The 461,373-nt window shown below is 43.2% G+C and carries 357 protein-coding genes, 7 pseudogenes, 2 riboswitches and 1 other annotated feature (2 of these 367 running past the window's edge); of the genes and pseudogenes, 277 read left to right on the forward strand and 87 right to left on the reverse strand.

Features of this window, described 5'->3' with window-relative positions:
- Positions 1 to 331 carry the 5' end (the start) of a SprT family zinc-dependent metalloprotease gene (locus NSU15_RS07250; RefSeq protein WP_339289762.1) on the reverse strand. Its footprint begins 398 nt before the window's first position, so the window shows 331 of its 729 coding nt (coding positions 1-331); the start codon lies at positions 329 to 331; its stop codon lies beyond the left edge, outside the window.
- 136 nt (positions 332 to 467) lie between these two features.
- Here NSU15_RS07250 and NSU15_RS07255 point away from each other — a divergent pair, with 136 nt between their 5' ends.
- On the forward strand, positions 468 to 1,211 hold the full coding sequence (locus tag NSU15_RS07255) for a hypothetical protein (RefSeq protein WP_339289763.1): 744 nt from the start codon (positions 468 to 470) through the stop codon (positions 1,209 to 1,211).
- Positions 1,212 to 1,371: 160 nt separating this feature from the next.
- On the opposite strand, the gene NSU15_RS07260 is transcribed toward NSU15_RS07255, so the two are convergent.
- Entirely contained in the window at positions 1,372 to 2,082 is a 711-nt protein-coding gene (locus tag NSU15_RS07260) for a SprT-like domain-containing protein (protein ID WP_339289764.1), read from the reverse strand.
- 280 nt (positions 2,083 to 2,362) lie between these two features.
- Between NSU15_RS07260 and NSU15_RS07265 the strand changes: the two genes are divergently transcribed.
- From NSU15_RS07265 to NSU15_RS07275, 3 genes are all read left to right on the forward strand, one after another.
- Positions 2,363 to 3,415: an N-acetyltransferase gene (locus tag NSU15_RS07265; protein WP_339289765.1), complete on the forward strand. Its 1,053-nt coding sequence runs from the start codon at positions 2,363 to 2,365 to the stop codon at positions 3,413 to 3,415.
- Positions 3,393 to 3,767, forward strand: coding sequence for an ASCH domain-containing protein (locus tag NSU15_RS07270; RefSeq protein WP_339289766.1), 375 nt, complete (start codon positions 3,393 to 3,395; stop codon positions 3,765 to 3,767). The genes NSU15_RS07265 and NSU15_RS07270 overlap by 23 nt, the downstream gene beginning before the upstream one ends.
- A 324-nt stretch (positions 3,768 to 4,091) precedes the next feature.
- Entirely contained in the window at positions 4,092 to 4,844 is a 753-nt protein-coding gene (locus tag NSU15_RS07275; RefSeq protein ID WP_339289767.1) for a DUF6710 family protein, read from the forward strand.
- Positions 4,845 to 5,280: 436 nt separating this feature from the next.
- On the opposite strand, the gene NSU15_RS07280 is transcribed toward NSU15_RS07275, so the two are convergent.
- The gene (locus NSU15_RS07280; RefSeq protein WP_339289768.1) at positions 5,281 to 5,583 is read right to left on the reverse strand and encodes a hypothetical protein; all 303 of its coding nucleotides are present in this window, start codon (positions 5,581 to 5,583) and stop codon (positions 5,281 to 5,283) included.
- Between the two features lie 959 nt (positions 5,584 to 6,542).
- On the opposite strand from NSU15_RS07280, the gene NSU15_RS07285 reads away from it, so the two are divergent.
- Positions 6,543 to 8,315: a hypothetical protein gene (locus tag NSU15_RS07285; protein ID WP_339289769.1), complete on the forward strand. Its 1,773-nt coding sequence runs from the start codon at positions 6,543 to 6,545 to the stop codon at positions 8,313 to 8,315.
- A gap of 503 nt (positions 8,316 to 8,818) precedes the next feature.
- Here the strand turns inward: NSU15_RS07285 and NSU15_RS07290 are convergent.
- Both NSU15_RS07290 and NSU15_RS07295 read right to left on the reverse strand, forming a co-directional pair.
- Positions 8,819 to 9,088, reverse strand: coding sequence for a hypothetical protein (locus NSU15_RS07290; RefSeq protein ID WP_339289770.1), 270 nt, complete (start codon positions 9,086 to 9,088; stop codon positions 8,819 to 8,821).
- 850 nt (positions 9,089 to 9,938) lie between these two features.
- Positions 9,939 to 10,274, reverse strand: coding sequence for a helix-turn-helix transcriptional regulator (locus NSU15_RS07295; protein WP_339289771.1), 336 nt, complete (start codon positions 10,272 to 10,274; stop codon positions 9,939 to 9,941).
- A 64-nt stretch (positions 10,275 to 10,338) separates the two neighbouring features.
- On the opposite strand from NSU15_RS07295, the gene NSU15_RS07300 reads away from it, so the two are divergent.
- The 13 genes from NSU15_RS07300 to NSU15_RS07360 all read left to right on the forward strand — a co-directional run bounded on the left by NSU15_RS07300 (position 10,339) and on the right by NSU15_RS07360 (position 24,165).
- Positions 10,339 to 10,710, forward strand: coding sequence for a hypothetical protein (locus tag NSU15_RS07300; RefSeq protein WP_339289772.1), 372 nt, complete (start codon positions 10,339 to 10,341; stop codon positions 10,708 to 10,710).
- Positions 10,711 to 10,726: 16 nt separating this feature from the next.
- Positions 10,727 to 11,212: an LAGLIDADG family homing endonuclease gene (locus NSU15_RS07305; RefSeq protein WP_339289773.1), complete on the forward strand. Its 486-nt coding sequence runs from the start codon at positions 10,727 to 10,729 to the stop codon at positions 11,210 to 11,212.
- A 1,335-nt stretch (positions 11,213 to 12,547) separates the two neighbouring features.
- Positions 12,548 to 14,698, forward strand: a complete 2,151-nt coding sequence (locus tag NSU15_RS07310) for a hypothetical protein (RefSeq protein WP_339289774.1) — start codon at positions 12,548 to 12,550, stop codon at positions 14,696 to 14,698.
- A 15-nt stretch (positions 14,699 to 14,713) separates the two neighbouring features.
- Positions 14,714 to 15,031 (forward strand): hypothetical protein, encoded by a 318-nt coding sequence (locus NSU15_RS07315; protein ID WP_339289775.1) that lies wholly within the window; start codon positions 14,714 to 14,716, stop codon positions 15,029 to 15,031.
- A 181-nt stretch (positions 15,032 to 15,212) separates the two neighbouring features.
- Entirely contained in the window at positions 15,213 to 15,485 is a 273-nt protein-coding gene (locus NSU15_RS07320; protein WP_339289776.1) for a hypothetical protein, read from the forward strand.
- A 101-nt stretch (positions 15,486 to 15,586) separates the two neighbouring features.
- Positions 15,587 to 15,778: a hypothetical protein gene (locus NSU15_RS07325; protein WP_339289777.1), complete on the forward strand. Its 192-nt coding sequence runs from the start codon at positions 15,587 to 15,589 to the stop codon at positions 15,776 to 15,778.
- Between the two features lie 529 nt (positions 15,779 to 16,307).
- Positions 16,308 to 17,558, forward strand: coding sequence for a hypothetical protein (locus tag NSU15_RS07330; protein WP_339289778.1), 1,251 nt, complete (start codon positions 16,308 to 16,310; stop codon positions 17,556 to 17,558).
- Positions 17,559 to 18,342: 784 nt separating this feature from the next.
- On the forward strand, positions 18,343 to 18,495 hold the full coding sequence (locus tag NSU15_RS07335) for a hypothetical protein (RefSeq protein WP_339289779.1): 153 nt from the start codon (positions 18,343 to 18,345) through the stop codon (positions 18,493 to 18,495).
- Positions 18,496 to 18,569: 74 nt separating this feature from the next.
- Positions 18,570 to 20,258 (forward strand): recombinase family protein, encoded by a 1,689-nt coding sequence (locus tag NSU15_RS07340; protein ID WP_339289780.1) that lies wholly within the window; start codon positions 18,570 to 18,572, stop codon positions 20,256 to 20,258.
- Complete coding sequence (gene sigK, locus NSU15_RS07345) at positions 20,146 to 20,694, forward strand: RNA polymerase sporulation sigma factor SigK (RefSeq protein ID WP_339291277.1); 549 nt, start codon at positions 20,146 to 20,148, stop codon at positions 20,692 to 20,694. The genes NSU15_RS07340 and sigK (NSU15_RS07345) overlap by 113 nt, the downstream gene beginning before the upstream one ends.
- 163 nt (positions 20,695 to 20,857) lie before the next feature.
- On the forward strand, positions 20,858 to 22,516 hold the full coding sequence (locus NSU15_RS07350; RefSeq protein WP_076119910.1) for a restriction endonuclease: 1,659 nt from the start codon (positions 20,858 to 20,860) through the stop codon (positions 22,514 to 22,516).
- Positions 22,517 to 22,552: 36 nt separating this feature from the next.
- The gene (locus tag NSU15_RS07355; RefSeq protein ID WP_076119909.1) at positions 22,553 to 23,299 is read left to right on the forward strand and encodes a hypothetical protein; all 747 of its coding nucleotides are present in this window, start codon (positions 22,553 to 22,555) and stop codon (positions 23,297 to 23,299) included.
- Positions 23,300 to 23,466: 167 nt separating this feature from the next.
- Positions 23,467 to 24,165: a hypothetical protein gene (locus NSU15_RS07360; RefSeq protein ID WP_339289781.1), complete on the forward strand. Its 699-nt coding sequence runs from the start codon at positions 23,467 to 23,469 to the stop codon at positions 24,163 to 24,165.
- A gap of 32 nt (positions 24,166 to 24,197) precedes the next feature.
- On the opposite strand, the gene NSU15_RS07365 is transcribed toward NSU15_RS07360, so the two are convergent.
- The 3 genes from NSU15_RS07365 to NSU15_RS07375 all read right to left on the reverse strand — a co-directional run bounded on the left by NSU15_RS07365 (position 24,198) and on the right by NSU15_RS07375 (position 26,492).
- Complete coding sequence (locus NSU15_RS07365) at positions 24,198 to 25,775, reverse strand: IS66 family transposase (protein WP_076147732.1); 1,578 nt, start codon at positions 25,773 to 25,775, stop codon at positions 24,198 to 24,200.
- A 64-nt stretch (positions 25,776 to 25,839) separates the two neighbouring features.
- Complete coding sequence (gene tnpB, locus NSU15_RS07370) at positions 25,840 to 26,187, reverse strand: IS66 family insertion sequence element accessory protein TnpB (protein WP_076147734.1); 348 nt, start codon at positions 26,185 to 26,187, stop codon at positions 25,840 to 25,842.
- On the reverse strand, positions 26,181 to 26,492 hold the full coding sequence (locus NSU15_RS07375; protein WP_076147737.1) for a hypothetical protein: 312 nt from the start codon (positions 26,490 to 26,492) through the stop codon (positions 26,181 to 26,183). The genes tnpB (NSU15_RS07370) and NSU15_RS07375 overlap by 7 nt, the downstream gene beginning before the upstream one ends.
- A 214-nt stretch (positions 26,493 to 26,706) precedes the next feature.
- Here NSU15_RS07375 and NSU15_RS07380 point away from each other — a divergent pair, with 214 nt between their 5' ends.
- The 35 genes from NSU15_RS07380 to NSU15_RS07550 all read left to right on the forward strand — a co-directional run bounded on the left by NSU15_RS07380 (position 26,707) and on the right by NSU15_RS07550 (position 74,991).
- Positions 26,707 to 27,705, forward strand: a complete 999-nt coding sequence (locus tag NSU15_RS07380) for a DUF4209 domain-containing protein (protein WP_339289782.1) — start codon at positions 26,707 to 26,709, stop codon at positions 27,703 to 27,705.
- Positions 27,706 to 27,810: 105 nt separating this feature from the next.
- Complete coding sequence (locus tag NSU15_RS07385) at positions 27,811 to 27,978, forward strand: hypothetical protein (protein WP_339289783.1); 168 nt, start codon at positions 27,811 to 27,813, stop codon at positions 27,976 to 27,978.
- Positions 27,979 to 28,044: 66 nt separating this feature from the next.
- Entirely contained in the window at positions 28,045 to 28,356 is a 312-nt protein-coding gene (locus NSU15_RS07390; RefSeq protein WP_076147737.1) for a hypothetical protein, read from the forward strand.
- Positions 28,350 to 28,697: an IS66 family insertion sequence element accessory protein TnpB gene (tnpB, locus tag NSU15_RS07395; RefSeq protein WP_076147734.1), complete on the forward strand. Its 348-nt coding sequence runs from the start codon at positions 28,350 to 28,352 to the stop codon at positions 28,695 to 28,697. Before NSU15_RS07390 ends, tnpB (NSU15_RS07395) begins: the two co-directional genes overlap by 7 nt.
- Positions 28,698 to 28,761: 64 nt before the next feature.
- Positions 28,762 to 30,339, forward strand: a complete 1,578-nt coding sequence (locus tag NSU15_RS07400; RefSeq protein ID WP_076147732.1) for an IS66 family transposase — start codon at positions 28,762 to 28,764, stop codon at positions 30,337 to 30,339.
- 48 nt (positions 30,340 to 30,387) lie between these two features.
- On the forward strand, positions 30,388 to 30,813 hold the full coding sequence (locus NSU15_RS07405; protein WP_339289784.1) for a restriction endonuclease: 426 nt from the start codon (positions 30,388 to 30,390) through the stop codon (positions 30,811 to 30,813).
- Between the two features lie 85 nt (positions 30,814 to 30,898).
- A complete protein-coding gene (locus NSU15_RS07410; RefSeq protein ID WP_076119906.1) occupies positions 30,899 to 31,378 on the forward strand; it encodes a hypothetical protein in 480 nt (159 codons plus the stop codon).
- 133 nt (positions 31,379 to 31,511) lie between these two features.
- Positions 31,512 to 31,781 (forward strand): HNH endonuclease, encoded by a 270-nt coding sequence (locus NSU15_RS07415; protein WP_249923569.1) that lies wholly within the window; start codon positions 31,512 to 31,514, stop codon positions 31,779 to 31,781.
- Entirely contained in the window at positions 31,759 to 32,289 is a 531-nt protein-coding gene (sigK, locus tag NSU15_RS07420) for an RNA polymerase sporulation sigma factor SigK (protein WP_076119904.1), read from the forward strand. The genes NSU15_RS07415 and sigK (NSU15_RS07420) overlap by 23 nt, the downstream gene beginning before the upstream one ends.
- A 531-nt stretch (positions 32,290 to 32,820) precedes the next feature.
- Positions 32,821 to 34,041 carry an IS256 family transposase gene (locus tag NSU15_RS07425; protein WP_076119303.1) on the forward strand — a complete coding sequence of 407 codons (1,221 nt, stop codon included), beginning with the start codon at positions 32,821 to 32,823 and terminating at the stop codon, positions 34,039 to 34,041.
- A gap of 288 nt (positions 34,042 to 34,329) precedes the next feature.
- On the forward strand, positions 34,330 to 36,030 hold the full coding sequence (locus NSU15_RS07430; protein ID WP_042125229.1) for a histidine kinase: 1,701 nt from the start codon (positions 34,330 to 34,332) through the stop codon (positions 36,028 to 36,030).
- Positions 36,031 to 36,032: 2 nt separating this feature from the next.
- Positions 36,033 to 37,439: a response regulator gene (locus tag NSU15_RS07435; protein ID WP_076099594.1), complete on the forward strand. Its 1,407-nt coding sequence runs from the start codon at positions 36,033 to 36,035 to the stop codon at positions 37,437 to 37,439.
- A 24-nt stretch (positions 37,440 to 37,463) separates the two neighbouring features.
- Positions 37,464 to 39,095, forward strand: coding sequence for an extracellular solute-binding protein (locus tag NSU15_RS07440; protein WP_076099593.1), 1,632 nt, complete (start codon positions 37,464 to 37,466; stop codon positions 39,093 to 39,095).
- Between the two features lie 218 nt (positions 39,096 to 39,313).
- Positions 39,314 to 41,098: a glycoside hydrolase family 66 protein gene (locus tag NSU15_RS07445; RefSeq protein WP_339289785.1), complete on the forward strand. Its 1,785-nt coding sequence runs from the start codon at positions 39,314 to 39,316 to the stop codon at positions 41,096 to 41,098.
- A 48-nt stretch (positions 41,099 to 41,146) separates the two neighbouring features.
- Positions 41,147 to 42,733 carry an ABC transporter substrate-binding protein gene (locus tag NSU15_RS07450; protein ID WP_339289786.1) on the forward strand — a complete coding sequence of 529 codons (1,587 nt, stop codon included), beginning with the start codon at positions 41,147 to 41,149 and terminating at the stop codon, positions 42,731 to 42,733.
- Positions 42,734 to 42,830: 97 nt separating this feature from the next.
- Entirely contained in the window at positions 42,831 to 45,830 is a 3,000-nt protein-coding gene (locus tag NSU15_RS07455; RefSeq protein ID WP_339289787.1) for an extracellular solute-binding protein, read from the forward strand.
- Positions 45,820 to 46,764: a sugar ABC transporter permease gene (locus tag NSU15_RS07460; RefSeq protein WP_339289788.1), complete on the forward strand. Its 945-nt coding sequence runs from the start codon at positions 45,820 to 45,822 to the stop codon at positions 46,762 to 46,764. Before NSU15_RS07455 ends, NSU15_RS07460 begins: the two co-directional genes overlap by 11 nt.
- 39 nt (positions 46,765 to 46,803) lie before the next feature.
- The gene (locus NSU15_RS07465; protein ID WP_076119313.1) at positions 46,804 to 47,664 is read left to right on the forward strand and encodes a carbohydrate ABC transporter permease; all 861 of its coding nucleotides are present in this window, start codon (positions 46,804 to 46,806) and stop codon (positions 47,662 to 47,664) included.
- A gap of 1 nt (position 47,665) precedes the next feature.
- Positions 47,666 to 49,702 carry a YIP1 family protein gene (locus tag NSU15_RS07470; RefSeq protein WP_339289789.1) on the forward strand — a complete coding sequence of 679 codons (2,037 nt, stop codon included), beginning with the start codon at positions 47,666 to 47,668 and terminating at the stop codon, positions 49,700 to 49,702.
- The gene (locus tag NSU15_RS07475) at positions 49,696 to 51,978 is read left to right on the forward strand and encodes a DUF5696 domain-containing protein (protein WP_076119315.1); all 2,283 of its coding nucleotides are present in this window, start codon (positions 49,696 to 49,698) and stop codon (positions 51,976 to 51,978) included. Before NSU15_RS07470 ends, NSU15_RS07475 begins: the two co-directional genes overlap by 7 nt.
- Complete coding sequence (locus NSU15_RS07480; protein ID WP_076099587.1) at positions 51,975 to 52,844, forward strand: sugar ABC transporter permease; 870 nt, start codon at positions 51,975 to 51,977, stop codon at positions 52,842 to 52,844. Before NSU15_RS07475 ends, NSU15_RS07480 begins: the two co-directional genes overlap by 4 nt.
- On the forward strand, positions 52,841 to 53,833 hold the full coding sequence (locus NSU15_RS07485) for a carbohydrate ABC transporter permease (protein ID WP_076099586.1): 993 nt from the start codon (positions 52,841 to 52,843) through the stop codon (positions 53,831 to 53,833). Before NSU15_RS07480 ends, NSU15_RS07485 begins: the two co-directional genes overlap by 4 nt.
- An 89-nt stretch (positions 53,834 to 53,922) precedes the next feature.
- Positions 53,923 to 55,671: a sensor histidine kinase gene (locus tag NSU15_RS07490; protein ID WP_042125250.1), complete on the forward strand. Its 1,749-nt coding sequence runs from the start codon at positions 53,923 to 53,925 to the stop codon at positions 55,669 to 55,671.
- A gap of 6 nt (positions 55,672 to 55,677) precedes the next feature.
- Positions 55,678 to 57,300 carry a helix-turn-helix domain-containing protein gene (locus tag NSU15_RS07495; protein ID WP_042125252.1) on the forward strand — a complete coding sequence of 541 codons (1,623 nt, stop codon included), beginning with the start codon at positions 55,678 to 55,680 and terminating at the stop codon, positions 57,298 to 57,300.
- Positions 57,301 to 57,375: 75 nt separating this feature from the next.
- The gene (locus NSU15_RS07500) at positions 57,376 to 58,338 is read left to right on the forward strand and encodes an ABC transporter permease subunit (RefSeq protein ID WP_081382504.1); all 963 of its coding nucleotides are present in this window, start codon (positions 57,376 to 57,378) and stop codon (positions 58,336 to 58,338) included.
- A gap of 12 nt (positions 58,339 to 58,350) precedes the next feature.
- Positions 58,351 to 59,229: a carbohydrate ABC transporter permease gene (locus NSU15_RS07505; protein WP_042125254.1), complete on the forward strand. Its 879-nt coding sequence runs from the start codon at positions 58,351 to 58,353 to the stop codon at positions 59,227 to 59,229.
- A gap of 80 nt (positions 59,230 to 59,309) precedes the next feature.
- On the forward strand, positions 59,310 to 60,884 hold the full coding sequence (locus NSU15_RS07510; RefSeq protein ID WP_042125256.1) for an ABC transporter substrate-binding protein: 1,575 nt from the start codon (positions 59,310 to 59,312) through the stop codon (positions 60,882 to 60,884).
- 134 nt (positions 60,885 to 61,018) lie between these two features.
- Positions 61,019 to 62,722, forward strand: coding sequence for a glycoside hydrolase family 66 protein (locus NSU15_RS07515; RefSeq protein ID WP_339289790.1), 1,704 nt, complete (start codon positions 61,019 to 61,021; stop codon positions 62,720 to 62,722).
- An 11-nt stretch (positions 62,723 to 62,733) separates the two neighbouring features.
- Positions 62,734 to 64,365: an alpha-glucosidase gene (locus NSU15_RS07520; RefSeq protein WP_076107171.1), complete on the forward strand. Its 1,632-nt coding sequence runs from the start codon at positions 62,734 to 62,736 to the stop codon at positions 64,363 to 64,365.
- A 124-nt stretch (positions 64,366 to 64,489) separates the two neighbouring features.
- Positions 64,490 to 65,539 carry a Gfo/Idh/MocA family oxidoreductase gene (locus NSU15_RS07525; RefSeq protein WP_256715160.1) on the forward strand — a complete coding sequence of 350 codons (1,050 nt, stop codon included), beginning with the start codon at positions 64,490 to 64,492 and terminating at the stop codon, positions 65,537 to 65,539.
- Between the two features lie 15 nt (positions 65,540 to 65,554).
- On the forward strand, positions 65,555 to 66,283 hold the full coding sequence (locus NSU15_RS07530; RefSeq protein WP_042125259.1) for a ThuA domain-containing protein: 729 nt from the start codon (positions 65,555 to 65,557) through the stop codon (positions 66,281 to 66,283).
- 46 nt (positions 66,284 to 66,329) lie between these two features.
- On the forward strand, positions 66,330 to 67,448 hold the full coding sequence (locus NSU15_RS07535; RefSeq protein WP_231574065.1) for a LacI family DNA-binding transcriptional regulator: 1,119 nt from the start codon (positions 66,330 to 66,332) through the stop codon (positions 67,446 to 67,448).
- Positions 67,449 to 67,669: 221 nt separating this feature from the next.
- Entirely contained in the window at positions 67,670 to 72,790 is a 5,121-nt protein-coding gene (locus NSU15_RS07540; RefSeq protein WP_052414508.1) for a glycoside hydrolase family 66 protein, read from the forward strand.
- 334 nt (positions 72,791 to 73,124) lie between these two features.
- On the forward strand, positions 73,125 to 73,682 hold the full coding sequence (gene sigK, locus NSU15_RS07545) for an RNA polymerase sporulation sigma factor SigK (protein WP_331281371.1): 558 nt from the start codon (positions 73,125 to 73,127) through the stop codon (positions 73,680 to 73,682).
- Between the two features lie 211 nt (positions 73,683 to 73,893).
- Complete coding sequence (locus tag NSU15_RS07550) at positions 73,894 to 74,991, forward strand: serine hydrolase domain-containing protein (protein ID WP_339289791.1); 1,098 nt, start codon at positions 73,894 to 73,896, stop codon at positions 74,989 to 74,991.
- A gap of 375 nt (positions 74,992 to 75,366) precedes the next feature.
- Here NSU15_RS07550 and NSU15_RS07555 read toward each other — a convergent pair whose 3' ends face one another.
- Positions 75,367 to 79,791, reverse strand: coding sequence for an endo-1,4-beta-xylanase (locus NSU15_RS07555; protein ID WP_339289792.1), 4,425 nt, complete (start codon positions 79,789 to 79,791; stop codon positions 75,367 to 75,369).
- A 230-nt stretch (positions 79,792 to 80,021) separates the two neighbouring features.
- Here NSU15_RS07555 and NSU15_RS07560 point away from each other — a divergent pair.
- Together NSU15_RS07560 and NSU15_RS07565 are read left to right on the forward strand one after the other, a co-directional pair.
- A pseudogene (locus tag NSU15_RS07560) lies at positions 80,022 to 80,229 on the forward strand (sigma factor); the annotation flags it as partial.
- 84 nt (positions 80,230 to 80,313) lie between these two features.
- Positions 80,314 to 80,946: a hypothetical protein gene (locus NSU15_RS07565; RefSeq protein WP_339289793.1), complete on the forward strand. Its 633-nt coding sequence runs from the start codon at positions 80,314 to 80,316 to the stop codon at positions 80,944 to 80,946.
- A 106-nt stretch (positions 80,947 to 81,052) separates the two neighbouring features.
- Here the strand turns inward: NSU15_RS07565 and NSU15_RS07570 are convergent, their stop codons facing one another.
- Entirely contained in the window at positions 81,053 to 84,205 is a 3,153-nt protein-coding gene (locus NSU15_RS07570; RefSeq protein ID WP_339289794.1) for an amidase family protein, read from the reverse strand.
- A gap of 507 nt (positions 84,206 to 84,712) precedes the next feature.
- Between NSU15_RS07570 and NSU15_RS07575 the strand changes: the two genes are divergently transcribed.
- The 3 genes and pseudogenes from NSU15_RS07575 (at position 84,713) to NSU15_RS07585 (ending at position 85,422) form a co-directional block, all read left to right on the forward strand.
- Positions 84,713 to 84,859: a hypothetical protein gene (locus NSU15_RS07575; RefSeq protein WP_339289795.1), complete on the forward strand. Its 147-nt coding sequence runs from the start codon at positions 84,713 to 84,715 to the stop codon at positions 84,857 to 84,859.
- 21 nt (positions 84,860 to 84,880) lie between these two features.
- Positions 84,881 to 84,964: pseudogene (locus NSU15_RS07580) on the forward strand (RNA polymerase subunit sigma-70); the annotation flags it as partial.
- A gap of 194 nt (positions 84,965 to 85,158) precedes the next feature.
- Complete coding sequence (locus NSU15_RS07585; RefSeq protein ID WP_156114744.1) at positions 85,159 to 85,422, forward strand: hypothetical protein; 264 nt, start codon at positions 85,159 to 85,161, stop codon at positions 85,420 to 85,422.
- 143 nt (positions 85,423 to 85,565) lie between these two features.
- Here the strand turns inward: NSU15_RS07585 and NSU15_RS07590 are convergent, their stop codons facing one another.
- The 5 genes from NSU15_RS07590 to NSU15_RS07610 all read right to left on the reverse strand — a co-directional run bounded on the left by NSU15_RS07590 (position 85,566) and on the right by NSU15_RS07610 (position 90,736).
- A complete protein-coding gene (locus NSU15_RS07590) occupies positions 85,566 to 85,847 on the reverse strand; it encodes a hypothetical protein (RefSeq protein WP_042125271.1) in 282 nt (93 codons plus the stop codon).
- Positions 85,848 to 86,112: 265 nt separating this feature from the next.
- A complete protein-coding gene (locus NSU15_RS07595) occupies positions 86,113 to 87,198 on the reverse strand; it encodes a Ger(x)C family spore germination C-terminal domain-containing protein (RefSeq protein WP_076119330.1) in 1,086 nt (361 codons plus the stop codon).
- 2 nt (positions 87,199 to 87,200) lie between these two features.
- Positions 87,201 to 88,337: a GerAB/ArcD/ProY family transporter gene (locus NSU15_RS07600; RefSeq protein WP_231574066.1), complete on the reverse strand. Its 1,137-nt coding sequence runs from the start codon at positions 88,335 to 88,337 to the stop codon at positions 87,201 to 87,203.
- Positions 88,313 to 89,746 (reverse strand): spore germination protein, encoded by a 1,434-nt coding sequence (locus NSU15_RS07605; protein WP_339289796.1) that lies wholly within the window; start codon positions 89,744 to 89,746, stop codon positions 88,313 to 88,315. The genes NSU15_RS07600 and NSU15_RS07605 overlap by 25 nt, the downstream gene beginning before the upstream one ends.
- A 588-nt stretch (positions 89,747 to 90,334) precedes the next feature.
- Positions 90,335 to 90,736, reverse strand: coding sequence for a MerR family transcriptional regulator (locus NSU15_RS07610; protein ID WP_339291279.1), 402 nt, complete (start codon positions 90,734 to 90,736; stop codon positions 90,335 to 90,337).
- 120 nt (positions 90,737 to 90,856) lie between these two features.
- Here NSU15_RS07610 and NSU15_RS07615 point away from each other — a divergent pair, with 120 nt between their 5' ends.
- Positions 90,857 to 91,906: an NAD(P)-dependent alcohol dehydrogenase gene (locus NSU15_RS07615; protein ID WP_339289797.1), complete on the forward strand. Its 1,050-nt coding sequence runs from the start codon at positions 90,857 to 90,859 to the stop codon at positions 91,904 to 91,906.
- A 157-nt stretch (positions 91,907 to 92,063) separates the two neighbouring features.
- Here the strand turns inward: NSU15_RS07615 and NSU15_RS07620 are convergent, their stop codons facing one another.
- Positions 92,064 to 93,101 carry a LacI family DNA-binding transcriptional regulator gene (locus NSU15_RS07620; protein ID WP_339289798.1) on the reverse strand — a complete coding sequence of 346 codons (1,038 nt, stop codon included), beginning with the start codon at positions 93,099 to 93,101 and terminating at the stop codon, positions 92,064 to 92,066.
- Between the two features lie 492 nt (positions 93,102 to 93,593).
- On the opposite strand from NSU15_RS07620, the gene NSU15_RS07625 reads away from it, so the two are divergent.
- From NSU15_RS07625 to NSU15_RS07665, 9 genes are all read left to right on the forward strand, one after another.
- Positions 93,594 to 94,487, forward strand: coding sequence for an ABC transporter permease subunit (locus tag NSU15_RS07625; protein ID WP_081389848.1), 894 nt, complete (start codon positions 93,594 to 93,596; stop codon positions 94,485 to 94,487).
- A 17-nt stretch (positions 94,488 to 94,504) separates the two neighbouring features.
- Entirely contained in the window at positions 94,505 to 95,386 is an 882-nt protein-coding gene (locus NSU15_RS07630; protein ID WP_042125286.1) for a carbohydrate ABC transporter permease, read from the forward strand.
- 61 nt (positions 95,387 to 95,447) lie between these two features.
- The gene (locus NSU15_RS07635; protein ID WP_042125289.1) at positions 95,448 to 97,058 is read left to right on the forward strand and encodes an ABC transporter substrate-binding protein; all 1,611 of its coding nucleotides are present in this window, start codon (positions 95,448 to 95,450) and stop codon (positions 97,056 to 97,058) included.
- 130 nt (positions 97,059 to 97,188) lie between these two features.
- Positions 97,189 to 98,670 carry a glycoside hydrolase family 32 protein gene (locus NSU15_RS07640; RefSeq protein WP_339289799.1) on the forward strand — a complete coding sequence of 494 codons (1,482 nt, stop codon included), beginning with the start codon at positions 97,189 to 97,191 and terminating at the stop codon, positions 98,668 to 98,670.
- Between the two features lie 21 nt (positions 98,671 to 98,691).
- Positions 98,692 to 99,585 carry an ROK family protein gene (locus tag NSU15_RS07645; RefSeq protein WP_042125294.1) on the forward strand — a complete coding sequence of 298 codons (894 nt, stop codon included), beginning with the start codon at positions 98,692 to 98,694 and terminating at the stop codon, positions 99,583 to 99,585.
- Positions 99,586 to 99,708: 123 nt separating this feature from the next.
- Positions 99,709 to 103,476, forward strand: a complete 3,768-nt coding sequence (locus tag NSU15_RS07650) for a GH32 C-terminal domain-containing protein (RefSeq protein ID WP_339289800.1) — start codon at positions 99,709 to 99,711, stop codon at positions 103,474 to 103,476.
- 249 nt (positions 103,477 to 103,725) lie between these two features.
- Entirely contained in the window at positions 103,726 to 104,730 is a 1,005-nt protein-coding gene (locus tag NSU15_RS07655) for an ROK family protein (protein ID WP_076119350.1), read from the forward strand.
- Positions 104,731 to 104,954: 224 nt separating this feature from the next.
- Entirely contained in the window at positions 104,955 to 105,344 is a 390-nt protein-coding gene (locus NSU15_RS07660; RefSeq protein WP_212567870.1) for a hypothetical protein, read from the forward strand.
- A gap of 474 nt (positions 105,345 to 105,818) precedes the next feature.
- Positions 105,819 to 107,003 carry an ATP-binding protein gene (locus tag NSU15_RS07665; RefSeq protein ID WP_076119352.1) on the forward strand — a complete coding sequence of 395 codons (1,185 nt, stop codon included), beginning with the start codon at positions 105,819 to 105,821 and terminating at the stop codon, positions 107,001 to 107,003.
- Positions 107,004 to 107,209: 206 nt separating this feature from the next.
- Here NSU15_RS07665 and NSU15_RS07670 read toward each other — a convergent pair whose 3' ends face one another.
- Entirely contained in the window at positions 107,210 to 109,141 is a 1,932-nt protein-coding gene (locus NSU15_RS07670; protein ID WP_339289801.1) for an ATP-dependent DNA helicase, read from the reverse strand.
- A 335-nt stretch (positions 109,142 to 109,476) separates the two neighbouring features.
- On the opposite strand from NSU15_RS07670, the gene NSU15_RS07675 reads away from it, so the two are divergent.
- The gene (locus NSU15_RS07675) at positions 109,477 to 109,923 is read left to right on the forward strand and encodes a V4R domain-containing protein (protein WP_139328526.1); all 447 of its coding nucleotides are present in this window, start codon (positions 109,477 to 109,479) and stop codon (positions 109,921 to 109,923) included.
- 113 nt (positions 109,924 to 110,036) lie between these two features.
- Here the strand turns inward: NSU15_RS07675 and NSU15_RS07680 are convergent, their stop codons facing one another.
- The 3 genes and pseudogenes from NSU15_RS07680 to NSU15_RS07690 form a co-directional block, all read right to left on the reverse strand.
- Complete coding sequence (locus tag NSU15_RS07680; protein WP_339289802.1) at positions 110,037 to 112,691, reverse strand: cation-translocating P-type ATPase; 2,655 nt, start codon at positions 112,689 to 112,691, stop codon at positions 110,037 to 110,039.
- Positions 112,692 to 113,104: 413 nt separating this feature from the next.
- Positions 113,105 to 113,335, reverse strand: coding sequence for a hypothetical protein (locus tag NSU15_RS07685; protein ID WP_339289803.1), 231 nt, complete (start codon positions 113,333 to 113,335; stop codon positions 113,105 to 113,107).
- A 36-nt stretch (positions 113,336 to 113,371) separates the two neighbouring features.
- Positions 113,372 to 113,878 (reverse strand): annotated as a pseudogene (locus tag NSU15_RS07690) (MFS transporter); the annotation flags it as partial.
- Between the two features lie 204 nt (positions 113,879 to 114,082).
- Here NSU15_RS07690 and NSU15_RS07695 point away from each other — a divergent pair.
- Positions 114,083 to 114,664, forward strand: coding sequence for a TetR/AcrR family transcriptional regulator C-terminal domain-containing protein (locus NSU15_RS07695; protein ID WP_339289804.1), 582 nt, complete (start codon positions 114,083 to 114,085; stop codon positions 114,662 to 114,664).
- A gap of 71 nt (positions 114,665 to 114,735) precedes the next feature.
- Here NSU15_RS07695 and NSU15_RS07700 read toward each other — a convergent pair whose 3' ends face one another.
- From NSU15_RS07700 to NSU15_RS07710, 3 genes are read right to left on the reverse strand one after another with little or no spacing between them, the layout of a single operon-like run.
- Entirely contained in the window at positions 114,736 to 115,995 is a 1,260-nt protein-coding gene (locus NSU15_RS07700) for an ABC transporter substrate-binding protein (RefSeq protein ID WP_339291280.1), read from the reverse strand.
- Between the two features lie 44 nt (positions 115,996 to 116,039).
- Positions 116,040 to 116,879 (reverse strand): carbohydrate ABC transporter permease, encoded by an 840-nt coding sequence (locus NSU15_RS07705; protein ID WP_042125319.1) that lies wholly within the window; start codon positions 116,877 to 116,879, stop codon positions 116,040 to 116,042.
- Complete coding sequence (locus tag NSU15_RS07710) at positions 116,879 to 117,760, reverse strand: sugar ABC transporter permease (protein WP_339289805.1); 882 nt, start codon at positions 117,758 to 117,760, stop codon at positions 116,879 to 116,881. Before NSU15_RS07710 ends, NSU15_RS07705 begins: the two co-directional genes overlap by 1 nt.
- A gap of 175 nt (positions 117,761 to 117,935) precedes the next feature.
- On the opposite strand from NSU15_RS07710, the gene NSU15_RS07715 reads away from it, so the two are divergent.
- Positions 117,936 to 118,406: a VOC family protein gene (locus NSU15_RS07715; protein ID WP_339289806.1), complete on the forward strand. Its 471-nt coding sequence runs from the start codon at positions 117,936 to 117,938 to the stop codon at positions 118,404 to 118,406.
- Positions 118,403 to 119,101 (forward strand): SDR family oxidoreductase, encoded by a 699-nt coding sequence (locus NSU15_RS07720; RefSeq protein ID WP_076119363.1) that lies wholly within the window; start codon positions 118,403 to 118,405, stop codon positions 119,099 to 119,101. Before NSU15_RS07715 ends, NSU15_RS07720 begins: the two co-directional genes overlap by 4 nt.
- 246 nt (positions 119,102 to 119,347) lie before the next feature.
- Here NSU15_RS07720 and NSU15_RS07725 read toward each other — a convergent pair whose 3' ends face one another.
- The 4 genes and pseudogenes from NSU15_RS07725 to NSU15_RS07740 form a co-directional block, all read right to left on the reverse strand.
- The gene (locus NSU15_RS07725) at positions 119,348 to 120,355 is read right to left on the reverse strand and encodes an iron ABC transporter permease (RefSeq protein WP_339289807.1); all 1,008 of its coding nucleotides are present in this window, start codon (positions 120,353 to 120,355) and stop codon (positions 119,348 to 119,350) included.
- Positions 120,352 to 121,359 (reverse strand): iron ABC transporter permease, encoded by a 1,008-nt coding sequence (locus NSU15_RS07730; RefSeq protein ID WP_076119367.1) that lies wholly within the window; start codon positions 121,357 to 121,359, stop codon positions 120,352 to 120,354. Before NSU15_RS07730 ends, NSU15_RS07725 begins: the two co-directional genes overlap by 4 nt.
- Positions 121,360 to 121,364: 5 nt before the next feature.
- Positions 121,365 to 122,311 (reverse strand): annotated as a pseudogene (locus NSU15_RS07735) (iron-hydroxamate ABC transporter substrate-binding protein).
- A gap of 174 nt (positions 122,312 to 122,485) precedes the next feature.
- On the reverse strand, positions 122,486 to 124,138 hold the full coding sequence (locus NSU15_RS07740) for a helix-turn-helix domain-containing protein (protein WP_339289808.1): 1,653 nt from the start codon (positions 124,136 to 124,138) through the stop codon (positions 122,486 to 122,488).
- A 189-nt stretch (positions 124,139 to 124,327) separates the two neighbouring features.
- Here NSU15_RS07740 and NSU15_RS07745 point away from each other — a divergent pair, with 189 nt between their 5' ends.
- Entirely contained in the window at positions 124,328 to 125,161 is an 834-nt protein-coding gene (locus NSU15_RS07745) for a metallophosphoesterase (protein ID WP_042125333.1), read from the forward strand.
- 164 nt (positions 125,162 to 125,325) lie between these two features.
- Positions 125,326 to 126,486, forward strand: a complete 1,161-nt coding sequence (locus NSU15_RS07750) for a serine hydrolase domain-containing protein (protein ID WP_339289809.1) — start codon at positions 125,326 to 125,328, stop codon at positions 126,484 to 126,486.
- A 35-nt stretch (positions 126,487 to 126,521) separates the two neighbouring features.
- Here the strand turns inward: NSU15_RS07750 and NSU15_RS07755 are convergent, their stop codons facing one another.
- Positions 126,522 to 127,796: an AraC family transcriptional regulator gene (locus NSU15_RS07755; RefSeq protein ID WP_339289810.1), complete on the reverse strand. Its 1,275-nt coding sequence runs from the start codon at positions 127,794 to 127,796 to the stop codon at positions 126,522 to 126,524.
- A gap of 111 nt (positions 127,797 to 127,907) precedes the next feature.
- Here NSU15_RS07755 and NSU15_RS07760 point away from each other — a divergent pair, with 111 nt between their 5' ends.
- From NSU15_RS07760 to NSU15_RS07775, 4 genes are all read left to right on the forward strand, one after another.
- Positions 127,908 to 130,172 carry a glycoside hydrolase family 3 C-terminal domain-containing protein gene (locus NSU15_RS07760; protein ID WP_339289811.1) on the forward strand — a complete coding sequence of 755 codons (2,265 nt, stop codon included), beginning with the start codon at positions 127,908 to 127,910 and terminating at the stop codon, positions 130,170 to 130,172.
- Between the two features lie 535 nt (positions 130,173 to 130,707).
- On the forward strand, positions 130,708 to 132,531 hold the full coding sequence (locus NSU15_RS07765) for a glycosyltransferase (RefSeq protein WP_339289812.1): 1,824 nt from the start codon (positions 130,708 to 130,710) through the stop codon (positions 132,529 to 132,531).
- A gap of 14 nt (positions 132,532 to 132,545) precedes the next feature.
- Positions 132,546 to 134,804, forward strand: coding sequence for an exosporium glycoprotein BclB-related protein (locus tag NSU15_RS07770; protein ID WP_339289813.1), 2,259 nt, complete (start codon positions 132,546 to 132,548; stop codon positions 134,802 to 134,804).
- Between the two features lie 98 nt (positions 134,805 to 134,902).
- Positions 134,903 to 136,687: a fibronectin type III domain-containing protein gene (locus NSU15_RS07775; RefSeq protein ID WP_339289814.1), complete on the forward strand. Its 1,785-nt coding sequence runs from the start codon at positions 134,903 to 134,905 to the stop codon at positions 136,685 to 136,687.
- Positions 136,688 to 136,849: 162 nt separating this feature from the next.
- Here the strand turns inward: NSU15_RS07775 and NSU15_RS07780 are convergent, their stop codons facing one another.
- Together NSU15_RS07780 and NSU15_RS07785 are read right to left on the reverse strand one after the other, a co-directional pair.
- Positions 136,850 to 139,405, reverse strand: coding sequence for an FAD-dependent oxidoreductase (locus NSU15_RS07780; protein WP_339289815.1), 2,556 nt, complete (start codon positions 139,403 to 139,405; stop codon positions 136,850 to 136,852).
- Positions 139,406 to 139,411: 6 nt separating this feature from the next.
- Entirely contained in the window at positions 139,412 to 139,696 is a 285-nt protein-coding gene (locus NSU15_RS07785; protein ID WP_042125344.1) for a metalloregulator ArsR/SmtB family transcription factor, read from the reverse strand.
- A gap of 101 nt (positions 139,697 to 139,797) precedes the next feature.
- On the opposite strand from NSU15_RS07785, the gene NSU15_RS07790 reads away from it, so the two are divergent.
- From NSU15_RS07790 to NSU15_RS07810, 5 genes are all read left to right on the forward strand, one after another.
- Positions 139,798 to 140,118 carry a rhodanese-like domain-containing protein gene (locus NSU15_RS07790; RefSeq protein WP_339289816.1) on the forward strand — a complete coding sequence of 107 codons (321 nt, stop codon included), beginning with the start codon at positions 139,798 to 139,800 and terminating at the stop codon, positions 140,116 to 140,118.
- A gap of 4 nt (positions 140,119 to 140,122) precedes the next feature.
- Entirely contained in the window at positions 140,123 to 140,551 is a 429-nt protein-coding gene (locus tag NSU15_RS07795; RefSeq protein WP_339289817.1) for a rhodanese-like domain-containing protein, read from the forward strand.
- A 23-nt stretch (positions 140,552 to 140,574) separates the two neighbouring features.
- Positions 140,575 to 140,901, forward strand: coding sequence for a rhodanese-like domain-containing protein (locus NSU15_RS07800; RefSeq protein ID WP_339289818.1), 327 nt, complete (start codon positions 140,575 to 140,577; stop codon positions 140,899 to 140,901).
- Between the two features lie 374 nt (positions 140,902 to 141,275).
- Positions 141,276 to 141,953: a hypothetical protein gene (locus tag NSU15_RS07805; RefSeq protein ID WP_339289819.1), complete on the forward strand. Its 678-nt coding sequence runs from the start codon at positions 141,276 to 141,278 to the stop codon at positions 141,951 to 141,953.
- A gap of 602 nt (positions 141,954 to 142,555) precedes the next feature.
- Positions 142,556 to 142,972: an HIT family protein gene (locus NSU15_RS07810; protein WP_339289820.1), complete on the forward strand. Its 417-nt coding sequence runs from the start codon at positions 142,556 to 142,558 to the stop codon at positions 142,970 to 142,972.
- A gap of 58 nt (positions 142,973 to 143,030) precedes the next feature.
- On the opposite strand, the gene NSU15_RS07815 is transcribed toward NSU15_RS07810, so the two are convergent.
- Together NSU15_RS07815 and NSU15_RS07820 are read right to left on the reverse strand one after the other, a co-directional pair.
- The gene (locus NSU15_RS07815) at positions 143,031 to 143,384 is read right to left on the reverse strand and encodes a hypothetical protein (RefSeq protein ID WP_339289821.1); all 354 of its coding nucleotides are present in this window, start codon (positions 143,382 to 143,384) and stop codon (positions 143,031 to 143,033) included.
- Positions 143,385 to 143,472: 88 nt separating this feature from the next.
- Positions 143,473 to 144,408 carry an MBL fold metallo-hydrolase gene (locus NSU15_RS07820; RefSeq protein ID WP_339289822.1) on the reverse strand — a complete coding sequence of 312 codons (936 nt, stop codon included), beginning with the start codon at positions 144,406 to 144,408 and terminating at the stop codon, positions 143,473 to 143,475.
- A 146-nt stretch (positions 144,409 to 144,554) separates the two neighbouring features.
- Positions 144,555 to 144,663: riboswitch (guanidine-I (ykkC/yxkD leader) on the forward strand.
- Between the two features lie 86 nt (positions 144,664 to 144,749).
- On the opposite strand from NSU15_RS07820, the gene NSU15_RS07825 reads away from it, so the two are divergent.
- The 3 genes from NSU15_RS07825 (at position 144,750) to NSU15_RS07835 (ending at position 146,443) form a co-directional block, all read left to right on the forward strand.
- Positions 144,750 to 145,094 carry a multidrug efflux SMR transporter gene (locus tag NSU15_RS07825; RefSeq protein ID WP_042125357.1) on the forward strand — a complete coding sequence of 115 codons (345 nt, stop codon included), beginning with the start codon at positions 144,750 to 144,752 and terminating at the stop codon, positions 145,092 to 145,094.
- Complete coding sequence (locus NSU15_RS07830; protein ID WP_339289823.1) at positions 145,095 to 145,409, forward strand: multidrug efflux SMR transporter; 315 nt, start codon at positions 145,095 to 145,097, stop codon at positions 145,407 to 145,409.
- Positions 145,410 to 145,543: 134 nt separating this feature from the next.
- Positions 145,544 to 146,443, forward strand: coding sequence for an aldo/keto reductase (locus tag NSU15_RS07835; RefSeq protein ID WP_339289824.1), 900 nt, complete (start codon positions 145,544 to 145,546; stop codon positions 146,441 to 146,443).
- 78 nt (positions 146,444 to 146,521) lie between these two features.
- Here the strand turns inward: NSU15_RS07835 and NSU15_RS07840 are convergent, their stop codons facing one another.
- A complete protein-coding gene (locus NSU15_RS07840; RefSeq protein ID WP_042125363.1) occupies positions 146,522 to 147,595 on the reverse strand; it encodes a M42 family metallopeptidase in 1,074 nt (357 codons plus the stop codon).
- Positions 147,596 to 148,112: 517 nt separating this feature from the next.
- Here NSU15_RS07840 and spoVAC point away from each other — a divergent pair.
- The 15 genes from spoVAC to NSU15_RS07915 all read left to right on the forward strand — a co-directional run bounded on the left by spoVAC (position 148,113) and on the right by NSU15_RS07915 (position 160,875).
- Complete coding sequence (spoVAC, locus tag NSU15_RS07845; protein ID WP_042125365.1) at positions 148,113 to 148,616, forward strand: stage V sporulation protein AC; 504 nt, start codon at positions 148,113 to 148,115, stop codon at positions 148,614 to 148,616.
- Entirely contained in the window at positions 148,613 to 149,644 is a 1,032-nt protein-coding gene (gene spoVAD / locus NSU15_RS07850; RefSeq protein WP_339289825.1) for a stage V sporulation protein AD, read from the forward strand. The genes spoVAC and spoVAD overlap by 4 nt, the downstream gene beginning before the upstream one ends.
- Positions 149,645 to 149,646: 2 nt before the next feature.
- Complete coding sequence (spoVAE, locus tag NSU15_RS07855; RefSeq protein WP_036675923.1) at positions 149,647 to 149,997, forward strand: stage V sporulation protein AE; 351 nt, start codon at positions 149,647 to 149,649, stop codon at positions 149,995 to 149,997.
- A 191-nt stretch (positions 149,998 to 150,188) separates the two neighbouring features.
- The gene (locus NSU15_RS07860; RefSeq protein ID WP_042125369.1) at positions 150,189 to 151,145 is read left to right on the forward strand and encodes a MoxR family ATPase; all 957 of its coding nucleotides are present in this window, start codon (positions 150,189 to 150,191) and stop codon (positions 151,143 to 151,145) included.
- A gap of 1 nt (position 151,146) precedes the next feature.
- Positions 151,147 to 152,391, forward strand: a complete 1,245-nt coding sequence (locus NSU15_RS07865; RefSeq protein WP_339289826.1) for a DUF58 domain-containing protein — start codon at positions 151,147 to 151,149, stop codon at positions 152,389 to 152,391.
- Between the two features lies 1 nt (position 152,392).
- Complete coding sequence (locus NSU15_RS07870; protein ID WP_339289827.1) at positions 152,393 to 154,633, forward strand: transglutaminase domain-containing protein; 2,241 nt, start codon at positions 152,393 to 152,395, stop codon at positions 154,631 to 154,633.
- Between the two features lie 88 nt (positions 154,634 to 154,721).
- Complete coding sequence (locus NSU15_RS07875) at positions 154,722 to 155,243, forward strand: YqeG family HAD IIIA-type phosphatase (RefSeq protein WP_076121875.1); 522 nt, start codon at positions 154,722 to 154,724, stop codon at positions 155,241 to 155,243.
- A gap of 2 nt (positions 155,244 to 155,245) precedes the next feature.
- The gene (yqeH, locus tag NSU15_RS07880; RefSeq protein WP_076121872.1) at positions 155,246 to 156,373 is read left to right on the forward strand and encodes a ribosome biogenesis GTPase YqeH; all 1,128 of its coding nucleotides are present in this window, start codon (positions 155,246 to 155,248) and stop codon (positions 156,371 to 156,373) included.
- A 16-nt stretch (positions 156,374 to 156,389) separates the two neighbouring features.
- Complete coding sequence (aroE, locus tag NSU15_RS07885) at positions 156,390 to 157,265, forward strand: shikimate dehydrogenase (protein ID WP_283936275.1); 876 nt, start codon at positions 156,390 to 156,392, stop codon at positions 157,263 to 157,265.
- A gap of 57 nt (positions 157,266 to 157,322) precedes the next feature.
- Positions 157,323 to 157,616, forward strand: a complete 294-nt coding sequence (gene yhbY / locus NSU15_RS07890) for a ribosome assembly RNA-binding protein YhbY (RefSeq protein WP_042125377.1) — start codon at positions 157,323 to 157,325, stop codon at positions 157,614 to 157,616.
- Positions 157,617 to 157,650: 34 nt separating this feature from the next.
- Positions 157,651 to 158,253 (forward strand): nicotinate-nucleotide adenylyltransferase, encoded by a 603-nt coding sequence (locus tag NSU15_RS07895; protein ID WP_042125379.1) that lies wholly within the window; start codon positions 157,651 to 157,653, stop codon positions 158,251 to 158,253.
- Positions 158,225 to 158,803, forward strand: a complete 579-nt coding sequence (gene yqeK, locus NSU15_RS07900; protein WP_042125381.1) for a bis(5'-nucleosyl)-tetraphosphatase (symmetrical) YqeK — start codon at positions 158,225 to 158,227, stop codon at positions 158,801 to 158,803. Before NSU15_RS07895 ends, yqeK begins: the two co-directional genes overlap by 29 nt.
- On the forward strand, positions 158,800 to 159,147 hold the full coding sequence (gene rsfS / locus NSU15_RS07905) for a ribosome silencing factor (protein WP_042125383.1): 348 nt from the start codon (positions 158,800 to 158,802) through the stop codon (positions 159,145 to 159,147). The genes yqeK and rsfS overlap by 4 nt, the downstream gene beginning before the upstream one ends.
- Entirely contained in the window at positions 159,144 to 160,064 is a 921-nt protein-coding gene (locus NSU15_RS07910; protein WP_076121874.1) for a S1-like domain-containing RNA-binding protein, read from the forward strand. Before rsfS ends, NSU15_RS07910 begins: the two co-directional genes overlap by 4 nt.
- 40 nt (positions 160,065 to 160,104) lie before the next feature.
- Positions 160,105 to 160,875 (forward strand): class I SAM-dependent methyltransferase, encoded by a 771-nt coding sequence (locus tag NSU15_RS07915; protein ID WP_042125386.1) that lies wholly within the window; start codon positions 160,105 to 160,107, stop codon positions 160,873 to 160,875.
- Positions 160,876 to 161,050: 175 nt separating this feature from the next.
- Here the strand turns inward: NSU15_RS07915 and NSU15_RS07920 are convergent, their stop codons facing one another.
- Positions 161,051 to 161,209 (reverse strand): hypothetical protein, encoded by a 159-nt coding sequence (locus NSU15_RS07920; RefSeq protein ID WP_036675694.1) that lies wholly within the window; start codon positions 161,207 to 161,209, stop codon positions 161,051 to 161,053.
- 192 nt (positions 161,210 to 161,401) lie between these two features.
- On the opposite strand from NSU15_RS07920, the gene NSU15_RS07925 reads away from it, so the two are divergent.
- Positions 161,402 to 162,546, forward strand: a protein-coding gene (locus NSU15_RS07925; RefSeq protein ID WP_339287325.1) for an IS3 family transposase whose coding sequence is annotated in 2 segments (ribosomal slippage) — positions 161,402 to 161,690 and positions 161,690 to 162,546 — 1,146 coding nt in all. Because the reading frame shifts where the segments join, the coding sequence is not laid out codon by codon here.
- A gap of 84 nt (positions 162,547 to 162,630) precedes the next feature.
- Here the strand turns inward: NSU15_RS07925 and NSU15_RS07930 are convergent.
- On the reverse strand, positions 162,631 to 163,587 hold the full coding sequence (locus tag NSU15_RS07930; RefSeq protein ID WP_042131966.1) for a winged helix-turn-helix transcriptional regulator: 957 nt from the start codon (positions 163,585 to 163,587) through the stop codon (positions 162,631 to 162,633).
- A 405-nt stretch (positions 163,588 to 163,992) separates the two neighbouring features.
- On the opposite strand from NSU15_RS07930, the gene NSU15_RS07935 reads away from it, so the two are divergent.
- Complete coding sequence (locus NSU15_RS07935) at positions 163,993 to 165,270, forward strand: glycoside hydrolase family 27 protein (protein WP_076121035.1); 1,278 nt, start codon at positions 163,993 to 163,995, stop codon at positions 165,268 to 165,270.
- 12 nt (positions 165,271 to 165,282) lie between these two features.
- The gene (locus tag NSU15_RS07940; RefSeq protein WP_042125391.1) at positions 165,283 to 166,248 is read left to right on the forward strand and encodes a family 43 glycosylhydrolase; all 966 of its coding nucleotides are present in this window, start codon (positions 165,283 to 165,285) and stop codon (positions 166,246 to 166,248) included.
- Positions 166,249 to 166,324: 76 nt separating this feature from the next.
- Here NSU15_RS07940 and NSU15_RS07945 read toward each other — a convergent pair whose 3' ends face one another.
- Entirely contained in the window at positions 166,325 to 166,852 is a 528-nt protein-coding gene (locus tag NSU15_RS07945; RefSeq protein ID WP_339289828.1) for a hypothetical protein, read from the reverse strand.
- A 234-nt stretch (positions 166,853 to 167,086) separates the two neighbouring features.
- Here NSU15_RS07945 and NSU15_RS07950 point away from each other — a divergent pair, with 234 nt between their 5' ends.
- Positions 167,087 to 169,762, forward strand: coding sequence for a YhgE/Pip domain-containing protein (locus tag NSU15_RS07950; protein ID WP_339289829.1), 2,676 nt, complete (start codon positions 167,087 to 167,089; stop codon positions 169,760 to 169,762).
- A 60-nt stretch (positions 169,763 to 169,822) separates the two neighbouring features.
- Here NSU15_RS07950 and NSU15_RS07955 read toward each other — a convergent pair whose 3' ends face one another.
- On the reverse strand, positions 169,823 to 170,797 hold the full coding sequence (locus tag NSU15_RS07955; RefSeq protein WP_339289830.1) for an aldo/keto reductase family protein: 975 nt from the start codon (positions 170,795 to 170,797) through the stop codon (positions 169,823 to 169,825).
- Positions 170,798 to 170,906: 109 nt separating this feature from the next.
- On the opposite strand from NSU15_RS07955, the gene NSU15_RS07960 reads away from it, so the two are divergent.
- Positions 170,907 to 171,575 (forward strand): SGNH/GDSL hydrolase family protein, encoded by a 669-nt coding sequence (locus tag NSU15_RS07960; protein WP_042125397.1) that lies wholly within the window; start codon positions 170,907 to 170,909, stop codon positions 171,573 to 171,575.
- A gap of 43 nt (positions 171,576 to 171,618) precedes the next feature.
- Here the strand turns inward: NSU15_RS07960 and NSU15_RS07965 are convergent, their stop codons facing one another.
- Positions 171,619 to 172,389: a DeoR/GlpR family DNA-binding transcription regulator gene (locus NSU15_RS07965; protein ID WP_042125399.1), complete on the reverse strand. Its 771-nt coding sequence runs from the start codon at positions 172,387 to 172,389 to the stop codon at positions 171,619 to 171,621.
- Between the two features lie 238 nt (positions 172,390 to 172,627).
- On the opposite strand from NSU15_RS07965, the gene NSU15_RS07970 reads away from it, so the two are divergent.
- Genes NSU15_RS07970 through NSU15_RS07985 form a run of 4 tightly spaced genes read left to right on the forward strand, consistent with a single transcriptional unit; the run spans position 172,628 to position 176,980 of the window.
- On the forward strand, positions 172,628 to 174,394 hold the full coding sequence (locus tag NSU15_RS07970) for an L-fucose isomerase (RefSeq protein WP_042125401.1): 1,767 nt from the start codon (positions 172,628 to 172,630) through the stop codon (positions 174,392 to 174,394).
- Positions 174,395 to 174,424: 30 nt separating this feature from the next.
- Positions 174,425 to 175,870 (forward strand): rhamnulokinase family protein, encoded by a 1,446-nt coding sequence (locus tag NSU15_RS07975; protein ID WP_339289831.1) that lies wholly within the window; start codon positions 174,425 to 174,427, stop codon positions 175,868 to 175,870.
- Positions 175,871 to 175,888: 18 nt separating this feature from the next.
- The gene (locus NSU15_RS07980) at positions 175,889 to 176,539 is read left to right on the forward strand and encodes a class II aldolase/adducin family protein (RefSeq protein ID WP_339289832.1); all 651 of its coding nucleotides are present in this window, start codon (positions 175,889 to 175,891) and stop codon (positions 176,537 to 176,539) included.
- Positions 176,540 to 176,551: 12 nt separating this feature from the next.
- Complete coding sequence (locus NSU15_RS07985) at positions 176,552 to 176,980, forward strand: RbsD/FucU domain-containing protein (RefSeq protein WP_339289833.1); 429 nt, start codon at positions 176,552 to 176,554, stop codon at positions 176,978 to 176,980.
- Positions 176,981 to 176,983: 3 nt separating this feature from the next.
- Here the strand turns inward: NSU15_RS07985 and NSU15_RS07990 are convergent, their stop codons facing one another.
- Positions 176,984 to 177,811 carry an AraC family transcriptional regulator gene (locus NSU15_RS07990; protein ID WP_339289834.1) on the reverse strand — a complete coding sequence of 276 codons (828 nt, stop codon included), beginning with the start codon at positions 177,809 to 177,811 and terminating at the stop codon, positions 176,984 to 176,986.
- Between the two features lie 146 nt (positions 177,812 to 177,957).
- Between NSU15_RS07990 and NSU15_RS07995 the strand changes: the two genes are divergently transcribed.
- Complete coding sequence (locus tag NSU15_RS07995; RefSeq protein ID WP_339289835.1) at positions 177,958 to 179,244, forward strand: Gfo/Idh/MocA family oxidoreductase; 1,287 nt, start codon at positions 177,958 to 177,960, stop codon at positions 179,242 to 179,244.
- A gap of 298 nt (positions 179,245 to 179,542) precedes the next feature.
- Here NSU15_RS07995 and NSU15_RS08000 read toward each other — a convergent pair whose 3' ends face one another.
- Complete coding sequence (locus tag NSU15_RS08000) at positions 179,543 to 180,805, reverse strand: TraB/GumN family protein (protein WP_339289836.1); 1,263 nt, start codon at positions 180,803 to 180,805, stop codon at positions 179,543 to 179,545.
- Positions 180,806 to 181,016: 211 nt separating this feature from the next.
- Between NSU15_RS08000 and NSU15_RS08005 the strand changes: the two genes are divergently transcribed.
- From NSU15_RS08005 to NSU15_RS08065, 13 genes are all read left to right on the forward strand, one after another.
- The gene (locus NSU15_RS08005) at positions 181,017 to 182,138 is read left to right on the forward strand and encodes a glycoside hydrolase family 88 protein (RefSeq protein ID WP_042125411.1); all 1,122 of its coding nucleotides are present in this window, start codon (positions 181,017 to 181,019) and stop codon (positions 182,136 to 182,138) included.
- Positions 182,128 to 184,281: an alginate lyase family protein gene (locus tag NSU15_RS08010; RefSeq protein WP_339289837.1), complete on the forward strand. Its 2,154-nt coding sequence runs from the start codon at positions 182,128 to 182,130 to the stop codon at positions 184,279 to 184,281. Before NSU15_RS08005 ends, NSU15_RS08010 begins: the two co-directional genes overlap by 11 nt.
- Before the next feature lie 67 nt (positions 184,282 to 184,348).
- Positions 184,349 to 186,070 (forward strand): histidine kinase, encoded by a 1,722-nt coding sequence (locus tag NSU15_RS08015; protein ID WP_339289838.1) that lies wholly within the window; start codon positions 184,349 to 184,351, stop codon positions 186,068 to 186,070.
- Positions 186,070 to 187,653 carry a response regulator gene (locus tag NSU15_RS08020; protein ID WP_042125417.1) on the forward strand — a complete coding sequence of 528 codons (1,584 nt, stop codon included), beginning with the start codon at positions 186,070 to 186,072 and terminating at the stop codon, positions 187,651 to 187,653. Before NSU15_RS08015 ends, NSU15_RS08020 begins: the two co-directional genes overlap by 1 nt.
- A gap of 271 nt (positions 187,654 to 187,924) precedes the next feature.
- The gene (locus NSU15_RS08025; RefSeq protein WP_042125419.1) at positions 187,925 to 188,854 is read left to right on the forward strand and encodes a sugar ABC transporter permease; all 930 of its coding nucleotides are present in this window, start codon (positions 187,925 to 187,927) and stop codon (positions 188,852 to 188,854) included.
- A gap of 15 nt (positions 188,855 to 188,869) precedes the next feature.
- Positions 188,870 to 189,706 (forward strand): carbohydrate ABC transporter permease, encoded by an 837-nt coding sequence (locus tag NSU15_RS08030; protein WP_042125421.1) that lies wholly within the window; start codon positions 188,870 to 188,872, stop codon positions 189,704 to 189,706.
- 142 nt (positions 189,707 to 189,848) lie between these two features.
- The gene (locus tag NSU15_RS08035) at positions 189,849 to 191,246 is read left to right on the forward strand and encodes an ABC transporter substrate-binding protein (RefSeq protein WP_339289839.1); all 1,398 of its coding nucleotides are present in this window, start codon (positions 189,849 to 189,851) and stop codon (positions 191,244 to 191,246) included.
- Positions 191,247 to 191,362: 116 nt separating this feature from the next.
- Positions 191,363 to 192,637, forward strand: a complete 1,275-nt coding sequence (locus NSU15_RS08040; protein ID WP_339289840.1) for an alpha-L-fucosidase — start codon at positions 191,363 to 191,365, stop codon at positions 192,635 to 192,637.
- A 29-nt stretch (positions 192,638 to 192,666) separates the two neighbouring features.
- Entirely contained in the window at positions 192,667 to 194,499 is a 1,833-nt protein-coding gene (locus NSU15_RS08045; protein WP_339289841.1) for a beta-galactosidase family protein, read from the forward strand.
- 41 nt (positions 194,500 to 194,540) lie between these two features.
- Positions 194,541 to 202,508 carry a polysaccharide lyase family 8 super-sandwich domain-containing protein gene (locus NSU15_RS08050; protein ID WP_339289842.1) on the forward strand — a complete coding sequence of 2,656 codons (7,968 nt, stop codon included), beginning with the start codon at positions 194,541 to 194,543 and terminating at the stop codon, positions 202,506 to 202,508.
- Positions 202,509 to 202,692: 184 nt separating this feature from the next.
- Entirely contained in the window at positions 202,693 to 203,400 is a 708-nt protein-coding gene (locus tag NSU15_RS08055) for a DUF421 domain-containing protein (protein WP_042125430.1), read from the forward strand.
- A 108-nt stretch (positions 203,401 to 203,508) separates the two neighbouring features.
- The gene (locus tag NSU15_RS08060) at positions 203,509 to 205,005 is read left to right on the forward strand and encodes an alpha-N-arabinofuranosidase (RefSeq protein WP_339289843.1); all 1,497 of its coding nucleotides are present in this window, start codon (positions 203,509 to 203,511) and stop codon (positions 205,003 to 205,005) included.
- A gap of 12 nt (positions 205,006 to 205,017) precedes the next feature.
- Positions 205,018 to 205,290, forward strand: a complete 273-nt coding sequence (locus tag NSU15_RS08065; RefSeq protein ID WP_339289844.1) for a DUF6171 family protein — start codon at positions 205,018 to 205,020, stop codon at positions 205,288 to 205,290.
- 153 nt (positions 205,291 to 205,443) lie between these two features.
- Here the strand turns inward: NSU15_RS08065 and NSU15_RS08070 are convergent, their stop codons facing one another.
- The 3 genes from NSU15_RS08070 to NSU15_RS08080 all read right to left on the reverse strand — a co-directional run bounded on the left by NSU15_RS08070 (position 205,444) and on the right by NSU15_RS08080 (position 212,676).
- Entirely contained in the window at positions 205,444 to 206,352 is a 909-nt protein-coding gene (locus NSU15_RS08070) for an ArsR family transcriptional regulator (protein WP_042125436.1), read from the reverse strand.
- Between the two features lie 244 nt (positions 206,353 to 206,596).
- Positions 206,597 to 211,315, reverse strand: a complete 4,719-nt coding sequence (locus NSU15_RS08075) for a LamG-like jellyroll fold domain-containing protein (RefSeq protein ID WP_339289845.1) — start codon at positions 211,313 to 211,315, stop codon at positions 206,597 to 206,599.
- 455 nt (positions 211,316 to 211,770) lie between these two features.
- A complete protein-coding gene (locus NSU15_RS08080; protein WP_042125437.1) occupies positions 211,771 to 212,676 on the reverse strand; it encodes an ArsR family transcriptional regulator in 906 nt (301 codons plus the stop codon).
- 276 nt (positions 212,677 to 212,952) lie between these two features.
- Here NSU15_RS08080 and NSU15_RS08085 point away from each other — a divergent pair, with 276 nt between their 5' ends.
- The 4 genes from NSU15_RS08085 to NSU15_RS08100 all read left to right on the forward strand — a co-directional run bounded on the left by NSU15_RS08085 (position 212,953) and on the right by NSU15_RS08100 (position 217,194).
- Positions 212,953 to 214,197 (forward strand): extracellular solute-binding protein, encoded by a 1,245-nt coding sequence (locus NSU15_RS08085; RefSeq protein ID WP_231574072.1) that lies wholly within the window; start codon positions 212,953 to 212,955, stop codon positions 214,195 to 214,197.
- An 80-nt stretch (positions 214,198 to 214,277) separates the two neighbouring features.
- Positions 214,278 to 215,156, forward strand: a complete 879-nt coding sequence (locus NSU15_RS08090; protein ID WP_042125440.1) for a sugar ABC transporter permease — start codon at positions 214,278 to 214,280, stop codon at positions 215,154 to 215,156.
- Between the two features lie 54 nt (positions 215,157 to 215,210).
- Positions 215,211 to 216,122 (forward strand): carbohydrate ABC transporter permease, encoded by a 912-nt coding sequence (locus tag NSU15_RS08095; RefSeq protein WP_042125442.1) that lies wholly within the window; start codon positions 215,211 to 215,213, stop codon positions 216,120 to 216,122.
- A 103-nt stretch (positions 216,123 to 216,225) separates the two neighbouring features.
- On the forward strand, positions 216,226 to 217,194 hold the full coding sequence (locus tag NSU15_RS08100) for a family 43 glycosylhydrolase (protein WP_042125444.1): 969 nt from the start codon (positions 216,226 to 216,228) through the stop codon (positions 217,192 to 217,194).
- 121 nt (positions 217,195 to 217,315) lie between these two features.
- Here NSU15_RS08100 and NSU15_RS08105 read toward each other — a convergent pair whose 3' ends face one another.
- Positions 217,316 to 218,128 (reverse strand): ABC transporter permease subunit, encoded by an 813-nt coding sequence (locus NSU15_RS08105; protein WP_042125446.1) that lies wholly within the window; start codon positions 218,126 to 218,128, stop codon positions 217,316 to 217,318.
- Positions 218,125 to 219,012 (reverse strand): ABC transporter ATP-binding protein, encoded by an 888-nt coding sequence (locus NSU15_RS08110; protein ID WP_339289846.1) that lies wholly within the window; start codon positions 219,010 to 219,012, stop codon positions 218,125 to 218,127. The genes NSU15_RS08105 and NSU15_RS08110 overlap by 4 nt, the downstream gene beginning before the upstream one ends.
- Positions 219,013 to 219,223: 211 nt before the next feature.
- Between NSU15_RS08110 and NSU15_RS08115 the strand changes: the two genes are divergently transcribed.
- Positions 219,224 to 219,778 (forward strand): TetR/AcrR family transcriptional regulator, encoded by a 555-nt coding sequence (locus NSU15_RS08115; protein ID WP_339289847.1) that lies wholly within the window; start codon positions 219,224 to 219,226, stop codon positions 219,776 to 219,778.
- A 32-nt stretch (positions 219,779 to 219,810) separates the two neighbouring features.
- Here NSU15_RS08115 and NSU15_RS08120 read toward each other — a convergent pair whose 3' ends face one another.
- Complete coding sequence (locus tag NSU15_RS08120; protein WP_339289848.1) at positions 219,811 to 221,307, reverse strand: amidase; 1,497 nt, start codon at positions 221,305 to 221,307, stop codon at positions 219,811 to 219,813.
- Positions 221,308 to 221,466: 159 nt separating this feature from the next.
- Between NSU15_RS08120 and NSU15_RS08125 the strand changes: the two genes are divergently transcribed.
- A complete protein-coding gene (locus NSU15_RS08125; protein ID WP_339289849.1) occupies positions 221,467 to 221,937 on the forward strand; it encodes a MarR family transcriptional regulator in 471 nt (156 codons plus the stop codon).
- 73 nt (positions 221,938 to 222,010) lie between these two features.
- Here the strand turns inward: NSU15_RS08125 and NSU15_RS08130 are convergent, their stop codons facing one another.
- Entirely contained in the window at positions 222,011 to 223,642 is a 1,632-nt protein-coding gene (locus NSU15_RS08130) for an MDR family MFS transporter (protein WP_339291281.1), read from the reverse strand.
- A gap of 218 nt (positions 223,643 to 223,860) precedes the next feature.
- Here NSU15_RS08130 and NSU15_RS08135 point away from each other — a divergent pair, with 218 nt between their 5' ends.
- From NSU15_RS08135 to NSU15_RS08160, 6 genes are all read left to right on the forward strand, one after another.
- A complete protein-coding gene (locus NSU15_RS08135; RefSeq protein ID WP_042125459.1) occupies positions 223,861 to 224,379 on the forward strand; it encodes a MarR family transcriptional regulator in 519 nt (172 codons plus the stop codon).
- A gap of 183 nt (positions 224,380 to 224,562) precedes the next feature.
- Positions 224,563 to 225,294 (forward strand): metallophosphoesterase family protein, encoded by a 732-nt coding sequence (locus NSU15_RS08140; RefSeq protein ID WP_339291283.1) that lies wholly within the window; start codon positions 224,563 to 224,565, stop codon positions 225,292 to 225,294.
- Positions 225,295 to 225,418: 124 nt separating this feature from the next.
- The gene (locus NSU15_RS08145; RefSeq protein WP_339289850.1) at positions 225,419 to 226,456 is read left to right on the forward strand and encodes a helix-turn-helix domain-containing protein; all 1,038 of its coding nucleotides are present in this window, start codon (positions 225,419 to 225,421) and stop codon (positions 226,454 to 226,456) included.
- A 3-nt stretch (positions 226,457 to 226,459) separates the two neighbouring features.
- The gene (locus tag NSU15_RS08150; RefSeq protein WP_339289851.1) at positions 226,460 to 227,722 is read left to right on the forward strand and encodes an FAD-dependent oxidoreductase; all 1,263 of its coding nucleotides are present in this window, start codon (positions 226,460 to 226,462) and stop codon (positions 227,720 to 227,722) included.
- A gap of 377 nt (positions 227,723 to 228,099) precedes the next feature.
- Entirely contained in the window at positions 228,100 to 229,017 is a 918-nt protein-coding gene (locus NSU15_RS08155; RefSeq protein WP_042125466.1) for a DUF5692 family protein, read from the forward strand.
- Positions 229,018 to 230,153: 1,136 nt separating this feature from the next.
- Positions 230,154 to 231,542, forward strand: coding sequence for an MATE family efflux transporter (locus NSU15_RS08160; RefSeq protein WP_339289852.1), 1,389 nt, complete (start codon positions 230,154 to 230,156; stop codon positions 231,540 to 231,542).
- Positions 231,543 to 231,708: 166 nt separating this feature from the next.
- On the opposite strand, the gene NSU15_RS08165 is transcribed toward NSU15_RS08160, so the two are convergent.
- Complete coding sequence (locus NSU15_RS08165; protein WP_339289853.1) at positions 231,709 to 232,581, reverse strand: CPBP family intramembrane glutamic endopeptidase; 873 nt, start codon at positions 232,579 to 232,581, stop codon at positions 231,709 to 231,711.
- Between the two features lie 665 nt (positions 232,582 to 233,246).
- On the opposite strand from NSU15_RS08165, the gene alaS reads away from it, so the two are divergent.
- From alaS to NSU15_RS08235, 14 genes are all read left to right on the forward strand, one after another.
- Complete coding sequence (gene alaS / locus NSU15_RS08170; RefSeq protein ID WP_339289854.1) at positions 233,247 to 235,880, forward strand: alanine--tRNA ligase; 2,634 nt, start codon at positions 233,247 to 233,249, stop codon at positions 235,878 to 235,880.
- 316 nt (positions 235,881 to 236,196) lie between these two features.
- Positions 236,197 to 236,472 carry an IreB family regulatory phosphoprotein gene (locus NSU15_RS08175; RefSeq protein WP_042125473.1) on the forward strand — a complete coding sequence of 92 codons (276 nt, stop codon included), beginning with the start codon at positions 236,197 to 236,199 and terminating at the stop codon, positions 236,470 to 236,472.
- Positions 236,469 to 236,888: a Holliday junction resolvase RuvX gene (ruvX, locus tag NSU15_RS08180; protein WP_042125475.1), complete on the forward strand. Its 420-nt coding sequence runs from the start codon at positions 236,469 to 236,471 to the stop codon at positions 236,886 to 236,888. Before NSU15_RS08175 ends, ruvX begins: the two co-directional genes overlap by 4 nt.
- A 13-nt stretch (positions 236,889 to 236,901) precedes the next feature.
- Positions 236,902 to 237,210: a DUF1292 domain-containing protein gene (locus NSU15_RS08185; protein WP_038569507.1), complete on the forward strand. Its 309-nt coding sequence runs from the start codon at positions 236,902 to 236,904 to the stop codon at positions 237,208 to 237,210.
- A complete protein-coding gene (locus tag NSU15_RS08190; protein WP_042125478.1) occupies positions 237,203 to 237,511 on the forward strand; it encodes a DUF1292 domain-containing protein in 309 nt (102 codons plus the stop codon). Before NSU15_RS08185 ends, NSU15_RS08190 begins: the two co-directional genes overlap by 8 nt.
- A gap of 382 nt (positions 237,512 to 237,893) precedes the next feature.
- Positions 237,894 to 238,943, forward strand: a complete 1,050-nt coding sequence (gene mltG, locus NSU15_RS08195) for an endolytic transglycosylase MltG (RefSeq protein ID WP_231574078.1) — start codon at positions 237,894 to 237,896, stop codon at positions 238,941 to 238,943.
- Between the two features lie 56 nt (positions 238,944 to 238,999).
- Positions 239,000 to 239,932, forward strand: a complete 933-nt coding sequence (locus tag NSU15_RS08200) for a peptidase U32 family protein (protein ID WP_042125480.1) — start codon at positions 239,000 to 239,002, stop codon at positions 239,930 to 239,932.
- A gap of 96 nt (positions 239,933 to 240,028) precedes the next feature.
- Complete coding sequence (locus NSU15_RS08205) at positions 240,029 to 241,360, forward strand: U32 family peptidase (protein ID WP_042125482.1); 1,332 nt, start codon at positions 240,029 to 240,031, stop codon at positions 241,358 to 241,360.
- A gap of 316 nt (positions 241,361 to 241,676) precedes the next feature.
- Positions 241,677 to 243,854, forward strand: coding sequence for a methyl-accepting chemotaxis protein (locus NSU15_RS08210; protein WP_156114748.1), 2,178 nt, complete (start codon positions 241,677 to 241,679; stop codon positions 243,852 to 243,854).
- Between the two features lie 165 nt (positions 243,855 to 244,019).
- Positions 244,020 to 245,888 carry a sensor histidine kinase gene (locus tag NSU15_RS08215; protein WP_339289855.1) on the forward strand — a complete coding sequence of 623 codons (1,869 nt, stop codon included), beginning with the start codon at positions 244,020 to 244,022 and terminating at the stop codon, positions 245,886 to 245,888.
- A 40-nt stretch (positions 245,889 to 245,928) separates the two neighbouring features.
- On the forward strand, positions 245,929 to 247,230 hold the full coding sequence (locus tag NSU15_RS08220) for an ABC transporter substrate-binding protein (RefSeq protein ID WP_339291284.1): 1,302 nt from the start codon (positions 245,929 to 245,931) through the stop codon (positions 247,228 to 247,230).
- A gap of 43 nt (positions 247,231 to 247,273) precedes the next feature.
- Complete coding sequence (locus NSU15_RS08225) at positions 247,274 to 248,338, forward strand: LacI family DNA-binding transcriptional regulator (RefSeq protein ID WP_339289856.1); 1,065 nt, start codon at positions 247,274 to 247,276, stop codon at positions 248,336 to 248,338.
- A gap of 51 nt (positions 248,339 to 248,389) precedes the next feature.
- Positions 248,390 to 248,956, forward strand: a complete 567-nt coding sequence (locus tag NSU15_RS08230; protein ID WP_042125490.1) for a GNAT family protein — start codon at positions 248,390 to 248,392, stop codon at positions 248,954 to 248,956.
- A gap of 18 nt (positions 248,957 to 248,974) precedes the next feature.
- Positions 248,975 to 249,334, forward strand: a complete 360-nt coding sequence (locus tag NSU15_RS08235; protein WP_076120854.1) for a DUF4440 domain-containing protein — start codon at positions 248,975 to 248,977, stop codon at positions 249,332 to 249,334.
- Positions 249,335 to 249,412: 78 nt separating this feature from the next.
- Here NSU15_RS08235 and NSU15_RS08240 read toward each other — a convergent pair whose 3' ends face one another.
- Genes NSU15_RS08240 through NSU15_RS08250 form a run of 3 tightly spaced genes read right to left on the reverse strand, consistent with a single transcriptional unit; the run spans position 249,413 to position 252,769 of the window.
- Positions 249,413 to 250,585: a glycosidase gene (locus NSU15_RS08240; RefSeq protein ID WP_076120853.1), complete on the reverse strand. Its 1,173-nt coding sequence runs from the start codon at positions 250,583 to 250,585 to the stop codon at positions 249,413 to 249,415.
- Positions 250,582 to 251,796: an AGE family epimerase/isomerase gene (locus tag NSU15_RS08245; RefSeq protein WP_076120852.1), complete on the reverse strand. Its 1,215-nt coding sequence runs from the start codon at positions 251,794 to 251,796 to the stop codon at positions 250,582 to 250,584. Before NSU15_RS08245 ends, NSU15_RS08240 begins: the two co-directional genes overlap by 4 nt.
- Before the next feature lie 22 nt (positions 251,797 to 251,818).
- Entirely contained in the window at positions 251,819 to 252,769 is a 951-nt protein-coding gene (locus tag NSU15_RS08250) for a 1,4-beta-xylanase (protein ID WP_076120851.1), read from the reverse strand.
- Between the two features lie 304 nt (positions 252,770 to 253,073).
- On the opposite strand from NSU15_RS08250, the gene NSU15_RS08255 reads away from it, so the two are divergent.
- The 8 genes from NSU15_RS08255 (at position 253,074) to NSU15_RS08290 (ending at position 264,738) form a co-directional block, all read left to right on the forward strand.
- Positions 253,074 to 253,853, forward strand: a complete 780-nt coding sequence (locus tag NSU15_RS08255) for a response regulator (RefSeq protein ID WP_076120850.1) — start codon at positions 253,074 to 253,076, stop codon at positions 253,851 to 253,853.
- 319 nt (positions 253,854 to 254,172) lie between these two features.
- Positions 254,173 to 255,543, forward strand: coding sequence for an extracellular solute-binding protein (locus tag NSU15_RS08260; protein WP_042125500.1), 1,371 nt, complete (start codon positions 254,173 to 254,175; stop codon positions 255,541 to 255,543).
- A gap of 129 nt (positions 255,544 to 255,672) precedes the next feature.
- Positions 255,673 to 256,554, forward strand: coding sequence for a sugar ABC transporter permease (locus NSU15_RS08265; RefSeq protein ID WP_042125503.1), 882 nt, complete (start codon positions 255,673 to 255,675; stop codon positions 256,552 to 256,554).
- Between the two features lie 3 nt (positions 256,555 to 256,557).
- Positions 256,558 to 257,391, forward strand: a complete 834-nt coding sequence (locus NSU15_RS08270; protein ID WP_339289857.1) for a carbohydrate ABC transporter permease — start codon at positions 256,558 to 256,560, stop codon at positions 257,389 to 257,391.
- A gap of 72 nt (positions 257,392 to 257,463) precedes the next feature.
- Positions 257,464 to 258,495, forward strand: coding sequence for a glycoside hydrolase family 130 protein (locus tag NSU15_RS08275; RefSeq protein WP_339289858.1), 1,032 nt, complete (start codon positions 257,464 to 257,466; stop codon positions 258,493 to 258,495).
- A gap of 695 nt (positions 258,496 to 259,190) precedes the next feature.
- Positions 259,191 to 260,153: an alpha/beta fold hydrolase gene (locus tag NSU15_RS08280; protein WP_339289859.1), complete on the forward strand. Its 963-nt coding sequence runs from the start codon at positions 259,191 to 259,193 to the stop codon at positions 260,151 to 260,153.
- A 48-nt stretch (positions 260,154 to 260,201) separates the two neighbouring features.
- Positions 260,202 to 262,274: a methyl-accepting chemotaxis protein gene (locus tag NSU15_RS08285; RefSeq protein WP_339289860.1), complete on the forward strand. Its 2,073-nt coding sequence runs from the start codon at positions 260,202 to 260,204 to the stop codon at positions 262,272 to 262,274.
- A gap of 655 nt (positions 262,275 to 262,929) precedes the next feature.
- Positions 262,930 to 264,738 (forward strand): penicillin-binding protein 2, encoded by a 1,809-nt coding sequence (locus NSU15_RS08290; protein WP_339289861.1) that lies wholly within the window; start codon positions 262,930 to 262,932, stop codon positions 264,736 to 264,738.
- Here the strand turns inward: NSU15_RS08290 and NSU15_RS08295 are convergent.
- Positions 264,699 to 265,889 carry an AI-2E family transporter gene (locus NSU15_RS08295; protein ID WP_042125511.1) on the reverse strand — a complete coding sequence of 397 codons (1,191 nt, stop codon included), beginning with the start codon at positions 265,887 to 265,889 and terminating at the stop codon, positions 264,699 to 264,701. The genes NSU15_RS08290 and NSU15_RS08295 overlap by 40 nt on opposite strands.
- A 208-nt stretch (positions 265,890 to 266,097) precedes the next feature.
- Between NSU15_RS08295 and NSU15_RS08300 the strand changes: the two genes are divergently transcribed.
- Entirely contained in the window at positions 266,098 to 267,498 is a 1,401-nt protein-coding gene (locus NSU15_RS08300) for a polysaccharide deacetylase family protein (protein ID WP_339289862.1), read from the forward strand.
- Positions 267,499 to 267,666: 168 nt separating this feature from the next.
- Here the strand turns inward: NSU15_RS08300 and ilvD are convergent, their stop codons facing one another.
- Positions 267,667 to 269,352 (reverse strand): dihydroxy-acid dehydratase, encoded by a 1,686-nt coding sequence (ilvD, locus tag NSU15_RS08305; RefSeq protein ID WP_042125516.1) that lies wholly within the window; start codon positions 269,350 to 269,352, stop codon positions 267,667 to 267,669.
- Positions 269,353 to 269,668: 316 nt separating this feature from the next.
- Complete coding sequence (locus NSU15_RS08310; protein ID WP_042125518.1) at positions 269,669 to 270,709, reverse strand: fucose 4-O-acetylase; 1,041 nt, start codon at positions 270,707 to 270,709, stop codon at positions 269,669 to 269,671.
- Positions 270,710 to 270,898: 189 nt separating this feature from the next.
- On the opposite strand from NSU15_RS08310, the gene NSU15_RS08315 reads away from it, so the two are divergent.
- Genes NSU15_RS08315 through NSU15_RS08325 form a run of 3 tightly spaced genes read left to right on the forward strand, consistent with a single transcriptional unit; the run spans position 270,899 to position 273,217 of the window.
- A complete protein-coding gene (locus tag NSU15_RS08315) occupies positions 270,899 to 271,639 on the forward strand; it encodes an alpha/beta hydrolase (RefSeq protein ID WP_339289863.1) in 741 nt (246 codons plus the stop codon).
- A gap of 38 nt (positions 271,640 to 271,677) precedes the next feature.
- A complete protein-coding gene (locus NSU15_RS08320) occupies positions 271,678 to 272,442 on the forward strand; it encodes an HAD-IA family hydrolase (RefSeq protein WP_339289864.1) in 765 nt (254 codons plus the stop codon).
- 34 nt (positions 272,443 to 272,476) lie between these two features.
- The gene (locus NSU15_RS08325; RefSeq protein WP_042125524.1) at positions 272,477 to 273,217 is read left to right on the forward strand and encodes an NAD-dependent protein deacylase; all 741 of its coding nucleotides are present in this window, start codon (positions 272,477 to 272,479) and stop codon (positions 273,215 to 273,217) included.
- A 93-nt stretch (positions 273,218 to 273,310) separates the two neighbouring features.
- Here the strand turns inward: NSU15_RS08325 and NSU15_RS08330 are convergent, their stop codons facing one another.
- Positions 273,311 to 274,177: an AraC family transcriptional regulator gene (locus NSU15_RS08330; protein ID WP_042125526.1), complete on the reverse strand. Its 867-nt coding sequence runs from the start codon at positions 274,175 to 274,177 to the stop codon at positions 273,311 to 273,313.
- 218 nt (positions 274,178 to 274,395) lie between these two features.
- Between NSU15_RS08330 and NSU15_RS08335 the strand changes: the two genes are divergently transcribed.
- From NSU15_RS08335 to pulA, 13 genes are all read left to right on the forward strand, one after another.
- Positions 274,396 to 275,571 carry a galactokinase gene (locus NSU15_RS08335; protein WP_042125528.1) on the forward strand — a complete coding sequence of 392 codons (1,176 nt, stop codon included), beginning with the start codon at positions 274,396 to 274,398 and terminating at the stop codon, positions 275,569 to 275,571.
- A gap of 4 nt (positions 275,572 to 275,575) precedes the next feature.
- Positions 275,576 to 276,562 carry a UDP-glucose 4-epimerase GalE gene (galE, locus tag NSU15_RS08340; protein ID WP_042125530.1) on the forward strand — a complete coding sequence of 329 codons (987 nt, stop codon included), beginning with the start codon at positions 275,576 to 275,578 and terminating at the stop codon, positions 276,560 to 276,562.
- Positions 276,563 to 276,611: 49 nt separating this feature from the next.
- A complete protein-coding gene (locus NSU15_RS08345; protein WP_339289865.1) occupies positions 276,612 to 278,192 on the forward strand; it encodes a UDP-glucose--hexose-1-phosphate uridylyltransferase in 1,581 nt (526 codons plus the stop codon).
- Between the two features lie 150 nt (positions 278,193 to 278,342).
- The gene (locus tag NSU15_RS08350; protein WP_076120837.1) at positions 278,343 to 279,506 is read left to right on the forward strand and encodes an iron-containing alcohol dehydrogenase; all 1,164 of its coding nucleotides are present in this window, start codon (positions 278,343 to 278,345) and stop codon (positions 279,504 to 279,506) included.
- Between the two features lie 377 nt (positions 279,507 to 279,883).
- Positions 279,884 to 280,420 (forward strand): protease, encoded by a 537-nt coding sequence (locus tag NSU15_RS08355; RefSeq protein ID WP_076120836.1) that lies wholly within the window; start codon positions 279,884 to 279,886, stop codon positions 280,418 to 280,420.
- Positions 280,421 to 280,428: 8 nt separating this feature from the next.
- Positions 280,429 to 281,994, forward strand: a complete 1,566-nt coding sequence (locus NSU15_RS08360; RefSeq protein ID WP_042131973.1) for a flotillin family protein — start codon at positions 280,429 to 280,431, stop codon at positions 281,992 to 281,994.
- Between the two features lie 111 nt (positions 281,995 to 282,105).
- The gene (locus NSU15_RS08365) at positions 282,106 to 282,813 is read left to right on the forward strand and encodes an ABC transporter ATP-binding protein (protein ID WP_339289866.1); all 708 of its coding nucleotides are present in this window, start codon (positions 282,106 to 282,108) and stop codon (positions 282,811 to 282,813) included.
- Entirely contained in the window at positions 282,806 to 284,419 is a 1,614-nt protein-coding gene (locus NSU15_RS08370) for a hypothetical protein (protein WP_339289867.1), read from the forward strand. The genes NSU15_RS08365 and NSU15_RS08370 overlap by 8 nt, the downstream gene beginning before the upstream one ends.
- 130 nt (positions 284,420 to 284,549) lie before the next feature.
- Positions 284,550 to 285,425: a PRD domain-containing protein gene (locus tag NSU15_RS08375; RefSeq protein WP_042125542.1), complete on the forward strand. Its 876-nt coding sequence runs from the start codon at positions 284,550 to 284,552 to the stop codon at positions 285,423 to 285,425.
- A gap of 339 nt (positions 285,426 to 285,764) precedes the next feature.
- On the forward strand, positions 285,765 to 287,828 hold the full coding sequence (gene ptsG, locus NSU15_RS08380; RefSeq protein WP_042125544.1) for a glucose-specific PTS transporter subunit IIBC: 2,064 nt from the start codon (positions 285,765 to 285,767) through the stop codon (positions 287,826 to 287,828).
- A gap of 98 nt (positions 287,829 to 287,926) precedes the next feature.
- Positions 287,927 to 288,202, forward strand: coding sequence for an HPr family phosphocarrier protein (locus NSU15_RS08385; RefSeq protein ID WP_042131974.1), 276 nt, complete (start codon positions 287,927 to 287,929; stop codon positions 288,200 to 288,202).
- The gene (gene ptsP, locus NSU15_RS08390; protein ID WP_042125545.1) at positions 288,195 to 289,907 is read left to right on the forward strand and encodes a phosphoenolpyruvate--protein phosphotransferase; all 1,713 of its coding nucleotides are present in this window, start codon (positions 288,195 to 288,197) and stop codon (positions 289,905 to 289,907) included. Before NSU15_RS08385 ends, ptsP begins: the two co-directional genes overlap by 8 nt.
- A gap of 453 nt (positions 289,908 to 290,360) precedes the next feature.
- The gene (pulA, locus tag NSU15_RS08395) at positions 290,361 to 292,700 is read left to right on the forward strand and encodes a type I pullulanase (RefSeq protein WP_339289868.1); all 2,340 of its coding nucleotides are present in this window, start codon (positions 290,361 to 290,363) and stop codon (positions 292,698 to 292,700) included.
- A gap of 58 nt (positions 292,701 to 292,758) precedes the next feature.
- Here pulA and NSU15_RS08400 read toward each other — a convergent pair whose 3' ends face one another.
- From NSU15_RS08400 to NSU15_RS08420, 5 genes are all read right to left on the reverse strand, one after another.
- Positions 292,759 to 294,369 carry a diguanylate cyclase gene (locus NSU15_RS08400; RefSeq protein WP_339289869.1) on the reverse strand — a complete coding sequence of 537 codons (1,611 nt, stop codon included), beginning with the start codon at positions 294,367 to 294,369 and terminating at the stop codon, positions 292,759 to 292,761.
- A gap of 439 nt (positions 294,370 to 294,808) precedes the next feature.
- A complete protein-coding gene (locus NSU15_RS08405; RefSeq protein WP_339289870.1) occupies positions 294,809 to 295,981 on the reverse strand; it encodes an ABC transporter permease in 1,173 nt (390 codons plus the stop codon).
- The gene (locus tag NSU15_RS08410; RefSeq protein ID WP_339289871.1) at positions 295,978 to 296,676 is read right to left on the reverse strand and encodes an ABC transporter ATP-binding protein; all 699 of its coding nucleotides are present in this window, start codon (positions 296,674 to 296,676) and stop codon (positions 295,978 to 295,980) included. Before NSU15_RS08410 ends, NSU15_RS08405 begins: the two co-directional genes overlap by 4 nt.
- A complete protein-coding gene (locus tag NSU15_RS08415) occupies positions 296,673 to 298,112 on the reverse strand; it encodes an efflux RND transporter periplasmic adaptor subunit (RefSeq protein WP_339289872.1) in 1,440 nt (479 codons plus the stop codon). Before NSU15_RS08415 ends, NSU15_RS08410 begins: the two co-directional genes overlap by 4 nt.
- Before the next feature lie 54 nt (positions 298,113 to 298,166).
- Positions 298,167 to 300,740, reverse strand: a complete 2,574-nt coding sequence (locus tag NSU15_RS08420; protein ID WP_076120827.1) for a hypothetical protein — start codon at positions 300,738 to 300,740, stop codon at positions 298,167 to 298,169.
- A gap of 268 nt (positions 300,741 to 301,008) precedes the next feature.
- Positions 301,009 to 301,295, forward strand: a binding site (T-box leader).
- A 158-nt stretch (positions 301,296 to 301,453) separates the two neighbouring features.
- On the opposite strand from NSU15_RS08420, the gene pheS reads away from it, so the two are divergent.
- The 3 genes from pheS (at position 301,454) to zapA (ending at position 307,536) form a co-directional block, all read left to right on the forward strand.
- Entirely contained in the window at positions 301,454 to 302,488 is a 1,035-nt protein-coding gene (pheS, locus tag NSU15_RS08425) for a phenylalanine--tRNA ligase subunit alpha (RefSeq protein WP_042125570.1), read from the forward strand.
- 378 nt (positions 302,489 to 302,866) lie between these two features.
- A complete protein-coding gene (gene pheT, locus NSU15_RS08430) occupies positions 302,867 to 305,311 on the forward strand; it encodes a phenylalanine--tRNA ligase subunit beta (RefSeq protein ID WP_076120825.1) in 2,445 nt (814 codons plus the stop codon).
- 206 nt (positions 305,312 to 305,517) lie between these two features.
- Positions 305,518 to 307,536 carry a cell division protein ZapA gene (gene zapA, locus NSU15_RS08435; protein WP_339291287.1) on the forward strand — a complete coding sequence of 673 codons (2,019 nt, stop codon included), beginning with the start codon at positions 305,518 to 305,520 and terminating at the stop codon, positions 307,534 to 307,536.
- A gap of 237 nt (positions 307,537 to 307,773) precedes the next feature.
- Here the strand turns inward: zapA and NSU15_RS08440 are convergent, their stop codons facing one another.
- Positions 307,774 to 308,157 carry a cupredoxin domain-containing protein gene (locus NSU15_RS08440; protein WP_331281360.1) on the reverse strand — a complete coding sequence of 128 codons (384 nt, stop codon included), beginning with the start codon at positions 308,155 to 308,157 and terminating at the stop codon, positions 307,774 to 307,776.
- A gap of 404 nt (positions 308,158 to 308,561) precedes the next feature.
- Here NSU15_RS08440 and NSU15_RS08445 point away from each other — a divergent pair, with 404 nt between their 5' ends.
- Positions 308,562 to 309,497 (forward strand): GGDEF domain-containing protein, encoded by a 936-nt coding sequence (locus tag NSU15_RS08445; RefSeq protein ID WP_339291289.1) that lies wholly within the window; start codon positions 308,562 to 308,564, stop codon positions 309,495 to 309,497.
- A gap of 69 nt (positions 309,498 to 309,566) precedes the next feature.
- Here the strand turns inward: NSU15_RS08445 and NSU15_RS08450 are convergent, their stop codons facing one another.
- Entirely contained in the window at positions 309,567 to 309,914 is a 348-nt protein-coding gene (locus tag NSU15_RS08450) for a phage holin family protein (RefSeq protein ID WP_042125577.1), read from the reverse strand.
- A gap of 150 nt (positions 309,915 to 310,064) precedes the next feature.
- Between NSU15_RS08450 and NSU15_RS08455 the strand changes: the two genes are divergently transcribed.
- From NSU15_RS08455 to NSU15_RS08465, 3 genes are all read left to right on the forward strand, one after another.
- Complete coding sequence (locus tag NSU15_RS08455; protein ID WP_339289873.1) at positions 310,065 to 312,431, forward strand: endonuclease MutS2; 2,367 nt, start codon at positions 310,065 to 310,067, stop codon at positions 312,429 to 312,431.
- Between the two features lie 31 nt (positions 312,432 to 312,462).
- Positions 312,463 to 312,882 carry a DUF350 domain-containing protein gene (locus tag NSU15_RS08460; protein ID WP_042125581.1) on the forward strand — a complete coding sequence of 140 codons (420 nt, stop codon included), beginning with the start codon at positions 312,463 to 312,465 and terminating at the stop codon, positions 312,880 to 312,882.
- Positions 312,883 to 313,097: 215 nt separating this feature from the next.
- The gene (locus NSU15_RS08465; protein ID WP_042125583.1) at positions 313,098 to 313,640 is read left to right on the forward strand and encodes a hypothetical protein; all 543 of its coding nucleotides are present in this window, start codon (positions 313,098 to 313,100) and stop codon (positions 313,638 to 313,640) included.
- A 55-nt stretch (positions 313,641 to 313,695) separates the two neighbouring features.
- Here the strand turns inward: NSU15_RS08465 and NSU15_RS08470 are convergent, their stop codons facing one another.
- Complete coding sequence (locus NSU15_RS08470; protein WP_042131980.1) at positions 313,696 to 314,952, reverse strand: FAD-dependent oxidoreductase; 1,257 nt, start codon at positions 314,950 to 314,952, stop codon at positions 313,696 to 313,698.
- Between the two features lie 177 nt (positions 314,953 to 315,129).
- On the opposite strand from NSU15_RS08470, the gene NSU15_RS08475 reads away from it, so the two are divergent.
- The 31 genes and pseudogenes from NSU15_RS08475 to NSU15_RS08625 all read left to right on the forward strand — a co-directional run bounded on the left by NSU15_RS08475 (position 315,130) and on the right by NSU15_RS08625 (position 347,113).
- Positions 315,130 to 315,363, forward strand: a complete 234-nt coding sequence (locus NSU15_RS08475; protein WP_042125585.1) for a hypothetical protein — start codon at positions 315,130 to 315,132, stop codon at positions 315,361 to 315,363.
- Positions 315,364 to 315,394: 31 nt separating this feature from the next.
- A complete protein-coding gene (locus NSU15_RS08480) occupies positions 315,395 to 315,784 on the forward strand; it encodes a spore coat protein (RefSeq protein ID WP_339289874.1) in 390 nt (129 codons plus the stop codon).
- 260 nt (positions 315,785 to 316,044) lie between these two features.
- Complete coding sequence (locus NSU15_RS08485) at positions 316,045 to 316,545, forward strand: Lrp/AsnC family transcriptional regulator (RefSeq protein WP_042125589.1); 501 nt, start codon at positions 316,045 to 316,047, stop codon at positions 316,543 to 316,545.
- A gap of 13 nt (positions 316,546 to 316,558) precedes the next feature.
- On the forward strand, positions 316,559 to 317,779 hold the full coding sequence (locus tag NSU15_RS08490) for an aminotransferase class I/II-fold pyridoxal phosphate-dependent enzyme (RefSeq protein ID WP_339289875.1): 1,221 nt from the start codon (positions 316,559 to 316,561) through the stop codon (positions 317,777 to 317,779).
- 316 nt (positions 317,780 to 318,095) lie between these two features.
- A complete protein-coding gene (locus tag NSU15_RS08495; RefSeq protein WP_052404481.1) occupies positions 318,096 to 318,284 on the forward strand; it encodes an aspartyl-phosphate phosphatase Spo0E family protein in 189 nt (62 codons plus the stop codon).
- 183 nt (positions 318,285 to 318,467) lie between these two features.
- A pseudogene (locus tag NSU15_RS08500) lies at positions 318,468 to 320,141 on the forward strand (amidohydrolase).
- A gap of 97 nt (positions 320,142 to 320,238) precedes the next feature.
- Entirely contained in the window at positions 320,239 to 320,805 is a 567-nt protein-coding gene (locus tag NSU15_RS08505; RefSeq protein WP_042125597.1) for a cob(I)yrinic acid a,c-diamide adenosyltransferase, read from the forward strand.
- A 1-nt stretch (position 320,806) separates the two neighbouring features.
- Positions 320,807 to 321,796: an RluA family pseudouridine synthase gene (locus tag NSU15_RS08510; RefSeq protein WP_339289876.1), complete on the forward strand. Its 990-nt coding sequence runs from the start codon at positions 320,807 to 320,809 to the stop codon at positions 321,794 to 321,796.
- 90 nt (positions 321,797 to 321,886) lie between these two features.
- Positions 321,887 to 322,261, forward strand: a complete 375-nt coding sequence (locus NSU15_RS08515) for an arsenate reductase family protein (protein ID WP_042125601.1) — start codon at positions 321,887 to 321,889, stop codon at positions 322,259 to 322,261.
- A 256-nt stretch (positions 322,262 to 322,517) separates the two neighbouring features.
- Positions 322,518 to 323,444 carry a 5'-3' exonuclease H3TH domain-containing protein gene (locus NSU15_RS08520; protein ID WP_042125603.1) on the forward strand — a complete coding sequence of 309 codons (927 nt, stop codon included), beginning with the start codon at positions 322,518 to 322,520 and terminating at the stop codon, positions 323,442 to 323,444.
- Positions 323,445 to 323,745: 301 nt separating this feature from the next.
- Complete coding sequence (locus NSU15_RS08525; protein WP_339289878.1) at positions 323,746 to 325,104, forward strand: hypothetical protein; 1,359 nt, start codon at positions 323,746 to 323,748, stop codon at positions 325,102 to 325,104.
- The gene (locus NSU15_RS08530; RefSeq protein WP_339289880.1) at positions 325,105 to 325,986 is read left to right on the forward strand and encodes a hypothetical protein; all 882 of its coding nucleotides are present in this window, start codon (positions 325,105 to 325,107) and stop codon (positions 325,984 to 325,986) included.
- On the forward strand, positions 325,965 to 326,792 hold the full coding sequence (locus NSU15_RS08535; protein WP_339289882.1) for a hypothetical protein: 828 nt from the start codon (positions 325,965 to 325,967) through the stop codon (positions 326,790 to 326,792). Before NSU15_RS08530 ends, NSU15_RS08535 begins: the two co-directional genes overlap by 22 nt.
- A 40-nt stretch (positions 326,793 to 326,832) precedes the next feature.
- The gene (locus NSU15_RS08540) at positions 326,833 to 328,278 is read left to right on the forward strand and encodes an ATPase, T2SS/T4P/T4SS family (protein ID WP_339289884.1); all 1,446 of its coding nucleotides are present in this window, start codon (positions 326,833 to 326,835) and stop codon (positions 328,276 to 328,278) included.
- Positions 328,256 to 329,239: a hypothetical protein gene (locus NSU15_RS08545; protein WP_042125613.1), complete on the forward strand. Its 984-nt coding sequence runs from the start codon at positions 328,256 to 328,258 to the stop codon at positions 329,237 to 329,239. The genes NSU15_RS08540 and NSU15_RS08545 overlap by 23 nt, the downstream gene beginning before the upstream one ends.
- Positions 329,236 to 330,117: a hypothetical protein gene (locus NSU15_RS08550; protein WP_339289887.1), complete on the forward strand. Its 882-nt coding sequence runs from the start codon at positions 329,236 to 329,238 to the stop codon at positions 330,115 to 330,117. The genes NSU15_RS08545 and NSU15_RS08550 overlap by 4 nt, the downstream gene beginning before the upstream one ends.
- Before the next feature lie 29 nt (positions 330,118 to 330,146).
- Positions 330,147 to 330,362: a hypothetical protein gene (locus NSU15_RS08555; protein WP_076119201.1), complete on the forward strand. Its 216-nt coding sequence runs from the start codon at positions 330,147 to 330,149 to the stop codon at positions 330,360 to 330,362.
- A 1-nt stretch (position 330,363) separates the two neighbouring features.
- Positions 330,364 to 330,837, forward strand: coding sequence for a hypothetical protein (locus NSU15_RS08560; protein WP_042125619.1), 474 nt, complete (start codon positions 330,364 to 330,366; stop codon positions 330,835 to 330,837).
- Positions 330,838 to 330,858: 21 nt separating this feature from the next.
- Positions 330,859 to 331,356, forward strand: coding sequence for a hypothetical protein (locus NSU15_RS08565; protein WP_339289890.1), 498 nt, complete (start codon positions 330,859 to 330,861; stop codon positions 331,354 to 331,356).
- Positions 331,356 to 331,604, forward strand: coding sequence for an EsaB/YukD family protein (locus tag NSU15_RS08570; RefSeq protein WP_339289892.1), 249 nt, complete (start codon positions 331,356 to 331,358; stop codon positions 331,602 to 331,604). Before NSU15_RS08565 ends, NSU15_RS08570 begins: the two co-directional genes overlap by 1 nt.
- A 14-nt stretch (positions 331,605 to 331,618) precedes the next feature.
- A complete protein-coding gene (locus NSU15_RS08575; RefSeq protein WP_339289894.1) occupies positions 331,619 to 332,458 on the forward strand; it encodes a DUF5050 domain-containing protein in 840 nt (279 codons plus the stop codon).
- The gene (gene essC / locus NSU15_RS08580; RefSeq protein ID WP_052414523.1) at positions 332,451 to 336,335 is read left to right on the forward strand and encodes a type VII secretion protein EssC; all 3,885 of its coding nucleotides are present in this window, start codon (positions 332,451 to 332,453) and stop codon (positions 336,333 to 336,335) included. The genes NSU15_RS08575 and essC overlap by 8 nt, the downstream gene beginning before the upstream one ends.
- A 16-nt stretch (positions 336,336 to 336,351) precedes the next feature.
- Positions 336,352 to 336,699, forward strand: coding sequence for a WXG100 family type VII secretion target (locus NSU15_RS08585; RefSeq protein WP_197069760.1), 348 nt, complete (start codon positions 336,352 to 336,354; stop codon positions 336,697 to 336,699).
- Between the two features lie 45 nt (positions 336,700 to 336,744).
- Positions 336,745 to 337,044, forward strand: a complete 300-nt coding sequence (locus tag NSU15_RS08590) for a WXG100 family type VII secretion target (RefSeq protein WP_042125627.1) — start codon at positions 336,745 to 336,747, stop codon at positions 337,042 to 337,044.
- Between the two features lie 98 nt (positions 337,045 to 337,142).
- Positions 337,143 to 338,282, forward strand: a complete 1,140-nt coding sequence (locus tag NSU15_RS08595; RefSeq protein ID WP_339289898.1) for an Mbeg1-like protein — start codon at positions 337,143 to 337,145, stop codon at positions 338,280 to 338,282.
- 88 nt (positions 338,283 to 338,370) lie between these two features.
- Positions 338,371 to 339,156, forward strand: coding sequence for a hypothetical protein (locus NSU15_RS08600; RefSeq protein ID WP_156114752.1), 786 nt, complete (start codon positions 338,371 to 338,373; stop codon positions 339,154 to 339,156).
- On the forward strand, positions 339,156 to 341,078 hold the full coding sequence (locus tag NSU15_RS08605) for an Mbeg1-like protein (RefSeq protein ID WP_339289902.1): 1,923 nt from the start codon (positions 339,156 to 339,158) through the stop codon (positions 341,076 to 341,078). The genes NSU15_RS08600 and NSU15_RS08605 overlap by 1 nt, the downstream gene beginning before the upstream one ends.
- A gap of 33 nt (positions 341,079 to 341,111) precedes the next feature.
- The gene (locus NSU15_RS08610; protein WP_339289904.1) at positions 341,112 to 341,969 is read left to right on the forward strand and encodes a copper amine oxidase N-terminal domain-containing protein; all 858 of its coding nucleotides are present in this window, start codon (positions 341,112 to 341,114) and stop codon (positions 341,967 to 341,969) included.
- 43 nt (positions 341,970 to 342,012) lie between these two features.
- Complete coding sequence (locus NSU15_RS08615; protein ID WP_339289906.1) at positions 342,013 to 344,739, forward strand: hypothetical protein; 2,727 nt, start codon at positions 342,013 to 342,015, stop codon at positions 344,737 to 344,739.
- A 264-nt stretch (positions 344,740 to 345,003) separates the two neighbouring features.
- Positions 345,004 to 345,885 carry an ROK family protein gene (locus NSU15_RS08620; RefSeq protein WP_339289908.1) on the forward strand — a complete coding sequence of 294 codons (882 nt, stop codon included), beginning with the start codon at positions 345,004 to 345,006 and terminating at the stop codon, positions 345,883 to 345,885.
- Between the two features lie 211 nt (positions 345,886 to 346,096).
- Positions 346,097 to 347,113, forward strand: coding sequence for an HRDC domain-containing protein (locus tag NSU15_RS08625; RefSeq protein ID WP_339291291.1), 1,017 nt, complete (start codon positions 346,097 to 346,099; stop codon positions 347,111 to 347,113).
- Positions 347,114 to 347,195: 82 nt separating this feature from the next.
- Here NSU15_RS08625 and corA read toward each other — a convergent pair whose 3' ends face one another.
- On the reverse strand, positions 347,196 to 348,131 hold the full coding sequence (gene corA, locus NSU15_RS08630) for a magnesium/cobalt transporter CorA (protein WP_042125638.1): 936 nt from the start codon (positions 348,129 to 348,131) through the stop codon (positions 347,196 to 347,198).
- Between the two features lie 398 nt (positions 348,132 to 348,529).
- A riboswitch (SAM riboswitch) is annotated at positions 348,530 to 348,660 on the forward strand.
- 114 nt (positions 348,661 to 348,774) lie between these two features.
- On the opposite strand from corA, the gene metA reads away from it, so the two are divergent.
- The 17 genes from metA to glnA all read left to right on the forward strand — a co-directional run bounded on the left by metA (position 348,775) and on the right by glnA (position 368,673).
- A complete protein-coding gene (metA, locus tag NSU15_RS08635) occupies positions 348,775 to 349,695 on the forward strand; it encodes a homoserine O-succinyltransferase (RefSeq protein WP_339289910.1) in 921 nt (306 codons plus the stop codon).
- Between the two features lie 36 nt (positions 349,696 to 349,731).
- Positions 349,732 to 350,904, forward strand: coding sequence for an aminotransferase class I/II-fold pyridoxal phosphate-dependent enzyme (locus NSU15_RS08640; protein ID WP_339289912.1), 1,173 nt, complete (start codon positions 349,732 to 349,734; stop codon positions 350,902 to 350,904).
- 268 nt (positions 350,905 to 351,172) lie between these two features.
- Positions 351,173 to 352,309 (forward strand): cyclic dehypoxanthinyl futalosine synthase, encoded by a 1,137-nt coding sequence (mqnC, locus tag NSU15_RS08645; RefSeq protein ID WP_042125644.1) that lies wholly within the window; start codon positions 351,173 to 351,175, stop codon positions 352,307 to 352,309.
- A 213-nt stretch (positions 352,310 to 352,522) separates the two neighbouring features.
- Positions 352,523 to 353,365 (forward strand): SPFH domain-containing protein, encoded by an 843-nt coding sequence (locus NSU15_RS08650; protein WP_339289914.1) that lies wholly within the window; start codon positions 352,523 to 352,525, stop codon positions 353,363 to 353,365.
- Positions 353,366 to 353,376: 11 nt separating this feature from the next.
- Positions 353,377 to 353,547 (forward strand): toxin-antitoxin system HicB family antitoxin, encoded by a 171-nt coding sequence (locus NSU15_RS08655; RefSeq protein WP_042125648.1) that lies wholly within the window; start codon positions 353,377 to 353,379, stop codon positions 353,545 to 353,547.
- A 495-nt stretch (positions 353,548 to 354,042) separates the two neighbouring features.
- The gene (gene thrS / locus NSU15_RS08660; protein WP_042125650.1) at positions 354,043 to 355,980 is read left to right on the forward strand and encodes a threonine--tRNA ligase; all 1,938 of its coding nucleotides are present in this window, start codon (positions 354,043 to 354,045) and stop codon (positions 355,978 to 355,980) included.
- Positions 355,981 to 356,116: 136 nt separating this feature from the next.
- Positions 356,117 to 356,992, forward strand: a complete 876-nt coding sequence (locus NSU15_RS08665) for a 3D domain-containing protein (RefSeq protein ID WP_339289917.1) — start codon at positions 356,117 to 356,119, stop codon at positions 356,990 to 356,992.
- 174 nt (positions 356,993 to 357,166) lie between these two features.
- Positions 357,167 to 357,310 carry a hypothetical protein gene (locus NSU15_RS08670; protein WP_156114753.1) on the forward strand — a complete coding sequence of 48 codons (144 nt, stop codon included), beginning with the start codon at positions 357,167 to 357,169 and terminating at the stop codon, positions 357,308 to 357,310.
- 240 nt (positions 357,311 to 357,550) lie between these two features.
- Positions 357,551 to 358,627, forward strand: coding sequence for a cell wall-active antibiotics response protein LiaF (gene liaF / locus NSU15_RS08675; RefSeq protein WP_339289919.1), 1,077 nt, complete (start codon positions 357,551 to 357,553; stop codon positions 358,625 to 358,627).
- On the forward strand, positions 358,628 to 359,704 hold the full coding sequence (locus NSU15_RS08680) for a sensor histidine kinase (RefSeq protein WP_042125653.1): 1,077 nt from the start codon (positions 358,628 to 358,630) through the stop codon (positions 359,702 to 359,704).
- A 3-nt stretch (positions 359,705 to 359,707) separates the two neighbouring features.
- Positions 359,708 to 360,361 carry a response regulator transcription factor gene (locus NSU15_RS08685; protein ID WP_042186223.1) on the forward strand — a complete coding sequence of 218 codons (654 nt, stop codon included), beginning with the start codon at positions 359,708 to 359,710 and terminating at the stop codon, positions 360,359 to 360,361.
- 370 nt (positions 360,362 to 360,731) lie between these two features.
- Positions 360,732 to 362,399 carry a trypsin-like peptidase domain-containing protein gene (locus tag NSU15_RS08690; RefSeq protein WP_076119229.1) on the forward strand — a complete coding sequence of 556 codons (1,668 nt, stop codon included), beginning with the start codon at positions 360,732 to 360,734 and terminating at the stop codon, positions 362,397 to 362,399.
- Positions 362,400 to 362,506: 107 nt separating this feature from the next.
- Positions 362,507 to 363,196: a response regulator transcription factor gene (locus NSU15_RS08695; protein WP_042125657.1), complete on the forward strand. Its 690-nt coding sequence runs from the start codon at positions 362,507 to 362,509 to the stop codon at positions 363,194 to 363,196.
- Between the two features lies 1 nt (position 363,197).
- Positions 363,198 to 364,643 carry a HAMP domain-containing sensor histidine kinase gene (locus NSU15_RS08700; protein WP_339289921.1) on the forward strand — a complete coding sequence of 482 codons (1,446 nt, stop codon included), beginning with the start codon at positions 363,198 to 363,200 and terminating at the stop codon, positions 364,641 to 364,643.
- Positions 364,644 to 364,703: 60 nt separating this feature from the next.
- Positions 364,704 to 365,660 (forward strand): 4-hydroxy-3-methylbut-2-enyl diphosphate reductase, encoded by a 957-nt coding sequence (locus tag NSU15_RS08705; RefSeq protein ID WP_042125660.1) that lies wholly within the window; start codon positions 364,704 to 364,706, stop codon positions 365,658 to 365,660.
- Between the two features lie 259 nt (positions 365,661 to 365,919).
- Entirely contained in the window at positions 365,920 to 366,966 is a 1,047-nt protein-coding gene (gene aroF, locus NSU15_RS08710; protein ID WP_076119233.1) for a 3-deoxy-7-phosphoheptulonate synthase, read from the forward strand.
- A gap of 282 nt (positions 366,967 to 367,248) precedes the next feature.
- Positions 367,249 to 368,673, forward strand: coding sequence for a type I glutamate--ammonia ligase (gene glnA / locus NSU15_RS08715; protein ID WP_042125664.1), 1,425 nt, complete (start codon positions 367,249 to 367,251; stop codon positions 368,671 to 368,673).
- Between the two features lie 222 nt (positions 368,674 to 368,895).
- Here the strand turns inward: glnA and NSU15_RS08720 are convergent, their stop codons facing one another.
- Positions 368,896 to 369,930 (reverse strand): LacI family DNA-binding transcriptional regulator, encoded by a 1,035-nt coding sequence (locus NSU15_RS08720; protein ID WP_042125666.1) that lies wholly within the window; start codon positions 369,928 to 369,930, stop codon positions 368,896 to 368,898.
- Between the two features lie 376 nt (positions 369,931 to 370,306).
- On the opposite strand from NSU15_RS08720, the gene NSU15_RS08725 reads away from it, so the two are divergent.
- From NSU15_RS08725 to NSU15_RS08760, 8 genes are all read left to right on the forward strand, one after another.
- Positions 370,307 to 371,674 carry an extracellular solute-binding protein gene (locus tag NSU15_RS08725; protein ID WP_076119235.1) on the forward strand — a complete coding sequence of 456 codons (1,368 nt, stop codon included), beginning with the start codon at positions 370,307 to 370,309 and terminating at the stop codon, positions 371,672 to 371,674.
- 121 nt (positions 371,675 to 371,795) lie between these two features.
- Positions 371,796 to 372,689 carry a sugar ABC transporter permease gene (locus tag NSU15_RS08730; protein WP_042125669.1) on the forward strand — a complete coding sequence of 298 codons (894 nt, stop codon included), beginning with the start codon at positions 371,796 to 371,798 and terminating at the stop codon, positions 372,687 to 372,689.
- Positions 372,689 to 373,525 (forward strand): carbohydrate ABC transporter permease, encoded by an 837-nt coding sequence (locus tag NSU15_RS08735; RefSeq protein WP_042125671.1) that lies wholly within the window; start codon positions 372,689 to 372,691, stop codon positions 373,523 to 373,525. The genes NSU15_RS08730 and NSU15_RS08735 overlap by 1 nt, the downstream gene beginning before the upstream one ends.
- A 29-nt stretch (positions 373,526 to 373,554) precedes the next feature.
- Positions 373,555 to 376,293 carry a cellobiose phosphorylase gene (locus NSU15_RS08740; RefSeq protein ID WP_339289924.1) on the forward strand — a complete coding sequence of 913 codons (2,739 nt, stop codon included), beginning with the start codon at positions 373,555 to 373,557 and terminating at the stop codon, positions 376,291 to 376,293.
- Between the two features lie 146 nt (positions 376,294 to 376,439).
- Complete coding sequence (locus NSU15_RS08745) at positions 376,440 to 377,327, forward strand: hypothetical protein (RefSeq protein WP_339289925.1); 888 nt, start codon at positions 376,440 to 376,442, stop codon at positions 377,325 to 377,327.
- 110 nt (positions 377,328 to 377,437) lie between these two features.
- Complete coding sequence (serC, locus tag NSU15_RS08750; protein ID WP_339289927.1) at positions 377,438 to 378,526, forward strand: 3-phosphoserine/phosphohydroxythreonine transaminase; 1,089 nt, start codon at positions 377,438 to 377,440, stop codon at positions 378,524 to 378,526.
- 123 nt (positions 378,527 to 378,649) lie between these two features.
- Positions 378,650 to 379,114, forward strand: a complete 465-nt coding sequence (gene trmL, locus NSU15_RS08755; RefSeq protein WP_042125678.1) for a tRNA (uridine(34)/cytosine(34)/5-carboxymethylaminomethyluridine(34)-2'-O)-methyltransferase TrmL — start codon at positions 378,650 to 378,652, stop codon at positions 379,112 to 379,114.
- Positions 379,115 to 379,239: 125 nt separating this feature from the next.
- Positions 379,240 to 379,494, forward strand: a complete 255-nt coding sequence (locus tag NSU15_RS08760) for an AbrB/MazE/SpoVT family DNA-binding domain-containing protein (RefSeq protein WP_039871533.1) — start codon at positions 379,240 to 379,242, stop codon at positions 379,492 to 379,494.
- A 459-nt stretch (positions 379,495 to 379,953) separates the two neighbouring features.
- Here NSU15_RS08760 and NSU15_RS08765 read toward each other — a convergent pair whose 3' ends face one another.
- Complete coding sequence (locus NSU15_RS08765) at positions 379,954 to 381,018, reverse strand: phosphodiester glycosidase family protein (RefSeq protein ID WP_156114754.1); 1,065 nt, start codon at positions 381,016 to 381,018, stop codon at positions 379,954 to 379,956.
- Positions 381,015 to 381,422 carry a hypothetical protein gene (locus NSU15_RS08770; protein ID WP_042125682.1) on the reverse strand — a complete coding sequence of 136 codons (408 nt, stop codon included), beginning with the start codon at positions 381,420 to 381,422 and terminating at the stop codon, positions 381,015 to 381,017. Before NSU15_RS08770 ends, NSU15_RS08765 begins: the two co-directional genes overlap by 4 nt.
- A 282-nt stretch (positions 381,423 to 381,704) precedes the next feature.
- Here NSU15_RS08770 and NSU15_RS08775 point away from each other — a divergent pair, with 282 nt between their 5' ends.
- Together NSU15_RS08775 and NSU15_RS08780 are read left to right on the forward strand one after the other, a co-directional pair.
- On the forward strand, positions 381,705 to 382,361 hold the full coding sequence (locus NSU15_RS08775) for a response regulator transcription factor (protein WP_042125683.1): 657 nt from the start codon (positions 381,705 to 381,707) through the stop codon (positions 382,359 to 382,361).
- A gap of 139 nt (positions 382,362 to 382,500) precedes the next feature.
- Positions 382,501 to 383,718: a PLP-dependent aminotransferase family protein gene (locus NSU15_RS08780; protein ID WP_042125685.1), complete on the forward strand. Its 1,218-nt coding sequence runs from the start codon at positions 382,501 to 382,503 to the stop codon at positions 383,716 to 383,718.
- A gap of 1,176 nt (positions 383,719 to 384,894) precedes the next feature.
- Here NSU15_RS08780 and NSU15_RS08785 read toward each other — a convergent pair.
- Positions 384,895 to 385,833, reverse strand: a complete 939-nt coding sequence (locus tag NSU15_RS08785; protein ID WP_339289930.1) for a DUF2161 family putative PD-(D/E)XK-type phosphodiesterase — start codon at positions 385,831 to 385,833, stop codon at positions 384,895 to 384,897.
- Between the two features lie 193 nt (positions 385,834 to 386,026).
- Here NSU15_RS08785 and NSU15_RS08790 point away from each other — a divergent pair, with 193 nt between their 5' ends.
- Positions 386,027 to 387,922 (forward strand): PrkA family serine protein kinase, encoded by a 1,896-nt coding sequence (locus NSU15_RS08790; RefSeq protein WP_042125690.1) that lies wholly within the window; start codon positions 386,027 to 386,029, stop codon positions 387,920 to 387,922.
- A gap of 304 nt (positions 387,923 to 388,226) precedes the next feature.
- Here the strand turns inward: NSU15_RS08790 and NSU15_RS08795 are convergent, their stop codons facing one another.
- Entirely contained in the window at positions 388,227 to 389,087 is an 861-nt protein-coding gene (locus NSU15_RS08795; RefSeq protein ID WP_042125692.1) for an AraC family transcriptional regulator, read from the reverse strand.
- Between the two features lie 268 nt (positions 389,088 to 389,355).
- Between NSU15_RS08795 and NSU15_RS08800 the strand changes: the two genes are divergently transcribed.
- Positions 389,356 to 396,747, forward strand: coding sequence for an endo-alpha-N-acetylgalactosaminidase family protein (locus NSU15_RS08800; protein ID WP_339289933.1), 7,392 nt, complete (start codon positions 389,356 to 389,358; stop codon positions 396,745 to 396,747).
- 367 nt (positions 396,748 to 397,114) lie between these two features.
- Entirely contained in the window at positions 397,115 to 398,434 is a 1,320-nt protein-coding gene (locus NSU15_RS08805) for an S-layer homology domain-containing protein (RefSeq protein WP_339289935.1), read from the forward strand.
- On the opposite strand, the gene NSU15_RS08810 is transcribed toward NSU15_RS08805, so the two are convergent.
- Both NSU15_RS08810 and NSU15_RS08815 read right to left on the reverse strand, forming a co-directional pair.
- On the reverse strand, positions 398,372 to 399,193 hold the full coding sequence (locus tag NSU15_RS08810) for an SDR family oxidoreductase (protein ID WP_339289937.1): 822 nt from the start codon (positions 399,191 to 399,193) through the stop codon (positions 398,372 to 398,374). The genes NSU15_RS08805 and NSU15_RS08810 overlap by 63 nt on opposite strands.
- Complete coding sequence (locus tag NSU15_RS08815; protein ID WP_339289938.1) at positions 399,194 to 399,622, reverse strand: MarR family transcriptional regulator; 429 nt, start codon at positions 399,620 to 399,622, stop codon at positions 399,194 to 399,196.
- 208 nt (positions 399,623 to 399,830) lie between these two features.
- Here NSU15_RS08815 and NSU15_RS08820 point away from each other — a divergent pair, with 208 nt between their 5' ends.
- Both NSU15_RS08820 and NSU15_RS08825 read left to right on the forward strand, forming a co-directional pair.
- On the forward strand, positions 399,831 to 400,757 hold the full coding sequence (locus tag NSU15_RS08820; protein ID WP_339289940.1) for an AraC family transcriptional regulator: 927 nt from the start codon (positions 399,831 to 399,833) through the stop codon (positions 400,755 to 400,757).
- A gap of 471 nt (positions 400,758 to 401,228) precedes the next feature.
- Complete coding sequence (locus NSU15_RS08825; RefSeq protein WP_339289942.1) at positions 401,229 to 404,207, forward strand: S-layer homology domain-containing protein; 2,979 nt, start codon at positions 401,229 to 401,231, stop codon at positions 404,205 to 404,207.
- A gap of 70 nt (positions 404,208 to 404,277) precedes the next feature.
- Here NSU15_RS08825 and NSU15_RS08830 read toward each other — a convergent pair.
- A pseudogene (locus tag NSU15_RS08830) lies at positions 404,278 to 404,868 on the reverse strand (SpoVR family protein); the annotation flags it as partial.
- A gap of 106 nt (positions 404,869 to 404,974) precedes the next feature.
- Here NSU15_RS08830 and NSU15_RS08835 point away from each other — a divergent pair.
- On the forward strand, positions 404,975 to 407,698 hold the full coding sequence (locus NSU15_RS08835) for a TrlF family AAA-like ATPase (RefSeq protein WP_339291292.1): 2,724 nt from the start codon (positions 404,975 to 404,977) through the stop codon (positions 407,696 to 407,698).
- Between the two features lie 19 nt (positions 407,699 to 407,717).
- Here NSU15_RS08835 and NSU15_RS08840 read toward each other — a convergent pair whose 3' ends face one another.
- The 4 genes from NSU15_RS08840 to NSU15_RS08855 form a co-directional block, all read right to left on the reverse strand.
- Positions 407,718 to 407,915, reverse strand: a complete 198-nt coding sequence (locus NSU15_RS08840; RefSeq protein ID WP_339289943.1) for a hypothetical protein — start codon at positions 407,913 to 407,915, stop codon at positions 407,718 to 407,720.
- Between the two features lie 384 nt (positions 407,916 to 408,299).
- The gene (locus NSU15_RS08845; RefSeq protein ID WP_339289945.1) at positions 408,300 to 409,877 is read right to left on the reverse strand and encodes a recombinase family protein; all 1,578 of its coding nucleotides are present in this window, start codon (positions 409,875 to 409,877) and stop codon (positions 408,300 to 408,302) included.
- Positions 409,861 to 411,300, reverse strand: a complete 1,440-nt coding sequence (locus NSU15_RS08850) for a recombinase family protein (RefSeq protein WP_339289947.1) — start codon at positions 411,298 to 411,300, stop codon at positions 409,861 to 409,863. The genes NSU15_RS08845 and NSU15_RS08850 overlap by 17 nt, the downstream gene beginning before the upstream one ends.
- Positions 411,301 to 411,319: 19 nt before the next feature.
- Positions 411,320 to 411,478 carry a hypothetical protein gene (locus tag NSU15_RS08855; protein ID WP_339289949.1) on the reverse strand — a complete coding sequence of 53 codons (159 nt, stop codon included), beginning with the start codon at positions 411,476 to 411,478 and terminating at the stop codon, positions 411,320 to 411,322.
- Positions 411,479 to 411,502: 24 nt separating this feature from the next.
- On the opposite strand from NSU15_RS08855, the gene NSU15_RS08860 reads away from it, so the two are divergent.
- Positions 411,503 to 411,856, forward strand: a complete 354-nt coding sequence (locus NSU15_RS08860; RefSeq protein ID WP_339289951.1) for a helix-turn-helix transcriptional regulator — start codon at positions 411,503 to 411,505, stop codon at positions 411,854 to 411,856.
- Between the two features lie 124 nt (positions 411,857 to 411,980).
- Here the strand turns inward: NSU15_RS08860 and NSU15_RS08865 are convergent, their stop codons facing one another.
- Positions 411,981 to 412,217, reverse strand: coding sequence for a hypothetical protein (locus NSU15_RS08865; protein WP_339289953.1), 237 nt, complete (start codon positions 412,215 to 412,217; stop codon positions 411,981 to 411,983).
- A gap of 101 nt (positions 412,218 to 412,318) precedes the next feature.
- On the opposite strand from NSU15_RS08865, the gene NSU15_RS08870 reads away from it, so the two are divergent.
- Both NSU15_RS08870 and NSU15_RS08875 read left to right on the forward strand, forming a co-directional pair.
- Positions 412,319 to 412,567: a recombinase family protein gene (locus NSU15_RS08870; RefSeq protein ID WP_339289955.1), complete on the forward strand. Its 249-nt coding sequence runs from the start codon at positions 412,319 to 412,321 to the stop codon at positions 412,565 to 412,567.
- 46 nt (positions 412,568 to 412,613) lie between these two features.
- A complete protein-coding gene (locus NSU15_RS08875) occupies positions 412,614 to 414,092 on the forward strand; it encodes a recombinase family protein (RefSeq protein ID WP_339289957.1) in 1,479 nt (492 codons plus the stop codon).
- Between the two features lie 49 nt (positions 414,093 to 414,141).
- Here the strand turns inward: NSU15_RS08875 and NSU15_RS08880 are convergent, their stop codons facing one another.
- A complete protein-coding gene (locus tag NSU15_RS08880; protein ID WP_339289959.1) occupies positions 414,142 to 415,017 on the reverse strand; it encodes a hypothetical protein in 876 nt (291 codons plus the stop codon).
- A gap of 204 nt (positions 415,018 to 415,221) precedes the next feature.
- Between NSU15_RS08880 and NSU15_RS08885 the strand changes: the two genes are divergently transcribed.
- The 16 genes from NSU15_RS08885 (at position 415,222) to NSU15_RS08960 (ending at position 432,485) form a co-directional block, all read left to right on the forward strand.
- Positions 415,222 to 416,880, forward strand: a complete 1,659-nt coding sequence (locus NSU15_RS08885) for a DUF262 domain-containing HNH endonuclease family protein (RefSeq protein WP_339289961.1) — start codon at positions 415,222 to 415,224, stop codon at positions 416,878 to 416,880.
- 29 nt (positions 416,881 to 416,909) lie between these two features.
- A complete protein-coding gene (locus NSU15_RS08890; RefSeq protein WP_339289963.1) occupies positions 416,910 to 417,242 on the forward strand; it encodes a hypothetical protein in 333 nt (110 codons plus the stop codon).
- Positions 417,243 to 417,465: 223 nt separating this feature from the next.
- Positions 417,466 to 418,980: a TIGR02677 family protein gene (locus tag NSU15_RS08895; protein WP_339289965.1), complete on the forward strand. Its 1,515-nt coding sequence runs from the start codon at positions 417,466 to 417,468 to the stop codon at positions 418,978 to 418,980.
- 3 nt (positions 418,981 to 418,983) lie between these two features.
- The gene (locus tag NSU15_RS08900) at positions 418,984 to 420,153 is read left to right on the forward strand and encodes a TIGR02678 family protein (protein ID WP_339289967.1); all 1,170 of its coding nucleotides are present in this window, start codon (positions 418,984 to 418,986) and stop codon (positions 420,151 to 420,153) included.
- A 14-nt stretch (positions 420,154 to 420,167) separates the two neighbouring features.
- The gene (locus tag NSU15_RS08905; protein WP_339289969.1) at positions 420,168 to 424,373 is read left to right on the forward strand and encodes a TIGR02680 family protein; all 4,206 of its coding nucleotides are present in this window, start codon (positions 420,168 to 420,170) and stop codon (positions 424,371 to 424,373) included.
- Positions 424,374 to 424,396: 23 nt separating this feature from the next.
- Positions 424,397 to 425,704: a DUF2399 domain-containing protein gene (locus tag NSU15_RS08910; RefSeq protein ID WP_339289971.1), complete on the forward strand. Its 1,308-nt coding sequence runs from the start codon at positions 424,397 to 424,399 to the stop codon at positions 425,702 to 425,704.
- A gap of 167 nt (positions 425,705 to 425,871) precedes the next feature.
- A complete protein-coding gene (locus tag NSU15_RS08915) occupies positions 425,872 to 426,600 on the forward strand; it encodes a hypothetical protein (protein ID WP_076119289.1) in 729 nt (242 codons plus the stop codon).
- A gap of 51 nt (positions 426,601 to 426,651) precedes the next feature.
- Positions 426,652 to 427,536 (forward strand): GIY-YIG nuclease family protein, encoded by an 885-nt coding sequence (locus NSU15_RS08920; RefSeq protein WP_076119291.1) that lies wholly within the window; start codon positions 426,652 to 426,654, stop codon positions 427,534 to 427,536.
- 270 nt (positions 427,537 to 427,806) lie between these two features.
- Positions 427,807 to 428,391: a restriction endonuclease gene (locus NSU15_RS08925; protein ID WP_076119293.1), complete on the forward strand. Its 585-nt coding sequence runs from the start codon at positions 427,807 to 427,809 to the stop codon at positions 428,389 to 428,391.
- 101 nt (positions 428,392 to 428,492) lie between these two features.
- Positions 428,493 to 428,729: a hypothetical protein gene (locus tag NSU15_RS08930; protein WP_249923525.1), complete on the forward strand. Its 237-nt coding sequence runs from the start codon at positions 428,493 to 428,495 to the stop codon at positions 428,727 to 428,729.
- Positions 428,730 to 429,011, forward strand: coding sequence for a type II toxin-antitoxin system RelE/ParE family toxin (locus NSU15_RS08935; protein WP_076119295.1), 282 nt, complete (start codon positions 428,730 to 428,732; stop codon positions 429,009 to 429,011).
- A 134-nt stretch (positions 429,012 to 429,145) separates the two neighbouring features.
- Positions 429,146 to 429,505 carry a hypothetical protein gene (locus NSU15_RS08940; RefSeq protein ID WP_076119297.1) on the forward strand — a complete coding sequence of 120 codons (360 nt, stop codon included), beginning with the start codon at positions 429,146 to 429,148 and terminating at the stop codon, positions 429,503 to 429,505.
- 177 nt (positions 429,506 to 429,682) lie between these two features.
- Positions 429,683 to 430,528, forward strand: coding sequence for a hypothetical protein (locus tag NSU15_RS08945; protein WP_076119299.1), 846 nt, complete (start codon positions 429,683 to 429,685; stop codon positions 430,526 to 430,528).
- Positions 430,525 to 431,889 carry a hypothetical protein gene (locus tag NSU15_RS08950; protein ID WP_076119301.1) on the forward strand — a complete coding sequence of 455 codons (1,365 nt, stop codon included), beginning with the start codon at positions 430,525 to 430,527 and terminating at the stop codon, positions 431,887 to 431,889. Before NSU15_RS08945 ends, NSU15_RS08950 begins: the two co-directional genes overlap by 4 nt.
- Positions 431,890 to 432,028: 139 nt before the next feature.
- A complete protein-coding gene (locus NSU15_RS08955) occupies positions 432,029 to 432,199 on the forward strand; it encodes a restriction endonuclease (RefSeq protein ID WP_283936273.1) in 171 nt (56 codons plus the stop codon).
- 97 nt (positions 432,200 to 432,296) lie between these two features.
- The gene (locus NSU15_RS08960; RefSeq protein WP_076121821.1) at positions 432,297 to 432,485 is read left to right on the forward strand and encodes a hypothetical protein; all 189 of its coding nucleotides are present in this window, start codon (positions 432,297 to 432,299) and stop codon (positions 432,483 to 432,485) included.
- 77 nt (positions 432,486 to 432,562) lie between these two features.
- On the opposite strand, the gene NSU15_RS08965 is transcribed toward NSU15_RS08960, so the two are convergent.
- Together NSU15_RS08965 and NSU15_RS08970 are read right to left on the reverse strand one after the other, a co-directional pair.
- Positions 432,563 to 432,826 carry a helix-turn-helix transcriptional regulator gene (locus tag NSU15_RS08965; protein WP_042125749.1) on the reverse strand — a complete coding sequence of 88 codons (264 nt, stop codon included), beginning with the start codon at positions 432,824 to 432,826 and terminating at the stop codon, positions 432,563 to 432,565.
- A 292-nt stretch (positions 432,827 to 433,118) separates the two neighbouring features.
- Positions 433,119 to 433,940: pseudogene (locus tag NSU15_RS08970) on the reverse strand (SpoVR family protein); the annotation flags it as partial.
- 654 nt (positions 433,941 to 434,594) lie between these two features.
- On the opposite strand from NSU15_RS08970, the gene NSU15_RS08975 reads away from it, so the two are divergent.
- The 7 genes from NSU15_RS08975 to NSU15_RS09005 all read left to right on the forward strand — a co-directional run bounded on the left by NSU15_RS08975 (position 434,595) and on the right by NSU15_RS09005 (position 444,685).
- Positions 434,595 to 436,841 (forward strand): helix-turn-helix domain-containing protein, encoded by a 2,247-nt coding sequence (locus tag NSU15_RS08975; RefSeq protein ID WP_339289977.1) that lies wholly within the window; start codon positions 434,595 to 434,597, stop codon positions 436,839 to 436,841.
- A gap of 44 nt (positions 436,842 to 436,885) precedes the next feature.
- Positions 436,886 to 438,505, forward strand: a complete 1,620-nt coding sequence (locus NSU15_RS08980) for an extracellular solute-binding protein (RefSeq protein WP_076121818.1) — start codon at positions 436,886 to 436,888, stop codon at positions 438,503 to 438,505.
- 223 nt (positions 438,506 to 438,728) lie between these two features.
- Complete coding sequence (locus tag NSU15_RS08985; protein ID WP_339289979.1) at positions 438,729 to 440,378, forward strand: extracellular solute-binding protein; 1,650 nt, start codon at positions 438,729 to 438,731, stop codon at positions 440,376 to 440,378.
- 127 nt (positions 440,379 to 440,505) lie between these two features.
- Positions 440,506 to 441,396, forward strand: a complete 891-nt coding sequence (locus NSU15_RS08990; RefSeq protein WP_231573407.1) for an ABC transporter permease subunit — start codon at positions 440,506 to 440,508, stop codon at positions 441,394 to 441,396.
- 28 nt (positions 441,397 to 441,424) lie between these two features.
- Positions 441,425 to 442,327: a carbohydrate ABC transporter permease gene (locus NSU15_RS08995; RefSeq protein ID WP_339289981.1), complete on the forward strand. Its 903-nt coding sequence runs from the start codon at positions 441,425 to 441,427 to the stop codon at positions 442,325 to 442,327.
- A gap of 250 nt (positions 442,328 to 442,577) precedes the next feature.
- Positions 442,578 to 443,177: a TetR/AcrR family transcriptional regulator gene (locus tag NSU15_RS09000; RefSeq protein ID WP_339289983.1), complete on the forward strand. Its 600-nt coding sequence runs from the start codon at positions 442,578 to 442,580 to the stop codon at positions 443,175 to 443,177.
- Positions 443,178 to 443,194: 17 nt separating this feature from the next.
- Complete coding sequence (locus NSU15_RS09005; RefSeq protein WP_339289985.1) at positions 443,195 to 444,685, forward strand: DHA2 family efflux MFS transporter permease subunit; 1,491 nt, start codon at positions 443,195 to 443,197, stop codon at positions 444,683 to 444,685.
- A 75-nt stretch (positions 444,686 to 444,760) separates the two neighbouring features.
- Here the strand turns inward: NSU15_RS09005 and NSU15_RS09010 are convergent, their stop codons facing one another.
- The 6 genes from NSU15_RS09010 to NSU15_RS09035 form a co-directional block, all read right to left on the reverse strand.
- Positions 444,761 to 446,254 carry an ABC transporter substrate-binding protein gene (locus tag NSU15_RS09010; RefSeq protein WP_339289987.1) on the reverse strand — a complete coding sequence of 498 codons (1,494 nt, stop codon included), beginning with the start codon at positions 446,252 to 446,254 and terminating at the stop codon, positions 444,761 to 444,763.
- Positions 446,255 to 446,294: 40 nt separating this feature from the next.
- Complete coding sequence (locus tag NSU15_RS09015) at positions 446,295 to 447,056, reverse strand: response regulator (protein WP_076121812.1); 762 nt, start codon at positions 447,054 to 447,056, stop codon at positions 446,295 to 446,297.
- A 2-nt stretch (positions 447,057 to 447,058) separates the two neighbouring features.
- Complete coding sequence (locus NSU15_RS09020) at positions 447,059 to 448,798, reverse strand: histidine kinase (protein ID WP_339289989.1); 1,740 nt, start codon at positions 448,796 to 448,798, stop codon at positions 447,059 to 447,061.
- 187 nt (positions 448,799 to 448,985) lie between these two features.
- Entirely contained in the window at positions 448,986 to 450,491 is a 1,506-nt protein-coding gene (locus tag NSU15_RS09025; RefSeq protein ID WP_042125767.1) for an ABC transporter substrate-binding protein, read from the reverse strand.
- Between the two features lie 91 nt (positions 450,492 to 450,582).
- Positions 450,583 to 451,512 (reverse strand): carbohydrate ABC transporter permease, encoded by a 930-nt coding sequence (locus NSU15_RS09030; RefSeq protein ID WP_042125769.1) that lies wholly within the window; start codon positions 451,510 to 451,512, stop codon positions 450,583 to 450,585.
- A gap of 11 nt (positions 451,513 to 451,523) precedes the next feature.
- Complete coding sequence (locus NSU15_RS09035; protein ID WP_339289992.1) at positions 451,524 to 452,474, reverse strand: ABC transporter permease subunit; 951 nt, start codon at positions 452,472 to 452,474, stop codon at positions 451,524 to 451,526.
- Positions 452,475 to 452,971: 497 nt separating this feature from the next.
- Between NSU15_RS09035 and NSU15_RS09040 the strand changes: the two genes are divergently transcribed.
- The 3 genes from NSU15_RS09040 to NSU15_RS09050 are packed head-to-tail and all read left to right on the forward strand — an operon-like array spanning position 452,972 to position 456,493.
- Positions 452,972 to 453,919, forward strand: coding sequence for an ABC transporter permease subunit (locus tag NSU15_RS09040; protein WP_339291294.1), 948 nt, complete (start codon positions 452,972 to 452,974; stop codon positions 453,917 to 453,919).
- Between the two features lie 16 nt (positions 453,920 to 453,935).
- Positions 453,936 to 454,844: a carbohydrate ABC transporter permease gene (locus NSU15_RS09045; RefSeq protein WP_339289994.1), complete on the forward strand. Its 909-nt coding sequence runs from the start codon at positions 453,936 to 453,938 to the stop codon at positions 454,842 to 454,844.
- Between the two features lie 35 nt (positions 454,845 to 454,879).
- Positions 454,880 to 456,493 carry an extracellular solute-binding protein gene (locus NSU15_RS09050; RefSeq protein WP_339289996.1) on the forward strand — a complete coding sequence of 538 codons (1,614 nt, stop codon included), beginning with the start codon at positions 454,880 to 454,882 and terminating at the stop codon, positions 456,491 to 456,493.
- 93 nt (positions 456,494 to 456,586) lie between these two features.
- On the opposite strand, the gene NSU15_RS09055 is transcribed toward NSU15_RS09050, so the two are convergent.
- Positions 456,587 to 458,848, reverse strand: a complete 2,262-nt coding sequence (locus tag NSU15_RS09055; protein WP_339289998.1) for a helix-turn-helix domain-containing protein — start codon at positions 458,846 to 458,848, stop codon at positions 456,587 to 456,589.
- Between the two features lie 213 nt (positions 458,849 to 459,061).
- Here NSU15_RS09055 and NSU15_RS09060 point away from each other — a divergent pair, with 213 nt between their 5' ends.
- Positions 459,062 to 460,450 (forward strand): alpha-L-fucosidase, encoded by a 1,389-nt coding sequence (locus NSU15_RS09060; RefSeq protein WP_339290000.1) that lies wholly within the window; start codon positions 459,062 to 459,064, stop codon positions 460,448 to 460,450.
- A gap of 27 nt (positions 460,451 to 460,477) precedes the next feature.
- A protein-coding gene (locus NSU15_RS09065) for an alpha-L-fucosidase (protein ID WP_339290002.1) crosses the window boundary here: on the forward strand, positions 460,478 to 461,373 show its 5' portion. 391 nt of this gene lie beyond the right edge of the window; the window shows 896 of its 1,287 coding nt (coding positions 1-896); its start codon is at positions 460,478 to 460,480; its stop codon lies beyond the right edge, outside the window.

Raw genomic sequence — 461,373 nt, forward strand, 5'->3', positions numbered from 1 at the left:
TCCCGTTTTTAAATTGAAGAGTAGCTGAGCGTATTGGCTGCTTTGTAACTTTCAGTCGATATGCTCTCCCCAGGTAACGAATTTTTTCACCGCTTAGAAATTCATGATGCGAAACCTGTTCTTCAATCTCACGGAATCCAAACTGCTTTTTTAAGATCCAAGGCGCTTTAATATAAATGATTTGATCAATTTGAGCTTGCTCTAAGAAGTCAGGAGCAATAACTCGGACTCCCTCATACATATCTACAGAGATGGAGACTTCTTTTTTGTCTGGCTTACGTATTAGAGTATATTCAATGGTAGTAGTACCGTAAGTCATTTGATGATGCATTTCTAACGCTCCTTTAGATTTGTCGAACTTTTATGATTTGTATAAAAGTATAGACCAAACTTTTGTCCGATGGCAAGCAGTTGCGCACGATGCCGTTATTCTATAACCAAGAGAAATGAGAGAAGGAGTGAATAGTTTGAAGATAAAGAACAAAAGTGGGATCAGTATTTCCACTTTTGAAGAGTGGGAACTAAAAGCTCTACCTATAAAAAAAGATTTACACTGGCAGAAAGGAAGAAGCGCTTATGAACTTGCCCGTTCTTGGCTGGAAAGCGGACAACCTCAAATGCCAATTGCTTTAACTGAACTACTGCATAGTCATATGGAACTACGAGGATTTGAAGCAGAGTGGGCTGTTCCTGAATTTGAAACAAAGCTGGATCACTTTAGAGGAAACGGCAGAAACCATGATCTGATTATTGTAGGCACAGTTAACGCCAAACGGACATTAATTGCCATTGAAGCAAAAGCTGATGAATCCTTTGGTGATCTGGTGGAAGTTTATAGAACTAGGAGGATTAAGAATAACCCTAGATCCAAAGCTCCTGAGCGAATTTACCAACTCACACAGGCAATTCTGGGGGACAAAGATGCAGGGGGGTTACGCTATCAACTGATCCATGCTGTGGCTGGGACGGTTATCGAGGCACGGAAGCAGAATGTTTTACAAGCAGTATTTGTGATCTGTGAGTTTGTGCCATCGATTGGAAAGACAAAGAAGGCCATACAGAATGAAGTTGATTTTCAAGCTTTTATGACGCAATTAACAAACCATGAATTACCCAAAGCACAAGTGGCTGGACCAATAATGTTGCCTGGTGGTGGACTGGTTCCAGCTGATATGCCGCTATATATCGGAAAGATAGAGATTAATATTTAAGCAGTTTGTGCGTAGGTAACATTATTTTAATTCAAGGAAATGAATAATCTAGTTTACCTGCATGCAAAAATCACTTAGAGAACGCTTAGTAAGGCTGGGGACAAAAATGAATGATGTATCTTTTATTAGAGGAGCTTCGATCCGAAGGTCCATAAGAAAATTACTTTGTACCTTTCTCCACTAGATAGTTAGAGAGATACTCCTGTAGCGAAGTTAGTTCGCCTGCCCTCTTTAATTGTCTTAGCATTGAATCAACTCTAGCCTCGAAAGTATATGTAGACTTACAGCATTCACTTTTTGTTGTTAATGATCCCAAGGTAATAGGAAGTTTGGATTCACTCATTAAGAATAGATGAAAAAGATCAATTAATATGTTTACTTCACGTATTGATTTACCACATTTCTTACAACGTAGTATAAAGTACTGCTTGCTAGGTTGCGGAATGGGTTGGATTATTAGATTTATATCCATTTGAGTAAGACAGGCAGATGGAGAAGGATTACATCCTAATTCTTTAGCAATATCTTCCCATCGTGAATCATGTTTGCAATTATCGTTGTACAGCAGTGTAGCGATTATGTGAGATAATTCGTGTTTTATAACATCGACTATTTGAGATTTAGTATAACTTTTGCCATCAAGTAATTTTTTATTGAATGCAAGTCTATATATATGATACTGCGAGCCTTTTTTACCAATTTCACAGAGGCCAATCATGTCCATGTTATAAAATTCAATGGGTGGAAGTTTGGGTATATCAGATTCATTAGAAATTTTATAAACCAGTGCAATAAACTCTTCTTCGCTATATTTGCGATAATTCACTTTATTAAACGTTCTTTTGTTAAAACTTATAGAAACGTAGTGCATAAATTTCCTCCTACAGTCGTATATTGTTTTCAATAATTTACCATATAATTTTAAGATGAGAAAGGAGAAACATACTTGATAATAGAGTAAACGTGCTATACATAGTATATGTTTACTAAAGAACGTTTCTTTCTGTAGCTGTTGATGTATAATGAAATGGGAACACATGTTTCCGTCTAATAGGGAGTGTTCTTTTGGAAAGATATATTAGTAATATTAAGATTAAGGAAAATATGGTAGGCTCGACGTAGGTGGATAACTATGACGAGGTGATAAGCTCATGGAAGGCTTAATTCAACATATTCAATTTAATGAAATAAATTTAAAAGATACATTTTTTGATTCATTAAAGGATGATTATAGTGGATTCGAAGAATGGTTTAGTCGTAAATCAAAAGAAAAAGCATATGTTCTCTATAATGAAGGAAAAACTCTGGAAGCATTTTTGTATTTGAAAGTTGAGAATGGTCCCATTTTAGACGTATTACCTAATATTCAATATGGTAAGGTGTTAAAGATTGGTACACTAAAGATAAATCCGCATGGTACAAGATTAGGAGAACGTTTTCTTAAAAAGGCCATAGATTTAGCTATTGATACTAAAGTAGAATGTATCTACGTCACGGTATTTAAGAGACACGAACCACTGGTTGCCTTATTTAAAAAATATGGATTTGTTGATTACGGAAAAAAAGAAAACCATACGGGTGAAGAGCTTGTATTATTGAAATCGTTAAAGGCTATCCATAATGATCAACTGCTTGATTATCCACGTGTCAGTCAAAAAGGGAAGAAGAAATATTTACTGTCAATCTTTCCAGAGTTTCACACACGATTGTTTCCTGATTCTATTTTAAGAAATGAAAGTTTTAATGTAATTGAAGACGTTTCTCATACGAATAGTATTCATAAAGCATATATTAGTTTTGCACCCATTTCGAACTTGAATTCAGGAGATCTGATAGTAATATACCGAACGTCAGATAAAAAGGGTCCAGCGAAGTATCGTTCGGTTGCGACATCCATTTGTGTTGTGGAAGAAATGAAATCAAAAAGTGACTTTATTAGTAGCATTGATTTCATTGATTATTGTAAGAAGCACAGTATTTTTACTACTGAAGAATTAAAAGGATTTTATGAAGAACATAAAAGAATAAATGTAATAAAAATGACCTATAACATTGCATTACGCAAAAGGCTTACGCGAGAACGATTAATAGATGAAGTGGGGATAGATCCAAACGAACGTTGGACGTTTATTAACTTAACAGAAACACAATTTGAGTCAATAATTATGGCAGGTGATATACATGAGAGTCTTATTGTCGATTAAGCCTGAATTTGTAGAAAAAATATTCAATGGAGAAAAAAAATATGAATATCGTAAATTAGTATTTAAAAATAAAGATATAGATACAATCGTTGTTTACTCTACAATGCCTGAAGGGAAAATTGTTGGGGAATTTAAGATTGAAGGGATATTACAGGATAAACCTGATCAAATTTGGTCAAAAACCAAAAAACATTCTGGAATTTCTCGGATTTTTTTTGATAAGTATTTTGAGAATCATAATAATGGATATGCTATAAAAATTGGGAAAGTAACACAATATGAAATACCTATTGATCCAAGGTTTGATAATAAATTGTTTAAAGCTCCTCAATCGTTCTGTTATATTGAATGAAAGAGATATTTTTATCTGTTAGTTGAAACCACTACTTATTTATTGAAAATAAAGACCTTATGGGTAAGGACAACAACGATGCCTTATTACAAGGAATCATAACTCAATAAGATAATTATCGTTTTGAAAAATTCTATTCTATATCAATAAACCAACTAAGTTATCGTCTAATATTCAGCTTCACATTAGGAATAATCACATTAAATCAGTCGTTTCATATAACCAAATTTTTTGTTTGGACTTTTATATTCTGATACTGGTGCTATATCAAGTTCCTCTGAGTAAAATTAGTATAATCTACTTAATTTATTTAGGAGGTGTGTAATGTTATTCGACTTACTAAACAAAATGAGAATAGCTCAATTACCAGAAAGCAGGAAACTTAATATTCAACAGAAAAAGTTTCAAAATATATTAGAATTCGCTCAAGCAGTTTTAGAACATAGTAGGAGTAAAAATATATATAAACAATATTCTTCCAAAGGTAATGAGCATCCAATTCTGGATGTTGTACGGTTAGTCGGAAAGACTACCCAAACAAAATATCTAACTTCCTTAATTTATTGTAATGATGAATCTGAATTGCCAGGCATTTCTTCTGGGCAGCTATTTTTTGACCAATCAATCCCTATAACTAATGACGGTAAAAGAGCATATCAGTTGATGAAGGAGGAAAAAAGTACAAAGGAAATACAATTACATAAAGATTTAATCTTGCCTTGGCCATGGAAAAGAGAGAGGTTGATTAATGCAATAAGTTATATAGGGGATAAAAGAGTACGCGGTGGATGGAAACAAGACTTTGATAATCATTATACCGACTTATGGTTGCCTATTGGAGTAACCTGGGTAAATGGAGGAAACCATTCAATCGCATCTGGAATAATACAAGGGGGTGGTACGATAAAACCAGAAAACACATTTAATATAAGTGAACTTTATAAACATATATTTACTGACGGTAAATATTATTTCAGAAAAATAGATAATACAGTAATAGCTCCAGTTGAGGATGTCGAATTTGCTGCTATCTTTGAAATAGGTCGTCTTATGATCATGAAGGGTATCTCTTTTTAACGAAAACTTTAACACACAAGAAAAAAGCTGCGACCTGACTTGGGTCGTAGCTTTTTTGCTGATTTCCATTATTATTAAACCAATTATCATTAGCTAATAATAGGTATGCCTTAACTAATTTCCATTTAACCCAAACTCAGGAACGTCCTACTCTGCTTCAAATCCTCCTAGTTCCATATGGCTATGCAGTAGTTCAGATAAAGCAATTTTGTTTGTATAGATTTTCGAACGCATAAACTTGTACGGGAACCATTGATTTAGGCAAAGTATGCAAAATTGAAAATTGGAATGATTTATAACGGCTTGGGTCGGTTTGTAACAAATTAATTAGTCTGGAATTCCCTCCATGAGGAATGTCTACGTAATTCCGCCAACGCCCTAATAGTCCGTGCTACCCACTAGCGGAGCCCACATACTGATTCCCTGTTTGTAGTATTTACGACGAGGTAAATGCCTGCAACAGATGAGAGCATCGTGTGCCAATGCGGTTAGCGTCGGGATTTTTAACGATTGTGCTTAATTCCTCATAAGTTAAAGTCGTTTCCATAAAACCTGGGAACTCTTTGATATACCCAAAAGGTAATATTTCTACTACTTGCTTTGATCGATCTTCATGTAGCCATTGATGCCAGCTTCTAATTGATGATCCCCAATCGATAACAAGACAAACAATCATATCAAGGAGTAAATCAATTTTACTGAACTCATAATGAAAGAGTGGTTCGTTTAAACTATCCATATAGGGATAACTAGGAGGAATAAAGGTTGTATTTGGGTCAAAATGTGAGACTTTTTTTATAAGCTCCTATAAATACTGGTTTTCTACCTTCCTCCCCTAAAAAGGATATAATATAATCGCATTCTCCAAATACATCCTCGCTTTGGAGGATTTGAAAAAAATCAAGTATGCCATTTTTATAAAGAAATTTAGTATCGTAATTTGGGTCCTGATGTCGTACTAACTTTATTTTTTTGTATCAAAACCTCGCATTTTCATGAGTTCCGTAATAACATCCCTTTTCGTCTATTTAGAGTGTAAACATATTTTCCATAAATATTCATTACCGATGTAGTGTACTCATTAAGTACATTTTAGTTAATGTTGATTTTTTTCGGAAAGAGGAAAGCGAAGATATTAGATGGAAAGTCTGTTTTATAATAGAAAGAATAATATTAATGGGATATAATGGGATGGAATGATTTCATGTAGGTCTAAATATCTATACAGGAGGGTTTAAATATGTCTAATTACGTGAAAGTAGATGTGGTTTGTCCATGTGGTAGATTATTGAGAACAGTAACGAGCAATTCAGAAAGCGGAAGTACTACTACTAGTAGCACTAAATGTTCATCATGTAAAAAAAATGTTTCAATTCAGGTTAGAGGTTCAAATGCATACACGAGTTACAAATAGCTTAATGTGAATTATTAAATAAAGTGGCCACCTTGTGGTCCACTTTGTTTTCATTTAGTATTCACTTTTTAATAGATACTTAAGGTCAATGTTCTCCGCTATAAATATTATCCTAATACCACCGTTTTTAATTAAAAAGTGATTATAATTGCAGTCTCATCTTAACTTCAAGTGCGTGAGATTGAATATCGATATGAGGAAAATAAAGAGCATTTAATCTAATATCACAACGGTAAAAGTATTAGAATGTAAAATTAAAGTGGATAAACAGATGGAGGATATTGATGATAGAAGATGTAGTTATAAATGAGAATGCTTATTTTTATAGGAAAATAAAAACATTATCAAAAACCTATATATCACGCATTTTTACTAATGTATCTAAAAAGAAGGTTGGCCCATATTTATATAATTCGGTGAAAGACACCATGACGTTAACTAATGGTCATTCCATTGTTTTCTCGTTGTGCATTTTCAAATATGAGGCAAAACCTAGTTTTCTTAATAATGAGAGGATTAAAGAGATTAAGTTAAGCTTTTTATTAATCGTTGAATTTGATAATTATATTATAATAAGTAAAAAGAGTATTTCTGGACTCGATGATCTTTTAAAGGGTTACACTCAAGAAATCGATTATAGTATTCTTTCAAATTTGTTTGTTGAGGATTCAACTCAGTTCGAAAAACTTTCAATGAATAATATGGATGTTTCGGATAACGTCATCAGAAGTAAAAATCTTATGGCAAGAGATTTAAAAGAATCCATATCCCCATTTAATTCGAGTGGGTATATATTAAGAAATATCAGATTGGTAAATAAAGACGAAAAAATTTCTTTAGCATTAAACACTTCTAAAATAGGAAAGTTAGGTAACAAATCGAATTTGGATATATACTTTACTTGGGTAACCGAAGTAATTAATAAAGTTAATACATCTGCACCCAAGGAAACTTTTTTAAATAATTTTTCTTCTCCCTCGTCATTTGAGGATGATATTGAGCAGATTACACCGATAAGTATATTGTTTATTTTAGAGGAATTGTTCAGGTGGTATGAGAATGGAGAAATTCAAGCAGCTACATATAAAGGTAGGGAGATTAACCTTTTAAGATTTTTGAAAAGATATGAAAAAGTTTTGCCAATTCAAGAAGAACAAGTCCTCGGATATAAGAGATACAACATAAAAAATAAATATGATAATAGTTTAAAATTAAAGATCAATAAAAGTGCTATAACCCTCACTTCAACAATGTTAAAACATGTATTATTCGTAGATAGTAATGATGAGCAATTTGATTTACTTACATACTTCAACAAGACACAAAACTATAAAATCACATTTAATGATGTTGGATATATTTATTGGTCGAAAAAACTATTCAAAGACCATAGAATGTTAGGCAACTTGGATTATTTTTTTAAAGCGTTTATAACCAATTCACGATTAAAGAGTTGCACTTCCGAAAAGGGTGGAACAAATTTAGCAACTAGTTCATTTACAAATAACTCAATCTTTAATTTTATAGAAACGCATATGTCTTCAGGAGCAACATATCTCTTCTGCGATGATCTAGGTAATGAGTGGGCAGATTATATAGAGATAAGGTCACATGAATCAGTATCATTTTATCATGCAAAACACGGGAAAGTTGGATTGAGTGCCTCTAATTTTCATGATGTAGTTTCTCAAGCACAGAAAAATCTAGGGAATATCTATACTTCATCGGTTGCACTTAACAAAAAAAAGACTAAATGGAAAAGTATGTATAATAATAGTGAATATCCATCATCGAATATCAAACGTATTAGAAAGGGCAACCAGGTAGAACGTGGATTAGAAATGTTTATTAAAACAATATTAGCGCCTAATACTAAGAAACAAGTATATTTAGTAGTGAACTTTATCTCATTATCAGATCTAAAAAGTCAGTTGCTTGCATTAAGAAATGGAAACACTTCGAGACTTGAAACGACTCAGATATTCTGGCTTATCCAGTCATATATATTATCATGTAAAGAACTTAATGTAGATGGATATATAGTATGTGCTCCATGAAAAGGTCTGGCTTAGCGAGCGTGCTGAATGAGCTGAAGAATCACGGGCATTCTCATTGTCTGTGTGGACAACCTGTCTGGGTTTTTCAAGCGATTGAGTTCTGCTATCCACGGATGAAATCCAAAAGTGCATTATTCACCTAATCTGCAGCTTCACAAGGTACGTGTCGTAACGAGGACATTAATAAGGGGAATAGCATCTTTCCACAGGTGACGCTTTGCTCAAAATACTCTATTTGGCCTCCGTCGACGTTACTCGGAAATGGACGGGGCATATCCAAAACTAGGGTGGTTATTACAAGTTTTGGTTTTTTCTGGTCGGATTAGTCAATGCTTGGTTTGATTTCGTGAATTCCCCTTTGGGGAATCTGTGCTTAAAAGAGTTTACAAAAAATTATTGACAGACCCGCGTGAATTAAGAAAATATGATACACTAACCTCCCGTTAGTGTTTTGTGTTCTTTTAACGGGAATACTAACAATGATCAAACCTCTTAAGAAAACTTTAACGTTCAAATATAGCTTCAATTTCCGAAATATACGATCCTAAGGATCTATCAGCGTGATAATCATCAGAATCAAAATCATAATCTTTGAAATATTGGTCGATTGCATTATCTATATCAGCTATATTAAGATCATATGTTTCTGGTAGTGTTATGATACTATTGATACCTTCATCCAGTGAAGATAATTTTTCTATTATCTCTTTTTCAAGATCGTCACTTATTTTGTTCTCCAAAGATGATATTATAGAATCTTTATCAAAATCCACTTCATTATCTCCTTCGAAGTAGATGACCCTAGTATTTTCTTCTATTAACGTGCCGATGTTTTAATTATCACAGTAATCCGAAGTGTTTATATTTTCTATATAATCTTTAATTGTTGAACTCAACTTCTCTTTGCATAAAAGCTTAAATAGAAAAGAATCAATATTATTATTTTCATAATAAACACTTAAAATGTTAATAGTGTATATTAATTCATCGAGGTCCAAATTACCCATTAAGTTTTCTATATTATCTTCTACATTGATAAAATCATAAATAGAGTAAAAGGAAAATAATTCATTCTCAAGTAACTTTATTAATATCTCAAAATGTGGCTTAAGCATAGCGGAATTTATTCCGTATCCTAATTATTTTTATGAAAAATATGGATAAACTAAACATTTGAATAGTCAAAATCAAAAACTTGAAGAAATTTTTGAATTACTAAAGAACACACTTGGTATCCAAGAAGAGCTTAACTTGGAATGAAAAGTTGTTTGTTCTCAGAGAGAATAGAAGGTCAAAAAGCTGCTATCCAGTTGATAGCAGCTTTTTGATGTATCTAATTTCCAATGAAAAGAATATAAATCATTTTGGCGAATTTAGTTATCGTTTGCCAACATAAGGGATGACGGCTTGGGAAAATTTGATACCCAAGGCGATTTTTGTACGATCACTCGCGCAGAATTGGCGTTAGTGATCTATCGGTTATCGACACTCGAATTAATATTCAGACACTGTTAAGAAATCTATGTGTCACAATTTTAGCGGTTACTTCTTTTTTAATGCGATATTTACCGTTATGAAAAATAATTTCATTAAAATGAATTAAATCCATATTAGATATACATACTATTTAATGTGAGAGCTGGAAAATAAATTGATGCCCTGTTCCAAATTACTTGCAAAATATTCAAATGCTTCTGGTGATTCTTTATGTAAGTTTAACAATAAGGAATTAATCCTCTTTAATCGTTGTTCTGTTGTTGAGTAAGTATCGACGTCCATAGCTGAGAACCCCAAATCGTTTAGTACTGTATCAAGAACCTTTAACTGTATAGTATCAGTTTTACCTGTTTCCAAGTTGCTCAAGTACCCAGCAGACACGCCAAGTTTTTGAGCATAATCATTAAGGCCAATTTTAGTTTGACTACGCATTGTTCGAATCTGTTGTCCTAAGGTATTCATGTCAGCCCCCCCCTTGAGTTAAATTATACAATACTAAAATATGGTTGGAAAGGAACTCGAAAAAGTGAAAGTTACAATTGATGAAATCATGGAAAAGGTTATTTGGGGAGAGAACGTACTTGAAGTAAAGAAGAACCTATATAAATACAAGAAGAAAGGTGAGTTGTTTTTTGAAGAAAGATTATCATGTATTAACCAATACAAAAAGTTTGAAATCTATTATTACGATTGTCCAAGTCCAGTTACGACTGTAAATGCATTTCCCATACCGCTACAAGAATATAAATGTTATAAAACCAACGAAGAAAACATCCGATTTTTGAGATCTTACTATGAGCTATATTATCAGAAAAAAGCTGAGGATGCTCTGTTATTTAGCAAATACAAGTTATACGTAGGTACAGATTACGTTTGGTACTACAAAAGAAAAATATAAAAAATGGAGGATATTAATGCATTCAAATCGAGAGATTTTAGAAAGACTCCCTAAAAACGATGAATACATGAGCGGCCTCGTAACGGGGTTTTCTATGGGTGAAGGTTGTTTTGCTTTATGCAAAAGAAAAGGTAAAGATAAAATATATTTAAGTGCAGAATTTCGAATTAGCTTGAAAAAAGAAGATAAATTTATTCTCTATAAAATAAGGAACTTCCTTAAATGTGGAAGGATATATTTTTCAAACAAAGCCGTAACTTTTGCAGTCACCAAATTAATTGATTTAGTAGAAGTGATAATCCCCTATTTTGATAACTACCCTATGATCAATGTGAAAAAGAATGATTTCGAAAAATTTAAAATTATCTGTTATAAAATGTGGAAAGGAGAAGGTAAAACCAAAGAGGGATTGGAAAGAATTCTATCAGTTCGTGAGCTATTGAATAATGGTGGATACAATAGGAGCTTGATAATGGAGGAAGAGTATTTTGGTTTATTATAATTAGCGAGGAAGGATGAAATTGCATTGACTAAAAGAATTGACTTTGAAAATCGATTTGGTATAGTACCTGTGATAAATAACTCGTTTATTAGGAGTATTCCTGATGATGCCCTTTTGACACCTGCTGATATATCGAATATCACGGGCTTATCAACAAGACAGATTAGAAGATATTGCGAAAAAGGGCAATTGAGGTCTTATTGTTTCGGGAGAAAGTATGTAATATACGGTGTTGATTTTAAGAGCTATATGAAAGAATCTTTAGTTTGTCATCGAACATTTAAGGAGTTGCTTAACTAATATTGGATGCGAATTATGAAAAAATACTAATTTCCTTTTTTATACAATACAATGTTTCATATTATTTGCAAAAACCGATTATTATATTCTCATGTTTCCATTGTGGAAGAGAATGTAGAATTGACATTAAAACAACCAAATGGGAATGCATACACTGTAACGAAAGCGGCATGTTACAACAGCTAATTTCATTTGTAAAAGTAGATAACAGTTGGTTGTTGCTAAATAAGAAAGTATATAATCCGCGTGATGAGAAGAATAAGATTATTAAAGAACTGTCCCATTTGAAAAGTAATAATGAAAAGGAAATCACTAAAGTCATAAGAAAAGTTTCTGAGTTGTTTGATTACTTAATAAGTGAATTACAGATGCTAGAGAACATGAAAAGAAACAGCAAGAGGTAAAAGGTAATCCTGAAACTTGGATTACCTTTTACTTTTTTTTGAAATATAAACAGATGCAAAAAAACATATAATGGTAATTTTTAAGCGTTGTTTTCTAAATCGATAAAGCTCATGCTATTAGCATAGTGAATTAACGTTGGAGAGCCGCGATGATAATTTTTCAAGAGCCACCATGTAAATAAAATAAAAACCATAATATTAGAAGGGAGAGCCAGCAGAACTGAAATAATCCTAAAAAGGCAGCGAAGCATTCGTCTTGTTAATTGACCTGCAAGCACATTTTCACATGACTAACAACCGCGTTGCCTGCCACACGGCGAGTGACGGGTAAAGTTTGAGTTGCTCCCTGTGTGTTACACCTTTGGGCAACGGAAGAGTGATAACTAAGATAATCTAGGATTTTAGTGAGTGGTACCAACAGAATTCTTATTTCCTCTTAAGCATTAACTGAATTCGCTTGATCGCATCGAAATATTCAGCCTTCACAAGAAGTCACTTACTTTTACTATGGGTTACGGACATGACGGACATAAGGTTCACATTTTAGGAGGTGTTAGCGACATGGTGCCCTCAAGAAATAGTTCATTATGTCCGTTAAGTCCGTTTCTTCAAAGGAGGAGATTAGATAGAAATGCTCACAAAACTTGAATTAGAGAAACAATTAAATACAGAATTACTTAGTGTCACGGAGGCTGCTAAATTATTAGGAGTTGTTAATTCAGAGCTACTCCAAATTATTGCAGATAAAAAAATAGAACGCGGTACTGCGTATTTTGAAATTGGCAAAGAAGTACAACCATATGCAAGAAGAGGGATGGGATTTCCTTTATTATTCAGCAAAACAAAGTTAGAAGAAATAAATTTGAATTTCGACTCATTAACTGCCATTAGAGAAGAGTTGAATCGATCTGAGAAAAACATTATGACGCTTATAAGTTATATTGATCAAGAAACGATATTCGAAATCAGACTTTCTACTAGAAAATGGAATAAAGCTTGGTTCAGACATAACATTAATCTTTTGGAAGAAAGACGATATAACGTTTCTTTTAATCGCAATGATGAGGAGAAGGTATCAACAGATTATTATTTTGGACTTCTTGATGCTAACCTTCAAGATGATATCAATAAATTTAAGAGTTACCGTTTAAAAAACCAAGGGATTTCTTTCGATGGTGTTGATTATGTTAAAACAAAAATCAATAAAGAGACAACAGCCGACTTTCAGATTTCACGCTTAGTACGAAATTTATATAAAATGAAATGTTACCGAGCGCAAATTAACCCCAATACTGAAGAATATATAGAGCAGCTAGCAATAGCTCAAAATAACGGAGATCTTATGCCATCGAGTGTCATTGCTCATTTTAGGAAATTAAAGCACAATGAAGAAGAAATAATCAAGTCCATGACGTTTGATGTTAGAACAATTGACGAACACGATAAAGAAAATTTGTTTGTTGGTTATTCTGAGACAACGCAACTGAGCGTCGTTCACAATCTACGGCCATTTCTATACTATAAATTAATGCTTGAAGAAGATGCTTACGAAAGAGCATTAGAAGATTCTCTTATAGATGATGATACTTCTTTTAACAGTCATAAAGAATGGACAAGAATTAAATTAATGAAAAAGCGATTTGAACGTTTCATTAAGAAAAATATAAATCAAAGACCTGTTGCTAAGCAACCAAGAAGGAAAGTGTATGCGACCAGAAGTCAACTTGTAGATCTCTTTGTAAAGGTCAATAATTTATCTCCTACTCCCTTAGTTAACGTACAAAGAGCCTGCCAAATGTTGATGGGATTTATGACGGGTATACGTCCCGTTGAGTTGCTTGATTTAGAAATAAATAAACATTTAGATATAGAGGATAATCCAAATCATGATGATTATGGTTATTTGAAAAAATACAAAATAAAAATTACAGGTGATGAAGCAGAATTGATCAGAACTTCGTTGACTGATGATAATGGTTGGAGCCGAATTTGGATTACAAACGAAATTGCGAAAGGAGGATATAGCCCCTCACCAGCTTACGGATCATTAATTGTCCCCAGACTAGTTGATTATATGAATTTATATCTGAAAATGATTTATGAAAAGGCTCCAGAAACAAAAGGAAAGGGATATTTTTTTAGATCAAGTAATTACATTTCCAATCCTAAAGCAAGATACTCCAGTTCTAAGGCATTAACATCATGGATTTTTAAAGTTAGAAATCAGTTCGGAGGGATCTTAAATCACGAAGAAATTAACAACTTTTCGTATTACGAAACTCGACATACTGTTAATAATACGATTGTTAATCGTACAGTATATCACGATCCTATGGTTCAAGAGTGGAAACGTAGAGCCGCAGAGATCCATTGTCGTCACTCAATGGAAAATGAAGATCCACATGCTAAAAGCAAAGTTAACGAAAAAAGTTATCAAGAGATAATTCCTTTAAAATATTATTACTTAGTTTTAGAAGCATCTTTGGATTTCCCCTTTGATAAAGATGAGTTACTAGAATGGGAGAAAGTACATTATCCAAATGGTATTAAACAAAAAACTCCTAAAAGCCCTTTAGAACCTATGGACCTCAGTAATTCAGGATTTGAAAGTTTGGAAGATATATCTTCAAAGGTTGCTGAATTAGAAGATAAATTAAGCATATTACGTATTCCACATCAAGCAAAAAAAAATCTTGGATTAGAGAAGGTAGAACGGCTTGTTATTCTAGCAGAAACAAAAAAAATGTTGGAAGCCCTAAAGGGATCTCTAACAAAATTTTAATCGGAGATAAGAAATATGAATTATGAACAATTTTTATTGCATTGCAATCGTTATGGTCTTAATCCAAGCCACTACCTCATTCCTCTTGAGTTGTTTAATGAAATTGATAACCAGGCTCATTACACAACTCAAGATATTGCGTATTTCTTAAGCAAGAGTGAACGGCAGATTCGAAGATGGTTCACTTCTGGTCATATAGTTGCATTTAAAAAGCGACCCTGGACATGTAAGGGCATTGAATTGAAAAACTCATTATTTCAAGAATATCAAAAAGAAATCCTTAAACGAATGGATCGCTCGCTTTGGTGTAAGGAAGAATACCTTCGCATATAATTCTGACAGGATGAATAAAGTGATGATATGACAGCTATGGGCCAGTTATATATATTTCATGATCTAAAGCAGAAAAGCACCCGTGGGGTGCTTTTTATTCCATATGGAGGAATTTCACTGAGCAGGAAAGAATAATCTTTATAATAGTAACACTTTAGTATGTTAGCTTAGGAGAGTGAATATGAAAAGGAATAAAGGAAAAGGGATTTCACTATTTGGTGTATTAGTAGTAATACTTCTGGGAGTTTACTTTGGTACCAATGGTATGAAGTCACCTGAAACAGAAGTTAATTCTACTCTCGTAAAAAGTAGTAGAGATGGAATCCCGTTGTTTACTCCAGACATGTTGCAAAATGAAATGGATTTCAATTACATAGAAACCACTTGGTATCCTCTGATTAACTATTATTTAATATCGGATGAGGACAGAACAATAAAAATATCTTTAACATAGCTAAACAGGAAGTTGCTAAAGAAACAGCTCAGTCCATTTCAGGTGCTGTTGCGAGTCTTACCTATAACGGAGGGCGGACTAACTATCTTGTATATAAAGTGGTGGACAACAGAAATCAAGTCCTGAAACAAAATGCTGAGAAAATGACAGCAAAGCTGAAAGAAATATACAAGCAGGCTGACGGCATAATTCTTAAAATCAAACCGCGAGACAACAGTTGGAGTCAGATTGACGTCACGGTTTCAGATTCCTGGTACTATTTTCAAGATCCTCAGAAAGAGCGGTTTGTTTAAACGTATGGAACTTTGATTTCGCGGGTGATATTGGATTACATATATATTATTACAGGTGAAGACAGAGTTATGTTTACTTCGTAGATGAATTTGGTACGAGATTGACATCACCTAAGCTTATGGGAGGTTGGAAGATAGAAAAATAACAATTGGAATACGTTCAAGATATATTAATGTATTATGATAGGTAAAAGTACCTTTGTAGGTACTTTTTTTGTTTATATAGTAGGGAAAATGTCACAAAAAGCAGAAATTAGATATAGTACAGTTAACATATATTCTACGTAAGGTGGTTGGAGAAATGTCGGATTTTAATTTTGAACAAAGGGGGGCTTTGAAAATCAAACGAGAAGATAATTGCAAGGTTGATGGCTGGGATTAATTTCTGAGAGCTATTTTTTGGGGAAATGCAATCCATTATGCTATAAAGCTATTATTGTAAAGTAAAGATGAGACAGAAGATTCCTTTTTACTAAAACTTTTATTGGGATGCTTAAAGATATTAATTACTTATAAGGAGTGGAAATATTTGAAACCGAGAAAACACCGTGCGAACGAGGAGAACTTGCGTCTTATTAATCGAATACTTGACGCGAAAGATCCCGAGGATCTAAAACTCATCAAATTTTATAATACTGCTATTGTCCCTATAGATGAACTATTTCATGAAAGCGACCCTCAGGCTGAAGAGAAAAATTGGTTTATACCTATATGTAATAAAGAAGAAATAAATAGAATCTTTAATCCTCAAGATGCTTCTGATTATTTATTGAAGTTTCGAGCAGAAGCGTTATTTGATAGCTATCGACTACAAAGGGTTGTATTAGCAAGAAAAAAGAATAGTAGTGGTAAATGGCTATTCTCTGAACATTTTTCTACGGAAGAAGTAGACAGCTACACTGAACATTTATCTCAGGAAGACAAAGAAAGAATAAAGGATATACCTAAGGGATTTATTTTTACTTTTGAAGCAAACGGGGTTTGTGTTAAAACAGAGTATGGAAATGTAATTGTTGTATCAGAAGTGTTAAAACATTTTTTTTATTATATGAACTTATGGTTTTTTAGCTTTGGCGATAAAAATGTACCCTCAGATGTTTCGTTTTCAGCACTAATAATTGCGATTAGAACTATGCTAGAAACAGAAGCAGCTGATTTTGAACTTGACCCACGTGGAGAAGTGCCGCGAAATATTCACAAAAATTGCAAAAGGCATGCAAATAAACAAATTGAATTTATTTTTGGACATGAAATTGCGCATCACCTTTTGAATCATTTAGATGAAGGAGAAACAATTCAACGACCTTTACATGTGAAAAGAAATCTACATAATGAGGAAAATATAGATCAACAAACTCAGAATCAAACCATATATTCATATAGACAAAATCAAGAATTTGAGGCAGATCTTGAAGCTGTTAATAGACCGAACTTTCAAAGCGATTTTGAATTTGATTTCTTAGTACAATCTGGGGTTCTTTTTTTTCTGTATTTAGATATTTTCGAAACAGTTTCTCATTACATGTATCCACCTGGAAATAGGGTTAAAACTCATCCTGATCCAATAGATAGATTATGGAACTTATATAATAAAACCAGTGAAAAAATAAAGCTGTTTTCTCGTGAGGACCTAATGTCAGCTATTAAAACATGTGAGATGGCTAAAGAATATATTATCAATGAACATTTACCTTATAATATTGAACTGTATGAGAACTATGGTTCAGTATATCTGGGGTCATGGAGAGGTAAAGAACTTATAGATCGTGTGGATTATTAATTTCTGATTTTCAAAGAATTCAATTCTTCATAATCAATTCAATCAGTAGTATTGGTTGGTATACCTCCGTTCCTTTTTATACTGGCGTGTTGAATATGGCTGAGGGCGTTGGTGTGGCTGGGAGGACAAGGCAGTTTACTTTTTAGAAGGCAAACCTCTAACCTATATTCAGTTACGAAAGATACTTTATCTGATTTATAAGAAGGTGCAAGTATCATATACTGTGACTCCTCACCAGTTACGTCATACAATGGCTCACCTAATGCAGCAACAGAGTGTTAGTATTGCTATAATCAAAAAACAGCTTCGGCATAAAAGGCTCGAAATCACATTAAGATACTTGGGTCTTGATCCAGGACTTGCTAAGAAAATCGAGGAGTATAGTTCAAATATTTAGAAGGGGCCATCTGCGGATGGCCTTTTCTTTTTTAAGGAACATATTCGAGATTAAAATTCATGAAATGGACACAAATTTAAAATATGTTTTCTACTATAAAACGAGAAAAGTTCACTCTAAGAAATATTTTTAGCAAGTATTAAAAATATGTATTTTTACTATTTATAGCATAATTGAGAATGTAAGAGAGAAAACATTTTCTGGCTATGAGAACCCCCTTCTTTAAATGCTACAAAGCCACATAAATGCCGATTAAGGCTCATTTCGGCAGATTTCCTCAATCGTGCTCACATTTGTTGTTTGGTACAGTTACATCACCTCATCAGCCATCCACGTGATGGTAATGGGACAAAACTCCTTTTGCATAGGCTCTATTGAGGTGATGGCATGAACGAATATCAACCCAAACTAAAATTGCGATATGAACAAAAAGAAGCACTTTACACCGATGAAGAAATTTCTATAGCCGAAAATGATTTGGATAAAGTAATACGGTATATCTTAGATAAACTGATATATGCCGAAGTTGGAAACAAGTAACTGCTTCTTTTGCTTTCTACTAATGTTATGCTTTGTACATAATAAAATATATTAATGTGGACAAAGGTGATCAGATGAGCGTCGCAATATATGTAAGAGTCTCAACCGCACTTCAAATAGATAATACAAGTCTTGATATACAAGTTGATTTGTGTAAGAAAAGAGCTTTGGAATTAGGTTTTTTTGAATCCAATATACGAATATACCGTGAAGAAGGTGCAACGGGAGAGGATATAGATGTTCGTCCAGTAATGACTACACTACGACAGGATGTAGCAGATGGTTTAATTAAATTGGTTATATGCACACACCCTGACCGCTTTAGTCGGGACATGACTGATAAATTAATTGTTATGAGAGAATTTGAAAAATATAGGGTTGATATTAAGTTTACAGATACTGAATTTAGCAACTCACCTGAAGGAATTCTGTTCTTTAATATACTATCTGCTATTGCCAATTACGAGTTATCGTTGATAAAAAAACGGACTGTACGCGGGCGAGAACGCGCTGTAAAGGAACAAAAAAAAATAATGCCTATGCGTGTTGCCCCTTTCGGCTATGACAAAGACGATGAGGGGCAATTGATTGTAAACCAGAGAGAAGCTCAATATGTACAAATGATATATGAATGGTATGTCTTTGAGAATTTAACGATGCGTGAAATTGGGAGCCGTTTGTATGACTCAGGTGTTATGCCAAAGCGAGGGGAATCGAAGAACTGGGGTGCATCAAGCATAGGGCGAATCTTAACTTCGGAAATTTATATCGGGAATTACTACTATAACCGAAGAAAGTCCAACAAAATAAAGGGTCAAGTAACGGAAAGTGGTAGACAAAAAAGGACGATTAACATTAGGGACCGAGAAGAATGGATACAGGTATCCATACCAGCCCTAGTCGATGAAGCTTTATACGAGCTTGCTCAAAAGCAGAAAATAAAAAATACAACCAACAAACACGTTGGGAATCAGAAATATCAGTACTTACTTAAATCTCTTTTGAAATGCGCCCACTGTGGACGAACGTGGGATGCAACAACATATTCGGGAAGAGAAAATAAAAATACAGGGAAGAGAGAGCAATATAGATGTTATCGTTGCCCAAACTTAAATCCGAAGAAGTATGGCCCTGAGATAAGCAGATGTCCAAGTCAGGTTATCCGTGCTGAATTACTAGAGGAGTTCATTTGGGGTGAGGTTACACGCTTGGTTACAGACCCTGAGTATTTTATTAAACATATTCAAGGTAAAGCTGAAAACGGAATGGATGATATTCAAGACAGGATCGATTTAATTAAAAAACAATTGGAAACAAAGGAGAAGGAAAAAGAAAAGCTTAAGATAATGTTCAAACGGGACGTAATCACAGAAGAAGAAATGGTAAAGGAAATGAAGCAAATAAATATAGAAACATCTGTTTTAAAGGATGAGCTCAACAAGTACCAAAATCATATCGCTGCACAACAAAAGGACCAGTTAGAGATAGAACACATACTTAAAATTATTGAAATAATCAATGATAAGATGGGTAATCCCGACGAGTTAGATTTTGATTTCAAACGGCATATTATTGAAATGTTGTTCGAGCAGATCTTAATCAAATGCGAAGATAACAACGAAATCACTATCACTTCGGTGGGCACCTTCGATAAACTTTTGGGTAAAAGTGACGTGCGACTTTGTACACAACGTCAAAAAATTCGACAACACCGGCGAAGACATGGAGGATCTAATCTCCATCGGCACCATTGGCTTGATTAAAGCTATCGAGAGCTACCGCCCGAACAAAGGCACAAAGCTGGCCACTTTTGCTGCCCGTTGTATCGAAAACGAAATTCTGATGCACCTAAGATCCTTGAAGAAGACTCGTAAAGATGTATCTCTGCACGACCCAATTGGGACTGACAAAGAAGGTAATGAAATTACACTCATTGATATCCTCGGTTCGGAAGCGGATGATGTTATTAAAGAGGTCGATCTTAAGATTGAGAAGAGCAAGATTTATCGTAATCTTGATATTTTGGATGATCGGGAAAAAGAGGTTGTGGTGGGGCGGTTCGGATTGGATACAGGTGGGGAAGAGCGGACGCAGCGGGAGATAGCGAAGGAGCTTGGGATTTCGCGGAGTTATGTGTCGAGGATAGAGAAAAGGGCGCTGATGAAGTTGTATCATGAGTTTTATAAGGCGAAGCGGTAAGAGTATCGAGTCTGTCTGTAGACAGACTCTTTTTGTTGTCGGAATTTAGACGTATAGTTTAAAAGAATTATGTAAAAAGTAGGGTTTCCATGTAAAACATTTGAAATATGATGTTATAATTTGGATAAATATATCCTATTTAACGTAATCTGGAGGGATAAAGGTGGCTCGTAGTTTTGGAAGTACAGTTAATAAAATTATTAGAGAGACAGCAAAAGCGCAGCGTGCAGCTGAAAGATCAAGGAATGCAGCAATTCGTGAGCAAGAAAGGCATTTAAGGCTGCAACGTCAATATGAACGTGAGAATGAGCGTGCCATTAAAGAGTCGATACGTGAACAAAAGGCATATGAAAAAGAACAAAAAGCGCTATACATAGAAGGACGTAAAGAAGAAACAAATGATTATAATGAAGAAATTCTTTATCGGTTGAACGAATTTAAGTCAATTATAAGTGAAACGCTTGGTGTGGATGACAAGATTTCATTCGAATCACTTTATAAGAAGGATGAATTTCCTGATTACGTAGAACCTTATGTTAAGCCAGTTCCAGCAAACCCTATACCACTGAGAGAAAGCTATTTTGCAAGAGTTGCCATGGAACCCTCTTTTGTAGAGAAGATCAGTGGCCTTGGGAAAAAAGCGCGCCTAAGAGCAATTGAAGCAGCGGAGAATACATACAACTATGCCCTTCGTGATTATGAATCTGCAGAAATGAGAAGAAACGAACTGATTAAGGAAAATGATACATTCCTCAGCTCTGCAAGAGCAGAATATGACGAGGCAAAGCGTTTGTTTTTAGATGAAATAACTTCTCATAATAGCTCTATTGATAATTTTAAAACCAACTATATCAATAAAGACAAAGAGGCTATTGAAGCATATAACACTCTGGTCCTGGAACGTTCCAATTACAGTGACATTTTTCCGCAAACCTTTGATTTATTCTATTTAGAAGAGAGCAAAGAATTATTAGTAGAGTATGAATTACCGGATGTAACGGCTGTACCACAGAATAAGGAATATAAGTATACACAGAGCCGGGATGAGATCAAAGGTGTTCCTTTTAAACCCAAAGAATTGAATGAGATATACTCTATTCTTGTTGCTTCAATAGCACTCCGTACACTTCATGAGCTTTTTGAAGCCGACCAAGGTAACCATTTGGATTCTGTCGTATTTAATGGAGTGGTATCCACAGTGGACTTAAGTACAGGGCTCGATATCCGGCCGTGCATATTAACCATTCAGACTCGGAAAGAAGAATTCATGAAGTTCGATCTTGCCAGAGTTGATATTCTTGCATGTGTAAAAGGTCTAAAAGCGCAGCTCTCCCCTTCAGTAACTGAACTCACCCCAGTGAAACCAATTGTCGATCTTGTCATGTACGATAAACGATTTATAAATGAAAGAAATATGATATCTACTCTTGATACACGAACCAACCTTTTGGAGATGGACCCTTTTGATTTTGAACATTTGGTATGTAACTTGTTTTCGAAAATTGGACTTGAATCCAAACTGACACGTTCTAGCCGAGATGGTGGAGTAGATGTCATTGCTTTTGACCCGCGTCCTGTATTTGGTGGGAAATATGTAATTCAGGCAAAAAGATACAAAAATACTGTAGAGGTAGCTGCAGTCCGAGACTTATACGGTACCATGATGAACGAGAATGCATCGAAGGGAATTTTGGTTACCACATCAACGTATGGACCTGATGCCAGAAGCTTTGCCAAGGACAAGCCCATTGAGTTAATTGATGGCCGGGTGCTTTTGCATATGTTAGAGGAGCAGGGGATTTATGCGAAGATTCAGTTGTGAACTTTGTGAAGATTCCGTAAAGAGAAAGGGATATTAATGGATACAATATTGAAAATTGTGCTCAGTGGTACTATTCCAATACTTATAAACTTGGTGATAAAAGCATTAATATCTTCGAGTTTTGATAATTTGTTTTATTTGAAGCATCAGAAAACACAACAAAGAATTATTTTATATGTGGTACTTGGAGTTCTTTTTTTAGCTTACGGTTCATTGCTAACAGCAATCTATGCTTCATTTGTAAAAATGAAATACACCATTGTCGTAGCCGCAATCATCATAGTGTTATTCTTATTGGGGATTATGATTTTAGGAATCCTATGCTGCATTAAATGGATGAAAGGAAAATGTTCAGTCAAAAAATTTACTTTATCAGAAACCAAGGCTAACCGATTAACCTTTACCGTCTTCATGTGTAACATGGTCGTATTTGCAGTATCATTTTACGACACATTGAACATAACTGGTTTGGAAGAAGCAGAACATGTAGTAAAAATTCTTATATGTATAGGACAGTTCTATTTATACGCATTCCTTATTTTGAAATCCTATTTTTACTTGATAGACTTTACCCGACATCAGTGGAATTATGTCATTTCACCAACTCCAGAAGATATTGATAAAAGGTATCTTTATGTTCTTTACTCGCTATCACCAACCCAAATGGTATTGTCGGAGAGCTATGAAAATGTAGAAAATCCATCGAGTGTTTATTTGTTTGATATAGCAAAGCAGACATATATTCACTTTGAGAGGGTGGCTACGTTGAAAGAGAGAGCGTAGTGAGTAGATAATCTAGGTCTCTTTAGATCAGCTTTGGATGACGGCTAGGCAGACTCTCGAAATCGGTAATTAAACTGAACACCTACATACTATTGAGTTTATGGCACTGTGATTATAAGAACACAAGAAAGTTACTTTATTTCAAGAAGTCTGAAAGGAGTATCAGTATGTTGAGTAAAGAAATCAAAACTGAGGATGTTAATAATGTTGATTGGGATGAATTTATTAAAAGTTCCGAAAAGAAAGAGTGTTACTACTATTACTCACTCTTTTATGAAGCTTCTGATAGGTCGCAGTTTAAAAAGGAAATTGTAATGAATGAAATTTTAAAACTATTAGGTATGGTGTGTTCTTTTCACTTAGATTTAGAAAACTACGAGGAGCCGTTTAAACCAGCTATTATTCTTATGGAATCAAGAAGCCCGAGTATTGAAGACCTTACGGATAATGATTATGAAGCAATTGAATTAATTGTCGATTTTATAAAAGATTCTGAGTTAAAGGCACGACTTGCAGATGTTTTATGGGTTGGAAAACGTAATCATCGTAAGGCTAGCACTGCGGTTTTTTCATACATCGAATCATTCTGGATCTTATTTGATCCTGAGCACTGGACCAGTTGTATATCGAAAATTGAAAGAGCATTGCAAATAGCAGCCATGCTGGGTAGAAAAAATAATCCATTTAATACTTGTGTTGAAACAATTGAAATAGCACTTAAAAAGTTAAATGGAGAAGATCCCTTATTTCTTGCCTCAAAATTTATGGAATTATTAATTGAGTATCATGTAGGTGATCCGGAACATTACTCAAAGCTTTCCGAAAAGATTGCTATTAAGGTAAGCGTCAAACAGCCCACACCTTGACACCAAGATGAGGGCTCGATTTTAGAATGAGGTTAGGATTTCAATACCCGACAGATCGGTGGCAAAGCGGCTGACCAAGGCAAGAACGGGTCCAGCGCTTCTGGATCTTTCAGATCAGGGAGTTGTGGAAGCTGTTCAAATAGAAACTTCAAGTACTGGAACGGATTCAGTCCGTTTTCTTTTGCCGTTTCCATCACGCTATAGATGACTGCACTAGCCTTGGCTCCGCGTGGGGTGTTGGCAAAAAGCCAGTTTTTGCGTCCAATCACAAACGGTTTAATCGCCCGTTCGCTGCGGTTATTGTCGATCTCCAGGCGTCCGTCCTTCAGGAAAGCGGACAACTTCTCCCATTGATTCAGGCAATAAGTGATCGCTTGGCCCAGGGCACTCTTGGGCAGGACGCGAGACTTTTGCTGACGCAGCCATACTGAAAAAGCATCCAGAATCGGGCGGCTGCGCTCCATTCGGACGTTCTCTCGTTCTTCCGGCGTCGCATCCTTCAGTTCTCGCTCCACCGCGAACAACTGATTGCAGAAGGTGAGTCCCTGCTGCGCAGCCGTTCCAATCCTGGCTTCGGAGGCGGGCAAGGCCTTCAGCGCTTCGTCAAACTTGCGGCGCGCATGGGCCCAGCACCCGACCAGAGTCACCCCGGCTACCTTATGGTAGCCAGGGTATCCATCCACGTGCAGGTATCCCCTGAATCCGGCCAGGAAATTTCGGGGATGCTCCCCGCCACGCGCCTTGCAGTATTCGTACAACACGATGGGCGGTCCACTGCGTCCGGTCCGATACAACCACAGGTACGACTGCGACTCGGCGGACTTTCCAGGCTCCCGCAGCACCTGCAGCGTCGTTTCGTCCGCATGCAAAATCTCCTGCCCTAGCAAATGTTCTTTCATTCGCTCAAACAGCGGCGTCAGCCATTGATCTGCCCCATACATCATCCAATTTGCCAGGGTCTGCCGCGAGAGCGTCAGCCCGAGCCGGGCAAACTGTTGCTCCTGGCGGTAGAGAGGCTGACTCTCCACATATTTCTGGTTCATGACATGCGCCAGAATGGACGGTGAAGCCAGACTGCCGGGATAGACCGATTTCGGCATAGGAGCTGTGACAATTGGAGTCTGAATCGCTTCGCGTTCACACCGGCGGCAGGCATACACCTGCCGAATGTGACGCAAGACTCTGACTTCTGCTGGAATCACGGTGATTTCGTTGCGGGTCTCCGTGCTCATAGGATGAAGGTCTCCGCCACAGCACGCACAAACCTGCTCCTCTTCAGGCAGTTCATAGTGAAGGGTATCGATAGGTAATTTCTCCAGTTTGGCCTCGCGAGTGTCCGTCCATTTCTTGCGGCTGTAGGTAAGGGTCTCGGTTTGCGGCTCTTCGGAAGCCGGGGTCGCTAACACCTCGGCTTCATTGAACAGGTTCATCTCGAGCTGATCCGGATGGGTCTTCTCGCTGGAGGTGCCGAAGCGCTTATGCTGGGCCAGACGGAACTGTTCCTCGTACCACTGAAGTTTAGCGGTCAATTCGGCATTTTGCTGTTCCAGCTTGGCCTTTTGTTGTTGGAGTTCTTCTATTGTAGATGAGGGGTTCGCTTGATTTTCCATACCCTAAAATTTCGACAACACGGATGATTTCCCTGCTACCAGGCCTGCAAAAATGAAAAATCCGTTAAACGACGGTCTGAGCCTTGACCTGTTTATGGGCCTGCCGCTGGTGAAGGGAAAGCCCATCCAAGAGCCAGCGAAGTTCGCGAAAGGAAAGGGCAACCGGCGAGTCGCCAGGGCCCGGCCACTGGAAGGTTCCTCGTTCCAGGCGGCGGTACAGCAGCCAGAAGCCATTATGTTCCCAGTAGAGCATTTTGAGTTTGTCGCGCTGACGGTTACAAAAGACAAACAGACAAGGCGCGAACGGATCGAGCTGAAATCGCTCCTGAACCAGGGCGGCCAAGCCGTCGATGGACTTGCGTAAATCTGTGCTGCCGCCGGCTAAATAGACCTTTTCCGGCAGCGTCAGCATAAGGCCTCCAGCGCTTGAACCACTTGACGAAGCAGTTCAGGAGAAAAACCTGTCTGTACGTCAAGAGAGGCCGGACCGATACGAAGCGTCAAGGAGGAAGACGAGGAACGCGGAGAAACGGTCACCGGAATAAAGGAAGGGGAGGAAGAGCAAGGCTGGCTGGAATCGATTTTGCGGAGCCAATATTTCAATTGATGTAAGGTCAAGCCCTGTGCTTCGCACCAGGCAGACATGGAAAGGCCACTGGTCCGATAGTCCCTGATGCGTTCTGTCCACTCATACTGGCGTTGTTCGGCATTGGTCATCTGGCAGATCTCCTTGATTTAAGATATGCCTATGATCTCATGGCTGGCGTTGGGTTTACAGGTGGGCTAGGTTTGACGCTTACCTATTAAGGCTGAGGAAAGTGTTGATTTACGTAGAGCAAGAAGTTATTGGGAGATCTGTTCTAGATGGCATCATTTAAGAAAAGATCCAGAAGGCCAACGAGCGAAGTTAAAAAGTTATGCTGAAACTTATGTGAAAGAAGCGGAATTAATACTTGCAGGCGAAAAACCGAGCTATATGCTTGCATCATCTCATATATCAAGTGCCATTGAAGCACTTAAGAGGATAGGGGGGAATAATAAACGAATTGAAGAACTACATAAACTTTTATTAATGTATCAAAAAAATTCAATAACTGAGCTGGGGGTAGTTACCTCTGGGGAAATAAACATTAGAAATTATATAGAGGGAGCAGAGAAGTTAATTGAGGGGAAAGAAAAAGGGGACGCAATATTCCAACTAGGTTTGATTGGAAACCCACCTCAAAAGTCGGCTTTAAGAGCTCAAGTCGAAAAATTCTCAAAGAAATTTCTTTTTCAACATCTTTTTTCTTCTGTAGCTATAAACGAAAGTGGGAAAATAATTGGCCGGCAACCTTCAATGCTTTCAGAAAATCAGGAAGAAGTTGAAGCAGCTATAAAAGTAGAAATGTATAAACACGCTCAGTACCATCATCTTCTTCACACTCAAGGATTAGTAGAACCTGCTCGCAGAAAAATAATTTTTGATCATAGTGTTCGCTTAAAAGACATCTTTTACTTAGTTAAAAATAATCCTTTTGTCCCGCAGGGAAGAGAATTAATATTTGCAGAAGGTTTATTAAAAGGATTCTATGGCGATTTTCTAACATCTGCTCATTTATTGATTCCTCAACTTGAAAATTCAATTCGACATATTCTTTACGAATCAGGAAAGATTGTTTCCTGTATTGATTCTGAGGGTATTCAAGATGAAAAAAATTTGAATTCACTTCTGTTTATCCAAGAATTTGAAGAGCTTATCTCTGAAGACATAGCATTTGATTTACAAGGACTTTTGGTTGAGCGATTTGGAAGTAATTTAAGGAATAGGATCGCTCATGGGTTAATGGGTTATGAAAGCTTCTTCTCAAGCGAATTGATATATTTATGGTGGCTGAATCTACATATATGCTGTGTTTATAAATTGCATTATCTAAGAGCTATAGAATAATAATTCAACTCTGCGACTTTTTGAAAGCAATATACTTCTTACGGTATCTTGTTTTTAAAACAATAGAAATTTTCAAAATTCTTTAAAAGGAAAGGATCAGAACATATGAGTTTTAATAATTCTTTTCCACCAGAAAGAATGTATCCTAATGCAGAACTTTCTCCAGAGGAATATGAGTTATTCGTATTAAACTACTTCAGAAAAACATATCCTTTTGCTGAAATTGCTCATAGAGAAGATATTGTAGGGTTCGATGGTAAGCGTCAAACCTAGCCCACCTGTAAACCCAACGCCAGCCATGAGATCATAGGCATATCTTAAATCAAGGAGATCTGCCAGATGACCAATGCCGAACAACGCCAGTATGAGTGGACAGAACGCATCAGGGACTATCGGACCAGTGGCCTTTCCATGTCTGCCTGGTGCGAAGCACAGGGCTTGACCTTACATCAATTGAAATATTGGCTCCGCAAAATCGATTCCAGCCAGCCTTGCTCTTCCTCCCCTTCCTTTATTCCGGTGACCGTTTCTCCGCGTTCCTCGTCTTCCTCCTTGACGCTTCGTATCGGTCCGGCCTCTCTTGACGTACAGACAGGTTTTTCTCCTGAACTGCTTCGTCAAGTGGTTCAAGCGCTGGAGGCCTTATGCTGACGCTGCCGGAAAAGGTCTATTTAGCCGGCGGCAGCACAGATTTACGCAAGTCCATCGACGGCTTGGCCGCCCTGGTTCAGGAGCGATTTCAGCTCGATCCGTTCGCGCCTTGTCTGTTTGTCTTTTGTAACCGTCAGCGCGACAAACTCAAAATGCTCTACTGGGAACATAATGGCTTCTGGCTGCTGTACCGCCGCCTGGAACGAGGAACCTTCCAGTGGCCGGGCCCTGGCGACTCGCCGGTTGCCCTTTCCTTTCGCGAACTTCGCTGGCTCTTGGATGGGCTTTCCCTTCACCAGCGGCAGGCCCATAAACAGGTCAAGGCTCAGACCGTCGTTTAACGGATTTTTCATTTTTGCAGGCCTGGTAGCAGGGAAATCATCCGTGTTGTCGAAATTTTAGGGTATGGAAAATCAAGCGAACCCCTCATCTACAATAGAAGAACTCCAACAACAAAAGGCCAAGCTGGAACAGCAAAATGCCGAATTGACCGCTAAACTTCAGTGGTACGAGGAACAGTTCCGTCTGGCCCAGCATAAGCGCTTCGGCACCTCCAGCGAGAAGACCCATCCGGATCAGCTCGAGATGAACCTGTTCAATGAAGCCGAGGTGTTAGCGACCCCGGCTTCCGAAGAGCCGCAAACCGAGACCCTTACCTACAGCCGCAAGAAATGGACGGACACTCGCGAGGCCAAACTGGAGAAATTACCTATCGATACCCTTCACTATGAACTGCCTGAAGAGGAGCAGGTTTGTGCGTGCTGTGGCGGAGACCTTCATCCTATGAGCACGGAGACCCGCAACGAAATCACCGTGATTCCAGCAGAAGTCAGAGTCTTGCGTCACATTCGGCAGGTGTATGCCTGCCGCCGGTGTGAACGCGAAGCGATTCAGACTCCAATTGTCACAGCTCCTATGCCGAAATCGGTCTATCCCGGCAGTCTGGCTTCACCGTCCATTCTGGCGCATGTCATGAACCAGAAATATGTGGAGAGTCAGCCTCTCTACCGCCAGGAGCAACAGTTTGCCCGGCTCGGGCTGACGCTCTCGCGGCAGACCCTGGCAAATTGGATGATGTATGGGGCAGATCAATGGCTGACGCCGCTGTTTGAGCGAATGAAAGAACATTTGCTAGGGCAGGAGATTTTGCATGCGGACGAAACGACGCTGCAGGTGCTGCGGGAGCCTGGAAAGTCCGCCGAGTCGCAGTCGTACCTGTGGTTGTATCGGACCGGACGCAGTGGACCGCCCATCGTGTTGTACGAATACTGCAAGGCGCGTGGCGGGGAGCATCCCCGAAATTTCCTGGCCGGATTCAGGGGATACCTGCACGTGGATGGATACCCTGGCTACCATAAGGTAGCCGGGGTGACTCTGGTCGGGTGCTGGGCCCATGCGCGCCGCAAGTTTGACGAAGCGCTGAAGGCCTTGCCCGCCTCCGAAGCCAGGATTGGAACGGCTGCGCAGCAGGGACTCACCTTCTGCAATCAGTTGTTCGCGGTGGAGCGAGAACTGAAGGATGCGACGCCGGAAGAACGAGAGAACGTCCGAATGGAGCGCAGCCGCCCGATTCTGGATGCTTTTTCAGTATGGCTGCGTCAGCAAAAGTCTCGCGTCCTGCCCAAGAGTGCCCTGGGCCAAGCGATCACTTATTGCCTGAATCAATGGGAGAAGTTGTCCGCTTTCCTGAAGGACGGACGCCTGGAGATCGACAATAACCGCAGCGAACGGGCGATTAAACCGTTTGTGATTGGACGCAAAAACTGGCTTTTTGCCAACACCCCACGCGGAGCCAAGGCTAGTGCAGTCATCTATAGCGTGATGGAAACGGCAAAAGAAAACGGACTGAATCCGTTCCAGTACTTGAAGTTTCTATTTGAACAGCTTCCACAACTCCCTGATCTGAAAGATCCAGAAGCGCTGGACCCGTTCTTGCCTTGGTCAGCCGCTTTGCCACCGATCTGTCGGGTATTGAAATCCTAACCTCATTCTAAAATCGAGCCCTCATCTTGGTGTCAAGGTGTGGGCTGTTTGACGCTTACGTTCGATGGAGTATATAATATAGATTTGACAATACGATTTGAAGAATTAGGTGTTCAATTCTTAGTACTCGTAGAATGTAAACATCACAAAAGCCCAGTAAAAAGAGATTATGTTCAAGTGCTAAAAGATAGGATTAGATCTAGTGGAGCCCATAAAGGAATATTAGTATCTTCAAGTTCTTTTCAACGTGGGGCAATAACGTATGCAAAGGCACATAATATTGCACTCATAAGGGTAATCAATGATGAATTTAGATATGAAATAAGAAGTAGAGATAATTATTATAATAAAGTTATTCCAGATAAATTATCGGGTGCCTTAAATATGATTTGGGTTGAGGCAATCAATGATACTAGTCTTACTAGTAAACTCATTGAAGATTTCAATGAAGTTTTAGGTATCTCAGAGAAATGATTAATACTAGCTGTCATTACATTTGACATTCTTGGCATTCACTGCTTGGTCTGGCCAGAGATAAAAGCAGTAGGGGGGGTTAACGGTGGAGGATTTTTCTGTTAACTCATATATAAAATTAATGAAAGAGGATAAGTATATACCCTCTCAATGGGATTTTTTATATCTACTTAGTATGTTGGACAACTATCAAGAAGTTAAGTGGTTAGCAACTGAGTTTAAAAAGATGGGAAAACAAGTTACAAGAAAGATGCTACATTTTATGATTTACTACACTTCTTCAGTCAATGAATGCTTAGAAATAGCAAATGAGTTAAGCAGAAATAAAGTAAAAAGCCTTCGAAAAATGAATGCTGAATCCGTTTTTTCAATACTTTATATTCAGCTAATTCATTTATCTGATACTCGACAGCAGGCAGAGCGGTTTTTTGAAGAAGCGCATTCTAGGGGGATTAATCTGGGTGAAGGTCATGTAGAGCATTTTGGAAACTTGGGGAAAGTTAGAAGTACATTAGAGAGTGTTAAGAAGCACTTGGGTTCAACAAAACCAGATTACAATTTATAGTCGCAGTTGCTACAAATAAACGAGAGTAGGTTATATGATCTAGCAAGGGTCTCAAGAAAAGAATCTATTTCCAATACTATAATTACAAAAATGTACTCCCGCAATCCCTTTGTATCACTACTGGCAAAAAAAAATGGCCAAAGGTATTTGTCAACTTTGTGCTTGTCCTGCACCTTTTGTTGACAAGAAAGGTGAACCATATCTAGAAACTCATCATATAAATTGGCTTTCCCGGGGAGGTCATGACACAATAGAAAATACAGTAGCTCTATGCCCGAATTGTCATAAGAAAATTCATGAATTGGACCTAGAGAGTGACGTGCAAATATTATCTATAAGAAATAATTATTTACTTGAACATCTTCCCCTTGGGGGCAGAAATGACATCGTATCATGTCCATAACCTCAAAAAATTCGATAATACCGGCGAAGACATGGAGGATCTAATCTCCATCGGCACCATCGGCTTGATTAAAGCCATCGAGAGCTACCGCCCGAACAAAGGCACAAAGCTGGCCACTTTTGCTGCCCGTTGTATTGAAAATGAAATTCTGATGCACCTAAGATCCTTGAAGAAGACTCGTAAAGATGTATCTCTGCACGATCCAATTGGGACAGACAAGGAAGGTAATGAAATTACACTCATCGATATCCTCGGCTCAGAAGCCGATGATGTCATTAAAGAAGTTGATCTGAAGATCGAGAAGAGCAAGATTTATCGGAATCTGGATATACTGGATGATCGGGAAAAAGAAGTTGTGGTGGGTAGGTTTGGGCTGGATACAGGTGGAGAAGAGCGGACGCAGCGGGAGATTGCTAAGGAGCTAGGGATCTCGCGGAGTTATGTGTCTCGGATAGAGAAAAGGGCGCTGATGAAGTTGTATCATGAGTTTTATAAGGCGAAGCGCTAGGATTTTAGATAATAACTAAAGATTCACTATAGATTTTATTAAAAGCGACTTGCCAACAAGGGAGTTGCTTTTTTGTTCTGTTATGTGGTTCTAGATGAATAAAAACAAGTGGTTTTGGAATAACAGACGGACTTCAATTGAAGGCTTAGATGAAGAATATCGGGAACTTGGAGAGTTTGGACTTGTGGCCAGCGAGGACTAAGAGAAAATATGTCGATAAAACAGGTAGAGCGAGCGGTGAAGTAGAAGAAAGAAGTGCTAAAAAGTGCTCGAAGATCTGGATGCAAGACATGAGACAGAATGGTATGAAAAGATTGAGAGATCAGAAATGAAGAACCTTGATGATAAGAGACTGATAAAGAAGGTCTACGAGCAATACAATAGGGTCAGTAAATATCTTATCTAGGTCCTTAATTTTCAAAAGTGTTGAATTGAAAGTTATAACTAAATATTAATTGGAGTCTGTAAAATATATTGTGTAAACTCTCAAACCCATTAAAATGGAAGTAAGAGAAAGGTTGGGGAGAACACATGGGACTTTGGACAAAACAGCAGTTACGGGAATTTATTAAGGAAAACAATTTGGTAAGCGCACAGGATGCGCAGAATGCTCTAAAAGAGCTGTTTGCGGAGACGATTCAGGAGATGCTGGAAGCCGAAATGGATACTCATTTGGGCTATGGAAAGCATGAGGTGAAAGCGAAGCTCACGCCAAACAGCCGTAACGGAAAGAGCCGTAAAACCGTAGTCAGTGAGTATGGTGAGCAGGAAATCGCTATTCCTCGGGATCGGTTGGGCGAGTTTGAGCCCTTGGTCGTCAAGAAGCATCAGTCGAATGTAACGGGCATCGAAGAACAAATTATTGCGCTGTATGCGAAAGGGATTAGCACCCGAGAAATTCAGGACCATTTAGGGCAGATGTATGGTATTGAGGTATCTCCAACGCTCATTTCCAATGTCACGAACAAGATTGTGCCTCTCATTAAAGAATGGCAGAACCGGCCTCTGCAAGGGGTCTATGCCGTCGTCTATTTGGATGCGATCCACTTCAAAGTCAAGCAAGATGGGGCCATTATCAATAAGGCTGCCTACATGGTCATTGGCATTGATCTGGACGGAAACAAAGACGTGCTGGGGATGTGGATTGGTGAGAATGAGTCCTCCAAGTTCTGGCTGAGTGTGCTGAATGAACTGAAGAATCGCGGGGTTCAGGACATTCTCATTATCTGCGTGGATAACCTGTCCGGATTCTCTCAAGCGATTGCCGCCTGCTATCCTCAAACGGAAATCCAGAAGTGTATTATTCACCAAATCCGCAGCTCCACACGGTACGTGTCGTACAAGGATATTAAGAAGGTAACAGCCGACTTAAAGCCTATTTACAAGGCAGCTACCGAGGAAGGTGCCTTGCTTGAACTCGACCGTTTCGAGGAAGTTTGGGGAGCGAAATATCCCCTCATTATCCGTTCCTGGCGGACCAATTGGGACGAACTCGCTACCTTTTTCAAGTACCCGCCTGAGATCCGCAAACTGATTTACACCACCAATATGATTGAGAGTTACCACCGTCAGCTTCGTAAAGTGACGAAGGGAAAAAGCATCTTTCCCACAGATGAGGCGCTACTAAAAATGCTCTATCTGGCCACCGTCGACGTCACTCGGAAATGGACAGGACGTGTCCAAAACTGGGGGCAAATGCTGCTCCAGCTGTCGGTCTTTTTCCCCGATCGGGTCGGTCAACACTTGCGTTAAATTCGCGACTTCCCCCTCGGGGGAATCTGTGCTTAAAAGAGTTTACACAAAATTATTGACAGACCCATTAATTGACTTAGTTCAACTCCTTATAGTTAGTATGTTACAATCTGGAAAGGTATCGTTTCCAGTCTGTCATAATACACTAAATCTATTGCAGAGATATAAGTTACTTTTACATACATAGTATATTTCTCAGTGATAGAGCTTTTATACCAATCTACTAAGGGAATTGAAAACACTGATATCTCTTGACTACGATTCTATAGAAAACAAGGTGTTCCTGAGATGACTTTGAAGAAAAGGATTTTTTTCATTTATTTAATAAGTTCGTTGATTCCGTTTGTTTTTATCAGCTTGATCTCATATTATACGATCAATTCGATTCTAACCAATAAACTTGAAACAGGTATCCAAAGTAATCTTAAGCAAGTGACCTTATCCTTGGATAACTCGCTCAGTAGCCTTAATCACATCTCGCAACAGTTTGCTTACGAAGGCACCATCCTGAAAGAACTGGATGAGCTAATGCGGACGGAGGAACCGTTTCGTCGGATGAAATTGCAGCATCAGTTCAAAAGTAAATTGAATTTGATCACCTTCACTAATCCGGAGATCGGCCTTGCTATGTACTATTTTGATAAAGATCAAACCTATCATTTCACCAATTTCCCAGTAAAGTATAGTTTTTCTCCCAACAAACTGCCTCTTTTTGCCCAATCTTATGGCATTACTTACTACGGGCCGCACGAAAGTTTTAACCGGCTTGATAATGAATACGTATTGTCTGTACTTAGAAAAGTGAATTTTCCCGGACGGGATGATGTGTATGTCTATATTGAATCAGGATTTCAATTATTGAAAAACATGCTTGATAATGAGGAGGCACAAAACAACTCTTCACGCTTGATTCTTCTGGATGCGGAGGGGAGGATCATATACAGTGAAGTTCCACGTCTGTTCAAGAGTGGAACATTTTTCCCTGAATCTGACAAAGGAAAAAATTCCGGCCACAGCAACGATTATTACTGGTTCCAACAAAAGAGTAAGCAAGGTTGGAGCGCAATTTCAGTTTTTGCGGAAGCGGATTTCAACCGGGAAAAGAACAGGTGGTTCCTTCAAATTTCTCTATTCTCTTTAGTGTTCCTTAGCGTGGCATTAATCATGGCCTGGGTCTTGTGGAAAATGGTCTACAGGCCGCTTAATTTGTTCCATAACGAAATCAAGATGATGACGCACGCCGAGCATCAAGTGACTCTTAAGTCAACGAAGATCCCGGAATTCGACAGTTTACTGCGACAATTTCAAAATATGAAGAAAAACATTTGGGAATTGTTCGGCGAAGTTAAGGAAAAAGAAAAGCAACGCGTTGATCTGGAAGTGGAAAAGCTGCTCTACCAAATCAACCCCCATTTTTTGATGAATACCTTAGATACCGCACACTGGCTGGCGGTTATGAACGGTCAGCATGAAATTGACCGCCTCATCCAGGCTTTGAATAAATTATTATATTATAATCTGGGGAAATTAGGCCGTCCTTCTACCATCGAGGAAGAGATTAATGCTATTAAGCAGTATTTGACGCTGCAGCAAATTCGATATGATTTTCAATTCGATGTCCGTATCCAGGTGGACGAAGTCTTGCTAAAAAAAGAGGTACCCCGGTTTATCCTTCAACCGCTCGTTGAGAATTCTCTGTACCATGGGCTTGACGATGAAGGATACATCCTGGTTATTGTCAGGCTGAACCAAGGTATAGAGATTGCCGTACATGACAATGGAGTGGGAATGTCCGATGAACATATTCAAAAACTGTTGACCAACAAGACATCAGAGCAACAGAAGTCAGGGATGGGAATCGGAATGAATTACGTTAAACGGACGATTGAATCCCGTTATGGTCAGCTGGCCAAGCTGGAGATTAAAAGCGAACCAGGCAAAGGAACTAGTATTTTCCTAACGCTACCGCTAGAAGAGGAGAGAGTATAAACATGATTAAGGTACTTGTTGTGGATGATGACAAATTGGTCCGTAAAGGACTAATTTCAATGATGCCATGGCAGGAATTTGATATGAAGGTTGTTGGTGAGGCGAGCAATGGGGAAAAGGCCCTCCAGTTTTTAGAGTCTCATTCTGTTGATTTAGTATTGACTGACTTAGGCATGCCAGTCATGTCGGGCATTGAGTTAATGCGGGTTTTACGCAAACGTTATTCAGAACTTCACGTTGTCGTTCTTACGGTGCATCAGGATTTTGAATATGTGCAAGAGGCGCTTCGGCTTGGGGCTATAGATTATATTTCCAAGGTCGATCTAGATTTAGAGAAGGAGCAGCTTGAAGACATGCTCGGAAGAATTGCCGACAGAATACAAGGGCAAGCACGTCAAGGAATAGTCCACCAAGATGGGGCATTGGAGCAAGGATATTCCGTCGTGGTTCTTGATCACAAGGATTTAAAAGACTGGGCCGAGGAATTGAAATATATCCCTGATATCAAGGTGGTTGAAGTGGATCGAAACAACTGGTTAGTGCTTGCTTTAAATGGAAATGAGCGCGATCTATTTGATGAACTATCAAAACGTATCCGTTTGTTGCAGAACGTTGTGCTAATTCAATTGTCGGATCTGCAACAATTCACATTGACTCAAGTTCAGCGATGGGTTAGAAGCTTTACGGAAAGAGAGTTATTCTATGAATATAATCCCGACAACACGATTCTGTCGGTGTGCATTAATAAGAATTATGACGATCTGTATGAACAGAATTGGGGAGTAGGAGATCAACTGGAAGAGCCGAAGGAACTGTTGTTGTCTGGGGAGTGGCTTTACGATGATGTATTGTTCCAGCGGCTTTTAATACAATTAAAGATGCTTCGTATACCGCAAACGCGACTGATCGGTTTATTATATTCTTTTGTTAACGAATGGAACAGAGCTTTTGCCGGAACGGTGTTTGGAAAGATCAAGCTTGATGAGACACTTCATTCCTGGTTTCAGATTGAGCGTTGGCTGGAGGATACCCGCACAATGATTCGGTACACAGCGCTTCAAACTAATTACTCTCCGGAGATTGTCAACTGTGTGCTGAAAGCGGAGAAAAAGGTGCGGATGAGATTGGATCAACCGTTGACCTCTGCCGAGGTGGCGAAAGAAATGAATATGAGCCGGAGTTATTTTAGTCAGTGCTTTAAAGATATCATTGGACGTACTTTCAAGGATTACGTTCGTGAATTACGGATGGAAAAGGCGAAGCAGTATCTGGTGCATACGAACAATACGATTCAATGGATTGCCGAGCATACTGGATATACGGATGAAAAATATTTCAGCCGCACCTTTCGCGATTTAACCGGACTACTTCCGAGTGAATATCGGGTTCGTAAACGTATTCCCCAATAAATCGTTGTGTTTAAGGAGGACCGCATGCTGAAAAGAAGTTTAATGATTCTGTTACTCATATCGCTAATATTATCTGTATCCGCTTGCAGTCAGAACAAAACCGATATCATCAAGGAAAAGGGGGAGGATCCAGCGTTCGAGAAATACGAAGTACCGACTACGCTGAATATCGTAATGGGAGTTGATCCCAACTACAAGTCATATACAGGGGAAACCCCCGCTAATAATCCGTGGATTAAGACAATTAAAGCCAAGTTGAATGTGAATATCCATATCGACTGGTTTGCTACACATGAGAATATGGATCAAAGAATTGACTTGGCGATTTCCAGCAATGTGCTTCCTGATGCAATGGTGGTTTCTCCCTATCAATTTAATCAAATGGTTGAGGCGGATGAACTGGAGGATCTGACAAAAGCTTATGAGGAGTACGCCTCACCGGTCATGAAACGCATTATTGAAGGCACTAACGCGGGACTAAAGGAAGACGTTATGATAAACGGAAAAATGCTTGCTTTACCTTCAGCTAATCCTGAAGATTTTAGCATGATGTGGATAAGGAAAGATTGGCTGGACAGATTGGGATTGGCACCTCCATCCACAATGAAAGAATTGGAGAGTGTAGCGAAGGCGTTTGTTGAACAAGATCCTGATGGCAATGGGCAAAAGGATACAATCGGCATTGCCGCTGGAACTTCCCTTTATGACGAATACAATGCAGGGCCAGGAAGTTTTAACCTGAATCCAATATTCTCTGCCTATGATTCATACCCGGGTTTTTGGCTGAAAGGTAAGAACGGAATGCCAGTTTACGGATCGATTCAGCCGGAAACCCGAACTGCGCTGGCCGCACTTCGTGAGCTGTATGCCAAGGGGCTGATTGATCGTGAAATGGGAATCCGTGAGACGGAGGCGGAGGTCGTGATCGAGGGTAAGGCAGGTATATTCTTCGCTCCTTCCTTCGGGGGAGATTGGCCAATCCCGGAAGCGCTGAAGAATAATCCGCGGGCGAACTGGCAGGCTTACGCCTTGCCACTTGATACCGCAGGCAAATTTAATGTGAAGATATTCCGGCCGACGCAATCTTATATTGTTGTGCGCAAGGGCTATGAACATCCTGAGGCTATTATCAAAATTGCGAACTTGACATTGAGAGACAGGGAGAAATATGGGGATGTTTTTCAACCTTTACAGAATATGCTCGTACCACGGGATGAAATTGCCTTTTCGGTAAGAGCTATTCAAGACGTGATGGCCGGAAGGCAGGAGGCGGGCAATTTTCAGGGGAAGGAAGAGTATCCGATGCTGGCAAGTGATCTGGAAACTATTTATAATGTCAAACGGCCTCCTTACGATAACACCGATATTCAATATTGGAATCTACGGGACGGTAATTTCAGACGTGCCTATTCCTTGCTGGTCGGAGGAAAGAACCTGTATGATCCGAATTTGAATAAGGTTTACAGCATCTACAATGAAGGCAGGAATTCTTTCGCGAGACAATGGAAGTATCTTGCGGATGAGGAGATGGATGTGTTTACACAAATCATTATGGGGGTGGTTCCGCTGGAAACGTTCGATCAGTGGGTCCAAAATTGGAAGCTCCAGGGAGGCGAGCAGATTACCGATGGGATTGCAAAGGCAATATCCCCTTAAGAGGATCTGAAGGTAGACATACGTCGCTCATCAGGAGGGGGAATGTCGTCTGGCACTAATCATTTATCCACCTTATCTCGGGACGGATTCCTATCTTAGGAATCCGTCCTTTCCTTGTATCCTTAATATATAGGAATCGAATTGAAATGAAAGCGATTGCAAAGCTGTTTTGCGGCTGCAGCAGTATTCCTTTATTAATATGAGAGGTGTTTAAATGGATGAAATTGCATCTGACGAAAGTGAAACACTCCCGAATTTTGCTGGCCTGCTTCATGACGCTCGCAGTATCTGGATGCAGGCCGATCAGTGAAATTTCCGCTGTGCAAGTGGTAAGTCAAGGAGGGGTGAAGGCTTTAACAACAGATAAGGCCAACTATAAACCCGGTGAATCTGTGAGCTTCTCCCTCCAGTTGAGTTCGCCGGCGCCTAAGGCGGAGCTGATCATCCAGTACCGGCATTTAGGTGAGAAGATTGGCAGTCAAAAGGTGAAAACGGATGAAGGTCAGGCCTCCTGGAGCTGGACTCCACCCAAGGAAGACTATAAAGGATACATGGTGGAAGTTTTTGTGTCCCGAGATTACAAGATTACAGATCAGATGAATATTGCGGTTGACGTTTCCTCGGATTGGAGCAAATTTCCGCGTTATGGTTACTTGTCTGATTTCCCGAGTATGGGTCAGGGACAAGTGGAGAAAGCCATTGAACGCTTGAACAGATTCCATATTAATGGAATCCAATTCTACGATTGGCAATACAAGCATCATGACCCGATCAAAACCTTTGACGGCAAACCTGCGAAAGAATGGGAGGATATCGCGAGCAGGAAGATTTCCTTCAATACAGTGAAAAGCTATATCAATCTGGCCCACAGCCGAAATATGAGGGCCATGAATTATAATCTCATTTTTGGCGCTTATGAGGATGCGGCCAAAGATGGGGTCAGTAAGGAATGGGGGTTGTTTAAAGACCGCGACCTAACTGATCAGGATAAGCATCCACTTCCGGGCTGGATCAGTGATATTATGCTGTATGACCCGAGCAATCCTGAATGGCAGAGCTATCTGATTGCGAAAGAAAAGGGAGTGCTTGAGCACTTGCCGTTCGACGGATGGCATGTTGATCAATTGGGAGACCGGGGAACGCTCTATAATTCGGAGGGGCAGATCGTCAAGCTTCCGCAAGCTTACGTTTCATTTCTAAAAGCAGCTAAAAAAGAGCTGGACGTCGATTATGTCATGAATGCGGTTGATCAGTACGGACAAGGATTACTGGCGGCATTGGCACCTGTTGATTTTCTCTATACAGAGGTCTGGTCCTATCCTGAATATGGGGATCTGAAAGAGGTTATTGACAGCAATAACCGCGCCGGCAGAAATAAATTAAATACGGTCCTAGCTGCTTATATGAACTATGAGCATTCCAAATCCGGACAGGGAATGTTCAATACACCAGGCGTGCTGCTGACGGATGCAGTGATATTTGCATCGGGCGGGTCTCATCTGGAGCTTGGGGAAAATATGCTGTCAAATGAATATTTCCCCAACAAAAATTTGTCTGTGCCGCCTGAGCTTGAAGCACAGCTGATTCGTTACTACGACTTCCTCACAGCTTACCAAAACATTTTACGGGACGGCCTGAAGAATTTGGAGCTTAAGGTCTCCGGGTCGGCAGACGTTGAAATCAAACCGCAACCTGAACAAGGGAGAATTTGGTCGTTCACAAAGCACAAGGCTGATACTGATATTATTCATTTCATCAATTTCATCGGTGCGACAACGATGGAGTGGAAGGACAATCAGGCGGAGCAAGCTGAACCGCCCGAGCTTGAAAAGGTGGACGTTGTCTTCCCTGCGAAACGGAAGGTAAGCAAAGTTATGTTTGCTTCCCCTGATTATTATCAGGGCTCCCCAATCATACTGAAATTTGAGCAGAAGGATGGAAACGTATTCCTGCAACTGCCGAAACTAAAATACTGGGATCTAATCACCGTCGAATACGAATGATGGAGCTTAAGCTTCAACGAAATCAATATGCAAATTATGGAGGGTCTTATGAAAAAGAGAATAACTGTTGTTTCTTCAATCATGTTAGTTTTCTCACTTCTGCTATCCGCTTGCTCCGGTAATGCTAACACGAACTCGGCAAATGTAAACAACTCGGAAGTCTATGGTGGAAATAATCAGAATACAGAAGGCCAGGAAGCCGAAACGAACTGGACAGACGAGGATGGAAACGGCGTAGCTGACTGGCAGGAAAAGCAAATTGAACTGGATTATGCCATGCGCTTCTACGGTGAAAATGATGATACGAACCCGATGTTCTTGAACATCCGCAAATTCATGGATAAGTATCCGAACATCACGGTTGCCCGTGATTCCCAGTTCGCCATTGAGCAGTCAGATACGGATGAACTCGAAATTCTGACGGCGAGAGCGATGGAGGGAACGCTGCCCGATATTTTCTATTCGCCGCTGGCCGCCGAATCCTATGACCGTGAGCTTACGCTTGATTTAACATCCTATCTTGACAAAGACCCGGAGTCCAAATGGATTTCTGAAAATGCGAAAAGTTTTATGACCACGTATGACGGGAAGGGGATTTATGGGATTCCGTTCCAGTCTGTGTCCGAATTCCCTGCAGTAAACCTGAATCTGCTGAAGGAAAATAATATCGCTATACCGCCTTACAACTGGACCTATGCAGATTATGAACACCTGCGTTCGGAGGTCGCCAAACTTACTCCGAATAATCCGGTGTTCCCGGGAGGCATCGGTTTTATCGACCATGGCCCACACTATTTTGACGGTATTCCAAACGGCTGGAAAGGGTTTAACTCCGAAACCAAGAGATTTGATTTCGCGAACAGCAAGAAATACGGTATGTGGCTAGACCAGTTCGCAAAGGAAGATAAGCAAGGCTTATGGTTCTGGGATTTGCCGGAAGATGTCCGGAAGAAGAAGGTTGGCGAATCTACCAACCCTTGGGCAGACGGTTTGGAAGCGGTCGGAAACTTCTGGCTGTATTCACTGAGTACGGATGTGAATGAAATGATCAAAACCCGGAAAATGGATATCGATATTTACCCGATGCCGACTGCACCTGAGGGGGGCATCACGGATCTGCATGGATATTATGACACATTAAGCTTGTCCAGCGCACTGGATGAAGATCCGGTCAAAGCTGAAGCAGCCTATCAATTGCTTAAATGGCTGACCTACGGTGAAGAGGGGTTGAAATCCCGCTGGGCATTGATCGACGAGTATATGGGTCTTCCCGAAGATGCGCCAATACGGGCGGAGGATCAGCTGATGGACTTCATTCAGGGCTGGCCGGTTACGACCAATCCTGAAGTCTTGAAGAACCACCCCCTGGTTAAGGGCTTCCCGGAAGATAGTGAATTGGCCATCTTTAACTTCCAGGCATTCCAGAATGTCGACTTCCAGCAAATGCTGTCCAATCCGGTGCCTTACCCGAGACAGCTTCCGGGCGTCGTTAAAGCTTATGATACCTTGAACCCGTGGGAAATCAGAAATCAGATCAGAGACAAAGGCAAAAAGTACAGTGATGTCGCAGCGGAATGGGATTCAATGATGAACAAAACGCTTGATGATTACCTGGGCGAGTATAACGCTAAATAAAACAAACACTGCAATACCCATAACTACCGGTTAGGCGGAATCCGATCGGTAGTTATGGTCACTTTAGTAAAACTTGACGATGTAAGGTTGTGATCAAGTGCAAACCAAGGGAAAAATCGGGTATGTAATAGCCGGTTTTGGATTCATTGCAGTGGCTGCCGGAGTACTTGCCGTCAGCTTAACGGATAACGATGCCCGAACCGTGTTGTCGCAAGCCGAATCTCAACGGAGCATAGCGGCTGTCGAGGCCTATATGACCAACAAAAGCGGTGACAGTAACTACTACAATGTTCTCAAACAGTGGACCAAAGACCAGGTTGCTGCTCCGATACTGCCTGAGAGCATTCCAATGAAGCTTGTCAAGGGCGGGCAAATCTATAGTTCTTCGCGAAGTGAAGGCTATGGCGGCGATGTCCTTTACGCTGCACCAAAGGATGTTCTGAATTATGAAGTAGAGGTCCAGGACGAGGGTCTGTATGAAATTTGGCTCGACGACTATATTTTAGAGCAGTCTACTTTAAACCCTGAGCTCCAGGTAGAGATCAACGGCAAGAAGCAGTATAACGAAATGAATGAGCTGAAGCTCGCAATAGATTGGAAAACACAGAATACGGAGCACAAGGTTGACCGTTACGGGGACGAACTGACTCCCAAGTCGGTGATCTCTGCGTCCTGGCGGAATGAAGGACTTTCTGATCCTAACTTCTTTTATACGGAGCCCATGAAATTCCATTTGAACAAAGGCAAAAATCTCATTTCGTTCACGCTGAAGGAGGGATATGTGCTGATCGGGAAGGCGTGGTTGAACAATACGGCCAGTCCCGAGCTTTCTTATAAAGAATATGCGGCGGCACATGGAGCAGAGAAGCCGGTTTCAGAACCTGTTGTGACGATTGAAGCCGAAGATATCGCCGTGAAAAGCAGACAAAGCATTCGGGCCAAATATGTCCGTAATTCGAGCATTACTCCCTATTCATACAAACACCGGCTGTTGAATGTGCTGGATGGTTATTCGTTCGGAGAAAGCGGTGACAAGGTCTCTTATCCGCTTGAGGTTAAGGAAAGCGGCTTCTATCATCTGACCTTCAAGTATTCCCAAGATACCAATAACGGGATGCCGACACACCGGCGTATTGAAATTGACGGAGAAGTTCCCTTCAGTGAACTGAAGTCTTATTCATTTGACTATTCCAGCGGCTGGACGAATGCAACTCTTCAGGATGAACAAGGTGTTCCTTATGAAATATATCTGGAAAAAGGGAAACATACCCTGTCGCTGTCCATTGATAATACTCGGATAAGAGATATTTATCATGAACTGCTCAAAACGGCTGAGATGATTGATTCCACAAGCCAAAGCGTTAACCGCTTGACAGGAGGGCTTGTCGATAAACAGAGGAAATGGAATATACAAAAATATATTCCTGAAATCTCAACCTATCTGGAAGGAATTTCTGCAAAGCTTGAGGAGCAGAAGCTCACCCTGATCGAAGAGACAGGTAATAGGGATTTACCTGCGCTGTCACAGCTTGAAGTAGCCAAGCAATTGGTGGAGGAATTTATTGGGGATTCGAATGAGTTGCCCCATTACATGGGCAAATTTATGGGCGACCAATCCTCCGCTTACGGACGGATTAAATCGGTCCTGCCTATGCTGGTGTATAATCCGATGCATCTGGACAAGATCTATGTTGGCAACAGCGAGGAATTGCCCAAGGCAGATTCCGGCTTGCTTACAAGCTCTGTCGAGAATGTTAAAGCTTTCTTCTATTCCTTTGGCAATCCCCGGTATGCAAAGGCCGGAGAGATAGATGATGACACGGTTGAGATTTGGGTCAATCAGTCCAGATTGTATGTAGAAATTATGCAGCGGATGATCGATGAGGAGTTTACGCCTGCTACTGGAATCAAGATCAATCTGTCCATATTGCCGGACGAAAACAAGATCGTGCTCTCCAATGCGGCTAACAGCACCCCTGATGCAGCGATGGGTGTCAGCTTTGGCAAACCCTTTGAATTGGCCATTCGGGGAATTATTGAGGATTTAAGGGGTTACGACGGTTTTTACAAATTGGCTGAAGAGTTCCATCCTGGAGCGTTTATTCCTTTTATTTACGATGAAGGTGTTTATGCATTTCCGGAAACTCAGGATGTCAAGCTGTTATTCTACCGGAAGGATATCCTAAAATTTCTGGGTGAAGAGCCTCCGCAGACCTGGGAGGATGTAGCGGGCCTTGTCCCAATGCTGCAGAAATATGATATGAACTTCTATACTCCGCTGGGATCAAATAATTCCTTTAAGGGATTCGATACCACGACGCCATTTCTATACCAGTTTGGCGGGCAATTGTACGATGAAACCGGAAGTAAGACCGCCATCAACAAAGAAGGCGCCTACAAGGGTTTTGAATTCATGACAGACCTATTCACGGTCTATAACGTACCGATTACAACCTCAGAATTCTTCCAAAACTTCAGAAACGGGAAGGCACCAGTAGGAATTGGCGATGCTAATACCTACATTCAATTGAAGTATGCTGCACCGGATCTTGCAGGACAATGGGGAGTTCTTCCGATTCCGGGTGTCAGAAATGATGCGGGTGTAATTGAACGCTGGGATCCTACGTACGGCTCCTCCAGTATCATTTTTAAGAACAGTGACAAGAAAAAGTCGGCTTGGGAGTTTATCAAGTGGTGGGAAAGCGCAAATGTGCAAAGTGAGTTCTCTTATAATATCAAATCGACCCTGGGAGAGAAGTTCCTCTATATGACTGCGAATTTGAAGGGCTTTGCCGACAGTGCATGGCCTTCCGATTCGAAGGACGCGATCATGGAGCAGTGGGAATGGATTCAAGCGACCGGGAAGGTCCCGGGCGATTACGTGGTGGAACGTGAGATCAGCAATGCATGGAATGCGGTCGTCTTTAGTAAGCAAAATCCGCGAACGGCTCTGGATAATGCGGTCAAAACCATCAACCGGGAGCTTGAAAGGAAGCTGAAGGAATTTGGGTACATTGCTGACGGGAAATTGGTCAAACCCTATAAGGTTCCGACCATTGATAATGTAGAGAATTGGGTGAGAGAAAATGGAAAGTAGCGCCCCGATTAACCGGAGATTGAAGCCTGGCCTGAGAGGAAAAACCGAAAGCCGCTTTAAACGCGTAGCAGATTCTCCTTATCTGTTCATCATGCCTTATGCCATATTGTTTTTGTTGTTGATTGTACTTCCGGTAGTCATTGCCGCGGCGATGTCATTTACGTACTTTAATACAGTTGAATTCCCTAGATTTGTCGGCTTCCGGAATTACATCGACTTGTTTACAGGTGATACGGTGTTTCTCCAGAATGCGGTGCCGAATACGCTGCTGTACGGCATTATCGTAGGGCCCTTCGGATACATGCTGGCTTTTATGCTGGCATGGATGCTGTCCCAGGTGACTCACAGAATGAGAACCCTGTATACCGTTATTATCTATTCTCCTTCCATAACAGGCCCTGTCATGATGGCGGTTGTATGGAAAGTGCTGTTCAGCGGAGATCAGGCCGGCTATCTAAACTACTGGCTGCTGAAGCTGAACATCGTCCGGGAGCCGGTGCAATGGTTGCAGTCTCCGGAGCTGCTGATGCCGATCATGATATTTATCGCGCTTTGGGGAAGCATGGGTGTAGGCTTTCTGGCGATGCTGGCTGGTCTGCTCAATATTGACAGGACAATGTACGAGGCTGCTTATATTGATGGCATCCGCAACCGTTGGCAGGAGATATTCTACATTACGATTCCGTCCATGAAGCCGCAAATGCTGTTCGGTGCAGTGATGGCTATTATCGGCACATTTAATGCAGCGGGGATGGCCGCTACACTTAGCGGAGGGACACCGCCCCCCCAATACGTTGGATGGCTGATCGTTGACCATGCCAACGATTTCGGTTTTGTCCGTTATGAGATGGGCTATGCCTCTGCGGTTACTGTAGCTTTGTTATGCATTGTTATTTTATTCAACAAGGTCAGCTACAAGCTGTTCGGAGAATAAATAAATAGTGTTTATCCTTTCGTTAGTGTGGTGAGAAGAATGGTCAAGTTCAATCCCGATAAACTGCATAAAGACCAGCTGGGCTTTCATATATTTTTGCTTGTGTTGTCCATATTTATGGTCCTTCCGATTGTGTTTATCATTAATAATTCATTCAAACCGTTTACGGAGTTGTTTGCGTATCCGCCTAGGTTTTTCGTAAGCCAGCCGACTTTTGAGAATTTCCGTCTACTGCTTCATTTTTCCGCGGAATCAGGACTTCCGTTATCCAGATACGTATTTAACAGTGTCCTCACGACAACGATTGTTATTCTGTCGACGTTAGCGGTTAGTTCCATGGCGGCCTTCGGACTGTCGAAGCTGCATTTCAAAGGCAAGGAGACCTTTAACAAGATTAACACGCTGGCTCTGATGTTTGTGCCGGTCGCTGTAGCGATTCCGCGTTTTCTCATTATTGAGAAAATGGGTGTGTTCAATACCTACTTCGCGCACATTATCCCGATGCTGGCGATGCCAATCGGTATTTTCTTGCTCAAGCAATTTATGGATCAGGTTCCGGATGATCTGATTGAAGCCTCCAAAATGGATGGAGGAGGAAACTGGCGAGTATATTGGAGCGTGATGCTGCCGATGGTGAAGCCGGCCCTCGTGACTGTCGCGATATTGACCTTCCAGGCCAGCTGGGGCAATGCTGAGAGCTCTGCCAATTTCATGAACGATGAATCCCTGCGCACACTGCCCTTCTACTTGAACACCTTGGTGGCGCAATCGGGGAACATCGTTGCTGGGGCGGGATTGTCGGCCGTAGCCGGACTAGTCATGTTCCTGCCGAATCTGATACTGTTTATAATTTTACAAAATAAGGTCATGGATTCCATGGCTCATACGGGGATTAAGTGATATGGGAAAGTGGACAATGCAAAGAACGCTGAAATTGGTGACGGTTGCGCTGATCATGGTGTTTCTCAGTACGTCACAGGCTTATGCGGCCTCGGATGCTCCCTACTTCACTTACACCAGTGACAGTGAAGGTTATACGATCCGGACGCAGGACGCCTATACGCCAGTCACGCAGATTGGAGAAATCAACGGGCAAAGACTGGATACGCCCGAGCATGTGTTTGTGGATGAGCAAGACTACGTATATATTACGGACAGCGCATTGAACAAGGTATTTGTTTTGGACGGGAAATTACGCTTCTACAAGGAACTCACAAGTGATAAGTTCTCCGCGGTCCAAAGCACATTTGTAACGAAGGATTCCATCTATGTGGTGGATGCCGGGGCAGGACAGATTTATATCTTTGACAAATCCTCTTTCGCATTCAAAAAGGAAATCAGCAAGCCGGATTCGCCGATTTTTACTGAAGGCTACGATTTTAGCCCGACCCATATCGCGGTTGATTTAAGAGGCAATATTTACGTAAGAAGCGCTGGCTCGGTCAACGGTCTGATCATGTTGAACAGGGATGGAGAATTTATCACTTTCTTTGGAGGGAATCCGTTAAAGGTTCCTTTTCTTGATCAATTGCGGTCCAGTCTTCTGACCAAGACTCAAAAAGACAAACTGGAGAAGGTTCTTCCTGACGTTCCCAGCAATTTAGCGATTGACAAGAAGGGCTTTATTTACACTGTTACATCTTCTGTGGAATCTAACCCGATCAAGAAGTTCAATGTCTCGGGAACGAATTATTATCCAGATGGTATCATCGGGACCTATTCCATGGAAAGTGTATGGGTTGGAGGTCATAACACTGTCTATTCCGTGAGCTCGGATGGCTGGATCTTTGAATATGATGCCAATGGCAATCTGCTCTTTATGTTCGGAGGGAAGGATTTCAACTCCAGCCGCCTCGGGCTTCTGAATCGGCCTGTAAGCATTGCCTCCAATTCGACGGATGAAGTGATCGTAGTCGATCAAGGGATGAAATTGCTCCAAATCTACCGTTCGTCCGAATTCTCAAGTGCGGTACATAAAGCAATGGACGCCTATCAGAACGGGGAGTACGCCAAGAGCCAGAAGCTTTGGGAATATACGTTGAAATACAATTCAACTTTTGACAAGGCGCGAATTGGTCTGGGTGAGGCTTACCTTCGGGATGGAGAGGCTGGTGAGGCCTATGAAGAATTCAAGGATGCCCAGTACAAGGCAGGCGTATCGGAAGCATTCTGGGAAATCCGCCAGTCCTGGCTGCAGAACCATCTGGATGTTATTTTCGCACTGTTACTTAGTTTATTGATTATTGGATATGCCCATAAATTTACGAACCGGAAATATCAATATTGGACCAAGATTAAGGATCGGCTGAAGGTTATCTACAAGGTCAAAGTCATTAGCGATCTGATGTTCATCTTCACCTTTCTGAGGCATCCGCTGGATGGATTCTACCAAATTAAATATCAGAACAGAGTATCCAGAAAATCGGCCACTCTGATCTACATGCTGATATTCGCCGTATTCATTCTGCATCATGATCACACCAGCGGTCTGTTTGTTGAAAAACAAGGGTACTTTCTTCATCAGTTATGGATCATTTTCGGGCTTGCGGTGTTATGGATGGTTTCCAATTATCTCATTTGCTCCATCAGCGATGGGGAAGGTAGATTCAGGGATGTCTATAATGCCACGGCATATGCGCTGAGTCCAATTCTGGTTGTTTTGCCTCCGCTTGTTTTGTTCAGCAACGGCTTGACGCTGGAACAATCGGTCTTCTATCACTTGCCGATTCAGGCCATGATGCTATGGATTGCCTTTCTGATGTTTTTTATGATCAAGGACATTCACAGCTATGAGGTTGGAGAGACGGTTAACGTCGTGTTCAAGAGTACGTTTACGATGCTTATCATCGGATTGTTCCTGTTTGTATTGTACTCGCTGGGCAGTCAATTACTTGATTTCGGGTATGACGTGATTACGGAGGCGAGCAAAAAATGGTAAAGAGATGGTTGAAATACGGAATAGTTCTTCTGATTGCAGCGGCACTCGGTATAAATTATTTAATTGGCGACAGCCAGAAGGTCGAATACGGCATAGCCGCTGCCCAGAATGATTATAAAGATATTATTGTGAACAATGCACAGCAGACTTGCTTCAATAGCGGCGCTGCCGCCGGCAGTGCCGCTCCAATTCCGGCTGCCTTCAGGATGGTGGCCGGCAACGAGAAGCTGGAGCTTTATCTGGAGGAAGAAACGGCAGCCATAGCGGTTAAGGACAAGTGCAACGGCAGCACGTGGTTCTCTTATGATGTCAGTGTGAATACGAAAGGTAACAAGTACAGCAATGAGGTTGCAGCCTATATTAAATCCGGGATTTCCATTGTCACGTATAACAAATTCACCTCCGGCCGAAGAACTATATTGGGAGATAATGCGAAGCTGACTTACCAGTACAGGGACGAGGGCTTTACAGCAACGATAGATTTCACCAAGGCTAAGATCAAGTTTGACCTTGTTGTTGCACTGCAAGAGGGAGATTTAATTATTCATGTCCCGCGCAGAAGTATCGAGGAATATAACCCCAAGCTTGGCAAGCCGGGAAACAACGACATCCGGCTAAGCGAGATTATTCCATATCCGTTTTTTGGCAGTGCTACTCATAAAGAGAACGGTTATATCGTCTTGCCTGATGGGGCCGGGGCTATTGTGAAGCTGAGAGAAATTCCGAAGTATGCGACTGGCTATTCGGCACCTGTCTATGGTCCGGATCCGGGATATGAAGATACTCCGGAGTTCACACCCAGGCGTACCGTTGTGAAGCCGCTTGAACGGATAACGCTGCCGATTTATGGAATTATTCATGAGGAAGGCCGCTCCGGCTTGCTTGTGATTGCCGAGGGCGGTGAGGGGTATGCGAATTATAATTATGTATCCCGTGATTTGCAGACGAATTTCTATCAGTCCTATTTTACTTATACCTATCGTACACAGTATGCGCAGGTGCAGAGTCGGACAAATCAGGAACAATCTGTTCTCAGCTTTCAGGAGGAGCCGAATCGGTTTGAGCTGGTGCAGCGCTATGTTTTTCTGGAGGGCGACCAATCGAACTATGTCGGGGTAGCCAAGGGCTTCCGCAGCTTCCTGATCCAGCAAGACGGGCTGCTGAAACAAGATAAGGGGAGGACACACGACCAGGTTCCGATGAAAATTGATTTCGTCAATAATGAATTGGCGATGGGAACACTGGGCGTGGAGAACGTGCCGGCAACAACCTATATACAGGCGCAGGAGCTCGTAAGGAAATTGAAGGAGAAGGGTTACTCAGAGCTGAGTGTTTCATTCAAGATGTTCGTCAAGGATGAGTGGGCTTATCGTTTCACCATGATGAATCAGCTTGGCGGAAGCAAGGCGTTTAAAGAAGCCGTGGATTATTTCTCCGTGAATGATATCAAGTTCAGCCATTATGTGGACTACGCGAGATCCTGGTACGAGAAGACGAAATATACGGCGAGCAAGTTAAACCGCAAGGATATGAGCGTGCTGAATGAAAACAAGGCACAGTATAATTATCTGAATAATCCTAAGTACTATTCCTTCCTCGCTGAACGGGATCTGGAGGCATTCAAGAAATATAAGATCGGCGAACTGGCCCTGGACGGATTCGGGAATAGTCCATTTACTCACTATGATCATGGAACAGTCGGTTATGCGAATGAGGGAATGGCGTACACTGAGAAGACTCTGAAGTATTTGAATGATAATGGAATTAAAACAGGCCTGTATATGCCTGATGCTTATCTGTTCAAATATGCCAGTGATTATTACGACACGTCGATCGTATCCTCCAATCTGATTTTCATTGATGCTACAGTTCCATTGGTGCCGTTAGTCCTGAGCGGTTATATGGATATGTATTCGCCTTACATGAACTTCTCATCCAATGATGCGGAGGCCATTCTTAAGCTGATTGAATTCGGGGTATTCCCTTCGTTTGTACTGACAGGTGAATCGACGTATGAGATCAAACGGACAGGTTCAAGTGATGTCTATGTCTCGCAGCTGAAGACTCTGGAGGACCGTATTGACAATTATTATTCGGTTGTTAGTGAAGCTCTAAATAATGTAATGGGTAGTGAAATGATCAACCATACGATCATTGACGACGGTGTTGTCCTTGTAGAGTACGACAACGGCAGCAAAATAGTGATTAATTACAAGGATACAGAGTATCGCTATCAAGACGTTAGAATTAAATCAAAAGGGTTCGTGATTCTATGAAATTGAGCATAAAAACCAAGCAAGGTTTAATGGGCGTTCTCTTTATAAGTCCCTGGATTCTCGGTTTTCTAGCCTTTGTCGCTTATCCGCTGTACAGAACGATCTATATGAGCTTCTACAAGGTATCCTTCGGATCGAAGTCCGGGTGGAGATACAATTGGGTGGGTATAGAGAACTACAAACGAATCCTGTTAGAGGAGCCAGACTTTGTCGTTGAAGCACAAAATTATTTTATCGGCACATTAGTGTATGTCCCGGTTATTATTGCTCTGTCCATTATTGTGTCGATGCTGCTTAACCAGAAAATAAGGGGAAAGGCAATCTACCGGTTGATGTTCTTCCTGCCAATTATTATTTTGAATGGGAAACTGATTGAGAATATGAGCACATATGGAGGCATGTCCATCACTGCCAATCACTTCATCCTTGAGACGCTGGGGACGATTATTCCATCTAAGGGAGCTTTGCTGCTGATTGTGAATCTGTTTGAGCTGATTCTGCAGTTGATGTGGTATAGTGCAGTGCCAATCCTGATTTTCCTCGCGGCGCTGCAAAAAATCAGCAAGGATATGTACGAAGCGGCATCCATCGACGGGGCATCGCCGTGGACTTCTTTCTGGAAGATTACCTTGCCCACCATTTATCCACTGGTAAGCATATGCGTAATTTATCTGGTGGTTTTCCTGGCAAATTTTGATTTGAATCCGATCAATACCATCATTATGGAGTCCAAATTCGACGGGTCCAGACGTGAAGGCTATGCTTCCGCGCTATCCCTGCTGTATTCCTTAATCCAAATCGCACTCATACTTATCCTGTATTTTGCGACCCGCAGCAGAAATTCCAAAGAGGGGGTGGCCAAATGACTCAACAACCGGTCCAAATCAAGCCGTATAAGCAATTGAAGCAGCAAATCGGAAGACGCACGCCTCCGCTCAAGAAGTTTCTGTTCGGTATGCAGATCAGCGACGGATTCGTATATAAGGCGGCAACCTATACGATTCTGACTATCTTCGGATTTATATTCCTGTATCCGCTGCTTTATATGTTATCGGCCAGCTTCATGTCAAACGTGGACTTGGTCGACAGCACGGTGAAATGGCTGCCGAGCAGTCTGTATACGTTCAACTATGAAATGACCTGGAAGGCATTGCAGCTGCCCGGCTCATTCCTGACAACGACTATGGTGGCGGGTGCTTCGACAATAAGTGTAATCATTTCTTCCGCTCTAGTGGGCTACGGACTAGCGCGTTTCCAGTTCAAAGGGAAAAATATCGTGTTGCTGCTGCTGTTGTTCACCTATATCGTCCCGAAGACTTTGTTTTTTATTCCGCGGTTTCAGATTTTTATGGAGCTCGGTCTGAAGGGGAATCTGGGTGCGCTTATTATACCGGCATTGACCGGACAGGGAGAGCAGGCGGCTTTGTTTATTTTGATCTTCTTCCAGTTCTTCAAAATGATTCCGAAGGCGTTGGAAGAGGCGGCATTTATCGATGGGGCAGGTGCATTTAGAACGTTCTGGAGAATCGCTATCCCTATGGCGGGGCCGGCCTTTATTATCGTAGGCGTCTATGCCTTCTCGCTCTATTGGAATGAGACCTTTCTGACTTCATTCTATCTGGACGGCAAAATTCGGACGGTTCCGATGCTGCTCGGAGATCTACAGAACACTTACGGCGCTGCGGTCAAAGCCAGTCAAAGCGGAGACTTCAACCAAAATCCGAATTTGAACTTTACGGAGGCGAAGGCCTTTGCGGGAACGTTATTATCCATTATTCCGCTCGTTACCTTATATCTGATTGTTCAAAGATGGTTTGTGGAGAGCATTGACAAGACAGGGATTACCGGGGAGTGACAACAGAAGGAAGAAGGAACAAATCTGTCGGGGTCACAATAGTGGCCCTTTCTTTTTGTTGTGGAACAAACAAACGGAAAGGACGAATTATGAAAAATAAGAAAAATTCGCTCGGTGTAAGGCTTATTCAACTGTTTGCTGCTATAACGATTCCGCTTCTTTCCGTTCTTTTTGCAGGGGGATACTATGCCAAGGAAAATGTATTGGCTCAGGTATCCAGATCCTATCAGAATTTGGTCAACTCCAATCTGAAAATGATGGAGAGAAGTCTCGAGGATATAACTATTAATCTGGTAGATATTGTTGATCATGACGAGAATTTCCTTCAATTCAACCGTCCAGGGCTGAAAGATTCCGATTATTATTTTGCCCGTATGGGAATTATGCAAAGAAATCAAGCCTATCAGGCCTATTATCATAGCGTGGATATGTTCTATCTGTACTCCGGCGTCAATGATATGTTGACATTATCCAATGTATTAGGGAACACGGAGGAATATATGGATGAAATCAGAGCCTGGATCACGGGCAAGGTTCACAATGAAGATAAAATGGAACCACTCCGGTACAAATGGACAATAGTTAATATAGCTGGGGATTACTATATAAACCGGACAGTCGGTAATAACCTGAGCAATCCCAGTTATATCGGCGCGCTCATCCGAATCGATTCTATGCGTTCACCGCTGGGCAATCTGAACCTGCAATCAGGCGGTGATGTGCTTATTGTGGATAATGAAGGAAATATCTTAACCAGTTCTTCGAAATCGATGGGCTACGACTTCAAGCTGCCACACGATAAGATGAATCAGAATTCTTCATTTTCTTATATGCATGATGGCCGGAAATGGTTAGTTGTGTCTAGCCAGTCATCCACCCTGGGGATCAATCTATCTGTGGTAATCCCCGATTCCGAGCTACTCCAGGGCTTGAATACATTCCAAATGATTATTAATGTACTGCCCTTCTTTATTTTGATCATTTTACTGGTTTACTTATATTATTTTCGCCGTATAGTCATTCGTCCGATTCTGAATTTGTTGGGCGGCATTCACCGCATCAGAAAAGGGTCTATGGAAGCCCAGCTTCCTTCTTCTAACTTGTTAGAGTTTCAAGCGCTGAATCAGGCCTTTAATACCATGGTTGTAGAAATACAAAATCTGAAAATTGACGTGTATGAGGAACGGCTAAATGCTCAAAAAGCGGAAATGAAGCATTTGCAAATGCAAATTAATCCTCACTTTTTTCTAAATACGCTCAATATCATTTTCCAACTCGCCGATCTGAAACGCTTTGAATTAGTAAAAAAGACAGTACGGCATCTGGTGCAGTATTTCCGATTCATGCTTCAGGTAAAGGATAACAGCATTACTTTGGAACAGGAGCTTGATCATCTCCGCAATTATCTTGAAATTCAAAAGATGCGATACCAGCAGTCTTTTGATTTTCAAATCACAATAGATGAAGACATTATCCTCGCTTCTATACCGTCCTTGATTGTACAGCCCTTTGTAGAAAATGCCATGCTTCATGGCATAAGTTTGAAAGCAGAAACATTCTATCTGGAAATTTGTGCAGTCAAGTCAGAAGAGAACACCGATACAATGATTATTGAAATCTCGGATAACGGAAGAGGTAGTACTCAACAAAAACTACAAGAGCTGAATTCACCTGATTATAGGCCAGAAACTGATGACGGCCACATTGGTATCTGGAATGTGAAACAAAGATTGGCTATGCGCTATCAGGGCAAAGCCAACATTCACTTCAGTGAAAATGAGCCGTCCGGATTCCGTGTGCGGCTTAGCCTGCCCATTGAATATATGGAAGGAGAATGATGAGAGATGCGTTTATTGATTGTAGATGATGAACAGTTCGCTGTGGAGGGGCTTCTCTACTGCTGCGAATGGAAAGCGTATGGGATTGAAGAGGTCTTGACGGCGAATAGAGCCGACAAGGCCAGGGAGATTATGAATGAACACAGAATAGAATTGCTGATTTGCGATATTGAAATGCCGGATGAAGATGGGCTTTCACTGGTTGGCTGGGTGAGGGAATATTCTCCCTGGACGGAATCGATATTTCTGACCTGTCATTCCGAATTTTCCTACGCCAAGAAAGCCGTTAACCTCGGGAGTTTTGATTATTTGCTGAAGCCTGTTGACACAGATGAGCTGTTGTCTGTCGTATCAGGTATGATAGCAGCCAACCGTGAGAAGGAAGAGTATGCGTCCTACAATCAAATGTATCATAAGTATCTAAATTTATGGCAAAAAGAAAAGCCGAAGCGTGTGGAACGTTTCTGGCAGGATTTGTTGTCCCGCAGTATCCTGTCTTTTGGGGATTTTGTTGACCGGGAGCTGGCGGAGGCTGGCGTGGGGTTAAATTCTGACGATCTGGTGCTTCCTATTCTGATCAGTATTGAGGAGTGGTCTAAACCGCTCAGTCCGCGGGATCAGGAAATCATGGAATATGCCGTGAAGAAAGCGGCGGAGGAATTTTTTACAGAAGAGCATCAAGGGGAGGCCGTCACAGACAAAAACGGGGTTTTGTTCATTCTGCTGTATGCCAAAGGCGCGATGGGAGAACAGGCGACTAGGAAGCTCAGAATTCAGCAGCTCACGGACATAGGTAAACGTTTTATCAAAGCTTGCCGGGAGCTGTTCTACAGCATCGTAACCTGCTATGTCGGCTCATTCAAACCCCTTCAAGAGCTGCCGGGAATGTGCGAAAGCTTAAAAATCATGGAGCGTGACAATATTTCTCGCACACAATCGGTGCTTTTATACATGCCACAGGACCAGATGTTATTATCACCTAATTCGGATGATATCCTGCTCAATGATTTGATCTCTTATATGCTGAATGGCAAGCGTGAGTCCGCTGTGCAGTTTATTCATAATCTGACAGAGAAACTGGAAGCCAATCCTTGCTTTCAGGGAAGAAATCTAGACGCCTTGCATCAGGATACCTTGCAGATTATATATCACTTCTTGCAGGTAAGAGGAATCAATGCGGGAAGCATAGTCCTGTTTACAGACTGGACAACCGCCCGCATACGGGGACTGCTTCAGTACAGGCATTGGGCAGAAGGGATTGTATCGGCGGTCATGGAGGCGGAATTCGAGCGGCAGGAAAAGGGCGGTGTAATTGAGCGGTCCATTCGCTACATCCAGCAGAATATAGAGGAAGAGATCTCCAGGGTCAGCGTCGCTGATTATGTGGGATTGAACCCGGCGTATCTCTCCAGACTGTTCAAAAAAGAGACCGGCCAGAACCTCATTGATTTCCTGATCTCAGTGAAGATGAACCGCACCCGCGAGCTTTTGGATACCACGGATATGTCGGTAAGCGCGATAGCGCAGCAGGTAGGATACAGTAATTTTTCACATTTCACCAAAATGTTCCGCAAGCAGTTCGACGTCAATCCTCAGGAATATCGCAAAGTCACAAAACGATTAGACTGAGGTTATAAAAACGGCAGAGCAGTTGTTGGCATCTCCTTATAATAAAGCCATAACCCAATAAGAAGGTGTGGAACTATGGCTTCGGAAAAAGCAACACTGACACAATCTGGCATCTCGCAGCGCAACTCAAAATGGAAAACCATATGGAAGTACAGAGCCTTGATCGTTCTGGCACTGCCAGGTGTGCTGTTGATGCTGATCAATAACTATCTGCCCATGTTCGGTATTTTCTTGGCTTTCAAGGACTTGAATTATACGGCAGGGATATGGGGAAGCAAATGGATCGGACTGGACAACTTTAAGTTTCTGTTTGCTTCAAACGATGCTTGGCTGATCATTAGGAATACATTGCTGTACAACATTAGCTTTTTGCTTATCAATACGATATTGGCAGTGATGCTGGCCCTTCTCCTCAACGAGGTCAAGAATAAATTTGCCTCCAAATTCTTTCAGAGCACAGTGATCCTGCCTAACTTTATTTCCATGGTCATTGTCGGCTACATCGTTTATGGATTTTTAAATCCGGAACTGGGGTTCATCAATAAATTTATTCTGGAGCCCTTCGGGATAGATCCTAGAAACTGGTATGCGGAAGCGCAGCATTGGCCTTATATTTTGACCATTGTCAACACCTGGAAGGGTGTGGGCTACTCGGCCGTAGTTTACCTCGCAGCCATTGTCGGGATAGACTCTGAATATTATGAAGCAGCCGTCATTGATGGAGCCAGCCGCTGGAAGCAAATGACGAAAATTACGATTCCGCTGATTGCTCCGATCATTATCATCATGACATTGCTGGCGATTGGCCGGATTTTCAACGCCGATTTCGGTCTGTTCTATCAGGCAACTATGGCATCCGGGATGATCAAAGAGACAACTGATGTTATCGATACCTATGTATACAGGGCGTTAATGGTTACCGGCGATACGGGACTCGCCTCCTCGGCAGGGCTGCTGCAGTCTGTTGTTGGTTTTACACTTGTCATTACCGTCAACCTGATTGTCCGTAAATTCAGCAAAGAAAATGCTTTGTTCTAAAAGGAGAAAACCATGGAAAAAAAACGAACTAATCCCTTTATCATTATTTTCCTGTCTTTGTTCAGCCTTGCCTGCTTGATCCCGTTTTGGCTTGTGTTCATGATCTCGGTTGCTGATGAAGACTGGGTAACTGTTAATGGATACAGCTTCTGGCCCGGCAAATTCAGTCTTGTCGCTTATCAGTATTTGTTTGAAGATGCCGAAAAAATATTGCGGGCTTATGGCGTTTCTGCCTCGGTAACGTTGATTGGTGTTGTCATCAGTTTGTTTGTGACTTCGGCAATGGCCTATGCGCTGTCGCGGAAAGAGTTTCCGCTCAGGGGGGCGCTGAGCTTCTACATCCTGATTACGATGTTGTTCTCGGGAGGCTTGCTGCCCTGGTATCTTATCTACACCCGGTTCTTGCATGTTCAGGATACGTTGATGGCCCTTATTATTCCGGGTTTGATCGGCGGCTTTAACGTTATCATCATGCGGACATTCTTCACGAACAGTATACCGCCTTCACTGATTGATTCTTCCCAGATAGATGGTGCAGGTGAATTCCGGACATACTTCAGCATTATTCTGCCGCTGTCCTTGCCTGTAATGGCTACAATTGGACTATTCACCACCGTATCCTACTGGAACGACTGGTTTACAAGCCTGGTCTTCATCCAGAATGAGAAACTGTTCTCTCTGCAATATCTATTGACCAAAACCTTAATGAACGCTTCGTTCCTGCAGACGATTGCGAATAAGGCTTATAGTTCCACCGCACAGGTCACAACACCGCTGGAATCCATTCGGATGGCGATGGCGATGATTGCAATCGGACCGTTGGTGCTGGTATTCCCTTTCCTGCAGAAGTATTTCGTAAAAGGTCTTACCGTAGGCGCTGTGAAAGGCTGATCCCAGCATAATGCTGGATTAGTATATGCAAGTAAAGGATTTAAAGAAAAACAGAAGTATTCCAGGGAGGTCTACTATTTATGAAGTGGTTGAAAAAGAGTTCTGTTGTACTGACATCGTTGGTGCTGACTTCAGTTGTGGCAACCGGCTGTGGCGGAAATAATGCTGCTAATTCTCCGGCGGGCACAGCTCAGCCGGAGGGGACGGCCAGCTCCGAATTGAAGCCTTACGAAGTCGTAATGGTATTCCCCGATGCGCCTCAGAATGACAATCAGCTGGTACAGGATGCAATGAATGATTATCTGAAAAAAACATATCCGGAAATGAACATGACGGTCAAACTGAATCCCATCGACTGGGGCGCATGGAGCGATAAAACAAACCTGATGATGGCCTCCGGAGATAAAATGGATCTGCTGTTTACAGCGGATTGGCTCGGATTCCAGCAACAGGTGACAAAGGGCGGCTTGCTGCCGCTTGATGATTTGCTCGCCAAATACGGCCCGGATATCGAAGCTGTTGAGAAGGATTATCATGATCCGGCTAAACGCGGCGGCAAGCTGTACGGTATCCATACCCACCAAGAGCTGGGCGGCACACAAGGAGTTTATTTGAACAAAGAGTTGGTGGACAAATACAACTTTGATCTCAGTGTTTTGAAGTCCGGAAAGGTCGAAGATCTGGAACCGATGCTGCAGACAATCAAGGAGAACGAACCGGGGATTACGCCTTTGGTAGCGCCAAGCTTTCCGCTTGAAGCTTACTATTCATCTACGAATCTAGATTCCATTGCAAGCATTGCGGTTATTAACACCGTGGGAACAGCAAAAGATGACTATACTGTAATCAACTCGTTCACTACTCCACGTTATATGGAGCTTGCCAAGCTGACCAACAAATGGTACAAGGCGGGGTATATTAACAAGGACGCACTGACACCAGGTCTGGATGCCTGGAAAAAAATTCAAGCAGGTAAAGGATTTGCATTTGTTACTGACATGGATATTATCGCTGATATGGAGATTGGCAAAGCTGCCGTTTCACCGAATGGTTCGATTAAAGCGGGCCGCGAGATGCTGCAGATTCCGCTCAATATTGACCGTCTGCAGACCGGAAAAATGACGGCAACCATGTATGCGATTTCAAAAAGCTCTGAAGATCCGGAACGCGCCATGATGCTGCTTAATCTTTTCTATAAGGACAAGGAGCTTCTGACCCTTTTCAACTTCGGTATTGAAGGAACACATTATGTGCTTAAAGACGGACAAATTGCGCTGCCGGAAGGCAAAACTACAGAAAATGTCGGCTACTACCATGATATTATGTGGCAAGTGGGCAATCAAATGCTTAACTATACACGTGTAGGCGAAGACCCGAATAAATACCAGAACTATGAGAAATTCAACGAACAGATTACCGCAAACCCTTCGCGGATTTTTGGATTTATCTTTGATCCGGAGCCGGTCAAAAATGAACTAATCTCGATCGACAACGCAAATAAAACCTTTGTTGACGGGTTGAAGTCCGGCCAACTCGATCCGGAAGAAGCTCTTCCTAAGATGCTGGAAAAACAAAAAGCAGCGGGATCAGACAAAGTAATTGCGGAAGCGCAAAAGCAGTTGGATGCTTGGCTGGCTGAAAACGGCAAGAAATAAGCAGAGTGTGATCAATAATTTCATTTGTTAAACGGATCTGACGGACAAAAGGGGCATAATGCGTTAGTTATGCCCCTTTTGATTGTAATGGATCATACAGCGAAGAGGAGTGGAGTATTCATATGGAATATTCGATGCTGACTTATATAGATATGTATCCCGATCAAGCCCAGTACAAATCCGGCCAAGCAGGCAGTATTATAGTCGAGCTGGAGACCCAAGAGGATAGGGTTCTGGAACTGGTTGTTGAGTTCTACAAATTAGAAAAGCAGGTTGCTGAAGAAACATTTGAGATCAGCCTGGAAAAAGGATTGAGACAAATTGCGCGCATTCCCCTGTTCACTGAAGATACCGAGTGGGCTGGTTACGGGGTCAAGGCTACAGTTTTTTACGATAAATTTGCAGTGTCAACAGCTTATACTTCGTACGATATTGCCGATCATTGGAGTCGGGCGCCTCGGTATGGATTCTTAAGCGATTTTCGCAAGGAAGAATCCGAAGAATTACGTGACGTCAAAAGTATGAACAAATTCCATTTGAATGTTATACAGTTCTATGATTGGATGTACCGACATGATGATCTTGTACCGCATCAAGATGAATTTCTCGATCCGATGGGTCGAATGATGTCCTATAAAGTTGTTCGTGAAAAATTGGCAGCCTTGCACGATAAAGGGATGGCGGCCTTGGCCTATGGGGCTGTATACGCGAGCCTTAAGGACTTTTTACAAGCACGGCCGGAATGGGGGCTTTATAATCGCCAAGGTGAGCCGTTTCAATTAATAGACTTATTTTATATTATGGACATTACACCAGGGTCCCCTTGGACTGATCATATTGTTGAACAATTCCGTCAAGCAGTAAAGGTAGGATTTGATGGAATTCATATGGATCAATACGGTTTTCCAAAGAAAGGGATACGTAGGGTCGAAGGAAGGGAAGAATTGGTTGATCTGGCGGAATGTTATCCGGCGCTTATTGATCGAACCAGCGCGGCAGTGAAGGAAATAAAAGCAGAGGCTGGGGTCATATTCAATAATGTGGGTAATTACCCCATTAGCAAAACGGCATCTTCAGATCAGGAAGCACTTTATATTGAAGTATGGCCGCCAATAGTCCGATTGCGTGAGCTTAAAGGACTTATCGATAATGCAAGATCATTGGATAAAGACAAGCCGATTATCCTCTCCGCTTATCTTCCCTCTTTTTACCCGAAAGCTGGACATGACAAGGAATGGGCTGAGAACGGGGCGCTACTAACGATGGCATCTATATTTGCTAGTGGTGGATATCATCTCTTATTAGGTGAGGATAATGGAATGCTGACGATGCCTTACTATCCCGATTATGCAGTGATGCGGCCTGAATTTGTCGTTGAGGTGAGACGCTACTATGATTTCATAGTGCGGTTTGGTACTTTGATACACAATACGCAATTGGAAGATGTGTCCTACACCTATACAGCAGGGGTTAATACCGAAATCACCTTCGAAGGCAGAGTGCCATTTGCACCGAATGGAGATATTGGCTCCGTATGGACCATCATTAAACGGATGCAAGGTTATCACATCTTACAGCTAATTAACCTTGTTGGCCTTGAGGATGATTATTGGGAGCATGGCAAGAAAAAGCGTCCTGAAACTCAAGATGGAGTTGTCTGCACATTGCTGATTGAACAGCCGATTGAGTGCATCTTCACAGCCAGCCCTGATGATCATAACCAAGAAGTATGTTTTTTGGATTATGAAATTGTACCTCATGGACAAGGGCTAGCTGCCAGATTTACTCTACCGTCTCTGGAGGTTTGGTCCATGGTTGTAGTGAAATTAAGCGAATAGGAGTGCGTGATATGAATAATACAAGATGGTGGCAGACAGCTGTTATATATCAGATTTATCCTAGAAGTTTTCAAGACACGAACGGGGATGGAATCGGCGATCTCAGGGGAATTATCAACAGACTTGACTATCTCAAGCAACTCGGCATAACTGCAATATGGCTTAGTCCTGTATACAAATCACCCAATGACGATAACGGCTATGATATCAGCGACTACCAGGATATTATGACCGAATTCGGAACCATGGAGGATATGGATGATTTAATCGAAAGAGCCAAGCTACATAACATTCGAATTATTATGGATTTGGTTGTTAATCACACCTCCGATGAGCATCCCTGGTTCGTTGAAGCAAGTAAGGGAAAGGACAATCCCTATAGAGATTATTATATCTGGCGGGATCCTGTAGATGGCGGCGTTCCCAATTCCCTGCGTTCGACATTTAGCGGATCAGCTTGGGAATTCGACGAAGCGAGCGGTCAATATTATTTGCACTTGTTCAGCCGCAGACAGCCTGATTTGAACTGGGAGAACAGTAAAGTCCGGCAAGAGGTATGGGACATGATGAATTTCTGGCTGGATAAAGGCGTTGGCGGATTCCGCATGGATGTGATTGATCTGGTCGGGAAAATACCGGATCAGGAAATTACAGGAAATGGTCCGAAGCTTCATGAATATCTACAAGAAATGAACCGGGAGACATTCGGAAAGCATGATGTTCTGACTGTAGGAGAGACTTGGGGAGCGACTCCAGAAGTGGCGAAGCTATACTCCAATCCGGACCGTAAAGAGCTGTCGATGGTATTCCAATTTGAACATATTGGTCTGGATCAGCAGGATTGGGGAGAAAAGTGGGATCTAAAGCCCTTGGCTGTAAGCGAATTAAAACGGGTACTGGCGAAATGGCAAACTGAATTGGGAAACGAGGGCTGGAACAGTCTGTTCTGGAACAATCATGATTTGCCGAGAATTGTGTCCCGTTGGGGAGACGACAAGCAATATCGAGTAGAGAGCGCAAAGATGTTCGCGATTCTTCTACATTTGATGAAGGGTACACCCTACATTTATCAAGGTGAAGAGCTCGGGATGACCAATTATCCGATTCAGGATATCAGCGAAGCGCAAGATATTGAGACCATTAATATGTACCATGAACGGATTGCCCAAGGGTACAGCAAAGAAGATATTATTAATTCCATTAATGTGAAGGGAAGAGATAATGGCCGAACCCCGATTCAGTGGGATTGTAGTCCTAACGGAGGATTTACAACAGGAGAGCCATGGTTACATGTGAATCCAAATTATACGGAAATTAATATGGAAGCAAATCTGAAGAATCCAGATTCAGTTTTTCACTGCTACCGTAAATTGATTGAACTAAGGAAGAATAACCCAATCGTTGTATGGGGTGACTTTGAACTAGTGGCGGGCGTGCCGGATCAAGTATTTATGTATCTCCGGAGGTATGAAGAACAGACCTGGTTAATAGCAGCCAATTTTAGTGGAGAAATAACGAAGCTGGAATTACCAGAGCTGGGGCCGGTCAAAGAAATGATTATTTGCAATTATTCTAGAGATAACGTGGAATTTAAGCAACTACAATTACAGCCTTATGAGGCATTTGCTGTCAAACTCGCGTAGGTTAACTTGCCCGGTTTAGGTTTTTGGTATTGCTGCCTTCATAATTAAATTCTTCTATATATAGAAGAATTTCGTTAATAGCATGAAACAGAGGTGGAAGATTTTTTTGAGAAAGGATAGGGTGGTGAAATTGGCAAAGCTGAAAATTGGTGTAATTGGTTTAGGTGGAATAGCAGACATGCATATTTCCGGTCTGTTGGCGAATGAAGAGGCGATCCTATGGGCGATTTGTGATTGCAATGAAGAGGTACTAGCGAGAAGGGGAGAACAATTTAATATCCCGGAAGCACGAAGATATTTGAATTACAAAGAAATGTTATCGGACCCAGAACTTGAAGCAGTGACGATCGCTACGCCGAATTATAACCATTTTGAAATAGCCTGTGAGGCAATCAAGCATCGTAAGCCGTTTGCCCTAGAGAAGCCGGTGACTCTCGATGTACAGGAAGCTGCCGCGTTGCGTGATCTGCTGGCTGAGGCTCATCTACCGCATATGATTTGTTTCAGTTATCGGTACAAATCGGCAGTAAGATATGCGAAATGGTTAATCAATCAGGGCAAAATAGGAGAGATCAAGCATGTCTACGGTCAGTATTTACAAGGCTGGGGGCTTAACGAGCGGCTTCCGCTAGTCTGGAGATTCAGAAAGAAGCTGTCCGGTTCAGGCGCGCTTGGAGATTTAGGTTCGCATTTGCTCGACCTTCAACGTTTTCTTGTGGGCAATGTAGAACGGGTGATGGCAGATGCCGATACGATTATCAAGGATCGCACCCTACTTGAAGGCGATGGCATGGGCGAGGTGGATGTTGATGATTTCTGTCATGTGCTGGCTCGGCTTGAAGGGGGAGCCTCGTCCACGATGGCCATTTCGAGATTCGCATTCGGGCGGGGAAACTTTCAGCAAGTGGAAATTTTCGGCGATCGGGGAGCGATTCTTTATAACCTGGAAGAAGAGGATGTACTATATGTTAAGTCTTCTGAGGATGGCGGCGAGGTCTTCATAAAAGTAGATATTCCTGAAGAATTTCATGTGGATCAAATGACATCTTTTATTAATCTGGTTAATGGACAGGGCGACGGATGCGACGCCAATATGGAAGACGGATATATAAACCAACATGCCATTGATTCAATTATTGTCTCATTAACTGAACAACGGTGGATTTCAATATAACGGGGAGGGCATATCATGTCTAAAATCAAAATTACAGTATGGAACGAGTACCGCCATGAAAGACACAACGAAGAAGTTAAAGCTATATATCCAGATGGTATTCATATGGCACTTGCCAACTATTTGAACACACAAGAAGATATGGAAGCAAAAACAGCGGTTCTGGATGATCCCGAACACGGATTAACTGATGAGGTGCTAGAACAAACAGATGTATTGTTATGGTGGGGGCATTTAGCCCATGATGAGGTTAGTGACGAAATTGTGGAAAAGGTACGTCAAAAGGTGCTAAATGGCATGGGATTAATCGTTCTCCACTCTGGACATAACTCCAAAATATTCCAATCTTTAATGGGTACCAATACTGGTGCTCTGAAATGGCGTGATGAAGGTGAGAAGGAGCGAATCTGGGTCATTGAGCCGGGACACCCGATTGCCAAGGGCCTTGGAGAGTATATTGAAATTAACAAGGAAGAAATGTATGGTGAACGTTTTGAGATTCCGGCGCCGGATGAGCTTATTTTTATTTCCTGGTTCGAAGGCGGAGAGGTGTTCCGTAGCGGATGCTGCTACAAGCGAGGACAAGGCAATATCTTTTACTTCAGACCAGGGCATGAGACCTTCCCGGTATACCACCAGCCTGAGGTACTTCAAGTCATTAGTAACAGCATTCGTTGGGCGGCAAAAGATGAACTTCCTAAAGTTTCTTACGGACGTGTAGCCCCGTTGGAACTTATTCCTTAAAGCGTGAACAATGGTCACCATATCATGATTATTTTGTGTCAAGACTTTGCTCTCCCTTGATAAGGAGGGCGAGTCGTTTGTTATTGAGATTAAGGGCTCAGACTATGCAAACGTTTATTTTATAGTTAAATGCATTCGCAAGAAGGAGGAAAGTGTCATTACTCCAACAATTAAAGAAGTGGCTAAGGCAGCCAATGTTTCAGTATGTACAGTATCAAGGGTTATTCATAATCTAGAAGGTTACTCTCATAATACTAAGCTCAATGTACTTCAGGCTGTGGAAGAACTGGGTTATTATCCTAACGGAGTAGCTAGAGGACTCATTAATAAACAAACAAGAACTTTAGGAGTGCTTTTCCCCAGCGTAGCAAGTGATTTTTTTTGTGGTATTCTTCATGGGATTGAAAAGGCTGCCTATGATAAGGATTATATGGTCATTGTTTGCAATACTGGTGAGGATGGCAAAAGAACAAAAAACTGTCTGGAGATGCTCCAGGAAAAACAAGTGGACGGAGTAATATTTACAAGCGAAGTTTTGAAGGATGAATATTATCTTCAATTACGACAGAAGAAAACTCCCTTAGTGCTCGTCAATGCATATTCTTCAAAGTACACCATCCCTTTTGTAAAAGTAGATGATAAACTTGCTGCCTATCAAGCTACTTCCTATTTAATCAATAAAGGGCACTATAATATTGCTATGATTGCTGGAACGCCATCTGATATGATAGCGGGAATTCCTCGTGTGGAAGGTTACCGGCAAGCGCTCGAGGAACAAGGATTTATATTTAACGAGGCCAGAATAGCTTACGGAGATTTTCATATGGAAAGTGGCCGTGTGGCTATGGAAAAACTATTGAGTGAAGCCCCGCCGTTTACTGCAGTATTTGCAGCTAGTGATGAAATGGCAATTGGAGCCATGGGAAAGGCCTTTGAGAAAGGGTTGAAAATACCAGAGGATCTTTCTATGATTGGCTACGATGATTTGATGTTATCAAAAATTATATCTCCTCCTTTAACGACAGTACATCAATCGTTGGATCAAATGGGGCGATTGGCGGTGGAAAAGTTATTATCTCTGATAGAAAAACCTCTGGAATTACCAAACAGCACTCTCATGAATCATTATATTGTTGAGCGGGAAACAGTGCGTACAATAATTTGATTTTTATATTATTTATTGGGTAAACGTTTACATTCATTTCAGAGACATTCAGACGATGTGACATAAAGTTGTTTTCTAAATATAAATCTCGTCAAAATATAGTTTTTTATACTACGGTTGATCTAATTGCTGACGGAAAGACTCTTGCTTCATAAACAATATAGAAGTAGGACTGGGCAATGTGTCCTATTCTAAATAAATCACAAGATGGAGGAAATATAATGGTGAACAAGAAGAAGCCTTACATTGCATTACTCACACTTATCCTTTCGGCGCAGTTAGCACTCCCTCTGTCTGCGGGACCGCTGGGACCATCAACGGTGCATGCAGACAATGAGAGTGGGAGCACATTAAGCAATCAGTCAATTTTGAAAGCGATTACATACCTTGGGGTCAGTAAAGCTCGTTATTCCCCAGGTGAAGAGGCCGAACTTATCCTCAAATTGAAGGATGACGAACAGTGGCAGGGAAAGCTGAACGTTGAGATCTACAACCTGAATACGCTGATCGCCAAAGGGAGTAAACCGATTACCGTCTTGAAAGGACAAGGTGACTTGTCGGTTAAATGGAAGACCCCTGATGATGATTTTACCGGTTATCTGGTAAAAGCGTGGGTAAGCGGAGCAGCTGATCATGATTATGTTACGGCGGCTATAGATGTTTCAAGTGACTGGAAGAGATACCCGAGATACGGGTACACAAGTGAATTCAGCAGTGAGACTGCAGCGCAGAGTGATGCCAAACTAAAACAGTTGTCACAAGATTATTATCTTAATGGTTATCAATTTTATGACTGGATGTGGAGACACGATGTGTCCGTTTACTCCAAAACTGATGCAGATGGTAAACCGCTAAAGGACAGTGAAGGAAATTTTGTCGATGAGGAGATCAACGCTGATACTCATTATCTGGATCTGTTAAACCGGGAATTGTATCCGCTTACGATTAAACAGCAGGTAGAGGCTGCCCAGAAATACGGCTCAGCGGCAATGGCTTATGAGATGAACTATGCGGCTCGGGAAAATTATGAAGACTATGGCGTTAGTCCGGAGTGGGGGCTTTATGGCAGTGAAAATATTGATAAAACCAATCCGCAGCAGAGCCAAAACGGTTATCACTTCGATTTCAACGGTAAAGAAACAGCCCTCTATCTTCAGGATCCTGGGAATGTAGAGTGGCAGAATTATATTACCAAACAGTTTGACCGTGCTGTAAATGTCTTTGGATTTGACGGCATCCATCTGGACCAATGGGGAGCCAATGATAATAGTCATCTCTATGATTACAATGGAAATAAACGCTATTATTCCCTGGATTATGACAAGCTGATAAACTCGGTTAAAAAATCACTGGTAGAAAATAATCCGGCAAAAAGTGATGTCACATTCAACATGGTGGGAGGGAATTTAGATTACAGTGCTGTGCCAGATCCGGATACAAAGACGGACTTTGATTACAGCGAAATATGGCATGACCGTAATCAGTACAGTGATCTTCAGAAGGTAGTGGAGGATACACGGGCGAAAAACGGCGGCAAGGCAATGGTAATTGCGGGTTATATGAATATGAAAGAGGCTACAGGTGTGAAAACACGTGGAACGGAAGCCGAGGATGTTCCTGCTGCTGTAAATTATCAATCCCGGATCTCCAAAGTTCAGGACAGCTGGGTGGGGAATTTCGGTCGCAAGGATACGGATGCGGTTACATTTACGGTTAATGCGCCTGCCACCGGTATGTATAAGCTTCTTCTCCATTATGGACAGGGTAACGGCTCAGGTTACCCTGAAGGAAAGCTTACTGTTAACAATGAAATTGCGGCTGCTGCAATTCCATTCAGTGCTAACACCGGTTGGGGGAATCCTTCGGCGACAGCCGAAGTGACGGCAACGCTGAAGGAAGGTAACAATACGGTTAAGCTTACACTGAATACGAACAGTTTGTGGCTTAATCTGCATAGTCTCGAGGTGCAAGGACAAGACATTAAGCAATCTTACGATGCAGTGGATGCAAAACTCGATACCGTAAAGGTGGACCAGTACAGCCATGTTTACTATTTTGATACCAAAAATGATTATGTGACATTCCATGTACAGGTTCCTACTGAGGGTAACTACCCGCTCGGATTTAGTTACGCTTCCGATTGGCAGGAAGTCAGCCGTACACTCATGGTCAACAATGTATCCCAAGGCGAAGTTTCTTTCCTTGGACAGGGAGACTGGACAAAGTTTGCCCGCAAGGAGAATATGGCAAGCGTCTATCTGAATGCAGGCGACAACACGATTACACTGAAGGCTCCCAAAGATGACTTGGGTATTAAGTTACGCTATATGGCCCTTAATGGACAGCGATATGAAGCAGCTGAAGCTGAACTGCCGCAGACCAACAGCGTTACTTTCACGGAGAGCAAAACTGACAATTTCGGCCAAAGCGGCCAGACGGTAACATACTCGGTGTATGCCGAACAGCAGCTGAACACGTTGACGGTTATGTACCATGGAGGCAACAGTCCGGTTATGTCGGTGCTTGTTGATGGAGAGCCTGCTCCGGATGCCCAGAATATAACTTTTGCTAAGACGCCGGGAGAATGGGATGGTCCTATGCAAGCAAAAGAGTTGTTCGTAAACATTCCGCCCGGGAAGCACAAGATTACACTGAAGATGGAATCCTCCGGACAGTATATTAATGTTGGCGGGATTGTCGCCGGTGATTATGAATACAGTACAGGCGACGCAGAAATGAAGAATGGTGTAGTTGCGGTTGTCGGTTATGTCTCGGAGTTCAACAATGAGAATGACCGGATAGTATTCAATGTAAATGCGGTTGAAGCTGGACTGTATACACTCGGTTGGGTCTATCAGAATAATGGAGCAGCAACAGTCAGCCGCAGCGTGTATTCAGGCGATCCTGCAGGAACTTTGGCATCTTTTGCACCAACGTCAGGCAGCCAATGGGGGGAAACAGTCCAAACCGGAATTTCCCTGGTTCAAGGGTGGAATCAGATTGTGATTCAAATGACGGAAGGGACAGACAGTGGTATCAAAGTGGACAAACTGAAAGTAACCGGTGATGGGCCGGAAGCAATAACCAGAATGTACGAAGCGGAATCCACTCAGGAGAAAAATGATTCGGCCTTCTCCCTTTATAAGGATACGGTACTCAACTTCAGCGAGGTAGGGCAGCAGGTTACTTATCCGGTATCCATTCCTCAATCGGGAGAACAAAGCCTGATCTTTACGTACTCCAATGCCGGAGAGTATACAAACCGTTCCCTTTATATTGATGGCGTACGGGCGAAGGACAGCAATGGCAATGATCTTGATGTTGCATTTAACGGCACAGGCAGTCTGGACGATTATTCCGAAGAGGCCTATGTGATTGTACCGTATATGGAAGAAGGCAACCACAAGATCACGCTGAAAATGGAAGAGGATGACACTCCAGGCATGATCCAGCTCCGAGGTGTGACTACAGGCTATTTCAACGAGCCGTCCGTTCGGTTAATGGACGCTGCGCTCTCAGTTATGGGGGCAACTCATATTGAACTCGGGACGGCCGATCATATCGCTGAAGGGCCCAATATGCTTGCCAACGAGTATTATCCGAACCGCAGTAAAAAGATGAATCAGAGCACCAAGACAATAATGAAGGATTATTACAAATTCTTTGCCGCATATGAAAATCTCTTGTATGACAGCCAGGCAGTCAATGATAGAGAGATTGCTGTCAAAGATGCCGCCGGACAGCAGGTCGAGCTGAGCCGAGACGGTTCAGAAAATACGCTATGGTACACCGTTCGATCTGACAATAAGAACGAGCGTTATCAATCCTATGATGTAGTCCATCTGGTGAACCTGCTGAACAATGACTCTAACTGGAGAAACTCAGCCAATGAGCCGGATGTGCAGCACAATTTGCAAGTGACTTATCCGGTTCGACTGTCTGCTCAAGATGCTTCTGGACTCAAGGTTTTTGCGGCAACCCCTGATCAAAACGGGGGAACGATGCAGGAATTGGATTACACTTGGGATGGAGATCAGATTGTGTTGAATGTTCCAAGCGTCGAATACTGGACGATGCTTGTGGTGGATTATCAACCGCGGCAGTCAGAGGTTCAGAAGCTGTTCCCAGATACAGGGAACGAACCTTCACCATCTCCAGAACCTTCACCAACGCCAACAAATCCGGCAAAGCCAGGAACTTCTGCAGATGTAGCGCCGGTAGCGACTGCGGTGCAGATGGGTGAAACACGGATGATCACCGAGCAGGAGCTGAAATCCGCTCAAGGAGAAACTGTTAATATTGTGTTGAATGAGCAGGTCAAATCCATACTACTACCGCTAAATGCTGGAGAATTAATTGGCTCACGCAATTTGGTCATCCAAACAGATGGACTCTCAATGATTTGGAAGGCAGACAAGCTGAAGGAGATTGCCGCGGCAGATTCTAGCGGTAAGGGGGCTTATGTTGAGCTGAGAATAGGCAATGCGGGGGCTCCGTCTAACGGTGTTTTGAGCCCTTCTCAAGAGTATACTCTGAAAAGCAAGGTGTACACACTCGTGTTAGGAATCAAAGATAAAAACGGAAAAAGCTTAGCGACGCCGGGATTAAGTCTGCAAGCAACTGTGAAACTAGAGGTAACGAATGCTAAGCTTAAGGGGAAGTTGTTGGGGCTCTACATCAAAGAACAAGGAGATGGGCTATACCGTTACGCAGGGGGAGTATTTGATTCTTCTGCCGGCACCCTGCAGGCCCAACTGAACAATCAAGGTGAGTTCGCTGTTTATGAGAGGTTGAAGACATTCTCCGATGTGCCTAGTACCCATTGGGCTTACGAAGCAATATCTTCACTGGTGGCCAAACACGTCGTTACTGGCAGGACAGCGAATCATTATTCTCCATCCGTAAGCATTACACGGGCGGAAGTTACAGTTATGCTGGTGCGTGCGCTGGGTCTTCAGACTAGCGGAGACAAGGCTGTATTTGCAGACGTGCCTGACTCCTCGTGGTACGCGGCGGAGTTATCAGCCGCTTACAGCAACGGACTAATTCATGGTCGGACAGCGGAGAAATTCTCACCTGATGCACCTGTCACACGCCAGGAATTGGCGGTCTTGCTTTTACGGGCGTATCAATATGCCGGAGGACAGGCTGCAGGCAATATTACTGCTGAGTATTCTGATGCTTCAGATATTGCTGAATGGGCTCGGCTGGCGGTACGTCTCGCAACTTCATCTGGATTGTTTGTAGGAAATACAGACGGTCAGTTTTCTCCTCTGAACCCAAGCACCCGTGCAGAGATTGCACAAGCAATTGATCGGATACTGAATCTGATAAACCGATAGATTCTATTAATTTAAAGAAGCGGCAGAAATTGTTACCGCTTCTTTTTTACTAGCTGTTCTGTTTAAAGATTCATTTACTTGTGGTCGCTTTTTACTAGCCCTCAGGTCATACGGACAAGGTATGGAGTATCATAGTGCTGCTGACAATTCAGGTCTAGGAGGCCGCTTTGAAGAAAAGATGCTTGAATTGCAGGCACCTTTTCAGAAGATTAGGAATCGTTTACTCGCCGCGACGATAGATTTGGATTTATTTTTCGGAAAGCGAAGAATGTTGCCTAAAACTACTGGTAGGAGCTTCGGAGGGAAATTAGGGTGGTGAATACTGTTTTGTACGATCGAACACTCGAGTTACCTAATAAACTTGACATCATATCATGTCCATAACCTCAAAAAATTCGACAACACCGGAGAAGACATGGAGGATTTAATCTCCATCGGCACCATTGGCCTGATTAAAGCCATCGAGAGCTACCGCCCGAACAAAGGCACAAAGCTGGCCACTTTTGCTGCCCGTTGTATTGAAAACGAAATTCTGATGCACCTAAGATCCTTGAAGAAGACTCGTAAAGATGTATCTCTGCACGATCCAATTGGGACAGACAAGGAAGGTAATGAAATTACGCTTATCGATATCCTAGGCTCCGAGGCGGATGATGTCATTAAAGAAGTGGATTTGAAGATCGAGAAAAGCAAGATATATCGTAACCTTGATATTCTGGATGATCGGGAAAAAGAGGTTGTTGTGGGGAGGTTTGGACTGGATACAGGCGGGGAAGAGAGGACGCAGCGGGAGATTGCGAAGGAGCTAGGGATCTCGCGGAGTTATGTGTCGAGGATAGAGAAAAGGGCGCTGATGAAGCTGTATCATGAGTTTTATAAGGCGAAGCGGTAAGGGAATAGGAACTGTATCTCCAGCGTGTAGTCCAGAAATATCTACTAAATCGTCCTGCAAGCTTATGCTTGCGAGGCGATTTTTTTTACATAATTGGAACGTGAATTCTAGCATAACGTACGGTATATTTTAAGGTGAAAGTTGATGGGAACTCGATAGCGGATTGCTTATTAAAAGCAGAAATCAATGTATTTATAGGGGGGATATTCTTTTGTCAAATTATTTTAAATTCGTTGCTATCTTCGGTTTAGTTTTTGTACTAGTTTCCTGTTCAGACAATAGTGTCAACAGCGTCAACAGTATTAATGATACGATGCCGCAAGCGAATGAAATAGTCCACAAGAATGCCTTTGAAGAAAAGCTTGATCAGTATATGTCCAAGAACTATTCGGGATCTGTGCTTCTCGTCAAAGATAACAAGGTTATAATCTCCAAGGGATACAATATGGCGGACTATAATAATAACCTACCTAATGGACGAGATACTATCCATCAAATCGGTTCGCTTACTAAAGCATTTACCGCTGCAGCTATCTTACAGCTTCAAGAGGCCGGTAAGCTGAGTGTCGACGACCCCGTAAATACATATATTAAGGATTACCCTAATGATAGAGTCACACTTTACCACTTGTTGACCCACACATCCGGGATCCCCAATTATACCAATTCCCCGGATTTTCTAAAATCAATAAACATTAAAATTAGCGTTGACGATCTAATTGCTAAATTCAAAGACAAGTCACTAGAGTTTGAACCGGGCAGCCGATATTCTTACAGTAACTCCGGGTATGTGCTGCTAGGTGCCGTGATTGAGCAAGTTAGCGGACAGTCGTATGGCGACTATCTGAATGAGCATGTTTTTACACCTCTCGATATGAAAAGATCAGGTTATTTAACAAAAGACAACAACCATACAGATATTGCTGTTGGGTATTCACTTATTACTCCCGACATCTCTGAGATAGCCCGGCCTATCGATATGACCGTCCCTTATTCAGCTGGCGGTATATATTCCACTGTACAAGATCTTTATAAATGGCTTCTAGGGCTCGAGAACGGGACAATCATCAGTGATGCATCATGGGAAGCGATGCGCAAACCGAATCTGGATGAATACGCATTGGGATGGGGGATACCCGATCCAATGGGGATGGTGTACGCACATAATGGGGCAATCAATGGTTTCTCTTCTGAGATTTGGAGAGATATGTCTCAGGGGACAGCGGTCATTCTGCTCAGCAATGCAGAGGGAATCAACCTTGGGGAAATGAGAGATGTGCTGTTACGCATGCTTGATTCGGAGGAATAGGCCTTACAGTTTGATGATATAACGAGGAATAAGCAATTATTTTTGACATCGTATCATGTCCATAACCTCAAGAAATTCGATAACACCGGAGGTTATATACAAATATTTACATTAGTGCTTATTTTCAGCAACTTGCCAATATGCAAGTTGCTTGTTTGGGTAAGGCAAGTAGATTGATATACAAGAAATATATGATTTCCAGATCCAACAAACTGTCGAAGCCTACTTTGAAAGCTAAGATGTGAAACCAGAGTGCTATATGGGATGCAATAATTGTTCTTCAGTACTTTTGTAGAAAAACCCCGAATAGGGTCCACTTTTTTTAAGTGTCAACTATTCGGGGTTCAGTTCACTTATGAGGGATAAAAATTAATTCTACATCTTCCAGATTCGATAAAGAATCATTGCTGCTTCAGCGCGAGTCAATGAATCGGCTGGCGCAATTTTATCGTTCTTGCCATTGATGATTCCTCTTCCTACAAGGAAAGCTGCACTGTCCTTGGCGTAAGTGGAAATGCTTGCTGCATCGGAATAAGAAGTCAGATTTCCGCTTCCGACAGATGGCTTACCAGCTGCTTTCAGGGCTCTTGCTGTAAGAACCATCATATCTTCACGGGTAATGCTGCTGCCCGGTTTGAATGTATTGTCCTCAAATCCTGATGCAATTCCGAGCTCCCGTGCAATAGCTACAGCTTGCGCATAGTAAGCTGTAGGCTGTACATCACTGAAGGTAGCCGCATTCGTGCCGGAACCTTTCAATTCAAGCGCTCTAACTAGCAGGGTGATAAAGTCTGCTCTCGTGATAGAAGCCGCAGGCGCGAAGGTATCCTCAGAGATTCCCATGATTACGCCACGTGCAGCCATGGCTTCAACCGCTTGTTTCGCCCACTGTATATTTTGCATGTCGGTAAAGGAATGAGTTACGTAGGCTACAGCATAGGTGCTGAAATGAGTTGTCTTGAATACAACCGAACCGCTCTTCGCATCATAGCGTCCGCTTGGCACAGCTGTTGCCTGTCCTTGGCTGTCAATGTATAGGATCACGATTTGATCTGCATTGACAAGCTCCTGTGCCGTAGCTGTATATGGAATGGATACTGTTACAGTGGCTGCTGGGTTATTCCAAGCAATAACAGTGTCGCCAGCTTTTACACTAAGATCGATAATCGGACGGCTACCCACTTTTCCGCGAACTCCTGTATTCAAGCTATCCCCCGAGACTTTCTTAATCTGAATGGATACTTGATCCGCTTGCCCTGTCATATTAGACAGCATGTTCGACGGAATAAGAAGTTCAGCATTGTCTGTCTTAAGGATAAACTCAACATTGCTGTTGCTTTGCAGGCTTGAAACAGGCAATTGTACAACATAGGATTGCACATTTGCTTGCTTCGGTATCTCGATGGTAACCTGTTTCTTGCCATTCGCACCTGGAGAAGCCTGATCTATCGCTTTATTTAGGCTGGCACTTGAAACTGTTGCGGTGGCTGTTCCGTTCTCGACTTTTACAGCAGGCAGAATGGACACCACACCGTTGTTATTGTGGACCGTATCGGTGGATGGAGTACCGGATCCATTGCTGTTTCCCCCATTGCCATTGTCTTGAGAAGGTTTGCCAGTCAGCGTTAATTCTCCGAATACAGAAGGATCTTGGTATCCTTGACCGGATGGATCGTTCCATGCGTTCGCACTGATTCTGTTGCCGTCCTTAGCATCATTGATCTGCGCATCGAAGCCAATTTTGGCGTTGTTCGCAGGTTTAACCTTTTTGAAAGGAATCTTCATTTCAACCGTGTAGTTGGTACCGGAAACAGAGACTTTTGATTCGAAGCCTGCAGCAATTTCCTCAGGATTAAAAGAAGCCGCGTTCTCGAAATTCACTCTGTATTGCCCATCATCGTCTTGGAAAGCAGAAGTCTTGCCATTGTTCTCATCGACGAACACTTCCACGGAATCCTGCTCCCAAGCATTCGGGTTGGATTTGTCCAGCTTATCGTCTTTGACTTGGACCAACACATATAGATTGTTGTCATCCCAGAGTGTTTTTGCTGTTCCTGTAGCACCTGACCAGGCCATTTGCTTGGTCTCCAGTTTCATTTCAGGAGCGTTGCTCCATACGCTGTCTACGGATCCGTCGATTGCAGGTGTTCCATAATAAGCGCTGGATTTCTTGTATTCAAGCTCTTCAGGCGGATTTTCCGCTATGAACTTTTCAGGGTCAGTGACCGCGTAGAATGCCTCTTTTGCTTGGAAATTCCTGTCGAACAAGGTTGGATTCTGCTCGGCTCTCCAGCTGGTGCTGTCATTTAATCCCCAGAAGGTGACACGCGGAATATGCTTGCTGTTCTTCTTGTAGAGATCCATTAGTTGGGCATACAGATAGGCCTGCTGTTTCGCTTCTTTGGTAGTGATTGTAGAGTTGGTGCCTGCCATGATGTCCAATTCAGTAACAACAACTTCTACGCCCAAAGAAATGAAACGCTCGAGGGACGATTTGACATTTTCCAATCTGGTGCCCAAATTGTAGTGGGCCTGCATGCCAATTCCGTCAATGAGTTGTTCGCCGGGATGAGCTGCAGCGTACTTCTCATTGAGTTCTTTCACCATGCTGTAGATGGCTGTAGATTTATTTTGGTTGTCATCGTTGTAATCGTTATAGTAAAGCTTGATATCCCAGCCGTTTTCGTCAATGACTTCCTTTGCCGCAAGGAAGGATTCCTCGATGAAGTCGGGGCCAATGGCCTGTAACCAGCCGGAATTGCGGAGAGCATTTTTCCAGTCTGTCGGGTTAGCCGGGTTGTCGTTCATGGCTTCGTTGACAACGTCCCAGGAAATGACTTTGTTACCGAAGTGCTTCACTACGGTCTGGATATGTGTTCTCAGATTATTCAGAGCTTCTTCGCGGCTTAACGGTTTACCATCAGCAGCGGTATGCAGCCATGAAGGTGACTGTGCATGCCAGACGAGTACGTGACCGGCAATGTCCAGATTGGCATCCTGTACCCTTTTAACCAGAGCATCTTCTGCGGTGAAATCAAAGTTTCTGTTGGCATCATATGCATAATCCGGCTTCATATCATTCTCAAACGTGACGATATTGTGGTGCTTCGTCAGAAGCTTGAGCCTGGTCTCGTCAAAGGTAGCCGGGTTAACAATGTTACCGATCAAGAATTCGTCCTTATAAATGTCCTTGAGGTTAGGGAGATTTTCTTGAATTGGAGGTGCCGCAGCTACCGGGCCCAAATATCTCAGAACAAAGTCATCTAAGTAGAAGGTACGATTGCCACCGTCTGCGTTTGCTGTCTCAATATAAGCATTGAGTACCGTTGGGGTAGTGGTGAGCGTATATTTGCCTTTGAGCTCTACCCATTCTGAATCGGTAACGGTTGCATTTTGTGAAACGTTTGCAAAACCGCTGTCCGCATACTGAACACTAATACGAAGTGTTGTAGGCGACTCACCAGGTGCCATTTTCACCCAAGCTGACAGCTCATACTCGTGATTCTTTGCCATTTTTCCGGTAGCCTTGACTAAGGCTGCATCATATTGTGCAGTAGTAGTAACACTCAAGCTTTGTTTTCCGTTAGGCGTATGGTTAGCTTCTTGGGAAAGCTTCACCGTTTCTTTGCCATTCCGTGGCCCAAAGCCATCCAAGCCATTCTCAAAGTCTGCAGAGATGCCTGTCTTATCTACAACCTCCGGTGGGGTTTGGCCAGGGGTCACATCGGTGATGATGACTTCATCAATGAAAATGTCCGAGGTCAAAGTATTGCCGGATGGTTCAACAAAGATAATGACTTCCTTGGTTTGAGATGGAATTTCAAAGCCTTTCGTTTCAAATAACGTCCAATCTGAAGCGCTTACTTTTTTGTTGCCGATGATCCAAGGATATTTGTTACTTGCTACCTCGGAATCAATCTTGGATCCCAGATGGAAATCGCCTTCACCTGATCCAAGTCTAACCTTAAGAGAAATGTCGTACTTACGATCGGATTTCATAATGTCAGTAAGTACGAGAGCAGGAATTGCTTTTTCATCTGCCCGTTCGAAGAATTTTAACGATTTGGTGCCATGGGAGGCTAGTTCGTCCACGACCGCTGTTTTACCATTGGATCCCCAACCCAGCTTACTCCAGCCTCCGGTATTTCCGTCTTCAAAACTCTGGTTAAGGACTACAGTAGGCTGAACAGGTGCTTGTGCCTGGGTGACGGTGATTTCTCCGATATAGAAGGGAACCTCCTGACCAGCATCATCAGACTTGATCCGCAGCACTGTATTCTCAACACTGGTAACGGAAAGAGCGGTGGCTAGTGTAACGCCTTGTCCCGCTTTGAAATCAGAGGAATAGATTTGAGTGTATCCCTCTTTATTATTAACGTCCGTTGATCCCTTATTGCTTACAATTTCCAAGACGGCTTTGCCGGCTACCGGCGGGTTAGCATTATCGTCAACATATACGGAGGCTGTTACAGTATACTCTTGGCCAACTACCAAGCCCATATCCGCGAAGGCGATATCTACGCCGTCCCAGCTTTTGGAGCGGGTGTTTACAGATAAAGCTGCTCCATCGGTATTTCCATCAAACGTCTTGCCATTGACAATTGCCAGTGTTGGATTACCAGATTGGGTTAATTTGGTGTCTTTTACCGATTGTACATCCTTAAAAGTTTCTTGATATACAGTTTTCGAATTAGCAACTGCCAGATCTGCTGCGTTGACTACCGGAGCCATCAAGCCGACTGGAAGAAGTAAGACCGCTGCGAGTAACCCGGAAACAACCTGCCTAAACGATTTCTTCATTAATGCATCCCCTTCAGCGATTTTTTGGAATAACGTGAAGCGCTTACATAAATATTTGGAACTCACCTCCTAATAGCCCAGATTATAGCATTGGACTTTAAGGACTTAATACTCTCAAATTAAAGAAGAATCCTTGTTTTTTTTAGTTATTTACAAAAGAAAGAAAAATACATATCTATCTCGCCAAGACGCCGCGTTTATGATATTGAAGTCGCACCCATGTCCGCAACCTTAAGAAATTCGATAATACTGGGGAGGGAAGACATGGAGGATCTAATCTCCATCGGAACAATTGGCCTGATCAAAGCCATTGAGAGTTATCGTCCAAACAAAGGCACAAAGCTGACCACTTTTGCCGCCCGTTGTATCGAAAATGAAATCCTGATGCACCTAAAATCACTGAAAAAGACCCGGAAGGACGTATCGCTTCACGATCCGTTTGGACAGACAATTGTTTATTGTGAATAAGGATGCTAACAATCTGGTTACTGAAGCTTAAATGACTATTCAGTTACTCGGAGCTTGACGTATCCCAATCCGGCAGATTCCCGGGACTTCTCTGATCGCCATATTTACAGCAAGTCGGGCCGTCTGTATGTTGTACTAGGTGACTGGTCTCCGACGTTGTTGGTTTTTGATGAAGTAACTTTCTTGCCAAGTAGCGGCAATAAGGAGATTAATGGGATCGGGGAGATGGTATTCACCAGTGATAACAGTAAATTCTTTTACTGGAGTCAATATGGCTGGGATGCCGGATTTGCCGGTTCAGATGTCTACGCCTACTCCATTCATGTGGAAGGCAGTTTTGTCAAAGAGGACCAGTCCATTTTGGGATACCCGAATATGGATAGAGACCCGCTGGATACGCCGATTTTGTTAGTGGAAAGTCAGGGAATGATTATAGCGAAGAATAAAGCTTTTAATATGGGTAATCTGCAGGAAGTGATAGGGACGTTCCCGGAACTGATTTATGCAGTGGATGTAGTGAATCATACGGCATTGGGAAAAAAAGGTATCTATGATCTTAAATCATTCCAGAAGGTCCAAACTATTAATTTAGCCGGTGCGATCAACATATTCTATGATGATAAGGGAAACCTTTATTATTTCATTAATAACTTTTTGTTTATCAATGAACCTCATCATTTTTATTAAGTTTTTAGAATAAGGGCAAAAGACCGTCTTTGTCACAAAAGGCGGTCTTTTGTCTTTTCTAGATAGATCACTCAAGACAACTCGTAAAGCTTTAATTGAATTTCTTTTAATTAATAGTTCCTAGTAATCTGGAAACAATTGCTGCAAACTCTGCTCTAGTAATATCTTTCTCAGGCTTAAATGTACTGTCTGCGTATCCTGTAATAATATTATTGGATGCGAGTGCATCAATGGAATCATAATACCATGCATTTCTTGTAACATCTTTGAATGATGTGTTTCCAGTACCTGTTAGCTTAAAAGCTCGAGTGATTAGTGCCGCTAATTCACCACGACTAATCTTCTCATCTGGACGGAATCTTCCGTCACTATATCCGTTCATCAAGCCTGATCCAGCAGCTGCACCAATAAACTTATTCGCCCAATGAGTTGGAGATACATCTATAAAGTTACTTTCTTGTCCTTCAAGTCCCATGTAAGTTGCAATTACTTTAATTGCTTCGGCACGAGTCAAACCTGAATTTGGACGGAATGTTCCATCGGAATAACCCGTCAATAATCCCTTAGCAATAAGCGCGTCGATGCTTGCTTTTGCCCAATGATTCATTGTATCTACAAAACTAACAACTTTCGGCTTATCTGCTGGTGTTATTGTTTCTGCAGGTGCAGTTGTTTCTATAGGCGTTGTTATTGCTGGAGGTGTACTTCCTCCAGTATTTGGATTGGTTGGTCCATTATCTGTGTTTGGATCAGGATTAGTAGAGTTTGAAACATATTGAAGTGCTGGAGCAAATGTTGTAAGTAGTCTAGCTTGACTTTGTTGTTCAAGAGCGTAGCTCATGCCTAAAATTTTTGCATCGTCCCATGCTCTACCAACTAATTGCACAGAGATAGAATATCCGCTGTCGTTCGTTCCTACAGGAACAACTACCGTAGGGAGACCCACATTAGAGGTTAATACGCCCGTGTTACGGTCAGAACTTAATTGAGAAGCTGATGCGTCATTGTTATATACGTCACTAATAAAACCTGCATAAACAACAGCATCAACGCCATTCGCGTCCATCCAGCTTTTAATAACTTCCTTATAGTCAGTTCTATACTTAATATAATCTTGTACAGCCTGTTCAGTCATACGAGTTGGGGCACTATATCCTCTTTGATTATAGATAAGCACCTTATCTGAAGCTAGTACACTTGCTCCATCAATATAAGGGAAGTCCTTATGAAGCTCAATATAACGTGCCCAACCTTCAGTAGATCCATTAATACCTGAAGGACGACTAGGGCCTGATGGTACAGCTGACATTTCAACCATTGTCGCACCCGCTGCTTGAAGCTCTGAGAACTTATCCATCACAGCCCGTCCAGTATCATCATCAGCATATGCAGATACAAAGGATGCAGGAATATATCCGATTTTCTTTCCTTTTAATGCATTAGCATCCAGAGATTCCTTCCAATCCACTGGACGCTTATGATCTGCATCGGCAGTGACTGTAAAAATATCCTGTGGGTCCGTACCCGTTGTAGCATTCAATATAATGGCTAGGTCAGTTACTGTTTTAGCAATGGGACCTGCATAATCTTGTCCCCAAGTGAGTGGCAGTACACCTGAAGTACTGGCCATACCGTCTGTACCCCGGAAGCTTTTTAAGCTAGCGCCTGTAGTTGGTGCATAGAGAGATACCCCTGTTTGCGATCCCATTGCTGCTGCTGCAAAATCAGCCGCAACAGATACTGCAGACCCGCCGCTTGAGCCAAAAGATGTTTTTGATGGATAGAGTGCATTCCATGTTTGCTGCCAGCCGCTCTCACTAAAGCTTCCGCTGTTAGCAAACTCAGAAGTATTTACTTTACCAATAATTACAGCTCCAGCTTCCCGCAGCTTTTTCACTTGGAATGCATCGGAATCAGGCTGCCAGCCTTCAAGAGCTTTACTGCCACCTGTAGTAGGCATATCCTTTGTGTCATAAATATCTTTTATCGCAATTGGAATACCCAATAAATCACCTTTTACACCTTGTGCACGGGCATCGTCAGCAGCTTTTGCTTGGTTAAGCGCAGTTTCAGATACATGCAGGAATGCATGGAATCCCAATTGTCCCTCATCGTATACCTTAATTCTATCTAAATAGGCTTGAGTAATTTGTACAGAAGTAGTTTTACCATTAATCATATCCTTCTGCATTTCTGCAATTGATTTATTCTTAACATCATACGGCGATGAAGTTATTAATTCTTTGGCCGCAGGAGCATTAGGAATATCCAGATGATCTCCAGTATCAAGTCCCTCTATAGCAGATATATCCCAGTTGCTAATTGAACGAATTTGTGCGTTTGTTAATCCTGATACATCCAGCAGACTATTAAGTCCATCTAGCATAGCAACCAGATTCTTCAACCCTTCTTCACCAGCTTCTCCAACTTGTACATAGTTTACTAGGGACTTCGATTCGCCCGGCCCAATATTTAGTGAATTAATGAACCCATAGAAATTCGCTTCATTACCATACTCAGCTAAGGGTACTGTGAATGGATCCTGTTGCTGATTCCCTAGACCTGTTAATCCATTATCAAACGGTTTTGGAGATCCCACTGCAACGCCTAGCGGCTTATTGTTTCTGGCACTGCTATCTACAACAATCCATGAATCATCTGTAGTTACCTTTAAATCGCCTGAGTAGGTTGCCTTAACTACTGAAGCATTTGTTGTTGTACCATATCCTAAAGAACCACCGAATGATACATCAACTTTTATAGCGGCATCATTTTTATTAGTGAATGTATCAAAGAATCTCGTTCGATTATGAATAGTATCCACATACACCTCACGTGTTACAGTTACATTTCCTAGATTTACAGATTGCGCCGAAGTAAACTTATTAACGCCATCGTATTTCAAGTCAAACCCACGCATCATTTGACCATTCATCAGTGGAGCTGAAGGCGAGGACACTTTAACAAAGATATTGCCGAAACCTTGTACTTGTGTAGCACCAACTGTACGTAAACTTCCTGTGTCTAAGCTAGGAGCAAAAACATCGTGAATCTCCCATACTGTGCCACTTTCTGAAGTAACTCGAGTTAAAGCGTCAGCTGTTTGGAACGGAATTACACTCGTAGCAATAACAGATAACACAATTGAAGTAGCTATAAATTGCTTTTTACTCCAATTTTTTTTTGCTGGTGAATATTCAGATCGGGTGGAACCAGAATGGTCTCTTTTAGTTTCACGTAGACGTTTGAACTTATTCATGTGCGTAATCTCCTTTTCCTTTATGTATGTTATTATTTAATGTTAGGTAATATAACACTACTAACTATATCAGTCAATAAATATTATTAATTTAATATATTTTGAGATTAAAAAAAGAAAAAAAGACTCTTTTTATTGTTTTTGTGTAATATTGATGTTAATTATTATATTAAATATATAACGTTAAATGATATGTTTTTGGAGGTGTTCATAGGACATAGAGCTTCATCATCCACTACATCATTAAAAAGCATGAATTTCACTAGATTTCTATGTGAATTTGACGAAATCAAATGATCAGTATTTATTTGGCAAGCCTACCGAACTCAAGAGCTGACAGATCTAGAGATGGATCCATCTACTCACAACCAACAAAACTTACGGAAGAACAGAGTCATTGGTTATCTGCGATGCAGGAGCAGCACGCCATCCTGCCCAAAATGAAATGCACTCCCGGTATAGAAAAAGAACAGCTAAAATTAACGGAGAATATAATTTTTTCATTTCATGAAAGTGGAAGATTTCTATGTAGGAACATGGCATAAAGTAGAATCACTGATGATTTCAGATGCAATAGTCCGCAAGATCAATAATAGGCATTTTGAAAAGAGTAAAGTATTTGCTGGGAAAGAAGCCATAAGAATAGCCAGGTAGTGTATCCGAAATAAGTGGGATGAAGAGCGTGCGCAGAGGGAGATTGCTAAGGAGTTGGGTATCTCACGGATAGAGAAGAGGGCGCTGATGAAGCTTTATCATTAGTTTTATAAGGCGAAGCGGTGAGATTTAGAGGATGATTTTGATATTAATAGAGATTCAGAATAGAGTGTTTTAAAAGCGACTTGCCAACAAGGGAGTTGCTTTTTTTGTTAAGTCAGTAAGTGGCACGATAGAGTGCTGGTAAAAAGGGACAAGACCGCAAGTACAGATTATTAGCTGTATAAGGGCACTGAGACGTGATGCAGATGGTTAATAAGTGTGGAACAACAGTAAATGAGTATAGCTATGATGAATGGGGGAACAACACTAGCCAGACGGAGGGGATAGAAGAGCCTGCTGGCTGCAATGCGCGAGGTAAAGAATGGAATCGGTCAAGCCGGCAGGGTGCTAATCGACTTGCGGGTACCAGAGCGCTAAACGGGCAAGGATACAAGCAAGTACACCAAGGCTGGTCATATCCCCGGTGCGATCCATTATTATTGGGAGGAGGGCTCTCCTAGCGGACCAAGAAATCATCGTTTATTGTGGTGCAGGTGTCACTGCTTGCCTCAATATATTGGCGCTAAAGGAAGCTGGTTTCAAGAACGTAAAGCAAGCTTTGGTTGGAATGGTGCGTAAACCGGCTCCTGCGAGTTAATTTTTACTACAGAATAATGATGTACCTCGACGGGGACTTTTGCCGAATTACAGCAAAAGCCCCTTCCGCCGTTTTGGCAGAAGGGGTCAGTTTAAAAAAATGCTGTCGCACCTGCGGGTTGAATTCCAGTTCAATGCTTCGCATGTCCTTCGCGATACTGAAATGAATTTGCTTGATGACGCTCTGGAAAAGAGCCTTTTGCGTCTCCGGGGAGAAGAGAGCAGCAGCGAGTGGGATTGGCCCAGCAACCGCTGCACCAGTTTCGACGGAATCGGGTCGGAAGTACATTCTATGAGCCTTTGCTCTAGATTGGTTTTACGCGCCTTGACAGAGTTTGAACTGCACACCCGACGTCCTCCGTAAGGCTTTAATGCGATGTATCGACCTTCTACCGTTGCATTTGTCCACCGACTTTGATGGTGATTTACGATGCCTATTGAATTCACTCCAAAGAACACCCTACAACCCATACCACCCATACCACCCATACCACCCATACAGTCTAAAGAATTACTTTCCCTAGCTTACACAAACTTCTTGACGCTACCTCACTTCAACCGCTCCAATTTAAAGGATGTACTTTGATCTCGTAGTCAACATTAATTTTCATATTTTCCCAATATTTCAACCATTGCTCTTCCGTTATTTGTTTAGAAAACGGCTTAAGCGAATGGGTTCCGACCTCTAAGGGATCTACTTTCCACCGTTGCATTCTTTTTAATAAATCTGACGTCTGTTCCTCAAGGTAGACCTCAACCTCATGAATTAAATGTTCCAATTGTTCCTGACTTTGAATATTCATTTCTCCCTGGTATTCTTCTATTCTTGCGTTCAATCTCACATGTAAAGACAAGGATGAATAATCCCGCGATAGTTTCACGCCAACATTGGATCGAATACGTCCTAAACTGATAGATAACTTTGGAATGGCCAAGACTTTTAGGAAATGATCGTTATCCAGAAGTTGGAAAATATTATCGTCCACGTCCTGAATGACCATTACTTCTTTATCGTTTTGGAAGATGGCTGTTCCTACGTAATTGAAATTGTTCTTATCCGAATGAAAAACCGGCAGGATGGGATCCTTAAAAGGGGAATATACTTTCTTCATAAATGTATGAATATTGACGATGCTCATTTCACCTTGATTATGCTCCTCGTAATGCTTTAACATCCGATAAAGAAAATAATCTTGGTTTTCTTGCTTCGTCAATTGATTTTTTATGTATTCATCAAAATCGCCTCTGATAATCAACAAATAGACACGCATTGAAATATCGGGATCAACCAGTATCGTATTGATCAGCTTTTCAATACCTCCTTTTTTTGCCAGCTCTTCATTAATTAATAACATTCGCAGCTGCCCCTGTTTCAATTCCCGATAATAAATTAAATTAAACTTCTGGTCTCCCTGCTTTAACAGGTTGACTTCCTTGGAGAGAAGACGTTTTTTTTCTTGGATGAGCGGTGGTACTAAAGTGCTGATTTTTAACTTTCCTTCCGTCCCCTTGTCAACCGACCAGAAAACTACCGGAGCAATCTCTTCGATCTTATTGTTCTCGACATATGGAGAAGAACAGCCGGCCATCCACATAAGGCTTACAATCGCCAATAAACCATAGTGCTTATATGGTACCATGCCTACATACGCTCCTTTCGTTTAACTGCAGTGAAAAGGATCGTAGGAATAAGTAAATAAATGCATGAGCTGATCCAGATTTGAATGTTCAGTAACATATTTTGACCCGGAACCGTTTGCCATAACCATTGATCCATTAAGATGATGCTTATCAAAATGACGAGCCAGCTCGACCAAAATCCAATCCGAGTCGTGCGTTCTTTCATTTTTCTCATAAAGATTCTTCCGGCTCCATAAAAACATAACAGAAGAATTGATATGTCAAACACATAATTAAACATATGGAAAGAGATAAGGATGTAATCGATTCGTTCTAAACCGCTCGTTTGAATGTAGCTTCCCATATATCCTATCGGAAAATCGATCTTGCGTAAGTAATACGAACCGTAAAATAATACCGAAGCAACGAACAATAATAAATATTCCATGATCGATAGCATGTTTCCAATGACCAGATATTTCGATATTTTTTTATTGGAGCTTAACCATGGAACCATAAAAACCAAATATACCGGACCGGAAAATGCCGACCAAATAAACAACAAACCTTGCCATGATTGTCCTGACCATTCGGTGGGTATGAGAGGATACAAATCGTGGTAATTTGCATCCGGTTGAAAGAAAAAAGGAATAAACATGACTGAGATCCAAGCCCCGCAAAGAAAGGCGATGACGACAAAACGCAATGTATTCTCCATTCCATGTGAAGCCACATATAAGCTGATCAAAAGAATGATTAAGATCAGCCATCTTTTATCCATAGATGGAAAAATAAAATTATGAAGCATTTCAACGTATCCCAGTGTGATGATTGAAATTTTTAATAATATTAGCAAAAATCCAAGTATTGCGAAAACTTGAACCGTCCTTTTCCCGAAAAGCTGTAAAAATCCTTGATAGCCTTTCGCTGCATAACTGGAAGTAAACCATTTGGACATCATCATCAAATTAAGGTGGGACAGTAGCCCCATTGCGACAATTCCCCAAACCATATACGGATGAACTAAATAAACCGGCATGATTAAAATAAAATAATGCATTTGCATGCGATTGACTAAGAGAAGGAAATAGATACCGCCAAGGGTGGAAGTTCGATTATATAAGGATAAACTCTTCACTTCTTCATCTCCTGTCGCCATTTCCGTAGTGGTTTTAGATAGTTCGGACGCGTTTTCATCCAAATTAAAGGTCCGCGGATAAAGAGGTCATTCCAATCCTTTCCATAAAATGGAGCGATCGGTGCTAAATAAGGTTGACCTAATGACGTTAACGCATGGAGATGTGCAAGAATCCCGATTAGCCCGATCACGATTCCCGGCAACCCAAGAAACGATGCAAGGATAAGAAGAAGAATTTGTAACAGCACCATGGATTTTGTCACTTGATAATTGGGAACTAAAAAGAAAGCAATAGCGGATATACCCATCAACACTATCAATACTTTACTTGCAAAGCCTGCTTCTACAGCAGCTTGTCCTATGACGATACCACCGATAACCCCTAACGTTTGACTGGTTTTGGTCGGCATTCGCAAACTTGCTTCTTTGATGATTTCCAGCGTTACGATCATGAAAAGTCCTTCCGTAAACGGAGTAAAGGGCAATTTGCTTCTCGATTCCAATAATACGAAAAGAATCGGCAGCGGAATCATTTGGTAATGAAATGTCGTTAACGCAACATAAAAAGGAATCATCGTCAAAGAAACAATAAAACTTCCGTACCGGATTAAACGTAAAAAACTGGCTACCGGCCAACGAAGGAAGTAGTCTTCCAGCGATTGGATTAGATGGAAAAAAGTAATGGGAGCAATTAAGGCGAACGGTGAATTGGAAACCAATAGCGTCAGCTTTCCCTCACCTAAGGCGTAGGCACAGGCATCCGGCCGATCCGTTTGTAGAAATTGCGGAAAGACCGTATGGTTATGATCTTCAATAAAAGCTGCAAGCTGAGAGGAGTCTAAAAATTGATCGAAATCCACACTTTCAATTTTCTTTCTTGCAAGGGAAACAAATTCTGGATTAGTTAATCCGTCTATGTACAGTAACACAACTTTTGTTTTACTCAGTGAACCGATAGTAAAGCTTTCCGTTTTTAATGTCGTTATAGGCAAACGTCTGCGCAACATTGTAATGTTTTTATCGATTTGTTCACTGAAGCTGTCTTTCGCTCCATATATAACCGTTTCCGTTTGAGAAGGTTCAACTGCCCGACCAAGAGGGTTTTCTAGTTGGACGCCTAACCACTGATCGTTGACTGAATCGTTTAGAAGAATAAATCCTTGCATTATTTTTTGCTCAGCATCTTCGAACGATAGAACTTCCGAAACTTTGGCATTGGTTATGCATGAAGAAAGCGAATTGCAAGCAGAACGATGAAGTGGTTGAATAATCGTCTCGTTTAAACGCTCTGGATCGATTAACGTTTTTATGTATAAAAGATGAACTGAGGCACTGGTACCTATTTTGTGCTCAATAATTTCGGCATCATCCATATGGTTTAATTTCTGTTTTAGTTCATCAAGCCATGTGGACATTTGATGAATTTTCATTTGGGGGTCGTATTGTTCCATTATAGTCTTCTTCTCCATCCTTAAAGTAATCAAAATATGTCGTATTATCTTGCTCAGCAATCGAAAAATTATACAACCGGCATGGAGAAATCGACAAAATTAAAATTAGTTACCTGGTAACATTTGTAGAAACGGAAGGTTACTTTGCTCAATTGCTAGTCTGGACTCTTCAAACTGGCATGAACGAAAAACGCGACATGTTCATGAAAGTTGCGAGTACGTTTAAAGAGGTTCAATAATCCAACCATTTCTGCAGACTGAAGAAGACCCTGACACCACAGACGTGGAGTTCAGGGTCATTTTTATGCATCACTTGATTTTTGCTGTTAGAGTGATAAGGGGAACTTTATCATAAGTAGGGAGAAAACTTTTGGGTTTTACCACTTTTCGTTCTGTCGTCTATGCCACTGTTATGTCTACAGGTAATAGATGAACCTTGTGTAGATTAATTCCCATTCTGTGTATTCTTTTTGTTTATAATCAAAATTGCACTTGCGAATGTACCAATTAATAAGAAGATACCAATCAATAATGTTACATTTTGCATACCGGAATTAGGATATATTGCTACTTTATTTCATTATACTTATGGACATCTTCCGTACCACTATCCAAGGCGGTCTTGTAGTAGAAGCATTTATGTTCTATGACTTCCATCGTTTTTTTTAATTCTTCCATCTGTGCTTCTACGGAAGCTTTCCGCTCCAGGAACATGTCATATCTTTGCTGTAAGGTGGAATCCCCCTCAGAGCACCACTCAATGAAATGTTTTATTTCTTTAATGGGCATCCCGGATGACTTCAGGCATTCAATTACTTTTAAAGCATCCATATCGGATTGTTTAAATATACGTTTACCGCCGGAGGTTCTATCTATAGAAGGGAAAAGACCTTCCTTGTCATAGTAACGCAGGGTATGTGGTGTCATGTTAAAGGACTCTGCCACTTCACTTATAGAGTATGTCTTCATCATCTATCTCCAATCTCAAATATATTTTGTGCTTGACTTAGAGTTAACTTTAAGTAATAACATATGTTTTGTAAAGCTGACGTTATAGATTTTAATATTATCTAGAAGAGAGGTTTCACTATGATAAAAGTTAATGCACGCGCAACATTCAGTCAGGAAGGTCCATTCAAGCTAACCACAATCGAACGCCGAGATCTGCAGCCGCACGATGTTCTTATTGAGATTAAATACGCTGGCATCTGTCACTCGGACATTCATACTGCCCGCGGGGAGTGGGGACCGGTCAACTATCCACTGGTTCCGGGACATGAGATCGCCGGAATTGTCAGCCAGATTGGTTCTGGAGTCACAAAGTACTCAGTGGGCGATCGGGTAGGGGTAGGTTGTATGGTTGACTCTTGTGGAGAGTGCAGTAATTGCCATAAAGGTGAGGAACAATATTGCCTGAGTGGAAATACGGGCACCTATGGAGCTATCGACCGGTATGGGCAATATACGCAAGGTGGCTATTCCACCCATATCGTCGTAACCGAAGATTTTGTGGTTCGAATCCCTGACAGTATTCCGCTTGACGCCGCTGCACCGCTTCTGTGTGCAGGGATCACCACCTATTCACCTCTGCGTCATTGGGGAGCCGCTCCCGGCAAAAAAGTAGCTGTAGTGGGTCTTGGCGGGCTTGGACATATGGCTGTGAAGATTGCTCATGCCATGGGAGCTGAGGTTACTGTTTTATCACAGTCACTAAAGAAGAAGGAAGATGGATTGCAGTTAGGGGCAGATCATTATTATGCCACTAGCGATCCGGAGACATTTAAACAGCTTTCCGGCTCGTTCGATCTAATCGTAAATACTGTAAGCGCGCAGATTAATATCGATGCCTATCTTTCGCTCTTGGCGCTGGATGGTACATTAGTCAATGTCGGTGCGCCTGCTGACCCCTTGGCAGTTAACGTATTCTCGCTGATCGGCCACCGCCGCTCGTTTGCCGGATCGATGATTGGAGGAATCCGTGAAACGCAGGAAATGCTTAATTTCTGCGCTGAACATAATATTGCATCTGAAATCGAAGTCATTTCTGCTGACCGGATTGATGAAGCCTGGGAGCGTGTGCTTGCTTCAGATGTCCGTTACCGGTTTGTCATCGACATTAGCACAATGGGGAACGAATAAGAGACGTCCTCTTTGTTGACATCACATCATGCATTGGCTTGATTAATGCCATAAAGAGCTATCGTCCCGATAAAGGGAGTAGACTGGTCTTATGAAGTCTAACCAAAATAAAGAACCCAAGCGATTGAATTTCAATCGCTTGGGTTCTTTGAATTCATCAACTGATATTAGGTGTAGATTCTCTTATGATGAGTTTGGTATAAATATGAGAAACCTGATAGGGTTGCTTCGGATCATTAATTCGGGAGAGCAGCATTTCGGCCGCTTTGACACCCATCTCATTACTATAAATATGAACTGTAGTGAGATGGGGTTCTACAATGCTTGATTCAGGACCGTTATCAAAACCACTAATGACGATGTCGTTAGGAATGGAAAGCTTATTTTTTAGTGACTTCATAAAGGAAACCGCAATATAATCGTTAGCACACACGAAAGCAGAAGGCAGCTCATCGATTTGACTTAGTCTAGTATCTGCCCACTCCGGACTTGAGAAAAATAGTCGATCGTCATCGAGAATGCATTGCGAGAGATCAAGCTGAATCCCGGATTCTATCAGAGCGCGATTAAAGCCCACCCATCTTTCATTAAAACTCCTACAGTGATTATAATCCCCGATGAACCCCAGTGATGTGTAACCGCCATCAATTAACTTTTTAGTAAGTTGATAGGTACTATGTTCGTTCTCCATTAGAAGGACATCTGCTTGGAATTCAGGATAACAGACATGTGCAGAGCAGTCGATGAAAATAGTTGGAATACCTAGACTTGTAATTAGCTTAGTATATTCCGAATTGAATAGCTCAATGCAAATAATTCCGTCTACATTGGAGACATCAAAATTATTTGGTAGAGACAGGGACTCCTGATCAACGTCTCTTATAATGTGCATAGATAAATTATATCCTTCTGCACTGATTCTTTTTTCCATGCCACTGATCAGTTTCGATCCAAAATGGGAAGTGTTCGGTAAGTTTTCTGTTAATAAAGCAATGTTTCCAGAGTTTCTTGATAGAGTACTCTCAGTGTCCATAAAAGCAAACTGTTTATATTTTAACTCTATCGCTTTCTTTATTACTTTGTTTCTGGTTTCATCGGGTATACCGTTCGTTCCATTTAAAGCTTTGGAAGCTGTATTTCTGGAGATTCCTAAAGCGTCTGCGATGTCTTGTATAGTTACTTTTTCCCTGGCCATCTATGTAATTCACCTCTATATTCTTGTTCTTGATATCCGCCACAAATCGTGTACTATTTTCCATTATTCCAACTCTCTTTAATGTATATTAGTTTGCCTAAAATAGCAACATGATTTTTACAAATGCACAATTTAGTTTACGTTTTATTTGATATAAAGTGTGCAAAAAGATAGTGATATTTTCATTATATTGAGAATTTGGTGAGATTAAAGGATGTAATCCTATTTAAATTGGCTGTATTTGTAATTATGTAAAATAATTAACGCCATTTATGAACAAAATAATTTGTCATATGCACATAAATATTTTTACAAAATGTATTGACGAACGATTAAGTGTTTGGTAAATTGTAAAAGCAGCAGGACATAATTGAGATTGAAAGCCCTTACTGCATCAAGATGTAAACATTGATAAGAACGGAGGTAAAGGCATTGCATAACCCAATAGAAGCCGAACACGGAATAACGGTGACGCGACATAAGAGTTCCTTAATGGATTATCTAAAGAAGCACTACTTTCTTTATATTTTGCTCGCACCAGCTGTTATTCTGACCCTAATTTTTAAATACGGTCCTATGTATGGTGCGATTATCGCCTTTAAAGATTTCAGCCCAATCAAAGGTATTATGGGGAGTGAATGGGTAGGTTTGTACAACTTCGAGAAATTCCTTTCTTCCCCCAATTTCGAAGTGATCTTTATGAATACGCTTAAATTAAGTTTCTTCGGATTAATTCTGAGTTTTCCAATTCCGATTCTTCTTGCCTTGATGTTGAATCAAATTCGCCGTGCAGGCGTCAAAAAGAACATTCAATTGTTCTTGTATGCACCTAACTTTATTTCTGTTGTCGTTGTGGTCGGGATGTTGTTTATCTTCTTGTCCCCAACGGGACCGATTAACCAGTTTTTTACCTGGCTTACCGGTGAACCAATTATGTTTATGTCTCGTCCTGAGTACTTCCGTTCGATCTACATTTTATCCGATATTTGGACCGGAGCCGGTTGGGCATCCATTATTTATGTAGCAGCGCTTGCTAATGTCGATCCTGAGTTACATAATGCAGCCAATCTCGACGGCGCTAATCTTCTACAAAGAATACGCCATATCGATCTGCCAACCATTCGTCCAATTATGGCTATCGTATTTATCCTTGCAGCTGGTGGGATTATGTCAATTGGCTTCGAGAAAGCCTACCTCATGCAAACGGCGATGAACTTGCCAACCTCAGAAATCATTCCGACTTACGTTTATAAAATTGGTTTGCAGTCGGGCGATTATGCCTATTCAGCCGCAGTAGGATTGTTTAACTCTATCATCAACATCGTCTTGCTCCTCACAGTTAACTTCACCGTGAAGAAACTGAATGAGGGTGACGGTCTTTACTAAGAAAGGAGCAACAAGCTATGCCTATTAAACATTCCGGATTAGATCGCTTTATCGTCGTGCTGAACGCGATCTTCCTGACACTGGCTGTACTTATCATCGTACTTCCTTTGATTTATGTAGTGATTGCTTCTTTTATGGATCCATCTGTGCTGCTCAGTAAAGGATTATCATTCAATCTTTCGGACTGGTCATTAGAAGGGTATAAGAAAATTCTTTCTAATCCGGCCATGATCCGAGGTTTTGGAAACTCTGTTTTATACTCTGTTTCATTTGCTATGATTACCGTTCTCGTCTCAATCTGTGCCGGTTACGCACTGTCCGATGACAGGCTCAAAGGAAAAGGGTTTTTCATGACCTTGTTTATTATCACCATGTTCTTTGGGGGTGGACTCATACCTACATATCTACTCGTTAAGAACCTTGGTCTGCTTGATACAGTATGGGCGGTGATCATTCCAGGGGCGGTCAATGTTTGGAACATCATTCTCTCTAGAACTTTCTTCAAAGGAGTTCCGAATGAAATGAAGGAAGCCGCTAATGTAGACGGAGCTTCGGAGATGCGGATTTTCTTCAGTGTCGTATTACCGCTCTCCAAACCGATTGTTTTTGTGCTCGCTCTTTATGCCTTTGTTGGCCAGTGGAATTCCTACTTTGACGCTATGATCTATTTAGATAATCCGAATCTTCATCCACTGCAGCTCGTGTTGCGTTCCATCTTGATCCAGAATCAGGTAGATCCGGGCATGATCAGCGACCAACTCGCCATGGCGGAAATGAAGCGATTGTCTGAAATCATCAAGTATGCTGCCATTGTTGTTTCCAGTTTGCCACTCATTGTTATGTATCCGTTCTTCCAGAAGTACTTTGAAAAAGGTGTTATGGTCGGTTCCCTTAAGTAGGAAACAGGCTGCACATAGATAAAGATTAATTCATTCATATCTAATTTGGAGGTCATACCCTATGAAAAGAATTAAGAAATCAAGAGTTTCGACGAAAGCAGCTTCTGTAACTGTACTTGCTTCACTTATGTTCCTTAGTGCATGCGGTGGAGGAGGAGGGGGAAGTGCAGCTAGTAAAGAACAGGACGCCAGCGGTAAAGTAACTTTGAACTTTATTACGCAAAGCTCTCCACTTGCCCCAACTGATCCAAATGAAAAACTGATTAATAAACGTCTTGAAGAAAAGACGAATGTTCATATTAATTGGAAGAATTTTACTAAAGACGTATTTGTTGAAAAAAGAAACTTGGCTGTGGCAAGTGGTGATCTTCCTGATGCTATTTTTAATGCGGACTACAGTGACTATGAGCTGCTCAAGCTTGCTAAAGATGGTGCCATCGTCCCGCTGAATGATCTCATCGAGAATAATATGCCAAACTTCAAAAAGGTGCTGGAAGAAGCAACGGAATATAAGTCTATGATTACGGCACCAGATGGTAATATTTATGCGTTTCCATGGATTGAAGAGCTGGGTAGCGGTAAAGAAAGAATCCAGGCGGTAGATAGTATGCCTTGGATCAATGTGGAATGGCTTAAGAAGCTTGGCCTTGATATGCCTAAAACAACAGAAGAATTAAAGGAAGTATTAATTGCATTCAAGACAAAAGACCCAAATGGCAACGGTAAGGCTGACGAAATTCCATTGTCCTTTATTAACAAGCCGGGAGCAGAAGATCTGGCATTCCTATTTGCTTCGTTTGGATTGGGTGAGAACCCTGACCATGCGGTTGTGAGCAATGATGGGAAAGTGATATTTACGGCGGCACAAGAAGATTACAAGGAAGCAGTTTCTTTTATTAACGAGCTGTATAAAGAAGGACTCATTGATATTGAAGCCTACACGCAAGACTGGAGTACTTACCTTGCAAAAGGAAAGGATCAGAAATACGGACTTTACTTCTCATGGGATAAGGCAAACATCACCGGAGATAATGACAGCTACGAAGTTATGCCTCCACTTGCTGGACCTGATGGAGAAGTTAACGTAACAAGAACGAACGCGCTTGGTTTGGGAAGAGGGAAGATGGTTGTCACAAGCGCCAATAAGAACTTGGAAACGACAGCGAAGTGGGTTGATCAACTCTTCGATCCGATTCAATCTGTACAGAACAACTGGGGGACGTATGGAGATGATAAGCAGCAGAATATTTTCGAATTTGATAAAGAAAAAGGAATGCTGAAACATTTGCCATTGGAGGGTGCAGCTCCTGTAGAACTACGTGAGAAAACAAGTGTGGGTGGTCCCTTAGCTATCCTTGATTCCTATTATGGAAAATACACAACCATGCCGGATGATGCCAAAAGCAGAATGGACATTATCAAGAATATCATGGCGCCAAATATGAAAGCAGAAAACGTAATGCCAAGTGTATTCCACTCTATTCAAGAGCTTGATCGCCTTACGACAATTGAAACGGATCTTTTTGCCTACGTGCTTAGAATGCGCACGGAATGGTACCAAAACGGTAAAGTCGAAGCGCAATGGGATGAATACCTGAAAGAATTGGATCGTCTGGGCTTGCAAGAATGGCTTCAAATTAAACAAGGCGGATATGATAGAGCAACCCAATAACAAATGATTAATATTGTGGGGTGAAGGCCGTGTTCCATGCAGTTACACTGCTATACACGACCTTCATCTATATAAAGAGAGATGATCTTAGAGCTAAGATCTTATTACGGGAGTAAAGGAGAAAACAATAATGTCTACGATTGCGAAACAAAATTACCGAGGTGTGTATCATTTTTCCCCAAAGGAAAAGTGGATGAACGATCCAAACGGAATGGTTTATTTTGAGGGTGAATATCATTTGTTCTTTCAGCACCATCCGGGTGGAATGACCATGGGAGCTATGCACTGGGGCCATGCGGTTAGCAAGGATCTTGTTACATGGGAGGAACTGCCTATCGCTCTCGCTCCAGATGAATTAGGTATGATTTTTTCCGGCAGTGCTGTAGTTGATTGGAATAATACGACTGGATTTTTTGAAGGTAAACCAGGTTTAGTAGCGATTTTTACGCATCATTTGGATATGCCTGAAGGCAAGCCAGCCATTCAGCGTCAAAGCTTGGCCTACAGTAAAGATAAAGGAAGAACCTGGACGAAATATGAAGGAAACCCGGTACTTGAACATGATACATTCATTGATTTCCGTGACCCCAAAGTATTTTGGAATCAAGATACGAATCAATGGGTGATGATTGTAGCTTGTGGTCAAACGGTGTGTTTATATCATTCTCCTGATCTAATTAACTGGACATATGCCAGCGAATTTGGTAACGGAATCGGTTCTCATGACGGGGTATGGGAATGCCCAGACTTGTTCCCACTTGCTATTGATGGCGATCATTCGAACACGAAATGGGTGATGCTTGTGAGCATCGGTGCGGATCCTGCTTTTGTGGAAGGGTCAAGAACTCAGTATTTCACAGGGGATTTTGATGGAGAAGTGTTCACGCCAGATGAAGATTCGATAAAAGTTCGCTGGATTGATTATGGAAGAGATAATTATGCAGGTGTAAGCTGGTCTGATATACCGGCTGAAGATGGAAGACGACTATTTATCGGCTGGATGAGCAACTGGATGTATGCTAACAAGACGCCGGCAGAAGAATTCCGCGGCGCGATGACGATTGCAAGGGAGCTTCAACTCGAATCAAGACAAGGGGAGATCTTTCTTGTGCAGAAGCCGGTACAAGAGTTGGAATCTGCTCGTGTACAAGTCCTTTCTGTGAAAGAGGCAACGGTGCAAGAAATCAATACTCTTCTTAAGGAGATTCACTTGGAATCTTATGAGATTATAGCTGAGTTCACTCGAGGTAAATCTGTAGGCTTCAAAGTAAGAGTAGGTGCGGATAGTCAAACAATAATCGGTATTAACGGTGAGACAGAGGAGCTTTATGTAGATCGGATGGCTTCAGGTCAGCATGATTTCCACGAACATTTCGTAGGACATCATTCAGCCAAGCTCGAAGCGCTTGATGAGTCAAATGATCTCCGTATTTATGTGGATCGCTCTTCAGTTGAGGCGTTCAGTAATGGTGGTCAGGCAGTGATTACGGATCTTATATTCCCTGGACTAGAATCTAAAGGTATAGCTGTGTTTGCAGATAATGAGAATGACTTGCTGATTTCCCTGGATATCTATGAGCTTACTCCCTCTGCTGAGCAAGACAAGAATTAGTCATCGAGAGGAGTCGTGTATATGCGTATAGGAGCGATTGAAGCTGGCGGGACGAAGTTTATATGTGGCATTGGGAATGAAAATGGGGAAATTGAAGATCAGATTAGTTTCCCAACAGAACATCCTGAGGTGACGTTGCCCAAAGTTATTCAATATTTTCAAGGTAAGCAAGTAGAAGCTATCGGAATTGGATCGTTCGGTCCGATCGATATACGCCCAGACAGCCCAACGTATGGTTACGTTACTACAACACCAAAGCCAGGGTGGGGAAATTACGATATGCTGGGCACTTTGAAAAGAAACTTTTCGGTTCCTTTTGGATGGGACACGGATGTCAATGCAGCGGCATTTGGTGAAGCCAAATGGGGCGCTGCCCAAGGGTTATCCAGCTGTTTGTACTATACAGTTGGCACGGGTGTTGGTGTGGGAGTGTATTCAGAAGGTAAACTCATTCATGGTCTTGTGCATCCTGAAGGGGGTCATGTTCTTACGAGACGCCATCCTGACGATGTATTCCCAGGGGGATGTCCCTATCATGGGGACTGCCTAGAAGGGATGGCGGCAGGTCCTGCTATTGAAGCAAGGTGGGGGAAGAAGGGCCATGAACTTCCTATGGATCATCTTGCATGGGAAATGGAAGCATTTTATATTGCACAGTCGATTACGGGTGCTATATTGCTTAACTCTCCTCAGAAAATCATTCTGGGTGGTGGTGTTATGCAGCAGTCACAATTGTTTCCACTGATCCGTCAGGCTGTGCTTCAGAACCTGAACGGCTATGTCAGCTCAAGTACTATTTTGGAACACATAGATGAGTATATCGTTCCACCAGGGTTAGGCCAACAGGCGGGATTATGCGGTGCTCTGGCTCTTGGACTCACAGCACTGGAAAGTCAGATTTCTGCTCAATTGTAAAAGAATATATAGAGGAGGTCAGTGCAGTAATGAATTGGCCTCCTTCTTGTTTTTCAATATTAATGATAGAAAATGAGGGCAAAGAAGATGAAAAATAAAGGAAAATTCGCAATATGCTTTCTTATGGCAATAGGACTTGTAATGACTTCAGCAGGCATTTATGTAGCAAATCCAGGGACTGGATGGGCTGCGCTCGCTGAACAGGAGGTAAGCAAACGAGCTAAGGAGGGACTTTCTATTTTTGAAAGCGTAACCAATGCAAAAACGAATTTGACAGGTTGGCAAATAAAAGGAAAAGGTAACTTGGTGGATACTCCTGAAGGAATCTTACTGACTTCCGATCCAAAAGAAAATGTAATGGCAATCTCCGAAACGGTGTCAGAGGATTTTATCTATGAAGCTGACGTCATGATCATGGATATGAAAGCTGACGCGACCTTATTGTTCCGTTCTAATGAAGATGGCTGGGGTTCCTACATGCTCCAAATCGTACCGAATGCAGGTATGATTCGTTTACAAGACGCAAGTGGTAGTGAAGGGAAATTAAAAGTGGAGCGAAAAGTTACAGTCAAGGCAGGCGAAATCTATCATCTCAAGGTGAAAGCAGAGGGTTCATCGCTGAAAATATATTGGGACAATGCATATAAACCTGTGATTGAGGTTCAGGATAACGCGTATCGTACAGGTAGGCTAGGACTCAATGTATGGGATGGTTCTGTTTTGTTCCAAAACATAATCGTAAGTGATCTGAAAGGAAATCTTGGTGCTGTGGTTACAAATCAAGGACAATGGCAGCCTAATATCAGCGGCAAAAAAGGAATGGTAGCAAACCAGAGTAAGTCACTGCAAATATATAACAAACAAGCTGCTGATTTTGTATATGAAGGTAATATATCTCTTCGTCCTGATTCTGTTGCAGCGCTCGCCTTTCGTTCATCGGCTGATGGATCAAAGGGATATGAAGCTGTCCTTACGAAGGAAGGAAATCAGGTCCGTGTAAGCTTGACGAAAGCTAACGGAACAACCATTGCAAGTTCACAGCATACCTATCCAAGTCAGACGGGAGCAAAACATCATGTAGAGATAAAGGCAAATGGAAACAGAATTCAGGTCTTCCTAGACGGATACACCCCGGCTGCAATCTATCTAACAGATAAAACCTACACCGATGGATATGCAGGAATCGTCGTTAAACAAGGAACGGCTTACTTCCAGGATACCTATGTGACGGATGCTAGCAGTTATTATAATGAAAAATATCGTCCTCAATATCACTATACGCCAATTCATGGTTCTGCAAGTGATCCGAATGGACTGGTCTACTTCGAAGGAGAATATCATCTATTCCATCAGGACGGAGGCACATGGGCACATTCTGTCAGTAAAGATATGCTGAACTGGAAGCGGCTTCCGATTGCGCTGCCGTGGAATGATCATGGACATGTCTGGTCTGGATCGGCTGTGGCAGATTTGACGAATGCATCAGGCTTGTTCGGGGATTCAGGAGGTAAGGGGCTAATTGCCTACTACACTTCCTATAATCCCGATGGCCCGAATGGGAATCAGCGTATCGGTCTTGCATACAGCAAGGACCAAGGTCGTACTTGGGAATATTCCAAGGCGCGTCCAATGGTTATCGAGAATCCAGGCGATAATGGAGGGGAGCCCGGAGGTTGGGATTTCCGTGATCCGAAAGTGATTCGTGATAACGACAATAACAGGTGGGTCATGGTTGTATCCGGTGGAGATCATATTCGTTTCTTTACTTCAACGAATCTACTTGATTGGACCCTGACAGATAGTTGGGGATACGGGGATTATGTTCGCGGCGGTGTATGGGAATGTCCAGATTTGCTTCAACTTTCGGTAGACGGAACATCACAGAAGAAATGGGTTCTGATGATTAGTACAGGAGCGAATTCAAAAACAGGCGGATCAGATGCTGAATATTTTGTGGGTCATTTAACAGCGGAAGGTAAATTCGTTAATGATAATCCGGCAGGGAAAGTATTGCGAACAGATTTTGGAAAAGAATTTTACGCATCAATGTCTTTTTCTAACATGCCAGATCATCGCAGCGTAATGATGGCATGGATGACAAATTGGGACTATCCGTTTGCTTTCCCAACTACCAATTGGAAGGGCGTACTGTCAGTCCCAAGAGAGGTTTCATTAGTAACGACTAAAGATGGGCTTCAGCTCGCTCAAAGGCCGATCAAGGAATTGGAATCGCTGCGTATTCAGCTGTATTCTACTGCTAATAAAGTGGTGAGTCCTTCCTCTCAGAACCTACTGAAAGGCGTTACATCTGGTGCATACGAGATTGAAGCTGAAGTAGAAATACCTGCAGGTAGTCAGGTTAATGAGTTCGGGTTTAACGTTCGAGAGAGTGCGAATCAGAAGACTGTTGTGGCATACAAACCGGGCGAGGGCACAATGATCGTAGATCGCTCTGCTTCTGGAGTAACTGATTTTTCTAGCCTTTTTAGCACAAAGCATGAAGCGCCTATGCAAGCAGAGAACAAGCGAATCAAGATGCGTATCCTTGTAGACGAGTCTTCAGTTGAGGTTTTTGGTAATAACGGTACAGTCGTAGTCTCTGACGTCATTTTTCCGGATCCAGCCAGCAGAGCTTTGAGCTTTTACACCAAAGGAGGCAATGTAAAAGTCGTATCTCTAGCAGTTAATCAGTTAGGCTCTGTATGGAATCAGGAGACGGGCTCAGCTACCAAGATAATGATGGATACAAGTGATCGTGAACTGAGCAAGGGGCAAAGCGACACACTCCTGGCGATGGTAGAGAATGGTCCAGGTAATGGGGAACAGCCGCTGAAATGGAATTCCAGTAACAAAGATGTGGTTGGACTAAATGTGGTAGATCCATCACAAGCAACAATTGTAGCCAAAAAAGAAGGCGAGTCTATCATTACCGTCTCTACTCCAAATGGAAAGACATCAGCCAGCGTATTAGTTAAGGTATTCGGTGGTGATTTTCATACGAACTTAAGTGGGTGGACTAAAGATATATCGGCGGCATCCTGGGTCGTTAGTGAAAATGGAATACGGGGAAATTACTCAAGTGATGCAAATTATATCGCAGGGAAACGGGCAGGAAACTTTATTTATGAAGCAGATATGATGCTTGGTAAATCAGGAGGAGCAGGCGCTATGTTGTTCCGTGCCAGCGAAGATGGACGTAGTGGATACTATCTAAATCTGGACCCGAATATGAAGTCCATACGTTTGTTCTATAAAATCGACGGTCGTTTTGAAGATCGCCAGGTTCTGGCGAAAGTTCCGACGTTCATTCAGCCGGGTCAAACCTATAAATTGAAAATTGAGGCGAATGGCCCGCATATTATAATTTATGTGGACGGGCAGAAAGTGATAGACCTGCAGGATGGTACATTTGCAGAAGGCCACTTTGGGTTAAATGTATTTGGCGGATATGCTTCATATCAAAACGTAATCGTGAGCGAAGAAGCGCCTGCTAACCTGAGCACATCCAGTCTTGTAAATGCAGAACTACAGAACTCCATCTATACAGCAAATCTTGCAATTGGTGAAGCTATTACCTTGAAGGATGCAAATGTTGCTACTGATCAGAATTGGGTATTTGTGCCGACAGGAGACGAGGAAGGCTCCTATTCCATTCGTACAACATCCGGTCAGGCACTTGATCTAGACACAGGACAAAATAAAATTCAGTTGTATCATTATCTCGGATATAACAATCAGCGTTGGATTCTTCACAAGAATGATGATGGTACAATAAGTATTATTTCTGCTCATCATAAGAAAGCGCTGGAAATTTCGACGGATGGAATGACGCTGCTTCTAAAAGAGCTTGATCCTACCCTTGATCGACAAAAATGGGTAGTTACGAATTAACATGAGGAAGATAGAAGTAATGGAAGAGCTGCTAAGATTGGCGGCTCTTCTTCTTTATAATTAAAGGTCCTTATTGTTAATCCGAGCCAGGTTCAATTCTTTGCATTCAGTTTGATGGACCCCAAGATTTAATATTTTACACTATCGTATTAAGATACGAAGATGAAAACTAGACGACATTAAGGTACAATCATACTTAAAAGGAATACCTGATGAATTGATCCATACGTTCATCGAGCAGGGGGGCTTATGAGAACAGCAAACGCCAACTTAATGAAGGAAATTAATCTTAACAACGTTCGTCAAGTGATGAAACGTATAAATACAGCCACCAAGCCCCAGCTGGCAGCACTGACCAAACTGAGCGTCGTAACAGTAAACTCATTAGTCAAGGAGCTGCACGAGTTAGGTGAGCTGTTCGAAGACTTGACTGTACCATCAAATGGCGGTAGGCCAGCACAAACTTATCGCTACAATTACAACTTCAGCCTCGGGCTGGTTATTTATCTGAAGGATAAAGAGGGACAGGTACTGATTTCAGCCACCGTTGTGAATTTGGAGAACGAGATTCTGGCGAAGGATGAACATATTATTCCAGTCTTCGAAAGACAATTTTTTTGTGATATTATTGAATACTCTATAGCCTTGTATCCTTCTATCAAGGTTATTGGCATAGGCATTCCGGGACAGGTTGTCAACGGCGAAATTAAAGTCAGCAGCCACTATGAGCTGACTGGCTCACGGATGATTCAAGAGATTGAGCAACAATTTGAGTTGCCTATCTTGGTTGAAAATGACGTTAATGCAGCTATCAGCGGATATTGCATGAACCAGGGAGGGGAAGAGAAACAGTACTTGCTTGGTCTTTACTTTCCAAACAGGTACCCACCTGGCATGGGTATCTACCTGAATGGAAAGATCCTTAAAGGTAATCAGGGCATGTCAGGGGAAATAAAATTCCTGCCTGACATGCCTGACTGGAGTCTCGAGATGGGCAAGGACACGTTCATCGATACTACCTGCCGGATTATCCAAACCCTGAATGCTGTTCTTGCTCCGGACAAAATTGTAATATATCAGGATAAGGTGGAATTAGAAATCTGGACATCTGCTTGGGAAGCTTATCAGCTTCGACATCCAATGCCCATTTATCCACAGATTGTTATGCAAGATACATTTCAAGAAGATTTCGAGGCCGGCCTGCGCTGGTTGACATTGAAGTCATTGGAGCCTGATTTGGTCGAGCTCCATTAAGAGGTTGTCCCATAAGTCATTAGATGAATGACTTATGGGACAAGCCTCTTTTTTTTAGGTGATCAATAAGAGTATTGATCCAATTGCTGATATGCACTGCACACTAATGATACAGCTCCAGATCAGTGAATGGGTTGCTTGACAAAGAAATGCTTATATCGCATACTTCATACATAGACTTTATAAAGTATATTTATTAAGTATATGAATGTATTTCTTTACGCGTGCAACGAATCATTTGCGGGATAGAAACGATTGTCGGGCTCTGGGGTGCTAGTTACCTGGTCAGTACAAGAGATGTCACGGCTGATACGGCTGCACTTTGGATTTCCTTGTACTACGGTGGCATCACAGTTGGCAGGTTAACCACTGGATTCATCGCATTAAAGGTTCATAACCGCTTTCTTATCCGTTACGGTCAGTTGGTAATCATTGTAGGTGGTGTAATACTTTTATTACCGCTGTATTCGTCCTTATCATTGTTCGGATTTTTAGCTGTACGCACAAGCATAGATCTATTCCCCTTTGTTGTGTTCGCCCTACTAACATTGATGTTTTTGAGTACAGAGACGATTAATAGATTGCTGATAAAACCCACGGAAGGGAGGGGATAAAGAGATGGTTTATATCATTTTATGCGCAATCATCTGGGTAGGAGTGTATTTGAATCTAGCCGCATCGAAGGAATCGATGGATGTGAAGCCTATTCGTTCCGTGAATGATCTGTTTGAATAATCAAGGAGCAACGTAAAAAGCATTTGATCCTAGATCAAATGCTTTTTTGATAGTACATAGACTATATCGTTTCAATTGCATAGTTATACTAGAATGAGGAAGGTTAGCCTTTTGAAGGTAAGTAGGGGCTAACAAGCTCCCCCTTGGTTATATAGATTTATCATACAAGTAATCCACACCCCAAACCATTCCGTTACAGGCGGAATAGCTTGGGGTGTGGATTTTTTATAGCGCTTATAATTAAAAATTGAATAAAACGATTGGTTTGGTGAAATATAGAAACTTACTGTTTTTTTAAAGCAGGAAAATATACATATATATTGAATACAAAACAACAAAGAAGGAGGATCAAAATGTCATATAGTGAAAATGAATTGCGTTCGTCATTAACCCTAGCTGTTCCAATTATTCTAAACAGGCATTTTCATTCTATGAATATGAAAAAAAATATTGAATCCGCCTGGTTTGTCGAGACGCATAATGAATTGTTAGATTCAACATTCAGTACGATATTAATGAGTATGGTAGAAGCATTGTTCTTGGATTCATTTGATTACGACCAATACCTAAACCTACTAGAAAAAGAGGGGTTTGAGCAAGGGATTTATACTGCAGAAATATTCGGTGATCATTTTGATATCTTACTGGAGATGAGCAAGGATTTAAACTTAATCGCTCAGAATGTTATGTTTAAGATCATTGAAGAGATGGAAGATGATTCTACGATTCGATTGATTTTATATAATCGTTTAATGGAATGCAACTGGACACGTTTTGCTGGCTTTGCAAAGGGGTATTTATCTAATAAAAATCAACAGATTGACAATTTGCATGAACAAAAAATTGCTGTTATGGGACAAATGGCAGCTGGTATGGCACATGAAATACGGAATCCGCTTGCTTCGATTAAAGGGTTTGCCCAGCTTGTAAATAACAGGCTATATGAACCGGAGATCAAGGCGGATGAATTGCGTGCTTATTTGGATATAACCATCAAAGAGATTGATGCTCTGAATGGATTAGTAACGGACTTCCTGGTGCTGGCTCGAAAAGGTGATAGTGCGCAGAATAACGGCGTAGTATTTAACATTATCGAGGTTATACATAGAGTTAATAACATCGTAAATCAACTCATACTTAGTGATGATATTATTCTTTCTGTGGAGTATTCTCTAGAGAAAGTACTAACGTATGGAAACGCCTCTCAACTAGAGCAGGTAATCCTGAATATTTTAAAAAATAGTATTGATTCATTCACAGCGTTTAGAGGCAGAATAGACATTACAGTTAGCACCGTTACTGAGACTAACGAAATTATACTTGTTTTTAAAGACAATGGAGAAGGAATTCAACAGGATAAATTAAATCGAATATTTGACCCTTTCTTTACAACCAAGCAAAAAGGGACAGGAATTGGATTGTCAATTTGTAAACAATTAATAGAAATGTATGGGGGGCAAATCAAGGTACATTCAGAAGTTCAGGTAGGTACTAGCGTGATGGTTATTTTGCCTTGGGTAAATGATTATCACATTTGAGGCTACGAATAATTTGAATGATTGAATGAAGGATGATAAATGGATCATCAGTTTCGGAGAGCTGATACAGCAAAAATAAACAAGCCTGGTACAGAAGCTCATCAGGCTTGTTTACTATTTTTCATGCTGAAAAAGATGCCCCAAGCGATACGCAGTATCGCTGCTTCGGAAGAATACGCGTGCCTTAGAGGGCGGCAAAGCCGTTTCTATTTTTTACTAAGTTGTATCCCTTTTTCTTTAACAAACTTCTCCAGAACTCTAAAATCCTCGATAACCTTTTTAAATGGCAAAGATCCCAGTACCTTTTCCCGGTAATCCTTTTTGGCGGCAGTGGACAGACGGGAGTCAAGTATGCTGAGTACTCCGAGGTCAGTTTCACTACGGATCAGACGCCCGGTTCCTTGTCTTAAGCGAAGCAGCATGTCCGGTACAAAAACATCTTTTAAGGGATTCTCTGCTAAAGATGCCTTATGTTCATAGACAGGATCGGAAGGAACCGGGAAGGGCAGTCGGAAAATAATTAACTGCGACAAATCGGAACCTTCGATATTCACGCCTTCCCAGAATACACCGGTACTTAGAAGGACGCCCTTACTTCCCCGGAATTCAGCGATCACCCCGTCCTGGGACGATCCTTCTCTTTGAACATGCACCGCCCATGCAAGCTTCTCGGAGTTTAATTTATTATGAATGTACTTCATATCCTCTTTAGCTGAAAAAAGGACCAATGTTCGCCCGTCCGTTAAATTACAGAGTCTTAGCATTTCCTTGTATGCCGCTTCAAGATAACTTTCCCGGTTCTGATGGTTATAGTATGGGATGTCCTTGGCAATATACATCATGGTGTGGTTGTCATAGTCAAAAGGTGAAGCCTGACGCTCCATATAATCTCCTTTGTAACCGAGGGATTGCGTCAGATATGCATATTGCTCCTCTAGTGTTTCGCCGGTCTGGCACATCGTTGCTGATGTTAAGATAACAGATGTCTTCCCGTTAAATAAGGTATATCTCAGAAACTTGCTTATACCTTTAGGACAGATACTAATGGTAGCTTCCCGCTGGGTATTACTTGCCCAGATCAGATAGTTATCCTCCACTCCGGCGAGGACGTCAAAGAGATCTATAAGTCCGTTTATGGCTTCGAAAATATTGTCGATCTCCCGCTCATGCTTGGAAGTTAAGACGGAAACGCTGAGATTAACCTCTTTTAGAACCTGTGCCGCTCGTCGTAAGGAAATTCCTGTTATCTCCGACACTTTTATGCGGTCATTGTCTTGCTTGGCTGTTTGCAGCAAATCCGCCTCAACTTGTTTGAAAATATGACCAACACATCTTTTTAAAAATTTGAATTGTGACATTAGATCCGTATCTGCGGATTGCTTGAAGAGAATTTGTAAGGCGTCATCCAGCATGCGGCAGGTTCCCCGGAATGTAAACTCAAGCGTTCTTGCATCTCTAACCTTTGCTTCCAGATTATGAGCTTCATCAATTACGATCAGAGCTGGCTGTTCAGTGATTAAACCCTTTGTTCCCTCTTTTTTCTTGATCAAATCACGGATGAGCAGGTCCTGGTTGACGATAATAAAATCCATGTCGCTGGCGTTAGCGTTAATCTTCGCTCTCATCTCATAGAACGAACATGTACTTTTATAATGGCAACGTTCAAATTTGCAATCATTCACACAAACGTTAGACCATACTGCATCCCTAACCCCGCCTTTAATATCTGCTCTCTCATCAATTTCGTAATTCAAAATACGCTGGGCAAGTGTAGATAGAGGGGAGCTTGAATCATCAGTCTTGAACAATTCTGCAGCTCTGTACCGACAAGCATATTGCCCCATGCCTTTTCCGACTACGGAGCGAACCGATGTAAAACCGAGCCGGCTTCCGATGAATCTCAGATCTTTATGTATCTGTTCTGAAAGTTGTATGGAGGATGTTGCAATAATGATCGGTTGCCTTGCGATTTGGTTTATGAGCAGGCTGGGAATGAGGTATGCAAAGGACTTGCCGATGCCGACTCCAGCTTCAATCATTGCGTTTCGGCCGTTAATATAAGTATCAGCGATATCCAGAGACATATCCTGTTGACCGATCCGCTCTTTAAGTCCAATCCTGGGAAATCTATCATACATCCGAAAGATGGCATTGACTAAAGAGGGCTCGATATCCTTTTTTAGCTCCTGCTTCTGTAATTTATAGAGATCACTTAACCAGCTAATAACGACCGCCTCTTTTCATTATCAATTTTCTTCCAGTCCCAGTTTTTTGGGTGAGGTTGTAATTATCGTAGATGAAGCGCTAACAGTCAAGTGTCGGAATATAAAATAATGATTTTTGATCTTAGTTCTTCCAATCATTAGGGATAGGAAGTGCGTAGGATCACAAAGCATTTATTGGATACGTTTATACTCAATATATCAATTAAATTTGAAATATAAATGACATAAGAATTTTGGAGGCTACGGGCATGGATCATTTTACTTTTACAGATATGAAAAAAATAAAGAGAGAAAATTTGGGGGATGCTGTACCCTTAGAGCTTTTCAGAACGATTAGACTTATTGGATTATATCAAGCGTTACCCATGAATGGTAAGGGTACAACGTTGACCATAGGAAGAAAAATTGGGGAAGAGTTTGGTGTCACCTCGGTTAATGAACTCTTTCGGTTATTCGAACAATTGAAGATAGGGATCCCTGTAATAACCCATGAAGATGACAAGGGGATGTCGATAGCAGTACATGATTGTTTCTGCGAAGGGTTACCTGTTATGGAAGGGAAAATGGTATGTGACCTGGAGGGGGCCATTATCGAAGGAGCACTTACCAAAATACGTGGGAAACGAGTTTCCGTCCGGGAAGTGAAGTGTAATGTTCATGGGGATGAATGTTGTGAATACATAGTCAAATATTAAAAAAATTCGTGATATTTATAATACGGCTGCTTTAGTCAGATCTGTAAACAACAGAAGAACAGCGATCCTCCATCCTTGGAGAATCGCTGTTCTGTCTTTTCGGTCAATTGTGATTAAGAAGCTGATTTAGGAGTAAACGCTCTACGAATAACCTTCGTCAATTCCATTAGGATGACGGCGCCGAGTGCCAGACCACTTGCAATCAGCCAATCGGACATTCCGAACGAAGCTGGAATCGAGAAGATTTCTCTAACCCCAGGTAGAACCGCAATGCCATAAAAGGCAAAGCAGACCAGAACAGCTCCGATGACGTATTTGTTGCTGAAAAAGCCAGCTTCAATAGCGGTTTGACTGTTCGAGCGGGCGGCAAAGGTCTGAAGCGTACGAGACAGAATCAGGGTTGTGAACGCCATAGCCACGCCCATATCAGGGGAATGCTGGAGTCCGATATACAAGGATACAATTACGGCTATACCAATCAGTAGACCACGGGTAATAATAGCCTGCATCATTCCTCCAGCAAATATACCTTCCTTGAGTTCTCTTGGATTTCTATTCATCACATTAGGTTCAGGTTTCTCCATACCAAGCGCAATGGCTGGGAGAGAATCATTCGCCAGGTTGATAAATAGAAGCTGAATCGCCGTGAAGGGATTAATCCAGTCGAAAATCAGGGCAAAGAGTATGGCGATAATCGCACCCAGGTTACCTGAAAATAAATAGGCGATCGCTTTTTTGATATTGTCGAATACCGTTCTGCCCACAGATACAGCATTAACAATCGATACAAAATTATCATCGGTCAAAATCATGGCAGCCGCATCTTTAGCAACGTCGGTTCCACTGCCCATAGCAACACCGATATCTGCTTGCTTCAAGGCAGGTGCGTCATTTACGCCATCACCGGTCATGGCTGTAATTTTGCCTTTTCGCTGCCACGCACGGACAATTCTGATCTTGTTCTCCGGGGAGACTCGGGCGTATACACCAATCTGCTCAAGCTTATTATCCAGTTCTTCGTCAGACATGGCATCGAGCTCTTGACCGGTTACGGCAATTTCTTTTTCGGTCATCAGGCCGATATCGCGTCCAATCGCTTGTGCGGTTGTCTTATGATCACCAGTAATCATGATGGTCCGAATTCCAGCCTTCTTAGATTCTTCGATCGCACCATAGACAGCTTCCCGAGGGGGATCAATCATAGCTGTTAAACCTACGAGTACCAGGTTTTGTTCATCCTCCAGCCCGACTTCAGTGACCGTATTGGGTACAGTTTTGTAAGCATAGGCAAGTACACGTAGTGCTCTGCTGGAGAATTCCTCATTGGCTTCAATGAAACGATCAAGAACTTCCGGAGTCATCGGCACTTCTTGTCCACTTAGTAGTACATGCGTACAAAGACTAAAGAGTACATCCGGTCCGCCTTTGGTGATCATTGCTTTTTGTCCGTTAAAAGTGTGTAAGGTCGTCATCAGCTTGCGATCCGAGTCAAAAGGAAGTTCGGCTTCGCGAGGGAAATTGTCGCGTATTTCCTTGTAATCTTTGTTCATGCTGTTACTGAAGGCAATAAGTGCCACCTCAGTTGGATCGCCCAGTTCTTTACCATCCTCATTAATGTTAGAGTCGTTACAGAGCACGGCAATGTGTAGGAGGCGCCGGGCTTCCTCAGACCATTCTTCGGGCTCTCGATTGAATTGATCACGGTCACCTTCCGGTAAAAAGTAATCTACAACCGTCATTTTATTCTGGGTCAGGGTGCCGGTTTTGTCCGTACAGATGACACTGGTTGATCCAAGTGCTTCGACGGCAGGCAGCTTACGAATAATCGCATGTTGCTTAGCCATTTTATTCGTACCTACGGATAAGACAATCGTTACGATCGAGGAGAGAGCTTCAGGGATAGCGGCGACTGCCACAGCGACTGCAAACATTAGGGCATTCAGAATGGCTTCCGTGGTATCCACTGTATCATTCGACAGCCAAACACGTCCGGCTTGGATGGCAAAGATCAAAACGGACAGCACGATAATCGCTACACCCAACTGCTTGCTAAAGGTTTCGAGCTTACGCTGTAGTGGCGTCTGCTTGGCTTCGGCGCTCTCAATGAGTTCAGCGATTTTGCCGATTTCGGTTGTCAGTGCAGTTCCTGTTACTACAAGCGTTCCACGGCCATATACAACCAAAGAACCGCTAAACGCCATATTACGACGGTCCCCGAGTGGAGATTCCTTCGCGATGGTATCCGTATGCTTCTCTACAGCTTCGGATTCTCCGGTCAGCATGCCTTCATTGATCTTCAAGCTTCCCGATTCTATGATACGGCCGTCGGCAGGTACAAAATCTCCAGCCTCCAGTAATACGATATCACCGCGAACAAGCTCTCTGGCAGGGACGGTTTTTAAGGCTCCATCCCGTAACACTTTAGCCTCGGGTGCCGACATCTGCTGCAGGGCATCAAGTGAACTCTCCGCTTTACGTGTTTGGATGACACTTATAACTGCATTGAGAATCAACACGAGGAAAATGATAAGCGACTCCATAACTTGGCCCATAACAATCTGGACAATGGCCGCAATAAGCAGTACGACCACCATAGGGTCCTTGAAATTTTCAAGAAAAAGCTTCCAGAGGGGATCTTTTTTCTTTCCTTTTAATTCATTGTAACCATCACGTTCCAGTCGTTTGCTGACTTCTGCCGACGTAAGCCCGTTAGTTGTACTCTGCACTTCCTGTAAACTGTCTGTTACATTCTTGCGGTAATACTCCACTAATGATAGCTCCTCTCCGCTGTGCTGTGTCTTTGTTTAGGTCTCATAAGCTTCGATTTACTGCATAAGTGCACATAACTGCGTGTTCTACACAAGTATGGTATATCAGTTCGTCAAATCAGTAGACTTCAGGACCTATCTTCAAACTTACGATTTAACTTGGCGCAAGTTTCAAAATATGGAGCTTAGTATGCGCATATCTAAAAAAAGATCATTCGTAATCGTCTATATTGTGAAATCTTTTTAATGAATAGTATTGGATTACCTATGAAGAAGTCTTATTACATGGGAAGACATAAGGAATTCCTGGATCCTGCGTGTGTTTTCCTATGATTATGGGGTAACGCCTTTAGTATCAGTATAGTAGTGGATAGAATCGGAAGGTAAAATAATGTGAGTATATATGTAAGCGTTCACAGAATGGAGGCGATTAATACCAAGAAAAGATGTTTCTGCAATGAGTGTACAAATGGGGACAACATTATCCGACATTGCGAATTGGATTGGTGGACCTGCACCTGATACGACAGCACTTTATTCGTGATTTGTTTAAGATAATTATTGGCCTCAGCTAATTCTGCGGAAGCTTCCGCCTTTGTCATAGTCTTCCATACACCTTCGGCATGGTTAACCGTATGAACCATCCGTATGATTCGCCTCGTTGGATACGGTCAGCGTTTCAGAGTAGGTCCAATGGCAGGTGCAAAAATAATAGCTAACCCTACCATTCCCATGGCAGCCCCTCTTTTTGCAGGAGGGAACAGGGTCAAGATGACATTCGTGAGCAGTGGCATGATAATCCCGGCCCCGGCAGCCTGAATCATACGCCCGGTCAGCAGAATAGGGAAGTTTGTCGCGATTGCCGAGACGATCGTTCCGGCCAGAAATATAAACATAGAAGCTTGAAAAAGTTCTCGCGTCGTAAACCGTTGCATCAAATAAGCGGTAATTGGGATTAGAACCCCGTTCACCAGCATATAGCCTGTTGTTAGCCACTGAGCGGTTGCAGCCGAAATATTGAAATCATGCATAAATTCGGGAACGGCTACGCTCATTACCGTATGATTCAGTGTCGCAAGAAAGGCGCCCAATATCATGATGAATAAGATGGGTCCCTTTTTTACGGAACTGCTTGTTACTTCTGTCTTTGTACTCACTCCACTCCATCCTTTCAAATCGTCGATCATGGACTAAATTTACAGTGTGTTGTATAGTTTACAATGCATGAATTAGATTATAAATGAAATTTTCAAGTAATCAAGCAACGATTTGCGAAAAAATGTAAAATAGTTTACATTCATTTTAAATTTGTAGTGTTTTCTCATAAAAAAACAACAATTTTTAAAAAAATGTAGTTTACGATAAGTTAGTTAAAGATTGGAGAGAGTAAGATGAATAACACAACGCAACGTACAGATCCCCGGGTACTTCGTACACGTCAATTGCTTAGAGATGCTGTGATTGAATTGCTGGAGGAAATGGATATTGAGAAAATATCAGTAAACCGTATTGCAGAGCGGGCTAAAATCAATCGTGTTACTTTTTATCTGCATTATCGCGATCTCCCGGATATGTTGGAAAAGATGGCGGATGAGATGGTGGAGGACATTCTACAAGTAGTGAACAACGATGACAACCATAACGAGTCGGTTGAGGAAGAGAATTTAAGGATATTAGAGAGTCTGCTAAAGCATATTGCGGAAAATGCAAAATTCTACAAAGTAATACTCACATCGAAACGAAGCCCGATTTTTACAGATCGCCTGTTTGACTTGATGGCGGAAATCATTTCTGCACATCAGGAGAAAAAGGAGGGCGCCGCTGATCATTCCAAGATGCCCATACAGAAGGACATTGCCGTTTGGTACGGTTCAGCCGCCCTAATTGGCACGGTTATTTCTTGGCTTCGAGATGACATGCCTTATACTCCGGTATATCTAGCCAGACAAATCAGTATGCTGCGCGCTAACTAGCCAAATGAATACGCTCAAAAGAAAAAGCCGCGCAACGTTGCGCGGCTTTTGATGTGTACAGAGCGGGTAAATCACTGCACACTGAGATTATCCCAGTTGACTTGGAATTCCTTCAGCATGCCTTCTTTGGTCAGCTTGCCACCGAGATAGCCTTGAATGCTGCTGGATAATTCCTGCGGCATCCCGTTCGGCAGGCGGGTCCAGTTCCAGGTCAGCGCTTGATCATTATCGGTATAGGCCAGCACCTCAGCACCTAGTGCTCCAAGATCTTCTTCGGTTCCCTTAATGTTGTCGAGCGCAGGGATGAACTGGAATTCCTTGGTGATATATTTTTTCCCCGTCTCGGAGGTGACGAGCCAATTCAGGAAGACCTTGGCCTCCTCTTTGACGGGGGAGTTCTTATTGATCACCCAATTGCTTGGCACGCCTACATACAGCTTGTCGTTATCTTCGGGTGTGTCATCAATGGGCATCGGCAGGATGCCCAGATTAAGATTGGAATCAATGCCGTCGATCTGTCCTTGTGTCCAGTTGCCCTGCTGCATCATTGCGGCTTCGCCGCTCGCTACCATAGTGACTTGGGTATTATAGTCGGTCGAGAGCGGGTTCTTGTTGCCATATTCAACAGTAAGGTCGAGTAGATCGATCCACTTGGAGAAAATAGGATCTCCGGCAAAGGTCTTGGAGCCGTCTGTAAGTCCGGCGATAAACGCTTCGGGATCTGGTTGCTGAGCGAAAGCTACGTTCACATTATGATTGCCGAGCACGAACCATTCCTGGTACCCATTGGCAAAAGGTGTGATCCCTGCCGACTTTAACTTCTCGGAGGCTTCACGTAGTGCGGTTAGGGTCAATGGCTTCTCTGTGATGCCGGCCTTCTTAAACAGATCCTTATTATAGATGAAGCCGTAGCCTTCCAGATTCATCGGCATGCCATAGAGCTTTCCATCTATGGTCATTTGTTCTGCTGCAAGCGGCTTTACATCCTTAGCCCAAGCTTCACCGCTCAGATCCTCAAGATATTCGAGCCACATATCTCTTTCATTGTTGCCGCCGATGGTGAAGATATCCGGTTCATCTCCGGAAGAGAATTTGGCGCGTAGGGAAGCACCGTAATCGGTACCGCCACCCACGCTCTGAATCTCCAGTTTAATATCGGGGTGTTCCTTCTCGAATTCAGTCTTAAGCGAAGCCAGCGCTTCGGATATTTCAACCTTGAACTGGTAGATATGCACGGTTTTGACTCCATTTGCATTGTCGCTGCTGCGTCCGCAGCCGGCTGTCAGGGTAGCCAGCAGCAGGGAGCATGCGAGGAGAATTCCACGTTGTATTCTCATATTCATTCATCCTCTCTGGCTGAAAGTAACGTGTATCGTTAGCCCTTTACGGAGCCTTGGGCAATGCCTTCAATAATATATTTTTGCATGACTAGGAAAAAGATGACCACGGGCGTAATCCCGAGCACGAGTCCCGGAAGTGCCAAATCCCACTGCTTCGTATATTGTCCAAAAAAGCTATAAGTGGCGATGGGAATGGTGCGAAGCCCCGGGTCCTGCAGAATAAGTGAAGGCATCAGGTAATCGTTCCAGATCCACAGGGTATTTAGAATGATGACGGTGATAATAATCGGCTGCATGAGCGGAAGTACAATTCGGAAAAAAGTGCCGTAAGGACTGCTGCCATCCACCCTTGAAGCCTCTTCAATATCAAGAGGTACCGATTTGACGAAGCCATGGAACAGAAACACAGTCATCGGGGCGCCAAATCCAAGATAGGCTAAGATCAAACCAGCGGTTGAATCCATAACCCCGATTCCGCTGACGACCTGCACCAGCGGAATCATGATCGACTGAAACGGGATAACCATAGCGGCTACTAATGCAATATAAAGCATGCGGTTGTACAAGCTGTTATTGCGGACCATTTTATAGGCACACATAGAGCAGAGGAACGCTAGCAGAATATTACTAACCACCGTGATGATAAAAGAGTTCAGGAAGGCACGAGGGAAATTGGTAGCTTTCCAAGCTTCGGCGTAGTTGCTCCACTGGAACGCGGTAGGCAGCGCAGCAGAATCTGAAAGAATCTCACTATAGCTTTTTACTGAGTTCGCTAGCAAAAAGTAAAATGGCACCAGGAATAGAAGACCTAGCAGGATCACAATCACTTCGACGAGAAGCAGAGGCACGTTGAATTTTTTGGCAGTAGTCTCCATTACAGCTCCACCTCTCTTTTCTTGGTTGCTCTAACCTGCAGCAGGGAGATCACAGCTACGATGACGAAGAAAATCATTGCTTTGGCCGAGCCCATACCGAACCTGCTGATCGTGTAGGCCTCATTATAAATATTCAACGCTACAGATTCGGTAGCTTTGAAGGGGCCGCCCTTGGTCAGCGACAGGTTAAGGTCGAATAGCTTAAACGACCAGGAGATCGACAGGAACAGGCAGACGGTTACAGCTGGCATAACGAGCGGGATGGTGACATGGCGTAAAGCCTGAAAACGTCCAGCGCCATCCACCTTCGAGGCTTCAATCAGGCTTTTGGGAACGTTGTTGATTGCGGAGATGTAGATGACCATCAGGTACCCTGCATTTTGCCAGACAAATACGATCACAATCGCCCAGAAGGCCGTCCCTCCGGTGCCCAGCCATGGAAGATTGAAGAAGGACCAACCGGTAGCTTGTCCGATAGAAGAGAATCCTCTAACAAAAATAAACTGCCAAATGAACCCGAGCAATAGTCCGCCGATGACATGAGGGACAAAAAATACCGTTCTTAGAACATTGCGCGTAAACAGATTGCGGGTCAGCACATAAGCGAGTGCAAAGCCGAGCAGATTGGTCAGTACTAAACCAAAGAAAGTGAACTTCGCTGTGAACCAGAAAGAATTAAGAAAGGAAGGATCTTTAGTGAAGATATGTAGATAATTCCGGAGCCCGGTCCACTCCACATGACGCGAGATTCCGTTCCAGCTGGTAAATGAATAATAGAGTCCCAGAAAGAAAGGAATCAGCACAATAATAAAGAAAAACAGGGAAGTTGGCCCGACAAAAACAAACTGTTGTATCAGGCGTGATCTTTTTCTATAGTCCATCGTTCCTCACCCCTTTTTGTTAATGTAAACTTTTCATTCTATAACCGGATTGGTGATTAACCGAAACAAGCAGGCTAGAAATCCGCTCTGCTTCAGAATGATTTCTTCTCAGGCTTGACAGCCCTTTCAAAGAATCAGTATGGTGGACTTGTCAGACAAATAGGAGGTTGAACAGATGTCAGGATTGCTTAGCAATTTTGTTACGCAGATTGGAATCTTGGTGAATGATGTTGAGAAGGTAAGTACGGCATATGCGGAGTTTTTTGGACTGAAGAAGCCGGAAATTATCGTTACTGATACAGAAGATATTGCGCAGACCCGTCATAAGGGCTTGGCGACGCAGGCACGGGCAAAGCTGGCTTTTTTTGATATGGGGTCCTTGCAGTTGGAACTGATTGAGCCGGATCATGAGCCGAGCACATGGCGTGATTACTTGAATGAGCATGGGGAAGGGCCTCATCATATTGCTTTTGTGGTTGAAGGGATGAAGGAGAAGATTATGCTGCTCGAAGGCAAAGGCTTCCCGCTCCAGCAAAAGGGTGAGTATACCGGAGGGCGTTATGCTTATATGGATACGTTCAAGGAGTTAAAGGTAATCGTAGAGCTGCTAGAGAACGACAAGGATAAAGGAGAGGACTCATTATGAATATTATAATTACCGGTGCCGGACGCGGATTGGGGTATGAACTGACGGCTGAGGCATTAAAGCGTGGTCATGGAGTGATCGCTGGGGTTCGCCGTCCTGATCAGGATCAAACAGCGTTATCCCAGCTTGCTGAAACCTACGGAGATAAGCTAACTGTCGCAGCGTTGGATGTGACGGATGAAGCGGGAATCGCAGCACTGGCTGCTAGTCTACAAAAACAAGGGCGGACGCTGGGTGCCATTATTAATAATGCGGCGGTGCTCAGTGCCCGGGATACATCGATTGAAACGTTGGATTTCCAAGATATGCTTACAACAATGGATATTAATCTGTATGGACCAATGCGAGTGGTTAAGCATTTCCTGCCGCTACTTACGGAATCTGAATGCTCGATCATCAATGTATCGTCGGAAGCAGGCAGCATCACTAATGCATATCCAAACGACTATCCATATGGCATTTCCAAAACAGCGCTCAATATGTTCTCACAGCAGCTGCATGTTTATGTAAAAGAACGCGGAATTCAAGTGCTTAGCGTGCATCCCGGCTGGATGCATACAGATATGGGCGGGGCAGAGGCACCGACAAATCCAAATCAAAGTGCCGAAGGGATCCTTAACCTGATCGAGAAGCGGACTACACCTGAAGGTCATTTCATGTTTGTGGATTATACGGGTAAGGATATGAAGATTTGAGTATATCAGTTGAAATTAAAATTTATTCTATTAAGGTAAGTGCGTGACTGCGGTGAATGTTTGGACTTTCGGCCGCTGTTGTCACCAGATTTCTTGATTAGATACCACTCTTCGCGGTGGAAATCCGGTGACAAAGGCGGTCGCTAGCGCTCCTACAGTTCCAAACTTCCCCTCCTTCACTTTTCCTTTTTAGAATGTTTTTAAGTTCAACTTATATAAATAGGAGTTGTAAGTAAAGAGAACTGCTTATTTCCTAAGCAATAAATAAGCGAAATAAGGTACGCCGATTAGCGACACCATGATCCCTGCCGGGATACCGTCAGGATCGACGAGATTACGGCCAACAGTGTCTGCGATCAGAAGCAACCAGCCGCCAAGCAATACAGCGACGGGAATAAACATCTGATTGCGCGGGCCCACTAGCGATTTTGCAATATGCGGAGCCATCAGCCCGATAAAGGCGATCCCGCCTGTGACGGATACTGCTGAGGCGGAAGCTGCGACAGCCGTGAGAATCAGGACGATACGTTCACGTTCCAGATTCAGGCCGACACCAATGGCGGATATTTCACTAAGACTGAGCAGGTTGAGTCGCTGTGATTTGTACAGGGTAAAGGGAACTAGCAGGATCAACCAAGGCAGTAAAGCCCAGATGAACGGCCAATCTGTACCCCATATATTCCCTGCAATCCATTTTGCAATAAAATCTACCTTGGCACGATCCGCGGACGAAATGATCACGATCATAACACCAGACAACGCTAGGGAGAACCCTACCCCAACTAGCACCAACCGAACAGGATCAAGCCCCTTAGTCCGACTATATGAAAATAGATAGATTAACGCTGCCGTAAGTAATGCCCCTATAAAAGCAACCAGCGGCAGCGCATAAATGAACGATCCAGCGCTAACCGGGAAAAAAAGAAAGAAAACAGCGACAGCCACACCCGCGCCAGAGTTGATACCAATAATACCGGGGTCGGCTAGATCGTTTCGTGTAACGCTTTGCAGAATGGAACCGGATAACGCCAAGGCCATGCCTGCCAGCAGTGTAATCAGAATCCTCGGCAATCTTACAGAGAATAATACAAAGTCCTCTTTAAAGGTTCCATGCCCGAACAGAACCGGAAGCAGTCTGTCAAAAGATAGGGAGGAGTATCCGATTCCCATGCTGACGATTGCTGTTAGCAGAATCAATCCGGTGCATACATATAGGATAATCCGTTGCTTTCGTACGGGTGCAGAGGAAATCATGAGAGTGTTTTACCTCCTTTCCGAACAACAAACAAGAAGAAAGGTAGCCCAAGCATAGCTACGACGGCGACCACTGGCGTCTCATAAGGTGCATGAATTGTCCGTCCAATTGTATCCGCGAGAAGCATGAAAGATGCACCCGTAAAGATCGAAATCGGCAAAATATACCGGTAATCGGTACCGACAATCTTACGGACAATATGCGGAATCATCAGCCCTACAAAAGCCATGTCGCCAATTAGAGCGACCGATGCTCCGGTTAGCAGAATAATAAGAGTAAATAGAATCCCTTTAACCATAGCGAGATTTTGTCCTAATCCGATGGCTACCTCGTCACTTAAGCTAAGAATGGTTAACTGGTTTGAAAATATTAATGCCACCACAATGCCGATGAGAATAACGGGTGCGATAGCCTGAAGCTGGCCCCAGGTTGTACCGATCAATCCACCCGCTGTCCACATGGATACATCCTTGGATATTTTGAAGGCAATGCTTATGCCACTTGAGATAGCATACAGGAAGGCAGATACCGCTGCACCGGCGAGTACGATTCGAATCGGAGAGAAGCCACCTTGGCGCACAGAACCGAGAACAAGCACTAGCACGGCTCCTAGGGCAGCGCCAAAGAAACAAGCAATCATGGTACCAAAATAATTCAGTCCCGGCAGAAATACAAACGTAAGAGCCAGCGCCATATTCGCGCCGGAGGTCAGACCGAGCAGGCCTGGGTCGGCTAACGGATTGCGTGTAACCCCCTGCATGATAGCACCGGATACGGCAAAGGCGGCACCGATTAGCATGGCGGCCAGTTCGCGAGGCAGCCGGATTTCACGCAGAATAAGGACATTGTCTGCTTTTGAATTTGAGGTGATGGCAAGCCATAGGTCATTGAAAGTGGTTTCTTTAGCCCCGAATAGCATAGCAATCACGAGGCATATCACCATTACCAGCACGCTACCAAGCAGCTTATATAAAAATGGAATGGAAGTTTGCTTCGTAGTCATGATCTTTATTTTCCAAGAAATTGTTGTTCAAAGAATTCCAACTGGTACTCTAGGCTGAGTGGATCGTTAAAGTAGAATGCTTTTGCATCAGCCTCGAAAACATGATTATTTTTGACGGCAGGAATACTCTTGTAGATTTCTGTATTCTGGAAGGAATTATCCTCATCCGCGTTCTTGCTGAAAATCACGTAATCGCCCAGATAATCCTTCAGTACTTCTGTCGAGACAGCAAAGAATCCATCCGTTTTGGTGCTTTCTTTTACTGTTTCTGGCATGCCAAGCTTGAAGTCCCCATAGAGGAGTTCAGTTCCGCGGCCAAAGTTATATCCGTAAACATATAATTGTTTATTGAAGGTCTCAATAACAGACACAGTTGCATTATCGCCGATCTTCGCTCTGATTTCTTCACCAGCTTTTTTAGTGCGGGCGCTAAAGTCATCGACCCAAGCTTGAGCTTCTTTTTCTTTGTTCACCAATTTGCCGACTTCCAGCTGTTGGGTTAAATAATCCACTTTATTATAAGTATAAGTAACGGTTGGTGCGATTTGCTTGAATTTATCGATATTCTTAATATCGGAGAGCCCGATGATCAGATCGGGTTGCAGTTCAATGATTTTCTCCAGACTTTCATCGCTAACCGCTTCTACGTCTTTCAGCTGTTCTTCAAAGCGTGGGTTGGTTTTGGACATTTCATCTACGCCTACAACAGGCACACCCAGTGCCATAACATTACCTGTTAAAAAACGGGTGAGTACAACGAACGCTGAGGATGTGTTGGAACCTCAACAGGCCCGTCTTCGGATTGATAAGTAAAAGTTGCACTTTCTGACTCTGCAGCAGGAGCAGAAGATGGGTTGTTTGTAGGACTAGCCTCATTTTTTGCCTGATTTCCCCCACAAGCACTGAGTGCAAGCCCCATAATAAGTACAAACGGAATAAATATCTTTCTCATTAAATAAGTCTCCCCTTTTTTGTATGACAGTGTTTCTTGGAACAATTCCAGAAGTGTAAATCAATCTTCAGCTATACCTCAGAGTGATTATGAGAATCATTCGCATTTGTAATCATTAGAGGGATCACTTATGTGCCTAGCCATGCCTTTTTGTTGGAAAAAAGGCTTGGACTATTATTTGCCTCCGAATAAAGCTACAGCACGTCCCAGTTGTAAACGAATCGAAGCCGGGTTATAAGGCACCCAATCATCCAGATCAAGTAAATGGACTTTCTTCTGCTGCACTGCGGGAAGCTGGTTCCAATAAGGGGATTGAAAGATTGCTTCAGTATGCGCAGTAGATCCTTTGGCATCGGGAAAAACAATGACTAAAATTCGGTCTCCTGCATAATCTGCAAGATCTGAAACCCCGATCGAAATCGAATGGAACTGATCTCCCAATCTTTTTATCTCGTTGTCAATCAAGGTCGGTGCTCTAAGTCCAAGGGATTGGTACATCACATAACCTACATTCCTTGCTCCGTAAACGAGTAGCTCCTCAGGCTTGATTACCAGAATGGTGATGATATCATTAGCGACTGTGCTGTGCTGTACTATTTCACGGGCTTCTAGCTCTTCTTGTTCAAAATCGTTCAGCCACTGCTCCGCCCGTTCACTCCGCTGAATGGCTCGGCCGATTAATCGCAGCTGATCTTTCCATCCGATTTCGTTCCAAGAGATCTCCATAATCGGTGCTACAGCACGCAGTTGCCCAGCCTTCAATCCGTATTCCTCCAGATGTTCTTTCGCCGCAATAATCAATTCGACGTTGGCCTCAAGTAATAGCGACCTGATCTGTTCAGCAGAGCTGTTTGTATTGATAAATTTCATCGACTGCGGTGGTTCCTGATCCGAAAGATTCAGATATTCACTGCTTTCAGAGATGGTAACCGCAGGTTCTAAGCCAAGTAACAGTAGATGACTGGCATAAGGGGTAAGCATTACGGCAACTCGCTGGAACGAGCTTCGGCTGTAACCGGATGGAGATGCGCCTGTCTGCAGCTTAAAGCGACGACTGAGATAAAATTCATCCTTGTAGCCTACCTTCAGCGCAATTTCCCTAAGTGTGCCTGAACCGTTAAGCAAAAGCTCCTTGGCACTATGAACCCGTAGCCGTGACAGATATTCGCTTTGGCTGAAGCCTGCCACCTGCTTGAACAGCGTTGAATAATGCGAGCTGCTTACACCCGCAATGGCGGCCAAGTACTCACGTGTTATTTTTTCGCTAAAGTGATTCTCCAGGTAAGAAATGCTCCGTTCCATCGAAGGTTGCTCATTGACTGTATATCTGGCTTCCTGCTGTTCTAATAATTGCAGAATAATTTGATGAAAGAGCATTTGATTCTGTATATGGCGTGTTTCTCGATCTGGCAGTCGGTGGAGATACAACTCCCTGATACTCGATACAATCGCAGGCTCATAGGGAAACAACAGCATATTTGAACCCGAAGCAATCTCGCTTTTTCGGATCATTGCACCGCCAGGTATGGCCTGTGTCTGCTCCTGAATCCAGATGGTGAGCTTATACACATGAAGCGGCTGCTGAAGATTTGTAATTAAAGCGGCATGAGTATTAGCGGGGAGTAGAATTACGCTTCCTTCTGTAAGCTCATAAGTTAGATTATTGACCTCAAGGCTCCCTTTACCAGCGGCAACGGCCAGCAGCACGGTTAGATTCTCATGGATCTGAGCTCTTGGTAGATTTGAGGTTCCATACATCGATTGAATGCTGCCAGCGCTATATAAAGGAAAATGAGATTCGGCCCATTCCGGGATAACGTTATTCAAAATAAGGCCTCCGTTAGTTGAATATATTTTCAAACTATAAATCTATGGATTGAACAGTATTATTGACTTCTGTGGAACCAATTATAACATCTTCCCTTTTTAAAAGATTTGTCTGTCCAAGAGAAAGCATATTGGATCGAATATACATACTACCAGGTATTCTTTATCCATTTTAAAGAGGTGATTAAGATGAAAAAGCAGTTAGCCTCAGCCAAGAAGCGCAAGCTTTTCTCCAGACCTAAACCCAAATCTAATCTGAATCCTAAAGCAACAGCCCAGACCATTAACTTCGCGGTTATTGGGGACAGCCATGTCGGATATGGGAATAGCGCTAGCATTTTTAAGAATCTTTTGCCAAAGGCAGTAAGCAGCGGGAATAAGAGATTTGTTATTTTTGGAGGAGATAACACGCAAGCGGGAGCGAATCATGGAAATAATGCAAATGCTTACTACAAGGATTTTAAAGATACGGTAACAAGCACGCTGGGGAGCATCCCTTATAAAGCATCTATAGGGAATTGGGAGGCTAGTACACAGTCCTTGTTCACGCAATATTTAGGTGCAGTGGAAGGGCAAATGAATTTTCCGGGGACACAGGGTATGGTGAAGTACGTGTGGCTTAATTGTGCTATGGGGCAGTTCACTCCGGGCAGTATTAATATATTGAAAAATTTAGATGATCAGCATTTTTATATTATTGATTTTCATTGGCCTTTAAAGGTGAGCGGGATCACGGTTGATCCAAGCCATGTATTAAGCGCGGCGGAAACTGCTAAGTTTTTTGGGGCTATTCCTGCGAAGGTGAGAGATAAGATACTTGCCATTTTTACGCATCATGGGCACAAGTTTTACCGGAAGCTTACCAATATTTATCCTGGCTATACGAAAACTAAATTCTTCGTGTGCGGATGTTCTGGTGATTATAAATGTACGCCAAATGGGAATCGAGGCTATTATAATGCCACATTGACCATCAATGGATCGGTATTAAACGTCGACGCATTTAAAGTAGCAGTCACTTAGTGAAGAAAAAGAACGTTGTTGGAGCTGATTTTCGGAAAAATCCGAGATCAGCTTTTTTTATTAATAATCGGCAAACAGGAAAATAGCAAGTAAGCAGGATTATTTAATATATTTGTATAATAGTTTATATATGTATTGAATAAAATTATTTAGGAGGGCTACCTATGAAAGGACTATCATTTAATGGGCTAGAACAGGCGGGGATGTCGGCTTACGGCGTGGAGCGAATACGTACAGCAGCTGCACAAATGGTTGAAGACAACATCACACCGGCACAAGTGATACTTGCTGCGAGAAAGGGGGGACTACTAGTCCATCAAGCGAACGGTAAATTCGGTCCAGAGCCAGGCGCAGCGGAATTAACTGTGGATGCTATATATCCACTATGCTCCATAACAAAGCTGTTTACGGCAACTGCTATTATGATGTTAATGGAACAAGGGAAAGTAGGTCTAAACAGACCTGTTTCTGATTACATCCCCGAATTTACAGGTGAAGGCAAAACTAAGGTATGCGTACATCACTTGTTAACACATACCTCTGGTCTGGAGGGTGAGGTCATTTGGCAAAATGGGCAAGCGAAACAGGAGCAAGGGGAGTACCCTCCGCACGAACCAAATCAAGACCCAGATCAACATAAGTACTTATATGGCGGTTATGATGCACCGCTTAGTAATGAGCCTGGTACAGTCATGTCTTACTGTGGATATGGTTATGAGCTGTTGGGTGAAATCATCCGGCGAGTGAGTGGACAAGCTTATGATGTATTCGTTAATGAAAATATCTTTAAACCGCTTGGCATGGAAAATACATATTATCGTGTGCCGATGGAAGTACGGGACCAAGTAGTTAGACGTGCACCAGAAGCAGCGTGCGCGGAATGGGTAGACAGTGAGTACAATCTGAATTCTGTCTCTGCGGGGGGCGGCGCTTATTCAACGGCGATGGATTTGGCTGTCTTTGGTCAGATGTATCTTAACGGTGGGATTTATAACGGAATACGATTCCTTAGTCCGGTAACAGTGAGAGAAATGACCCGTAATCAAATTCCAGGCGTATCCTCACAATATAGAGACGAGATTTTTCCTGAAGCCTATTGGGGTTACGGATGGGCGATTAACGGCACGAAGCGTGACGGTGGAGATTTGTTCTCTCCAGAAGCTTATTCACACTGGGGTGCGGCAGGTCCATTCCTCTGTGTGGATCCGGTTTATCAGACAGTTACAGTACATTTATCCGTAGAGCTAGATCACCAGAAGCCATTTAAAAATATGTATGTGGATTACTTCAATAATACTGTTCTGGCAGCCATCACTGATCTTTAATTATCTTTTTAGATTTTTAGTCGTGTCTCTTATGCCTATAGCGTACTTTCCCAGTTTTTTCTGAATTGTTTAGGGGTGGTTCCGGTATACTTCTTAAACACTTTGGTAAAATAGCTCTGGTCATTGAAATGTAGCCTCGAAGCGATATCCGATAAGCTAATGCCCGGTAATTCGATTAATCGTTTGGCTTCTACAATCCGCTCGAATTGAATAAAATCACTGACCGTGAATCCTGTTTCCTTCTTAAATAATTGGGAGAGATAGCTCCTGTTTAATCCTGCGACTTCAGCTAGCTTATCTAAAGAGAGTTCCTCATATAGGTGGTTGAAAATATAGTTTTGACAGAGGGCCACGGTGCGCGAGAATTTCGCCATTCGGCTCTCTTTGACATGGTCAGCGAAATCGCAAAGCGCATTAAGAATAGCATGATCTACGGCAGGAATATCCTTTAGTTCTTCGATATGCTGGATGTGAAAGTCACTTAGGGTATAAGAAATCTCCCAATACAGTCCTCCATCAATAGCGGCACGTGTAGCAAGCGTGATGCAGGAGATCGCCAGATTCTTTTTGTTGCGTAAATGGCTCTTCTTGGAGAGTACTCCGTAATTCTCTTCAGAGAAGGTTGCCTGGACACGAAGCAGCTCAGCCTTATTTCCATTTTTGATATGGTGAAATAATGCTTTTTCCAGCATGGGTTCGTGGTGCAGCCATGTATTCTCACGTCGGTAGGAAACGTCCAAGTCTAAACTGTCTGTGAGAGGCTGTTTATGTTCAAAAGTTCGAGTGTTCAATAAGAGTTCGCTAAGGGATAGCGTCTTTCCAGTGACGAGCGAGTATAGCAGCATAGCGGTATGGTTGAGTCTCATTCTATTAAGCACAGCTAAACTGCGGTAGTATTTCATCCATTGCTCGTGCAGTCTGAGTGGAACCTCATGGTCACGCATCAGATTTGTCATATTATTCTCTGAAAGTTGAGTATACAGTGTAGGACCGATCACAATACTTCCCCCGTTACTGCTGTCAGAGGGCAGATGGAGAAGGATGTAATTCTCTAGGAAACTAGTAGTGCGAATGATCGGTATGGAGGCATTGGAGTGATCTAGAATAGAATTGTTCTCTCTTTTAGTAGAATCTGCAATTTCCGAAAGGAATTCATTAATGTCATAAACCCATGGGGCACCCTCCGTTGAGGAAGGCAGCGCTAGCTCAATTCTCCGATTGGCGTCTAGCAGAAACACAGGAATATGCAGCGATTCATACAACACTTTACAGATATATTGCGCTCCTTCATGATCATCTAAATGATTCAATATTTTCAACCTCCTCGCCCAACCAGAATACCAAAAATACAATAATAATGCCATAAATCTAATATGAAGTCGATTAAAATGGGGATAGATACATTCAGAGGAGGTATTTTTATGAAAACCAACATTCAAGAACTCATATCAAAAATGACCCTTGAGGAGAAAGCAGGACTCTGCTCAGGGCTTGATTTCTGGCATACGAAGGGCATTGAACGACTCGGAATCCCCTCTTTAATGGTAACGGACGGACCCCATGGTTTACGCAAGCAAAAAGAGAGCGCCGATCATCTCGGACTCCATAATAGTGTACCTGCGACTTGTTTTCCCTCAGCAGCAGGGATGGCTTCTTCTTGGGATCGGGATTTAATCGGGCGTGTGGGTAAAGCACTCGGGAAAGAGTGTCAAGCAGAGAACGTTGCCGTTCTGCTTGGACCGGGCACAAATATTAAGCGCTCTCCATTGAACGGCCGTAACTTTGAATATTTCTCGGAAGACCCATACCTTTCTTCGGAGATGGGCGGGAATCATATCAAAGGTGTGCAAAGTGAAGGAGTAGGAACCTCACTCAAGCATTTTGCCGCTAATAATCAGGAGCACCGGAGAATGTCTGTTGATGCCGTTGTTGATGAGCGGTCGCTGCGGGAGATTTATCTGGCTAGCTTTGAAGGCGCAGTTAAGAATAGTCAGCCATGGAGCGTGATGTGCTCTTACAATCGAGTGAACGGTGAGTATGCTTCCGAGAGTGAATTTCTTCTGACTAAGATTCTTAGAGAAGAATGGGGCTACGAGGGATTCGTCGTTTCCGACTGGGGTGCGGTCAATGAACGGGTGAAGGCGCTGCAAGCAGGGCTGGAGCTGGAAATGCCTTCAACCGGAGGAATTGGTGATGCTAAGATTGTCGCAGCAGTACAAAGCGGCGAGCTGGCTGAAGAAACGTTAGATCTTGCAGTGGAGCGATTACTTGCCTTTGTTTTTAAGGCGGTGGAGAACCGTAAAGATAAGGCATCATTTAATGCGGAAGAACATCACCAACTGGCTCGTGAAGTGGCACGGGAGAGCATGGTGCTCCTTAGAAATGAGGATCATATTTTACCGATAGCTAAACAAGGAACGATTGCGGTCATAGGTGAGTTTGCTAGAAATCCACGATATCAGGGCGGAGGCAGCTCACATGTGAATCCGACGAAATTAGATGACGCTTTTGAAGAGATGAAGGCTCTCGCAGGTTCTGCCGAACTGCTGTATGCACAAGGTTATGAACTGAATCATGACGGAATTAATGAAGCCTTGCTGCAAGAGGCGCGGGATACAGCGGCAAAAGGGGATATAGCCGTATTGTTCCTTGGACTTCCGGATAACTATGAATCAGAGGGGTATGATCGCAGTCACTTGTCACTTCCAGAGAGCCATAAAGCACTGATCGATGCAGTGGCCGAGGTGCAAACCAATATCGTTGTCGTGCTCAGCAATGGTTCACCCATAGAAATGCCTTGGATCCATAAAACGAAGGGGATTCTTGAAGGTTATCTAGGTGGGCAGGCTTTTGGCGGTGCAGTTGCAGATCTATTGTTTGGCGAGGTTAGTCCAAGCGGTAAACTGGCAGAGACCTTCCCAATGAAGCTGAGTGACAATCCATCCTTTCTTAATTTTCCGGGTGAAGGGGATACAGTAGAGTATAAAGAAGGTTTGTTTGTAGGCTATCGTTATTATGATAAAAAAGAGCTTGAACCGCTGTTTCCTTTCGGCTTTGGCCTAAGCTACACAGAATTTCAATACAGTAATTTAACAATTTCCAAGAGCAGTATAAAAGATAACGAGTCCGTAAAAGTTACGGCTACCGTCAAAAATACAGGTACTCGTGCTGGAAAAGAAATCGTTCAGCTCTATGTTAGTGATGTGGAGAGCAACGTAATCCGCCCACTTAAGGAGCTTAAGGGCTTCCAGAAGCTAGCGCTTGAGCCTGAGGAAGAGCAAGAGGTTGCTTTTGAACTGGATAAACGTTCCTTTGCTTATTACAACGTCAACATTGAGGATTGGCATGTGGAAAGTGGCATTTTTGACATTGCTATCGGTTCCTCTTCAAGGGATATTCGTCTGACTGCTTCTATTGAAGTGGAATCGACAGTTCCGCTTGCGTTACGATATCATCGCAACAGTACCGTTGGTGATTTGCTAGACAATCCACGTACGGCAGATAAAGTGAAGAAATTCAGCAGTGTTTTTGGGTTAGGCGATGCGATGGGCGATAATCCAGATATGTTCATGGCGATGATGAAATATATGCCGCTGCGGGCATTGATTGGATTCGGCCAAGGGAAATACACGGAAGAAGATTTAGCCAAGGATTTGCAAGAATTTAATGCTTTGGCTGTGGAGTAGGAGATCAATTCAAAGAAGTTCGGAGAATCTTGCAGGCCATGGTTATCTAATGGTTAGTTTAGATCAAATATGAAGTGGAATTTGAGGGAGTGAACCTCAACGTTCTCCAAATAACGTTATTTTATGACAAAGGCTACCCTTAGAGGTAGCTTTTTTGTTTTCAGAGGATTGGATTAAAGATCCTAAATTCTCCTGTTAATCGCACATTTAATTATAAAAAATCCATTAAATAACATATTGTCATATGACAAAAGTGATGACAACGTACACTATTTAAATGCTCTTTTTTTATATATATTGTTGGAATGACATGTTCAAGATGCAGGTAGTGGTATGAAAAAAGATGAGATAATCGATAATTTTCTTGATGTACGGGTGAGTTTTAAATAGCAACTTTAGTTGTCTTGATTGAACCACGGGTAGAATAGTAGGTTTTGCGTGAATTGTCGAATGCTGGAGGAAATGTGGGGCTTTAGGGAATTAATCGTATTTGGAAGCGATCTACAACTAAATCATAATGGATGGTACAAAGCGAATGAATATTAGCATTATATTGTTGGCTCAGCACTTTAACGTAACCGTACAATGTCTGGATCGAATTAAGCAATATACGTCTATGTCCTATGAACTTATTGTTGTCTCGGATAATGAATCTGCCGAAGTATCGAATTTCCTTGCTTATGAATACGGTGTTCATGTCATTCATAGCAGGAGTAAAGGGGTTGCAGCTTCATTTAATCTGGGCGCGCGGTCCGCTTCGGGTGATCGTCTTGTATTTATCCGCGATCAGATCATGGTAAATGAGGGGTGGCTTGAGCAGTTGTCGGGCTGTCTGGACCATCATCCGAATGCTGCGATCGTGGGTCCGAGGATGAATGACGTTAGCGGTGGCCAAAGGATTCCGATTGTTTATCAGAACATGGAGCAACTCTATCAGTCGGCGTCAATGCTTGCCATTGGGAAATCGATGTCTTGGACCCGGGTTCCTAGGCTTGTCAGTTTGCTAATGATGATACCACGTCACTATTTTGAGCAGATGGGGTCCTTCGATGAGAGGTTTGAGGTTGAATCCTATGAGGACGATGATCTGTGTTATCGCGCATTATCTATGAATCTGGATATTTACATAGCGGAAGGATGTATAGTCTTCCGGAAGGAACCTCCTTCAGTCAATCCCAATGATCCCGATTGGTACAATAATAGATTAATCTTGAATCGTGCTATGGCCATAAGTAAATGGGGATTCGATTTAACTTCGTCATTGCATTGCAGTACGCGAAAGGTCACGGTCAGCTTATGCATGATCGTGAAGAATGAAGAGCAAACCTTAGGACGTTGTTTATCCAGCGTGCGGGAGCTAGTCGATGAGATCATTATTGTGGATACGGGTTCGAGTGATGGAACCAAAGAGCTCGCGGCTTCTTATGGAGCTCGGGTGTATGATTTCGAATGGGTGAACGATTTCTCCAAAGCAAGAAATTATGCCTTCAGTCTCGCCACTCAAGAGTATCTGCTGTGGTTGGATGCGGATGATTATCTGCAATCAGAGGATACAGAGGCTCTAGGGTCCATTGTATCCGGATTACCATGGGATATCGATGCCGTATCGATTCATTATTATCTCGACCGAGATAAGGACGGAAGCGTAACTTCGAGTTTAAGACGGAATCGTCTGGTTAGACGAAGTTGTGGTTTCCGTTGGATTGGAATCGTTCATGAGTACCTGGAGGTCGAAGGCAAAGTACTCTATGCCGAGTTAGGCATAACGCATGATAGAAAGCATACGCAGTCTTCGCGTAATCTGCTTATCTATGAGGGGATGATAGAAGCGCAGGCGAGCTTCACTCCGCGGGATTTATTTTATTATGCTAATGAGTTGTATGATCACGGCCAATGGCAGCGAGCGATAGACCAATATGATACCTTCATTACAATGCCGGATGGCTGGATGGAGGACAAGCTGCTAGCGAGTCGGCGTGCCGCCGATGCATTGGCGCAATTAAGCCGCTTTCAAGAAGCTAAGCTTAAAGTACTTCAAGCCTTTGCATTGTCACCTCCCCGAGCAGAAGCTTGTTGCCAATTAGGGTCTTATGAGCTAGTTGAACAACGGTTCGAGAATGCTGTTTTTTGGTACAAGCTAGCCACAGAAGTTCCTAAGCCGACTGAGCCTAACGCTAGAATAGACAATTCGGCATGGACGTGGCTGCCACATCTGCAATTATGCGTTTGTTATGATCGATTAGGTCAACACGAAGAAGCTAACTATCACAATGAATTAGCTAGGGGTTATGTACCGAAGCATCCGAGCGTCATAGCAAATCGCGATTATTTAAAGCAATACGTAACTTTATATACTTGAGGGGGATATTGTTAATGGCAAGACTAAAGAGAGCGAAGGCAAGTGGCAAGAAGAATGGGAATCAATTAGCCTACAAGAGCTCAATGGCATTTATTTTAATGAGTCAGTTAATTGCGCCATTGAGCCCTGCCTTTAGTGGTATTCTACCCCGGGCAAGCGCAGCGGCTTACAGCGATGTCAATACTTCTTCATGGGCGTACCAGTATATTACCAAAGCGTCCGCATTAGGGGTAATTGAAGGAGATGGTTCAGGCAACTTCAACCCGAACCGTCCAATCACGAATCAGGAAGCGGTAGTTATGGTGCTTAGGTTCATGGGATATGAGCAACCAAAAGAAAATGGAACGAGCCTGCCCTTCACTGTGGATTCATGGGCTACTGTATGGATACAGCAAGCCATTGATATCGGCCTAGTAATCCCAAGTGAGGAAGAGAGACCAAACACCGTCATCTGGGGAAAAGAGCAAGCGAGTCGCGAGTGGATAACACGTCTAGTTATTCGTGCGGCAGGCAAGGAATCTGAGGCGATAGAGTTTAAGGGTAGTAGCATCGGTTTTTCGGATGCGTCAGATGCATCGGACTGGGCAACAGGCTACATTAAAGCTGCAGTAAACCGTAATGTCATTTCGGGTTTCCCTAATAATACTTTTAAACCTAAGCAGACGGCTACTCGTGCTGAGTTTGCTGCTATTTTATCTAAGACGGAAATATTTGCGAGCACGGTATCCGATCGAATTATCCATGGTTCTGTCGTCTCGATGTCGAAGAATTCTATCGAATTGTTAAGCAGCAGCGGCCAGACGTCGAAGTTCGAAATCAATACGCATTCAGTTCTGTTCGGAGACAATGGCAAGGGTGTGTTGCCTACAGGGGCATTGGTGACGCTCATCCATAATGGAGGAGTGGCTTCCTTCGTTGAAGTATTAGGAATGGTGGCAGTAGGCCAGACAGGTTCAAAAGGTGATAAGGGAGACACGGGCGCAACTGGCGCAGCAGGTCAAAACGGGTCCTCTGGCTCCAGTGGACCGCAAGGCGCTACGGGAGCAACTGGAGCTGTAGGAGCAACCGGAGCGACCGGACCACAGGGAGTGCAAGGCATTCAAGGAGTAACCGGGGCGACTGGAGCTAACGGTGTAGCTGGGGCAGTCGGTGCGACTGGAGCAACCGGACCGCAGGGAGTCCAAGGCATTCAAGGAGTAACCGGAGCAACCGGGGCGACTGGAGCTAACGGTGTAACTGGAGCAGTTGGAGCGACTGGAGCAACCGGAGCAACCGGAGCGATCGGACCACAGGGAGTCCAAGGTATTCAAGGAGTAACCGGAGCAACCGGGGCGGCTGGAGCTAACGGTGTAACTGGAGCAGTTGGAGCGACTGGACCGACTGGAGCAATCGGAGCAACTGGACCACAGGGAGTCCAAGGTATTCAAGGAGCAACCGGAGCAACCGGAGCAACCGGAGCAACCGGGGCGACTGGAGCTAACGGTGTAACTGGAGCAGTCGGCGCGACTGGAGCAATCGGAGCAACTGGACCACAGGGAGTCCAAGGTATTCAAGGAGCAACCGGAGCACAGGGAGTGCAAGGCATTCAAGGAGTAACCGGAGCAACCGGGGCGGCTGGAGCTAACGGTGTAACTGGAGCAGTTGGAGCGACTGGACCGACTGGACCGACTGGAGCAATCGGAGCAACTGGACCACAGGGAGTCCAAGGCATTCAAGGAGCAACCGGGGCAACCGGGGCAGCTGGCGCATCAGGCGCATCAACAATAATTCCATTCTCTTCCGGAGCACCAATTACCGTAACGACAATCCCGGGGGGATTAACCGGCACAGGGGCAATGCTCGGATTTGGCAATTCGTACTCAGGAGCTAGCATAATAGGTAATACAATAGATTTGACTGGAAATTATGGTTCGAATCTTAACCTGGCGTTTGTCGTTCCGCGTAATGGTACGATTACTTCGATTTATGCTTTCTTCAGTACAACTACAGCAATGTCTTTAGTAGGCACAACCGTAAACATTCAAGCACAAATGTATAAAGCGGGTAGTAACAGCAATAGTTTTACTCCTATTAGTGGTGCAGCAGTATCCTTGGCGCCTAGTTTTACAGGAATAATATCTATCGGATCTATTAGTACCGGATCAGCAACAGGATTAAATGCTGCTGTTCAGGCTGGTGATCGCTTAATGCTAGTATTCACTTCTACAGCTGCCGGTCTAAGCTTGATAAATTCAGTAACAGGTTATGCCAGCGCCGGAATTGAAATTAAGTAATTCAATATTTAGGGTTGGAATCATCCATCTTGTTTGATTGGAAGTGATAAAATATGGCAAGGAAGCTAGTTTTGATAAAAAGATTGAGCTTAATGTTGGTGTTAGTTCTTATATTTCCATTCGTCATTCAATTTCCGTCTACGGGGTATGCAAAAGGACGTGCTTTTGAACAGGTAAAGCTGCTGGCTGCACCGGCGAATCTGGCAGTTAGCGCTACAACCTCCACAAGCATCGGCCTTACCTGGGATGCCGTAGTGGGAAGCTCTGACTCCGATGTGAGTTATAAGGTAAGCCTAGCGGAGCAGACCAATTCTAGCGTGACCGATGTGGTCTACACCTTTAATTCAGATGGGTTAACGGAGTATACGGTGAAGGGATTAGCTTCTGAGCGGAGCTATACATTCACGGTCCAAGCGGTAAATTTATCTGGACCTGTATCAAAAACAAGTCTCCCTTTAATCGCAAATACGCTTCCAGCAGAAGCACAATCTCCGACAACGAAAGAAGAGGAACTCCCACTAGCCGATCAAGAACCGCCGAGTAGCCCTAAGTTAAGTCTTATCGGTCGCACATCGGATAGTATTAGCATGGCATGGAGTTCATCCGATGATAATGTGGGAGTTGCGGAATATGTTCTATATCAGGACTCTAATCTGTTGGCAGAAGTAACGGTCAGCACAACAGTCTACTCGGCCGTCAACTTGAAGGCTGGACAAGAGTACACCTTTTTAGTACAAGCTATAGACGAAGCGGGGAATAAATCAGCATTCAGTAACGAGTTGAAGGTTAGTACACTTGATGATGTAAGTGTGGTTGGTCCGGTTATGAGCATGGGCAACGGGAATTCCTTCCATACATTGACTATCCAGCCGGATGGTACCGTATGGGCTTGGGGCAATAATAGGAAAGGTCAGCTCGGTGATAGTACGACCATTACTCGTAATAAGCCTGTGCGAATTGTTGGTTTGCCGGAGATAAGTGCCGCATCCGTTGGACAAGACCATTCCATCGCACTTGCGACGGACGGAACGGTTTGGACATGGGGAGGCAATAATGTGGGCCAGCTGGGTAATGGTGCGGTGGAGTCCCAGCTTATGCCGCAGCAAGTGCCTGGATTGGCGCATGTCGTAGCGGTTCAAGCGGGTGAGCAGCATTCGTTAGCGTTATTGTCCGATGGAACGGTGTGGGCGTGGGGACTTAATGCTTATGGGCAGCTTGGAAATGGTACCAACGAGGATAGCACATTACCGGTGCAGGTTGTAGGTTTGGAGCCAATAGCATCAATCTCGGCCGGAGCCTTTCATAATCTAGCGGTTAGCCGCGAGGGTCAGGTTTATGGATGGGGGTTCAATGCGTATGGTCAACTCGGCGATGACACAAAGATTGATCGCTCGACTCCCGTGCAGATTGCTGAATTAAACGGCGTTGCGTCCGTATCTGCCGGCTTCTACCACAGCATGGCAGTGAAAAAGGACGGAACCGTATGGAGCTGGGGAACGAACGCCAAGGGGATTTTGGGTGATGGGACAACCGAAGATCATTATACTCCCGTTCAAGCGGTGGATCTTGGCTCAGTGATCAGCGTATCCGCTGGCGCCTTGCACAGCATAGCGCTGAAGAGGGACGGAACTGTATGGCTATGGGGAGCGAACAACGAGGGTCAACTCGGTGGTGGAGCTGAGTCAGAGCGTTCTATCGCGTCAATGCTCAATATTGGCAGTCGTATCGTTACTATTAGTGCAGGTTATATGAGCGGCGGAGCGGTTAGCGAAGAGGGAGCCTTGCTGACTTGGGGTTACAATGGACTAGCCCAGCTTGGTGACGGCACTTATACTAATGTCATTGATCCGGTTACAATTTCACTTGTAGAAGAAACTAATTGAATTTGAAGAGTAGGGAATTCCATGCCTAAGTGGCAGGGAATTCCCTATTTTTGTATGTCGAAAGAGAAAACTCTCTGCTTTGTTATTTGAAAGCAAATGTCTTTGTGGCTAAAAAAAGAGACTCTTCTATATAAATAGAGGAGTCTCTTTAATGATAACAATTTAGATAAATAGATTATGATTAGATTGATCGGCTTGACCGAGGTAATACCCTACACCGCCGATTTTTACGCCGTCGATCAGTTCTTCACGGGTGATGCCCATAAGGTCCATAGACATTTGGCAGGCAACGATCTCGACACCTTGGTCGACAGCCATCTGAATCAACTCTTCCAAAGAAGAGACATTGTTGTTCTTCATTACAGAACGAATCATTTTGGAGCCCATGCCCATCATGTTCATATTGGAAAGGGTTAGCTTCCGGCTGCCGCGTGGCATCATCGCTCCGAACATTTTTCCGATGAAATTTTTGTTCACAGGTACTTTCTCATCCTTGCGGATAATGTTTAAGCCCCAGAAGGTAAAGAACATCGTTACTTTTTTGCCGCTGGAGGCTGCTCCATTAGCAATGATGAAGGAAGCAATCGCTTTATCCAAATCCCCGCTGAACACAACCATCGTACTTGCGTTACTAGTTTGGACGGGTTGTGTTCCTGCTAGTGCGGATTCTTCGCTCAAACCTTTGCACAGATAAGCTTCGATCATGCCCGTAGGCAGCTTCGTTAATTGCAAAAGCGTGTGCTTAGACATACGAGCCCATGCCTTGATATCTTCATAGAATCCCGGATCGGAAGCCGTTACCTTCAAGATTTGTCCGTCCATGAGCGGGTCCATGCTCATCTTGACTTGAATCAGCGGCCCGGGACAGCATAGTCCGCAAGCATCAAGCACGGAATCAGGTGTTAAATCTAATTCTTGTTTGGCTGGTGCGGATACGGGAATCCCATTTTCATTTCTCGTGGCCGTCGCCATTGCTGATCCAGACGCCGTAGCTGCCCCAGATCCCGCTGCTGCAATCTCTTTGCTGGCTGCTGAAATCGTAGTGGTTGGCGCTGAGATATCTTTTTTCGTAGGAGTAAATTTGCTCAGTTGGTACGTCTTATAGCCGCCCGTCAGATTCTTCACACGGAAACCTTTTTGCTGCAAAATCCGGGAAGCCGTATAGCCTCTAAGTCCAACTTGGCAATACACCCAAATTTCTTTACTAGGGTCAAGCTCACTTAGACGACCACGCAAATCATCTACAGGGATGTTAATCGAGCCTTCAATATGGCCGTTGGCATGTTCGATTTCCGAACGCACGTCAACTAAAATGGTGTTGTTCTTGTCGCGTCCTTCTAAATCCTTTGGAACGAATACCGTGGTCATGCCTTGCAAAATATTTTCAGCGGCAAAGCCAGACATGTTCACCGGATCTTTAGCGGAAGAATAAGGAGGGGCGTAAGAAAGCTCCAATTCCGATAAATCAGTGACCGTACCTCTGAACCGAATAACTGTGGCGATATCGTCGATACGTTTATCTACTCCACTGTAACCGACAGCTTGTGCTCCTAGCACCGTACCATTTGGATCAAAGATCAGCTTCATAGAAATCGGAGTTGCCCCAGGGTAATAAGTTGCATGAGAGCTTGGATGTACGTAAATCACGTGATAAGGTAAGCCCAAACGCTGTAGTGTTTTTTCGTTATTGCCGGTAGAAGCACCAGTGATTCCAAATACTTTGATAATGGAAGTTCCTTGGGAACCTTTATAAGTAGTGTTTAGACCGCTAACGTTGTCTGCTGCAATCCGACCTTGTTTATTGGCAGGGCCTGCTAATGGAATGGCGGTTTTAGTTCCGTTCACGAAATCCACCACTTCGATCGCGTCACCGACAGCGTAAACCTGATCCAAATTTGTCTCCATACGCTCGTTGACCAAGATATGCCCGCGTGGACCGAACTCTAAGCCACTATCCTTCAGGAAAGAGGTATCCGGCGAAACGCCGATAGCCAGCAGAACCATATCACTTTGCAGCACCGTGCCACTTGCCAATTGAACTTCTATTTGTTCACCAACATCTGCAAACCCTTGAACCATATCCGAAAAAATAAGATTAACGCCATGCTCATCAAGCTCTTTTGCCAAAATAGAAGACATTTCAGGATCGAACGGAGCTAAGATTTGCGGACCCGCCTCGATCAAGGATACTTCCAGTCCAGCTTCTCTAAGGTTCTCAGCCATCTCAACACCGATAAATCCACCACCAATCACAACGGCTGAACGAGTGCCTTCGGCTGCGACTTTGGTTTTGATTTTGTCAGTGTCGGGAATGTTGCGCAGCATGTGAATTTTGGAACTCTCGATACCAGGTAGATTCGGACGAATTGGCTTAGCACCGGGTGATAAAATAAGCGCATCATAGCTCTCTTCATAGGAGCCTTTTTCTTTACTTTCTACTCGCACTTTCTTGTTCACAGGGTCGATAGACACCACTTCGCTTTGAATCCGAACATCGATGTTAAACCGTTTATGCATCGCCTCCGGTGTCTGCACCAGCAGCTTGGAACGGTCCTGAATGGAACCTCCGATATAATAAGGTAGTCCGCAATTGGCAAAAGAAATGTACGGATCACGCTCAAACATTACAATATGAGCCTCTTCATCTAATCTCCGAAGCCTGGCGGCGGCTGATGCGCCTCCTGCAACTCCTCCGACAATCAGTACTTTTTTACTCATGATGATTTAGTCCTCCCCTAAAAATAGCTGAATTAGATGTTTGATCTTCTCGTCTTTAACAGAATAGTTAATTTCCAGTCCATTACGTTCGGTTTCGACAATGCCTAGGGATCTAAGCTTCTGTAAATGCTGTGATACCGTAGATTGTGGAAGGTCAAGACAGTCTTGCATGAAGCTAACGTTGCAGCTGCCTTTTTCAAGCAGTCCTTTAATGATGCATAAGCGAACGGGATGAGCGATAGCCTTTAAGGTTTCGGCGGTTTGGTTATAGGCTTTAAAATTTTTGTCCATGGTTATGAACTCCTCGCTTTACAATATCCTTATATCGTAATATTATGATATGGTGATATAAAAATCAAGTTATTTTTACAAAAGAGAAGGAGAGATGCTCGATGGCTTTTAAAATTTCAAAGGAAATTACTCCTCAGCAAGTGGCGGAACGTCTGAAGAATGGAGAAGCTCCTACGCTGCTGGATGTACGCGAACCCGCCGAATGGGTGGAGGGACATGTGATCGGTGCTAAGCATATTCCGCTTGGACAGCTGTTAATGCGTATAGATGAACTAGATCCTAATGCAGAGACAATTGTGATGTGCTTAAGTGGTGGTCGAAGTGGACTGGCGTGTGAGCTGCTGAGCGAAAAGGGATACAATGTTGTGAACATGACGGGTGGATTAGGTGCTTGGACGGATGATTTTCTGGTTCGGGGGTAATCGTATGAGCCTAATGTTTCGGATCGTACTGAGTATATTATTAGTCTTTAGTATTGTAAGGTTCTTGCGTTACGCTTGGCCTGTCCGTTCACTTTCTTATATAAAAGCTCGTGAGGTTCGAGTATTAGCAGTTCAATCCTTGGATATGAAAATGCTCGATGTTAGAGATGCTGTAGATTATGAGAAGGACAGCATCCGTGGTTCGATAAATATATCACTTGGGCGGCTGGCCTTTGTATGGCAGCATTGTCTGTCCCCAGACGACTCGGTCTTAATTCTTGCGGAAAGTTACTATAAAAGAAACAAAGCTGCGAGAATTCTTTATAAGCAGGGCTTTCGAAAGTTATATGCGGTAAATGGTGATTTTTTAGGAAGCAAAAAAACACTCTCCGACATTTCGGTGAAAGGTTGTTGTGAAGGAAAATGGATTTAAGTAAATGGATGTCCCGTCTGGGATTGGGTAAAAGAAGTGAAAGTGTAAGAACATTAAAGTCGACAGAGTTCCGGAGTGAAATGGGACAATCTAATAATAAGCTGCTGATCGATGTCCGCGAACCGGATGAATACAAGAGTGGATTTATTCCGGGGGCGAAAAACATCCCGCTGTCTCAGTTGGAAAAGCGGCTCGGTGAAATCCCTAAGGATCGGGATGTGTTGCTCTACTGCCGCAGCGGTATGCGAAGCAAAAGTGCAGCGCGGATTCTAAGTAAGCACGGGTATACTCGACTTGCACATTTGCAGGGCGGGGTAAGCAGTTGGGAAGGGAAGCTGGGGCGGCGGTAGGCTATAGTCGTGGTATGCTGAGCATAATGTAACTGAGCGTTCTGAACCAGCCGATCTATTGAGGTATTTAAAGTGAATGCTGTGGTGGGGGAATTAGAATAAGTCTGGTTGGATTAGCTGAGGTTGGATTAGCTGGTTGGACTAACTGATGTTGCAATAGCTGAGATTGGATTAACTGAGGCTGACCTTTTTTAACACCAGGTACTTAAACTAATTAGCTATTTCTGAAGAATATATTGTCTGATTTAGTTTTGAATGTTGAGTGTTATTGACAGTGTTAGAAAGCGAATACTATACTTTTGATTAATAGGACGAAGCACGTCCCGTACCCATATTGGGTGCGGGATTTTTTTTATGCCAAGGGAGGATGACGTATGGGGTTTGCGGAGGAGCATCGTAAGTGGGTGGAGAGTCATATTAGTCGAAGAGCGGGAGAACGGCGGGGGAGGTTGGAGCGGGGACACGGGCATGGTGAACGGATGTTTTTGGAGAAGGTATGGTGGCCTATGATGGGTCATCTTAATGACCTCCATCCTGAATATGAAGTGTTGGATTGGCGCAGCAGGCCCTACTTTGTTGATTTTGTGTGGAAACCTGGGCAGGTTAAGTTTGCATTCGAAGTAAAAGGCTACGGCCCGCATGTGCAAAATACAGACAGAACGCGCTATCGGCAGGAGCTAAATCGAGAGACTTATCTGCAAATCGCGGGTTATCGGGTGGTGGCGATTCCTTATGATGACCTGGAAGCAAGTCCTGAACTTACGATTACTTTGCTTCGGCCGTTGCTGATGCCGTACCTCGTTTTGAAGCTGGAAGAGAAGGAGGAGTTCAGCCGACTGGAGCGTGATATTTTGCGGATTGCTGTGCGTTCGAATGGTTGTATTCGGCCGGTTGATTTGGTGAAGGAGCTTGGGATAGATAAGCGTACGGCTATAAAAGGTTTGAGTCTTCTCTGTCATAAAGGAAAGTTTAGTCCTATAGTTTTGGAGAAGAGTGGTAGAGTTTGCCGATATGAGTATAAGCATTCCTTTAAGGATGATCAGCTATGGTAAGCTTTCATAAAGAGGTGTAAAAATCCCCTAGATATCGACTGAAAGGCGTGAAATGCGAGAAAGAGGTGTAAAAATCCCCTAGATATCGGCTGAAAGGTGTGAAATGGGCGAAAGAGGTACAAAAATCCCCTAGATTTCGGCTGAAAGGCGTGAAATGGGCGAAAGAGGTACAAAAATCCCCTAGATATAGGCTGAAAGGTGTGAAATGGGAGAAAGAGGTGTAAAAATCCCCTAGATTCACCCATTCGCTCTAACTCGGACCTTCACTAAGGGAGATGGGCGAGAAACGTCCCAAAAGAATCTCTAACTATGATCAGATGTTCACTTTGATTGTTAAAGTGTTACTTATCGGCTTAATGTTCTATGATTATGTTAATAGACCAGATTAGTCTTTAACATAGACAGCTACCCCTTGTATTCCCCATTATTGAGTTAGCATTCTGGGATGTTACACGAGAGCAATATTGCATCGAAAATGGAGAATACGCGAAGAGGATATCATTCGAATGCAAAGCAGAAGGAGCTTCCATACATCCGGTAAAAGAGGGCGCTTGAATCGCTTTTAATGATTTGACCTTAGATTATAGGATGGAGTGTGCAATATGGAATGTTTGGGATGTCGGATTGCTAATGGAATTGAGCCTAACGTAAAAGTAGTATATGAAAATGAATTTATTACTTGTGTATTAGATATCGCTCCGTTTAACGAAGGGCATATTCTGATCCTTCCTAAAAAGCATTACTGGGATCTCGAAGAAATCGATTCAGAAACTTCGTATGCGATAATGGATGGGTCGAAGAAGTTATCAGTCGTTCTGAAAACATTGTTCAAACCGGATGGCATAAGCATATGCCAAAATGGCGGGAAGTTTAATGATTTGACCCATTACCATATGCACCTCATCCCTAGATACGAAGGCGACGGATTCGCTTGGAGTGAACCACTACACCCACACGGTGCTGAGAAGTTATTAAGTCACACGCAAGCAAAGATTCTTAACTTATTAAAAAAGCAATAAACATAAAAAGGCATTCCTGAAGCAATATCAGGATGCCCTTTTCTTTAAACAGAGCGCACTAATCACATCCGCCACCGCCGCCAGAATCTCCTCCACCGAAATCTCCCCCGCTACTGTGCCCGCTATCCCCACTCCAGCTATGCCCGCTGTCATGTCCGGAATGATGATGGGAGTCGCCACCGTGATGGTGATGATGTTGGTGGTGATTAGAGTGATTAGAGTGATTAGAGTGATTTGGGTTATTTGGATCTAATAGATCTGGATGGCTGGCTGCCATAAAAGACATACTGGCCGCATCATCACGTCTATTCCTCTCAAATCTGTTGTTGTTCGAGCTGCTTGAACCATTGCGAACTACGGCCTGTATGATAATAAATACAACAACTCCAATAAACAGGATTCCAAACACCACTATTGATCGCCCTCCCAGTTGTTCATTATAAGCTGTACTTTTTAAAATTGTACCATAATATCGAATAAATGGATTTAAGGGAATGGAATCAGCGTTTAGCTGTTTTGATTAGAAACTCAAGATTTCGATAAAAAATACTGCCAAACTTCCAGTGAAGGTACGGCTCAGGAATTTCTATATCATTCACGTCCATCAGAGCATTCTCCACAACCATTTGTTTACTAATGCTAATTAGATCATTTATATATTGTCTGATTTGTTGGATATAAGGGCTAGAAGCAGGTCCATGTCCAGGGACTAATAGATCTACATTTAAACTCTCGATGAAAGTAAGTGCCTCCAACCATGATATAGGGTCACCATCTACTAGGAGTGGATGATTATGAACGGCGACAATATCTCCAACAAAAGCGATGGAATCCGAAGGTGAATATAGAATTGTATCACAATCAGTATGTGCTGCACCCACCGATAAGAGTTCAACGGTTCTCGCCGATCCGTGTAGGGTTATTTTTCGATCATAGGTCAGCTGAGGCAGCGTCACTTTAAGTGTTAGTATGGACTCTTTGATTTCTAGTAGATAGGAAAGCTCAGAGGACAGTTCTTTTTGTTTTAAAGTATGATGTTCGTGATCAATAGAAGCGTTTAGTTTAAGAATGTCTTCTTCTAGGTTAGGGAGAAGGTTCCTCATACGATTGAGCCATTCAGGTTGAGTCTTCATCATGAGCTCTCTTGTAGTACTAGAAGATACTATTAGTTCCTCCGAAAAGTGTTGGTTTCCTCTAACATGGTCTCCATGCCAATGACTGTTGATGATATATTTTATGGGTTGATTAAAAAAATATAAAGCAGCCTCTCTAAGATCTTTGCCTGCTTGTGGAGTATTGAACGTGTCGAAAATTAATGTGTGGTCGCCCATATCTATTAATCCTGCATTGCTCATGGCTCCGCCTTGCTCCTTAGCTTCAAGGACGTAAATTCCTTCGGCTAACGGTACACAGTTAAAATGTCTGGAGTGAAACATGATCAACCTCTTTTCTTAGGGAATCAAGCATCAATGCTTTTGCTATTTTACAATTTTATGGAATTGATCGCTGTGAGATTGTTCTTTTTATTTAGAAAAGGTTGATTTTATCACCCCGATTTGCTACCATACGATGTAACTTAATAGTTATTGTTTTCTAGGGTTCCGCAGCTGGTAAACAGCTGGTCTGGTCCGAGGGAAAACGCGCGAACAGCATCGTTCGTGTTTACACGGAGGGATAAAAGCCCGGGAGGTATCGCCATATATGGCGACGACCTTCCGGGCTTATTTGTTTGTTTCGTGGGCAATTATAGAGTAGGTGAATTAAAGGAGGGCTTGAAATGAAAAATAATTCAGAGTGGTTAAAGGTAGTTGGTGCAGCCGTTTTCGAGGTCATGTGGGTCATTGGCTTAAAACATGCCTCCACGATGTGGGAGTGGCTGATAACTGTGGTAGCTATAATAATAAGCTTCTATGTGATGATTTCAGCGAGTACCAAACTGCCGGTCGGCACAGTATATTCCGTGTTTGTTGGTCTAGGAACTGCAGGTACAGTAGTTGCGGACATGGTTTTATTCGGAGAACCGTTCAAGTTGATGAAGCTGGTTCTAGTGGTTATTTTGCTGGCAGGCGTTATAGGATTGAAAATGGTGACTAAAGAAGCCGAAGTAAAGGGGGAGTCTTAAATGGCATGGGTATTTCTGGTTGTTGCTGGTTTATTTGAAATGTTTGGAGTAGCTATGATTAATAGGTTGAATAAACACCGGAATCTCTTGTCGTTCGCGCTGCTCTTTCTAGGTTTCGGAGCAAGCTTTCTGTTTCTGTCCTTAGCCATGAAAAGTTTGCCGATGGGAACAGCGTATGCGGTATGGACAGGGATCGGTGCATCCGGCGGGGCAATTTTAGGGATGCTATTGTATGGAGAGGCTAAGGACTGGCGACGGATCATTTGTATCATTATGATTCTGGGGGCCGCTGTGGGACTTAAGCTGATAGCTTAGTTTGGTATTCATTCTTGACTTTTTCTCTTCAAAAGAGGGATTAGTTATAAATTGGACACGATTCAGATGTTTAGAAAGGTTCTTATAGGTCGTATAAAGTAAGTATACAATACTTCAATAAGGGGATTTTTAATATGACTAAGGATTCGAATGAACATTTGGCTGAAATCGCAAGAATGAATCAATCTAACCGCATGCTGCTTCCAGATGGAACTTCACTTCCCAGAATCGGGCAGGGAACTTGGAATATGGGCGATGACGCTTCCCGCAGGGAGGAAGAGATCGCTGCCCTGCGATTAGGCGTGGAACTAGGCATGAATTTAATAGATACGGCTGAGATGTATGGGGACGGGCGCTCGGAGCTTTTAGTGGGTGAGGCTATCAAAGGTATACGGGATCAAGTTTTCTTGGTGTCAAAAGTCTATCCACATAATGCCGGGAATGAGCGCCTTATCCGCAGCTGTGAAGAAAGCCTAAAACGCTTGAATACGGATCATCTGGATCTTTATCTGCTGCATTGGCGGGGAGATATTCCACTAGAAGAGACTGTCCTTGGTATGGAGAAATTAGTCTCTCAAGGAAAAATAGCAAGATGGGGTGTATCCAATTTCGATGTCGACGATATGAAAGAACTGCTTGGTATTGCTGGAGGAACTCATTGTGCTACCAATCAGATTCTATATCATTTAGGGTCCAGAGGAATTGAAACTGAATTGCTGCCATGGCAACGAAGCCACAAGATCCCGGTAATGGCTTACTCACCGCTTGCTCAAGCAGGTTCACTCCGAAAAGGAGTGATCGAGAGTGAAGTCGTTCAGGAAATCGCCAGTGCGCATAATGCAACTCCGCTTCAGATTATGCTAGCTTGGACAATGCGTGAAGAGGATATTATTTCTATTCCAAAAGCTTCTTCTCGTGAACATGTCATTGAGAATGCTGCCGCAGGCTTGATTACCCTAAGTAAGGATGAAATTTGGAAGCTGGATGAAGCTTTCCCAATACCGTCTTGGAAAGTGCCGCTGGATATGATTTAAATAAGCGCTATTCACATAAAAGAAGCCCTCATTCACTGCGAAAGTGTTTGAGGGCTTCTTCTTTCATTTCTTATGCGATTAGCTGTTTTCAATAATTGTCTGTAACGTAGTCCGGTCAAGACCTTCTACCAGCTTGATCAGAAGCTCTTTAGCAGCATCGTAGTCATCGCTGTGAATCACTGATGAAGCGGTGTGTATGTAGCGGGAGCATATTCCGATTACAGCAGAAGGAACGCCGATTCCACTAACATGAACTTGTCCCGCATCTGTTCCACCTTGAGAAACAAAGTACTGATATTTGATCCGGTGGGTATCCGCTGTATCTTGTACATATTCAATCAGACCGCGATGTGTAACCATTGTAGGATCAAAGATGCGCAGGAGAGCTCCTTTACCCAGGTGGCCAAATGCTTGGCTGTCTCCTGTCATATCTGCAGCAGCGCTCGCGTCCAGACCGAAGAAGATGTCCGGTGACAGGAGATTAGCCGCAGTACGCGCGCCCCGCAAGCCTACTTCCTCTTGTACAGTCGCACCAGCAAAAACGGTATTCGGCAGCTTTTTTCCGTGCAATGCTTTAACTAGTTCAATGGCGAGACCTACGCCGTAACGGTTGTCCCAAGCTTTCGCCAAGATTTTTTTGGGATTAGCAAGAGGGGTAAACGGACAAATAGGCAGAACTTGTTGGCCTGGTCTAACGCCAAAGCTTTCTGCTTCCTCACGGCTGTCTGCACCGATATCGATATACATTTTGCTAATCTCACCAGTCTTGCCGCGTTCTTCGTTGCTTAGCAAATGGATAGGCGTGCTGCCAACAACACCGGTCAGCGTTCCTTTAGGTGTAATGATATGTAGGCGCTGGGATGCAACAGCAGAGGCAAGCCAGCCGCCAAGGGGTTGAAAACGAATCATCCCGGTGTTAGTAATTCCAGTTACCATGAAACCTACTTCGTCAAAGTGCCCGGCGACCATAATCTTTGGTCCGTTCTCTTCGCCGCGCAGTACGCCGAACAAACTTCCGAGACGATCCTGTACGAACTCATCAGTATAAGGAGTCATAGCATCCTTGACGTAAGCGCGGAGTTCACGCTCAAATCCTGGGGCTGAGGGAAATTCGGTAAGTGTTTTAAACATGTCTAATGTTTCTTGATTCATATGAATTCACTCCAATTCTTATATTTCTACGAGAAACGGATGTTATCCATAATGGATGGCATCGTTATTTCTTCCTTCAACCTAGTATGAACATTCTGCGCTCACTTGTCCATGATTAGAGACATTGAACACCGGGCACGAGCTCCACGAATACTATGCATTAGAGGCTTTGGTGGCAGGAGCCTTAGAAAGGATGCGAAGACGAATGAGGGTAGCGGGTAGCGTACCCAAAAGAAGGGTGCAGGGAGGATTCTCTAGTAAAAGCCTACAAGTAAGCGGAATGCGCAGAAGATACTGGCGCCACAATCCAAGGGAAAGAGAAGCAGTACTTATTTTTGTGCTCTTCTTATTGCTGATTGTTGTGTTACTGTATTTTTCCTGAACTGGAGGGACATAACGAAGCGGAGGATGGCAAACAATAAGGAAAACTTCTAAGCGAAGAATAACTTGAGGGGCTTTAAAGTGAGTACAATGATGCTTGTCAGCCCCCTTCGCCTAACTTTCAGGAGGTGCCTCAATGCCGGCGAAAACTAAGAAATCTGGTGTCAAGCTGAAGCTTGACACCCTGACTCCACAAGATTACGAGAAATTGTCCAAGCCCTTTGTTCCTGCTAGGCCCGTATTTAAGAACTGCATACGAGCGTTTATTGCTGGCGGCATAATCTGTGTTATTGGACAAGGTATTCAGGAGGCTTTTATGGCCATATTCGATATGACCTCCAAGGAAGCCGCCAGTCCGACAGTAGCGGTGATGATACTGCTCTCTGTAATCCTGACCAGCTTTGGTGTGTACGACAAGATGGCTCAGTGGGCTGGTGCTGGAACTGCAGTTCCAGTTACGGGGTTCGCAAACAGTATGTGCTCTGCAGCTTTAGAACACCGCGCTGAGGGCCTTGTGCTTGGTGTAGGCGGCAATATGTTTAAGCTAGCGGGTTCAGTCATCGTATTTGGTGCTGTCGCTGCTTTCATCATTGGGATCGTGTATCTCATCTTGGGCACAGGTGGAGGTGCACATACATGAAACAGCTTGGTAGTCAAACTTGGGAGTTCACGAACCGTCCCGTTATTTTAGGTTCTTCCGCAGTAGTTGGGCCAGAGGAGGGAGAAGGTCCTTTAGCTTCAGATTTTGATTTTATATTTGATACGCTGGAAATGGACGAGAAGACATGGGAGAAGGCTGAGCGCGCTCTGTTTGAGAAGGCTTCCCTGCTGGCGTTGATTAATGCGAAGATCGATAAAGAACAGCTTGAGTTTTTTGTCGGCGGAGATTTGATGAATCAGATAATCAGCAGCTCTTTCGCGGCGAGAAAATTGGGTGTGCCTTATCTCGGAGTCTTTGGCGCTTGCTCCACCTCTATGGAGAGCCTTGCGATTGCCTCGATGATTGTTGATTCTGGAGGCAGTAAGTATGTGCTCGCGGGAACATCCAGCCATAACTGTACAGTGGAGAAGCAGTTTCGTTATCCAACGGAATATGGTTCGCAGAAACCCCCGACAGCACAATATACAGTTACAGGTTCGGGCTGTGCTGTAGTAGGTCAAAATGACGGCTCTGGTAACCATCCAGTCGTGGTTTCAGCCACACTTGGACGTATTATGGATCTTGGTTTGACAGATCCTTTTAATATGGGTACGGCTATGGCACCCGCGGCGGCGGATACAATTACTGCGCACTTTCGGGATACAGGCCTATCACCCGGGCACTATGATTTAATTGTTACCGGAGACCTGGCATCTGTGGGCTTACCTATAGCCAAAACCCTGTTAGCTAAAGAGGGAATTCCTATGGAGCAAACTACTTTTGATGATTGCGGTCTGCTCATTTACGACCTGGAGAAACAGAAATATGTGATCGCTGGAGGAAGTGGCTGCGGGTGCTCAGCGGTTGTGACCTATGGCCATATTCTTAAACGTTTAAAAAAGGGTCAACTTAAACGGGTGCTAATAGTCGCAACGGGTGCACTTTTATCCCCCTTGTCTTATCAGCAAGGAGAGAGTATTCCGTGTGTGGCTCATGCTGTTGCGATAGAAAGTGGAGGTGAAGCATAATGATGATCTACTTATGGGCTTTTCTGATTGGAGGAGCCATTTGCGTTATAGGGCAGCTGATGTTCGATGTATTGAAGCTGACACCTGCACATACCATGAGTACATTAGTAGTTGCCGGGGCGATTGCTGATGCTTTTGGAATATACGATCCGCTAGTGAAGTTCGCAGGTGCTGGTGCAACTATTCCAATTACAAGCTTTGGGAATTCCTTGGTCCACGGTGCATTAACAGAGCTGGAACGAGATGGCTGGATTGGCGTAGTGACGGGGATTTTTGATATTACAAGTGCGGGTATTTCATCAGCTATTGTGTTCTCCTTTTTGGCTGCTTTAGTAGTACGTCCTAAGGGTTAGCTAAGTATGATTCTATTTGAAACGGTTGTCGTCTGAAAAGACGGCAACCGTTTTTTGTTTAAAACTTGTAGGATGTTTCATCTTATGGTTTTTTTTGTATACTGACTTCGTGATCTTCAACAATGTACTTTGGGTCCCCTAATCATGTAAAATATAAATAATACTGCTTATTCTGGCTAGGAGGATCATATATGCCCGTACGTCAAGAATCGATGCACATCATGAATGCTGTACGCACTAATCTGGAATCCTGCATACTTGGAAAATCATTTGAAATACAATTACTGTTAACTGCACTGCTTGCTGGTGGTCATGTATTGATCGAGGATGTACCGGGAACAGGAAAAACTCAGCTAATACGAGCACTTTCAAGATCAATGTCCGGTGAATACCGCCGGATTCAATGTAATCCGGATATACTTCCAAGTGATATTACAGGTGTTTCTGTGTATCATCCTAGGGATGAGATGTTTCATTTCCGGCCAGGTCCGGTGATGACGAATATTCTGCTAGCCGATGAAATTAACCGTGCTACAACGAAGACACAATCCGCACTTCTCGAAGTGATGGAGGAACGAAACGTAACTGTGGATGGCGAGACGTATCCACTTCCGCATCCTTTTATGTTGTGCGCTACCCAGAATCCGATAGATTTTGAGGGAACTTACACGCTGCCTGAAGCTCAATTGGATCGATTTATGCTAAGAATTAGCCTTGGGTATCCTGATGCAGCGACTGAGAAAAATCTATTGTTGAGTCATCAGGAAGGCCAACCAGTGGACAGGCTTTCGCCGGTAACAAGCATGGAACAAATCGCAGGGATTCAGGAAGAAATTCGCGACATCTTCATGAGCGATCCTGTACTGAATTACTTATTAGATATTGTACGGCAGACAAGAGAGCATCCACTAGTAATGCTCGGTGCAAGTCCACGTGCGTCACTATCCTTTATGATGGCTTGTAAAGCTTATGCCTTTTTGCAGGGAAGAGACTATGTTCTGCCTGATGACGTGAAGATCCTTACTCCATTTGCCTTGGGTCATCGGATATTGCTGCGTCCAGAGTCGCGTCTTGATAATATTAGCGTAGAATCTTTGCTTCAAAAGCTTCTGCAGAGCATTCATGTGCCTGTTACGATGAGGCAATGATATGAGACGTTATTTGTCGTCGGTAGCAGCCATCATTCAGCCATCTAAGCTCGCAAGCATCCTTGTAATTTGGAGCATTACACTCTTATATGTACTTTTTCAGGGCGGGAAAACGGCATTTATGTTGTTTATCATGGTCTCTCTACTTATTGCATATTTGATTGCTGGAGGTTTAGGAGGCGTTCGGCGAGCTAAGGGCACTCGCAGTCTTTTTTCTGAGCAGGAAAAAGGGGATTTGCTCTCTGCAGGAGGGCATCTTCGTGTAAAACTTAAGGTTACAATCCCCGGTATTTTGCCCTTGCCTTACGTAGTTGTAAGAGAGGTGCTTAAACGGCATAATGGAGAATCGTGGGTGTTTGAAGAGAGTGTGGTCCCAAGCCTCAGAGGCATTGGAGAACTGAAGTTTCAGACACCAGCCTTAGAGCGTGGTACCTATACGTTCGCTAATACGGATATTATCAGCCAAGATATATTTGGGCTTGTTGAGCATAAAGGGACATTTTTATCTGAAGGACAGTTTCAGGTGTTGCCTCGCGCGATTTACGTTCCGCGCTGGCAGTTATATGAGAGGAAGTCCCGGCTATCAGGGCCGCAGACCTCCGTTGTTCAATCTCGGCGTGAAACCACACAAATTAATGGCGTCCGTGACTATGTATACGGTGATCGCTTGACGCGAATTCACTGGAATGCCACTGCTAAGACCGGTTCTTGGAAATCCAAAGAGTTTGAGCATGAGTCGATTCCCAAAACCATTCTAGTTCTTGACGGAAGCGCATCAGCTTATATGAATACGAATCAATTCGAATTAGCAGTTTCTGTGACGGCATCACTACTCGGATATGGAATTCGAGAGAGAATTGGAATTGGCCTATGTTGTTTGGATAAAACCACGAAGGTATTTGCACCCGTTGAAGGTGCTGCTGAACGACAGAAGATGATTCAGTATTTAATCGATCTTAACGCTGAAGGGCGGGGTCCGCTTATCTCCCGATTGGAAAAAGGATACCGTATGTTTCCTAAGGGTTCTTACTTCGTGTTGATCAGCCCGCAGCGTGGACAGCCTGTACTTGATGCACTGCGTTGGGCTGACAGCAGAGGGATGACAGCTTCTCACATTCATGTGCGAAATTCGGCAGAGATGAACAAAGGTAACGATTGGATTGATGTCCTTAGATCACGTGGAATAAACGGTTATGGTATTAGCTCACTTCAAGAGCTTCCTTCCGTGTTAGGAGGGGAGGGCTGATATGAGAACCTGGTGGAATCAGATGAAATTCTCCTGGCACCGTTCCATTGGCCTATTTTGGCTATTGATTATTGCACAGCAGTGGATTTCTTATACGGAACCCATCTGGTTAAATCAAACCACTGCTTCTGTATGGGCTGCTTTAATAACGATTACAGTCATTGAAATTCTTATCCCTGTTAAAGTTAAGTTTAGACTGTTGATGGAAGCAGTAGCTATTATCTATATCGTTTATCGAACCATTACTAATTATGGGATTTATGTTCCTGACCCATGGGCATTAACCCTTGCAGATAGGCTCCAGGATATTAGTGTTCATATGGTGCCGTATATCTGGTTTGCAATTGGTGCATCTGCTTTGCTGTTGCTTTCGTCTTGGTGGGTATCCTCGAAGAAGCGTATCTTATGGTTTATTGGAATGAACATTGTAGCGCTGGCGGCCCTTGATTCCTTTACGTCTATTGTATTGTGGCAAGAAGTGGCTTGGACGGTATTTGCGGGTATGGGATGGCTTGTCAGCCAGCACCTGAGAAGTTTTCAGCTACATTATCCGCGTGGATGGGTACATTTGATGGAATATCCCTCGAAAATAGTCATGAATATCGCAATCGTCTTCTCTTTGGTTATCCTAATCGGTGTGAATATGCCGGATGTAAGGCCTACTTTGACGGATCCATATACAGCATGGCAAGAATGGAATGGAAATGGAAAGTCTTCTGGTAAGAGCACAACTGGAACATCGAAATCCAATACGGGCTCAAGCTCCTCTATTAATAATACTTCGTCTGGCTACAGTCTGAATGATGATAATCTGGGTGGGGGCTTTAACTTCGATTATACTCCGGTGATGACAGTGGTTTCGGACTTGCGGATTTATATGCGTGGAGAGACACGCAGGATCTACTCCGGAAGCGGATGGACGGATAAGGATCGATTGAAGCGGGGACCTTTAGAAGAAGTGGAGACAGGTAAACTCTTGGAGCAAAATGCTGCCCCTAAGGTCACTACCCGAACATTGAAACAAACGGTTAGAGTGCTTAACAATAATGAATTTCCTGTGTTGTTCGGTGCGTATTCAGTTACATCGGTGGATTCGTTAAATGATGAGGAAGCTGGAAAAGGTCTTTTTTGGAGAGATCGTGATAGCGAGCTTTTATGGGATATTAATGGGAAGAACCGCGATTATCCTTCGAGCTTTGAGGTGACTTCTGAAGTTCCTGTCATTCCTGTTCAGGAATTGACAGCGAAGACCTATGAGGAGCTATACAAAGGTAATGATCTGGAGGAAAGCTTCCTTCAGCTACCTGACGATTTCCCTCAAAGGGTTAAGGAACTGGCCGAGGAAATTACAGCACAAGCAACAACACCGTATGAAAAAACAGCGCTTTTGCAACAATACTTACAACAAACCTTTCCATATACCAACAAGCCGGATATATCACGCGTTTCAAGTAAGGATTTTGTGGATGGATTTTTGTTTGAGCTGAAGGAAGGCTACTGTGATTATTATTCTACGGCACTGGTTACTATGGCACGGTCCCTTAACATTCCTGCAAGATGGGTTAAGGGGTATGCACCTGGGGAACAGCCAGAAATGCCTATGAATCCGGCGCAGCAGCAGGCGGGTGCAGCGAACAATAACTATACGATTACCAATGCAGATGCCCATTCTTGGGCAGAGGTCTATTTTGGTGAGTATGGTTGGATTCCGGTTGAAGCTACTCCGGGATTTAATGTGCCTCTTCTGACTCAGAATGAGCAAATACCTGAAACAGATCCGGAAGATCAAGAAGATGCAGCAGAACCTACACCAGCACCTGTAACTAATACACAAGGAGATCAAGGCTTACATGTAGGTTTATGGGTAGTTTTGGCGGCAGTGGTTGTACTGCTTTCCTGGACAATTATTAATACTTGGCATATGCGCTTTAAGCTTCGCTTCTTCATTCAACAGATGCGGATGGGTCGTCCATTAACACCTGATCAGAAAGTTGTGGCGGAAACTGAGCGCTGGGTAAGGTATTTGCATCGTAAGGGAATAATGAAAGAAGAACATGAAACACTGCGTGAAGCCGTAGTCCGCTGGAGTCAGGAACGCCCCGCTGTGGCCAATCATCTTTCATCACTGCTAACGATGTTTGAACAAGCGAAGTATAGCCCTGATGTTATTGAAGACAAAGACTGGCAGAGCGTGTATACTGAAGCTTTGCGGCTGCGGAGAACGATTAGATCCAAGAAATAGCGCGATTGCAGTAAATCATTGATATAGATTTATTTGCGTAGCGCATGGAGTATGTTATAGTTTTTTGTATGAAATCGAGGTGAACGTATTGTTTGAAATGTTAGTTCCCAAACTCCGGGTGAAGACGGTATTCGATATTTCTCTAGAAGAGCTGTATCGACAGGGATACCGTGGAATCATTACGGATCTGGATAACACACTGGTCGGTGCCAAAGCGCCTGTGGCTACTCCGGAGCTGTTGTTATGGTTTGAGAAGGTGAAGGAAGTGGGCTTTAAGCTCATCATCGTATCCAATAACAACATGGATCGGGTGTCACGCTTTGCTACACCGCTTAATATTGAATTTGTGCATCAGGCTCGTAAACCGAGTAATGCTCCTTTTCTCAAAGCGATGAAGCAGATGGAGTTGCCACCGGAGCAAACGATTGTGGTGGGAGACCAAATGCTTACAGATGTATACGGCGGCAATCGGCTTGGTCTGTATACCGTATTGGTGCTGCCAATCTCCGTTAAGGATGAAGGGTTCGGCACAAGATTTAATCGCCGGGTAGAGCGAGTTGCTCTGACACGGCTTCGTAAAAAAGGATTGTGGCACGAGGAGGATAAATAGTAATGAACGAACAAAGTGAAACACAGCGTCCTGAGAAGTGCAGCGGTTGTGGGATTAAGCTTCAGACGGAGCATAAGGATCAACCAGGATACCTTCCGGAAGTCGCACTAGATCGGGACCCTGTGATTTGCCAACGTTGTTTCCGGATTAAGAATTATAACGAGGCTTCATCTGTTTCTGTGAACCAGGATGAATTTCTTCGCTTGCTGAGTGGGGTAGGGGAGAAGAATGCACTTGTTATTCATATTGTTGACATTTTCGATTTTGAAGGCAGCTTGATTTCCGGCCTTCAGCGGTTTGTCGGTAATAACCCAGTTATTCTTGCAGTCAATAAATGTGATCTGCTACCTAAGGTTACGAATTGGAATAAACTGCGTAACTGGATGCAGCAACGCTGTAAAGAAGAAGGATTGCGGACAGCTGAAATCGTACTTTGTAGTGCGAAACGTAACCAAGGCTTCGACCGTTTGCTGGAAGCTGTAACAGAACTGCGTGGTCAACGTGATGTTTATGTAGTGGGTGCTACGAATGTAGGGAAATCCACGCTTATCAACCGTTTGATTTCGGACTATAGTGATTTGGAGCAGGAGTTAACCACCTCGCGTTACCCTGGCACAACACTCGATACGGTCAAAATCCCACTGGATGATGGCCACTATATTATAGATACGCCAGGGATTGTGTATCCATGGCGTTATAGTGAACTAGTTGAACGTCAGGATTTGGATGCAGTTATGCCTGCCAATCCGTTGAAGCCTGCTGTCTATCAGTTGAATGAAGGACAGACGCTATTCTTTGGCGGACTGGGACGTTTTGATTTCGTGCAAGGTCAGCATCAATCGTTCACTTGCTTTATTAGCGGTACTTTAAAAATCCATCGTACGAAGCTGGAACGTGCAGATTCTCTTTATGCGGACCATCGAGGTGAAATGTTGTCCCCTCCAGGAAGTGATCGGATGGACAAGCTGCCACCATGGCAACGGCATGAGTTCCGAATTAATAAAGGCAGTCGGAGCGATCTCTATATTTCAGGTTTGGGATGGATTAAGGTCAACGGGACAGAAGGCGCAGTCGTGGCTATCCACGTTCCGCGTGGCGTGAAGGTGCTTACCCGCCCTTCGATGATCTAACGGGGAGGCTATTACAGTGTCTTTGATAACTGCAACCGAGGACTACAATACCGGGAATATCCTGCTGGGTGTAATGGGAGATCCTATTATACAATCAAAATCTCCTATTATGCATGAAGCAGCACTGAAAGCACTGGGAATTCCGGGTGCTTACGTGCCGCTTCATATCCTTCCGGAGAATCTGGAGAATGCGGTGCAGGCAATTCGCACGCTTGGGTTCCGTGGGGTAAATGTGACGATTCCGCATAAGGTTGCGGTGATGGCTCATATGGATCTATTAGATGAAAGTGCGGTAGCCGTTGGTGCAGTCAATACGATTGTTAATAATAACGGGATACTCACTGGATATAATACGGATGGAATCGGTTATGTACGTTCGCTTAAAGCGGAAGCCATTTCTGATTTGTCAGATACGAAGATTATGGTGATTGGAGCCGGTGGAGCAGCAAGAGGAATTGTTGCTGCGCTGCTTCAGGAGAAGCCTTCTTCTATCCTTATCGCTAATCGGAGTGCTGATAAGGCACGGGACTTGGCTGCAGATTGCCAAGGCAAAGGGAATGTCATCGGGATTAGCATGGACGAAGTGGCGGAAATGCTGGATGGTGTTGATGTACTGATCAATACTACCTCCGTAGGAATGTATCCTCATATGGATGAGACACCGATAGACCCTGGACTGCTTCGTGCAGGCATGGTCGTAAGTGATCTGATTTATAATCCGTTGCATACTCGGCTATTGTTAGAAGGACTTGAACGGGGCTGTACGATTCATGGAGGCCTCGGGATGTTTGTCTATCAGGGAGCTTATGCATTGGAGTATTGGACAGGGCAACCAGCTCCTACGGAAATCATGCGACAGACTATACTCCATTGTCTGGGTGGAAAAGAGTAAGAAATGGATTCATCAATTTAGGGTAATAATATATGTTAATTAAGGAGTTATTCATTTATGTTAACTGGTAAACAAACACGGTATCTTCGTTCATTGGCTCATCATCTCGATCCTATTTTTCAAGTGGGTAAGGGTGGAGTAAACGATCACCTCGTACGTCACATTGAAGAAGCTATTGAGAAGCGTGAGCTAATGAAGATTAGTATACTGAGCAATAATATTGAGAATCCCAAGGAAATCGGCGCGCTACTTGCCGAACAATCGGGTTCTGAGCTTGTACAAGTGATCGGCAAGACCATTGTACTGTACAAGGAATCACGTGATAACAAAACCATTGAGCTGCCACGCTAATACCTGAAAGCATACTACCGAGGAGGTCGTCCTCTTGAAAGTTGGAATTATGGGAGGTACCTTTGATCCTCTTCATATCGGTCATATGATGGCAGCGGAAGCAGCTAGAGAAACTTATGGACTTCAAGAAGTATGGTTTATGCCTTCTCATATTCCGCCTCATAAACATGAGGCAGGAGTATCTGGAGCTGATCGGCTGGCAATGGTGCAGGAAGCGATAAAGAATCATGAAGCTTTTCGCACATTAGACTGGGAAGTTGTCAGAGGTGGCGTTTCCTACACGTACGAGACCATAAGACGGCTGCAAGAGGCGTATCCGCATTTCGATCTTTATTTCATCATTGGAGCGGATATGGTCCAGTATTTACCGAAATGGAACGAGATTGAAGAGCTTGTGCAGCGGCTTACATTTATCGGCGTAGGTCGTCCGGGAACACCTCTTGATCTAGAAGCATTGCCAACATATATCGCAGAAAAAGTGCTGTTAGCAGATATGCCTCTGGTTGATATTTCGTCAACGATGTTAAGAGAACGGGCTGCAGCGGGCAAATCCATTCGTTATATGGTACCTGAGGCAGTGTTCGATTTTGTTCAAAGGAGTGGATTGTATGGCATACAGTCGCGAAGCTCTAATTGAGGCGGTTTCAACACAAATGCCTGCTAAACGCTGGAAGCATACACTGGGCGTCATGGAGTCATCCATTCAACTAGCGGAGCAATATGGCGCTGATCCTGAGCGTGCGGAGACAGCGGCAATTCTGCATGATGTGGCCAAGTATTGGCCTGTGGAGAGAATGAAGGAGATTATCGAGCAGAATCATCTGAACTTGAATCTTCTGAATCATGACAAGCAGTTGTGGCATTCGGAAGTAGGTGCCTTTGTAGCAGAGCATGATTATGGGATCACAGATCCAGATATTCTGAATGCGATCCGTTTTCACACCTCAGGTCGTGAAGACATGAGTTTACTTGAGAAAATTGTCTGTCTCGCCGACTATATCGAGCCTGGCCGCGATTTTCCAGGGGTTGATAAGATACGTAAGCTGGCAAAAGTAAGTTTGGAAGAAGGACTAGTTGCGGGATTTGATTCTACGATTAGTTTGTTACTGGAAAAACGCCGAGTAATCTTTCCGTTAACGGTACTGGCACGTAATGATTTAGTTAGAATATTGGAGGATAAAATATGAGTGTACAACCAAGCAAGCTGTTAGAACTGGCCCTTAAGGCTGTGGAAGATAAAAAAGCAATGAACGTAGTGGCATTAGATCTGCGTACTGTTTCACCGATTAGTGATTACTTCATCGTGTGTCATGGTAATTCGGATATCCAAGTACAGTCCATTGCTACCGAAGTCCGCAAAGTGGTCCATGAAGCAGGCGGCGTAATCAAGGGGATTGAAGGAATGGATTCAGCACGCTGGGTGCTGATGGATCTTGGGGATGTTATCGTTCATATTTTCCACCGCGATGAACGTGAATATTACAATATCGAGCGTCTGTGGTCGGATGCGAAGGTAGTGGAGACTGTATGAGCCTGATTGCAGGAACTACAGTTACACTTAATGTAGTAAGAGAAGTTTCCCCATACGGATTTTTCCTGAATGCAGGAGATCAGGATGTTATGCTGCATTATACAGAGCTTACCGAGAAGGTTAAGACAGGCGATAAAGTTGAAGTCTTTATCTTCTTTGATACCGAGGATCGTCTTGCGGCAACGATGAAGAAACCGTTTCTAACGTTGGGTGAGATGGCTTTATTGGAAGTAGCTGATATTCATCCGCGTCTAGGTTGCTTCTTGGAAATGGGCCTTGGACGGCAGCTTCTGCTGCCCATTCGTGAGCTTCCAGAGCTTCCAGAGCTGCGCCCTCAGATCGGTGACTATGTGTATGCGATTATGGAACATGATAAACAGGGGCGTCTTCGTGCTAAATTAGCCGGAGAGCAGGAACTAGCTCCGCTAGCACTTCCTGCACCTGAATCCTGGATGGGACAGACTGTAACAGCCCGGGTGTACAAACCGCTGCAGATGGGGACTTTTGTTCTTGTAGATGCTGGGGTTTTAGGCTTTGGTATTATCGGAATGGTCCATTCCTCTGAACGGAGTCGTCTACTGCGTCTTGGAGAACAGTTCGAAGCACGTGTCTCCCATATTCGCGAAGATGGTCGTGTTAACCTTTCTATGGGTCTCCGTAAAGAGGTAGGCATGGATGTAGACTCTGCCAAGATTTTGGAGTTCTTACATGCCCGTCCGGGTGGAGCGATGCCTTATTCGGATGCAACACCACCCGACATTATCAAGCAGCGTTTCGGAATTAGCAAATCAGCGTTTAAGCGTGCGCTTGGAAAGCTGATGAAGGAAGGCCATATTACCCAAAAAGAGAATTGGACGTATCTTGCTCCTAAGGAAGAGGAAGGTTCAACCGAGGGAAATAAAGAAACCTCTGAATAACAGAATCATATTAAATGATGTAATAGAAAGCGGTGTACTAGTGTCTTCCTATGGGAAATTTGCTTATGTATACGATGAGCTCATGGCAGATATGCCGTATCCTGACTGGATCTCCTTTGCTGAAACCGCATGGAGCAAATACGGTAAGCCTGTAACCGTGGCTGAGCTTGGCTGCGGCACAGGGAGTATCACCATTCCTTTGGCAGGATCAGGGTATCATATGACCGGAATCGATCTATCTTCAGATATGCTCTCAGTGGCACAGCGCAAAATGGAGGAGCATCCCCATGGACGGCGCTTTTTGCGCGAAGGTAGTGTTCGATGGATTAGACAAAACATGAAGGAATGGGAGCTTCCAGAGCCTGTGGATTCTGTGATTTCTTTCTGTGACTGTCTGAATTATGTGCTGGAAGAAGACGATATCAGAGCTGTCTTTGCTAGTACCTTTGCAGGACTGAAGCAAGGCGGTACCTTTCTGTTCGATGTTCATCATCCAAACACACTAATCCGTTATGAAGAAGAGCAGCCCTTTGTTCTGGACGAACCGTCGGTGTCTTATATTTGGACTTGTGAAATGGATGTTCCACGCCGTGAGATAGAACATCATCTGTCCATTTTCGCGCGGGAAGAGGGACGGAGTGATGTATATCGCCGTTTCGAAGAAACACATATTCAGCGTGCCTATGATCCTCAGTGGATGAAGGATGAGCTGCTTAAGGCTGGATTTAGTGAAGTGAAGACTTACGCCGATTTCGAGTGGATAGAGGCGGATGATGATGCGGAACGTTTATTTTATATTGCTATAAAATGAATATTCAGAAATACTAAGAAGGGCTGTCCCAAAAGCTATGAAAATAGCTGATGGGAGGGCCCTTCTTTTTATGGGTTCGGTGTGGTTCGTCCGTATGCTCCATTGAATGTTCTCGCCAATATGTGAACATCAAAAAAACCGGGCAGTGTTTATGCCACCCGGCATCTTCCAATCCTTACCGATGCTCAAACAGATCAATGGCACCCAATACGACATGAGCCAGACCAAATCCAAGTACGCCTGTTGCTGCCATCTTATACTTGCTTCCAAGAAAAGCGGCGCTAGAAGCGGTTACGACGGTTCCAAGAACAGCGGGAATTAGACCTTCACGCATTCGAAACACTCCTTCTCGGTGGTTTGGGAGACAAGGTTATTATGGATCAAACTCAAAAAAATATACAAAGCTTAAAAAGACCTTAGACCAGTTATTAGGGACTGACCCCATAACGTGAGACAAATCAAAACACCTTCAAAAGAATGGAACCTTGTCGTAAGATAAGGAGATCATCTTGGAGGTGTTTTTGCATTGGCAACCAGAGTAAGTTATCCCGTGGAAATAAAGATGAAAGCTATAGAAATGAGATTAGCAGGCGTACCTGTGAAAGAGGTTATGGAGCAGCTCGGAATACGGAATAAGACACAGCTAAAGACATGGATGAGATGGAATCGAAATGGTGAACGGCATCGTTTGCAGCAGCCGGTGGGTAAACAGTACAGCTATGGAAAAGGTCCGGAGGACTCTTCGGAGCTCGAAAGAGTAAAGGCAGAGAACCGATTCTTAAAACAACAATTAGAACTGCTAAAAAAGTACGAGGAGTTGGAGAGGAGGTGGAACCAGAGGCCGTTATTGCCTGGATCGAATCCATTCGAAACGAAGTGACGGTGTCTGAGGCTTGTAGATGGCTCGGAATCGCAAGAACGACTTACTACCGCTGGAAAGCAGCTGTGGGGACAAAGCATACAGACAAAGTGGTGGAGAAAATCCGGGAGCTTTGCATCCGTCATAAATTCCGCTACGGGTACCGGAAAATCACGGCGCTCCTTCGGATAGAGCAGAGTATAAATCACAAGCGAGTCCAGCGGATCATGCAGTGTGAGGGGCTTCAGTGCCGCGTGAGGATGAAAAAACGAAAGGTGACTGGGCAATCTGTACACTCCTTTGAAAATCTGCTCAAGCGACAGTTTCATGCAGAAGCACCTCTGCAAAAACTCGTCACGGACATTACCTATTTGCCATTTGGCGGGAAGATGTTGTACTTCTCCAGCATTCTAGACTTGTACAATGGTGAGATTGTGGCTTACAGTATAGCAGATAAACAAGATACCTCTTTGGTGTTGGATACGTTAAATCAACTTCCAAAGCAGGAAAAGATGTTGCTGCATAGCGACCAGGGCAGCGTGTATACGTCCTTTGCGTACCAGGAAGCTGTAAAAGGAAAAGGCATTACCATGAGCATGTCCCGTAAAGGAACGCCCGCTGATAATGCCCCCATTGAATCGTTTCATTCCACCCTAAAGTCTGAAACGTTCTACCTCGAAGATCTCACATCTACAACGACTGCAATCGTTGTAGAGACCATTCGAGACTACATCATTTACTATAACTCATTTCGAATTCAAGCGAAACTAAATAACCAGTCACCGATGGATTTCCGGCGACTGGCTACTTAAACTTGTAAGGTGTTTTGATCCCTGTCTCACAAACGGGGGTCAGTCCCATTACTGGTTCTAAGGTCTTTTTGTTTAGCAGTAATTTTACTCTGATAAGGTAACGGCAGTACGAGAAGCGCCAATTTCTACTTCATGTACATCATATAGGACACGCGCGAGTAAGTCCTGGCTGTAGTTGCCGAAGTGTTTACCGTAAATGGTGAGCCCGCGTTTGTTTACAGGCTTGTCCGTTACAGCTATCCGGAAAGTAAGCTCGCTCTTATAATCCAACTGAATGTCATCCAGAGTTACGTCAGAAATTCGGCAGCCGTCAATGAAGCTACCTTCATTATTAATACGGATCAGCTTGAGCATACCGTATTGATTTAAATGTGGCGGCCACCAGTCTGGATTAAACGTTCCTCGGGTGTCTCCGAAATCTCCCGGACTAGTCCAGTATCCGATTTCTATTCCATTTAAGTAGAAATAAAGGTCGGAGGGATAGTTATCGTTAGATCCAGGGGCTTCAGAGCCGATCTCCATCGAGAATTGGATTTCGCGGAACGTTTGATTAGCTTTAAGATAGTTCGGAATTCTATATTCGAGAAAGCCCTCTGCCATCCAAATGATCTCGGATTCAATCCGCTGAGGATCTGCGAAATAACGGGGCTCGTCGAAGTCACCGATAATACTGTCTTTAGTAGCGAGTCCGCAGGTCGGAACGGCCTGATAGTTGCTGTAATGTCCTACTTGGATTTCTACTTCATAGAGATTATCAACATCCTTGCTGCGAAGATCAACAATAAGCTTATCTTTATTCAAATAGCAGACCTTCTGAATACCATGTTTGCCTACGGATGTGTTTATTTCGATGAGACCGCTTTCTTCTAACTTTTTAATATGCATCGTAATTGCGCCATTGCTAAGGTTCAGTTTTTTGGCTATTTCATTCAGGTTTAGTGCTTGATTGGTAGCTAAAAGTTCGAGGATGAGGATTCTGATTTCAGAGCTTAGCGCTTTGAAAATTTCAAGACCACTCATTAAATCTTTAATATAGATCATTTTATCAATACCTTCTTCCAAATGGATCATAAATGAATACTGTTTTATGAAATTATAAACTAATATAGCATATAAATAAAGCATCCTTCCTTATTTTGTAAAAAACAAAAAATACGGGTGTTTTATTTCCTGTTTTTGCATTTAATGCAGTTAAATTTAAATAATTGTAAACTAAATTCACGATTTAGGTTGATTTTTAACGGAAATTTCGTCACTTTTGTTATTAATTTTATAATAATATAAAAAGGTTTAATTAAATATATTTACAAGTCTTTTTGTCTATGCTATTTTTAAACTGAAATTGAATGCTTATTAATCCTTAAGAAGGCAAAATGGCCGATGCTGAATTTATGGTTTGTGATTAGAGATAAGAGTAGGAGCTAGGAGTGAGACTTAGAAAAGGACGTGGAAATCATTATGTTAGCTGCAACGCCACCGATGGGCTGGAATAGTTGGGATTGTTACGGAGCTAGTGTTAATGAAGAAGAGGTAAGAGGCAACGCCGAATATATGGCCACTCATTTGAAGGATTTTGGCTGGGAATATGTAGTTGTGGATATTCAGTGGTATGAGCCTGGAGCGAACTCCTCACAATATCGCAATTTTGTACCGCTGGTCATGGATGAGTATTCCAGACTTCAACCGGCAGAGAATCGTTTTCCTTCTGCAAAGGGTGGCAAAGGTTTTGCTCCACTGGCTGAATTTGTACATGGTCTAGGGTTGAAATTTGGCATACATATTATGCGCGGAATCCCACGTCAGGCTGTTCATTCGGCCAGTGCCATACTAGGATCTAAGCAAACTGCACGTGATATCGCTCATCCCAATTCTATTTGTCCGTGGAATACAGATATGTATGGAGTAGATGCTTCTAAAGAAGGCAGTCAGGCTTACTATGATTCTCTGTTCCAGCTGTATGCAAGTTGGGGTGTAGATTATGTGAAAGTGGATGATATTGCTGCTTCACGTATTTATGGGTATCACAAAGACGAAGTTGCTATGATCCGTAAGGCTATCGACCGCAGCGGTCGCGAGATGGTGCTTAGTCTTTCCCCTGGACCTGCTCCAGTAGAAGAGGCTGAACACTTAGCTGAACATGCTAACCTGTGGAGAATGACCGACGATTATTGGGATCATTGGCATTTGCTGCGTGGAATGTTCGAGCGGTGTGAGAAGTGGGCTCCCTACGTTCAGCCAGGCCATTGGCCGGATTGTGATATGCTGCCGCTAGGTCATCTTGGGATTCGTTCCGTTGATGGCGGGGGAGACCGGTTTACACGGTTTACTCCTGAGGAACAGGTTACCATGATGACGCTCTGGACGATTTTCCGTTCCCCTTTAATGTTTGGGGGAGAGCTTAGAGACAATGATGAGTGGACATTATCTTTGTTAACCAATAAGGAAGTACTTCATCTGCATCGTTTTGGTAAGGGTGGCAGACAGATGGATCTGAATGAGAAGTATGCGATCTGGACTTCTGAGGATGAACAAGGAAACCATTATGTAGCATTGTTTAATCTCAGTGATGAAGAATCAACGCTTCAGGTACCGTTCCAACAGCTTAATGTTTCAATTCCAAGAACGATCCGTGATCTGTGGCAAAGCCGCGACCTGGAGGTTATTAATGAAGGGATTACGCAGGTTCTTCCACCGCATGGATCAGTATTGCTAAAGCTTATCTAGAGGAGAGAGAGTATGGATACGAGTAGAGAGTACAACAACCCATTGGTGGAGCAACGTGCTGATCCATGGGTATATAAACATACGGATGGTTATTACTACTTCACCGCTTCTGTTCCAGAATATGACCGGATCGAAGTTAGAAGATCGACAACGATCGAAGGATTGACTACAGCAGAACCAGTTGTAGTATGGCGCAAGTATGAGACGGGTCCGCTTAGTGCTAACATTTGGGCGCCGGAAATTCATTACATTGACGGAAAGTGGTACATTTACTTTGCCGCAGCCCGCACGACGGAGACGACAGATGGTTTGTTCGATCACCGGATGTTTGCGCTCGAGAATGCATCTGCAAATCCTTTAGAAGGAACATGGGAAGAAAAAGGCCAAGTGAAGACCGCTTGGGAATCGTTCGCGCTGGACGCAACTACGTTTCAGCATAAAGGAAAACTGTACTATGTATGGGCTCAGAAGGACCTGAATATTGAGGGGAATTCTAATCTGTATATTTCTGAAATGAGCAATCCGTGGACACTAACAGGTCCTCAGACTATGATTGCGACTCCTGAGCATGACTGGGAAATTATTGGGTACAAAGTAAACGAAGGGGCAGCAGTATTGAAACGCAACGGACGTATCTTTATCAGTTTCTCGGCGAGTGCTACCGACTTTAACTACTGTATGGGATTATTGGTAGCGGATGAAGACAGCGAGCTTCTTGATGCAGCTTCATGGACTAAACTACCGAATCCTGTCTTCCAAACGAATGAAGAAAATGGACAATTCGGTCCAGGCCATAATAGCTTTACGGTTAATGAAAATGGGGAAGATGTGCTCATTTACCACTGCCGCAATTATAAAGAAATTACTGGCGATCCTCTATATGATCCAAACCGTCATACTCGTGCACAAGTTTTCCATTGGAATGAAGATGGCACACCGAATTTTGGAGTTCCTGTTAAGGATGCCGCAAATAAATAATTCGTTATTAAAAAGAGGGTTACCTATAAGCCACGTAAATGGCCGCTAGGTAAACCCTCTTTTTATGAGATGCTGTTTAAGGTATATATTGTTGTACGATGGAAGTGATTACGCCGTCCTGAATCGTAAGGTGATAAGGGAACTGGCTTAAATCTAAGATATCCGTGTTATTAAATTGATCGATAAATTGCTGTAAGGTAATGGCTTCGTTCCATTGAATGTCTAGGTCGTCAATATTGCCAGTGTGATCATAGATCTGCATGGTGACTGTTGCGTTATCCGCTATCGGATAGGTTGTCAGTGTATCAACATCATTAACAACATAGTAGCCGTCTGGAGCTCCGCCAATTTCTGCTGCACCTTCTGGGTCTCTTTCAGCAAAGACTCGGTCAGCATCAGCACCCTGATACCAGTTTATTTCATCGGCTGTAATGGAAAGCTTGCCATTTTCGGATTGAATATTATGGATATATACCGTCTGTTGCTGAGTCTTGCCACTATCTTGCGCATCCACTCGTGTTCCAACGGTACTAGCAGTAGTAATTAGGGAAAGAAACAATAGAACAACAACCGGTAACACATACGCTGACTTTTTCTTAAACATTAGAAATCTCCCCCTTGAGATATGTAAAAAGGTTGTATATATCTTATTACCCGCTACGTTTTTTCCTAAACGGGCTATCTACTTCTATTACGTTTGAGGAGCAGGTTTTGTTGCATTTTTTTAAAAATATTTCTGAAAATCAATTGCGGTCATGAATCCACTAAAATGATAGTAAATGTTTGTCTCCTCGGGCATATTAAAATGTCAAAACATACAGATGAGGGGGAGCAACGAATGGGTGGAATATGGCGGATTTATAGGAACGACTGGCGCAACGTATTTAAGGTTCCTGTGGCCGTGTTCCTGATCGCTGCTTTGGTAGTATTACCTTCTGTATATGATTGGTTTAATGTTGCAGCAGTATGGGATCCCTACAGTAACACCTCTGGCATTAAGATTGCTGTAACCAGTCTGGATGAAGGAACCACTGTGAAGGATAAGAGCTTCAATATCGGCAATGACGTGATGGACAGTCTTCGGAATAATAAAAACTTAGGCTGGACCTTCGTAGATGCAGAAGCTGCGCATAACGGCGTGAAACGTGGAGATTATTATGCCAGTATTGTTATCCCTGCTGATTTCTCAAAGCGAATGACGGGAATCCTTGAAGGCAGGATCGTGAAGCCAGAAATTGAATACACCGTCAATGAGAAGATAAATGCGATTGCTCCAAAAATCACGGATAAAGGCGCCTCTTCAATCACTACGCAAATCAGTGAGAATTTTACGGAAACGATTAGCGAAACGGTATTTACTGCTTTAAAGGAAATTGATGCAAAGTTCCAATCGGAACTGCCTATTATACGCAAGGTAGAAAAAGGTTTGTTTAAACTAGAGGCAAGTCTTCCTGAGATTGAAACGGCAGGCCAAAGTGTATTGAAAATTGAGGAGAATTGGCCACAAATTCATGCATCAGCAGAGCGTATCTCTAAACTGGAGAACAAACTGCCTGAGGTAGAGAAGGCGGGCCTAGCTTTAGAAAAAATAGCTGAACATTGGCCGCAAATTGCCGATGCTGCAGATCATTTAGACGCACTGCAGGATAAGCTGCCCAAAATTGAACAAGCCGCACAGCTAATCGTTCAACTCGATAATCATTTTGGCGAAGTTGAACAAATCATGGATAAGGCGGCTGAAGGTCTTGCTGGAGCCAACAAGATTGTTAATACTGCCCTAACTGCGTTACCTAAGGCCGACAAGATTGCAGCCGCTGGAAATGATTTTGTTCTGGAGCTTCAGCAATTTTTAGAGAAGAGTAATGCTGCATTTGAAGCAGTACCTGCCGCCCTCAAACAAAATATATACCTCCTGCAAAAAACAGAGAATACAGTAGTTCAACTTGTTGAACAGTTGCAGGGGAAGGATATAGACCCGCAAGCGGTGAGCGAGCAACTTGAGTTAGTATCCGCTCACTTAGCATCGGGAAGTAGCGTAATTGATCATACGCTTTCTTTGTTATCGGCACTGAATACATTCTCCCCAGGAACAGTGCCTAATGCGGAGATCAGCATTTTAAAGGATGTAAACAATGCCTTGAGCAGACAGACTACATTGGTAAATTCCTTGGCAACGGATCTTCAAAAGGATGGTCAGCCTGATCCGAGTAATGTTGAGCAATTGGGCCTTAAATCTGATGAAGGGAACGCAGCCGTTGCTAAGCTTATTTCCAGATATGAAACGGCAACTATTCCTGCTATAAAAAATACATTAGAGCAATTAACTACGGCTGCTGAGACTACAGCTACAGCACTGGAGCAGGTTCCAGATCGTCTATCTGCGCTGGGTACCCTACTTGAAGAAACCGTGTCGGCGATTGAATTCGGACAATCAAGCTTGGCTAGTCTACAGCAGGACTTACCAGCGATTCGTGAAGCGGTACATACAGCAGCCAGTGGTGTCGCAGATAAGACACAGAACTTTGGTGCTTTTATTCGCGATACACTTCCACTTATTCAGAGCAGCTTGCCTGCCGCAGGGGAAAAGATACAACAAGCCGCAAATTTCGTCCGTCAGGATCTGCCGACTGTAGAGGAACGCGTGCATCAGATTTCTGATCTGATTCGTACAGGCCTCCCCCGTGCGGATAAGGGGGTGGCGGTCGCAGCGGACTTGGTGCGAAATGATCTTCCAATCCTGGAAGATTCGATTCGTAAAGCAGCAGCTACCATTCGTCAGATCAAAGATGAAGTGGATCTGGGAGAAATTGCTGAGCTGCTCGGAGGGGATATTAAGAGCAAGAGTGATTTTTTGGCCAATCCGGTAGTGTTAAAAGAGAATAAGTTATATCCTATTCCGAACTATGGGTCGGCTATGACTCCTTTTTATGTTGTACTTTCTTTATGGGTGGGCGGTACACTTCTTATCTCACTTCTTCGTACGGGGGTGGATACGGAGGGGATTGTGTACAAACGATATCAATTGTATTTTGGACGACTGCTGACGTTTCTTACGGTTGGGATTCTTCAAGCGCTGGTGGCTGTACTTGGCAATATTTTTATTCTGAAATGTTATGTGGTGGATAAGGTGTGGTTTGTCCTTTTTGCAGTATTGATTAGTATCGTATTCGTGACGATTGTATTTACGCTGGTCTCCGTATTCGGCAATGTAGGGAAGGGGATAGCGATCGTATTTATGGTACTTCAATTCTCAAGCTCTGGCGGTACGTTTCCAATCAGTACAACAGGGCATTTCTTTCAGATGTTGAATCCGTTTATGCCTTTTACTTATGCGATTAGTCTAATGCGGGAAGCGGTAGGGGGGATTCTGCCGGAAGTGGCGATTCGCGATTGTCTTTATTTGATCCTATTCGGTGTACTAGCACTCTTACTGGCGCTAACATTAAAGAAGCCGCTGGAGCGTTATATCGATAAGGCGGCTGAGAAAGCCGAAGAATCCAAATTGATCTCCTAAGGAAAAAAAGAGGTTGTACCTAAGCCAATTACTATGGCTTTTGGTACAACCTCTTTTGGATCATCTTGCTGGAGCGAAGTCGGCTACTGGCTTTAGGATCTCTTCAATTCTCTCCAAAGTATCTAGGGATAAAACGGCATCAACAGCTTTGGCGTTCTCTTCCACCTGCACTGGCTTACTGGCTCCAATAATTGCAGAACTTACACCAGGTTGCCGCAGGGTCCAAGCTAACGCTAGTTGTGACAGCTTCAAATCAAGGCTGTTGGCTAGTTCATCCAGTTGTCCGACAACAGTCAGTACATCATCGCGGAAGTAGCTGCGAATGACTCCATTTACCGAATCATCCGCTGCGCGGGTTCCTTCTGGAGGCTGTTGACCAGGTTTGTATTTGCCGGTCAGAATTCCTTGAGCGAGTGGAGAAAAGACTACTTGACCAAGACCCTCGCGCTGAGATACCTCAAGCACCTCATTTTCAATGTACCGCTCAAACATGTTGTAGATGGGCTGATTAGAAATAAGTGGGCGCAGATTTAGTCTGCGTGAAATACCAGCGGCATCAGAAATCTGGGCCGCGCTCCATTCGCTTACTGCAGAATACAGAATTTTTCCTTGTGCAGTTAAGTCGTCAAGCGCGCGCAAGGTTTCCTCTACAGGCGTCTCTCTGTCGAAGCGATGACAAAAATAAACATCAATATAGTCGGTTCCTAAGCGGCGAAGGCTAGCTTCACACTGCTCCATAATGTGCTTGCGAGATAAACCGCGATTATTTACATCGTCTCCCATGGGGAAGAACACCTTGGTACTAAGCACATAAGATGATCTTTCATAAGCGCGAAGAGCAGCGCCCATTGCTTTTTCACCTTCACCTCGGTTATAGGCATTAGCTGTATCAAAGAAATTGATACCGCATTCAAAAGCTGTGCTGATGCAGGCGTCTGCAGCCTTTTGCTCTGCTGCTGTTCCATATGTAAGCCAGCTGCCTAAGCCGATTTCACTGATTTTTAGTCCTGAATTGCCAAGTCTTCTGTATTTCATATTTCTCTTCCCTCCTTGAGTTGTATATGTTAACTTTACTTGTATCTTATGGAACATTCAACTTGAATGTTTCATGTAAAAGAAGATTTCAAGGAGATGAATCATAGTAATGACTAGTCCAACTTCTAAAGCAAAAAAAGTGATTTTATTTCAGGGTGATTCTATCACTGACGGGAACCGTGGTCGTGATGAAGATCCCAATCATATTCTGGGACATAGCTATGCATATATCATTGGTGGCAAGTTAGGTAATGAACAGGCTGAGCAGAATCTAGTATTCTATAACCGTGGGATAAGTGGGGATCGAATCTCCGATTTGTATGCACGCTGGAATGAGGATGCGATTTACCTTCAGCCGAATATCATTAGTATTTTGATTGGTGTTAATGATCTTTGGAGAACAATGAAAGGGGAACCAAGCGGTGTAACGGACCGTTTTGAACGTGCGTACCGTCACGTGCTTGAAGAAACTGGGGAAGTACTTCCGCAAACGAAGCTAGTCTTGTGTGAGCCTTTTATTCTAAATACCGGAGCTCCGGCAGAACAATGGGAAGAATGGGAAGCTAAAATTACGCATTACCAGAGCGTTGTTAAGCAGCTTGCAGAAGAATTTAATGCGGTGTTTGTTCCTTTACAGGAAGCATTCGATGCAGCTGCTCGTAGAACAGATGCAGCCTACTGGCTGTGGGACGGCGTTCACCCGACAGCGGCCGGGCATGATCTGATTGCCGGGGAGTGGCTGAAGATCGTAGGGAAAAGCGGTCTTTTAAACGACTAGTGAAATAAAGGTTTCCCCTTATCTTAATTTATGCACCTACTGATTACTCAGCGGGTGCATAGATAAGAGAGATATGATAGTTATTCAGAAACTCGATCCATTCCTCAGAAGGCTTCTCGTCTGTAACGATATAATCCACTCTATCGAAACTAAATAATTTAATGAATGCAGTCCTGTCGAACTTAGAGTGATCTGCGAGCAGAATTACTTTATTCGCCTGCTGTTGCATAAGAATCTTCAATTCACTTTCTTCTTCATTCGAATCGCTGAGCCCACCAGTCATAGACAACGCTTTACAGCTGAATATAGCTACGTCCACATTATATTTTTGAATAGTCTGCGAGGCGGTATGTCCAACGAAGGAGCTAGTCTCGGGGCCTAGTATTCCACCGGTGGAAATTAGCTTTTGCCCGGAGTGTTGAAATTCAGATAATACAACCAGTGAGTTCGTAATAATCGTAAGATTGTTTTTCTCCTCTATAATTCTCCGTAAGGCCTCAAAAACGGTTGAACTCGTATCCGTCACCAAGCTGTCCCCATCATTAATTAATTGGAGAACATGATCAGCTATCGTACGTTTAGCCTCTATATTTACCTGATGTCTACTAACATAGGGAGGGTCCTCATTCGTGTGGGCATTGAGGATCGCCCCGCCATAATTCTTCTTGGCAAGTCCTTCCTTGTCCAGTTTATCCAGATCCCGCCGAATGGTCTCTTCCGAGACATTGAATTTTTGCGCCAGCTGAGCAACATGGACTTTCTTTTGTCTATACAGCTCATTAATGATTAAATCTCGCCGTTCAAATGCTTTCATCCGTTCACTCACCTCTATCATCATCTACTTTCTAGTTTACTACATTGTTGTATAAATCAAAGAAATAACCTCATATTCACATAATACCACAGTATAATAATATTAATACCACATAAAACCACATAATTTATCTATAAATATGTTGTTTTATGTTGACTAAAGCGTTTCCATATTTTATGATGAAGGAGAAATAGGTCCATTACCGATGATACTATGATGATCTTGAGGAGGAACAGCAGTGATAGAAAACTATCCGAAAATTGGCATCCGCCCGACCATTGATGGCAGAAGAAGAGGTGTCCGCGAATCGCTAGAAGCTCAAACCATGGGTATGGCACAGCGGGTAGCTAAGTTTATTGAAGAGAACTTATTTTATCCGGATGGCCGCCCCGTGGAATGCATCATTGCCGATTCTACGATTGGTGGTGTTAAAGAAGCTGCTGCTGCGGCTCAGAAATTTGCCGGGGCTAATGTTGGCGTATCGATTACCGTGACTCCTTGCTGGTGTTATGGTTCTGAAACGATGGATATGGACGCCTCGATCCCGCATGCGGTTTGGGGCTTTAACGGAACGGAACGCCCTGGTGCGGTCTATCTAGCTGCTGTTCTCTCTGCTTATGCACAAAAAGGAATTCCGGCGTTTGGTATCTATGGTGAGGATGTTCAGGAGTCTAGCAGTGAGGAGATTCCAGCGGATGTGCAGACTAAATTGCTGCAGTTCGCCAAAGCTGGGTTGGCTGTCGCTCAAATGAGAGGGAAATCCTATTTATCAATGGGTTCTGTTTCGATGGGGATTGCTGGATCGATTGTGAATGAACAGTTCTTCCAAGAGTATCTGGGAATGCGTAATGAATATATAGATATGTCAGAATATGTGCGACGTTTTGAAGAGGAAATTTATGATAAAGAGGAATATAAGCGAGCACTCGCGTGGACCAAAGAAAACTGCCAAGTTGGTGCCGATAATAATCCACAGCATCTGCAAATAAGTGATGATGAGAAAGAGAAGCAGTGGGAGACTTGTGTCAAAATGACATTGATCGCCCGAGATCTGATGATCGGAAATCCTGTTCTCGCTGAGCTGGGCTTTGAGGAAGAGGCTAACGGCCATAATGCGATTGTGGGTGGGTTCCAAGGGCAGCGCCAATGGACAGATCATTTTCCTAACGGGGATTTCATGGAGACAATTCTGAATTCCTCCTTTGACTGGAATGGCAAACGTTCACCTTATATCGTAGCGACAGAGAATGATAGCCTGAACGGAGTAACGATGCTATTCAATTATTTGCTTACGAATACTGCACAAATATTTGCGGATGTTCGAACCTTTTGGAGTCCAGATGCAGTTAAGCGTGTAACGGGTCACCAATTAGAAGGTGAGGCAGCACACGGAATACTGCATTTGATCAACTCTGGTTCGGCTGCTCTTGATGGGACGGGTGAGCAGACGATCGACGGTAAACCTGCGATTAAACCTTTTTGGGAAATTTCGGAGGATGAGGTGGAAGCTTGTTTGAGCCATACCCAATTCCGCCCGGCTTCTCAAGAATATTTCCGTGGGGGCGGCTTCTCTACAGATTATTTAACTAAAGGCGGGATGCCGGTGACCATGGCTCGTCTGAACTTGGTTAAAGGGCTTGGACCTGTTCTTCAGCTTGTAGAAGGTCACACAGTTGAGCTGCCTGAAGATGTTCACCATACCTTGGATCAAAGAACAGACCCGACATGGCCAACGACCTGGTTTGCGCCTAAGTTAACCAATAGTGGTTCTTTCCAATCGGTGTATGATGTCATGAATAATTGGGGAGCAAATCATGGGGCGATCAGCTATGGGCATATTGGAGCCGACTTGATTACACTGGCGTCTATTCTGCGTATTCCAGTCAGTATGCATAACGTTGAGGAATCACGTATTTTTAGACCTCGGGTGTGGTCGCTATTTGGTACCGAAGATCTGGAGGGAGCAGATTATAGAGCATGTCAGAACTTTGGACCCCTCTACTAAAATCTTCCCGTGAAGCAGGTGTGATGAACAATGGTTGATACGATTAAGCTTCTAGCCATAGATCTCGGCGCCAGTTCCGGAAGAGTTATGCTGGGGATATATGATGGTGATAGGCTGCAAATGGAAGAAATTCATCGGTTTGAGAATACGCCGGTACAGATCAACGGGCATTTATATTGGGATACTCTGAGGCTCTTCCACGAAATGAAGCAAGGCGTGCAAAAAGCCTTTAGGCAACACGGAGAATTGACGTCTTTAAGTGTGGATACATGGGGAGTTGATTACGGTTTTATTGACAAAAGAGGAATGATGCTCTATTCCCCACATCATTACAGGGATCGGAGGATGGAGGCTCACCGTCTCCAATTGGAAGCGCTACTCTCACCAGCAGAGCAATTCCGTATGACCGGTCTTCAGCCAAGCGTGATTAATACAGTCTATCAGCTGTTCTCTGATTTTCAGGATAATGATTCTCTTATGGAGAACGCGGATACGATTTTGATGATGCCGGATCTATTTCATTATCTGTTTTCTGGTATTAAAGCAGCAGAGAGCACCATCTGGAGCACAAGCGGCTTAGTGGATGCTGTTTCTGGAGAACCCTCCTCTGAATTATTGAGCAGGCTTGGAATTCCGAGTAGTCTGGTTCCACATCAAGTCCAAGCGGGAACGGTTATTGGATCTATCCTACCGGTTATTCAAGAGGAGCTTAGTGTAGGACCGATAAAAGTGATCGCCGGCGCTTCACATGACACGGCTTCAGCCGTGGCTTCGATTCCTTATACTCGTAAGGATGAAGCAGCATTTTTAAGCTGTGGTACGTGGTCCTTGGTGGGTATGGAGACTCCTGAGCCGGTCATTTCAGAGAAAAGCTATGAATATGGTTTCACAAATGAACGTTGCTTCGGTAATTCTAACCGTTTGCTAAAAAACACAACGGGACTATGGATTTTGCAGGAGCTCCAAAGAAATTGGGCGAAAGCAGGAGAGAATCTTAGTCAAAGTGAAATGGTTGAACTAGCCAAAACGATTAATAGGGCGCCAGCGATCATTGATCCGAATGACCCGCTCTTCAGTACACCTGGTGTGATGATACAACGGATTAAGGAATATTGTGAGCGGACAGGGCAACAACCCCCTAATACAAAAGCTGAAATTATACGCGTTATCCTTGAGAGCCTTGCACAATCATACTGTAGAACGATTGAAGAAATGGAAGAGATCACCGGCAAGACAATCACTATCATTCATATGGTTGGCGGTGGGATTCAAAATGAGCTATTATGCCAGCTCACCGCTGATGCTACGGGTAGAGAAGTCGTAGCGGGGCCTGTGGAGGCCAGTGGAATTGGCAATATCATTGTCCAACTGGCTGCGCTGGGAAAATTGGATGTTTCCGAGGGGAAAGAGTTCGTGGCACAATCCTTTACCTTTAAGACATACCAGCCTTCTGTGGGAAAGAACTCTAAAAAATAGGATACGAGGAGAGTACTTATGGATATTTTGGAACAAAAATTACGTTTGCAGATTTGTGATATCGGCAGAAATCTGTTTAATAAAGATTTCATCGCCGCCAATGATGGAAATATTTCAGCACGGTTATCAGAGAATGAAATTCTTACTACTCCCAGAGCGGTGAGCAAAGGATATTTAGAGCCTCATATGATTGTAAAAGTAAATCTGCAAGGTGAAGTGCTTGAAGCGGCAGAAGGGTACAGACCTTCAACAGAAACTAAAATGCATTTGAGAATTTATAATGAGCTACCTGAGATGAATGGTGTGGTTCATGCACATCCCCCGTATGCCACTGCTTTTGCCATTAAAGGTGAGGCACTCGATAAAATGATGATGCCGGAATCGGTTATCATGATCGGGGATATCCCATTAGCGGAATATGGTACCCCTTCGACAGAAGAAATTCCAGACTCACTGATGCCTTACCTTGGCAAAAAAACAGCAGTCCTGCTTGAAAATCACGGCGCACTTACTTGGGGAACAGATGTTATGGAAGCCTATTTGAACATGGAGAGACTCGAATATACGGCTAAAATTACATTCATTACCCGTATGATTGGCGGGGAGAGAGAACTGCCGCAGCATCGGATTGATGAGCTGGTTGCGTTGAGATCTTTTTATGGGAAGTAATGAGGTGCTTGGATGTTAAAAAAAATTCCTAAGCTGCTATCTCCGGAACTGGTGCGTGTAATGATGGAAATGGGTCATGGAGATGAGCTTGTCCTCGCGGATGCGAATTATCCAGGGCACTCCTTGCACTCAAAAGTATTAAGATATGATGGCATTGGGATACCTGCTTTACTGGACGCAATATTGGAGATGCTGCCACTTGATCATTATGTGGAACATCAGTTGGCGTTTATGGCTGTGGTTGAGGGAGATCCTACGGTGCCGGTGATCTGGTCGACATACGAATCGATTATCGTCAAACATGACGCTGAAGCGACGATTAAATATGAGGAGCGGTTTGATTTTTATAATCGTTCAAAGGAAAGCTACGCTATTGTTGTAACGGGTGAAGAAGCACTTTATGGAAATATTATTATCAAAAAAGGTGTAATCAAGGCTTGATAATCAGCGGTTCTGCTTGCGGTATTGCAGGGGTGAGCACTTGGCGATGTGCTTAAACACCCGCCCGAAGTGGGCGATGCTGTCAAAGCCTGTCTTCTCAGCAATGGTAGTGACTTTAGTGTTAGTGCTCTGCAAGAGTCGTTGGGCTTCCTTGATCCGAATGTAGTTTAGATATTCAACAATGGTAAATCCAGTGGTCTGCTTGAATAAACGGCAAAGATAGGTGCTGCTGATGAAAAAGGTTTCGGATAGCAGATCTAATGTAAGCTTTTCAGCATAATGTACCTGTAAATAATCGATCATTTCGTAGACTTTAAGCTGCTTCTCACTGCTCTCAGGAGCGATGGGCTCGCGGCTTATTTCTTGTGCTCTGTTCATTTCAATGAATAACTGGATAAGCAGTGTCTGAAGATAAGGGATCTGCTGTGATCGATGTTCCTCTTGTTCTTTTAGCATAGCGAAGAGGATATATTCGATGGCTCCTTGTTCATGGACTCCGGGTCGCAGAAGCAAGCTTTGGGTAGATAAAAAAGGAAAGCTCAGATCATAGTTGGCCAACGTTCTTTGCAGAAAGCTCTCCTCAAAGTTAATCAATATTCGCTCATGCCGTGCTGAACCCTTAGAAGTGGTGCGGTGGAGTTCATTCTTGTTAATAAATATCAGATCACCTTTGCGCAAGGTATAAATTAGATTGTTAATATAATAGCTGCGCTCACCTGCGAGTAAATAATAAATTTCATATGTATCGTGATAATGGTCGGAATCCATGCTGAAGGGTCCGGCTCTTTTGATTTGTTCAATGATAAATGGAGGCTCTAGCTCCTGTTCCATTTCAGATTTGCCCCTTTCAGATAATGAAGCTAATATATGCAAAGTTTCCGTCATATTTGCTAATAACCGCTTAGATTTCGATGTATTTTATGCTATAAACTATAGAAAGAAACGGCATCTAAATCAATAGCGATGGAGTGATTCTTGTGTCGAAGAAGAAATATGTATTCGTAGGTACCGGCGGCAGAGCGGAGTTCTTTTATGGTGAGATTACTACAAATTATCGTGAGACTTCGGAAATCGTAGGCTTTTGCGATGTGAATGGGGTAAGAATGGATTATGCGAACCGATTACTGGAAGGGAAGTATCAGTATCATGCGGTTCCTACTTATAAAGCTCATGAGTTCGATCGTATGATTGAAGAGACTAAGCCGGATGTGGTTATCGTTACGAGTATTGACCGCACACATCATCGTTACATTATCCGGGCGATGGAGCTTGGCTGTGATGTTATCTCAGAGAAACCGATGACGGTGGATGAAGAAAAATGCCGGGAGATTCTTGAGGCGATTGATCGAACAGGGAAAAAGCTGCGCGTTACATTCAATTACCGCTATGCCCCGCATAACACCAAAATCCGTGAATTGATCATGGATGGAGCCATTGGCGAAGTACTTTCTGTTAACTTTGAATGGCTGCTAAATACACTGCATGGAGCGGATTACTTCCGCAGATGGCATCGGGATAAGCATAATAGTGGAGGTCTATTGGTCCATAAATCAACACATCATTTCGATTTGATGAATTTCTGGTTGGGCTCACGTCCGGACACGGTCTATGCCATGGGGGATTTAAGGTTTTATGGCAGAGAAAACGCAGAGAAGCGCGGCGTGACCGAGTTTTATCAGCGTGCTCATGGTAGTGCAGCAGCCGAAAATGATCCCTTTGCCCTTCATCTTAAAGATAATGAACAGCTGAAGCAGATGTATTTGGATGCCGAGCATGAAGATGGGTACCTGCGTGATCAAAGCGTATTCGGTGATAATATCAGCATTGAGGATACGATGGCAGTCATGGTCAAATACAAAAACAAGACGATTATGAACTATTCACTTAATGCTTATTTGCCTTGGGAAGGCTTCACTGTAGTATTTAATGGAACAAAGGGACGGATGGAAGTGAAAGTAGTTGAACAGTCTTATGTAAATGCCGGAGGGAACAAAGAGGATGAAGGGGCCCTAAAGGACAAGCAGATCACTGTATTCCCACATTTTGCGCCTCCCTATGAAGTGGAGATTGAAGAAGGTGTTGGGGGACATGGCGGCGGAGATCCGGTCATGCTGCGGGATATTTTTGAACGACCTGTGGAGGATCGGTTTAATCGAGCAGCTTCCCATGTGGATGGGGCGTTGTCTATTATGACCGGGATTGCGGCTAATCGTTCGATAGCTACCGGACTTCCAGTGAAGGTGGATCAGTTAATCAAATGGTAGAAGGAAAAAGCTCAAAACCAAAATTAGTAATAGCCTGTTTGTGAACAAACCGCTGCGGAGTGGAGGGTTCTTACGATCGCTGTTAAAGCCCAATTTCTGGATAGTAGAAAGATTAGCAGTTGAAATTGGTCTTTAAAGGCGAACACTGGCGTTTCTCCAGAATCCCTCCACCCCTCCGCTCTGTCTTCACGTCAATTTACTACTATTTTAGATTGAGCTAAAAAAGTAAAGATAAAAGGCTGCCTCCAAAGTCATTGTGATGACTAAGAGACAGCCTTATTTATTTTGTTATTAGCAATTATTGTTTGACGACGTTAAAGCCGTCTTTTTGCAATTGAGTCACAATGCCATCATCACCTAGCATATGTAGTGCACCAACAACGACAAGGTAAGTCGCTTTTTTATCACTATTCAAATACTCTTTTACATGCTTCACCATGTTGGCATTCCGATCTGAAACGAGACCCTTATAGTATTCTGGCTCCTTAGCGACCGCTTGTGTCATAGCTACGAGTGATTGTTCATCCCCCTGCCTCCACATTTTGGATAATGAATCCAGCGAAGCTGTTGCTGCAGCATTGTCTGTTTGTTTGAGGCTATCGAGTGTATCGAGGAGAAGCTTTTCTTGTAATCCATCTGAGAATTGATCAAACATGTTCAGCTGCAATTGCATATTTTCCAATTCAATGACCGGTTTATTCAATTTGGCTGCTTTCTGTGTGAAATATAGGTCGATTCCCGTATCAGGTGTATAATCTGTTGTTTGCATTTGCAGGCTTGAAATGCCTTGAGTAACGACCCATGGCTTATAGGAATCGAATGCATCTCCAGCAAGACCATTCGCTTTCAGAAGCGCAACAACTTTGTTATAGGTATCAGCAGATACGTGATCCTTGAGCTTGGATCCATCTGTATAGGAGCCTTTCTCCGTAAGGAACTTTTGAATCTCTGTTTGATCAACCTTGGTTAAGTCAACTTCGACCCCAAGATATTGAGAAGCCTCAAAGGCAGCTTCAATTTCCGGGCGCAGCGGGTACATTTTGTCGTTAGCCACATGGATAGAACCAAGCAGATAAACGGTGTTACCGTTGTGCTCCACCTTCCATAAGAAACCGGTGCTGCCTGCAGCCTGATTATTGGCTACAAAGGTGATGGTGCGCTGCGCCGGACTCCATTCTACCTTATAGCCGATCGTTTCTCCTATAAAGCGGACAGGTACATAGGTGACATTATTGATGGTTTTAGGAGCCACCTCTAGTTTTTTCTTCTCCCCGTTCACCGTTGCTGTGGTGCTGCCGATAGTCAGTGAGAGGGCCAGTCCATTTTTGGTCCCCGTTACGGTTTGCGTCTTTTTATTCCAATTCAAATTTACATTAAGCTTCTCTAGAAGTGGACGCATAGGAACCAAGGTAGTTCCTTTTTCTACAACAGGGTTAGCATTGCCTAACTTCACTTGGGTTCCGTCAATCCATACGCCGACAGGTTTTTCAGCCGCATGGGCAGTGGTAAAGACAGACATAACCATGAAAATGGATAAAAATAATGCACCTAGCTTTTTCATTAGTAGGACACTCCGTTTCTAAGATAATGTAAGCTGTAATTCACTCACTTCATGATTTTAACGTATTTTTCCATAAATAGTTATATATTTTGTTACTTCGTTCAAAAGTCAAAATAATGCACATCAAAGCAAAAATCACCCCTATTAGATCCTGTTCACTCTCCTTATCATGAGACGTAAGAACGAAGAGTCTGAAGGGAGCAAGAAACTTATGTGGAGCAGTGCGATTGAAGATGCGATAGAGAAGGTACGTAAGAACATAGATCGGTTCGGGGGCAGTTTCCCTCATGTCAGCAAGAATGGAGCTTACCAGCTCAATAACAACGACGACTGGACTAACGGATTCTGGAGTGGCATGTTGTGGTTGTGCTATGAATATACGCAGGATGACAGCTTCCGTATTGCGGCATCTCATACCGTAGAGGATTTCCGGCGCCGTTTCGCGGCAAAGACGGTGCTTGATCATCACGATATCGGATTCTTGTATTCGTTATCCTCCAAAGCCCAGTGGATGATAGAAAAAGACGAATCCGCACGTCAGTTGACATTGCAAGCGGCAGACTTACTACTGAAGCGCTGGCGCACAGACGGTGGATATATTCAGGCTTGGGGACCTATCGGAGATGCCCAAGAAGGCGGGCGCATCATTATTGATTGCCTGTTGAATCTACCTCTTCTGTACTGGGCGGAACAACAGACCGGGGATTCCATATACCGGCAAGTGGCGATCATGCAGGCGGATAAAACGAAACGTTATCTGGTGCGGGGAGATGACAGCTCCTACCATACGTTTTTCTTCGATCAGAAGACCGGAGAGCCGATTGGGGGCGCTACGCACCAAGGCTATACTAACGGATCGACTTGGACGCGCGGTCAGGCCTGGGGCGTCTACGGTTTTGCATTATCTTACCGTTATACTAAGGATCCATTGTATTTGGAAACGTCCAAGCGGATGGCCCGTTATTTCCTGGAGCATTTGCCACAGGATCATGTCGCTTATTGGGACTTCAATGCACCAGTATCCGCGGATACTTATCGGGATAGTTCGGCATCTGCAATTGTTGCGGCCGGACTTCAGGAGCTGCTAGAGCTAATGGATGAGGAAGATCCCGAACGAGCTTATTTTCAGCAGGGATTAATACAGTCGATGACTTCACTTGTGCAGAACTATTCCACGATCGGTGAAGACGCGGAGGGGCTGCTGAAGCATGGTTCTTACCATGTGCGCGGCGATCTTTCTCCGGATGATTTCATGATCTGGGGGGATTATTTTTATCTCGAAGCGTTGCTGCGGCTGCAAAAAGGCAGCAGGGGGTACTGGTATGAACGCTGATAACCAACAAACCTCTCCGTATGCCGTCTTTACGCTACTCGACCTTGCGTTACCTGCTCTAGCTCCGGTGAAGGATGCGCTCGACCAAGCGCGGCAGGACGATGCGCTGACTGCGTTGCATCGGTACTTGACCAGCCGGAGTACGCCGGGCTGGAGAACAGATAACCGGAAGCAGCAGCTTATCGACTATATACAGCACTATTGCACAGATGATCTGGAACTTGTAATAAAGACGGCGGACGAAGTCGTCGAGCAGACATTTCTCTTCCGCTTTCCCTGGGACATGGAACGAAGCCGCATTCCGGTTACCTTTGAGGAAAAAATTGACTGGCGTTATGTTCCAGACAAAGATGTAGAATGGGCTTATATGCTGAATCGCCACCGCTACTGGGTGGCATTAGGACAAGCGTATGCGATAACTGGTAATGAAAAATATGCGAGGGCATTTTGCTGTCAGCTTGAAGATTGGCTGGACCGTAATCCTGTTCCAGACATGCCTACGAATGATACGCTGACTTGGCGTACCATTGAAGCGGGCCTTCGCTGTGCTAACTGGATCAAAGCGTTATCCTATATACAGGAAAGTCCGCTGCTCACACCGACGCTTCTGGCAAAAGTGATGATATCTCTGTATGAACATGGTGAATATTTAGCTTCATCGTTTACGGGCTGGAAGAATATCAGCAACTGGGGGGTTCTGGAGACTTGTGGCTTGTTCCAAACCGCGCTCTACTTCCCTGAGTTCACAAGGGCCAGAAACTGGCAACGTCTCGGTGAGGAGAGATTAGGGGAGACTGCTCGAATCCAGATCATGGCGGACGGTATCCACTGGGAGCAATCCCCCACTTATCACCATGAAGTTCTGGTATGTTTTCTCGACTGCATCCGCTTGGCCCGTATGAACGGACTGGAGCTTGAGGATGAATTTTTGCAAAAGGTACGTCAAATGGCCGTAGCTTCATTATATTGGGCCAAGCCGAATCATCGGCAGCCGATGCTCGGCGATAGCGATGATAGCGATGTCCGTTCGATTTTGACTTATGCGGGTTGGTTGTTCCAGGATTCTGTGCTCCGCTTTGGCGGATACTATCAAATGGATTATGATAATGCCTGGTTGTTCGGGTTGACTGGCGTTGAGGGCTACGCGCGGCTGTTGGCAGAAGAACCGTCTTACTTGTCACATTCTTTTGTACATTCCGGTCATTATGTGATGCGGACGGGTTGGGACGCTTTGTACTTATATTTCCACTGCGGACCACTTGGGGGTGGACATGGGCACGCGGATCTGCTACATTTCGATCTGTATGCTTATGGGCGGGATATGCTTACCGATCTTGGCAGATACAACTATAGTGATCATACACCACTCAGAAAAGCGCTAAAAGAAAGCGCTGCCCATAATACGACCACTGTTGACGGAATTGGATTTACCGAAATCACGGATACATGGTCCTTCTCCCAAATTGCGAAGCCGACAGGCACCCAATGGATTAGCAAGCCGGAATTTGATTATGTAGAAGGCAGCCATGACGGTTATCGTCATTTGAATGATCCGGTATACCCGCTTAGGAGGATTATATTCATCAAGCCTTATTACTGGCTTCTGGTCGACAGCTTCAGCTGCCGGCAGGAGCATACGTTTTCCCAGCATTTACATTTTGCGCCCGGAGCGGTTCAGATGGAAGACGAAACATTTATTTGCCGTACTAAAAATGAGCGGGAAGCCAATCTTTGCATCATTCCTGTTAATGTTGAAGGACTTCAGGGCAAGGTTGATTACGGGGTAATCTCCCGCGAATACAATCTGCTGGAACCCAATCAGCATGCTGTGTACTCTCGAACGGGGAAAGGGCAGGTTTCGATCATGCAAGTGCTGTATCCGCAGCCTCCCGGCGAGCAGTTTTGTCCTCTGGTTGAACAGGTGACGATTTACCGTCATACGGGTGAAGCAGTGGATGCTGCACAGGCCGAGGCCTGCCGCATCAGCTTCCCTGAAAAGAGTGAGGAGCATATTATCGTGATCAGCCATGAGGTTCCATCCAGTCACTTGGATTCCTATGTAGTAGAAGGTATACAAATATTTGGTGAAGTGGTCCTTATTGTTTTCGCAAACGGTCAAAAGAAAGTCACGGTAATCAGATAATGCATGTATACTGGATAACGGGCTGATAGAATACAAGAAAAGAGCATGAGAGAGGCGCGGAGAAAACATGTTCAAATTCACTTACTATAGACGTATCCAGGCATCATTTCTTTTGCTGATTTTTATCCCGCTGATTGCAGTATCGATCATCTCCTTTGTGCTAATTCGGGATACGATGGTAGAAAAGCTACAGCTCAGCAACGATAACTTCCTGAACGTTATGATTGACGAACTAAACAAGACCATTGATGATGTGACATTTGCATCGCATTTTATTGTAAACGATACCAATTTTCGCGCCAATCTGAAGGTCTTTGCAGATACCGAGCGGCTGAACACCTATCAGGATTACGTACATTTTACGCAAATTCAGGATGTATTTTCGCTCATCAACTCTAAGCCGCTAAATAATAACATTCGCATGTATTTGGTTAACCGGAAGCACTTTGTGATCTCCTCTGGGACTGAGAATTTATCCGTGATTAATGCCAACATGGACAAGCTGATGGGCCGTGTCAATATTCACGAACCGGAGACCTTGCAATGGCTAGGGATGGCTGACAGCGGTTCAGGCAAAAGCAGCAGCTACTATATTGCCAGAGTAATCTATGACAGCCGGGAGAAACGCCAGGTATCCGTGCTTCTCATCTCCATTCCCGAGGCCTATTTCAACAAGCTGCTTGGACCGGTTGAATTTGGAAAGGTTGCGTTGTTTGATTCCGGAGGCGGCCTGATTGCTGGGAACACAGAACTAGCTCCAGAAGGTAAGGAAGCGAGAGGAAGCGTACGAACGGCCAGAGCCATCGACAAATCTAATTGGCAGCTGGTCTATGAAGCTTCGGAAAAAGAATGGTCGGGCCAGATTTCGCGAACTTTTTATAGTGGTATTGGCTTGGTGCTTCTTTTGTTCATTGTCTTTTCGGCCACCTCTATGTTGATTGCCAAAAGATTGCATAGTCCGATCATGAAGCTGCAGCGCGTTGTTCGCCAGTTCGGGATGGGGAATCTTGATGTCAGGCTGGAGGTCAAGGGCAAGGATGAAATCGCTGAGCTGGGGCAGACGTTGAATACTATGCTGGACCAACTGCAAGGATTGATTCATGACATCGAGCTGGAGCAGGAACAGAAGCGAGTGATGGAGCTGGAAGCGCTGTTTATGCAGATTCGTCCCTACTTTTTGATCAACACGCTGAATTCAATCAAATGTAGCCTTATTTTGGCTAAAGATAAGCTCCACAGCGGAATCATTGATTCGCTAATGAGTCTGCTCCGGGCGTATCTAAAGGTCAATGAACCGGCTACCTTGCGAGAAGAATGTAAACTGCTCGGCCATTATATTGACATCATGAAGATCCGCAACGAAATCCCTCTTGAACTGGAGGTCGATCTGGAAGCGGATACAGAGAAGCTCATCGTCCCTAAGCTGATTCTGCAGCCACTCGTAGAGAATGCCATCGTTCACGGTCTAGTTGACCACCCGGCACCGCGTATTGTCGTTCGTTCACGAACGATCCCTGATGGGATTCTGATTGAAGTTGAAGATAATGGCTGCGGTGCGGGGGCAGAAGTTTTGGCGGGATTGAACCGCAGGTTAATGTACAAGGGCGATGAACAGGATGGAACTTATCAAAGGGTCGGTTTAATTAACGTGGTTCAAAGGCTGAGGCTGACCTATGGTCAGGATACCCGCTTGTCGCTGCATAATTTGCCGCAGGGTGGGGTGTCCGTTTCTCTGTATTTGCCGCAAGGCAATCATCAGGTTAATCTGTCGGAGAGAGAGGGATATTGATGTATAAAGTGATGCTCATAGATGATGATGTTCCTATGCTCAAGGTGCTTCAGCAGATGATTGACTGGGAAGCACATAGCTTGCAGATTGTCGGCAGCACCTATTCCAGTGCCAAGGCGTTATTAATGTTCGAGGAAGTACAGCCCGACATCGTGATCACGGATATTGGCTTGCCGCAAAAGAACGGGATTGAGCTGGCTGATTACTTTACCCGGATGAAGCCAGAGGTCAGAATTATTTTCCTGACCTGTCATGAGGATTTCCATTACGCTCAGCAAGCGGTAAAGCTGAAGGTGGATGACTATTTAATCAAGGACCAGCTAACGGATGAACAACTGGAGAAAAGCCTTGCCAAGTCCGTACGCTTGCTTAAATCGAAGATCGGGTTAATCAAACATGGGGAGACGGGTTACAACAGCCAGTTATTCCGGCAGAATCTGCTGCAAAGGGTGATTGGCGGCGCCCCGCCCGAAACCACGCTAGCATATGCGGCGCAAATCGGCATATCCTGGACGTACCCGTGGTTCATGCTGGGCACGGTCAGCATTCACTTTTCCAGTTTCGAGAAGCGGTACAAGCAGAGCGAGTATCCACTTATTTTATATGCCATCTACAATATAGCCCTAGAGCTGTCTGAAGCGTGTGAGGGGATTACGCCTTTTTTGGAACAGAAGAATATTGTAATTCTGTATAATTACCGTGTGAATCTGGCGCAGAATGCCAGTCTTTATTTTCATGATTATTTACAGCGATTGTGTTCCGAGTGCTCCCATCTCCTTAAGATTCAACCGGGCATCATCGCAGTCACTGAGAAAATAGAGCTGCAGGCGATTGGACAGATTCATCGGCAAATTGTCCAGGACAAGTGCGAGTTCTATGCGAGTGCGGAATACACAGTTCTGGATACTCTGCAAATCGCTACCCCTCGCTTCCAGCCTGCTCCTCAAGGATTTCTGGATAGTTATATCCCGCAGATGGAACGGGCCGTGATTAAAAATGATCTTGAAGCCATCCGTGGCACTCTTCAGGAAATCGCTAAGACTGCAAAAGTAATGGCTATCCATCCGGGCGATTTCGTCCGGGATTTATCCTTTATGCTCCGTGGTATCGAGCTGATGTTCACTAGCCTAACGTTCGATGAGGATCTGTTCGTCTATCTCGTGCAAACCCGCACACTGGAGGATACGATGGAACTGGTGGAAAGAAAGCTGGTGCAGATTACAGGCAGCAAGCAGCAGGTGGCAGGAGCTCCCCCGCAGGAGCCGAAGCTGCAGCTTATTCAGCAATTTATCGATCAGCATCTTGGCGATAATATCACTTCAATCGATATGGCACGTTATCTCTTTCTGGACCCGAGCTATTTCTCGCGTTATTTCAAGCGCATGACAGGTCTGACCTTTACGGACTATGTACATCAGCACAAGATGAAGGTTGCGACCAAAATGCTGAAAATATCCAGCCAGAACCTGGAATCGCTAGCCGTCGGTCTGGGATATTCGGACAGAACCTATTTTTCAAAAGTGTTTAAAAAATATGTGGGAACAACGCCGAGCGAGTATAAATCCAAACACTCGGTACGCTGAGAGCGTAATTTTTAACCTGCCGATTAGATCCCGCCCATCTAGGGCGGGTTTTTTTTGTTGAATTATAAGGATAATGTATAAGTTTCACGCTATACATTATCCTTATAATTCTTGCATAAATGCTTAGCGTCCTTAAAAGGACGCCGAAGGCACTTTAGCTTGCCTACGGACAAAGGTCAAAATCTTGCACATCTCGGGTCATAATCACTCCTTCATGCGGAAGGCGGATATATTACTATAATGACAAATCAAATTGTCGAGGTGATACAACGTGGAGGCTGCAAAACAACCTGTGCCAAAAATTCTGCAGGAGAAGCGGAAGTTCTGGACTCCGCAGCGGAAAGAGGCTTTGACCGGGTGGCTGTTTCTAGCTCCGGAAATTGTCGGAATGCTTTTTCTTAATGTATTTGCACTTGGATTCTCACTTTATTTAAGCTTCTCGAAATGGGATCTATTGTCGGGGGTTCAAGGGATCGAGTTTATCGGATTGGATAACTATATCAAAATGTTCCATGATCCGAGCATCATTCAAGCTTTGAAGAACAATGCCATTTATATGATTATGACCGTGCCGATACCGATTGCGATTGCTTTGGTGCTGGCGGCATTGATTCAAAACAGTGTATTTCTCAAAAATTATTTCAAAGTGGCCTTTTTTATCCCTTATATTTCTTCAATTATTGCGATTGCTGCTGTATGGAGCGCATTGTTCCATCCGTCCCTAGGACCGATCAATCAGTTCTTGATGGAGCTTGGAATTTCCAGTCCTCCGAAATGGCTGGTGGATCCAAAGACCTCGCTGTTATCGATTGCTATTATCAGTTCCTGGGCGAGTCTGGGCTATACCATTATTATCTATATGGCCGGTTTGACGAATATTTCAGATGAAATCTACGAAGCCGCCGAAATAGACGGAGCCAGCGCACTGAAAAAATTCTTTGCCATCACGGTTCCGATGTTGCGTCCAACCACGTTCTTCTTGCTTATCACTATGCTGATTGGCTCGTTTAAGGTGTTCGACATCATCGCCTTTTTGACCGAAGGTGGCCCGAATAATTCTTCTACCGTGCTTGTGTTCAGGATCTATGAGGAAGGGTTCAAATATTACAACATGGGTTACGCTTCTGCAATTTCCTGGCTGCTATTCGCCGTCATAGGCTTGATCACCGCAGCTACTTGGAAAATGAGAAATGAAGAATAAAGGGGGGAGATTAACATGCAATTGATTAGAAAAAATATGTCCAGAGTGATCACTACCGGTATCATGGGGGCTTTGTCCATTGTATTTCTTATTCCGCTAATCTGGATGATTTCCGCAGCCTTTAAATATGAGAAAGATGTAATGCGCTTCCCGATCCAATGGATTCCCGAGAAAATCAATGTAGCGTATAATTTCAAGATGGTTTGGATGGGACGAGTACCTTTTTCTCATTTTTATTTAAATTCCTTTAAAGTTGCGATTATAACAACCTTAATTACACTTATCATTTCATCTATGTCGGCGTACGCCTTGACCAAAATCAAGTTCAAAGGACGGAATATGGTGTTTCTGGCACTGCTGTCGTTCATGATTATTCCTGATCAGGCCACACTGATTCCGCGTTTTCTGCTGATTCGCTGGTTCGGCCTCTACGATACCCATGCGGCAATCATATTAATGAGTATGTTCTCCATCTACTTCACGTTCCTGCTGCGGCAATTTATGATAGGTGTCAGCGACGAATATATTGAAGCGGCACGAATTGACGGTGCAGGCCATTTGCGGATATTCTGGTCTATCATTATTCCGCTTTGTAAACCGGTGCTCGCTACGGTGGCAATCATCAAATTTATCTGGACCTGGAATGATTACCAGAATCCGTTGATCTTCTTACTAAATAAGAATTTGTACACTATCCCACTCGGTATGACACTGTTCCGGGACGATTATTCGAACAACTATGCGATTATGATGACGGCGGCTGTTTCGGCGATCATACCGCTCGTCATTGTGTTCATTGCCTTGCAGAAGCAAGTCATTAATGGAATCTCGCTTGGCGGAGTTAAGGGCTGACCTGCGGATGTGTGATAGATAGTAAAAGTCAAAAATGTGATCCTACAACAGCAAAATTGTGCACTTGGCCAGTAAAGCGGATGCCTATAATAAGAAATGAACAAGGCACTATACTTAAAATTCAGTGCGGGGGGAAGTAAAAATGAAAACAAAGAGCAAAAAGAGATTATCCGTTGTATTAGGCTCCATGCTGGCGGTTTCCTTAACGCTAAGCGCTTGTGGTAATTCCGGCAATACGGCGGAGAATGGCAGTGCTGACACAAGTGCAAATGCAGGAAATGTTAAGGCGGACAAGCAGGTCGCCATCAAGTATTACAACTGGGACAATGAAGCTCAATCGGTAGGCACCGATGCCATGCTGCAGGAATTTATGGATCAGAACCCGGACATCAAGGTAGAGCATATGACACTCGTTCCAGGGGATTCCGTAGAAATGTTGAAAAAACTCGACTTCCTGATTTCTTCCGGTGAAGCGATTGACGTTGTTCAGGTGCCTAGTCTTGGCGGCGTGCTTGAACGGGCAACCCGTGGAGCACTTGCCCCGCTGAATGAATTCTATGACAAGGATAACCTCGTTCCCGAGGATGAATATTATGTGAACGCTAAGGTCGATAGCAAATATTATGGGATGCAATACACGAAGAGCAGCAACTATGTGATGCTAAACAAGGACGCGCTGGATGAAGCTGGGTTGCCTGTTCCTACTTTTGGCTGGACATGGGATGACTACCGCGACTATGCTAAAAAACTGACCAAAGGTGAAGGCGTGGACAAACGTTACGGCACATACTTCCACACTTGGGAGCTGTACATGAACGCTCCGGCCCAAACGATGATGAAAGATCCGTTCGTGTATGATGACGGAACAACCATTTTCGCGGATCCAACCTACAAATATTTCTTCCAGCTGCGCAAAGATATGGAGTCTGCTGATAAATCCGCGAAATCCTATGCGGACGCTTTAGCTGCTAAGCTCAATTACCGCACGGAATTCTTCAATGAAGAAGCCGCTATGATCCTGGCTGGTAACTGGACGATTGCTGATCCGGGTAACACCGAGCAGTATCCGCATAAATTCAAGACAGCCTTTGCCCCAGTGCCGGTGCCTCCGGCAGGATCGGAACCGAAAGAATACGAAGGCAAATACTTCACAAGCGGCAACATGCTGGCGATGGGGGCAACTTCGAAGAACAAAGAAGCTTCCTTTAAACTGATGAGATTTATGTCAACGGCTGTTAGTGATAACAGACTGGAATTCTCCGGCTATAAAAAAGCTGACAATGAGGCTCTACTGACTAAATTGGTTGCTGGAAAAGAAGATATGTATGATATGGATTCACTCAAATATACACTCTTCGATAGCGAAATTCAGTTCCTCGACGGTGCACAGGTGATGACTACAGCAACTTCCGAGTTGACCAAAATTATCGATGACGGCTTCAGCAGATTTATGCTCGGCAATGAATCGATTGATAAAGTTCAGCAATGGATGGTTGATGAAGCAACGAAAATTATCAACGAAAAAGGCGTCATCAAATAAATAGGCAATAAGCGAGGTATCCCAAGTTGTGGACGGGGCTTTGGAAGGTCATCAACCGGCTTTCCAAAGCCCTTTTTTACAAGGGAGCCTACACAAACACACGGGAGAGTTCAGAAATGATGGAAAGCATATCTTCACAGAACAAGCCGGAAGAGCTGGCAGCGCTGCCTTCCAGAGAGCAGATGGCCTGGCAAGACCAGGAGCTGGGGATGTTCTGCCATTTTGGCATCAATACGTTTTGCGATCAGGAATGGGGAGAGGGCAGTGATTCACCTGCGGTTTTCAATCCGCTTCAACTAGATGCCCGCCAATGGGTTAGTACAGCTAAAGAAGCCGGTTTCCGTTATTTTATACTGACAGCTAAGCATCATGACGGATTCTGCCTGTGGCCGACTGCGACAAGCACCTATTCTGTGGCTTCCAGTCCGTGGAAAGAAGGACGCGGCGATGTCGTCAAAGAGTGCGCAGAAGCTTGCCGGGACCTTGGGGTCGGCTTTGGCATTTATTTGTCTCCATGGGACAGACATGAGCCGTGTTATGCGGATCCGCAAGCGTACGATGATTTCTATGCCCTGCAATTGCAGGAATTGCTTACGGGATATGGTCCGCTTACGGAGATTTGGTTTGACGGTGCAGGATCTGAGGGCCGCAATTATGATTGGCGGCGGATTATGGATCTGATTAAGCTCCATCAGCCAGGGGCTATGGTGTTTAATATGGGAGCGCCAACCATTCGCTGGGTTGGCAATGAGGATGGCCTTGCTCCTTATCCATGCTGGAACACTGCAAATTCCGCACGGGGGAGCATGTTCAGTGAAGCTTCGCTAAATTGGCTTCCCGGAACGCCAAGCTGGGTGCCTGCGGAATGTGATGTGCCCATCCGTAAAGACCGCTGGTTCTGGCATCCTGAGGAAGAGCATTTGCTGCTGTCCCTAGAACAGCTAATGGACATTTATTATCGTTCGGTCGGACATGGGGCGACTTTGCTGCTCAATGTAGCCCCTGATAACCGCGGGCTGTTTCCGGAGGCCGATGTGCAGCGTCTGCTGGAATTCGGTAAGGAGATCCAGCGTAGATTCGGCGAGGCTCTGGCGGTAACAGCTGGCACTGGAGATCTTATTGAGCTGGAGCTGCCAAGGGCTGCTGTGATTGACCACGCCGAGATTATGGAGGACATCGCTTACGGCGAGCGGGTGGGAGGATATGTGCTGGAAGCTTACAGTAACGGGGAGTGGTTGGAGCTGAAGCACGGCAGTGCGATTGGCCATAAGAAAATCGACGCTTTTCCTTCAGTATGTGCAGAGAAATTACGACTTCGGGTGACGGAAGCTTCCGCAAATCCCGAGATCAGACGGATTGCCGTTTACCACTGTGGAGAAACGTTAGAATAAATGAATGTTAAAAAAGGAGGTTGTCGATTATGAGCCTGCTCACCTGGAACAACGGACAATATTTGCTGGACGGACAGCCTTACCGGATTGTATCGGGAGCGATTCATTACTTTCGAGTTGTGCCTGAATACTGGAAAGACCGGCTGCTGAAATTGAAAGCCTGCGGATTTAATACCGTAGAGACCTACATCGCCTGGAATATGCATGAACCTAAGGAAGGGGAGTTCGTATTTGATGGCATGGCCGATGTTGTCTCTTTTATCGAACTGGCTGAAGAGGTTGGGCTTCATGTGATTGTCAGACCGAGTCCATTCATTTGTGCGGAATGGGAGTTCGGAGGCCTGCCGGGCTGGCTGCTGGCTTACGGGGAAATTCAGCTTCGCTGCTGTGACCCTCTTTATTTAAGTAAAGTGGATCGGTATTACGATGAGCTAATTCCTCGGCTGGTTCCGCTGCTCTCCACATATGGTGGGCCGATTCTGGCCGTCCAGGTAGAGAATGAATATGGAAGTTATGGAAATGACAGTAACTACTTGAGATATATGCGTAATGGATTGGTCAGCAGAGGGGTAGATGTGCTGCTCTTTACTTCCGACGGGCCAACGGATGAGATGTTGCTCGGCGGAACGTTGGAGGATGTGCATGCAACAGTCAATTTTGGTTCTAGTACAGAGGAGTCTTTCCGCAAATATAGGGAGTACCGCTCTGATGAACCTCTGATGGTGATGGAATATTGGAACGGCTGGTTCGATCACTGGATGGAGGACCATCATGTACGTGATGCCGAAGATGTAGCTGGCGTTCTGGATGATATCCTAACGCATGGCTCCTCACTAAATATGTACATGTTCCATGGCGGAACCAATTTTGGCTTCTATAATGGGGCGAATCATATCGTCGGCTACGAGCCGACGACTACAAGCTATGACTATGATGCTCCACTCACGGAATGGGGAGATACGACGGCAAAATTTGAAGCTGTCCGGTCGGTACTTGGCAAGCATGGATTTGCCCCGACTTGTTCACTCCCTGAGCCGATTCCGAAGATCTCCTATGGAAAAGTTGCCTTGACGGAAAGAGCGGAACTGTTCACAGCTTCCAATCTGGATAAGTTATCCGAACCGGTGAACAGTGTATTTGTTCAGCCGATGGAGAAGCTCGGACAATCCTATGGCTTTATAGTGTACAGTACTTTTGTAAAGGGACCGCGGTCCAGGCAGAAGCTTCACATCGAAGGCGTGCGGGATCGGGCGCAGGTCTTCCTAGATGGGCAGCTGCTTGGGGTAATTGAACGCTGGAATCCGCAGCCACTGGAAATTTCTATTCCTGCAGGGGGAGCGAAGCTGGATATTCTCGTCGAGAATATGGGTCGGATCAACTATGGACCGCTCATTCGTGATCCGAAAGGAATTCTGGACGGGGTTCGAATCGATAACCAACTGCAATATAACTGGACGATCCGTACACTTCCGTTAGAACCTGGAACGCTGGCTTCACTTGAGTACAAGGAGCAGACGGTGGAGAAGCAAGAAGCTGCGGCACTTTCGGGTTTGCCCGGATTCTACAGGGGCTGCTTTGATGTGGAGGAAATTGGCGATACTTTTCTACGGTTCGATGGATGGAATAAAGGGGTTGCCTGGATCAACGGCTTTAATCTGGGCCGCTACTGGAACGCAGGACCACAAAGGGCCCTATATATTCCCGGTCCATTGCTGCGCAAAGGGCGTAATGAACTTGTTCTTTTGGAGCTGCACGGCTGTGCGGAGACTTGCGAAATTGAACTTGTGAATCTTCCGGATCTGGGAAAAACTTCAGCTGTCGACGATGCCGTGCTGAATTTTGTACAGGAAGATATATTGTAGATATTTTTAGCTTTAACCTATTCTAAGATTGGGGTGAACAAATGCGAAAACCAAGTCTGTTTTTAGTATTAGTTCTCATTGTTGATCTTTTTTCTTCCTGTGCGGGAGTTTTTTATCACTCGGACAGCAGGGCATCTGCGGCTGCATCAAATCTTATGCTTAACGGAAGTTTTGAGAATTCAACGACAACCCTGGACTCCACCTGGACAGGGGTTACAGACTCTGCTCCGGTGGGCTGGAGCTTATGGGTACCTACTGGTAGCGGAAAAGGAACGAATAAAACTGCAAATATCAAGATAGACGTTGGCACTGCGCATGAAGGAACCCGGTCCATGCTATTCGATGCCTTTGCGACAAGCAGGATTTCCATCAATCAGGGGGGAACTTCGGTTATCCCCGGTAAATCCTACAGACTTAAAGTCTGGCTGAAGACGGACAATGTCACTGGGCAGGGAGCTTACTTTAGAACACAATATTACAATACTGCCAAAGTGGGAGATGGGCCTTCCTCTCCTAAAATAACAGGCACACAGGACTGGAGTTTGCAGCAAGTACTTCTAACTATGCCGGCTAACGCGACGAAGCTTGTCATCGAGCCTTTTTTGGAGACTGGAAAAGGTAAGCTATGGATAGATGATATCGTATTGGAGGAATATGCGGGTCTTACAGGAATTGCGCTAGACCGTACAGCCTTCTCTATGGTCAAAGGGGACACGGTTGCACTTCTACCGACTTTATCCCCTATAACGGCGGTGGATAAAACGGTAGTATGGACTTCGAGCAATCCAGAAGCTGCGACTGTGGATGCACTTGGTAATGTAACGGGAACGGGGATCGGATCTTCGACCATCAAGATTGCTACGCCGGATGGTAGCCTTGCAGCCGAATGTCTGGTTACTGTTGAAGCTCCCGACACGATACAGGCTTACAATAAATTGAGGCTGAGATGGTACGACCGATTAAGTGGTGGCCAATACGATGGGAGTGATCCTGATATAGCTGCCAGTATAAGCGCTCAGGCTGCTTCGGCTGCTGCACTTTGGGAGGGGATGAACAAATCCTCCAGCCGCACCTCCTTGTGGAGTGATACCACGAGCACTACAGATTCGCAGTTTATTACAAGCGCTTACAATCGCTTGAAGACTATGGCGTTGGCCTATTCTGTGGAGGGATCGGAGCTTTACGGCAACAGCGCTTTGGCGGATGATATTGTAAGCGCAATCAATTGGATGTACACCAACCGTTACAACCCGAGCAAAAGTGCTTATGGGAACTGGTGGGACTGGGAGATCGGCACGCCGCAGGTTGTGAATGATCTTATGGTGCTCATGTATGACCATCTGACGCCGCAGCAAATCAATCAGTATCTTGCGGCTATAGATGCCTTTTGTCCAGACCCCAAAGTAGGGTCGGTGCTTGGCGTTAAGGGCACGAAGATGACGGGAGCGAACCTGCTGGATAAAGCGCTTGTAGTCACGGTAAGAGGCGTGATTGGCAACAACAGTGCGAAGATCATTCAGGGCCGTGATTCCATAGGCTCTGAGTATGTGTACACAACCCATGGAGACGGTGTGTATAAGGATGGCTCCCTCGTTCAGCATAATAATATAGCCTATACGGGAGGATATGGTTCGGTCTGGCTCAAAGGTACGGCGGATATGTCTTATCTGCTGACCGATTCTCCATGGCCAATAACGGACCCGAATGTTCTGAACATTTACGAATGGGTGGCACAGACTTATGAGCCGGTGATCTACAACGGTCAATTTATGGACTCGGTCAATGGCAGAGGGATCTCTAGAAAAGGGAGCGGCAGCGCAAGGGGGTTAATTGTCACCCTGCTGCGGATGGCTGAAACTGCTCCAGAGAATATTGCTTTATCCATCAAGCAAGCGGCGAAAGAATGGATCTCAGCGAATATGGCATCCGGTAATTATTATGAAGGGTTGTCGCTTGCCGATATAACGATTGTGAAAAAGCTGATGAATGACGGGAAGGTCGATCCAAGAGGAGCTCTGATTAAGAATCAAGTCTTCGCCGGTATGGACAGGGTAGTTCATCTCCGCGAAGGTTACGGCTTTGGCCTGAGCTTGTTCTCGAATCGCATCTCGGCGTTTGAGAAAGGGAACAACGAGAACCTGAAGGGATGGTACACGGGGATTGGGATGACCTATTTATACGATCAGGATCTGAACCAATACCGCAATGACTTCTGGCCTACCGTCAATTCCTTCCGCTTGTCTGGCACGACAACGGATGGATCGGGGCAGGGGATGGTACCTGTAGAATGGAAAAGTTACATGAATCCGAAAACCTGGGTGGGTGGATCGTCATTGGAAGGCCTTTACGGTGCAGCAGGGATGGATTTCTCTCTGTCCCAAGTGACAGGCAGCGACTTGCAGGGCAAGAAATCCTGGTTCATGTTCGATGATGAGATTGTGGCGCTCGGTTCGGGAATCTCCAAAACAACTGCCGGCCCGCAGTCTGTCGAGACGATCGTTGATAACCGCATGCTGAACGAAGCAGGGAATAACAAACTTCTAATCAACGGAGCCGCAGAACCATCACTGGCCGGATGGTCAGAGACGGTGAAGAATGTTCAATGGGCCCATCTGGAGGGCAATGTGCCAGGTTCCGATGTTGGATACTATTTCCCGGACGCTCCAACTCTCCTGGCTCAGCGTGAAGCTAGAACCGGCAGCTGGAAAGAGATTAATGCCACACAATCCGATGTTCCCGTTACACGGAACTATCTAAGCCTGGCATTTGAGCATGGAGATACGCCTTCGAACGGCTCATATTCCTATGTCCTGTTGCCTAATCGTGATGTTGCCGGCACTGAAGACTATAGTGGCAACCCGGATATCGAAGTGCTAAGCAATACAGAGAATGTGCATGCAGTAAGAGAGAAAAAGCTGGGTATAACCGCCGCTAATTTCTGGAATCCAGGAACGGTAGATTCCATCAAGGCGCTCAATCCGGCTTCTGTAATGATTCGGCAGATCGATCAGGAGCTTGAGGTTTCGGTGTCTGATCCTACACAGTCGCAAAACCTATTGTCCCTGGAACTGGATATACCGGGGTTGACACTGCTCAGCAAAGACAGCAAGACGGAAGTGGTGCAAGCATCGGGAAATACAGTTATTACAGTGGATGTGAAGAATTCCATAGGGGCTACGCATGTATTGAAATTTAATATTGCTGAAGGAGAGACTCCAAAAGACGAATATGACGAGCTTCGTGGAAGATGGGTGGATTATTTGACCGGAGGGCAATCCTTCGATCCGAATAATCCGGACATCGCTAAGTCCATAACGACTTTATCTGATAAGATCAGCAATCAGGAGCAAACTGGATTCTGGGATACGATGAACAAGCAATTGAACCGTACTTATTTATGGAGTGATAAGCCGGGCAGCACAGCAGATGCTTTTGATACGGCAGCCTCTTATAATCGGTTGAAGGATATGGCTATTGCCTTTAGGACAACCGGCTCACCATTGTACGAGAATATGCAATTGAAATCAGATATCCTGGGCGGCTTAGACTTCCTATACGCAAATTGGTATAACGAAACAAAAGTGGAGAAAGGTAATTGGTTCGAATGGGAGATAGGCATTCCGCTTGCATTGGGAGATACGATGGCCTTGATGTTCGAGTATTTATCAGCCGATCAGATTACCAAGTATACCAAAGCCATCGATAAGTTCTGCCCGGACCCAACCAAACGGACGAATCAACCCTCTTTGATGGAAACCGGTGCGAATCGCCTGGATAAAGCACTGGCGGTGGTCCTGAGGGGCATTCACAATCGTGACAGTGCGAAGATTAAGCAAGGACGGGATGCGGTTAGCCAGGTATTGCCCTATGTGACCCGCGGAGACGGCTTTTATGAGGACGGCTCCTTTATCCAGCATAATAATATTGCTTATACCGGCAGTTATGGGGCTGTATTGCTAGGCGATATGATGAAAATGATGACCTTGCTGACAGGGTCCTCCTGGCCGTTGACTGATGCCAATATGAAGAATGTATACAACTGGGTAACGGATTCTTATGAACCTCTTGTCTACAGAAAATTAATGATGGATATGGTGTTCGGCAGATCGATAGCCAGGGGAAACCGGCAGCTCGTGCCTTGGTCGCATATTCTGCGGCTGGCTTCTTCCGCGCCACCGGAGCAAGCGGCCCGGTTTAAATCGATGGTGAAGTATTGGTTCGAAGCCGATACGGTAGTAGAAAGTTATTACGACGGTCTTAGAGTAGCAGATATTGTTCTGCTCCAGACGCTTATGAACGATCCAGAGGTACAGCCATCAGGAGACCTTACTGTGCATAAGCAGTTTGCGGCTATGGACCGGATTGTCCATCATCGGCCTGGATATGCCTTTGGGATCAGCATGTCTTCGGCCCGAATTGCCAACTATGAAGCTGGCACAGAGAACCTGAAGGGCTGGTATACAGGCGAAGGCATGACCTATTTGTATAATCAGGATCTGGATCAATATGCAGATGCATTCTGGCCGACCGTGAACGCTTATCGTCTGCCTGGGGTTACATCAGATGGGGCAAGTCGCGGTGCAGCCAAGACTACATCTAAAACCTGGGTGGGAGGATCATCCATAGACGGTCTTTATGGAGCGGCCGGCATGGATCTGGATCCGGATAACAGCACGTTGTCCGGTAAAAAGTCCTGGTTCATGTTCGATGATGAAATCGTAGCGCTTGGGGCAGGCATTACAAGCACGGATAACCGCAAGGTGGAGACCATCGTAGATAACCGTAAGCTCAAGGCGAGCGGAGAGAATGTACTTACGGTCAACGGAGAGGTCAAGCCATCCGCGCTGGGTTGGTCTGAGTCAATGAATCAGGTGCATTGGGCACATCTGGAGGGCAATGCTCCCGGCTCGGGAATCGGTTATTATTTCCCTGACGCCCCAACGATAGACGGTCTACGTGAGTCTCGGACTGGCGCATGGAAGGATATTAATCAAGGGGGATCAACGGAGCCGATTACGAGAAATTATGTCAGCCTGTCGATTGCTCAGGGAATGAATCCGGTGAATAAATCGTATTCGTACGTGCTGCTGCCGAATCAGGATGAAACGGCAACAGCACGCTACAGCAGTAGTCCCGACATCGAAATTATAGCCAACACGGATAGTGTTCAAGCTGTCAAGGAACAGAAGCTGGGACTTACGGCTATGAACTTCTGGGTTCCGGGAATGATCGAATCCGTACGTGCCAATCATCCAGCTTCCATTATCATCAAGGAGTCTGGAGATGAACTGACGATAGCCGTTTCGGACCCGACACAGTCCCAATCTGTGGTGAATGTAGATGTCGGCAGAACCGCGCTGGAAGAGCTGATGAAAGACCCGACCGTGACGGTACTGCAGACCTCACCGAGGGTTGAGCTCGCAATCCATACAAGCGGGTCCAAAGGGAAAAGCCATGTTGTCAAGTTCAGAATTGATCCGAATGCTGAGCCTTCTGAGCCCTCCGATTTGGAACCAGACGAAGCGGCAATAACGAAGCTGTATGTTTCTGAAGATGCGTATGTCAATGGAGGATCGAAAGCTGCAATCAATTATAGTTCGGTCAATTACTTGCAAATCAGAAATGGCAGTGGGGACACAGACAGAAAGGCTTATCTGAAATTTGATCTGAGTTCATTTGTCGGCGAAGTCGGTTCTGTGAAGCTGAATGTGTTCGGAAAGACAAATGACGGGGCAGGCACTTTATCCGATATCGGTGTATTTGGAGTCCAAGATGACTCTTGGACAGAGGCAACGATAAATTACAATAATGCTCCAAAAATCGGTACTCAAGCCGCGCTGCAGACTTTTTCCGGACCGGAGCAGTGGCGGCAGTTCGATATCACCTCATGGGTTGGCTCGGAGTTCCCTTCCGATCCGGTGATAAGCCTGGCTGTTAAGCAGGTAGGCTATAATCTCGCCACAGACATAAGAAGCCGCAAGAATGAGAATGGCAAATATGCTGCATATCTGGAGATTTTGCCGAAGGATACAACACCTCCGGTCACGAAAGCTACCATACTTGGAGAAACAGGAGAAGGGGGCTCATATAAGGGCAAAGTGAATATCATTTTCGATGCGACCGATCAATCCAATTGGGGAGCTGTCGGCTGGGGAGTCAAGCGGACGGAATACCGGCTCAACGGAGGTGCATGGAATACGGTTACTCAGAGCGTATATATCGAGAACTCCGGAACCTTCGGAATCGATTATCGTTCGGTGGATAAGGCAGGCAATGTAGAGCCGTTCCGGCAGCTTCAGGTGACGGTCATGGAGCCTACAGAAAGAGTCTCAACGGCAATCAGCGGCCCGGAAATCCTGAGTGTCGGGGAGACCGGAACGGCGGTTACTTCGATAGTGTACAGCGACGGCAGCCGTTATATAGTAACCGAAGGTATAATCTATGAGACTAGCGATCCTAACGTCGCAAGTATAGACAAAGATGGCCATATTGAAGCTAAAGGCCCGGGCGTTTCGGTTATTTCATCTGTATATGACAACATGACCTCTTCCTATTCATTAAAGGTGTATGAACAACTGCCGGAACTCGTCTCTATTTCGTTAAGCGGTCCGACATCCTTGGTCATAGGGCAGAACGGTAAGGTGGTCACAACGGCGGTATATAGTGATGATAGCCGTCTTACGGTAACCGAGGGTGTGATCTACGAGAGCGGTAACAGGAAGGTAGCCACAGTAACGGCAACGGGGCAGCTGCAAGCTCTCGATCCGGGTATGACTGTAATTACTGCAAGTTACGGAGGACAGCAGAGCAGTCTGACGCTTCAGATTCTACAAGCGGAAGACACTTCTTCAACTGTCCCGAGCTCGCAACCACAAGTGCCTTCCGTTCCGGAGGAAACGGCGGGGCGGCTGCAACTAAACGCCGCTTCGTTGAACGATCTCTCGGCAGCAATTGTCTATGAGGGTAAATTGAGAGTGCTAGTATTGCCGGGAACGGCAGCAGATATGCTTAAGCAGAAGCCGCTTCGGGTAGAGGCTTCTAACTTCAATGTGACCCTTCCGGCGGCGGTGCTTCAACAATTGCGGGACTTGATTCCTGCGGAGCAATTAGCCAGCAGTCAGATCTTTCTGGAGGCTTCCGAGGTGGAAGGGGAAGCAGCACAACGGATGCTGGCAAGCGCAGCGCAGCAATCCGGCGTAGAGCTGAACCTGGCAGGTGAATTCCTTGACTTTAAGCTCTATATTGCCACAGCAGACGGGAAAAAGAGTGTAATTCACCAATTTGTAGATCAACTTACTTTAGAGCTTAACACTCGCCCTGAGACGAACAGGAATTTACTCGGCAGCTATTATTTTTCGGACTCCGGAAATATGGAGTATGCGGGCGGTTCCTGGCTAAAGGGCAAGGTGGCTCTGAGTACTGAACACTTAGGCACATATGCCGTGCTGGAATACAACAAATCTTATGATGATGTTCCATCCGGACATTGGGTGCATGAGGCTGTTCAAGAATTGTCCGCTAAACATCTGATTCAAGGCGTTGGGCTTCGGAAATTCGATTCGAATCGGTCAGTGACCCGTGCGGAATTTACAGCCATGCTGACCCGTTTGCTGGGTCTTGAAGTAAAATCATCTACAGTATTTACGGATGTATCTGCGGATCAGTGGTATGCGGAGGAAGTGGCGCAGGCTGTAGAGGCGGGGATCGTCCATGGGGTGAGCGAGACCCGCTTCGCTCCAGAAGCCCTTATTTCCCGTCAAGAGATGGCGGTGATGGTGATGCGGGCCTACGAATATATCAGTGGGAAAAAGGTGGAATCAAAGCCTGTAATCCAATTCGGTGATTTGAGTGCGGCTGCCTCATGGGCCCGTGAATCAATCATTGCCGCCCAAGTCCTTGGACTTATCCAGGGCCGGAGTGACCGGAACTTCGATCCGGGAGGCTCAGCAACCCGAGCTGAAGGCGCAATGGTTCTGCATAATCTGCTTGAAATCAAGAATGAAAAGTAAGAGTTCGAAGCCAGGGCTTTGGGACGGTTCAGTAGAACCATTCCAGAGCCCTTTTCGCGGTTATAGAAATCTCCTAAAGCCTATCCGTAAGAATCTTTCTGTACATTGATTACTTCAATTGTAGTGAGGTTTCATTTCTACTGCGTCTGTAAATAATGGGAAAGGAGAGATAGGGGGTTGAGTGATGCAAGCGCATCTGGATATTGTGCTTCGTACAGTAGTAGCGATGATCATGCTGTTATTGATAGCTAAAATATTGGGTAAACAAACGATTTCTAATTTGACGTTTCATGATTTCGTAACAGGTATTATATTGGGATCGCTTGCGGCGAACTTGGCTTTTAATAAAGATCTACAATCATCATATATGATCGTGGCGCTTGTTGTTATCACAGCTACATCTTTTCTGCTATCAGTCATCGCTATAAAGAGTCGTAGAATGCGAAGCTGGATATCGGGTTCACCCACGGTACTTATCGAAAATGGGAAAATTCTTGAAAAAAATATGAAAAAGGTAAGGTATTCACTGGATTCCTTGGCACAGGCGCTGAGGGAAAAAGAAATTTTTAATTTAGAGGTAGTAGAGTACGCCGTATTAGAAGATAACGGAATGGTATCCGTCTTAAAGAAACAAGAGTATCAATATGTTACCCGAAAAGATTTGAAGCTTTCTTCGGTCTCTCAGAGCTTTCCCGTAGAGTTAATTATGGATGGCGTCCTCATTGAAGAAAATCTTGAGAATAATGGTCTGACCAAAGAATGGCTGGAGAATGAGTTAAGACGGAAGGGGAAACGGATCTCCGACGTATTTTACGGGGTAAGAGGTACGCAACAGCAGCTTGTATTTGATTATTATGAAGACAAGATAAACAAGCCTATTGATAAAGAATAGTGAATATTGATATTGGAGATTGACGGATCGCGGAAGACCGCTCTATAATGTTTGTATAATTATTAATTAGTTAATAAAAATATAAATGTTGAAGGGCGGTACTTATTTATGGCAGAGCGCGCAATACTTAACACAGACATTCGCAAAGGCACAATAAACAAAAATATTTATGGACATTTCTCTGAGCATCTAGGACGTTGTATTTATGAAGGTATTTGGGTTGGAGAAGATTCACCGATTCCTAACACTAATGGTATTCGTAATGATGTTGTGAAAGCGCTTAAAGAAATTCAGATTCCAGTGCTTCGCTGGCCGGGTGGATGTTTCGCGGATGAATATCATTGGAAAGATGGTATTGGTGATCGCGAAGCCCGTAAGCGGATGATCAATACGCATTGGGGCGGCACGGTTGAGAACAACCATTTTGGTACGCATGAATTCATGGAATTATGTGAGATGCTGGAATGTGAACCTTATATCAATGGTAATGTGGGAAGTGGTACGGTTCAAGAGATGTCCGAATGGGTGGAGTACTTAACCTTTGGCGGTGTTTCACCAATGTCTGAGCTTCGCCAGCAGAATGGACATCAAGAGCCTTGGAGTGTGACTTATTTTGGCGTTGGTAATGAGAACTGGGGCTGCGGCGGGAATATGCGTCCAGAATATTATGCAGATCTTTATCGCCAATATCAGACGTATGTACGTAATTACGGGGACAATCGTATTCACCGGATCGCTTGTGGTCCTAACGTGGATGATTATCACTGGATGGAAGTTTTAATGCGTGAAGCTACACGCTTTATGGACTCGATTACCCTTCATTATTATACGATTCCTGGTCCAGCATGGGAGAATAAAGGGGCAGCAACAGGCTTTGAAACTAGTGAATGGTTTAGCACCTTAGAAAAGGCACTTCGCATGGATGAGCTGATTACTAAGCATGGCGTTATTATGGATAAATATGACCCGGATAAACGAGTAGGCCTTATCGTTGACGAATGGGGAACTTGGTATGATGTTGAGCCGGGTACGAACCCAGGATTCCTATATCAGCAGAATTCGATTCGGGATGCCCTAGTAGCTGGTGTGACACTGAATATTTTCCATAAACACAGTGATCGGGTACGGATGGCAAATATTGCTCAGACCATTAACGTGCTTCAAGCGGTGATTTTAACCGAAGGAGAAAAAATGCTGCTAACGCCTACCTATCATGTATTCAATATGTTTAAAGTCCATCAGGATGCTGAGTTGTTGGATTTAGCAATCGATAGTGGAACTTACAGCTTTGAGGGCCGCGAGATTCCTGAAGTGTCTGCCTCAGCTTCTGTAACAGACGCTGGAATCATTCATGTCAGTCTTTGCAACTTGAATCACGCTGCCTCAGCTACTGTACCCCTAGAGCTACGAGGTCTTTCCGGGCAGAAGGTTGAAGTGACCGGCACTACGCTCGTTGGTGACAAGATAGATGCTCATAATACATTTAGTCAGCCAGATGCAGTCGTACCGGAAGCTTTTACAGCCTTTACACTTGAAGGTGATCTTCTTAATGTAGAGCTGGCTCCAATGTCAGTAACTGTGCTGGAGATTACGCCAAAGGCATAAGGTGGTGTTATCATGTCAACAACATCTACATGCAAGGGGTGTCGAGACGATTATAAGGTTACCGAAGCACAGATCGAGCGTATTTTGTCATCAAGCATGTTTAAGACAGAGCTTTGTGTTCCGGATGAAGTTTATGCTGAGCGAGTTGCTCTTTGCAGGACTTGTCCTAAGCTGCATGAGGGCGTGACTTGTGTTGCTTGTGGCTGCATTATTCCCGTTGTAGCTAAGCTTAAGGAACGCAGCTGTCCACTGCCCGGTGGCGGATTATGGGGATCCTTCATTTAACATGATATTAGGTAAAATAATAGCCGCATTCGACTCTCCAAGGAGAGATGAATGCGGCTTTATTCGTGAAATATAAGAAATTCACGCTATCGTTAATGTCTTATATTATTCAAGAAACGGTTATCCTCTTTAAGAGACGATAACCGTTTCTTCTTAGGCATCTGTATAGAACAGCTCAACGATTAAATCGTCATTATAGTTGCCAAAGCCTTTGCCAAAAAGGGTAATGCCGCCAATATGCTCGGCATCCTCATCGACAGAAAGCTTGAAGGTCCACTGCTTGTTACGGATGTTCACTTGATCCAGTGTAACGTCAGAGAGTTTCAGACCATCCATAAATGTACCTTTAGGTGTTACGCGCAGTTGTTTAAGTAGGCCGTATTGGTTCGTGAGTGCTGGCCACCAAGCCGGTGTGTATTTGCCGCGTCTGTCTCCGTAATCACCGGGACTTGTCCAGAATCCGAGCTTCACTCCGTTCAGTGTGAAAGTGATATCGGAGGGCCAATTATTATTAATGGAGGGCGCTTCGGAAGCAATCTCCATCGTAATAATTAGTTCCTCTGGCTGTTGACTGGAGAGGAGAAAGTTAGGAATTTTATATTCGATATATCCTTTGCCGAACCAAAGAATACCAGCATTCATACGCTCGAGATCCCAGAAATAACGGGGGTCATCAAAGCTGCCAATCACTTGCTCCGTAGTTGCTAGACCGCAGGTAGGCTCAATCAGGAAGTCGGAATAATGTCCAACAGGAATTTCCTTGCGGTAGCTTTTTCGCTCATTGATTTGTCTGCCCGGAAAGGTGATCTCGGTACTTTCAGCAGCTAGTGTACAGATCTTTTGCAGACCACTTCGTCCAGGCGCCATATGTGTCTGGATGAGTCCTGCAGCTTCCAGCTTGCGTACATGCATAGTCATAATGGCGCTGCTCAAATTTACCGCTGCGGCCAATTCCTTGACATTCATAGGATTCTCGGCAAGCAAACGCAACAGATGTAGACGCACTGAGCTGGCTAAAGCTTCGTAGACGGGAAGAGATTCTTCCGACAGGTCAAGTTTCATAGATGGCCTCCTATTTTAAATTTATGGTTACGCGCTGATGATTAAGAAATTAAGTAGTTTATTAATAACAAAGGTCAAATTATCGTTTTTTCAAGACGTATAGTTAATGATTATATTATTTAAATGCTTGTTTTACAATACGAAAGGGAGAAAATTTCTGAAGGCTCTTTCATAATTGATAGCGTGATTCGAGAAAAAAAGAACGGAGCCTGAGGCTCCGCTCTCTTTTCAGATGATGATTCTCTTAATTTACATTCGAGTTATACTCTGTTAGTATTTCGTCTGATTTGAGTGCTCTGCTGTAAATCTTCAGTTCATCAATCATTCCCTTATAGGGTACATCCCAATAATTCACGCCAAGAGCGAATACACCATTCTTGTTTCTAAATACATTAGGAAAATCCTCACCGGAAAATTTCTCAACTCCGTTGATATAAACCTTAACTGTACCGTTTTTGACTGTAAACGCTACATGTGTCCATTGTTTTTCTGGGATAGTCATACCTGTAAGAGCATCGTACCAAGCCTGACCTGACCACAACAGTGTTATACCATCACTGTTCTGTGGTACAAAACTGATCCAGCTATTTATCGAAGCAGCACCGAAGAAGGTTGTTGTTGCTTTTGTGAGCTGCTCAGGGTTGAGCCACATAGATACTGTGTAAGTATCACTGTCGATTAATCCATCAGGCAACCGGATACCCGAAACACCGTCAAATACCGCTGCTTGATTAGAGATACCGTTACCGTAAGTGATGTTACCTACAGTGGGAGCTTCGATTTTAATTCCCGTAACCTGCCCAGTACCAACCAATTGGAGGGAGTCATCAAGGTTTCCATCAAAAGCATAATAGGCTACTCTACCATCCGTAACTTTTACCTTATAATCAGCCGTAACGCCACTTCCATCAGTCGCGGTGGCCGTAATCACTGCTTCGCCACCGACCGTAAGCGCTGTTACCGTTCCGCTTACAGCATCAACTGAAACTACGTTGGAGTCACTAGAACTCCAGGTTAGTTTCTTATTTCCGGCATGGGTAGGCAGTACTTTTACTTGAGGTGTAAAGCTATTTCCTAATTCCAGTGCTTTTTCAGGCTCCGTTATGGTTATCGTACTTACTTTAACATTACTGTCGGGCTGACCGTGTACTAGCAAGTCTACAGCTTCTGCGGAAAGTGCACTTTCGTAGATCCGCAGGCTATCGATCAAACCTTTGTATGGGATATCCCAATAGTTTACACCTAGGGAGAATACTGCATCCTCGCTATCAAAAACATCCGTAAATCCTTTTCCTGTGTACTTCAATCCTCCGTTAACATACAGTTTCACAGCTCCAGCATCGTAAGTGAAAGCTATGTGGGACCATTGGTTAACTGGAATTTGCATGCCTGCTTCTGCATCATGGAAGGTTTGGCTACCAAACCACATCCGAGTTGTAGCTCCGCCGTTTCCATAAGGCAAGAGGCTGATCCAATTGGTATCTGTTGTAGCACCAAAGAAAGCAGTGGTGAATTGTGTCAATTCTTGTGGGTTAAGCCACATGCCTATTGTATAGGTGTTGCCTTTAATCAAACCGTTCGGTAGACGAACACCGGAGTTACCGTCGAATTTGGCTGCAAGGCCTTCTTCACCCGTCTCGTAGGTGATGTTACCACCCGTATTGTTAATCCGATTGCCGGTAATTGTACCCTTATCAGTACGATCTCCGTTCTCTGAAAGATCTCCTTCAAAATCATACGCTGCGACCAAACCGTCTTCCAGCATATTTCCGGTCAGTTCCATTACAACGATAGTAAAGGACTTCGTTGCAGTAGATTCACCCAGTGTAATCGTAGCAGTAAGCTCAACCGTTGCATTTCCGAGTCCTTTTTCTGGACGAGTAACTGAACCATCGTTTTCTACTACGTCTGTATTGGAAGATGACCATGTAATAACCGTTCCTCTTACGGCCTCAGTTGGGAGTGTAAGATCCTTGTATACTTTACTTGTGTTGCCCAAGCTTAAACTATCTTTAATATTGGATACAATTTGTTCAGTGCTGAGCAGTTCAATTTGGCTGCCCCAGACGGTAACGCCCTTGTTGGACATTGCTGTGAAAGTCATAACATTGCTTTGGCGGGAGGAATCCCATTGCTTCACAAATACACCTTTGTAGAGATTTTGTACGGCAGCTCCGTTTTCAGTTTCATTGAGGAGTAGGTCAGCGTAATACTCTCCTTTTAGCTCCCAAGTACCTGTTACAGATCCTGTAATGGTGCCATCACTGCGCAGTTCGATATCTGTTGTAGATTTGATTTTAGCGGAAGTGTCTTTCCCGTGATTCACGAACTGATAGGCTCCAACAACATCTTCCTGCTTAACAGCTGTGATAGTTTCACCTGTATAACGGTGAGCGGAAGTGACTGGCCAGCCGTCTTCATTCGTGAACATTTGATGCACACGAAGCTCATGTGTTTCACCGCGCTGCGGGAAACGAGTATGGAAGAAGTTAAAGATTTTACCGGTCTCTTCGTCGTAATTCACTGAATTATGACCTGATGCTACATAACCGTAGGTTTGGAAGTCAGGGTCGCTATTCAAATTTGTGAACATGAAGTTTCCGAGGACTTTGTTGCCGACCGCTGAATGGTCATTGCTCGTTGCGAGCACTGCACTTTGTCCGGCAGCATCCACATAAGGGCCGTCCGGATTCGTTGATCGGAACTGACGCATGTTGTAACCACCGTCGGATGCCAGTCCTCCATAAGTCACATACAAATAGTAATAACCGGTATTCTTATCATAAGCGATATAAGGTCCTTCACCTGATTTGGTCATCCCGCCGGAAATATGGGTTCCGAAATAGCGGTCAATTAAACGTCCATCAGCAGTTTTGCTATCTTTGCCTGGATATTTAGGCTCGCCGGTAGCTGGATCGATTTCCAGAATAAATATGCCGCCTGACCATGATCCATAAGTCATCCATAGCTTGCCATCTTTATCGTAGAACAAGGTAGGGTCAATTGCGTTTGTATATGTTTTATTCTTATAAGAGCCGCCTGCATCAAACCAATCGGGGTTGAAACCTTCTAGTGTTCCGTTATCAATAAGCTTCTGAATATTAGTGTTTGTCCATTTTTTATTGATCTTGCTGTTACTATCGTAATCCTCGTCCTTGGTGAAACCGGAATAGATTACGGTATTCCCATAGGTGTAAGGACCCTCGATATTTTGCGAAGTGGCAAAGCCAATCGCTGAGCGGATGTAAGTGGAAGAAGCACTGTAATACATCATATAAGCACCAGTTGTTCCGTCTGCATTCTTATAATCCTCATTATAGAAAACGTCCGGAGCCCATATGGAGAATCCGCCTTTACTGTCAGAATCGTTTTCTCCAGCCCATTTAAAGGATTCTGCCAGATTCGCGGAAAGATCACCAAAGAGTACGTTGCCTGGTGTTGTATAGCCGTTTGTGAAATGAGTCCAGTTCATCAAATCGTTTGATTTGGCTGCATCGATGTGAGACCCGAACACATAATACGTACCTTTGTCTACGACTACCGACGGATCATGTACTGAAACATTGGTGAGTGTTGGTGCCGTAGCTCCCGGTGCAGGTGTTGCTGTCGGAGACGGTGTAGCAACTGCGCCGCCGTCCGATCCGCCAGAACCTGATCCACCTGTACCTATGGTTGCCGTAGCTGTCGGAGTAGGCGTTTCAAATTTGATTAGGTGGCTGAATCTACTGTCAAAGCCAACTTTCCCAGTACCTTGGATAGTAATCATATCGTTTATGCCAAGGATGAGATTCTTGATTTCTGTACTTACCTCTACACGCAGCTTAGCTAATTGCTTCAGTGTAACTTCAGCAATACTGCCTGCAGCTAGATGTAATGTAGGCACTCCCAACGCTTGTACCTCGGCGGAATCAAAGTTCCCTCTTAACGTGACGATTGAATCGTTCGGGAGCGTATTCTCGATAATAACCCGGCCGAAGCCTGCGCCCGTTAAAGTACTATCTTCCTCAAGCGTTACACCGGAATGTACACGTACACTCGGTATGACACTCGATCCTTTAGTAACGATGCGGAGTTTGCCGTTACGCTTATCTACGACCATGTCGGCAACATTAGAATTGTTGAATACAATACTATTCTCTCCGCCGCCGGACACGTATACTTTTCCTTTTACAGTAATGTTATTTAGCGTAATGTCGCCTTCTGCAATACCTTCGGTAAGGTACAGGTTTCCGGAGATAGTGGAGTTGTTCAATTCAACACCCGGGCTACTGATAACCATATTCTGAGTGGTAATCCCTGTATAGCTCCCGCTCTTTGAAGTGATTTCCCCGGCTAACTTTTCAATCATACGAAGAGCTTCTGCTCTTGTTACAGCCTTTGCGCCTTTAAAACTGCCGTCACTATAACCATTCAAATAACCTTCACCAAATAAAGATAATACAGCTTCTTGGCTCCAAGAAGGTAAATCTTCAACATCTTTCGGAGCAGAGGTATTCGCGGAAGCATTAAGCTGGAATAGTCTGTGCAGCATTACTGCGGCTTCTTGACGACTTACTACCTGTTGTGGTCGGAAGGAACCGTCGTCATATCCTGATACATATCCTGCAGCTACTGCTTTCTGGATATCCTTGTAATGCGAGCCCGCTTCCAACACATCCGTGAAGCTGATTTCGGATTTTTCCTGCAAATTAAAGACCCGGTTAATTAATGTGACCCATTCCGCGCGGGTAATCTCCTGGTTCGGTTTGTATATTCCTTTGCCATAGCCTGAAATTAAACCCTTATCTACCCAGGATTGAAAATCCTTCTGTGCCCAGTGACCCATATAATCGACAGTCTGTTGTTGCGTGGATTGTACGGTGGCTTTTGAATTGCTTGCAGAAGCCGCTGAAATAAGTGGTGCAGGTACTAGCAGAGTGAGTGCAAGAAGTGAAGCGGTTAGTTTACGAGTTGTTTTCCTCAAATTCATGATCCTCCGATTCTAGTGATTAGAAATTGCGGTGGTGCAGAGAAAAAATGTAAAACGCTTACAATACAACTACTAAAAAAACGTTTCTCACAAATAGAAATGGATTTGTTTTACGTTTATACAAACCATAGTGTGGAAAACGTTTTATATTGATCTCATTTTAAGCATGATATTAGCATATAGTCAAATAGAAATTTACGTAAAGATAAATCTTTTTATATTTTTATTAACAAAAGGTTGTCGAATATAGAGAGTAGATGTAGTACTTGAGAGGAGCGTTGGAGTTTTACAAATAGTGAATAAGAGGGGAAGGCGAATAAGAAATTGATAGGTGATAGGCTTGGTGAATATTGCATTGTAGGTAGGGGGGAGCTAATGAAGAATAATACAAATTAGTTGTTCGCCCCCATGAAAGAACCAACCTTGTTACGTGTATGCACTAGGAGATTTTAAAGATAATACAATTTGAACATGATGTCTTGATCATGATTTCCGAATTTTTTTCCGAAAATGGTTGCGCCTCCGACATGCTTGGCATCTTCCTTCACTTCGATCCGGAAGGTCCATCGGTCACAAGTTGTATCTAAATCCTCGATTGAAACGGAAGACAATGGATCACCGTCAATGTAGGTTCCATTGTGATTGGTAATTCTGATCGTTTTTAGTAATCCATATTGGTTAATATTGTGCGGCCACCAATCTGGTGTGAACTTCCCTCTAGCATCCGCAAAATCCCCAGGGCTCGTCCAAGTTCCTAATTCCAAGCCATTCAAGGAAAAGGTGATGTCTGAAGGCCATACATCATTAGCAAACGGAAATTCGGAAGATAGCTCCAAGCTAATTTCAAATTGCTGCAAGGTTTCCTCTTTTTTTAGAAAGTTGGCAATATTGTATTGAACATAGCCTTGAGTAAACCATAGGATCTCAGCGTCAACTCTTTTGGAATCCATGAAATACTTAGGTTCGTCAACTCTGCCGATAAACTCTTTCTCTGTAGCAAGTCCGCATGTAGGTTTCAGATCATAATCCGTATAATGACCAATCGGCACGGATGTCTCGTAGGAGGCAAAGGAGTGGAAGATCTTCTTTGGGAAGTTAATCTCAATATGATCCACTCTTAGAATCGAGATTTTTTGCATCCCTGATTTACCAGGAACCTTTTCGGTTTTTATGAGTCCTGCGTCTTCTAGTTTTTTGATGTGTTTTGTTACGATAGGACTGCTTATTTTAAGTTCTTCTGCCAAATCTTTGATGTTCATCTTATTTTTGGAGAGCAACTGAATGATTTTTATGCGTACTTCACTTGCCAAGGCTTCGTAAACAACGAGAGAGGACTTGTCTATTTCCAATTGCATTTCATCCACTTCTTTCAAAGTTATTTCATATACTGTAAAGTTTATTAATCTATATATAAAGTAACACGAAAGATAACCGAAGTAAATAAAGTATCGCTTACATCTCGTAGTAATGAACTAAAAGGTTAATTAAGTTTAAAAAAAATCTCTTAAGTTTATTTAAAAGTTATTGACTACGCTTTCAAGACGAATGTATACTAAGCTTAAGTTAATCGTTTCCAAAGAAAGTTAACGCAAATGATTATCTTAACAATACAGCTGCAGGGGGAGAGAGTATTGAAAAAGAAATTCGGTATATTATTGGCAACAGTTCTAACGTTAACGACAGTGTTGGCAGGATGTGGTGGTAAAGATGATAGTAAGACGATTACATTCTGGACACCGCTGACTGGTGATGATGGTGCTTATATGGATCAAATTGTTAAAGACTACAATGCTACAAACCCAGAAATTAAAGTAAAACACGTGATCACGGCTGATATGTACACAAAAATTTCTACTGTTTTAGCTTCCAACAAAGGTGTTCCTGATTTGGCGATTATCCACGCTGACCGTGTTCCTGGGTTTGTTAAGCAAGGTGTCTTAGAAGCCATGCAAGATACCGTATTGCCAGCACAACCTGAACTAAAAGCTGAAAATTACTTACCTCAAGCTTGGAACACTGGTAACATCGACGGAACGCAATACACAGTACCTCTTGATATCCACAGTAATGTAATGTACTACAATAAAGATTTGCTCAAGAAATATAATGCGGAGTCATTCTTAGATGATAATGTTGTTACGATTGATGAGATGCTCTCCTTACAAGGTAAATTGGATGAAGGCGACTATGTAGTTAACGATGCTTTGCTGGGCTGGGTTATCTTAGCTCAAATCCAAGATTTGGGCGGAGACATCCAAGTTGATGGTAAGCCGGCTGTTAACACCCCTGTATTTAAACAAGCCTTTGAAAATGTTAAGAAAATCGCTGATGCGGGTCTGATGACTCCATTTGGTGAAGACGGTTACTTGATGTTCCAATCCCAAAACGTACTATTCTCTACAGACGGAACTTGGAGCTCTACAGCACATGCTGGGGTTGAAGGCTTGAACTTTGGTGTAACAAATGTTTATTCTCCAACACCTGATAAGTTCACGAATAGATCTTCTTCTCACTTGTTCGCTATGCTGAAGAACGACAAGAGAACGGACGAAAAAGAAGCAGGTATTGCTAACTTCTTGGAATATGTTCGTACAAACTCGATGGAATGGGCAAAAGCTGGACAAAACGTAGCAAGTAACGTAGTTAACCAAAGCCCAGAGTACCAAAATTATATGCAATCTTTCTTTACTTCTAATGAAAAAGAAATTGAATCCCTTTACATTTACACATATGAATACTACCCATACATTGCGGAAGCAGTAGATACTTATTGTGCAGATATTGTTCGCGGCAACGTTGATCTTGATGAAACCCTAGCAACTATGCAGAAATTTGTAGAAGATAAGATCGCAGAAAGCAGCAGTGCAGCCAAATAAAGTGAAATAGAATAGATTGTACGAAGTAATGTGCCATATCGTTGGTGCATTACTTTGTGCAAAAGGAGAAATGAAATCCTATGAAAAAGAAAATAAATTGGGCACCTGCCTTCTTTGTAGGTCCGCATGTCATTTTGTTTGCTGTCTTCATTTTATTGCCAACGATTTATGGGATTTATGCTTCATTTACAAAGTGGAATTTAATGAGTGATCCGGTTTGGGTAGGTTTTGATAACTATAAGGCCATTCTTTTTGATGGCAAATCAACGTTTCATACGCAATTTTTCAGAGGTCTGAAAAATACTTTGATCTTTGTGGGTCTCTCTGTTCCATTATTAATTGTGATCCCATTAATGGTGGCTGTTGCACTGGAACATAAAAAAGTTAAAATGAAGAGCTTAATTCAATCTATTCTCTATATTCCAGGCTTGATTTCGATTTCTGCGGCAGCACTGATCTGGCTCTTGATCTTTAATAAACAACTGGGGATCACAGGAAATCTGTTCGGATCACAAGTTGCGTGGCCTGCAAACCAGCCTTATGCGTGGATTATCATCATTGTAATCACATTATGGGGTGGTATTGGAGGCAACATGATTATTTATCGTGCTTCCTTAAGTGGCGTTGCGCAAGAATTATATGAATCAGCCGAGCTCGATGGTGCGGGTTCAATTAAAAGATTCACTAGTATCACCTTGCCATCTATTCGTTTTCCATTAATCTATACCTTTGTTATGACAACCGCCGGAGCCTTTAATGTATTCGGCCAACCGTTAATGATGACCGATGGCGGGCCTCGACAAAGTACACACGTACTCATGATGTATATTCGTCAATTAGCTTTCGGTAACGGTGAGTCCATCGCAGGGATGGCATCCGCTATGGCAGTGTTATTGGGATTAGTGATCTTGGTCATTTCAGCGCTTCAATATTATGTAATGAACCGAAATGCAACCTAGGGATCTCTGAGACTAAGTGATTAACAAGGAAATGGAAAAGGTAGGTGTACTAATATGTCAAATCAGGCGGTAAACGGACTGGAAAATCATCCAGTTATAAATAGAACAAGAAAAGAAAAAGGCTCCTCCAATATCAGTATTTCGAAATATGTATCCTACACATTTTTAATTATTCTCTGTGTAATTTGGATCATTCCTGTGATCTTCGGAATTTCTACGTCATTTAGATCACAAACGGAAGTGGTTTCCTCGGGTTTTAGACTATTTCCTGAAACATGGGTCTTTGAGAACTATGTCACGATTCTGAATAATACTTCTACAGCCCCGATTCTACGTTGGTTAGGAAATTCATTGTTTATCGCGACATCGCACACCATTCTGGTAGTTATTGTGATCTCGATTACCGGCTTTGGATATACCCGTATTAACTTTAAAGGAAGAGACACGTTGTTCTTCACTTTGCTAGGGATTTCCTTCTTCCCCGGTGTGGTTAACTTGATTCCTTCTTATAAAATTATCGATTCCTTTGGTTGGGTGAATACTTCCTGGGCAATGATCATTCCTGGTCTTGCGGGTATGGGGAATATCTTCTTGGTCAGACAGTTTATGAACGGTATCCCGAAAGAGCTGGATGAGTCTGCAAAAGTGGATGGTGCCAGTGATTTTAGAATTTTTGCACAAATTATATTGCCGTTGGTTAAGCCGATTCTGATTGTTTGCGGTTTGTTCTCCTTTACGGGATCTTGGAATGACTTCCTCTGGCCAGTTATCGTGTACACAGATGTAGATAAAATGCCGGTTACAGCTGGTTTGCTCTTACTTCAAGATATCTACGGAAACTATCGTATGATCGGGCAATTAATGGGCTCGGCGATCTTGGCGATTATTCCAACCTTGCTGTTATTTATATTTGCTCAAAAATACTTCGTTCAATCTATTAATTTGAATTCAGGTATTAAAGGGTAGATCGAATGAACAAAAACTTAAATACACCTTGCCTTCTTATGAGGAAGGGTGTGTTTTGGTGACCCGTAAAATAAAAATATAGAGAGATATAGGAGTTGTCATCATGAGAGAATTTAATGCAAAAAATCCGCTGATTGAGCAAAGAGCAGATCCTTGGATTTATAAACATACAGACGGATATTACTATTTCATAGCCTCTGTTCCAGAGTACGATAGAATCGAGCTTCGTCGTTCCGAATCCATTCAGGGATTAGCGGAGGCTGAGGGAAAGACGATTTGGGTTAAGCATGAAGCAGGTTTAATGAGTGCCAATATCTGGGCTCCAGAGATTCATTATATTGATGAAAAGTGGTACGTATATTACGCAGCAGCACATACGTCTGACACAAAAGACGGCTTGTTTGATCATCGCATGTTTGCCATAGAAAATTCATCCGCAAATCCTTTGGAGGGTGAATGGGTGGAGAAGGGTCAAATTAAAACGAAATGGGAATCCTTTGCCTTGGATGCAACCACTTTTGAGCACAAAGGCGTTAGATACTACGTTTGGGCACAAAAGGATCCTGATATCCCTGGTAATTCTAATATGTATATCTCTGAAATGGAGAATCCTTGGACATTAAAAGGAGAACAAGTGTGCATCACCACACCTGAATACGAATGGGAAAAAATCGGATTTTTGGTGAATGAGGGTGCGGCAGTTCTTAAGCGGAATGGACGTATTTTCATGACTTTCTCGGCAAGTGCAACAGATCATAACTACTGTATGGGGTTGTTAACTGCTGATGAGAACAGTGATTTAATGGATCCGAAATCTTGGGTCAAAACACCAGAACCTGTGTTTACGACTTCTGAAGAAAATGGTCAATATGGTCCGGGACATAATAGCTTTACAGTCTCAGAAGATGGCACACAGGATATCCTGGTGTTCCATGCCAGAAGCTATAAGGAAATTGTGGGAGACCCATTATATGATCCTAATCGTCACGCACGTGTGCAAGTGATCCAGTGGAATGAAGATGGAACGCCAAATTTTGGTGTCCCTAGACCGGATACGAAGTTAAATTTATAGTGTAAGCCAATACATTCGCATATTTTAACATAATGCTTCTTTAGTGTGAGGAGCTTATAATATTCTTCTATTAATAAAGGGACGCTTCAGTAGCAATATGCTATTGGAGCGTCCCCTTTTCTTATAATGGAAGATCGCGTCGTCTGAATTGCTCGATCCCTAAGGCAAAAGCGAGCACACCGATCAATAGTAACCAACTGGAAACCTGAATGACCTCCACGTTGCCTTGAACGATTTTGCCAGGCTGATAGAAGGAGAAAAGGGTCAGGTAACGTAACCCTTCCAGCTTATCACTTATTTTACCCAGCAAGTCTAGAGTGAAGAATCCGAAGGTGATGGCGCCGGAAATTCCAAGTGCTTTTTTCTCATCATTACAAATTGAGGAGACAAGAAATGCAAGGCCCCCCACGGCAAAAAATAATAAAAAAGCCACGCTGTTCAGCTGAGCAAATCGGCCGCTGTTAAATTCATATTCACTGCCGAGAAACCATGCTTTACCTAATAATCCGGCGAGTGTGGTTACACCCATAATCAGGAGCAAAGCTGTCGTGAGTACAAGCGCCTGTGTGGTCGCTACTTTTCTCCGTGTTGTTGGGGCTATAAGCAGATAAGCCATAGAACCGCGATCCACAAGCCGGGCCATGAGCTGCGTCGACATTTGTACACATACAATAGATAGAATCAGTACCAGAATAAGTCCGTAATATTCTCCAGAGATAAAAGCTTCAGCACTGGTAAATCCGCTGTTTAATCCAAAAGCTTTTCCCACACCTTCCGGCATAGCTTTTATGAGGTCATCAATAGCTTGTGTGCTTCCGGCGATCCCCGGATATAGCCAGATCATAAACAGAATATAGAAGGCAGAACCGAAGGCGTAATTCATAATTCCTTTCAGGTTCACTCTCATCATTTCTTTATAGAGCGGAAGATTCATTGCACGGCCCCCTCACGGTCATAATAGTCCATGAAAATGTCCTCTAGATTCTGCGTAAATACATCTATACTGCGGATATTGTATTTTCCGGTCTCCTGAATGAATCGATCGTAATTGCCCTGAACGGCAATGCGGACCATGTTCCCTTCACGAGCTTCCACTTGCAGGCCGGAGGCGGCAAATTGTTCTGCATCTTCGCGATTCGCGAACACAACCTCAAACAGCTTCCGCTGCATCGATTGCAGTTCATGGATATTTTTCACAGTGATGATACGTCCGTCTTTAATGATTGCAGCGCGGTCACAGGTACGCTCAATTTCTTGAAAGCTGTGGGAGGACATTAGAAAGGTGGTTCCGGCTGCTTTTTCCTCTAATACGAGATCTATAAATACCTTTTGCATAAGCGGGTCGAGTCCCGAGGTAGGTTCATCCAGAATAATAACTTCAGGATTGTGCATGAAAGCTGCGACAATACCGACTTTTTGCTTCATTCCCTTTGACATTTTGCGGATCGGAGTTGCGGCATCAAATTGCAGTCGTTCAATCAGGCAGTCACGTTTGGTAGTGTTCTTCATCCCTTGCATGCCAGACATGAACTTAAGGAAGGAAATACCCGTCATCCCGTCAAAAAAGTTGATTTCACCAGGTAGATAGCCGATATGCTTCTGGACCGTGCCCTGTGCTTTCCATACATCAAGTCCATGAATACTCGCATAACCTTGATCAGGCATCATGAATCCCATGATATGTCTTATGGTTGTAGATTTACCCGCGCCATTTGGCCCCAAAAACCCAAACACCTCGCCTTTATTTACGGTAAACGTAACATCTTCGATTCCCTTGCCATTCGAAAATCGCTTAGTTAAGCCTTCAACTACAAGCATGCTACCACCTCCACTGCAAAATAATGAACTATTATTAATTAGATATTTCATATGTTATATTATTCCTAGTGAATAGTGAAGTCAATGGAATTATGAAATAATTGATAATCAATATTTCATTAAATTTAAATAAGCGCACTATATAATGAAGTTAAGGGTGGATAGCATGAATGGATTTGAGAAAAGAGCCGCTCAAATAAAACTCAAAATTATGAAGACTACTATGGAGATGCTCAAGAGCTGTGAGCCCAAACGTCTCCGGATCGCAGACATTGCGAAAGAAGCAGGCGTCTCACAGGTGACGATTTATAATTATTTTGGCAGCAAGGAAGCACTGCTTGGTGAGACCTTTAAAGATTTTATAGAGAAGGCCATTCGTGAATTTGAAGATTACATTCATGGAGAGCATTCTCTAAAAGAGATTATTGAATACATTATGACGATGGAGAGAGAAACCTACAGTTCATTGTCTCCTACGACTGTGAAGGAGCTTATGATTGAGGACCAGGAAATGTTTCATTATATTGAAGAACGTTACACGAATGACGTTTTACCATTGATGGTCAAGATGGTGGAGGATGGCAAAGCACGAGGAGAAATTTCAAATAAAGTATCCACCAAAGGGATACTTTCATTTATAGGAATGTATATGCGAAGCTCGGGAGAAATGCTAGATGAAGCCAGCAAACAAGAAGATATAGACGGCTTCCTGGAGGAAGCCATCCATCTCTTCTTCTATGGCATTTGCGGGCGGGAGCAGGAGTAGCGTAAGGTTTGCAACCTGTTTACTCTAATTCATCATGGGAAAAGCGGATTCCCTGTCATCCCTACCCACAGCTCGGATTGTTCAAGATGGGCTGCAAGCTGAAGCAGTAAATCTTCCCGCCCTTTAGCAGCCATTACCTGTACCCCCATCGGCAGACCCGCTTGCGACATATGGACGGGAACGCTCATGGCGGGTTGGCCCGTCAAATTGGCAAGCTGGGTGAACGGTGTATAGGTTAGGCTTGGTTTAAACATAGCGTAAATCATTCGCTCTTGTTCCTCTTTCGGCAACTCATGTACATGCAGCAGTTTTTCGATTTCAGCAGAACTATGCGTTAACTCGCCAATCTTAGGAGCTGAATCCGCATTTGTTGGTGTGATATACAGATCGTAGCGGTTAAGCAGACCTGCCATTTGAGCGGCTGCAATATCCCATTCATCCAGACTATGCACAAATTCTGCCGCAGAGACTTTTCTTCCGGCTTCCCCAAGGACCCAAGTAACGATATCAACTTCACTGGAAGTAATGGAACGTCCCATCATTTTTTCCAGCGATACGAACATCGCTGCCACTTCCCCAGTATTCATCGTATAGTAATTCTCCATTAGCCTTACACCATTTACCGGACTCAGCTTTTCTTCAACTTCATACCCCTCAGCTTCGAGCCATTTTACAGTCTTGAGCACAGCAATTACTGCTTCATTCGTTACAGGAGTGCCCACTGGGGATGCTGTTGTGAACGCTATGCGCAGTTTTCGCTGTGTTGGTTTGAAAAGATCGTCCAGATAGACGCCCGGATATAGCGGTGTTTGAAAAGCAGCCTCTGGCTGCACGACCTGCAGCAGATCCAGCATAGCAGCGCTATCACGTACGGACCGTGTCAACGCGAAGTCGATAGAAGCACCTTGCCATTGACGGCCTACACCTGGTCCTACTGGAGTGCGTCCACGGGTTGGCTTCAGCCCGAACAAGCCTGTGAACGAGGCAGGGATACGGATCGAGCCGCCGCCATCACTAGCTCCAGCTACCGGAACAATACCAGAGGCTACCGCCGCTGCTGCACCGCCGCTAGAACCACCAGGGGAATATTCGAGATTCCACGGATTACGTGCCGGTCCGTGAAGGACGTTCTCGGTGATGTTTTTGAGGCCGAATTCCGGTGTATTCGTATGTCCAAGCGGAATAAAACCGCCGTTTCTGATTCGTGCTACGTAGTTCGAGTCGCGTCTAGCAATATTGTCTTTCATCAATAAGGCACCTGAAGTAAGAGGTTCTCCAGCGATGGCTTGAGAGATGTCCTTCAGCAGAAAAGGAACGCCAGCAAACGGGCGAGAGTCATCGTGTACAGGCATTTCGTCAGCTTCCTTAAGAGCAGCTTCTCTACGGGTGCGTACGACTGCATTAAGGACTGGATTGACTTCATCGAGTCGATCGAAGGCTGCTTCAACCAGCTCCCTAGGGGACACTTCACGTGCTTTGATAAGCGCTGCGAGTCCTAGGGCATCATATGTAGAATAAGAAAAGGACATAATAGGTACCTTCTTTCGAATAGGAATAAATAGCCTGTCTCTATTGTATTATACATCCCGTTAGTAATGATTTGAAAATGGATACCTGATATCTATCAATTCTTTTTTATACCCGATTAGGCTATACTAAATATTAAATGGATCTTATGGGGTGTACTGATGAACGAAGATAAATATCAGAATGTTGATGGACTAATGGAAGCTTTCCAGCAATTTGCCAGGATGAATTGGCGTAAAACTACGGTCTGGGGATTGAAGCCAAGTGAAGTTCGGATGTTGGTCTCTTTAAAGCTGGGGAATGAACGGGAAGGAAAGAGGGGCCAGACGGTTTCGGATATTAGCAAATTTCTAAAGGTTACTTCTCCTACGGTTACACAGATGGTCAATAGCCTGATTGCACAAGGATATGTAGTGCGTACTGCCGATACACAGGATCGCCGAATCAGTGAGATCACGCTTACGGAAAAAGGAGAGCATTTGGCCGAAATGGCCGTAACGAAATCCCGAAACACCTTTAAAGGTATGATTGATTATATGGGCAAAGAAAAGACAGATTCGTTAATGGGGCTGTTAAACGAGGTCTACGATTATTTTGAAGAATTGAATGATAATCAACCCGCTGAATCCTAATCCTTCACATAAAAAAGAGATGTCGCGCAGCCTAAGCTGTTAACGGACATCTCTAATGTATATTTATTTGTGATTAATGTGCAGCAGGTACAGACTTTTCAAGGTTTTTGCTTTCGCTTTTTCCCTCTGCAGTTACCTCAACTTTTTTCTCGCCACTTCGTAACGGAATCTCTTTAAGGAACAGGACAAGCAGTGCTGCAATTACTAACAGTGCAGTGCCGCTTAAGAATACAACCGTCAGGGAATCACTTAGTGCGTTCCGCAGCATCTCAATCAATTGATTAAAGAGCGGCTGGATTTGCTCTGGCAGTGTTGCGTGCAGTTCCTTCAGCTTAGGTTGATCCAGCAGCATTTGCGGGTTCATAAATGCGGATAGCTGTTTAGCGGATTCAGGATCAAGTTTGGTTAAATCCGGACCCTTGCCAGAGGACACTGCTGCCTCTAATTTTTTCGTTAATGTGGAGTTCATAATAGTACCCATGATAGCAATACCAATGGTTCCGCCTAAATTACGGAATAAAGTATTTGTAGCAGTAGCAACACCAAGCATGGAAGGAGCTACAGCATTTTGTACGGTTAAGGTAAACACAGGCATCGACAGCCCTAAACCAATACCGAAAATAATCATGCTGACTACGGCCATAGCGATATTGCTCATGAAGGCCATTATGATCATAGCCGCAACCATAAACGGCATTCCCATCAGAGCATAACGCTTGTATTTACCTGATTTGGAGATCCATCTTCCTACAAGTGTACTAAGTACAATCATTGCAAGTGACATCGGCATATTAATAAATCCGGAGTTGGTTGGGGAGACACCTTCTACACCTTGGACAAAGAACGGTAGATAGATCATTGCGCCCATCATACCAGCATTCATTAGGAAGCCTACAATCATAGAGATGGTTACAATGGAGTTTTTAAATAAGGATAATGGCAGCACTGGGCTTTTAGCTTTTCGTTCAATCAGAATCAAAATGATAACTCCCAGAATTGACGCTCCGAACAGGCCGAGAATTTCTGGAGAACCCCAGTCATATTTTGTCCCCGCCCATGAAAAGCCGAGCAAGAGTGCAACAATGGTAAGGGAAAGGAATATAGAGCCTAAGTAGTCAATGGATTCTGAGGTGGAGCGTGCAGTTTTAGGGAACATTCTCCAAATCATAAAGAAAGCCACGATACCGAAAGGCAGGAAGATCCAGAAGATCCATTTCCAAGCCATGTGATCCACCATGAAGCCGCCAAGGGTAGGACCAATTACGCTGGAGAATCCAAATATGGCCATCATAATTCCGGTCCACTTGGCTCTCTCTCTAGGAGCGAACAAATCACCTACAGCGGTTACGGTAGCCGACATTAGAATCCCGCCGCCAAGACCTTGAATCCCGCGATAAGTGATCATTTGGAAAATATTTGTCGACAATCCGGACATGAAAGCGCCTATAATAAATATAACGATCCCCGCTAAGAGGAATGGCTTTCTTCCATAGATATCGGATAACTTACCGACAAGTACGGTGGCGATTGTTGAGGTGAGCATATAGATGGTGATTACCCAAGTATAATGTTCAATGCCTCCCAACATCGCGATAATTCGGGGCATTGCAGTACCCACAATGGTCTGGTTGATTGCTGCGAAAAACATGGCCGCCATTAATGCAATCATAATTGTAACTTTTTTCTTTTGCGTAAGGTGCTCCAGAGCAGTTCCTCTCCTTTAACTTCTATATATTGTAGTTTGGGGAATTCATGTCTTAATAATTAGGTAGCCAAACTATCATTTATGTATAATACACAAATTCATCATTTAGCACAACTGTTTAATTATTTAATTTTAATCTAATGAGAATGTGATTTAGACTTGATTTTTTGGAAATAGGTAGGTAATCTAATTAGATTGAGTTAAATTGGAGGTGCCCTATGGATACTCAAAATAGTCAAGAGCAAAAGCTAATCATAGCCTTTGAGAACATTAAACGTTTGACCGCTCGTCCCTCTTTTAAGGAAAGTGTTTCGTATAGAGAATTTGTGATGATGTATGTCATTAACAATTTGATGAAACGAAAGAAACCTTCAGACGGTGAAGAGCAACGGGGAGTAATGATTTCCAGATTAAGCGACCTGCTCCAAATCAGCAGACCTACTGCGACGCAAATGGTAAACAGCTTGGAGGAAAAAGGGTACGTGGTGCGAACAACGTCCGATACTGATCGGCGAGTTGTATATATTGCTCTAACGAATGAAGGAGAACAGATTTATGATTCGCAGATGGCTACTTATTCCGGTATTCTAAGCGAAGTTATGGAAAAGGTAGGCAAGAAAGAGATCGACCAGTTGATTTTTCTGTGTGATCGTTTTCAAGAAGCGGTACATGAAGTCAGAAGCCGTCAGCTTTTTAATTCATCCGATGAAGATCCGCTCGTTTTGGATTCTGTATAGTGAACATAACCAAAAGATATTTCGGAGCCTTTAGCCGGAACGTCTTTTTTTAATTATAAGAAAGTATAAGTTTCACGATATACTTTATCCTTATAATTCTCGCATAAACGCTCACCGTCCTTTAAAGGACGCCGAAGGCGTTTTAGCTTGCAGCATCCAGAGTAAGGAGGAATTACAATCAGAATATTAGCGATTAGTGACATTCACGGAAGCTATTCCGAATTCAACGCATTGTTAAAAAAGGTAAACTATCGTCCATCCGAGGACAAGCTCATCCTGATGGGGGATTATGTGGATAGAGGTCTCAATAGTAAAGGGATTGTGGATCAGGTCATGGCTCTGAAGCGGGAGTGTGGCGCTATTGTTCTAAAAGGCAATCATGATAAAATGGCCTATGATGCGCTCACCGGCGAAGATGATAAACTGGATACGCATTGGCTTAGCAACGGCGGTTTGTATACATTGATGAGCTACTGTGAGGCAGATTCGAGCTTTTTTAAAGCGGATTTTGGCTGGGACGATTATATGTTACTGAAAGAAGAACTTAGACAGAAATACAAACATCATTTGGATTTTCTAAGTTCATTGCCTCTATATCACGAGACCGAAGAGCATATATTTGTGCATGCAGGCATTAACCCCTTAATAGAGGATTGGAAGCAGCAAGATCCGTATGATTTTATCTGGATCAGAGAACCATTTTATACGAATCCGGTAGTTAGCACTAATAAAACGGTTATTTTTGGACATACCTCGACGATGGATCTACATGATTCGGAAGAAATCTGGTTTAGCCCGCAGGGCGATAAGATCGGTGTGGACGGTGGATGCGCATATGGTCAACGTCTGAACTGTTTGGAGATTTCTGGAGGGGAATATATCACACATTTTGTTCGGAATGGGGAGAAGCCTTGAGCTGTCTCTCTTTTTTAATATAGATCTTCTTACATAAGTCATGAAATGAACTTAAAGAAATATAGAATAGCACTGTATTAAACCTCAACTATGTATAAAATAAAGAGAGTAGGGGGTGTAATAGATGAATGCGAACAACAAATATCATATCCTCATGCAAGGGACGATCAGCAACAATGTTAGCGAAACCTGTAAGGCGTTTGGCATATCTCGGACGATCTATTATCAGTGGTGTAAAGCTTACCAACAACAGGGCATGGATGGACTGGCTGAGAAGGAACGAAAACCGGTAATGCCTAATAAAGTGGATAAGCGAACAGAGAGACTGATCTTAAAATACGTTGCCAAATTTCCTGAAGATGGACCCAAGCGAATCTTTTATGAACTGCAGGATGAGGGTGTGAACATAGGGGAGTCAGGTATTTACAATGTGCTGCGTCGTAATGGACTTAGTACGAGGATAGAACGTGAGGCTTATGCCAAAGAAGTCAAAGCAAAGAAGAGGGAAGGTGCACAAGCAGTTAACACCAAAGGATGTAAAGAGAAACCGAAATCTCTCGACTATAAGATGAAAAATCCTGAAAATGCTCACCCCGGGTATATGTGCCAACAAAGTATTAGCTATATGGGCGTATTCCCAAGGGTAGGAAAGGTGTATCAATATGTGGTCTACGATGCCTATTCCAGATTAGGCTTAGTTAAGCTTTATAATAGGAAGTCTGCCATTCATTTTATCGATTTTATGGATCTGAAGGTCATCCCATTGATGAAGACCTTAGAATTCCAAATTGACAATTTGGTAACGAACAAAAGTCGTGAATTTACTACAAACTGGGATAGAGGGAAACATAAATACAGCGATTTTTTACATAAGAACAACATAAATCAAGTAGCCATAACTGCAGATCAGACAGAAGTATTTCAGCCATTACAGCAATTCGTAGCGGTGTTAACGAAAGAATTTTACCAGCAGGCTTGGTTGGATGCTTCGATAGATTCCTTTGAGATTTTAGAAAAGCGCTTACATGAATACTTGAGGATCTATAACTTCAGCAGGGTGATCACAGACGGACCTAATCAAGGTAAAATACCATCAGATGTCGCACTTGAGTATACAGGCCAGCGTGAGACCTTGCCATTATGGTTATTTACAAGGAGATAACGGATGATGACTAAGATGAAGCATGAAGACAGGATAGGGATCATCGGTGCAGGGATTTCCGGGATTACTGCTGCTTACCAATTAGCGAAAAAAGGATACACCCATATTACTCTCCTTGAGAAGTCAGACCGAGTAGGCGGAAAATGTCACTCCATTGAATACAAAGGGAAAACTTATGAAATGGGGACGCTAATCGGCTTGCCAACTTATAAACATACGATAGAACTTATGAAAGAGTTTGATCTTATGGATAAAGGGCCGCTATTGGAACGGGGATTTTTTGATAATAACGGGCGGAAGACTTCTCAGATTCCTATGGACCAAATTCAGGCATTTACTCAAGAATTCAAAAGGTTGCCCGATATTTTGAAGCGTTATAAGTCACTGCAAGAACCTGGTTTTCTGAACTTACCCTCAGATTTATGCCAGCCATTCTCAGAGTGGTGTGCAGAGAACGATCTAACTGTTATTGGGCAGGTGTATATGCATTATTTCAATACTTTTGGTTTTGGAAGTATTCAAGATGTGCCGGCGGCTTATGTGTTGAAATTCCTTACTTATGATAATTTATTATCCTTTATTGAAATCACTCACATGATAACCTGGCCTAAGGGAGTCACAGAACTCATTAGAAGAATGGCCGACCAAGTAGAAGATCTGCGTCTGACTTGTGAAGTGCTACATATGGAGCAAGAGGTGAACGGTCAAGTTCGGGTGGAAACAAGCCAGGATATCTTTTATTTCGATAAGGTGATTTATACATCTTCCTTAGAGCATCTGAGCGATAGGGTTCACTTATCTTCGGAAGACAGAGTATTATTTGAGCGCATTATCTATGAACGATTTCGGGTATATGCTTACAGAGTGAAGGGGCTACCGGAGCTATCTGGATATATCCCCCGCAATATGAACCCTGAACGTAAAGGACATATGATGGCATGGTATTACAGGTGGGCAGATATGGGAACAACAGATTTAGTTACGGTTTATGTAGCGGAGAATGATGAAATGACAGATCTAGAAATGCGGGAAAAGGTAGAAAATAAACTTCGCGAGCTTGGCGGCGAGAATATCCGTCTGTATATGATGAAGCGCTGGAAGCAGTTCCCCCATGTGGATTCTAATGCGATCCGGGAAGGGTTTTATGAACGGCTTGATCAGATGCAGGGAAGAGATGAAATCTATTATGCTGGAGAGATCATGAACTTTCCTACACTGGAGAACTGTATTGTATATTCGAAATACCTGGTTGAACGATTTTTTTGAATTGTGTTAGCAGTAGCCTTGTCCACAAAGAAATTTGTCGACAAGGTTTTTTTTACATTACAGAAAGAATCAATTTGGGGCACCACGCAAAGTATCTGGAGTAAGCATCAAAGCAAAACTCCGCTTTGCGGGGATATTTTACTTTCAAGTTAGGTTTACAGTGTGTAGTTCTACAGACATAGTTTCCAATTGAATTCCCTGCTTAGGATAGGTCCTCTGATAAATTCCAGTACTATTGATGTGTAAACTTAACTCGAAATGAGACTATGAAAACCTTGATAAATCAACGTTTTGAGTGGTTTGATCGTTCGAAGGAGGATGGGATATATTGGACTCAAGACATAGCTTATATACAAAATATGAAGGAGGAATTCATTATGTTTTTATTCGAATCGATTCCCTGGTACTCTGCTCTTATGTGGTTAGTAGTACTTGCAGGATTAATGATTTTCAACGAGATAGCTCGAAAGAGCAAGTGGTTCTCAATCATTCTATTTATAGCTGTACCTATTGTGCTTACCATAGCGGTTTGGCCGAATACGGCGGGTGAGGGTTCTAGTACTGGAACTTGGTTTCACTGGGTTAAGGTATATTCTGCTTTGGCAGGATGTTTAGGGTTCATGGCGATCCGCTATGTTAAAGGTTGGGACAAAAATAAATATATCTTAATGTTCCCGGCGATTATCCTTGCAGTTAACATCCTTGAAGCTGTTATCCGTGATTTCCAAGTGTACAGTTTGCAGGGTATGGTGGATGGCGTAATGATGGTAGGTGGTCCTTGGAACATAATGAACGGGATCGCAGGTATTCTGAACATTATTACGATTTCGGGTTGGATGGGTATTGTTATCAGTAAAGACAAGAGTAAGGATATGTTGTGGCCTGACCAGCTTTGGTTCTGGATTATCGCCTATGATATTTGGAACTTTGCTTATGTATATAACGCAGTTTCTGACCATGCCTTCTATGCAGGCGCAGCATTGTTGATCTCTTGTACCATTCCAGCTTTCTTCTTCAAAAAAGGAGCATGGCTGCAGCATCGCGCTCAAACCTTGGCGATTTGGATGATGTTTACGATGTCTTTCCCGGCGTTTGTTGGTGAGTCGAAGTTCGCTGTTCAATCCTCACATAGCGAAACCGCACTTTGGGTAGTGAGCGCATTATCCTTGGCTGCTAACATTGCAGTATTTGTCTATCACTTCTATAAAATTATTAAACATAAACGGAATCCGCTTAAAGTGGAAGTGTATACAGATTTAGCGGCTTATAAGGCGATTGCGGAGAGTGTGAAATAATAAAAGTCTAATAGCTTCTTTAAGAATCCGCGCCTAGCGCGGGTTTTTTTATGGAATAGAAATTATAAAATTGCGAGATTGCGGAGAAATGTAAAACGAATTTATGAGATGGGCCTATATTCAACTGGTGGCCATGGAGAGCACTGTTTTTAATTAAGCTCACGCCTCTTTGGGATGTATAACGGGCCGAGCGGACCTTATATCCTTCGAAATGCATGTTTTAGTCGAGCTTACGGACAAATGTATGCGGAAAACCAAATATAATGTGCTGATGGTAACGTAATCGAGCCGAATGTATGCGAAAAAGCGAATACAATGTGCCGAGGTAATGTAAACGAGCCCAATGTATGCGAAAAACCGAATACAATGTGCCGCCAGTAACGTAAACGAGCCGAATGTATGCGAAAAACCAAATACAATGTGCTGACGGTAACGTAAACGAGCCGAATGTATGCGAAAAACAGAATACAATGTGCTGATGGCAACGTAAACGAGCCAAATGTATGCGAAAAACAGAATACAATGCGCCAACGGTAACGTTAAAGGGCCAAATGTATGCGAAAAACCGAATACAATGTGCCGATGGTAACGTAAACGAGTCAAATGTATGCGAAAAACTGAATACATTGTGCTGATGGTAACGTAAGCGAGCCGAATGTATGCGAAAAACCGAATACATTGTGCTGATGGTAACGTAAACGAGCCAAATGTATGCGAAAAACCGAATACAATGTGCCGACGGTAATGTAAACGAGCCAAATGTATGCGAAAAACCAAATACAATGTGCCGACGGTAACGTAATCGAGCCAAATGTATGCGAAAAACCAAATACAATGTGCTGAAGATCGATCATAATCATCAAGCATAACGCAATCCGCTTAAAGACTTTTGCCAATACTTTTGATGAACGAATGATTCTATGGTCTGATGGTCTGAAGCTGCATAATTCTGATGAAGTTTATGTTCTCCAAATATGTGAAGGGCAGTTGTTGTTTTTTGACTCCTGATTAAAGACTTAAAAGTGTATCTATAGTAAACTGAATGTAAAGTGCCCACGGTATAATGGGTATAATTTGTTGAAGAGCTCTTCGGATGAAGAGTTTTTTCCATTTTACAGAAAAGAATGTGATATGTTATGCAGCAGCTTCGGGCTAGTCTTCAGAAGAAAAGATTACTAGAGAAATATCTTTCTGGGGAGGGGATGGATTATCGGCAAATTATAGCTTTATTTATTCCAATTCTGATAGACCAGGCCTTCATTATTGGACTGAATCTGGTAAATACCGCAATGATCAGCTCGTCCGGGATGGCGGCGGTCAGTGCAGTGAATATGGTGGATTCGCTGAATATTTTTCTGATCAATGTGTTCGTGGCGGTTGCAACCGGGGGAACAGTGGTAGTCGCGCAGTATAAAGGGAGCGGAAACGACCGGATGGTGTCCCAGGCTACGGCGGCTTCGGTCGCCTCGGTGTCGCTGATCGCTTTGGGAATTGGTCTGTTGCTAATGGGATTACATACTCCAATATTGAACCTGTTGTTCGGAACCGCCTCACCCGAAGTGCTGGACAATGCCCGCATCTACATGATCGGCAGCAGCATCTCGTATCTGGGTATCGCGGTGGTTCAGGCGGTTTGCGGAGCTCTGCGAGGAGTGGGCAAGACACGAGCTTCTTTGATGCTGTCGCTCATCATGAACCTGCTGTATGTTATCCTGAACGTGGTCTTCATTAACCTGTTGCACATGGGTGTGCTGGGGATGACGCTTGCGATTAATATCGCGCGGTATGCAGGTATGGTTTGTGCCCTGGTGTATCTGTTCAAGGTGGATACGGCCCTGCGGGTGCGTTTTCGTGACCTATTCCGAATCCCTCTGACCATGCTGAGGAGAATCATGTTCATCGGCGTGCCGTTCGCGGCGGAGCAGATGTTCTTCAACGGGGGTAAGCTGCTCACTCAGGTGTTTATTGTCAGCCTAGGCACTTATGCCATTGCGACCAATGCCATTGCCGGCTCGCTGGCTCTGGTGTTTCAAATTCCAGCCAGCGCGCTGTCGCTAACTATAGTAACGGTGGTCGGCCAATGTATCGGGCGGGGGAATGTCTCTGAAGCCAGAAAGTTCATCAAGTCCTTTCTCTGGATCGGGTCCGGCTCTTTGGCGTTGATCGCCTTGATTCTGATGCCGCTATTCCACCCGCTGGTATCGATCTTTTCCCCACCTCCCGAGATCATTGACGATCTGTTTGTGGTGCTGCTGGTGAATTCCATTGCCCAAGTTCCGTTGTGGGCCGTCAGCTTTATTTTGCCGTCTGCGCTGCGGGCAGCGGGAGATTCCCGCTTCACCTCAATTACCTCGATGCTGACGATGTGGCTGTTTCGGGTGATTTTTGGATACATCCTTGGGATCGTACTAGGCTACGGTGTCATGGGTGTCTGGGTGGCAATGAACTGCGAGTGGGCCGTTCGCGGGGGCATTTTTCTGTGGCGCTTCAAAGGCAAAAAGTGGTTTGCACACAAGCTGATTTAGAGTTGTTGATAAGGATACGCTACCTACGCCTGCTGGCGGAAACGTAGCTCTTTTATATTAAAAACGTAGAAATACAGCACAGGGCAGCGATTCTCATATTTACTTGAGAGTCGCTGCCCTACGTTTTGGTGATCGACTGCTTCCGAAGTATGGAGGGAGGGATTTGCTAGTGGAGACTCAAATCCATAGATTTCTGCGCTCGGAATTTCTTTCTTTTGAAACAAATTAAAAGACAAGTCAGTAACAATACACAGATTAAAGTTGCTGTATAAGTAAAACTACTATTCCAAAACATAATCTGAACATTCATTAAGGAATGGACGCCAATCACGAAAAATAGATTCTTGGTTAAAACATAGAGTAATGAGAATATGACCCCTAGGATTACTAGAATGATAAAATCATAAACAAAATCAATTCCGACTAATCCTGAATAGATCCGATTTGGGATATGTATAGCGGCAAAGATCGATTGTGAGATAAGCATTGCATAAATAATGCGTGAAGTATTGGTTTTGACTTTTTTGACTTTATTTAATAAAAGATAAATTTGAACTAGCAGAAAGCCCCGAAACAAAACTTCTTCCAGTAAAGCATTTCCGAAAATCTGACCCAGAAATCCACCGAAGACGACGTTCGAATTCGTAAAGATATCATTATTGAATGTTAAACTTGAGTGAGTCAGTAATGTCATACCTAAATCAACAATGTTTATAGCAAGCCAAAATAGTAAAGTACCGATAAGTCCTGCTAATAATTTATTTTTTCTTAACCCAATATCATTAGGTGATAATTTAGCTATTATACATAAGAAAATAACCACTTCTAACACAAGGCCGAACAGATTTGCAGCTAACGTTTCGTTGATCCATCCGTTTGTGCTTTTGGCAATAACGCTTAAAGTTCCATTTGCAAAAAGGACAAGGTTAACCGTTAGTGTGAAGAGAATATGAATAAAAATGAGACTGACGATATAGCGTATTGATGTAGGCTTAACTTTAACAATCGATAGCTCCTCAGTTACTTTATTGCGCAGCATGATTTGTAATCCTCCTTAGGTTTTACCCGAGCATTGCGTATTCTAGAGCATCATTTACAATACATAATTTTCCAAATGATATCTGAGATTTACTATATTCTTTAAGTGCCCGAGTTCACCATTACAAAAATCATATATTCTCACTATATCCTTAGCTACCCCCCGGATTGACAGATGCAGGGGCACTGGCTATACTTGAAATGTTAAAATGTAAATCGGATAAAACGTTGATGAAAATGAAGTACGCCGGAGGATGGCTTGATCAGAGAACAGGTTCCTTTACGAAAGCGTTTCGTAATGGCTGTGAGAACCTTGAAGACAGGCCGGTGGAAAGCTAATTTCGGAGTGTGGGATCACAAATCTCACCGGGGGCACCCGTTATCAGCCGCGACAAGGCGATCGTCTGCAATTTTCCCGTGAATCGGGTTAAGGCGATAACCAGGGTGGTACCGCGATATTAATCGTCCCTGAATTATTCAGGGGCGTTTTTTTGTTTTTATTTAAATATAAGAAAGTATAAGTTTCGCACCATACTTTATGTCTTATATTTCTCGCTTAAACGCTTATCGTCCTTATAAGGACGCCGAAGGCGTTTATGCTTGTTTAGAAAATTTGTGTAATCTGGCGCATACGCCGAATTAATGATGAGACGGGAGCTGTAAATAATGAAAGCAAGTGAAATTCGTTCCAAATGGCTTAAGTTTTTTGAAAGTAAAGGTCACAAGATTGAACCTAGTGCATCCCTCGTACCGCATAACGATCCATCGCTGCTGTGGATTAACGCAGGTATGGCACCGCTGAAAGCTTACTTTGATGGACGTGAGATTCCTGAGAATCCGCGCCTGACGAACTCACAGAAATGTATTCGTACCAATGATATCGAGAATGTAGGGAAGACACGTCGTCACCATACGTTCTTCGAAATGTTGGGTAACTTCTCTATCGGCGATTATTTCAAAGAAGAAGCTATTACATGGGCTTGGGAATTCTTAACTGGCAAGGAGTGGATCGGCTTCGATCCTGAACGCATCTCCGTAACTGTGTATGCTGAGGATGAAGAAGCATTCAAGCTATGGAATGAAAAAGTGGGCTTGCCAGCAGAACGCATCATTAAGCTGGGAGATGAAAACTTCTGGGATATCGGCGAAGGCCCTTGTGGTCCTTGTTCGGAAATCTTTTATGACCGCGGCGAAGCTTACGGCAGCGACATGAGCGATCCAGAAATGTATCCAGGCGGAGAAAACGAACGCTGGCTTGAAGTATGGAACCTAGTGTTCTCACAGTTCAACCATAACAAGGATGGCAGCTATACGCCGCTTCCGAACAAGAACATTGATACCGGTGCTGGATTAGAGCGTTTTGCTTCCATTTTGCAAGATGTAGATTCCAACTTCGATACCGATTTGTTCCAACCCATTATTCAAAAAACTGCTGAGCTTGCCGGTGTAACTTATAAAGATAATGTTGAGCAGGATATCGCGCTTAAAGTTATCGCTGACCATGTGCGTACGGTTACTTTTGCCGTAGGTGACGGAGTACTTCCTTCTAATGAAGGTCGTGGTTATATTATCCGTCGATTGCTACGCCGTGCCGTTCGTTACGGAAAAACCTTGGGTCTGGATCGTCCATTCCTGCATGAATTAACGGAAACTGTTGGCGAGATTATGGGTGTGTATTATCCATCCGTTGTCGAGAATCGTGAATATATCGCAAAGATTATCCGTACAGAAGAAGAACGTTTCCATGAGACATTGTCTGACGGATTGGCTATTTTGGGGGAGATCAGCACTAAAGCAAAAGCGGATGGCCTCAGCACCATTGCTGGAGCCGATGCATTCAAGCTTTATGACACTTACGGGTTCCCATTTGACTTGACTGAAGATTTCGCAGCAGAGCAAGGATTAACTGTAGACCGTGAAGGTTTCGATGCCGCTATGCAAGAACAGCGTGACCGTGCAAGAGCAGCACGTCATGACGGTGGCAGCATGAAGATTCAGGGTGGCGCATTGGCGGATCTGACGGTTAAAAGTGAATTTGTTGGATATAATGACTCGGTAACAGAGTCGAAGATTATGGCTATTGTTGTGGGTGACGAATTGGTGGACACTGCTGGCGAAGGCGTAGAGTGCCAAGTGATTCTTGAGGCAACACCGTTCTACGCTGAAAGTGGTGGACAGGTGAGTGACACGGGTGTGCTTACTGGCGGTTCGGTTACAGCTAAGGTAAAAGGATTGTTCAAAGCTCCACACGGTCAACATGTACATTTGGTAACTGTGGAAGCTGGAGAATTGAAAGTAGGCGAATCGGTTCGCGCTGAAGTAGATCGTGCACAGCGTGAAGATATCGTGAAGAACCATACAGCTACCCATCTACTGCATAAAGCGCTCAAAGAGGTTCTCGGCGGCCATGTTAACCAAGCAGGATCGTTAGTGGAAGGCGCACGTTTACGGTTTGACTTCTCCCATTTCGGAGCGATTACACCGGAAGAACTAAGCGACATCGAGCATCGCGTGAACGCACAAATCTGGCGTGGTCTTGATGTAGTCATTGAGAACAAGCCGATTGATGAAGCTAAGGCTATGGGTGCTATGGCACTATTTGGTGAAAAGTATGGTAATATCGTCCGTGTCGTTCAAGTCGGCGATTACAGCCTTGAGCTTTGTGGCGGATGCCATGTATCCAACACATCTCAAATTGGAATTTTCAAGCTGCTTAGCGAAAGTGGTATTGGTTCTGGAGTGCGCCGTATCGAAGCAGTGACTGGACGTTACGCTTATCAGTTCACTGAGAGTCAACTGGATCTGCTAAAGCAATCTGCAGGTCTACTGAAGTCTTCTTTGAATGATGTTCCAAAACGGATTGAAGCATTGCATAACCAAGTCCGTGAGCTTTCGCGTGAGAATGAATCCTTGCAATCTAAGCTGAGCGCAACATTTGCTGCTGAACTAACGAGCAGTGTGAAGACGGTTGGCACAGGTACGCAGCTTCTTGCTGTTGCCGTTCAAGCAGGAAATATGGATGCATTGCGTTCCACTGCAGATGAATTGAAATCCAAGCTTCCGGATGCTGTTCTTGTTCTGGGTGCTGCCATGGACGATAAGGTGAACTTTGTTGTAGCTGTACCACAGGATCTGGTGAAAAAGGGCTTCCACGCTGGTAAGATCGTTAAAGAAGTTGCAGCAGTATGCGGCGGCGGCGGCGGCGGACGTCCAGATATGGCACAAGCTGGCGGTAAAGACGCTTCCAAGCTTAGTGAGGCACTGGCTAAAGCTGAAGAATTAATAGCTTCCCTAGCATAAATTAAAATTACGAAACTATTTCTTAATTTAAACGTATTACGAAAAAACATAGCGGTACTGAGAGGTTGACATCAGTACCGCTACTCTTTATTAACAGGTGGTTAGATTTTCATGGAAAGTTGTGCTTGACAATAGCTTAAAAGCCAAAAATATCATTATTTTTGTAGAGGAAATACCAAAAAAAGCGTTATTCCACGCGTAGGATTTCCTCGTTGGGCTATGAATATGTTATGATAAAGGAAGCAAGTGAGCTGCACAGTAGCAACTTTGCGAAGCCGCCCTGATAGGGTGATTTTGCAGAAGGAAGGTGTCACAAATGGACTCCATGGACAAAACGGTCAAATTCAATGTGAAGGGCGACGAAAAGGAAGCTTCTCCCCAGGAAATATTGCTCGCTGTATACGATGCACTGGTGGAGAAAGAGTATCATCCGATCAATCAGATCGTAGGGTATCTACTTTCCGGAGACCCAGCTTACATTCCGCGTCATAACAATGCGAGAAGTTTGGTCCGGAGAAAAGAACGTGATGAGCTGATTGAAGAGCTGGTTAGATTCTACCTCGTCAATCACAAGGTGGATAATCCCAGATGAAGAAGAAGTTAGGACTGGATTACGGCGACCGTAGAATCGGTGTAGCCACAAGCGATGTTTTTGGATGGACGGCACAAGCTCTTGAAACGATTGAGCGCCGCGGTACTGGTAATGAGTTCGAACGTATTCGTGAACTTGTTACGGAGCACGAAATTGGAGAGATTGTAGTTGGTCTACCGAAGAATATGAACGGCTCAGTAGGACCCCGGGGCGAAATCTGCATAGAGTTCGCTGACAAGCTGCGGGAGCAATTTGCAATGCCCGTACACCTTTGGGATGAGCGTCTGACGACGGTATCCGCAGAGCGGGTGCTGATTGAAGGGGACGTCAGCCGGAAGAAACGCAAAGGGATTGTGGACAAAATGGCTGCAGCCCTGATTTTGCAAAATTTTTTGGATGCTAACAGTAAAAGGTGAGGGGTGCGAGGAAATGACAAACGAACAGATTGGCCAAGAGGAAGAACCGGAAATTATCTATATTCCCGATGAGGAAGGTAATGAAGAGGAATTCGAGGTCATTATGAAGTTTGAGGTTGATGGCTCGGACGCTAAGTACATGATGGTGGTTCCGCTTGATTCCGAGGACGAGGAAACCGATGAGGTTTATGCGTTCCGTTATGTGGAAGAAGGCGACGATCTTCAATTGTTCATGATCGATAATGACGAGGAGTGGGCGATTGTCGAAGAGACTTTCAACACACTGGTTGACGAGTTGGACGGAGGATCTGAGAATGACTGAACGATCCGCTGATCAAGCGGTATGGACTTCTCGACTTAAAGAAGCCTACGGAGAAACAGTAGAACTGGAAGATGAGCAGGGCAAGTCTTCCATTTACGATATTATTGCCGAATTTGAAGTCGGTGGTCGCGGCTATGCTGTGCTGCAAGGCGCTGGTAAAGACGTGGATTATGAAATCCTGCGTATCGTTGTCTCTCCTAACGGACTTCCGGAATTAGAGAACATCGTTGACGATGAAGAATGGGAAGATATCTCAGAACTATATGATGAGATGACTTTCCCAGTGGATGACGCAGAGTAAGTCTTAAACATGTACGTTACATTTATGACGAGTACGGAAGAGGGCGGAGAATTCCGCGCTCTTTTTGCTTGGTATATGTGATGTTCTTTTTGGAGAATTCAACTATTAATTCCTGAGATTTAGGTACGATCATCAATCCCTCTTACTTATAGGGAATTCTCCTCATAAGTAAGAGGGATTGGTTGGTGTTTTGATATTATAAGGAATTACTCCCTATAATTTTAAGGAATAACCGGGATCATGCCCTTAGCTCATGAAATATAGGGAGTAATTCCCTGTAACTCTTACAGTGACCTCCTTATGTAGAGCATTTCTTGAGATATGTATTGAATTTTAAGTAATACACTTTTATACTTTATAGTCGGAAAGTGAGGAACCTGACTTGAAATCCGCAATCCGTACTGTGCTTATCGTTATTCTTTTGCTGGTAGCAGCAGGAGGCGGAGGCGCTTGGTACATTTGGAACGGGATGCAGCCGGTAAAGCCTGCAGGACCTGCCGTAACATTTACGATAGAGAAGGGCATGGGCAGTGCGGAAATAGCCGACCTGCTCGAACAAAATGGCATTATTCGCAACAGTCTTTTTTTTAAGGGATATTTGAAATGGACCAAAGAAGGTTCTAGCTTCAAGGCTGGTACTTATGTTGCTAGTCCAGGCGATACCTATGACGAGCTCATCGAGAGGTTAAATGCTGGTGATGTTGTTAAGGAAGAGACCATAACCTTTACAATTCCCGAAGGATATACTGCTGAGCAGATTGCCAAGAAGCTTGCTGAAGCGTGGAATCAGGAGGCTGCTATTTTTCTCGAAATAATGGATACCGGTGCGGGCTTAAAGGGAGTTGATCTTCTAGGTATCCCACAGGATAAGAATCTTCGCCATCGTCTTGAAGGATACTTGTTCCCAGAAACGTATGAACTAGCTAAGGACAGTACACCGCAGGAAGTTGTAGAAGCGTTATTGGATCAGTTCCAGAAGAAACTGGATACGATCCCGAACTGGAAGCAGAAGCTTGAAGCACGTGGAATGACGCTGCATGAACTGTTGACGGTGGCCTCGTTAGTTGAGCGTGAAGTCGTGGTAGATAGTGAACGACCGCTAGTCGCTGGCGTGATTTATAACCGCTTAAAGAAGGAGCAAAAGCTGGAGATTGATGCTACGGTTCAATATTTGCTCGACAAACAGAAGGAAAGACTGTTATATAAAGATTTGGAAGTTGACAGTCCTTATAATACGTATAGAAATATTGGGCTTCCTCCGGGACCTATTAGTAATCCAGGGCTGGCTTCCATTCAGGCGGCACTTGAACCTGAGGCATCTGAATACTACTTCTATGTGACTAAGAAAGATGGTACACAAGGCCATTTGTTTGCTAAGACCTACAAGGAACATTTAGCCAATATCGAAAAAAGTAAGCAAGAATCGAAATAAAATATTAAAATGAAGAGTGGTGCGGTTGAAACAACTGTACAAGTAGGAGGTACAACATGACTAACAAACCGGAATTGTTGGCGACAGCAGCATCCTTAGAGGAAGCTGCTGCTTTGCTGGATGCCGGAGCCGACGCGTTGCTCATCGGGGATGACCGTTTCGGCATGCGTCTTGCCGGACATTTTTCTCTGGAGGATTCAGCTGCTGTCGTAGAAATGGCACATGCGCGTGGCTGCAAGGTATATGCTGGACTAGGTGGGCTCATGTCCAACCTTCTTCTCGAAGAGCTTCCTGCCTATGTGAAGGCTATAGGTGAACTTGGTGTTGATGGTGTTGAATTTGGTGATCCTGCTGTGTTGACTACAGTGAAAAAGGAAGCGCCGGGGATGAATCTGCATTGGAATGCAGAAATGACCTCTACCAATTACGCAACCGCGAATTATTGGGGGCGTAAAGGGGCTAGTCGCGTTGTTCTTGCCCGTGAGCTGAATATGGATGAAATGACGGAAATGGTTCCGCTTTTAGAGGTAGAAGCACAGGTTCAGGTTCACGGCATGACCAATATATATCATTCCAAGCGTAAGCTTGTAGAAAGCTATATGTCACATCAAGGACGTCCAATTGAAGGGGGCAGTCTTGGCAAGGAACGTGGTCTATTCTTGATTGAGGCAGAACGAGATGACCAAAAGTTCCCGATCTATGAAGACGTGAACGGTACACATATTATGAGTTCGGATGATATTTGTATTTTGGAGGATCTTCATATCCTTATGGCTGCAGGCGTACAGAGTTTTAAGATTGAAGGATTGTTGAAATCAACAGCTTATAATGTGGCGGTTGTTAAGACATATCGCAAAGCTATTGATCTCTATGCAGCTGATCCAGAAGGCTATTCTTTCCAAGAGGATTGGATGGAAGCAATCAGAACGTTGCAGGATCCAGAACGGGAGCTAAGCTTCGGATTTTTCTATAAAGAGCAAGTATATTAAGTTTAATTTAAGACAGTTTTTAGTTCCCCGCAAAGACTAGGTGCTTGTAATCAAGTGTAGACATCACTTTGTGGGGCTATGGAGGGGAGAACAGGAATGGGAACCATGACAAAGCCGCAATTCAAGGGCAAACGTTACCGTCTGGACAAACCGGAGCTCCTAGCTCCAGCCGGTAATTTGGAAAAATTAAAATTCGCAGTACATTATGGTGCGGATGCTGTTTATATCGGAGGGCAGAAATACGGTTTGCGTTCAGGGGCAGACAATTTCAGCTTTGAGGAAATGCGTGAAGGTGTTGAATTCGCGAAGAAGTATGGCGCTAAGGTATTTGTTGCAACGAACATTTATGCTCACAATGAAGATGTCGCAGGGATTGAAGAATATCTGCGTAACCTATATGAAGTCGGTATTGCTGCCATTATCGTAGCTGACCCAGTCATTGTAGATACAGCGCGCCGTTTAGTACCTGGATTAGAGGTGCATTTGAGTACTCAACAATCTACACTGAACTGGCAAGCTGTATCCTTCTGGAAAGAAGAAGGTCTACCACGCGTAGTACTCGGGCGTGAGACAAGCCTGGAAGAGATCGCCGAAATTAAGAAGCATGTCGACATTGAAATTGAGAGCTTTATCCATGGTGCGATGTGCTCCTCATACTCAGGTCGCTGCGTATTATCCAATCACTTTACAGACCGTGACTCCAATCGCGGAGGCTGCTGCCAGTCTTGCCGCTGGAAATATGATCTGTTCGAGGATGCGCGTCCTGAAGGCACTTGGGTGTCTGAAGAAGATCAAGCTGAAGTGCAATCTCCGGCACCTTTACTTCCGGGTGTAACTCAGATTCCACTGCATCAGCAAGGGGATAATCCCTTTTCCATGGGATCTAAGGATTTGTGCATGTTGGAAAGTATCCCTGAACTCATTGAAGTCGGTATCGACAGCTTCAAGATCGAAGGACGGATGAAGTCGATTCACTATGTAGCTACTGTCGTTAATGCTTATCGTAAAGCCATTGATGCTTACATGGCTGATCCGGAAGGGTACGAGTTGAAGCAAGAGTGGCTGGACGAGCTGAACAAAGCGGCGAATCGTCCGCTTAACACAGGGTTCTTCTATGATACTCCGGATCATGAAGATCATATCTATGAACCGGAAGAAAAAGCAGCTCCTTATGATTTTGCCGGACTTGTGCTAGAATACGATGCTGAGAGTGGAATGGCACTAATTCAGCAACGCAATCACTTCAAGCCTGGTCAGGAAGTTGAATTCTTCGGACCGAATGATACGTTCTTTAAGCAGACTGTAGCGGAAATATGGGATGAAGCAGGCAACCCGCTTGATGTAGCCCGTCATCCTCTGCAACGTGTTCGCATGAAGGTAGATCAACCAGTAGCATACTTTGATATGATGCGTAAGAGAAAATCTTAATAGGATACAGGGATGTTCTTTGTTAGAAGAGCATCCCTGTTTTTCTTTTGACAAAGCTAACAATAAGTTATATATATTAGTAACTAACAAATAAACCCAAGAAGGAGGGTAGAACGAACGAAGTTTTTTTGCCTCAAAATACATAGGTTAAAAGTTATAAAAAAAGTGTATTAAAGCTAAGAAAAAAGACCTAATATACCGATATATAATATAGTTAGCGCTTTCATATGTCCTCTAATATTAGCGGGTAGATGATCATGATGGGGATCCTGATCAAGATAGTATTAGTGAAAAGCATAAAGAGAGAAGGTTAGAGATGAAGAAGAATAATAAGAAATCCGTAAATGTACAGAGCAATGAAGCAAGCACAGGTAAGACATCAAAGCTAGATGCTAAGAATATGGTGTTGGGTTGGGGAAGCCAAATCAAGAGAGTGAATCCTATCAAATCCGTCGGAGTGAAGTTATTTCTAATCTTCCTATGCTCCACTGTAATCGTAGTGATGTCACTTGGACTAATATCATATTCAAAGGCAAAAACAACGATAAAGAATAACGTATCCGAAGCTTATCGTCAGACTATTATTCAGACTGCGGAGAAGCTGGATATTACCTTGAAACAGTATGAGAACCTGGCATTGCAGCTTTATTTTGATGCACAAACGCAAACGGATCTTAGGGCTTTGGTGAATGCCAAAACGTCTTATGAGAAGTTTGAAGCTACAAGCTCCATTAGTAAGAAATTATCCAGTCAGACTACAACAGATTCTAATATTATCAGTGTCTCTTTGATTCCAGAGTCACCTGATCAAGATATTGTTACAAGTGGTAGTGGTGGCATTAATCTTGATGGATTAAGAGAGCAAGAATGGTATAAGACGGTTCTAGCCAGCACTAAAGAATATAATCCATATTATTCAGACGGTGACAAAGGCGGTGCCAAAAATATTTGGTTCTCCACTTCCGTTCAAGGAAATGAAGAAAAGGATATCGCTATGGTGAGATCTCTTAAAAATCTGGGATCAAATGATAGTTACATAATCATGATTGTAATGAAAAATGCACTGTTGGAAGAAGCTTTCGCAAGCGTGAAGCTTGGAGACGGCTCCCGTATTCAATTGGTGACTCCTGATGGAACAGTGGTGGCTTCTACCGATCAGAAGGATGAAGGAAAGCCGTCGGAGTTTACTTTTATCAAAGAGAGCAAGAAGAATAACACTAGTCTAGATGTCAAAGATTCTAACGGCAAACCAATTCTGGCGGTGTTTAATCCGATGATGCGTGCGGATTGGAAGCTCACCGGTGTAGTTCCTACAGACGAGCTTGTGAAGGAAGCACGTCCGATTCTGTTGACAACTTTTATTGCGGCTGCGGGTGCGGCTCTGCTGGCGATATTCATCGGAATTTGGATGGTTCGTATGATTGCTCGCCCACTGGCACGTTTGAAGAATCTTATGGTTCAAGGTGCAGGTGGAGACTTAAGTGTACGCACAGAATATGTGTCTAAGGATGAAATTGGTCAACTGTCAGCATCCTTTAACTTGATGATGGAGCGGATTACTGAGCTTGTATCGCAAACGACAGAAACCGCTCGAGATGTGCTGGAGACCGCTGGGGAGCTTGGAGAAGCATCGCGCAAGACAGCTATCTCAGCGAAGGAGATCGCAGCCGCGACGGAAGAAATCGCCGGAGGAGCAGGCAGCCTGGCACTTGAAGCTGAACGTGGGAATGAGCTTACAGATGTGATAGCTACACAAATGCAGACTGTGATCAGTGCCAACTCTGAGATGGACGAGGCTGCTCGTGGGGTAGGGGAAGCCAGCGCGCAAGGTGCTAAACAATTAACGGATTTATTGGATCAGACTAGCCGTACTGGGGAAAAGACAAGTGCGCTTGTAGAGCGTGTTAATCATTTGAAAGAAACGGTATTCTCAGTAATTAAGGTACTGGACGTGATGAAGAGTATCACACAGCAGACGAATATTTTGTCATTAAATGCGACGATAGAAGCTGCACGTGCAGGTGAAGCTGGTAAGGGCTTTATGGTGGTAGCGGGTGAAGTGCGACAGCTTGCCGACCAATCGAAGCAGTCTATTGCCCTAGTAGCCGGAATCACCGACAAGATCATTATGGAAATGAACGAAACGGAAGCTGTATTATCTGAAGTGGCCCCTCTCTTCAAAGAGCAAATAAGCTCAGTGAAGAGTACGAGTGATATCTTTGTATCCGTAAAAGGACAGATGGATGAGTTTATTACTAGTCTGGAATCGGTGACAACAGCGATCAGCAGCTTAAATCATTCACAGGTTGTGTTGTCAGAAGCGATGGGTAACGTCAGTGCTGTAGCTGAGCAATCTTCAGCGACTTCCGAAGAAGTGGCTTCACTCAGTAACGAACAGCAAAGTGTTAGTGATCAACTCGTTTCACTATCAGGCAAGCTGGAAAGTGCTTCAGGACAGTTGAAGGACAAGCTGTCATTATTCACTATAAAGTAATAGGATCCCTTATTAATAATCATTATATGGTCTTCCTAACAAAACCGCTTCTTCGCTATGAGGAAGCGGTTTTGTTATTGTATAAAGAAGAACTTCCCCGTATAATAATTTTGTTAGGTAATTAATAATAACAAGTTAGTAAAAAGGTTTAAGGAGAAGGACCCTATGAAAGGTAAACGCATCTTTGGCTGGTGGTCCGCTATCGGGGACATGAGTATGGAACGCAAGCTGCTCCTCGTCTTTTTAATCATTATTACGCTTCCGCTAACCTTCATTAGTGTGTTTACTTATAAGAGTTATTCAGCTTCTATTCAGGGCAACACTATTGCTTATTCTGAGAAGCTAATCGATCAAATGATGGATGGAGTAGATGATTATATCGAAGATATGAAGCGAATTTCATCTATGCCAGCCTATGTGAACGATATTAAACAAAATTTAATTCGTTCAAACCGCTACTATGAGCAGAAAGAGATCATGGGTGGGAAAGGAGGCAGTGCCTCATTGTCGCCTAGAGATTTTGATCTGTTGCTATCCATTCAGCGGGGAATAGAAGGTAATATTTCATTTATTAACAATATTAAGCGAGGCGCGAACACGGTTTATATTTTTGATGCTCATGGGAATGGCTATTATTCTGCCAAGGATGGTGGAGTGCGGCTTGACCTTGATCAAAGCTATACGTACTGGAGTCAGCAGACGAAGGATTCCAGCGGAGAAGCACTCTTGTTTGGCACCCAATCGTTTACGAGTAATTTGCAGAGTACTCGATATGCTTTTACTGTTGTTCGCAAAATCGTGGATGGATTGCTAAATCCGATTGGGCTGATCGCGGTAGAAGCGAATATTAGCAATCTGGAGAATCGAGTTAAAGAGTTGGATAAAGTAACACATGGCCAATCTCTGATTGTTGATGGAAATGGGATGGTCGTGTACGACAGCAATAAAAAGCTTCTTGCCACAGATGTATCTGATTCAGAGCGATTCAAAAGGGTCGATGGGATATCCGGAAGTTTCTATGATACAGTCAACGGAAAAGAATTTCTAAATATCTATTCAAGCTCTAACAAGAGCAATTGGAAGGCCATTATCTCCATTCCTGTGGATGTGCTGATGCGGGATGTGAAGGTGACCCGTAATGCAACACTCGCTGCTACATTAAGTATCATTGTGTTGGCGCTAATCATCTCCATTATTCTTTCCTTTGCGCTCACTAAATCGCTATCCCAAATGATTCATCTGATGAAAAAGGTTCAGGGCGGCGATCTGGATGTGATGTTTAGGGTTAGACGGCGTGACGAGATTGGTCTGCTTGGACATCAGTTCAATCGAATGTTGGCTCGGATCAGACAGTTAATTCAAGATATCTACCGAATCGAAGAACAGAAGAAGGAAGCGGAACTTCACGCTCTGCAGAGTCAAATTAATCCTCATTTTATCTATAATACGCTGGAGTCGATCCGGATGACCGCTGAGCTTAATGATGATATTGAAGCTGCGGATATGATCTCTATTTTAGGTAAACTGCTACGGTATAGTACAAGTGATTTGAGCGGTAAAACGACAATGAAGCAAGAGCTTGGATATGTGCGCAATTATGTTGAGCTGTTGAATTGTCGCTACCCTAATCGTTTCGTGCTGGAGATCGACGTGCCGGATGCTTTAGATAATTACTCTATTATCAAGCTAGTTTTCCAGCCGATCATAGAGAATGCAGCCTATCATGGCTTAGATGATAACAAACCGCAAATGCATCTAAGCATTCGTTGCGAGATTACTGAGCAAATGCTGTTGTTTCATATTAAGGACGATGGCTGTGGAATGGATAAGCTCACTTTGGAGAGATTGAACGATGGGCTTCAGAAAGAAAGTCCTCCTAAGAAAAGCATCAATGGGGGGATTGGTATGAAAAATATACAGCAACGAGTGCGCCTTCATTATGGAGCGGCATATGGAATTGAGGTATACAGTGTGCTTGGACAAGGGACGGATGTTATTTTGTCGCTGCCGCTGCTGGAACCGGAAGTGATTTGATTACCTGACTGAAATCAGAGGGGGCTGTCCGTTGAAGGGGATGAGATTACACTGGGCTATGCGTACCGTACTGCTGCTTCTCTTTTTGATATCAATAAGTGGCTGTGAGAACAACACCAATCAGACGGAATCTAAAGTGCCTCCAGTTGGAAATGAGGTGAAGTCTGACTTATCCGGCACCATAGTCATGATGACCAATCGAATAGATTTGATTGAGAACGGAACCTTTCAAGGATATGCAGAACAATTCAAGCAAAAATACCCAGGCGCGAATGTCGAATTCGAGGGTCTGTCCAACTACGCAACGGATATTCTGGTACGGCTGTCCACTAAGGATGCGGGTGATGTACTGCTGCTTCCGGTAAATCTCCCTGCAAAGGAGCTGGATTATTTTTTCGAGCCGCTGGATGAGGAAACAACTGCTGGTGAACGGTTCCCTTCTTTTTCTACTTATAAGGGCAAACGATATGGGGTATCGACGGGAACTACCACGGTTGGGATCGTCTATAATAAGAGAGCTTTCGAAAAAGCAGGTATTACTTCTGTTCCGCGGACATTAGATGAATTCTATGAGGCTTGTGCTAAGTTGAAACAGGCAGGAGTTATCCCGCTATATATGAATTATGGGGCGGTTTGGCCACTGCGTGAATGGGGGAATACTCTAGTTAACTATATGGCAGGCGACCCTGAATATCTTAATAAAATGGTAAATGAAGATAGCCCGTGGCAGCTTGATAATGAATGGGGGAAATCGATTTCTATTGCCAGAACCCTAATATCTAAAGGTTATGTTGAAGATGAACTCTTCTCGAACAATTGGGAAATATCGAAGACTAAGCTCGCCAAGGGTCAAGCAGGGATGTATTTAGTTGGAAATTGGACCATTAGACAAGTCCTTGATGTTGGAGCTTCGCCAGAAGATATTGGATTCTTCCCATTTCCATATGATAATAGTGACTCTCATTATGCGCCGATCAATTCAGACTGGTTCATGGGGGTAAGTAAATATAGCAAGAATAAAGAGCTTGCAATGGCTTGGCTGAACTTTTTTGTGAAGGAGACTTCCTATAAAGATGATTGGGGATTTCTCCCTGCTGACGGCAGCTTAAACCCTTTTATGCCGCAGTATCAAGAGTTTTTATCTTACAAACCGAAGCTGCTTGATCCCACAGTTCAGAGTGATGCATTCATTGATATCGCAAATCGTGCCAAGCTATCCTTTTGGTCCGGTGATTATATTCAGGAGTTACTTGCTGCACCTGATTTACAGAAGGCCTTTGATGAACTGAATGCCAAATGGAAGGAAGCGCGAGCGGAAACACAGGTGGCTTCACAGCCTTAAATATTTAAGTACATAAATTTCAAGTAAATCTGGAGGGTTTAATATGGCTAAAAAGGTCACCATGCAAAAAATAGCCGATCATCTCGGTGTATCTAAATTTGTTGTCTCTAAGTCACTATCGGGTAAAGCTGGCGTTAATGAGACGACCAGAGAACGAGTTATTCAAGCGGCTTCGCAGTTAGGCTATTTTACGCAAAAGAACGCTTTTGTCCAAGGTATTAAACGAACGCCTCCGGTGGCGGGGAGTGATCGGAATAAGCAATCTGTGCTTGTATTAATGCCGAATATCCGCTCACAGACTCAGGATTCCTTGTATTGGGGAAAGATTGTGGACGGTATTGCTCTTGCTCTGGATCAAGAAGGACTAGGAATGGTGATCATCTCTGAGAACCGTGCAGATAATTTCGTTAATATCTTGAACCCAAGCGGGATTCTTGGTTTGGTAGGAGTGGGTGAAATCTCCACTTCTTTACTGCTTGAGGTACATCGTATTGGTCTGCCGATGGTGTTAATTGACCATGAAGATCCATTAATTCCAAGTGATACTGTATTCGCGAACAATGTGGATTCGATGGCTCGGCTGACTAATCATTTGATGGGGACAGGCCATACCCAAATGCATTTTATCGGGAATATTGGATTCTCACGCAGCTTCCGTGACCGGTGGATTGGCTTTCGGAGTGCGCTGGAGGAAAGTGGGATAAGACTGCCTTTGGAAGATGACTCGAATCTCTTTTTGGAAGGGGTGGAGGAAGATGTATTCCAAGAGGATTTTAAAAATTGGGTGATGAAGCGGAAAAAAGCGAAGACACTCCCAACCGCCTTGGTCTGCGCCAATGACAAAACAGCACTCTCGGTCAGTGATATCCTGAAGGCAGAAGGTCTTAATATTCCAGGGGATATCTCGGTTACGGGCTTTGATAATATTGAGGATGCCTCAAGGGGCATTCCGCCGCTAACTACTGTACATGTCCCTAAAGAAGCGATGGGTCGGGCGGCAGTGGAGAAGCTGCTAAGCCGGATTGGGCATCCCTCTGCGCCACTGGAGAAGATCCTGATCGCAGCAGACATAGTGCATCGTGATTCTGTGGATAAACCGCGCGACTAGAAATTAGTTTTACAAATATATAATGGTGAAGGTAGTTTAGGGGGAAATGCTATGACTGAAGCAAATACAATGCCAAAGATAGATGGCGAGCATATTATTCTGCGTGCTGTAGAAGCGACCGATCTGGAGGCTTATTATAACTTTTTACTTGATGAGGAGATGGGACGTCTAACGGGGTCACAAGGAGAAATCTCTCGCAAGCAAACTGCGGACTGGATTCGAAAAATTAGTGTTCCAGCTGAGGATCGTGTGGATCTTATGATTATCGTCAAGGAAACGGATGAGCTTATCGGAGAAGTGGTGCTGAATGAAATAGATCCGGATAACCGCAGCGCAAACATTCGAATTGGGATTCGTAGCCATGAACATAGAGGGAAAGGTTACGGTACTGAGGCTATGACTCAAATGCTGCAATATGGCTTTGAAAGCTTGAAGCTGCATCGCATCCATCTTGGTGTGTATCCATTTAATCCAAGAGCCATTCATGTCTATGAGAAGCTCGGTTTCAAACGCGATGGTGTGGAGCGGGATGCTCTTTATGTTGATGGAGAATTTCATAACTTGATTTTGATGTCTATGCTGGAGGATGAATACCGGGCTTTGTATGAGACAAAGTGAGATCGAAGGTGATCGAGAATGACGAGAGAGGCTAAGCTAGAGGTCTATTTACGCGAGTTAGAAGAAAAATTATTAAAGCCAGAAATTCGTTCTTCTCCTGAAGAAATATCAAAGCTGCTCGCCGACGATTTTTTTGAAATTGGTAGTTCGGGTGGAATGTGGTATAAAAGTGATGGTATTCCTGAAGAAGGACTAGGAATTGTTCGAATGACACTGAGTCGTTTTGAGCTACATCTGTTGTCTGAGGATATAGCGTTAGTAACCTATCGAATCTATAACGAAGACAAGAAGCAACATACACTGCGCAGTTCAATATGGAAGTGTAGGAATGGAGAATGGAAGATGTATTTCCATCAAGGTACACCTGCCCGTGTCTAGTAAGAAGAAAAAAAGCGTTCTCAGTAGAAACTTTAACTGAGTACGCTTTTTTTTCTGTATAAGTTTAAAAGCCAAACCCTACAGTGCTAAATTACGATCAATGAGAGCGATACGTTGCTGTACACAAGCATATGAGCGAAGCGGATCCTCAGGAGTGTTCAGCACGTAATCTAACATTTGGTCAACGGTAGTTGTAGCTACATGGATGCGAGTATCGGAGGAAGCGTAGTAAATGTAGATCTCACCGTTATCACGTGCAATCACACCATTACAGAACACGACGTTAGAGACATCCCCGACACGTTCTTCACCGTCTGGTGCGATGAAATGACCGCCTGGTGAATGCGTGACTTTGTTTGGCTCCTCCAAATCAGATAAAAAGGCATAGAGCACGTATCTAAGCCCAGCAGCGGTATTGCGTACACCATGAGCAATATGCAGCCAGCCTTTTGCAGTTTTGATAGGTGCAGGACCTTGACCATTCTTTACTTCCTTGATGGTATGGTAGTGGCGTTCATCCATGATAGTCTCGCTCGTAATCTCGGCATCCTCAATGGTATCCGAGAGTCCCCAGCCAATACCGCCACCGGAGCCTGCATCAATAAAACCATCCTGTGGGCGAGTGTAGAAGGCATATTTTCCATCTACGAATTCAGGGTGAAGCACCACATTACGCTGCTGAGCAGAACTCGTCTTAAGATCAGCCAGACGTTCCCAGGTCTTCAAATCCTTTGTGCGAACAATACCACATTGTGCTACTGCGCTGGAAAGATCGCCGTGTGGGGCGTTTGGATCTTTGCGTTCTGTACAAAAGAGACCGTAGATCCAGCCATCTTCATGGCTTACGAGGCGCATGTCGTAGACGTTGATATCCGGAACTTCTGTCTCAGGCAGCACGACTGGGTGATCCCAGAAGCGGAAGCCATCCACCCCATTGTCACTTTCAGCTACAGCAAAAAAAGATTTGCGATCATTACCTTCAACGCGGGCTACGAGATAGAACTTGCCGTTCAGTTCAATCGCACCAGGGTTGAATACACCGTTTACACCGATTCTTTCCGCGAAGAAAGGGTTGGTGTCTGGGTTGAAGTCGTAACGCCAGATTAGGGGAGCATGCTCAGCGGTAAGCAGTGGATGAGCATAGCGGTCATAAATACCGTTTCCATAAGGAAGCTTTTCATTTTTACGGGTTATCAGTGTTTCATAACGATCTGTTAATTGTTGTTTGCGTTCTTGAAATAATGACATTATACAGTCTCCTTTATTGTTGATTTCAGTCGTGCGATCATTTCGAAGCAGGCTCTGCTGTTATGATAAGGACATTTCCAGGCACTAACCTTTGGAGCATGAGCTAAAGGCTGGTAATTCTCATCTACACTCCAGTACCATTCGCCTAACTGGTGATCTACCATATATTTATCAATAAAAGTCCAGGAGGCTTGGGCAGCCTCGTTAAATTTGCTGTCACCGGTCAGCTGATAAGCATTATAGAATCCTACAACCGCCTCGGCTTGCGGCCACCAATCTTTCTCTTTGCTCAGTAATCCGTTCGGGTCTGCCTCATTCCATATTCCGCCGTCGTTATCTATGCCTTCCGCAAGAACGGCCTCTGCCATGGAGATGGCTACTGTATGTACACGATGCAGTAGTTCTTCATGTCCAAGCGTTTCTGCTGCTTCCACAAGTAACCAGCTACCTTCGATATCATGTCCGTAGGAGATAATATCTGATTTCACAGTCCATGCTTCATCTAAGAAAAGATGGAAATGCTTGCCTTCCTTATCAATGATATGATCCAGCATTGTTTCGATTAGCTCAGCCAGCTTGCTCTCTAGTTCCTTAGACTTCCATACTCGAAAAAGTCCGGTATAAGCCTCTAACACATGCAGATGCGTATTCATAGATTTTTTCTCATTCATATCCTTACTGCTAAGACTTAGGTTATCCGTGATTTGCCATTCCCGGGATAAAGCTTCAACATAACCTTTATATATAGAATCATAGCCGTATTTCTCTACAAGCTGGAACAATTGAATCGCTTCATCCAATACCTCAGATCGTTCGGTTGCATGGTAGAACTCAGCCAATGCGTAGATAGCAAAAGCTTGGCCGTAGATCTGTTTTTTCTCCTGAGCAGGTTTGCCTTCAGCATCGACCATCCAGTATAAACCGCCATACTCTTTATCGATGAAGTGATCCATCAGATAGGCATAGGCACGTTCTGCCATAGCTAGATATTCTGTCTTGCCGTAAATCCGGTAAGCGCTCGCAAAGGACCATAGAATACGGGCATTAAGCACAAGGCTTTTCTCCGCGTCAGGACTAGTGTTCAGCTGATTGTCAATCTCGCCAACAAATCCCCCATTAATTTTGTCCTTCGTTTGTTTCATCCAAAAACTGAGGATATTACCCTGCAGCTCATCTTCAAGCTGGGTAATCCATAATTCTGGTGAATTAATCATTGGTTATTAGTCACTCCTCACATTACTTATTGATTTTTGAGGTGAAATATTCGTTGATAATCCCTGCGGCTTGCTTGCCATACATACAATAATCATCATTCTGAGCAGCTTCATGAATGGGATAAAGATGAGTAGGCCAGTCCCAGAGCATAAAGCCCTGAACCCAATCTCTGCGCTCACAGCCTTGAAACATTGCCCGATAGAACTTGCTTTGTTCCTCTTGGCTCGGTTCACCCTTTAAGGTCCAGTCATTAGGAATAGCGGCGCTTCCGCTCCGGCTTGGGCAACCGGCTTCCATGAAAAAGAAAGGCCTATTCTGTGATCGCACTACATTCTCAATCCGGTCGAGCTGAGCTTCCCAATCGTTAGCTGGATAATACCCACTTGAAGAAATCACATCGAGCGCATCCCACCAGGTTACGTTGTCCTCCTGATACTTGTCGCAATTGTAAGTAAGAATTCCTGAGTAAACCTTCCGAACCTCAGCAATAAGTGTGCGCCATTCAGTTTCCCGCCTATCCGTTTGTACAAGCTCACAGCCGATACATAACATCTCACAGCCTGTTTCCTCAGCGATGGAGGCATAGTGCAGAATGAATTTGGTATATGAGCTGAACCACTCAGACCATTTAGGCTCGCAAGGAACATCCTTATCGAAAAAGTTAATGTGAGCACGCCAAGTTCCGTCAGCACAATTAACAATCGGCTTCAGGCATACCTTTAACTGTAATGATTTCGCTTTACTGATGGCCGATTTCACTTCTTCATCACTAACGGTTGGAGTTTCCCAATAGGGAATTTCCGTTGAATGAGCGGTAGCTTGAAGCGCACTAAGAGCAACAGCTGTCCAGTTCGCTCCAGTAACTGAAGACATGAGTTCCATCGAACGTTCCGCTTCTTCTGTTTTCCATGAACCACGAGTACCCGAGAAACCCCAGGTTACACCTGCAATGTATTCGTTGTTAAATCGCATTGAGAATCCCCACCTTACATTGAAAATAGAAAAGAGAAAAATTAGCAAATCTTAATTTTGTTATATAGTTATTATTAATTTGTTAGTTTATAATAACAACTTAATTTAGTTATATACTTTTTCGAAGATGATTTCAAGGACAATTTATAGTTGCGGCTGGGAAATTTGAATAACTTTCGTTATAGTAAATACAAGACTATAAATGAGCGCAATCCTACATTGACGTAATACATGTGGAGAATACTATTCGTGATGATAGCGCAATCATAATAACTGGCCGATACAACTGGAGGGAAGTACTCAAATGATAAATATTATGATTGCGGACGACGAGGAAGTCATTCGCAGAGGGCTTGAAAAAATCACATCCAGGATGGAATTAGACGTACATGTAATTGGATCCTACGGAAACGGGTTGGAAGCTTGGGAGCATATTGAAAAGTTATCCCGAGAGGATATGGATCTGCTTATTACAGATATAAAAATGCCTAGAATGGATGGTTTTAAGCTAATTGAACAGGTTAGAGGACAGATGGAGGATATGCCTATTGCCGTTCTTAGCGGGTTTAGTGAATTTGAATATGCCCGCCGAGCAATCCGTCATGGGGTGATGGATTATTTACTAAAACCGATTGATAAGACTCAGCTATATGAACTGCTCAAGAGAGTAGAGGGTGCGAAGAAAAAGAACGTCAAAGACCAGGAGGAGATGTTCTCTCAAGGGGCAGACGGTGGAGAGCATTACGTAGTTGAACAGACTAAGAGCATACTGGAGAGGGAGTATGATCAGAACTTCGAACTCGAGCGCTTGGCGGAGACCGTCGGTATGAATGCGAGCTACCTCAGCCGTTTGTTCAAAATAAAGACGGGCCTAACTATAACCGATTATCTAATTCGGATTCGTATTACTAAGGCGAAAGAATTGCTGATGGAGCATCCTGACCTGAAAAATTATGAAATTGCCGATAAAGTAGGTTATAGTGATCCTGTTTATTTTAATAAATTGTTCAAGAAAATGTGTGGTATGACACCAAAGGATTATAAAAGCGGCTGTAAAATATCGAAAATGGAACGAGAGTTTTAGACTTATATAGGAAGCTATTATTTAAGAGGGCGATAAGCTCTCTTTTTTTGTGGTTATTTTCGATAAATTATATAACAGAATATAAATAACAAAAACAAAAATAACAAATACAAGACCAGAAAAAGCAATTCAAACCATCGTTTTGCGTTAAAAATAGATTTATAATGAGTTTGTAAGCGATATCATCACTTGTTTTCATGAGTAATTCAATAATTGTGGAATTGATAAATACTCATTTCAACTATTTGTGATGATAAAAGTTATTATTTTGTTATCTACTAAAAATTAGATTTGAAACGAAGAGAGGGGTCGTAAAAGCATGAAAAAAGGCAAAACAATAGTGAGCTTAATGGCACTGACACTTGTTGCGGGATTGTTTAGCGGTTGTTCCTCAAACAACAACTCCAACAATGAGGGTGCAAAGAACACAGGGAATAAGGGGACATCCACAGAGGCTTCTTCAGCTCCAGCTGAGGATACGGCAGCCAAAGATATTAAAGGGGATATTACAGTAATTACTCAAAGAACGGATATTGTTGATACCGTATTCAAAGAGTATGCGGCTAAGTTCAATGAAAAATATCCTGATGTAAAAGTAAACTTTGAGGCGCTTGCAACTTACGAAGATCAAATTAAAATCCGGATGAGTACTAGTGACTACGGCGATGTTCTTTTGTTACCTACAAGTATAGCAATTAAAGATATTCCCGATTTCTTTGAACCACTGGGTAAACTCGAAGATATGAGCAAGCAGTATACAGGTGTGGAAGAGCGTGCAGTAGACGGCGTTGCCTACGGAATTCCAATGACAATCAACTTTAATGGTGTGATTTACAATAAACAGGTCTTCAAAGACGCTGGGATTACAGAGGTTCCAAGAACCCCTGAACAATTCTTGACGGCTCTTCAATCGATTAAAGATAAGACAAAAGCAGTGCCTTTGTACACAAACTACGCAGCGGGCTGGACATTAACGCAATGGGAAGCGGATCTGGCTACGGTTGCCGGCAATCGTGACTATGTCAATATCGGTCAAGTTGCTAGCGACGATAACTATGTTCCAGGTCAACCTCACTATGAGCTGTACAAAATTCTATATGATGCAGCACAAAAAGGTTTGATTGAAGAAGACCCAACGACTTCAGATTGGGAATCTTCCAAAGCAGATCTAGCAAACGGAAAAATCGGTACTATGGTTCTTGGATCTTGGGCGATTGGTCAAATTAAAGGCCTTGCTGCTAACCCAGATGACGTTGGCTTTATGCCATTCCCTACGAATGCAGAAAAAGTGCTTGTACCACTTGCAGGTGACTACAATCTGGGTGTTAGCATTCACAGTAAAAACAAAGAAGCGGCTAGAGCTTGGGTGGATTGGTTCATTAACGAATCTGGCTACCCTACCACCGAAGGTGGTGGTATGAGTCCGGCTATCGGTGCTGAGCTTCCCGAAATTTTGAAACAATATGAAGGCACTGAAGTAACATTTGACACACTTGCAGCTGCTAAAGCTGGTGAAGAAGGCTGGTCCGATGAAATCGACAAGCAAGCTGAAATTGGTGCTTGGCAGCCAGACTTCAAGAAACGCATTATTGAAGCAGCGATCGGTAACAGAAAAGAATCCTATGACGATATCATGAAGGATCTTAACGATAAGTGGAAAGCTGCCCGCGCAAAAGTCACAGCACAGTAAAAACTATAAGTATTCTAAATGCTATAGGCTGTAGTGAATGTCGGAGGGGATATGCTAATGAGCATTTCCCCCTTCACATTTAATTAAGTCTTTACTAAATGAGGAAGCTTTCTTCTGGAGGTGTATCGGGTGTTCAAGTTTTCAAATTTGAGTTATAGAAATCAACGGATCGCGATAATATTCTTGTTCTCCTTAGTACCGATCGTATTACTGCTCACCTTTGCTTATTATCCAGTTATAAATATGTTTCGGTATAGCTTCACAAGCTGGAATGGACTAAGCAAAAATATGGAGTATATCGGGTTTGAGAACTACAAGACCATTTTTACGAATCCCGAATATTTTTCTGTTTTTAAAGTCAGTTTGTATTATTTCTTTACCACCTTTATTCAGATGGGGCTTGCCTTATATTTCGCAACGATTCTAAGCTTTAGTGTTCGTATGAAAAATCTGTTCAAAGGGATTTTGTTCTTTCCAACCTTGCTAAACGGTGTGGCGATCGGATTTATCTTCCTTTTCTTTTTCAAACCGGAAGGAACTCTGGATACGATTCTAAGCTTGATCGGACTTAGCGGTTTACAGCAAAAATGGCTTCTCAATCCGAATTTGATAAACTTCTCGCTTGCCGGCGCATCACTTTGGAGATATATGGGGATGAACTTCCTGATCTTCCTAGGCGCTATTTCATCGATCGGTAAGGATGTTTATGAGGCCGCTGATATTGACGGTGCAAATAGGTGGCATCAATTTATTCATATTATTATGCCAAGTATCAAACGAATTCTGCAACTGAATCTAATCCTCGCTATTAGTGGTGCGATTGGTGTATTTGAAATTCCGTATGTCATGACAGGCGGCTCTAACGGAAGTAGCACATTTGTTATTCAGACGGTAGATGTGGCTTTCAAATACAGCAAAGTTGGATTAGCGTCAGCGATGGCCGTAGTATTGCTTGGAATTGTATTATTAGTTACTATTCTGCAGCGCGTTCTGATCAAGGAGGAGAAATAAACTATGCATTCAGCAAAATATACCACTGCTAGTATATTCAAATATCTCACCTTGATTTTGGGAGCACTTGCAGCGTTGATACCTATCGTTGTCGTATTTTTCGCTTCGTTAAAAACAGGAACAGAGTATTCTTCAACCGGGCCGCTAACTATGCCTGAAAATTGGTTGAACTTCTCCAACTACACAAAGGCTTTTGTAGACGGGAAAATGCTTCTAGGCTTTAAGAACACAGTCATTATCGTTGTGATTTCTATTGCGGGTGCAACGTTAACGGGTTCGATGATGGCTTACATTTTATCTCGTTTTCAATTTAAAGGCAGTAAGGTTCTCATCGGTATGTTCCTAGTTGCCACCCTGATTCCGGCTGTAACTACTCAAGTAGCTACGTTCCAAATCATCAACAGCTTGGGATTATTTAATACCCGGTGGGCACCAATCGTGATGTACTTGGGTACGGATATTATCGCTGTCTATATTTTTATGCAGTTCTTGGATTCGATTTCCGAATCACTGGATGAATCTGCGATGCTGGACGGAGCTTCTTATTGGACGATTTATTGGAGAATTATTTTGCCACTGCTGAAGCCGGCGATTGTAACAGTAATTATTGTGAAGGGCGTAAATATTTATAACGATTTTTACACGCCTTTCCTATATATGCCGAAAACAGATCTCCAAACGATCTCGACAGCACTCTTTAAGTTTAAAGGACCATACGGCTCTCAGTGGGAAGTAATATGTGCCGCGATTATGATCGCAATTATTCCGACATTGGTTGTGTTTACTGCGTTGCAAAAGTATATCTACAATGGATTTTCGCAAGGTTCAGTGAAGTAAGTTAGTAGATTTAATAACATTATTAGATAAAATAGCAACCCGATAGGTTGCATACATTTGGAGGGAATACTAATGAGTGAAGTGAAATTGGTAGGAGCTAGTGCAATTAACATCCCTAATATGCCTTGGCAGGATAAGCCTGCTGGCTACGAGAATCCGATATGGAGACATAATGATAACCCGGTTATCAAGAGAAATCCTGCAAAAGGTGTGGCGCGTATTTTTAATAGTGCGGTTGCTGCGTATGAAGGTAGCTTTATCGGAGTATTTCGTGTAGAAGATAACACAACTCGCCCACATCTGCGTATGGGACATAGTGTTGATGGTCTGGATTGGAAGATTGATGATGAGCCGATCCAATTTATAGATGAAGAAGGTAAACCTTATCAGCCGCGTTATGCTTACGATCCACGTCTGGTTAAGGTCGAAGATACATTTTATATTATCTGGTGTACTGATTTCTACGGTGCAGCAATCGGTGTAGCTAAAACACAAGATTTCAAAACATTTATCAGCTTGGAAAACCCATTCCTACCCTTCAACCGGAACGGCGTATTGTTTCCAAGAAAAATCAACAATAACTTCGTGATGTTGTCCCGTCCAAGTGACAGTGGTCATACACCATTCGGTGATGTATTCCTTAGTGAGAGTCCTGACTTTGTATTCTGGGGGAAACACCGCCATGTGATGAGTAAAGGTGGTCAAGGCTGGTGGCAAAGTGTCAAAATTGGCGGCGGGCCTGCACCGATTGAAACTACTGAAGGCTGGTTGATGTTCTACCATGGCGTTACTGGAACCTGCAACGGTCTTGTATATAGCATGGGCGCGGTTATTTTGGATATTAATGAGCCTTCGAAGGTGAAATATCGCTCAAAGAACTTCGTATTAACACCGGAAGAATGGTACGAGGAAAGAGGTTTTGTTAATAACGTTCTTTTCCCATGTGCTACTCTGCATGATGCAGAAACCGGTCATATCGCTATCTATTATGGCGCTGCTGATACTTATGTAGGCGTTGCTTATACAACGGTTGATGAAATCGTCAACTATGTGATCGACACCCATGAAGAGGTTGGAGACGATGCGGGTTTAGGCAAAATCTAATAGGGTGAGCAATCTTTTGGGGAACAACTTTTTGTTAGAGTGAAATTGGGTAGATGCTTGGCGCTTTGTAGCGTTCGAAAGAGGTTTACGGCGTGCAGTGTAATGTGTTTTATGTGCTGGGTTCTGCACGTTACACGCTCTATGTTCATTGATTTGGGCTTTTCATTGCATTCTATACAATAGAAACTCTCGATCTTGTCTGAAAAATAGAATCTATTGCACTCTCTGCAATGGTTTTCCGCAAAAATAAATTTTATGCTCGTTTTCGCTCTAGCTGATTGCACAGAGTGCAATAGAACACCGATTTACGCTCATATGGAGTGATTCTATTGCACAAAGTACAGCCAAAGAGCAACGAGTGAGTACTATGAGCTCATTCATGAGACGACAGTATGTCTAGGCTAAAGCTGCTAGTTGCACAAAGTACACTTAAACTAACCTGTTTGGTGATGTTTAGTGTAAATAGCTGCATATTGTACACTTATCTCAGGCGATTTGCCTCGTAATCCCTGCTGTGAGCAAATTTAGTTGTATAGATTGCAATTAAATGAACAACACATATATTTTGCTGTAAATAGTTGCAGAAAGTGCAATTATCGAGCTCTTGTTATTAGTAAAACGAACGGAAAATCCGATTCAGAGGGTTTTCCGTTTCCATTATTTTTAAGAGGGAAAACCTAAAGGAGGATCTTAATATGGGAAGCGACATGACATTGTCACAATTGAAAAATTATAACGGAAGCAGCCCAAAGCCGGATGATTTCAATTCATTTTGGGAGCGGGCTTTGCGTGATCTAGACGCCCAGTCACTAGAGTATGAACTAGAGCCTGCGGAGTTTGTCAGCGAGCTGGCAGAATGTTTTCATCTCTATTTTACCGGCGTTGGCGGAGCAAGAATCCATTGTAAATATGTAAGACCGAAGAAAAGAGGGTCAGAAAAAGGTTCCGGTGTAGTGATGTTCCACGGATATTCCTGTGACAGTGGCGATTGGATGGAGAAGGTGACTTATGCGGCCCATGGGATTAGCGTTCTTGCAATGGATTGCCGGGGACAGGGCGGACTTTCCGAGGATAATTTAACTGTAAAAGGCACAACCATTCGTGGACACATCATTCGCGGCATTGATGATCCTAATCCGGACAATCTTTACTATCGTAATGTGTTTCTGGATACAGCACAGACTGCTCGAATATTGATGTCTATGGAAGAAGTTGATCCGGCACGTGTAGGTGCTTTTGGTTTATCTCAAGGCGGAGCGCTTACAGTAGCTTGTGCAGCATTAGAGCCGCGCGTGAGCATGGCCGTTCCTGTGTATCCGTTTCTTTCGGATTATAGACGGGCTTGGGAGCTTGATATCACTACGTCAGCTTATGAGGAAATTAACTATTATTTCCGTTTTTTTGATCCCCATCATTTACGTGAGGAAGAGATTTTTAATAGACTGGGTTACATCGATATTCAGAATCTCGCAGAGCGAATTCAGGGTAACGTGTTGTGGGTTACAGGGTTATCCGATACGATTTGTCCCCCTTCTACACAGTTTGCCGCATACAACAAAGTACTAGCGCCCAAAGAACTTATGGTTTATTATGAGTACGGTCATGAGTATTTGCCATATCTTTCCGATCGGGTGTTACAAATGTTCATGACCTTGTAAACGATAAGCCAGTAGGCATAACAGACGACAACGGTGGTGAATGATTAGATGAAAGTACAAGTGAAAAAAGAAAAAAGACGATTCCAGCTGCATCCATCCAAATCCATTGGGGTGCGGCTTTTTCTCATCTTCTTTGTTTCGACGATGGTGCTCGTGCTCTCGCTTGGCTACACTTCCTATTCCGTAGCAGAGCATACGATCGAGACGAATGCGCTGTCAGCCAATCAACAGACAGTCGTTCAAACCGCCGAGAAGTTTGATGTGGAATTGTTACGTTATGAGGATGGTCTAGGAAGAATCTTGTATGACAATGAAATTCAAAATGCACTCAAACAAGGGAATAATCCCACTACAAGTAATGAGGAACGTAAGGTACTGTCTAATCAGATTAGTGCGGAGCTAAATGATTGGCTCACTGCTTCAAACGGTGTGGAAGCCGTATACCTTATTCCGATGAATGAAGGTTTTCCAATTTCTTCGGCGGGTACAAAAGATAACGCTTTTATTGAGAGTTTCAAAGAATCCTCATGGTTTAAGCAGTTAGTGGAGAAGCCGCAGAGTGTATGGATTCCACGTGAGTTACAGGGCCAGGAAGGAAATACGTCAGGTGTTTTCCATTTGGCTAAATCGATTGCCGGTGATTCTAAAAGCTCGGGATACATAGTCATTAGTGATATCAGAATTAGCGAATTAGAAAATCAGCTTCGTAAAGTAGATCTTGGAGCAGGCTCCTACATGCAATTGCTGACAAATAAGGATGAATTGATTGCCTCTTCTCAGCAAGTGGGGACGGACACATATTTGAATCTGGGAGGAACGCTTCTGGGGGGGCTGCAGAATACAGCAGGGTCATTGCCAACAAAGGATGAGAAGGGGAAATCCATATTAGCAGTCTATGGAACACTAGAAACCTCGGGATGGCGATTACTTGGTGTTGTACCCGCTGAGAACTTGACGAAAGACGCGCTGCGTATTCTCAAGACTACCTATCTTATCGTAGCTGTAGCGGCAGTTATCGCGATTCTGATTGGGTACTGGATGGTAAGAATGGTATCTCGTCCGTTGACCAGACTTAAGAATCTGATGTCTGAGGGAGCCGAAGGGAATCTAGGAGTGCGTACGAATATCACCTCACGTGATGAAATCGGTCAGTTATCCAGCTCTTTTAACATGATGATGGAACGGATAACAGAGCTGGTTATTCATACGAATGAAATAGCTCAGAAGGTACTGGAAACCGCCGATGAGCTTAGCGGTGTATCACGTAAGACAGCTGATGCAGCCATGGATATTGCCGCGGCCACGGAAGAAATTGCGGGTGGTGCTGGAAGTCTAGCCTTGGAAGCTGATCGTGGCAATGAGTTGACGGGGCAAATTTCGGTACAGATGGATTTAGTCAATTCAGCTACTCACGAGATGGATCATACTGCACACAGCATCGGCGAACTCAGTGAGGAAGGTTTCAACAGATTGAAAGAATTACTTAATGAGACGAATAGGACGGGCCTGAAGACGAATCAGCTTGTGATGAAGGTTAACGAGCTGACAGAAACGGCATCTTCCGTTATGAAGGTTCTTAATGTGATGCAAAATATTACTCAGCAGACGAATGTCTTGTCTCTGAATGCCACCATTGAAGCAGCAAGAGCAGGCGAGGCTGGACGCGGATTCATGGTGGTAGCTGATGAAATACGCCAGCTTGCTGATCAATCGAAAGAGTCTATTGCTGTTGTGGCAGAAATAACAGATACCGTAATGAGAGATATGAACGAGACAGTTGTGGTTCTATCAGAAGTTGCACCGCTTTTTAATCAGCAAATGACCTCCGTGCAGAGCACTAGCGATATCTTCGTATCTGTACAGGATCAGATGCAGCATTTTATCGCACGTCTGAATGCTGTAACTGTGTCGATGGACAGCCTGAGCCAATCGCAAAAGGTTCTATCCGATTCGATGAGCAACGTAAGCTCAATAGCTGAGGAATCATCAGCTGCATCTCAAGAGGTTGCCTCACTCAGTGGAGAGCAACAAAGTGTAAGTGATCATTTGGTAGAGCTTTCTTTGAAGCTGGAGGATGCATCCTTGCAGTTAAAGGAGAAATTATCGAAGTTCAGCGTGTAGAGTAGTCTTAACAGAATACTAAATTAAAGAACCGCTTATTCCTTTAGGAGAAGCGGTTCTTTGTTTTGAGCGGCATGAAGCCAGTATAAAATAATCCAGATGCATCTGAAGATAGTCTAGATAAGCCCGAGAAACGACCCTACGAACCTACTGATCTGAAGGCAAACATTACGTTACATTGCAGATAGTACAATAGAAAACGCCATTTCCGCTCATAAAATAACATCTACTGCACTCTGTGCAATCAAACTACTGGAAATATGCTATTAAAGGGCATTTTTCATTTATTGGTTGTACAAAATACAAACGAATTACAATTCAGCACGATTTTTAAAATTCTGCTGCACAAAATACAACGACTCTACCAGAAAATAAACATTACACATCAATTGCTTATGTGTAACGGACTCAGATGCAGCTATTTGTGCATTTTGCTGCTTATGGGGTGAGTTGCGGACTCGAGAGTCCGAACGCTTTACTGGTGAGGTGATAAATGAAACAGAAGGACAAACGCTTACCGTCCCTACAAGGACGACGTAGGCGTTTTTGTTTGGAAAAAAATTTTTGCTACTGATGTTGTGAAGGCAAATTTATGGCGATTCTAATGGATGTAGGTGGGACATAATAGTGTGGAGTCTGATCAGGAGGGAAGACATTGCGTAATAACAAACACCGGCGTGTATTCAGCGGTCTTCTTATTTTATCTGCGGCTGTAGCCGTGTTGATCCTTAGGCTGGCGTGGGTTCAACTAATTATGAAGGAACAGACGGTTCCTGGAACAAAATATACACTTGCGAAGATGGCGGAAATTCAAAGTGAACGGGAGACGGTACTGGACAGTGGTCGGGGACGTCTGTATGACCGCAAGAATGAACCCCTTGCCGGGGAAACTATTTGGACGGCGGCGTTTTTTCCACAGGAGGAGATGGCTAAGAAACCTGTGACGAAGGTTGTTTACGAAGAAGCGAAACCCATGCACCGAATGGCGGAGATTCTGGGTGTCAGCTATGAACAACTGCTGAATAAGCGTTCTTCGCTTAAAGAACCTTTACTTTGGCCATCTTCAGTGGGAAAAGAACCCCTCGCGTTGTCCCAGGCACAGGCAGAAGAAGTGAGTGCACTGGGGATTGACGGAGTAGGCGTGCTTCCTTTCGCACGCAGATATGATGGGAATTCTTCAGGTCGGCAATGGCTAGGCTATTTATCGGAAGCCACCATGCATGCTGGAGCTAAAGCCTCTCCTACGGGTCTTAGAGTTCCTATGACGGGAACGGACGGTTTAGAGAAGACATTAGAGCCTTTGCTTCAAGGGGTAGGACACACGGAAGCATATGTTCAAGTGGATGCGCGTGGGAATCGCCTTCCAGGCAGCCCCATCCAAGTTAAAGCACCGGGCAATCCTTATTTCCCTTTGTCTTTATATACAACGATTGATAAGAAGCTTCAGGAGGGGATTGAGGCGCTAGCGCTTAAATCCGGAATGAAGGAAGGAGCCATAGTGGTGTTAGACACCGGCACGGGAGATATTGAAGCCATGGTATCTTTACCCTTCTATAACCCAGAGAAGATATCTCCTCAAGGGGGGGAGTGGAATAACCGGGCGCTCCAGGCCGCCGTTCCTGGATCGATCTTCAAAATCGTTACAGCCGCCGCAGCGTTAGAAGCGGGTGTAACCTCCGCTGACGAGCTTTTTTATTGTTCAGGGCAATATGAGAAATATGGATTGTCTTGCCTGACAGGAAAGGGACACGGCCCCCTTACGCTGGCGCAAGGATTTGCCGTGTCCTGTAATACTGTATTTGCTGCTCTGGCAGAGCGATTGAGCGGTGTTCAGCTTCAATCAACAGCATTTGCGCTAGGACTTGGAAGAGATATTAGCTGGCAAGCCGAAAAGACGCTTGGGTTCCCACTTCTAAAACCACTAGCCGGCGAGCAAAAGGGGACCATCTTCACTACCTTACTTCCAGATGACAAGGGAGCCAGGGTACAGACTGCAATTGGACAGCGAGATGTGCAAGTCACACCTTTACAAGCAGCAAATCTAATCGTAACGCTACTGCATGGTGGGGAAGTAAGAGCGCCAAGAATCCTGCAGCGAGTCACATTTGCAAATGGACAGAAGCTGGAGGAGCTTCCGGGTCATCTGTCCCCATCCTCCGCAGGTAGGATCTCTAAGGCTACAGCCCGCCAGTTACTGTCCATGATGCGCAAAGTAGTGACGGAAGGCACCGGAACCCGTCTACAAAGCACACACTGGCCCGTTGCAGGTAAATCAGGGACGGCACAGACCCAAGTTAAGGGTATAGCACGCAACAATCAATGGTTTATCGGCTACGGTCCAGTGGATCACCCAAGATATGCTGTATCAGTTGCTGTAGAGAATGTCGCTCCGGACAGTCCGCATCTTGCCATTAAGCTGTTCGGTCAGATATTTGATTTGTTATCGGATTCGTCAGAAGCTTGAGTCTCCGGAGGAGCAGGAGTAGCCTTGCCCTTAGATGAAGGGCCGTTTGCGGCAAAGGGCGAAACGATAAACTCCTCTTGAGGCAAATAGATCCAGCTCTGAAGATATCCTTGTTGGATAAGCTCTTTGATTAGAATAAGCAGAATTGGCGACAGGATCAGACCGGCCATACCGAAAGCAGATGTGGACAGAATGACGAAGGACAGCATTAGAAAAGCTGACGAAACGCCAATCGAATTCCCGGTAATCTTAGGCTCAAGCAGTTGTCTTACAATCAGTACAATTGCGAGGAGTATGATTAGACCGATTGCTAAAGAGGTATTGCCAACAATGAACAGATAAATAATCCAAGGGACTAAAATCGTTGTTACACCTAGGAGCGGCAAGACATCAAATACAGCACAGATAAGCGCCATAGTGATTTCGTTACCGGTTCTTAGTATGAATAAGCCAACCAGTACGATAACAAAGGTAATGCTGATCAGAATAAGCTGAGCTTTTAAATAAGAGCCGATGGCTTTAAATACATTACCCTGCAAAAAGGCATAAGCGGTTTTAAATGTTTTTGGCATTTTGTCATGGGCGATTTTGCGCCAGTCTTTAATTTCCATACTAAGAAAAAATGCTAAAATAATGGCAATCCCAAAATTGGCCATGAAAGAGGAAAAGGATCCAAGAACACCGACCATGTATTTTAGAAAAGCAACAAGCCATCCAGTAAGGACATTCGTGGCATCTTTAAAGTATCCATTCACTTTGTCGGTAATATCAGGCGGCAGGCTATCGATTTTTTGCTGAAGGTAGGTTGTGAATTCCGCGAAATGTTGTTGTACCACATATGTATACTTAGGAAGATTATCTTGAAAGTGAAGCGCTTGGATCGTGACCAATAGCCCAGCACCAAATAACGTACCTAGAAGAACGATTAGAAACAGAAGCACTGAGATTGCCGAAGCGAATGGTTTGGCTAGCCCCCGTCGGTTCAAGAAACGGGCAAGTGGTTCAATAAGCAAAAATACAAAAAAAGATAGGAATACAGGTGCAGCTAACTGATACAATTTACTGAAGGCAAACATAACCAGATAGACCGTGAGGACAATTAATCCAATGTCGAAGAACGTGCGCCAATATTTTTTGTATAACGGCAGCATAGATATAAACAACTCCCTCTTTAAATTGTTGATAGGTCAGGTTGAATACATTGTACATGATTTTACTTAAAAAACGTCTATTTCTTTGATACATGTGTTAAAATAGGGGGTAACGTATTTTTTGTCTAATTTCACTTGGCCGTATCACAGGTTCTGCTTGCAGACGTAAGGCGAGCCAAAGTCAACTCTGGAAAAGCGAGGAATTCATATGCAGACTTTGCTGCTCTGGTTATTTTATATCTCATCTTTTTATGCTTTTATCCCGGGTATGATTAGCCGCATTTTTGGTTACCGTGTCTTTCGTAAAGGAACTGGGCTGAATGAGTTCGCGTTGACCTTTGACGATGGACCTGACCCTCGATTTACACCGTTACTCCTGGATTTATTGAAGAAGTATGATGCAAAAGCAACCTTTTTTGTAGTAGGATCTAACGCTGAACGTTATCCGGAGCTTATTAGGCGGATACATGCAGAGGGACATCTTATTGGAATTCATAATTATGTTCACAAGACGAACTGGCTCATGCGGCCCGCAACCGTTCGTCGGCAGATTCAGCGCACGAATGATATTATCTACAACATAATAGGCGAGCGTAGTACGTATTACCGTCCACCTTGGGGGATTGTCAATTTGTTCGATATTTCTAAGCGTCGCCAAGTTGAAATTGTTCTTTGGTCGGTAATGTTTGGCGATTGGCGTGAGAAGCTTGGTGCGCAGCGGCTCACCGAAAAAATGCTTGCCCGATTGAATCCCGGTGAAGTAATGCTGCTGCATGATAGCGGTACAACGCTGGGTGCCGATCCGGACGCACCCGAGAATATGCTTGTAGCCCTTGAACTGACGCTGCAGGAGGCCCAAAGAAGAGGACTGCGTAGCATTCGAGTGGATGACATGATCAAGATGGCGGAGAAATCACCGATTCGGCGTTTATCCTTTGGTAAACGAGTACTGGTAGGACTCTGGTTGGCTTGGGAGCAAGTATTTCAAGTATTGTTCCAGCTTAAGACGATTAACCCGGCGGATCCATTCATGCATTATCGAATGCGTAAATATCAGGGAGAGCCTGTTGAACTCGGTGATGGAACCCAGCTGAGAAAAGGCGATAAAATCATTGAGCTGCATATTGATAACAAGCAATTATTCGAAATAGGTATTCATTCTCGTTCTTCTGCTCAACTTGCGATTCGAATGATCCGCAGAATGGAGAAAGGGTTGCCAATGCTGGCGGAAGTCATTGCCAAGGATGTGGATCTTGCGCAAGCCAAAGCACTTTATGGGGTTAGTATGATAAACCGTGGGCCAGAGAAATTTGGCTTTAGTGTACATGATTTGCCGGATGGTTTATTCGCACGCTCCACCAAGTTTTACTTAAAGATCCTGTTAAGTGTGATTCATCCAGATGGTGGTGCTAGGCTCAAGGAGCGGAGTGAGGTCCTTGTACCGAAGCTAATCTTGATGCCTGTCTCAGAATTGCTCAAGAAGATGAATCAGCAACTGCCTCATGATGAAAGGTCAGTAAGAAAACGTAAACCACAGCAAGAGGAAGCCTTGTCGCTTAACGATTCACTTTCAGAAGTGGAATTACCAGGAGCAACAGTAACGAATTGATTCTTGATATTATTAGTCTTATATAATGAATGGCAATGTAGATGCCTCACAAACCAGAAATGGATTGTGGGGCATCTTTTCTTATGTCCAATAAAAAAGAGCAGTCCGACCATAGATTATCTAAGGTGAACTGCTCTTGTATGCTAGGAACAATTAGAACTAGGCGAATTAAATCTTCAGTACTGCACCGTTACTTGCGTTGGTAACCATTTTGGAATAGCGAGCCAGGTAACCAGTCTTAACTTTAGGCTCAAACTCTTTCCAGCCCGTACGGCGAACCGCCAATACTTCTTCGTCAACCAGCAGTTCAATCTTACGATTGTTGAGGTCGAGTTCAATGATGTCGCCATCCTCAACAAAAGCGATCGGGCCGCCTTCAGCAGCTTCTGGAGAAATATGACCGATACTGATTCCGCGGGAAGCCCCCGAGAAACGTCCGTCTGTAATCAGACCAACCTTAGCACCCAGACCCATGCCCACGATTTGTGAAGTAGGAGCTAGCATTTCCGGCATTCCCGGTCCACCCTTTGGACCTTCATAACGGATAACGACTACATGGCCTTCTTTAACCTTACCGTTAGCGATACCTTCGAGTGCGGATTCTTGGGAATCAAAGCAGATCGCAGGACCTTTGTGATATCCACCAACAGAAGCATCTACTGCACCTACTTTAATGATGGAACCTTCAGGAGCCAGGTTGCCGTATAGGACGGCGAGACCGCCTCTTTCGGAGTAAGGGTTATCGATCTTATGAATAACCGAAGTATCTTGGATCTCATGTCCGATTACGTTTTCGGCTAATGTTTTGCCGGTAACCGTCATGCAGTCTCCGTACAGAGCACCTGGTTTCTTCAGCAGTTCATTCAAGACGGCACTAACGCCGCCTGCGCGGTCCACATCTTCGATGAAAATATCGGATGCTGGAGCCAGCTTCGCCAAATAAGGAACACGGTTAGCCACTTCGTTAATACGTTCAAGCGGATAATCGATACCAGCTTCTTGAGCTAGCGCAAGGGTGTGCAGCACCGTATTGGTGGATCCGCCCATTGCCATATCCAGTGCAAAAGCGTTATCTAGGGATTCCTTAGTTACGATATCTCTTGGTTTAAGATCTAATTTAATCAATTCCATCAATTGAGTAGCAGATCTGCGTACAAATTCTCTACGCTCATCAGCTACAGCTAGGATGGTACCATTACCTGGCAATGCAAGTCCAAGTGCTTCTGCCAAGCAGTTCATGGAGTTGGCTGTGAACATTCCTGAACAAGATCCGCAGGTAGGACAACCGAATTGTTCTAATTCAAGCAGCTCAGCATCGTTGATTTTGCCGACTTGGTGAGCACCTACGCCCTCAAATACGGAGGTAAGGGAGAGTTTTTTACCTTTACTGTCTACGCCGGCTTTCATTGGTCCGCCGCTTACGAACATGGTTGGGATGTTGACACGCAGTGCGCCCATCATCATACCCGGTGTGATTTTATCGCAGTTAGGGATGCAGACCATGCCATCGAACCAATGCGCGGAAACTACAGTTTCCAAGGCGTCAGCGATGATCTCACGGCTTGGCAGTGAATAACGCATGCCGATATGTCCCATTGCGATACCGTCATCTACGCCGATCGTATTGAATTCGAAAGGAACGCCGCCAGCTTCACGAATCGCTTCCTTAACGATCTTACCGAACTCTTGCAGATGCACATGACCTGGAACAATATCAATATAGGAATTGCAGACCGCAATAAACGGCTTTCCGAAATCTTCTTCTTTTACTCCGGCTGCACGCAGGAGACTACGGTGTGGAGCACGGTCAAAGCCTTTTTTAATCATGTCTGAACGCATTTTCTTAGCTGCCATATTGACATTTCCCCCCTAAATAAATTGCAATGAAATATAGTGTCGCATTAACGCAATGAACTCCAAAGACCTGCGTATATACGGTTTATAGAATGAACGGGGACGAGCTTCCTAGAGAAGAAGGGCGAAGCCGATTCTATAAATAATGCCGCTGTTTTGGTATAAACGTTTCCCGCCTATAATGAACGGAGAAGTCATTGTTATTAGTGAGTCTATCACAAAGAGCACGTTTTTTCTACCGGACAATGTGAAGTTTCTGATGAGGAGACCAGCCTAAAATCGTATAAAAAAACCTATCCGCTAGGGGATAGGCCACTTATAATGAGCGCCTTAAGGCAACACGCTGCAGGGTGATCATCCAGCCAACGGGAGGCTCAACAATAGGATGCATCAGTCGTTTTACACTTGGTTGGGCTAAGAGAATGGTTAGTAAGATTGCGGAGAACACTAATAAGACGGCGCCTATAGAATGGTTGATATAGGAGTACAGGCCAGAAACGGCGGCAAAACGAATGATAAATCCGTGAAGTAGAAAAACATACAATGTACGGGAACCCCAGTCAGTCATCCGGCTGAGCAAGTAAGGAATCCACCCCATAAATGCTAGTGCAGCAGTGATTTGCAGACCGTAAACAGCTAACCGATAAACTCCTGCGTACCATTCATGAAGTCCAAGCTGCATGTAAGTCATACTTCCGTAAAGCCAGCCTATCGGGAACTCTGAGCCCCCAGATGCAAACAGAAGGAATAGAAGGATGGAGACTGCGGCAGCAGTGACTTTAATCTTTTTTTGAAAAAAGCGTAAAAAGGTCTGGAACGGAAAATGATAACCTAATACGAAAAATGGCAGGTATACGAAAGTACGGCTAATGCTGAACCATATGCCATCAAGCTGTAGGTATCCAATGGCAATTCCAGCAACGATAGCAAAAATGAATTGCATGGCAGGCGTCCATTTACGCATCCCGATCATTAGCAAACGCCAGAAGGCATGACTTGCCAGGAACCATAAGAGCAAATAGGGGGCGAAAAAAGAATGATGGATACCCTGTACGTGATATATGGCGGCGTCTAGCACAGAGTAGAGGCTTTGAAAAATAATGTACTGCAGTCCGATTTGCATGATTATGCGACGGCCTTGCGTCCCTGTAAGGTGTTTATTGGCAAAAAAGCCTGTAACGAGCACGAAGAGGGGCATATGGAAGCTGAAGATCCACAAATATAAGCTATGCAAGCTGCTCATTGAGCCTATCAGTGGTTCTATGGCGTTTCCAACGATTACAGTGACAATGAGAACAAAACGTAAATTTAGAAAAAAGGTCTTTCCAGGTGTGTCTAGCGAGTTATCCCCTACCATGACTTCCCCCCAAAGATGCTTGATGCTTTAATTTTAAAATACAAAATTTTCTTCGATTGAATTGTGAATTAACTCACTAGTGAAAGCGTTATCATGAGTACCAAATGTGGCGATGTGTTGAAGGTTGTTAGAATAGTGGGTTTCCACTATAATTTTCTTATACACAGTAACATCCGGGAGTGGAGCATATTGAAGAGAAGAATAAATAAGCGTCGTATTGGTTTAACTGTACTAATCATTCTTGTTATAGCCGGATTGCTGTTATGGAAATATTTAACTCCGTATGCACCAGCCGAACAAGCAGAAACTGCCCTGATTTCCAGTGGTGGAGTTACCGTCGAGCAGAATGACAACTGGATCTCGTTCGAACCTTCCATTACTAAAGGTGCCTCGATCATATTTTACCCTGGAACTCTGGTGAAACCAGAAGCTTATTCCCCGCTTGCGAAGGGCATTGCTGCTGCGGGACATCCTTTCTACATCGCCAAAATGCCGTTTAATTTAGCAGTAACAAAGGGCGATGCCGCAGAAGAGATTATTCGTGTACATCCGAAGCAATCTTTTGTTCTAGGTGGACATTCCCTTGGGGGCGTCATGGCGTCACGTTATGCAGTTGAGCATGCGGACCAGCTGGAAGGTGTATTTTTTCTAGCCTCTTATCCGGATGAAAAAGGTAGTCTACGAGAGACCACTTTGTCAGTATTGTCGCTGGTAGGGACTGAGGATCAAGTGATTGACAGAGACAGCTACAGTAAAGGGCGCTCTTATCTGCCGGATAATACGGTCTATAGTTCAATCGTCGGTGGTAATCACGCTCAGTTTGGAAGCTATGGACCTCAAAAGGGAGACGGGAATGCAACCATTTCTGAAGAAGAGCAGCAAAAAGAAACAGTGAGAGCTATGTTGGATTGGCTAGGGAATCTTAGGTAGTCTCCGGTTCGGTCTTTCCAACAAAGGGAGTGAGGATTATGCCATTATTACACATTAACGATGACTGCATTCCCTGTTCAGGAATATTGTTCGACAAAGATGGTACGCTATTGGATTTGTTAGCCACATGGGGGAATTGGGCCGAGCTTGTTCTTCGTGGAATAGAAAACCAGCTTACGGTTATGGGAACTGATTTTATTGTGGATCGAAGTAAAGTGCTTGGTACTCAGCATGATGCTGCAGGTAAGTTGATTGGTTATGATCCTGCAGGGCCGCTCACCATGGCTACAGAGGAAGAAAGTTATGGAGTGCTTGCCTGGCAGCTATATGCTGCGGGCGTGCCTTGGAATGAAGCGTTGACCCGTGTAAAGAGCATAGCGAAGGACGCAATGTATGAATTGCGCAGACGCCGCACGGCACAGCCGCTAGAAGGTCTTCATTCTTTTCTGGAACACTGCGCGGCTGCATCGCTGAAGCTAGGTGTGGTTACCTCAGATGGTGCAAAGACCACTCAGGAGCATCTGGATTGGCTTGGTATTGCGCATTATTTCGATTCGGTAGTTACAAGAGACAGAGTATTAAACGGAAAACCCGCACCTGAAATGGCTGAATTAGCCTGCCGGGAGCTGGGGCTGTCTCCTGAAGTGACGATTATTATTGGTGACAGTAATGCAGATATGCAATTGGGTAAAGGTGCAGGATTACGCCTCGCCGTTGGAATCTCCAACATGGGTGATGGAAATCACTTGATCGACGCAGATGTGATTATTTCTAGCTATAATGAGCTAAGGATCACCTACTGATCAGCATACTAATGGAAAGGATGTGCTACAACATATGGATCAATTGCAGACACTTGCTTCTTGGATTAAAGACTGTGACAATATCGTTTTTTTCGGAGGGGCAGGTACATCAACAGAGAGTGGAATCCCGGATTTCCGCTCGGCAGCGGGATTATACCAGACTCAGCACAATTCACCTTATCCGCCTGAAGTGATGCTGAGCCGAACTTTTTTTATGTCCTCACCGGACATTTTTTTTGATTTTTACCGTAGTAAAATGATTCATCCCGACGCTCGTCCGAATGGTGCTCATCAGCTGCTTGCAGAATTGGAACGTCAGGGCAAGCTTAAGGCTGTTATTACGCAAAATATTGATGGTTTGCACCAGCTGGCAGGCAGCCAAAAGGTACTTGAGCTGCATGGTTCCATTCATCGTAACCATTGCATGGACTGCTCACGTTATTACGGGTTGGAGCAGCTCCTAAGTTCCAATGAGATCGTCCCTCGCTGTCCTGAATGTGGTGGCATTATTAAGCCGGATGTTGTGTTATATGAAGAAGAATTAGATCACTCGGTGCTGGTGAATTCCGTTGAAGCGATAGCAGCTGCAGATATGCTTATGATTGGTGGCACCTCTCTTACGGTCCAGCCTGCGGCTAGTCTGGTTACTTATTTCAGGGGGAAACGTACGGTGCTGCTGAATGGCGACCCGACCCCCTATGATGATCGAGCTGATCTTCTGATTACAGATCGGATTGGGAAGGTACTCGGCAGTGTAAAGGATCTAATTGGTTAGAGAAGGAATAGTAATAGAGAAACAGCCCGGTTCCTTAAGCTAAGGAAGCCGGGCTGTTGTTGTAGAAGTGAATTTTTAAAAGTGAAAAGCCTCTTAAAGATCTGGCTTCTTTACATGTCTGGTCGTTGTGAGGCGGTAGGCAGTGGGTGACTGGGCGCAAAAGCGTTTAAATTGACGCGAGAAGTATAGGGCGTCAGTGAGTCCAACGGAAGCGGCAACCTGTTCGACAGACAGTTCTGGTCGCTCACGGAGCAGTTGTCTAGACTTCTCAATACGCAGCTTCAGCAAGTATGTTACCGGAGACAAACCGGTTTCTTGCTTGAACACACGGGAGAGATAGGCCCGGTTATAGCCAAGGGTATCACACATTTGTTCAATAGATACTGGATGAGCGTATTGGGAGGCCATGTAGTGGATCATTTGCTTCACAGTACGCTTAACCTGCGATTCAGCTCCGGGAAGACGGGAGAAAGAAGAGAGCAAATCTGCAGCTTCACCTACAATGAGATAAAGATATCCCAGAGAAGTTAGGTGGGCACTTTCTTTGTTTGCTTTGAAGGCTTGCATGATACTGGAAAGGGCACCTGGGATGACGCTGTCACCCGTTGTAGTCAACACAGGTTTTTGAGGTGTAAAGCCAGTCTGCAGCACAAGGTCGTCAGCCTCGCTCCCAGTAAAGGCTGCCCAGCGATAGCACCAGGGCTGTTCTTTATCCGAAACATAACTGACCAGCTGCCCTGGATGAATAAGGAAGCAGTCACCTTGTCCTAGTGTATATTGATGATGTTCAGTACGGAAAATACCTGAGCCTGACTCTATAAAGTGAAGTAAATAATAATCGTAAATCTTAGGGCCAGCTTGATGCATAGGAATCGTCTGACTTTGACCGGCAAACAATACATGGAGATTTTGTTTATCGTAATACACGGGATTGGATCCTACGGAATAAGTATGCTCCATATGGGACAGCCTTTCTTGTGTTATTGTCATTTTATGGCTTATAGTTTAGGGTGTATCATTTCTCTGTGTAATTATTATATTATGGGAAGTCACATTTATCCATACATTACACACATGATTGCATTATCAGAGGATCACTGATTACATTATAATGAATACATAAAGAACGCTTTACTAATTCCCACTGGCTGAAGCAGCGAAAGGATGGAGTGGCATTAATGAGCACACAGGAACTTAATAAGAAATTCATCGAAAAATACGGGGTAAGCGAGCAAGAGGCTCAAGTATTTTATGCACCAGGACGTGTCAATCTCATTGGAGAGCACTTGGATTACAACGGTGGATACGTGCTACCCGCAGCTTTGGAATTCGGTACAACTTTGATTGTTCGCCCACGCAGTGACAGCAAAGTGAATTTTGCATCTACTAATTTTCCTTATGAAGCATCTATTGATTATAGTGAAATTGGCAAGGCCAAAACGGGAGAATGGATCGACTATCCGGTTGGAGTAATGGTTGAATTGGAGAAGAAAAACACTCCAGTATCTAAAGGTTACGATCTGCTGTTCCATGGTGATATTCCGAATGGCGCAGGCTTGTCCTCATCGGCTTCTCTTGAAGTCGTGACTGCTTATGCTTTCCTGACGCTTGAAGGCGGCGACACGGATACCGTTGAGATTGCACTCTTGTCTCAGCGTGCTGAGAACCAGTACGTAGGTGTAAACTCCGGAATTATGGATCAGTTCGCAGTTGCTAATGGCAAACGAGATCATGCAATCCTGTTAATGTGCGATACGCTTGAATATAATCTGGTACCTTTCATCACAGGTGCTTACAAACTGGTTATCGGCAACACGAACAAACGCAGAGGACTTGTAGATTCCAAGTATAATGAGCGTCGTCAGCAGTGTGATGAGGCCTTGTCTATTTTGCAAAAAGAAGTGCCTTCACTAGCTTATCTGGCACAGCTCAACCGTGAACAATTCGAAGCACATCAAGATAAAATCACGGATGAAGTTGTTAGACGCCGCGCTCGCCATGTTGTGGAAGAGAATCAACGTGTACTAGATTCTGTTGAAGTATTAAAGAACAATGACCTGAAGCAGTTTGGTCAGTTCATGAATGACTCACATGCTTCCTTGCGCGACTTGTATGAAGTTAGCTGTGAAGAGCTAGATATTATGGTTGAAGAAGCACAGCGTATTCCGGGTACACTCGGTTCCCGTATGACTGGCGCAGGTTTCGGTGGTTGTACTGTATCCTTGGTACATGAAGATGATGTAGAACGTTTTATTCGTGAAGTAGGCGAGGCGTATACCACAAGATCTGGTTTGGTTGGTGAGTTCTACGTTTGCGGCATCGGTAATGGTGTCCAAGAATTGAAGGGAGTGTAATCAAATGGCGATTTTAGTAACAGGTGGAGCAGGTTATATCGGATCTCATACTGTAGCGGAGCTGTTGGATCGCGGCGAAGAAGTGGTAGTCATCGACAACTTGCTGACAGGGCATCGTGAGGCGCTATTGGGTGGCAAGCTGTACGAAGGCGATCTGCGTGATAAGGAGCTGCTGAGTAAGCTGTTTGCTGAGAACGAGATTGAGGCAGTCATTCATTTCGCGGCGAGCTCTTTGGTTGGTGAGAGCATGAAGGACCCCGTTAAGTATTATGACAACAACGTATACGGCACACAATGTCTTTTGGAAGCTATGCAAAAAGCTGGCGTGAACAAAATCGTATTCTCGTCCACAGCGGCAACCTATGGCGAACCGGAAAAAGTGCCGATTGAAGAAACTGACCGTACCGAGCCAGCTAACGTTTACGGCGAAACGAAGCTGACCATGGAACGCATGATGGCTTGGTTTGATAAAGTACTGGGTATCAAATATGTAGCGCTTCGTTACTTTAATGCTGCAGGTGCACATGCTAGTGGCAAAATCGGTGAAGACCACCGTCCGGAAAGTCATTTGGTTCCGCTGGTATTGCAAACCGCTTTGAAGCAACGGGAGAGCATCGCCGTGTTCGGAGACGACTACCCTACAGAAGACGGTACTTGCGTGCGCGATTACATTCATGTGAGTGATCTGGCTGATGCCCATGTTCGTGCAGTAACCTATCTTCGCAGCGGAAGCAACAGTAATATTTTCAACTTGGGGAATGGACTTGGCTTCTCGGTGAAACAGGTTATTGAAACAGCGAAGAAGGTTACAGGACTGGAAATCCCTGTAGTTATTCAAGAACGACGTGCTGGAGATCCGGCAGTGCTGGTAGCCTCCTCCGACAAAGCGCGCTCTATCCTTGGATGGAACCCTCAGCATGCTGACTTGGAAAATATCATTCAAAGCGCCTGGAACTGGCATTCTGCCAATCCGCAAGGATACGGAGAATAAGGGATTTAGCTCGAATTGAGCTTACGATCCTACTTAAGGAGAATTAAAAATGCACAACGAGAATAAGGTTACGCCTGCTGGCCAGAAAGCATTATATGCGATTGAGCAACTTGTTCTGTTCGCACTCCGCGAGCAGCTCATTGCACCATCCGATGAAGATTTTAGCCGTAATGTGCTGCTAGATCAGTTCGGATTTAGTGAGCCGTTCGTTGGCGAGGTCGATCAAAGTCCACTTACAGGTCCACAGGTTCCACTGGATGCACTGATTGATTATGGTTTTGAAATCGGGTTGATTCCAGAGAATAGCGACACTTACCGTGACTTGCTGGATGCTAAGATTATGGGGCTCTTAATGGCCCGTCCATCAGACGTAAATGCGGAGTTCAATCGTTTAGCTGCTGAAAAAGGCATCTCCGCGGCTACAGATCGCTTTTATAAATTAAGCATAGATTCCAACTATATCCGGATGGACCGGATTTCCAAGAACGTCTACTGGCTGCAAGATTCGCCTTATGGTGACATCGAGATGACAATCAATTTGTCCAAGCCTGAGAAAAGTCCGAAGGAAATTGCTATGGCCCGACTGCTCCCGCCGCCGGTCTATCCAAAATGTCTGCTGTGCCGTGAGAATGTTGGGTATGCTGGACGGGTTAACCATCCGCCGCGCCAGAACCTGCGTGTCATTCCGCTTCAGCTGAATAATGAGAAATGGCTCTTTCAATACTCGCCTTATGTTTACTACAACGAGCACTGTATTGTATTCCATCATGATCATGTACCAATGAAACTTACCAAGGATACCTTGAAGCGTCTGCTCAGCTTCGTGGAATCTTTCCCGCACTATTTTATTGGCTCGAATGCAGACTTGCCGATTGTTGGTGGATCGATTCTGACGCATGACCACTTTCAGGGTGGACGTCACACCTTCCCTATTCAGAAAGCACCTAAGGAAGATACGTTCACGCATGCTTCTTATCCGGGTGTCAGCATTAATATAGTAAAATGGCCTATGTCCGTATTACGTTTGAATGGTGGCGATCCAGAGGTATTGCTGGAATGTGGCAATGCACTTTATGAAGCTTGGAAGGCGTATAGTGATCCTGAAGCAGAAGTGTTGGCGTTCAGCGAAGTTGATGGTGAAGTGCAGCCTCATAATACCGTTACTCCTATCGTTCGTCGGGCAGAAGATGGCAGCTTCGAGATGGATCTCGTGCTGCGTAACAACCGGACTAACGAGCAATATCCTGAGGGAATTTTCCATCCCCATCGGGAGATGCACCACATCAAGAAAGAAAATATCGGCTTGATTGAGGTTATGGGACTCGCAATTCTGCCAGGTCGTCTGAAGGAAGAGCTCGATTCTATTGCGAGCATTCTTGCAGGAGATCAAGCACGATTAGAAGCGGTGAAGAACGATCCTAGTCATCCACTTGCGCAGCATGCTACTTGGGTTCAGGAGCTAGTAGAGCGTTTCGGAACGGCATTACAGCATGAAGAAGCCGTCAAGATTGTGCAGAACGAAGTCGGCATCAAGTTTACACATATTCTTGAACACGCGGGTGTCTATAAACGGACTCCGGAAGGGCAAGCTGCTTTCCGTCGTTTCGTGAAGAGCTTCGGCGCGATATAAAGTTTGAAAAGGGGATGTCCTTAAGCCTGTAGGCTTAAGGACATCCCTTTTTTGATGGTATTGAAGCTGCTCCATTTGAATGCGGCTATTCAGAGGTTTATAATACGAGTGAGCAAAACATTCTGAAATAACTAATGGAGGTTTACACATATGCGTAATTTTGATTTTTATAATCCTACCAAGTTGATTTTTGGACAGGGTACGCTGGAAGCGTTGAAGACTGAGGTTCCTAAGTACGGCAAGAATGTATTGTTGATGTACGGTGGCGGTAGTATTAAACGTAGCGGTCTGTACGATAAGGTAATGGCTGAGCTGAGTGCAATAGATGCTGTGGTAACTGAACTCTCAGGCGTAGAGCCGAATCCACGCCTTTCCACCGTACATAAAGGTGTAGAGCTGTGTCACGAGCATAAGATCGACCTCATCCTCGCTGTAGGCGGCGGTAGCGTGTTGGACTGCGCTAAAGCAGTTGCTGTTGGGGCGAAATATGATGGTGACATGTGGGACTTTGTTGAACGTAAGGCAGCTGCTCAAGACGCTCTCCCACTCGGTACAGTGCTGACGATGGCAGCTACAGGATCAGAAATGAATAGCGGCTCTGTAATCACCAACGAAGTGACCAAGGAAAAAATGGGCTGGGGCAGTATTCATGCATTTCCAGCATTTTCGATTCTTGACCCAGAGAACACCTTCACTCTGCCACGTGATCAGACGGTCTACGGCATGGTAGATATCATGTCTCATGTTCTGGAGCACTATTTCCATACTGATGGCAACACACCGGTACAAGACGGCTTCTGTGAGACTTTGCTACGTACGGTGATCGAAACCGCACCGAAGCTAATTGAAGATTTGAATAATTACGAACTGCGTGAGACGATCATGTACTGCGGTACTATGGCGCTTAATGGTATGGTTAGCATGGGGTTTGCTGGAGATTGGGCGACTCACAACATCGAGCACGCAGTTTCAGCCGTATATGACATTCCACATGGTGGAGGATTGGCCATTCTGTTCCCACAATGGATGAAGTATAACCTGGATACGAATCCTGCTCGTTTCCGCAAGCTTGCTGTAAATGTGTTTGGTGTTGATCCAGCTGGCAAGACGGATAAGGAAATTGGGCTGGAGGGTATTGAAGCTCTGCGTAGCTTCTGGGATTCCATTGGTGCGCCGAAGACACTCGCTGATTACGATATTGATGACAGCGAGATCGGCAGTATGGCTGACAAAGCTGTTCGTTTCGGACCGTTTGGTAACTTCCGTAAGCTTGATCGTGAAGATGTAGTAGAAATTTATAAAATGGCTCTGTAAGTAATTTCTTCAACGAAAGAGATTATCTGTCTTTATTCTAGAAGACGTAATTGAAAATCAAGGAAGCGATTCTCCTGTAATGGATGAATCGCTTCTTTGCGTTTAGGGGTCTAATGTGACTAGCTTCTCATACTATACTTTATCTGGACCTCGTCCGTTAAATATCATGTGAGTTTCCAGCAAAAAGGACTGCTTCCGCAGCCATTTAATCGTCTTTTGGAACGTCTTCCTATGTAATAAAAAAGTGCATATGTGAGCAAGCTTATCCTCAGAATGGAACTTTTTTGGGATAATATCCAAAGTTTGTGAAACCAAGGACCTACTTTGTACGTTTAATGTAATATGACAGTCCTGATTGAAGACAGGAGGAAGTAAGTATGGAAACGCTGTATTTAGGCTGCTTGGCGCTAGGCGTCATATTTGCCATAGTCAGCGTCCTGGTGGGCGATGTGATCGGAGATGCCTTACATGGGGTCTTTGATTTCGTATCTGTTGATTTTCTGAATCCCACCGTGCTGGCAGGAGGAATTACCGTGTTCGGCGGAGCGGGCCTTCTTCTTTCCCGGTACAGTGCTCTGGAAACTGGGGCGATCATTGCTTTGTCTTTGTTAACCGCCGCTTTTTTGGGAGTACTAATGTATCTAGGGGTTGTTAAGCCTATGGAAAAAAGTGAGATGTCCAATGGGTTCTCTATGAGTGATCTGCCTGGCAAGATCGGGGAAATCACAATTCCTGTTCCCGCCACGGGTTATGGTGAGATTATGGTAAAGTTTGGAGCCGGCAATAGCCTGCATACGGCAGCAAGCTTTGATCATGAGTTGCTTCCGGCAGGGATTAAAGTTGTTGTAGTGGAAGTTAGAGAAGGCGTTGCGTTGGTATCAGAATTCGAGAAGAGAAGAGGAGTGGATCTTTAATGTTCGGTATTCCTGAGTATTTGTTAATTCCTGCTGTTGTCGTCGCTGTTCTGTTTGTGCTAGGGATCGCATTCTGGGCACGTTACAAAACGGTAGGACCAGATGAAGGGATGATCGTAACCGGTTCGTTTTTAGGGAGCAATCATATTTCTGACGATGGGTCTGGACGTAAAATAAAGATTGTGCGCGGAGGCGGGGCGTTTATCCTCCCAGTCTTTCAAAAGGCTGAATTTATGTCACTTCTTTCTCATAAACTCGATGTGACGACCCCAGAAGTATACACCGAGCAAGGTGTACCGGTAATTGCTGACGGGGTTGCGATTATCAAGGTGGGCAGTTCCACTGAAGACGTGGCAACAGCCGCTGAGCAGTTCATGGGGAAACCGATTGAGGCGCTGAAGAGTGAAGCTCAAGAGGTACTTGAGGGGCATTTACGTGCAATACTCGGCTCCATGACTGTCGAGGAAGTATACCGTAACCGTGATCGTTTTGCGCAAGAGGTTCAAGGTGTGGCGGCACGCGATCTTAAGAAAATGGGTCTGCAAATTGTCTCCTTCACCATCAAAGATGTGCGAGACAAACATGGATACTTAGAAGCGTTAGGTAAGCCGCGGATTGCTGCGGTGAAGCGGGACGCAGAGATCGCTGAAGCAGAAGCTGTGCGTGATGCGAGAATTCAAAAGGCGAACGCTGAGGAGCAAGGGCAAAAAGCAGAGCTGCTGCGGGATACGAATATCGCTGAAGCCTCCAAGGATAACCAGCTTAAGGTGGCAGCGTTTAAGCGGGATCAGGATACTGCGAAGGCGGAAGCTGACCAGGCTTACCATATTCAAGAGGCACGTGCGAAGCAGACCGTTGTCGAAGAGCAGATGAAGGTTGAGCTGGTGCGTAAGGAACGTGAAATCGATCTGCAAGCGAAAGAAATTCAAGTTCGTGAGAAGCAGTACGACGCAGAAGTGAAGAAAAAAGCGGAAGCGGATCGTTACGCAGTAGAGCAAGCGGCAGAAGCTGATAAGGCGAAGAGAATGCGTGAAGCGGATGCGTTGCAATACAGTATTGAGACGCAGGCTAAAGCAACAGCGGAGCAAAAGCGCCTTGAAGGTCAAGCGATGGCGGATGCAGAGCTGGCAAAAGGTACTGCGGATGCCGAAGTTATCCGCTTGCGCGGTCTAGCGGAAGCAGAAGCAAAAGAGAAGCTGGCAGAAGCCTTCCAGAAATTCGGCGAAGCAGCCGTGCTCGATATTATCGTCAAAATGCTGCCAGATTTGGCTGGACAAATTGCGAAGCCGCTGGCATCCATTGATAAGCTTACTGTTGTAGATACCGGTAATGGTGAAGGTGCGGCACGTGTCAGTAACTATGTAACTCAGTTGATGTCTACGGCTCCTGAGATGCTGAAGAGCGTCTCTGGGATTGACGTAGAGGCCCTGATCAAAGGGCTGACGACAAGATCCTCAGGGGCAGCTGGAAGCAAGGCAGTTCCAGTCGCACCCGCGGCCTCTCTGCAACCTCCAGCAGCCTCGGAGGGAGCGAGCAAAGCTTCAACTTCTGTGGCGGAGCAACCTGAAGGCTAGTGTAAGCAATAATTATAGAATAATTTAACTTAAGGTAAGCTCGGTGATTGCTGCCGGGCTTACTCTATGTTTTTAGGTCTTTTAGTTATTGAATGGGAGAGGTGCGAGAACGTGCAGTTGATTTTAGATGATATTCAAAAGAGCTTTGATGGTAAACAGGTCATTAAAGGTGCTGATTTTACCTTTGAAAGAGGGAAGATATACGGGCTGCTCGGACGAAATGGAGCAGGCAAAACCACACTTTTCAATTGTCTGAGCGGTGAGGTTCAAATGGATAGCGGCGCTGCCTTTATCGGTGAGAAGGATAATGCCCGTCCGCTTCGTGACGAGGACATCGGATATGTATTTTCTCTCCCCATCTTACCTGAGTTTCTAACAGGTTATGAGTTCGTAAAGTTTTATATGGACATTAACCGTGAGAAGATCGATCCGAATAAAAGCATTGAAGATTATTTTTCCATTATTAAGTTTGAGGAAGAAGATCGCCACCGGCTGATTAAGGGCTATTCCCACGGAATGAAGAATAAAATTCAAATGCTCTGCTTTATCATTACTCGACCGCCTTTGATTTTACTAGATGAGCCTTTAACTTCTTTTGACGTTGTTGTCGCTCTTGAGATCAAGAAGTTGCTGCGCGAGATGAAGCAGGATCACATCATTATTTTTTCTACGCATATTTTGCAATTGGCCGCCGATTTATGTGACGAGTTGGTTATTCTAAATCATGGAACCCTTCAAGAAATTCCGCGTGAGACCCTACAAAGTCCAGAATTTGAGGAACAGATTATAGCTTTACTTCAGGATGGCAACAATGATTAGGACACTTCGCAGCATCCAGAGGATTCGAGGCTCGTCCGGAGCCAATCGGCTGATTTACTATTTTAGAAAGCTACCTGTTCTTGGTAAACTTTTAAAAGATGATATCTACTCCAATGTTGCCCTAAAAGAAGTCTTTGCTGGGATTGTAGCTGTACTGAAGGTACTGTGGGGATTTTTAAATAAGTTCGCTTATTTGGGAATTGTGATATATTTGCCAATCATTCTCACACACAAAGAAATGCCGCTCGCCGAACAGTATGCATTGTTCCTACATATTTTTATCATTCTAAGCTTTATAGTGGCTGGAGTTTCGAATGTATTTATATTAGAGCCCAAACGGGATAAATATATATGTGTGAAGCTAATGAGGATTCCGGCTAAACAGTATATGCATGCTACGCTATTACTTAAAGGCCTAACATTCTTTATTTATTTTGTGCCAGCTTTAACCGTTTTTGCGGGGATTTTTGGCGCACCGCTGTGGCATGGCATATGGCTTACAGTACTGTTAACGGCCTGGAGAATAGTCACCGAGGCTCTAAACCTTTGGTTTTTTGATAAAAAGGGAATTGTGTTAGTTAAAAAGATGAGTTGGGTATGGTCGGTTATTGGGCTAGGTGGTTTACTTGGCTATGTACCCCTTTATCTTGGAAATGCTTTTGTAAATGATACGGCAGGATTTAGTGTCCCATTGAGTCTTGTGATTGTTGTACTTGGAGGAATTGCAGCTGTGTATATTGGGAAATATCCTAACTATCGCAGTGCTGTAGATGTTGTCACCAAGATAGATGATCCACTGCTGGATATGAATCGGATGATGAGAGAGGCGAGGGTGGCGGAAGTCCAGACCAAGGAGAAGGACTTTTCGTCGGAAGAGCTTAAGGGTAAAGCTTTTCAAGGAAAAACAGGTTACGCCTATCTGAATGCTATTTTTTTCTCCAGGCATAAACGCTTGTTAATTCAACCCATCCAGAGACGTTTAACCATCATTGGTGTGCTCTTTTTAGTGGCTGTCCTAATGATGCTCATTTCGCCAGAGACTTCGTCTAAGTTTACGACCTATCTGCTAAGCGGACTTCCTTTTTTTGTATTTATAATGAACTATACCTCTATAGGTGAGCGTGTATGCAAAGCGATGTTTTACAATTGTGATCTAAGCTTATTAAGGTATGGTTTTTATCGTGAACAATCAGCAATTCTGGACAATTTCAAAATACGTCTTATTAAGTTGAGTGGACTTAATCTTATTCCTGCTTTCGCTATATGTTCTGCATGTACGCTGCTGTTTCTGCTCTCTGGTGCAGATTGGGGTTTGATGGATGCGGTGATCTTTTGGGTAACGATTCTTTGTCTTTCCTTGTTCTTCTCGGTGCACCACTTGTTCATGTATTATATTTTTCAACCGTACAGCACAGAGCTAAATATGAAGAATCCGTTCTTTGTTATCGTCAACAGCATTGTCATGGGACTAAGTGTGGCTTGTATCGGATTTCCAAAAGCATCGTCAATTTTTACACTAGTTGTTCTGACGGGAACGATAGCTTATATGGTTATTGCCGTGACATTGGTATACAAGTTCTCCAGCCGAACCTTTCGGGTAAAATAGAACGCAGAGTGTCCTTCTAATATCGGAATGTTGATGATATGATGGTAACAAGAGTTTTTTTAATCGTACCGTTTCATGTTGCGTTTGCTGCTTGGAAGTCAGGTGTTTAGAAATAAAAGAGGTGGCAAATATGAGTAGCATAACTGTAGCAAAGGTGTTAAATAACAACGTTATCATTGCGGACCATCCCCAATATTCCGAGGTTGTTGTGATTGGCAAAGGGATAGGGTTTAATCGAAAATTGCATGATCAGATTAATCTATCCTCTGTGGAGAAGATGTTTATTCTCCGTAGCCAGGAAGAGCAGGAACAATATAAACAGCTTCTTCCCCAAGTGGATGAGAAGTTGATTGAGATTGTACATGAAATTTTGTTATATATTATGAATTGCAGTAGTCAACCGCTTAATGAACATGTTCATATTGCACTCACCGATCATATCTCATTTGCTATACGGCGTTATGAACAAAATATCCCTATTCATAACCCATTTCTGTATGAGACTAAGGAAATTTATCCTGAAGAGTACAAGATGGCAGAGTATGCGATTGAGCGAATTAATGAAGGTATGGGTGTGGAATTACCCGTAGATGAGGTGGGCTTTGTGGCACTTCATATCGTTAGCGCGTTGAGTAATAGACAAATTTCTGAGGTTAGACAACATTCGCTTTTGATTGCGGATTTGATTGGAATCGTAGAGAATAACCTCGAATATCGAATTCCTCGTGATTCACTTGATTATTCGCGATTGGTGACTCATTTACGATTTGTTCTTGAAAGACTGCGCCGTGGAGAATCGGTAAGGGAGACTTCTACGCTGGATGGTCTAATGAAACGGGAATATCCCGAAATGTATACCTTGGCTTGGCAATTAACTAAGGTTATCGAGAACCGAGTGCGAATTCCTGTGTATCCAGCAGAGGTCAGCTATTTGACAGTTCACCTGCAACGTCTTGCTCAGAAGAAAGAGGATGAAATGGATATGGAGACGAAAGGTAAAGCTTGATAAGCATAAACGTCTTTGGCCTCCTCATAAGGCCGGAAAGCGTTTAAGCGAGAAAAATATGGATAATGTATAGTGTGAAATTTATACTTTCTAATATTAAAAAAAAGCTTGTCACTTCAAAAAAACGGTGCTACAATATCCGTGTCCTAATTAAAACAGAATACCAAGCGTGTAACTGATTCGATCAGGCATGAGTGATTTACAGTATTTTGGTTGCTAGTCCCCATCTTGGGGTAATCTAACCTTAGCGTTAGATAACAACCTTTATACTGTGTTGCTCATGCCTTTTTTGGCATCTGTTTTTACTGAAAATGTGAATAATGAAAGGAAGTGACCATGATGTTCAAAAAGCTTTTCGGCGTTTTACAAAGAGTCGGTAAAGCGCTAATGCTCCCGGTAGCCATACTGCCAGCAGCCGGTCTGCTCCTTGGAATAGGAAACATGCTGGTAAACCCCGATTTTCTACAATACGTTCCGGCTCTTGAGAACGATGTAGTTCAGGCAATAGCGAACGTATTGATGAACTCAGGGCAAATTGTATTTGATAATTTATCCTTACTATTTGCCGTGGGTGTTGCCATCGGTTTATCCGGTGGTGAGGGTGTTGCTGGTCTAGCCGCTATTATCGGTTTCCTCGTAATGAATGTTACGATGGGTACTGTAATTGGCGTCAATGATTATGTCCTGAGCCAAGGTGATTTTTCCTATGCTAGCGTCTTAGGAATTCCAACACTGCAAACGGGGGTATTTGGAGGTATACTCGTCGGTATATTGGCATCGTCCATGTACAAACGATTCTTCAAAATCGAACTTCCATCCTACCTGGGTTTCTTCGCAGGTAAACGTTTCGTTCCGATCATGACTGCGGTAACGTCTTTGCTTCTTGGTCTGGCATTGACCTTAGTTTGGCCGCCAATTCAACACGGTCTGAACTATGTATCCCAAAGTATGATTGATACGAATAAAACGCTCGCTGCGTTTATCTTCGGTACGATCGAACGCTCGCTCATTCCTTTTGGTCTGCATCACATCTTCTATTCTCCGTTCTGGTATGAATTTGGTACCTACGTTGATAAAGCAGGAGAATTGGTACGTGGTGACCAACGGATCTTCATGCAGCAGCTTCGTGATGGCGTAGAATTCACAGCAGGAACATTTACAACAGGTAAGTATCCATTCATGATGTTTGGTCTTCCAGCAGCTGCTCTGGCTATCTATCATGAAGCTAAACCTCATAACAAAAAACTTGTCGGTGGCTTGATGCTTTCCGCAGCATTAACTTCATTCCTGACAGGGATTACTGAGCCGCTTGAATTCTCGTTCTTGTTCGTGGCTCCACTGCTGTTCGCAGTACATGCTGTTTTTGCTGGTTTGTCCTTTATGACCATGCATATCCTTAATGTCAAGATTGGTATGACTTTCTCGGGCGGCTTTATCGATTACGTGCTATTTGGTATAATCCCGAACCGCACGGCTTGGTGGCTCGTAATTCCAGTAGGTCTTGCTCTTGCCGTAATTTACTACTTCGGATTCCGCTTTGTTATTCGGAAGTTCAACTTGATGACTCCGGGTCGTGAAGAGGATACGGGGGAAGTCGAAGATACAAACACAGAAGCAGTTTCTAAAACGGGTGATGATTTACCACGAAACATCTTGTCTGCGTTGGGTGGTAAAGAGAATATCGCTCATCTGGATGCTTGTATTACCCGCCTTCGTGTGGAGGTTAAAGATAAATCAGGCGTGGATAAGACTCGTCTGAAGAAGTTAGGTGCATCAGGTGTACTCGAGGTGGGTAATAACATTCAAGCGATCTTCGGTACACGTTCCGATACCATAAAATCGCAGATTCAAGATGTAATTAGCGGGAAGACACCTGCAGCAACACCAGCAGCGGCTAAGCCAGAGCCTGAGGAAGAACAGCAGGCAGGTGAAGCAGGTGAAGCGATTATCAAAGAAGATATCGTCTCTCCGGTAAATGGTGAACTGGTGGATATCACTGAGGTTCCAGATGCGGTATTCTCCCAAAAAATGACGGGTGATGGTTTTGCTTTCCTATCTGATGATGGAAAAATTGCTTCGCCAGTCTACGGTAAAGTGTTTAATGTGTTCCCGAGCAAGCATGCTATCGGCATTATGTCCGATGGAGGCAAGGAAGTGCTCGTTCATATAGGGGTTAATACAGTTAAGCTTAAAGGTCAAGGCTTTACAGTTCTAGTTGAAGAGGGCGACCTTGTAGCTGCTGGACAGCCGATCATGGAAGTGGATTTAGAATATGTAAAAGCACATGCGCCATCTGTAATGTCTCCTGTTATTTTCTCTAATTTGCCAGAGGGATCTTCCGTAACCTTGAAGAAGCCAGGCAAGGTGTCAATTGGTGATAAAGATATTATTACCATTCAGTAAAAGTGCAAGGGCTGACGCTTCCTTTAAATCTTAAAGGGAGCGAAGCTTTCACTATAAATTAAAATATTCTATTAAAAGAAAGCGAGTTGGATAATATTATGCAAACAACATTCAGAATTATTGATGAAGATGGAATTCACGCACGTCCGGCAACTGCCTTGGTAAATACAGCAACGAAATTCAAAGGTACAGAAGCTTATGCAGAAGCAAAAGGTAAAAAAGTTACATTGAAATCTATCCTTGGCGTATTGTCATTGGGTCTGGAAGCTGGAGACACTTTGTCTCTGATTACTGAAGGCAGCGAAGAAGCTGAAGCTCTGAGCGCACTTTCTGATGTAATGATCAAAGAAGGGCTAGGGGAAATCCATGAATAAAATTTCAGGAATCGCGGCTTCAGCAGGGATTGCAGTAGCCCGTGCTTTTATCCTGAAACATCCGGATTATACAATTACGAAGACTAGTGTCAGTGATCCTGAGGCAGAAGTCGCCAAGTTGAATGACGCACTTGCTAAATCGAGTGCTGAACTGCAAACCATTAAAGAGCGTACTTTAGCGGAATTAGGAGAGAAAAAAGCGGAGATCTTTGCATCCCATCTGCTGATTCTTGAGGATCCTGAGCTAATTAATCCTGTAATTGATAAAATTCGTCAGGAATCGGTTAACGCGGACTATGCACTAAACGAAGTAGCTACACAATTCATTGAAATGTTCGAGAACATGAAGAGTGCTTACTTACAGGAACGTGCTGCTGACATGCGTGATGTGACCAAACGCCTGCTGAACCACTTGCTGGGTATTCATTATGTTAGTCCTGCAGAAATCAGTGAAGAGGTAATTGTTATCGCTGAGGATTTGACGCCTTCTGACACAGCACAGCTAAATCGCAAGTATGTTAAAGGCTTCACAACAAACATTGGTGGACGTACGTCCCACTCAGCAATTATGGCACGTTCTTTAGAAATTCCAGCGGTGGTTGGAACTAAGAATGTCATGACTGAAGTGAATTCTGGGGATCTAGTGATTGTCGATGGTCTGAACGGAGACGTTCTAATTAATCCTAGTGAAGCAGAAGTGGCTGAATATGTTCGCAAGCAGGAAGCTTACGACTTGCAAATTGCAGAGTGGAAGAAACTTCGTGATAAACCAACGATATCTGCAGACGGTAAGCACGTGGAGCTGGCGGCTAATATCGGTACACCAAACGATGTCAATGGTGTACTTGAGAATGGTGGCGAAGGTGTAGGCTTGTATCGTACTGAGTTCCTATACATGGGCCGTGATAAGCTGCCTTCCGAGGAAATCCAATACAACGCCTACCGTACTGTGCTTGAGAATATGAAAGGCAAACCGGTAGTTGTACGTACACTGGATATCGGTGGTGATAAAGAGCTTCCGTATCTGGACCTTCCAAAGGAAATGAACCCTTTCTTAGGATTCCGTGCGATTCGTCTTTGTCTGGATCGTCAAGATATTTTCCGTACGCAGCTGCGTGCTTTACTAAGAGCGAGTGTTCATGGGGATCTTCGCATTATGTTCCCTATGATCGCAACACTTGGTGAATTCCGTGCAGCCCGCGATCTTCTACTTGAAGAGAAAGCAAAGCTTCGTGAAGAAGGCAAGGAAGTATCTGACAACATTCAGCTCGGCATAATGGTTGAGATTCCTTCTACTGCTGTATTGGCAGACCAGTTTGCGAAGGAAGTTGATTTCTTCAGTATTGGTACGAATGATCTTATTCAATATACAATGGCTGCTGACCGTATGAATGAACGGGTGTCTTACCTGTATCAGCCATACAATCCTGCCATCCTGCGTTTGGTCAAGAATGTTATTGATGCAGCGCATGCAGAAGGTAAGTGGACAGGAATGTGCGGTGAAATGGCTGGGGACGCAACAGCGATTCCACTTCTACTAGGTCTTGGCCTTGATGAATTCAGTATGAGTGCAACGTCAATTCTGCCAGCACGTAGTCAAATTTCTAAATTGTCGGCTGCCGACATGAAGGAACTGGCTGCAAAAGCACTGCAACTTGGCACTGCTGAAGAAGTAGCTGCACTTGTTCAAAGCATCACTAATTAATTATTTCCATATGCATTACTCCGTTTAAGCGTTTTATAGCGCTCCAACTACTATTACCGACTTCCAATGTTTTGGAGGTCGGTTTTTTTGTGTTTAATTGCTATTTTTTTGGTATCAGCACACAAGGATTCGTGGTTTGATTTTAGTTCATGCGCTTACATTGGCTTCTGTTCATACATGAGCGTTATACTCAATTAAGAATAACTAAATTCGCTAATTATTTGCTTTATTGCACAGATGTCTATGCCGATAGTAATAGTGATGAGTATAAAGTCGGTAAGGAACCCAAACCTGTAAATATGTCTTACATATAATAGTATGGATCCATAGAAAGTTCATACTCCTTATTCGACTTGCAGAGCTGTGCAAGTATTATTATGATCACAATTGGAAATATTTGGACTTATAAGCATCCCTCAAGTTAGGTAGGGAGCCATAGGATGGTGTTAACTCATGAGTAAAAATGTTATAAATACAGAATTAATGTTAGAAGTCTATGAAGGCAGAGACCTGGGTTTAACGTACTCGGTGGAGTACAGTCTATTTAAAGTCTGGGCACCTACTGCTTTTGCTGTGTCTCTTGTGTTATACGAAACGGATGGAAATCAACTTAACATTGAATTTGATCTGAGCTCTACAGATAGTGGGCGGATTATATATATGCAGCGCCAGAACGGCGGAGTCTGGCAGACTAAGTTATCAGGTGATCTAAAAGGGAAATATTATATGTACCGTGCTGTATATGCTGATGGGAATGTGACGGAAGCAGTAGATCCTTATGCAACAGCCGTATCGGCAAATGGTTTAAGAACAGCAATCGTTGATTTACGGGAGACCAATCCTGAGCATTGGGAGCAGGACGTTGCTCCTCCGCTGCAACATCCTGCTGATGCGGTTATTTACGAGCTGCATGTGCGTGACTTCTCCTCACATGAGAGCTCTGGGATGTACTATAAGGGTAAATTCAAAGCATTTACCGAATTTGGATTAAAGGATTTGGAAGGAAATGCAATAGGTATTGATCATCTGGTTGAATTGGGTATCACCCATGTACATCTGATGCCTGTGTTCGATTTCCAGACAGTGGATGAGTTAAGTGTAGTGAAGCGCGGTACGTCCATTGAACAGACTGACTACAATTGGGGTTATGATCCTCAGCATTATAACGTACCGGAAGGATCATATAGCACAGATCCTACCGATCCAGAGATACGAATTCGCGAATTCAAAGAAATGGTTCAGGCTTTGCATAGCCGTGGAATTTCGGTGATTATGGATGTAGTTTACAATCATACGTACGCTGTGGAGAAGGGGCCCTTCGAGCCGCTTGTGCCAGATTATTTCTATCGCCGTGATTACTTGGGACGTTTATCTAATGGCTCGGGAGTTGGTAACGAGCTAGCGACAGAGCGCCCGATGGTACGTAAATATATTAAGGATTCGTTGTTTTACTGGGCTTCTGAGTATCATATTGATGGCTTCAGATTTGATCTTATGGGTCTGATGGATAGTGTGACCATGCGTGAAATAACGGAAGAACTTCGACTTGAGGTGAATCCTAATTTGCTGTTATACGGAGAACCTTGGACAGGAGGAGATTCTCCGCTGTCAACAAAGACGCTCAAAGGTGTGCAGCGGGGGAAAGGATATGCCGTGTTCAACGATAATTTTCGTTCGGCAATCAAAGGAGATAGCGATGGATGGGGACGGGGCTTCATTACAGGAGAATACGGTAAAGAAGGGGCTATTGCGTCAGGAATTAAAGGAGCGATCCACGAATTTACGGACTCCCCTGTGGAATCTGTGAACTATGTAACCGCCCATGACAATTTGAATTTGTGGGATAAGGTGCTTACCGTTCAAGGGGGATTTCAGGATGCCGTTTCACGGGCTAATCCTTACTCTAATGTAGATCTTGATAATATTCTTAGCAACGAAACCGTACGCCGTTCCCTGCTTGCTAACGGAATCATCCTGACATCACAAGGTATTCCATTTCTGCACGCTGGTGATGAGCTGTTGCGTAGTAAATTTGGAGATCATAATAGTTACCGCAGCGGTGATACGATTAACGCGATCCGCTGGAATATGAAAAGTGTGTTTAAGCCTGTATTTCAATATTATAAAGGCTTGATCGAACTGCGGCGTACACATCCGGCATTCCGTCTACATGGCCGGCAGGAAATTGAGCGTTCGCTGGAATTTATGCGCTGTGATGGTGGTATAGTGTCGTACCTGCTTAGTAATCATGCAGGAGGCGACCTCTGGAACAATATAGCAGTCATTTTTAATGCCAATAACGATCGAATAAGGCTGTCTCTTCCTGAAGCTACTAACGGTTGGAATGTAGTAGTGGATCATACCCAAGCGGGGACAGAAGCATTCCGAAAGGTTGCAGGTAGCGAGGTAGAAATTGAGGGCTTGTCGATGATGGTGCTCTATGATGAATGTGGTGAGCCTGCACCGCGGTCCAAAATCATCGAAGTACACTATGAACGACCAGATGGGGATTATAAGGGTTGGAATCTTTGGGTTTGGGATACAGGAATACAGGATGGACAATGCGATTTTCGGTATATGGAGGACGGACGTGCAGTTGCACGAATTGAGGTATTGCCTGATACCAATTCTATCGGGTATATATTACGGCTAAATGACTGGGAAGAAAAAGATGGAGATGGCGACCGATTCATTGATTGTTCTGAGAATGGAGACCTTATCAAGGTCATGGTAATAGATCGTGAACAAGAGAATGATGGGATTTCAGATGATCATCTGCAGTTAACCAGTTAAAAGAAGAAAAGAGCTGCTTCGGGGTTAGTGTTACTCCGAAGCAGCTCTTTTGTTGTTCTTATGGTTTTCCGATGGTCTGGTTAGATAAACCTACATCCAAAAGCTCGTAGTAGAGATTAGCTTCATTTCCTCCACGGTCTTTGGAAAGGTACATCGCTAGATCGGCGGCGCGCAGAAGTTCATTTATACTGCTTCCGTGTTCAGGAAATAGAGCTACACCAATACTAGCAGAGGTATGAAAGCTTGATCCATTATCAATAGACCAAGATTTGTTGAACAGCTTCAGCAAACGTTGTAGCATTTCATCTAACATTTCTGGAGAGGTAAACCGGTGCAGTACCACCGCAAATTCATCACCGCCAATCCGGAATGCCTGACCCACACCTTTGACGGTCTGCAGAAGCTCTCGAGAGAGCAGTTGGAGAAATTCGTCTCCAGCCAGATGTCCTAAGGTGTCGTTTAGCTGCTTGAATCTGTCACAATCCAGCAGTGCGAGTGCAATATTCTTTCTCCGTTCTTCCGGTTGGTTGATGAGATTCTCCATGTACATTTTAAAATGAGCCCGGTTGGGAATCGCGGTTAAATGATCATAGAAGGCTAGCTTATGTAATCGTTCTTCGTATTGCTTCCGTTGTGTAATTTCACGGGATACTAACATGAATTGTGCTGGGAAAGTATTACTTCCTCGAACAGGTGACACCTTCGTTTCCAACCATACCCATTGCCCTTCAGATCCACGCATTCGTAGCTCTGAGATACGGGGGGTTCCCTGAACGACACTCTTTAGTTTAGCCCAGGCGATCTCCGGTTCACGAATGTAGTTGGATAGTGGATCACCCTTTTTAGGGACATAGCCGAGAATACTTGAGTGAGAAGGGGAGCTATACAGAATTAACCCGTTAGGATCGGTCAATATAATGAAATCAGACATCGTTTCGCCGATTAGCTGATAGAGTGTTTGTTCCTCCAGCATTTCATTCTTGAGCCAAATGATTTTGCGGCCCAGATAAATAATAACCAGAAGCAGTATGAAAAAGACGAGTGAATATAGCGCAAAGAGCGCGCTCTTTTTATCTTGGAACCCATTTGTTACTTGCAAGGCATAGGTGTTTATCAGGTCTTCTGATTGATCTAGATGACTTCTAACTTCATTTAACTGTATGTTCAGATTAACAGCATGATATGAAGCAGGATCCCATCCGATCTGCATCCGTTCAGCTATCAATTTACTCCCTGTACTCTTCCATAGGACTAGGGATGTTTCGAAGGAATGGAGCTCGTTCTCTAATTTGGTAAGTATATTGGCCTGCTTCAAATCACTGAAGGGTTTGTTAATTGATTTAATGTCTGAACTTGCTAGACTTACCCGTTCCTCTGCTTGCTGATTATTGTCCTTAAATTCCTGAATAAACTGATCACGTTCAGCTTCAGTGAGGTTCGAGCTCATTGCGGAGTGGAGAGCGATTGCGGCCTGATACAGATCACGATCAGCGCTCAGGATGAGCTCAGAGTTCTCAAATACATCGTCATATAAAGAATCTGACATTCTGTTAATGGTCTGATTTAGATAGAGTAAAGAAGCCACACTAATCCCAACCAACAGAATGGAGATCGCAGCGAAAATAAAGATTAGCTTGCGTGTTACTTTGATATTGAAAAATCCGGCCACGGTCATCTTCTCCCTGCATAAGATGATTTAAAAAAATCTTATTGCTTCTAACGTATAACCTGCGTAACTATTATCTGTGGCAGGTGTATTTTTATTTTTAGGCAAAGATGTTGAGAGTAATTAATTGAAAAAGAGGTGTTCTAACATAGTGGGAAATGAGGCATGGGAAAGATAAATTGTGTGTGGATCGCAGTTTGTCGTACAACAAGTATATAGGACGTCCTACTTATAGAGCAATCGCTTCCTCAAATAAATATCAATAATAAAAATTTAAATGATTAGGGGATGGGCCTATTGCCTTATCTATATTCAAATCCATAAATCCTATTACCCAACTGCCCCGTAAATGATACCCGGCTTAGCCCCAAAAATATGCGTTCTGTTAGTTAAAAAAGCTGTCCCAGTCATACTATAACTGGGACAGCTGACTTTGAAGTAACTATTCGTTACGTAGTGCATGAATGGGACGAAGTCGTGCGGCTTTGTTCGCAGGCATCATTCCGAAAATCACGCCGATAAGCAAGGAGAAAACAAAGGATATCATTACCATATCCCATGCAATGGATACAGTAAGTGAAGTGTATTTTCCTAGTAACCAACTGCCTGCGACTCCTATGCCAACACCGATCACCCCACCCAATCCGCTAAGAACAATGGATTCGATCATGAATTGAGCGAGAATATCGAATTTCTTGGCGCCGATTGCTTTGCGGATACCAATTTCTCTTGTTCTTTCATTAACGGATACGATCATAATATTCATAATACCGATCCCCCCGACAAACAGTGAGATACCGGCGATGCCCGCAAGTGCCATTGAAAGCGTAGCTGTCGTGGAATTTACAGTTTCCAGCATCTCTTGAGAATCAAATACGCTAAAAGCATTATCCGCGTAGTTAAATTTAGCATCCAGTGTACTCTCTAGCTTATCTTTTACGCTAGCTACAGTATCTGCTGAAGTCGTCGCAATTGTGATGGAACGTACGCCTTTGCTTTTTAACTGACGTTCTGCAGTAGCTATAGGGATCAGAATGATATCATCATTGGAACCGCTAAGACTAGAACCTTTCGCTTCTAAGAGACCCACGATTTTATAACTGATCCCGTTTAGCTGTACCTTTTGGCCCACAGGATCGTCTGTACCGAATAAATCCTCAGCCGTTCCTGTGCCTATTAGCGCCACCTTTTGCCGATACTCCGTATCAATATCAAGCAGGAAACGTCCGGACTGTACATGAAAATCCTTAACGTCCTCATAAGAAGGTGTAATGCCTTCAACAGTAACGCTAACATTCTCTGTATTATGCTTGGCAGTAACGTTGCCGCTTATCACAGGAGCTACATTTTCTATCCCCTCTATATCCCCTAGCGCCAAGGCTTCTTCATAGGTGAGGGAGGTGGTTGCTCCGCGGCCAGTGATGTTTACCGTCAATTGATTCGTTCCGAGTCCATTGAGCTGCTCCGTAATCTGAGAAGTAGTTCCCTGACCTACAGAAACGAGGATGATAACGGATGATACTCCAATAATAATACCCAGCATCGTTAAAAAAGCTCTTACTTTACTGCTGTAGATGCTCTTAAGAGCCATGCGCATACTTTGAAATATTTTCACCTCGCATTCCTCCGATCTTCCACGAGGTTGCCATCCTGAATACGAATGATACGCTTTGCTTGTTTTGCAATTTCAAGGTCATGTGTGATTAGGATGATCGTATGACCTTGTTCATTTAATTCTCCTATCATCTGCATGACCTCTTGTCCAGTCCGCGTATCAAGTGCCCCAGTAGGTTCATCTGCAAGTAGAATAGGGGGAGATCCTGCCATGGCCCGCGCAATTGCTACACGCTGTTGCTGCCCTCCTGAAAGTTCAGAAGGGCGGTGATGCATTCTATCCCCCAAACCTACTTTAATAAGAGCTTGCTGCGCTGTTTCTCTGCGTTCTCGATGTGAGAGCCCACGGTAAATTAACGGAAGCTCCACATTCTCGACAGCAGACAGTTTGGGGAGGAGATTGAAGTTTTGAAAGATAAAGCCGATCTTCTCATTTCGGATAACTGCCAGCTTGTTGTCTGATAACTTGCGAACCTCATGTCCGTCCAGAAGATAACTTCCTTCATCAGATACATCCAGGCACCCAAGCATGTTCATGAGTGTAGATTTACCAGAACCGGAAGGCCCTATAATCGCTACGAACTCTCCAAAATCAATCGAAAAGGAAAGACTTTTTAGGACTGTCATGGTTTCTCCTGCCATAGTGTAGCCATGGGTCATATTCTGAACTTGGATCAGCGGCGCTGAAGCACTCATCTACTGCCACCTCCGCCGCCACCTGGTGCTCTGCCCATACCGCCGGCACCACCTCCACTGAAGCCACCTCCGCCGCTAAAACCGCCACCGCCGAAATCAGCACCACCCATACCGCCCATGCCGCCTTGCATTTGCATCTCAGTACTGGTTGTACCCGTCTTAGTAGAGATGACTGTAGGGATAATCACCTTGTCTCCTTCATTAAGCCCACTGACAATTTCTATACTGCTCTCATCATGGATGCCCACTTCGACAGAGACCATTTGCTGGTTACTATTTCCGCGGTTTCTTGTGCCCGTTGTTCCGCTAAGCATAGCACCGCCACGAGCATCGGGTGCTCCACTAGGCATAACACCGCCGCGGGCATCAGGCGCTCCACTAGGCAAAACACCGCCGCGAGCATCAGGAGCCCCGCTAGGCATAGCGCCACCGTTAGCATCAGGAGCCCTGCTAGGCATTGGTGCTTGACCGTCGCCAGCTGATTTTGAGAATTCAGTTGAACCTGCTGCTAAAGGAAGAGCTACTGTGTACTTGCCATTTCTTTCTTGAACAGCCTCGATAGGTACAGTTAACACATCTTTTTTCTCGGCAGTTGTAACCGAAACTTCTGCTGACATGCCTACAAGGGCACCTTCAGAGTTAGTCAAGCCAACGGTAACATCAAAGAGGGAGACTCCGTTCGAGACGGTGCCTTCCTTGGCAATCTTAGTAACACTCCCCTTGAATTCAGTGTCGGGCAGGGCATCTAATGAAATGGTAGCAGGCATCCCTATTTTCACTGTAGGAATATCAAGCTCATCCACCTGCACAATGACGCTTAAATTAGCATAATCGGTGATATTTATGAGCTCAGAGCCATCCATCGCTTTTTCACCGCTGGCTATGTTCACTGTTGTAACAGTTCCGTCAATAGGAGCGGTTAAGGGATCTGGAGGGAGCATATCCTCTTGTACAGATGCGATTTTTTCTATTTGAGAGGCAATATCCGTTTTTGCTTTTTCAATCGAACGTTTGGCACTATTCAACTCGTCTTCGGAGGTACCCGCCACGGCAAGCTTCTTATACTGCTCCTGCTTGTCCTGAAGATCTGTCTCAAGCGAGGTAAGGGAGGTTTGTTCCTGCTTAAGATTGTCGCTCAGGTCATCGCCTTCGAAGGTAATTAGTGTTTGGCCTTTTTTCACAAGGTCACCTTCTTTGACGAGTACTTCAGCTACGGTTCCGGCGTTCTTCGTTTTCACTTTTCCCGTTTCGGTGGCCGTGACAGAGCCTGCTCCAGATACATTTACTACAATATCGCCCTTTGTAACCGTAGCTGTATTCACGGGCACTTCAGCAGCCTGACTGTTCTTATCAGGTAGAAATGTATAAACCAACAATCCGGCTGTTGCTACAGCTACTACTCCGATGGTCCAGAGCAACACTTTTTTCTTCTTCATTTCTTTCCTCCATAGCTCATCAAATTTCTTAACATAGGCCACCTCGCGCTTTTACTAATTGCTGGATGGAGTGTTAGAACCTGAATCAGTGTTTGAAGCGGAATTACTGCTTGAAGTGGTTGAAGCTGCCTGATAAGCGACCACATAGGTTTGTGTTCCCAGCAGATTGCGATGGCCTTGGAATTCGTCATATACATTCAATCGGATCGCGCCACCGTCTAGTGTTTTGTAAAGATTGCTTGTGAATGTTGTGGTGTACGACTTGAAATTACCTAATGGCAGATCTGTGCCAAGCATTAATGTCTTTTCCATCGTTTGCCCAAGGGGGTCGATCAATTCTAGTACAAGCTTGTGCTCATAGTTGCCCGATTCGTAAAGCGTACTGCTTGACAGGTTGTAGTTTAGGACTGTACTGAGCGTATCTTTACCAGCGGTGACGGTGGCGACTGCATTTGTAACGGATAGGGTATAAGGGAACAGTTCTACATCCAAAAGATTACTCTTCGACTCCACCGCAACATTATTTAGTCCCAGTGAAACCGTATTGATATACCCCGTTGATTTGCCGCCTGGAGCAGTGAGTTTTCCTTCGGATATCCCTTCACCGACATAAAGCACAAGCTGAGAAGGATCTACACCAAGTGGAAGCTTAGTCCAGACGGTGATCAGATTTTTTCCATTAGGGCTCGTGGAAGTTGTAGACTGGCTGACCTCGGCTTCATAATATTGATTGTCTGGCGTTTTGTAATACGCTACGAGTTGAGCCTGCTCCGATTTACGTGTTTCCTCACTGTTCATTTCCAATTCTGTGTACATGATACTGGAGCTTGTACCCTGATAGACCGTTGTCCGGCGCTCTAAGACTTCTGCTTTTTTGCTTTCAAGCTCGATATGGAAGGAACTTAATGCTGCAACCTCCTGAACACGGCTGTCCAACTGATTTGTGCTTAACGAAAGAAAATTAATTTTGCTTTCGCCGGAGGTTTCTTGCAGCGTTATTTTTAATTGATTGAACTGATACGTATACGGAACATTGGCCACGACATAAACATTTGTGGATTCATTTGGACCGAGTATGGTTTGCGTACTTTCTGTGATGACTTGGGAAGTACTGCTGACATCACTCTCGCCAGCTTTAATAACACTTGTAAAAGCAGGAAGCTGCACAGAGGTCGATTTCGTGTTGCGGATATTGATTTTCGCTACAAGCTGATCTTTGTCTGCCCAAGGCAGCCGCTGGATGTTCTCAAGCTTGACGGCAAATGAGCCGTGACTGTTCTCCACAGCGTATTCTGTATCCTGCCAATTGTTGGTTTGTAGCTTGTAAGGAATCTGATAATAGGCAGTAGGAAAAATAATCTTACCCTCGGCAGCGGGTTCAGTCATTTGTAGCTGCAGCGTGCCTTGAGCAATCGTTAGTGGAATATCTGCGCTGAACTCGATTATTTTTTCTTCCAGCGGCTTGAGTGTGAGGTTAGCAAAAGCCTTCGTGTCCACAGGGAAGCTGTATCCTTCAGCGGCTTTAACGGCGAACTCGTAAGCAGGCAAGGTTGTTGCTTTGTTGCCGCTATTCTTTACTCGGAACTGTAGCGTCCACTTCGCGGTGCCGTTGTCGGCATAGACATTAGCGCTTTTTAACTGCGTCTCGACAGTATTGCTATTGATAGTAAGCTTCTTGATGACATTGCCGGCTACTAGAAGATCCGGTGTGGTAGCGGCGGGAAGGTTATAGGTGACGATGGGCAACACTATTTTTAATGAGGTATCTTCAGCCGCAAATTGCAGAGTCATATTGTCTGTCTTCATATAAGATGGGATTTCCGTCATGTAGTAGATTGTCTTTTTTTCTTGTGGCTGCACTTTGTAGTTACTGCTCGCATCATCAAGTGTTAGTTCAAATACAGATCCACCAGCGGATGAGAGGTATCCCTTAAGTCCAGGATCACTGAGTATCTTAGTCCCCTGATTGGTTAAGCTCACTCCTACCTTGGCGTACACCTTACCGTTATATTTGTAAATTTGCAGACTTTCTGCTTTGGTTGTTACGGGCTGATTATTCAGGGTTATCTTTTTACTCTGGCCTCTAGTGACCGCTTGTGAAAAAGCTGCAGGAAGGGTGAAGGTTCCCAGTTTTTTTTGATAATCGCTGGAGCTGCTGAAATCCCAACCGAATAATGAGATCTTAGTTCCATTTAAAGATGTGGATTTACCGACGTTTACGTAATAGGTTACGGATTGACTGCTTTTGGAGGGGATGGCTTTGACGGTTGCGCTGCTGGTTACGGGGCTTCCTTGGATAACTGTTCCTCCGGCAGTAGTAACTTTAGAGAAATAATCTACAAGATTGATACTGCTACCGGTCCCGTTGTAATAGCTGAGTGTGTATGTAAGAATATTGCCGCCATCCTGAGTCAAAAAGCCAACATCGCTCAGCTTCACGCTAAAGTTACTCTTTAAAGCTATCGAGCCGAGTTTATCCAGAGTGGATACGGTGGTGGTAGTTGCTGTTTTGGTGGATGAAGTAGCCGTCGATGCCGCGTAAGCTCCGTACGCTCCGAACGTTGTAGCTTGACTCAGAACTGCCGTGCTAAGCATGATCACAGCTACTTTTGTTCTTCGTGCATGCATGTAATTCCCTCCCGGTATGAAATTCCTTGTACTATGAAGGTGTCAATGATTGAGTACAACCATGCCTTCTTAATAATGGAAATTATCAAGCTCCGCTGAATGTTAGCTGAAAAAAAGTCCCCAAAACGGCTCTGAACCTTAAAGCCAGCTTAACGCCAGATAAAAATTGCCCTAATTATGCTTGAACTTGTCAAAACGACAGATTTTGCATATAATAAATAGACATATCTCTTACATTAAAGGGATACCTGACAATTAGATTGAATTGTGAAATGCATTGATGGAGAAGAGTACACAGTGCCTGACTTACAGGGAGGAGACGCCGGTGATTGAGAGCGTTTCTAGGAAACAGAGCTGTCGAAGTTCACTCCGGAGCAGTTCCTTGAATTCCTTAAGATTGCCTTGTAAGGAAGCGTAGGGGAAACCGGTCACAGACCGTTATTTCTGTATAAAGTGAGATAGGTATCTGTCCAGCCAAAAGAGGGAATGAAGCTCTTAAGGGGAACAGATCAGCTTGTCTAACAAGGGTGGTACCACGGTCTTTTCGTCCCTTACCGGGAGGAAAGGCCTTTTTTTGTTGAATTATAAGAAAGTATAAGCTTCACGCTATACTTTTTCCTTATAATTCTCGCATAAACGCATACCGTCCTTAAAGGACGCCGAAGGCGTTTTAGCTTGAACTAGACAATGATTGAAGGGGGCTGTACACGGCCATGAAAGAGAAGTTGGAAGCATTGAAGGTAGAAGCACTGGCTAAGTTGCAGGAGGTTATGGATCCACAGGTTCTGAATGACCTAAGAGTGAAGTATCTCGGTAAAAAAGGTGAGCTTACAGAAGTTCTACGTGGTATGGGAGGACTTAGTGCTGAGGAGCGTCCGGTTATCGGGCAAGTAGCGAATCAGGTGCGTAGTGCGATTGAGGAGATTATTGGAGCGAAGCAAGAGGCATTTCAACAACAGGAGACACAACAGCGTCTGCAGGCTGAAAAAGTCGACGTAACCCTGCCTGGCCGCCGCATGCAGCAAGGGGGCATTCACCCGCTTAGCAGAGTGGTTCAGGAAATTGAGGATATTTTCATTGGTATGGGCTACCGTGTGGCTGAAGGTCCTGAAGTGGAGACCGATTATTATAACTTCGAAGCCTTAAATCTGCCTAAGAACCACCCGGCTCGTGATATGCAGGATTCCTTCTATTTGACGGATGATCTGCTCATGCGTACTCAAACGTCTCCTGTACAGATTCGTACAATGCAGGCTATGAATGGTGAAGTTCCGGTTAAAATCATCTGCCCGGGTAAAGTATTCCGCCGTGATGATGACGATGCAACGCACTCCTTCCAGTTCCATCAAATCGAAGGTTTGGTTATCGGAAGCAACATTCGGATGAGTGACCTGAAAGGTACATTGCAGCAATTCGTGCAGGAGATGTTCGGCCCGAATACAGGCATTCGTCTTCGTCCGAGCTTCTTCCCGTTCACCGAGCCTAGCGTTGAAGTGGACGTAAGCTGCTTCAAATGTGGCGGCGATGGTTGCAGACTGTGCAAGCAAAGCGGATGGTTAGAAATTCTTGGCGCGGGTATGGTGCATCCAAATGTTCTGGAAATGGGTGGCTATGATCCTGCTAAGTATAGCGGCTTCGCATTCGGTATGGGTGTTGAGCGGATTGCTATGCTTAAATACGGCATCGATGACATTCGTCATTTCTATAACAACGATATGAGTTTTGTAAAGCAGTTCAAGGGCGTTTAGATTTTTGGTGGGCGAGCTGGCTGACGGGTTATGAGGATGGATTTTGGAGCATTTGATTTCATGTTGTAAAAACCCTATTAAGCTAGGATCGGAAAGGAATTTTGGAACTGTAGGAGCGATAGCGACCGCCTGAAAGCTTTCCGTAGGAAAGCTAGCATCGTAAGCATAAGCTTTGTCCCCGGATTTCCACCGCGAAGAGCGGTTTAGATCAAGAAATCTGGGGACAACAGCGGCCGGAAGTCCAAAGATTCCTTGCAGGGACCGCTCTTAATAGTGTTTTGCAGTTGAAATTGAGAGCTCTTAATCAAGCCTCCGACTGGAAGCAGATCGAACGGCAAGTAGATAAATACATCTGAAACATAAAGGAAGTGAGCGGACATGAAAGTATCAACCGGATGGTTGGCTGATTATACATCGATTGAAGGAGTAACCGCCGAAAAGCTAGCGGAGAAGATTACCGCTGCCGGCATTGAAATTGACGGAGTAGAGCGCCGCAATAAAGGGATTTCGGGCATCGTAACCGGCTATGTGAAATCGAAGGAAAAACATCCTGATGCTGATAAGCTGAACATATGTATCGTGGATGCAGGTCAAGGTGAAGATCTGCAAATCGTCTGCGGCGCAAAAAATGTAGCTGCGGGACAAACCGTTCCTGTAGCTCTTGTAGGCGCTAAGCTGCCAGGACTCGATATCAAAAAAGCAAAGCTGCGCGGAGTATTATCGCAAGGGATGATCTGCTCAGCTAAAGAATTAGGACTGAATGATAAATTGCTTCCTAAAGAGCAACAAGAAGGAATTCTTGTGCTTCCAGAGGGAACAGAGATCGGTCAAGATATTTCAAAGTTGCTGGGTTTAGATGATGAGATTCTGGAATTCGATCTGACTCCGAACCGTTCAGATTGTCTAAGCATGATTGGTGCTGCTTATGAAGTAAGCGCGATTCTTGGACGCGAGATTAAATTGCCTAATCCAGCAGGTGAAATCATTGAGATCAGCGGAGCAGCTGCTAAATCTATTTCCGTTAAGATTGAGAATGAAGAACTTTGCAGTCACTACGCTGTTCGTTATATCTCGGGTGTTAAACCTGCAGCATCACCGCTGTGGATTCAGAATCGTCTGATGGCGGCAGGGATTCGTCCAATTAACAACATCGTAGACATCACTAACTATGTGATGCTCGAATACGGACAGCCGCTGCATGCTTTTGATGCAGATAAAATCGAAGGCGGAGAACTCGGCGTTCGTCTTGCTCATGAAGGTGAAGTCCTGACTACACTTGATGGCCAAGAACGGAAGCTTGAGCCACATATGCTCGTTATCGCTGATGGAGCTAAAGCAGTAGCTCTGGCTGGAGTAATGGGAGGACAGGATACAGAAGTTACTGCTGAAACGGTAAATCTCGTTCTGGAATCCGCTAAGTTTGATGGAGGAACTGTTCGTAAAACCTCGCGTCAACTGGGGCTTCGCTCGGAAGCATCCCTTCGTTTCGAGAAAGAAGTGGACCCAAATGCAGTTATTCCTGCATTGAACCGCGCAGCAGTACTTATTGCACGTTATGCTGGCGGATCTGTGCATGAAGGAATTGTTCAAGCAGGAACAGTCGCAACTGAAGAGAAGGTACTGACTTTGTCCTTGGAGAAGTTGAACCGTTATCTCGGAACAGATCTGTCCTTGCTAGAAGTGAAGACATTGTTTGGACGTCTTCATTTCAAGTGTGGTGATACTGCACAAGGGCTGATCGAAGTTCAGGTGCCGACTAGACGTGGCGATATCAACTATGATGTTGACCTTATCGAAGAAATTGCTCGTCTGTACGGGTACGACAATATTCCAACGACTCTGATTGAAGGAGTTACAACGCCAGGTGCATTAACGCATAAGCAATCACTCCGCCGTGAACTGCGTCGCCTGTTGTCGCATGGCGGTTATCAGGAAGTGATGGGCTACTCCTTCATCCAGCCGGCACAAAGCAAAATGTTCCCTGAGTTATCAGAAGGCTCACAAGCGGTTAAATTGGCTATGCCAATGAGTGAAGAACGCAGTGTACTGCGTACTAGCCTTCTGCCACAACTTTTGGATATTGCTAGCTACAATACCAACCGTCGTCAAAGCGATCTAGCGTTGTTTGAAATCGGCAATGTCTTCTTCACGGATGAAGAACAGTTGACTCGCCAGCCGCGTGAGTTGCCAGTGCTGGGTTTGTTGCTTAGCGGTAGCCTAACCGTGAAGCAATGGAACGTTTCAGCACAGCCTGTCGATTTCTTTGATTTGAAGGGTGCGCTAGAATCGGTGTTTGCTTATTTGGGTCTTACAGACAGAATCATCTACGAGGGAGACAGTCCAGAAGGATATCATCCTGGACGTTCCGCGTCTGTGTACCTGCTCGGAGACGAGGGTCGTGTGAAGATCGGAACGATGGGTCAGCTCCATCCGGAACTGCAAAGAGAGCTTGATCTAGTGGATACCTATGTCGCTGAGATTTTATTGCAGCCGCTGTATGATAACACGCACAGCCGTCTGCAATATAATGAGCTTCCACGTTTCCCGGGAATGGAACGGGATATTGCTGTGGTTGTTGATTCAACTGTACCAGCGGGCGATCTGCTAGCTTCCATCCGTGCAAACGGAGGGACTTTGCTACAATCCGTTCAGGTATTCGACGTGTACACTGGCGGCAAATTAGAGAGTGGGAAGAAGAGCATTGCGATCTCACTTCTGTATCGTCACGGTGAACATACATTGACAGATGAAGAGGTTGGAGAAGTACACGATAAGCTATTATCGTCCCTTCAACAAACTTTTGGTGCAGAATTAAGAAAATAGCAGGAATTGTGTAAAGCCGCAGCGAATCCATTTAGAAACTGAGATTCGCTGCGGCTTTTTCTGGGTAGAGTGAAATGCGGAGGATGTCAGCGAGAATCTATTGAATTACAAGGGATTTTGCCAAATGCTTAAGAAAAAAGCTACAATAGAAACAGTAAGACTAGCTTAGAATCCGCACACATACAAAGGAGGGCACAACTGTGGCTATGGACCGGACTCGTGTCGCCGTGGAGATATACGGAACTTCCTATAAACTCGTCGGAAGCAGCACTGAATATATGAAACAAGTGGCCCGTTATGTTGACGAACATATGCGCACGATTTCTAAATCACACACCAGACTGGATACGCCGCGTATTGCGGTGCTTGCAGCAGTACATATGGCGGAGCAGGCTATTCAGGTTCAGGATTTTAAAAATGAACTCAACATGATGACAGGTGAACGCAGTGAACTGCGATTGGAAGTATCTCGCCTGCTGGAGGTTCAGCGGGAGCGACAAGAAGAATATGAACGCCTTGAAGCGGCGGCTAAGGAAGAAGCAGAGCGACTGATTGCTGCGATTGAAGAAGAACGCAAGCGTCATCTGGAGATCCAGGAGAACGAGCGCAAGGTACATGCGGACCAGCTTCAGGAGGCAAACCAAGCGGCTGAAGCTGCGCGAGAGAAGCTGGAAGAGGAGCTGCTTGCGCGTGAGCAGGAGCTTCAAGCACTGCGGGCAAGCTATGAGGCAGAACAGGCTGCTATTCGTGAGAATCATCGAGAGGAGCTAGCGATTGCTGAAGCCATCCGTCTGCAGCAATTGGAAGAGCAGAAGACGGCGCATCTGCTAGAGCTGGAGAACATCCGTGAGACGCTGATTAAGGTGAAGACAGATACTTTGTCTGCCCTGGAGCTTGAGTTAACCGAGACCAGGTCAACATTAGAGAAACAGCTTGAGGAAACCAAATCGACATTAGGTAAGGAACTCGAGGATACAACAACGAAGCTAGGCAAGGAACTGGCTGAAGAGCGGGAAGCTTTACAACGGGAGCTTGCTAAGAATAAGGAGCTTCGACAATCGCAAGGCACTCAGGAACACAGACATAAGCAAAGCATTCAAGAGCTTGAGAAACAGCTGGCTGAGCTCCGTGGTGGAACAGGACAACTTCAGTCTAGACTCCGTGCGGCTGAAGCCAGTCTTAAGAGTGAACGAGATGCTCGTCAAACGCTGCTCGGACAATATGAAGCGGTGGTTAAACGCGAAGAGCAGCTCAGTGAGGAACTGCGTACGGCTACTGAGTTAGGTGTGCTGTTGAATGAAGAGCTGGAAGAATTGCGTCAGCGTTATCAGCAGTCACAGAATGAAGCAGCAGAGCTGCGGAAGTCATTACAGGAAACGAGTGATAATCTGCACCGTGTTCAGGAAGAACTCGCTGGATCTATGGCGGAGGCAGCGAATTGGCAAGAGCTTTCGGATAAACGAATGGATGATATTGGCGAACTGGAAATGAATCTGCTGGAGTCCGAGGAGAAATCACTGACACTTCAGAAGGAGATTGAGGTTCTTCGTGGTCAAGCGGATGGATTAGTACAACAATTAGATCATCAAGTTCAACTTCGTACAGATGCAGAAGAGGAAACTGCAGCACTCCGTGAACAAGGTGGACAGGTTCAGAAGGAACTGTCTGCGCTTCGTGAACGCTATGAGGAACTGATCTCTCAATATGACGAAGTGCTGCAAGATGGCGAACGTCTGCAGGAAAGATATCAGCTGCTGCAGGAAGAAGGAGAAGAGACAGCACGACGTTTAGAAGAGCTGTCTGAAGCTAGCCGTGAAGCCGCTGCTACTGTTGCTGAGCAGCAGGAAGTACTGAAGGAGGCCGAGGCGTACGGAGCTTCCTGGAAGCACAAGTACGAGGAGTTATTCGAGCGGCAGCAGCAGTGGAGTGATTTAGAAGCGAAGCTGCGCGAAGAGATAGATATTTGGCAGCAGGAGGCCGGTGAGGCTGAGGCGAAGCAGGAATCTATTGAACGTGAACGCAGTGAGGTGCTTCAGCAGCTTGGTGAAGTCGGCGAGAACTATGAGTTGGCTCAAGGACAACTGCGTCTGCTACAGGTCCAGTTTGAGATGCACCAGAATGAGCTACAGAAGATGACGGATGAGCATCGTAATCTTCAAGAGGAATATGCCAAGCTTCAAAATGAATATAATGAATGGATTCAACTGATCGAACAGGATAGTTGAATGTCGGATGCAAGAAAGAGGGCTGTACCTGAGGCGTAGAGAGATCTATTTCAGGTTAGCCCTCTTTGTCTAAAATATAAGTTAGTATAAGCCTCACACTATCCTTTCTTATATTTCTCGCTTAAATGGTTAGTATTCTTATAGAGACGCCGAAGGCGTTTATGCTAGTGGCCACAGCGTAAATAAATAGCCGACCGTAGGGAAATTCCCTAGCGATCGGCTATTTTATTGAGTCATCTATTCTACGATGATTTTTGCATTCATACCGCTATGTCCGGAACCGCACATAATCGAACAGGTCATTTCGAATGTGCCGGCTTCTTCCGGAACAATTACCTTTGAGGATTTTTTGCTATTAAGCTGGAGTTCAAATTCAGGGATAAGGATGCCATGATTGCCGCTATCGTTTTTAAAAATAATTTTGACGGGTACACCTTTTTTTAAATGATATTCTTCCTGATCAAAGCTGTAATTTGTAGCCGTAATTATGAGTTCTGTTTCTGCTTCGATTTCTGGCTTAGATTCATTACCGCTATTACTTGCTGTATTATTGTTACTGTTGCTGCAGGCAGTGAGAGCTATTACAAACACAATGGAAAGCAGAATTGCAACTCTCTTCATAATCCTTATCCCCTCCCAGGAAGTACAATCTCAGAAATAATGTGACAATTATGTAAACATCATAACTTAAAATTTCTGTCATCACTTTGATGAATTGTGAATAATCCGTGAACGAAGGGATCGCTCAAACTTTGTCGAAAATTGCAAAAAATTGATGTGAATCTAATTTAGATTTATTATAATGAAAAAAGAATATATTAACGATTAAGTAGGGGATACAGATTATTAATAATAACGATGTGCTAAAAACAGAGATTTGGCACCGTAGAATTTTAAAAGGCTTCTGGATAATAGTCATTCTAATGATGGTTTCAGAGATCCTTTTTATGATAAATGTTGACCTTCCCCACACACAAACGCAATCACATTTGTTTCTAGCTTGCAATTTATTAATTGTGATCTTTATGATTGCAGCTGAGCTGTGGCTGCGGTATAGCAGACTTTCTCCTAAGCTCGGAGTGGTCAGTTGTGGATTTCTAGTATCCTATCTTATGTATTTTGTATTAGAGCCTTATGTTGATGGTGCGCAGATGACGTTAATGATGCCTATTATGGTTGCTCTAATTTACTTTGATAGTAAGCTTCTGTACATTATGGGGATATTCAGCGTAGTGTTTTATGCAGGGAATTATTTTGGATTAGAACGGATATTTCTGAATAAACCGTTGCTTGAATTCTTAATGGTAGAGTGTGTATTTATTATTTTCGTAGGGATGGCTCATGCGGTAATAATCCGAGCTCGGGAAGCGCGTGATAATCTAGAGAGATTAACGAAGGAAGGCCAAGATCTCATGGTGGAGAGGGCTGTTTCTGATAAGCTGCTCAAGACAGATGCGCTCACTGGGCTGTACAACCATAAAACATTTCATGAATACCTGGATACATTATTAGAGCAGTGTGAGAGCAACAACCTCAAATTACAGCTGGCTCTTTTCGATATCGATAATTTCAAGCAGGTTAATGATACATATGGGCACTGGGTAGGGGATCTTGTACTTAAGGCGGTTGCGGAAAAGGTTGGCGGCATGATCGAACTTAATGATTTTGCAGCCAGATACGGCGGTGAAGAGTTTGTAGTGATTTTTACGGACAAAAGTTATTCTGAGGCCTATAAAGCTATAGAGGAACTACGGATCAACATTGCTCGAATAGAGCATTTGCACGCTGGCAATAAGCCGATCACCGTAAGCATTGGAATATGTGAATATCAGCTAGGGGACGGGAAGGAGATTCTGTTCCGCAAAACGGATAATGCGCTATATGCAGCGAAGAAACGTGGCAAGAATACAGTCGTTAATGCTTTTGACAATGATGGAGCTGAAATTGCGACTTATGGATAAAAAAGACACAGAACCCTTATTGCCGGAAAAGAACCGGGAATAGGGGTTCTGTGTTGTGGATAGCTTTCGTTACTTTGCCGCTTCGAACGGGGTGGATACCGGTAAAAACAAGTCGACAATACCGATGACCAGTGCTGCCAGGATTGCTCCTAGAATGGATACGCTAACTCCACTCACTACGAATTGGGCGACCCAGATGACTAATGCACTGACGATAAAACCGACGATACCGCGGCCGAAGGGTGTTGCTTTCTTGCCGAAGATTCCTTCGACAACCCAGCCGAGTAACGCGATCACCAGTGCAAGGATAAGAGCGCTCCAAAAGCCTCCAATAGTGAACTGTGGAACAATCCAACCGACAACCATCAGAACAAGCGCTGCTACAACAAAACGACCCACATGACTTAAGAAATTCAATGTACTAACCTCCTTTGGCCCAAGCTAAGGATATGTGCAGTTCTTATTGTGACCTTAATACTTGTTTTTATGCTTAATCCTATACCAAATAGCGAAATTGACTTGAATTCTGTATAATGGAAACATCTATGAAGGGAGCTGTGACTGTAATTGGACGACAAAATTTTGCATACGCTTGAATATCGCAAGATTTTAAATAAATTAATGCAATATACGCAAACCTCAATGGGGCGATTGACTGCGGAGCAGCTAAGACCCTCCGGTGATTTTGAAGGCGTGAAAAAGCTACTTCAAGCCACGGATGAAGCGGCTAATGTAGATCGCCTGAAGGGTATTCCTTCATTTGGCGGGATAAGCGATATTCGAGCTGCACTAAAACGTGCCTCTATAGGCGGAATGCTGGGAACAACTGAACTGCTGGCAGTGGGAACTACCATTGGCGGAGCAAGAAGAGTCAAACGCTTCCTGGCAGCTATGCATGAGGAGGAGAAGATTGAATTCCTATTTTCACTCAGCGATGTTTTGTCAGAGCAAAAACATGTAGAAGATGCCATTCGTTTATGCATAGACGAGAACGCAGATGTTCTTGACACAGCTAGCTCTGAATTGGCTACGATTCGACGTGAATTACGCGGCGGAGAGACTCGAATTCGTGAGAAGCTGGATTCCATGATTCGTTCTTCTTCCGTATCTAAAATGCTGCAGGATCAGCTGGTAACGATTCGTGGGGATCGGTTTGTTATTCCTGTAAAAGCGGAGTATCGTGCGCATTTCGGTGGTATCGTACATGATCAGTCTGGATCAGGTGCGACTTTATTTATCGAACCTGAGTCTATTGTGGCGATGAATAACAAACTGCGTGAAACACGGCTGCGTGAAGAGCGGGAGATTGAGATCATTTTGCATAGGTTGACAGCGCTAGTAGCTGATATAGCCGAAGAAATGACTTATGATATCGATATTTTAGGTGAGCTTGATTTCATCTTCTCTAAGGCACGTCTTGCACGAGATATGAAGGCTACGCAGCCTCGCATGAATGATCGCGGGTATTTGAAGCTGCGCAAAGGACGACATCCGCTGATTCCTGCGGAGCATGTGGTTCCTCTGGATGTAGAGCTCGGCAACCAATATAGCTCGATAATTGTAACTGGACCTAATACAGGTGGTAAAACCGTTACACTCAAGACCATTGGACTGTTGAGTCTTATGTCGATGTCTGGTTTGTTCATTCCAGCAGAGGAAGGCAGTCAAATGTGTGTCTTTGATGCCATTTATGCAGATATTGGCGATGAACAGAGCATTGAGCAAAGTCTGAGTACGTTCTCTAGCCATATGACGAATATTATATCCATTCTGCGCCGAATGACTCCGAAGAGTCTTATTCTGCTTGATGAAGTGGGTGCAGGAACGGATCCGGCAGAAGGCTCCGCGCTGGCAATTGCCATTCTGGAGCATATTCACCGGACTGAATGCCGTATGGTCGCTACTACGCATTATAGCGAACTGAAGGCATATGCTTATGAGCGTAAAGGGGTCATCAATGCCAGCATGGAATTTGATGTCCAAAGTCTTAGTCCTACCTATCGTTTGCTGATTGGTGTTCCTGGACGAAGCAACGCTTTTGCAATTGCAGAGCGATTAGGTCTGCCAAGCGCGATTCTGGAGCATGCACGTGGTGAAGTGAAGGAAGAAGACCTTCGTGTGGAGCATATGATTGCTTCTCTTGAAGAGAATCGACTTGGTGCAGAGCAGGAACATGAGAGAGCAGAGAGTATCCGCCGTGAAGTGGAAGAACTGCGCAGCAGACACCAGCAAGAGCTTGAAAAGCTGGAAAGCCAGCGGGACAAACGACTGGAGAAAGCGGAGAAAGATGCCAGTGCGATTTTGGAGAAAGCGCGTAAGGAAGCTGAAGTAATCATCAGCGATTTGCGCCGCTTAGCTATGGAAGAAGGCGCTTCAGTCAAAGAGCATAAGCTGATTGAAGCACGGAGACGTCTAGATGAAGCGGAACCTTCACCGCGTAAGAAAGCCGCAACTCGGAAGCCAGCTAAGACTCCGCGGACGATTGGGCCTGGTGATGAAGTGAAAGTAGATAGCTTAAATCAAAAAGGTTTTGTAGTGGAATTAAGCGGCACTAAAGAGGCTTTAGTACAGTTTGGGATCATGAAGATGAAGGTGAGCCTGGATGATCTTGAACTGCTCTCATCTAAGGCAGCCTCTGCACCGGTGCCTCTTCGGCAGGCAACAACCGTTAAACGTTCCCGTGACGAGAATATTCGTAGAGAACTGGATTTACGGGGGACGAACCTAGAGGAAGCAATCATGGAGACGGATCGTTTTATTGATGAAGCTTTCTTAGGCAATTTGGGCCAAATTTCAATTATTCATGGTAAGGGCACAGGTGTGCTCCGCACAGGGATTCAAGAATATTTGCGTAAGCATAGACATGTTAAGAGCTATAGGCTTGGAAATTATAATGAAGGCGGCGCAGGCGTAACCGTAGCTGAGCTGCAATAGCGGGATTGCCCGGCAGAAAGAAGGGAAGAGTGTGCAAGGAGATATTGATCTTTTGCTGGGTCATCCGCTAGGTGCCTTGCTTGGCTACTTTGCAGTGGCAATTCTAGGGCTCGTTGTATTTTTGTCTATTTTTGAAATGGTAACGAAATATAATTGCTGGGAAGAAATTCGCAAGGGAAACTTGGCGGTAGCCATGGCTACTGGCGGCAAAATCTTCGGAATTTGCAACGTGCTGCGCTTCAGTATTGAATCAGGTGTCTCGATTTATGAGACGATGAAGTGGTCGGTTGTTGGTTTTTTACTGCTGCTGCTTGCCTATTTTTTATTTGAATTTCTAACCCCGGTATTCTCTATTGATGAGGAGATCGCTGCGGATAACCGTGCTGTTGGGCTAATAGCAATGCTGATCTCGGTTTCATTGTCTTATGTGATCGGTGCAGCTATATTTTAAATAAAATAGGCAGTTTTGCACCTCCCTACAAAGGATTCCAGATGGATCTGGACAAGCTTTGAAATGAGCAGCTCCACTTTGTGGGGTATTAGGAGGATATCATGAAGATTCTTACCCGAGTTCTGTTTGTGTCAGCCATTGCTTTTATAGCAGCCGGTATTATTTATTTAATGATGAACTAAATTTAAACGTGAAGTAAGAAGGAGATTATAAAGATGGAAACAACTGTGTGCCCTTGGTGTCATACTGAAATCGTATGGGACGAGGAATTCGGACCAGAGGAAAATTGTCCTCACTGTAACAATGAACTTAACGGATATCGTACTGTTACAGTAGGGATAGACGGCATCGAAGATGAGGAAGAGGAAGTTGTAGAAGAACCTAAACAAGAGGTTATTAATGATGAGGATCTTTGGGGCGACGTCGACAAAGACAGTGTAGTGCCTATCTACAACACGCTCAATCAATTCGGTGACGATTATGATTTGAATAAGTATGAAGAGCGTGTATCGGGTATCTTAGCGATTCAGGAAGAAGCACCCGAATGTACACAATGCCATGAATTAACTATCCTTGCTGGAAAGCAGCTTGTTAACAACTTCGAGCCTTCTGCACCGGCTACACTGGGTGGACCTGTATTAACATCTCCATTCTCGCTTAATGTCTATGTGTGCCCATCATGTTTCCATGTACAGCATAGTCTGGCGCAGGAAGACCGTATTCAGCTCGTACGTAATCTGAGTACCGATAAAGCATAAGTATCATCATAAAAAGCTTAGTCCTCTTATTGACTATAAGGGGACTAAGCTTTTTTTAATTCCATTTCTGTGTATTAACGTTCGTATTCTGAGAAGGAGAAGGTTTAACTGATCGTGTCAACGAGAATAGATCTAGCTCCGGCCGGTGTTTACCCGCAATCGTATCTGTTAATAACTCCGCAGCAATCATGCTGTACACCGTCCCATTGCCTCCATAACCCTCGATGAAATAGCAATGAGGGAACTTGGGATGTGGGCCGATATAAGGGAGCCCATCACGCGTGGAGCCGAATACAGCTCCCCAGGAGTATTCAATCTCGATGCCTTTGATTTCAGGAAACAGAGCTTCCAGCTCTTCCAGTAACCGTTGACTCTGAGAGATTACTCTGACATCACGACGCTCGGGATCCGTCAATGGCTCATCTTTGCCTCCTGCAATAATACGTCCCTCCGGTGTTGTCCGAAAATACAAATACGGTCGGGCGGTTTCCCAAAGAAGGCTGCGCTCATGCCATTTCGGAAATTCCTTCAGAGGCTTTGTCATCACAGCATACGTATTGATCAGCTCAGCGCCCCGGTCTTTTTTAAACTCCTGCGTTTCATAGCCCATTGCAAAGATAACCTTTTTCGCAATGATGCGTCCATGCTCTGTGTGGCAAATTACGCCATCTTCAGTAAATTCATAGCGTTTAGCCTCGGTTTGCTCATAAACATGTACACCATTCATTGCTGCCTTGGCGATCAGGCTGTGAACCGTCCGGAAAGGATTCGCCTCTGCATCACCGCGTGAATAAAGCGCAGCGGGTTTTGAAAAAGAATACACAGAAGCTATTTTTTCCTCTTCCCAGAAATCAGAATCGAATCCGTGAGCAACGAGATTCTCATATTCTTCTCGCAGAGCGGGTACATCCTCATGTGTACTGGCATATAAAAGGCTGCTGCGAGGAATGATTTGGGGATCGATATCGAGTTTGGCCGGCAGATCCAGAATATTTCTAACCCCTGCTTGGCATAGCTGATAAAAGAGCAAGCCGTTCTTTTCTCCAAAGGTGTTCATACATGAGGTTAACGATTTGTCGTTAGATATTTGCAGCAGACCAGTATTGGCATGTGAACTTCCGCTGCCAACTCGTTTTTTTTCGATCAGAACAGCCTCCGCTCCGCTTAACGACAAGCGATAGGATGCCATTGCTCCGCCCATTCCAGCGCCTACAACCAGGCAATCACAGCGTATGGTATCCTCTAGCGCGGGATAAGTTGGAGGGTCTTGTAAAGTGTTTCTCCAAGGGGGGGTGCCGCTATTTAGTCTCATGAAATTGATCGCTCCTTCATTCGTTCCATAATTAAGTATGGGCGGCATATTACCGTCTCATTCGCAGCATGTTCTTATTTTTGTCATATCTCTCTAATGCTCTCGGGCAAATAAATGGTGTGTGTTGGCGGTATACTAAAGCCTGTTTGGATCAACTACAAGGAGGGACTACAACACATGCAATCAAATCAAATGCAGGCATTAAGCGGAAAAGAACTGGAATATATTGCCGACTCCATTTCCAACGAGGATTTGCTCCTCAAGCAATGCGCGGCCACAGCTGCGACAACACAGAATGAGCAGGTTCGTCGAATTTGTATGGAGCACATGCAAAACCATACACAACACATGACTACACTTACTCAGTTAATCCAGCAACATCAGCAATATGCGCCTACAAGCCCACAATAAATGCATTATTAAATCTTAAGGAGGTTATTTTATGAACGCACAAAATTCAGCAGCATTTATGCCAGATGAGGATTTGATGAACACCATTTTGTGTGACTTGAAGCGGACGGTCCGTGAATATGCGACCGCCGCTACAGAATCAGCATGTCCAGCGGTTCGTCGGGTGTTTAACGACATGACCATGAACACGCTTCGACTTCAGGGCGAGCTTTATACGCAGATGTCCCAACTGAATATGTATCCTGCACCTGCAAAAGCATTGCGCCAAGATGTAGACAAGCAGCTCCAAACTGCACAGCAATTGCAGCAAAAAGCCGGACAATTTGTTCAGCAAAAAACCGGACAAGCTGGATCCTTTGCTCACAATACGAACGCGCATCTTCATTCGAATGGGCAACATCAACCGTCTCATTTAATGTAACCAAGTTGGTTATCGGATGAAGCATCCTGCCGCATCGCTTTAAGAATAACGCCTGTTTATACCGGAGGGATCCAGTATAAACAGGCGTTTTTTGTATATAAATCCATTTAGCTGAGTAAACACAGTCTTCTATGCGGACATCATATGGGGTTATTTTGTTTGCAGAGATGCTCAATTCATGTCATATTAGTATTAAACTCTTTTCGCGGGGCGACGCATGAATAGCGCAACGTCATTTGCGAACTATCCGGAGGGAAGGCATGAAGGAAATGAACGAACTAAAGAGGAAAGTGCTGGAACTGCTTAAAGAGGACGCGAGAAGATCTACTGCACTCTTAGCTACGCTGCTTGGTGAGGAAGAAGAAGACGTGAAGACGGCGATTGGGCAATTAGAGAAAGACCATGTAATTGTTAAGTATGCCGCCGTTGTAAACTGGGATAAAGTGGATGATGAGAAGGTTACTGCGCTGATCGAGGTGCAGATTACACCCGAACGAGGCCGCGGATTCGAAGGTATTGCGGAGAGAATCTACCTGTATCCACAAGTGAAATCCGTTTACCTCATGTCAGGTGCTTACGATCTTCTAGTAGAAGTGGAAGGAAGAAACTTACGGGAAGTGGCCAACTTTGTTTCTGAGAAGCTGTCTCCAATCGATTCAGTACTCTCCACAAAAACGAACTTTACCCTTAAAAAATACAAACAGGATGGGATCATCTTCGAGGAGCATGAGGAAGACAACCGTCTGATGATCTCTCCATAAAGGAAGTAATCATATGATCACGAATAAAACACAGCTAACTGAAGAAGACAGCAAATCAATGAATTCTTATTTGGCCCCGCTAGTACAGCAGATTCAGCCTTCGGGTATTCGCAAGTTTTTTGATCTGGCAGCAGGCAGCAAGGATATCATATCACTTGGAGTCGGGGAGCCTGATTTTAAGACCCCTTGGCATGTCAGAGAAGCTTGTGTCTATTCGCTGGAAAGAGGGTTTACAGGTTATACATCCAATGCAGGTATGCCTGAACTGCGGGAGGGCATTGCGAATTATTTACACACCCGTTTTGCAGTGGAATATGATCCTGCGAATCAAATTATAGCAACGGTCGGCGGAAGTGAGGCCATTGATCTGGCTTTGCGCGCTTTGATCACGCCAGGTGATGAAATTCTTATACCAGAGCCTTGCTATATTTCCTATTCCCCGATAACGGCTATTGGCGGGGGAATTCCTGTAGGCATTGAAACGACTGGAGAGAATAACTTTAAGCTTACTGCGGAGAGTTTGGAAGCGAAGATTACTTCACGCTCTAAAGTTCTGATTCTGTGCTACCCGAGTAACCCAACGGGAAGTGTTATGACCCGAGAGGATTGGGAGCCGATCGCCAAGGTTGTTGAGAAGCATGATCTTATTGTAATTTCAGACGAGATTTATGCAGAATTGACTTATGGAATTAATCATGTCAGCTTTGCTTCATTGCCAGGTATGATGGACCGTACGATTCTGGTCAGCGGCTTCTCCAAGGCTTTTGCTATGACTGGATGGAGAATGGGTTATGCTTGTGGTCACCCTGATTTAATCTCCGCTATGCTTAAGATTCACCAGTATACTGTGATGTGTGCTCCTTCTATGGGTCAGGTGGCTGCACTTGAGGCGCTGACGAATGGGATGGAAGAAAAAGACCGAATGGTTGATTCGTATAACCAACGGCGGAGGCTGATTGTTAAAGGTCTGCGTGATGCCGGACTGGAGTGCCATGAACCACAGGGTGCATTTTATGCTTTTCCTAGCGTGCGCAAAACGGGACTGACTTCTGATCAATTTGCACAGCGTCTGTTGCTTGAATATAAGGTAGCAGCTGTACCTGGAAGTGTCTTTGGATTAGGTGGTGAAGGATACCTACGCTGCTCATATGCCACGTCAGTATCTCAACTGAATGAAGCGATAGAACGCATTGGTGCTTTTGTCACACAATTGGAACGAGAGAGAATGGAATAGAGAAAATTGGACTATAGCCTATCTCATAATCCTATGGTATTATTTTACTTTGAGAGTAATTAGCCCCTATAATAGAACTAACAAGGATGTATTTTACTCTGGAATTAAGCGTTGCTTTGAAGTTAATTTTTATACTTTGATGATATTTTGTGGCACGCGTTTAATAATACTTTTAGGCTTATGCTTCTAAAGCGAGTTTTGTACAAAGCTCTTACGAGAAGCAACGCTGTACAAACTTTTAGGAGGGATGATTGTGCTTAATGCCGATTATTACTTACCTTCCTATGGAGGGCAATGTTTTTCTGGAAGTGGGAAACTGTCCCCCAAGGGTGATGCATCTGCTCGCATACTCTCTCTGGAAGATGAAATTAGAATACTCCGTTCCAAGATGGAGCAACTTTTTTTGCAGGAAAAATCATTCACTTCAGATAATGTGATTGAAATTAGCAGTTTACTGGATCTCAAGATAAATGAATACATGAAGGGGCGTCCAGTTGGAAAATAACGTCGCAACATGCTGATGAAGAGGACCTTAGGGTCCTCTTTTTGTTGTTCCTTTTAAGCTCACACATCGCAATATTGCAGACGGAATTGGAGAGAATATGGTTTAAAGTAGATTCCTACGGCGGGTGAACGGGGTAATTCCCACTATAGTTCCTAGCTGAGAGGTATGAAGGAGGTTTTTGTTATGATTGATTTGGATTTGTTGATTGTGAATGCAAATGTGTTGACCTTAGATGGGGAAAATAAGAAGGCTGGATCTGTAGGTGTTACTAACGGAAGAATTACGGGGATTTGGTTAGAACAGAGGCCACCCTCAAGTGAAGTGAATATTACTGAAAGAACCCAGTGTATTGATCTACAGGGCGCGACCTTGCTTCCTGGATTTATAGATACTCATAATCACATGATCAGCGCTATTATGCTCAGACAATATCTGGATTGTAAAAGTCCGCCTAATCGTGATATTTCCGATATTCAGTTCCGTATCAAGCAAAAAGCTTTAAGTGTAGAGAAAGGAAACTGGATTGTGGGTTTTGGATATGACGATACTGCCTTATCAGAGATGAGACATCCTACCAAAAAAGAACTTGATGAAGCGGCGCCAGATCATCCAGTGATCATTTATCATATTTCCGGTCATTTGGGAGTTGCTAACTCTCTAGCTCTGGAACTGGCAGGTGTTGATGAGCAAGCCCTTGATCCCGAAGGTGGAAGCTTTGGTAGGGACGAGGAGGGTCATCTTAATGGAGTTCTCTACGAAGGGACGGCGCAAGCGGTTGGTGCTTATGCTCTAGAGCCTAGTGAGCAGGAGCTTCTTTCGTTAATAAGTGAAGAGTCGTTGTCTTATTTATCGCAGGGGATTACAACGAATACAGATGCGAAGATTGGAGTGACCAATGAGATAGATGATTTGGAATTGTGTTTCAAGGCCATTGAATAAGAGCGACTACCTATGCATATGAAATTGATGATCGCGAGTGATAGGCTTCGAGAAGGCAGCCAAATGGGTTCAATGACTGCGAATGAAGTGGATGCGTATATTCGCAAACGATCAGGTGGCCGTGCTTCATTAGATAGTGCTAAAATGTTCCAGGATGGTTCTATTCAAGGATTAACCGGAGCGCTTCGTGAGCCGTATTTCAATGATCCGGATGTGTCAGGTAATCTCATCCATGCTCAGGAAGAATTAGACGCTGAAGTGAAAGACTTGCATGATAGAGGCTTTCGTATTGCGATTCATGGGAATGGAGACCGCGCAATAGGTTCGATTTTGGATGCCTTTGAGCAGGCAATTCTAGAAAATCCGCGTCCCGATCATCGTCACCGGATTGAGCATGCCCAGACAGCAACTACTGAAGATCTGATCCGAATGCATGACTTAGGTGTCGCAGCCTCTTTTTTTATCAATCATGTGTATTACTGGGGTGACCGTCATGAAAAGATTTTTCTAGGACCGGAGCGGGGGCGAAGAGTCAATCCCTTGGCAGAAGCGGCAAAACATAACGTGTTATTTACGCTTCATTCAGATGATCCAGTAACCCCTATCTCCCCTTTGTTCTCAGTATGGGTAGCCGTAAATCGGTTAACTAGCGATGGCAAAATCCTCAGTCCGGAGCAGCGAATCGATGTAGTCACGGCTCTGCGGGCAATGACATCTTACGGGGCACAACTGATTTTTGAAGAAGATGAGGTAGGAACGATTGAGCTTGGCAAGCGAGCTGATTTTGCTATAGTAGCAGAAGATCCAACATCTGTTGATCCGTTTCACATTAAAGATATTTCTATTCTAGGTACGTTGATTGACGGCCGGATTGTCTATAATAATGGCCTTACGCTCTTTAAAAACAATTTGGTATAGATGTCGATTACTAACTATATTCTTCATTTGCCAATTTTATATAAGAAAGCTTAAACTAGCATTATGTGATTTGAAGAATGGATAGGAGGAACAAGCCTTGGTGATTTATACACGTACAGGTGACGCGGGTCAAACTTCAGTGATCGGCGGCCGGGTTGGTAAGGACGATGTCCGAGTTGAAGCCTACGGAACCATCGATGAACTGAATTGCTTTGTAGGGCAGGCGCGGAGCCTGATGGAGGACGATCAGTTTGACGATGTACGCGAGCAGCTGCTGGAAATCCAGCATGAACTATTCGATTGTGGAACCGATCTGGCTTTTATTAAGCTGGGTGAGGGTGGTCAATATATGGTAACAAGCGAGATGGCTAAACGGCTGGAGGGCTGGATTGATGATCTTCAAGCAGAGAATCCGCCACTAGAAAAATTCATCCTCCCTGGGGGCAGTCCTCTAGCTTCGGTTCTACATGTGTGCCGTACGGTTTGCCGCCGGGCGGAGCGTCGGGCAGTTACACTTGGACGAAATGCGGACATTAACCCGGAAGCGGTTATTTATTTGAACCGGTTATCGGATTATTTCTTTGCGCTGGCTAGAACGGCTAATACACGGGCAGGAATTACTGATGTAGAATATATTCGCAGTAAAAAGGTGTTCCGGGACTAATATGACAAGCTATTATTCACCTATTACTTACATCATACCGCCTGAAGAGGATGACTGGCTGTTGAAGACGATCCTGCATAAACGGATGGATGTCTCACGCAAATTGTTGTCGCGCCTTAAGCAAACAGAACAAGGGATTACATTAAACGGAGAGCGTGTTTATATCAGCGTACGTGTTAAAGCAGGCGATATTGTACAGATTCGCATGGAAACAGAGACTTCGGATGATATTTTACCGCAACCGATTCCCTTTGAAATTCTATTTGAAGATGAGCATCTGCTTGTTGTAAACAAAGCTGCAGGTATTATTGTACATCCCACGCATGGACATTACACCGATACACTGGCTAACGGAGTAGTTCATTATTGGGCGCAAAAAAATGAACGGTTCCGCTTTCGACCTGTCCATCGTCTGGACCAGGAAACCTCCGGTGTGTTAGTCATCGCCAAGAATCCATATAGTCATCAGCATATTTCCGAGCAGATGATTGCCGGCACTGTGGACAAACGTTATGCTGCTTTTGTTCATGGCGTCCCTACCAAGCCTTTCGGTGATATTGACGGACCTATTGATCGTGATCCTGAGGAGCCGCATCGGCGTATCGTGACACCGGATGGATATCCTTCTCTGACTCGTTACGAAGTTAAGGCGGTATATACACAAGGATCAAAAGTTGAACTGAAGCTGGAGAGTGGTCGTACGCATCAGATTCGGGTCCATATGACCTCGATCGGCTGTCCTTTGATTGGTGACAGCATGTATCGTCATGAGCTGTATAATCTACCGGATTTGACTTCAACTCAAAGCGAACAGTTGGAGTCCGTTGTAGCACTAGATGCATCTATCCCTCGTCAAGCTCTGCATGCGGTACGTCTAACGTTCAAGCACCCAGTGCTATTGCAGGAAATGATCTTTGAAGCTCCTTTGCCGCCTGATATGGCGGCCTTGGAGGAGATACTGGAGCAAGGACCGATAGTGAATTTGAGGTAAGATTAATACTCAGGCTATGAAGTAATGCAGGGGAAGTCCGAACATTCCCCGTAGTTAAGAATTATTAGCCGACAATTAAAGGAGAACAACATGAGCAAACTAAAAGTATATCAATATCCTAAATGCAGCACCTGCCGCAGCGCGGTGAAATGGCTACAAGCTCAAGGTCATGAGCTGGAGCTTCAGCACATCGCAGAACAGCCACCTACAGTTGAAGAATTACGTGAATTGCTGGCCAATAGCGGTCTTGAACTGAAAAAGTTTTTTAATACAAGCGGTGAAGTCTATAAAGCATTAGGTCTTAAGGACAAAATGGCACAGCTTAGTGAGCAGGAGAAGCTAGAGCTGCTTGCTAGCCATGGTATGCTGAATAAACGTCCGATTGTCACCGATGGAGTTAAAGTTACAGTAGGATTTAAAGAAGATCAATATGCTGAAGCTTGGACCAATACCTCCAAGGCATAATCCCGTAAAGGGATGTCCCCATTCTCGACCGTATGCTCCCTATGGAATAATTGTCTTTAATTAAACAACAAAAGACCATGATTCTCATTTTGAGAGCCATGGTCTTTTATGTTATTTTAAGAGATATGAATAAGCTCCCATATGTGTAACTTTATGATCCCTTATCAGATCAGGCTTTTTCTGATAGAATACTCTTTGTGCAATAGCTTGGACAAATGCGTAATATGAATAGAACGATTAAAGGAGAGGTTTATACATGAGAGCAGAGACAAAGGGCCGTGTAATGCTTGTAGATGGAATGGCTCTGCTGTTCCGGGCCTTTTATGCGACCTCTTATGGAGGATATATTCGCAAGACAAAAGCTGGATTACCGACGAATGCAGTGTATGGTTTTTTACAGTATTTTTTCGATGCGGTAAGTACATTTGAGCCTTCTCATGTCGTATGCTGCTGGGATATGGGCAAAGGAACGTTCCGCACCGAGAAATACGATGGGTACAAATCGAATCGGATTGAAGCGCCGTTAGAGCTGATTCCGCAGTTTGATCTCGTAAAAGATGTAGTAGCTGAGCTAGGCGTTCCGAATATTGGTCTTGCAGGCTATGAGGCGGATGATTGCATTGGTACACTGGCTTCTTGTTACAGTGAAAATTCTGAGGTATATATTTTGACGGGTGACCATGATATGCTTCAGCTCATTGATGAGAACGTTAAGGTCGTAATTATGAAAAAGGGCCGCTCTAACTATAAAGTGTATGATCTTGCAGAGCTGCTGGAGGAAAAGGGTCTTACTCCTAGACAGGTGATTGACCTTAAGGGCTTCATGGGAGATACCAGTGACAACTATCCTGGAGTAAAAGGGATTGGTGAGAAGACTGCACTGAAGCTGCTGACCGAATACGGCACAGTTGAAGGTGTAATTGAGAATCTGCATCTGCTTCCTAAGGGTGTGCGTACCAAAATTGAAGCAGATTTGGATATGCTGCATTTATCGAGAGAGCTAGCTGAAATCCGTTGCGATGTACCGGTGGTCTGCGAGTTGACGGAAGCCTTGTGGCAGCTTCAACGGGAAACAGCCGCGCGCAAATTTCAGGAGCTAGAGTTCGGCAGCTTGATGCATTTGATTGCTGAGGTGCAGGACGAGCGGGGAATTGTCCAGATTGAGTTAGGCGATTTGGGTTAAGGAAAGAAGAGTTCTCTTCTGATAAAAATGTGAATAAACATAATGGCAGGTCAAGGTTATCATCCTTGGCCTGCTTTTTTTATAGGTGATTATTTATCATATATTGTAATAAAATGTCTTTGTTTATCGAAAATACATTTTAATGTTTCTTAATGAACATATTTGTTTAATTTTTCCTTATGTTAAATAGAAGAATGGAGAAATTATAGATCAAATATAGTAAATAAATTGGTTATTTATGCACTGTTGTAAAAATATTACTATGATAGCATAAAAGAATAAAATTGCAGTAGGTGATGAGATGAAGGTTCTTTTGGTCACGCACAAATTTCAAAAAATAATAGTCAACTACTTTAAGCGGACCATAGATATCGTAAATGACACAGATTTAACACTAAGTGAGGTACTGCATTATTTGGAGGATACTAATCCAATTGTAGACAGCATATTGATAACAGATGAGGCTTTGTCAGTGAGAACTGAGCAAAACAAGAATGACTTAAACGATCTTGTAAATTGGCTGATAGCTAATCGAAGGTTAGATGTAAAGATTTTGGTTCTCACGAGGAACTTCAAACAAGAGGCGGAGCTAGAGAGTGCAATCAATAGATACTCGAATCTCCAAATTAAGATTTGCGAATACATACGAATACCACCCGCTGTTTTCCGTGAGGCTGTGGAGCATTTATCCGACAGTAAAAGCAGTGTAGAAACCGCTAGAAGCCTGGAGAATAAGGGGAATAAAAGTAGTACGGAGAAAAAAGGATCATTTCTGGATCGGTTTAAACCAAAACCCAAGTCCCTACCCGAATTTCAGGCTACGGATAATCTTACAAAAGAGCTGGATAAGGTCAGTCGAGGGATTAGCCGAATTGTTGCGATCACTGGCCACAGAGGTTGCGGAATAACGAGTACAACAATCAACGTGGCGAGTGAAGCTAGCAAACGGGGATTAAGTGTTTTGGTTCTAGATATGGATATCGAATATCGCAGCACCAACATGTACTTCAGCAGCTTTCACGAACGTTCTAAAAGGGATGAAGGGATTAACGCTTCATTAATTCGAACACTGGCTAGGCCGCAGGATTATATGACAACAGCTTTTCATGTGAAAGACAATCTTTGGATGGCAGGGCTTGGCTACAGCTTCACTGATCCGAGGCTGATAGAGCAATTTTATAATAGTTCGAAGCTAGTCGGTCTTGTATCCTTACTGAGAAATAAGTTCAATTTAATATTATTGGATATGCCACTTCATTTATTGGAAAAGTTTGGTGATGTAATGATTCATATTGATAGCTTTGGTATGTGCATCCCTAATAATCTCTACTCTGTTTTGAGTACGTTAAAGAACGTTGAAGGTACCCTTGATAAGGAGAAAGCGGCTTATTTGAACGCGAAATCAAAGGTAATCGTTACCAAATACAATGATAGATCACGGTTTCAAGGAGATATATTCACACCAGACAGAGTAAGCGAGATTATGGCATCGGGTTTACTAGAAAGTTTTACATATGAAATGAAAGTAGCAGGTTATGTCTCGTATAACAATGATTTTGATTCGCAAATCGAAAGTGACGTACCGCTTGTATACACGGGCACAGACCATGAAAGGACCTACGGAAACATACTTCTACGATTACTGGAGGGAGTAAGTTAAATGGATTTGAGCGGGATTAAGAGTAAGACTCCGAACAGACATATGTTCAAACGAGTCGCAGCATTGCTCTTTAGCATATTGATCATTGTAATCTCTTATATGGTTATGACAAAGGCTAGTAAGGATGCCAATGATGTCGTTGAAGTGTTGCGAGTGAAATCGAATGAGGGCATTCCTGCCTTCGTTATGATCTCAGACAATACGGTTGAGAAATACCAGATCATCAAAAAAGAATACACAGAAGATATGCTGTTATCTGAGGATTTGGATTCTGTAAAGGGAAAGCTTACCGCCTATTATATTCGAGGAAACAGCGTGCTTTATAAAGATCAATTAATCGATGAGAAACCTAAACAAAATGAATGGCTGTATCAGGTTAACGAAGAGAATGAGGTGTTGACACTCCCGTACAATTTCCTTGAGGTAGGGGGCGATATCCTAATGCCTGGTGACCGCGTTCGTATCCGGGTTTCTTATGAGGTTGACGAGAAAAGTGCAGTGGGTAGCAACCCTAATACTATTTATTCAGAGTCAACTAATACGATCAAAAAGACAGAAGTGTTGTTCGATAGCATTATTGTAAAGGATATGCTCAACTCTAGCAGTCATTCCATTTATGAGGTTTATAAAGAGGTTCAAAAGCTGAATTCACAGAAGAAACAGGATGTTATGAAAAGTAAAGATTTTTTGAAGAACATTCAACCTAAAGCTTTGCTTCTGGAAGGAACCAGCAAACAAATTAATAACTATGCCAAGTATAAAGGGTTAAACGGGAATTCATTTTTAATTACCATTCTGAGCAGAAAAGATAGTGATGTCATCATTGATCAATTACCCACGTTGGAGAATGAGGTGGAATCGTGGATAGGCGAAGAGGATTAGGGCTCGATAGTATTTTTCAGAAAATATCATCCAAAGATCTTGTCGGTGCAGAGCTTCAAGAGAACAACCTAATTTATAGTGTAGTTGGCTTTATTCCTGCTTGCGATGGTGTTGATAATGCGACGCTTATCAGTAACTTAGCTTTTCTTATTTCACAAAAGGGGTTGAATACCTGTGTAGTTGATTTGAAAGTATTCTATCCGAATTTATATCAATTTCTGGATGTGCCTACACAGAAGAAGGGGAATGGTCTAATCAAGGTTTTGAAAAGCGATAAGGTGGATTTCAGGGATGAATTACAGCAGACCAAATACGATAAACTGTTTCTTTTATCTCCGAGCCCGCAAGACTTAATGGAAGAATACTTTGATTTTGAGTTTGAGAATTTAGAGCGCGTCATTACTACACTTAAGCAAATGTTTGATATCGTACTGATCGATATTCCCAACAATCCACCGCTCGAATTCTGTCTCGGAGCCATGAAATATTGCCATATCGGCTTTTTTACAGCAACAGAGCGAATGGAAGCCACAATCAATATGGTAAAGCTGCTGGACTACGCCAAATCAGTGGGAGTCAGTACAGCGAAATTCACTAGTGTAGTCCTTATGAATTTTCAGAATATTGAATTTGATTATAAGGTGATGAAGGATATGGGCTTTAATATCGTGACCGTATTACCGCTAGTGAAGGATGCGGTGGTTCGTGCACATGAGGGAAGGCTGTACATAAAGGATAACCCCCTAATCAACAAATATTTCAAAAAAGAGATTCAAAAACTGGCGGATCAGTTGGCGGATCAGTAAAGGGGAGAGTAAATTGCTGACACGCGGGAAAATAAGTGATATGCAGCAAAAAGTACTACATCAGGTGGGTCCCAAGGAAAGTATGGAGGAATTGACCAATAAGTATACGACGATCAGCTTTGAAGAGGCTTTGGAATTGTGCCAAAAGTATATTACCAAAATAACCACACATGCTTACAGGCGCGAGAATGACCCTGCCCGTAAACGTGAAATGACGAAGGCATATATTAATGAATTTGTAGACGCTCAGAAACCATCTGTCGAAGGATATCATGATTTAACCCAGTTGAAGAACGCGCTTACGAATGAAATCACGCATTATGGTCCGATTACCAAAGCGATGGAGGATCCATCCATTGATGAGATTAGAGCGAATGGTCCAGATCAAATCTTTGTGGAAAGCGGCGGCAGAAGCATACAGTGGGATCAGCATTTCACAGATCGTGATCACATGGAAAGAATCATCTCCAAACTTATTGGCGTGTCAAAGGTACGCTTAATCCCTAAAATTCCTATGGTTAATGCCAGAACGATTGAAGGGTATCGGGTAAACGCAACGCATGCAGATATATCACCTTACGATCAGCCTGCTTTTGTAATTCGAAAGTTCAGTAAGAAAAGTATTGTTCCGAAAATGCTGATCGAGAATAAATCATTCTCTTCTAACATGTATAAATTTTTGTCTTTGATCCCAAAGTCAGACTTATCGTGGATCACGGTGGGCCCTACAGGAAGTGGGAAAACAACACTTAATGAAATTTTGGTTAAGGAGATCAATCCTCTTTCCAGAATTATAACGATCGAGAATCCTTCAGAGATGCGATTGATTCAACGAGAAGACGGTAGTGAACACGGCAGAGTATTGAATGACGTCCTGCAATATGAATCTGTACCTGATGATGATGATTCAAGCCCGGCGACCATGGAGAATTTGCTTATTAATGCTATGAGGCAGTCACCACACTGGATAGGGCCGGGGGAACTTCGGACACCCGGTGAATTCGCAACGGCACTCCGAGCAGCCCAAACAGGTCATTATTTTTTCTCTACACTCCATGCTGAAGGAGACAAGGAAGCGATTTATCGGTTTTTAACCGCGTATCTTATGGCATCTAGCGAACCTGCGGAACTTGCACTTCGAAATATATGCAGTGCGGTAAAATTCGTGATTTTCCAAGAGAAGCTAGCGGATGGCACCCGTAAGGTTACCTCCATATCGGAAGTTCTGGGGTCGGAAGATCTGAATCCGCTGATTAATCAAATTTACAGGTTCGATTGTGATGATGTTATTGAAGAGATGGTGGATGGCAAGAAGGTCGTCAAGATTGTTGGAAGACATTTGCGGGTAGGGAAAATATCCGCGAAGGTGCAGCAGCTTATGCTGAAGGCCGGAATAAAGAAGAGCAGATTTGAATTTTTTACGAAGGATCCTACGGAGGATGAAACAGAGGTGTACGAATTCGATGAATACAACTTTAATCATTAGTCTTCTTTTGGGAACGGCAGGATTTGTGCTTATTAATGCTATTTTTGAAGTGAGATTCTTCCAAGGCTCATTAAGATATATTCTCGATGTCATTGATACCCTCGCAGAGTATTTAGGCAAATACAATACGAAGCGATATGTGGACCGTATCAAGAAAGAGAGAATCGTCAGGCAGAAGGAGAATATTTATGCGAAATACAATCGCTTAGTAGAAGGGCTAATTCTTGATTTTAATATGCCTTTTACATTAGAAAGCTTTACCTCTATGCTCTGCATTTGTTTCGCTATTATAGCGCTGCTTGTCGTTCTTGTTATGGAGAGTATTACGCTTTCGGTTGTAATCACCATTTCGATCTTTGTAGGATTGCTTACTTTTTTTGTGATGCAGTCTAGAGCCATACAGGCGGAACGACTTGAGAATATTATGGATGCCGAGGATATCATTTGCCCGTTAGCCCGGGAAGGGGTCCTTGTAGCCATCAAAAAAGTAATGGAGAACGATGAATATATCAGCGCTAATCTTAGGCCGTATTTCCAGCAGTTTATAGATAATTGTGATAATAACGGTTACTCCTTTCGGCAAGCAATTACGCTATTGAACAGACAGCTTGGACCTAAATTTGATAATTTCACCAAAAAAGCAGTCGTCTTTGAATACAACGAAAGAAGAGGAATGGCAGATATTTTTCTCGATATCGTGGATGAAAACGCGGTGCTTCGTGAAATCAACACCAAAAAGGAACGAATCTTCAGAAAGATGAATCGCGACTTTATGTTTAAAACTGGAATTATTGTGCTGTTTTTCTTATATGCATTGACGGTGAAGGATTTCAGACAATTCATGCTAATGAGCAATGCCGGGAAATTGATTAATACGCTTTTAATTAGTGTGATCTGCTTGAGTTTTGCACGAAGTCAGGTGCTTCAAGGGAGCGTGGGTACCGGAGGTAGGCGCAAATGATATTTCTGATGAAGCTCATCGCTATGTTGTCCATTCTTTACTTGATTAAAGTCCTCTTGTATCCCTTTTTTAAACCTGTAAGCAGAAAACAGAAAAAACGTGCACGTCAATACATAAAACAGCGTAAAAATGCCATTTTCCAAGAAAAATTCAATCAATATAAACGAAGAATTGCTAGGGAATATGTCAAAGGCCTGCTGGGAAGTGCTGAAAGGCTAAGATTCAAAAAAATAATAGACAGATTAGATCTTCAAAAAACACCTGAGGAAATACGTACTGAGCAATATATGTTCACGCTGGGTGCGATCCTAGTTACTTTATTCTTTCTAAAGGTAAATATTCTGCTAGGCTGCGCTTCTGCCATCTTCATCATGCTGGGCTGGTTGTATCCGGTCGTGGAGCTTGAAAAGGTTATTGAGAAGAAGAATAAAAATATCTCATTGGATTTCCCGGCTTTTTACAGCATGGTTTATTACCAGTATGTAAAGTCGGTCAATATACATTTTGCCGATGTACTCAAGGATTATATCCCAAATGCGAATCCGGATATTGCGGAAGAGCTTGGCGTAATGCTGGACAACATCGATTATGGAGAAGAGTTCGCCTTTAAACAGTTGAAGAAACGTATCCCGATGCACTACATCATCAAATTCTGCGACATCATGGAAACCAGACTAAAGGGGTATGACAATGTGTCTCAGATGGCTTATCTCAAGAATGAATTGGATGGTTTCAGAATCAGGGCACTGGAAGAGGAACTTGAGAGCAGGGAGCGCAGCAGTGCAAGAATTCAGTTAGTACTTATTATTGTTCTGGCTATTTACATCGTTATCTATTATTTGTTTACCATTTTGAGTTCTATGAAGCTGTTTCAATAATTCGAAATTATTTCTAGGGAGAGATTAGGATGAAAGAGACTATGGAAAAATTCAAGGGGTTTTGGGCTGATGAAAAAGGTGAAGTGGGCATTAAGCAAATTGCGATGACAGTCGGTGTTATTATTCTGATTGGAGTTGTAGTTACTTCTTTGAGCAGTGGGAGTACTCTAGCTGATTGGGTTGGAGATGTTTGGGATGCTGTTTTTGGTAAAATAAAGGATGTTTTTGATCTCCCAGAGTCATGAGATGCAAAGTATAGCAAAAGCAATCCTAATCACTATTGTCACAACGGCAATGATTCTGGTGTTTATGAATCTGGCGTTCTTCTTCCCATGGTACTTGACGCTAGTTGTTGAAACCTATAATGTCTCACAGATCGTAGCTGGTGATAATTATTTGAAGAATTCTGATTATGAGGATGCACTGGATAGATTGCAGAAACGTCCGATTTTCCGCGACAAGGCAGATGATATTAAAATTACAGTTCTGAATGAGGACAAAGAGGATGCCCGTGGGGGAGATGATGCAACCGATTATTATGAGATGCCGGAAGCAGATAAACCTTACCGACAGAGAGGGAAGTCTCTTCAAGTAGAGATCAAAGCGGTATATCCTTTTTCAATCACCCTGTGGGGGAAACCAGTGGAGCGTGAGATGCCTGTCAGATTCTCCATGACGACCACGGGTCTGAAGCATTATAAAGATCTAGACTACTATTAGAATTGATAGGAATGACTGACGGTGAAGAATATTGCTATAGGAATAATGTTGGTTATTTTTCTTTCGGTTATTATTGAGCCTTTGGTAGAAATGGCCCTTGTGTTTAAAGAAAATGTAGTACTAAGCACAGCGATTAATAACGCATGTAGGGTGGCAAAGGATCGAAGTCTGGAGTATGAGTCGCTACGCGGATTAGATGCGGAAATAGATGAAGAGAAGTTCAAAGAATATTTCTCGGATGCCTTCGAGAGTGCCATGGACTTAACATTACTGACCAGTGACGGCGATACACTTGAATTTAAATCGAATGACAGCAAATACAACGATTTTCAGGTCACTTTAAATTTCTCCTCGGTTACCAATTACGAAACAGAACAACTGGTGACGAAAGTAGAAATCAAGGCCGAATCCACTTATAAATTTAAAACACAATATTTAAAGCTGGCCGAAGCAGCGGGGGAAGATGTCGATTATAAGCTGATCAGTGTAAGAACATACCTTCTCTCCGTTAAGAATTAATGAAAGGAACAATCGGAATGGACTATATCATGGTAACTTTGCAGACCGGTATTGCTCAAAGGATAGACCTGAAGGTTCCGGTGTTTGTGACTATAGAGGAACTATTGGTTATGCTCGCTTCTTCACTTCACGTAAAGATGAACGGTGATGTTAGACTTCAGGCAGAACCGCTCGGGAGAATTCTGAATAATAGCAAGACTTTGGATCAAGAAGGTGTAGCCCATGGCGCACTGCTCACACTCATCTGAGAAGGAGCGATGAAATGAATGGCAACCTGTTAAGCGGTGGATTAGTCATGAAAGCTGGAGAATCACTGCTTATTACGGATATCAAGAACTATACAGGCACTTACTTCGTTGATTTGGATCACCCTCATGCAGCGCCAACTCACTATGAAGGGCTGTTCTGGTTCATGAACGAAGCCGGCAACTTCCTTTATTACAGTGATCAGTTAAAGGGAAATGCACTCTGTAAGCTGGATATCGAACAACAGAAGGAAGAACTATTACTTGATAAACCCTGTTATCAGTTGCTACGTCACGAAGATTGCTTGTATTACATTCATGAGGAAGATCATCGATTGTACTGCTATACAACTAACAGCAAACGTAATACAAGGCTGATTGATGAGCATGTAGATAGCTTTCTTATGTATGAAGGTTTACTTTATTGTGCAACGCCACGGGGAATCATCCGAAGTACTGAGTCCGGAGGGCAGAGAGAATCGATAAGCGGCATGGTAACGACTGGGCTGATTATGGTTGGAGACATTCTCGCATGTGCGGACAAGAAGAATAGACATTGCTTGACGCTACTCGATCTTAAAACTAACGACACAACAGTTATGAATGGTATAGATGTCGCTAGTATCAGCACAGATGGCAGATATATTTATTGTACTAACCGGCTAAACGGCAACAGTATTTATCGAATAGACCCAGTGCATGGGGGAAGTATTCGGATATGTGGAATGAGCGCTGATTATTTGCATGTTTTGGAGAATGATCTTTATTTTTGCAACGGTCGTGAATGGCATCGACTCTCTCTATTTGGGGGAGAAGCCGAGACAATAACCTACACAGGAAGGTACAGCCATGAGTGATGAATTCAGCCGTCAGCCTCGTTTCTTGCCGGATATGCCTAGGGGAGAAATTGATGTTCCTAATCCACCCATGATTAACGAGAAGCCAGAAATCTCTTGGTTTGGAATATTACTCCCACCTATCGTGATGTTGATTATTACCGTATTAATTGCAATGACTTCACAGTCCATCTATTTACTAATCTCAGTTGCGACTACCGTGATGACTCTAATCGGCTCTCTTACAGGGGCGACAACGCAGATCAGAAAATATAAACGGAAAAAGAAAGAACGAGAAGAGAAATACCTTCAGTTTATTACCGATGTGCGCAGTGAATTATCAATCGCTCGCGAACAGCAGGTAAAAGCCATGAATGAAATGAGCCCGGAGCCAGCGGAATGTGTGCAGAGAATTTTGCGTAGAGATAACAAGCTGTGGGAAAAAACACCGTCTCATAATGATTTTTTGGCTCTGCGAATCGGGGTAGGCGGTGCACCGCTCGAGCTGCAGATCAAATACACCAAACAGGCGATTATTCTTGAAACGGACCCGCTCTTGATGGAGCCGCAAAGATTGGCTATGGAATTCGAGAAGGTCTCGAACGTTCCCATAACGGTTAATCTAGTGAGCTCTGAAATATGCGGGATTGCCGGGGAGAGTAATAAGACAGCCGACCTTATAAAGCTAATGCTTCTACAGCTAGTGACTCATCATGGTTATGACGATGTCAGGATTATTGTTCTTGCCGCAGAGGATGAGCTGGATAAATGGGATTGGCTAAAATTTGTACCCCACCTATGGGATGACGGTTTTAATATCAGATTTCTTTTATGTGGTAAAGCCATTGCCCATCAGACTTTGTCCGAGATTTATGGCGCTTTGAAGGAGAGAGAGATGAGGCCTTTGGGTGGTGGGGTTTTGCCGCATTATCTCTTTATTGTTGAAGATGCTTCCTTGCTCGAGAGTGAGCTAATCAGTAAATATTTATATAACGGCAGTGCACAGCTTGGGGTATCAACCCTTTTTATCGCCAAGAATTCCGCTTATTTGCCCATGAACTGTAAAACCGTTATTCATTTAAATGGAAAAAGCGGTGAAATGGCCAATCGATTAACCGGAGAGAAGATTGTGTTTACACCGGACCAGGCAGACATTAAAGACTTGGATCTGGTGGCGAGAAAGCTTGCGCCGCTGCGGATTAAGAATGCAAACGCTAACTTCTCGTTACCGTCCTCCATCACACTGATGGAAATGCTGAAGAACGAAAAGGTATCTGAAGTAAATGTGATGTTGAACTGGACACGTAACAAAACTTATATGGGTATGAGCGTACCTATAGGGATAAGGGCTGGTGGAGAAGCTTTACATCTGGATATGCATGAGGCTGGGTTCGGACCCCATGGTCTAGTAGCCGGGACCACAGGCTCTGGAAAAAGTGAATTACTGCAAAGTATCATCGTATCCCAAGCGATTCATTACCACCCCCATGATATTGCTTTTGTACTTATCGATTACAAAGGGGGAGGCATGGCAGATGTATTCAAGGGAATGCCTCATCTAGTCGGTACCATTACGAATCTGGATGGGAATCAAACGACGAGAGCTCTGCTATCTATCAAAAGTGAGCTCATGCGGAGGCAACGTGTCTTCTCGGAATATGGCGTGAACAATATTGATAAATACCAAAAATTATTTTATAGCAAAAATGTAAAAGGTGACATGCCAGCCATCCCTCATCTAATTATGATTGCGGATGAGTTCGCGGAGCTGAAGCAGGATCAACCGGATTTCATGAAAGAGCTTGTAAGTACGGCCCGGGTAGGTCGAAGCCTTGGCGTTCATTTGATCCTTGCTACACAGAAGCCTGCCGGCGTAGTGGATGATCAGATTTGGAGTAACTCGAAATTTAAAATATGTCTTAAAGTGCAGGATGAAGCTGATAGTAGGGATGTTATTAAGCGTCCTGATGCGGCCATGATTAAGGAACCGGGACGGGCCTATATACAAGTAGGGAATGATGAGATCTTTGAGTTGTTCCAGTCTGCTTATTCCGGTGCTGATTATGATCCGAAAGGCGAACTGCAGAAACAGGAGAACAAGCCGAAACGAATCTATAAGATAGCCCTGAATGGTAGAAGCGAGCAGATCTTTCCGCTGGAGGAAGAGAAAATAGCCAAAAATGAGTCGGCCTCCCAGTTGCATGCCATGGTTGAATACATTACGGAGACTGCCAAGCAATATGGGATTTCTCCAATAAAAGGGCCTTGGCTACCGCCGCTGCCTGAAGTAGTTTACCTTGATTCCTTGCTTACGAATAGCTTTGCGGAGGGTAGATGGCCGCAGCAGCAGAAGCTGCTCAGTGTGCCCGTGGGGATCATGGATGATCCAAGAGGACAGAGACAGGAAGCGCTGGAGATAGATTTTGCATCTGAAGGCAATCTGTTTGTCTATGGAACGCCGGGTACGGGCAAAACCGTGTTCCTCAAAACGTTATGTATTTCCATGGCCCTGATGTATCCGCCGGATGAGGTCAATATCTATATTATGGATTTTGGGGGGAGCTCGCTTAAAGCTACGGAGAAACTCCCTCATGTCGGCGGTGTAATGACACTGGAGCAAGAAGATAAGATTGATCAATTTATACGTTTTGTGTTCAGGGTTATGGAGGAACGAAGAACGTTGTTTGAAAATACGGGCAGTGAAGGATTCAGCGATTACCGTAGAAGTGGTCGGAAATTGCCATCATTTGTAGTCATGGTCGACAACTACTTCGCTTTATCGGAGACCTACGAAGATTTTGATGCACAAATGGTGCTGCTGGCTCGTGAAGGCTTTAAATACGGTATTTATATGGTCGCCACAGCAACCAACAGTGCATTGGTCAGATATAAATTTTCGGTCAACTTCAAGATGGCGATTAGCTTCCAGATGACCGAGAAGAGTGAATATGACGGTATTGTGGGACGAACGGAAGGGTTGGAGCCAGCAAAGGTTCCAGGCAGAGGGCTAGTACGAGGCAAACCGCCTTTGGAATTTCAGACATCGCTTCCTGATTATCAACATACCGCTACTGAGCTTATCTTGGAGAGAATGGAGGCCTTGCATCTAAGTGGTGCCACTCCAATTCCAGTGATGCCTTCTACAATTGACCTATGGCAGCTCAATAATGATACAGAGCAACTGGCTATAGGCTTGGCTAACAATGATTTACTACCCGTCTTTATAGATCTTCTTGCTACGCCGGTACTGATGGTAGCTGGAGAAGCGATGTCAGGCAAAAGCACTTTGCTAGTCTCGTGGATGAAGCTGCTGAGTGATAAACAGGATCTTGAGGTGTATGCGTTGGATTCCTCCGCTATGGGAATTTACGAGCTGATGCAGCAGCCATACGTAACGGATCTATCGAATGTGGATGATCTGGATGATTTCATTGAAGGGATAAAGGAACAACTGGAAACCAGACGCAGTGAGCTTCTCTCTTGCAGAATGTCCGGTGGTGACGTTGGCGCATTGATGAAGCAGTGGAAGCAGATGATCTTCGTCATTGATCGTCTAAGTGAATTTACAAGCGGAGACATGTACATGCTGCAAGAGCTGATTGAGCGAGTTGTGAAGCAAGAACGCGGTATGAAGGTGGCTGTTCTAGCGGCAGATAACACAAGTGATCTTACCTCTAATTGGGATTCTTTGGGCAAGACGATAAGGGAAGAACAGGCCGGGATCTTGCTAGGTAGAATTAAAGAACAAAATCTGTTCAATGTGTCCTTACCTTATGGAACCCAGGAGAAGGATGGGGAGCAAGGCGATGGCTATCTCATTGTGAAGAATAAATACACCGGATTAAGATGCGCTGTATGGAGTAAGGAGAATCAAGTTGCTGCAGGCATAGGAGTCTAGGATGGAGGTGCAGCCAGTGTCAGTTAGTCCATCAGAAATCAGGGGAAACGCTTCACAGATCCATAGTTTAACTAATGAAGTGAACAGTGCTTCAAAAAAGCTGCAAAGTGATTATACACAATCAGCCAGCTATTGGACCGGTACAGCTTCTAAGGCATTTCAAAGTGAATACAACGAGTTGGATCATGAGATTAAGACCTTGCTCAGAACGCTGGATAGGCTCGAAAGTGGAGTCCAAAGAGTGGCTTCAGAAGTGACCCGTGCCGAACAAGAGAGAGAAGAAAAGCGAAGGTTGGCAGAGAAAGCGGCGCAAGAGGCGCTGAAGCAAAAGCAATTGGAAAAACAAAGGCAAAGCCAAAAGTAGTGACAGGGTGTTGAGGTAGAACTGCTTTGAAAGGAGGTGAATAATGTGGCGGGAAACAATCTTACATTTAATCCAGATCAGGCACTTGGTGTAGCTAAGTCAATCAAGACTAAAGCAAGCAATGCAGATACACTTATCAAACAATTGCAAACTGAAATCCATGCCGTTAGCGGTTGGTGGCAAGGAGAATCACAGACTGCTTTTGTACAACAATTCGACGGACTTATGCCTAGTTTTAAAGAGCTGGTTCTCTGTGTAGAGAATATCAGCAAGAACCTAACACAAATTGCTAACATCAAGCAACAAGCTGAGCAAGAAATGGCAAGTAAACTGCGCGGAAAATAATGCGGGTTGTACATAACAAGGCAGATCTTTGAATCATCTGCCTTGTTAGTATGATTTTAAGGAATGATGAAGTGATTTTTATTTGGGGGGATCTGAAAATGAAGCTGACCGAACAACAATACATAACGCTGGCAACCGTTCTAGAAGCAGCAGATGGTCTCGAACTAACAGATAAATTGGCTTTTGCAGGTGCAACAGCCTATGCCTATAAAGATGAGTATAACGATAGATTAATTATCTTTACATATAAAGGCGCGGATTGGCTAGCTGATCTTCAGTCTCTGCTAAGCGGCCAAAGTAGCATGCCGGAGGAAGCTTCAAGATTTGTACTGAAGAACAAAGGAGAGGGCAATTGCCAGGTTACAGGTTATTCCATGGGCGGAGCTTTAGCCCTTTATGCAGCATCGGTTAATGAGGGGGTCGGTGGTGTAGTATTCGATGCTCCGGGAATCGCAAACCTTTTGACCACGGAGCAAAGTGGGAAGGTTCAAGTTAAGAATATTGTGGCCTATAACAGTCTTGTATCTGCATTAGGTAAACATAACGAAGAGATTGTATTTGCTAGATCGGGTATAGAGGGAACGGATTTCTTAATTCCTGATTCTCTTTGGCAGCGGTATACCTTTGATTCCCAGGGGAATGTGATTACAGGTGAAAAAGGGAATGCCTATGCTATGTTGTCCAGGATTAATACCTTAACGGAAGACCATACGCCTGTTTTTGATGCTGTTATGAGTGGATTTGGGGATACCGTCGGACTAACCGAACGTGCATCAGATCATTTGGGGTATGTGATCTTTACCTTAATAGATCAACTGGATGTTGGAAAAGTACGAGGTGCACTGACTGAAATTGCTCACAAATATGAGCGAATGGTGGATGAAAAGTTCAGTGTGTGGAGAACCGAAATGAATAATATTCCGGAATCCTTTCTCTTTGACGATATTCATGCGAAGTTCGAGCAATTATCTGAGGCAGCCATGCTTGAGGCAGCGGAAGTGGCGGAGGAGTTTAATGAAATTACACAGGCTGTCTTATCCATTCTTCTGATTTGCAGTCCGATAGGGGATCAACTGATGGATCATATTGAAGAGTGGCTCGATAAATTGACGGACGCCATCATGGAATGTATGGAGAAGCTATCTAACCAAATGACAGGACACCTCGATAAGGTGGTTGAAACTTACATGAATCAAATGTTCAAATTCCCGGAATTGAAGCTGGATTTTGAATTCTAGCGTGAACTGGATCGTCATCACAAAGGAGTGAAGCTGCATGAACAAGATTTGTACAAGGAAGGTGTTGACTCTGATGTTGTTAGTATCAATGTTTAGCTTTATGGGTTGTGGATCTGAGTCCAAAGATGAGAAAGCGGCAAAGAAAATTTTGAGCTCCTTACATGAAAAGTATGGAGAGGAATTTGTCCTTGACGGTATAGGCGGCGGCTGGGGAACGATGAACAACAATACGTTGAAGGCGATGGTTTATCCAAAAAAAGATGAAACGCTAAGATTTCCTGTTGAAATTACGAAGGATCTGAAAAAGGTCTATGACAAGTACTTAAACCAAGTAGTTGCCAGAAATGAGGAACCACACATTCAAGAAATGGCTGCTAGTATTTGGCCTGACAGTAAGGTTATCGTCGCCAACGAAACAGGTCTAGTTTATCCCGAACATAGCGATACCAAGATATCCTATGAGCAATTTCTGAAGTTATATCCAACGAATACGCAGGTTGTAACAGTATATTTAAATTGTGATAACTATATGGATAATAAAGGAAACGAGGATCGGGATAAAGAAATTGAAGCCCAGTTAGCATTTGTGAAAAGGTTAGAGGAAAACAAATATGTCAGTAGTCTAATTACTATAGCTTACCTCACTCCTGATGCTCATAGTCGCTTGGATGACATCAAAAAGACAGAATCAGATGTGGATCTTTATTATAGTGATGAAACGAAGGAAACAGGAATAGTTAACATTGTAACGATGGTTGGTTACAGTTTAGGGGCAGATGGGGAGATTGAAGAATCCCGAGAAGAAATAGAAGAGTATTATGAAATATGGAAAGAGAAAAGAATAGAAAGCTTTGAACAAAGAGGGGGATTGTAATGGCTGATCCTGATATTCTTTCAGAGATTGAGTTAAAGCAAATCTCCCAGATTGTTTATTTAGATATATTAGATAATAAAGACCTTGGGAAAATATATACACGTAAGAACGACAAAATCACTCTCGGCGAAGTTCTCAGTTTCTACTCTACACCCGAAGGTCAGCGGCAATTAAAAGAGCGCTTTCCCAACGATCTTAACGGAGTTAAAGAATACGACCAGTGGATTGTTCTCATAGAGCAGATGAATAAACCTCCATATAAGAATTGGGAGATTTCCAATATCGTCTCTCATAATAAAAAAGAGGAATCAGGCTTTGTTGCATTTACAGTGGATACCCTTAACGGAGAAAAGGTAGCTGCGTTCCGGGGTAGTGAACCTATGGAAAACCCACTTTACCGCAATGACTGGAAAAATAACGGGACAACGGCGTACTCCATTGAAGCTATGCAGCAAACGGAAGCGAGAGAGTATATGAAAAGCTTTAAGACTGACGGCAGTTATGATTTATATTTGACCGGGCATTCGCTAGGAGGCAACCTGGCTTTATATTCTTCCTTTATTCTGTCGGAGGATCTGCGTAAACACCTCATTTCGGCTTCAACCTTTAATGCTCCGGGATTTAATGGAGATGTACTAGACAAGTTCAAATCGAATATTGATGAAATGAATGAAAAAGGGCAAATCAAAGAGTTCAGGAATAAATATGACATCGTACCGGCCTTATTCCTAAATCCCTCGGCAGGTATTTATATAGATACTGAATCTGAACGGGATGACGTACTGGCTCATCACTCCTTATTCTCACTGAAGACCAATGGAAACAACACCTTTCTACTTTCGGATTCCCAGACACGGGGTTTAGTTCCTAACCTCGTGCATAATATTACGGTTGGTTTGGAGGTCATCCCTGATTTTCTGAAGGAGAGTTTGGTTGAAGGGGTGTTCAAAGTACTGGATGGGGAAGTGGATTTACGGCCATTAGCGATTGCAGGAATAACGGTAGTTGGAGTATTACTGGCGACTGTTGGGCCTGTTGCAGTTGTTACTGCGGCGATTACTACAGCGTTAGCTGTACTCGTTGGTACTATAAAAGCATTGATTGCGCTTTATATAATCGGTTTTGTCATTGACAGTGTCATTCCCTGGATTAAGCAAAAGGTGGAAGACATCAAGGAGAGAGTGGTTTCCTTTTATAATCAAAGTGTTGAATTTGTAACGAATATGGTTACAGAAGCTGTCCGAGTGACTAATCTAATCGGTGAAAGAATTGCGGAGTTTTCACAAAAGGTAAAACAAGCAGTCTCTGATGTTATGACAAAAATGAAAGATGGCTTCAACCGGTTTGTGGATAACACTATTCAATATGTAAAAGCCCAGAAGGAATATTGGATCGGTGTAAAAGACAAAGCGATGAAGAAAATGGGAGATATATTCCAAAGTGTAAAAGCTAAAATCAAGAAAACCAAGGATGAATTTATCGCTGGCGCTCGTACGATTAAAGATTCAGCAATCAGCAAAGTTAAATCGACCATTACAAAAACTATAACGAAAATTGCAGTTGCATCCGCCAGTGTCATACAAGGAGCCAAGATTTTGGCGAATATGGATAAACTGGAGAGTCTGCAGAAAAGCCTGGTGCGTAAGGAGGAGAGCATTGCTGAAATCGTCGAAAGGATATTGTCTATAGCTTCTGGAGTAAGTTCTAATGTGGGCAGAGCTTATAGTGAATCTTATGTGCAAGCCCAATTAAGAGAGTTGCAGCGTATAAGCAATGAAGTTAGGACACAAAAAAATCTTGTAACAACAGCAATTCATAGCAAAACCGCAGGCCTAAAATACACGATAACAAAATATCGGGACATCGAATCCAAGATTGTTGCGGCTGCCCGTGCAAGTACTAATACAATGCGTCTGAACTAAGCAATAGCCAACTAAATTGAGAGGAGCAGTTATATGAAAAAAATAATGAGTTCGCTGGTTGTATTATTTATGGTTGTCCTGTTCTCTTCGAGTTTTACGGGGTTAGCCGCAAGTCTTCCATTGAGGGTAGTAGTTAATGGAGAAAAGGTGATTTTTCCAGATGCCCAGCCTTTTATTGATGCGCAGCAAAGAGTTCAGCTTCCAGTTCGTTTTATAAGTGAAGCTCTTGGAGCTGAGGTGTTATGGGACAGTAAGGCTAAAAAAGCGACAATTTCGCTTGAAGGCAAAACCATGGGTGTCTATATCGGGAAAAAGAGCTATGAGCTTAATGGAACGACGAAGCAAATGGATACGGCTGCACTGTTTAAGCAATCAAGAACGTTTGTCCCGCTTCGTTTTGTATATGAAGGGCTCGGTGTAAACGTGAAATGGGATGATGCCGTGAAGACGGTTTATATTACTACTCCGGGGAATGAGCCTCCTACGAGTACTCCAGAAACAGGGAATTCAAGTGAACCAAAAGTAGCAACGGTTGAAGGTTTTAAAATTCCATACACTGAGTTAGGACCAAATAGGGAACCTGTCTATATTTCAAATTCTAAACTCACAGTGTTTGGTAGTTCTGAGCCAGCAGTGGGTAAATACCTTTTCCAAATCACAGTTCAATATGAAGTTAAAGATGCTGATCCTGTGCAAGCAGCTAATGAGGCAGAAGAAATTCTAAAACAAAAGATTGAAAGTAATGTGGTGGATTCTATTATGGAGTATGTAAGATCTAAAAGAGAAAGAGTGGATGTATTACCAATAAAGGAATTCTCAGATAAAAACTTTAAAGTTATAGTGCAATCTAAGGAGTGGGGGAGTGTACATCTTTCCATATGGAGGAAATAGGATTTATGAATAGATATGAAAATATTATGAGATAGGTGAATATATGAAAAAATCTATACGTATTTTTGCGATAATCGTATTATTATTTCAATCTATTAATACTTTTGTTTTCTCAGAGGAAGCGATAGACGATCCTTTGGAGAGCTTACCTAAAACACCAGAGGAAGTTATAAAATATATTAATAATGATATGGAAAATATATATGGCTGGCCTGATTATTACCCAGTTAAAGTAGGTAGCAGGGACCTAAGAAAAGATTTACTTCAAAAAAGTATTGATTCTAACCGTAATAATTATGAAATAGTTTACGGAGAGCCTCATTACTGGTTGGAACATAGTAAAATGCATGCCTTCTCTGGTTATTCAAAAGATGGCGAGGATGTCTCAGCGGAAGGCGCGCCCTGGTATGCAGGTTGGAGTGGAAAGCAGATACAAGATTTCAATATGGTTCATCGTCCATGGAAAAATGAAAAAGTTAAAGAGTTGTACAATATTACAGAGAATAATTTCGATGATTATAGCAATAAGAAAAGTGAATATCTAAAAGATTCTAATGGAACTTTTGAAAAATCCATTATCGATGGATTAAATAGAGATTACGCTGAAAAAACATACGCTGAATTCATCTATAACAATCAAAACAGTACACTTAAAGGCAGTCCTGTGTATACAAGGGATGCGACTCCGTCTAAGGGTGGTCAGTGGATAGATTATGTACATGTCCTGCAACCGCCTACATATCTGTCATGGGGATCGGGTCGTATCTACATTGAGGGTTCTAACGGAAATATCACTTACTTAGGCATTCCTATCGCTCCTTTTATTTTGCAGGTAAATGACTTATCCCCTCATTTCGAAACGATGCCAACCGGCGCATTAGAGGGACAAGAGGTAACTGTTGGGATTAGACTCAGATCCAGCTTCGCTACCCAGAAAACAACAGATTTTGCTTGGAAGATTACGAGTAACGGGAAGGAAATTCCCGTAAAATACCACGGCCATGCGTCAACGTTGGCTGGTGAAATTAAGCTTGCAGCTAATGCGGAGGACAATATTCTTTACGCGACATTTACTATGCCAGATGGGGATGTGAACATACGATTTAATCTGAACAGTCAAAAGTCACCTAAGGAAGTTTTGTACGAAAATAATGAGCTTTATGGATGGATTCAGAAGGTCACCGCGATGCCAACGACCAAAGGCTCTTTTGATCTGGATTACAATGTGTTATCAAAAAAAGTGAACTTCGGTTTAGCTGATGGCGCTGCTATAAAAGCTGTTTTACAGCCGCCCTATGCTAATTTCACTTGGAGTGGGAATGCTACAGGTGCTTTGGAAGTTACTAATAATACGGATGCGATCTATCGCTATTTTCGAGTGGAGAACAATCCCGCTGTGAATGATGCTGCCAGTACAATAGTGAGAAAACCTGACATCATTGCTAGCTTGCAGCGCCCTGATTTTGGTGATGATCCGGTTAATGGCAAATGGTATAGTAATCCAGCTCCGTACACACCTAATCAGAAGTCAGGAAATATAAGTTTCCAAGGTACTGTAAGCAGAAATTATACCCGTGATTATGAGGTTTGCAGCACCAGTAAGAACGCGGCAGGCCAAGACGTTGAATCTTGTAAAACATATACGACGAGCGGCAGCACCTCGGCTCCGTTTACACCCGGGCAAGACGTCAAAACCATTCGGACCTATATTTATAATGGGCTCGAACAAATCGCGCCGAAGTTATACAAGAATTCAATAGAAAATAACAAAGCAGATAGTTTGATCAGAAAGCTTCTCTGGACAAGTGAGCCTTACAACTATAATGTGATCCGCTGGATGGCTCATGAAGATGAGAATAAGATCTTGCAGGACTGGACGAAGGTTAAGGGTAAATTCGAACGGATCTTTACACAGCAGGCAAGCGGAGATGTCGGCTGGAAGGTAGAGAATAGCATGGCTCAAGCTTATAAGAAGGCCAGAGATACCGCCAAAAAAATGCTTAACAACAAATCTGCTTACGACACTGCCGTGTTTGCAACTGATAAACAGCTGCAAGGCTATGATTATCCAATTAAATCGGGGTATTATTTTAATCCAGTTGGAACCTATACCTTTACGCTGGAGACAGTGATGTTTAAGGACACGGATAAAGACACCGTGGATCATAAGGAGCTTGTTGAAGACCTTACGAATTCATTCCGCTATGAAACTGATCTTATGTATATTAATAAGGATAAGGTTGCGGTTAATCTGCGGAATGAGCCGCTCAGCAAAAACGGTAATAACTTTGCGAGAAAGCCAGCAGCATTATCAGTAGAGAATGACACGGGTGTGAATAATGAGAAATTGCTGACGGTTGAGAAAGGCTTTACTAAAGAGGTAGAAGAAATTCCATATTCACAGGATAGAGAAAGTGATAAAGGCACCCATGAATTCTGGAAGAATATCCTGGAAGGTTACTCGCAGTCTAGCACACTGGGTAGCTTCAACAATTTCAAATACCGTGAATATGTAGGCTTGAATCAGCATATGTACAAGATCACGGAGAAGTCTACAGTAACAATTACGATCAACAAAGACAAACTCCCTGTCTATACTACAGCTGAAATGCCAGACGGTAAGTACTATGTGAAGGCTTGGCTGGCAGATGTGGAGCTGTCCAAGAGTACCAATGCCTACAAATCATTAGGCAAATTAAACGGCATTAAGCCGCTGGATCAGATTGAGGTTACGGTAAAAGGCTCCATGTTCGATGACTTGAATAACTAAAGGACAGACACCCCTCATGCAAAGTTGCATGGAGGGTGTTTTTATTAAATTGTAAGACAAATAAGTTTCACGCTATACATTATCCTTATATTTCTCGCTTAAACGCTTACCGTCCTTATAAGGATGCTGAAGGCGTTTATACTTGTTGTGATAGCGCTTCATTCGACGTATAATTAGGACTGGTGATTGCTTTTTTAAATGATATTATTCATTTTTGTATGGGTAGCGTATTTACTTCTAACTAGAGAAAGGGAGATAATTGCTGTGAAGCTATTGGGAGCGATTGAAGCAGGCGGAACAAAGTTTGTATGTGGGATTGGTTATGAGGACGGTACCATTATTGACCGGGTTAGCTTTCCGACGACAACACCGGAAGAAACGATGGGACTAGTAATAGACTATTTTAAAGAGAAAAATGTAGAAGCATTCGGAATCGGATCTTTTGGACCGATTGATCCCGTGCTGGACAGCCCTACTTATGGTTACATAACAACGACACCAAAACCTCACTGGGGACAATATAATCTGGTAGGCACAATGGCTGAGCAATTTAACGTTCCGATCGGCTTTGACACCGATGTGAATGGTGCAGCGCTTGCGGAGAGTAAATGGGGGGCGGCTAAAGGTCTGGACAGCTGTCTTTATATTACGGTTGGGACAGGCATTGGGGCAGGAGCGGTTGTTGGCGGACAGATGGTCCATGGATTGTCACATCCTGAGATGGGACATATTCTAGTTCGTAGACATCCTGAGGATACGTTTGAGGGTTACTGTCCATATCATGGTGATTGTCTTGAAGGATTAGCCGCAGGGCCGGGGATCGGAAAACGCTGGGGACAACCGGCAGGAGAGCTACCAGCGGACCATCCGGCATGGGAGATGGTAGCTCACTATCTCGCGCATGCACTCATGAACTATGTACTGATTCTGTCTCCTCAAAAAATCGTAATGGGCGGTGGTGTTATGAAGCAAAGCCACCTGTTCCCGTTAATTCGTACTAAGCTGCAAGAGCTATTGAGCGGATATGTTCAGCATCCATCGCTTAATGTCGACATCGATAATTATGTAGTGTCACCAGGTCTTGGAGACAATGCAGGGCTTGCTGGAGCGATTGGATTGGCTACATTAGCTCTAGCTAGAAGCTAGTATAAAAAGACATTGACTGTTCGGTAATATATGGTATTCTAGGATCTAACAGTATAGCATTTAATGAGGGAGCACCTCTTTCACGTTTATCGTGAGAGAGGTGCTTTTTTGCGTTTCGGGGTCTGATTGAGAAAGGATTTGTTCGCTCCGAAGGAGGCTCTTCCCGGGAGGTTATTGTGCTTGCTGTAAGCTGAGAAAGGTAGGGATGAATATGCAAATTGTATTTATGAACCGTTTATCCAGAATATCTGGAGTGGATCAAGAGGTGTACGCCCAGCTGTGGATTGGAGAGGAAGAGGGGATCTGGAGTTTGGGCTGGCGTGATTTCTCAGGAGGGGAGAATTACATCGAGAATTTATGGTATGAAGGTGGATCTTGGAATGAAATGCTCTGTGTATACAGGCATGAGCTAGCGGTGAAGATGGGAGATGGCTATCGACCCTTAATAGATGGGATATTCCACGAGGAGGATAGTCTTACTGGACGTAATCAGGAACAGCTGAAGCTTCAATATTACAGCGAACATCATGGGAATGAAATTGTTTATGAGGAGTTATGTGCCTGGCGCCGTGGTAAGGCTTCGAGTGAACGGAAGGCGCCTTATATTCTCGCCAGCAATCGTCTATTGCGCTTGTTAAGCACATTTTTGCCGTATACGCCAGAGGAGCTGCTGCAAATTCCAGGTGTAGGAGAAGGTAAGGTAGCGCAGTTTGGGGGCGATTGGCTGGCTATAACTACTGCGGCGGCAAGGGAACATTCCTTTCCTCTAAATTGGGTTCATGAAGTAATCGAAGAGGAGTCTTTTGTATCTTGGCTTTATAAACAGAAAGAGGTCAAATATAAGAAACAGCTAGAACGACTGCGTTTACGGAGGATTCTGCTACAGGGTATCGAGAATGGGCTAGGGTTGGAACAGCTTAAAGTGAATAGTGGAGTAAATCGGCGTGAATTGATTGAAGCGGTAGAGGAACTAGAAAGAGAAGGTTATTCTGTGGAGAAGCTGATCCATGTAGAGCTTGGCAATATGCCGCAGAATGAGCAGGAAGCGGTATGGAATGCCTACGTGGAGCTCGGGGATCTTTTCCTAAAACCGGTGCTACATAAGGTGTATGGTGACGATTTTTCCGCTGCTGAAGGATTGGATGTTTATTATGAGCGTCTGCGGTTGATCCGCATCCGTTTCCGTCGAGAGCAAACGCATAAAGTGGCTATGGCGACCAGTTTTTAATTTTTCACATACCAAAAAGACGAAGGCTTCCTTATACCTTACGGTTACAGGGCCTTCGTCTTGCTTATTCGTCCGATTCGTTTCATAGCCATTCCTTCTTGCGGAAAACATACAGCATCCCACAACCTAAGGTCAGCATGACGCCTATAACGCCATAATAGCCGTATTTCGTATGAAGCTCGGGCATATGATCAAAGTTCATACCGTAGATTCCGGTAATTACGGTCAGGGGCATGAATATTGTTGTGATCGCAGTAAACACTCTCATAATTTCATTCGCTCGGTTGGCGATACTGGATTGGTATGCCTCTCGTAAGTTGCCCATGAGATCGCGATAGGTCTCAAAGGTTTCAGATATTTTAACTGCATTTTCATAAATGTCGCTAAAATATTTCTGAAGCTGATCATCAATCAGACGGAGGTCTTTTTTGTTTAGGGTATTGATCACTTCTTTTTGTGGCCCAAGCATTTTTTTTAACCATAAAATTTCACTTCGCAGACCGATAATTTCACTGAGATGTGACTTCTTGGTATGCATGAGGATATCTTCTTCCAGCTTCTCAATCCGGGCTTCAATCCGGTCGCCGACGGAGAAATAGTTATCCACGACAAGGTCAATAAGTAAGTAAAGGAACATATCCGGTTCACTTACTTCTTGCTCCCAGAGCATAGGCTTCAGGATTCGTAGTTCATTGATCTTTTGTTTCGTGACAGTGATGATGTAATGTCTTCCGAGGAATACATTGAGCGCACGCAGAAAAATTTCTTCATCATCAAAGCGGATGCTATTAACAACTATAAAGTAGTGACTTTCGTATATTTCGATCTTCGGACGCTGATCCTCTTCGCTAAGGCAATCCTCAACAGCAAGATCATGCAGGTTGAACAAAGGCTGAAGCAGCTCCAAATCCTCTACATCGGCGTCAATCCAATAGAACCCTTCCGTTGGGGGTGTTAGTGTTTCATCAATTTCATCAATAGGTGTAAAAACCCCTGCATTTACCAGCCGGATTTTCATCTGATTTCACTCCTCCTATCCCCAGGTCTTCACCAGGGACTGCTAAATTAAGCACAGGGAAAAAAATCAGCTTGGCCGGCGTTACAATCAATACATAGGGCCAAATGACGTTTCGAGGACATGAAGAAGAACTGCTCCCGCCGCCGGCAAGCTGATGATTATCCTGTGTGGTTGCTCATTCTGTACACATATTTGCGAGCTCGGGTCGCCTTCCATTCTTCTTCTCACCTCTTCTTTTCGTTCAGGTATGAAATACTTGTCTAGTATAACAACGGAGTATGCCTCTTTCAAGCAAATTTATTGTGATTTTGAGGCTTCTTCAGCATTGTATGGACTTGACGAAAAGGAGGTTCATGATTTAAAGTGAATTTTAAAGTAATTTAATTGAATACAGCTAAATCTTATCAAGAGCAGGTGGAGGGACTAGCCCTATGAAACCCGGCAACCGGCGTGTAAACGCACGGTGCTAATTCTTGCGGAATTTCTGCAGACGTCTAATCGTCTTCAGGAACATTCTGGCAGATGAGAGAGGCGCATATGACTGTAGATATGACCTTTCTCGATTTCCGAGGAAGGTCTTTTTATTGTTCAGCAAGCCGCAGTGCGGCAAAACAACTAAATTCAGCTAAGGAGTGGAAAGACAATGCCAATTAAAATTCCCGACAGTTTACCGGCGAAAGAAGTACTATCCGGAGAAAATATTTTTGTGATGGACGAAAGTCAGGCTTTCCATCAGGATATCCGTCCACTACGGATTGCTATTCTGAACCTCATGCCGACTAAAGAGACGACAGAGACTCAATTGCTGCGTTTAATTGGAAATTCGCCACTACAAGTTGATGTTACTTTACTTCATCCACGTTCCCATATTTCCAAGAATACTTCTGCTGAACATTTGAAGAGCTTTTACAAAACCTTTGACGAGATCAGCCACCGCCGTTTGGATGGCTTAATCGTTACAGGTGCTCCTGTAGAACAAATGGAGTTCGAGGAAGTATCGTATTGGGAAGAACTGAAAGAGATTTTTGAATGGAGCAAGGACAATGTGACTTCAACCATGCATATTTGTTGGGCGGCACAGGCAGGCTTATATCATCATTTTGGTGTTCGTAAAGTGGCATTGCCTGAGAAATGCTTTGGCGTCTTCGCTCATACGATTAATCAAAATAACATTAAATTGTTGCGCGGCTTTGACGAGGTATTCCATGTACCACACTCCCGTCATACCGATGTCTCACGTGAAGATATTGAGAATAATCCAGATCTGCAGATTCTGGCGGAATCCGAAGAAGCTGGTATGTATCTAGTGGCTACAAACGACGGTAAACAAATATTTGTGACCGGACATTCCGAATATGATCCTCTATCCTTGAAATGGGAATATGACCGTGATGTGACAAGAGGGATGGAGATGGCTTTGCCGAAACATTACTTCCCTAAAGATGATCCCGATCGTACACCTCCAGCAGTGTGGCGCGCGCATGCCAATTTATTATTCTCTAACTGGCTCAATTACTATGTATATCAAGAAACGCCTTATGATATCGACCCCATTGTTTATTAATAACAGCGCTACAATATAAATTAGGAGGCATTAATCATGGATGACAAACTTAGGATTGAAAGCAGACTGGCTCAAATAGGTTCTCAAGAAGATCCAGCCACTGGAGCAATTAATTTTCCGATTTATAATGCAACGGCATTTCGTCATCCAAAACTCGGTCAGAGCACAGGGTTTGATTATAGCCGCACCAAGAGTCCGACCCGTTCAGTGCTTGAGAATAAAGCTGCAGAACTAGAATCTGGAGATGCAGGATTTGCTTGTAGCTCAGGGATGGCGGCTATACAAACGGTTCTTACCTTGTTCGCTCAAGGCGACCATCTGATCGTTTCACTGGATCTTTACGGCGGTACCTATCGTTTGTTGGAACGGATTATGTCCAAGTTTGGAATCACTGCTTCTTATGTAGACACGAATGATTTGGATGCACTGGAAGCTACGCGTCGTCCCAATACGAAAGCTGTATTTATTGAAACGCCAACGAATCCACTAATGATGATCACGGATATTGAAGCCGTTTGTACTTGGGCACGTCACCATGGGTTACTTAGTATTGTAGATAATACGCTGCTGACCCCATTCTTCCAACGGCCTATAGAATTAGGTGCGGATATTGTAGTTCATAGTGCTACTAAGTATTTGGGTGGGCATAATGATGTGCTGGCAGGTCTAATTGTATCCAAGGGTGTAGAACTATCAGCTGAAATAGCTATTCTACATAACTCTATTGGCGCTGTGCTCGGACCGACAGACAGTTATCAGTTGATGAGAGGCTTGAAGACATTGGCGCTGCGTATGGAGCGTCACGAGAGCAATGCACTGGCCATCGCCCACTACTTACTAGAGCATCCAGCGATTGCGGAAGTGTTCCATCCAGGATTGCCGGATCATCCGGGACATGAAATCCAGAATCGCCAATCTTCAGGCAATACCGGTATTTTTTCTTTCAAATTAAAAGATGCCAGATACGTAGAGCCGCTTCTTCGCCATATTCGTCTTATTGCATTCGCAGAAAGCCTGGGCGGCGTAGAGTCACTTATGACGTATCCGGCTGTACAGACACATGCTGATATTCCTTTGGAGATTCGAAATGCAGTGGGTGTAGATGATCGTTTGCTTCGCTTCTCCGTCGGTATTGAACATGCTGAAGATTTGATTGCTGATCTTGGCCGCGCACTAGAGGCCGCTAGGGCGGAAATTGAGTCCGAGTAACAGAAGGATATGTTCCATCGAGCGTTGGTGGAGAAATAGAGTATAACTAGCAGTATCGCTTAGTGCGATGCTGCTTTTCTTCTGGATAGGATTTTGCGAAGAATGTAAAAGCATTTTTCAAGCTGTTCAGATTGTGATACGATGAGGAAATGAACTGTTCATTTGTATGAGAAAGGGTTGTCGTCTTGATAAGGAGACAACGTTTTTTCTTCCTGTTATTCTGTGATTCTACCAATACCCCTAAGGGTTTAAAAGGAGGATGCGAACGATGAGTGCGATAGATCTTATTTTGGACAAAGCCCTACGGGGTGAACGTCTTCAATTGGAAGATACCATCCGACTGTTCGAGAGCAACGAAATTGAGAAAATGGGTGCTGCTGCAAACACCATAATGGAACGCTGGCATCCAGACCCGATGGCCACGTTTGTAATTGGTCGTAATATTAACTATACGAATGTATGTGATGTCTACTGTCGTTTCTGCGCATTTTATCGCAGACCGGGCTCTGATGAGGGTTATGTACTGCCGGATGAGACGATTTACCAAAAAATCGCTGAGACTATCGCTGTAAATGGTACAGAAATACTGATGCAAGGCGGTACGAACCCAAATCTTCCTTTCAGCTATTATACCGATATACTTCGTGGAATTAAGCAACGTTTTCCTGAGATTACAATGCATTCTTTCTCTCCTGCAGAGATTATGAAGATGAAAGAAGTATCTGGATTATCGCTCGAGGAAGTGGTACGTGAAATCCATGCTGCTGGTCTGGATTCATTACCAGGTGGGGGTGCGGAAATTCTCGATGATCGCACACGCCGCAAGATCAGCCGACTTAAAGGCTCATGGCGCGAGTGGATGGACGTCATGCAGACAGCGCATAAGATCGGTATGAATACGACAGCTACGATGGTCATTGGTCTTGGTGAGAGTATGGAAGAACGGGCACTGCACTTACTTCGTGTGCGTGAGGCTCAGGACGAGTGTATTGCCAACAAATATGATTCAGAGGGTTTCTTGGCCTTTATCTCTTGGACATTCCAACCGGACAATACCAACCTGAAGCTGGATAGACAAACACCTGAGGAATATCTGAAGACGGTAGCCATTAGTCGTCTTGTTCTAGACAACATTAAGAACTTCCAGTCCTCTTGGGTTACAATGGGACCAGAGGTCGGTAAGCTTTCCCTTCAATATGGCTGCAACGATTTCGGCAGTACGATGATTGAAGAAAACGTAGTATCTTCTGCGGGCGCGACCTACAAGGTCAATATCGAATCGATTACTCAGCTGATCCGCGAAGCAGGCAAAATCCCGGCACAGCGGAATACACGCTACGATATTCTGCGCGTGTTCGATGATGCTAATGCGAAGATTGATAATGATTTCATCATGCAGAACTAATATTAATATCATACGGATATATTTAACGCTTGTTTATTGTTCATCTTCTTTAAGGGATGAATGATAAACAAGCGTTTTTTGTGCGGGACGGATTATACCGGTATTTACCTGTGAACATAAATTCATTATTTTATTACATTTCTGTATACACATTATTATCCAAAAGTGATATCATAATCATATCAAAAGAATATCTTATGGGGGTGCTTTTTTATGAAGGAGAAGACGCTTCGTCCTGTCAGCGGATTTTGGGTTATCGCATTGATTGCAGTTTGTTTAGCTGGGGGAATTTATGGTGCTGTTCAGGAGTATGTTGCAGTGCCGGTTATTCTGTTCGTTGTAGCTGGGGTTCTATGTACTAGTATTACGGTTGTACAGCCCAATAAGTCGGTCGTTGTTACCTTTTTCGGGCAATATGTAGGGACTATTGCAACGAGTGGATTGTTCGCGGTCATTCCGTTCAGCGTACGCAAGACGGTTTCCCTGCGCGTTCGTAACTTTAACAGTGTGAAGCTTAAGGTCAATGATGTTGAAGGTAATCCGATTGAAATTGCTGCAGTTATTGTCTTCAAGGTGATTAACTCTGCTAAAGCTCTTTTTGATGTAGATAAATACATGGCTTTCGTAGAGATTCAGAGCGAGACTGCACTGCGTCATGTAGCCAGCAAATACCCTTATGATAACTTCAATGAATCCGGCATGTCCTTGCGTGCCAATGCAGACGAAATTGCTAAAGAATTAGCGTCTGAGCTACAAGAGCGCTTGTCTTTATCTGGTGTAGAAGTTATTGAAGCCCGACTTACACACTTGGCTTATTCAACAGAAATTGCCAGTACAATGTTGCAGCGGCAACAAGCTTCTGCCATTCTGTCAGCTCGTCAAATTATCGTAGAAGGTGCAGTTGGCATGGTTGATATGGCGATTAAACAGCTTAAAGAGAGCGGTGTGGTCGAGCTTGACGAAGAACGTAAAGCAGCGATGATTAATAATCTGATGGTGGCGATCGTGTCGGAGCGCGGAGCGAGTCCGGTCATTAACACCGGCTCGTTGTATTAAGGCGGTGCATCATGGCGGCCAAGAAAAGCTTTCCATTGCGGATCGATCCGGATCTGCATGAGGCGTTGGAACGTTGGGCGGGAGAGGAATTTCGCAGTGTAAACGGACATATCGAATACTTGCTGCGTGAGTCTTTGAAACGTGCAGGCCGCTTACCTGAAAGGAAACGACGAGAAGAGTAACCTCTTAAGGACAGTTCTAGGCGGATCTCCAGGGTGTAGAACTGTACGTATCGGTAACTGGTGCCCGGGGTTTACAAAATTTTGCCCCCTCTACAGACTTGACTGTCAGAGAGGACAGATTTATAATTACTCCATAATTCACGTTAACAGCATTGACAAAGATATGAATCGATTGTTCTGGACCGTTCAGAGAGAGGGAACATAGGCTGTAATTTCCTCCGGTATCTACTATTGATTTACCCCTTTGTAGCTGCGGTTATGAATTCCCAGAGATGGGATAGTAAGAACCGCCGGTTCATGGTCGTTACTCCATGCTTACGAAGGATTCTGTCTCAACTCTGATTTAAGAGCGGATTGAGAGAATCAAATTTGGGTGGAACCACGGGTGCAATCGCTCGTCCCTTTGCGGGACGGGCGTTTTTTTGTGCGTGGATATTTCCGTTTCGCAAAATTTAAAATTGTTGGTTGGCTTAAGGAAATGAAGGAGGAATTTAAATGGTAAGTATTAAACTGCCGGACGGCTCCGTTCGGGAATACGCAGAAGGTAGTAATATTGATGATGTAGCGGCTTCTATTAGTAGTGGACTTCGCAAGAACGCGGTGGCAGGGAAATTGAATGGTATTGTCGTGGATCTGTCCACTCCGCTTGAGGAAGGCGCATTGATTGAAATCGTAACTTTGGATTCACCTGAAGGTTTGGAAGTTATGCGTCACAGTACTGCCCACTTGATGGCGCAAGCTGTAAGACGTTTGTACGGAACAAAGGAAGTTAAGCTAGGTGTAGGCCCGGTTATCGAAGATGGCTTCTACTACGATATGGATTTGGAACATCCACTTAATCCTGAGGATCTACTAAAGATTGAAAAGGAAATGGATCGTATTATCTCTGAAAACCTGCCAATCGTACGTAAGGAAGTTAGTCGCAAGGAAGCGCTCCAAATGTTCGGGGAGCTAGGTGATCCTTATAAGCTTGAACTGATCGAAGCGTTGCCTGAAGATAGTGTGATTTCGATCTATGAACAAGGTGAATTCTTCGACTTGTGTCGTGGACCACACGTTCCGTCTACTTCCAAAATCAAAGTCTTTAAATTGATGAATGTAGCTGGTGCTTACTGGCGCGGCGATAGCAAGAATAAAATGCTTCAACGCGTATACGGTACAGCTTGGATTAAAAAAGCACAGCTCGATGAGCATCTTCGTCTGCTTGAAGAAGCGAAGAAACGCGATCACCGTAAATTGGGTAAAGAGCTTGAAATCTTCACATTTAATCAATTGGTAGGCCAAGGCTTGCCGATCTGGCTACCTAAGGGTGCTAAACTGCGCAGTATTCTAGAACGTTACATTGTGGATCTGGAAGCAAGTTTAGGATACCAGCATGTATATACTCCGGTGCTTGGTAATGTTGAACTATATAAAACTTCTGGACACTGGGAGCACTATCAAGAGGACATGTTCCCTAAAATGACTATTGATAATGAAGAGTTTGTGCTTCGTCCAATGAACTGCCCACATCACATGATGATTTATAAGAGCTCCATGCACAGCTACCGTGATCTGCCGATCCGTATTGCTGAGCTGGGTATCCAGCACCGTTATGAAATGTCTGGAGCATTGACTGGCTTGCACCGTGTACGTTCAATGACTCTTAATGATTCCCATATTTTCTGCCGTCTGGATCAAATTAAAGGCGAGTTCATTCGTGTAATCGAGTTGATTAAACAGGTTTACAGTGACTTTGGTATTAATGACTACCGTTTCCGGTTGTCTTATCGTGATCCTAAGGATACTGAGAAATATTACGCAAATGACGAAATGTGGGAAACTGCACAGCGCATGCTGCGTGAGGTTGTAGAAGAAGCTGGTCTGCCGTTCTACGAAGCAGAAGGCGAAGCTGCCTTCTACGGTCCGAAGCTGGATGTACAGATCAAGACTGTACTAGGCAAAGAAGAGACTCTCTCCACTGTACAGATCGACTTCTTGCTGCCTGAACGCTTTGAATTGGAATACATCGGTGACGATGGTCAGAAACACCGCCCAGTCGTTCTACACCGCGGTATTTTAGGTACTATGGAGCGCTTTGTTGCTTTCTTGTTAGAGAACTTTGCCGGATCACTGCCGCTTTGGCTGTCTCCACAGCAGGTTAAAGTTATTCCTGTCTCCACTGCCTTCGACGATTATGCTAAGGAAGTTACGGACAAGCTGCGTCGCCGTGGTATCTCTGCTGAGGCAGATTTGCGTAATGAGAAGCTTGGTTATAAGATCCGTGAAGCTCAGCTGGAGAAGCTGCCATACATGTTCGTAGTCGGCGAGAATGAAATGAATGCCGAGACAGTTTCCATCCGTAAGCGTGGGGAAGGCGATATTGGAGCTAAGCCACTTCAAGAAGTGATTGAGCTACTGGCTCAGGAAATTGCAGACCGTGTAATCTCCTAATTACATGAAATAATCTACACCAAAAGTATGTTTAATAACGACCTCTGTCATATGCGCATGTGGATCTAAAATGGATCTTCATGTATAAAATTTTGTGAATCGGGAAACCTTCGCTAATAAGGGGGAGGTTTATCACATGAACAAAATGGGCATATTTCAGAGGTTTTGGTGTCTTTTCGTCACAATAGTTCTACTGTTAACTGCTGCAGGTATCATTCCTGAATCAAAGCATCAAGCAGTTGTGGCTAGTGGGACAGGAGACACGTTACAACACACAAGCATGAGCAAAACGCTTTCGAACGAGGTGCAACATACCCAAACTAACTCTGGTTCACTGAGAACCAAAGAACAACAAGTCGTTCTAACGACAGGCCGTGCCACGATATTGTTTAATGAGTCACATGCAAGCTCACCTGTATTACCTGCGACAACAATAAATAAACCAGTATCTACAAAGTCACCACAAAGCACTGTTGCTCCAACTACCAAGGCTCCAGCCACCAAAGCACCGACTGCCAAAGGGAATGGAGGCACTGGCGCTTCAAAATCACCGAATTCTATTCCTGTAGCTGCACCAGCTCCTGACCAGATTATTACTTCAATGAAAGTGATGGCGACGGGTTATACTGCGGGTTATGAATCTACAGGTAAAACATCTAAACATCCCGAATACGGAATCACCTATTCAGGTGTGAAAGTACGTAGAGATAAGAATACAGTCTCGACTATTGCTGCTGACCCTAAGGTAATCCCGTTAGGGAGTATACTTTATATACCTGGTTATGGATACGGCATCGTTGCTGATACAGGATCTGCCATTAAAGGGCGGAAGATTGATTTGTATTTTGCTACTACGAAACAGGTGTATAAGGAATGGGGTAAAAAATCAGTTGTGGTTCAGCTCATTAAGCGTGGTAACGGAACATGTACGGAAGTCATGCTGAAGAAGCTTACCCAGGCGATTGAGACTTATAATGCTGTACCGCAATCTCTGCTGGAAGAATCCATCTAAATTTAGAATTGTATTTCAATGAATTTGGCGGATTGAACTTATTTTCACTTGGCCATGCATAATAGTGACATCACCTTGCCATAATACGGACTGGGGCAGAGCGTTAGCCTCATCCGAGATGTTCTCTTAGTAAGCATTATCTATGCTGCATAAGGGATAAGGGAGGTGAATTCCGTGGCTAATAATAAAAAATCTAAAGTTCAAGAAAACTACAAAACACCGAATGAAAAATACAATGCTGAGTTTGCTGTTGAGAACGACGGCACTACTAAGCAAAGTGGAAATACTTCTAAACCAGCTCAGAAACCGCAACAATAATGCGCTGCTGATGCAGAAGACTGCTGAATAAAGAGACCGTCCCAGATCAGTTTATAACTGAGGGGCGGTCTTTTTTTATGTATATATAGTAGTATATAGAATAATATCCCAAACGTCTCCGTCTAGAGACTGAGTGGAAGTTCCTTCTCTCGCCGCTGTTTATGAGCGCTTTCTTCCTGTAGACTAAGGCTATAAGATTGAAGAAGAGAGCGTTCCACTAATTTAAAGGGGAAATGGAATATGAAAAGAAGGTTCACAAGTCAGATTTTTGGCGGCTTGATCCTGATAGGGATTGGAGCCATGTTTCTACTCAGACAATTGGGTTACACCGATTTCAGCTTAGGCTATGTGATCTCAAATTATTGGCCTGTTATCTTGATCCTAATGGGGATGAAACGGCTTCTGGGAACGGGAGACGAACATTCAAAAGGTGGATCTTCACCAATCGGAGGTTTTTTCTTTCTGGCGATCGGAGTATTCTTCCTTGGGCGGAATTTGGACTGGTTCGATATTTCAGCCGGGGATTTTTTCAAAATGTTCATTCCAATCATGCTGATTGGCGGCGGTCTTTATGTGATTTTTAAACCTAGAGGTTCAGTACCTCCAGTGCCGCCAGCTCCGCCGTCACCGCCAGATTACTTTCCTTCAGGAAAAAGCTCGTTGGATGTGGAGCCGCCAAAGCCGCTGGATTCCACGCTAGATGAGCAATTCGAGCAGAAATTTGGTAAACCTTCTGGTGGGCGAGACTGGAATATTAATCTTCAAAAAGATGAAGAAGAGGATGAGGATGGAGGAGCATTTAAATCCACCGCTGAATCACGTTGGCAAGAGAAGCAGGAGCGTCATGAGCGCAGACGTCAGGAACGTCATGAGCGGCATGCTAGAAGACATGGGGAATGGCATGAGGAGTTCCATGAGACAGAGAGTAACAACAAGGAGTCAACCAATCGCTCTGCTTTTATCGGGGATGTTCATATGGGTCGCGAGCATTTTCAACTGAAGAACACGAATGTCTCACAGTTTATTGGTGATACTGTACTGGATCTGACGAACGCACAAATTGCTTATGGTGAGACAAAAATTAATATTTCCGCTTTTATTGGTGACATCAAGGTATATATTCCAAATGATATGGACCTTGGGATCTCAGTGAACAGCAGTTCTTTTATCGGCGATATGGAAGTTCTGGATCAGTCCCGCAGTGGATTCATGAGCAGTGTTCAATGCAAAACGCCTTATTATAAAGAAGCGGGCAAAAAAGTTCGTATTAACGTAAGTGCTTTTATAGGTGATATTAAAGTTAAAACGGTGGGTTAGATGGGGACAATATTCAGTAATACCAAATGGTTGTTGTTGTTTTACTTTCTACTCACTGGAGCCGTAAGTGCCGGGTTGATGTATGCAGGCACTTGCCTTGGTTATATCGAGGTTATGGATTATCGAATGTGGCTGTACTTATGTCTTGGGATCGTGTTATTCACTGTTGTAATCGGTTATATGGCAGGTCAGCGGATTCAGCGCCGGATTGATCATTTGGATCTAAATATGCTGCAGGTAGCAAAAGGGAATCTGTCCGTACGTATGCCAGAGAGTGATGACCAGTCTTTTGCGAGAGTGTACCACGAATTTAATGTCATGATGGATACGGTTGAGAACAAGATGCAGCTTCTGCAGCGTTTGGGTGAACAAGAGGTTATTGAGAAGGAACAGGCAGCGGAGAGTGCGGTGTTGGAGGAAAGAAGGCGTATGGCCCGGGATTTGCATGATACGGTGAGCCAACAGCTTTTTGCCATCCATATGTCGGCTTCTTCGCTGCCTAAAGTGCTGAAGGTTAACGAAGCTCAAGGTCAATTGGTAATGGATCAGTTAATTGCAATGTCACAAATGGCACAAAAGCAGATGAGAGCACTTATTGCACAGTTACGGCCGGTGGAGCTGGAAGGCAGGAATCTTTTCGAAGCATTGGAAAAATGGTTCCCTGATTATTGCCGCCAGAACGGCTTAAAAGGAATGAAAGAGCTTGAGCTGCAAGGAGAACTGTCTGAAGCAATTGAGCATCAGCTGTTCCTGATTATTCAGGAGGCAATGGCGAATATTGTGAAGCATGCTGAAGCTAGGCTAGTTAGTCTATCGCTGCGTGAAGGGTCAAGACAAGTTGTGCTAAGTATTAGCGATGACGGTCAAGGCTTTGAACATATACAGCAAAAACAGGGATCATACGGTCTGACCACCATGCGCGAACGTGCGGAGAAACTAGGTGGACAAGTGGAAATTATTAGCCGTAAAGGTGCAGGAACGACCATACGTGTACATATCCCTAAGTTTGTGCAGGGGAATTCTGAGTCAGAGGAAAAAAGAGTGCTAGGATCTGATATAGAGGACGAGGAGGAATAGAGCATGAGTGTCATAAGAGTGTTGCTCGTAGATGATCACGATATGGTGCGGATGGGCCTTAAAACATATCTGATGCTGGAGCCGACGTTTGAGGTTATAGGAGAGGCAGCCAATGGACAGGAAGCACTGGAGATGCTGCGTGCCGGTGGACATGAAGGGTTGCCTGATCTCGTGCTAATGGATCTGATGATGCCTGTGATGAATGGTGTGGAGACTACTCGTGCAGTGCTGTCAGAATTTCCTGGTCTCAAAATCGTGATCTTGACCAGCTTCCTTGAGGATGATCTCGTTGTGGACGCTATAGAAGCTGGAGCAGTCAGCTATGTGCTCAAAACCGTGTCAGCAGAGGAGCTGATCTACGCTCTGCAAGGCGCATTCCGTGGTATGCCTGTCATGACTGGTGATGTATCGCAAGCGCTGACGCGTGGCATTCGCCAGCGTACTGTGCAAGGTGATTCCTCCGGCTTGACGGAGCGTGAGAAGGAGGTCCTGCTGCTTATTGCTGAGGGCAAGACCAACAAGGATATCGGCGAGGAGCTGCATATCAGCATCAAGACGGTGAAGACGCATGTCAGCAACCTGCTGATGAAATGCGAGCTGGATGACCGTACCCAGTTGGCTATTTATGCTCATCGGAAGGGTTGGGCTCAGGGTTAGCGTTTGTTGTTAAGGATGCCTTGAGGTAGGGTAGGGGGAAAACTCCCTATAATTGTTGATCATTGTTTGTTCCTTGTTTATGGACTTCGTTCATGGACGTCGTTCTATGGTTTTGTTCTAGGTTGTATGTTGGAAGTTCGGGCCGCGTTGTTTTCCGCGCCCGAGCTTCTTTTTTTTCTTCCCTGCCTAGGGAGAGTATCAGAGCGAAAAGTTTACGTGCGCCTTATGAACCAAATCCCGTCTATTTGCCTATATCTTTTATCTCCGCTTAAATTGTTTTTAATGTGACCTTAAGGTTTAAAGTACAAAATAAGAAACAAGAAAACAAATTAATCCTTGTCAGGCGACAGGATGCAGGAGGTATATGAACATGGACGATAACAAAAACAACTTTAATCGTGACAATGGACCAGCACCAGATCGGGATTGGGACAATAATAACCATAATAGTAATAATAATCAGTCATCCGAATCCGGATCATCATACTACTATTCTTACGGACCTTTTAAATCTTTGAACAAAGATGAAAGTGACGCAGACGGAAGTGCTCAGCATTACAACCGGATGGAGCCGGAGCGGGTTGAGGTTACACCTCCACAGCCCGTAAAACCACTCCCATACAACAGTTCATTTCGCAGTACAGGCTTTGATGGTAATGGCGGCGGACGAGGTGGAAACGGCGGAGGCGGCTCTGAAGGTGGCGGTGGCTGGCAATATAATAAAAAGCCAAAAAGCTCAGTGAAAACAGTTTTGATTTCCTTCTTAGCAGGTATGGTCGTTCTCTCAGGTTCAATGTTTATGGCAGATCGAGGCAACTGGTTCACAGGGGATGCAGCTTCAACCGTTGCTAGCTCGGAATCGAATGGAACGGCGAAGACGACGAATGAGAGTGCTAGTACTACACCTAATACTACCACTACATCTTTGGTGAAAGGCTCCCGTGATGTGACTGGCGTAGTTGATGCGGTTGGACCAGCAGTCGTCAAGATTGAGACACTAGTAAAATCCAGTTCACGTAGTGGAGGTTCATCCAGCCCGAATTTGAGTGATCCGTTTTCTCAATTCTTTTTCGGAGATCAATACGGTGGAAGTGGTTCTTCACAAAATGAGCAGGACTCGAAGTCGGATTCAAGCTCTTCATCGCAGCTTATCCCATATGGAATTGGAACAGGCTTCATTTATGAGAAATCCGGATATATTTTGACGAATCAGCACGTCATTGAGAATGCCGATGTCATCCAAGTTACAGTAGATGGCGTAACCAAACCATACGAAGCAAAATTGCTAGGCTCTAGCAAAGATCTGGATTTGGCAGTATTGAAGATTGAGGGAGATAGTGATTTCCCTACAGTTGCTCTGGGAGATTCAGATAGCTTGAAAGTCGGTTCAGAAGTAGTTGCTATCGGTAACCCACAAGGCTTCGATCATACAGTAACCTCTGGTGTTCTTAGTGCAAAAGGACGCAGCATCGATATTAACGAAGAAGATGGTAGTGGAACTCGCAACTACAAAAACTTGCTGCAAACTGACGCATCTATCAACCCTGGTAACTCCGGTGGTCCGCTGCTCAATATGAATGGACAGGTAATTGGTATGAACGTTGCTGTTAGCACAGATTCCCAAGGTATAGGTTTTGCTATCGCAGTGAATACGATTAAAGAAGTCGTAGATAAACTGGAAGCGAACCAAGCGATTCCTAAAGAACCAGTACCATTCATTGGTGCAACGCTTATGACGATTACAGATGAAGTAGCTAAACAAATGGGCACGGATATTAAAGAAGGCTCTGTAGTTGCAGATATTATCTTTAAATCGCCAGCGTATGCTGCAGACTTGCGCCCTTACGATATTATTACTGGTGCAAATGGAACGAAATATGCTACAAACCAAGATCTGATTGCTTTCATTCAAACGTTAAAAGTCGGTGACAAAGTAACGCTGAATGTTGTGCGCGATGGTAAAAACTTGGATCTTTCCGTCACAATCGGCAACAAAAATGATTTTGATACGACTACTGGGCAAAGTCAGCAGAAATAACACCGGACGGTGAATAACGCGGAAGGGGCAACCCTTCCGTTTTTTGTCTAAACATGGTGCGACTGCTACAATATAAATAAAAAGAAATGAACAATGGGGGCTGCTTGATGCGACCGAATATTCTAATTATTGATGATGATGAAAAAATTATTTCCATGCTGCGCCGAGGGCTAGCCTTTGAAGGTTACGATGTAAAGACTGCGGTGAATGGAGCGGATGGATTACGAGCGATTCTGAGCAGTGATCCGGATGTGGTGATTCTGGATGTTATGATGCCTCAGGTAGATGGATTTGAAGTTTGCCGTCGTTTGCGAGAAGGGGGCAGTAATGTGCCTGTACTAATGCTTACGGCTAAGGATGAAATTGAGCACCGTGTGAAGGGGCTTGATCTGGGTGCGGACGATTATTTAGTAAAACCATTTGCACTGGAAGAATTACTTGCCCGGGTACGTGCGCTACTTCGGCGTAAGAGTGAGCAAAGTGGAGGCAGTGAGCAAGCGGTTACTTATGAGGATATTACACTTGATGTAGATTCACGCGAGGTCACACGTGCAGGTAAGAGACTGGAGCTTACGGCGAAGGAATTCGAACTGTTGCATTTGTTTATGCAGAATCCGAAACGTGTGCTTTCGCGGGATCTGATCATGGATAAAATATGGGGTTATGATTACAGCGGTGAATCTAATGTACTTGAGGTATACATAGCTATGCTACGCCAAAAAACGGAGGAGCATGGCGGTAAACGCCTCATTCAAACGATCCGGGGTGCCGGTTACATTCTAAGAGGTGACAACTAACATGTCTATAAGATTGCGGCTGACTGCTTGGTATTCAGGGATTTTGGCCGTTATGCTGCTGGCCTTATCAGCCGCAATTTACGGCTTTGTCTATTTTAATACGTATGGTGACTTGAAGGATCGTCTAAGATTGCAAGCTGAGCAAACGAAACCTTTATTTAGCGTTGATCGCTACAATGGTGAGCTGAAACTTGGCGGAGTCGGTCCTGAAAACTCCAATTTATATACGCAGATTTATACTTATGGCAGCAAAAGCTTGTCACAATCGACAAATATGATTAACTTTGGCCTGCGGTTTGATTATCCTGCTAAAGATAAAATTGCAAAAGGATTTCGTAATGTTGTTGTGGACGGCAATCAGTTTTTGATCTACGAGATGCCTATCGAACTAGAGCATTATAATAATAATCCAGTGGCTGTATTACAAGTCGCTGCCTATGTGAATGAGCAGAATAAGCTCTTGGAGCGTTTGAAAAATATATTGCTTGTCGGTTCTTTTGCTACCTTGATCGCGGCATTTACCTTTGGTTTATTCCTGGCACGTAAAGCGATGAGTCCTATTGGGAAAGTGATTGAAGCTGCAAATGGGATTCAGACGGGGAATGACCTAAGCTCCCGTATTGAATATGATGGACCTCCAGACGAAATAGGAAGACTTATTGAGACCGTTAACAGTATGCTTGGGCGTATGGAAGGATTCTACACTGAGTTAGAGGATTCGTATGCGGCACAGCGTCGATTTGTTTCCGATGCATCACATGAGCTGCGGACGCCGCTGACAACCATTCGTGGGAATATCGATTTGCTGCAAAAAGTATGGGAGATGGAGCCGGGTGAAGGGAAGATGAGCGAGGCTGAAATTCGCCAGCTCTCGATGGAATCAGTGAAAGATATCGCGGACGAGTCTAAACGTATGAGCCGACTGGTATCTGATATGCTCTCTCTTGCGCGCGCTGATACAGGGCGAACCTTCGAGATAGAACCGGTGGCACTGGAACCAATGATGACGGAGATAGCGCGTCGGGCGTCATTTCTACCTCGTCAAGCGGAGTGGGTTACAGGGGATATGTCCGTCTTAAATGGTAAATATGTTGTGGGTAATAAAGATTATTTGCAACAAATGTTGTTTATTTTTATTGATAATGCTTTTAAATACACACCTTCCGGTGAGGTGAGTTTAGATACAATTTTCTATAAGAATCAGGTTGGTATTCGAATCACCGATACGGGGATAGGTATGGATAAAGATGAGGTTCCATATATTTTCGACCGTTTCTATCGTGCAGATGAATCACGTGGAATTACGGAAGGAATTGGGCTTGGCTTATCTATTGCTAAATGGATTATTGACGAACATGGTGGGTCTGTGGAAGTTGTTACACGCCAAGGCGAAGGAACTACTTTTGTGATCTGGTTGCCGCTTCTCTTTGCTCCGCCGCTGGAATAGGGTATAATTTAAAGTGTGTCCTATTACAGAAGTCAACGAAAGCAGAAAGTTGGTGAAGTCATGGAAGTCATTAAAATTTCTCCCCGGGGATACTGTTACGGAGTAGTCGATGCTATGGTAATGGCACGGCAGGCTGCGCAAAATCTCGATCTTCCCCGGCCGATTTATATACTGGGCATGATTGTTCATAATAGTCATGTCACGAATTCGTTTGAGGACGACGGCATCATTACCTTGGACGGTCATAATCGCCTCGATATTCTGGATAAAGTAGACAGTGGAACAGTTATATTCACTGCTCACGGAGTTTCACCTGAAGTGCGCAAGATGGCTAGGGATAAAGGATTGACTACGGTCGATGCTACCTGTCCTGATGTGACAAAAACGCATGATCTCATTCAGGAGAAAGTAGATGACGGTTATGAGGTTATTTATATCGGCAAGAAAGGCCATCCGGAACCGGAAGGTGCTGTCGGCATTGCGCCAGAGCATGTGCATTTAATTGAAAAAGAAGATGAGATTGCAACTCTATCCATCCCTTCTTCACGGATTGTAATTACGAATCAGACCACTATGAGCCAGTGGGACATTAAAAATATTATGAAAAAGCTTCTAGAGACCTTCCCAGGGGCTGAAGTGCATAATGAGATATGTATGGCTACTCAGGTGCGTCAAGAGGCTGTAGCCGAGCAGGCGGGCCAATGTGATCTAGTGATTGTCGTTGGCGATCCACGAAGCAACAACTCTAATCGTCTGGCGCAGGTGTCGGAAGAGATCGCAGGTGTTCCGGCCCATCGGATTTCTGATATCTCTGAACTAAACACCGAGTGGCTAAAGGGTGTAAATATTGTTGGGGTTACTTCGGGCGCATCTACACCGACACCAATTACCAAAGAAGTTATTAATTATTTGGAGCAGTACGATTCAGAGAATCCCGAGACATGGGAGATCAAACGTACAGTGAATATGGCGAAGCTACTTCCTCCAGTTAAGAATAAGAGCGCAAGTACTACTTAATGCGCTAGCGAACTTATATATTTGTGATTGAAGAAGCGCTTAATCTCGTCTATCGGGGTTGAGCGTTTTTCTTTATAGAAAAAAACGGTTTCATCTTCTAAATCAGGAAATAGGATTGACGATAATGGATTTTTGGGGTAAAATCGCTTTATCGGTTAAAAGCATAAAAGCTTAAAAGCTTAAAAGCGAACACGCGTCGTAGTGCGAGTGTATTCAGCGAAATTATTATAAATTTTAAGTGCAGAGAGGAAGTTATAAAATGATCGTCATTACATCCAATCAAACGCCAGAAGAGCAGGTTAAAGATATTATCGCAGTGATCGAAAGAGAGGGCTTGCAGGTACATCTCTCCAAAGGTGCAGATCATACGGTTATCGGATTAGTAGGAAGTGTTACGCCTAAGCTTGCAGAGCATTTGCGGCAAATGAAGGGTGTGGAGAACGTCGTGAAGATCTCCAAGTCCTATAAGCTGGCTAGCCGTGATTTCCATCCAGAGGATACCATCATCGATATCAAGGGTGTGAAGATTGGCGGAGAGAATCTGGTGATTATGGGCGGTCCTTGTGCCGTGGAGTCTCCAGAGCAGATTGATGAGATTGCCCGTCTAGTTAAAGCTTCAGGTGCGCAGGTACTGCGTGGAGGCGCGTTTAAGCCCCGTACAGGTCCATACAGCTTCCAGGGTGTTGGTGTAGAAGGTTTGACTATGATGGCTGAAGCAGGAAAGCGTCATGGCCTGTTGACCATTACAGAGGTAATGACACCAGAGTATGTGGATATTTGTGCAGAACACGCGGATATTCTCCAGGTGGGTACACGAAACATGCAGAACTTTGATTTGCTGCGTAAGCTTGGTACTTGTGGAAGACCTGTCCTTCTGAAACGCGGCTTCAGTGCAACCTATGATGAATTGCTCAATGCTGCAGAGTACATTTTGGCAGGTGGAAATAAGGATGTAATGCTCTGTGAGCGCGGTATTCGTACGTTTGAGACTTACACTCGCAATACACTGGATCTATCGGCTATACCGGTTCTACAAAGCTTGAGTCATCTTCCGGTAATTTCTGACCCAAGTCACGGCACTGGACGTCGTGAATTAGTTGAACCTATGGCTAAAGCTTCTGTTGCTGCGGGTGCAAATGGTCTAATTATCGAAATGCACACAGATCCGGACAATTCCATGACAGGTGATGGTGTTCAATCGTTATTCCCTGAACAGTTCGATAATCTACTTAAGGATCTGGAAAAGCTTGCTCCGATCGTTGGACGTAAGTTTTCAACTTCGCCAGAAACCGTTTCGGCACTATAATTTTTAATTATATTACTACCTTTGAAGTCCTACAAACCGCGGTATAGCGGGATAGTAGGGCTTCTTTGCTGTTGGATAAGTTAAAGATGGTATGAATTTAAGCGAAAATAACGGATTTCACGAAAGCGTCAGAATATCTTACATAGTTGCAAGAAATACCTGACATAAGCATTGACGATGTTAGGTATGAGATTTATAATGACGACAGCAAATAAAAATAAAACAAGAACATTTGCATACTGTGAGGGGCTTAATGTTCGGAACTTGGGGGAGGAAAAATTCATGTCGGTTGAAAAAGTGTTGCAAACAATTAAAGAAAACAATATCGAGTGGGTAGATTTTCGATTCGTAGATTTAGGTGGCCGTGCTCACCACATTTCTCTGCCTGCTTCTGAAGTGGAAGATGAAACTTTTGTAAATGGGGTAGCATTCGACGGTTCTTCCATCAAAGGATTCCGTGGTATTGAAGAATCAGACATGGTTATGATGCCTGATCCGAACAGTGTTTTCATTGATCCGTTTACAGCTCATCCAACGCTGAACGTAATGTGCGACATTTTCACTCCTGATGGCGAACGCTATGAGCGCGATCCTCGCGGTATTGCTGTGAAAGCAGAAGAATTCCTTCAAAAGAGCGGAGTTGGTACATCAGCATTCTTCGCACCTGAGTCTGAATTCTTTATCTTTGACGATGTTCGTTACGAGAGTGGTATGAACAGCTCTTCATTCTTCGTAGACTCTGAAGAAGCGGCTTGGAATACGGGTCGTAAAGAAGAGGGCGGCAACATGGCATTTAAAGTTGGCGTTAAAGGTGGATATGTACCTGTAGCACCTGTGGATTCCCAACAAGATATTCGCAGTGAAATGTGCCGTTTGCTTGCTGAAACTGGATTGCGCATTGAGCGTCATCACCATGAAGTGGCAACTGCAGGCCAAGCGGAAATCAACTTCCGTTTTGATACCTTGAAGAAAACTGCTGATAATCTCATGACTTATAAATATATTGTGCAAAATACTGCACGTCAGTACGGTAAGGTAGCGACTTTCATGCCAAAACCACTGTTTGGTGATAATGGTAGCGGAATGCACGTGCATCAATCGATCTTTGATGGAGATACTCCTTTGTTCTACGAAAAAGGCGCTTATGCTAACTTGAGCGAAATGGCTCTTCACTATATCGGTGGTATTTTGTACCATGCCCCAGCCTTAATCGCTTTGACTAACCCAAGCACCAACTCGTTTAAACGTTTGGTTCCTGGCTATGAAGCACCGGTTAACTTGGTATACTCCAAGGGAAATCGTTCTGCTGCAGTTCGTATCCCAGTAGCAGCTGTGACACCAAAAGGCTGTCGTATCGAGTTCCGTACACCGGATTCCACGGCTAACCCTTACTTGGCATTCTCGGCAATGCTGATGGCAGGTCTGGACGGAATCAAGAATAAGATCAACCCACAAGAACTGGGTTACGGTCCTTTGGATAAGAACATCTACGAATTGTCTGATGCAGACAAAGAAAAGATCCGCAGCGTTCCAGGTAGCCTGGGCGAAGCGCTTGATTCTTTGGAAGCTGATTATGAGTTCCTAACTGAAGGTGACGTATTTACTAAGGACTTCATTGATAACTATATTGCTCTGAAACGTTCCGAAGCTCAAGAGGTTGCAATTCGTGTTCATCCACATGAATATTCTCTGTACTTCGATCTATAAGATTTCTTAAGTAATAAAGCATCAACAAAAAGATGTTCCTGAGCCATTTACTTGGCTGTTGGAACATCTTTTTTTGTTGTTTCAGATATATAGGATTCCAAGTAAACGAGGACATTATTGGCCATTGACATGGCTTTAGATGTCCTCGTTTTTTTTGCCTGTATAGTCCAATATTTTGCCCCATATCTCTACTTTAGTTCAGTAAAGGTAACTCTAAGGAGGTTACGCTAAACCCCGCTCAGAAGCGCCGCAGGATTCTCTTATGATGAGCTCTGGCTCCACGCTAAAGGAGCTCGTGCCAGATTGATTGTTTATCAGATCATACAGCATTAACGCGGCTAGGCGACCGATTTTATCTTTATTTTGTTTAATCGTAGTCAACAGTGGTGTTGTGTAATTACAAGCTTCGATATCGTCACAGCCAATAATTGCGACGGTACCAGGAACAGCGATAGAAGATTCCTTAAGGGCACGCATAGCCCCGATAGCTAGCTGATCAGACGCTGCGAAGATCGCTCTGGGTAAATTTCCGTTCGCAATCATTCTACGCATGGTTTCATAACCACTGGCTTCAAAGAAATTGCTTCCGTTTAAGAACCAGTTTTCGTTGATCGGTAGTCCTAAATCTTCAAGCGCTTTGCGGAAACCACTTTCACGAATGTTGGAGATTTCTGATTCTGAGGAGCTGCCGATATAACCGAGTTCTCGATAGCCTAATAAGTAAAAGTGTTCGACTACCTTAGTGGACATCTTGAAATTATCAGACATGATATAACCCGAATTGTCGCCTGATAGCTTTAAATCTACGCCGATGCAAGGGATAGAGCTATTATCTAATTCGCTGATAGAGGTTTCTAGCTCTTGTCCGGAAATAAGAAGGCAGCCATCTACATTAAAATGCAGACAACGGGCAAGATAATCATTAGTGTCACCACTTTGAAATTTTTCGTTAGAGAAAAAGATAAGGTCATAACCTAGCAGTCCCATTTGTTTTTTGAAGGAGTTTAGGACTTCGATGAAAAAAGGATGGGTAAAGTCAACATTCAGCATTCCTGCAAATATAACACCAATTAGATTCGATGATTTTGTTGCTAATGTTTTTGCTGAATTGGAGGGAGTATATCCGGTTTCTTTTATGATTTGTTGTACCCTAGTCTTCGTATCTTCCGAAATATCGCTGTAATTATTAATGATTTTGGATACTGTCGAAACAGAAACCCCAGCGATTTTCGCGATTTCTTTGATGTTATAGGCCAAATTAAGTCCTCCTTATAATGAGAAATACTCCGTAATCTATGATAAAAGTGTAGTTGAGTCAGAATTTTCTATGGATTTCAAATATGAGTTACGAAACGTTTTCGTAAATGATTTTATAATTATATAGGTATATAGTCAATGGGATATTTGGTGCGTAAATGGAAAAATCCTTGATGTTAAAGGGTTTTTGAGTGTTTTTGTTAAAAATGGGTTCGAAAATAAAGAATAAAAAAAGACTTTACAAAGATATATAACGATGTAATAATAAAAACAACGAAACCGCTTTCTGTGATATTTTCGATTATATTACGAAAATTTAGGAGCTAACACAAGGTTTCGTAAAAGGTCATAACAAATCATCTGGGGGGTAACAAAAATGGTAAAGAAGCTTTCTGCGGTATTGTTGAGCTCGGCGCTGGTGCTCTCATTAGCAGCATGTGGAAGCGGCAACAACACAAATGGTGAGGCTACTCCGGGCAACGGAACAAATAAGCCTGCATCTGGCGATAAGAAAGTGATTAAGATCTTGCATTGGAAACAAGAAAACATTAATAAAGCCATTACCGAAATTAATAAAAAGTTTGAAGAAAAGTATCCGGAATACAAAGTGGAGTACACGACCACGGGTCCGGATGATGAATTTAAACAAGCGCAAAGAGCGAGAATTACAGCTGGTGACGTAGACGTCCTTGCTGATTTGTCCGGTATGAGATTGTCTCCGAAAGATTGGACACCGGGTGCGAAAGTGCCAGACTGGCAACAATGGATTGATTCCGGTTTGATTGCTGATCTGAGCAACGAAGCTTTCGTTAAAAACTACAATGCGAATGATATTGCTAAAGCGGGTACTTACAATGATAAAGTGTATGCGATCCCAACCGGTAAAGTAGCGATGTCAGGTTTCTTCTATAATAAAGAAATTTTTGAACAAAACGGATTGACTGTTCCAACCACATGGACAGAATTCATCAGTGTTCTAGATACTTTGAAATCCAAAAACATCGTACCTATCGTAGTGGCTGGTAAAGATGTATGGCCTTTGAAACTGCCAGTGTTCGGCTTGCAAGCTAAGATTCTAGGCGGCGGCGACCAACAAAAATGGATTGAAGGCGTTTGGAAAGGTACTTCGGCGTTCAACGATGCTGAGGCTGTAGAAGTATTGGATAAAATGAAGACCCTTCAAGATAACTACATCATCGATGGTTTCTTGGGTATTGACTATGCAACAGCACCTTCGTACTTCGCAACAGGTAAAGCAGCTATGATTGCTGACGGAACTTGGGATGCACCTACGATCGCTGCGGCAAATCCTGATGTGAAATTTGGTTACTTCCCAATCCCAGCTACTGAAGATGCAGCTAAGAATGCTTCTCTTGTCGGTAAATACGATGTAACTTGGTATGCAGCAGAAAAAGGTCCGAACAAAGAAGGGGCTTTGAAATGGCTGGAATTCTTCTCTGAGCCAGAAAACTACACTGAATATGTTAAGGCTGCTGGGTTTGTACCAACACAAGATAACATTTCAACTGGCAGTGACTTCATTGATAACGAACTAGCACAATACATGGCAGAAGACTTTGAACTTGCCTATGAAATCATAATGATTAACCGCGACAATGTAGGCGAGCACATTGCTGCTGAAGGTGTACACACTGAATACCTAGCACCAGGTGGCGAATTCAAAACCGCTAAAGAACTTGCAGATGTACAACAAAAAGAATGGGAAGCAGCAGCTCCTAAATAAGCTGTTATCCCAATAAACAGACATCTACAACATACTGTGCAACATCATGTACTACAACTTCGGGGTCTGTTCGTACAGACCCCGATGATTTTATTGAATTAGGATTGGGTAGGTGAGAGAAATGTATCCGTTCGGAAAAGGTATAAAACGATATTTACCACTTCTGCTGCTTATGATTCCATTATCGTTGTATGTTGTTTTTTATTTTGGACCCTCTATGATGACGGTCATCTATTCATTTACAGATATTACTAACGTTCCTGGAAGCAAGTTGAATTTCGTAGGCCTTGACAATTACTACAGCGTTTTTAACTCCGGAAATTCAGGCGAACGTTGGGATTCCATTATACGAACTGTTTATTTCATGATCATTGTTACAATCGTACAGAACGGTGTCGGTCTCCTTATGGCCGTAGTTATTAATCAGAAGCTGAAAGGCGATTATTTTTATCGCGCAGTTTTCTTTTTACCGGTTGTCCTCGGTGTATCGGTAGTTGCACTGGTATGGGGCTTGATGTTCGATCCGCTTAGTGGTCCTGTCAATCAACTGTATGATTCATTGTTCGGTTATAAAGATATGTTCTTTGGAAGCTTCACCCATGCGTTTGGTTATATTATATTTACGCAAATTTGGATGTACATGGGTTACTCCATGTTAATTTTCCTTGCAGGCCTTCAATCCGTACCGAAGGATCTGTATGAAGCTGGATATATTGATGGAACTACGAAGTGGCAATCTTTTAAGAACATTACGTTCCCACTTATTGCTCCATCGTTCACCATTAATATTATTTTGTCCATTATCGGTGCGATGTCCACCTTTGATATTATTCTCGCAACTACGGACGGTCGCTTTAACACAAGAACGATGGCTTATGACGTGTATAAAGAGACGTTCCGTGGTTCTCTTCAAATGGGACTTCCTTCCGCGCTTTCGGTGGTACAGTTCCTAATGATTCTGGTCTTCGTTGTATTTGCAGTTAAACAAATGCGTAAGAGAGAGGTGGAATATTAATGAAAGATTCCAAAACCGCCAAAACTCTCTCCTATATTCTGATTGCAGTATTGCTTGTTTTGTATATCATGCCGCTATTGTTTGTAATAAACATTTCATTCAAGTCTTTTTCAGATTACCTGCTAGACCCGATCGGACTTGTGAAAAGTATTCAATGGGATAACTACAAGGAAGCTTGGTTAAAAGGTAATTTCTCTAATTATTTCATTAACAGTTTGTTGTACACAGGCGTAGCGACAGTGCTAACACTAATCGTTTCGTTATTCGGAGCTTTCCCGGTAGCGAGAAATTATGTAAAGTGGAGCGGATTTATTTATTTGTTCTTCTTGATGTCACAATTCTTGCCTAATCCTATGGTTGCACAGTTCAAATTAATGCTTACCCTGAAACAAGAGCTTGGATTTGTGGGTTATGATACGAAGCTAGGTTATATCCTCCTAAAAACAGGGGGAACTGGTATCGTCTTCATGATGTTCGTAGGTTATATTAAAGGAATCAGCCGTGAGATGGATGAAGCTGCGGGCATGGATGGTGCTGGATATATGCGTTATCTGTTCCAGATCATTATGCCATTGATGAAACCTGTTATCGCAACAGGTGTTATCCTTACGGCGATTACGATTTGGAATGACTTTGTAGGTCCAATCATGTATTTGCCAAGTCCGGAACATTATCCAATTACCTTCGGGCTTAAAGAATTCCGCGGTCAATACGGGAATAACTGGCCTATGTTGGCGTGCGGGATCATGATCGTATCGGCACCACTTATCGTCCTGTACACCTTCATTCAAAAGTATATTGTTGACGGTGCATTGGCAGGTGCGGTTAAAGCTTAAGTAGTTGTGTAAATGAGAGGATGGGGACAATGGACCGTAAAAAAATTCATGGCTTTGAATTCACTGGAAAGGATGGGGAGTTCAAGCTTCAGCAACCGGATCACAGTAGTTTCTTATACTTCCCTCTAGTAAATGAGGGGGGGATGATGTCGACCGTTACTCCTAAACTTCATGGACAGGCGACGACAGGTCATAATACATTTTTAACACCGCCATTATCTGTTGAAGATTTGCATAATTCCCGTGCTTCACGTAATTTCTGGGTATACGTCGAAGGCAAGGGTGCTTGGTCTGCAGCAGGAAATTCGGCTAAGCAAAATGCAGCGTTCTACACTTCATCTGCTGATGAAGCAGTGCTTGAGGCTGGTTTTCTATGGCATCGGGTCACTCGCAGTAACTCTGAGATGGGTGTCACAGCTGAGATTACTAGCTTCGTACCTAGAGGTAACGACAAGGTAGAACTAATGAAAGTTACATTGACGAACATTGGAACAGAGAAGTTTACTCTTACACCAACAGCTGTAGTTCCATTGTATGCCCGTTCCGCAGATGATCTGCGGGATCACAGACATGTAACATCCTTGCTGAACCGGATTTACACTTCAGCATATGGTGTTGAGGTTCAGCCTGCACTTTCTTTCGATGAACGTGGTCATCGCGTTAACCATACCTCTTACGGTGTATTTGGAGCGGAAGGTGACGGAAGTCAGCCTGTTGGTTTCTTCCCGATTCAAGAGGAATTCATCGGCGAAGGTGGAAGTCTTGACTGGCCAGAAGCGGTTATTCTGAATACTACGCCAGAGATCAGTAAAGGTGGAGGCGTGGATAGAGAGGGTTATGAAGCAGTCGGTGGCCTCCGGTTTGCCTCAATTACCTTGTCTCCTGGTGAAAAACATTCATATGTCGTAGTTATGGCAATTGATAATGATAGAATTAACGTTGAAGCGTTGATGAATAAATATGGAGCATCTGAAGCTTTTGATCAACTCCTAGAGGAGACTAAAGCGTTCTGGGCAGATAAAGTGAATATGGTTGAATTCCATACCGGTGATTCTGATGCGGATCAATGGATGAAATGGGTAACCATTCAACCGGTCCTTAGAAGACTCTATGGTAACTCCTTCTTACCATATCATGATTATGGAAGGGGCGGACGTGGCTGGCGAGATCTTTGGCAAGACTGTCTGGCACTGCTTATTATGGAACCTGCCGAAGTTCGCAGCCTACTCTTCAATAATTACGCTGGTGTGAGAATTGACGGCAGTAACGCAACTATTATCGGTCAACAACCAGGCGAATTTATTGCTGACCGTAACAATATTCCTCGAGTATGGATGGATCATGGGGCCTGGCCGTTCTTAACAACGATGCTCTATTTGGATCAGAGTGGTGATCTTGATTTCTTGTTGCAAGAACAGACTTATTTCCGGGATACTTTTATGAGTCGTTGTAAGGAACGTGATACTTCTTGGGATACCTCTGCAGGCAGTGATCTTAGAACAGCTTCTGGGGAAATCTACAAAGGTACAATTCTGGAACATATTTTGCTGCAAAACCTGGTTCCGTTCTTTAATGTAGGGGAACATAATAATATCCTGCTCGAAGGTGCGGACTGGAATGATGGTCTCGATATGGGTGCGGATCGCGGAGAGAGTGTGGCTTTTACATCTTTCTATGCTAGCAATCTATTAGATATTTCTCGGATGCTGCGTACCCTTAAGACTTCTAAAGGGCAGGAAAAGGTTGAGTTGGCAGAAGAGATGCAGCTGTTGCTGGATACGCTTAACGAGCGTGTGGATTACGGTTCTATATCAGGCAAGCATGAGAGATTGGATCGATATTATGCCGCGGCACCAAATAAGGTGAGTGGAGTTCGTGTATCTCTAGATATTGAAAAAGTGGCTGATGATCTGGAACAAAAAGCGGAATGGATATTTAATCATTTGCGCAACAACGAGTGGGTACAGAGTGAGAATGGCGATGGCTGGTTTAACGGTTATTATAATAACGATGGTGAACGGGTAGAGGGAGAATTTTCTGAAGGCGTTCGGATGACACTTACGGGTCAAGTATTCCCGCTTATGGGTCATGCAGCAGCTCCGGAGCAAATTCCACACATTATTGCTGCTGTAGATCGTAATCTACTAGATGACAAGATCGGATACAGGCTTAATTCCCGTTTCGGAGGGATTCAGCAGAATCTGGGTCGTGCTTTCGGCTTTGCATTTGGTCATAAAGAAAATGGGGCCATGTTCAGTCACATGACGATCATGTATGGAAATGCGTTGTACAAACGAGGTTATGTAAAAGAAGGTCATAAGGTTCTCGAATCTCTTTACAACTTGAGTACAGATTTCGCAAAAGCTCGTATCTATCCAGGGATTCCTGAATATATTAACGAGCAAGGCAGAGGAATGTACACATATCTAACAGGCTCGGCAAGCTGGCTCTTGCTAACCATGGTCACTGAAGTATTTGGTGTGAAGGGTAAACTGGGCGATTTATTGCTAGAACCTAAGCTAGTAAAAGAACAATTTGATTCCGAGGGGAAAGCATCCATTAAGACGATCTTTGCAGATCGTGAGTTTGAAGTGGTCTATAAAGCCACAGGAAGCTTTAATTACGGAGAGTACCAAATACACTCCGTTACCTTAAATGGCAGTGAGGTGACGCTGCAGCGCGGCTCAGGGAGTGCGATTATTCCGCGTGAAGATCTACTCGCTCTGCAGACAGAGAAGCGTCACGTGATTGAAGTGACTTTGGCGTAATCATAACTAGATTTTATTAAAAGCGTCTGCACCGTTAAGTATAGCGGCTGCAGACTTTTTTTGAAAAAATATAAAAACTAAGCTTCTTCATAGATGATATAATGGGGCTAATTTATTTGTTGAATGATTAAAGGGGCGTGTGAAGGATGGGCTGCAAGCTATCAAATGGCGTATTATCTGTAGATATCGCTGATATTGGAGAAGCATATAAAGGGACTCGTTTTGACTGGACGGGGTTTATCACACAAGTTACGTTAGAAAAAGGTAAGCATACTTTTTGTGTGCCAGAAAGCTTGAAGGAAGGCGAAGGTACTGGCGGAAGTGGACTGTGCAACGAGTTTGGCATTTCCCGGGCAATTGGGTATGATGAAGCACCGATTGGAGGCTGGTTTCCAAAGCCCGGAATCGGACTGTTACAAAAGCAGGACTCGCAGAGCTATAGCTTTCATAACGAGTTTCCACTAACCCCCTTTACTGTTGATAGGGAGGTTAAGGATGATTCGGTTTCATATATTATCCAACCGATGGAAAGTAATGGATACGCGATGCTTTTGACCAAAACGATCTCTATAAAGGACGACCAATTAAAAATTGCATATGAATTGCATAACAAAGGGAATAAGTCAATCCAAACCGAGGAGTACATCCACAATTTTATTGGAATTGATGGTTTAAATATAGGTCCGGATTTTGAGTTGCGCCTCCCGAATGGGCTCAAAGTTGAGGAACCGGAATCTCAATACACGAACAATTTGCTAGAGGTATCTGGTAATACCCTTACTTGGTCAGAAGAGCCAGACCGGTCCTTTTATTGCAAGTTGAGTGGCTGGGGAGGACCGGAAGCCGAGTTCAATTGGGAGTTGGTTCATAAGCCTAGTGGAACAGGACTACGTGAAAGCGGAGATTTCCCAGTAGCACGAATGGCGCTATGGGGAGAACGTCATGTGGTCTCTCCTGAAGTTTTTGTGAACATTAGTCTTTTACCGCATGAAAGCAAGTCCTGGAGCCGAACTTATCATTTTTTCACATCTTAATAAGCAGTAATCCAAGCCTTTATGTGAATAATTATACTTGCTGGTGTGTAAGATTATTGCTATCATAAGCGATATCCATATTGATAGGAGAGAAAGGGTGGGGAGTAGTTTTGAATAAGAGAGCATACAATTTTAATGCCGGACCGGCAGCATTGCCGCTTACGGTACTGGAACGCGCACAAGCGGAGTTTGTTGATTTCCGAGAAAGTGGAATGTCTATCATGGAGATGTCGCACCGTGGAGCAATCTACGAATCCGTGCATAATGAAGCGCAGGAACGTCTGCTTTCGCTCCTCGGCAATCCGAAGGGCTATAAGGTATTGTTCGTACAAGGTGGAGCAAGTACACAGTTTGCTATGATTCCTATGAACTTGATCTCTGAGGGCCAAGTAGGTAGTTATGTAATGACAGGAAGTTGGGCTGATAAGGCTTTTAAAGAAGCTAAATTGGTCGGGGGCGCTCATGTAGCCGGTTCTTCAGAAGATAAGAAATTCGTAGCGATTCCAGAGTTAAGCTCGATCAAGGCTGCAGATAATGCGGCTTACCTTCATGTAACTTCCAATGAGACCATCGAAGGAACGCAGTATGCGGAATTCCCAGATGCTGGTTCGATCCCGCTAATTGCAGATATGTCTAGTGATATTCTATGTCGTCCAATCGATGTAAATCAATTTGGAATGATCTATGCTGGAGCTCAGAAGAATCTAGGTCCTTCCGGTGTGACTGTGGTTATCGCTAAAGAAGAATTGCTTGCAGAATCACCTTCTAACATTCCAACAATTATGCGTTACAGTACTCATTATAAAAATAACTCTCTTTACAACACACCTCCATCTTTCTCTGTATACATGGTTAACGAAGTGTTAAAATGGATTGAGGAGCAAGGCGGTCTAGCCGGCATCCAATTCAAGAATCTTGAAAAAGCGGGTCTCTTATACGATCATATCGATGGAAGTGACGGCTTCTACAGTGGTGTTGCTGAGAAGAGCAGCCGCTCCATTATGAATGTTACCTTCCGGATGCAATCGGAAGAACTCGAAAAACGGTTTGTTAAAGCCGCTGAGCTGGAAGGTTTTGTCGGCTTAAAAGGACATCGCAGTGTGGGTGGCTTGCGCGCTTCCATTTACAATGCAGTTCCTTACGAAAGTGTTAAGGCACTTTCTGATTTCATGAACCATTTCCGGCAAACTCAAGGTTAATGAACTCTATCGTAAACCTTCCGCCTATGGGTGGAAGGTTTTCAGTTTGTTTGGAGAAGCTATGGTTATGCACTAGAATAAAACATCTGGCTATCAAGCCTTTAGAGAGGAAGGAACCATATAATGGCACTCCATATCGTATTAGTTGAACCGGAAATCCCGGCCAATACTGGAAACATCGCGCGTACCTGCGCAGCAACAGGCACTCATCTTCACCTGGTTCGCCCACTCGGATTCCGTACAGATGATGCTACATTGAAAAGAGCAGGATTAGATTACTGGCATGCCGTTAACATTGAATATCACGATTCTTTTGCTGAAGTGCTCGAGAAGTATAGCGAGGGACGTTTCTTTTACGCAACAACGAAAGCTGAGAAGAGATATAGTGATTTTGATTTTCAAGATGGAGATTTCTTTGTCTTTGGTAAAGAAACGAAGGGGCTTTCTGCTGAAATTCTGGAAGCCGGAAAAGAAACAAAAATGCGCATGCCAATGAGTGATGCCGTGAGATCGCTAAATTTATCGAATTCTGCGGCTATTATTGTATATGAAGCCCTTCGACAGCTGGATTTTCCGAATCTTGTTTAGAAAAAAGACAATTTTTTTGTTTTTTTTCAGCAGGATTCGACATTTTAATAACGAAATATAATGAATGAGCCGAAATAAATAGTAGCTACAAATTATTAGTTGAACAGGAGAGGTGTACGTTAGATATGAAACCTGCTGGTGTAGTTCGCAAAGTGGATCAGCTGGGTAGAATTGTTCTGCCTAAGTCCCTGCGTAAAAGGTATCAGATGAATGAAGGCGACCCGGTTGAAATTTTGGTACAGGGTGACCATATTATCCTGGAGCGCTATCGTCCAAAATGTGTTTTCTGCGGATCAATGGAAGGTGTAAGTGAATATAAAGATCGTTATATTTGCGCTGCATGCCTCTCAGAAATGACCCAATTGCCGAGACACGCCTAGGAAGTACATATTTACTCATTTAGAATTCGACGGCCTATAGTTTTCTAAATAAAGGAACTGCCCCATTCGTAGATATCGTCTACTTTATGCGGCAGTTTTTTTATACAAAAAATGCCTCAGAAGCCAAGAGCCTCTGAAGCATTAGTATAAATATAAGAATTTATATAGATTTCACACCGTAAATTAATCGTGCTGGTTTTCGCAGAAACGGGTACCGCCCCAAAAAGGACGGCAATACCGTTTCTTCTTGCTTATAAGCCTTTTGTTTTGTCGTCGTTGTAAGATGAGGTAAGGATGCCGGCCATAAATAACACAAATACGAACGTTACGATCCAAAAGGTTAATGAGAACGACATACTGGCACCTCCATTAGCAAATGTATTCGTTATCAAGATTATAACCTGCAAATCAATAAAAATAAACGCAAATGTGATATGTTGCATAGACATTTTAATATAATCATTCAAAAAACAGGAAATTAGTCGGTACAGCTCTAAGATTTCCGTCCGAAGGTTTGTTGACTACTCTTCCGTTGAAGATAAGTGATGATGATCCTCCACCGTCCAGATTATAAGCATCCATCACGCCCATGTTATATAGCTTGTTCTGAATTTCCTCTAATTGTGCTCCAGAGCTACCTAGCTCATTATAGCCATCTGCTACAAAAATGAGAAGCTGATCATCCTTATAATTACCGATAACTGTACGTGGCGCCCGATTGGGGGAGGTTTTCCACTTTTCAGGGATGGGCACTTTGATGTTGTTCTTCAGTAGAACAGGCACAAAGGTTGCACCGAATACGGGTTCAAGTTGATCTAACTGTGCGCGACTGTAGAATTTTCCGCCGATTAACTGTCCGGACTTGTTCAGTCCTACGAAGCTGAGGTCCTTGAAGGTCGGCTCGAAACCATTGAGATACTTTCCATCAACCACAGTCGTGCTTAACGGGTAGCGTTTTCCGGATTGATCTGCAAAACCGCCTGCATTAATACCAGCAATGGCTCCATTACGCTGTACGGCATGCATAGTTGTTTCCGCACCGGAGGCTGTCTCCGCCAGGCTCATCTTCATAGCGGTCGGATCCTTCAGTTTGATTTTCAAAGCATAAGCTTTGTAGTTTCCTGGATTCAATCGATATAACTCAACTCTAATACGGTCGCTGCTAAGGATCTCAGAAGGGATTCCAAGCTTGGCAGAAATCCGGCGGTTATAGATAAGCTCAGGACGGCTAGCTTGCGTCTGCGCTGTTTCAACCAGCTTATTCATCATAGCAGTGGTTCCTTTATATAGCTTGGCGCTGGCGCTGATTGCATCTATGGTGTAGGATACAGTGCCTTCAGCTAGGGCTAAATCTTTTTTTAGTATGGCTGTTTCATTCAACGGCCCTGAGATAGGTGTGAATTGTCCTACATCAAGATCCAGCTCGATCGGTGGTCGATACCACCACATACATATCAGTAAACCTAGAAAAGGTGCGGTTAGAAGCAAAAAGAAACGGTTTACTCTTTTGACAGGCGTCATCATTTGATCAGATCCATTTGTTTCTTCAAAGCTTCTAACTGTTTGTTAACCTCGTTCAATTGCGTATATAGCTTATTACTATTATCTGTCTTGGCACTAGCATTATCTTTAGTGAAGGTTAATAGTTCGTTAAAACTTTGCACAGTATTCTGCAATTCCTTCACCTCTTCGGTCAGAACGGCAATTTTTGACTCATAGTCGGTCTTCAGAACGGTAAGCTGCTGCTGGCTCTGAGTGCTAAGTTCGCTCAGCACCTGCTGCTTCAAATGGTTCGTGTAGCTGTAAACAGCATATACACCAATTCCAATCATCACGATCCAGAACAGTAAAAACCATTTTACGGAAGGGCCGCTTCTCACAGCAGCACGGCGCGAGTGTACCGGGGACGTTTCCGCTAGCGGTTGCATTTGATCACCTCGGGTTGGTCTTTTTTTCAAGTCCCCATTCTATCAGACTTTGACTAGTTTCGCAAAAATGAAAGAGAGTGTGAAAACTAGAAAAAGTAATTGCATCCTATTAAACTACTGCGATACAATTTCTATAGATTGGAATTCTGATAGACGTACTCAAGGTAACCAGCTAGAGAATAAACGGACAAGTCATCATACTTCCTTGCTTGCGTTTAAACCGGAAACGCTGCGGCGCTTTCCTTTCTGGATTATTATATAAAGCAGGGGGTCTGGGCATTAATGATGAAGGTTTGGCAGGTGGTTATTGTGGGGTGTCATCCTACAAGTATGCTGGGGACGAAATTGATTTTGGAAGAGGGAGGAGAGCTTAAGGTTCTAGGAATGTATTCAACTTGGAACGAAGGCGCTTCCATCGTAAGGGAAAAGAATCCCGAGCTAGTGCTGGCAGATTATCATATGCCTGAAGGTAATATTGAGAGCGTGCTGTTAAATATGAAAAAAAGCTCACCAAACTCACATTTTGTCGTGATGACAGATGAAGACGGCAGGGATCTGCTTCAACCCCTCATAGAGCTGGGAGCGAGCGGGATATTCTCCAAAGGAGCTTCTCCTAATCAGCTTTTACAGCTGATCCTGGGTTTGCGAGTGGGTTTTCTTTCAATGCCGCTAGAATGGATAGAGAAAGGATCCTGGCCGATTTCGACATCTAAAGGACTGGATGATGTTCTTCAATTGACGCAGACAGAGATGTTTATTATGGAGCGAATCGTACAGGGGATTACCTATGATAAAATAGCGCTCGAAATTGCAGTAAGTCGTCGTTCGATTGACAATTACTTGCGCAAAATTTATGTGAAGCTTGATGTTTCGACGCGAGCGCAAGCCATTGAGAAATTTGCTCTCTTCTCAAGACAAAACAGGCAAATCTACGCATAACCCAAGCTATACGACATAATGACGGTAAAGGTGGAATATTCTTGAAATAGAAGAAAGCATATCATGTTGAATGGATAATTGTCCTTGGAAGAGGATCACCAAGCCATTTCTACTTGGTACTAGGGAAGGGGGATTTCGCATGCTTTACCAATTTTCTGCTCGCGCGCACACACTGCTATCGTCACCGCTTCTAAGTATTCGCACCCAAACACGGAGAAGCTCCATGATATCGCTTGCTGAAGAATTACCAGCGGAAGAACTGTTCCCGTTATCGCTGCTTGCCGAAGCAGCCTCTACGGTGATATCTGCAGATGCAGGGGCACTTCAATATGGTGATCCTGCAGGGTATGGTCCACTTCGGGAGTGGCTTGCCGGGGATTGGCTCAGAGAAAAGGGGGTAACTGTTACTGAAGGTGGAGTTCTGCTAACAACGGGGAGCCAGCAAGCGATTGATTTGTTATCGCGGGTGTATATTGATCCGGGAGATCGCGTATTGGTAGAAAATCCGACATCTCCAGGATTCTTGCAAACTCTTCGGATGCAAGGCGCCATTATTATTCCCGTAGAGGGTGACTTGGACGGGCTTGATCCAGATCATTTGCGGAGGCAAATTGAACTGCATAAGCCAAAGATGCTGTTCGCAACACCAAGCTTTACGAATCCAAGCGGCATCCTATGGAGTTTAGAGAGACGGCGTGAGGTGCTGGATCTTTGTATCGCCTATAACATCCTGATTGTAGAAGATGACTCATATGGTGATTTACATTTTCAAAAGTATGGTGAACCTTGGGCCACAAGATTTCCATCTTTGTACGCACTGGAAAATATAAGTGACGGCGGACACGTATTATATATCGGTTCGTTCAGCAAGACCGTCGCGCCCGCGCTGCGGACGGGCTGGGCAGCAGGTAGCCGGGAAGTGATCGGGATGATGGCTGCGGCCAAGCAGATGGCAGACTGGCAATCGAGCGCATTAAATCAGCGGCTCTTGCATCATTTGTTGGATGTGACCGCTTTTGATCTTCGCGAGCATATTGCGCAGCTGAATCGAGAATATAACACACGGCTGAAGTTGATGGTGGAGCTGCTTAAACGTCCAGCTTGGAAGGGAAGCTCCTACGATCTGCCGTCAGGAGGCATGTTTCTTTGGGTATCTCCGCCGGAGGGGATGGATGTTATGGCACTGCTGAAATGTGCGCTGGGTAAGGGAGTGGCATTTTTACCGGGACCGCTATGTAGTGTGGATGGGAGCGGAAATCATATACGTCTTAACTTCAGCCATCCCGGCCGGGATGAGCTGCTGCTCGGCATGAATTTAATGAGCGAGGCGGTTAAGGAGTTCACGGCTCGGAGTTAGGTAGTGGAATGAAAATTATGAATGAAATGATTAAAATGATGAAGTATGAGTGAAATGAATAAAGAGTCAGGACGATTGAGGATTTATCGTAGAGATGAATAGACGGACTGTGGAAAGATGCATAGAAGGATGAATAGACAGATACATGGACAGATGTATAGATAGACGAACAGACAGATACATGGACAGATGTATAGTAAAGACAAAAAGACAGATATACGGACTGACAGATAAGCTGACGGATGAACAAACATAATACAAGACACCTTAGAGCTAAAACAAGGATAGAATTACAAGTTGGGCAAGATGAAGTGCGAAATGTGAGATTATTTAGGGAAATCCTCCCTAAAACTGGTCGATCTAAACTCTAAAGTGGACTGTTTAGGGAATTTCTCCCTAAAAAATTAAGGGATTCCCCGTTTTAGGGGTTAATCTGGCGAAAATCAGGGAGGAATTCCCTAAAATACGGTTTTTAGCGTGTGAATCGAAGAATATTAGGGAGGATTTCCCTAATAACTTAGTGTGCCTTTTTCGGAATGGTGTTTTTAAGTATAATTTGATTTGAACGTTTTAGTATTAGTGAATGTTGAATGTAGTATAGGGTTCTAATGTGAATGATTCAGCAAGAGTAGCATGTTAAAGTAAATAGAGAAAATGGTAATTAGTAATAAGGCTAGTGTTCGAGAGTGTAAATAAGTCAAATAAGTACAGTCACTTAGAGCCGGATGAGGTACGCAGAGATATGAACGTGGTAAGAGTGAGATGCAAACGCGAATGAAATCTGAATGTGGACGAATGAGTTACTAATGTGATGAAAATGATTTACGAACGTGGGAAGAGGGAGTTAAACACGCGATAAGAATGTAATTCGAATGTGGTACGAATGAGATACCAATGAGATATGAGTGAAATAAGACATGATACGTAAGTGATACTAGTGTGTTGTGGGTAAGTTAAGAACATGGAATGCATGCACAGAGATAGGATTCAAATAAGATTAGACATACGAAAAAGCATCCCGTAGATGGGATGCTTTTTGGCGTTAGTTAGACATGTTATGTGTGAATTAGATTAATAAGTTTAAAGACCGAGTAAATGATTAGAACTGGGGGGTAAAGGATTAGAATCCAACAAAAAGATTATAATCGAAAAAAAGTACTGCTTACGATAGGCAAGCTAATTACTGTGATGATTGCTGTTATGAGTTACGCCGCCAGTTATAGCGGCGTATTCCACTAGCGCGGCCTGACCGGCTGGGGTCAGGGTATAGCGCCCACGGCTGACACGGTGGAACCAGCCGTAGTAGTTGTGCTGCAGCATAGCGGCGGCGTTCGGTACGCCGCTACGCTTCCGCAGCTCGGCCGGAGTGATCCCGGCCGAGCGTGCGCTTGAGGCAGCGCTAGGGGCACCGCTTCGCGTGCCAGCCGCCGCTGCCTCCCGTGCTGCCGTGTCCCCGGCAGCACGCCCCTCCGGCGCTGAGCTCAGCGCCGGAGCCTGTGCAGCGGTGCTCGCCGCTGCACGTTTGCCCGCTGCGAGCGAAGCCTTCGCAGCGGCCTTCTCGGCAGCGACGGCGGCTTCCGCCTCCGCTGCTTGCAGAGAAAGCGCGACACGCAGCGCTTTCTCGCGGTAGGCCGTCACGAGCTTAACGCGCGTGCTGCCGCCGGTGTTGTAGTCTCCGCTGCGCTCGCGGAACTCATAGAGCAGACGCTCGCGCCGCCGCTTGTTGCTGCGCTGGGCAGGCGGCGTCTCGTCCGGCTCAACGAGCACCTCGACCAGCGGTGCCTTGGTCTTATAAAAAACAACGGTGATCAGCCCGAGACCAAGACGGCGACAAAGTCCGCTAAGTTCGCCCCAGCGCTGGTTAACCGCCCCTTTTTTATCACGGACACGTTCCACTGCGAGATAGACCGTAGGGCTGAGCTTCAGCCGTTCCACCCCTTGCAGCAGCAAGGCCAGGTTGAACGATTTTTTCATCTCCACGATTAGAGGGTGCTCTAAATCCTCACGGATCCCCACCAAATCACAAGTCCGAACCTCACCCTTGATGCTGTATCCTTGCTTTTCAAAAAAAACCTTTAAAGGAGCATACAGCTCCGTTTCATGTCGTACCGCCATAGTGTCACTCCCGTAGCCCATTATTTTCGGGTTTCCATTAAGGTTTTACTGCGATTTCATGATTCTCTATTATAGCACAGCAAAAAAGAGGTCAACTATTCCGCGCTTGCCGCATAGGTATGTAATACACTTTTTAACGCTATAGGAGAGCAAGTAGGAGAGCAAGTAGGAGCGCAAGAGGAGGCAGCGAGCAATGGATATTTTTGAGCGAATAGCTTCGTATCGGGCTGAGAACGACCGTTTGGCGTGGAGCGGGACCTTCAAGCAGTATATAGAAATCTTGAAAAAAGACCCCTCTCCCGCTAAAACCGCTCACTCCCGCGTTTATGACATGATTAAGTCGCATGGCGTAGAGGACATAAACGGACGCAAACGTTATAAGTTTTTTGAACAGGAGATTTTTGGACTGGATCGTGCCGTCGAAAAGTTAGTCGAGGAATATTTTCATTCTGCAGCACGTAGACTCGATGTTCGTAAACGGATTTTATTATTGATGGGACCTGTCAGTGGGGGGAAATCGACCCTAGTCACGCTGCTTAAACGTGGTTTGGAACAGTACTCGCGGACAGATGCGGGTGCGGTATATGCAATAGAGGGCTGCCCGATGCATGAGGACCCGCTACATTTGATCCCCCTGGAGCTTCGTCCAGAGATTGAAAAGGAACTCGGTGTGCGTATTGAGGGCAACTTGTGCCCTTCCTGCCAGATGCGGCTGAGAAATGAATATGCAGGAGATATTGAGCAGGTTAAAGTGGCTCGTGTCATTTTGTCAGAAGAAGAGCGGGTAGGGATTGGTACCTTTAGTCCATCCGATCCAAAGTCGCAAGATATCGCCGATTTGACAGGAAGTATCGACTTTTCGACCATTACTGAATTTGGTTCGGAATCCGATCCACGCGCTTACCGTTTTGACGGAGAGTTGAACAAAGCTAACCGTGGGCTGATGGAATTTCAAGAAATGCTCAAATGCGACGAAAAGTTTCTATGGAACCTGTTGTCACTGACGCAAGAAGGCAATTTCAAGGCTGGTCGATTCGCACTGATCAGTGCGGACGAAATGATCATTGCGCACACCAATGAAACCGAGTATAAGTCGTTTATTTCTAATAAAAAGAATGAAGCACTCCAGTCCCGTATGATTGTTATGCCTGTTCCGTATAACCTCAGGGTATCGGAAGAGGAAAAAATCTACGCGAAGCTGATCGCTCAGAGTGATATGAATCATGTGCATATTGCACCGCATGCGCTGCGTGCCGCTGCGATTTTCTCGATCCTGACCCGTTTGAAAGAAAGCAAAAAACAAGGCATGGATCTGATCAAAAAGCTCCGCATGTATGATGGTGAAGAGGTAGAGGGCTACAAAGAAGCAGATCTCAAGGAAATGCAAACGGAGTATTTAGATGAAGGTATGTCCGGAATTGATCCGCGGTATGTTATCAACCGGATTTCCAGCGCTTTGATCAAAGGTGATCTGCAGTGCATGAACGCACTGGATGTGCTGCGGGCAATTAAAGACGGCCTGGATCAGCATCCATCGATTACTAAAGAGGAACGGGAGCGTTATTTGAACTTCATCTCCATTGCTCGTAAGGAATATGATATTTTGGCAAAAAGCGAAGTGCAAAAGGCCTTTGTCTACTCCTTTGAGGAATCTGCTAAGACATTATTTGAGAATTATCTCGATAATATCGAAGCCTTCTGCAATTGGTCCAAAATCCGTGATCCGCTTACGGATGAGGAAATGGAGCCGGATGAGCGGTTAATGCGTTCGATTGAAGAACAAATCGGTATCTCTGAGAATGCGAAAAAAGCGTTCCGTGAAGAGATCCTGATCCGGATTTCCGCTTATTCACGCAAAGGGAAGAAATTTGAGTACAACAACCACGACCGCCTGCGGGAAGCGATTGAGAAGAAGCTATTCACTGATCTCAAAGATATCGTCAAAATTACCACCTCGTCCAAAACGCCGGATGAAAGCCAGCTCAAACGGATCAACGAGGTATGCGCCAGACTTATTGACGGGCACCATTATTGCCCAATTTGCGCCAATGAGCTGCTGAAGTATGTGGGAAGCTTGCTGAATCGGTAAGCATCAGGATGAACATTGGGTAGTAAGAATAACAGATATACAATGAAAATGAGCTGTGCTCGAAGTCGATTATGACGGAGCAAGCTCATTTTTTTTTGTTATATAGATACAATTATTAACCTATATGAGGTTGTTCAAAAAGTCCGCTTTTGATCACGAGGTATTCCAAGGAGCGAACTCGACATCGAATCTTGAATTCAGGCGAAACTTCCGGTGCTCACGTAGCTAACACTACGCTCCGCTCCTCAGTTTCTACCTTCATCCAAGCTTCTTGGTGCTGAAAACCGTACTTTTTGAACACACACTAGATATCCTTCGTACGAAGATTTTTATATTCCTTTGGAGTAACGCCGCTGTATTTTTTAAATACGGTTGAGAAGTATTGTGCACTAGAAAATTGGAGTTTTGAGGATATTTCTGTGATGGAGAGTTCTGTATTACATATGTAATTCATGGCTTTATCAATTTTTGTGATACAAAGATAATCGTTCACCGATATATTCACGTATTGTTTGAAAATTTTCGATAGGTATCGGGTAGTTATATTACAGTTGCTAGCGATATCGTCTAGTGTGATATTGTTTTCTACATTTTGTCTAATGAAATGGATAGCTCGAATTGCTATGGGATTATTTATTCTGAATACTTTACGAACACTTTTTTCAATCTCGCGAGATAATAGAAACAGTAATTCGTAGATATAAATATTTGCTAGCGACTTGTGGTACATATTTACTTCAGTATTTACTTCTTCGCAAATACGATCCACACATGAAAGAATCTGTTTCGTATATGGATGGAAGGTATAGGCTATATGTCTATCTGACATATAATGTAAAAATCTGATATATTCATTTACTTTGGGGTCTGCTGCAATAAAGTTTTCTGGAGAAAAGTGAACTTGTAGGAAGACGGCTTCTTGATCTGATTTTACATGAAAAGAGTGAATCATATGAGGGAAGATGACCATTATTTCACCTTTATGAACGGTAATCCTCTCACCATTAATAATGATGTCACATTCTCCTTCTTTCATTAAACAGATTTCCAGATTCTCATGGCAATGAGGTCCAAAAAAATAACCTGGTTTCAAGGTGCGCTCTAATGCATTATAGATTAATTCCTGATCAGACTCATGATATAAGAGATCAACAACTCGGTTCATAATAATCGCCCCTGATAGTATTCAGACATTTGTGTCAAAATTCACCACTTATTATCACTCAGTGTATCATTGAAACTATTAACATTCCAGAACTAATGTGGGGCGTATGGGTAGAATAATAATTGATTTTAGTTCTGTATTTCAAACGGATTTTTCAATATTGGTTATATTTTGAAAGTATAAATCGAATAAAATTGTTAAAATCAAAAATGTATTTGAAAGCGTTTTAATTTATATCCAATAGACTATTATAAGGGGGAAAGGTACGATGCGAAAAAAGGTTGCGAAAAAGATTTATCGATTCATGATTTGGATGATGATTTTTTTAATGGCTACAAGTCAATCAATCATATATCCAAGAAGTACGTCTTATGCTGCTGAAGGAGAAATTGGTGATTCGTTAAGTGCAGTTCACGAACAAGTAATTAAACGTATTTCTCCAACAAATGTTCAAACTTCCGTTGGTGAACCACCAGAACTCCCTTCGGTAGTACAAGCAGTTTACAACGATGATTCCATCGGCGAAGTAATGGTTAGCTGGGATGAAATCGATCCTTTAAGTTATGCGAAGGTGGGCACTTTTAACGTAGAGGGAAATGTTAAAGCCTCGGATGTCAAAGCAGAAGCGACTATTACAGTAACGGATTCACAAGAGGGTACAATTGAAGAGGCGAACATAGAGGACTTCTTAAATGACATCAAATTAAATGTTCCTGAGGGTCAAGGGGCAGTATCGTATACGAATAATTATCAGTCAATGGAACCGGAACTAATGACGTTCGTTAAAGGAGCAGGAACAACTTCTGTAAATAATGGACTAACCATTGCGATAACTAAAGTGGATGGCGGTGGAGCCATTGCAACATGGGATAAAGCTCCATGGCTATCTGCCGGAATTATTGATACAACGATGCGCTATACAAGTTCAGTTTCAAGTAATGTTGGTTTTGTTATAGGATCAAATGATACGAATCAAGGGGTGTCTATCCGTTACGATGCCAATACAGATTGGGTAATTCAAAGTCCGGATGGTTCAGGTAATTGGGAAGTATTCGAGGGTCCTGAACTGAAAACAGATATAGATTATCGAATACAAATCGGCTTTCATGGTACGAAGCTCGTGGTTATAGTAGACGGAGTGACATACTACAATAAGGATACGGATTTATTGAATCAGTCGACAGGGATTGGTCAGGTAGGTCTATATAAACGTTTTGCAACAGGAAATGTCTCTATTAAAGAGTTACGTATTGCAGGTGTAGGTACAAAAGATAAACCTTCAAATGTCATTGATTATGTACAAGACTATGAAGATCCTAATTATATACCTCATTGGTCAGGTTTAAATGCTCAAGTAGTGACCGATCTTACGGGAAATAAAGTTCTTTCTCTGAAAAAAGGATCAAAAGAACGAGGTGTAGATCTAGATTCCCCACAAATTCAAGAGGGTACACTCTCGTTAGATTTCAAGCTGATTAATCCAGCGAAACTAGGTAGCGGTCAAGGCTTTGCGTTTGGTTTTAGAATGAATGAAACGGCGAGCATATTCAATGAGATTGGGGTTGACCCTAGCATCTGGATACCAGAGTCTAACTCGGGTTGGGGAAGTAAATTAAATATTCCTTACCCGATCCAAGGCAGATGGAATAATCTCATGTTCAATTTTAAAGGGAAAACAATCACGGTATTTCTGAATAAAAAGGAGATCGGTGATATTACTTTTGCGCAATTCTCAGAAGTAGCTGGGTACTTCGGTCTTCGAATTCGAAGTACGGTAGAATTGCAGATTGATAATATACACTATACAAATCAGATCATAAAACCCAAACAAATTATTCAGTATAGTAATGATTTTCAAGACAGTATAACAGGCGACTGGAGTAACGGTGCAACGTCTACCATTATTACAGAAGGCGGCAACCGAATTCTAAAGTTATCTGGTCTGAACGGTGAAACATGGAATACTGATGCTCCGCTCCTACAGAGTGCGACTTATATGGCTAGTGTGAAACCTACGAATACCAATATAGGATTTGCTATTGGTAACAATGCTCAAATTACATTTGATGGTGCGAAATGGATTTTGAAAAAGGGTAACACCATCATTGATTTTGTTGCATCTGGTACTAGTACTAGTAGTTCAAATCCTAAACCTTTCGTCTGGAATAAAGTGGGTTTACAATATTCCGACTCCTCTGTAACCCTAAGCATTAACGGGGCTGAATTGTATGCAAGCTTACCGGCAGGACAGCAATTCGGAGAAGGACGTTTTGGGGTTGTTGCTCAGGATACCATATATATCGATAATATTCTTTTTACCGAAGAGTTTATGGATATGAATACTTCTACACAAACGGACAAAATGATTTACGAGGAATATTATGAAGGTAATTCTCAGCCTAATTGGGATGGGTATCATGCGACACCGCAAGTTATAGATGGATATTTGACAGGGACTATTGATGCTGGAGCAACTGCTTTTAATAGAGATATAACAGCAGTATCAAATGGGATCTATCAAGTGAAAATGAAGAGTGATGGTGAAGTTGGTGTTAAACTGGGCAATATCACCATATATCAAGAGAGCGCGGGAAAATGGAAATATCAGTTGGAAGGTAGCGAAGCTGCCATTGGCAATACTGATGCCATTGCAATAAGCAAAGATTATATTTTACGTGTGCAGGTCATTGAGAAGGAATTAAGCCTATATATAAATGGAGTATTGGTCGGTAATGTACCAGTATCTGCATATTCCCCAGGAGCATTTGGCTTATATAACACAACTGATGCTGCAATTAAGGTGAATGTAGATGCAATAACCGCAGAAGAAATCAGAGTATACCAACCAAATTATTCGGCACAGAATTGGGGCTCTCTGGATAGTAGTAATCCGGTGGTAGAGAGTAACGGAGATGGTCAAATTCAATTGAACATGCCAGGTGTAGCACTAGCCGTGGATAAGGATAGCCCTAAATTGATGGATCAGAAGGTTACTTTTGATTACAAAACAAATGTAGACGCTGGAGCAACTGGTGGGCGATATGGATTTATATTAAGAGGATCCACGGATAATGCATATGTATCGGTTAATCATGACATTAACGGCGTTTGGAAATTGTTTGCAAATGGAAACGAGGCTACTTTCTCAAACTCATATGAGATGCTAGCCGATACACTTTATCATATCGAACTTCGTTTAGTAGGAACAACCATAAGTTTCAAGATTACGGACCCCGATGGCGTGACAACGGATATGGGATCGGTATCTGAAGAAGAAATGACTATGCAGCCAGGTTGGCTTGGACTTCGATCTTGGTATGGAAGTAAGAAGATGACGGTGAGCAATGTAAAGATGGTAGAGCTAGAGTCACTACCTAAGCTTCAGGTTGCCTCAGAGACAGATACGATCACTAAAGATGGTTTAAACGTTACAGTATATAAAGATTTCCCGGGTATTGTTGAATATCAAGTTGATGAACGTAAACTACAGGCTAGCGAGGAGCAAACGAATAGTCTGAAGATCAACAATATGGATTATGTGCCTCGCACCATATCTAATAAAGAGAGCGATAGTAAGTATCAGTATACAATGATGATTGACGAGATTGGTGTTGTCATCGAAGCACATATTGAGGCGAAAGCGAATCATATCGTACGTTTTGAAATTGATAAAATAACTGAAAAACCGGATGTGTTTGTTGTCCGTTCGATTCAAATTAACAATTCTCTAATCCATGTGAATAGCGCTATGGAAAATGCAACGTATGCATGGAGTAAATCGGATGGAGCATGGCACGAATTAACAGAAGAACTGGTCGATAACATGAATCTTATGAAACAGAGTAGCGCTTCAGGCGTTACGATGGCTATGGTGAGCGGAAATGGCTTGGGAGCATCGATTGAAGACAATGTAATCAGCGGTGGCAATAAAATGATTGTGACCACGGAAAAGAAACCACTTGTCAATAAAGTGACAGTGAAGCCAGGTACTTGGACGTATCGCCATCTTCAAAGTAATGAAACGGAAGAACTGCCTTGGTATGAGGTAGTTGTGACAAATGATCGGAATAATGACGGTAAAACAGATTGGCAGGATGCAGCTGTTGCTTATCGGACGAATATTTATAAGGAGCCATTTGGTGCTCGGGATATGCAGAACAATATGATGTACATCGCATTCAACTTTGCTAGCCAGGCAAATGATCCTTTCTTGAATTCGTTGGATACGGGTAAAATTCTGTACAATTATACTGATGGCTTTGGACAGATGATTCTTCATAAGGGATATCAGGCAGAGGGCCATGATGATGATATTCCATCCTATTCCAACATTGGTGTGAGGCAGGGTGGATTGGATGAATTAAACTATCTCATCAATGAGGGCGATAAGTATAATCTTAACGTGGGTGTTCATCTCAATGCAACAGAGTATCAACTTGATGCTAACGAACTGAATTATTCCAACTTAAATGGAGCATCATCAAAAGGGCCGACAGTAGATAGGCTTTCCGGAGGTTGGGATTGGATTGATACGTCTTATTATGTTGATCAGACGAAGGATGTCTTGAGTGGGAATCTAGAGTCACGGTTCAAAAACTTATTTAATCTGACGAAGGATTCTTTGAGCCCGAATGATCCTACATTAGACTTCTTCTATATTGATGTGTATACAGGCAATGATTACAATGCCTATAAATTGCTGCAATACGCTAATAATCTTGGACTAAAAGTAGGAACGGAATTTGCCGGCCCATTAGAGCCCGGTGTGGATTTTGTTCACTGGGGTCCAGATTTAGGATATCCGAATAAGGGGAATTCTAGCATTCTATCAAGAATAGTGAAGAATAATCTAGATATTTTCGTTGGAAATGCCTTATTCAAAGGACAAAAAATACCAGGTGTGACAACGTGGGGAGATTCCAAACCGGATGTACAGCAAGGTGTAACTGTATTCTTTAACGAAGTATTACCTACGAAGTTCATGCAACATTTTGGTGTTATGAAATATGAAGAGGATAAAATTACGTTTGATAACGAAGTGATCTCTAAGAGAAATAAATTAACGAATATGATTGAGTTATCTAAAAATGGCAAGCTTATATCTTCTTGGAAAGATACGGGGACGACAACAGACGAATCAGAGCGTCATACTGGTGAAGCGAATTCGTTAATTCCTTGGGTTTGGGATATGAAGACCAATAAGATCTTGGGTGTAAACGAAGGTGCAAGACTATATCACTGGAATACAACAGGCAACGCGACAACTTGGCAGTTGACGGATGAATTTAAAGATGTGAGCCAATTCAATATGTATGAGCTGACACAACAAGGCAAAGTGTTAGTCGATACAGTTGTTGCTCATGATGGATCTCTCACGATAAATAAGGCTAAGAAAAATACACCTTATGTGCTTTATCCTACATCAGCGGATGCTCTAGTATTGGTCCCTGCTGCAACAAATTGGGGTGAAGGCAGTCTTATTAAGGATTTCGCCTTTAATTCTGAGCAATTGAATGTTCCAGGTTCCTGGACAGCTGATGATCTAAGTAATATTACAATCAAGACAGTGCAAGGTGATCGCGAATACGATACCAGCAAAGAAATGAACAAATCGAATTGGAATAAATACGCTGAGGTTGGAAATAAAGCGGGTATCTTGTCTCAGGAAATTAATGGACTACAGCCTGGTGAGGATTATACTGTCGGGGTGTGGACTCAGACGGAGAAAGGAAGAAAATCTTCTCTGCAGGTTACAATTAACGGTAAAACCTATTCTAATCATGTGACAGGGAAGGACGGTATCCATAACTCATCCTTCAAGTATGTCGATACAACATGGCAGAGAATGAATGTTGAATTTAAGGTTCCTGAAGGTGTTACTACTGCAACAGTGAAGTTGCTAGCTGATTCAGGAGTTGGTACTGTACAATTTGATGATGTTCGTATTTGGAAGCATACGTCAGTGGAGAAGGATCCTACGAATAAAAATTATGTTGTGTATGAGGATTTCGAGAATGTGTATGAAGGTTGGGGTCCATTTGAGTATGGTGGTGGGTCTAGACAAATTCATATTGCAACTGACCAAAGTAATCCACACGATAACAATCCTATCGTTCAGGCAGCTGAGAACAAAGTTGGTCCTGTGATGACTTGGGTTCTGAATGGTGAAAACTCGCTAAAAATGAATGAAACAGATGTGGGTAAACTCATTAAAACAAACGAATCTAGCGTGAAATTGAAGCCAAATAAAGAATATGAGTTAGGATTTATCTATACTTCAGAAACGAATGTTGGTTATGAAGTGTCGGTACAATCACGTTCTTCAAAAGAGATTGTATTAAAGGAAACGCTAGGTAATTTAACCAATCCAGGCAATAAAGCTGGAGAAAATGGCGGTTATATCACATTCAAGCAAAGCTTTACAACCGGTAATCAGGATGATTATCAAGTAATTTTCAAAATGATTACCAAAGGTTCGGGAAAAGCTACATCTGATTTTGCTTTTATTCTAGATGATTTTTATATTAAGGGAAGTAATCTAGATATCTCTAAAGATCTTCTTCAACAAACGATTACCGATGCAGCAGCATTAAAGAGTTCAGATTATTCATCTGAAACCTGGGCAATCGTTGCGGCTGCTCTGGATAAAGCGGAGAAGATTCTGAAGGATCCTAGCGCTACGATTACTTCACTAGATGAAATGCGAGTAGAGCTTGAAAATGCGATAAAAAGTCTTGAATTCGCTCTTAGCATTGTAGCTATAGAGGATGTAAAGATTGAAACCGAAGTTGGCTCCGCGCCGAAACTGCCTGCGGAAGTAACTGTGACCCTGAGCAATCATACGATACAGAAAACGTTGGTTGTATGGGATGAGATTCATTCTTCGAGTTATGCACAAGCGGGGAGCTTCCAAGTAAAAGGCACGGTTGCTGGGACTGATATGAAAGCAATAGCGATTGTAACGGTCAAAGCAAAGGATAGTAATCAATCAGAGACAGATCCTGGCAATGTTTCTAACCCAAGTTCTAATCCAAGTTCAGGTGCGAAACCGGAGGCAACTCCAAATCCAGGGACCGGCTCAGATCAAGGATCTGGAATCAAACCTAAATCCTTTATCGATACCGTGGGCCACTGGGCAATTAAGGATATTGAGGCTTTGGTGAGTAAAGGTATCCTGAAGGGGATAACAGATCAGAATTTTGCTCCGGACAAGACGATTAATCGTTCTGAAATCGCAGCGATCCTGGCACGAGCTCTAGGTCTTGAAGTAAAAGGGTCAACATCATTTAAGGATGTGCCGCAAGATAAATGGTACAGCGATAGTGTTATTGCTACGGCAGATGCTGGGTTGATTAAAGGGTATGAAGGTAATTTGTTTGATCCGATGAAGCCTCTAAGCCGTCAGGAAATGGCAGTGATTATGGCAAGAGTGCTTGAATTGAAGGGGAAATCTCCTAAAGTATCAGATGCTACGCAAGCTGTACTAGCTACGTATATAGATGCGGATCAGGCAGGGATATGGTCTAAGCAGGCATTAGCTACTTGCATCGAATTGGGTTTAATCCAAGGGACTCCTGACCATAAACTCAATCCGAAGAGTAATTTGACTCGTGCGGAAGCTGCAGTCATGATCAGCAGATTATTAACGTATTTAGGTTAGGTGAATCGATAGGGAAAATTGCATACATTATTCAGTTGAATCTAAGCAACCGTGTTCTCAATAGAGAGCAAGGTTGCTTTTTGTTGAATGTCACGCTGAAATTGATCGTCTACCATTGAGCGTTGAGATTCATTTCTATATTTCACTTCACTTTTTCCTACCAATTACACGCTATTTTCGCACGCGAGCTTTCAATTCATTAGCTACACTTGAAGTTGAATATCAACTAACTTTGAAGCAGTGGAAAGGAGGGCGTAGCATTGACTATAAAACTGCAAATGAATGAACAATTTGGGCATATGGTTGAATCTATCTATTCTCAATTAGAGAATCATCCTTATTTTATACAAATCGCTCAGATAAGAGTGTGAAATTGTATTGGGCGGCTGCTGAAGATGCTTACGGCGTAGATCATTATGACGTTTATCAAGAGGGGATAACAGAGCCAGTCGGAACTGTTCAGGCTTCTAGTGGAGTTCGTCAGTTGGTAGTAACGGGACTGGACCCGCTAACGGATTACAGCTTCAAGGTCATTGCAGTAGATGCATCAGGGAATCACTCGGCGCCTTTAGTATCGGACAGCTTAAAGACGAAAGCTACGGAATCGAGTGAAAGTGGTAACCCTGGTTCCAATTCAACATCTCAAGTTGCACCTACTCCTACTAAACAGCCAGCAGCTACTGGTAACACAATAACTATTAGCTCAGTCTTGCAAGGAGATAAAGCTTTTGCCGAGATTCAGGAAGAGGATATTAATCGCATTTTAGCTAGCAATCCTAATAGCAACATTAATGTTGACGTTACTGGCAATGCGACTGCAAAGGGCTTAGCAATCACTTTACCGGCAACACTTGTTGCGAAAGATCGAGGAACGGGAACGTTAACGATTCAGACACCATTCGCTAATTTCGAAATCAATAAAGGTTTGTTGGAACAGCTTACGGCAGCTCTTGACCATCAGAAGATAGTTCTGAACATACAACCGTCAACAGCATTGTTAGCGATTCCTTCAGTAGGAGACCGTACGACATATGATATTTCACTTATGTTGGATGGCAAGAGAATTACTTCGTTACACAATATTTTAAAGATATCTTTACCGTATACAATCCGAGCTGGTGAAGTGTCTGACGCTATCGTTATATACCAGTTAGGCGCGGATGGTAAGGCGGTCATTGTGAAAAATGGAATATTTGATCCTAAGAGTGGACGCATTACATTCCATGTGAACAGCCTTGGAACATTCGGTATTGGTGTCCGGTCAATAACCTTTAGGGATCTAAGTCTGGTACCTTGGGCAAGTGAAAGTATTATCGGGCTTACCGCAAGAGAAATCACAAAGGGTGTGAATGAGAATTATTTTGCTCCTAAGCGAATCATCACACGGGCGGAGTTTCTGCAAATGCTCATGAATAGCTTGAATTTGGTTCAAGCAAATGTCAGTCCACACTTTAAAGATGTCTCCGCAAGCGATTGGTATGCGGAAGCGGTTAGTTCAGCTGCAAAGTTAGGTATCGTCACTGGTTTTGATGACGGTAGCTTCGGTGCCATTCGATTAGATGATAATGATTTACTATTCTCGGTATACCTACCGTGGATCGCCCTTATTAATTGGAATAGCTGCTTAAATCAGCTTATGCCGATAATCCCGAACAAACTGTCGCACCGTAAGCGGTTTTCTGCCTAATAACTGCTCCAGATCAGGCGTTACTTTTTTGGCTAGACCGATTTTGGCTGTGAAATAGATGCCAATCATGACTGTAATGAAAGTAGAGGGTATACCACTTTTCTTCATACGTGCCCGAAATTTGCGTACAGACGGATTGGAATAACGAACGGGTACTCCCGTTTCCTCGCTAATGATCCGCGCGACCTCATCATAGCTGAGCGCCTCGCTCCCGGTTAACGAGTAGCCCTTATTCTCATGACCTGACTGAGTTAATACCTTAGCTGCAATCTCGGCGATATCCCTAACATCAATAAAGCTTGTTCTTCCATGACCTGCCGGTACAAAGATTTCACGATCTTCTTTCAATTCTTTGCCATGCTGGGTATATAGATTCTGCATAAAAAAGCTCGGTCTTAGAAAGGTATAGGGAATCTTTGAAGCTATAATTAGCTTTTCGATTTTGCTGTGCGGCACAATTGGATTCTTCTCCGCACCAAGAAGCGATAGAAATACAATATGTTGGACGTTGTTTGCGACGGCGGCTTCAATTAATGGCTTGAAATAGCGTTTGGCATCGGCCAGCTCGGGTGGACGAACAAAAAATAGCTTTTGGACCCCTGATAAAGCCTGATGAAAGGTTTCGGGGTTCTCAAAATCCAAATAGACATCCATTGTGCCTTGCCTACGTGACGTTACACGATACGCTGCTCCACTATTCGCCAGACACTTAACGACTTCACTTCCGACTAGACCAGATGCTCCAATAACTAGAATCATTTAATTATCATTCCCTTTTGTGTTTATGATGATCTGCTGAAGAGCAAAAGTTAGAATGGCTTGCTGCTCTGCGGATATACCTCTCAACGACTCTTCTAATACGGCATCAGCCAGGTGATCGAGCTCTTTAACCAATTGGGAACCTTCCAAGGTTAGCGAGATTAGTTGGGAGCGCTTATCCTGCGGATGGGGTTGACTGATAATAAATTGCTTGGCTTTCAAACGATCCAGAATTCCCGTAATGGTCGGACGCTCGGCACCCATCTGCTCGGCAATTTGAGCCGGGGTGGTGCCCGATTCATACAATGAAATATTCTTTAGCATAGCCCACTGCGTGGAAGTTAAATTGTAGGGCTGCAATCGCTGCGATATGGCCAACTTCAGTGAAATGCTGGCTTTGGATAATAAGTAGCCGATATTTTTATTCAAAACTAACACCTCCAATGTAGTTAGTGCGCTAATTACATAATTAGTGTACTAACTACATTCCTTGTTGTCAAGGTAAGAAGCTAACTACGAGCTACATTCACCAGGTATATTCTCACGTGAATCGGATAGCTAAAGGTAAAGAGAAGGTTAGACGATCCAACACAGCTCAGCAAAACAGGAACAACGATCCTCACATCCAGTTGATATAATGAAATCACCGTACGGGGGAAGGTTGGTGCTGCACTTGAATTACAGTAAAGATATAGAGAAATGTGTTGAATATATTGAAGCTCATATCAAAGAAAATATTACAGTAGAAGAAATAGCCGCTGAGGTCGGATATTCGGTGTATCATTTTTGCCGAGTGTTCAGCTTATGCAAGGAAATGTCCGTGATGGAATATGTGCGGAGCCGGAAGTTATCTTTAGCGTCGATTGAATTATTTGCCGGTAAAAGGATCATTGATATCGCGCTGGACTATGGTTTTGAGACGCAAAGCGGATTTACTAAGGCTTTTCGTAAGGCTTTTGGCTATAGCCCGACACAATATGCCGCACGGATGGACGGATTTACTAAAGGAACAACACTATTTGAAATCGGAGGTTTTATAATGAACCCTGTTATTGTTCGCAAGCCTGCATTTAAGGTCGCTGGTTATGGGATTCAAACCAATGTTGCGGGAAGTATGTACACCAAGGATATTGCTTCTTTTTGGAGCCATTATGAAGGTGAGAATCTGGAGTCCAAAATGTATGAAATACTAAACCCGCCTAAACACGGAGAGGTCGGTTTGTGTATTCCTTCTTCGGATAATGGCAATGCCACCTATCTTCTAGGTGTTATTGTAGAGGACTACTCCAAGGTGGAAGAGGATATGCTGACGATGGATGTACCGGAAGCTGAGTATGCCGTGTTCACAACCCCGCCAGTGGATACTTCAACGGATACAGAGCAAATACAGTTTGCACAGGTTATAAAAAGCACTTGGAAGTATATCTTCGAAGAATGGTTTAAGGACAGCGGCTACGTCTATGATGACAGTAAGCTGGATTTCGAATTCTATGACGAACGCTGCCATTCGCGGCCGGATACGGTGATGGAGATTTATGTTCCTGTGAAAAAATCTACAAAATAATTTGAACGAAATAAAAAAGCAAAGGGAAAGGCTCCTCGGTGACGACAGCAACTACGGGAATGTTTGGACTTTCGGTCGCTGTTGTCTCCAGATGTTCTTGATTTTTACCGCTTATGCGGATAACAACCGAAGACAAAGGCGAGCGCTACGCTCCTACAGTTCCAAACTTCCCCTACGTTACTTTCACCTCAGCAGCATTTGCTATGTTCTAATTATTCAGTCGATACGGGGTGTCGACACAAGAAGGTCCGCAGCGGGTTATACGCTGCGGGCTTTTTAACGTGCTAATAATACAAGCATCTGGAGCGGATCTAATAGACAAGAAAACAACATATCATGATCGACAAAATAAGACACCTATGTAAAAAACAGTATGATATGATCGCTATGAATTCTCTAGCACTATTGAACTAATAGTTAAAGGATTAGAAGTATCTGTAGTTCATTTTATACATAAATAGGAGGAGTAAAGTGATAACTAAACAGGTTTTATTAAAGAAAACTATCGTATTCATGCTTATTGTTTGTCTTACCTCATTACCTTTCGGTACGATTTTTGCAAGTAAGGCTTCTGATATTCAAGGGACTTGGGCTGAAGCGCAAATTACGAAATGGATGGAGAAAGGACTAGTTTCAGGTTATCCAGACGGGGATTTTAAACCGGATCATTCGATTACAAGAGCTGAATTGGTTGTGCTAATCAATAAGTCTTTTGGATTTGTTAAGACAGAGGAGCATTCTTTTAAAGATGTAAAAGCTTCAGATTGGTATTATTCAGGTCTTTTAGTGGCGAATGCGGCAGGATACATACAAGGTTATTCAGATGGTTCATTCGGACCTAATAAGAAGGTCACACGACAAGAATTTGCGGTGATTATTAGTAAATTACTTGCACTGTCCTCTTCAGATTCAGCTAATAAGTTTAGCGACACATCAGCTAGTCCTGTATGGAGTAAAGGGGCTATAGGGTCTGTATACGATAAAGGAATCATGTCGGGGTATTCGGATAATACCTTTCATCCAGAATCCTTTGCTACTCGTGCAGAGGCTATTGTAATCTTGGACAGATCCTTAACGATCAAGAATGAAGCTTCTATAGGAAGTCTCTCGTATGATACAGCGGGAACTTATGGTCCTTTAACAGGGAATGAGAAGGTAAGTCAAAACGTAGTCATTAACTCTCCTGATGTAACACTAAGAAACATGACGATCACGGGTAACTTATTACTCGCAGAAGGAATTGCCGAGGGAGATGTATTGTTAAAAGATGTCACGGTTAACGGTATTACTACGGTTAAAGGTGGGGGAGCACACAGTATTCATTTTGAGAATGCTAAACTAACCTCGGTGATTGTTGATAAGAAGACAGGGACGATTAGAATTGTTGCTATTGGTTCAACAGTTATTGAGAAGCTCCAGGTTCAATCAGCGGCAACCATTGAAGCTGCTAATGGAGTGAGTATTCAAACTTTGATTCTTAACGCGAGCACGAATGTTATAGGGACTGGGACGATTGTTCATGCAATAATAAATGCACTCGGAATTATTATGGAACAGGCCCCACGTAATTTAGAGGTAGGAAAAGATGTACCCTCAAATGTGAACTTAACTATAAATGGTATACTTCGAGCAGCATCAACGCCTACACAGACTCCTGCAGGAGTAACATCTGGTTCTTCTGGATCGTCAGGCGGATCGGCACCGGGTGGATCGTTACCAACAGCTGAGCCGGCATCAACCGAAACACCGGTAACTACACCAACGCCAACACTTATTGTATCTCCATCACCAACGCCAATGCCGACATTTACACCTGAAGTGACACCACCAACAAGCACGCCGGGACCAGAGAATAATGTATTTGGGACTGTTACACGTGCAGATGGTAAAGAATTATTTAATAAGGGCACTCTTTATTTAGTTAAAGTTCAAAATGGTATCAACATTGGTTACGAAACAAGTGTAATTGACGGGAAATTTGATGTTAAACTGCATGATGGAGATTACCAAGTTACAGGAATTTCTGATTCGAACTCATCTGAATGGATTTCGTTGTATTATACCTTTAAGGTTTCTAATGAGCAGCCTAATTCAAGTTCCCTTGATATTGTAATTCCAAAGGGACATGAAGGTAGTGTTAAATTTCAAGATGGTACATCAATAAGTAATGGTTCGTTATCTGTTTCAAGGATAGATCCTTACTTATCTGTTAATTTCAATGCACGAATAGTCGAAGGGAAATTTACTTTGTACTTACCGGATGGGATTTATCTAGTTAATAATCAGATTAATGATGTAACCCAAGAGCAAATTTCACTAAATTATAACCTCAAGATTGTTAATGGTCAGATCGAGCCAAGTCAACTTGCCATAGTGATTCCTCCTAAGACTACTGGGACTATCGCTAGGGCAGATGGATCAGTTGTATCTTTGGGAACACTGATGGTGCATAGAACAGACACTCCTGAGGTTCAAGGTTATTTCGCACAGGTTCGCGAGGGAGAATACAGCCTGTATTTGCCTGACGGTAACTACCAGGCAGATAGTTTTTTCGTCAATAATATCGCTAATAGAATTTCAATAGATTATAAGTTCAAGGTGATTAATGGTAAGACAATCCCAAGTCCGTTGGCAATTACGATACCTAAAGCATATGTTGGTAGTGTTCAAAATGCGGATGGAAGTGTTATAACAAATGGACTTATAACCGTATATAAGACTAATGTTGATGGTTCCCAGTCCTTTTTCACTGCATCTATTTACCAAGGGAAATTTACACTATTTTTGCCTGAAGGTGCCTATCAATTAAGTTATTTGTCTAGCGGCATAGAAGAAATACGGATAAATTATTCTTTTATAATAGCCAATGAACAACCTGAACCGAATCCACTGAATATTATAGTGCCAAAGAAGTATACGGGGACCATTAGTTCTGAGGGGGGATCACAGGTAAATGGATGGCTCGGCCTTGTTTCTACTAGTTCCGAGAAGCCTGCTACTAAATATTTCTTCCAAGTAAAGAATGGAGAATTTAACCTTTACTTACCGGAGGGTTCTTATGAAGTTAGTACATTTACTGATTTGAATCAAAATCAAACACCGCTAAGCTTTCCTATTACAATAGGGAAGGAGCAGACTAGTCCGATTTCAATCCATATAGCATTACCTCAAAAAAATATTACAGGTACTTTAACCTATTCAGATGGATCGAACTTAGCGGACGGATTGTTTTTTGTGAATAGTACGGAGTCGGGATCTACTTTTCAGTTAACAGTTTCAATTATTGATGGCAAATTTGATTTTTATTTACCTGATGGTAACTATAGAGTAATGTCCCATTTAAATTTAACGGACAAAATATCCACCTTTATCGGAACTAATTTCACGGTTATTGATGGGAAGTCTAACCCGGGTCCAGTCGTTATAGTAGTACCCTTGCCAGAGTGGTAATAACATAACAACAATAATGAAGAAGGCCCACAGAGTACTGACGCTCTGTGGGCCTTCGTTAAGCTAACCCCTAAATAAACTTCCGCTGTACTTTCTTGCCATCATACGAAAACCTAGCCTTTTTGTCCTCCACAACGGTCTGTAGATGAACGGTCCGACCCCATAACGAATAGATGTGCGGGAGCGTGCGCTCCAAATACTTCAGATCCAGCTCGATACTTTCGTAGCGGTGGGTTATAAATAACTCCCCATTCTTCTCAAAGTCAGCATCCTCTATGACCAAGTAAGGAGACCCGCCGTTGACGCGGGCAAGAACCAGTTGATCCCGTACATTTTCCCATGCTTTGTCGGTGATTTTCCATTCCGGCCCTTTTTTCTCAAAAACATAAAGATCGAGGTCGTTCACCAGTTCCTTGGACAGATAACTGCGGATAAAAGAGGTATCGGATTCCAGCTCGCGTACCTCAAATATTTTCTCGCGGTCCCAGCGGCGTTCGATGTCTTCGAAGATCTTCAGCCCCAGATAGTATGGATTCAGGCTTTGCCGTGAGGGCTGCACGACGGAGGAATTCAGTTTAGCATATTCTACGGTTTCCTCAACGGTTAGATCCAGTTCGCGGACGATACGCTGATGCCAGTAGGAAGCCCAGCCTTCGTTGAGCTAAGGTGCTTTTTTTATTGGAAAATATTCGGTGATATTAAGCAGGTATATAGTCCCGCTTTGTCGAATAATGACTGATACTAATTGGATAAAGGTGGGGATTTTGTTGCAATATAATGGTGCACGATGGTGGAAATTTGATTTTCATACACATACTCCAGTTTCCATAGATTATGGCAAAGGTCCTAAGCAGGAATTACTTAAGGGACGTACTGCTAAAGAGTGGTTGTTGGATCATATGGAAAAGGAAATCGATTGTGTTGCCGTTACTGATCATAATTCAGGAGAATGGATTGACACGTTGAAAGCAGAACTTGATAACATGCGGGAAGAAAGAGTTGAAGGCTTTAGAGAATTAACAATTTTCCCTGGTGTTGAAATAACAGTTCATGGGAATATTCATTTATTGGCTATTTTTGATCCTTCTGAATCATCATTACATATAAATAAATTGCTGAGTTCTTGTGATTATGATGGCACGTTCGGAGATTCGGATAGTTGTACTACAAAGTCGTTTAATGATGTAGTAGATATTATTCATAAAATGAGAGGGTTGGCGATTCCTGCTCACGTAGATACAATAAGAGGATTATTTGTTGAGCAAGAAGGGAATACGTTAAAAAAATGTCTAGAGGCAAATGCACTTTTAGCAATACAAGTATGTGATTTGAGTGCCCGAAAACCACAAATTTATCATGAATCGAAGTTGAATTTAGCAGAGATTGCGGGATCCGATAGCCATCATCCTGAGAATGTTGGATCCAGCTATACATGGGTTAAAATGGAACTTCCTAATCTAGAGGCGTTACGGTTAGCCTTACATGATGGAGAAGATGGAATAAAAAGAAGTGATAGCACTAATGAAAATCCAAATGATTTACAAAAAAGATTTTATATCCAGAATTTAGAGATAATAAGAGGTGCTAAAGCAGGTAGATCAACTCCTCTTCAAGTGAATTTTAGTCCTTGGTTAAATACAGTTATTGGTGGTAGAGGTTCTGGTAAATCAAGCATTATTGAATATATGAGACTTCCTTTAGATAAGACATCAGGATTACCCAAAAAAGTAGAAGATGAATTTAAGGAATTTAATCAAATACCTAAAGAACGTGGAAAACCAGGAATGCTCACTGCAGATACAACTATTAGAGTGGAAATGTATAAGGATGGGCGAAGTATAGCCTTAACTTGGTGTAATAATAAAATTACTGAAGAACATAAAAATGAACAAGGTGATTGGGAGAGAAAAGACCAGAGCAACAATATCGATTCAAGGTTTCCAATTAGAATATTTAGTCAAAAACATCTATATTCATTGACAGAAGATCCAAATCATATTTTGAGTATTATTGATCAACAATTTGATAAAAAGAAATGGACAGAAGTAAGAGAAGAATTAACACAAAAATTCTTGCAGTCAAGGAATAAACAACGTGAATTATATTCGAGAATTAATACAAAAGGCAATTTAAAATCTGAGCTTGATGATATCTTAGCAAAGATGAAAATATTTGAAGACTCCGGACATAAAGAGTTATTAGAACAATATCAGCAAACTCAATCATTAAATGAAAAAATCAGTTACGAATTGGAGAAGGTCGATAAATTTACAAGTGCTATTGAAGAAATATGTGATGATATCCCGGTGTTAGAGTTTAATGAAGAGGCTTTTTTGGGGCTAGGTCTAGATTCTATAGACCGACTAAAGCTTGAAGCTGCAGAATATAACAAAATAACTTCACATTTTAAAGAGCAACTTGAGAAGTTAAAGGAATTTAAAGATCATTTAACTGAGACTGCTAAAATTATTCCATGGCAAACTGAACGGATGAAACATCAAGAAAAATATAACGAGTTTGTAAAGCGTCTTGAAGAAAAAGGCGAAAAAAATCCAAATGCTTATGGATTACTTGTTTCTAGACAGAGAGAGCTTGAAGAGAAAATTAATGAAATTGAAAAGATTGAAGGGCAGTTGAAATTACAACAAGAGGAGACAGGTAAGGTTTATAGAGAAATCGAAATTCATGAGAAAAAGTTAAGAGATGAGAGAGAGAAAGCAATAAAAAGTTGGCAAGGTTCAAACCCTCATATTAGAATACATCTTGTAATTATGGGTAATATTTCAAACTCTGAAGAAACCTTTAGAAGCATGATTAGGAGAACAGGAGTTGAGTTTGCAAAAGATATATTGGAACGAGATGATGAGGGGAATCCAAGGGGAGGAATTATATTTAATTTAATTAACGCCGAAGATCCTTGGATAAAACGTGCTGAGATTTTAAAAAATGTACTAGTTGCAAATGAACAAGATACAAAAGGATTTGGTAAACTATTTGCAAAGCATCTTGTATCACAAAGGTCTAATACTCCTGAAGATACAGATAGAATGTTTCTATGGTTTCCAGAGGACAAAATAGATTTAAAATTGGTAACAAATCGAAAAGAAGAAGACATTGAAACAGGGTCAGCAGGACAAAGAACGGCTGCAATGTTATCGCTTATGTTGCTATTAGATGATTCTCCAATAGTGATTGATCAGCCGGAAGAGGATCTTGATACAAAACGAATTACTGACCTTGTTGTAACTAGTTTAAGAGAGTTTAAAAAGAAACAACAAGTTATTGTAATTACCCATAATCCTAATATTCCTGTAAATGGCGCTGCAGAAAATATTATTCAAATGAATTTTGCTGGCGGTCAAATACAAAAGCAAATTAATGGTGCATTACAGAAAACGGATGTTCGTGAAGCAGTGTGTGAAGTTATGGAGGGAGGAAAAGAAGCATTAGATAAACGGTATTTCAGAATATCAAAAGCACTTGAAGAATAGAAAATAAACAAACTGCCGACTAAGTAGTCGGCAGTTTGTTTATTTTAAATACCACCACTGGTGTTGAATAAGCTGATTTTAAATCTTGTAAATTCATTTTGTATCCAGTGAAAATGCCTTCAATCTTTGAATAGTAAGAATCAGCTTTATCAAGACTCTCCCATCTAGATATTTGTTGTGCAAGTTGTTTGGATTGTAGTTCTTTTATCTCATTCATCGTTAAAATAATGAACATTCGGTTCAACCCCATTCATATTAGTTATTTTGTACAAGCGTATGAAGTTTAAGCGATTAATATTCTACTCAATAACCGAGTTATTTGGACCGTATCATTATACTTACCCAATAACCGAGAAACGTTTACCATCCTAAAATCCTGTCCATACTAGTGAATAAATAAACCGGACAAATCCCAGTGTACAAGCACTTTCTAGGCACTTTGTCTCGGTAGCCGGGTAGGCTACCGATCGGGTGCCTATCTCGTTACCGAGATTTTGGCACCCGCGAAGGACAAGCTAACCCAATAGCCGAGAACTTGTCCACTACCGGAAATGTTAACCGTGACAACTAAAAAACCGACCGTCTTAGTTAAGACAGTCGGTTAACTGATGGTCGTTCTTACAAGGCTGCTTCTGGTTTGGATGGCTATATCTCCAAGGGTCACTACATTCTTGCTATCAATGGTTTTGGGAGTAAATGTAGCTTGCACAACCAGATAGGTAATCATTTTTCGGATATCGTTATTATTGTCGTCACTTGTCATGATACTCATGGATTTAATATTGCGCGTGATTTCATCTTCATTCCCCTCGATCAGTTCGAGGTAGTGAGTGTTCTTGTCTAACTGATTAATTTCTGTTTTCAATTGTTTGATCTGGCAGGAAAGGTGTTGTTTCTGCAAAGTCAGGATTTGAACCATCTTGGTGTTATCGTCGTTGGTTTCAAGATCTTTCACTAATGACGCGAGGCGTTTGGATTGATCTTCTGCCATTTGCAGTTGATGTTCTGCTTCATTTAACTCGATCTTGGTCCTACTCAATCGATCAGTAACGAGAAGACGCTCTTTCAACAACTCGTTATATACATCCAAACCAACGGTTTCTAGATTTTGAGATTTCAAATTATTCAATACAGCATCAATGACGGAATGCATCCGATATGACTCGATTTTATATTTGCAAGTCGGGCAACAATACCACTTTTCTCCGTAATGCTTGTTTCGTTTCTTATCAAATGTGGTTTGATCTTTACCAATCAAAATACTATTACAGACTGAACAATTCAGCAGATTGCTTAGAAAGAAGCTCGTTTTGTACATTTTTGGATTGAGATTTCCGGTCTTTCTCTGTTCGAAGATCGCCCAGTTTTCTTTCCATTCATCCAAGCTCATAATGGGCTCGATTAAATCACTTTTAATCATTAACCAGTTTTCGATTGGAGTAATTGAATTTCTTGAGCGTTCGGATTTACGATGATGAGACATGTAACCAGCGTAAAATGGGTTCGTTATAATCCATCGTACAGTTGCTTTACTAATGGATTTACCAGATTCATGGCTGATTAAATGTGCGATGGATTGGAAACCTTCTCGATTGCGGTATAACTTATACACACTCCTTACAATTGTTAACTCTTCTTCGCATTGAGAAAAGGTTTTGTTTATTTTGTCATAGCGGTAACCAAAAGGTGCTTTACCACCAGTCCATTTTCCTTTTAATAAAATACTCTTAGAGGTATCGCGGGTACGAATTCGAGTATTATCGACTTCCATTTTGGAAGTTCCATCCTTGATGAGATCAACGATAAAATCCCCAGAGTCATACAAACTCTCAGAGCTGCTAATAACAACTGGAATATTGTAACCGGCTAAAATCATTCGAATCATCTGATGCTCCATCGGATTTCGTGCAATACGGTCATGATGATTAATCAAGACAAAATCAAATTTGCGGTCAATCGCTTCTTTAAGAAGAAGGGAGATTCCATCTCGGTCATCTAACTTCTTTTTTCTAGCGGAGACGCCAGCATCTTCGTATTCATGGGTTATTGTGCATCCATATTTTTTGGCAAATTCATATGCCATAGACCGCTGGGTTTCCATCGTTTGTTTATCCGTAGAATGGCGTCCGTAAAAAGCGCCCCTCATCCCAGGCTGTATAAGATTAGCTAACGCCAACATTTATATTCACAACCTTTCCCTTAAATGGATCCCGAAATTGGATACGAAGTGAGGGATAGTCGATTTCGATTCGAAAGACAATGTCCCGAATGAACTCTTCTCGTTCGCTATTGTTATAAGAGAGAATCTCCGTTGTTAAATCAACTGATTGTTGCAGCTCCTTTATTAGATGGAACTGTTTCTGCAATTCGTCAAGCTTCAGGGGGTAATAATATTGCAGCTCCTCTTCCCGACGAATACAATTGTGCAGGTATAATAATATATTCTGTAAATCTGGTGTTGGGGATTGAAGCCATGTTGCAGTATCTTCATAAAGTCTCTGTTTAAATATCTGAATCTCCTTTTTGCTCTCAGCAATAGAGTCTTTGTAGAACTGAATCAGGTCCCCATGTGTTAGCTGGTACAGTTCAGGAAAGTAGGTTTGAAACTGCGCTGTGATGAATTTTGTAGACTCCTCCAAAATCATTTCTTCCAGCAACTCAGGAGTGAGACGGATGTAATTATGCTTCTTACAAGTGTAATATTTCCTTGTACTTACATCCGTTATTTCTTTGCCAAACATGGCATTGTCACACTTGCCGCAAAATAGCAGATCATCAAGAATCATAGGGGCTCGACTGGTTTTTCGAGAGCGAGTTTGGATAAGATTATTCATTCTTTCCTGTGCCATACTCCAAGTTAATTCGTCAACGATACGAAGCCTTTCATTCTCAATCTCAACATACTCACCAAATTCCTCGATTTTTCGAATGCCTTTATAAATCGTGTTTCCAATCAAACTTTGGATTCGATTGTAATCCCACTTGGTAGGAAACCAATCATGTCGCTGTATATCTCGAACAAAGTCCGAAAATGTGCCACATTTGGTCTTAATAATCGCATTATAGAGTTTATAGATCGTCTTTGCCTGATCCGGATGTTGACCATAATTCTTGTCCTTATCTACAACGTAGCCATAAGCAATCCGTCCTTGTGCATGTTTCCCTTGTTTCGTCATCGTATATTTTGTTTCTTTGATGCGTTGAACAATCTGATTGGCTTCACGTTGATTGAAACCTGCGATGATCAGCTCGAAGAATTCCCCGGCTGGAGAGTATTGGATCGGTATTTCATTATCGGCGGTGAATACAACCGTGATTTGCTTGGAACGGAACAGTTCAAATAGCTCCATCGACTGTACAACATTTCTGGCTAAAGGATCACGCTTATAAACGTAAACCGTTGAGACTAGACCACTTTCTATGTCGTGAATTAAACGACTTAAATGTGGTCGTTCGTCAATCTCGGTCTTTCTTGCCGATACAGCTTCATCTAGATATAGATCGTCGAATAAGAAGCCCTTCGCTTTGACTTTTTCAAGAGCAAGAGCCTTTTGCATATCAATGGAATGCTCCTGCGTTTTAATAGAAGATCGAGCATACAATACCGTTTTGATTGCTTATTCACTCCTCTTCAGGGGTTTGGTCAACATGTTCGGCGATAAGTTGCTTCTTCAATAGATCGACGTATAGTTCCATCCACTTTCGAGCGGCGAGCGGATCGTGGATATGAGTAATGGACGAAATTTGTAACTCAGTGGTACGTGTTCTTTTGCGGTTCAAGGTGTTATTCCTCCTAAGGTGGTGATGATGAAGATGGGCGATTTTGGACAACAGCTAAGGCAGATAAGACAGCAGAAAGGGGTTGGGCTGAATGAGTTTGCCAAAGAGATAGGGGTGTCACCCGCGTACTTAAGCAATCTGGAAACGGGTAAAACACAGACCATTCAGCTAGAAATATTGAGTAAGTTGCAACAAGAACTACATATGATTATTGACAAAGATGTTTCCGAGAACGATCCTACACTGTGGCGTACTGAGCGCATAGGTGAGTTACTGTTGGACTTGCAAAGTACCAATCCGACTGCTGCTGATTACTTGATGACGATGGTGGAACAAGGAGTTGAGCTATTCACAGTCGGATCATGTGACATCCATTAAGTTGTCCCAAACATTGGGAAAGTATTCATATTAATAAATAAGTGTTTACGATAATGAATAAGCTCCCAATGAAGAGGAAAGCCTAACCCTTGTACAAGGAGTTAGGCTTTTGGCGTTTCAAACTTCATTTCTGAACTGGATCATTTTGCGCCATTGTTATTTGGTAACTTGAACGGTTGTCCCTGCCGAATTTCTGCTGTAGCCAAATGTCCGCTGCTGCATGTTTTAGACGAATTTCGAAATCGTTGAGGCGACTCAATAGAAGCTTTGAGAATGAGTGCTCTTGCAGGTCAGTCAATGATGAAAAGCTGCTCTGTTCTTCATGATGCTCAATTGTAAAGCGGACTTTGAGTTGTCCCATAACATCACCTCGATCTATTCTATGCGGCAAGGTTGAAGGGACAACCCCTTGATTTTAGTTATATACAACAGGAGAGGATAAGTAAGAATAGGAGGTGAGTCATGAGCGGAAACCAACGGAAAAACGAGGCGTGTAACTTGCATGTGGCTGTGTACTGCAGGTTCTCAACAGATGAACAAACACGAGAGGCTGTCTCACTGGATAAACAGCAGGAAAGGTTGAAATCTTTGTATCGATCAATGGGATGGATGGTTCAGGTTCAGCTTTTTACCGCTGATGGTTATTTGGCTAAAAAAATAGATCGTCTAGAGTTAAAACGATTACTAAACTTGGATCATGAGGTGATTTAACATATATATAACAGGACAGGCATAGGTATGAATAAGGGGTGAAGTCATGAGCGGAAAACAAAGGGAAGATGAGACATTTAACCTCAGATTCGTGGCTGTGTACTGCCGGGTCTCAACGGATGAACAAGCACGAGAGGGTGTTTCACTGGATGAACAGCAAGAAAGGTTAACAGCATATTGTCGGGCAATGGGTTGGACTGATCAGGTTCAACTTTTTGTCGATGATGGCTATTCAGCTAAAAACTTGGATCGTCCAGAGCTAAAACGATTACTGAATGCAGTGAAGAGTGGAAGCGTATCTCGAATCATGGTTACCAAGCTCGATCGGATGAGTAGAAGATTATTAGATTTACTTAATATAATCGACATGTTCCAAAATTTCGAGGTATCTTTTGTATCCATTAGCGAATCATTTGATACCAACACTCCATCTGGTCGTCTTACACTGCAAGTTCTAGGGGCTGTTGCGGAGTTTGAGAGGGAGCGAATTCGGGAACGCGTATTTGAAAATATGTTTCACGCCGCTACTACTGGGAAATGGTTAACGCAAAGCCCGTATGGGTATGACCTAGTGGACAAGTCCTTAGTGATTAATGAAAAGGAAACGGAGATAGTAAGGAGGGTGTACGACTTGTATTTGAATGAGGGGCTCGGGTTTTATTCTATAGCAAAGAGATTAAACGAGGAGGGTATTCCATCCAGACAGCGGAAAGAGTGGTCAATTCGAGCCATTAAGTTGATGTTAACGAATCCCGCTTATAAAGGTACATTGGTCTGGAATCGGATAGATTCGAGCAAATCAAAACGTAAAGACAAGGATGAATCGGAGTGGGTAAACGTGGAAGATTGTCTACCTGTCATTATAGACAAACCGCTGTGGTATCGTGTGCAGAAGCGAATGGGGCAGACTACCATGGCTCCAAGAGCACAAACAAGCCCTCATCTGCTGGGGGGCATGCTGAGATGTGGAAACTGCGGTTCGGGTATGAGCATCGGATTTTCGGGTTCTCTTGCCAGAAGATATCGGGTGTATCGTTGTTCAGCTAATAAGAATAAAGGGACTTGCACCAGCAGGCAATATAGGGCAGATTCTGTCGAGGAATGGTTCAAAGAAGGTTTATTACAGCTCGTTGAAGATAATTCCAGCTTACTTATGGTTTTGGCTAAGGAATCGTTCGTGAAAGGTGAGCGGGAGCAGCTAGAACATAAGGTAAACACGGCAAAAGCACGTTATAAGCGGAAGATCGAAGCGTACACCTCTGGACTAATTGAATTAGGCGATTTGAACGAAGAGAAGACTAGATTGGATGAAATATTATCTGATTTGGAGAGAATGTCTCATAGTGAAGTCAAGACAGTGGATATGGGTGAGGTTCAGAAAGAGCTAAACGATAAAGTGAATAATATCATTAGCGCTATAAATTTGCTGCCGGTCGAGCAAGCGAAGGGGATTATTCAAACGTTGATACAATATGTGATCGTTCACGGGGATGAGGATATTGAAATTAAACTACAGCCGTTATAAGCAAGAATGAAGTAACCCCCTCCAAGTTGGAAGGGGGTTACTTTCTTTCCTATTCAGCTATCGGGGGTTCGTAGCCAAGCATCTCTTCAATATCTTCATACTTATCTGGGAAATCGAAGCCTTCATCATCTTCGGGTAAGTGGATCTCATGGTCGTCTATAGTTAATTGTTGTTGACCTCTTGGACGTCCTCTTTTACGGGGGGTGACATTAGGATCTTCTTTGGGCGCTTTACGCTGAGACAATAGGAGAAACTCAGTTTCTTTCTTGGCAAACTCCAATTTTAGTTGTTCCACTTCTAGTTTTTTCTCATATTCCATGCGCAGAAGATCGATCTGATGCTGCTGCATCTGACATTGTTGCTTGAGGGCTTGATTATCTGTCGTTAGGCTCTGGATTGTAGCAGGATAGTCAGAGGATACCCACTGAGCTCGTTCATGTTTTAGAGCATCTATTTCGGCTTCTCTATCAAGCAGGGATTTCTTTAATGTTTTGCAGAGATCGTCAAGTACGCCGCTTTGCTTCTGTAGATCCGTCAGATTATTCTTGTGCTGATTTGTCAACTCTTCTGTATCAATTAGTTTTGATTCTAAACTTTTACACAACTGATCGCTTTGTCGAAGTTGCTCCTTTAGCTCATCAAATGTTCTTATTGATTCGGCTTCTTGATGTGCTGCATCATCGGCTGTTTTCTTCATCATTTGTACGATGGTTTCTTGAACGCGTGTTAGGTTCTGTACGATATAGTCCAAGTCGTTGGCGTATCGTTTGCTACCGTCCTGATTTCTTAACTGGTGTAAATCATAAATAGAGAGCATATGCTGGAACCACTCTTTTTGTGTGCTGAAGTCCGAATCTTTGAAGAGTTGATCGATCTTTTCCTTTAGTTCTGGAGCAATCTTAACTCCGAATGTTGGATCTGCCATATTTTCTACACAGCTCCTTGGAATGGTTAACTAAGTAACCGTTGATATGATTGAGGTTAACCGGTTATTGAAGTTAACTTTATAGTCAATGTTCCTTGTTTTATGTATACGCTTGGAATTTTCAAATATGAAGGTTTTAAAGGCGGCGATGTCGAATGTTCCCTATTAATCTATTACCATTGAACTAGAGAGAGGTGATTATAATTGAAGAAAACCATAGAAGCTAATGAAATGTCGGTAATGCGTTTATTTTCGGTTGGAAATGAACAGTTTATTGTCCCTGTATACCAAAGAAGATATTTATGGGGCAAAGATCAATGGATGGATTTATGGAATGATATTCAGAACATAGAAGTTGGGGAAGACCACTTCCTTGGTTCTATAGTGGTTATTAATCCTCAGCATAATATTGAAATTAATCAATTTGAAGTAGTTGACGGGCAACAACGATTAACTACGCTTTCCTTGCTTATTGCTGCTTTGCGTGACAGTTTGATCCAGAGCGGAGGAGTACAGGAAGTATCGATCGGAGAGGCTCTTCATGGATATTTACATAGTTCTACCATGTTTAATAAAAACTTACCGAAGCTTATACCAGGAAAATTAGACAGGGATGATTTTGCAACAATTGTTGATCGGAAAATAAAAGAGATGACGAATTCGAATATGTATTTGGCTTATCAATTTTTTAAAGGTCTTTTTTTCGAGCAAAATGATTTGGTCGAATTAGCAAAGACGATAACTGGATCATTGAAGGTAGTTTTAATCCAGGTGATGTCTCATAAGGATGCATTTAGATTATTTGAAACTCTGAATGATCGAGGATTATCTCTCTCGGCAGCAGACCTGATTAAAAATTATATTTTAAGTAAAGCTGCTCGTACTTCCGAAGATGAACTTGATGATATCGTTGAAACTTGGGATGAAATAGTTGAGCTTGTTGGTCAGTTGGATCACCTTCGTTTCTTTAGACAAGTATTGTTGTCCAAAACAGATGGCATATTTTCGTTTAATAAATTATATGATCGATATAAAACCGTAGTTGATAAGTCAGATTCTATTGTAGATATGGTAGATGAACTGAAAGAGTACGCCGTTTTTTATAATCAAATATGTACAGCCACTACAAAGTATCCATCCGTTAATGAAAAATTACGAGCGATAAACGCAATTGGGGCAGCGACCAGCTATACACTCTTGTTGAAATTACTCAAAAACCAAGTGACTGAACAGCAACTTGTATCCATTCTTAACCAAATTGAGACATTTGCATTGAGGCGAGCTATTTGTAGTTGGTCGACGAACAACTTAGATCCAATATTTAATCATTTGGCGCTCAATACCCCAGTTGATACTAGTTGTGTAGAATATGTAAAAGGGGTACTGACAAGGGCTGACTATATTCCATCGGACGCAGATTTTGTTGCAAATTTAAAAACGAAGAACTTTAGACAAGATGATCAATGCAAGTACATACTGGAGCGGATTGAGGATTACCATGTAAACTTCAGTAAAGAAAAAACCATAGCAAACCGATCCTTTGTCCATATCGAGCATATTATGCCAAAAACGATCAAATCCAAGAGTAGTAAAAAAGAATACGGAGATTGGGAGACGTATTTGGGGAATGATGCAGCTTTACATGATGTCTATGTTAATAAAATTGGGAATCTGACTCTACTTGGTTCAAGCTTAAACATCTCAGCATCCAATAATCCTTTTGAAGAAAAAAAGAAAAATTATGAGCAATCATTGATCGTAATGACTAAACAACTGATGAATTACTCGAAATGGGATATCGCAACAATTCAGGAACGGACAGAAAAGCTAGCTGGCATCGCAGCAGGGATCTGGAAGCTGTAAGTAATAAACATAGGATGGAGATGTCATAGATGAAAGAAGAAATCGTATTATTTAAGATCCATAAAGGTCTTATAGACCGAGATCATTATGAAGCTACACGAAAGCATTGGAGAATGAGCAAGAAGCGTATCAAATACATTAAGTATGCAGTAGGTATCAATCAGGGCAAGGTCGAGTGTGTTTATCAACCCACTAGTTGGGGAGTTGTAGAAGAAGGAGAACTTAAAGGGAGACTGCTATTTGAAGGTAACGTGGCGAGCTCTGACATTATTCAAAAATTGCAACGTGCTCAAGATCAACTGCTAAAGAAATTTGGGGCAGGAAATCCTGTGGCATATATTTCACTATCTGAAGTAGAATAAGATCGAGCTAGACTGCTTATCGGCAGCTTAGCTTTTTTTGGTATTTCGAAACAGTCCTTTTAAATTAAAATCTTAATAAAGTAAGACGAGTAAATGGGGCTAATGTCGAATAGACAAATATTATAGTCGGGGATATGTTCCCTACATTGTGAAAATATGGTACTATTTAACTATATATGATTACCTATTTTCAATAGACTAATGAGATGAAAGGCAGGCGCGTATGGACGCAACTTTGTTTTCGGATGTGAAGGAAGCATCCTATTTATCTACGAAAAAAACGTACCGTTATCGCCCAATCATAAGGTATATGTACGAACAAAAACGTATTTTTAATACCGAAGTTTTACCAAACGAAATTTTTAATTATTTGATACAATACCCTCAGTTCGGCGATTACACTATGGAAGAGTTGTTCGCCGATTTAAACGCACTTGTGAAGAGTAACAATTTGACAGAGATTCCGGATAACACTGAAGTCGAAGGCATTGAAGAGTTCAAAAGAAATCGAAGATTATTTGTCTTGACGGATTTTACTTTTGAAATCGAAAAAATGCTGACGTCATTCGAAAAAAACTTTCATCGTATCGGCACCTCGTTGGAGCCAACACTTCCAGAGAAGCTTTACAACGCACTGCATAGACTTCGTGATTTTAGCCGAAGAAAAAACATGGATAAAGAAGATTTAATTTTCCTGAACGAAGTTTGGGAAGATATGTTCGATAAATTTTTGAAATTAGATAACAATGCCTCAATGTATTTGTCCCACATAAATGCAGAAAAATTAGAGGTGATTATGGCACAGCCGGATGCCTTTATTGTCTTTAAAGACGAATTTGTGGCATATTTAACTAATTTTATTATTGGATTAAAGAAAAATGCGCCTTACATCGAGCAGCTCCTACGGGATATTGAAGATCCGGGATTTGCTATTTTGAAAAAATATTTAATTCAATTTCAACGCACAATTCCGAAGACGGAGGTTATTCCTGACAGTGACTTCGAAATGGCGTACGACGAAATCTGGCTAGGTGTCACGCACTGGTTCATCTCTAGAGACGAAAAAGAAAGCAAAGTGCGGCAATTGGAAAGACGAACGAATAATTCGATTGTGCGTGTTACGAAACTTGCGCAGCAAGCTGCTGAACGACAATTTTATACGCGCAATCGCAAAACCGATTATTTGCACCTGGCTAAAATAGTGCATCAACAAAACAACCTGGAAGAGGCAGGTGAATTATTTAGTTTTCTTTTTGGGTTCGATAACATTAAACATTTCAAAACAAACGGAAAAGAAACAGACTCCGCTAAATATACGATTTGGGACTGTCAGCCAGAAGAAGTGGACATCACATACCGGGCGAAGCAGCCTACGGATAAACAAACAAAGCGTAGCCTAAAAGTTCCGGCGATGGGTGAAGAAGCGTTGCAACGTAAACGAATGCTGGAGGCACAACAGGATTACGAAGAAAAAGAAATAAAAAAGCTGCTGAATTGTAACTATTTGGCGCTTCGCGAATTAGGTACTGTTGAGCCCTTCATTCGTAATGCTATCTTGACCTGGATAAACAAGGGGATGTTGTCCAAGATGCAAGATTCGAACATATGCGAAGGAAGAACGGAACATGGCGTCAAGTTTAAGCTTGCGCACGTAAGCGATGATATTATCGAACTGCATTCTCCTGATGGGATACTAAAATTACCCGATTATGAATTTACCTTTAGCGAGGTGAAATAAACGATGAAGAAACTTACGGATGAATACTTGGAATGTATTCAGCGGCTGTTGGATGATTTTTGGGTTCTGCGTTTCGAAAACGAAGAGCTCTTTTTTTACATCAGACAATACGAACACGAGCTTCGGACCTACTTTAAAGATACATTCCGGTTTAAACTCGTTGTAGGGAGCGACTTTGCGAAGCTTGAGAAATTTCAGCTTACGCCGCACCCGGATATGGGCATCGAAGTTTTTAAAGAAAACAAAGACTATGTTTTCTTTTTCTGCTTGCTCGCTTTCCTAGAAGGCAAAACGACACAGCAATTCACAATATCGGATGTTTGCGAAGCAATCGTTTCGTATTTTCCGGAACGAATCGGCTCAGACGGACTCCCTGAAACGACACTCATCACTTGGAAAGAAGCAGAAGGGTACTACAATCGTTTATCGTTAATTCGGGTTTTGAAAGAGGCGGAACGAAGACATCTAATTATTGTGGTCGACAGAGAGTTGGACGGATTTCGAAATTCAGATTCTAACGATGCACTTTTGAAGAGCACCGGTCTTGGTAAATATTTTATTCGTAATTTTGGCTTCGATATTACGAAGGCAAATTCACTAGACGATGTTATTTTGATGCAAACGGATCAAGAGAAGGGACTTGGTATCGAAACCAAACACAAAATGTACCGACGGCTGTTTTTGGAGCCAGTGATGTATAAAGATGAAGCGCAGGGGCTGGAGTTTGATTACTTGCGCACCTACGGTCACCATATCGGTGACCACGCGGATAAATATTACGATATGAATTTTGAACTATATCTCAACACTGCGATGCTCACACGAAGAACCAGCCGGAGAAATGAATTTACTTTTCCAGCCGACAATGCGGAATCCAACTTGGTCGTTCAATTTGCTAGCGAAGTTCGCAGTCTTTATATTGACGAGTCTATTAATCCCCCAGCAAATGGAAAAATCTCACTATCTGTGGCACTCATAGAAGGCATTGTTCGTACACTTATCGAACAAAAAAGCAGTAAATGGACAGCCACATTAAAAGCCCAAAGCGTTCATGAATTAATTATGACCATAACTAAATTTCTGTTTAAATGGAATTTGGCTCGCCCATTAGATGATGGCGGACTCATGCTGTATGACGCTACGGTTCGCTTCGACGAAAAAATAACATCCTAAAAGGGGCTCAGTTCATGATTGTATTCAAAAAGGAAACTAACAGATGGAAACCTCATAGGCTTATACTGTGCAACTACTGGTACTATCCGTACAAAGTATATCAATTTAAAAATGGTCGCATCCTTTTCCGGGGACACAATGCTTCCGGAAAATCCATTACAATGCAATCACTCTTTACATTTTTACTCGACGGGAATAAATCCCCATCAAGACTTGACCCTTTTGGTTCCTCGGCGAGGAAACTCTATGAAATCCTGCTGGGCGAAGAATCGGTGAATCGCGATATTCAAGAGCGGATTGGTTATATCGCCATTGAGTACAAAAGAGATAAGAGCGAGGAATATATGACGACTGGCTTTGGTCTTCATTCAAAACGCAAAGACAAGCGTCTAAAAAATGCGTGGGGCTTCGTGATTCACGACCCTTCCCGTAGAATTAACGAAGGAGAAAATCCGCTTCCCGTCTACAAGCGCGAAAAGTTGGACGGCAAATGGGAACGGCTACCACTGACCCGCGAGGAATTTGTTAAAGCTGTTGGAAACAGCGGCACAGTGGTTGATGAATCGCATTACGCCGCGCTCATAAACAGTCATTTGTTCAAATTCCCTGATGTTTCGAATCTAGAGATGTTCACGGAAGTTTTGACGCAGCTAAAAAGCCCGAAGTTGTCACGTGAAGCTGGTCCAAACAAACTCAAAGAAGTTCTACATAACTCGCTTATGCCCATTTCTGACAAGGAAATATCTCCGCTTACCGTTACCGTTGAATCCATGGACAAAACTCAAACAACCATCGAAAAACATGAGCAGGACTTGGCAGCGGTTAGAAGTATAGCAACTGAATATGCCAAATACAAGCGATACATATTTGCTGAGAAAGCGAAGTATTATCTCGACAATAAACGCATCCTAGAAAGCCACGCCAAGAAATTCAAGGAAACAGAAAATACAATTCGCCTTAAATCGGCTGAGAAAGAAACGAAGGAAGCTGAAAAGGCAAGTAAAAGCAATGAACTCGAAGTTTTAAACCGAGAGTATGATGAATATCGGGGCGGTGAATTGGCTCAACTACAAGGCAATCTGGATAAAGCCGAACGGGAACTGACGCAGTTCTCTAAAGAAGCTCTTGCAAAAGAAGAGCGCTTTAACATGAAAAACGATCTGGTTTCGAAATCGATTGATAAAATTCGGAAACTCGAAGATGCAATTTACACCGCCAAAAAAGAAATGTATGCTCATTTAGCGGAACTTGAGGATATGTCCGAGGACACCGGCTTTGATGACGTGCAGTACCTCCCCCATTTTAAAAAATGCGCGGATGATCCCGCTTATGACTTTTCCATGTGGGAGCGGGATTCAAAAAAATATCTGTCTCTACTACAGACGACACGTTCAAAGATTAAAGAATATGAGTCTCTTAAAGATAAAACGAATTCGCTGAAAACTGAAATCGAGAGTCTACAAATCCGTTACAACGAAGAACGCGAACTTCTCAAGGAACTTGCTGACACCTATGATTGGGAGAGAGAAGAGGGCGCGAAAGAGTTGTCGGTTTGGTTTGAATCGCTTTGCACATTGACTGTAAGCAATGAGGCGATACAAGAAACGCTCGATATGTTTCCGGAGTACCTGATTTCTGTTTCAGACGAGCAATTAAGAAATCCGATTTTGATTGAGAAAGACGCTCAGGTTGAACATGCACAAATGGAGTCGATTAAACTTCAAAACCTGATGGAATCCTTGGAGTTGAGAAAAGCGGAGCTCGAAGCTAACCTTAGTGACCTTGAAAATAACAAAGAAATTGAGCCATATATACCCTACGTTAAGGCTGAGCAATTCAAAGGGCTAACTGAAAAGGGTATTCCCTTTATCCCATTTTGGGCGGCGGTTGAGTTTAAAGAAGGTTTGAGTGAGGAAATGAAAGCAAATATTGAGTCGGTCGCTATTGAGCTTGATTTGCTTAACGCAGTTATTGTTCCTGTTCATGCTTACGATAAAGCCAAAACAAACAGTGTTGTACTCTCACGCAACAACAAATGTGACCGCAATTTGACCGAATATTTGACCGCTGTTTCAAGTGACAACGTTTCTGATACCGATATACTTTCTGTCTTAATGGGCATTTCAATTGACCAAACAAGCCAAACTTTCGTCGCAGCTTCCGGCGAATTTAAAACCGGTATCGTCGAAGGAACCTCTCCTTCTTTTGGCGACGCAAAGTTTATTGGTAAAACGGCTCGTGATTTGCTTCGTAAAAAAGAGATTGTCCGCATTCAAGGCGAAATTGCAACTATTGAAGACGAACTCGAACAGCTTCATTCGCAAAAAATGGCATGGCTTGAAACGAATCAACAGATTTCAAATGAGTTTTCTTCTCTCCCGTTCTTTAATGCGTTAAAAACAGCAAAGAGTCAGTACGAAGAGAAAATGAAATTTATTACGCAGTTCTTCAAATCCGAATTGGATAACAAGACGGAGTTATATAATAGACTAGCAGCCGAACTAGAGCGCCTACTATTGTCTGTTAAAGCAATGGCTGCTTTCACAAGCCTACCACTTACGGAGAAGGCGTTCGTAGAAGCCATTGATGCCACCAACTATTATTTAATTCTTTTGACGAACATCAAAAGCGATTTCCGTGCTCTTGCTGATAAACGGAGTTCCCTGCACACCGAGCAAGATAATAAAGAAGAGTATGAAAATGAACTTGAGGATTTAAGGGGAGAATTGTTTACCATCCGTAACAAGGTAGACCGCACATCGAAATATATGCAGTCCCTTGAAGACCAATTGAAACTAAGCGGTGCCGAAGAAGTACGTAAGCGCATCGCGGAAGTCATCGCGAAACTTCAATCTTTGCCGGGTGAAATAAGTCAGCTTGCGAGGGATGTGGGCGGCATTCAGAATAAAATTGAAACCTTGGTTGAATCCCTGCCTTCACTTACATCTACGATTCATTTTTACAACGAGCTTTGCTCGGCATGGGAAGTGATTTTTGTCCAAGATGTACGAGAAAATGCTTCGGAATGTGAGCTTGATGAAACGTTAGATACCAAGATGATGGCGAAACAAATTTATGACAAGTTTGGCGCTCTGCTCGACAAAAAGGAAAAGTCTCAAGTGAATAACGAGTTGACGAAACATTTTGCCTCAGGGAGCATGAGCTTAATCGAATATGATGCAGAATTAAAAGTAGTTCCTTACACGGTTAACTTCACGAACATTCCAGAAGAGGAACAAGCAAACGTAGAACTGCTCAAATCGGTAGCGCAGTTCTCAAAAATTACGCTTCAACTTCAAATTGATGGTGAACTTCGTACGCTTTCACCTGCTGAATTGCGTACGAAACTCGAAGGCTACGTTAATATGCAAAAGAAAACACTCACAGATAAGGACCGCGAGCTATTCGAAGATATTATGATTAATTCCATTGGCGAAACGATTCGCATCAAGATTCGCAGTGCTAATGATTGGGTTACTCGCATCAATGCTTTTATGGAACTAGCGAAAAATTCAAGCGGCTTGAGGTTCCAAGTCCAATGGAAAGCGATTACCAAGCAAGAAGAAGGCGAACTAAAAACCGAAGATTTGGTCAAACTGCTCGAACGCGACCCCAAACTACTAGCCGATCATGACCGACTCAGTATCTCTCAGCATTTCCGTTCGAAGGTAAATGCGGCGAAGCGAATCATGGAGGCTGATGGTAAAGTGCAGTTCTTGGAGGTAATCAAATCTGTTCTGGACTATCGCAAATGGTATGAAATCATCATCAAGTACGAAAAACCAGGCGAGTCCATGAAAGAAATGCAGACGAAACATTTCAACTCGTTCAGTGGTGGCGAAAAGGCGCTCGCGATGTATACGCCGCTACTTGCAGCTGTCGACGCTAGACTTCAAAGCGCCGGCGATGATGCCCCGCGTATTTTTGCACTCGACGAAGCATTCGCAGGCGTTGACGATAACAACATCGAAGAAACCTTCAAGATTATCGAAATGTTCGATTTTGACTACACCTTGAATTCGCAAGCGTTGTGGGGATGTTTTTCTGAAGTGAAACATCTTTCTATTTACGACTTGTCCCGTCCACAAAACGCAAACTATGTCATCACCACTCAATACGAGTGGGACGGCATCCGGAAAATCTCTATTGCGGAAAGAATCGATGACATTATGCCGGAAGATACATTTGAAGTAGTGGACGAACAAGCTGTTCTTTTCTAAATCATGTAAACGAGGAAGTAACCATGCCAACTATTGCAGAAGCCACACAATATTTCAAGGAGGAAAGGGGATTTGACCGCCTCTTTCCCCTTATTTTAAAGCGATACAAAGGTCTTCAAGCGTTAAGCGGAACCGTGAAATTGAAAGCTATAGAGCCAAATGAAGTTAACGCTATTGAACGATTTTTAGCCAAACCGCTTAAAATCGCTAATGGCGTAGCTACCATTTCTGTTGAAAAAATTGTTGAGGAATACAGCAAAACGCTGTACGGTCACATCCCTTTCCTTACCCTATTAGAATCTTATTTTGGTAAACCGATTTTAACTAACAAAAAGGAAAGAGAAATACTTAGCTCCATTAAGTTTTCTTTTTTTGAAAATAGCTACCTGCCTTACAAGAGTGCTATGGGCGATATTATTTACGACCGAATTCAATCGAGGTTCCTCGGTAGCGCACAGGTGCATTTGCTATATGAGCGAGACAAATCGTTACTAAGTTCCATTTTGCCTGCTGTGTTTATTGCTATTTCCAAACTTCCTTTGGATGAACCGGTCAGACTTCCGCTGTTCGCATCTGGAATCAATGGAAATCCTCATTTTCTAGATCTCGATACAGAAGCGGGACGTATTTTTATTTCTTTTCTTCAAATATTACTGGAAAATGATGATGTGAAAAGCTACGAATCGCAACCTAGCGCCGAAGAAATGACTGAGATTTTAAATTTTTTTGGCATTTGGAGAGACGATGTTCTTAACCAAGTGTCGTGTTTCGGAATCCGTGGATATAAGAGTGATGACTCTTCCTTTCTTGTACTGGATGCCGCAATTGAGGAAAAAACATTTATCAACTTACCTCTTCGCGATGTGCTTCGTTTAAAGCGAGTTGAAACTTATCGAAATACCGTTTTTGTTGTTGAAAATTCCTCTTTGTTTTCTAGTCTTGTTGATTGTTTTATTCAAGGGGATAACTTTCCGAGTATCTTATGTACGCATGGTCAATTGAACCTGGCTTCGCTTAAGTTGCTCGATAAATTGTCTCAAACCGCTGATGTAATTTATTATTCCGGAGACCACGATGTGGACGGTCTTATTATTGCCGAGAACGTCAGTCGCAGGCTTGGACATAAATTAGAATTTTGGCGCTTTGATACTGAGAGTTATACGAGTAGTCTTTCGGATGTGCCGCTAAGAAACGAATCTCGGTTGCAATTTGTAACCAATGAACATTTACTGCCCTTAAAGCAGCTTTTGCAAGAACGAAACTGCGCAGCGTATCAAGAGCGTTTGTTCCCTGAATACATTAAAGACATTAAAAACGCACTGAATGTTTAATTGAAACTTTTTAATGAGCCAAAAGTAAAAAGCAATCGGAGTAAAATCTGAGTTGGGAAATGCTGAAACACTAGAATTATTCATCAATGTCACCTCACAGCCTTTGTTTCTACGTAGGTCATTATGATTTACATTTAATTATGAATTATCATGAAGGGTGGTTGCGTATGGTAAGAAAATATCCAGAACGTGTTACAGCTTCAATGAATCGACTGTTACATGAAGAAGAAATTTTATTAATAAGGCACACTACAGTAATTCATTTTGGAGAATCCAATGAGTTGCTGGGTATGGTCGTTATGACTAATCCCGGTAAGTTTGAATTTAAGAAAGTACCGGAATGGGAAGCATTTAAAAGCGGTAAAGGTTCAGTGGATACTTTTGAGGCTAGTGATTTTCCGGATCTTACTATGCAGAACGTTATTGAAGTGATAAACAGCGCTTATGAAGCTTTAGGACGATCTAAACCGGATGGGATATTGCGAGTGTATAATCTTTCTAATATCCGTCAGCCAGATGGTCAAAAGGCTGAGATATATCACAATCGAGCTAAAAAAGCTCTTTCATCTACCAATCTAACGTTGCTTGAAGATCCAATAACTCATAGTAGAGAAATGTTTATGAATGAGTGTGACAAATCTATTTTTGTAATTATGGGTTTTGTAAATGGCGCTTTTGATGAGGAGATGCAACAAGTTCGCACTTGGTCGGAGGGCATATCTGGTTTGGTATGTGCGATTGATAATAAGGGACACTATTCACATCCACGTAGATGGCGGACGGACCTTGCGTTAAAGAATCAGGCAATTGCATCGCTAAAATCCGTATTACTGGGAAGCAATGCAGACCTAGTGATAGATTCATCCTTTGGTGAGAAGTTAGGGAGACAATATTGAGTTGAAAATATAATATAAAAAGAAAATATAATAGATTAAAAGGAGATCAAAATGGGGAAGAAACTTACAATATTTTTAATTGATGGATTGGCAACAGGTCCAAGAACGATCGAGATAGGCAATTGGTCCGGGAAAGCCATCTACTCACAGCGGTCTTCATTATCTAAAATACTGGACCGTGATGAATTCGAGCGTCCTGGTGTTTATATTCTCAAATCCATGCCTAACAGCGACAATTTTAATGAACGTGTGTATATTGGAGAGGCGGAAAATCTCAAGAAGAGGTTGAAGCAGCATCTTGCCAATTCTGAGAAGGATTTTGTTGAACTGGTAGCATTCGTAAGTAAAGATGAAATGTTAACAAAGTCGCATATTAAGTATCTTGAATCCAAGCTTATTGGATTAGCTCGGGGGGCTAAAGCTGCTGAGATTGATAATAGTGTGAATCCTGAACTAACCACGTTGCCGGAAGCTGACCGATCAGATATGGAAGATTATTTGGAACAAATCAAATTGATTCTGCCTGTTGTTAATTTTATGTTCCTTGTTCCAGCTGTTTATAAACCATCAAGCGATGTTCGAAGCGAGTTGCAACAGTCTGAGTCTTCAAAAATGTACTATTTAAAAAGCAAATTGGCAGAAGCAAGGCTAATTGAAACTGAAGAAGGATTCGTTGTATTAGAGAACTCGCAATGTTTGAAGCAGGTACAAAATTCAATGCCAGAGGGTTATCTTAAGCTCAGAGAGAAGCTAGTAGAAACGAATGTTTTAGCGGATAATGATAACTTGTATGTATTTAAAGAAAATGCAATTTTCTCAAGTATTAGTGCCGCTGCTGCAGTAATATTAGGACGATCTGCAGCAGGTCCAATGGAGTGGATAGATTCCGATGGTTTGACTTACAAACAAAACCAGGAAAGAAAGTACAGTAGCTAATAATCCTTTGAAAACTCCAATCTTTAATAGATTATATCAAAGCTAGGCGTTGCTAATCGCAGCCTAGCCTTTTTTCATTTGGTAGGAAGTTTCTGTCGTATAGTATTAATCATTAGTTAATCAATTAATTGCGTGTACAAGACTAGTTTCTTGACCATACCGATATTTCCATCCATAATTAGCAGTCGGTTGAGTGATCCGAATCCATCCACTCAAATGGTTGAAAGTCTAATGAGTTGGATAGGATGAGAACTAGAGGGAGTGATATAAATGACAATGTTATTTAGCTTATTGTTTATAGCAATGGCTTTTTTATTATATTTGTATTTCGGTCAGAAGAAGTTGCTGGAGAGTTACCGAATGAATGCACTCGATGCGTTCTCATCTCATGAAGATATGAAGGAAACGATTCGTATTGGTCTGTTTAATCGCTTTAAGCGCGATTTGGAGCAGGATAAAGAGGAAGATCCTTTACTGTTCGAACATTTTGTGGCTGATATCATGAAGTCTGTGCGCGGTGGCACTACATTAGTTACAAGAAGTTCTGGTGATTTTGGGATTGACATTGTGGAACATACTGATGAGGGACTATACCTAGGACAAGTAAAGTGCTACAACGATTTTAATCCGGTTGGTTTTGATCCCATCGCAATTATTCATTCACAGATGATTAAGCAGGATGCCGTGGGTGGATATGTGGTGACAACGGGTAAGTTTACACATAATGCATATACCTATGCAGAAGGATTAGGCATAGAACTCATTAATGGCAATCAGTTAGTGGAACTGTGGCTTAGGCATCTGGAAACAAAAAGCGAAAGTATTACTGGATTGAGTCCTGTTTCACAAATTTAAAGCCGCATTTTGCTAATGAGATACAACGAGTGATATGCTATAATTCGAGGATAAAGCTAATGCTTACGATGTTACTACGAAAACATCTGAGGAGGGTGAAGATGATAAATTTTAGTCTAAAAGCTCCTGACGGCACCGTTATCGAATCCTATCATAAAGACCGTAAAGAATTTATTCGTATCGCTGGTATGGAATATGAAGTATATAATCCCGTTGACGAACTGGATTCCGATCCCGAAATCAGACAAATGATCGAAGCTTCTGAAATGGATATAAATCAAGGGAAAATTTACTCAACAAATGATTTGATCCAAGCGGTAAAGCGTGGTGAACTGTAATTGATTGTTCAATGGACCGAAACGGCAGTGCACAGGCTCCATCAAATCAAGAGCGATCATTACACAGAACAAGAAACGATGGAATACAAGATCAATCTCATTCGACGCGTAGAAGATAAAGTTATCAGTATGGGGACGATCTTACCGTCACGAGAATTCCCTAATACCTATTATTGCATCGTGGATCGTTATATCGTGTCCTATAAAGTGCTGGATAATGGTGAACGATACGTGATTACAGCATTCAAGCACGGTGCGATGCAACGCAATCTTAAATACTGATCAACAGCCGACTCATTTGGGAGTCGGTTTTTTGTGCCTGAAATCAAGGCTGCTTGCAGGTAATTTATTTTTCATGTCGAATAATGAAAGGTAATTTATCGATGGATATGATTGCTGTGAGGAGGCTAATCTCTATGAGCCAGTTCTTGGGAGGTTCGTTCCATAAGTCAATAGTTGAACAAATAGCGAAAAGTACCCGTTCTATTACCAATATTTCGCTTTATGTAACTTTGCAAGCTGTTAATGAATTAAGTAGGAGTCTACCTACTAAAATCAAAAAGCGTTCTCTTGTCACGGTGCCACCTGGGGCTGAATATGTGAATGGAAGCAAGAATGTAGCAGCGCTTGAACTGCTTAGCCAACATGGATTTGAAATGCGATGGTTACCGGATCTTCACGAAAAGATTTATTTTCTAGATGAAAAGTTCGCTTTTATAGGATTGAAAAATTTTACAAAAAAAGAGGCTGGGAATTGGATAAAGAGGGAAATGTAGAAGACATGATAATGGTTGAAATAAGCAAGATCGACCGAGATCAAATCAACTCGCGATACATAGCCTCTTCTAATTTTCTTGACTTGAATGGAGATTGGACTAGAGATGTAAAAAAACAGAAATATCAAGAAATGTGATGTATGGTGAAAATATACATAAAATGAAGGGGTATAAGTCATGCTGAATGCAGGTTGTAAAAAGGAAGCATTAGCTGTGTTGGAAAGAGCAAATAAGGAATATCAAAGTACATATGAAAGAACAGTAAAGAACATTTCAGATTTGCACCAAAAGAGATTGGAAGCTTTAATAACATTGAAAGCAGTGGAAGTTTATATTCAAAACCTCGCTAATAAACCAAAGGAATACGATAAGATTGTTAGTGAGATTGTAGTAAGAAGAAATAAATTCGAGTCAGATTTAAAGATACTAGAACTGGAAAGTAAAAAGGCTGATAAAGTAAGCGGTGGTGTGGCAGGTGCAGGAGTTGTGGCAGGTGCAGGAGTAGCGGCATTTGCTCCAACTGCTGCGATGGCTATAGCCATGACTTTTGGCACGGCATCGACTGGAACTGCCATTGCGACATTATCAGGTGTGGCAGCAACAAATGCTGCTTTGGCATGGCTCGGTGGAGGAGCTTTGATTGCAGGTGGTGGTGGTATGGCGGGTGGCGGAGCATTTCTTGCACTCGCAGGTCCTGTGGGATGGGCTATAGGAGGAGCTGCATTAGTTGGTGGAGGTGTTCTTGCTAATAGTAAGAATAAGAAAATTGCAGAAAAAGCTGAAATAAGCACAAGGACTGTTAAAAATGAAACAGTACGCATAAAAAAGGTAGATATTAAAGTAGGCGAAATTCGAAAAGTGACCATTTCATTAAATACAGAAATTGGTAAGTTAATTATTGTAATGTCACAGCTAGGTTTAAAGGATTACATACATTTTACAGAAGATGATAAAAATAATCTTAGGAAGATGATGAATTCTTCTGAGGCATTGTCCAAAAAAATTGGAGAGATCGTTACATGATGGATGAAAGTTGGTATCTTACACCGGCTGAAGTGAAAAAAGAAGAATGGGCTCGTGCAAAATGTGATAAGTATGACTATATGATAGCTGCATTTTGTGGTGCAGCAGCAGGGTTGATAGACGTTTTATTTGTTGGTGCGCCGGGAATGAGTAAATTAGGGAAAATTACAGACGAAGCAGCAGATGAACTTGTGAAAAAGGCAGCAAAACTTGCAGGTTGGAAACCAAGACCTGAAAATAAAAATAATATAGCCTCAGCAATAGGTTTTTTTGAGAGAAATTATGGTGTTAATTATGACCAAAAAAACACAAGCGAAGTTAACGATTTATTTAAAATGGCGCCTAAGAATCACCACTACAAATCATTATCACATTCGCCGGATCCAATTGGCTTATTTTTTTCTATATTAGACCAATTTATGAACACATCTAGTTTCTTAAGTGATGGTAAGTTGATCCGGATTGATACAACTGATCTAAAATCACCGCTTAAAGGTGGGAATTTTATTGCAAAAATATTTTCTGGTTTCTGCAATTGGCTTGGACACATAATGTCCGATATGGCAGGTAGTTCAGGAAATAGGGGATTAGGTAGCTTAGGACGTGGTACAGGCGTATCAATCCCGTTCATGGAATTATTTCAATTGTGTGATTTTGGAGAATTTCAGATTGGAAAAGATAGACAAACTCTTGCTGTAGTAATGACGCGAGTATTTCAAGAAGGTTATGACTTAAGATTTGGTGCTGCTATGGCAATACCCGTTCTAATTGAAGAATTAATGATTAGAGCAATATGGGTTATCCGTCAAAGATTCTATGAAAAAAAAGACTGGTCGGAATGCATTCCAACCAAACAACATGCAGATTTACGTATTATGCTAATTGTAGGGAACGGTGTTTTGTGTTTAATTGATGGTACAGACGCTGCTGTTCATGGATTAATTAAAGGTGGCAATGTGATGACATTTATTCTCCACCTTAATTATGTAGCATGGGCAAGATTAATAATGTTGGTGTTAAGAGAATTACGCATTCGACTTGGACCGGTTATTTCAGAACTACTTAGTAAATTTGAAGAAGAAATACTGTACCATGTTACACCGAGAGAAAGAAAAGTAATACAGCAGTTTTATGAACGGATACAACAATTGGATGTTTCTCTCGAAATTCTGCTTCGAGAATTCACTTTACAGATCGAGAAAGAATATCAGTTAATTTCTCATGAAATCGTAGAAACTTTTTCGAGTGAGAATTCATCCATAATACAGGCTGAACATTCAATTACACTTGCAAAGCTATGTGGGGTTAACGATTCTAAAATTATAAAAAGTAATAAAGACTTAGATGACTTTTTTATTTGAGGATTTTGAGTAATTACCTAAAATATAGACAATTACTTGATAGTCTGGTTTTAGTTTTTTTATCATTAGTATACATATACAAAACTAATACTTTAATCATCTGTTGTGAGTTTCAAACCCCACCACCAAGCAGGATGCCGTGGGTGGATATGTGGTGACAACTGGTAAGTTTACACATAATGCATATACCCATGCAGAAGGATTAGACATTGAACTCATTAATGGAAATCAGCTGGTAGAACTGTGGTTGAAGCATCTGGAAACGAAAAGCGAAAGTGCTAATGGATTGAGTCCTGACTCACAAGTTTGAATCCATATTTTGCTAATGAGTACAATGAGGGATATGCTCGAGGATAAAGCTAATGCTTACAATGTTACTATGAAAATATCTGAGGAGGGTGAAGGTGATGGATTTTAGTCTGAAAGCTCCTGACGGAACCGTTATCGCGGAGTATGAAATGTGTAATCCCGTTGACGAACAGGATTCTGATCCCGAAATCAGACAAATGATTGAAGACTCTGAAAAGGATATACACCAAGATGAAATTTACTCAACAAATGATTTGATCGAAGCGGTAAAGCGTGGTGAACTGTAATTGATTGTTCAATGGACCGAAACGAAAGTGCATAGGCTCCAAGAAACGATGGAATTCAAGATCAATCTCTTTCGAAATCAACCACCAAAATAATCCATCTTCGCCTTATTAATAATTCGCAATGGCAGTTTATCCGCCAATTTAAAGGCAACCACTTCTTTCATATCAAGTACATTAACCATCAATTCCAATTTTTCCTCAGATGGTATTGTTCTATTGTCTTCAATATCTCTCATGTACTGTGGTGTAATACCAACTCGCCTTGCTAATTCTGATTTGCTTAACCCTTTCGCCGTGCGGCTAAATGTTATGTATTCGCCTAGCGACTTATAGTCAATCATACTCGCCATCTCCTTACACTTTTGTATAGGTGTACATACTTAGTGTATTCAATAAATTGAAGTTTATTAACTGTTACCTGAATACGTACGTCACTCCATATATGCTCTGCAGGATGTAGCTACCAATTACGTCATTTATATACGGAGCAGGGAAACGATCCAATCCATCGTTTTTAAAGATTTACAAGTGCCTAATAACAGCTATTCAGTCTATAATAACAAACACAATCAGCCGGCGAGATACATTCTCGACCGGTTATTTTGTTCCCCGAATCCAAGCACCTTAGCTGACCGAAGCCCAGCCTTCGTTCATGATCTTCGTCTCCATTTGCGGCCAGAAGTAGAGCATTTCATCATGGAGCATTGTCATAATGTCTCTTTGCCAATCCTCCAAGACCGTGGAATATTGCTGGATGAACCAGACGATATCTTTTTCCGGCTCTGGTGGGAACGCACGATTTCCAGAGGTTGCTTCTTGTGGTCCAGAATTACTCTTGTCTAGATTCCATAACTCGTCGTACGGATTAGATGATTTAGAGCCACCAGGAGGGGCGTCTTTGAGTTCTCTCATTTTGGCTTCCAGCAGATGGGTCTTACCTAGCTTGCGCGGCTGGATGAGGCTGGGGTCTATATGCTCTTGGATGGCTAGCACTGAATCAATGAAACTCTCCACAGCATCGGTACCATACGTTACTGAATAACCGGCGATCCGATCTGCTGTAGCTGACATGCTCTCGACCATATCCCGGTTGGACATGGAGAAACGCATGTTATTTTTGAAAAAATCACAGTGTGCCAGCACGTGTGCGACGATCAACTTATTCTGAATCAGCGAGTTCCCGTCAAGCAGGAAGGCATAACAAGGGTTGGAGTTAATGACGAGCTCATATATTTTACTCAGCCCGAAATCGTATTGGGATTTCATTTTGTGAAACGTCTTTCCGAAGCTCCAGTGACCAAATCGAGTCGGCATTCCATAAGCACCGAATGTATAAATAATATCGGCAGGGCATATCTCATAGCGCATAGGATAAAAATCCAAGCCAAAGCCAGTAGCTATTTCCGTAATTTCAGCAATCGCCCGCTCCAGCGCATTAATTTCTTCGCTTGGCATGATTCTGTGCTCCCTCCTATAATTCTGTAGATCCAACCTGAATAAACCCTCACGAAATGGGGTTTGGCTTCAAATAGATGGGTCGATCAATGTAGTTCATATTATGTATATGGATAGGAGAAGGGCATTATGACGAACTCTTCCTCGCTGTCACTGTACGTGGAAATTCCATCTTTAAGTTGGAAGCTACTGTATTGCAAATTTAGTTTAATTAAATATGAATAAGTTTAAATGAACTACGTCTCGGTATTTACAATCGCCAATGCATGTGCTACTTTAGCCATGTAACCGTATTCATATATAGATTTGTTAAATGATTAATAGAAATGTAAATCTTGTTTGGACCAATCATTATTTAGCCTAAATTTAACAAGTGGGAGGGATAAGGGGGGGAGGAAATCTTTAAGAGAGCTGGAAGTGAACTCATTTGGCAGGGGAGTTGCTTCGTTCCATATAGTAAAGCTAAAGAGTGTTAGAACTCGAACTCGATAATAGATTGAACACGCTTACTATTGAGCTTATACAGCGTGGCCTGCAAGAGACACATTGGATTTGACCTACTCGGTTGAAGTTGTTGAGCTACAGGAATGAGCAGATGCACTGAGTATAGCTGTACATTGCAGTATCTTCTACTCAGTGATTATGGAGGTAAGAATGCGTAAATTTAGAATAAATATTTTATGGAAATTTCTACTTTCATATATCATTGTCTTGTTGCTGCCGCTTTCTGTTATTATCTTTTATTACTATCCATATTCCAATTCGATTGTGAAGAATAAAATATTGGACTGGAATACACATATTACCGAGCAAGTAGCCAGCAGTATGGATCTGTTTATGCGTCCGATCTATTCTCTCCCTACTTCGATTGTAGCTAATGCTGAGATCAAATTATCCTTATTAAAAAATGATGCATACCAGCGATACGTCGTGGCTAATGAGATGAAGAAATATAAAACAACGGATACCCTTTTGAATGATACTTTCTTATATATCAAACAAAGTGGGTATCTGTTCTCAAGTACAGGGTATATCTATGAACTGGAGCGCTTTATGAATTCCAAGAATGGATATGTATATGGTTCTTGGAGTCAAGAGCAGTTCAGTCAAACGATCAATGTAATCAACTCGATTCAAGTTCGTCCGTCAGAGGATGTTACCATACTTGGGGAAGGCCGCGTTAAGATGATTACTTTGATGATTCCTCTTCCTCTAGGCGTCGATCAATCTGAAGGCTGCGTCATCTATATGATCAGGCATGATACGATCGAGCGAATGATGAAATCAGTGTCTAATAGCTATTCTGGAGATTTCATCATTCTTGATCAACATAACAACCCTATCTTCTCACTCAACCAACGTGATGATTTGCGTGATGCGAATTTCAAGCAGTTTATTCAGCAGCTGCAAACATCGCCATCAGGCGGTGAAATTGATTATGACGGAGAAGCTTATATAGCCTCCCAGACCGTTTCCAAGCAGAATGGCTGGAAATACATAAGCATGAATCCGCTGGAATCGGTACTTTTGGAGACGAAGGAAACGCAGCGCAACACAATTATTTTGGTTATATCAATCCTGCTCACAGAGATTATTATCATCTATTTATCCATCCGTAATAATTATGCCCCGATTAAGTCTCTTGTTCAATTCTCCAGGCATGCATTTAAAGGCAACACGGACAGTGGCGGCAATGAGTTTGATATTATACGCTCCACAATCCAGAATCTATTCCAGTCAAAAGAACAATTAGATCTGAATGTCCAAAGCATCGTTCCGAAGTTACGTGATAATATTCTATATGAAATCATAAGTGGCCAGTACTCATCACTTCAAGACATACTGCTAGAGGCAAAGTCTTATGGCATCACCTTTACGAATGCAAAATGCACGACTGTTGTCATCAATGTGATTGGGGATATCGATCAAGTATTTGAAATCGTGAAGAGCATTAAATTACAACCCGAAGATGCACTGGAAGGATATTTTATTCGGAGCATTCATAATGATGATATTCTATTTATTTCCACACATACAGCAGAGCAAGCATTACGGGAGATGTTCCTGAAGCTGCAGGCTGAGATTGAATTGGCTACTGGCGCTAAGCTTGTGATCGGAATAGGAAATACCGTTGACAATCCAGGGGAATTTCATGCTTCCTATATTAATGCGCTTAGAACAGTCGAACATTTGCGCATCAAGAATGAAGACTCCATCCTGTCCTTTCACGATTTGATGCTGCAGCGGAATGAGCCTGTACCTTATCCCGCAGAAACGATTCAATCGTTGGAGTTGTTCATCATGACGGGTGATGCTACTGAAGTGCAGAACACCGTTCATCGACTCATTGAATTTCTTCAACATGATCGAACGCCTCCTTATATGATTCGGGCTGTATTTGTAAATATCTCGACCATTATATTAAACAATCTGATCCGTTTGAAGCATCAGGGGAATATGGAGCAGCTTGGGATCACATCGTTTCATAATCGCATTACGGTAGCCCAGATCACTGAGATTTTAGAGAAAAGCGCGGACATATTATGTGAATTGATGGCTAGTACGCATACTTCCTCTAAGGCTGCTGCATTGGATGAAGTACTTCAATATATTCAAGAGAATCAGTTCGATATCAACTTCTCACTACAAGCTGTTGCTGATCACTTTGGAATGTCGGTATCGAATTTTAGCCACTATTTCAAGAAGAACGCCGGGCAGAACTTTAAAGACTTTATGGATGGGCGCCGAATCAATCATTCGAAGCAGCTGCTTATCCATTCCGATGAAACCATTGATTGGATTGCAGGTAAGGTAGGCTACACTAACCCTTCCAGCTTTATTCGCGCCTTCAAAAAACATGTAGGAGTCACACCTGGGCAATTCAGATTGTTTAACAAGTGAATATTTTCTTGTCTATTGCTGATTAAGCTATGGGGGGATTCAATATGCGAGGATTGAGACCATGGGTTGTAGTTGTATGTATGCTACCGGTGATTACACTGCTTCATGGATGCAGTGCGAATAATGAGTCTGACCGTGCTTCAGAGAGCAATGTAGAGCCGCAAGACAGGGTACAGATTAGCGTGATGACACCTTCACATCAGCTTTCCAAGAATCTTCGGGATATTCCTTATTTGAATCACATTGCTTCTGATGCAAAAATTCATGTCAACTGGCTGCAGAAACGTAACGGATGGGAAGAAGCGAAAAGCGCTGCTCTGACAAGCGGAGAATTGCCTGATGCTTTTTTGGCTGGATTGAACGATCAGGATATCATCACGAATAAGGATAAATTCGTAGACCTTAGCGAATATATCGATAAATATGCCCCGAATATTAAGAGAATGTTTGAGGAAGTTCCCGAAACCAAGCGGGTGAGTACATTTCCGAATGGGAAGATGTATTCTCTTCCCGGTGTAAGACCGATTAATACAGATAGTTATAATGTCTTAATGATTAATAAGAAATGGCTGGATAAGCTTGGACTGAAAGAACCGACTACGTTGGATGAACTACGCGAGGTATTAACCGCCTTTCGCAATGGAGATCCCAATGGCAACGGGAAGCAGGATGAGATCGGAATGGACTGGTGGGCAGGTGCTGGAGGAAGTCTGGGGAGCAGAGGTTTATTTAGTGTGACCAGTTTACTTGGGGCTTATGGAGTGACAGATAATTTCACCGAAGAAATGATCGGAGTGACGAAAGGGCAGATCCGCTTTTTATTCGAGAGTGATGAGTATAAGAGCTTAGTCTCTTACCTGGCAGAGCTCTGGAAGGAAAATCTGATCAACCCTGACGTGTTCACGCAAGATTATTCCGGGATGAAAGCGAGTGCACAACAAGACGATGTGGCAACGGTTGGTGTGACCTTCGGCTGGTCATTAACAGATCGCGTTGGTAAATGGGCCGATGAATATGTGGCTTTGCCACCGCTGCGTAGCAGTAGTAAGGTGGAACCATTATGGCCAACGAGTCCTTCTCGCGTTAGAATAACAACCAATCTGTTTAGCATGACAACAGCTAATCGGCATCCTGTCGAGACCATTCAATGGATTGATCAATTCTACACTGAGGAAAATTCGATCCAAGGCTATTATGGCTCCATGCCTGATTATGTGACTAAGGTGCCTGACGGCATGTATACCATAGTTCCCGCTCCAGAAGGTGATCAAGATACACAGCAATGGACGAATGCGCTCGTGGATAATGGTCCGCTATACTTTTCGCAATCATTGGAGAACAAAACGATTGTTCCTCCCGCGGTAACGATACGAAGAGAATTGGACAGCATCTATAAAGCTTATGAGCCTAAACCAGAGGACATTTATCCGATGATTAAATTTTCGTCAGAGGAGCTTAATGAAATGGCCTTGGCGAAATCAGATATTTTTAAACTGGTCGATGAGAAATTTGCGGAATGGATTATGAATTCAACTATAGATAAAGAATGGGATCAGTATATTAATCAGCTGAAACAAATGGGACTGCCAGTACTGTACAGAATATACCAACACGGGTATGAGGATTATTATGCTCAACCAAATTTGAACGTCAACAATAATTGAAAACGCATTCAAATAAACACCCGAAACCGCCGTTTTGTTAACGCTTTCAAAAATTGCGAATGCTTAAATTCTTGTTCGTATACAGCCGCCTCGATCCCGGTTTAAAGTTGCGTTGTAGCCGTCATGTGAAATGTGGGCAGCAAGAAGCAATAAGGTGTAGTTCCGTTGCTTGCCTCGCACCATGCCCCTACGCTTTAAACCAAAAAAAAGGGAGGTTCGTTGTATGAGGAAATCTTTGTCTAAGGTAATAACGCCCGTATTAGCACTTAGCCTATTTGGAACAATTCTTGCGGGGTGTGGAGGCGGGGGTAATAATGATGGTGCCTCTTCTTCTAATTCAGGTTCGTCAACGAATTCTACAACCGGTACAGTAAAACTAAAAGGGATCATGCTAAAACATCCACTTACGCAAGAGTTCTCCAAAATGGAATGGTTGACCAAGGTTGAGGAGCAAGTGGGTGTTGATATTGAGTGGCAAGAAATTTCAGCAGACTGGGATCAGAAAAAAGGCGCTTTGTTAGCCGGAGGAGATATTCCGGATATCCTTATAGGACCGAATGTGATCACGGATGCTGATTTTGCCCAGTTCACCGGTCTCTTTCAGGATTTAACCGAACTCATTTCAACAGGTGGCCCTAACATTCAACAGATGTTTACAGAGAAGCCGGAGACCCAATTAATCGCTACACAGCTAGATGGAAAAATATACGGTTTACCGAAATATCAACGATTCTGGCCGGATACGGTAAGTCGGCAATATATCAATAAACAATGGCTAGACAATCTGGGTCTTAAGGAGCCGACCAATTGGGATGAATTATATAATGTGCTCCTGGCGTTCAAAGAGAAGGATGCCAATGGAGACGGTGATGTAAATGATGAAATTCCTATGGATTTCGCTCCGGTGGGGACGACGGGATTTGGTTATTTTCAGCCACAAATATTGCTTGGCAGCTTAGGTATTACATTAACGGATAGTAGTGGTCAAGGGTATTTCACCGAGGGTGGCCAGATTAAAAATTACTTTGTGGATGATCGATACAAGCAGTTCGTGGAATTCATGAATAAGTGCTGGCAGGCTGGCTTAATTAACCCGGAAGCCTTCACGCAGGATTATTCCAAATTCCAATCGGTTGCGCGCGGCAGCGGGGACAAAGCGAAGGTCGGCTTCTCATGGGGTTGGGAAGTAACGGATCGCTTCGGCAACACCTTAGCTCCGCAATACGAGTCGATCGCTCCGCTTAAAGTGTCGGCTGATTCGAATATCAAGCTGTCCTATGACTATGACGGAAACTCACTGAATTTTGGCGGCAATATGGTCGTCATGTCTGCTAAGTCCAAGAATAAAGAAGCGGCAATGAAATTTATTAATGAGCTGTATAATCCTACAGTTAGTATGCAGGTACTATTCGGATCACTTGGTACGAACATTAAAGATAATGGAGATGGAAGCTACGCGATCCTGCCGCCTGCTGACAGCCAAATGGACCCAGGCACATGGAAGTGGACATCAACCTGGGCGGATAATGGACCTACCTTTATCTCCGATTCATTGAAACTGACACTTGGGACTGATATGCAATCTGTTGGCAAACAGACAGAGCCGCTGCAGGCGGTCCTCAGTGCGATTGACAAGGATAACGATATTTTACCAAGCATGTTCATTAAATATAACCCGGAAGACAACAATGCCATGGTGTTAGTGAATACGAATATGATTAATTTGGCGATGTCTAAGTTCTCACAGTGGGTTACCAAAGGGGGAGTTACCAAGGAATGGGACTCCTATGTGAGCAACATTAAGCAGATGGGGCTGGATAACAACTTGTCCACCATGCAGAAATACTATGATGATTACAAAAGTAAGAAATAACATGACATGTAAATATTTATAGAACATCCGGAGACAGCTTTTCTTTACAGGATGAAGAGAAGCTGTCTCCTTATTAAGGAGGCTTATGATGTCCTCAATAACACCCAACAAACATCGAAGAAATCTAATGGAGCTTAAACGCGATTATCAATTATGGATTATGATTATTCCGGCGATCGTTGTAGTTATCATCTTCAACTATATTCCAATGTATGGAATTCAGCTTGCCTTCAGGGATTATGATTTCTCGCGTGGATTGGCAGGCGGGGCTTGGCGTGGTCTGCATTATTTCTCGCAATTCATAAATAACTATCAGTTTTGGGATTTGATGAGAAATACTGTGATTATCAGCATCACAACAATCGTTCTGGGATTTCCAGCACCGATCATACTAGCGCTCATACTGAATCAGGTGAAATGGTTCCGCACTAAGAAGCTGCTGCAGACTATCGTATATATGCCTCATTTTATTTCAATTGTAGTTATGGTTGGATTGTTGAATGTTCTCCTGTCACCGAATACAGGAATCCTTGGTCAACTGATCTCCAAGCTTGGCGATACGGACATTAATTTGCTCGCCTCCACGAATTCTTTCGTCCCGGTGTTTGTGATTTCGGATATATGGCAGCATGCTGGATGGAACAGTATTATTTATCTGGCCGCATTATCAACAGTGAGTCCAAGTCTGTATGATGCTGCCAAGATTGACGGAGCGAACAAATGGAAGATGATTCTGCATATCGATATCCCTGCTTTGGTTCCGACAATCATCATATTATTTATTCTGAGTATGGGGAATGTACTGGGAACCGGATTCGAGAAGGTATTCTTGATGCAGAATTCATTGAACCTTCCCGTATCAGAGGTCATTTCTACCTATGTTTATAAAATCGGTATTCTTTCCAATCAATTCAGTTATTCGTCAGCCATCGGATTATTTAATACCGTCATCAATTTTTTCTTTCTGGTTACCATGAACTGGATTTCCAAACGCAACTCAGATATTAGCCTCTGGTAAATGGAGAGAACATCGAAAGGTGATGCTTATGCAGGCGACAACTATTCACAAGCGCAGCACGGGTGAGCTTCTATTTGATATTTCGATCATTATTTTATGTGTTCTAATTTTCCTAATCGTTGCGTATCCCTTGTACTTTGTTATTATTGCTTCTGTCAGTGATCAGACATTGGTTTCCACAGGAAAGGTTACTCTATTTCCCAGAGGAGTCAGTTTCTTTGGCTACGAGCAAATTTTTCAGGATATGCGTATTTGGATAGGCTACAAGAATACCGTTATTTATACAGTCTTGGGAACAATGTTTAATCTGCTTCTTACGATCCCAGCAGCGTATACACTATCCAGACAAGAGTTCCGTGCACGCCGGTTCCTGATGTTTTTCTTCGTTTTTACATTATTTTTTAATGGTGGACTAATTCCAACGTATATCCTGATGAAGGATCTATCCCTGACCAATTCAATGTGGGTCTTTATTATTCCCTTTGCAGTGAATGTGTTTAATCTCATTATTGCACGCACGTTCTTTGAAGTTTCACTGCCTAAAGAAATTTATGAATCCGCTGCATTGGATGGATGTACTCATTTTAAATTTTTCTTCTATATTGCGATCCCTTTATCTAAGTCCGTCATATCGGTCATTGCGCTGTATTATCTGGTAGCACATTGGAATGATTTTTTTACTGGGCTTATCTATATTCATTCGAATGACCTGCAGCCGTTACAAATCATTCTGCGTGATATTCTATTATCCAACCAGGTTTTCTCCCAAGGCGGAGGCTCGGGCGGCAGTGCAGGCGGATATGCGCAGCAATTTGCTGACCAGGTTAAGTATGGAGTTATTATTGTATCTACTTTACCGATCCTTATCGTGTATCCGTTTATTCAGAAATATTTTGAAAAAGGTGTAATGATCGGTTCGGTAAAGGGCTAGGAGGACACTCTACTAGGAATGGATTCAATCCAACATCTTTAAAGATATACACACAATAAACCGGCGAGATACATTCTCGACCGGTTATTTTTGTTCTCCAAAATTAAGCACTTCATCGCATGAGTCAGTCTTTGTTGAAAACTGTGTATATTATTTTCTGAAATTTCCATTGACGCAGATTTAGTTTTCAAGGTATATTAGTCATTGTTTTAAACGCTGTTTAATTGTATGTCGAGATGAGGAGAGTTCTATGACGAAGGAGAAGATTTTAGACGCAACGCTGCATTTGATTAAGTCCGAAGGGATTGATAGTGTCACTATTCGGATGATTGCTAGTGAAGCTGGCACCAATGTGGCGCTAATTAATTATTATTTCGGGTCGAAAGACAAGCTTATGCATGAAGCGATGAAGACAGTCCTGGAAACATTCCGCTCGGCGTTTGACATATTTGATGTTGTGGAATATCCGCCTATCGAACGGCTAAAACAATTTATTTTAAAGTACGCCTCATTTCTTAATGATTATCCTGATTTGCTCAAGCGAATTCTTGGCCATGATCCACTGTTTGAATCGGTAGCCGAATATGTACATTTTATGAAACAACAAGGGTTCGAAAAATTAAGCGCAGTCATGACAGAAGTGACAGGTGTTACAGATCCAAAGACCGTATTGTTGATGACACAGCATATGTTTGCTGCCATTATGTCACCGTTCACCAAAGTGTCTGCTTCTAAATGTCAGCAGAACAATCACATTCAATCGTCGTTACTCGATATCCCTTTATCGATTGAGGAGAGTATTGACTTGTTTTTCGAGCATTATTTTCACAAATATTCAGTCAAAACTTAGAAAGAAGAGGTATCACAATGACATCAAATGCTTCAACAAAACCCCTTACGCAGGAAGGCGACACGTTCTCTCTGAAAGTTATTCTGCCTCCACTGCTTGCGATAATCGTCGGTATGATTATGGTTATTCTGGACAGTACAGTTGTTAACAATGCAGTTCCTAAATTAGTGGAATATTTCAATACTGATCTAAAGACAATTCAATGGGCGATAACGGGTTACACATTGGCACTATCCGCAGTAATTCCACTTGCCGGTTGGATGACCGATAAATTTGGATCAAAGCGTATTTTCCTTGTAACGATTGTGCTGTTTACGTTAGGGTCTGTTCTGTGCGGCTTAGCCCAATCACCTGAACAACTGATTATTTTCCGTATTATTCAAGGTCTAGGCGGAGGTATGGTTGCACCGATCGGGATGGCAATGGTATTCAAATTAGCTCCGCCTGAACGTCGCGGCTCTATTATGGGTGTTCTTGGAATTCCAATGCTGATGGCGCCAGCTTTTGGTCCTGTAATATCCGGTTATCTTGTCGATTACGTGAGTTGGCACTGGATCTTCATTATCAATTTGCCAATTGGTATTGTGGCCTTCATTTTGGGTAAAAAATACTTACCGAAGACTGAACCGCAGAAGTCAACACATCTTGATATTCTCGGGATGTGTCTTGCTCCGATCGCATTCGCTATGCTTGCTTATGGTGTGAGTGAAGGGGGAGCAGATTGGTCTTCAACAGGTGCTATTACAGGCTTAACAATCGGTGGTATCGCATTAATATTGTTCATAGTGGTAGAGCTTAGACAGAAGTATCCTTTGCTTGAACTGAAGGTGTTTAAATCATCTGATTTCACACGTGGTATTATTCTTACTTGGATCGTACAGATGGCATTGTTTGGCGCTACGCTGATGATTCCGTTGTATTTACAGAATATTAAAGGTTATACCGCACTTCATACCGGTTGGATCGTGATGCCGCAAGCGTTGTGCGCCGGTCTAATGATGCCGATTAGTGGCAGGTTGTTTGATAAAATTGGAGCTCGTCCACTAGCGTTCTGTGGGTTGAGTGTTATCGCCATCGCGATGTTTATACTATCAACGGTAAACGTGGATACACCGATTTGGATGGTTATCGTGTCGGTGTGTGTGATGGGGTTAGGGATGGGATCAACGATGATGCCTCTTAATACACATGTATTAAACTCAGCTCCACGTCATTTGGTTAGCCGTGTGACACCATTGACTTCAGCAGCGCAACAGGTTGTCGTATCGTTCGCAGTAACAGGTCTTACAGCTTACCTGACATCTCATATCAATACTCACATGGCGACAATCGGAAAGACAGGTAATCCACAAACTGCCTTAGTAGCTGGCTTTGGAGATACATTTTTCCTGACCGCTTGTATCGTATGTGTTGGTATTGCTATGTCCCTTATCCTTCGCAAGCCGAAGATACAACAAGTCACAAAGAGTGGCGAAGAGGTAGATCCAGCTATGATGATGGGTCACTAGTTAATAAAAAGCCCCCCAAGAAGGTCACTTTATCTAAAGTGTCTCACTTGAGGGGCATTTCTTTACGGTGTCTTCCTATTCCCGCCAACGATCGAGCTGTTTCTGGATCACCATACGTACTTTATTAATCCCTGCTTCATACAGCTCATGGTTGAATTTCGGGAGAATGGTATCGACATCGACACTGCCTGTCATGAGGCTTGGATAATACTTGCGCCAGACAATCTCAATGTTATCAATTTGCTCGCTTATCTCTGACAGATCGGGCGTAAAGCCCAGTACTTTGGACTCCACAACCTTGGAGTTGTAGATGCGGAATTGTTCCCACTTGTTTAGTGGGTCAGGGTAGCTTCCACCTAATGTACTTAAGATAAACCAGTTTCCCTGAGTGTACTGTATGCCAGTGTAGCCACCGTTCGCCTTGGGAAGCGGATTTCCTTGACTGTCTTTTATCGAACTTAGGACAACCTGGCCATTCTGATCCAGTGTATAATGAACGCCTTCAATGCCATATTGAAATAAGTTACGCAGGTCAGGATCGGTATTCAATAGGTTTAGAAATTTGATGCTCTCCACAGGATGCTTCGTATTTGCCTTCACAACCATCATCCCTCCGCGTACAGCTTCTGTAGTTGCCACCTCGGGTGTTACTGGATTGGTTACAATTTTATACCCCAGATCGTTACTCCAGACGCTCTCAGAGAGTGGACCGCCACTACCAGATTCCCAAAATACCTTTACACCATGTTTCAAGCTTCCTGGTTCTCGCAAAGCGGCGTCTTGATTAATGAACCCTAATTGATAGTAACGTCTTAACGTATCCAATATATGTTTGGCTTTACGGGTTTCGAAGATATTGACTACAGGAGCAGCAGGATCCAGAGATTGGATCATTAATGGGAGTCTGTTGTCCCCTATATATTCGTAGCCGTACATCGCAAAAAAATTGTGTGAGTCTCGATCAAGCTCCATGGGCAAATAATCGGGTTCATTTTTTTGTATCATGCGAAGCAGCGGTTCGAGCGATTCCAGTGTGTTATATTGGTTAACTTTAATATTATATTTTTCTACCAGAGAATCAGGATACATCCAATTCTCGCGTACAGCCAATTCTTTGTTGGTGGGGACGCCGTAGATGAACCCGTCATCCATCTTAGCGCCTTTCCAAAATATGGGATCAATAGCAAGGTACATTTCTTTGGCTAGATTCATGAAATAGTCATCTAACTTCAGCCATACCCCACGTTTGGCATATTTAGCATAATCCGGAGCAAACGCAATATCAAAAGGGCTGTCAGAGGAGATCATTGTATTCATGCGATCAGCATATTCCTGCCAACCAATTTTATTATAGGTTATCGTAATTCCGATTTTTTTCATCAATATCTCGTTAATTTTGTCATTAACTAGAGCAAGATCCTTATCAGGATCACCGATGGTATAATAGATCAGATTTACAACGGGTTCTGCATTAAAGCTCGCAGCGTTCATATTCTGCTTATTGCAGCCAGTTAACAGTGAAATGAACAGCAGAATAATACCACAGATGAAGCAGCTATATCTATTCATGACACGGCCCCCTAAATCACTTTGCAATATACATCCAGCCTTAACTTTTCATCCGTAAACTTGAGGGAGAGGTACCAAAATGATTTTGAAATTGTGTATAAAAATAATTCAGGTTGTTATAACCAACTGAAAGGGCAATCCAATGTATTTTCTCATTAGTCGTTTGGATGAGCTCTTGTGCACGATGCATGCGATAGCTCATTAGATACTCTGAGAACTTCATACTTGTTTCTTTAATAAAGATTTGTCCAAGATAGGTACTGTTCATTTGAAAGCGGTCTGCGACGGATTTTAACGAAATATTATGAGCGAATTCTGTTTTAATCATAATTAATATACGATTGACCAGCTTGGATAAGGCATCGTAATGAATCCCCAATACTGGATCAATACTCATAGAGTCCGCATTCACATCTCTAATCGTGCCATGTAAATCTTCGATAATTATTTTTTCAATGACCTCCTGCAGCTTGATTCGGTCCACAGGCTTTAACAGGTAATCTTTCACTCCGCAACGAATGGCTTGCTGGGCATATTGAAAGTCACTATAGCCGCTTATAATAATATATTTGGTTGGAAGGTTCACTTCATTTAGCTTTTGGATCGCATCATACCCTAGATTTTTGCCGATACACACATCAATAATAGCAATGTCAGGAATTAGATCTACGGCTTTAAATACAGCATCTTCAGTGGAGTCACTTGTTTCGATTTGTTTGAATCCGTAGTGCTCCCAATCCAGAATACGTTTCATACCTTCCAAAATCTGAGGTTCATCATCCACAATCAAAAGTTTGTACATATCTAATCACCTCTTTTAGAAATCTGTACAGAGATTTTGACACCAGCTTCATCATTGTTTTCAATGCTAATCGAGAAATCCTCTTGATAGAAAAATTGTAGTCGGGCATAGACATTATATAATCCAATGCTTTTGGTGGTTTGGTCATTATTACTCGAAAGGGTTCGCCTGATAGCAGTTAGCCGTTCTTCATCGATTCGTACTCCGTTGTCAATGAAATCCAGCCTATAGTAGTTCTCATCTTCCCAGCCTGACACGATAAATAAATTAAATTCTTTATTGATATTAAACCCATGGACAAAGAAATTTTCTGCCAAGGGCTGCATCCAGAACTTCACAGTAGGGAGAGCTAGAATAGAATCTTCAACATCCATTTGATAAAAAAAGTGCTCAGGATATTTAAACTCCATTATTTGCAGGTACTTCCGCAACAGTTCCAGTTCGCTACCAATTGAAATGATATTTTCTTTCTTAACAATTTCTCTATATAACGCTCCCAGCGTTGCAATCGCGTCTGCGGTAGTCTCATTCTGATGAACCAATGCAGTAGATCGAATGACTTCTAAGGTGTTATAAAGAAAATGAGGATTGATTTGATGTTGAAGCGCTTTCATTTCTGCTTCCTGCTGTTTTAGCTTAAGCAAGTATTCGTTCCGAATATATTTGTCTAATTGGTGTATCATATCGTCGACTTCGCGAGCAATCATACCATATTCATTCATACGATAACGTGCAGGCTTATTTGGGGTGAAGTCGGCAGTTTTCGCACGTTTGATTGACTGTATAATACGGTGAAGAAATCGTGAGTCATCACGAAGATTGTAGACTACGAGCAGCAGTACACAGATCATAGCGGTAAAGACGATCATAAAAATATTGAGCAAAACCGTGCTGTGCTGACGTATAAGTGCAGCCAAGTCTACTGTACTAACCAATTGATAATTGTATTTGGTGGATGAAAAGGTAACAAAGAAAATGGGAATATATCCTTTATTTACGATAAAGCCGTGATTTTTATTATTCGCAACCGCTTGTTGGGTGATTTCATCAGTCATGGATTCATTGTTACCAATAATGAATATCTCCCCGGTAGAGTTAATTACAGCCGCATTACCGAGTTGATAATTATTTACGATACTGAATATTCGCTTGCTGCTGATCTGAAAGCGGATTTCCCCTGCTTCCGTAGCACTTTGATTTAGTTTTTTGTGAGAGACGAAGCCCTTCTGTATACTTTCATCGAAAATTTCGTTTGTATTTGGAACGCCAAACTGGAAGCTAGGAATACCAAAACTATTAAAATAAATAACATTTCCGTAATCCTTAGTATGAACGCTGATTTGAGTTATATCTCCCTGTGCCCAGCTGTAAAGATAAGTTTTAGTATCCTCAGGAAAAGAGAGCAGTGCTTGTGATGAATAAGGGCTATTCTCCAATCTTTTAGTCAGATACCCTTCGACGGAAGGGCTCATAAAATAACGGACGTCATTCATCAGATCATGATTGGAATATAATCTTTGCATGTAAGCTTCAATCCGATCGGCATCATTCTGAAAGTTGTTCTCAATACGGGAAAAGGCATTCGCAGCTTCAATCCGCGCGTTACCGATCCATTGATTAACAAGTATAGCGCTGGTCATAGTACCCAGTGTTACCCCGATAGTTACAATAAAAATCAGGTAAGCCCAGAACTTATTGCGATATATCTTAATATGAAAAAAAGAACTCCTCCAAAACCTCATTTGTAATGCCCCCTAAGGTCAGACACATAATATAGAGGAATAAGTCTCTCGTTGCTGTGGTTGAGAGAGCATATAATTCACTGTAAATATATATGAAGCGTACCTTTAGTTCAAATAAATTTTTTAGAGGAGTAAAGGAAAACACATGGTATATCAGCGCTGATATACCATGTGCGTTCGATAAGGGTTACTTAAAGTAATTGTTGATTTGTTCTTGAGCCACTTGCATAATTTTGTCCATTCCGGCATTTTTCAGCTCAGACAGCAATTTAGGGATTACCTTCTCAGGATCAGAAGCTCCTGTGAGCAATTCATATCTATATTTATCATATACAGCTTGGCAGTTCGCAACCTCAGTCTGCAGCTCTCCAATATCCAGTGCGAATCCCAATATGCTGGAAGATGCTGCTTGCTCGTTCAATTTTTTTACTTGTTCCCACTGGTCTAGAGGAGCTCCTTTCGTAACCGCAAGATTGAAGAAGGTGCCTTGGGAGTATGCTGCTAAAGGCCAGGTATCGCTGATACGCTCGATTGATTTCTCTCCGTCAATGCTCTTATAATCGACGCCTAATTCACCAAACGCAAGCATATTTCGTAATTTTGGATCTGTATTCACTAATTGCAAATATTTCATAGCTTCCACTTTGTATTTGGAATTTGCCGAGATTACATTCATCGAGCCTTGAATTGTACTAGTTGTATACAAAGGACCAAAAATTTGCGTCATGACGTATTTGTCAATCCCTGCGGTGATTTGCCAGCCAGCTTCTGCACCAGGGAAGGCTTGTGCGGAGAAGAACGCTCTGTATTTGTCGCCTTCAGTTTTAGTTGGTGCATCCGGGTTAACAATACCATCTTTATACCACTGATGCAGCAGCTTTAAGTTAGTCATCACTTCCGGTTGTTCAAACACGGACACTACTTTCCGGGAAGCATCCTCCACGTTAACTCCAATAGGATTGAAACCTAAAGTCATATCATCATAATTATTTAAAATGCCTGGAAAGCCTTCGCCTTGGATCAACTGCAACGGGTAGAAGCTCTTGCCTTCACCAGCTTTCATATCATGGAACGGTTTGTCTAAATCTTGCATCGTTTTAATGTTTTGGTAATCGATATTATATTTTTGTACAAGCTTGTCATCGAACACCCAATATTGAGTTAATGAAGAATCCTTATACGTCGGTACAGCGAAATATTTTCCACCAATTTTCACACCATCCCATACTTTGGTAGGGATAGACTTGTAAAGTTCAGGAGCTTCACTTTGTACCAGATCTGTAATGTCAGCGAACGCTCCCATAGCGACCTGTTTACTGTACTTTGTATTGTTGGTAAACATCATATCAAAGGGTTCACCCGTATTCACAATGGTGTTGATTTTTGTATCCCATTCGCCCCAGCTAGCCACCTTAATATCCACTTTGACACCGATTTTCTCAGCGGTGTATTCGTTCATCTGCTCAACTGCTTTACTAAAGTTCTCAGGAACCTGTCCGCCGATCAGCCACCATACCAATGTAGGAATTTCTTTGGTGGTTGGTGCATCAGTAGCCGTCGTACCACTCTCGCTTTCATTGGTTGCTGTGGATGCTGGCTTCGAATTCGAGTTCGAGTTGCCACATGCAGCAAGCAGGGACAGCATTAATGCGAGAATACATAATGTTGAGGCGAACTTGAGGGTGTTCTTCACTTTAACTCCTCCTAGTGTTGAATGATGAAATGTACCGTAGTAAATTACGGTTATCTATCATAAACCAAGCTGGGCTTGGCTTATTTCGGAACTAGCCTTTCACTGCGCCAATGGTAAGGCCGGTAATAAAGTATCTCTGGAAGAAGGGATATGCGCAGGCAACAGGCAACACGATGAGAATAGCAACTGCCATGCGGGCAGATTCCTTGGGCATTGTTGCGACAAGCTCAGCGAAGCTGATCCCCATACTTATGGAGTTTCTGGCGAGCGCATCAGCATTGGACATCAAGCTGTTAAGCAGCGCTTGGAGCGAATACAGATTCTGATTATCGATATACAGCATCGATTGAAACCAGTCGTTCCAGTAACCGAAGCAAAGGAACAGTCCAATCGTAGCTAGTACAGGCAATGAGATGGGGAGGATGATTGAGAAGAAGGTGCGAAACTGACTAGCCCCGTCAATTTCAGCAGATTCGGTTAAGCCATCAGGGATTGTGCTCCTAAAAAAGGTTTTACAAATAATAACGTTAAACGATGATACTGCGAGCGGCAGAATGAGTGCCCAAACACTGTTTTTGAGTCCCAAGAAGTTTGTGTTGATAAAATAACTGGATACAAGACCACCGTTAAATACCATCGGGATAAATACAACCCAGGTGAGGAAGTTCTTTAGCTTGTAACCAGGACGTGAAATGACGTATCCCATCGTTGTGGTGAGCAGCACGCCAAGTACAGTACCTACGACTGTTACAAGCAGGGATACACCTAGCGCACGCAGAATCATCGTTCCCTGTTTGGCGATATAAGCGTATGCGTCTGCGGAAAGTGCGGTTGGAAGAATGCTGTATCCCGTTTCACGAATATAGGACTCATCGGTAAGCGAGATGGATAACACGACGATCACAGGCACAACGCAGGCAATTGCCATCAGAATAAAAATTAGGGTGAACAAAGCATTGATGCCGTTACTTGTGCGGTTGAATTTCTCCAAGCCAGATTGATAGGTGGGTGTCTTTGCCATTGTCTCTCCTCCTAGATCATTGCACTGTCAGAATCGATTTTTTTAACGATCCAGTTAGCACTCAGGATTGTAATACAGCCCAGCATCGATTGGACGAAAGCGGCAGCGGATGCCATTCCTACAGTGGCGGTTTTTAGCTGTTTATAAACTAGGACATCAACTGTTGTGGCCACATTGTAGAGGGAGTTGGAGTCGCGTGTGACCTGATAGAACAGTCCGAAATCCGTGTAGAAAATACGACCTACTGACAGGATGAACATCATGACAATGACCAGCTTTAGCATGGGTAAGGTAATGAAGCGTGTCTGCTGCCAGATGGAAGCTCCATCAATAACTGCCGCCTCATAATAGGTGCTGTCGATTCCTGTAATGGTTGCCAGATAAATAATCATGCCATAACCTATGCTCTTCCAGATGTTTAAAAAGATAAGAATGTAGGGCCAATATTGCGGTTCCATATACCAATTCACAGCATCATGCCCAAGGCTGGCAAGAAATTGATTGAGGATACCTTTATCAAAGCTGAAGAAGGCCCAACCTACAGCAGAGACGACTACCCATGACAGAAAGTAGGGCAGAAACATCATGGTCTGATAAACCTTGCTTGCTTTGCGGCTATGCAGCAGGCTGATCATAATAGCGAACATTACTGGTAACACGATGCCAAGAATAATGAAGATGATGTTATACCCTATCGTGTTGCGAAGAATGATCCAGGCATCATTGGATTTGAATAAGAATTCAAAGTTTTTGAAGCCGACCCAAGAACTATTTAGTACGTTGCTAATAAAGTTGCCGCTTATTTTGAAATTTTTAAAAGCGATAACCATACCGAACATCGGTAAGAAAGAAAATAAGATATACCAGATCAATGTCGGCAAGGCGAGCAGGGTTAACTCGGAATCTTGCTTTCGCCAGTGTATGCGCTTTCTAGATTTGTTCCGCTCAAGTTTAGTGCTCATATCATCCGCTCCTTCATGTGTTTCATACATGCTGCCTTTGTAACCGCTTTCCCTAAATTAATTTTATAGAAGTACGATGAGAGGCTTCCAGTTAAGAAACATGATACTTCAGTCAACAAACGTTAGATTCAGGATGAATTTCCTTTAAAAACGCAAAAAAAACATGTGCTATGGAGATTTATACACATTGCCTCTTTGAGCAGCTTTGGCATTGTAATGCAACGGAATTATGGGCGAAAAGCGCAAGAATGACACACTTCTAGAACATCAACATAGCAGTGAAACGTAAATCATCCCGCAGTACAACACGAAATTCTTGATAAGCGAGAATGACATATTTACGATTTGCTCGATTCTATATAGTGTAAATGTAAGCGCTAGCATTAATGCGATTGATAACAATTCGATAGATAATGATGCTCACTCGATGATCAGAATGTTCTCATCATTACCTATAAGGAGGGGATGTCGCGATGCATGAAACAGGAAGCGTACATATGCGAACTGTGAATTCAGCACCGAAAGAAAAGCGTAAGGGCAGAAACGAGACATGGAAGAAGATTTGTCAGAATTGGGAGCTTTACATTTTTATCGCACCCGCATTTTTTTACTTCCTCATTTTCAGCTATGGACCGATGTATGGGATTCAGATTGCTTTTAAGAACTACATTCCGTCAAAAGGCTATTTTGGCAGTGAATGGGTAGGCTTTGATCATTTCATTCGATTTTTTAACTCGTACTATTTCTGGGATTTGCTGTGGAACACGCTCAGTATTAGCTTGTATGAATTAGCCATTGGATTCCCAATCCCAATTATTCTGGCGCTTGCGTTTAACGAAGTGAAGGATGGCTTCTTCAAGCGACTTGTTCAGACCGTTACGTATGCACCTCATTTCATTTCTGTCGTTGTTATGGCGGGGATGATTATTACCTTCTTGTCTCCATCGAACGGTATGATTATTCATGCCATTGAAGGTTTAGGCTTTAGTGCACCGCAGTTTCTGACAAGTCCTGGTTGGTTTAAGACGATGTATGTATTCTCAGGCGTGTGGCAGAGTGCGGGTTGGGGGACGATTATTTATTTGGCGGCTCTCTCGGGTGTAGACCCAGGCTTGCATGAAGCGGCAATCATTGACGGGGCCACTCGCTTTCAACGTGTTCGCCACATCAATATACCAGCGCTTATACCGACCATGACCATTCTATTAATTCTGAATATGGGTGGCTTGTTAAGTGTAGGTTTTGAGAAAATATTACTTCTGCAAAATTCGTTAAATATGTCAAGCTCTGATGTGATTTCAACCTTTGTCTATCGATCTGGTCTTGTCGATGCGCAATATAGCTTCTCAACAGCTGTTGGTTTATTTAACTCCATTGTCAATTGCATCCTGCTCATTACGGTGAATCAGATTGTCCGCCGTACGAGCGAGAACAGTCTATGGTAGAAGGAGGTTGGAATTTATGGTATCAGGTATAAAGCTATCTAAGCGAGACCGAATATTCCTAATTTGCATCTATACGTATGTGGCAATTGCATTGCTGTTAGTCGCATATCCCATCTTATATATTATTAGCGCATCCATCAGTGATCCGAAGATGGTTGCTTCCGGTGAAATGTGGCTCTTTCCAAAAGGAGTTACCTTTAAGGGGTATGAGATTGTATTTCAGAACTCGAAGATTTGGACGGGGTATGGAAATACGATTTTGTATACATTGATAGGCACAACGATTAACTTGGTCGTTACGATGCCAGCGGCATATGCACTCAGTCGTAAGGACTTTGTAGGCCGTGGGTTTTTCATGGGGATGTTCATGGTAACGATGTTCATTGGAGGCGGTCTCGTCCCTACATACATGTTGGTAAAAGGGCTAGGCATGGTCAACACGATGTGGGCACTGGTAATTCCTGGTGCAGCGTCAATCTGGAATATTATCGTCTCTCGTACCTTCTTCGCGAACTCCATTCCAGCTGAGCTTCAAGATGCGGCTCAAATCGATGGCGCGACGAATATTCGATTATTCCTGCGGATTGTTCTCCCGTTATCGATGCCAATTATCGCAGTGATGGCCTTATTCTACGGGGTAGGGCATTGGAACAGCTATTTCGGCGCCATGATCTACCTGAATGATGATGCGAAATATCCGTTGCAGCTTGTGCTTCGTCAGATTCTCGTTCTTCAGGAAATGCAATCTCAAGTAGGTGGCATTATCGATGCGACAGCTGCAGCAGCCCAGAACAACAAGGCAGAAATTGCTTCACTTGTGAAGTATGGGGTCATTATCGTATCTACACTTCCGATTATTGCTGTCTATCCATTCTTGCAACGTTATTTCGTGCAAGGTGTCATGATTGGCTCTGTTAAGGGTTGATCTTAAGATACAAGTAAAAAAGGGGAGGTTTTTGTATGACGAATTTTCGTAAAACTGGACTCATGTTGTTATGTCTTTCCATGTCAATTTCTATTTTTACTGCATGTGGATCGAGTAGCGATAAGGGGACGGCAAGCACAGAAAGCTCAGACACAGCCGCAGAGGTTCATAAGACGGGCTTTCCTATCGTGGATAATCCGATTGAGCTTTCTATTATGGCACCGGATGTAGGGCGTCAGGATTGGAACAAGATGCCTGTTATTCAGGAATACGAGAAGATGACGAATATTAAGTTAAAGATTCAAAACGCCCCACAAGATAGCTTTGAGACGAAAAAGAATTTGGTATTTGCAAGCGGTACACTTCCCGATATTTTCTATGCGGCGGATCTAAAAGGATCGGATCAAGTTACCTACGGAAGTCAAGGATTGTTGCTGCCTTTAGAAAAATACATTGATGAGGGCTACGCACCTAATTTAAAAAAAATTCTCGATGCAAATCCGGATATTCGCAAATCAATGACAACACCGGATGGACATATCTATGCACTACGCAATATTCAGCCATCTGCGGTATGGTATCGTGGACCGATGTGGTATAACGGGAAGTTCCTGAAGAAGTTCGGCATGGAAAACAAATTACCGCAGACAACAGAAGAGCTATACAACTATTTGAAGAAGGTTAAAGAGGAAGATGCGAACGGAAACGGTAAAGACGATGAGGTTCCTCTATCCTCTGTGAAATTAGATGATTTACGGATGTTCTTCCTCGGATTCTGGGGGATGTATAACGAGGATATCTACGTAGATAAGGAGAACAAAGTACACTTTCCACAAGCTGAACCAGCCTACAAAGAATATTTAACCTTCTTGAATCGCTTATGGAACGAGAATTTGCTGGATCATGAAACATTCTCTCAAACCGATGAGCAGAAGAAAGCAAAAGGGAAGAACAATCAAGTGGCCTTATTCTCCGATTATTTCCCATACTTCACGCTTGGTGGTGAACCGAGTGAAGATAACCCGATGATGCAGCCTGTATCTAGTGATATTGCTGGAACACCTGTATACGGCAAGCATCCTGGTATTAACACCATTGGCGGTTTCGCGATTTCAAACACAAACCCGAACCCGGAAGCAAGTATGCGCTGGATTGATTACCAATTTAGCGAAGAAGGGTATTCCTTCTGGGCGTATGGACCTGAAGGTACGTTATTTAAATACAAAGATAAAGCAACAGGCGAGAAAGAATGGCTGCCAGTTCCAGATGGTACGGATCGTGAAGAATACCGCGGTACAATCACACCAAACTACGGGATAAATACACCAGGTTCCTATGAGAACAGCTATGTTTTAGGTCTTCGTACTAGCTTTGATGACTGGATTGACAAAGAAACAGCTACAAAGCTTACACCTATTGCAAAGGCTCCCTTCCCATCGGTATTCCTGACGGTAGACCAACAGACGGAAATCAAAACACTCCGTTCCGATTTGGATAAATACGTGAAGGAAATGGAAGCGAAATTCGTTACAGGTGCAGAGCCATTATCCAATTGGGACAAATATATCGCTCAAATGAAAAAAATGGGGTATGAGAAGCTCGAATCAACGTATCAACAAGCATACGATACTTGGGCTGCTAGCAAATAATTTGTGAAGCTTATACATTCTCATATTTTGAAAAACTTCCCGGTCATGCTAGGCATGACCGGGAAGTTATGATAAACCCTAGGCGAGGAAGGATTATACGGTATCGTTAGGCTCAGTATTGGGATGATTATTATTCATCTGTCGATACTGGCCCGGGGTATAACCGGTTTCCTTTTTGAATTTTCGAATAAAGTTTGGTGTGTCGAGGTAGCCGACGCGCTGGATAATATCTTTTAACGGATCACTTGTTATTACGAGCTGTTCCTTGACCTTATCTAATCGTTTTTGCCAAATATATTGGACGAAGTTGATGCCGACCTTATCCTTGAATGAACGACTGAGATGGGAAGGTGAAATCGTAAACGCAGCAGAAACAGATTCAAGGCTAAGTGAATGATCATCATAGTGCTGGTCGATAAAAGCAACGATATGATCCATGAGTGAATGTTCTTCTTTTTTATGCGTCTGCTCTACCTGTGTACAAATCTGAGTGGCTAAACGGTAGAAATTCTGCTCTATAAGATGGACGGGACCATTCATGAAATGGGGAGAAGCAGACTGCATCATGTTATCCATTTTTAGCTCAGCTGCAGTTTTGAGCATGGTATTCAACAGGTCGAACAGTACGCATCGCATCAGCAGGGTAGATCGTTGTTTATTATCAAGCCCATGGATGGCTGTGTGAATAATTTGTTTGGCGACTTCGTAGTTGCCCTGCTTCAAGCTTTGTGCAAGCTTTAATAGCTCGTTACTAGGGAGTAACACCGTTTGATCATGGGCACTGGATAGCTTTTCAAAATACACGGTGGTTCCATGCTCGGTCGATTTACGCAATTCGAAGGCGGAGCAAGCCTCAACAAAGGATTGATTAAGCTGCTGAGGGCTCTCATAACATTTGCCTACACCGATCATCGGGTGGATATCCATTATGCCTAACGTATATTTACGAATCGCATCCACGATGTGAACGATTTGTGCAGCGAGTGCCTCATCATCTTCGAGCTGTAAGCTCACAATGAGTGCGAGCTGATCCAATTGCGGGAGCTCTACACCGTATATTTGTGCAGCAAGCGCTGGAAATTCAATATACGCAAGCTTGCGATGTACTTCTTGTCGCGCCTGAAGATGCTGCTGTTCTAAGTCATCCCAGCCCATCATCATGACAAAATGATGACTTTGGTCGAAGTGCAGATGAAAGGTATCGAATATTCCATGCGTCATCATTTGTGCATGTCCATGCTTTAATAGCATGGAGAGAACATGGTTGCGAGCATAGGGCTCTTGGAGATCAACCTTGGAGCTATACTGCTGCAATGTTGTTCGTATATACTCGAGCTCATTTCCGGAGGCCGGTGTATCTGTTTTTTTGTTCGTGAAGCGAACGAGCTCAGCAATCGGAAGATATTGCATCCGAGCGAATAATAGAGCGATGGCCGTTCCTACAATGGCGATCACAATGAATAAAATAATGATGAAGCTCCGAACATTAAGTACGCTACTGAAAAATTGATTACTCGCCATTAAAGTCACATATGACCAGCCATTGACATCCGATGTGACGGAAATAACCGAATGATCTTCATTGTTTATCGATAGATTATGTATGCCGGGTGGAAGCTCTGATAACCGTTGGATATCCTGCTGGCGAGCTGTATCTCCATGGCCACTATAGGACAAAACACGTCCATGATTATCAAAAATATACGTTAATCCTCGATAGTTACCGAGAACGGAATCGATCAGATATGCCAACTCTTTCTCTTTAATGAGGTACATGACAGAAGCATATGGATCTGAGGTGTTGGGAATGATCGGCAGGATATAGGTTAATACAGATTTCTCGAGTGGTGAATTTTGATTCAGCATGTTCGTAAGTCGAATGGATGGAAATTTGGACGTGTTTAAAGCAGTCACAAGTTCATCATTCATCCAGCTTCCAAACTGATAGGAGCTACGAAATACATCCAGGCTATACATGCCATGGTTGGAATAAATATTAGGGTCATGATGGTAGTACAGAAATATATCCTCCACAATGGAATTGGAAGATTTGTAGCTATCCAGTGCCGCTATCGCGTCACGACTTTCATAAGGATCCAGTATGCGATAATGAGCGAGACGAGCGTCGTATGACATCCGTGACGCCATATCTCTTAAATCATTCATGCGTCCATCCACCACCGTTTTAATTTGGGTGAGCTGATTAAAGTGAGCATTTTCAATCTCTTTTTGTAAATTATCGGTAGCATTTCGGTAAATGAAAACGATTACAAATATAAGCGGAATAAGAAGGATAAGTAGATACGAACCGGTGAATTTCAGAAACAATTTCGATTTGAAATAGTTATAGTTCAAAGTGTTTTCCCCCTTTTTATGGCGTATACATGGAGATGTTCCTATCAAGCTATGAATACAGCAGGTATAGATCGGTGCTTGAATCCTTATTTATATTCCATAATAGGATGTTTATAGCGGATAGTTATTTTTATGTCAAATGTTTTTTTGAAAATATATCATACTAAATCAATAGAATCGCAGCCTCAGAAGAGCTGCAAGGAGGTCGTGCAAATGAGTGACGCTAATGTTGTCGAGGAGCAAATTGTTGTTGAAGGAGTTCACAATTACAGCACAGAGGAGGAGTACGTTAAGCCGGAGGATTCGCAGCTATTAGATCAGCTGGAATGGTTCAAGGATCAGAAGCTGGGCTTGATGATGCACTGGGGACCTTATTCGCAGCTTGGACTTGTTGAATCGTGGGCGCTTAGTGATAAAGATGGAGATTGGTCACGGGACGATATTGATTGGGGGGGTGATTCGACGGAGCTGAAGCGGCAATACTTCGGGCTGAATAAAACATTTAATCCGCTCCGTTTTGAGCCTGAGAAGTGGGCAGAGGTTGCTAAAGAAGGTGGCTTCAAATATTTAAATTTCACAACGAAGCATCACGATGGCTTCTGTATGTGGGATACGCAGACAACAGATTATCGCATCACGGGTAAGGATTGTCCTTTCCATGCACATAAGTACGCGGATATTTGTAAGAATGTATTTGATGCTTTTCGGGCCAAGGGACTTGGGATCTCTGCTTACTTCTCCAAAGCGGATTGGCACACACCAACATACTGGGCTCCAGGTATGGAGACGGGGACGTTCATGAATCGAGGTCCTTCGTATCCAACACAAGATTATCCTTGGCTATGGGAGCAATTCGTACAGTACACACATGATCAGATCATGGAATTGATGACGAAATATGGCCGGATTGAAATGCTCTGGTTGGATGCGGGGTGGGTGTGTCCACAGAATAAGAATAATCCACAGGATATTCGGTTGGGTGAAGTGGTGGAGAAGGCACGTCAGCATCAGCCATGGCTACTAAGTGCAGATCGTACCGTTGGCGGACCTTATGAGAATGTCGTTACACCAGAGCAAACGTTGCCCGCGCTTCCCCTGCATATCCCATGGGAAAGCTGTATTACGATGGGGACTGCGTTCTCTTATCGGTATGAGGATCATTACAAGACGACACGTCAATTAATTCATTTGCTCGTTGAAGTTGTAGCCAAAGGTGGTAACCTGGCACTTAATATCGCACCACAACCAGATGGCCGCTTGTCAAGAGCAGCGATGGATCGGATGAAAGGAATGGGCAGTTGGCTCAAAGTCCATGGTGAGGCGATTTATGGAACACGCATATGTGCGCCATACTCCATTGGAAATACACATTTCACAAAAAAAGACGATATCATCTATGCTATCCATCTGTACTCAAAAGAGCAGGAACTCGTGATCAATGAGATTTGTATTCCACTCGAGCAGGCTGTGACGCAAATAGATCTTGTTGGCGGACAAGAAAATCTAACATTCGAACGAACAACAACGGGATTGATCGTTCATATACCAGAGAGCGAGCTTACGGGAATTGCCCCAATTGCACATGTATTTCGCATAAAATAACGAGTTGAACTATGGGAGGAAGAGCCGATGCAACAATGGTTTACGGACGCAAAGCTAGGAATTTTCATTCACTACGGGATTTATGCGGTACAAGGCGTTGCAGAATCATGGTCTTTCTATAACGGGAGAATGTCTTATGAGGACTATATGAAGCAATTGAATGGTTTTACAGCCTCTAAATTTGATGCGAAGTATTGGGCAGATCTGATTGCGAAGTCAGGAGCCAAGTATTCTGTTCTAACGACGAAGCATCATGACGGGGTAGCATTATTTGATACGAAGTTCAGTGATTTGAGCATTATGAAGGCGACACCTGCCAAGAGAGATATTATTAAGGAGTGGTCTGAGGCGATTCGAGATCAGGGTCTTCGTGTAGGGATGTATTACTCCCTCATTGACTGGTCTCATCCTGATTATCCTTCAGTCTATGAGAATGGTGTCGTACCAGATGATTTGAGACATGTAAATCGTTATTCAAGTCCGATGGATGGTGTCCAAGATCCAGAGCGATGGGAGAAATTTTTGGCATTTAACCGTAATCAACTAGGAGAAGTGTTAACAGATTATGGTCAGGTTGATCTGTTATGGTTCGATGGAGATTGGGAACGAAGCGCAGAGCAGTGGGGATTGCCAGCATTCAAAGATTATTTAAAATCATTTAATCCTGACCTTATTATAAACTCACGCTTGCAAGGGTATGGGGATTATAAGACTCCCGAGCAAGGTCTTCCCATTACGCGCCCGGAAGGGCCGTGGGAATTCTGCACGACGATAAATACATCCTGGGGTTATGTGCATACAGACCACAATTATAAATCATTGAATCAAATGATCCGAATGTTCTGTGACTGTATCAGCATGGGCGGGAATATGCTGTTAGATATTGGGCCCATGGAGGATGGAACGATTGATCCTAGGCAGGA

Source organism: Paenibacillus sp. FSL E2-0201 (assembly GCF_037963325.1).
Classification (GTDB): domain Bacteria; phylum Bacillota; class Bacilli; order Paenibacillales; family Paenibacillaceae; genus Paenibacillus_AQ.

Coding starts and splice junctions, on each gene's coding strand:
- NSU15_RS07260 (WP_339289764.1), bottom strand. CDS start 2,082: ATGCACTACGTTTCTATAAGTTTTAACAAAAGAACGTTTAATAAAGTG.
- NSU15_RS07265 (WP_339289765.1), top strand. CDS start 2,363: ATGGAAGGCTTAATTCAACATATTCAATTTAATGAAATAAATTTAAAA.
- NSU15_RS07270 (WP_339289766.1), top strand. CDS start 3,393: ATGAGAGTCTTATTGTCGATTAAGCCTGAATTTGTAGAAAAAATATTC.
- NSU15_RS07275 (WP_339289767.1), top strand. CDS start 4,092: ATGTTATTCGACTTACTAAACAAAATGAGAATAGCTCAATTACCAGAA.
- NSU15_RS07280 (WP_339289768.1), bottom strand. CDS start 5,583: ATGGATAGTTTAAACGAACCACTCTTTCATTATGAGTTCAGTAAAATT.
- NSU15_RS07285 (WP_339289769.1), top strand. CDS start 6,543: ATGATAGAAGATGTAGTTATAAATGAGAATGCTTATTTTTATAGGAAA.
- NSU15_RS07295 (WP_339289771.1), bottom strand. CDS start 10,274: ATGAATACCTTAGGACAACAGATTCGAACAATGCGTAGTCAAACTAAA.
- NSU15_RS07305 (WP_339289773.1), top strand. CDS start 10,727: ATGCATTCAAATCGAGAGATTTTAGAAAGACTCCCTAAAAACGATGAA.
- NSU15_RS07310 (WP_339289774.1), top strand. CDS start 12,548: ATGCTCACAAAACTTGAATTAGAGAAACAATTAAATACAGAATTACTT.
- NSU15_RS07315 (WP_339289775.1), top strand. CDS start 14,714: ATGAATTATGAACAATTTTTATTGCATTGCAATCGTTATGGTCTTAAT.
- NSU15_RS07320 (WP_339289776.1), top strand. CDS start 15,213: ATGAAAAGGAATAAAGGAAAAGGGATTTCACTATTTGGTGTATTAGTA.
- NSU15_RS07335 (WP_339289779.1), top strand. CDS start 18,343: ATGAACGAATATCAACCCAAACTAAAATTGCGATATGAACAAAAAGAA.
- NSU15_RS07340 (WP_339289780.1), top strand. CDS start 18,570: ATGAGCGTCGCAATATATGTAAGAGTCTCAACCGCACTTCAAATAGAT.
- NSU15_RS07355 (WP_076119909.1), top strand. CDS start 22,553: ATGGATACAATATTGAAAATTGTGCTCAGTGGTACTATTCCAATACTT.
- NSU15_RS07360 (WP_339289781.1), top strand. CDS start 23,467: ATGTTGAGTAAAGAAATCAAAACTGAGGATGTTAATAATGTTGATTGG.
- NSU15_RS07365 (WP_076147732.1), bottom strand. CDS start 25,775: ATGGAAAATCAAGCGAACCCCTCATCTACAATAGAAGAACTCCAACAA.
- tnpB (WP_076147734.1), bottom strand. CDS start 26,187: ATGCTGACGCTGCCGGAAAAGGTCTATTTAGCCGGCGGCAGCACAGAT.
- NSU15_RS07375 (WP_076147737.1), bottom strand. CDS start 26,492: ATGACCAATGCCGAACAACGCCAGTATGAGTGGACAGAACGCATCAGG.
- NSU15_RS07385 (WP_339289783.1), top strand. CDS start 27,811: ATGAGTTTTAATAATTCTTTTCCACCAGAAAGAATGTATCCTAATGCA.
- NSU15_RS07390 (WP_076147737.1), top strand. CDS start 28,045: ATGACCAATGCCGAACAACGCCAGTATGAGTGGACAGAACGCATCAGG.
- tnpB (WP_076147734.1), top strand. CDS start 28,350: ATGCTGACGCTGCCGGAAAAGGTCTATTTAGCCGGCGGCAGCACAGAT.
- NSU15_RS07400 (WP_076147732.1), top strand. CDS start 28,762: ATGGAAAATCAAGCGAACCCCTCATCTACAATAGAAGAACTCCAACAA.
- NSU15_RS07415 (WP_249923569.1), top strand. CDS start 31,512: ATGGCCAAAGGTATTTGTCAACTTTGTGCTTGTCCTGCACCTTTTGTT.
- sigK (WP_076119904.1), top strand. CDS start 31,759: ATGACATCGTATCATGTCCATAACCTCAAAAAATTCGATAATACCGGC.
- NSU15_RS07425 (WP_076119303.1), top strand. CDS start 32,821: ATGGGACTTTGGACAAAACAGCAGTTACGGGAATTTATTAAGGAAAAC.
- NSU15_RS07430 (WP_042125229.1), top strand. CDS start 34,330: ATGACTTTGAAGAAAAGGATTTTTTTCATTTATTTAATAAGTTCGTTG.
- NSU15_RS07435 (WP_076099594.1), top strand. CDS start 36,033: ATGATTAAGGTACTTGTTGTGGATGATGACAAATTGGTCCGTAAAGGA.
- NSU15_RS07440 (WP_076099593.1), top strand. CDS start 37,464: ATGCTGAAAAGAAGTTTAATGATTCTGTTACTCATATCGCTAATATTA.
- NSU15_RS07445 (WP_339289785.1), top strand. CDS start 39,314: ATGAAATTGCATCTGACGAAAGTGAAACACTCCCGAATTTTGCTGGCC.
- NSU15_RS07450 (WP_339289786.1), top strand. CDS start 41,147: ATGAAAAAGAGAATAACTGTTGTTTCTTCAATCATGTTAGTTTTCTCA.
- NSU15_RS07460 (WP_339289788.1), top strand. CDS start 45,820: ATGGAAAGTAGCGCCCCGATTAACCGGAGATTGAAGCCTGGCCTGAGA.
- NSU15_RS07465 (WP_076119313.1), top strand. CDS start 46,804: ATGGTCAAGTTCAATCCCGATAAACTGCATAAAGACCAGCTGGGCTTT.
- NSU15_RS07470 (WP_339289789.1), top strand. CDS start 47,666: ATGGGAAAGTGGACAATGCAAAGAACGCTGAAATTGGTGACGGTTGCG.
- NSU15_RS07475 (WP_076119315.1), top strand. CDS start 49,696: ATGGTAAAGAGATGGTTGAAATACGGAATAGTTCTTCTGATTGCAGCG.
- NSU15_RS07480 (WP_076099587.1), top strand. CDS start 51,975: ATGAAATTGAGCATAAAAACCAAGCAAGGTTTAATGGGCGTTCTCTTT.
- NSU15_RS07485 (WP_076099586.1), top strand. CDS start 52,841: ATGACTCAACAACCGGTCCAAATCAAGCCGTATAAGCAATTGAAGCAG.
- NSU15_RS07490 (WP_042125250.1), top strand. CDS start 53,923: ATGAAAAATAAGAAAAATTCGCTCGGTGTAAGGCTTATTCAACTGTTT.
- NSU15_RS07495 (WP_042125252.1), top strand. CDS start 55,678: ATGCGTTTATTGATTGTAGATGATGAACAGTTCGCTGTGGAGGGGCTT.
- NSU15_RS07500 (WP_081382504.1), top strand. CDS start 57,376: ATGGCTTCGGAAAAAGCAACACTGACACAATCTGGCATCTCGCAGCGC.
- NSU15_RS07505 (WP_042125254.1), top strand. CDS start 58,351: ATGGAAAAAAAACGAACTAATCCCTTTATCATTATTTTCCTGTCTTTG.
- NSU15_RS07510 (WP_042125256.1), top strand. CDS start 59,310: ATGAAGTGGTTGAAAAAGAGTTCTGTTGTACTGACATCGTTGGTGCTG.
- NSU15_RS07515 (WP_339289790.1), top strand. CDS start 61,019: ATGCTGACTTATATAGATATGTATCCCGATCAAGCCCAGTACAAATCC.
- NSU15_RS07520 (WP_076107171.1), top strand. CDS start 62,734: ATGAATAATACAAGATGGTGGCAGACAGCTGTTATATATCAGATTTAT.
- NSU15_RS07530 (WP_042125259.1), top strand. CDS start 65,555: ATGTCTAAAATCAAAATTACAGTATGGAACGAGTACCGCCATGAAAGA.
- NSU15_RS07540 (WP_052414508.1), top strand. CDS start 67,670: ATGGTGAACAAGAAGAAGCCTTACATTGCATTACTCACACTTATCCTT.
- NSU15_RS07555 (WP_339289792.1), bottom strand. CDS start 79,791: ATGAAGAAATCGTTTAGGCAGGTTGTTTCCGGGTTACTCGCAGCGGTC.
- NSU15_RS07570 (WP_339289794.1), bottom strand. CDS start 84,205: ATGAATAAGTTCAAACGTCTACGTGAAACTAAAAGAGACCATTCTGGT.
- NSU15_RS07575 (WP_339289795.1), top strand. CDS start 84,713: ATGAAAGTGGAAGATTTCTATGTAGGAACATGGCATAAAGTAGAATCA.
- NSU15_RS07590 (WP_042125271.1), bottom strand. CDS start 85,847: ATGTACTTCCGACCCGATTCCGTCGAAACTGGTGCAGCGGTTGCTGGG.
- NSU15_RS07595 (WP_076119330.1), bottom strand. CDS start 87,198: ATGGTACCATATAAGCACTATGGTTTATTGGCGATTGTAAGCCTTATG.
- NSU15_RS07600 (WP_231574066.1), bottom strand. CDS start 88,337: ATGGCGACAGGAGATGAAGAAGTGAAGAGTTTATCCTTATATAATCGA.
- NSU15_RS07605 (WP_339289796.1), bottom strand. CDS start 89,746: ATGAAAATTCATCAAATGTCCACATGGCTTGATGAACTAAAACAGAAA.
- NSU15_RS07610 (WP_339291279.1), bottom strand. CDS start 90,736: ATGAAGACATACTCTATAAGTGAAGTGGCAGAGTCCTTTAACATGACA.
- NSU15_RS07615 (WP_339289797.1), top strand. CDS start 90,857: ATGATAAAAGTTAATGCACGCGCAACATTCAGTCAGGAAGGTCCATTC.
- NSU15_RS07620 (WP_339289798.1), bottom strand. CDS start 93,101: ATGGCCAGGGAAAAAGTAACTATACAAGACATCGCAGACGCTTTAGGA.
- NSU15_RS07625 (WP_081389848.1), top strand. CDS start 93,594: ATGGATTATCTAAAGAAGCACTACTTTCTTTATATTTTGCTCGCACCA.
- NSU15_RS07630 (WP_042125286.1), top strand. CDS start 94,505: ATGCCTATTAAACATTCCGGATTAGATCGCTTTATCGTCGTGCTGAAC.
- NSU15_RS07635 (WP_042125289.1), top strand. CDS start 95,448: ATGAAAAGAATTAAGAAATCAAGAGTTTCGACGAAAGCAGCTTCTGTA.
- NSU15_RS07640 (WP_339289799.1), top strand. CDS start 97,189: ATGTCTACGATTGCGAAACAAAATTACCGAGGTGTGTATCATTTTTCC.
- NSU15_RS07645 (WP_042125294.1), top strand. CDS start 98,692: ATGCGTATAGGAGCGATTGAAGCTGGCGGGACGAAGTTTATATGTGGC.
- NSU15_RS07650 (WP_339289800.1), top strand. CDS start 99,709: ATGGCAATAGGACTTGTAATGACTTCAGCAGGCATTTATGTAGCAAAT.
- NSU15_RS07655 (WP_076119350.1), top strand. CDS start 103,726: ATGAGAACAGCAAACGCCAACTTAATGAAGGAAATTAATCTTAACAAC.
- NSU15_RS07665 (WP_076119352.1), top strand. CDS start 105,819: ATGTCATATAGTGAAAATGAATTGCGTTCGTCATTAACCCTAGCTGTT.
- NSU15_RS07670 (WP_339289801.1), bottom strand. CDS start 109,141: ATGTATGATAGATTTCCCAGGATTGGACTTAAAGAGCGGATCGGTCAA.
- NSU15_RS07675 (WP_139328526.1), top strand. CDS start 109,477: ATGGATCATTTTACTTTTACAGATATGAAAAAAATAAAGAGAGAAAAT.
- NSU15_RS07685 (WP_339289803.1), bottom strand. CDS start 113,335: ATGGTTCATACGGTTAACCATGCCGAAGGTGTATGGAAGACTATGACA.
- NSU15_RS07695 (WP_339289804.1), top strand. CDS start 114,083: ATGAATAACACAACGCAACGTACAGATCCCCGGGTACTTCGTACACGT.
- NSU15_RS07705 (WP_042125319.1), bottom strand. CDS start 116,879: ATGGAGACTACTGCCAAAAAATTCAACGTGCCTCTGCTTCTCGTCGAA.
- NSU15_RS07710 (WP_339289805.1), bottom strand. CDS start 117,760: ATGGACTATAGAAAAAGATCACGCCTGATACAACAGTTTGTTTTTGTC.
- NSU15_RS07715 (WP_339289806.1), top strand. CDS start 117,936: ATGTCAGGATTGCTTAGCAATTTTGTTACGCAGATTGGAATCTTGGTG.
- NSU15_RS07720 (WP_076119363.1), top strand. CDS start 118,403: ATGAATATTATAATTACCGGTGCCGGACGCGGATTGGGGTATGAACTG.
- NSU15_RS07725 (WP_339289807.1), bottom strand. CDS start 120,355: ATGATTTCCTCTGCACCCGTACGAAAGCAACGGATTATCCTATATGTA.
- NSU15_RS07730 (WP_076119367.1), bottom strand. CDS start 121,359: ATGACTACGAAGCAAACTTCCATTCCATTTTTATATAAGCTGCTTGGT.
- NSU15_RS07745 (WP_042125333.1), top strand. CDS start 124,328: ATGAAAAAGCAGTTAGCCTCAGCCAAGAAGCGCAAGCTTTTCTCCAGA.
- NSU15_RS07750 (WP_339289809.1), top strand. CDS start 125,326: ATGAAAGGACTATCATTTAATGGGCTAGAACAGGCGGGGATGTCGGCT.
- NSU15_RS07760 (WP_339289811.1), top strand. CDS start 127,908: ATGAAAACCAACATTCAAGAACTCATATCAAAAATGACCCTTGAGGAG.
- NSU15_RS07765 (WP_339289812.1), top strand. CDS start 130,708: ATGAATATTAGCATTATATTGTTGGCTCAGCACTTTAACGTAACCGTA.
- NSU15_RS07770 (WP_339289813.1), top strand. CDS start 132,546: ATGGCAAGACTAAAGAGAGCGAAGGCAAGTGGCAAGAAGAATGGGAAT.
- NSU15_RS07780 (WP_339289815.1), bottom strand. CDS start 139,405: ATGAGTAAAAAAGTACTGATTGTCGGAGGAGTTGCAGGAGGCGCATCA.
- NSU15_RS07785 (WP_042125344.1), bottom strand. CDS start 139,696: ATGGACAAAAATTTTAAAGCCTATAACCAAACCGCCGAAACCTTAAAG.
- NSU15_RS07790 (WP_339289816.1), top strand. CDS start 139,798: ATGGCTTTTAAAATTTCAAAGGAAATTACTCCTCAGCAAGTGGCGGAA.
- NSU15_RS07795 (WP_339289817.1), top strand. CDS start 140,123: ATGAGCCTAATGTTTCGGATCGTACTGAGTATATTATTAGTCTTTAGT.
- NSU15_RS07805 (WP_339289819.1), top strand. CDS start 141,276: ATGGGGTTTGCGGAGGAGCATCGTAAGTGGGTGGAGAGTCATATTAGT.
- NSU15_RS07810 (WP_339289820.1), top strand. CDS start 142,556: ATGGAATGTTTGGGATGTCGGATTGCTAATGGAATTGAGCCTAACGTA.
- NSU15_RS07820 (WP_339289822.1), bottom strand. CDS start 144,408: ATGTTTCACTCCAGACATTTTAACTGTGTACCGTTAGCCGAAGGAATT.
- NSU15_RS07825 (WP_042125357.1), top strand. CDS start 144,750: ATGAAAAATAATTCAGAGTGGTTAAAGGTAGTTGGTGCAGCCGTTTTC.
- NSU15_RS07830 (WP_339289823.1), top strand. CDS start 145,095: ATGGCATGGGTATTTCTGGTTGTTGCTGGTTTATTTGAAATGTTTGGA.
- NSU15_RS07835 (WP_339289824.1), top strand. CDS start 145,544: ATGACTAAGGATTCGAATGAACATTTGGCTGAAATCGCAAGAATGAAT.
- NSU15_RS07840 (WP_042125363.1), bottom strand. CDS start 147,595: ATGAATCAAGAAACATTAGACATGTTTAAAACACTTACCGAATTTCCC.
- spoVAC (WP_042125365.1), top strand. CDS start 148,113: ATGCCGGCGAAAACTAAGAAATCTGGTGTCAAGCTGAAGCTTGACACC.
- spoVAD (WP_339289825.1), top strand. CDS start 148,613: ATGAAACAGCTTGGTAGTCAAACTTGGGAGTTCACGAACCGTCCCGTT.
- spoVAE (WP_036675923.1), top strand. CDS start 149,647: ATGATCTACTTATGGGCTTTTCTGATTGGAGGAGCCATTTGCGTTATA.
- NSU15_RS07860 (WP_042125369.1), top strand. CDS start 150,189: ATGCCCGTACGTCAAGAATCGATGCACATCATGAATGCTGTACGCACT.
- NSU15_RS07865 (WP_339289826.1), top strand. CDS start 151,147: ATGAGACGTTATTTGTCGTCGGTAGCAGCCATCATTCAGCCATCTAAG.
- NSU15_RS07870 (WP_339289827.1), top strand. CDS start 152,393: ATGAGAACCTGGTGGAATCAGATGAAATTCTCCTGGCACCGTTCCATT.
- yqeH (WP_076121872.1), top strand. CDS start 155,246: ATGAACGAACAAAGTGAAACACAGCGTCCTGAGAAGTGCAGCGGTTGT.
- yhbY (WP_042125377.1), top strand. CDS start 157,323: ATGTTAACTGGTAAACAAACACGGTATCTTCGTTCATTGGCTCATCAT.
- yqeK (WP_042125381.1), top strand. CDS start 158,225: ATGGCATACAGTCGCGAAGCTCTAATTGAGGCGGTTTCAACACAAATG.
- rsfS (WP_042125383.1), top strand. CDS start 158,800: ATGAGTGTACAACCAAGCAAGCTGTTAGAACTGGCCCTTAAGGCTGTG.
- NSU15_RS07910 (WP_076121874.1), top strand. CDS start 159,144: ATGAGCCTGATTGCAGGAACTACAGTTACACTTAATGTAGTAAGAGAA.
- NSU15_RS07920 (WP_036675694.1), bottom strand. CDS start 161,209: ATGCGTGAAGGTCTAATTCCCGCTGTTCTTGGAACCGTCGTAACCGCT.
- NSU15_RS07930 (WP_042131966.1), bottom strand. CDS start 163,587: ATGATCTATATTAAAGATTTAATGAGTGGTCTTGAAATTTTCAAAGCG.
- NSU15_RS07940 (WP_042125391.1), top strand. CDS start 165,283: ATGGATACGAGTAGAGAGTACAACAACCCATTGGTGGAGCAACGTGCT.
- NSU15_RS07945 (WP_339289828.1), bottom strand. CDS start 166,852: ATGTTTAAGAAAAAGTCAGCGTATGTGTTACCGGTTGTTGTTCTATTG.
- NSU15_RS07950 (WP_339289829.1), top strand. CDS start 167,087: ATGGGTGGAATATGGCGGATTTATAGGAACGACTGGCGCAACGTATTT.
- NSU15_RS07955 (WP_339289830.1), bottom strand. CDS start 170,797: ATGAAATACAGAAGACTTGGCAATTCAGGACTAAAAATCAGTGAAATC.
- NSU15_RS07960 (WP_042125397.1), top strand. CDS start 170,907: ATGACTAGTCCAACTTCTAAAGCAAAAAAAGTGATTTTATTTCAGGGT.
- NSU15_RS07965 (WP_042125399.1), bottom strand. CDS start 172,389: ATGAAAGCATTTGAACGGCGAGATTTAATCATTAATGAGCTGTATAGA.
- NSU15_RS07975 (WP_339289831.1), top strand. CDS start 174,425: ATGGTTGATACGATTAAGCTTCTAGCCATAGATCTCGGCGCCAGTTCC.
- NSU15_RS07980 (WP_339289832.1), top strand. CDS start 175,889: ATGGATATTTTGGAACAAAAATTACGTTTGCAGATTTGTGATATCGGC.
- NSU15_RS07985 (WP_339289833.1), top strand. CDS start 176,552: ATGTTAAAAAAAATTCCTAAGCTGCTATCTCCGGAACTGGTGCGTGTA.
- NSU15_RS07990 (WP_339289834.1), bottom strand. CDS start 177,811: ATGGAACAGGAGCTAGAGCCTCCATTTATCATTGAACAAATCAAAAGA.
- NSU15_RS08000 (WP_339289836.1), bottom strand. CDS start 180,805: ATGAAAAAGCTAGGTGCATTATTTTTATCCATTTTCATGGTTATGTCT.
- NSU15_RS08005 (WP_042125411.1), top strand. CDS start 181,017: ATGTGGAGCAGTGCGATTGAAGATGCGATAGAGAAGGTACGTAAGAAC.
- NSU15_RS08010 (WP_339289837.1), top strand. CDS start 182,128: ATGAACGCTGATAACCAACAAACCTCTCCGTATGCCGTCTTTACGCTA.
- NSU15_RS08015 (WP_339289838.1), top strand. CDS start 184,349: ATGTTCAAATTCACTTACTATAGACGTATCCAGGCATCATTTCTTTTG.
- NSU15_RS08020 (WP_042125417.1), top strand. CDS start 186,070: ATGTATAAAGTGATGCTCATAGATGATGATGTTCCTATGCTCAAGGTG.
- NSU15_RS08030 (WP_042125421.1), top strand. CDS start 188,870: ATGCAATTGATTAGAAAAAATATGTCCAGAGTGATCACTACCGGTATC.
- NSU15_RS08035 (WP_339289839.1), top strand. CDS start 189,849: ATGAAAACAAAGAGCAAAAAGAGATTATCCGTTGTATTAGGCTCCATG.
- NSU15_RS08040 (WP_339289840.1), top strand. CDS start 191,363: ATGATGGAAAGCATATCTTCACAGAACAAGCCGGAAGAGCTGGCAGCG.
- NSU15_RS08045 (WP_339289841.1), top strand. CDS start 192,667: ATGAGCCTGCTCACCTGGAACAACGGACAATATTTGCTGGACGGACAG.
- NSU15_RS08050 (WP_339289842.1), top strand. CDS start 194,541: ATGCGAAAACCAAGTCTGTTTTTAGTATTAGTTCTCATTGTTGATCTT.
- NSU15_RS08055 (WP_042125430.1), top strand. CDS start 202,693: ATGCAAGCGCATCTGGATATTGTGCTTCGTACAGTAGTAGCGATGATC.
- NSU15_RS08060 (WP_339289843.1), top strand. CDS start 203,509: ATGGCAGAGCGCGCAATACTTAACACAGACATTCGCAAAGGCACAATA.
- NSU15_RS08065 (WP_339289844.1), top strand. CDS start 205,018: ATGTCAACAACATCTACATGCAAGGGGTGTCGAGACGATTATAAGGTT.
- NSU15_RS08070 (WP_042125436.1), bottom strand. CDS start 206,352: ATGAAACTTGACCTGTCGGAAGAATCTCTTCCCGTCTACGAAGCTTTA.
- NSU15_RS08080 (WP_042125437.1), bottom strand. CDS start 212,676: ATGCAATTGGAAATAGACAAGTCCTCTCTCGTTGTTTACGAAGCCTTG.
- NSU15_RS08090 (WP_042125440.1), top strand. CDS start 214,278: ATGAAAAAGAAAATAAATTGGGCACCTGCCTTCTTTGTAGGTCCGCAT.
- NSU15_RS08095 (WP_042125442.1), top strand. CDS start 215,211: ATGTCAAATCAGGCGGTAAACGGACTGGAAAATCATCCAGTTATAAAT.
- NSU15_RS08100 (WP_042125444.1), top strand. CDS start 216,226: ATGAGAGAATTTAATGCAAAAAATCCGCTGATTGAGCAAAGAGCAGAT.
- NSU15_RS08105 (WP_042125446.1), bottom strand. CDS start 218,128: ATGAATCTTCCGCTCTATAAAGAAATGATGAGAGTGAACCTGAAAGGA.
- NSU15_RS08110 (WP_339289846.1), bottom strand. CDS start 219,012: ATGCTTGTAGTTGAAGGCTTAACTAAGCGATTTTCGAATGGCAAGGGA.
- NSU15_RS08115 (WP_339289847.1), top strand. CDS start 219,224: ATGAAGACTACTATGGAGATGCTCAAGAGCTGTGAGCCCAAACGTCTC.
- NSU15_RS08120 (WP_339289848.1), bottom strand. CDS start 221,307: ATGTCCTTTTCTTATTCTACATATGATGCCCTAGGACTCGCAGCGCTT.
- NSU15_RS08125 (WP_339289849.1), top strand. CDS start 221,467: ATGAACGAAGATAAATATCAGAATGTTGATGGACTAATGGAAGCTTTC.
- NSU15_RS08135 (WP_042125459.1), top strand. CDS start 223,861: ATGGATACTCAAAATAGTCAAGAGCAAAAGCTAATCATAGCCTTTGAG.
- NSU15_RS08145 (WP_339289850.1), top strand. CDS start 225,419: ATGAATGCGAACAACAAATATCATATCCTCATGCAAGGGACGATCAGC.
- NSU15_RS08150 (WP_339289851.1), top strand. CDS start 226,460: ATGATGACTAAGATGAAGCATGAAGACAGGATAGGGATCATCGGTGCA.
- NSU15_RS08155 (WP_042125466.1), top strand. CDS start 228,100: ATGTTTTTATTCGAATCGATTCCCTGGTACTCTGCTCTTATGTGGTTA.
- NSU15_RS08160 (WP_339289852.1), top strand. CDS start 230,154: ATGCAGCAGCTTCGGGCTAGTCTTCAGAAGAAAAGATTACTAGAGAAA.
- NSU15_RS08165 (WP_339289853.1), bottom strand. CDS start 232,581: ATGCTGCGCAATAAAGTAACTGAGGAGCTATCGATTGTTAAAGTTAAG.
- alaS (WP_339289854.1), top strand. CDS start 233,247: ATGAAAGCAAGTGAAATTCGTTCCAAATGGCTTAAGTTTTTTGAAAGT.
- NSU15_RS08175 (WP_042125473.1), top strand. CDS start 236,197: ATGGACTCCATGGACAAAACGGTCAAATTCAATGTGAAGGGCGACGAA.
- ruvX (WP_042125475.1), top strand. CDS start 236,469: ATGAAGAAGAAGTTAGGACTGGATTACGGCGACCGTAGAATCGGTGTA.
- NSU15_RS08185 (WP_038569507.1), top strand. CDS start 236,902: ATGACAAACGAACAGATTGGCCAAGAGGAAGAACCGGAAATTATCTAT.
- NSU15_RS08190 (WP_042125478.1), top strand. CDS start 237,203: ATGACTGAACGATCCGCTGATCAAGCGGTATGGACTTCTCGACTTAAA.
- NSU15_RS08200 (WP_042125480.1), top strand. CDS start 239,000: ATGACTAACAAACCGGAATTGTTGGCGACAGCAGCATCCTTAGAGGAA.
- NSU15_RS08205 (WP_042125482.1), top strand. CDS start 240,029: ATGGGAACCATGACAAAGCCGCAATTCAAGGGCAAACGTTACCGTCTG.
- NSU15_RS08210 (WP_156114748.1), top strand. CDS start 241,677: ATGAAGAAGAATAATAAGAAATCCGTAAATGTACAGAGCAATGAAGCA.
- NSU15_RS08215 (WP_339289855.1), top strand. CDS start 244,020: ATGAAAGGTAAACGCATCTTTGGCTGGTGGTCCGCTATCGGGGACATG.
- NSU15_RS08220 (WP_339291284.1), top strand. CDS start 245,929: ATGAGATTACACTGGGCTATGCGTACCGTACTGCTGCTTCTCTTTTTG.
- NSU15_RS08225 (WP_339289856.1), top strand. CDS start 247,274: ATGGCTAAAAAGGTCACCATGCAAAAAATAGCCGATCATCTCGGTGTA.
- NSU15_RS08230 (WP_042125490.1), top strand. CDS start 248,390: ATGACTGAAGCAAATACAATGCCAAAGATAGATGGCGAGCATATTATT.
- NSU15_RS08235 (WP_076120854.1), top strand. CDS start 248,975: ATGACGAGAGAGGCTAAGCTAGAGGTCTATTTACGCGAGTTAGAAGAA.
- NSU15_RS08245 (WP_076120852.1), bottom strand. CDS start 251,796: ATGATTAATTCACCAGAATTATGGATTACCCAGCTTGAAGATGAGCTG.
- NSU15_RS08250 (WP_076120851.1), bottom strand. CDS start 252,769: ATGCGATTTAACAACGAATACATTGCAGGTGTAACCTGGGGTTTCTCG.
- NSU15_RS08255 (WP_076120850.1), top strand. CDS start 253,074: ATGATAAATATTATGATTGCGGACGACGAGGAAGTCATTCGCAGAGGG.
- NSU15_RS08260 (WP_042125500.1), top strand. CDS start 254,173: ATGAAAAAAGGCAAAACAATAGTGAGCTTAATGGCACTGACACTTGTT.
- NSU15_RS08270 (WP_339289857.1), top strand. CDS start 256,558: ATGCATTCAGCAAAATATACCACTGCTAGTATATTCAAATATCTCACC.
- NSU15_RS08275 (WP_339289858.1), top strand. CDS start 257,464: ATGAGTGAAGTGAAATTGGTAGGAGCTAGTGCAATTAACATCCCTAAT.
- NSU15_RS08280 (WP_339289859.1), top strand. CDS start 259,191: ATGGGAAGCGACATGACATTGTCACAATTGAAAAATTATAACGGAAGC.
- NSU15_RS08285 (WP_339289860.1), top strand. CDS start 260,202: ATGAAAGTACAAGTGAAAAAAGAAAAAAGACGATTCCAGCTGCATCCA.
- NSU15_RS08295 (WP_042125511.1), bottom strand. CDS start 265,889: ATGCTGCCGTTATACAAAAAATATTGGCGCACGTTCTTCGACATTGGA.
- NSU15_RS08300 (WP_339289862.1), top strand. CDS start 266,098: ATGCAGACTTTGCTGCTCTGGTTATTTTATATCTCATCTTTTTATGCT.
- ilvD (WP_042125516.1), bottom strand. CDS start 269,352: ATGGCAGCTAAGAAAATGCGTTCAGACATGATTAAAAAAGGCTTTGAC.
- NSU15_RS08310 (WP_042125518.1), bottom strand. CDS start 270,709: ATGGTAGGGGATAACTCGCTAGACACACCTGGAAAGACCTTTTTTCTA.
- NSU15_RS08320 (WP_339289864.1), top strand. CDS start 271,678: ATGCCATTATTACACATTAACGATGACTGCATTCCCTGTTCAGGAATA.
- NSU15_RS08325 (WP_042125524.1), top strand. CDS start 272,477: ATGGATCAATTGCAGACACTTGCTTCTTGGATTAAAGACTGTGACAAT.
- NSU15_RS08330 (WP_042125526.1), bottom strand. CDS start 274,177: ATGGAGCATACTTATTCCGTAGGATCCAATCCCGTGTATTACGATAAA.
- NSU15_RS08335 (WP_042125528.1), top strand. CDS start 274,396: ATGAGCACACAGGAACTTAATAAGAAATTCATCGAAAAATACGGGGTA.
- galE (WP_042125530.1), top strand. CDS start 275,576: ATGGCGATTTTAGTAACAGGTGGAGCAGGTTATATCGGATCTCATACT.
- NSU15_RS08345 (WP_339289865.1), top strand. CDS start 276,612: ATGCACAACGAGAATAAGGTTACGCCTGCTGGCCAGAAAGCATTATAT.
- NSU15_RS08350 (WP_076120837.1), top strand. CDS start 278,343: ATGCGTAATTTTGATTTTTATAATCCTACCAAGTTGATTTTTGGACAG.
- NSU15_RS08355 (WP_076120836.1), top strand. CDS start 279,884: ATGGAAACGCTGTATTTAGGCTGCTTGGCGCTAGGCGTCATATTTGCC.
- NSU15_RS08370 (WP_339289867.1), top strand. CDS start 282,806: ATGATTAGGACACTTCGCAGCATCCAGAGGATTCGAGGCTCGTCCGGA.
- NSU15_RS08375 (WP_042125542.1), top strand. CDS start 284,550: ATGAGTAGCATAACTGTAGCAAAGGTGTTAAATAACAACGTTATCATT.
- ptsG (WP_042125544.1), top strand. CDS start 285,765: ATGTTCAAAAAGCTTTTCGGCGTTTTACAAAGAGTCGGTAAAGCGCTA.
- NSU15_RS08385 (WP_042131974.1), top strand. CDS start 287,927: ATGCAAACAACATTCAGAATTATTGATGAAGATGGAATTCACGCACGT.
- ptsP (WP_042125545.1), top strand. CDS start 288,195: ATGAATAAAATTTCAGGAATCGCGGCTTCAGCAGGGATTGCAGTAGCC.
- pulA (WP_339289868.1), top strand. CDS start 290,361: ATGAGTAAAAATGTTATAAATACAGAATTAATGTTAGAAGTCTATGAA.
- NSU15_RS08410 (WP_339289871.1), bottom strand. CDS start 296,676: ATGAGTGCTTCAGCGCCGCTGATCCAAGTTCAGAATATGACCCATGGC.
- NSU15_RS08415 (WP_339289872.1), bottom strand. CDS start 298,112: ATGAAGAAGAAAAAAGTGTTGCTCTGGACCATCGGAGTAGTAGCTGTA.
- NSU15_RS08420 (WP_076120827.1), bottom strand. CDS start 300,740: ATGCATGCACGAAGAACAAAAGTAGCTGTGATCATGCTTAGCACGGCA.
- pheS (WP_042125570.1), top strand. CDS start 301,454: ATGAAAGAGAAGTTGGAAGCATTGAAGGTAGAAGCACTGGCTAAGTTG.
- pheT (WP_076120825.1), top strand. CDS start 302,867: ATGAAAGTATCAACCGGATGGTTGGCTGATTATACATCGATTGAAGGA.
- zapA (WP_339291287.1), top strand. CDS start 305,518: ATGGACCGGACTCGTGTCGCCGTGGAGATATACGGAACTTCCTATAAA.
- NSU15_RS08440 (WP_331281360.1), bottom strand. CDS start 308,157: ATGAAGAGAGTTGCAATTCTGCTTTCCATTGTGTTTGTAATAGCTCTC.
- NSU15_RS08445 (WP_339291289.1), top strand. CDS start 308,562: ATGATTGCAGCTGAGCTGTGGCTGCGGTATAGCAGACTTTCTCCTAAG.
- NSU15_RS08465 (WP_042125583.1), top strand. CDS start 313,098: ATGGAAACAACTGTGTGCCCTTGGTGTCATACTGAAATCGTATGGGAC.
- NSU15_RS08470 (WP_042131980.1), bottom strand. CDS start 314,952: ATGAGACTAAATAGCGGCACCCCCCCTTGGAGAAACACTTTACAAGAC.
- NSU15_RS08475 (WP_042125585.1), top strand. CDS start 315,130: ATGCAATCAAATCAAATGCAGGCATTAAGCGGAAAAGAACTGGAATAT.
- NSU15_RS08480 (WP_339289874.1), top strand. CDS start 315,395: ATGAACGCACAAAATTCAGCAGCATTTATGCCAGATGAGGATTTGATG.
- NSU15_RS08485 (WP_042125589.1), top strand. CDS start 316,045: ATGAAGGAAATGAACGAACTAAAGAGGAAAGTGCTGGAACTGCTTAAA.
- NSU15_RS08490 (WP_339289875.1), top strand. CDS start 316,559: ATGATCACGAATAAAACACAGCTAACTGAAGAAGACAGCAAATCAATG.
- NSU15_RS08510 (WP_339289876.1), top strand. CDS start 320,807: ATGACAAGCTATTATTCACCTATTACTTACATCATACCGCCTGAAGAG.
- NSU15_RS08515 (WP_042125601.1), top strand. CDS start 321,887: ATGAGCAAACTAAAAGTATATCAATATCCTAAATGCAGCACCTGCCGC.
- NSU15_RS08520 (WP_042125603.1), top strand. CDS start 322,518: ATGAGAGCAGAGACAAAGGGCCGTGTAATGCTTGTAGATGGAATGGCT.
- NSU15_RS08525 (WP_339289878.1), top strand. CDS start 323,746: ATGAAGGTTCTTTTGGTCACGCACAAATTTCAAAAAATAATAGTCAAC.
- NSU15_RS08530 (WP_339289880.1), top strand. CDS start 325,105: ATGGATTTGAGCGGGATTAAGAGTAAGACTCCGAACAGACATATGTTC.
- NSU15_RS08540 (WP_339289884.1), top strand. CDS start 326,833: ATGCAGCAAAAAGTACTACATCAGGTGGGTCCCAAGGAAAGTATGGAG.
- NSU15_RS08545 (WP_042125613.1), top strand. CDS start 328,256: ATGAATACAACTTTAATCATTAGTCTTCTTTTGGGAACGGCAGGATTT.
- NSU15_RS08550 (WP_339289887.1), top strand. CDS start 329,236: ATGATATTTCTGATGAAGCTCATCGCTATGTTGTCCATTCTTTACTTG.
- NSU15_RS08555 (WP_076119201.1), top strand. CDS start 330,147: ATGAAAGAGACTATGGAAAAATTCAAGGGGTTTTGGGCTGATGAAAAA.
- NSU15_RS08560 (WP_042125619.1), top strand. CDS start 330,364: ATGCAAAGTATAGCAAAAGCAATCCTAATCACTATTGTCACAACGGCA.
- NSU15_RS08570 (WP_339289892.1), top strand. CDS start 331,356: ATGAAAGGAACAATCGGAATGGACTATATCATGGTAACTTTGCAGACC.
- NSU15_RS08575 (WP_339289894.1), top strand. CDS start 331,619: ATGAATGGCAACCTGTTAAGCGGTGGATTAGTCATGAAAGCTGGAGAA.
- essC (WP_052414523.1), top strand. CDS start 332,451: ATGAGTGATGAATTCAGCCGTCAGCCTCGTTTCTTGCCGGATATGCCT.
- NSU15_RS08595 (WP_339289898.1), top strand. CDS start 337,143: ATGAAGCTGACCGAACAACAATACATAACGCTGGCAACCGTTCTAGAA.
- NSU15_RS08600 (WP_156114752.1), top strand. CDS start 338,371: ATGTTTAGCTTTATGGGTTGTGGATCTGAGTCCAAAGATGAGAAAGCG.
- NSU15_RS08605 (WP_339289902.1), top strand. CDS start 339,156: ATGGCTGATCCTGATATTCTTTCAGAGATTGAGTTAAAGCAAATCTCC.
- NSU15_RS08610 (WP_339289904.1), top strand. CDS start 341,112: ATGAAAAAAATAATGAGTTCGCTGGTTGTATTATTTATGGTTGTCCTG.
- NSU15_RS08615 (WP_339289906.1), top strand. CDS start 342,013: ATGAAAAAATCTATACGTATTTTTGCGATAATCGTATTATTATTTCAA.
- NSU15_RS08625 (WP_339291291.1), top strand. CDS start 346,097: ATGCAAATTGTATTTATGAACCGTTTATCCAGAATATCTGGAGTGGAT.
- corA (WP_042125638.1), bottom strand. CDS start 348,131: ATGAAAATCCGGCTGGTAAATGCAGGGGTTTTTACACCTATTGATGAA.
- metA (WP_339289910.1), top strand. CDS start 348,775: ATGCCAATTAAAATTCCCGACAGTTTACCGGCGAAAGAAGTACTATCC.
- NSU15_RS08640 (WP_339289912.1), top strand. CDS start 349,732: ATGGATGACAAACTTAGGATTGAAAGCAGACTGGCTCAAATAGGTTCT.
- mqnC (WP_042125644.1), top strand. CDS start 351,173: ATGAGTGCGATAGATCTTATTTTGGACAAAGCCCTACGGGGTGAACGT.
- NSU15_RS08650 (WP_339289914.1), top strand. CDS start 352,523: ATGAAGGAGAAGACGCTTCGTCCTGTCAGCGGATTTTGGGTTATCGCA.
- NSU15_RS08655 (WP_042125648.1), top strand. CDS start 353,377: ATGGCGGCCAAGAAAAGCTTTCCATTGCGGATCGATCCGGATCTGCAT.
- thrS (WP_042125650.1), top strand. CDS start 354,043: ATGGTAAGTATTAAACTGCCGGACGGCTCCGTTCGGGAATACGCAGAA.
- NSU15_RS08665 (WP_339289917.1), top strand. CDS start 356,117: ATGAACAAAATGGGCATATTTCAGAGGTTTTGGTGTCTTTTCGTCACA.
- liaF (WP_339289919.1), top strand. CDS start 357,551: ATGAAAAGAAGGTTCACAAGTCAGATTTTTGGCGGCTTGATCCTGATA.
- NSU15_RS08680 (WP_042125653.1), top strand. CDS start 358,628: ATGGGGACAATATTCAGTAATACCAAATGGTTGTTGTTGTTTTACTTT.
- NSU15_RS08685 (WP_042186223.1), top strand. CDS start 359,708: ATGAGTGTCATAAGAGTGTTGCTCGTAGATGATCACGATATGGTGCGG.
- NSU15_RS08690 (WP_076119229.1), top strand. CDS start 360,732: ATGGACGATAACAAAAACAACTTTAATCGTGACAATGGACCAGCACCA.
- NSU15_RS08695 (WP_042125657.1), top strand. CDS start 362,507: ATGCGACCGAATATTCTAATTATTGATGATGATGAAAAAATTATTTCC.
- NSU15_RS08700 (WP_339289921.1), top strand. CDS start 363,198: ATGTCTATAAGATTGCGGCTGACTGCTTGGTATTCAGGGATTTTGGCC.
- NSU15_RS08705 (WP_042125660.1), top strand. CDS start 364,704: ATGGAAGTCATTAAAATTTCTCCCCGGGGATACTGTTACGGAGTAGTC.
- aroF (WP_076119233.1), top strand. CDS start 365,920: ATGATCGTCATTACATCCAATCAAACGCCAGAAGAGCAGGTTAAAGAT.
- glnA (WP_042125664.1), top strand. CDS start 367,249: ATGTCGGTTGAAAAAGTGTTGCAAACAATTAAAGAAAACAATATCGAG.
- NSU15_RS08725 (WP_076119235.1), top strand. CDS start 370,307: ATGGTAAAGAAGCTTTCTGCGGTATTGTTGAGCTCGGCGCTGGTGCTC.
- NSU15_RS08730 (WP_042125669.1), top strand. CDS start 371,796: ATGTATCCGTTCGGAAAAGGTATAAAACGATATTTACCACTTCTGCTG.
- NSU15_RS08735 (WP_042125671.1), top strand. CDS start 372,689: ATGAAAGATTCCAAAACCGCCAAAACTCTCTCCTATATTCTGATTGCA.
- NSU15_RS08740 (WP_339289924.1), top strand. CDS start 373,555: ATGGACCGTAAAAAAATTCATGGCTTTGAATTCACTGGAAAGGATGGG.
- NSU15_RS08745 (WP_339289925.1), top strand. CDS start 376,440: ATGGGCTGCAAGCTATCAAATGGCGTATTATCTGTAGATATCGCTGAT.
- trmL (WP_042125678.1), top strand. CDS start 378,650: ATGGCACTCCATATCGTATTAGTTGAACCGGAAATCCCGGCCAATACT.
- NSU15_RS08760 (WP_039871533.1), top strand. CDS start 379,240: ATGAAACCTGCTGGTGTAGTTCGCAAAGTGGATCAGCTGGGTAGAATT.
- NSU15_RS08765 (WP_156114754.1), bottom strand. CDS start 381,018: ATGATGACGCCTGTCAAAAGAGTAAACCGTTTCTTTTTGCTTCTAACC.
- NSU15_RS08770 (WP_042125682.1), bottom strand. CDS start 381,422: ATGCAACCGCTAGCGGAAACGTCCCCGGTACACTCGCGCCGTGCTGCT.
- NSU15_RS08775 (WP_042125683.1), top strand. CDS start 381,705: ATGATGAAGGTTTGGCAGGTGGTTATTGTGGGGTGTCATCCTACAAGT.
- NSU15_RS08780 (WP_042125685.1), top strand. CDS start 382,501: ATGCTTTACCAATTTTCTGCTCGCGCGCACACACTGCTATCGTCACCG.
- NSU15_RS08785 (WP_339289930.1), bottom strand. CDS start 385,833: ATGGCGGTACGACATGAAACGGAGCTGTATGCTCCTTTAAAGGTTTTT.
- NSU15_RS08790 (WP_042125690.1), top strand. CDS start 386,027: ATGGATATTTTTGAGCGAATAGCTTCGTATCGGGCTGAGAACGACCGT.
- NSU15_RS08795 (WP_042125692.1), bottom strand. CDS start 389,087: ATGAACCGAGTTGTTGATCTCTTATATCATGAGTCTGATCAGGAATTA.
- NSU15_RS08800 (WP_339289933.1), top strand. CDS start 389,356: ATGCGAAAAAAGGTTGCGAAAAAGATTTATCGATTCATGATTTGGATG.
- NSU15_RS08810 (WP_339289937.1), bottom strand. CDS start 399,193: ATGATTCTAGTTATTGGAGCATCTGGTCTAGTCGGAAGTGAAGTCGTT.
- NSU15_RS08820 (WP_339289940.1), top strand. CDS start 399,831: ATGAAATCACCGTACGGGGGAAGGTTGGTGCTGCACTTGAATTACAGT.
- NSU15_RS08840 (WP_339289943.1), bottom strand. CDS start 407,915: ATGAATGAGATAAAAGAACTACAATCCAAACAACTTGCACAACAAATA.
- NSU15_RS08845 (WP_339289945.1), bottom strand. CDS start 409,877: ATGTTGGCGTTAGCTAATCTTATACAGCCTGGGATGAGGGGCGCTTTT.
- NSU15_RS08860 (WP_339289951.1), top strand. CDS start 411,503: ATGATGAAGATGGGCGATTTTGGACAACAGCTAAGGCAGATAAGACAG.
- NSU15_RS08865 (WP_339289953.1), bottom strand. CDS start 412,217: ATGGGACAACTCAAAGTCCGCTTTACAATTGAGCATCATGAAGAACAG.
- NSU15_RS08870 (WP_339289955.1), top strand. CDS start 412,319: ATGAGCGGAAACCAACGGAAAAACGAGGCGTGTAACTTGCATGTGGCT.
- NSU15_RS08875 (WP_339289957.1), top strand. CDS start 412,614: ATGAGCGGAAAACAAAGGGAAGATGAGACATTTAACCTCAGATTCGTG.
- NSU15_RS08880 (WP_339289959.1), bottom strand. CDS start 415,017: ATGGCAGATCCAACATTCGGAGTTAAGATTGCTCCAGAACTAAAGGAA.
- NSU15_RS08890 (WP_339289963.1), top strand. CDS start 416,910: ATGAAAGAAGAAATCGTATTATTTAAGATCCATAAAGGTCTTATAGAC.
- NSU15_RS08895 (WP_339289965.1), top strand. CDS start 417,466: ATGGACGCAACTTTGTTTTCGGATGTGAAGGAAGCATCCTATTTATCT.
- NSU15_RS08900 (WP_339289967.1), top strand. CDS start 418,984: ATGAAGAAACTTACGGATGAATACTTGGAATGTATTCAGCGGCTGTTG.
- NSU15_RS08905 (WP_339289969.1), top strand. CDS start 420,168: ATGATTGTATTCAAAAAGGAAACTAACAGATGGAAACCTCATAGGCTT.
- NSU15_RS08910 (WP_339289971.1), top strand. CDS start 424,397: ATGCCAACTATTGCAGAAGCCACACAATATTTCAAGGAGGAAAGGGGA.
- NSU15_RS08915 (WP_076119289.1), top strand. CDS start 425,872: ATGGTAAGAAAATATCCAGAACGTGTTACAGCTTCAATGAATCGACTG.
- NSU15_RS08920 (WP_076119291.1), top strand. CDS start 426,652: ATGGGGAAGAAACTTACAATATTTTTAATTGATGGATTGGCAACAGGT.
- NSU15_RS08925 (WP_076119293.1), top strand. CDS start 427,807: ATGACAATGTTATTTAGCTTATTGTTTATAGCAATGGCTTTTTTATTA.
- NSU15_RS08930 (WP_249923525.1), top strand. CDS start 428,493: ATGATAAATTTTAGTCTAAAAGCTCCTGACGGCACCGTTATCGAATCC.
- NSU15_RS08940 (WP_076119297.1), top strand. CDS start 429,146: ATGAGCCAGTTCTTGGGAGGTTCGTTCCATAAGTCAATAGTTGAACAA.
- NSU15_RS08945 (WP_076119299.1), top strand. CDS start 429,683: ATGCTGAATGCAGGTTGTAAAAAGGAAGCATTAGCTGTGTTGGAAAGA.
- NSU15_RS08950 (WP_076119301.1), top strand. CDS start 430,525: ATGATGGATGAAAGTTGGTATCTTACACCGGCTGAAGTGAAAAAAGAA.
- NSU15_RS08960 (WP_076121821.1), top strand. CDS start 432,297: ATGGATTTTAGTCTGAAAGCTCCTGACGGAACCGTTATCGCGGAGTAT.
- NSU15_RS08965 (WP_042125749.1), bottom strand. CDS start 432,826: ATGATTGACTATAAGTCGCTAGGCGAATACATAACATTTAGCCGCACG.
- NSU15_RS08975 (WP_339289977.1), top strand. CDS start 434,595: ATGCGTAAATTTAGAATAAATATTTTATGGAAATTTCTACTTTCATAT.
- NSU15_RS08980 (WP_076121818.1), top strand. CDS start 436,886: ATGCGAGGATTGAGACCATGGGTTGTAGTTGTATGTATGCTACCGGTG.
- NSU15_RS08985 (WP_339289979.1), top strand. CDS start 438,729: ATGAGGAAATCTTTGTCTAAGGTAATAACGCCCGTATTAGCACTTAGC.
- NSU15_RS08990 (WP_231573407.1), top strand. CDS start 440,506: ATGGAGCTTAAACGCGATTATCAATTATGGATTATGATTATTCCGGCG.
- NSU15_RS08995 (WP_339289981.1), top strand. CDS start 441,425: ATGCAGGCGACAACTATTCACAAGCGCAGCACGGGTGAGCTTCTATTT.
- NSU15_RS09000 (WP_339289983.1), top strand. CDS start 442,578: ATGACGAAGGAGAAGATTTTAGACGCAACGCTGCATTTGATTAAGTCC.
- NSU15_RS09005 (WP_339289985.1), top strand. CDS start 443,195: ATGACATCAAATGCTTCAACAAAACCCCTTACGCAGGAAGGCGACACG.
- NSU15_RS09010 (WP_339289987.1), bottom strand. CDS start 446,254: ATGAATAGATATAGCTGCTTCATCTGTGGTATTATTCTGCTGTTCATT.
- NSU15_RS09015 (WP_076121812.1), bottom strand. CDS start 447,056: ATGTACAAACTTTTGATTGTGGATGATGAACCTCAGATTTTGGAAGGT.
- NSU15_RS09020 (WP_339289989.1), bottom strand. CDS start 448,798: ATGAGGTTTTGGAGGAGTTCTTTTTTTCATATTAAGATATATCGCAAT.
- NSU15_RS09030 (WP_042125769.1), bottom strand. CDS start 451,512: ATGGCAAAGACACCCACCTATCAATCTGGCTTGGAGAAATTCAACCGC.
- NSU15_RS09035 (WP_339289992.1), bottom strand. CDS start 452,474: ATGAGCACTAAACTTGAGCGGAACAAATCTAGAAAGCGCATACACTGG.
- NSU15_RS09040 (WP_339291294.1), top strand. CDS start 452,972: ATGCGAACTGTGAATTCAGCACCGAAAGAAAAGCGTAAGGGCAGAAAC.
- NSU15_RS09045 (WP_339289994.1), top strand. CDS start 453,936: ATGGTATCAGGTATAAAGCTATCTAAGCGAGACCGAATATTCCTAATT.
- NSU15_RS09050 (WP_339289996.1), top strand. CDS start 454,880: ATGACGAATTTTCGTAAAACTGGACTCATGTTGTTATGTCTTTCCATG.
- NSU15_RS09060 (WP_339290000.1), top strand. CDS start 459,062: ATGAGTGACGCTAATGTTGTCGAGGAGCAAATTGTTGTTGAAGGAGTT.